We start from the raw sequence: 461,373 nt of genomic DNA on the forward strand, positions 1-461,373 counted from the left end.
GTTACCGGGGACGTCGCCTACCTCCCCCTCCGTCACGCCTTCGGCGCGCCACCTCCCCCTTGCGGGGGAGGAATGTGCTATTTCTGGAACCAGTGTTGCTGGACGAAATAGCCGATCACCCCGATCGTGATCGCACCGCATAGCGCCAGGATCGCATCGAATGCCCACGGCGCCTGCGCGTAGGGCAGATGCGCGACATTCATTCCGTACAGCCCGGTGATGAAGGTCAGCGGCAGGAACACCATCGCGACGATCGAGATCACCAGCGAGCGGCTGTCGATCTGCTCGCTGCGCAAGTCGGTGAGCGCTTCGTGCATCAGCGAAGCGCGCTCGCGGATCGATTCCAGTTCTTCCGCCATGCGCGCTGCGCGATCGGCGGCGGCGGCGAGATGGCGGCGATCGTCCTCGGCCAGCCACTCGCCGGGCAGCGTCGCGAGCTTCTCCAGCGCAGCGCGTTGCGGGGCGAGGAAGCGGCGGTAGCCGATCGCGGTCACCCGTACCTTGGTGACGGTGCGGCGCAGGTCGAACACGCGATTGGCGTCGAGCCGTTCCTCGCAATCGTCCAGTTCGTCGCCGAGATCGGCGACATGCGGATCGAGGTCGCTGGTGATCGCGGTCGACACGGCGGCAATGAAGTCGCCCGGATCGACGATGCCACCCTGTTCCACCTGCGTCTCGACCTCGGCAATACCGATCAGCGGTCGCCGGGTCACCGAATAGACGCGACCCTTGATCGCCCAGATCCGCACCGATGCCAGCGGATCACCCGACGACATTTCCTCCGACGATCGCCCGCGCAGGTTGAGCAATGCGCCATTCTCGAACGCCTCGCAGCGTGGCCGCGTCTCGGTCGCGGTCAGCGCGTCGACGACGTAATCGCTGAGTTTCGCGGCGTTGCGCAGCCATTCCTGCGCCTGTTCCTCGTTGGTGTTGAGGTGGACCCAGACGAAATCAGCGGTGCAGGACAGCGCCTCCTTCACCTCGACGCGCGTCGCCGTGCCGCCGGTGATCCGATAGCCGAAGCCGCTCATGCCATCGTTACTTCGACCGTGAGGCCGGGTTCGGACGAAAGCCCGGGTGCCCATACCTGCCGCACCGCATCGGCGCGCGCGCGGTCGAGGATCGCAGCCGGGACGCCGGGATGGTGGAGCACGCGATCGGCATTGGCGAGGCTGCGCGCCTGCCGCAGCGTCAGATCGTCCGGATCGACGGAGGTAAGCACGATTCGGACGGATCCCGCCTCGCGCGCCTGATCGTCCGACAGCCAGCGCTCGACATCCGCATCGCCCGCCAGCGGGTCGAGCGGCGCACCCGCCGCCATCGCCGCGCCCAGTGCGCGCCGACGCTCGCCGCCATCGGGATACCGCCGCCGCAACGCCGGCCGCGCCGCCTGCAACCGTTCGGCAAGCAGGCCGAGACCTGCGGGAAGCAGCGCCTCCAGCCGCTGCCGCAGCGCCGCCGCCAATCCTGCCGAGACGCCGCCGGTGCCGATCGCGATCAACACCGGCGCACGATCGATGATGGCAGGCGTGGTGAAATCGCAATGCTCCGGCCGATCGACGGCGTTGACCAGCAGCCCGCGCGCCTTCAGTCGGGCGACCGCCGCCAGCGCCTCGCCCTCATCGTCGATCGCGACGATCGCCAGCGATGCCGCCGCATCCTCGCCGACGATGATCGCACCGGCGCGTTCGAGCAGGCGGCGCTTGGCGTCCGCCGCTTCGCCCTCCCCCAGCAGGATCACCGGACGGCCCGCCAGCCGGACGAACAGCGGCAGGCTGTGCAGCGTCACCGGTTCAGCCACTCCGGCACGCGTTCGGCGGCCAGGATCGTTTCCGGCACGATGCGATCGGCGACCACCGCGAACCGGTCGCCGTCGACCAGCACCTCGGGCACCAGCGCGCGGCTGTTGTAGGTCGACGCCATCGTCGCACCATAGGCGCCGGCGGTGCGGAACACGGCGAGATCGCCGCTCTTCACGGTGGCGATCTCGCGCCCCATGGCGAAGGTGTCGCCGCTTTCGCAGACCGGCCCGGCGATGTTGGCGGTCATCCGCTCGTCCGTCTGCGTTACCGCGTCGAAATCGTGCCACGCGTCATAGAGCGCCGGCCGCGCGAGGTCGTTCATCGCCGCATCGACGATGACATAGGGGTTGGTGACGCCGGGCTTCACCCAGATCACCTCGGTCAGCAGCACGCCCGCATTGCCGGCGATGACGCGGCCGGGTTCGAACATCAGCTCGACGTCCCAGCCTCTGGTCACCCGCGCGACCATCGCACCGTAATCGGCCGGGCTCGGCAGCACGTCGTCCTGCTTGTACGGCACGCCCAGACCACCGCCCAGATCGACGCGGCTGATCGTGTGGCCGGCGGCGCGCAGGTCGGCGACCAGCTGGCCGATGCGGCGATACGCCTCTTCCAGCCGCGACAGATCGGCGAGCTGGCTGCCGATATGACAGGCGACGCCGCGCAGATCGAGCCCGTCGAGCGGGGCCAGCCGGTCGAACATCGCCGGTGCCTGATCGATCGGCACGCCGAACTTGTTCTCGGCACGCCCGGTCGAAATCTTGGCATGGGTGCCCGCATCGACATCCGGATTCACGCGCAGCGTCGCGGGGGCAACCTTGCCCTTCGCATGCGCGATCTGCGCGAGGACGACGCCCTCTTCCTCCAGCTCCAGATTGAACTGGCCGATGCCCTCGTCGATCCCACGGGACAGTTCGCCGCGGGTCTTGCCGACGCCGGAGAATACGATGTCCGCTGCCGGGATGCCCGCGGCGAGCGCCCGCGCCATCTCGCCGCCCGACACCACGTCGGCGCCATAGCCTTCGTCGGCGAGCACGCGCAGCACGGCGACGTTGGGATTGGCCTTGATCGCATAGGCGAGATGGATGCGACCGACGTCCTTCAGCCCGTCGCGGAACACCTGCGCATGGCGGCGAAAGGTCGCGGTGGAATAGACGTAGACCGGCGTCCCCACCTCTTCGGCGATACGGGTGAGCGCCACATCCTCGCAATGGAGGATGCCGTCGCGGTAATCGAAATGGTTCATGACAGGATCAATGCTGGCTCAGTTCGGCGGAAGGTCGAACTCGTCGCTGCGGCGCTGTTCCGAATTCCTCAGGAGTTCGGTGCTGCGCTGCGGACGCTGTTGCGTGGTGGGCGTGAGCAGTTGCGCCGGCGTCGGCGTCGCCTTCGCGCCATACGGCGCAGGTGGCAACGATGCGCCTTCTGCCGGCTCCAGCTGTTTGGCCGCGCCGCAGCCGGCGAGCGCCAGCGCCAGCGCGAAGGGGATCAAGCGTTTCATCACAGCGTCTCCCGCGCGGCGGCGATCGCGGCGCGCACATTGGCAGGCGCAGTGCCGCCGAAGCTGGTGCGGCTGGCGACGGAGGCGTCGACCGATAGCACGTCGTACAGGCTTTCGTTGACGCGCGGATCGATCGCCTGAAACTCCGCATAGGCTAGCTGGTCGAGCCGCACGCCCAGCTCCTCGGCGCGCTTCACCGCACGACCGGTGACGTGGTGCGCCTCGCGGAACGGCAACCCCGCCTCGCGCACCAGCCAGTCGGCGAAGTCGGTGGCGGTGGCGAAACCGCTCTCGGCCAGCCCGCGCATCCGGTCGGTGCGGAAGGTCGCGCTGGCGATCATGCCGGTCATCGCCGCGATCGACAGGCCGAGCAGGTCGTGCGCCTCGAACACCGGCGGCTTGTCGTCCTGCATGTCCTTGGAATAGGCGAGCGGCAGGCCCTTCATCGTCACCATCAGCGCGGTCTGGCAACCCATGATCCGCCCGGCATGGCCGCGGACCAGTTCGGCGGCGTCGGGATTGCGCTTCTGCGGCATGATCGAGCTGCCGGTCGACCATTGGTCGCTGAGCGCGACGAAGCCGAACGGCTGCGACGCCCACAGCACGAACTCTTCGGCCAGTCGCGACAGATGCAGCGACGTCTGCGTCGCACAGGTAAGATAATCGATCGCGAAGTCGCGGTCGCTGACGGCGTCCAGACTGTTGCGCGTCGGCCCGTCGAAGCCGAGCGCCCGCGCCGTCATCTGCCGGTCGAGCGGAAAGCTGGTCCCCGCCAGCGCCGCCGATCCGAGCGGACACAGGTTCATCCGCGCCCGCGCATCGCGGAACCGTGAGATATCGCGCGCAACCATCTCGACATAGGCCATCAGATGGTGGCCCAGCGTCACCGGCTGCGCGGATTGCAGATGGGTGAAGCCCGGCATCACCGCATCGGCATGCTCTTCCGCACGGGTCAGCAGCGCATTCGTCAGTTCGGCCAGCGCTACAAGCACCTGATCGATCGCATCGCGCACCCACAGCCGAAAATCGGTTGCGACCTGATCGTTGCGCGACCGGGCAGTGTGCAGCCGTCCCGCGACCGGCCCGATCGCCTCGGCAAGCTTCGCCTCGGTCAGCATGTGGATGTCTTCGAGCGCCAGATCCTCCGGCACACCGTTCGCAGCATAATCCGCGGCCACGGTGTCGAGCCCGGCGTCGATCGTCGCAGCGTCATCGGTCGAGACGATGCCCTGCCGTGCCAGCATCGCGACATGCGCCTTCGATCCGGCGATATCCTGCCGCCACATTCGCTTGTCGAACGGGATCGAGGCGTTAATCTCACGCATCACCGCTGCCGGGCCTTCGGCGAACCTGCCGCCCCACATCGAATTGGAACCCGTCATGTCCCTGCCGTCATCCTCGCGCGTAGCGATTGCCTGTCTCCTGGCGCTGACCGCCGCCGGTTGCGATAGGCAAAGCGCCGCCCCCGAGCAAGCCGCGCAGACTCCGGCGAACGCCACGGCCGCATCGCCCGACGAAGCCACCGGCTCCACGCCGGCCACGATGGTCGGCGTCGATCGCAGCCACAAGGGAGAAACTGCGCCGGCGACGATGTTCAAGGATGCCGCGGGCAAGCCGACCAGCCTCGCCGCATTCCGGGGTAAGCCGGTGCTGGTCAACCTGTGGGCGACGTGGTGCGGCCCCTGCGTTGCCGAACTGCCGACGCTGGAAGCACTGGCCAAGGGCGGCACCGTCCGCGTCGCCGCGATCAGTCAGGATACCGGCGCTGCGGCCAAGGTACCCGGCTTCCTGAAGGAACATGGCGCGCCGTCGCTGACACCTTATCTGGATGACAAGATGACGCTGTCGCTCGGCTGGAACGCCAACCTGCCGACGACAATCCTGTTCGACTCCGCCGGCAAGGAGGTGTGGCGCTGGAACGGGGGGAACGAATGGAACGGCGCGGCAGCGGCCAAGCTGATCGCCGAAGCGGCCTGATCGTTACCCTGCGTCAGCCGAACGCTACGTCCGCGATCGTCACCACCCGCGATATCTGCGGCAGGATGTGACGTATCGTGAAATCGTGCAGCTCCGCCGATCGCGATGTGCAGGCATCCTCGACGATCACGACGTCGTACGACAATTCCCATGCCGTGCGCGCCGTCGACTCCACTCCGAAATTGGTCGCAATGCCCGCGATCACCAGCGTCTTCACGCCGCGGCGGCGCAGGTGCAGGTCCAGATCGGTGCCGGTGAACGCACCCCAATGCCGCTTCAACACGACGACATCGCCGTCCTGCTGCAACCCATCGACCAATTCGCTGAACCCGGGCGGCATCGCCGGCGCCGGCAGGCTTGGTTGGTCGACGACCTGGCTCGGCGTGGTGTCGGCGGTGAAGCCGACATGGACCAGCACCACCGGCGCGTGATGCGCCCGGAACCGCTCCGCCAGCGTCTTGCCCGCCGCGATCACGGCAGCCGCGTCATGCGGCCCCTTGTCGCCGGCGACGATTCCCTGTTGCAGGTCGATGAGGACGAGGGCGGTGGAGCGTGGATCGAAGGCCGGCATCGCCGCTCAACCGGCGACCGGAGGCTCCGTTCCAGCCCGCTCGCGCGGCACCCAGATTGCGGAGACGGCATCGCCGTAGGCTTCCGCCCGTCCGGTCAGCGCCTCCGCCCCGATCCACGCGCATACGATCGCATCCAGCATATCCTCATGCGCCTTGCGTTCCGCCCCGTTCGCCTGTTCGGGCAGCGGCGGCAATTGCGCGGCAACCCCGTCGATCCGGGTTGCCAGCAGTGCCGCGATTCGCTGCCATTGCTCCCGCAACAGCGCATGTCGGACTGCGAGCGGCTCACCCGGCCAGTATTTCGTCGTGTTCCCCGCCTTGTATGGCAAGCGTCGCGCAGCGCCCGCCAGCACGACCAGCGCCGGATGCGGATAGACCTCGATCAGCCCGCCCGTGCTCGCGTCGTGCATCTGCAGGGGACAGCCAGCGGCGGCGAAGCCGGCCCGCAAGGTATCGCTCAACGGTCCGGGCCGCACTGCACCCGGCGAATGGGTCGAGCAATGGCGTGCGCCGAACGCCCGCGCGATCGCGTTATCCGACGGCCGGCGCCCCGTGATCGGCTCCAGCGACAAGGGCATGTCGATCGCGACGAGCGACACTGGCACGCCCGCGATCCGTGCCGCCGCACTTAGCAACGCCTGCGCATCGGGCACCGATCCGCCGATCCTTGCCGCGCGGTCGTTCCCCGATGCCAGTGCCAGAAACCGGTCGTAGGACGGCGTCACCGCCAGCAACGTCCATCGGCCCATGCGTTCGACGGCAAGCGCAACGCCGCTCGGCCGGGTGGCGGTCCAGGCCGCGTCGATACCCAGCACCACTCTCATCGTCTCGATCCTCGCAATATCCGGCAGCCGCGCCATGCCGGCGCTAGATATAAGCTCCCTTCAGCAGGGCCTTCTCGCGCTTGTCGATGGTCCGGCGCAGCAAGGCCCGAAACTGTTTCGCCTCGGCGATGATACGATGCTTGTCGAACCAGTCAGCGGCTCCGCGCTTGACGACCTCCTCCGCGTCCGTCGAACCGGCGGTCGTCGCGCTCGACACCACCACGACCGGTGCGCGCCGCATGCCGTGCAATTCGCTCAGGAACGCCATGCCGCCGATACCCGGCATATGCAGATCCAGCGTTATAATATTGGGCTTGGTGGTGTCGAGCAGCACCCGCGCGCTTTCCGCGCTTTCGGCAACCCCGACAACGCTCGCATGAGGCTCCTGTTCGACGATCTGCTCGATCACCGCGCGTACCGTGGCCGAATCCTCGATGATCAACAGCCGAATCGCCGTCACGCCCGCATCCCCCGTTCGGGAGCCCCGCCTCGATGACCGGGCGCGGCTCTCTTCCCGATCATGCTACCGGCAGAAGCCTTTGCAAAAGGTGGACTTTTAAAACAATCTGGGGGTACTCGCCGCACATCCTGCCCGCCGGATCCGATCGGCTACACGTCGGATCGAAGATATGGGGAGGGACGCCTGGATGCCCCGTGAGGATTCGAACCTCAATAGGCGGTATCAGAAACCGCAGTCTTACCATTAGACGACGGGGCACCAGCGAGGCGCGCATCTAGGCGTCGGTGCGATTGGTGTCAACGGGGCAAACGCGCTCGGCTTGTCGCAAGCGGTCGACCACGCTACCTGAGGGGCAAGCACCGAGCAGGTATCGTCCTGCGACGGCAGTATCGAACAGAAAGTCACCACGGCTATGGGGGATGGATCCGCCCGAATGCCGTACCGGCAGGAACCCCCTGCCCGTCCGGCGCCTGCCCGGCCGCAGCGCGGCCGCTGGTCCGATGCGCAGGCGTTCGCTGCGCTGGACCTCGGCACCAACAATTGTCGGCTGCTGATCGCCCGGCCGCAGGGCGACGGCTTCGCCGTGATCGATGCATTTTCGCGAATCGTGCGACTGGGCGAGGGACTGGCCGCCACCGGGCGATTGAGCGATGCCGCGATAGAACGCACGATCGCGGCCCTGCGCGTCTGTTCGGACAAGCTGAAGCGCCGCAACGTCACGCTCGCGCGTTCGGTCGCGACCGAGGCATGCCGCCGCGCCGCCAACGGGCCTGAATTCATCGCCCGCGCCTATGCCGAAACCGGCATCCACCTCGACATCATTTCAGCGGAGGAAGAGGCGCGGCTGGCGGTGCTCGGCTGTCATGCGCTGATCGAGCCGGGTGACGACCCCGCATTGATCTTCGACATCGGCGGCGGATCGACCGAACTGGTGCTGATCGACACCACGCGGGGCGCGATGCCGCGGGTGCTCGACTGGCATTCGGCGCCCTGGGGTGTCGTGTCGCTGACCGAACATGCCGGCGGCGGTGAGGGCGAGGACGGTCGGCTGGTCGCGTACGAGCGGATGCGCGGCATCGTCGCGGACAGTTTCGCGGATTTCGCCGCACGCCTGCCCAAGAACGTGGCGCGGCCCCGGCTGCTCGGCACCAGCGGCACGGTGACGACGCTCGGAAGTGTCCACCTGGGCCTCAGCCATTACGACCGGGCGCAGGTCGACGGCCTGATCGTACCGTCGGATTCGATGCGGCGGATCAGCGAGGATCTGTCACGCAAGTCGGTACGCGAGCGCGCGCAACTCGCCTGCATCGGCACCGAGCGCGCCGATCTGGTCGTCGCCGGCTGCGCGATCCTGGAGACGATCCTGGACTTGTGGCCCGCGGAACGGCTGGGCATCGCCGATCGCGGGATTCGCGAAGGCATTCTACGACGATTGATGGGGAGTCCCAGACCTTGAACAGGAACAACCCGTGAGCCGGGATGGTGGAGGCCTGCGCACGCGGGTCAAGACGGCGCGCGGGCGCACCGCCCAATCGACGCGCTGGCTGGAGCGGCAGCTCAACGACCCGTACGTGAAACGCGCGAAGGCAGAAGGGTATCGCAGTCGCGCCGCCTACAAGCTGATCGAGCTGGACGAACGATTCGGCATCATTCGCGGGTCCAAGCGGGTGGTCGATCTCGGTATCGCGCCGGGTGGCTGGAGCCAGGTGATCCGGCGGCAGGCGCCCAAGGCGACCGTCGTCGGCATCGACCTGTTGCCCGTCGATCCGATCGACGGCGTCACGATCTTCCAGATGGACTTCATGGACGATGCCGCCCCCGATCGCCTGATGGAAGCACTGGGCGGGGCGCCTGACCTCGTCTTGTCCGACATGGCGGCGAACACCGTCGGCCATCCACAGACCGACGCCCTGCGGACGATGGCGCTGGTCGAGACCGCATTGGCGTTCGCGGTAGACGTGCTGGAAAAGGGCGGCAGCTTCGTCGCCAAGGTGTTCGCCGGTGGTGCCGATTCGCAGCTGATCGCGGAGATGAAGCGCAACTTCAAGACGGTGAAACACGCCAAGCCGCCGTCGAGCCGCAAGGGGTCGGTGGAATGGTTCGTGGTCGCGCAGGGGTTCAAGGGTCGCCAAGCGGATTAGCCACGCTGATCCGGGCTCTCTGGATGCGCACGGCTAACGACCCGCGCTACAATCGGGCGATCGAAGCCATTGGTCCCGACGTTCGCCAGGATGACGGGTATGAACGGGGATGTCGTTTCGATGCCCCAAACGCAAACGACGCGGCAAAGCCGCGTCGTCGGTCGGGCTGGAGCCCGCTGGCCGGCATTCGGCTTTTGCTGGTTTAGCGTCGCTAAACCAGCGCCTCATGCTCAACCCTCGTAGTCGGCGCCCAGATTCTGGTTCCGCGGCGGTGCAGCGGCAGTCAGGCGGAGCGCTTCGGCCGAAGCGGAGAGCGAACCGACCGCATCGACTTCGTCCTCGTCGTCGATCTGGACGCGCTGCAGGCTGTTGACCACGGCCTCTTCCAGATGATCCGGACGGACCAGTTCGTCCGCGATTTCGCGCAGGGCGACGACCGGGTTCTTGTCGCGGTCGCGGTCGAGCAGCAGTTCCGCACCGCCCGAGATCTGACGCGCGCGCTGGGCGGCGAACAGGACCAGGTCGAAACGGTTGGGGATCTTGTCGACGCAATCCTCGACGGTAACGCGCGCCATGGACGCTTTCCTTCGCAAATACCGATGCAGTGAAGGCGGGGAGCTAGGCGACAGGTCCGCAGAAGTCAAGAAAATCGGGTATCGGCACGCCCGTGGCTTGTGCCGCCGCGGGCCAGCCGTCACAGGCAAGCGGATGGACGCGCCCGCCCCACAGCCCGTGTTTACGGTAGACGGCAACCGGCTGACCCTGCTCGACACCGGGCCACGACGGCTGGATGCGCTGCTCGACCTGATCGACCGCGCCACCCACGACCTGCGTATCCTCTATTACATCTACGCCGACGACGAGACCGGGCGCCGGGTCAACACGGCATTGATCGCTGCGGCACGGCGCGGCGTATCGGCCGCGCTGGTCGTCGACGGCTTCGGCAGCGAGGCGGATGAGGCTTTTTACGAACCGCTCCGTGCAGCGGGCGTATCGGTATGCCGCTTCGCCCCCAGGATCGGGCGGCGCTACCTGCTGCGCAACCACCAGAAGCTGGCGCTCGCCGACGCCGGCACCGATGGCCAGCGGATCATCATCGGCGGCTTCAATGTCGAGGACGATTATTTCGGCACCCCGGCGCAAGAGGCGTGGCGCGATCTGGGGCTGCTGATCGAGGGACCGGCAGCAGGACGGCTCGCCGGCTATTTCGACGCACTGCACGACTGGTTGAAGTCGCCCGAGGGCAAGGTCCGTCCGCTCAATCGCGCGCTGTCGCAATGGAGCGAGACCAGGGGCCTGACCCGCTGGCTGATCGGCGGCCCGACCCGGCGCCTGTCACCCTGGGCGCGGGCCGTGCGCGACGACCTGCGCCGTGGCAGGCGGATCGACATCATCGCCGCCTATTTCACGCCATCCCCCACCATCCTGCGCCGGCTCGACAAGGCTGGACGGCGCAAGGCGAAGGTCCGCATCGTCACCGCGTCGAAATCGGACAACAATGCGACGATCGCCGCGGCGCGCTTCACCTACGCCGGCCTGCTGCGCAAGGGGGTCCAGCTGTTCGAATACCAGCCGACCAAGCTCCACACCAAATTGTACGTCATCGACGATGCGGTCCATATCGGCTCGGCCAATTTCGACATGCGCAGCCTGTTCATCAACCTCGAACTGATGTTCCGGGTCGAGGACCGCGCCTTCGCCGACCATGTGCGCGGCTATGTCGAGGGCGAGATCGCGCGCTCGCAACCGATCACCAGAGCGTGGTACAAGGCGCATACCGGCGCCGTGCAACGCATACGCCAGTTCTTCGCCTACCTGTTGATTGCGATCGTCGATCCCGGCGTCTCGCGCGGGCTGAACTTCGGGATCGACGAATAGATCAGGCGCCCGTCAGCGAGCGATAGGTGTTGCGCAGCGCAACTTTGTCGATCTTCTCCGTGCCCAGCCGCGGCAGTGCCACCTCCGACACCCAGATCCGCGCGGGCACCTTGAACGCCGCGATATGTTCGCCGAGGAAGGCCTGCAATGCATCCTGCGTCAGCACCTCGCCGTCGCGGGCATGGACGACCGCACCCGGCACCTCGCCGAACCGCTCGTCGGCGAGGCCGAACACCGCCGCCTCCGCCACGGCCGGATGGGTGTAGAGCGCCGCCTCCACTTCCTGGCACGAGATGTTCTCGCCGCCGCGGATGATGATGTCCTTCTTGCGGTCGACGATGAACAGATAGCCATCGTCATCGAGGTAGCCGATGTCGCCGGTGCGGAAATAGCCATCCGCGGTCATGCATGCCGCTGTCGCCTCCGGCCGGTTCCAATAGCCCAGGAAGTTGCAGATGGTGCGGATGCAGACCTCGCCACGGGCACCCTGCGGCACCGCCGCGCCGTCGTCGTCGAGGATGGCGAGATCGACCAGCGGTGCCGACGGCCGCCCGGCACTGTTCGGCTTGGCGAGATAATTGGTCCGCCAGTTGCCGGTGCCGACCGCGTTCGTCTCGGTCAGGCCATAGCCGATCAGCGGCGCACCGCCGCCCATTTCCGCATCGATCCGCTTGACGTGCTCCACCGGCCGCGGCGCGCCGCCCGCGGCGAAATCGGTGACCGTCGACAGGTCATATCGCGCGCGATCGGGATGATTCAGGATTTCGAAGCTCATCAGCGGCACACCGACGAAATAGCTGATCCGCTCGGCCGCGATCAGCCGCATCGCCTCGGCAGCATCCCATTTTGGCATCAGCACCAGCTTGCGTCCCATGGCAAAGCTTTGCAGCATTACCGGGATTTCCGCCGTGACGTGAAACAGCGGCAGCGTCAGCAGCGTCGATGGCTGCTCGGTCGGCGCGTTGCCGTCCTGACTGGCGATGCCGAGCATCATCAACGCCTGCGCCAGGTAATTGAAGATCCCCTGCACCACCCCGCGATGATCAGCGAGCGCGCCCTTCGACTGACCGGTCGAGCCGGAGGTGAAGAGGATCGTCGCGTGATCCGTACCGGCGATCGCCGGCAAGGTGCCGCCGCCATCCGCACCCGCCGTCAGGCCCGCCAGCGCCTCTTCGAAAGGAAGACCGTCCTCGATCGTCAGCACGCTCGCTGCGATCCCGTCCAGGCGCTTTGCCCGCGGCGGATCGGCGAACACCAGAGTGCAGTCCACCTCCGCCACCGCCGCCGCGAGCTCCTCCGCCTGCCACCAGCCGTTGAGCAGCGTCGCGACACCGCCCGCCATGACGATACCCATGTACAGCACGATCCACGACGGCGAGTTGCGCATCGCGATGCCAACGCGGTCGCCCTTCGCGATGCCGTGTCCCGCCACCAGCGCCTGCGCCACCCGCGCCGCCGCGGCGTAGGTATCGGCGAAGGTCAGCCGCTCGGCGCCCGCGACGAGGAACGTCTTGTCGGCGTGTTCCTGACAATAATGCGCGAAATAATAGGGCAGCGACGGCGGCGCGGCGGCGATGACCGGGTAGCTGCGCCCCTCCCGCTCCACCGATCCCAGCGCCAGCATGCCGCCCGCGCCGGTCAGCGCGGCCATGGTCGCGTCCATGCGCTCGTCGAGGGCTGTCCTCATCATCTCTCTCCACTTGGTCTTGCGCCTTTGCGCCACTATGCAGGCGGCAAACCCCGGGGGAAAGCCTTGATCCTGTCCTTGCTCGCCGCTGCCGCCCCCATCGCCGTCCCGGCGAGCGGCGGCCACATCCGTTTCGCCGATCTGGGCTTGCACCCGGACGTGTTCTCGGTCGGTTTCTTCACGCTGCGCTGGTACAGCCTGGCCTATATCGCCGGCATACTCGTCGGCTGGTGGTATCTGCTGAAGCTGCTTGCGCAGCCCGGCGCGCCGATGGCCCGCCGTCACGCCGACGACCTCGTCTTCTACGCGACGCTCGGCATCATCCTGGGCGGGCGGATCGGCTATGTGCTGTTCTACGCTCCCGACATGCTGCTGCATCCACTGCGGGTGTTCCGCCTGTGGGACGGGGGCATGAGCTTCCACGGCGGCGTGATCGGCACCTCGATCGGATTGATCCTGTTCGCCCGCAAGCACAAGCTCGACTGGCTGCGCGTGCACGATTATATCGCCTGCGTCGTGCCGTTCGGGCTGTTCTTCGGCCGGCTGGCGAACTTCGTGAACGGCGAATTGTGGGGCAAGCCCGCGGACGTGCCATGGGCGATCGTGTTCGAGCGCACCGTGCCGTTCGACGTGCCGGAGCCGGCACGCCACCCCAGCCAGCTGTACGAGGCGGGACTGGAAGGGCTGGTGCTGTTCGCGATCCTGTGGTTCGCCTTCTGGCGCACGAAGGCGCGGTATCAGCCGGGCAAGCTCGTCGGCCTGTTCGTGCTGGGTTATGGCGTCGCGCGCTTCATCGTCGAATTCTTCCGCGAACCGGATGCACAGTTCCGCGGGACCTTCATCGAGGCGACGGGCATCCACATGGGTCAATGGCTCTGCGTTCCGATGATCGCCGGCGGCCTGTATCTGATCCTGACCGCACCGGGCCGCCGCACGCGGGTGGAACCGATCGCCGGGGGTGAGAGCGTGGCCTGATCCCGTCTCCGTCGTCCAGGCGAAGGCCGGGATCTTCGTGGGAAGCCCGGCACGTCAGCCGCTCGATACCCCAGCCCGCGCCGGGGTGACGGAATAGCGTGGGGCTACGCGACGACCGTTCCTCGGCGCACCGGGGGGAGGATTTACGCGCGCCACCCTTGCACCGCCAGCGCAGCATCGGCATCTCCGCAGTGTGACCAATACCCCAGACGCCCCCCTTCCCGATCGCCTCGCCCGCGCGATCACGCTCGCCGGGCCGATGCCCGTGTCGCAGTTCATGGCCGCGGCCAACGCGCATTATTACGCCACGCGCGACCCCCTTGGCAGCGCGGGCGACTTCACCACGGCGCCCGAGATCAGCCAGATGTTCGGCGAGCTGATCGGGCTGTGGTGTGCCGACCTGTGGGATCGCGCGGGGCGTCCGGACGTGGCATGGGTCGAGCTCGGCCCCGGTCGCGGTACGCTCGCCGCCGATGCGCTGCGCGCGATGGCGAAATCCGGCCTGATGCCTGCGGTCCATTTCGTCGAGACCAGCCCCCTGCTCCGCGCCGCGCAGGCCGAACGCGTGCCACAGGCGACATGGCACGACGGCGTCGAGACGCTGCCGGCCGACAATGCGCTCATCGTCGTCGCCAATGAATTCTTCGACGCGCTGCCGATCCGCCAGCTGATCAGAAGCGCCGGCGGCTGGCACGAACGCCTCGTCGCCTGTCAGGACACGCTGTTCCTGCCGATCGCGGGCAAGCCCGTCCCCCTCGACGTCCTGCCCGAACCGCTGCGTGACGCGCCCACCGGATCGGTGCTGGAGATCTCGCCGGCCGGCGTCGGCGTGATGACGGCGCTGGCCCGCCGGATCGCCGCTCAGGGTGGTGCGATGCTTGCCGTGGACTATGGTCATGAAGGTCCCGCGCTGGGCGAGACGTTGCAGGCCGTGCGCGGCCACGCGTTCGCCAACCCGTTCGAATCGCCCGGCGACAACGACCTGTCGGCGCATGTCGATTTCACCACGCTCGCCGCCGCCGCACAGGCGGCAGGCGCGATCGCCTGGGGGCCGGTGACGCAACGCGACCTGCTCGGCGGGCTCGGCATCGATTCCCGTGCCACCGCCCTCGCCCGCGCCGCACCGGAGCGCACCGAGCCGATCCTGACCGACCGCGAGCGGCTGATGGGAGACATGGGAACTCTGTTCAAGGCGCTGGCGGTCACCCATCGCGACTGGCCGATTCCCGCGGCGTTCGGCGCATGACCGCAACCCTGCGCATGCCGACGGTGGCTGATGCCGGGGCGATCGCTGCGATCATGCGCGAATGCTTCACCGCGACCTTCGGCCATCTCTACGATCCCGCCGACCTCGCGAGCTTCCTCGACGGGCTCACGCTGGAGCGGTGGCAGGCGGAACTCGCCGATCCCGCCTTCGCTTTCCTGCTCGCCGAGGAGCAGGAAGGACGCGCGGTCGGTTTCGCCAAGATGGGACCACATTCGCTTCCCGTCACGCCCGCGGGTCCGATGATCGAGCTTCGGCAACTCTATGTCCTCGGCAGCCAGCAAGGCACCGGCCTCGCCCGCCGGATGATGGACCGGGTGATCGCCACCGCGCGCGACCGCGGTGCGCAGGAGCTGTTCCTGTCCGTCTACGTCGACAATCATCGCGCCCGCCGCTTCTACGAGCGATATGGATTCGAGGAGATCGGCACGTACGCCTTCATGGTCGGCAATCACGCGGACGAGGATCATCTGATGCGGCTCGTGCTGTGATCGACGTGGAGGTCATCCGCGCCCGCTCGCTGGGCGACATCCGCCACGGCTTCCTCGGCCGCCGCGGCGGAGTGTCGATCGGGGCGACCGCCGGCCTCAACGTCGGCATCGGTTCACGGGACGATCCCGCCGCCGTCGCCGAGAACCGCCGCCTCGCCGCCACTGCGGTCTCGCCGGGCGCCCCGCTGCTGACGCTCTACCAGACCCATTCGGCTGACGTGGTGACCGTCACCCGCCCTTGGGCGGACGACGACCGTCCCCATGCGGACGCGCTCGTCACCGATCGCCCGGGCCTGTCGCTCGGCATCCTCACCGCCGATTGCGCGCCTGTCCTGTTCGCCGACCACGATACCGGCGTCGTGGGCGCGGCGCATGCCGGGTGGAAGGGCGCGATCGGCGGCGTCACCGATGCGACCATCGTCGCGATGGAGCGGCTCGGCGCGCGACGCGAACGCATCGCCGCGGCGATTGGACCTTGCATCGCCCGCGCATCGTACGAAGTCGACGAGGCCTTCCTGCGCACCTTCACCGCCGCCGACCCCGCCAACGAACGCTTCTTCGCACCCGCACGCGAACACCATCACCAGTTCGATCTCGAAGCCTATGTCGCCAACCGCCTCGCCGCCGCCGGCCTGACCCGGATCGAAGCACTGGGTCTGGACACCTATGCAGACGAGGCGCGGTTCTTCAGCTTTCGCCGGGCGACGCATCGGGGGGAGGCGGATTATGGCCGTCAGATCAGCCTGATCGCCCTGCGGGACGATTGAGGCCGACGCCGGTTTCCTTGCCAGGATGGTTTCATCCGTTACGATCCACGTCTATGCTGCTGTCATAAGGAGAGTTGCATGCCCGACGAAGCAGAGATGACCGGCGTAGCCAGCGGCACCCCCGCGCCCCAGGTGGAGCGGATCGGCGATCGCAAGTTGAAGCCCAGCACGATGATGATGGGCCACGGCTTCGACCCGGCACTATCCGAAGGCGCGCTGAAGCCGCCGATCTTCCTCACCTCGACCTTCGTCTTCCCCAATGCCGCTGCCGGCAAGCGCCATTTCGAGGGCGTCACGGGCAAACGCCCCGGCGGTGCCGACGGCCTCGTCTATTCGCGCTTCAACGGTCCGAATCAGGAAATTCTCGAAGACCGCCTCGGCATCTGGGAAGAGGCGGAGGACGCACTCGCCTTCTCGTCCGGGATGTCCGCGATCGCGACGCTGTTCCTCGCGATGACCAAGCCCGGCGACACGATCGTCCATTCCGGCCCGCTCTATGCAGCTACGGAAACGCTGATCGGCCGCATCCTCGGCAAGTTCGGGGTCAAGTGGCTCGATTTCCCCGCCGGGGCGACGCGCGAGGAGATCGACGCCGTCCTGACCGAGGCGAAGACGGGCAACGTCGCGCTGATCTATCTGGAAAGCCCGGCCAACCCGACCAACGCGCTGGTCGATATCGAGGCGGTCGCCGCCAGCCGCGATGCGATTTTCGCCGATGCAGCCGAAAAGCCGCCGATCGCGATCGACAACACCTTCCTCGGCCCGCTTTGGCAGCAGCCGCTGCGGCACGGCGCCGATATCGTCGTCTACAGCCTGACGAAATATGCCGGTGGCCACAGCGATCTCGTGGCAGGCGGCGTGCTCGGCACCAAGGCGCACATCAACACCATCCGCTCGATGCGCAACACGATCGGCACGATCTGCGACCCGCATACCGCGTGGATGCTGCTGCGCTCGCTGGAGACGCTCGAACTGCGCATGAGCCGCGCCGGCGAGAATGCGGTGAAGGTCTGCGCCTTTCTGCGCGATCATCCCAAGGTCGAACGCGTCGGGTATCTCGGCTTCCTGCCCGACACGCCCGGTATGGAACGGCAGGCGGACATCTATGCCCGCCATTGCACCGGCGCGGGATCGACCTTCTCGCTGCTGGTAAAGGGCGGCGAGGCGGAGGCGTTTCGCTTCCTCGATGCACTGCGCATCGCCAAGCTGGCGGTATCGCTGGGTGGCACCGAAACGCTTGCCAGCCATCCGGCGGCGATGACGCATCTGTCGGTACCCGAAGAGCGCAAGGCGGCGCTCGGGATCACCGATAACCTCGTCCGCATCTCGATCGGCGTCGAGGATGCCGACGACCTGATCGCCGACTTCGATCAGGCCCTGAACGCGATCTGACCCGGAAGTCTTCCTCGCGCGGGGAGGGGGTGGAGTTACGAACTTCGTGGCTCCCGGAAACGCCCCCTCCACCATCCCCATGAGGGGGAGGAAAGCCGTGAACCTCGTGACGCGCGAATACACCTACCCCCACGCGGGACGCCTAAATCCGCTCCCCTTGCCCCCGTGCTGCAATGCCGCGATGATATCGGTATGTCCGACCTATCGACCTTCATCGCCGGCCTGCCCAAGGCGGAACTCCACCTCCACATCGAAGGCAGCCTCGAACCCGAACTGATGTTCGCGCTGGCCGAACGTAACGCCGTCGCCATCCCGTTCGCCACAGTGGAGGACGTCCGCGCCGCCTATGCGTTCAACAACCTGCAGGATTTCCTCGACATCTATTATCAGGGCGCGAACGTCCTGCTGACACGAGAGGATTTCCGCGATCTCGCCATCGCCTATTTCGATCGCGCGGCGGCGGACGGCGTCGTCCACGCGGAGATCATGTTCGATCCGCAGACCCACACCGCGCGCGGCGTCGCGTTCGAGACGGTCATCACCGGCCTGCTCGATGGCATCGCCCACGCCGAAGCGCGCCACGGCATGAGCGTCGCACTGATCCTCAGCTTCCTGCGCCATCTGGATGAGGCAGACGCCTTCGCGACGTTCGAAGCGGCACGGCCATGGCTCGGGCACATCACCGCGGTCGGCCTCGATTCCTCGGAACTCGGCCATCCGCCGGAAAAGTTCGCCCGCGTCTTCGCCGAAGCGCGCGCCGCCGGACTGCGGCTGGTCGCGCATGCCGGCGAGGAAGGGCCGCCGGAATATGTCTATCAGGCGCTCGACCTGCTCGGTATCAACCGGCTCGACCACGGCAATCGCAGTCTGGAGGACCCGATACTGACGGCACGGCTGGCGCGCACCGGCATGACGCTGACGGTATGTCCGCTATCGAACCTGAAGCTCTGCGTGGTCGATGACATGGCGGACCACCCGATCGACCGGATGCTGCGCGAAGGGCTTCGCGCGACGATCAACTCCGACGATCCGGCGTATTTCGGCGGATATGTCGCCGACAATTACCGTGCCGCCGCCGACGCACGCGGACTTGATCGCGACGATCTCGCCCTGCTCGCGCGCAACAGCTTCCTGGGATCGTTCCTGCCCGACGATGCGGTCGCAGCCCATCTGGCCCGGCTCGACGCCTTCGTGGCGGCGCACTGATGCCGGTATTCACGCACATCCCGCACGACGATTTCGTTGCGTCCGTCCATGCCCTGAACGCAGCGATCGCGGCGCAGGACTGGTCGCCCGACTTCATCATCGGCATCGGCCGCGGCGGCCTTGCGCCGGCGGTTTATCTCAGCCACGCCAGCGGCCTGCCGATGCTGTCGGTGGATTATTCCAGTCAGGTGAAGGACTTCGCCGACGCGCCCCTCGTCAAGCTGGCCAGTCGAACACGAGCCGGCGAACGCTTGCTGTTCCTCGACGACATCAACGATTCCGGCCGGACCATCACCCATCTGCGCACCGCGCTGGCCGCAGCGGGGGCGGTGGAGGGCGCGGTCCGGTTCGCGACGCTGATCGACAACATCAGCTCGGCCGAACGCGTCGACTATAGCGCGCGCACGATCGATCGCCGCGTCACGAAGGACTGGTTCGTCTTCCCCTGGGAAGCGGTCGCCCCCGCGGCGGCGATCGAGGAGGATGCCGCCGAGGTGCCGGACCGGATCGCCTGATATCGCGCCGTCGATCAGCGACTAGCCGTCGCTGGCCCGTTCGATGTCGGCGCCGACGGCGGACAGCTTCTCCTCCAGCCGTTCGTAGCCGCGGTCGAGATGATAGACGCGGCTGACCGACGTTTCGCCCTCTGCGGCCAGTCCGGCGAGAATCAGGCTCATCGAGGCGCGCAGGTCGGTCGCCATCACGGGCGCACCGACCAGCCGGTCGACGCCCTTGACCAGCGCGGTACGACCATGGACCTGCACGTCGGCGCCCATCCGCGCGAGTTCGGGCACATGCATGTAGCGGTTCTCGAAGATCGTCTCGGTCAGCACGCTGGTGCCCGTGGCCTTGCACAGCATCGCCATGAACTGCGCCTGCATGTCGGTCGCGAAACCCGGATAGGGCGAGGTCGAGATATCGACCGGACCGAGCGGACCGTCCGCCTCGACCAGCACGCCGTCCTTCGTATCGGTCACCGTCACGCCCGCGCTGCGCAGCGCATCGATCGTCGCCTGCATGTCGCCGGCATGTGCGCCGACCAGCTCAAGCGACCCCCCGGTGATCGCCGCGGCGCAGGCGTAGCTGCCCGCCTCGATACGGTCGGCCATCACGGCATAGGTCGCTCCGTGCAGGCGATCGACGCCCTCGATCTCGAGGGTATCGGTGCCGATCCCCGCGATGCGCGCACCCATCGCGACCAGACAATTGCACAGGTCGACGATCTCCGGCTCCCGCGCCGCATTCTCGATCACGCTGCTGCCCCTTGCCAGCACCGCGGCCATCACGACGTTCTCCGTCGCGCCGACCGACACGACGGGAAAGCGATAGCGTCCGCCCGATAGCCGGCCGCCGGGAGCGACGGCCTTGACGTAACCCGCCGCCATCTCGAGTTCCGCACCGATCGCCTCGAGCGCCTTCAGATGCAGATCGATGGGCCGGTTGCCGATCGCGCAACCGCCGGGCAGCGACACGGTCGCCTCACCGGCCCGTGCCAGTACGGGGCCGAGCACCAGGATCGACGCGCGCATCTTGCGTACGATATCGTACGGCGCTTCGGTCGAGGTCAGTTTGCCGGCACGGATCGTCATGACGCGGCCGAAATCCTCGGGTCGCGTGCCCTCGATCGCGGTCGAGGCGCCCAGCTGGTTGAGCAAATGCCCGAAACCGTCGACATCGGCCAGACGCGGCAGATTGCGCAGCGTCAGCGGCTCATCGGTGAGCAGCGCACACGGCATCAGGGTGAGCGCGGCGTTCTTGGCGCCGGAGATAGGCAAGCGGCCCGACAGACGATTGCCGCCGCGGATGAGAATACGGTCCATGCAATGCCGTCTAACGTGCTGCTGCGCCCGTGCAAGTTGCCATTCACACGGGTCCGATTGATCGATTTTAATGCAACCATTTCCGGTGTTTGCTTACACTTCTTCCTGAAGAATTGGGGAATTGCACCGCGTGGCCAGCTGTCTCGCCGAACGTCTCGGCGATCTGATCGACCTGTCGGGTAACGAACGGGCGGCACTCGATAAACTGGAGCAGCGCGAGCGCACGCTCCGGCGTGGTGCCGTGCTGCTGCGTGAAAACGACAAAATGTCCGAATTGTTCGTGCTGAAGCGCGGAACGATGATGAGCTATGTCATCCTGCCCGACGGCAGTCGGCAGATCCTGCGCTTCCTGTTCCGCGGCGACCTGATCGCGATGGCCAGCCTTGCCTATCGCAGTTCGCCCGAAACCGTAATGGCCCTGACGGAATGCGCCGTCGCACCGCTGGAGCGCGTGAGTGTCGCCGACCTGACGATCGAACACCCACGCCTCGCGGCATTGTTGATAGCGGTCGACCAGACCGAGCGGGTGGCGTTGACGGATCGACTGGCCGGGATCGGCCGTGCGACGGCCAAGGCGCGGGTGGCGGCTTTGCTGATCACCATGCGCAACCGCCTCCGCATGCTCGATGCCACCATCGGCGACACCTTCACTTTGGGCCTGACACAGGAAGAGATCGGCGATGCCACCGGGCTGACCGCCGTGCACGTCAACCGCATGCTGCGTCAGCTGGAAGAGGACGGGCTGATCGCCCGCGAAGGCGGACGCTTCACCGTGCTCAACGAAGCGGGACTTGCCAGGACCGGCCACCATGTCGAGCGTGCTGCAGGACTGGAACTCGGCTGGCTACCCGACGCACGCTGAGATCCGTCGGCAATACATCGCACGCCGCTTACGGGGGTGATGGTCAGTCCCGGATACCCGGCGGCGCGTCGAAGCGCGGACGCCGATCCGGCCTAGGCCTTTTCCAGCGTGCACTGGAGCGGGTGCTGGTTCTGACGGGCGAAATCCATCACCTGCCCGACCTTCGTTTCGGCGACCTCGTACGAGAATACGCCGCACACACCGACGCCCTTTTGATGAACGTGCAGCATCACCCGCGTCGCCTCTTCCATGTTCATGCGGAAAAAACGCTGCAGGCACAGGACGACGAATTCCATCGGCGTGTAATCGTCGTTGAGCATCAGGACGCGGTACGGCGTCGGCTGCTTCGTTTTCGAGCGGGTCTTGGTGGCGAGGCCGGTGCCGGTTCCCTCGTCCGTCCCATCGTCGCGGCGTTCGGCCATGGTGATCGGTTCAGCTGTCATGTGGATCGCCGAAATATGGCATGCCGGGGCGCAGGGGCAAGAGGGCGATGCGTCCCGGACAGGAAAAGGTCGGCACGAAAAGGGCGGCCGCATCGCTGCGACCGCCCCGAACGTCGGTTCCGACGCGTACGGATTACGCGGAGATCTTGATCTTCTCGGCGGCAAGCGCGGCGCGGTTCGACAGCGGCTGCACGACTTCACCGGCGAGCTTCAGCAGCGCCTCGGTGTTGTGCGAGGTCTGCTGCACCATCGCATCGAACGCCGAGCGGACATAGTCCGACTGCAGCTTCATCAGTTCGGTCGGCGACTTCACGCTGCTCATCGTCTTGGCGGCGGCGGTCGCCTCCTCGAACGACTTCTTGGCGAAGGCGGCGGCTTCCTGGCCGATCGCTTCCATGCCGCGCGCGGCGACCTTCGATGCCTCGACCAGCGCTTCGATGTTGCCCTTGCCGAATTCGTTGGCCTCTTCGAACATCTTCTGGCTCTTCTCGACCGCACCCTTGGCGCGCTCGGTGGCGTCGTTGAACACGGTCTGGGTCTTGGCGGTGACGTTCTCGATCGTTTCCATGATGACTTCCTTTACTGCGGTTGACGTAGCGGGAGCGGGCGCTTCTGCGAGCGGGACCGCGACCGGGGCATCGAGCGTTTCGACCACCGGCTCAGGAGACGCCGCGACCGGAACGGCCGGGACGACGGGTTCGGGAAGCGTCGGCGCTGGGGCCGCGGCGGGCGTTGGCGCCGCCGGTGGCCTGGGCGCTGCCAACATCGGCGGCACGGGGCCGGATTCCGCAGGCTTCTCGAAGGGCGCCGGCTTCCTGCCGGTCGGCTTGATCTTGGCAAGCGGGGCAGCGGCGGTTGAATCGACGGTGTCACGCGCGCCGCGCGGACGTCCGGATCTTGCCGGCGATTTAGGGACGTTGCGGTCCAATGATCCTACTCCCGCTATTATGCTGCGGCGCACAATAAGGGAATTGAGGAGATCATTCAAGCATATTTTGTGCAGTGCAACATAGATTGCGGGATCAGGCTGTCATCGTGCGCGTACATACTCGCCCGGGGCATCACCGAGCGAGGGCAGTGCGCCCTGCCCCGGAACGCGTGGGCCATCCGCTACGACCTCGTTCGCATCGCGCGCGCGCAGCCATTCGATCCAGTCGGGCCACCAACTGCCCTTCGTCTCGGTGGCGCCGGCCACGAAGTCGTCGAGCGTCTGTACGTCCGAATCGTTGGTCCAGTATTGATATTTCCTCGCCGCAGGAGGGTTGACCACGCCGGCGATATGCCCCGATCCGGCGAGCACGAAGCGCAGCGGTCCGCGGAACAGGTGCGTGATCTTCCATACGCTGTCCGCCGGTGCGATATGATCCTCCCGGCCCGACTGGACATAGGCCGGCGTCGTGACCCTGGTCAGATCGAGCGCCTCGCCTGCCACCGACATAGCGCCGGGCTGGACCAGCAGGTTGTCGCGGTACAGGTCGGTCAGATACGACAAATGCCATTTGGACGGCAGGTTGGTGGTGTCGCCGTTCCAGTGCAGCAGGTCGAACGGCGTGTAATCCGACCCCATCAGGTAATTGTTGGTGACGTAGTTCCAGATCAGGTCGCGCCCGCGCAGCAGGTTGAACGTCGCCGCCATATAACGCCCGTCGAGGAAGCCCTGCGGCGACAGTGCGCCGATGAGGGCCAGCTGCTCCTCGGTAACGAAGTTCTGCAATTCTCCCGCGCGCGAGAAATCGACTTGCGCGGTAAAGAAGGTGGCGCTCGCGACCTTGTCCGCCTGACCACGTGCGGCCAGCAGCGCCAGTGTTGCCGCCAGTGTCGTGCCGGCTACGCAATAACCGATCGTATGCACCGCCGGCACATCCAGAAGCGCGCGGATCGTATCCACCGCATCGACCTGCGCCGCGACGTAGTCGTCCCAGATCACGTCTTTCATCGACGCATCGGCCGACTTCCACGACACCATGAAGACGGTGATGCCCTGTTCCACCGCCCAGCGGATGAAGCTCTTCTCCGGGGTCAGGTCGAGGATGTAGAAGCGGTTGATCCAAGGCGGAAAGATCACCAGCGGCGTCGCCAATACCTGCCCGGTGGTCGGGGTATACTGGATCAGCTCGTATAGCGGCGTCCGCTTCACCACCTTCCCCGGCGTCATCGCCAGGTTGCGTCCCACCTCGAACGCGCCCTCGCTGGTATGCGTCAGCTGGCCCTTGCCGATATCGGCGAGCATGTTCCTGAGGCCATCGAGCAGGTTCTGCCCCTTGGTCGCGATCGTCTTCTCGACCACCTCCGGATTGGTCATCGGAAAGTTCGACGGGCTCATTGCGTCGACCAGCCCCTTGGCGGCGAAGCGCAGCTTGTCCTTCTGCTGGTCGGACACCCCATCGAGCGCGTCGACACCGCGCAGCATGTGATCGGCGATCAGATTGTAGCTGCGGCGAATCCAGTCGAAATAGGGGTCGTCGCGCCACGCCGCCGCCTTGAAGCGTTTGTCGCGCGCGTCGCCATCCGATTCCGGAGGCGGCGCCATCGCAGCGGCGGGATCGACGAAGCGCTGCCAGAGTGCAAGGTTGTCCTTCCAGAAATCCTGCGTTTGCTGAAGCAGCGCCGCATTGCCGAACGGGCTGGATACCGGCGCATCCGCTGCCTTGCCCGCCTGCATCACGCCGAGGCCCTGTTCCATCATCATCTGCTGCGCACGACCCATCACCCAGGTCCAATGCTGAAGCTCCGCGAGATCGGGCGCACCGGTCACGCTGCGGGCGGTCTGGTCGTCGTATGGATCGGCCATGGCATCCTCTTCCTGACGACATCGTAGCGGCGGCGAATGCGCGTGGGAACCGGATTAGCGTTGCTGGACGATGAGCGCCCGGGAACGATCCGTGCCACCTTGCGCTTGCATCCCGACAATCGGGAGAATCATCATGGAAGACAATCGCATCTGGGCGTTCGAAGAAAGCCTGTGGACCGGCGATGCGTCGCATTACCGCGAACTGGTCGACGACGAATGCGTGATGGTGCTGCCCGAACAGCCGTTCGTGCTCTCGGCGTCGCAGGCGATCGAGGCGGTGGCGGACACGCCGCGCTGGTCAAAGGTGACGTTCAGCGAGCAGCAGGTGATGCGCCCGCAGGAAGGACTCATCACGATCGCCTACAAGGCGGAAGCGACCCGCGAGGGCGCGACCGGCTATGTCGCGTATTGCACCACGACGATGCGACGTCTCGAACATGACGTGTGGCGCGTGGTCCAGCACCAACAGACACCGCCGCTAGCGGTCGGGGGCGCATGACCGCCCGCTGACCCGCATTTCTTATTTTTGTTTTCATTAATTGCGTTAGGCTGTCGATATCTGCGGTAGGACAGAGATGGCATGCTGACGCGACGAACGACGTTGACCGGATTGGCCGCGCTGGGACTGACGCCCGCATCGGCGCTTGCCGCCACGGCCCCGGTACGCACCCTCGCCAACGCGGAGGCAAGTGCCGGGGCCCGCACGCTCTATGACTATCTGTGGAGCCAATACGGCCGGCATACGCTGACGGGCCAGCAGGAGCAGGGCTACAATCTCGCGAATGCGCAGCGCGAGCTGGCGTATCTGCAGCGGGTTACCGGCCGGGCGCCCGCAATTCTGGGATTCGATTATATCGATCCGCGCGACCACGCCCGCGTCAACGCCCGGGCGCTTGCGTGGGCGCGGAGCGGCGGGATCGTGACCTTTTGCTGGCATTGGGGTGCCCCCGATATCGGCACGGGATACGAAAATTCGAAGCAGGACTTCGACGTCGTCGCCGCGCTGAAGCCCGGCACCCCGCAGAACCAGCTGATGCTCGCGCAGATGGATCATGTCGCGCGCCTGCTGACGGTGCTGCGCGATGCGAAGGTGCCGGTGCTGTGGCGCCCCTTCCACGAATTCAGCGGCGACTGGTTCTGGTGGGGCAAGCACGGGCCGGACGCGTTCAAGGCGCTCTGGCGGCTGATGTACGATCGTTTCACACGGCAGCACGGGCTGAACAACCTGATCTGGGTGCTGGGATGGGCCGGGCAAAACGTCGACCCGGCCTATTATCCCGGCCGCGACAGGGTCGATATCGCGGGTGCGGACATATACGTTGCGGATCACGGCAATCTTGCGCCGATGTTCGCGGCAGTGAAGGCCATCGTCGGCGACGACGTACCGATCTGCCTGCATGAAAACGGACCGGTGCCGGATCCGGCACTGCTCGGACCGCAGGCGGACTGGCTGTGGTTCATGACGTGGCACACCCGCTGGCTGACGGGCGCGGACCAGAACACGCCCGCGCAATTGAAGCGCGATTTCGCGAGTTCGCGTTACGTCACCAGGGATGAACTGCCCGCGATGTTGAGGTTCGGGCGATGATGATCGCCGCGATGCTGCTCGCGAGCGTGACGCCGGTGCCGGCGGCAACCGCAACGGGCAAGCCGCTGGCCGTCCGTATCGGCGGGCGCGCCGAGCGCGTCGGCGCCGGCTGGCGACGGCAATGGCCGGGCACCTATGTCGAGGGCGCCTTCCGCGGACGTCAGGCGATGTTACGGGTCGGGACGGGCGACATGATCCTGCATGTCCTGATCGACGGCAAGCCGGTGCAGACCCTCGTCAAGCCTGCCGCCGGCCTCTACCGGATCGATGGGCTGGCGCAGGGCAGGCATGTGATCCGCGTCGAGGTCGCCAGCGAGAGCCAGTCTGGGCCCACCATTCTCGGCGGGCTGTTCGCCGCACCCGGCGGCACGCCACTGCCCGCGCCGGCCGCCGCGCGGCGGCAGATCGAGTTCATCGGCGATTCGCACACCGTCGGCTATGGCAACACGTCCGCCAAACGCGACTGCACCGAGGCGGAGGTCTGGGCGACCACCGATACATCGCAGGGAATCGCCGGCCAGACCGCCCGCCACTACGGCGCCGACTATCGCGTCCATGCGATTTCCGGCCGCGGCGTCGTGCGCAATTACGACGGGTTCAAGGCCGACACGACGGTCGACGCCTATCCCTACGTCCTGTTCGACAAGGCCAGGCCGGCGACCGATGCCGGCTGGAACCCGCAATTGTTCGTCATAGCGCTCGGTAGCAACGATTTCTCGACCGCGCTGAAGCCGGGCGAGCGTTGGCGGACGCGCGAGGCGCTGCACGCCGATTACGAGGCGCGCTTCATGCGCTTCATCCGGTCGCTGCGCGCGACACATCCCGGGGCGCACGTGTTGCTCTGGGCGACCGACCTTGCCGACGGCGAGATCGCGGCGGAAGAAGCCACGGTCGTCAGTCGCCTGACCGCGGAAGGGATGCGCGACATCGGCTTCCTGCGCGCGCCGACGTTGACCTTTGCAGGATGTCACTACCATCCGTCGGTGGCGGACGACACGCTGATCGCGAAGGCGATCGCGCGATATGCGGACGAACATCGCATCTGGAAATGACCGGGCCGCCACCTCCGCCGCACCACCGGGGAACGGAAACGGTGGTTAAAGAGCCGCGGCGGGCGTAAGACGGCATGGTCAATTGAAGGTGACCCATGTCCGACGACTTCTACCGCATCAAGCGCCTGCCGCCCTATGTCATCGCCGAAGTCAACGGCATGCGGGCTGCGGCGCGTGCGGCGGGCGAGGACATCATCGATCTCGGCATGGGCAATCCCGACCTGCCGCCGCCCGCGCACGTGCTCGAAAAGCTGATCGAGGTGACGCGCAAGCCCGACGCACACGGCTATTCCCAGTCGAAGGGTATTCCCGGCCTCCGCCGCGCACAGGCGAATTATTACGGCCGCCGCTTTGGCGTCGATCTCGATCCCGAGACCGAAGTCGTGGTGACGATGGGATCAAAGGAGGGGCTCGCCAGCCTCGCCACCGCGATCACCGCGCCGGGTGACGTCGTGCTCGCGCCCAACCCCAGCTATCCGATCCATACCTTCGGCTTCATCATCGCCGGCGCCACGATCCGCGCCGTACCGACGACGCCCGACGAAGCCTATTTCGAAAGCCTGGAACGCGCGATGGCGTTCACCGTGCCGCGCCCGTCGGTGCTGGTGGTGAACTATCCGTCGAACCCGACGGCGGAAGCGGTCGACCTCGCCTTCTATGAGCGGCTGGTGGCGTGGGCGAAGGAGAACAAGGTCTGGATCATCTCCGACCTCGCCTATTCCGAGCTGTATTACGACGGCAATCCGACGCCTTCGATCCTGCAGGTGAAGGGTGCGAAGGACATTGCGGTCGAATTCACGTCGCTCAGCAAGACGTACAGCATGGCGGGCTGGCGGATCGGCTTCGCGGTCGGCAACAGCACGCTGATCGCGGCTATGACGCGAGTGAAATCCTACCTCGATTACGGCGCGTTCACACCGATCCAGGCGGCGGCATGCGCCGCGCTCAACGGCCCGCAGGATATCGTCGAGACCAACCGTCAGCTGTATCACAAGCGCCGCGACGTGCTGGTCGAAAGCTTCGCGCGGGCGGGCTGGGACATCCCGTCCCCGCGCGCCTCGATGTTCGCCTGGGCGCCGCTGCCACCGGCGGTCGCGCATCTGGGAAGCCTCGAATTCTCCAAGCAATTGCTCACCCATGCCCATGTCGCGGTCGCGCCGGGCGTCGGCTATGGCGAGAACGGTGAGGGCTTCGTCCGGATCGCCCTCGTCGAAAACGAACAGCGGCTCCGACAGGCGGCGCGCAACGTGAAGCGCTACCTGCAATCGATGGGCGTCAACACGCCGGGTCAGTCGCTGGGCCAGAAAGCGGGTTGATCGGGTGCGGGACGGATTTGCATTCTCGACGCGGTTTCGCGTGCGCTACGCCGAGATCGACGGGCAGAAGGTCGTCTTCAATTCGCGTTATCTCGAATATGCGGACGTCGCGGCAACCGACTTTTGGGAATGGACGGGGATCGAGGCGGCTCTGGGTGACGTCTGGTGCCATACCGAATTCCATGTCCGCAAGGCGGAGGTCGATTATCTCAAGCCTTTCGTGTGGGGCGACACCGTCGAGGCGCATGTCCGGATCGCACGGGTCGGCGGCAGCAGCCTGACGATGGCGATGGACCTGACGCATGCCGACACGGGGGTCCTGCACGCGCAGATCGTCATGGTCATGGTGAACGTGCATCTGCCGACCGGACGACCGCTCGCGATCGGCGATACGGTCCGGACCTTTCTGGAAGCGCTGTAGCGCGGCTATTCGTTCGGCTCGACGTCTTCGGGCAGCGCCCAGATCAGGTCGCCCTTCCCCAGCACGCGGCCATCATGGGCGTGCACCGCCATCGCGGCGATCGGTCGCCGATCGCGGGTGTCGACAAGGATCGGAAACGCCGGCGCGCACAATTCCCAGCGTTCGCCCCATTGCCGAAGCGCGATCATCGTCGGCAGCAGGGCGTGCCCCTTTTCGGTCAGCGTATAGCGAATCTTGCGGCGATCGTCGGGCATCGGTTCGCGTTGCAGGATGCCGTGGTCGACCAGCCGCGCCAGTCGGTTCGCCAGGATGTTACGGGCGATCCCCAGTTCGGCCTGAAATTCCTCGAAATGGTGCAGACCGTTGAATGCCGCCCGCAGGATCAGGAACGCCCAACGTTCGCCCATTGCCTCCAATGCCGCCGGCAGGCTGCATTCACGCAATGTTTCTCGTAACTTGGGCAGGTCGGCCGGTGTCGCCATGATGATCCTCTTGCGCCTGATCTACCGCATTTCGGCATGAGCCGAGAAGCCTTTATCGGTTTCCAGTTGCAACCTGCAACTCATATAGATAGACGGCGGTCTCGTTATAAAGGTTCGGGAGGACCGGTCATGAAGCTTTTCGCCACGCTCGTCATCGCTGCCGCCACGCTGTCCGGCACTGCTGCAATCGCCGCCCCGGCTGCCGCCGACGTTTATGTCGCGGTCCCCGCCGCTCCCTCGACCAAGACGGGCTTTATCACCCGCTCGACTGCATGGCGCTTGCAAGGTCAGGCCTTCGTCGCGGGCCACGCCCCCGAACGCCCCGCGATATTGTGCGAACTGGTGGTACGCCAGATCGGTGCGGTCAGCAGCTTCACCGTCGCGGGCAAACCCTATGACGCGGACCAGCTCGCCAAATGCAACGCCAAGGCCAGGAAGGCGTAGGACCTTCCGTGAGCGCCCGGTGACGACCTAATCGTATCGCCCGACGCAACAAGATGTTGCAAAGCGGCATGACCCTACTCCATGTGGTCGGCGTGCTACGGCAATATGAACTGGTCGACCGCGTGCTCGACTACGACCCGAACGCCGACGAGGCGCTGCTCAACCGCGCCTACGTCTTTTCGATGCAGGCGCACGGCAGCCAGAAGCGCGCCAGCGGCGATCCGTACTTCAGCCACCCGATCGAAGTCGCCGGCATCCTCACCGACCTGAGGCTGGACGACGAGACGATCGCCACCGCGATCCTGCACGACACGATCGAGGATACGGTCGCGACGCCGGAGGAGATCACGCGGCTCTTCGGGGCCAACGTCGCGCGGCTGGTCGACGGCGTCACCAAGCTCAGCAAGATCGAGGCGCAGACCGAGAACGAGCGCGCCGCCGAAAATCTGCGCAAGTTCCTGCTCGCGATGTCCGACGACATCCGCGTGCTGCTGGTCAAGCTCGCCGACCGCCTGCACAACATGCGCACGCTCCATCATATCCCCAAGCCGGAAAAGCGGCGGCGGATCGCGAAGGAGACGATGGACATCTACGCGCCGCTCGCCGAGCGGATCGGCATGTACGAGTTCATGAAGGAGATGCAGACGCTCGCCTTCGAACAGCTCGAACCCGAAGCCTATGAATCGATCAGCCGGCGACTGGAACAACTCAAGACCGGCGGCGGCGACCGCATCACGAAGATCGGATCGGGCCTGAAGCTGCTGCTAGGCCGCGCCGGCGTCGAGGCCGAGGTCCACGGCCGCGAAAAGCATCCCTATTCGATCTGGCGCAAGATGAGCGAGCGCCACATCAGCTTCGAACAGCTCAGCGACATCATGGCGTTCCGCGCGATCGTGCCGACGATCGAGGATTGCTACAAGGTGCTGGGGGTGATCCACCGCCGCTGGCCGATGGTGCCAGGGCGGTTCAAGGATTATATCTCGACCCCCAAGCGCAACGGCTACCGGTCGCTGCACACGTCGGTCATCCACGCCGACAACGCGCGTATCGAGATCCAGATTCGCACCGCAGACATGCACGCCGAGGCCGAGTTCGGCCTCGCGGCGCATTGGGCGTATAAGGAAAAGAAGGTCCGCGCCGACAGCCAGCACAGCTGGATCGCCGACCTCGTCGAAATCCTCGACACCGCGGGCAGCCCTGAAGAGCTGCTCGAACACACCCGCATGGCGATGTACCAGGATCGCATCTTCGCGTTCACGCCGAAGGGCGAGCTGATCCAGCTGCCCAAGGGTGCGACGCCGATCGATTTCGCCTATGCGGTTCATACCGACCTCGGCGATCAGGCGGTTGGCGCGAAGATCAACGGCCGCGTCGTGCCGCTGTCGACGGTGATCGAGAACGGCGATCAGGTTCAGGTGTTGCGATCGAAGGGCCAGGTGCCGCAGCCGGGCTGGCTCAACTTCGCGATCACGGGCAAGGCGCTGGCCGGCATCCGCCGCCACCTTCGCCATCGCGAACGCGACGAACTGATCGCGCTCGGCCGCAAGCTGTACGACGATATCGTCCAGCGAATGCCGGCAACGATCGGTCCAGATGCACTGGATCATGCGCTCAAGCGGCTGAAGCTCCCTGACGAGTCCGCGCTGCTAGCATCGATCGCCCGCCGCGGCATCTCCGACGCCGCCGTCATGGAGGCGCTGATGCCCGGCTCTGCCGGCGCGGACATGCGCCTGCTTGCCCCGCAGTCGACCGCGATCTCGATCAAGGGGCTGACCGCGGGCGTCGCGTTCGACCTCGCGGAATGCTGCCATCCCGTGCCGGGCGACCGCATCGTCGGTCTGCGCCGCCCCGATGCGGGGATCGAGGTGCATGCGATCGACTGCCGCGTCCTCGCCGAACTCGCCGAGCGCGGCGCGGACGAAACCGACTGGGTCGACGTCGATTGGGGCGACAAGAGCGACGGCGCGGTGGCGCGGATCGCGGTGCAGGTGAAGAACGAACCGGGCGCCTTGGGTATCGTCTCGACGATCATCGGTGCGCACCGGGCGAACATCATCGCGCTACGGCTCGATACGCGCGATTCGATGTTCCACACCAACGTCATCGACGTCGAGGTCCACGACATCCACCAGCTGATGCGCCTGATCGCGGCCCTGCGTGCGGCGGATGCGGTGAACGCGGTGGACCGGGTCTGATCGCATCGGCCGTCATTCCGCATGTGGAACAACTCTGGCCTGATGGCTTTATAGGGTCGTCACCGGGAGAGCATCATGATCCGCCGCTACACCGCCGCCCTGTTCGCGGGCGCCATCTTCATCGCGCCCGTCACGCCTGCCGCCGCACAAGGGACCGTGCGCTCGATTTCGGAAACGGACAAGGCGCAGGGCAGTCAGGCGCATCCGCAGCTGATGGCCGAGTTCGGCGGTGCCTATAAGGGTCCGCAGGCCGCCTTCGTCGAGCGCGTCGGCAAGCGCGTCGCGGTCCAGTCCGGCCTGTCCAATGCGCAGGGCGACTTCACGGTCACCCTGCTCGACTCGCCGGTAGAGAACGCCTTTGCGATCCCCGGCGGCTATGTCTACGTCACGCGTCAGCTGCTCGCGCTGATGAACAGCGAGGCCGAGCTCGCATCCGTCCTGGGTCACGAGGTCGGCCATGTCGCCGCCCGCCATGCCGCCGGCCGGCAACGCACCTCGACGATCGGCGCGGTACTGGCAGGCGTGGTCGGCACCGCCGCCGGCAATTCGACGCTGGGTCGCCTCGCCGGCGGCGGCGCACGGACGGCGGCGCAGCTCGTGACGCTGAAATACGGCCGCGATCAGGAATATCAGGCGGATGCGCTCGGCGTTCGCTATATCGCTGCGGCGAACTACAATCCCTATGCCGCCGCCGACATGCTCTTCTCGCTCGACCAGTCGAGCGGCATCGCGGCGCAGTCGAGCGGCACCGCGCGTACCCTCCCCGGCTGGGCCTCGACGCATCCCAACGGTCCCGATCGCGTGGCACGCGCCGAACAGCTCGCCAAGGCTACCGCGAAGACGCGTCCGGCAGCGACGCAGGACACCGCCTTCCTGCGCATGCTCGACGGGCTGCCCTATGGCGACGGCAAACAAGGCAAGCAGATGATCCGCGTCGTCACCGTGGGGCCGCGCGACACCGTCGCGACGCTTTCCGCACGGATGGCGGTGCCCGACCTGAAGCAGGAGCGGTTCGAGGTCCTGAACGGGCTGACCGAGGACACGCCGGTACGTCCCGGTATGCTGGTCAAGCTGGTAGTCGCCCGCTGACCGTTCACCGCTAGGCCACGTTACGTATGGATGAGGCTCCCCCGACCGGCTAAGGGGGAGCATCATGTATCGCCCCGCGTTGTCCATCGTCATCCCGTGCTATAACGAAGCCGCCTGTCTGGAACTGTTGCACGCGCGGGTGTCCGCCGCAGCGAAGACGGCGGTGGGCGACGATCATGAGATCGTGCTGATCAACGATGGCAGTCGCGACGACAGCTGGGCGGTCATGCAGCGCCTGTCCGTTGCCGACCCGCGGCTGGTCGCGGTCAACCTGTCGCGCAACCACGGCCATCAGCTCGCGCTGACCGCCGGGCTCGATCTGTGTTCGGGCGAACAGATCCTGATCATCGACGCCGACCTGCAGGACCCGCCCGAACTGCTGACCGACATGCGCGCGACGATGGCGGCGCAAGCGGCGGACGTCGTCTATGCGGTGCGCCGCAAGCGGCAGGGCGAGACGATCTTCAAGAAGGCGACGGCCGCCGCTTTCTATCGCGTGCTCGACCGGGTGACGGATACGCCGATCCCGCTCGACACCGGCGATTTCCGGCTGATGAGCCGACGCGCACTGGACGCCTTGCTGTCGCTGCCCGAACAGGCCCGCTTCATCCGCGGCATGGTCGCATGGGTCGGGTTCCGTCAGGTGCCCTTCCCCTACGATCGCGCCGAACGGCATGCGGGCGAGACCAATTACCCGCTCGGCAAGATGGTGCGGCTGGCATTCGATGCGGTCACGGGTTTCTCGACCGCACCGTTGCGGTTCGCCAGCCATGCATCGGTGATCCTCGCTGGTGCATCGCTGCTCCTGCTCTTCTACATCCTGTGGGGTTTCTTCGAGGGATCGCCGGTGCAGGGCTGGACCTCGACGATGCTCGTCGTGACCGTATTGAGCGCGGTGCAGATGTTCGTGCTGGGGATGATCGGCGAATATCTTGGCCGCCTCTACATCGAATCGAAGCGACGCCCGCTGTATCTGGTCGCCGACATCGCCGGGCCGGTGAAGGGACATTCCACCCTGGGCTTCAACGCCGCGGAGCCGTCCCCGGAGTTCGAGGTGACGGCGCAGCGGGAAGCGGCGGAGTAGGCCATCCCGGTCCCGCCTCGCAAAGCGGGAGTTTAGAACCGTTCTCGCGAGGCACTCCGTTCAAAGCTCCCTTATCACAGGCAAGCGCTGTTCAGGATTTCGGCTCCGCGAGCGTGACGATCGACACCCCCGGCGTCAGCGGCACGCGGCCGACCGCATGCCGTTCCAGCCGGAAGATCGTCTCGAACAGCGCGTTGAGCGGTTTGGCGGGAGGCGAATCGTCGCTGTCGTCGCGGCCCGTCAACCGGCCGGCGATACGCGCCGCCGCGGCGAGCGGGAACAGCAGCGAATTGAAATACGTCAGCTTGCGAGGTTTCAGGCCGGCGGCCTCGATCGCCGTCACCAGCGATCCCTTGGAATAACGGCGATGGTGATGGTTCACCACGTCATGCGCGCTCCACAGCCATTGATGGGCCGGCACCGCGATCAGGATCTTGCCGCCGGGCTTGAGCAGGCTCGCCATACCCTTCAGCGCGGCGACGTCATCCTCGATATGCTCGACCACATCGAGCACCGCGATCAGGTCGTACGCCCCACGCGCCACGCCGGGCAACTCAGGCAAGCGCGCGTCGCCGACCGGCTTGCCAAGACGCTCGCTCGCGATCTCGCGCGCCGCCGGGTCGATCTCGATCGCGTCCACGTCGCCGAACGTCGCCAGCATCGGCAGATTGTGCCCGGTGCCGCAGCCGATCTCCAGAATACGCGCGCCCTTCGGCACATTGCCGTACCGCGTCAGGTAATCGCTCAGGATGTCACGACGGGCGCGATACCACCAATGCGTGGAATCATGCGCCGCCATGCGGTCGTAGACGATGCGATCCATATCTTATCCGAATACCCACTGGCGATTGAGCGCGAAGGTGGCGAGCGGCGTGATCAGCACCACCGGGATCAGCGCGACCCACGGCGGCTGGTGCAACAATCCCGTCGCCAGCCAGGTGAAGCCGGCATTGAGCAGCAGGCCGAAGCTCTGCACCGCCAGAAACTTCACATGCTGGCGCCCGCTGGTATCACGCGTGCCATGGCCCTTGAAGCTCCAGGCGCTGTGCAGGAAGAATCCCGCGATCACCGCTACCAGGAATGCCGGCGGCACCGCCAGCACCGCCAACCGATGCGGCAGCACCCAGGCGGTCAGCGGCAGGTAGACCGCGGAATAGATCAGCGTCGATATGCCGCCGGCGATACCGAACCGGACGATCTGCCCGAACATGCCGCTGCGGCGGAGCGCATCGATCCGTGCCTGAACGCCCCTCGCCACCAGTGCTTCCCTCGCCATCGGCCACGCCCTAAAGGCAATACGCCGGGAACGAAACGGTCAATTGAAGGTCGCGCACGTTGAACACACCTCCCCGCGGCCGGCTGGCCGACGAGACCGACCGGCACTGGATCGCGCTGACCCTGATCGCGTGGCTCGCGGTGGCGATCTGGTACGTGTGGAGCGACTGGAATCTGGTGCGCTGGCTGTCGCTGGGCGACACCGACGACAACATGCGCCTGATGCAGGTCCGCGCATGGCTCGGCGGTCAGGGCTGGTACGACCTGCGCAACTATCGGCTCAATCCGCCGGTCGGCTTCGACATCCACTGGAGCCGCATCGTCGACCTGCCGCTCGCCGGCCTCATCCTGTTCTTCCGCCTGTTCACCAGCAACTTCTGGGCGGAACGGCTCGCGTGCGGCATCGCGCCGCTGATCCCGCTGTCGATCACCATGCTCGGTGTCGCCGTTACCGTCCGCCGGCTGATCCATCCCCTGGCATGGCCGCTGGCGATCGTCTTCCTGCTCGGCACCGCCGCGACGATGCTGATGTTCCTGCCCGAACGCATCGACCACCACGGCTGGCAATTGGCGATGCTCAGCCTCACCGTCGCTGGCCTGTGCGATCCGAAAGGCGCACGCGGCGGCCTGATGGTCGGCCTCGCCAGCGCGGTCAGCCTGTCGATCGGGCTGGAGATGCTGCCCTATTGCGCGATGGCCGGCGCGATCCTCGCGCTGCGCTGGGTCTGGGACCGCGCCGAATCCATGCGGCTACAGGCCTATGCCCTCAGCCTCGGCGGCGGCAGCGCCTTGGGCTTCGCCGCCTTCGCCTCCAACGCCAATTACGCGATGCGCTGCGACGCGCTGACGCCGGTCTGGCTCAGCGTCACCGTCGCGGCGGGCGCGCTGCTGTTCCTGCTCGCCCGGCTCAACCCCGCCTCGCGCGGCGTCCGCATCGGCCTGTCGGTCGCCGCCGGCGCGGTGATCGTCGCGGGCTTCGTCCACTTCTTCCCGCAATGCCTCGGCCGCCCCGAAGGCGTCTCGCCCGAGCTGGAGAAGAACTGGCTCAACAACGTCCGCGAAGCCAAGCCGATCTACAAACACCCCTTCCGCCTCGGCTTTCCGATCGCCGCGCTGCCGATCGTCGGCGTGTTCGGCGTCATCCTCGGCGCGTGGCGCGCACGTGGGACTCGCGCGCTGATCGGCTGGACCGCCGTCGCGCTGTTCGTCACCTTCGCCTGCCTGATGCTGCTGTGGCAGGTCCGCGCCGGCCCCGCGGCGCAATTGCTCGCCGTACCGGGCGCGACCCTGCTCGGCTGGATCGTCCTGCCCTGGCTGCTCAACCACCGCTCGATGCCGGTACGCGTCGGCGGCACGGTGGCGGCGTTCCTGATCGTCTCCGGCCTGTTCGCCGGGCTGATCATCAAATACCTGCCCGTCGACCGCCCCAACGCCTATACCAAACGGGTCAACGGCTCGACCGGCAATTGCGTCCGCTACACCGTGCTCAAGGCGCTCGACCGATACCCGGCGCAGACGATCTTCACCTTCACCGATCTCGGCCCTCGGCTGATCACCGTGACCCACCACGACGCCATCGCCGGCCCCTATCACCGCAACGGCGATGCGATCCTCGACGTCCAGCACGCCTTCGGCCGTTCGGCCAACGAAGCGCATGCCATCATCCGCCGCCACGGCGCGACGATGCTGATGGTCTGCCCCAACCATTCGGAATCGACCAACTACCGCGCGCGCAACCCCGGCGGCTTCTACGACCAGCTCGCCCACGGCGAAGTACCAACGTGGCTCACCCCCCTGCCCCTGCCGAAGGGCTCGCCGCTCCGGCTGTTCAAGGTCGATTGAGCGGCCCGCGCAGCGTTTAAAATGTTCGCGCAGAGGCGCAGAGAACGCAGAGTTGCGTTGGCAACGACGGCGGTGAACAGCAACGCACGTTGCGTTGGGAGAGGGCTGCGCTCGCCAAGTGCGATCTCTGCGTCCTCCGCGCCTCTGCGCGCAAAAATCTGATCGTTAGCGCAAGCTGACCTGCAACCCGTCCATCACGAACTGCACCGCCAGCGCCGCCAGCAGCACGCCCAGCAGCCGCGTGATCACCGCCTCGATCCGCGCGCCCAGCAACCGCATCAGCGGCCCCGCCGCCAGCAATGCGGCGAGCGTCAGCAACAGGATCGCGCCCAAGGCGGCGAGCACGACCGCGGTCGCCTCGATCCCATTGGTGCGCGCCATCAGCAGCATCACCGACGCGATCGATCCCGGTCCGGCGATCATCGGCATCGCCATCGGGAAGATCGACACGTCCTCCACCTCGGGATCGGCAGCCACGACTGCGGCCCGATCCTCACGTCGCTGGGTGCGCTTCTCGAACACCATTTCCAGCGCGATCAGGAACAGCATGATGCCGCCGGCGATGCGGAAGCTCGCCAGACTGATGCCCAGCCCGTGCAACAGGTCCTCGCCGACCAGCGCGAACACCAGCAGGATCGCCGATGCGACGCCGACCGCACGGAACGCCATCGCGCGTCGCTGCGTCGGGGATGCGCCCGACGACAGCCCGGCATAGATCGGCGCACAGCCGAGCGGATCGATGATGACGAAGAAGGTGATCAGCGTCGTGACGAACAGCTCGATCACAGCATTGCCTCCACCCCGTCGCGCCGGCAGGCGGAGACATAGGTGTTGCGGATCAGGCAGGCGATCGTCATCGGCCCGACCCCGCCCGGCACCGGCGTGATCGCTCCCGCGACCTCCCGTGCCGAGGCGAAGTCGACATCGCCGACCAGTCCTGCGTCGGTGCGATTGATGCCGACGTCGATGACGGTCGCGCCGGGCTTGATCCAGTCGCCCTTGATGAATTGCGGAATGCCGACCGCGGCGACGACGATGTCCGCCTGTCGGGTATGTGCGAACACGTCGCGGGTGCGGCTATGGACGATCGTGACGGTGCAGCTCTGCTGGAGCAGCAATTGCGCCATCGGCTTGCCGACGATGTTGGACCGGCCAACGACCACCGCCTCCAGCCCCGCCAGATGCGGGTGGATGTCCTTCAGCAGCATCAGGCACCCCAGCGGCGTGCACGGCACGAACCCCTCCGCCCCGATCGCCAGTCGCCCGGCGTTGACCGGGTGGAATCCGTCGACATCCTTGTCCGGATCGATCGCGAGCAGCACCGCCCGCGCATCGATATGCGCGGGCAACGGCAACTGGACGAGGATGCCGTCCACTGCCGCATCGACGTTCAGCCGCTCGACCAAAGCGAGCAATGTCGCGGAATCGGTATCGGCAGGCAGGCGATGCTCGAAGCTTTCCATGCCGGCGTCGCGCGTCGCCTTGCCCTTGTTGCGGACGTAGACGGCGGACGCAGGGTCCTCGCCAACCAGCACGACGGCGAGGCCCGGCGCACGGCTGGTGTGCTCGCGGAAGCTGGCGACATGGGCGGCGATGCGGGTGCGCAGGGCGAGGGCATGCGCCTTGCCGTCGATGATCGTGGCGGTCATGCTGCGGCCCCATAGCGACCGGCGGCAATCTTCGCCAGCATAGGAGTCCTCAGATCGCGCCGTTCGACATCAGGCTGACGGCGATGTTCGGCAATATGACGCTGTCGAGGATGCGGATGACGATCAGCACGACCAGCGGCGCAAGGTCGATGCCGCTGATATTCGGCAGCACCCGGCGCAGCGGGCGGTACATCGGCTCGGTCAGCCGATCGAGCCCGTAGTGCAGCGAACTGACGAAGTTGTTCGACGTATTGATGACGTTGAACACGATCAGCAGCGACAGGACGAACTGGACCATGATGATCCACCAGACCACGTTCAGCAGCACCTGGATGATCTGGATAAGGGTAAGCGCGATCACGCGAGGCTCCGGGGGTTAGGGTTCGGACCGGACGTAGCGGGTTCGGGCGTCGGGGAACATACCCAAAGTCCTCCCCTCGCGGGGAAGGACTTGGGCGCTACGCGTGAACCAGGGTCCCTGCGCCGGCCGACGTGAAAATCTCCAGCAACATCGCATGCGGTACGCGGCCGTCCAGGATCACGGCGGCGTCCACCCCGGATTCGACCGCGGCGACGCAGGTATCGACCTTGGGGATCATCCCGCCGCTGATCGTGCCGTCCGCCTTCAGCGCGGCGATGCGCGCCGGGTCGAGATCGGTCAGCAGTCGCTTGTCCTTGTCGAGCACCCCCGCGACATCGGTCAGCAGGAAGAAGCGCGATGCGCCCAGCGCGGCGGCGATCGCGCCGGCCATGGTGTCGGCGTTGATGTTGTACGTATGGCCGTCGGCCCCCAACGCGATTGGCGCGACGACCGGGATGATGCCGCTGCCCGACAGTGTGTCGAGGATCGTCCGGTCGACCGCGACCGGTTCGCCGACGAAGCCCAGATCGACGTGACGCTCGATCCCCTGCAACGTATCGGGCGTATCGCGACCGACCTTCATCGCGGTGACCAGATTGGCGTCCTTGCCCGAAATGCCCACAGCCCGACCACCGGCCTGCCCGATCCAGGCGACGATCTCCTTGTTGATCGATCCCGCCAGCACCATTTCCGCAATCCGCGCGGTTTCGGCATCGGTGACGCGCAGGCCATCGACGAAGCGCGATTCGACCCCCAGCCGCTTCAGCATCGCGCCGATCTGCGGCCCGCCGCCGTGCACGACGACCGGGTTGATGCCGACCGCCTTCAGCAGCACGACATCCTCCGCGAAATCGCGCGCGAGTTCGGGGTCGCCCATCGCGTGGCCGCCGTATTTCACGACGAAGGTCTGGCCGGCGTAGCGTTGCAGGTACGGCAGCGCCTCGGTCAGGGTTTCGGCCTTGGCGAGCAGCGCGGCGGTGGCGGTGGAGTCGGTCATGGATCGCGCCTGTAGCGGCGGATCAGCCGGCTTCAAAGTCCGGCGTCAAAACGCCTTGCGATCCAGTCGCCGGCCCAGCGCGACCAGCCCGGTGATCATCAACGGCATCAGCACGATCGACAGGATCACCTTGGTCGCCATCTGACCCGCCATCAGGCCAAGGATCGGGCGTTCGCCGTAGAACGAGATCGAGATGAACAGCAATGTATCGATGATCTGGCTGATGACGCTGGCGATGATCCCGCGCAACCAGACCAGCCGCCCCTCGCCGCGCGACAATTTGGAAAAGATCAGGACGTTGAGCGTCTGCGAGATGCCGTAGGAGATCAGCCCGGCGATCATCATCCGCGCGCTCTGGCCGACGACGACCGGAAAGGCATCGATCGCCGGCGGGTACATGCCGGGATCATGGGGCAGCGCGACGACGATCTGGATCAGCGCCGCCGATACCAGCAGCGGCACGAAGCCGAGCCGGACCAGCGACGTGGCGACCTTTTGCCCGAACAGCTCGGCGATGGCGCTGGAGAGCGCGACGAGGATCAGGAACGCGAAGATCCCCGCCTCCACCGCCAGCGGCCCGAGCGCGACCTGCTTCACGCCGAGCACACCGGCGATGCAGACCATGCCGCCATACAGGACGGAAAAGACGAACAGCGCGCGGGGAATGGCGACAGGCGCGGCGGCGGGAGGGATTTGCATCGCCACGACGCTAGCGCGTTTCCGCGACCGGGCAAATACTTCCGCGGTCCATGGCGAAGGGCCAGCCCTCCACACATCCTTCGTGACTGTGGAACGTATCGGCGGCCAACCCCGCGCAGATAGGCTTCTTCCATCCCTTGCAGGGAGGAGAGTCGAGAAGCGCGAAGCGGTGGCCAATCCGCTCTGGCCTCACGGAAAAGCGGCTGTATGCTGGCCTGTCGCTGCCGGGGGGCCGCGGCGGTTCATTCCCGCGGGTTGATTGATGCATCGTATCCTGATCGGCATTGCCGGCATTCTCGTCATTCTCGGTATCGCCTTCGCGTTGTCGACCGATCGCCGGGCGATCCGGCTGCGCGTCGTCGGCGCGGCGTTCGCGTTGCAGGCGCTGATCGCGACGATCGTGCTCTACTGGGGACCGGGACGGCAGGCGCTGGCGGGTGCCTCCGCGGGCGTCTCCGCGCTGCTCGGCTATTCGCAGAAGGGCACCGAATTCCTGTTCGGAAAGCTCGCGACGCCCGAGATCGGCGGCCAGAGCTTCGCCATCGCCGCCCTGCCGGTCATCATCTTCTTCGCCAGCCTCGTCTCGATCCTCTACTATCTCGGCGTGATGCAGCTGGTGGTGCGCTGGGTCGGCGGCGCGATCGAGAAGGTCGTCGGCACCTCCAAGGTCGAATCGCTGTGCGCCGCCGCCAACATCTTCGTCGGCCAGTCGGAATCGCCGTTGGTGATCCGCCCTTATCTCGCTGGCCTGACGCCGCCGCAATTGTTCACGGTGATGACCAGCGGCATGGCCGGCGTCGCCGGCACCATCCTGGCGGCCTATGCCTCGATGGGCATCCGCATCGAATACCTCCTCGCCGCCAGCTTCATGGCGGCGCCGGGCGGCATCCTGATGGCGAAGATCATCATGCCCGATCGGAGCGTCGCGCCCGAAGGCGAATTGCCGCTCGGCGACCAGCCCGATGAAGCCCGCCAGATTGCGCTCGCCGAACACCGGATCAGCGGCGCCGGCCCCGCCGCGCTGCTGCCGGAGGGCACGCCGGGCGAGCCGTTGCCCGATGCCAGCCACGACGAGGAAAAGCCCGCCAATCTGATCATGGCCGCGGCTCAGGGCGCGCAGACCGGCGTGCGGCTGGCCGTGGCGGTCGGTGCGATGGTGCTGGCCTTCGTCGCACTGGTCGCGCTCGCCAACGGGCTGCTGGGCGGCCTCGGCAACATGGTCGGCCTGCCCGGCCTCAGCTTTCAGGCCCTGCTGGGCTATGTCTTCCAGCCGGTGATGTTCCTGCTCAACGTGCCATGGAACGAGGCGGCGATCGCCGGCGGGCTCTTTGGCGAGAAGATCGTGCTCAACGAATTCGTCGCATACATCGATCTCGGCCAGCAGACGGCGCTGTCGCCGCGCACGGTGGCGGTGGTCACCTTCGCCCTGTGCGGGTTCGCCAATTTCTCGTCGATCGCGATCCAGATGGCGGTGACCGGCAGCCTCGCCCCGAACCAGCGGCCGATGATCGCCAAACTCGGCCTGCGCGCGCTGGCCGCGGGCAGCCTCGCCAATCTAATGTCGGCGGCGCTCGCCGGATTGCTGATCGGCTGATCGACCGCGCGTGACGGGCCTCAAGCGCACGTTGGGGTCCGGCCAGCTCGCGATGATCGCGATCGGCGGCGCAGTCGGCACCGGGCTGTTCCTGGGCAGCGGCTTCGCGATCGGGCTCGCCGGGCCCGCCGTGCTGGTGAGCTATGCCATCGGTGGGCTTATCACACTGGCGCTGATGGGCTGCCTTGCCGAGATGACGGTGGCGGACCCGGCGACCGGATCGTTCGGGCTGTTCGCCGAGCGCTATCTCGGCCGGTTCGCCGGCTTCCTCGTCCGCTACGCCTATGTCACCTGCATCATCCTCGCGATCGGGACCGAGGTGACGGCCGTCGCGATCTACATGCGCTACTGGGCACCCGACGTGCCGGGCCTGTGGTGGATCGCGGGCTTCGCGCTCGCGCTGCTCGCGGTGAACCTTGCCAGCGTGCGGCTGTTCGGCGCGGTCGAGTACGTCTTTTCCGCCATCAAGATCGCCGCGATCGTGGCGTTCGTCGCCGTCGGGCTGTGGGTGATCGCACACAGCGGGGTCGGGCTGAGCCATTACACCATGGACGGCGGTTTCGCGCCGAACGGGATCGGCGGCATCTGGACCGCCGTCATCGTATCGATCTTCAGCTATCTCAGTATCGAGATGATCGCCGTTGCCGCGGGCGAGGCACGCGATCCGGAGCGGGCGATCGTGAAGGCGTTCCGTTCGACGATGCTGCGGCTGGCGCTGTTCTACCTCGGCAGCCTTGCGGTGATGCTGGCGATCGTGCCGTGGACGCAGGCCGGAACCGCGACCAGCCCGTTCGTCACGGTGATGCAGGCGACCGGCGTGCCCTATGCGGCGGGGATCATCAACGCGGTGGTCCTGATCGCGGCCCTGTCGGCGATGAACAGCCAGCTCTACACCGCCTCGCGGATGTTGTTCAGCCTCGCCGAAAGCGGTCTCGCGCCGGCTGGCCTCGCGCGGGTGAACGGACGCGGCGTGCCGGTGGGGGCGCTGCTGGTATCGGCGGCGGGGATCGGCGTGGCGGGCGGCGTCTATGCGTGGCGGCCCGATGCGGCATTCGGGGTGATGATCGCGGTGTCGATCTTCGGTGCGCTGTTCACCTGGGGCATGATCTTCGTCACGCATCTGGCGTTCCGGCGGGCACACGGCGCGCCGGCGGCATTCCGGATGTGGGGCTATCCGTGGACCAGCCTTGCCGGTGCGGGGGCGATCCTCGCGATATTGGCGACGACGCCGTTCACCGGGCCGTTCGCGCTGACGCTGGTGTACGGGGCGCCGTTTCTGGTGGTGCTGAGCGCGGTGTACGCGATCCGGTTTCGCGCTTCCTGAAGTCCTCCCCCGCGAGGGGGAGGTGGCAGCGCGCCAGCGCTGACGGAGGGGGAGGCCGGCGGCGAACCTGATCGCTCGCGGAAACGCCCCCTCCACCAGCTTCGCTGGTCCCCCTCCCCCGCTGAAGCGAGGGAGGAACCAGGGCAGTCGCCTATTCCCCCGTCCGCGTCTTCACCCGGTTCGGCAGGTCCTTGCCCTTCGTCCGGCGCGAGGGCAGCTGTACCGGGTTCTTCTTCTTCCACTCCTTGAAGGTCATCGGACCTTCCGGCGTATCGACCATCGTATCGTCCAGGCTCATCGCATCGTCCTCAGCGCGTCGGCTCCGGCGTCGGGCCGCTGTAATCGTAGAAACCGCGTCCGGTTTTCCGCCCGTACCAGCCGGCCTCGACGTACTTCACCAGCAACGGCGCAGGCCGGAACTTGGGATCGCCGGTCCCCTCGAACAACACCCGCGTGATCTCCAGACAGGTATCCAGCCCGATGAAGTCCGCCAGCGTCAGCGGCCCCATCGGATGGTTCAGCCCCAGCTGGCACGCGAGATCGATATCGCGGATCGTCGCAACGCCCTCGCCCAGCGCGAAGATCGCCTCGTTGATCATCGGCATCAGCACGCGGTTGACGATGAAGCCCGGCGCATCGTTGGCGCGGACCACCGCCTTGCCCAGCCGATCGGCATAATCCTCGATGACCGCAACGGTCGCGTCCGACGTCGCCAGCCCGCGGATCACCTCGATCAGCCCCATCACCGGCACCGGGTTAAAGAAATGCACGCCGATGAACCGCTGCGGATCGGGCGAGCTCTGCGCCAGCCGCGTGATCGGGATCGACGAGGTGTTCGATGCCAGCACCGCATCCGCCGCCAGCACCGTGCCGACATCCTTGAAGATCGAGCGCTTGATCTCCTCGCGCTCGGTCGCCGCTTCGATCACCAGGCCGCAATCGCCCATTGTCGCGACGCCGGCGACCGGCTCGATCCGCGCAAGCGTCGCATCGCGCGTCGCGGCGTCGATCTTCTCCTTCTCGACCGCGCGGGCGAGCTGTTTGGCGATGCCCGCCTTGCCGGCCTCGGCACGCTCCTGCGACACGTCGGTGAGGATGACGCGATAGCCCGCCGCCGCCGATACCTGCGCGATACCCGCGCCCATCTGGCCCGCTCCGATGACTCCGACTGCCCGCATGTCACTCTCCTTGTCCGTTTGCCGCGCCATAGCGTCTTTGACGGGCGCCGCCACCCGGATCAGGGCGCCGGGCGCTCTGCCTGCGCCTCGGCGAGGTAGAGCGCGAACAGGCCGTCCGGGTCGGTCCATTCGTGGATCGGCGTCCAGCCGCCCGAGCGCAGAAGGATGCGCGCATCGCGCGATCCGTATTTATGGCTGTTCTCGGTATGCACGCTCTCGCCGGCCGCGAGGGCGAAGGGTCGCCCGTCGACGGTGAATTCGACATCGCGGATAGCGACCAGGTGCATCTCGATCCGCGCGCGATCGTCGTTCCAGCGCGCTTCGTGGCGAAAGGCGCCGATCGGTATCGTGCCGTCCAGTTCGCGGTTGATCCGTTCGAGCAGGTTGAGGTTGAACGCCGCCGTCACGCCGTCCTCGTCGTCATAGGCGGCGACCAGCGTCGCTTCATCCTTGATCCGGTCCATGCCGACCAGCAGCATCGCACCCTCGCCCAGCGACGCCCGCATCGTCCGCAGCAGATCGACCGCCATCAACGGGATCATGTTGCCGATCGTCGACCCGGGGAAGAAACCCAGCTTCGGCGTGTCTGCGACGGTATGCGGCAGCGTGAGCGGCCGCATGAAATCGGCCTCGAACGGCAGCACCAGCAGGTCGGGGAATTGCGCCGACAATAGGCGCGAGGATTCACGCAGGAAGTCGCCGGAGATATCGATCGGCACATACGCGGACGGCGCGGTGCAGCGCAGCAGCAACGGTGTCTTGACCGACGATCCCGATCCGAATTCCACGACCGCGCGTCCGCGCCCGGCGATCTCCGCCACTTCCGGACAAATCCGGTCAAGGATCGCCGTCTCGGTCCGTGTCGGATAATATTCCCGCAGCGCCGTGATGTCCTCGAACAATTCCGACCCGCGCCGGTCGTAGAACCAGCGGGCCGGAATCGCACGCGGGCGGCGTTCGAGTCCTGCGAGCACGTCGGCGCGGAACTGCGGATCGGCCAGCCTCTGCTCGCCGTCCTCCATTTCGGGCTTCAACATTCAGAGGTCCTTGGCGAGCCGGACGCCGGTGAATTGCCAGCGCTGGTGAGGATAGAAGAAATTGCGGTAACTGGCGCGCGCATGGCCGCGCGGGGTGGCGCAACTGCCGCCACGCAGCACGAACTGCCCGCTCATGAACTTGCCGTTATATTCGCCGACCGCACCCTCGGCCGCACGGAAACCGGGATAGGGGCGGTAGGCGCTGCCCGTCCATTCCCAGACATCGCCGAAGAAGGCGGGGGCGTTCGCCGCGGGCCGGGGTTCGACGGCACCGGCCCTGTCCATCTGGTTGCCGCCGGCGGCGTCATGGGATTGCGCCGCCGCTTCCCATTCGAACTCGGTCGGCAAACGCGCGCCGACCCAGCTGGCATAGGCGTCCGCCTCGAAGAAGCTGACGTGCGTCACCGGGGCGGCGGGGTCGATCGGACGGCGGCCGTCGAGGCCCATGCGCGTCCACGTTCCGTCGCGCTCTTCCCAGTAGAGCGGCGCAACGATGCCTTCTGCCTTCACCCAGGCCCAGCCATCGGCAAGCCAATGGGCGGGATCGCGGTATCCGCCATCGGCGATGAACGCACTCCATTCGCCGTTGGTGACGGTGCGATCGGCGAGCGCATGGCCGGTCAGCAGCGCGTCATGCCGCGGCCCTTCGCAGTCGAAGGCGAATCCGTCGCCGTCATGCCCGATCTGCACGATCCCCGCATCGCGTTGGATCCAGCCGATCGGCGCCGGCACCGCCACCGGCACCTTGGGCGCGGGCGGCCAGATCGCCGGTTCGAGCGGGTTCTCGCCGAACAGGTGCAGCAGATCGGTGACCAGCAGTTCCTGATGCTGCTCCTCGTGATGGCATCCCAGCGCGACCAGCTCCAGCGCCACATCCGGCAGGTCGGGCAGCGCCGCCGCCATCGCGGCGTCGACATGGGCGCGATACGCGCGGACCTCGTCCAGCGTGGGCCGGGTGATCATGCCACGGCGGTCCCGCGCGTGACGGCGCCCTTCCGCTTCGTAATAGCTGTTGAACAGGAACGGGAATCGCTCGTCGTGCAGTCGATAACCGGGAACATGGTCGCGCAGCACGAACGTCTCGTAAAACCATGTCGTATGCGCAAGATGCCACTTACCCGGTGAAGCGTCGGCCATCGACTGTACAGTGGCATCGGCATCCGACAGCGGCTCGGTCAATGCCAATGTCAGGGCACGTACCGCCTGATAGCGGCCTGCCAGTGCCTGACCCGGATTGGGAGCGACCTTCAGCATGATGGAACCCTCCCCGGGCGTATTAACGCAAGTCAGGAAAGCGCACGAGATCGGAAAGGGTTGCACCGCAAACGCCGGTTCGTACCGCGAAACGGTAACGATCAGCCATCGACCCGCGGTCAGCGGCTGGCGCCCGGCTTCCACAATATGTCGCCGACCGCAGCGGCGTTCACCGCCCGCGCCGCGACGAACAGCCAGTCGGACAATCGATTGAGATAGGCCAGCGCCGGTGCGTTCAGCCATTCGACCGCCACCGCGCTCCGTTCCGCACGTCGCACGATCGCACGCGCCAGATGCAAAGCCGCAGCGGCGGGATCGCCGCTCGGCAGGACGAAACTGGTCAGTGGCACCAGACCGGCGTTCATCGCATCGATTTCCGCCTCAAGCCGCGCGACCTGTTCGGGCGTGATCCGCAGCGCGCCCGCCATATCCGCCGGTGTCGCGATGTCCGCACCAAGATCGAACAGGTCGTTCTGGATCACCAGCAGCCGCACCGCCAGGTCGTGTATGCCTAGCGCCGCCATCGCCACGCCGATCGCACTGTTCGCCTCGTCGACATCGCCGATAGCCGCCATCACCGGCTCCGCCTTCGACACGCGCGACCCGTCGACCAGACCCGTCGTTCCAGCATCGCCGGTCCGCGTGTAGATGCGATTGAGCTTGACCATCTAACCGATCAGGTACGGCCGGCCGCGAACAGGATCACCACGACGATCAGGATTGCCAGCGCCTGGAAGAAGATGCGTTGCTGCATCATGCGATTGGACTTCAGCGAAGCAGCCGACGGCCCCTCGCCGCCACGAACCTGAGCATGGCTTTCCTGAAGGAAGGCTATGACGCCGCGGACCAAAGCGACCACCGTCGCCAGCATCGCCGCGATCAGCAGAATGACGAGGAACGTGTTCATGCGTCTTATCTAGGCATCGCGTGCAGTAAAGCCAATGGGAAGTCGCCCCGCGCGCAAACCGGCGGCGAGTTCGACTCCGTCCACTCCGGCTGCGCGCATGTCGGCCAGCGCAGGCGCGCCGTTGCGCTTGGCCAGCCGCTCGCCATCCGGCCCCAGCAGCAGATCGTGATGACGATAGACCGGCGTCGGCAATCTCAGCAGTGCCTGGAGCAGCCGGTGAATATCGGTCGCCCGGAACAGGTCTCGTCCGCGCACCACGTCGGTCACACGCTGCGCCGCATCGTCGACCGTCACCGCGAGATGATAGCTCGCCGGCGCATCTTTGCGCGCCAGCACGACATCGCCGAACGCCATCGGCTCGGCAATCTGCGTTCCGGCCACCAGATCGGTCCACATCAGCGGCCCCGCATAGGCAACCGCGCCCGCCATATCCAAACGCCACGCGTGCGCGTGCCCCGCCGCAACCCGCGCCGCAGCCGCCCCCGGATCGAGCCGCCGGCATGTTCCCGGATAGACCAGTCCATCCGGCCCACGATGCGGCGCGCTGACGCTCGCGGCGATATCGGCGCGCGTGCAGAAGCACGGATAGAGCAACGCCCGCCCCCGCAGATCCGCCAGCGCCCGCTCGTACTCGTCCAGCCGCGCCGACTGTCGTACCACCGGCGCGTCCCACGCGAGTCCCAGCCAGGCGAGGTCTTCGACGATCCCCGCAACATGCTCCTCACGGCTGCGGGTTCCGTCGATATCCTCGATCCGCAGCAGGAACGCGCCTCCTTCTCCACGCGCATGATCGTGCGCCTGGATCGCCGCGAAAGCATGACCGAGATGCAGGCGCCCGGTGGGACTCGGCGCGAACCGGCTGACGACACTCATCGCCTTTCGTCGCCACGATCAACGCAGACCGCTTGACCATCGTCGGTCCGCCGTGCTGTCATACCGGTGTCACTCTCGTGGGCGACACGGCCTGCGGGTAATCCGTGGGAGGAGCCGTGTTTCATCCCGATCTGATCCGTCATCCTGATTCGTGTCCGGCGCTCGTCCTGAACGCGGACTATACGCCCCTGTCCTATTATCCGCTCAGCGTGTGGCCGTGGCAGACCGCGATCAAGGCGGTATTCCTCGATCGTGTCGATATCGTCGCGCATTACGAACGCGCCGTGCGCAGCCCTACCGCAGAGATCAAGCTGCCGTCGGTGATCGCGCTCAAACAATATGTCCGTCCTTCGGCGTTCCCGGCGTTCACCCGCTTCAACCTGTTCCTGCGCGACCGGTTTTCCTGTCAATATTGCGGCGTAGGTCGCGATCTGACGTTCGACCATGTCGTTCCCCGCGCGCAAGGCGGCCGGACGACGTGGGAAAATGTCGTCACCGCCTGCGCGCCCTGCAACCTGAAGAAGGGCGGGCGGACGCCAAAACAGGCGCATATGCCGCTCTACGTCGAACCGATCCGGCCGACAAACTGGCATTTGCAGGAACATGGCCGCGCCTTTCCGCCCAACTATCTCCACGACACGTGGCACGACTGGCTCTACTGGGACGTTGAGCTGGAAGCATGATCGAAGGGGGTCTGGTGTGCACAAGGTGATGTTGGTGGCCGCACTGGGCGTGGCCTTGGCCGGTTGCGGCTCGCGCGACGACAAGGCGGCGCAGGCGGACGCCAATGCGGCAGGCTTCGTGCCCCCGGCCGTGACCAGCCGTGTCGATTTCTCCAGCGCGATGGAGCGCCGCTTCCGGAATCTCGATCGCAACGGTGACGACCGGCTCGACCCTTCGGAACTGCCGCGTCAGGACAGCCGTCTGATGAATCTCGATCGCAACAAGGATGGCGAGATAAGCCTGATCGAATGGGGCGAAGGTACGTTGAAGCGGTTCGACCAGATGGATCTCAACCGCGACGGCACGGTCACCTCGGAAGAGGAAAGCGAATGGCGTACCGCCCGCGCCGAGGGCCGCCGCCCCGCAGGTGCGGCGACGCCGCCAGTGCTCGGTGATACGCTGAGCAATCAGGGTACGACGGCACGGTAATCCGTCGAGATCGATCGTCTGGACACGCAATTTCCCATCCGGCAAACGCCGGGATGGCGGATGGTGGAAGGCCGCGGCAAGGGCGGCGGTGGCTGGTGAAGGACACGATACGACTTGGCCAGTTGCCTCCGCACAACCCCCGCTTCCCGAGGACAAACCCCATACCCGGTTGACCCCGCAGCTACCGCAGCGCAGCATATCGCGCATGGCTACCGTCGACCCCGCTTCGCTCCCCCCCATCGCCAACAACCCCGACGTCCGCTTCCTCGGCGCGAAGCTCGGCGACGTCATCCGCGCCTATGGCGGTGATGCCCTGTTCGAGGCGACGGAGACGATCCGCCGCGCCTCCGTCGAGCGCCACCGCGGCACCGGCGGCAGCGACGCGGTCCACCAGCATCTCCAGGACCTCGGCCTCGACGAGACGCTCGACTTCGTCCGCGGCTTCATGCTGTTCTCGATGCTCGCCAACCTTGCCGAGGATCGCCAGGGCATCGCCGCCGAACAGGGCGCCGACGTCGCCGCCGCCATCGCGACGCTGGAGGGCGAAGGCATCGACCGCGCCGCGATCCAGCGCCTGCTCGCCCACGCCCTGATCGTCCCCGTGCTCACCGCTCACCCGACGGAGGTGCGGCGCAAGAGCATGATCGACCACCGCAACCGCATCGCGCAGCTGATGACGCTGAAGGATGCCGGCCGCGACGAAACGCCCGATGGCGACCGCGTCGAGGATGCGATCACCCGCCAGATCGCCTTGCTTTGGCAGACCCGCGTCCTGCGCCGCGAGCGGCTCTACGTCACCGACGAGGTCGAAACCGCGCTCAGCTACATGCGCGACGTGTTCCTGCCGGCGCTGCCCGCGCTCTACCAGCGCTGGGATCGCGCCTTCGGCGAACGCGTGCCGAGCTTCGTCAAACCGGGGAGCTGGATCGGCGGCGACCGCGACGGCAACCCCTTCGTCACCGCCGATTCGCTGCGCACCGCGCTCGGCCGCGCGTGCGAGGCCGTGCTCGGCTTCTACCTCGACGCAGTGCATGCACTCGGCGCGGAACTGTCGATCTCGACCCAGCACGTCCCCGTCGATGCCGCGGTCGAGGCGCTGGCGGATGCGAGCGGCGACACCGCCGAAAGCCGCCGCGACGAACCCTATCGCCGCGCACTATCGGGCATCTATGCGCGCCTCGCCGCGACGCACCTCGCGCTCACCGGCAAGCCCGCCGCGCGCCCCGGCCACCTGACCGGCGAGGCCTATGCCGACCCGCAGGCGTTCCGCGCCGACCTCGTCGCCATCGCGCATGGCCTCTCCACGGCAGGCGCGCTCAAGACCGGCGGCGCGCTCGGCCGGCTGATCCGCGCGGTGGAGACGTTCGGCTTCCACCTCGCGACGCTCGACCTGCGCCAGAACAGCGCGGTGCACGAACGCGTCGTCGCCGAACTGCTCAAGACCGCCGGCGTCGAGGACGATTATCTCAGCCTCGACGAGGACGCCCGCGTCGCCCTCCTGCGTCGCGAACTCGCCCATGCCCGGCCGCTCGCCAGCCGCTTCACGACCTATTCCGAAGAGACCGATTCCGAACTAAAGATCGTCCTTGCAGCGGCGGAGGCGCACGCCAAATACGGGCCGGCGTGCATCACCAACTATATCGTCTCGATGGCGCAGTCGGTGTCCGACCTGCTCGAGATCAACCTGCTGCTGAAGGAGGTCGGGCTCTATCGTCCCGGTGACGAGCCCGGCGCCGCGATCATGGCGGTGCCTTTGTTCGAGACGGTCGGCGATCTGGAGGCCGCCCCTGCGATCATGACCGCCTGGTTCGACCTGCCCGAGATTGCCGCGATCGCCTCCGCACGCGGCCATCAGGAGGTGATGATCGGCTATTCGGACAGCAACAAGGACGGCGGCTATCTGACCTCGACGTGGCAATTGTCCAAGGCCTCCACCGCGCTGAAGCCGGTGTTCGAGGCGGCGGGCGTCGGTATGCAGCTGTTCCACGGTCGTGGCGGTGCGGTCGGGCGGGGTGGCGGCAGCGCCTTCGCCGCGATCCGCGCGCAGCCTGCCGGCACGGTGCAGGGCCGCATCCGCATCACCGAACAGGGCGAGGTGATCGCCGCCAAATACGGCACCCGCGACAGCGCGATGACCAATCTGGAGGCGATCGCGTCTGCCACGTTGCTCGCCAGCCTCGAACCCGAACGCCTGTCGAACGCCGAGAACGACCAGTTCTCCGGCGCGATGGACGCGCTGTCGGACACCGCGTTCCACGCCTATCGCGACCTCGTCTACGGCACCGAAGGCTTCCGCACCTTCTTCCGCCAGATGACGCCGATCGGCGAGATCGCCGGGCTGAAGATCGGCAGCCGCCCCGCCAGTCGCAAGAAATCCGACGCGATCGAGGATCTGCGTGCCATCCCCTGGGTGTTCAGCTGGGCGCAGGCCCGCGTCATGCTGCCCGGCTGGTACGGCGTCGGTCAGGCGCTGGCGGCGTTCGAGGACAAGGGGCTGCTCAAGGAGATGGCGCAAGGCTGGCCGCTGTTCGCCTCCAGCCTCGCCAACATGGAGATGGTGCTGGCGAAATCGGACATCGAGATCGCCGGCTATTATGCCGAACTGGTCGAGGACGAGACGCTGCGCACCACGATCTTCACCCGCATCCGCGACGCCTGGCACCAGACGCATGACGGCCTGCTCGAAGTGACCGGTCAGACCCGCCTGCTCGAAAAGCATCCCGCCCTCGACGCTTCGATCCGCCTGCGCCTGCCGTATATCGAGCCGCTCAACCTGCTCCAGATCGAACTGATGAAACGCCACCGCGCCGGCGAGGACGACCCCCGCATCGGCGAAGGCATCCTGCTGTCGATCAACGCCGTCGCGACGGCACTGCGCAACTCAGGGTGAAAACACTCACCCTCCCACCGTCATGCCAGCGCAGGCTGGCATCTCCCGCGGCTCCATCCTGAAATGGGCGGTAGGGTCTACATCATGGCGAGCAAGCCACACGGCATGCTCTACATCGGCGTGACCGGCTATCTCGCCGCCCGCGTAGAGCAGCACCGCCGCGACATCGGCTCGGCCTTCTGCCGCCGCTACGGGATCGAGACGCTGGTTTACGCGGAGCCCGCCGAACGCATCGAAGTCGCCATCGCCCGAGAAAATATCCTGAAAGCCTGGAAACGCGAGTGGAAAATCTGCCTGATCGAAACCGCCAACCCTGAGTGGTTGGACCTGTTCGACACGATCGCCTGAGGCGAAAGGCCCCAACCTGCACTGAGGGGACAACTTCTTCTAAACGTCACCCCAGCAAAGGCTAGGTCTCCCGCCGCAAACCCACGAACCCGACCAAACCGCCCGAACACCACCTACGCCAAAAACGGTGCCGCCACCTCCGGACGCACCCGCAGCAACCGCCCCGTCGCGCGCTCCAGTAGCGCCCAGGTCGTCACCGCCTCCACCTTCACCTTACCGTCAGCCCCCAGAAACCGCACGTGGCGATCGAACCGCGCGCCTTTCGGCGGCTCCGGCACCCACGTCTCGCCCGTCACCGTCTCGCCCGCCGACACGTTCCCGCGATAGTCGATCTCATGCCGGGTCACGACCCACACCAGCGTATCGACATGCTCCACCGGCGCCACCGCCTGCCAATGCGCGACCGCGATCTGCTGGATCCACTGGACCCACACCGCATTGTTGACGTGGCCGAGTTCGTCGATATCCTCTGCGGCGGCGGTGATCGCCAGTGTGAAGCGCCCGCTCATGCGTCGCGGCTCCGCCACCAGCGCACCGCGCCGAACACCGCGCCCAGCACGATCGCCGCGAGCGCGACCCACAGCCATTGCCGGCCATGCGGGCGATAGCGACCGAGCAGCTCCGCAACGCCGGTGCCGAACACATAGCCCAGGCCGGTGAACAGCGTTGCCCACACCGCCGCCGACGCCGCGTTGATGCACAGGAACGTGCGCGTCGGCACGTGGCTGGTGCCGATCGCGATCGGGCTGACCGTGCGCAGCCCGTAGAGGAAGCGGAAGGCGAAGATGAAGCCGATCGGATGCCGCTCCAGCGTCTGCAACGCCTTGGCAAAGGCGGGCTTGCCCTGCGCGCGTTTGACCCAGCGATGCTCGCGGAAGCGGCGGCCGGCGGCGAAGAACGCCTGGTCCGCGACGAACGAGCCGGCCGCCGCCGCGACCATCGTGCCGGGCAGCGACAGCAATCCCTCATGCGCGAACAGCCCGCCGGCGAGCACCATCGTCTCGCCTTCGATCCCCGCACCGAGGAATACCGCGGCCAGCCCATATTGGGCGATGAGCGCCTCGATCGTCAGGATTCGATCCCGAGCTGCCAGAGGACGAATGCATGCTCCTCCGCCGCCTCACGCAGTGATTCGAACCGGCCCGACTTGCCGCCGTGGCCGGCGCCCATGTTGGTCTTGAGCAACAGCAGGTTGTCGTCCGTCTTCATTTCGCGCAGCTTTGCCGCCCATTTCGCCGGCTCCCAATACGTCACGCGCGGATCGTTGAGCCCGCCCGAAATGAACATCGGCGGATAGGCCTGGGCACGGACGTTATCGTAGGGGCTGTACGAGCGGATCAGCTCGAACGCCGCCCTATCTTCGATCGGGTTCCCCCATTCGGGCCATTCGCCCGGCGTCAGCGGCAGATCGGCATCCAGCATCGTGTTGAGCACGTCGACGAACGGCACGTCGGCGATCACCGCGCCCCACAGTCGCGGATCGGAATTGACGATCGCCCCCATCAGCTCGCCGCCTGCCGACCGGCCTGCGGTGGCAATACGGCCGGCGCTGGTCCACCCCGCATCGATCAGCCCTTTCGCCACATCGACGAAATCGTTGAAGGTGTTGGTTCGCTTTTCGAGCTTGCCGTCGTGATACCATTGCTGGCCCAGATCGTCGCCGCCGCGGATGTGTGCGATCGCATAGGCGAAACCGCGGTCGAGCAGGCTCAGTCGACCGGTCGAGAAGCCGGGCGGGATCGCGTAGCCGTAGGCGCCATAGGCATAGAGGAATAACGGCTGCGATCCGTCGCGTTTGAAGCCGGCCGGGTAGACGATGGACACCGGCACCTCGGTCCCGTCACGCGCCGTGATCTTCAGTCGCTCGGTCGCATAGCCACCTGCATCGTAGCCCGCAGGGATTTCTTGGACCTTCAGCACGGTCAGGTCCCCGGTCGCGATGTCGTAATCGTACACCGTGCCCGGCGTAACCATCGACTCATACCCCAGCCGCAGCGTGTCGACCGCATATTCGGGATTGTCGCCGAGGCCCGCGGCATAGCTCGCTTCAGGAAAGGTGATCCGCTGCGGCACCGTCGGCGCATCGTAGCGGTGGATTGCGATTTGGTCCAAGCCGTCCAGACGCCCTTCGACGACGAAGAAGTCGCGGTAGCATTCGACGCCGGTCATGTAGAAATGCGGATCGGCCGGGATCAGCTCCCGCCACTCACCCGGCGCATCGATCGTCGCGGTGCACAGCCGCCACATCGGATCGGTGTCGTTGGTATGGATGAACAGCATGCCGTCATGCACGTCGACGTCGTATTCGCGCCCCTCCTGCCGGGGCGCGACCAGGATCGGCGCGGCGAAGGGATCGTTGGCGGGCAGCAGCCGGATCTCGCTGGTGACATGGTCGCCGGTGCCGATTACGATCCACTGCCGGTCGCTCGTCTCGGCGACGGCGACGCGATAGCCCTCGTCATCCTCGTGAAACAGTTCGACATCGTCCTCGACCGGGGTTCCCAGCCGGTGAAAGCGGGCATTGTCGGTCCGCCACTGGTCGTTGGCGAGGCCGTAGAGGAACCCCGAATCGTCGGCGGTCCACACGATCTCGGACAGCATGCCCGGGATCACCTCGGGCAGGTGCTCGCCCGTCGCTAGATTCTTGACCCGCACCTCGAACCGCTCGGCGCCGCTGTCGTCGATCGCATAGGCGAGCAGGGTCGCATCGTTGCTCACCGCGAACGCGCCGAGCCGGAAATACTCCTTGCCCTCCGCCAGCGCGGGTTCGTCCAGCAGCAGCTGGTCCTCGCCCCCCGCGACCGGCCTGCGCCACCATTTGCGATACTGCCCGCCCGTCTCGAACGCAGTCCAATAGAGGTAATCGCCATCCTTCTGCGGCACCGAGGATTCGTCCTCCTTGATCCGCGCCTTCATCTCTTCGTACAGCCGATCGACCAGCGGCTGACGCGGCGCCATCACGGCCTCGAAATAGGCGTTCTCCGCCTCCAGATAGGCGAGCACGTCCGGATCGCCGACCTCGGGATAGTCCGGGTCCTTCAACCAGGCATAATCGTCCTCTATCGTGATCCCGTGCGCGGTGAAGCTGTGCGGGCGGCGGGCGGCGATGGGTGGCGTCGGATCGGTCATGCCGCAGCCATAGCGAACCGCCGCCACTTGTCGACGCCGGCGCATGGCCGCGAGGCCGAACCGCGCCTCCACCACCATTAACCGGTTGTTTTCCTAATCCAGATTAGAGTGGCATGTCATCCACTTGAGCGATTTCGCGAAGCCTATGGTCATCCCATCTTCCGGAGCGTCGATCGCTTCCGCCCATGATGACCGCATCCGCGCCTATGGCATCGACGCGACCTTCGAAGAGGATCTGCGTACCTTCTGGACGGTCGTGGAAGCCGACTATGCCGCCGATGTCATTCCTGTCGTGCGACACTATCTCGCGACGTCATCGCCAGCGCTCGCTCGTGCGTTCCGCACTCTCGTCGACACCAGCGACACGCCGCGTTTGGTGGCGGCACAGTCCCGCTTCATGTGCGCGCCCAAGACCTCGAACTGGATTGAGGCGACGATCACCCGATACGCGAATTATACCGACTTCGGCGTCGAACCGTTCGAGCTCATCGGCCTGATCGGCGCGTCCAACCTGGCGATGATGGCCGTTCTGGCGCGGCGTTGCGCCGATCCCGTGCAGCATGCCCGGCTGGCCGCGGCGATGGTCAGGCTGAGCGTCATGGAAGGCGAACTGGTCGCCACCGGGCTGCGACGGAGGGCCGCGGCCGATGCCGCCCGCCAGCTCGAAGAACAGGCGCGCGCCCTGCAGGATCGATTCACCCGCGTCGTTGCCGCCGTCGGTGCGCGCAGCGGTGCCGTTCGCGAACAGGCTGCGGCGATCGGCAGCAAGATGGATCGCATGCTGGCCGAGAACGAGGCGGTCGCCCTCGCCGCGAGCCAGTCCGTTGCCGTCATGCAACAGGCCGTAGGGACCGCGGTGGCGCTGCGTCAGGCGATGGACGAGAGCCGGAACGAGTTCGCCCGCGCCTCGTCGACCGCGACCCGCTCGGCGCAACAGGTCGAACAGGCAGTGGCATTGTTCGAACAGATGACCGGCCATACCCGATCGATCCAGCCGGTGGTGGCATTGATCCACGACATCGCCGATCGCACCAACCTGCTGGCGCTCAATGCGACGATCGAGGCCGCACGTGCGGGCGAGGCGGGCCGCGGCTTCGCGGTGGTGGCGCAGGAGGTCAAGCATCTCGCCCGCCAGACGGCGTCAGCGAACGACGTCATCGCCAGCGAGCTGGCCGGCATCCTCGACATGGTCGCCGCGGCGAGCGGCGCCAACGCCCTGATCCGCGACAATGTGGTGGAGGTCGAGCGATCCTCGCATCTCGCCTACGACACGGTGCAGCAGCAGCTCGACCGGCTGGAGGTCATCGCACGCGCCACCGATCGGACGATGACCGTGGCAGCCGGCATGAACGGCACCCTCGCCGGACTGAGCCGCTTCGCCGGCGCCGTCGCGGACGATCTGGCGGCCTTCGGCAGCGCCTTCGGCGAGGTCGACGACCAGTTGCAGGCGTTGCACACCTCGGTCGGCGCTTTCGTCACCCTCGTCGGCCATTGATACATCTCGCGCGCGGAAGCCCGTGCCACGTCCAGCAAAGAACCCGACATATCTCTCCGGTTGCACCCCGCTGCGCCGGACGGCATGGCAAGCGATCAGGGACCTGACGGGGAAAGACGCATCATGGCCGGCGGATTGGTAGCGCTGCTCGACGATATCGCGGCGATGGCGAAGCTCGCCGCCGCAAGCCTCGACGACGTGGCGGGCGCTGCGGGCAAAGCGGGCGCCAAGGCGGCAGGCGTGGTGATCGACGATACGGCGGTGACTCCGACCTATGTCGTCGGCCTCAGCCCCGCGCGCGAATTACCGATCATCTGGAAGATCGCGCGCGGATCATTGCGTAACAAATTGCTGTTCCTGCTACCGGCCGCACTGGCGCTGAGCGCCTTTGCATCATGGCTGATCACGCCGATCCTGATGCTGGGCGGCGCCTACCTCTGCTTCGAGGCGGCGGAGAAGATCATCGGCGCCATCACCGGGCATGGCCATGGCGAGGAAGCCGCTGCAGTCACCGACGCGACCGAGCTCGAAAACCGCCAGGTGTCGGGCGCGATCCGCACCGACCTGATCCTGTCGGGCGAGATCATGGCGATCGCATTGGGCGAACTCGCCGATCAGACGCTGGTCAACCAGGCGATCGCACTCGCGCTGGTCGGCGTCGCGATCACCATCGGCGTCTATGGCGTCGTCGCGCTGATCGTGAAGATGGACGATTTCGGCCTGCATCTGGCGCAAAAGCCGGGCGCCGGATCTCAAGCGTTCGGCCGCGGGCTGGTCGCCGCGATGCCGAAGGTGTTGAAGGCGCTGTCGCTGATCGGTACCGCCGCAATGGTTTGGGTCGGCGGCGGTATCATCGTCCACGGCATGGAAGAATTCGGCTTCGCCGCGCTGCCCCACGCGATCCACGCTGCCGCAGAGGGAGCCGCCCATGCGGTCGGCGTGCTGCCCGCCATCGTCAACTGGCTGGTTACCGCGATCGGATCTGGCATTATCGGCCTGATCGTCGGCGGCGGAATCGCCGGCGTGCTGCACCTGTTGCCGAAGAAACACTGAGCCCCCCGGGGGGAGTATGCCCCCCTGTCCTCCGCTCCCTCGGTGTGCCACGATCGCCTGCACGAACGATCGACACGGAACCCGCCATGATCACCCACGCCGCCCGCCTCGCCGCCCTGCGCGCCGAACTCGCCCGCTTGCAGCTGGATGGCTTCGTCGTCCCCCTCACCGACGAACATATGAGCGAATATGTCGGCGGCTACGCCCAGCGCCTCGGCTGGCTGACCGGCTTCGGCGGCTCCGCCGGGACTGCCGCCGTTCTCGCGGACAAGGCGGCGATCTTCACCGACGGTCGCTACACGCTCCAGGTTCGCGAGCAGGTGTCCGCCGACGACTGGTCCTACATGCCCGTGCCGCAGGAGAGCGTCGCCGGCTGGCTTGCCGCCCACGCCGCCGGGGGCGACCGGATCGGCTACGACCCATGGCTCCACACCGATGTGTGGGTGAAGGACACGATCGCCGCACTGGCCGATCGCGGCATCGCACTCGTCCCCGTATCCGCCAATCCGGTCGATGCGGTCTGGATCGATCGCCCGGCGCCCTCGCCCGCTTCGGTCACCGTCCACGACAATGCGCTGGCCGGCCGCTCCTCCGCCGCCAAACGCGCCGACATCGCCGACTGGCTGGCGCAGCAGCGTGCCGACGCCGTCGTCCTCACCGCGCTGGATTCGATCGCCTGGACTCTCAACATCCGCGGTGGCGACGTCGCGCATACCCCCGTCGCCTTGTCCTACGCGATCGTCGGCAGCGATGGCACGACCGACCTGTTCGTCGCCGCGGACAAGATCAACGATGCGGTCCGCCAACACCTGGGCAATGCCGTCCGCCTGCACGATCGTCATGCCTTCGCCGGCGCGCTGTCGGCCTATACGGGCAAGCGCGTCGCCGCCGACCCGGAACGCGCGGTCGCCGCGATCTTCGACGCGCTGTCGGCGAGCGGCGCCAGGATTCTACCCCGGCGCGACCCCGTGGTCCTCGCCAAGGCACTCAAGAACCCCGCGGAGATCGCCGGCCATCGTGCGGCGTCCGTCCGCGACGGTGCCGCCCTCACCCGCTTTCTGCGCTGGGTCGAGGTGGAATGCTCGGGGGGCGGGCAAACAGAACTCTCCGCCGCCGCCGTGCTACTGGCCTTCCGCGAGCAAACCGGTTGCCTGCTCGACACGTCGTTCGACACGATCTCGGCGACCGGTGCGCACGGTGCCAGCCCGCACTATCACATCACAGAAGAATCGAACGCGCCGATCCTGCCCGGCCAGCTGTTCCTGATCGATTCGGGCGGCCAATATGCCGACGGCACCACCGACGTGACGCGCGTGATGCCGATCGGCACTCCGACGCCCGAGATGCGCGACCGCTTCACCCGCGTGTTGAAGGGGCACATCGCGATCGCCACCGCGATTTTTCCCGACGGCACGATGGGTGGCCAGATCGACGCATTTGCCCGCCGCCCGCTTTGGGAAGCGGGCCTCGATTTCGCCCATGGCACCGGCCACGGCATCGGCAGCTATCTGTCGGTGCACGAAGGGCCGCAGCGGATCGCCGCGCCGAATTACCCGGGCGGCGCGGCGTTGGAGCCGCTACGCGCGGGGATGATGCTGTCCAACGAACCGGGCTATTACAAGGCGGGTGAGTACGGCATCCGAATCGAGAATCTGTTGCTGGTCGTACCCGTGACGGTGCCGGGCGGCGATCCCGATCGGGCGATGCTGGGGTTCGAGACGCTCACCTTCGCCCCCATCGAACGCGACCTGATCGACCCTGCGCTGATGGCCGCCGACGAGCTGGCATGGCTCAACGCCTATCACGCGCAGGTTATCGCCCGGATCGGTCCGCTGCTGGAAGGCGAGGATCGTGCCTGGCTGGACCGGAAATGCGCACCGCTGGCGCCTTAATCGTCGGGCGTGCCCGACGGGTGTGAGGTGTCCGTCGGCCGTGCCGCGGCACGGGCCTGCGCCTTGCGGCGGTGCAGATTCGCCCGCAGCTGCGCCGCCAGTCGAGCGGCGCGTTCGTCCCTGTCGCCGGTGCGGGATTGGTCGGTGTCGCTCATACGATCTGCCTAAACAGGTGCGTGATCGCTTGACAATCCATCCCGGGTCGTCTCTAGGCGCGCTTCGCTCGAAAGGGCAGTGCTGCCGTAGCTCAGTGGTAGAGCGCATCCTTGGTAAGGCTGAGGTCGTGAGTTCAATCCTCACCGGCAGCACCATTTTTTAATGACTTAGCCCATCGCTAGGGCTTCAGGGCGGGGCTGGACGACCACCCCGCGATCATTTCTATCCTGAGCCATGGCAACGATCCGTCGCAGGATCGGGATGTAGCAGTTGAACAAGGTGCGCGGACGCACCGCCGTTCATCGCGGGAGCTTCAGGAGTGCCAATCACTCGAAGCTCTCCTCCTGCGCGCCCTTTCGTTCGCGGTCGGATGCGATCTAATTCTCGATGACCTCCTTAGCTTCGAAAGCCGTCCGTCGACGTCGGCATCCCTTGGGTCGGGAAGTCTGGCAACCACCGCCTTACGGCTCTCCAGCGTGGCCACAGCGAGCGGACCACCCGTTGGAAAGGAACCACGCATAGAGCACGCGGAGCAAAACCCGATATTGCCGAGGCTGTTGAGCACGCCACTCGAATTGGCGAGATAGTCATTGTCCACGTACGGGCGTGAAGGCGATCGTCAGGCATCTAATGATGCGCGGCGTCTCCCGCCCCGTTTCTACGCCGATCGCGCGCAGGCAATGATGGAGAGCATTGGCGAGCGGGCGGTCCTGCCGGAGATGGCCGGGAGGCTGTTAGACGCGGACCGCGATCGGCTGCCGTCGACGGAGGCTAACGGCTGGATCACCGGCGCGTGCGCGCCCGGCGTGTCCGGATTGGCAGCAACGAACTCCGCAGCATGGATCGAAGACCGACCCGCACAGGACGTTCGCAGCCGCGCTGTCAGGGAACTTACGGTGCTCGGCATGCCCGCTCGGATACCGAATCGGCGGCGGTGTCAGTATCCCTCGCCGGCCCTGATTACCCGTCAATGCACCAGAGCCGGCAGATCTCGGCAGATCCTATTGGTCGGCACGCAACCGGTAGCCTACACCGAGCTCGTTGGCGATGATGCTACCGACAGGGCCCGGCGGTTCCAGCTTTTGCCGGAGATTGCGGACGACGATCCGCAGATATTCGATACGGGGGTCTTCGTCTCCTGCCCACGCGACCGCCAGGATCCGATCGTGGGTGACGACGCGACCGACATGACGCGCCAAGACCGCCAGGACATCATGTTCCTTGCGGGTAAGGTGTAGTTCCTCCATTCCGCGACAGACGATGCGTCGGTCGAGATCGATCGTCACGTCGCCCTTGCGGACGATCTTCGGCGCCGTTTCGGACGATCCGCGATGGCGCAGGGCGACGCGCAGCCGAGCGAGCAGCTCATCCGTGTCGAAGGGCTTGGATACGAAATCGTGGGCGCCAAGATCGAGCGCCGCCACCTTCTCGTCGGTAGCGTCGCGGGCGGATACGACGAGTATGACGCTATCGCTGTTCTGAAGGAGCAGTGGGATAAGACCAAGCCCGTCTCTATCCGGCAGACCAAGATCGAGCAGGATCGCGCTTGGGCACTCGGCTCGCGCGCGAAGAAGGGCATCGCGTCCATCGGCCGCCTCGACGACAGCATAGCCGGCCCGTTCCAGTGTGTTGCGCAACAGGCGGCGGATCGGGGCTTCGTCATCCACGACGAGGATCTTGGCAGGCATCAGATATGGCTCCCGGATGCGTTGCGAACGATAAGGTCGGCGGGAAATACCAGCGTAAAGGCGGCGCCCTCTCCGTCATCGCGGTTCCCGGCCTCGACACTCATGCCCATGGCTTCGGCAAACGCCTTGACGATAGCGAGGCCGAGGCCGGTACCGCCAATCGCACGGTCGGAGCCCTCGAGCCGGCGGAAGGTCTCGAAGACTTCGGCCTCCCGCCCGTGCGGCAACCCCGGCCCATGATCAAGGATGGTCAGCCTGAGCTGGCCGTATCGATGGATGCCCTCGACCATGATGTCGGTGCCGGGATCACCATAGCGCCCGGCATTGTCGAGCAGGTTGAGCAGGCAATGGTGCAGGAGCTGCGGGTCCACGCGGACGAGCGGCAATGACGGGGGCACGCCGAGCCGAACGGCATGGCCTTGCAGCGCCCGGCGTGCGTCGTGCGCGGCGCCCGTGACTGCATCGCTGAGATCGGTGGCCTCGACGTTGAGCTTCAACGCTCCCGCCTCGACCCGGGCCATGTCGAGCAGGTTGGCGACGAAACGGTTGAGGCGCGCGGACTCACTCTTGATGGTGCCGATGAGATCCGGGGTCGCGCCGTGGTCGAGTTGATCCGCTGCGGCGATGACGGCCGTCAGCGGCGTTCGAAGATCATGGCTGACCGATGACAGCAGGGCCGCGCGGAGGCGATCGCGGGTCCGGACGGCATCCACGTCGCGCATCTCGGTTTCGAGCCGGAGGCGTTCGAGTACGAGTGCCGCCTGATCGATCAGACCGGTCAGCAGCGGCAGCTGATCTGCACGGATCGGATCGCCGCTATTCTCCCTGGCCACCCCGATCACCGCCAGCGCCTTGCCGCCTGCCTTCAGGGGCTGGAACAGCCATTCCGAGGCAGCGAGCGTCCCCGAGCCTTTGCCGGCCGACGTGCCGTTATCGAATGCCCAGTTGGCCGCTGCCATATCCATCGTATCGAGGCGGTAGCCGGGAACGCTGGCCGCCTGCACGGTGAGGCCGGAGCCCGCCGACACGGTCAGGAGCACCGTCTGCACGTCGAACAGCCGCGCTACGTCGTCGCAGATCATCCGCGCCGCAAGCGATGGATCGTTGATCGCGCTGAGCTGCCGCAGGAAGCCGGCCAACGTGGCGTTCGTCCGTGCGCTCGCGGCTGCCATATCGGCCTGAGCACGGACCCGCGACGTCAGCTGGCTGGTGGCGATCGCCACGCCCAGCAGTACGAAGATCGACACCACATTCTCCGGATTGCTGACGCTTAGCGTCCCTACTGGTGGCAGAAAAAAGAAGTTGTAGGCGAGGCTGGATGCCATCCCGGCGAAGAGCCCGGTCCGCAGGCCGAACAGACTTGCCGCTGCCATCACGGGTAGCAGGTACAGCAGTGCGACGTTGCCCAGGTCGAGGATGTGGAACAGTGCGCTGGCAAGTGCGGTGACGATTGCCACGAGCAGGAGCGTCATGAGGTAACCGGCGGGCTTTCCCCAGCTGCCGCCCCGACGATGCACGGATGACGGGCCCGGCCCCTCCTCCATCGGCAGCACGTGCACGGTCACGCCCGGCGTATCGCGAATCAGGCGATCGACGACAGAGCCGTGCAGGAACTCAAACCAGCGCGATCTGCGGGATTTGCCGACGACGAGCTGGGTCGCGCGAGCATCTGCAAGGAAGCCACGAATGCCCTCCACAACGGATGTGGCCGGCACGGTCGCAACCGCTGCGCCGAGCTGCGTCGCCAGTGTCATCGCCGCGGCAACCCGCTGATGCTGTTCATCGCTGAAATGCGCGGTGCGCGGTGTCTCGATGAACAGCGCCGTCCATGGCCCATGCAGGCCATCCGCAACCCGCTTGGCGGCACGTACGAGGCCGTCCGCGCCGGGCAGTTCGTTGATCGCGACGACGATGCGATCCGATCCGGCCCAGGTGCCGCCGATGCCTAACGCGCGGACATGCTCCAGCATCTGGGCATCGACCGCCTGCGCGGCACGGCGCAACGCCAATTCGCGCAGTGCGGACAGGTTGGATTTCGAGAAGAAGTGGCTGAGCGCGCGCGTGGCTTCGTGCGGCAGATAGACCTTGCCGGCCTTCAGCCGCTCGATGAGTTCGTCGGGCGGGATGTCGACGACCTCGATCTCCGCCATTTCGAGGATGCCGTCCGGCACGGTCTCACGCACCCGGACGCGGGTGAAGCTGGCAACGATGTCGTTGAGGCTCTCGACATGCTGGATGTTGATCGTCGAATAGACGTCGATCCCCGCGGCAAGCAGTTCCTCGACATCCTGATAGCGTTTGGGATGACGGCTGCCGGGCGCATTGGTGTGCGCGAGTTCGTCGACCAGGACGAGGCGCGGCGCGCGGGCGAGGACGGCGTCCAGGTCCATCTCCTCCAGCGTACGGCCCTCATAGGCGACATCGAGCCTCGGGACGATCTCGTGCCCGCGGGTCAGCGCCTCGGTCTCGGCCCGGCCGTGCGTCTCGACCACGCCCACGACGACATCGACCCCGTCGCGGCGGCGGGCGGCGCCTTCCGACAGCATCTCGAACGTCTTGCCGACGCCCGGCGCCGCCCCAAGGAATATCTTCAGGCGTCCCCTGCCCTCCTGCGCGGCGGCACGCAGGAGGGCGTCGGGATCGGGTCTGTCGTCACCGCCGACGGGCATCAGGGGGCAGCGGCGTCCAGGGCGCGGTTGATGGCCAGCACGTTGACGTGCGGCTCGCCGAGGATGGAGCTTTCGGTCGACCGGGTGACGATCCCGCGGACGGCGTCGACCGGCATCCCGCGGACGCGCGCGATGCGGGGCGCCTGCGCCAGGGCGGCTGCCGGCGACAGGTCGGGATCGAGGCCGGAGCCGCTGGCGGTGACGAGATCGGCGGGGAGCGCGCCGGTCACCCCCTCCGCCTGCCATCTGGCGACATCGGGCCTGATCCGGTCGACCAGCGCGCGGGACGCGGGACCGAGGTTCGATCCCGAGGAGGCGAGGCCGTCATAGCCCTTGCCCGCCGCAGATGGCCGGGTCTGGAAGTAGCGGTCGGTGGTGAAGGCCTGACCGACGACGGTCGAGCCGATCACCGTGCCGTTCGCGCGCCCCAGGCTGCCATTCGCCTGCGCGGGGAAGATCGTCTGCCCGATGCCGGTCATCGCCAGCGGATACACGATCCCGAGCAGTGCGGCGAACAGGATCGTCATGACGATCGCGGGCCGGAGCGCGGAAGTGAAGTCTTTGCCCATGATGCTTGTCCTTATGCGAGGCCGATGCCACCGACGAGCAGGTCGATGAGCTTGATGCCGACGAACGGCGCAACGAGTCCGCCGAGACCGTAGACGGCGAGGTTGCGGGCCAGCAGCGGCCCCGCGCCCATCGGCTTGTAGGTCACACCCTTCAGCGCCAGCGGCACCAGCAGCGGGATGATGATCGCGTTGAAGATGATCGCCGACAGGATCGCGCTCTGCGGGCTGCCAAGCGCCATGACGTTGAGCACGCCCAATCCCGGATAGAGCGCGACGAACATCGCCGGGATGATCGCGAAATACTTCGCTACGTCGTTGGCGACCGAGAAGGTGGTCAGCGCCCCGCGCGTCATCAGCAGCTGCTTGCCGAGGCCGACAACCTCGATCAGCTTGGTCGGGTCGCTGTCGAGGTCGACCATGTTGCCCGCTTCGCGCGCAGCCTGCGTCCCGGTGTTCATCGCCACGCCGACATCCGCCTGCGCCAAAGCAGGTGCGTCGTTGGTGCCGTCGCCGCACATCGCGACCAGCTTGCCGCCCTGCTGTTCCTTGCGGATCAGCGCCAGCTTGTCCTCGGGACTGGCTTGCGCGAGGAAGTCGTCGACGCCCGCCTCGGCGGCGATCGCGGCGGCGGTCAGCGGGTTGTCGCCGGTGATCATCACCGTACGGATGCCCATCTGCCGCAATTCGCCGAAGCGTTCGCGGATGCCTGCCTTGACCACGTCCTTGAGGAAGATCGCGCCGAGCAGGCGGCCATTCTTGGCGACCGCCAGCGGGGTGCCGCCAGCACGCGAAATCTCGTCGGTGATGCGGCGAAGCTCGGTCGCCGCAGCGGTTTCGCCGACGCCGGGGTTGGCCTTCAGGATCGAATCCACCGCGCCCTTCTGCACCAGCATGTCCGGCGTCTGCACGCCCGATATCCGGGTCTGCGCGGTGAACGGGATGACCTCGGCACCCGCCGGCAACGCGGTCGTGCGCACGCCGAACCGATCGCGGGCGAGGACGACGATCGAGCGCCCTTCCGGCGTCTCGTCCGCGAGGCTGGCGATCAGCGCCGCCTCCGCCATTTCGGCATCGGTCGCGCCGCCGACGCTGCGGAACTCGCTCGCCTGCCGGTCGCCGATCGTGATCGTGCCGGTCTTGTCGAGCAGCAGCACGTCGATATCGCCTGCCGCCTCGACCGCGCGACCCGACTTGGCGAGGACGTTGAAGCGCACCAACCGGTCCATGCCCGCGATGCCGATCGCCGACAGCAACGCGGCGATGGTGGTCGGGATCAGCGTAATGAGCAGCGCCGCGAGCATCGCGACCGGGATCGATCCGCCGGCATAGGCGGTGAAGCCGGGGATGGTGGCGACCGCGATCAGGAAGATGATCGTCAGCCCGACCAGCAGCAGCGTCAGCGCGACCTCGTTCGGTGTCTTCTGCCGCTCGGCGCCTTCCACGAGCGCGATCATACGGTCGAGGAAACCCTGGCCCGGCATGACCGTCACCTTGACGCGGATTTCGTCAGAGATGACCCGTGTGCCGGCGGTCACCGCCGACCGATCGCCGCCCGCTTCGCGGATTACCGGCGCGCTTTCCCCGGTGATCGCCGCCTCGTTGACCGAAGCGACGCCCGAGACGACTTCGCCATCCGACGGGATCAGGTCGTTGGTCTCGACCAGAACGATGTCGCCGACCTTCAGCGCGCTGGCCGGCACAGTCTCATGCTCGCGGCCGTCGCCCGTCAGGCGCTTGGCGGTCAGCTCCGCCTTGGTGGCGCGCAGCGATGCCGCCTGCGCCTTGCCGCGCCCTTCTGCGAGCGCCTCGGCGAAGGTGCCGAACAGGACGGTCAGCCACAGCCAGACGACGAGTTGCAGCTTGAAGCCGGTGGTCAGCCCGTCATGGCCGATGACGAGCAGCACGGTCATCAGCGCGGCGACGACCGCGGTGACGAACATAACCGGGTTGCGGATCAGCTCCGCCGGGTTGAGCTTGACGAAGGAGGCCTTGATCGCCGGCACGACGAGGTCGGCGGTGAACAGGCTTTTTACTTTGCTGGTTGCCATGTCAGGCGCCCCTTCAGGATAAGGTGCCGCTGATCATCGCAAGATGATCGGCGATAGGGCCAAGCGCGAGGCTCGGCAGGAAGGTAAGACCGCCCAGGATCAGCACGATGCCGACCAGCAGCCCGACCCACAGCCCGCCAGTGGTCGGGAACGACCCGGCGTTTTCCGGCGTGTACTTCTTGGCGGCGAGGCTACCCGCGATCGCCAGCATCGGCACGATGATGAAGAACCGCCCGACCCACATCGCCAGCCCCAGCAGCCCGTTGTACCAGGGCGTATTCGCGGTCAGCCCGGCGAAGGCGGAGCCGTTGTTCCCGACCGCGCTGGTGAAGGCGTACAGGATCTCGCTGAACCCGTGCGGCCCCTTGTTGAGCGGCCCGGCCAGCCCCTGTTGCAGCACCGACGACAAGGCGGTCAGACCGAGGATCATCAGCGGCAGCACGGCGATGGCGAGCACCGCGAGCTTCACCTCGCGCGCCTCGATCTTCTTGCCGACATATTCCGGCGTGCGACCCACCATCAGCCCGGCGACGAACACCGCGAGGATGGCGAACAGCAGGAAGCCGTAGATGCCCGCCCCGACGCCGCCGATCACGACCTCGCCCAGCTGGATGTTGAACAACGGGATCATCCCGCCCAGCGCGGTGAAGCTGTCGTGCATCGCATTGACCGCGCCACACGATGCGGCGGTGGTGACGACCGCGAACAACGCGGAGGCGGCGATGCCGAAGCGCACCTCCTTGCCCTCCATGTTGCCGCCCGCCACGCCCAGATGATGCAGCACGGGGTTGCCCGCCGCCTCTTGGGCGTACGTCACGGTGACGCCGGCGAGGAACAGGATCACCATCGCCGACAGGATCGCCCAACCCTGCCGCGTGTTGCCGACCGCCTTGCCGAACGTCCACGTCAGGCCGAAGCCGATGAGGAAGATCGACAGCATCTGCACCAGATTGGTCAGCGCGGTCGGGTTCTCGAACGGATGCGCGCTGTTGGCGTTGAAGAAGCCGCCACCATTGGTGCCGAGCATCTTGATCGCCTCCTGACTGGCGACCGGGCCGAGCAACAGCGACTGTTTCGCGCCTTCCAGCGTCTGCACATCGACCACGCCCGCAAGCGTCTGGGGCACGCCGCTGGCGATCAGGAATGTCGCATAGACCACGCTGATCGGCAGCAGCAGGTACAGCGTCACGCGCGTCGCGTCCGCCCAGAAATTGCCGATCGCCTTCGCCTCGCGCCGCGCGAACCCGCGGAACAGCGCGAACGCCAAGGCGATGCCGGTCGCCGCTGACAGGAAGTTGTGGATGGTCAGGCCGAGCATCTGCGACAGGTTCGACATCGTCGCTTCCCCGCCATAACTCTGCCAGTTGGTGTTGGTGGTGAAGCTGATCGCGGTGTTGAAGGCCAGATGCGGCGACAGCCCCGCCAGCCCCTGTGGATTGCCCGGCAGCACGCCCTGCAACCGCAGCACCGCATAGGTGAACGCCATCAGCGCCGCGTTGAACGCCAGCATATGCACGGCGTAGCGCCGCCAACCCTGCTCTTGCGAAGGGTCGATGCCGGCGAGCCGGTAGAAGCCGGCCTCGACCGGGCCAAGGATGGCGTGGAGCGGCGTGCGGCGTCCTTCGTAAAGTGCGAACAGCCACATCCCCACCGGCTTGGTCAGCACGAGCAGGATGGCGACGAAGCCGAGGATCAGGAACCAGCCCTGGAATGTCATGGATCGCTCCCTTCAGAAGCGTTCGGGACGGATAAGGACCGCCACCAGATAGATGAGCAGGCCGAACGCGGTCAGCGCCGCGAGCCACAGGTCGAGGGTCATCGCAAATCCTCGCTTACGCGTTATCGCAGAGCCGGACGTAGGCGAGCGTCGCCGCCACCAGCCCGAGCGTGATCGCGATCCAGAGCAGGTCTTGCATCGTACGGGTCCTTTCAGAAGGTGGCGGTGAGCGAGACGAGTGCGGTGCTGCCGGCGATCGTGCCGGTGCCGTCCTGCCCCTTGCTGAAGCTCGGCTGCAGATAGGCGGCGTCCGTCGCGGAAATGTCCGTGTCGACGTACGAGACGTTGAGCGTCAGGTTGCGCCACGTCGCATCCGCGCCGAGCGACCAGTCCCAATACGCCCCCGTCGGCGCCAACGCGGTGGCGTTCGGACCAAGCCCGTCCTGCCCCCGGCTATGCCCGACATGCGCCTTCGCGGTGAACGGCGTGCCCGCGACCGCGACCGCGCCGTCACCCCACAGGTACAGATTGTCGTCCTTCGCACCGGGCCGGTCGTAGATACCGGCCGCGGCGGACGCGCCGGTGCGATACCATTTGCCGATCGCCTGCTGCTCGGGTGCATAGGCGACGCCGGCGGTCAGCGTCGCCGGTCCCGCGGTGCCGGTCAGCTTCGCATAGGGTTCGGCGAAGTCGGTCTTGTCCGCGCCGCCGGGATACATGTACCAGGTCAGGCCGACATCGAGCGTCGCATGGTCGGAAAGCTTCGCCTTGTAGCCGCCGATCAGGTCGAGTTCCATGTTGGCGCCACCGAAGGTGCCCCAACCGGCAAGGCTGGACGCCCAGGTGCCGATGTAGAACCCGGTGTCATGCGCGACGGTGATACCGCCCTGCACGGCCATCGCCCGATCGGACTGCGAGACGCCACGGAAGCGATAGTCGGAGGCGATCGATGCCGATCCGCTGACGGTGATCGCAGGCGGTGGTGCCGTTTCACCATTTGCCTTGTCCTCCGGCGTCGCTTGCGCCTGCGCGGCCGCAGTGACGCCAGACAATGCAACGGCGATAAGCGATGGTGTAAGCTTCATTCTTGCCCCCGACGGAACCGGCTGCCGCTGAGTGAGCGCGGAGCCTTAGGGGCATGCGATTAGGCCTATCCCCCGTAGCAATTCGAGATCGATTCCGGGAGAATGCATATAGCTGGCATATAGCTGTCGTTTTTCCCCGGCCTGCATCCGCACTCTTAGTTCGCGAGCCCCCCCGGAAAGTTGACGGCTACAGGCGAGCGCCACCGATATTCCCTGCTTGCCCCAAAGAACTGACGGTCGAACCGGGGCGTGCATCGGGCGCCCCCCTGTCAGGACCACGAATGCGATTGCGCCTGCAGACACGTCGAGATATGTAATACAACCCTGCGAAAGCAGACAGCAGGATCCGGATCAACCGGATCTGCACCAGGAGAGGATCATGACCATGAGCATTCTTGGACCACGGCCACACCTGCGCCTGATCGGAGCGCTGGCGCTGTTCGGCATCCCGAGCCTTACCGCACCCTTGTGGGCGGCGGACAGCTGTTCCGGCACCGCGCCGTTCGACTTCGCATCGCAATGGGATGCGGTGTTCGCCAACACGCTGCAATGGCAGTATCCGGAAACCAGCGCGTGCCTCACGGCCTCGAACGGCCTCGGCAGCCGCAAGCTCGACGGCAAGCTCTACCAGAAAGACGGGCAGCTGTACTTCAGCACCGACAGCGGCCCGCTCAAGCGTTCGGAACTGCGCAGCAAGGGTATCACCAGCAGCACCGCGACGATGTCCGGTCAGGTCTTCATCCGCACCAGCACCAGCGACAAGAAGTTCACGGTCGCCCAGCTGCTGAATTCGGCGCCCTCATCCAACCCCAACAGCAGCGGCTCCGACCCGATCATCCGGCTCGAGATCGACGGCGGCGCCCTCGACATCGTCTATTACACGCGGAACGGATCGAGTTCGATCGCGCAGAACAACGTGCTCACCAGCATCAACGACGGCAGCAGCTTCACCTTCGAAATCCGGCAGTACAAGAGCTCGTCGTCGAACTTCGACATCGAGGTGATCGTGAACGGCAACACCGCGCTCTCGCGGCGCACCGTCTCCGGCTACGACGACAACAAGGGCTACTTCAAGGCCGGCTGCTATGTGAACAGCGGTGGTGGCAGCGGCTGCCGGTCGTCGTTCAGCCGGTTGAGCTTCAACCTGTGACGAAACGCCACCTTCCGCGGATAGCGGGAGGTGGCATGACACGCGAAATGGGGATGTGGACGTGCACGGAATCGCACTGGCTCTGACGATCCTGGCGGGCATCGCCATGGGGCCGGCCAACGCCCTCCCCTCCGCATCCGACGACGCTGCGACGATCAGGCCCAAGCGGCTGCTGATCATCGCCGATCACTCGACCGGCAACCAGACCGCGCACGCATCCGCCAGCCATGCGGTCGCGGTGATCGAGCGGCTGGGACGGGAAACGGGCGCGTACGTCACGACGATCCGCACCGATGTGAAACTCGTCACCCGGGGCGAGGTCTGGGGCAAGGGTGCCTATGCGAAAGGTGGTCCCCGCGCGTCACGGGCGGAGACGCTCGACCGCTACGACGCGGTCTTATTCTACACCAATGGCGAGACAGACCTGACCGACGACCAGAAGCGCGACCTGCTGGGCTTTATCGGCGTCGAGGGGAAGGGGTTCGTCGGGGTCCACTCGGCTACCGCTACCGCGTATGCATGGCCGGGCTATGCCGAGATGCTCGGCGGCGTGTTCGACAACCATCCATGGAAGGTCGCGTCGGCACGGATCATCGTCGAACGGCCGGACGCGCCGGCGATGAAAGGCTGGACGACGGGCATGACGATCGTCGACGAGCATTACCAGATGCGCGCGATCGGCTATTCGCGCGGCACGGTCGATGTCCTCGCCCGCCTCGATCCGCGCAGCCTCGATCTGTCGGTGCCGGGCGTACACCGCAAGGATCTCGACTTCCCGGTCGTCTGGATGAAGCGATCGGGCCGCGGCCGCGTCTTCTACTCCACGCTCGGTCACACCGATGCGAGCTGGGACGATCCGCGCATCCAGTCGATGTATTATCAGGGCATCCTGTGGGCGCTTGGATCGACGACGCAGGATGTCCGGCCGCACCCGAAGTGAAGGCGCGTCATCGGACGGCGTAGGTCGTCCATGGCGCGGGGGATCGGCCGGTGCGCTTCGCCAGATCGTCCCGCAGCGGGGCGAAGCGCGGTTCGACCATCGCTGCGAGCGCATAGGTGTTCACCGCATTCGCCGGGTTCCACGGATGCGGCGCATATTCGGACTGACCCGCGGCGGCACGGTCGCGGTCGAACTGGATTTTCGAACGGGCGAACTCGATATGGACCTTGCGGCCATCGGCATAGGGCGCGAGCCAGTCGACGGCCTTCTCAAGGCTTGCACCACTCGCCGCCCGCCATGCGAACCAATCCTCCCCATGTGCCCGGGCGGCGAGCGCGGCCATCAGCAGCGGGTCGAGGTCGTAAGTCACGTAATGCAATGCGTCGCGTTGGTGGAAGTCGAATACGCTGCCATCCGGCCGCACGTTCGCCGCAATCTGGCGCCGGAACGCGGCACGCGCACGGGCGATGAGGGCCGCATCGCCGACCCTGTAGGCGGCGAGCGTCGCGAGCTTCACGCGATGGCTCTGCCAGTTGGTGACCGCATTCTTCGGCGTGCCGTCCATCGCATCGAGGTATCCCGCCGCCAGAGCGCGCCAGAAGCGATCGAGCGCCTTCGCCGCCGCCGGCGAAAGGTCGCGCTCGACCAGATCGTTGGCGAGCATCAGGCTGTCGAACCCCGTCTCGTCGATCGGATTGAACGACGGCTGGTAGATGTCCGCCCAGGCGGTGAGATAGCGCTCGGTCTGCGCCAGATAAGCACGGTCGCCGGTCTGGCGATAGGCCATGGCGAGGGCGAGGATCAGTGGCTGGTCCTCCTTCGCCTTCAGGCTGATCTCGCGAATGCCCTTGCCGGGCAGTGTCCCTTCGGTGTGCAGCCTGGGAATCGCGCCCGGTGGGCGTGCGAGCACCGCCTTGGCGCGAGTCAGGACGGGCGCCGCCACCGATGCCGGCAGCGCACCCGTCGCCGGCAATAGCGCATGGCCCGACAGCGGCGTCGCGATCGCAACCGCTCCGGTGGCGAGCATTCGGAAGATCTGGTTCATCATCAGAACTTCGCGTTCAGGGCGATGCGATAAGTCCGCCCGTCATAGTCGATCCGACGCGCCTGCGCCTCGACCCCCTGATATTCCTTGCGCGTCGAGTTGGTGAGGTTGAACGCGTTGACCGACAGGCTCACCCCCTCCGTGACGTTGAGCGACGCCGATGCGTCGAACTGGCCGCGCGCCGTCACCTGCCGCGCCGCACCGGAGAAGGTGCCGGTCGAGGACAAATCGTATTTCGAGCGGTAATTGTAGATCAGGCGGACGCCGACCAGCTTCGTCTCGTAATAGCCGATCAGGTTGACGTTGTGCTTCGAGATGCCCGGCAGGCTCGCGTCGGTGCCGTCCGAATTGGTCCCGCTGATCGTCGTATAGGCGTAGTTGAAGCCGCCACCCAGGTTGCGCAGCGCACCGGGCAGGAAGTCGAGGTTCTGCTGCACGTTCAGCTCGGCACCGTTGACCGTATAGGGCGTCGTGCTGTTGACGAAGCCGGCGATGTTCACCGTCTGCAGATTGCCGTTGATGTCCGCGGGCGCGCTGGTGAAGCAGGTATCGCCCTCGATACGCAACGGCCCCAGCCCGAGGTTGCCGCCATCGAGCGGACACAGCGCCCGCGCACCGCGCACCTGCTGCACCACGCCCTTGAAGCGTTTGGAGAACAGGCTGAGTGCCACCAGTCCGCGCGGCCGGTTGTACCATTCGAACGTCGCGTCGAACGAGGTGCCGGTATAAGGCTTCAGGTCCGGATTGCCGAGCGTCACCGGGATGACGTTGGTCGTGCTCGGCGCACCGACCAGCGTCACGGGCGTGAACTGGCGTGGATGCGGGCGGACGTAGGTGCGATATCCCGCGAGGCGGAACAGGAAGTTGTCGGTGACGTCGAACACCGCGATCGCCGACGGCAGCCATTGGCCGTAACGTGTCTTGAACTGCTGATAGCCGTAGTCCGCGGCGGACCCGACCCCGGCAGACGATGGCCTGATCCGGTTGAGCGCGTTCGAGACGTTGTTGGCATTCTCGTAGCGCACACCGACGATGCCGCGGACGGGTATCGAGAAGATCGACGTCTTGTACTTGCCCTCGACATAGCCCGACAGGACGTCGGTCCGGCTACGAAAGTTGTACAGGGCATAGCCGTTGTCGGTGTAGTTGATGTTGAAGCCGATCGGCGCGAGCGCTGCCCCGTTATAGGGCGTGACCGGCGTCAGTGCCGACACCACCTTGCCCATGTCGAGCACCTGCCAGTTCTGGTTGAAGCCCGGCAGCGATCCCTGGAAGAAATCGCCGTTGTCGGGGTTCGCCATCAGGAAATCGCTGCTGATGTTTTGCCCCTGAATACCGGCAGCGTTGGTGCGATAGCCCTGCGACCGGAACTCGTTACGCTCGAAGCGATAGCCGGCCTGCACGCTGGTCAGGAAACCCTCGAGCGTGCGCTCCACCTCCTGCTGCGCCGCGATCACCTTGCTGGTGGCATAGCTCTGCGTACCGGCGAGATTGAAGCGGTTGCGGCCCGGCGTACCGGCGGGGCTGTCGTACCAGCTTTGCTGATCCGTCGGTCCGGCCCACGTCCACGCGGTGCGCGGCATACCCGTGGACAGCGGGTTCGGCGCGACCGTCAGCGCGTAATCGTCGTAATTGCCGCCGCCGCTGACGAAGGAGCCGCTGGTGCCGTTGGTGCGACCCGCCTGCTGGCCGGTGATGAACTCGGCGAATAGTTCGACCGCGCTGTTCGTCGCCTTCGACAATGTGCCGATCGTCGTCAGCCGCCAGTCGTCCGCCTTCCAGTTGACCGTGCCGTTCAGACCCCACGCCTTCTGCGTCTGCGGGAACAGCCGGCTGTCGTTGATGACGCCGATGTTGGAGAAATCGAAATTCTCGACGAAATGCGCCCCGTTCGCGCCCTCGCGCACCTCGCTGGTCGGATTGACGACGACGCCGGTGCCGGTGAAGTTCAGCACCTGCAGATTCTGGACGGTTTCGCTCTGCTTGCGGTTCGTGTAGAGGCCGGTGACGCCGACCTTCAGCGCTTCGGTCGCCTGCCATTCCGCACCGCTTGCCAGGGAAAGCTGGTTGCCCTCGTTGCGGCGGACATACTGCCGCCCCTGCGAAACATATTGCACACCGGTCTGGCCCTTGGCGCCCGTGCCGCCCGCCGCGGCAACGCAACCGACGACCGTCGCATAAGTCGTCGCGCAGGTGCCCGCCGGTGCATAATAGTCGGCGTAGCGGGTGATGAAGTTCGGCGTGGTCGTCGCCGACAGCACGCCATAGCTGTTGAACAGGATCGAATCGCGGCGAAACTTCTCGCGTTTGTAGGCGCCGACGGCGAAAACGGCGAAATCCTCGGTAATGTGCTTGTTATAGCCGAGCGTGACGTTCGGCTCCCACAGCTTGCCGAGTTCGTTATAGTCGGCGGCGATCTTGATCCGGCCGCCGTCCTTGCGCGACAGCGCCGGCGCGATCTGGAGATCGACGTTGCCCGACAGGCCGCCGCTCTGCGCATCGGCCATCGGCGATTTCTGGACGCGCACCGCACTGAATATGTCAGACGCGAACGCACCGAGCGGGGTCGACGATTGCAGGATCGGTTCGGCGAAGGCCACGCCGTTCAGCGTCGTACGGGCGTATTCGCCGGGCAGGCCGCGCAGGTTGATCGTAGCCTCTCGCCCCTCCGCCTCGCGGTTCAGCTGCACGCCCGGTACGCGCTGCAACGCTTCGCCGATGTTGAGGTCGGGGATGCGGCCGAGGTCGTCGGACGAGATGCCGTCGGTGATCTCGATCGCCGACTGTTTGGTGCGGATCTCGTCGGCATAGCTCTTGCGGAAGCCGGTCACGACGATGTCACCCTGCCGCTCCGTCTCGACGTTGGGATTGACCGGCGTCTGGCTGTCGCCGCTGTCCGCCTGCGCATCGGAGGTCACCGCCGGATCGAGGCCGGGCGTGTTGACCACCGGCGCACCTTGCGACGCAGGCGGCCCCTGCGTCGCGACCGGCGGCGTCGCCGATCGTGGATCGGTCTGGGGATAGGTCTGGGGATCGGTCTGGGCGGCGGCGGGAAGCGCCAGCACCGTTCCCAACACGATCACGCTCGTGCCGAACGCGAGCCTCTTAGAAACACGATGTGAGCGCATGCCATCCCCTCCTCGACCCGGACGGCTTCTGCCGCCTCGATGATAAGGAAAATGACGAGTTTAGGATCTTGTGTCAACATAGTTGTAACACAACTTATCGTACTTAAGGCGTGACGGCAGCCCGCGATCGAACGGTCAACGCAATCGGATATCCCTTCGGCGTGGTCCCGTAGCTCCCCGGCCATGCCCAGGCCGCACGGGCGAGCAACCGGTCCAGCTCGCCCGGTTCCGGCTTGATCTCCTTATACGGCCACGCCGCCATCTGCCCGCGATAGCGCGCAAGGAAATCGGTCGCGGCGCGCAAGCCCCGCCCCTTGTCGTCGCGCCAGTTCCACAGATCCTTGCCGACGCACGCAGCAAGATCGGCAACGTCATAGGCTGGCGACAGCGCATAGATCGAATAGTGGAAACTGCGCGTACGTGCGAGCTCGGCCGGCAGCCGGCCGTCCGGCGTGAACTGCGCCACGATCCGGCGCTTCGGGAACGCCTCGACGGTCTTGCGCGCGACATCCAACCGGCGGGCGAACAGCGCATAGTGCGTGATCTGATCGTCGTACCAGATGCCGTGGTTGTTCTTTGCAGCCTGTTCGTCACGGCCGTTCTGGCTCGACTGCATCCAGTCGACGTAGCGGCCGAACCAGGCCTCAAGCGCGTGGATTTCCGATGGGGTGAGCGCCTTCGCCGGCGCGATCAACCCGATCGTCTCGATCACCGGCTGGAAGGCGTTGGTGTCGAGCACACCTTCGGCGCGGCCATCCTCCCGTCCGCGCACGGCCTGTGCGAAATTGGCGTTGGGGTTCATCGCCGTCGCCGGATCGAGGAACCACGCACGGATCGCCCGTGCCGCTGCGGCGGCATAGCGCTCGTCGTCGGTATAATAATAGGCCAGGCCGAGTGCCTGAACATCGCCGCTCATACGACCGATTGCGGTCCTGTCGTAACCGTTACCGTCGCGAGCAGGATTCACCTCTCCATCGCGGCGGACATAGGGCCCTTTCGGATTGGCGGGATCGGGCCACCAGTACGGAGCGATGCTGAGATAGTCGTGGCGATCACCGGACGGCGGGATCGTCCTTTTGTCCATCACCGATCCCGGCTCGCGAACACGTGCGGCATCGGCACGCGCGATCATCTGCCGATACGCCGCGTCGATCGCCGGATCGTCGGGACGCCGCGCCTTGATGATCCGAAGCTGGTCGGGATGAAGGAGAAAGGTCCGTCGACCGTCGAACGATGCGGAATACCCTTCCGCTGCGCGACAGGACGCTACGGTCGTGGATTTGGGCTCAAGCTCGGAAAAAGCCGCCGCTGCGCCCGAAAGCGCAGCGGCAGTGGCGGCAAGGCCGATGGGGAGAAATGATACCTTGCCAAGCTTGATCACAGGCGCACCCGAAACCCGAAGAAGTATTGCGCACCACTGTTGGACACCTCGGCGATGCTGTCGTAACCGCCCTTGTAAAATATGTCCTTGGTGCCGGTGACGTTCAGCGCCTGCGCCTTCAGCTGAACATTCTTGGTGATGTTATACTGCGCCGACAGGTTCAGGTAGGTGCCCGCACGAACCGAACGATTGGTGCCGCCGTTGGGCTTGTAGTAGCTCGACCGATAGCGTCCGTTGGCGCGCAGCGAGAGGCCCCATTTCTCGAAATAGACGGATCCGTTGCCGGTCCAGTTCGACAGGCCGATGAGATTGGCGGGTTCGACTTCGTTGAGGATCGGCGTGGTCGACTGGATCGGCGAGGTTTCGGGGAATTCGAAGTCTGCCCAGGCACGTCCGACCGAGCCGCTGACGCCGAAACCGTCCAGCGGCGATGGCAGCCAGGTGAAGGCGTGGCTCAGCGATGCTTCGAACCCGTACAGGTGACGCGTCTCCAGATCGTTGGCCGGCGCGACCGGCGAGATCGTGAAGTTCTGCGTCTGGCGCGGTGCGCCCGGCACCGTCGTCGTGGTGGTGACGGTAATGTCGGTCGGGATCGGCTCCGACCGGCCGATTACCGCACCGGTGATCCACTTGTGATAGCCCGCAACCGCGAACAGCGTGTCCTTCGACGCATAAAATTCGACGCTGACGTCCGCGTTCCAGGCCCGCAGCGGCTTGAGGTTCGGGTTGCCGGTCGTCGCGTTGAAGATGATGTTGTTGGTGCCGGTGCCGGTCGACGGATTGAGGTTCACGCCCGCACCGAAGCTCTCGATGCCGGAGCGTGCGATCGCCCGATAGGCCGCGAGGCGCAGCTTCAGCTGATCGCTCAATTCGAACGCCAGGTTGCTGCTCGGCAGGAAGTACCGATAGTGTCCCTTGGCGGTGTTCTGCGTCAGCTGCCCGGTCGGATCTACCGCCACCGTATAGGTGTCCGCGCCCGGATCGATCGTGATCAGATAGGCTTGGCGAAAGCCCTTCGACGTGATCTTGGTATCGACGAAGCGGCCGCCGATGTTGCCGCTGAACGGAATGGTGCCGGCATCGCCGCGGAAGCTCGCCATCGCATAGGCGGCGTAGATGCTCTCACGCACGTCGATGTCGCTGGGATCCCGCCCGTCCGCCGGATACGGCAGCGCATCGTCGCTACCCGTGAAGGTGCGGAACAGGCAGTCGTTGTCGAACGTCGCCCACTGCCGCACGTTCGTGCCCTGCCCCGCCATGTAGGACTGGGTGGTGAACGGCGCGCGACAATTCTGGTTCGCGGTGGTGATCAGCTGCGCCGGCGTCTGTCCGTTCAGCGCGACGAGCGTGTTGAGGTCGGCATTCCGCGCATTGTCGTTGGTACGGTGATGATTGCTGTAACGGGCACCGAACTTGAAAGCGTTGAAGAAGCCCTCCAGCTCGCGGTTTACGTCGAACCGACCAGCCCAGATGGCGTCCTTGCGATCCGTGGCGAAGCGGTTGCGCGCATAGACGGCGTTGGCGGCGGTGTTGAGGAAGTTCGCCGGGTTGGTGACATCGAAGTTGTCGAACACGACGTTCGGCACGACATCGTCGTCGAGGTAGCTCAGCGTGTAGCCGACGCGGTTGGTCGAGCGCATGCGCGTCTGCTTCTGTGTCTCGGTACGATGCGACTTGGAATAGGAACCGTCGGCGGTGAACTGCCACGGTCCCGGCGTGTAGCTGAGGGTTACGCCTCCGCCGATATAGTCCTCGTCGCGGTTGCGGCGCTCCAGCTGGTCCTCGACGAAGCTGTTGCCGCGGTAGCTGATCAGCGCTCCCTTCGAATAGCCGTTGTCGCCGGTGCCGATCACCAGCGGCTGCACGCCGCGCAGCCCTTCGGTGATGCCCAGCACGTTGCGCTTTTCCAGGCTGTCACGCGTCGAATATTGACCGTCGAACGTGATGTCGAAATCGGGGGCGGGCCGCCATTGCAGCGCACCGATCAGCGCGTTGCGCACCTCTGCGGTCTGCTGCGTGCGGAAGCTGCGCGAGCTGTTGGCGTAATATACGTCGCCGCGGGTTTCGCCGACGGTCGTGCCGGTGACGGCGCGCGGCGCGTTCGCGAGCGCACAATTCGCGCTTGCGCCGGCTGCGGTCAACTGCGCCGCCGTCCCGGTCAGGAGCGACGGATTGAGCGCGCTGGTGTTGCACGGCTGGAACGTGGCGTTGGCGTTGTAATAGTCTTCCGGCGCGGTCGTGTCCTGACGCTGGAAGCCGATCGACAGGCCTATGTCGCCGATGCCGGTCTTGAACACGTCGGTGTAGGAGAGGTTGGCGCGATAGCCGAGGCCGTCTTCCTGATAGACGTCGTCTGCCTTCGGCTGGAAGTCGCCACGGATCTCGAACTGCAGACGGCGTTTGCCGTAGTCGAGCGGCTTGATCGAGCGCAGTTCGATGACGCCGCCGACGCCACCTTCGAGGAAGTCGGCCTGCTGTGTCTTGTAGACGAGCACGCCGTTGACGAGCTCCGACGGGAATTGCTGGAACGCGACGGAGCGGTCGCCGCCTGCCGTCGAGACTTCGCGCCCGTTGAACGTCGCGAAGCTGAGCGTCGGCCCCAGGCCGCGCACCGACAGTTCGTTGGCATTGCCCTTGAAGCGGTCCGCAGAAACGCCCGCGATCCGCTCCAGCGTATCGCCGACGCTATTGTCCGGCGTCGCGCCGATTTCGTCGCTGACGAGGCCATCGACGACGACGGTCGCGTTGCGCTTCAACTCGATCGAGGTCCGCTGCGTCGCGCGCGCACCGGTGACGACGATGTCTGCGCCAGCCTGTTCGCCGGCGTCCCGTGCGGCCTGTGCGATCGGATCGACGGGTCCGGCGACCTCGTCCGTCCGCGCCTGCGTCGGATCCTGCGGCGCACCTTCGGGCTGCACGGGGTTGGGCTGAACGCTTGGCGAAGCCACGCTGCCGCTGTTCGCCGACCCTTGAACTGGCGCCTGCTGCGCCGCGACAGCAACTGGCACCATGGCCAGGATTGCCGCCGACCCCAGCAACACCGAGCGACCCTTGGCCTTCGCAGATGTCCGTACCAGCACTTTCCATCCTCCCCTTGACGGTGCGGTGATGCTCAATGGCTCACTGCTACCGGTGTCATGTCGTTTCGATGTCATACAACTATGAAAAACACTGTCAACGGCTGTCGCTCATGTTGTCGTACATCAATATGAAAAATTTTGCTGATTCATGATGCTTTGGAAGCGTCGTGACGTGTGAAGTCGGCTCGATTTTCGATGCTTGGGTCGGGCGGGCGTGGTGACACATGCCGACCGTTTCGTCGGTCGCTGGCCGCAACATCATCCGGAAGGGCGATCGGATCGACGGCTTCGGGACGGGAACCGACGAAGACCGCTTCCCCGGATCGGCATCACCTGCGCACGCCTGTTTGCGCCAGATCATACATAGCGGTCCCGGCCAGCACATAGGCCCCGGTGCCGTAATATTGCGTCTCGGAGGCGGAGACCGCATCCGGCCGATCGCTTACCTGCTGCACCCAGCCGAGCATGCCGTCAGGCTGAACGGCCCTGTTCAGCGCCTCCCAGCCGCGGATGGCCGCTGGCTGATAAATCCGCCGATCAAGAATGCCCGCCTTTACACCCCACGCGAAGGCATAGGTGAAGAAGCCCGTTCCGCTCGACTCCGGAGGCGTTCCGCTGCCGTTGTCGAGCAGGGACGGCGCCCAGTAACCATCGGGCTTTTGCAGCGCCACCAATCGACTCGCCATGTCGCGAAACATCTTTATGTAGTATGCGCGATGTGGGTCGCCGCGAGGCAAGGTGTCGATCACACGGGCCAAGCCGGCCATGACCCAGCCGTTGCCACGGCTCCAGAAGAGCTTGCGTCCGGCCGCATCCCGACGATCGAAGAAACGGCTGTCCCGAAAGAAGAGGCGCTCGGCGGGATCGTAGAGATAGTCGGCGGTCGCGCGAAACTCGTCATGCACGAACGTCGCGTAGCGCGGGTCGCGCAGCGTGCGCCCCAGGCGCAACAGCGTCGGCGGCGCCATGAAAAGCGCGTCGCACCAGCACCAGCGATCCGTGCAGGCCGAATCGCCACTGCCGGGATTTCGCGGCACGAATGCCAACGCTCCCTGCGGGCGGTGACTGAAGACGTTGTCGAAATACGCTTTCGCAGGTGCGATCGCGGCACGCCCGCCACCATGACGCGAGGCCCATTCCCACGCCTGGGCGATCAGCTGGTCATCCGCATGGAAGGGCTTGTCGCCCAACCGCCATTGCTGCGCACGACCAAGTTCCAGCAGGGGGGCGACGTAGTGCGGATCACGATCCGCAAGTTCGGTCAGCGCGACCCAGAATGTCGCCTGCTGCCAGTCGCGCGGATTGCGGGCACTGGCGCGTGCGGCCGGCATGTGATCGATGCTGTCCTTATGAGCCAATTGCCAGTCGGCCACGCGACGGGTCGACGCGAGTATCGCATCCGGGGTCGGGAGAACCGGCTGCGCGGCAACAGCCGCGACCAGAGCCAATGGTATCAGCATCATGGGCACACAACCTTTCCTCTCATGGGTTGAACTTCGATTGCCGACACGGTGACCCGCAGAGCGCCCGTCGTCGTCATGACGAACGGCGCGGTAACGCGACCCGCATCGCCGCCGGCCATACAGCCGACAGGGACGCGAAGCGTTTGCCAGCCCTGCCCTGCCAGATCCCTCAGCGCCCGGGTCACGTCGCGTTTCCCCGTGCACCCTGGTCCGCAACGCAGTTCGACTGCGACGGGTGCGGCGGGAGCGGCATCGACCCTGATGGCGAGCGTTAGCGCCAATGGACCATATCGCGACCAGTCGGCAGCGCGCGGTTCCGCTATCAGCAGCGATCCGCGCGAACGGCCACTCCACGCGGCCTCGACCGAATCCTCCTGCCGGTCGCGATCCACCAGGCGGACTGCCACGGACCCGTTGTTCGCTACGCCGGTGACCGTCTGCGGGCTGTCGTTGGCTCCGTCGATCTTCAGCGAGCGCCCACCCTGTGCGCGACCGGCGCTGAACAGAAAGCCCACCGGCGATCCCCCACCCTCCTGAACGCCGGACACTTCCGGCAGGACATTCCACAAGGTGCGTTGTCGAAGGGTCAGGCCGTAGCCAAACGGAAACAACGGCCGGTAACCGGTGTCACCGCTATTCAGTGGCAGGCCTTTGGCATCGGCAGGCCACGAGAAGGGCAACCGACCCCGGAAGTCGGAATGGCCGAACAGCACGTCCGCGACGCCCCCGCCTTCTCCACCGGGCAGCCACGCGGCAACGAAGGCATCCGCGCTGTTGATGTGCCGGTTGATCCATAGGGGACGTCCGGACAGGAACACGGCGACCACCGGTATGCCATCCGCCTTCAGCCGCTTCATGGTCGCAAGTGCATCATGCGTGTCGTCGAACAGCAGGTCGGCGCGATCCCCCTGGAATTCCGCGTAGGGATCTTCGCCGAAAACCACCACCGCGACATCCGGTCTGGCGGAATAGCGGCCGTCCGGCGCGATCTCGACATGACCGCCCCCGCGCCTCACCGCCTCTGCAATCCCGGCACCGATCGACTGCGCATGGGGGAAGTGTTCCGGCTTGGTCCCCGTGCCCTGCCACGTCAGCGTCCAGCCTCCCGACTGCTTTGCGACGTCGTCGGCACCATCCCCCGACACGAGGACGCGAGCAGACGCCTTCAGCGGGAGGACACCCTGGTTCTTGAGCAGCACCAGCGATTCCCGAACGGCCTGCCTCGCGATCGCGCGATGTTCCGCCGACCCGAGCAATTCGTAGCGTCCGGCGAAAGGACGCGATGACGGACGTCCGGCCTCGAACAACCCGGCGCGCAGCTTGACCCGCAGGATGCGCCTCACGGCATCGTCGAGCCGCGCCATCGGCAGCGTCCCCGTCCGCGCCGCCGCGAGCGTCGTGGCATACAGCTGGCGCCAGCTTGCCGGCGCCATGTACATGTCGAGCCCCGCCGCCATCGATGCGGGACAGTCTGTCGGCGAGCAGCCGGGAACCTTGGCATGGCCATCCCAGTCGCCGACGATCAGGCCATCGAAACCCCAGCGATGCTTCAGCACGCCCTTGAGCAGGTCGGCGTTGCCGTGCATCTTGACGCCGTTCCAGCTCGAGAAGCTGGCCATGACCGACTGTACGCCCGCGCTCAGCGCCGCGCGATATGCCGGCGCGTGCAACCGGATCAACGTGGCCTCGTCGCTCCTGGCGTCGCCGCGATCGCGACCATCCAGCGTACCCCCATCGGCAAGGAAATGCTTGGCGGTTGCTATGACGTGACCGCCCTTCAACCAGTCGCGATCGCCGCGTCGACCCTGCAGTCCCTCCACGTAGGGTCCGGCGTACGACGTGACCAACGCCGGATCTTCCGAGAAGCTTTCGTACGTCCGGCCCCAGCGATCATCGCGAGCGACGGCGATCGTCGGCGCGAACGTCCAGTCGAGGCCGGTCACCCGCAGCTCCTTGGCCGTCACCTCGCCGATCTTCCTGATCAATGCCGGATCACGCGCTGCCCCGAGACCGATGTTGTGCGGGAAAAGCGTTGCACCGACGATGTTGTTATGGCCGTGCACGGCATCGCTTCCCCAGATCACGGGGATGCGGGGCAATGTGCCGTTCGGCCGCATCGACGCATCGTAATAGGCGTCCGCCGCCGCGACCCAAGCCGACGCGGGCCCGAATTCGTCGCCACCCGGTGACGAGCTGCCGCCGTTCAGCACGGATCCGAGATGATATCTGGCCACGTCCTCCGGCGTCGCGCTCGCGATGTCCGCCTGGATCGTCTGTCCGACCTTCTGCTCCAGCGACATGGCCGCTAGCATCGCCTCGATGCGCCGTTCGGCCGCCGGGTCGGCCGTTGATGTCGCCACGGCAGGCCAGCGTTCCGGGTGAATCTCTCGATTCATTTGCGCGCCGGCCGCCACCGCGACACACGATGCCATACCTGCCAGACCGATGACCACGCGCCGCACGATGCTCTCCCTCTTCGCCGATCGACGCCGACTGAAGACACCTCTTTCCTTTTCCGCCGCAGCTGTCAATAATGTTGTCACACAACCAGCCGAACGGCAGAGGGGATGGTCTGATTGCCGCGCGATCGTTCGCCGGACTTGCCGTCGTCTGCCCAGCGCAAACGGGGACCGCATGTCACGATTGATGCCCAGCTTCACCCTTCTCGCCCCGCTCATGCTGGGCTGCGTATTGGCCGGACATCCGAATGCCGCTGCAGTCGGAGAAGACGTTTGGGCGGCGGTGTTCGCGCCCAGCGCGATCCGGGACGCCTTCACGAACTTGCAACGTCGGATGGGAGAGCACGACGATCAGCGCGCACCGGTCCGGGTCGTGGTCGGACAGCCGTTCGTCTCCTACACGGGCGCAGCATCGGATCGTGGCCTCGATGTCGACGGCCGAGGCGACGGGCAGGCCTATGGCGACGGTCGGGCGCCACACTTCAGCCCGGCGGATCGCTGAGATGCTGCGATCCGTGACAAACCAGACTTCTGCTGCAACAGTGCCCGCCAATCGCGCATCCATCATTCCGATGCAGAATAGAAGCGAGCCAATGCCGATAACGAAAGCCGCCTCTCTCGCCGACAGTCTGGTCCAGCAGTTCGAACAGAAGATCGAGAGAGGCGAACTGCCACCCGGTTCGAGGTTCCCGACCGAGAAGGTGGTGACGGAGGAATTCGGCGTCAGCCGAACCGTGGTGCGGGAGGCATTCGCCCGGCTTACGGCGCGTGGACTCCTCATTTCGAAGCGGGGATCGGGAGCCTATGTCGCGGATGGCGCGCAATACCGCGCGTTTCAGGTAACGCCGCAGGAAGTCAGCGCGATCGAGGACGTGCTCAAGCTGCTCGAAATGCGCATGGGATTCGAAACCGAGATGGCACAGCTCGCCGCCGTGCGCCGTTCCGATGACGATCTCGCCGCGATGAGAATGGCGTTGGATGCGATGGGAAAGAGTCAGGACGTCGATGCCTCCATCGCCGCCGACGCGGCTTTCCACGGGGCGATCGCCCATGCGACCGGGAACATCTATTATACGCGTTTCACGGAGTTCCTGGGCGTTCGCTTCATTCCTTCCCGCCGGCTCTATCTGCAGGCCGACGATCCGGTGATCCATGCGGGCTACGCCGCCACCATCAATCGCGACCATCTCGCCATCTACAAGGCCATTGCCGCCGGCGATGCCGCCAAAGCGGGCAGGGCGGCGCGCCAGCACATGCAAAAGAGCTTCGAACGCTATGACGCGCTCGCTGGCCGGGCTTTCACGAGCGAACCGACCGCCACCTTGTAGAAGGCCATGATCGGGAGGTCGGATGCCCCCGCGAAAGCGGAGAGCGGCCTTCCCACCTGCCTCTTCGATCGCCTGTGTCATCCGGTGAAGAACATGTCGAAAGGGTTCAACTTGCTCCGCTCAACATCGATGTTCTGCGCAGTCGTGCTGCTCGCATCGACGAACGGGGTGCTGGCTCGACAGCCGGACACCACCACCACGATTGCCACCTCCCCGCTCCTGGTCGCCGGAGATCTTCGTCCGGGCATCGACCTTGGCGGGACCTGGCACTATTCCGTCGATCCCTATCGTTCCGGCATCGCCGGCTTCCACGGTGGAGCGCCAGGTCGCAGCGAGACGCGCTGGATCGACATTGATGTCGGCGAAACGATGCGCAAGGAACCACGCAGCCTGTTCGAGTTCGATATGGACCGCGCACCGACTGCCACCTTGCCGGGAAGCTGGCTCATCCACGCGGCCGAGATGCGGCACTATCAGGGACTGGTCTGGTATCAGCGCCACTTCACGGCAAGGAAGATGCCCGGCAGGCGCGTGTTTCTACGCTTCGGCGGGGCCAATTACTCCGGGCGCGTCTACCTCAACGGCCAGTCGATCGGTCAGCACGAAGGCGGGTTCACACCTTTCGCCTTCGAGGTCACGCAGGCACTTCGGAACGGCGACAATCAGATAACCGTCGGCGTCGATTCGACACTGACGAAAGCGACCGTTCCACCTCCCGTCACGGACTGGGAGAATTATGGCGGGATCACACGCGACGTCCGCCTGATCGATACGGCGGATACCTACGTCGATGATGCCTGGATCAGGCTGACACGGGATGGCCGTATCGCCGCGGACGTGCATCTCGACGGACCGCAGGCCGCTGATCGGGCCGTCACGTTGAAGATCGACGCTCTCAAGGTGACGCTGCACGGGCGAACCGATTCGAACGGTGATTGGCGGGGCCGGTTTTCTCCTCCGCGTACGCTGAAGCGTTGGTCACCGGACGAACCCCGACTGTATGACGTCCATGTCGAGGCCGGGGAAGATACGTGGCACGATCGTATCGGGTTCAGGACCGTCGCGGTGCGTGGATCCGAAATCCTCCTCAACGGCAAGCCGATCTTCCTGCGCGGCGTGAGCATCCACGAGGAAGAGCTGGGGTCGTATCCCGGCCGTGTAATTACCCCCGCCGCCTCGCGCGCGCTGCTCAGCGAAGCCAAACAGGGGCTGCACGCCAATTTCGTCCGGCTTGCCCATTACCCGCATTCGGAACTGACCACGCGCATGGCGGATGAGCTTGGAATGCTCGTCTGGAGCGAGGTGCCCGTCTATTGGCTGATCGCGTGGGACGACCCTGCGACACTGGCTGCCGCGCGACGCATGATCGCCGACAACATCCACCGGGACCGCAACCGTGCCGCGATCGCAATATGGAGCGTTGCGAACGAGACGCCCGTCACTCCGGCCCGCAACGCTTTCCTCGGAACCCTCATCCGGGACGTGCGCGGTCTGGACGACACCCGGCTCGTGAGTGCCGCTCTACTCGTCGATCGGGCGAAAAGCGTCGATTATCCCGTGATGACGATGAACGATCCGCTCGCCGGCCTGCTCGATGTCATGAGCATCAACACCTACAACGGCTGGTACAGCGACGATCGTCTGCCGGCCCTCGGCCGGTCGGAGTGGCGCGTACCCGGTGACAAGCCGCTCATCCTCTCCGAATTCGGCGCGGATGCAAAGGCTGGCTTCCACGACGATCGCTCCGAGCCCCAGAAGTTCTCCGAGGAATTCCAGGCCGACTATTATCGTGCGACGCTCGCCATGGCGATGAATATCCCGACGTTGCGCGGCATGTCGCCCTGGATCCTGAAGGATTTTCGTTCACCGCGGAGGCAGAACGCATTCCAGCAGGGCTGGAATCGCAAGGGTCTGATCTCGGAGACAGGGCAACGCAAATCCGCGTTCGATGTCCTGTCCGCATTCTACGCACGTCAACGGAACGCTGGCCCCATGATGAAGACCGCGAAGTGAGCACGCTATGCTGATGACACAAACCATGCGCTGGTTCGGACCGGCGGATCCGGTCAGACTCATGGATATCCGGCAATCCGGAGCAACCGGCGTCGTCACCGCCCTTCACGACGTTCCGAACGGCGCCGTGTGGACCCGGGAGGCGATCGAGAGTCGACAGGCGACGATCAGGGCAGCTGGCCTGGAATGGTCCGTCGTGGAGAGCCTGCCCGTCGACGACGGGATCAAAACCGGACGTGGCGACTGGTCGGCGCTGGTCGATGCGTATTGCGCGAGCATCGTCAATCTCGCCGCCTGTGGCATTCGGGTCGTAACGTATAATTTCATGCCCTTGCTCGACTGGACGCGTACCGATCTCGCCTACGCCCTGCCGGATGGCGCGCTGGCGCTGCGATACGAGCACATCGCAGTCGCGGCATATGACGTACACATGCTGAAAAGGCCGGGTGCGCAGGACGACTATGACGCCGCGACGCTTACTGCGGCAGAGACCCGGTACGACGCGATGTCCGAAGCGGAACGTCTGCGACTGGAACGCACGATCATCGCAGGCCTGCCGGGTAGCGAACAGCATTTCGATACCGCAGCATTTCGACAAGCGTTGAGCAGCTACGCCGGGATCGATGCGCAACGCCTGCGCGCGAACCATGTCGCCTTCCTCGAAGCGGTGTGTCCGACGGCGGAAGCCGCCGGCATAAGGCTGGTGGTCCACCCCGACGATCCGCCCTTTCCGCTGTTCGGACTGCCCCGGGTCGTCAGCGACGAAGCCGATCTGACGGCACTCTTCGCCGCCGTACCGAGCCCCGCGAACGGCCTCTGCTTCTGCACGGGGTCGCTCGGCGTGCGTCCGGACAACGACCTGCCCGGCATGATCGATCGCCTTGGCGATCGCATCGGCTTCCTGCACCTGCGCTCGGTGCAGCGAGAAGCGCACGGCGCGTTCCACGAGGCGCCGCATCTCGAGGGTGACGCCGGCATGGTAGAGGTCGTCGCGGCGATTCATCGCCTGTCGAACAGAAGCGGCAGAAGTATCCCGATGCGCCCGGATCACGGCCACCAGATCCTCGACGACCTGACGCGTACGACCAACCCGGGCTATTCCCTGCTCGGCCGCATGCGCGGGCTTGCCGAACTCCGCGGCCTCGAACGCGGCGTGGCCGCCGCCCTCGCCTGACCGAAGAACGGGCGGCTGCGACCGCCCGTTCCCGACGTCAGTATTTCGCGCGCAGGCCGATGGTGAAGCGCCGCTCGGACAACGCATAGCTGTTGACCGCCAACGGATTGAAGTTGCTGATCTCGACCGTCGCGGAGTCCTTGGGGATCAGGTTCTGCGCCTGGAGCGAGAGGGCGACGTGATCGGTGAGATCCAGCCCGATCTGCGCATCCAGCTGCGACCGTGCGGCGATGACGTCGGGGCGGCCTTGGGTGAATTCGAATACCGCGTCATCACGCCAATTGTACGCGATGCGTGCGGACAGTGGCCCCTTTTCGTACAGGCCGACGAGATTGTAGCTGTGCTTGGACGTCGCGACGAGCGGAAAGCCGTTGCTGTCCTTGCTGTCGGCAAACGTGTAGTTCGCGATCACGCCGAATCCGTCGAGCGGCGATGGCAGGAAGTCGAGGAACTGGGTTACGCCCACCTCGAACCCCTTCACCTTGGCCGATGCGACGTTCTCCGGCCGGATAACCCGTACGACGCCCAGATTCTCGAAGCCGGGAATGACCTGTTCGGTCGTGTTGGTCGCGATGAAGTCCTGCACGTCCTTGTAGAACAGCGCTGCCGAAATCAGCGATGTACGGCTGGTGTAATATTCCAGCGACAGGTCGAGGTTGCTCGCGATCGGCGGGGTCAGCTGCGCATTGCCACCGGTCAGCGTCAGGTTGGTCGCATCGACGAAGGTCGACGGCGCGAGCTCGGCGAGTCCTGCACGTTGCAGCGTCTGCGATGCGGACAGCCGCAGCAACAGCTTGTCGGTTGCGTTGAACGTCAGGTTCACGCTCGGCAGCACGTTGATGTAGCTGTTGCGATCGGTCTGCGGCAACAGCGCTGCGCCACGCTGGGTGAAGGTATCCACCTTGAAGTCGGTATGCGTGACCCGCACGCCGGCGTTGACGCGCGTCGGCATGCCCAGCACCTGCCCCTCGGCATCGAACATCAGATAGCCGGAGACGGTGCGTTCGCGCAGGTCGTAGTCGCGTGTCGCGTTCCGGCGCAGCGTTCCCGCCGGGTCGCCGCTCTGGTTCGGCTCCGCCGCCAATACGCGATCGAGGATGAAATCCACGTCCGGTACGCCGGTCAGGAACTGGCGCGGGAAATTGCCGGGGATGCTGGACAGGAAACCGGCGTTGCCGCTGTCGAGATACGGTTGCAGCGTCGCGATGCCGACGTCGGCACGGCTGCGGAACGCCTGGGAATCGCCGCGCAGATCGACGTAGCGCACGCCCGCCTTCAACTTGACCCCGTCGCCGGCGTCATAGCCTGCATCGAGCCGGCCCGCCCATTCCGACAGATTGGCCGGCAGCTTGTTCGCGCGCAGCGTGAGAAGGTCGGTGCGTGCCGGATAGTTGGCGACGAGCGTCGGGTCGAACACCGCGCCGGATGCGGTGTTCAGGGTCAACGACGGGATCGTCGAGTTGCGGAAGTCGAAGCTGCCCGCGACGGTGTTCGCGGATTGCAGCGTCACGACCTCGATTTCCTGCCGCAGGGTGCCGCGGCTGTAATAGCCGTCCGCCTCGAGCGTGAACGCGCCGCTTTCGTATTTGCCGTTCAGGCCGGCGAGGTAGCTCGTCGCAGGATCGCGGCGTACCTGATTGCCGGTGCGGACGTTGCCGACGGCGGTACCGGCCACGATCGCGTTGCCGTCCAGCACGGGATTGGTGATGATCCTTGCCGTCGCGCTGGTCGGCATGTTGAAGGCGATGAACTGGTTGGTCCGGTTGGCATTGACCTTCGAATACAGGCCGTCCGCGGTGAGGACGAATTCCGGGCTGACCTGGAACTGCACCGACCCGTTGAGTCCGAAGCGCGAACGATCGATGTCGACGTTCTCATATTGCAGCAGGCGCGGCGCGGTCAGCGTCGTCGTGCCGCCGTTCAGGCTGTTGAAGAAGTTGTTGCGTTCGAACAATTGCAGGTTCGACGTCCGCTTCTGGTATTCGCCCGAGATGAGCACGCCGATGCGGCCATCGGCGAAGGTGGTCGTGAACAGGCCGGTGACACCCGGTTCGAACTTGTCGGCCTCCTGCGAATAGGTGCCCTGCACCTGCCCGGTCAGCGTCGTCTTCTTGAAATCGAACGGCTTCGGCGTGACCAGATTGACCGTGCCGCCGAGTCCGCCCTCGACCTGGCTCGCGAGTGGCGATTTGCGCACCTCGAGACGGCCGAACAGCGACGATGGCACCGAATCCAGCCCCGACGACCGACCGAGATTGTCGTTTTCGGGCGGCGAAACGCGCGCCGAGAAGCCGAGCAGCGTCCGGCCGTCGACCTCGACCCGGACCTGTTGCAACCCGCGGATGTTGACCGCCTGCCCTTCGCCGAACACGCGCGTGATCTGGACGCCGGTCACCCGCTGCAACGCTTCCGCCACGTTGGCATCGGGCAGCTTGCCGACGTCCTCCGCCGTGATGACGTCGAGGACCTGCGCCGAATCCCGCTTGATGTCCGCCGCCTGCGCCAGCGAGCGCCGAATGCCTGTGACGATGATGTCACCGGAGGCGGTGGCCGGATCGTCCGCCTGCGTCGGCGTGGCCGATTGCGCCGTCGCTTCCCCGGTCGTGGGCTGGTTACCTGCCACCTGCGCGGCGGCATGCCCGTGAAAGGCCAGCGCGATCGCCGATGCGCAGAACAGATAGGTCGTTTTCATCCAGCCCCTCCTCGGTTGCCATACCCGCCCTTTGCGGACGTAGTTGAATGACAACTCATATGACAGGCCGCAGAATTAGCAAGATGTATTACATATGACGTCGTCGCAGCGTCGAGAAGCGATAGACCGTCATCGAGCGGAAAGAACGTCCCGGCCGCAGGACGGTGGAAGCGAAGGACGGCCGGTTGGGCGCATCGGGCAGATGCTGGGTCTCCAGCGCCAGCCCGGCGTATCTGGCATAGGCGACACCCTCGCTGCCGGTCTCGGTGCCGTCGAAACCATTGCCGCTGTTGAAGACGACCGCCGGTTCGGTGCTGTCGATCGCCATCCGACGCCCCGATTGCGGATCCTCGACGACAGCGACCGGCACAGGGCGCGCCGTCGGACTGTTCCGCAACAGATAGGAATGATCGAACCCGCCCGACGACGCGAGAAGCGGATGCGACGCCGCCCGACTGGCTGCCACCGGTCGGGCGCGCCGGAAATCGAGGGGCGTCCCTGCAACGGGCGCCAATCGCCCGGTCGGGATCTTGCGGGCATCGGTCTCCACGTAGCGGCTTGCGAACAGGCGCAGACGGTGTGCATCGATCGTGCCGCCGTCCGCGCCGCCAAGGTTCAGGAACATGTGATTGGTAGGATTGAACACGGTCGGCGCGGTCGTTGTCGCGCCGTACTCGATCCGCAATTCGTTGGCGCGATCCATCAGGCGATAGGTGACCTCGACCGACAGGCCGCCGGGAAAGCCCTGGTCGCCGGCCGGACTGGTCAATCGGAAGATCGCCGCCGAGGAGCCGGCCTCCCGGCGCGTCCCGGCATGCCACATACGGCTGTCAAAGCCGTCTGGACCGCCGTGCAGGGTGACGCCGTTGCGTCCGGGCGTCAGCGAATATACGCGCCCGTCCAGCGTGAAGCGCGCGTCGGCGATGCGGCCCGCATAGCGTCCGACGATCCCGCCCCACCGTCGCTGCGTCCGTTCGAACGCGGCGACATCCGGCAATGAAAGGACGACGTTGCGGCGCCGTCCCTGTCGATCCGGCACCTCCATCATGGTCAGCGTCGCACCGCGATCGATGATCGCGACACGCATGCCACGGTCGTTGGTCATCACGGTCCGCGACACCGCCGCACCGCCCTGCGTCGTACCGAACGGCTCGACCCGTATGCTCGCTGCGACCGCCGATGTGCCGGTTGCGACGAAGCACAGCGCGACGGGGAGGATTACCTTCACATCCAGAGCGTCGGCTGGCGCAGCGGCACGTTGCGGATCACTTCGCGAACCGCGGGAAGCGGTGGCAGCCTGCGCCAGAGCTGCCGGTAGCGTTCCTCGTGCAGTGCCTCCGCCCCGAACAGCAGGCTGACGTGCCTGATCGGCCATTGGTCGAAATATTCGACGTCATGGGCGTATGGCCACGTTCGCTTGTCGCGGATGAAGGGGTACATGAACGCCAGCGCCCCGGCCAGCGACCGGCCATCGGCGGTCGCGAACCGCCACAGGTCGTCGCCGGGCGTCGAGGCCACCCGCGCGAGGGCGGCGAGCGCATCGACATTGAACAGCGTGTAGCCGAACGGCTTGGTGCGGGCGAGTTCGAGCGGCTGCGACCCGTCGGGCGCGACCTGATCCGGGATCAGTCGCTCCCGGAACCGGTCGGCACAAAAGGCGACGACGGACGCATCGCCGGTCAGCCGCGCGAACGCCGCCGCCTGCAACGCCCAGCAGGTGCCGTGATTGTTGCGCTCGTCGCGTTCTTCCATCCCGTTCTTCGATGTGGTGAGCCACTGAAGGTAGGCGGCGAACCAGCCACGGATCGCCGCGCTGTGGGTCAGCCGGAATCCCGGCGGCACCGCACCGCCGGCCGTGCCGTCGAGGACCATGACGGCGCGCGCGACTTCCACCAGGTGCAGCGTGTCGATGACGCCGATACCGCGCCCGGTGTTCACCCCGATGATCGCCTGCGCATATTGCAGATTGGGGTTCATCGCTGTCGCGGGATCGACGAACCAGGCGTGCAGGAACGTCTCCGCGTGGCGAGCGTATCGCGCATCCCTTGTCGCCTTCCACGCCGCGACGAGTGCGGGCACGGCGAGACTGAGCTCGATCATCGCGTCGCGGTGGGCATCGAACTTGTCCGGGTTCGACAGGCCATCGCGTCGCACATAGGGGCCACCGGGCTTCGCCGGATCGGGCCACCAATAATCGGCCTCGGAATAATAATCCTTCGGGCCGCCCGGGCTGCGCGGCGCGATCGCAGACGTGGTCGTGCGCGGGCGCAACGACAGGTATCGATCGGCATCGGCGATGAGCCGCTTGCGATCCGCAACGGACAGCAGCGCAGGGCCGGCTGCGGCCCTGCCCGGCGACGGGAGTGCGACCGCCGCAGCCAATGCCCCCGCCTGCCGCATCACATCGCGTCGCGTCGTCATTGGTAGCGCAGGTCCCAGCCGATCGTAAACGGTGCCGTCACCGTCCGCGGTCCGGCCGTGCAGATCACCTTGGTTCGCATCGCCCCGATCGATGCGTGATAGTCCGTGTCCTGCTCGGCAGACGATGCCTCGCAACGGTCCAGCCCGCTGGTGGCGAAGCTGCGTACCGCACCCTCGCCGAACCGAACGTTGGCCCCGGTGCCGGCGGGCTGCGTCGAGAAGGTGCCGAATGCCATCGTGATACCGGCAACCTCCAGCGGTGCGATGGGCGTATAGGTGTCCAGCCGCCGGATCGACCCCGGCGCGAATTCGTAGCGCGTCGACACGCGCAGCCGCCGGTCGGGCTCCGGTCCGCTCTTGCCCATCCGGTCGAGTTCGGATTGTTCGAAGGTGACGATCGTCCGCTTGCCCTGCGTCTCGACCTTCGCGTTGCGGAAATAGGCGAGCGGCATCACCGTCGATCCATCGGCGAGCGCGATCCGTGGCACCATCAGTGGCGCATCGCCATCCGCGATGCCCTCCAGCATCCCCGGCGAGAAGGGGATCGGGAAATAGGGGTTGTGGTCGTGCTGCGACTCGCCGCCGTTGATGACCGGCAGGCTGACGACGCGCCCGCGGTCGCGCCACGTCACCAGCAGCCGATCGTACTCGCCCTTCGCGAACCACGTCACCGTCCGCTTCGGCAAGGCGGAGGCGAGCGTCGCGAAGTCGCGCGTCGGCGCCTTGTCGCGATAGCCGAGCGTGTTCCACCAGTCGTTGGTGTAGACGAACTGGTGCGCCAGCGAGAGGTTCTCGCCGAGGATGCGGAACTTGCCGCGATAGGCATCGGTGCGGCGGCCATCGTCCCACAGATTGACCGAGCCGGTGCGCGCGTCGGTCCAGAAGGATACGTAATGCTGCGCCGCGCTGGAGGAATAAGCGTAGGCGAGGTCCATCTCCGCCTTGCTCAACACGCCGGTCGCGGCGGCGGCGGTCAGCACCTCGACCATGCTCGTCTCGCCATAGGGCCCGAGGCTGCGGCCATATTCGAAGCCGTGGCCGGACAGGTTCACCCGTTGCAGCATGACGTTGGCCGACTTGCGCAACCAGCCCAGCACCTCGGCGGGCGGTTTCTCGCCGGTCTGGAGGAATCGTTGTGCTATCTCACCTGCCAGCAGGACACTGTAGCGGTCGAAGCGACCTGCCCCGTCCGTCTCGTCGGCAAAGCCGTATTCACCCGAATACTCCCGGTAATGCTTTACCATCGCGGTGTAGAGCCGGTCGCTGCCTTCGCGCGGTTCCCACCCCAATTGCGTCCGCAGCCGGGCGATGGCGAAGGCGACGCAATAATAATTGTTGGGATGGTCGATCAGTTCGTACGTCTGCGTATCGACGAACATCCGCCAGTCGAGCCGCACCTTCAGCTTGGCCAGCGTCAGCCGGTCGAACGCCTTGTCGAGCAGGCCGCGCTCGCGCAGCCGATCGATGGCGGTCAGATAATAGAAGATGCCCCAGCTGTCGTTGGCGTCGTCGACAGTCAGCTTGGCGATCTTGCGGAAGTCGGCGAGATAGCCCGGCAAGCGCGGATCGTCGGCGGGAATGTCGGCGATGAAGTCGACCAGTCCGATCGCGATCTTGCCGGGCAGGAACTTGTCGCTGCCGTTGAACACGGGAACGTCGTCGATCCGATAGGCGCGGCCTTCCTTGGCGAGGCCGATCAGCAGCTTTTCCGCCTGTGGCTGGATTTGACGCGTCACCACCGTGTTCATCGGTGTATCGCCCCCACGAAATGGCGCCGTCACCTGCGCGGATGCAACATCGGGACAGAAGACGAAGGCGATTGCGGCGGCGCAGCCGCAGACGACGAGGCCCGATACGCGATGAAATCGGCCCGCCCTTCGGATGCGGGCGGTATGTACCGGCGAAACGCCGCTGCCCCCGTTCGCATTCGCAAAGACCGTCGAAGAGGCATGTTCGGAGATGTTCTTCAAGATCCTGCTATCCTAAAATTATCAGGCTTTTGCCTGTTATCTCCGTAGTTTACGGCTGCGCCGTCGACGGAACACGGATGCGTGGCCATGTCGACGGTCGCGTCGTGCATATGGCATGCTTCTTCAGCTTGCCGGGACCTGTCAAGCAAAAGTTGTCATACATTGCTGGAATTGCTGGACCTGCATCAGCATCACCAGCCGGTGCATTTGCGCTGACAGCGCGCTCGCATCCCATCGCTTCCGGCAAACCCGGGATGGTTCAGTCGGTCATGGCCGTGCGGGAGGGAAATTGAACTCCGCGCGCGGAGACATCTCACGCCGGGCGAGCTGCGCCCTCATCCGCGCGACGATCGCCGGATGCTGCCCGGAAACGTCCGTGGTTTCACGCGGGTCCCTGGACAAGTCGTAGAGCTCGATCGGCTGGCTCGGGTCTGCCCCTCGAAGTTGCCACCGGACCGCCTTCCAGCGGCCATCGCGCGCAGCTTGTGCCGATTTGTTGTCGCCGTTCATCTCCCAGTAGAGCGGCCCGCTCTGGGTCATGCGTCGGCCTTGCAACGCGGGCAGCAGCGAATGACCTTCGATCGGTGCGGGCGGAACGGCACCCGCCAGCGCGGCGAACGTCGGCATCAGGTCCCAGGCGGCGCAGATCGTTTGGACGGTCGTGCCGCCCGCGAAATGCCCCGGCCAATACGCCAGGAAGGGTGATCGGATTCCGCCCTCGTACAGGTCGCGTTTCTCGCCGCGCAGCCCGCCCGTGGCACGGAAGAATGCCGTGTCCGCGCCGCCTTCGCTGCTGGGACCATTGTCACTGTAGAATACGATCAGCGTGTTCTTTTCGAGTCCCGCGCGGCGCAACTCCGCACGCAGGACGCCCACCTCCCGGTCGAGCTCCGTGATCATCGCAGCACGCGCGGCTCGCGGGGTCGGATGCGGTGAATAGTCGCCGGGATCGCCCGGGCGTTCCGGAAATTGGCCCCGGTACGCCGCCGTCAGGCGATCGGGCAGCTGCAGCGCCGCGTGGGGCAGCGTGGGTGCGAAGTAGAGGAAGAACGGTTTGGCGCGGCTCTGGCGTCGGATGAAGGACTGCGCCGCCTCGACGATCCGGAACGCCGAATAATCCTGTCCCTGATAGAGGCGGTAGTCCGCGGTCGCCTTGGACGTTTTGCCGACCTTCGGGTCGACGTAGAAGAACCGGTTGTCGAGCGGTACGCGCCGATCGTTCTCCCACAGGTGGGTGGGATAATAATTGTGCGCGTGCGTCTGGTCGAGGTAGCCGTAAAAATAGTCGAACCCATGCCCAGTCGGCACACCTTCGCTGCCCGGACCTCCCAACCCCCATTTGCCGATCGCTGCCGTCGCGTAACCGACCTGCCGCAACATGCCCGGCAGCGTGGGCGTACCCGCGGCCAGCGGGAGTTGCCCGCGTTCGCGCTCATCGCTCAGGTCGCCGCCCATGCGTATATTGCCGCGGATTTGCGTATGGCCCGTGTCCCGACCGGTCAGCAGCGAGGCTCGCGAGGGTGCGCAGACCGCTGCGCCGGCGTAGAATTGCGTGAATTTCACGCCGTCGCGCGCGAGCGCATCCAGATTGGGCGTACGGATGCGCGTCTGACCGAACGGGCCGATATCACCATAGCCAAGGTCGTCGGCCAGGATCAGGACGATGTTCGGCCGCACTGCCGCGCCAGCCGAGGGCGCCACCCTTTTCGCCGACGGCGCATGCTGGCCCGCCGCAGTAGGCGACAGCGTCAGTGCAGTGATCTGGGCTGCCGTCGTCAGCCAAGCCTTGCGAATAATATGCATTATGGAGCACCTCGATTTTTTCGAGCGGCCTACCGTTCGCCGGGCTTCCGCTTCTACGATGTCGGTGGGCTGTTGGAAGGCGGGATTTGTCTTCAACTCCGCGATAAGAAATGCGTGTCCTCGCTACGAACGTCCTCGGCGAAGCGGGCGCGGGCGGCGGGGGCGACGATGATCCTGCAATCGGCGATGCTGACGCGATCCGCGTGGCGGATGCTGATGCCGACCGCATCGCGCGGCTCGATCGCGGGGACGACGCTGGTCGGTCGATTGTCGTAGACGCCGCCGGGGTAGCGGGTCCAGCGGTCGAGGGTCAGGTTTACCCGCTCGAGCCGTATGTCCGACACGCGCGCGCCGCCCAGCCCTTCGATGCGGATGCTGTTCTCCGCGCGGCCGGTGACGTCCTCGACACGCACGTTCGTGATCGTGCCGACCTTCGTTGCGGAATCGCGCGGCATGGCGGTGAAGGAGATCGCCTCGCCGCGGCCCCACCAGGGGTCGGAAAAGTATTGGGAAATGAACCTGATCTTGCGGAATACGATGTTCCGTACCGTGCCGGCGTCGCGGAGCTGGATGCACAGCCCGCGCGAGCTGCGACGGATTCCACAGCGCTCGAACAGCACGTTCTCGATATCCTGCACCGTCTCGGTGCCGATCTTGAGCCCCGAATCCTGGGTATCGATGATGCAGTCCCGCACGACGATGTCACGCGACGGGCCGTATCGCACGTGAGCGGCCGTGGTCTTGATCACGATCGCGTCATCCCCGCAGGTGATCCGGCAATTGCGGATGAGGACGTCCTGACAATGATCGGGATCGATGCCGTCGCAATTCGGCACATCGAGCTGATTGGCGATCGTGATCCCGTCCACGAGGACCCTGCGGCAGCCGACGAGGTGGACGGTCCAGCTTGGCGCGCGAACGATCGTGAGGTCGCGGATCGTCAGATCGGCGCAATCCTCCAGCACGATCAGGCGGGGTCGGAAGGATTTCGGCACCCACCATTCGCCGGCCGCGTCGTAGCGTTCCATAAATTCGGGCGAGCGGCCGTCGATCGTGCCGCCGCCGCTGAGCGTCAGACCGTGCGCCGATCTGGCGTGGAGGACGCCGGCGAGCGGGTCGGCGTAATGGGCGGCATCGGTGCTGACCAACAGCGTCGCACCACGATCGACATGGAAGTCGATGCCACCTGCGAGCGTCACCGGACCCGTGAGATAGCGCCGCCGCCCACCGAGCAAAACACGGCCGCCGACCTTCGCCGCGGCGTCGATCGCGCGCTGGATGGCCGCCGTGTCGGGCGTGCGACCGTCGCCGACTGCGCCATGCGCCCGAACGTCGAACACCTGTCGCCCGGCACGGGCGGCCGCCGGAAGGCTGGCCAGAGCGAGTCCGGAGACAAGCGCGTCGCGGCGGTTCATTTGGGCGGATCTCCGATGAACGATACGTCCCAGACCCTGGAAAGGGTCGAGGTGCCGGCCGGGCCGGTGGTGTGCAGGACGACCACATACTTGCCGGGTTTGGCGTAACGGTGGGTCGGATGGGTGTCGATCGATGTTTCGCCGTCGCCGAAATCCCAGCGGCGATGGGTGATGGTGCCGGCACTGCCATCGCGAAAGGCGACGACGCGGGTCGCGCGGTCGAGGATGACGAACGACCAGTCGGCCTTGATCGCCGGCGCCGGATCGGGCGGCATCAGGCGGAAGGCGCGGAGTTCGTCGGCGCGGCCGTACATGGTGTGTTTCGGCGATGACAGGTTCCAGAAGCTGGATCTGCCCGGGCCGTCGCGATCGATGATCGCGAAGCCCAGCCCGACGATCGCGTTCTCGGCAAGTGTCGTCTCGACGGATCGCTCCGGCCCGTCGCCGTCCGCAAGGTCGAAAGGAGTGATCCAGAACTCCGCGACGAGCTTGCCCGCCTGACCGGGTTTGAAGGCGTAGCGATATGCCATGTTCGAATAGGGGAGCCGCTTGAGCCAGGGCGCCTGCGGGCCCCAGGCCATCGCCCAATCCTTGTCGCGGGCGGGTGTGAAGATGTGATAATTCTGCGCGTGACGATTCTGGAAACCGAACCAAGCATCCTCGTCCGTCACGGTTCGGCCATCGGACAGGGTGGGACGCGGCGCCGGGGGCGGCGCGATGTCGGGATGAAACCGTGCGATCAGCGGCCCGCCCGACCGATCGCCGTCGACGACCATCTCCAGAATATCCTGATCGAGCCCCTCGCTGGCGACGTCCCAATGGTCGTCCCACGCCTCGTAGAGGATATAGAGGCGGTTCATGCCCTTGACCCAGCCGACCTTGATCGTTGCGCGCAGGCTTGCTGGATCGGGTCGGCGGCCGCTGCCGTTATCCGCGGCGAACTGGTCGGAACGGATGACGTAGCTGGCCGGCACACGATCCCAGTCGCTGGCGTCGCCATCGATGCGCGGGATGGCGTCGGCGGGGAATTGATAGACCCTGAGCACCTCGTCCGGTCGATCGAGCGCGACCGCCTGCGATGCCCCGAGCAGCATCAGCAGGGCGAGCGCCCGACGCATCAGTCCCGTACCGCGTCCGCCACGATGCTCCGGGCATGGAACGGGTCGTGGCGGCGTCCCGACAAGTACGTCAGCAACAAACCCCGCTCTATTCGCGGGTAGCGGCCGGGGTCACAGGCGCTGGTGAACACGACCCGCGACGGCGCGGGCACTGGCGCCGTCGCGGGTATCGCAGCGATGATCGCCGCGTGGTGCATCAGAACTTGTACCGTGCTCCGGCGAAGAACTGGCGACCGGTCTTGGAATAGACCTGCTGGTCACGCAATTTGTCCCCATCCCAATAACTGGTCGCCTGATTGGTGAGGTTGATCGCGTCGAGCGACAGCGTCAGTCCATCGGTGAGCTTGTACGATATCGAGGCGTCGACGTTGGTCGTGCTGTACGAACCGGTAAAGTCCGCCAGCCCCGAACGCAGCGGCACCTGACGCAGGTACTCGTCGCGATACGCCAGCGACACCCGCGCCGACAGTCGGCTGTCCTCATAGTAGAGCGTGGCGTTGGCGGCATTCGGCGAGACGTTGACCAGCGGCGCGACGAGTGTCGGACCGGCCTGGTTGGCGGTCAGGATGTAGCTGATGTTCGATTTGATGTGCGTGTAGTTCAGGATAGTGCCGAAGTTGCGAAGGAAACTCGGCAGGAAGGTGAAGGGCTGCTGATACTGAAGCTCGAAACCCTTGATCTTGCCACCGGTGCCGTTGACCGATGTGCTGATGTTGGTGGTCGTATTCGGATCCTGGTTCGGCAGCAGCAGGGCAAGCGGAAGGCCCGCTGCGGAATAGGTCGTGGTGCTCGTGATGTTCTGTACGAAGCTGGAGATATCCTTGTAGAAATAACCGGCAGACAGGATGGCCCCGGGCGCCAGATACCATTCGACGCTCGCATCGATATTGGTCGCGCGATACGGGTCCAGCTGCGGGTTGCCGACCGTCGCGGTGAACGGCGCCTGTGCGGTGCCGATCGACCCTCCCGGCGTCAGCAGGCCGAGCGAGGGGCGCGACATGACCTTGGCGGCCGCGGCACGAAGGGTGAGCTTGGGCGTCACGTCCAGCGCCGCATTCAACGATGGCAGATAGTCGTCGTAGTTGCGCGCCACCCGCACCAGCGTGCCGACGCCGACGAAGCCACGCGAGCTTTGATGGGTATGGGCGTAGCGCAGGCCCGCATCGCCGCGTACCGTCATGCCGTTGGAGAGGTCGACCTTCCAGTCGAGCTGGATATACGGGCTGATATCCTGTTCGACGACGGCGCGATTGTCGCCCTGCGCGCCCGTTCCGACGCTGCCGATGCGGAAATCGCCATATTGATTGACGCAATAGCAGTCGACGTTGAACGCCGACATGATCTTGTCGATGTTGGGCACGATGAAGCTGTTCGACGCGCCGGAGGGGATGCCGATCGAGCCGATCGTGATCGCCGGCAGGCTGACATCGCCGATCGACAGACCGGCAGATGCCAGCGTCGGGATGTTGGTCGTGCCTGCGATGCGCTGCTGCCGTTCGGAGATGAAGGTGAAGCGCTTTGCGGCGATGCCGATCTTGCCGGTCAGCTGATCCGTGAAGTCGTACTTGAAGTCGACCTTGATGTTGCGGAGCCGGTTGGTCACCCGTGACGTGAATTCACGGATGTTGTCGTAGCCGTTCTGATACTGCCAGTTGCCGGGGTTGGTGGCGTCGAAGCCGTAGTTCAGCAGGGGCGTGGACTTCTTGTCGCCACGCGCGTCGAAGGTAAAGCCGGTGCCGTCGAAGCGACTGAAGGTGACCAGCCGCGAATAGGGATTGTCCAGCACCGAATCCGACTGGCCGTACAGCACCGAGGCATGGCCGCGATCACCGATCTCCTGATCGATGTGCAGATCCACCTGGTAGAAGGTGGTCGTCGAGACATCGTGGCTGTTGGTGACTGAAAAGTCGGTCCCGTCGAACACGCCATAGACGAGCTGGCCGTTCTCCACGATGGCGTCGCGCACCTTCATATTGGGGCGCCCGGCCAGCTGCGCGGCCGTCAGTCCGCCCGCCGCGGCGCCGAGGCCGCGGTTGAGGCTGATCGGGTTGGTGGCCAGATCGTTCTTGTCCTGCTTGTAGCGGGAGTAGGCGACATCGAGCGTGACCAGGCTGGTATCGGTCGGCTTCACCTGTACCGTGCCGGTCAGGCCCAGACGCTCCTGCCGGTTGAGGAAGCGGCCGTAGCCGGGCAAGCGAGGCACGAAGACACCGGGCTGGTTTATCGTGGCGTAGGCAGCCGGAGTCGATCCCGGGTTCGCACCGGCAGCGGCGATACATTGTGTGGGACGCGCTGCGCTGCCAATCAGCGGATTGACCGGAACCGTCGTCGCCTGCGCCGGGTTCACCGGGCAGAAGCCGTTGTTGAGGTCGCTGAAGTCGGTGAGCGCCGTGTTCGAATAGGCGTCTTCCTGTGTCAGGCGCTTGTTGTACGCAGCCGAAAGCAGGATGCCGACGCGGCCGTCGGCGAACGTGTTGCTGACCAGACCGACGAGCCGCGGCGCGACCTTGTCGTTGATATCGTAATAGGCGGCCTGACCGGACAGCGCGGCCTGGAAGCCGGGATTGTCGAAAGGCCGGCCCGTTTGCAGGTCGATGGTTGCGCCGAGCGAGCCTTCGTCGACTTCGGCGGATTGCGTCTTGCGAACGATGATCGAGTTGAACAGCTCGGATGCGAAGACGCTGTAGTCGAAGGAACGGCCACGGTTGATACCGGCACCGAGCGTCGAGCCGGTCGTCGCCGAAATCGCTTCTATGCCGTTGAAGCGGGTGCGGCTGAAGTCGCCGCCGAGGCCGCGCACGGTGACGGTGCGACCCTCGCCGCCGTCCCGTTCGATCGAAATGCCGGGAATGCGCTGTAGCGAGTCGGCGAGGTTCGCATCGGGGAAGTCGGCGATGTCGGCGGCGTTGATCGCGTCCACGACGCCGGCCGACTGCTTCTTGATCTGGATCGCCGAGGCGAGGCTCTGGCGGAAGCCGGTGACGACGATATCGGAACCCTGCGTGTCCGCGTCGACGGTCGCGGCCGCCGGCGCTTGCTGATCCGTCGGCGCCGGCTGCGCTGCCGCAGCGGTGATCGGAGGATCCTGCGAGGTCCCCGTCGTGTTCTGCGCGGCTGCCGGAAAGGCGATGCCGACCGCGATGGCGAACGTCGCGCTGGTCGTGGCAAGGCGAAGATGACGAAGATGACGCATGATATCCCCCCTGAAATCCCATTTGTTGGGATTTTGTTTTACACTATGACTTATCAGCTAATAGGCTCGGCGATGTCAATGGCCCGATGCGGACTTTCCGCTGCGTCTTGAGAGATTAACAGGGCGTCCTTGCGTGTTGCCGCCGATGATGGACGGCATCGGCGCATTCGCGGGTTTGAACGACGCCCGATCCTCGACGAGTCGGGCCGACGGCGCCCGGTCGACCAACCGGAAAGCGGCCATTCGCTGAAGTGCTCGATTCATGCAGCATTGTAGGCGATGAGGATGTCGTGACAGAGGTGAGGGCGTAAGCCGGCATGAAGGCGATATCGAATGGGCGAACGGGAGATCCGCCGGAAGGGATGCGGCGCCTCGACGCCGGGTTCTTCAATATGGGCTCCGATCGCTTCTACCCTGAGGAAGCGCCTGTCCGTCGCGTTCGTATCGATGCCTTCTGGATCGACGAAACGCCTGTAACCAATGCCCGGTTTGCCAGGTTCGTCGAGCAAACCGGCTACGTTACGGTGGCCGAGATAGCACCGGATCCGAAGGATTATCCCGGGCTTCTGCCCGAATACGCCAACCCTGGATCCCTGGTGTTCGAAAAGAGCCGGGTTCCCGTGGACACTTCCGACGCGTCTCAATGGTGGCATGTGCGAACGGGTGCCGACTGGCGCCATCCGCTCGGCGAGGGAAGTTCGCTCGACGGGCTTGACGACCATCCTGTGGTCCATGTCGCCTACGCGGACGCGGAGGCCTTCGCGGTCTGGTCTGGCAAATCGCTGCCGACGGAAGCCGAGTGGGAATACGCTGCGCGGGGTGGACTTGAGAACGCGGACTATGCGTGGGGCGACGAACTGGCGCCCGGCGGCGCGATGATGGCGAACTATTGGCAAGGCTTGTTCCCCTTCGCCAATCAGATGCTCGACGGCTACGAACGGACATCCCCCGTACGTTACTATCCCGCGAATGGTTACGGCCTGTTCGACATGATCGGGAACGTCTGGGAATGGACAGCTGACTGGTATGCGCTGCCCCGGCACAAGACGGCGAAGCTCGGAAACAAGGGAGACTGCTGTTTCGCACCGGACGCGCGCGGTGGCAGGAAACGGAAGCGTTCCGACCTTACCATCGCCGATACGCCGATTGGCCGCAAAGTGCTGAAGGGTGGATCGCATCTCTGTGCCGAAAATTATTGCCGCCGTTACAGACCGGCAGCGCGTCATCCACAATCGATAGACTCGTCGACGAGCCATATCGGCTTCCGCTGCGTGGTGCGCGAAGGCTAGGCTTTCCCGTCTCAACCTAATCCATAAACGTGCCAATTTCCGAACAGGAAAGGCAATCGACAGTTATCCGCGGGCTGAGCAGCACCCGTACCGATGTGCATGGTGTCGCTGCTTCAGCCGGCACCGCCCGGCTCTGTGCGAGCATCTCGCGTTCTGCCTGCTCGCTCGAAACAGCAACGTTGTCCTCCACACGTCTGTGCAGACACACTGGAAGCCGAACGTCACCGCGGGTCCACGGGTCCACGGGTCCACGGGTCTAGCGCAAGCTGCAAACGTCAGGCCATGACGACGTCGGACACCTGCAAGCCCTCCACCGTCGGCACGAAATCTTCCGGCGCGATCGGGATCACCAATCCGTGCAATTGCGCAGCCGCCCAGGCGATGTGTTCGTCCATTCCCTTCATCGCCAGCAGCACCGCCGCCTGATCGAGACACCATCCGGCAGATTAGCGAACTGCAACCTCCCTTTCCTCGGCGGCGACTGGAGGTAGCGCACGGCCAGTACCGGACGGAAGCTGCCGATGTGTCGCCAACCCGAACCAGGTATCGACGATGCCACCGGATACCGGACCGTGGGGGTCTTCCTGCGTTCGATTCAACCGATAATAACGGGTCCCTGAGGGACGGTACGAACCACGATCTGCTGGAGCATCAGGATGCGCCGGGTATGGGCGAACGCGGCACCAGCGCGCTGACGAAGCCGATGACGTGCAACGCCGGTGCGTTCAGTCCGAATGGGCCGACGTAGACGGTCTTGCCCGCATCCGTCGCGGTCTTGATCGCGGCCTGGTCCTCGGCGGCGAAACGCGCGTTGACCCGCACGTCGGCACCGAGCAGCATCTGCATCGGGATCAGCGGCAGGATGCCGTCGTTGTCGAGCGGGTCGCCCGTCGAACAGAAGCCGGGCGGTTCGGTGCCCAGTCGCCACCCCTGTGCGCGAAACAGGGCGAACGACAGCCATGGCCGCTGGATCTGCACCGACATGTATTTCATCGTAATCCCGGTCAGCTTCGTCGCCGGAGACAGCGGCTGCACGGCCTGACCGTCCGCCGTCGACAGCAGCACCGCGTCCGTTCCGCCCAACACCGTAAAGGCATTGTCGGCACCACCCTGCCCCAGCAGGTCGATATCAATATCGACGAACCGGTCCAGCCGGGACATGTCGTACCAGTCCTCCGGCTGCGCGAAGGCAGGATACCAGGATCCGCCGGTACCGACCAAGTCCGCCATCGCAGCCTGCGCGTAGCGTTGTTCGGCCCCCGCGATGATTTCGCCGGCGAAGCTGCCGGCGTCGGCCGACGCACCATGCAGGACAGCGCCATAGGTGGCCTGCACCGATGATCCGCTGGGCATGTAAAACCGTTCGAAGTTCGGCACCGCATCGACCAGATCGCTGAACGCGAACAATGGACGCAGGTCGCCTTCCGGATCGCTGGCCGATCTGCCGCCGGCGAACAAGGCGGGCGTGATCGGAATGGGGAGAGCGGCAAGTTGCAGCACCGGCTTGGCAGTGCGCTGCGCTCGCTGTGCCGTATCGTCGTGCAGCATGACGGAGCCGTCGTCGGCCATGCGGTTGCGGAGGCGTGACGGCGCTTGCGGTGCAATGTCGTCGATCGGGATCGTGCGGGCGAACGCCCCGGCGAGATTCATCGGCGATGGTTCCTTGGTCGGGCGCACCAGGCACGATCCCGGTGCGGTGATGCGTTCGGTCCCGCCGGCACGATGCCGACGGGAGCGGTATGCGATCAGGCGGCGGCAGGCGGCGCGAGCGGGGGAGAGGCGGGTATGATCGAACTGATCCAGGCGATCACCTGAAGCCCCTCGAACGACAATTTGCCGCCTGACAGGCTCGAGGTGAATTTACGATCGGAAGAGCTGTGCGAATAACTGCCGCTGACGCTGAACGGTCCCCATCCGCCGCTTGCCTGGGTCTGCGTTTGTTCGGAGTGGAATTTCATGTCTTCGGATCCGAAGTTCGCCTGGATCGTCACGTTGCGGGCAACCACGAACCCGGTCGGCAACAGCGGCATCAGCCCCCGCAGGTCCTCGCTGGCACCGTTGGAGACACCATGGGCGGCGACACCCGACATGAACCAGTCGCGCATTTCGAATAGCAACGGATTGAGCCAGGGCCGCTTGATCTGGACGAAGATCAGCTCGGCATCGAGGACGAAGCTGTCGCTTTCCATATGCGTGTGCTCGTCTTCGGAACTGCCCGACGCACCGCCGCTGGCCGACCACAAGCCGTAGCTGCCGCCGGCGGACACGGAATAGCTCGATGCTTCCTTGCTTTCCTCCTGCGACAGATTGGAACTATCGAAATGCAGCTTCGAGGGTTGGCAATCGGGCGACGCCCAATTCGAAGGAATGGCATAGGTCGGCAGGAACGTGTTGAGGCCGTCCGGTGACGCGAGGGAATATTGCGGACCCACCAGCCTTTGCGACTGTTCGATCACCGCGGTCAGCGCATCGTTGACCGTCGACGCCAGCGCCTGCTGGGCCAGCTCGACGTCTTCCTTGTAGGCGCGTGTCCATTTGTTCCAGGCCTGATCGACGTTGAGCTGCAACCCCGGCTGCACCGCGTTCCATGCGCGCTGGTCTGCCTTGTCACTTAGATCGTAGCCGTTCCGCGCCGCCCGATACCCTCCGACCGCGGTGATGTAAGCGGCCTGTGCCGCTTCGTAGTCGATGACGGGTGAACTGGGGACGGTGACGGTCTTCTTGTTGTGCCGAAAATCTTCCGTCGTGACCTCGGTGTTCAGATAGTCGAACGCATCGTCGTAAATCTTCTTCTGCTCTTCATTCATTTTATGCGCCGTGTTTGCCCCCTCTACGATCAACCGGTATGCCGCGGACGTCGTCTTGCCGGAATCGGACCACAACGCCCCGGTCGTCGGTTGCGCATCGCAGAACATGGCGAACGCCGCGGCGCTGCCCAGATCGCCTTCGGGATTCACCGGACTCATCATGTCGTCGAAATCATCGGGGTTCAGAACCAGATTCTTGCCCATCTGGATGAACGTCGTATCTCTGTGCCACGCCGACTCCTTGCCCGGTGGCGCATAGGTGACCGCGTCGTACAAACGGTCGTAGAGCTGGGCGAGTACCTTGGTTTCCTGTTCAGGCGTCATGCGTCTCTCCTCTTGTGTATCGTTGATGATGGCGATCAGGCGGCCTGCGTCAGGCGACGCGCGGCACGGGCGCCTTCGGACCCTGGAACTTATACGTGACGCCACCCGGCCCTTGCTGGCGCAGGTACATGCCCATTTCCGACCGCAGATCGGACTTCGCAGTGTTGAAGGTGGCGACTGTCGCCGCGTTGCAAAGGCCGACGATCCGCGCGAGGACGGCGGGGTCGTCCAGATCGACGATCATCGTGTCGAACGTCGCGAAGCCGACCTTGACGTTCCGCGTCGTCAGCGCATCGAGGCCGGAATTCACCTTCTTGAGCGTGTCGTAGAACCCGGCTAGCGCACTCGACGGTGCGGCGGCTTCAAGCCTTGCCCGCACGTCGGCGACCGTGGCGCCGTTCAGCGATACCGCAGTGTCGAGTTCGATCGGCTTGGCAATCGTGATATTGGCCGGACTACCTTGCGGCCAGGTTTGGAAATTCTTCGCGTGCGAACAATCGACCAATATCGTCAGGGCTAGACCGGTTTGTTGGATGCTCGTCAACAAGTCCAGCGTCATCACGACCGGACATTCTATCTCACAGGCCATGGTTTTCCTTCGAAACTATAGTTTCTTTGTTCGAAGGCGATCGTAGGCGGATAGTTGGAACCGGGTAAATCCGTCCTTGCCCAGCGATTGATCTAAAATGGCGTATTCTATCTTACAGATAGAAAGTTTTGCCATTTACTTTTGTCTATCTTGTCGAACCGGTACGATATTGGAACCCGGGACGGATTGACAACTGACGATCCCGTTCGAAATCCCTGCTTGGCGACATGCGTATTCGCCGTCCGACTCGTCTTTCCCCGATAATGCGGCCTATATCACGATCAGGTCCGATTCGGTTCAACGGTCGCGACGCTTGCGTAACGGGCGGCAAGCGCCCATCTATGATATTCATACAGTCGCATATCGACGGTTCCCGGCGCGTGTTTCTCGCGCCGTCCGCCTTTCCCTGCCTCTCTTTTCCGCTGACGAGGTGCCCGATGTCTAGCGACGCTACATTCTTCCGCAAGCAGGCCGATCAGGAGCGCAGCAACGCGTCCGAGGCCAGCCTCGACAACGTGCGCGACCGGTGCGAGCGTGCCGCCCGTTCGTGGGAGGCGATGGCCGCTCGCGCCGAGCGGACCGAGGCGATGCGCGACCAGCGCGCCGCAGCCACCCGGGCCGCATCCGCGCTCGCCGAACCCGCCGTTGATACGCTCGCCGACCCGGCTGCCTGCCGGGCGTGATCCATAGCCGCGTCACGCCGCTGCGGGGGGCAGCGGCGGCGCACGAGACGTTGATCCGCGGTGCGACCTTCCTCACCGCGCTGGCCGATCGCCCGGTCATCACCGATGGCTGGCCGAAAGGTCCCGACGCTCGCGTGCGGGCAAGGTTCGTCGCCAATTGCCTGCGCGAACTCGACCGCTTCCTGCACGGGCTGCTCGATGCACTCGGCGCGTCCGCGGGTCATGTCGTGCGTGAGGATCAGCGCAACACCGCCAACAAATTGCGCGATTTCGGCGTGCATCCGCTAGCCGAGCGCGACGATCAGCTGCGCCTGCGCGCGCTCGGCCGGTCCAGCGCATGCCTGATCCATTGCGATGGCTGGGTGCGCCGTCCGGATGTCGCCGGGGGCGACGTCATGACCGCGGGGTGGACGGGTAACACCGGGGTCGACCTCCGCCGCTATCCCCTCGGCGCGCGGCTCGCGCCGGGCCGGGACGAGTTGATCGACATCTGCCGGTTCTACGATCGGCTGGGCGACCGGCTGATCGTTATGCCGCCGAATGCCGCAGCCGCCGGCATGTCAGCAGCCCTGCCAGCGCGCTGATCAACGTTTCGCTTTCGGCTGGTTTGCCGACCAGCGCGTGATCGCGATACCGTTCGGGAAGATCGTCGCGGCTGTAACCGGTGACGAGGAGGCACGGGACCCGCATGGCGCGCAGCTGGTCGATCAGCGCATAGCCCCGGTCACCGGCGAGGTTCAGGTCGAGCAACGCCGCGTCGCAGCGATACTTGGCCAGCAGCGCCTGCGCCTGAGCGACGCTCGCGACCGGCCCCAGCACACGATAGCCCGCATCGCGCACCGCCTGCGCGACCATGTCGGCGATCAGCCATTCGTCCTCGACCACCAGCACCACCGGCCCGGCGGCCGAAGCCATGTCGTCTGGCGCGTCCGCCAAATTCAGCGTCCGCCGGTCGGCCGGGGCGACGCCGTATTGCCATCCTTGTCATCGAAACGCAGCGACAGCGCCAACCCCTCGGGGCGGAAGTCGACCGTCGCTACGCCGCGCAGATTGTAGCTCGCCTCGTTACGGACCAGCTGCATGCCGAAACCCTCCCGTTCGGGCGCAGTGCATTCGGGACCGTCGCGCTCGCGCCAGTCGAGGCGTACGGCGTCGCCGCCCCGTTCATCACCAGCATTGGCGCGTTCGGTGAACAGCTCGACCCGCCCCTGATCGATCGACAATGCGCCGTATTTGGCGGCGTTGGTGGTCATCTCGTGCAGGATCATCGCTACCGACAGCGCCGATCGCGGCCCCAGCATCACGTCCTCACCCAGAAACGCGACGCGATCGATCCCGAACGGTTCCAGTTCCCGCGTCGCCAGATCGCGCAGCTGCACGGTCCGCCACGCATCGCGCGACAGCAATTCGTAGGCCCGCGTCATCGCGCCCAGCCGCCCTGAGAAGGCGCCATAAAATTCGTCGAGGTCGCGAGCATTCCGCTGCGTCCGGCTGGCGATCGCGGCGACCACCGCAAGCATGTTCTTCACCCGATGGTTCAGTTCGGCGATCAGCACGCGCTGATGCGCCTCCGCCTCCGCCAGGCCGGTGACGTCCATCACCGTCACCGCGACGCCGGTGGTCGCGCCGTCGCCGTCGCGATACGGCATGATCCGCGCCAGATAATGGCTAGTCCGCTCCACCCCTGCGACCTGCCGCTCGACCGGCCGGCCGGTGGCCAGCACCTGTTGCAGGTCGGTCACCAGCTCGGGGAATTCCAGCCGAGTGGACAGATCGGTCAACGGCCGGCCGCGATCGCCGGGCAGGATCGTGAAGATACGCGTCGCGGCCGGCGTGAACATGCGGATCACCAGCTGCCGGTCAAGGAAGATCGTCGCGATATCGGTCACCTCGAACAGGTTTTCGAGGTCGGCGTTGGCGTGATCGAGCGCATCGACCTTGTGGCTGAGTTCGGAATTGACCGTGTTCAGCTCCTCGTTCAGCGCCTGCAATTCCTCCTTGCTGGCCTCCATCTCCTCGTTGGTGGATTGCAATTCCTCGTTGACCGAGACGAGTTCCTCGTTGGAGGATTTCAGCTCCTCCAGCGCGGTCTCATATTCCTCGATCATCGATTGCAATCGCTCGCGCGTCTCGCGCAGCTCGCGCTCGATCTGGTAATTCGCCTCGTCGCCATGCGGACGCAGCCGCGCCTGTTCGGGGGTCAGCGTCGGCCCGTAATCCTTGAAGACAATGAGGTAGAGCCGCTCGTCCGACGCGCCGGTCAGCGGCTCAACGGCCAGCGACAATTGCTGGATACGGCCGTCGTCGTTCTCGAATTCGACACCCTCGCACACCACCGATCGCCCGGTCTCGATCGCGTCGCGAAACGCGCTGCGCAGGTCGAGCCGCAAACCCTTGCGCGCCATCGCCAGCAGCTGGCGGTTCGGGACGCCCGCCGGTGCCTCGAAATACTTGCCCGTCCGCGAAGAATAATAGACGATGTCCCCCTCGCCCGTCACCACGACGTGCGGCGGTGCGTGGCGATCGAGGACATGCAGCTCGACCGCCTGCCGCAACGGTGCCAGCGGCAGCGTCTTGCCCCGCGTTATACCCGACAGCGGCAACAGCGCAGTGCGGACCCCCGGCACCGCCAGCGGCAGCCGCGGTGGCGGCCCGCCGTCGTCGCGCGCGCGAAACAGCCGGTGCTTCTTGTCGAGGGGCACGAACAGGTCGTCGAACTGGCTGATCCCCTCCGACGTCCCCAGAAACAGATAGCCGCCGGGACGCAGCGCATAACGGAAGGTCGGAATGACCTGATTTTGCGCATCGCTGCCGAAATAGATCAGCAGGTTGCGGCACGAGACGAGGTCGATACGGCTGAACGGCGGATCGCGCAGAATGCTGTGCGGCGAGAATATGCACATGTCGCGGATATCCTTCGTCACGACATAGCTGCCGCCATCCGCGACGAAGAACCGGTTTCGCCGGTCCGCCGATACGCTGTCGAGCAGCGCCTCCGGGTAACGCGCCGCACGGGCCACCGACAATGCGCGATCGTCAATGTCCGTCGCGAACAGCTGCACCCGCGGCACGTTGCGCAGCGTATCGATATGTTCCCGCATCAGCATCGCGATCGAGAATACCTCCTCGCCCGTCGCGCAGCCCGGTACCCAGACGCGCACCGTGTCCTCGGCGCTCCGCCCCTCGAACAGCTTGGGGATCACCTGCGCCTTAAGCGCCTCGAACGCATCGGCATCGCGAAAGAAATTGGTGACGTTGATCAGCAGGTCGCGGAACAGCGCCGAAACCTCCTTGGGGTCCTGGCGCAGGCATTCGACGTACAGGCCGATCGTCTCGGCGCGCGTCACCTGCATCCGCCGCTGGACGCGGCGCAGGAAGGTCTTGGTCTTGTAGCCGCTGAAATCATGCCCCATCTGCGCGCGCAGCAGGGCATAGATCTCGCTCAGCGATTCCGCTTCGCCGCTATCGTGATCCTCGTTCGCCGCCGCGACCGTCAGACCGTCGAGCACCGAAAAGCTGCGCGCGAATTCCTGCACTCGCGCGCCCATGTCCTGCACCGGCACGGCGAAATCGATCATGCCCGTGGAGATCGCCGAATCCGGCATGTCGGGGTTCTGTGGCGGATTGCCGTCGGCGACCTGCGCCATCGTCAGCCCGCCGCGCTCCTTGATCGCCTTTACCCCCAGCGTTCCGTCGGAATCGCCGCCGGACAGGATGATCCCGGCCGAAAATTCACGTTTGTCCCGGGCAAGCGCGCTGAGGAAGATATCGACCGGTTTGCGTTCGCGGGTGCCGGGTCGCGGCGGCACCATCCTCAGGCAGCCGTCGCTGAAGCCCAATACGCCATGCGCCGGTAACACATAGACGTGGTCGGGCTGCACCGCGACGCCGTCCGCCGCCGCCTCGACCGGCATCGTCGTCGACCGGCCTAGAATCTCGGGCAGCATGCTGATCCGGTCTGGACTGACGTGCGTCACCACGACGAAGGCGGCGCCCGTATCGACGGGCATGTCTCCGAACAGGGCCTGAAGCGCCTCGACGCCACCGGCCGACGCGCCGATGCCGACGACGGGAAAGGGCGGTGGGGGCGTGCTCAGTGTGTGTCTCCACGCGCAGGAGCGGACCACGCCTGCGCTCTGTTTCGCCTGTCGTAAGCCTCCGCACCCGCATCGGCAATCATCTGGATGAAGTCGCTAGGCGGCCGTAGGCGGCGCGTCGTGGCCCGGCGCCTCGCCCAGCACCACCGCCAGGCTGCCAACCAGGATCAGCACGCCGCCTGCTGCCAGCAGCATCGTCAGCCGGTCACCGAAGAACGCGACGCCCAGCATCGCCCCCATCAGCGGTTCGATGTTGATGAACACGCCCGCACTCGCGCTGCCCACCCGCGACGAGCCATATTGCCATGCCGCCGTCGCCAATGCGGTCGCCAGCAGTCCCTGTCCGGCGATGCCCGCCCAAGCGCCGCCACTCAACGCCAGCGGCGGCAGGCCATGCATGACCAGCGCCACCGGCAGGATCGTCACCGCCGCGACCACTACCGTCACTGCCGGCATCGCCATCGGCTGCGGCGCGGCGGGGGCCGCCTTCAGTGCGTAGAACCAGCCGAGGAACAGCAGCAGCGACGCGAGCGACAGCAATACGCCAACCAGCGATCCCGCGTCGGCCGGATCGCCCGCGATCAGGGCGGCGCCGAGCGTCGCCGCGGCGACCCCGGCCCAGGTCGTCCGGCTCGTCGCTTCGCCGAGCAGCCGTGCCGACACCGCGATCAGCGCCGGCATCGCTCCCACCAGCAGTGCCGCCAGCGTCACGCTGACCCGCGCCAGCCCTTCGAACTGCACCAGAAACGCGACCCCGTACAGGAACCCTGCGATCAGCACCGATGGCGACCGGAACAGCGCCCGTGCCTCCCGGCTTGCCATGGCGAAGGGCAACGCCACGACCGCGGCGACCGCGAAGCGCAGCAGGACCATATGCGCCGCCGTCATCTCGCGCAGCGCCAGCTTGCCGAGCGGGAAGCCGAGGCTCCAGCAGACACCCGCCAGGATCAGCATCGCGAACGCCATGCTGCGCTGGCCGGTGGCCGTGTCGGTCAAGCCGGCGAACCCAGAAACGCGCGCATGCCCGCCGCCGCCTTGTCCCACGCTACGCCGTGCCGCACGCACCAGTCGTCGTCGTAATAGGTGCAGGCGTAGCGATCGCCGCCGTCGCACAAAAGCGTGACGATGCTGCCATGCTCGCCCGCCGCCGCCATCTCGGCGACGATCGTCGCGCAGGCGACCAGATTGGTGCCGGTCGATCCGCCGACGGATCGGCCCAGCACCTCCGACAGCGCACGCATCGCGCCCAGACTGTCGGCATCCTCCACCGCGATCATCCGGTCGATCACCGACGGTACGAAGCTCGGCTCCAGACGCGGTCGTCCGATTCCCTCGACACGCGATGCGCAGCCGTGCGGCAGGGCGGTGACGCTACGATCGTCGAAGTGACGGTGAAACACCGAATGTACCGGATCGGCGACGCACAATCGGGTGGCGTAGCGCTGATAGCGGATGAAGCGACCGATCGTGGCCGACGTGCCGCCGGTGCCGGCACCGCACACCACCCATTTCGGCACCGGATGCTCCTCATGCGCCATCTGCGCAAATATGCTTTCGGCTATATTGTTGTTGCCACGCCAGTCCGTCGCCCGCTCGGCATAGGTGAACTGGTCCATATAATGCCCGCCGGTTTCGGTCGCGAGCCGATGCGCCGCGGCATAGACGTTTCGCGGATCGTCGACGGTATGGATTTCGCCGCCATAGAAGCGGATCGCGTCGAGCTTCGGCGCCGCAGTCTGCGCCGGCACCACCGCGATGAACCGCAGGCCCAGCATCCGCGCGAAATACGCTTCGCTGACCGCGGTCGATCCCGACGACGATTCGATTACCACCGTGTCCGGGCCGATCCAGGTGTTGCACAGCGCATAAAGGAACAGCGACCGCGCCAGCCGATGCTTGAGGCTGCCCGTCGGATGCGAACTTTCGTCCTTCAGGTACAAGGTGATGCCAGGAAAGCGCGGCAACTCGACGCGGATCAGATGCGTATCCGCCGAACGATTGTAATCCGCCTCGATCCGCCGCACCGCCTCGCTCAGCCACGTGCGATCGATATCCGAATGATGCCCCATGCGCGTCGCCCTACACGGACACGTACAATCACGCCATTCCCCGGCTCGTTATGAAAGTCCTCTCCCTTGCGGGAGCTTTACCCCCACTCACCATTTCTTGACTCGCGCGCCCACTCCGGACGCCTACATTCCTGCCATGATTACGGACGCGACTCCATGACCCGCCCTTCGTTCGGGGTGCAGGTTTTCATCGGTATGGCCATCGGCCTTGCGCTCGGCTTTGTCGCACGCAGTTACGGCGTCACCGGACTTGCCGACGGGCTCAAGATCGTCGGCGACATCTTCGTCCAGCTGTTGAAGGCGCTGGTCGTGCCGCTCGTCTTCACCGCGATCGTCGCATCGATCGCTGCGTTGCGCGACCTCAACAACGCCGCGCGGCTGGTCGGCGGCACGTTCATCTGGTTCGGCATCACCGCCCTGATCGCAGTATTGATCGGGCTGGCGCTTGGCACGATCCTGCAACCCGGCGCGCATGCCGGGGTCAGCTCCGCCGCGGCGGTCCGCCCCGATACCGCTGGATCATGGCTCGATTTCCTGCGCGGGCTGGTGCCGGTCAACATCCTCGGCCTGGAAGCGTCGACGAAGCTTGCCGACGGCGCGGCGAAGACCAGCCTGTCGTTCAACGTCCTCCAGTTGATCGTCGCCGCCGTCGCGATCGGCGTCGCCGCGGTCCGCACCGGGGACGCAGGCGCGCCGTTCCTCGCCTTCAATGCATCGGCACTGGCGATCTTCCGCCGTATCCTGCGCTGGGTCGTACGCCTGACCCCGATCGGCACCGGCGCGCTGCTCGGCAGCGCGGTCGTCCGTTACGGCTGGCAGTCGCTATCGGCGCTCGGCACCTTCGCCGTAGCCATCTACATCGGTTTGGCGCTGGTGCTGTTCGTCGTCTATCCGCTGCTGCTGCTGGCGAACGGCATGAGCCCGAAGCGCTTCTTCGCCGCCGCGTGGCCAGCGATCCAGCTGGGCTTCGTGTCGCGTTCGTCGATCGCGACGCTGCCGGTCACCGAACAGGTGGTCGAAAAGGGGCTGGGCGTGCCGAGGAGTTACGCCGCCTTCGCAGTGCCATTCGCCGCGACGACCAAGATGGATGGGTGCGCTGCCATTTATCCCGCCATCGCCGCGCTGTTCGTCGCGCAATATTACAACATCCCGCTGCACGGCACCGATTACGTGCTGATCGTGCTGGTGTCGGTGCTCGGCTCGGCCGCGACCGCCGGCCTGACCGGCGCGCTCGTAATGCTGACGCTGACGCTGTCTACGCTGGGCCTGCCGCTGGAGGGCGCGGGGCTGCTGCTGGCGATCGACCCGATCCTCGACATGGGCCGCACCGCGGTCAACGTCGCCGGGCAGGCGCTGGTGCCAGCGATAGTTGCGAAGCGGCAGGGACTGACGAGCGAACCGGCCGTGTCGGATGCGGAGGCGGCGCTCGCCGGAACGTGAGCTATGCCGCAGCGAGCGGCGCGAAGCGCGCGACCTGGCGCCCGATCAGCCCCAGCTGCTCGATCACGGCGGGATCGCTCGCCCCGCCCTCGTCGTCGAACTTCGTTACTTGCGTATTGATCGCCGCGGCGAACGGCGTCGGCCAGCCTCGCAGGGCATGGACGATAGACCGCAGCGCCGCGATCGTCGATCCCGTCGCCTGCCAGCCATAAGCGGTCGCGATCAGCCCGACCGGCATGTCCGCGAGATAGGGACGTGCATCCTTCGCGGTCTCCTCCAGCAGGTCGAGTGCGTTTTTCACCACTCCCGATATGCTGCCGTGATAGCCGGGGCTGGCGATGATAACTGCCGAGGCTTGCCGCACCGCGTCGACGAACGCCTGTTCGTCCGCAGTCCGGCTGGTCGCGCGCGGATCGTACAGCGGCAGCCGCGCCATATCGGCCCCGCCGAACATCCGGGTGCGAAAGCCTTCACGCTCCGCGGCTTCCAGTGCGATGCGTAGTGCTCGCTCGGTCGAGGAGACGCCTCCGATTGTGCCGCCGATACCGACGACGAGCGGAGCGAGAGTGGGTTCAGCGGCCATACACCGGCGATAGCGTCAAGTATCCGGCCACGCCAGTCGCTGGCGTTCGGCCGCCGGGCACGATAAAACGGCCGAAATCACGCACACACTCGCTCTTGCGTCAGCTGTTTTAGGATTATAATACACCTCATGGCTGACCGCTGGGACGAGCCGATGCGTCATGAACCCGTCGATACCACACGCCGCACACCGATCGGCCAGCGCTACCAGCTGGACGACGAACCTGCTTCCGCATGGGAACGCCCCCATGACGATCGATTGCGCGACGATCGACTGGCGGGGCGCTTCGATGGATTCGTCGATGACGTTGCAGGCGGCGACGATGGCACGCCGCCACGCCGGCCACGTAACATCGGCCGTTGGGTGCTGCGCGGGTTCGCCGCGGGCATCGTCCTGCTGGTGCTGGCGATCGGCTGGCTGGCGGTTACCGCGCCGCTCAGCAAGTCGCTCCAGCCCCCTACCCCGCCGTCGATAACGCTGACCGCCGACGACGGCACACCGATCGCCCGCCGCGGCGCGATCATCGATACCCCGGTCGATGCCGCAAAACTGCCGGCGCATGTGCCGGAGGCGTTCATGGCGATCGAGGATCGCCGCTTCCAGTCGCATTGGGGCATCGACCCGCGCGGCATCCTGCGTGCGTTCGTCCACAACGTCGGCTCGGGCGGCGTGCGCGAGGGCGGCAGCACGATCACGCAGCAGCTCGCGAAGAACGCCTTCCTCGATTCGGACCGCACCGCCGCGCGCAAGATCCGCGAAGTCATGATCGCCTTCTGGCTCGAGGCATGGCTGTCGAAAGACGAAATCCTCTCGCGCTACCTGTCGAACGTCTATTTCGGCGACAACGTCTATGGCCTTCGGGCCGCCTCGAAACATTATTTCGGTCGCGAGCCGGAGAAGATGAACATCGGTCAGGCAGCGATGTTGGCGGGCCTCGTCAAGGCACCGTCGCGCCTTGCACCGACCAGCAACCTCGAAGGGGCGCGAAAGCGCGAGATGCTCGTCGTCCGCGCGATGGTGGAAGCCGGGTTCCTGACCAAAGCCGAGGGCGTGGCGGTTCAGCCGCAGCGCGTGCTCGCCAATCGACCGACGACATTGCCCAGCGGCACCTATTTCGCCGATTGGGTTTTGCCCGACGCGCGCGATCAGGCAGGCGAGATCAAGACCGAGGCGACGGTGAAGACCACGCTCGACCGTCGCCTGCAACGCGCCGCCGAACGCGTCGTCCGGCAGGCGGGGTTGCGGCAGGCACAGACGGCGATCGTTGCGATGCGTCGCGATGGCCGCGTCGTCGCGATGGTCGGCGGCAAGGATTACGGCAAGAGCCCGTTCAATCGCGCGACGCAGGCGCGTCGTCAGCCCGGATCGACCTTCAAGCTGTTCGTCTATCTCGCCGCGATGCGCGCCGGGATGACGCCCGATACGATGGCCGACGACAATCCGGTCGAGATCGCCGGGTGGAAGCCCAAGAACGACGACGGTCGCTATCTCGGCCAGATTCCATTGCGCCGAGCCTTTGCCCGTTCGTCCAACGTCGTCGCCGCGCGGCTGACCCAGGAAGTCGGCGTCCGTAACGTCATCAAGGCCGCGCGGGATCTGGGCATTTCGACGCCCATACCGAACGAGGCAACCATCGGCCTCGGCACAGCGGAAGTGTCGCTGCTGGAACTCACCGCCGCCTATGCGGCGATCGCCAACGGCAGTTACCCGGTCTCGACACGCGGACTGGAGGACAAGGGCGGCAACAAGAGCTGGTATCAGTCGCTGACCGGCGGCAGTCGCAAGATGCCCGACGACATTCGTAACAATATGCTGGATCTGTTGTCGTCATCGATCCGCGGGACGGGGCGAGAGGCGGTGCTGACGATGGACGCCTATGGCAAAACGGGTACGTCGCAACAGAATCGCGACGCCTGGTTCATCGGTTTCGCAGGCGATCTGGTCGTCGGCGTCTGGGTCGGCAACGACGACAGCACGCCCAATCCCGGCCTGCACGGCGGCGGCATCCCGGCGCAGATGTGGCGCCAGTTCATGGTCTCCGCGCTCAATATCGCGCCTGTCGCGGCACCCGTGTTGGTAGAGGAGGAGGCTGCCGCCCCCGATGCGATGGACAATGGCGACATGGTCGAGGATCCGGTCGGCGAGGCGATCCCGCAGGTCGAAGGGGCGCTGGACGGTTTCGGGCTCCAGATGAAAATGGGCCGCGACGGGAGCATCAGCATCACGCCGGGTGGCGGTCGCGACCGTGGACCGCCGCCGCCACCCACGCCGCGCGACCGGCGCAGCGCGGAGGATGAGGGCGACGAGGGCGGCGGGTTCTAGCGGCAAGCGCTCGAACGGCATCGCAATGGCGCAACGACGCCCTCCTCCCCGCAGACCTACGGCGCGCCGCCGCACGGCCGGCGATCTGTCGTCGGAACGCTGGCTGCTGCTGCTCGGCGTGGTCGCGGTCGTCACCGTCGCCGCCGGCGCAATCTATCCGTGGCCATTCACCCCGCCCCCGCCAAACGTCGCCAAACCGCTGACCATGGCGGAGGCGCGCGCCTCCAACGCGGCGGTGCCGATTGACGACGACCGGCGGCGGCCGGCCACGCGCTACCGCTTCCGCGGTGGTCCGGCAGCGCGCGAACAGGCGGCCGACTGCCTTGCCACCGCGGCACTGTACGAGGCGGGCGATGACAGCCGCGGCCAGCGTGCGGTGATGCAGGTCGTGCTTAATCGGGTTCGCGCACCCGGCTTCCCCAAGACGATCTGCGGCGTGGTCTATCAGGGGTCGAGCCGCAGCACGGGCTGCCAGTTCTCGTTCACCTGCGATGGATCGATCCGCCGCCGCACGATCTACACCGGCTGGACCGCCGCCCGCCGCGCCGCGCGCCGGGCGCTGTCGGGCTATGTGTTTGCCGATGTCGGCCGGGCGACGCATTATCACACGGACTGGATGGTGCCGTACTGGCGCGATTCGCTGACGAAGGTGGCGCGGGTGCGATCCCACCTGTTCTACGTCAGGACCTGAAAGGACACGGACGATGGCAAAACGTTTCTGGGCGCAGATCATCGAGATGGATGAGGAGATCGAGGCAGCAAGCATTCCCGGCGTCACCGATCATGAAAGCGCCGCCGATGCGCTGGTCACCGATTTCGTCGGTGCGATGGGCGGAGAGATCACCGAAGGTGCGGTGCGCGTCTGGGTCGAGGGCGGCGGGCAGGAGAAGGTCTACGATTGGAGCGCCGAATTCGACATGCCCGACGACAATGCGATCGGCGACGAAGATATCGAGGTCGAGGGCGAGATCGTGCTAACCGAACGCATGCACTGATGCGGATCGACGACTGAACGGGGAGGCGAACGCCGCTCGCCCCCCTCGCACGTCTCACTTCGTCCCGGCGATCCAGCTACGCACTTTGGCTTCCAGCACCGGCATCGGCAGCGAGCCGCTATCGAGCACGGCGGCATGGAAGGCGCGCGGATCGAATGCCGCCCCCCGCTTCGCCTGCGCTTCGGATTTCAGGCGCAGGATGGTCAACTGGCCGATCTTGTACGCCAGCGCCTGCCCGGGAATTGCGATATAGCGCTCCACCTCGGCAGTGGCGTCGGTCTTCGGCATCGGCGAATTCGCCAGCATGTATGCGATCGCCTGATCCCGGCTCCAGCCCTTGGCATGGATACCGGTATCAACGACAAGCCGCATGGCGCGCAGCATCTCGTCATTGAGGCCACCCATCCGCTGATAGGGGTCGGTTTCCATGCCCAGCGGCTTCCACAGTGTCTCGGCATACAGCGCCCACCCCTCGACATAGGCGGTGTTGCCGCCGAAGCGCATGAAGGCCGGGAGCGCGGTGTTCTCCTGCGCCAGCGCGATCTGGAAATGATGTCCCGGCACTGCCTCGTGCAGGTACAGCGTCTCCATGCCCCAGGTGTAGCGACTCGGCAGGTCGTAGGTGTTGTAGTAGAAGATGCCCGGCCGCTTCCCGTCGGGTGTGCCGTCCTGATAGCTGCCGGCCGCATCGCTCTTGGCGCGGTAATCGGGGACCGGACGGATTTCGAGCGGAGTTTTCGGGATCAGCGCGAATTGTTCGCGGACGCGCGCATCGACGCGCTTGCCGATCGCCTCGTAATCACGGCGGACTTCTTCGGCGCTGCTTGGCTGGAAGCGCTTTTCGGTGCGCAAATAGTCGAAGAAGGCGGGCAGCGTTCCCTTGAAGCCGGCGGCGGTTTTTTGCGCCTCCATTTCGCGCGTGATCCGTGCGACTTCGGACAAGCCGAGTTGGTGGACAGCCTCCCCCTTCAGCGGCAGCGTCGTGCTGTTCTCGATCCGATAGTCGTATAGCGCCGCACCGCCCGGCATCGCCGACAGGCCGACGGTGGCGCGCGCCTTCGGCAGATAGTCGGTCTTGAGGAAATCGCGCATCTTGCGGTGTGCAGGCGTGATCACGTCGCGAATCTGTGCCGCGTAGGCCGCGGTCAGGCGCTGGCGATCGGCGGCCGAGATGTCGGCGGGGAACATCGTAACCGGCGCATAGAAGACCGATCCCTCGACCCCCTGCGCGATCAGATTGTCGAACTGCGCGATCATGTTCTCGACGACGAGGCGCGGGTGGACGACGCCCTTCGCCATGCCTTCACGGAAGCGGGCGATGATCCGATCGTACAGCGCGGCATAGCCGGCGTTGCGCTTCAGGTTGTTGTCGTAATCGGCGATCGTCTTGAACGGCGCGCCGCCCTTGCCGCTGGCGAAATCGGGGTAGAAGGTCTGGAAGCCACCGAAATGGTTGATCGGCAACAACCGCGTGACCGACTGGATCGACGGATCGTAACCACGCAGATTGATCGTCAGCGTGTTATGAAAAACGTCATAGGCGAGCTGGTCGACGCGGGTCAGCTTTGCCCGGTCGATAGCCTTCAGCGCGGCGAGATCGGCTTCGAGGTTGCGCTTCTCGCGCGCTGTCGCAACGTCCGTCAGGTAATCGCCGAAGCGATCCGCGTAACGCATGTCGCCACGCAGGATCGCGCTGATGGGGTCGAGCGCGAGGTCACGCTCGTCGCTGTCGTAGAACAAGCGCTTGAGGCGGGCATCTTCCGGCCCCTCTCCGGGCATTGCGACCGGCGGCGGCAGCGCCTGCCCTGATGCGGGCGTGACGATGCCCGTGATACCGGTGGTGGCGAGCAGCAGGCCCGCGAACAGATGACGCATGAACGATCCCCTTTGCGGTCTGCTTAGCAAGCCGCGGGGATTGTGCAAAAACTCAACGCGGCGCGCCGCCGGCCCGATGACCGGTCCCCTCGGCAAGATCGGGGATGTCGCGCAGTTCGTTGTCCAGTTCTCGGGTGACGAGGCGGGATTCGCGCACCACGATCAGTGCCGCTGCGATGACCAGGCCGAACCCGACCAGCGCGGCTGCGGTACCCGCCCAGGCGATCGCGGACACCCGCGGAACGATGACATCGAGCGCCCCGAACATCAATGAGGCGATCAGCAGAATCGCCGCGAACAATCCGGTCAGCAGCGCCAACCCCATCAGCCGGCAGCGGCGGCGATAGGCGACGACCTGATCGCGCAGGTTGTCGGTACGCGCCGCATCATGATCGCCGGACCGGTAATCGCCGACCGCACCGCGATAGCGATCGATCGCGCTGTCGTAGCGCTGCTGCAGGAACCCCATGAAAATCCACGCAGCGAACACGATCGAGGCATTTGGCCCAATGGCTTTCAGAACGTCGGCAAGCTGCGTCATCTCGCATCCGATGCTGGGACAGTGGCGATGCGTGAACGTCGACGGCACCACTTCGTGCCTCATGACTGATTGAGATCATTATGTTTTATCGACATGGCGTGCCCCAGGTCGACGATGAGCCGCACCTGCACCGTTGACGCTGTTCATGCGGCGCAGCAATGCGGACCGATGCGTTTCTTCTCCGACAATGCCGCACCGGTGCATCCCAGGGTCATGGCCGCGCTGGCCGAGGCCAATACGCTCGATACCGCCTATGATGGCGACGCGCGGTCGAAGGCGCTCGATGCGCGCCTGTCCGACCTGTTCGGGACGGATGTTGCCGCCCTGTGGGTCGCAACTGGAACCGCCGCAAACTGCCTTGCGCTGGCGGCGCTGTGCCCCCCGCACGGCGGCATCGTCTGCCATCGCGACGCCCATATCCAGAACGACGAGGGCGGTGCGCCCGAATTCTACACCCATGGCGCCAAGCTGTATCTGGCGGATGGCGAGGGTGCGAAGCTGACGCCCGACACGATCCGTGCGGTGATCGACGCGATCGCCAACGACGTCCACCGCGTCCAGCCCCACGCCATATCTATCACCAATGCGACCGAATATGGCCGCGTCTACACTCCGGACGAGGTCGCGGCGATCGGCGACCTGGCGCGCGAACGCGGGCTGGGTCTGCACATGGATGGCGCCCGTTTCGCCAATGCGATGGCGACGCTGGGCTGCGCGCCAGCCGAGGTGACGTGGCAGGCGGGCGTCGACGCACTCAGCTTCGGCTTCGTCAAGAACGGCGCGATGAGCGCCGAACTGCTGGTGTTCTTCAAGCCCGAACTTGCCGGCGCGACGCTGTACCGGCGCAAGCGGGCGGGGCTGCTGTTCTCCAAGGGCCGGTATCTCGCGGCGCAGGTGCTGGCGATGCTGGAGGACGACCTGTGGCTCGCCAATGCCCGCGCCGCCAACGCACGCGCGGCCGAACTGGCGACGGCGGCCGGCCCACGGCTGGTCCATCCGGTCGAGGCGAACGAAGTGTTTCTGCGCGCCACCCCCGCTGAAGCGGCAACGCTGCGGGCGCAGGGGTTCGACTTCTATGACTGGGCGGCGGGCGAGATCCGGCTGGTGACCGCGTGGGACAGCCCGGCGGAGCATGTCGCGTTGCTGGCAGCCGCGATCGCGCGATTGTGACCAACGCTCCGCCGCCACGATCGACGCGCGCGGCGATCCTCGTTCCCTTCGCTCTGGTCACGCTGATCTGGGGATCGACGTGGCTGGTGATCCGCGATCAGCTGGGCGTCGTGCCGCCCAGCTGGTCGGTCACCTATCGCTTCATCGTCGCGGGCGTCGCGATGGCGATCGTCGCGACGATGAAGGGCGAACGGTTCACACTGAATGCGCGCGGCTGGGCGTTTGCGGCGGCGATCGGCCTGCTGCAATTCTGCCTGAACTTCAACTTCGTCTACCGCGCCGAACATTACATCACGTCCGGGCTCGTTGCAGTGGTGTTCGCGATCCTGCTCGTCCCGAACGCGCTGTTTGCGCGCATATTGCTCGGCCAGCGGATGGGCAGGCAGCTGATCGCCGGATCGGCGGTGGCGATGGCAGGCATTGCCTTGCTGTTCGTGCATGAAGCCCGCACCGGGCCGGCGGGATCGGCGGCAACGCTGGCGGGGATCGGCTTCACCGGCTGTGCCATTCTCGCCGCCTCGATGGCGAATGTCCTGCAGGCGACGCCGACCGCGAGACGCTATCCGATGATGGCGACGCTGGCGGTGGCGATGCTGCTGGGTGCGGCGCTGGACGGCGCGACGGCATGGTGGCTCACCGGCCCGCCGGTGGTCGAGATGCGTGCGGCGTATTGGGCCGGCATCCTGTACCTGGGCCTTGCGGGGTCGGCCTTCGCCTTCCCGCTCTATTACAGGGTGCTGCGCGAGATCGGGCCGGCGAAGGCGGCCTATTCCAGCGTGATCGTGCCGGTAATCGCGATGCTGCTGTCGACGCTGTTCGAGGGCTATCGCTGGTCGCCGCTCGCTGGTGCGGGCGCGGCGCTGGCCGGTGTCGGACTGGTCATCGCATTGAGGGCGCGCAGGCCCAACCGGTAATCGGGATAGGCCGGGCGCCAGCCGAGCACCCGCTTCGCCTTGCCGTTCGCGACGCGCCTGTTCTCCGCGTAGAAACCGCGTGCCATCGGCGACAGCGTGTCCAGCGTGACCAGCGGCGGTGGCGGCAGGCCGATCAGCCCGGCGGCGAAGACGACGACATCGTCCTGCGAGCAGGGCCGGTCGTCGGCCAGATTGTACGCGCCTGCCGGCGCGGTCGTCGCAGAGAGTACCCCGGCGACGATGTCGTCGACATGGACGCGGCTGAACACCTGTTCTAATACGCCGACGCGATGCGCCTTGCCATGCCGCACCCGGTCGATCGGCGAACGGCCGGGCCCATAGATTCCGGGCAACCGGAACACGCGCGCGCCACGTTCCAGCCATGCCGCATCCGCCGCCGCACGCGCAGACCGACGTCCGCCACCGGTCGGCGCGCCCTCATCCACCCAAGCGCCGCCCGCATCGCCATAGACGCCGGTCGACGACAGATAACCGAGCCACTTGCCACCCAGCGCCTCGCCATAAAGGGCGAGGACCGGGTCGATATCGTCCGCCGGCGGAACGGACGACAGGATATGCGTTGCCGCCGCGATCGCCGGCAATACTGACGACGCATCGTCGAAGCGCAGGCTCCCCTCCCGCCCGTCGCGCGTGGTGCCGACGACGGGCGCGGGCCATGCAGCGGCGACCCGGATGGCCGTGTAGCCGAGCCCGAAGATCAGCAGCATGGCATTGCCTCGCCCGGGTTCCTGCGCACGCAGGGACACAGGGTCACGGACGCCGCCGCATCGCCATCCTGTGCGTGCATCCTTGCAGACGTGCTGACAGAACCGCGCATTTCTACTTCGCCATCGCACCCTTGTACGTTGTGCCGAAATAGTCGCCCTTATTCCACAACGGCCGTTCCGCGCCGTCGGCAATGCCGCGCGCAATCGCGTAATTGGTCGCGACGAAGCGCACGCCCTGATCCCACAGGATCGGCTGGGTCAGATCGTCGCCCGGCCGGTGGTAACGCTTGGCCAGGAACTCCTCGAACGGCGCCCGGCCCGCACCCTTGATACCGGGCCACAGGAACACCGACGGAATCCCCTTGCGAACGAAGTTGAAGTGGTCGGACCGGACAAAGAAGCCCTGTTCGGGCATCGGATCGGGCGACAGGCCGACACCCACCCCGTTCACCGCCCTTGCCACGATCGGCCCCAGCGTCGAACGATCCGCGCCGAATGCGATCATGTCTTCGAACGTGTAGAGCAGCACCGGCATATCGAGGTTGACGTCAGCGACGATCGTCTCGATCGGCACGGTCGGATGATTGACGAAATAGTCGGAGCCGACCAGCCCCTTCTCCTCCCCGGTCACAGCCAGGAACATCACCGTCCGCTTTGGCGGCTTGCCGCTACCGGTGAAGCGCTTCGCCTCCTCGATCAGGCTGGCGATGCCGATCGCATTGTCGAGTGCACCATTGTTGATCCGGTCACCCTCGCCCCTCGCATTGACCCCGATGTGATCCAGATGCGCCGACAGGATCACCACTTCCTTGCCGACCTTGGGATCGCTGCCCGGAACGATACCGACCACGTTGCTGCTCGCCGCCGGCGTGAAGCCGGTACGGGTCGTCACCGCCAGAGTCCCGGTCAACGGCATCGCGGTATACCGCGCGTTGTCGACCTTCGACTGTTCGACGATCGCCGCCCATGGCGTCTTGCTGCCGGCGAACAATTTGGTCGCACCTGCCTGACTCAGCGTTCCGAGCACCGGGGTCGAAGGTGCCGGGCTGGTACCGACCCCCGCAGGCGTCGCCCATGTCATGCGTGGACTGGCATACCCGGCTGCGAGCGCGGAGAACGGCCGCTGGCGTGGCCTCGCGCGTGGCGCGTCGAGCATGACGATACCGACCGCGCCGCGCGCGGCGGCCAGTTGCGCCTTCGTCGCCGCCGATCCGAAATAGGAGCGCTCCTCGCCCGCGAAGCTGGTCGGTGATCCTGAGAAGATCGCGACGATCTTGCCTCGTACATCGACACCGGCGTAATCGTCGATGCCATATTGCGGCGCGACGACGCCGCGACCGGCAAAGACGACCGGTGCCGCGACGCTGGTTTCCGCCTTGGCCGGGTTCGCGGAGGGAACGAAATCTTCTCCGAACACCAGTGCCTGCGCCGCAATCCCCGGCGCGGTCCAGCGCATTTCGCCCTTGTCCGCCGCCTTGTACAGGACGAGCGGCACCTGTTGCAGATAACCGCCCGCATCGCCCACCGGTCTCAGACCGGCGGCGTAGAATTGCGCAGCGACATATTGCGCGGCGATATCGAATTCGGGACTGCCGGCCTCACGCCCCTTCATCGCGTCCGACGCCAGAAACATGACATGTGCCTTCATCGCCGCCTGATCGGCAGGCAGCGCCTTGTTGAGCAGGGCGTTCGCCGCGGCGGGGTCCTGCGGGGTCGGAGCGGCAGGGACAATCCGGGCTGGAATTGTCCGGGTCGGAGGCGTCCGGGCAGGGGTTGTCTGGGCGGAAATGGACGTGGTGAAAAGCAGCGCGGCGAGCGCGCCGGTGATGCGGATCATGTGGGAATTTCCTGAACTACGCGATGACGATAGCGTAACAGTGCGACGGCCGCGTGCAAGACACGCCGAAGCCCGAGCGAACACGGCGGACTAATCGCTGGCAGCGGGCGTATGCGTACCTATAAAGGTACCATGCTCGACGTTTCGCAAGTCATCGCCCAGCCCGCCCACGCCCCTGCACCGGGCAGCGACGGATCGATCAGCCGGCACGACTACCGGCCGCCCGCATGGCTGGTGCCGGACACGCGGCTGGTGTTCGACCTTGATCCCGCCGCGACCCGTATCGTCGCGACGCTGTCGGTCACGCGCAACGGCATGGCGGGCGAGCCGCTGCGGCTGGATGGTGCGGGGCAGGAGCCGGTCGCGGTGCGCGTCGATGGCGCCGCGGTGAACGACTGGCGGATCGAGGGCGAACAGCTGGTGATCCCGCTTGGCGGCGATGCGCATGTCGTCGAGACCGAGGTCGTCGTCGCACCCGAACGGAACACGCAGCTGATGGGACTGTACGCCAGCGGCGGCATCCTCTGCACGCAATGCGAGGCGGAGGGATTCCGCCGCATCACCTATTTTCCCGATCGGCCCGACGTGCTCAGCCGCTATGCGGTGCGACTGATCGCGGACAAGGCGCGCTATCCGGTGCTGCTGGCGAACGGCGATCCGGTCGATGCGGGCGATCTGGACGGCGGACGCCATTGGGCTGAGTGGAACGACCCCTTCCCCAAGCCATCCTACCTGTTCGCGCTGGTCGCCGGCGACCTCGCGGTCAACCGGGGCAGCTTCACCACGCAATCGGGCCGCACGGTCGATCTCGGCATCTGGGTGCGTAGCGACGACATCGACAAGACGCACCACGCCTTGCATGCGCTCAAGCTGTCGATGGCGTGGGACGAGCGCGTCTATGGCCGGGAATACGATCTCGACGTATTCAACATCGTCGCCGTGGACGATTTTAACTTCGGCGCGATGGAAAACAAGGGGCTGAACATCTTCAACAGCCGCTACATCCTCGCCGATCCCGACACTGCAACCGATTACGACTATGACGCGATCGCCGCGGTTGTCGCGCACGAATATTTCCACAATTGGTCGGGCAACCGCATCACCTGCCGCGACTGGTTCCAGCTGAGCCTGAAGGAAGGGTTCACCGTTTACCGCGACCAGGGCTTTTCGGCGGATCAGGGATCGGCCGCGGTAAAGCGGATCGAGGACGTACGCGGCCTGCGCGCAGCACAATTCCCCGAGGATGCGGGCCCGCTGGCGCATCCGGTTCGCCCCGACAGCTATATCGAGATCAGCAACTTCTACACCGCCACCATCTACAACAAGGGGGCGGAACTGATCCGGATGATGGCGACGATCCTGGGCCCGCAGGCGTTCCGGGCGGCGACCGATCTGTACTTCACCCGCTTTGATGGTACGGCCGCGACCTGCGAGGACTTCGTCGCCTGCATGGAAGAGGCGAGCGGCCGGAACCTGTCGCAATTCCGCCTGTGGTACAGCCAGGCGGGTACGCCGCGCGTCGCCGCCAGCCTGAGCCACGAGGCAGGGGACGGCCGCGCGACTTTACGACTGGCGCAGCACGTGCCCGGTACGCCCGGCCAGCCCGACAAGCAGCCGATGGTCCTGCCACTCAGGATCAAGCTGTTCGGCGGCGAGACGGGCAAGCCCCTGATCGACGAGCAACTGGTGCTGCTCGATCAGGCGTCGGGCACGATCGTGTTCGAGGGCGTGACGGAGCGCCCGGTTCTGTCCATCAACCGTGGATTCTCGGCACCGGTGATCATCGAAAGCGATCGGAGTGCCGCCGAACTGGGGTTCCTGAGCGCACACGACGACGATCCGTTCGCGCGGTACGAGGCGATGCAGCAGCTGATGCTGGACACGCTGGTGGCTGCGACGATCGAAGGAACGCCGAACCATGCCGCGGTCGTCACCGCGGTGCGCAACACGCTTGCGGACAGCACGCTCGATCCGGCGTTCGTCGCGGAAGCGGTCCTGCTGCCGTCGGAAAGCTTCATCGGCGATCAGCTGGCGCTGGTCGATCCGGAAGCGATCTTTCGCGCACGCGAGGCGCTGCGGCGCGAATTGGGCGTACGCCTCGCCGACCAGTGGCGCGAGGCGTACGAACAGGCGCCCGCCGGGCCCTATGTCTACAGCCCGGCCGCCAAGGGCCATCGTCGCCTGCGCAACGTCGCGCTGGGCTATATCTCGGCCAGCGGCGCGAACGATGCCGCGACGATCGCGTTCCGTCAGTTCGAGGCGGCAGACAATATGACCGATCGTCAGGGCGCCCTGACGACGCTGGCCAGCAGCCACGCCGACGAGCGCGAGGCGGCACTCGACATCTTCTACAATCGCTATGCCGGCAATGGGCTGGTGATCGACAAATGGTTCCAGACGCAGGCACTGTCGTCGCGTGACGATACCGGGCAGCTGGTGGCGGAACTGGCACGGCATCCCGACTTCACTCTCGCCAACCCCAACCGGGCGCGATCCCTCGTCGGCGCGTTCGGAGCGAACCAGCGGGCGTTCAATGCCGCGGATGGTTCGGGCTACCGGCTTCTGGCCGACCAGCTCATCGCGCTCGACAAGCTCAACCCGCAAACGGCGGCGAAGCTGTTGCCGCCACTCGGACGCTGGCGTCGGTTCGACGCCGGACGGTCCGCACTGATGCGGGCGGAACTGGAGCGGATCGCAGCGACGCCGGGCCTGTCCAGGGATGTCCTGGAGCAGGCGTCGAAGAGCCTCGGGTGAGGCATCACCCCGGCACCATGCCGGGATGACGCACCATATTATGCCTGCGCCATTTCGGCCCGGGCATTCAGCTTGCTGGTGGCGAGTTGCGTCAGCTTCTCGTCGGTGGCCTTTTCCTCGTCGAGCGTCTGCTGGAGGATCTCGGCGCATTCGGTCTTGCCGAGCTGCTTCGCCCAGGTGATCAGCGTGCCGTAGCGACTGATCTCGTAGTGCTCGACCGCCTGCGCCGCCGCCGTCAGCGCCGCGTCGAGCACGGCTTTGTCGCTCACCTCGCCGGCAACCTCGTTCGCTTCCTTGATGATGCCGTCGATCGCCGGGCAAGTGACGCCCTTCGGCTGCATCCCCTCCAGTTCGAAGACGCCGCGCAGGCGCTCGATCTGCCCTTCGGTCTCGCGAAGATGCTGTTCGAAACCCTGCCGCAGCTGCACGTCTGTCGCCTTGTCGATCATCTTCGGCAGCGCCTTGGTGATCTGCTGCTCGGCATAATAGATGTCTTCGAGCTGGTGGATGTACAGGTCCTGGAACGTCGCGATGTCCTTGCTGAACAGCCCCATGGTAAAATCTCCTAATCGGGTGGGTATCGCGCAGCCAACGAGTGGCGCGGGCCCGGGTTGCCGCCAAACACCCTGATCCAGATCAGCGCGAACCGGCAGCGGCTCGATCATCGATGCCGATTGCCGCGCACGACGGCGAGGACTAGGCTCGCCGCAATGGGTGGGAGAGTGGGCGTGGCGGTACGGCGTTCGGTGACGGCTCTGGTGATCACCGCCATGTTGGCGGCCTGCGGCAGCGGGAGCGGTGGATCGACGTCGACCGCCTCGGCAGGTGGCGGCACGGCGACCGCGGGCGGAGGGACACCGACGCCGACCGTCGCCGGCTGTACGCTGCGCGAGCGGCAGGACTGGGTCGCGGCACAGGTACGCGAATGGTATCTGTTCCCCGAAACGCTCCCCGCGAGCCTCGACCCCACGCCTTATGCCAGCGTCGACACCTTCCTCGATGCGCTGACCGCGACCGCGCGGGCACAACGCAAGGATCGCTACTTCACCTATCTGACGTCGATAAAGGACGAGAACGCCTATTACGCATCGGGATCGAGCGCCGGGTTCGGCTGGCGGCTGGCACTGGACAGCGGCGCTCGCCTGTACGTCACCGAATCGTTCGAGGGCGCCCCGGCGCTCGCGGCAGGCGTCGATCGCGGTGCGGAGATACTGGCGATCGGCACCTCGGCCAGCGATCTGAAGACCGTCTCCAGCCTCTACAATGCAGGGGGCAGCGTCCTCAGCGACGCTTTGGGTCCGAATACGGCGGGTACGGCGCGCACATTCCAGCTGCGCGATGCCGGGGGCACCCGGATCGTCACGGTCACCAAGAGCGATTTCACGCTGACCCCGGTGTCCAGCCGTTATGGCGCGCAGATCATCAGCGACGCCGGCCAGCGCTATGGCTACGTCAACCTGCGCACCTTCATCGACACTGCGGACCCTGCCCTGCGTGCCGCCTTCGCGCAGTTCAGGGCGGCGGGCGTCACCAACATCATCGTCGATCTGCGCTACAACGGCGGCGGCCTCGTTCGCGTCGCCGAGCTGATGAGCAACCTGCTCGGCGCCAATCGCGCGACGTCGGAGGTGATGAGCTACACCACCTTCCGCAGCGAAAAGTCGTCGCAGAACGAAACGACGTTCTTCGCCCCGCAACCGCAATCGGTCGCACCGACGCGGGTGGCGTTCATCGGCACCGGCAGTACCGCCTCGGCGAGCGAATTCGTCATCAACGCCTTCATTACCTATCTGCGCGCCAACGCCGGGCTGATCGGTACGAATACCTACGGCAAGCCGGTCGGGCAGATCGCTCTCGACAGGGCGGCGTGCGACGACCGCCTGCGCGTGATCGCTTTCGCGCTCCAGAATGCGTCGCGGCAGGGCGCCTATTACGACGGTCTCGCCACCACGGTCGAGGCGACCTGCCGTGCGGCGGACGACCTTGGCTATCCGATGGGCGACCCGCGCGAAGCATCGACGCGGTCGGCGCTCGATTATCTGCAAGGCAAGAGCTGCACGCGGATCACCGCCTCGGCCGCCGCCACCAGCGACACCGGAGGAAGCGCGATGACGCAGGCCGCGGCGACCACCGCGTCGATGGCGGTGACGCGTCAGGCGCTGCTGCCGTCCGGCCCTGGCATGACGCCGGCGCAGCGCGAGGTGCCGGGTCTGTTCTGAACCGGTCGGGCCGACCCCCGTCATGCTGCACGATCCGCTCTTCCTGATCGTCGCCGCCACGGCGGTGATCCTCGTCGGGCTCGCCAAGGGCGGGTTGTCCGGGCTGGGCGCGCTCGGCACACCACTGCTGGCGCTCGCGGTGGCGCCGGTGCAGGCGGCCGCGATCCTGCTCCCCATCCTCGTCGTGCAGGATGCGGTGAGCGTCTGGGCGTTCCGGCGGACGTGGGACGGCTGGATCATCCGCTGGATGCTGCCTGGCGCACTGATCGGTATCCTTACCGGCTGGGCGTTCGCCGAAATACTGCCGGCGCAGGCGGTGATGGCGATGCTCGGCGCGATCACCGCCGGCTTCGGCGCATGGCGATTGTGGATCGAGCGTGGCGGTCGGGCGGTCGCCGCGTCGCGCTCGCCGGGCTGGGTCGGCACTTTGTTCGGCGTCGGCATGGGCTTCGCCAGCCAGATCGCGCATGCCGGCGGGCCACCGTTCCAGATGTGGGTGGCGCCGCGCAAGCTGCCGCACGAACGCTTCGTCGGCACCGGCGCGGTCTTGTTCGCCATCGTCAACTGGGCGAAGGTGCCGGCCTATCTGGCGCTCGGCGCCCTGGACCGCACCACGCTGATCGCATCGGCGGCCTTGTTGCCGTTGGCGATCCTCAGCACATTGGCGGGCGTCTGGGTGATCCGGAGGATGAGCCCGCAGCGCTTCTACGTGCTCGTCTACATCCTGATGGTGGTGCTGGGCGTGAAGCTGATGTGGGACGGGATCGGCTGAGCGTCTCCGCGCGTTCCCCCGCCAACCACAAGGAGCGGATGCGTGACGAAAACCCTGGCCGATTTGTCGAAGGCGATGCGCGATATCGATTTCGCGATGCTCTCCACCCACACCGACGGCGGTGCGATCGCGGCGCGCCCGATGAGCAACAACCAGCAGGTCGATTACGACGGCGACAGCTATTATTTTACGATGCAGGACACCCGCACCGTCGCGGATATCGAGCGCGATCCGCAGGTGAGCCTGAGCTTCCTCGGCAAATCCGGCATGCTGGGGATGCGGCCGTTCTTCGTGGCGGTCGAGGGCCATGCCGATCTGGTCCGCGACAAGGCGGCGTTCGAGGAGCGCTGGTCGCCCGACCTCGACCGCTGGTTCGACCGCGGCATCGACACCCCCGGCCTCGTCATTATCCACGTCCGTGCCAAGCGCGTGCATTATTGGGATGGGGAGGACGAGGGCGAGGTTTCGCTGTAGGAGCGCGCCTCCAGCAAGGGGGTTGCGATGCAGGATGACGATGCCTTCGTATACGACGAGGCGAGTGGCGAGTGGATCAGCGCGGCGGATGCGACGGCGCTCGCCCCTTCGGATTCCGCCGTCGAAGTGCGCGACGCGGTCGGCAACATATTGAGCGATGGCGATCAGGTGACGCTGATCAAGGACCTGACCGTCAAGGGCGCGGGGCAGACGCTGAAGCGGGGTACGCTGATCAGGAGCATCCGGCTGACCGGCGATGCGCAGGAGATCGACTGCAAGTTCGACGGGATCAAGGGTCTGGTGCTGCGCGCCGAGTTCGTCCGGAAGCGCTGAATGCGGCCGCGGATCGATCCGAGCTGGGACGCCCCCTTGGCCGAGGCGCTGGCGGGATTGCCCGCGGTGCACGCGTTTCTGGACGCCGAAGCGGCGGCGGGGAAACAGGTGTTTCCGGCGGCGGAGGATCGGTTCCGGGCGCTGGAGCTGACGCCGCTCGACCGGGTGCGCGTCGTGATCCTGGGGCAGGACCCGTATCATGGGCCGGGTCAGGCGCACGGCCTGAGCTTTTCGGTGCGGCCCGGCGTCAGGCCGCCGCCGAGCCTGGTCAACATCTACAAGGAGTTGCACGCCGACCTCGGCATTCCGCCGGCGCGGCACGGGTTCCTCGAGCATTGGGCGCGGCAGGGCGTGCTGTTGCTCAACACGGTGATGAGCGTCGAGGGCGGGCGCGCCGCGTCGCACCGCGACAAGGGGTGGGAGCGGTTCACCGACGCCGTTATCCGCGCAGTCGCCGCGAAGCCGGAGCCGGTCGTGTTCCTGTTGTGGGGCGCGCATGCGCAGAAGAAGGCGGGCTTTGTCCGGACGCTGGAGCAGGGCGGGCGCCATCTGGTGCTGAACGCCCCCCACCCCTCGCCGCTGTCGGCGTACAAGGGGTGGTTCGGCAGCCGGCCGTTTTCGCAGGCGAACGCGTTCATGACGGCGCATGGCGCGGCGCCGATCGACTGGACGCTGCCGGCGACGCCCTGAACGCATCCTTTCGCCTGCGCCGAAGGTTGGATCGGGCGACAGGAGACACGAACATGACCGAAGCATGGTGGAACGGGACGCGGATCGCGGCGAGCGACGATATCGTGACGGTGGAGGGCAATGCCTATTTCCCGTTGTCGGCGGTCGATGCGGCGGTGCTGAAGGACAGCGCGACGACGAGCGTCTGCCCGTGGAAGGGGACCGCGCATTATTACACGCTGGCGGTGGACGGCGCGGAGAACCGCGACGCCGCCTGGTATTATCCGACGCCCAAGGATGCCGCGAAGCAGATCGCCGGGCGGGTGGCGTTCTGGAAGGGCGTCGAGGTGCGCTGACACCCGGCGTGCTGAGTGTAAGGCGGTCAGTGTGGCATGGTCAGTGCGGCACAGTCGCGGAAGTTGGTGAAGTTGGCGGCACGTCCGCCGCGGACGCGCCCCGCATCAGATCGGCGAACGCGCGGTCGTTTGCGGTTTGCTCCGCCCGGTCGCGCGCGATCTCCGCAGCATCGGCGGCGGCATCCGCATCCTGGTCCTGTTCGTCGGGACTGACGTAGCGCGCGGGGGCATAACGGAAGAACGCGGGCGGCGGCGGCGCGCCGTCGTCGCGGGCATAGGCATCCGCCTCGACCTGCATCATCACCTTCGACAGCTGGATCGCGGCGGCATCGGGCGCGCGTTCGGCGCGGCAGGTGTCGTGCCACGCGCCGTAGCGGACCGGATCGCGATAGCGGAGCAGGAACATGGTCAGCCGCTCGTCATACTTGCGGCGCTCGCCGACCTGTTCGCCCTTGTAGAAGATCGGTTGCGCGACGCCGTGGATCGCGCGCGAATAGGCGACGTCGGACAGCCGCTGGATCGCATGGTCGAGCGCCACGTCCCAGGCGAGGCGAAAGCTCTGCGCCTCGACCCGGCGGCGCAGGTCGTAGGCGGCAGTGGTGCTGATGCCGACGCGCTTGCACGCGGCGTCGACGCAGCCGCATTCGGACAGCGCCTGGATAAAGGCGACCTGTCGCGCCGGGGTCCAGCCGTCGTGGCGGTGGCGGAGCGCCGCCGTCTCGAAAACGGCGGGATCGTAGGGCTTGGCCGCAGGCTTGTGAGCGGGTTTGTGGGCGCGCGCGCGGCGGGCGGAGCGGGGGGATGCATGGGCCATGCCCGCCGATTGGACACGGATGATCCAACATTGGGAGGGGGAATGTGGCCGCGCCGGGCATTTCCCCGCGCCGGTGTGGCGCGGGGGCATCCATCAGCGTGACGCTGGCGTGAGCGTTCGTTGCTCCAGCGGATAGCGCATCGCGACGTCGCACCGGGCATAGGCATGGCCGAAGCGCGCCATGATGTCGGCATCGTGGAGGAAGCCGGCGCGTTCGTAGAGGTGGATCGCGGCGGCGCATTTGTGGCTGGTGAGCAGGTAGAGCGTGTCGATGCCGGGCAGCTCGCGGGCGCGTTCGATCAGTGCGGCGAGCAGGATGCCGCCGGCACCGGTGCCGCGCGCGGCGGCAAGAACGCCCATCTTGGTGAGTTCGTACGCTCCCGGGGCGGTCGGCATCAGGGCTCCGGTGCCGATGATCGCGTCGTCGTGGGTGGTGGCGAAGAGGATGACGCCGCCCTTGTCGACGATCGCTTCGCGGGGGTGGGCGAGGACGTGGCGGTCGTGATCCTCGAGGACGAACATATCCTCGATCCAGGCGGCGTTGATGTGCGCGAAATGGGGGGCGAGGGTGTCGGTGTAGGGGAGGATTTGCATGGGGGTGGTGGTAGCGGGCTGGTTGACTCGGGCAAGGGATCGGGCATCTTCGCTTGCATGCGAACGATCAGCTATGCCGAGGCGAGTGCCAATCTTGACGCGCTGATGGACGAAGTAGCCACGGATTACGCACCGATCCGCATTATGGGCGAAGGTGGCAATAATGCCATACTAGTATCCGCTGACGTGTGGAAACGGATCAGCGGGGACATTATTCCTTTAGATCGCAGCCCGGCGGCATAGCTGTTTATCTATTGACGATATTAGAACGGAACATCGTCATCTAGATCATCAACAAAACCTGCTTGTACTACTTTAGTCTTTTTAACAGTAAATGTGACATAGCTGTCCAACCATTGCTCGGCCGTGAACGGCTTCAACTTCCCGTCCTCGTCGAATACGACTTTGTCCAAAGTTAGTATCTCGGTGTTTCCTCTAGATTTATCTAATCGGAACCACTCCGACTTGCCGTCGTTCGCCGTAAATTGGTCTTCCGTGTAACCGCGAGCGCCGATCCATTTCTTAAATTCTTCAAATTCGTTAAATATGAAGCGGTACGGAACATTCATTTTTTTCCGTATATCGATAAAAATTGGATGATTACTTAGTATAATGTCAGCGACAACTTCATCTCTACGATCAGCCTGCGATGCTACCACATCTAGAAGTGACCGAGCGTTCTCCAAGGACTGCTTAAGATCGTGAAATAAGCTAGCCTGTATACCGAGGGACTGCTGAGCTAACATTCTTTGAAACAGTCCGGCCCACTGTTCCCGTAAATTATCAGTTATATCAACCGAGGTTTCAAACGGCTGGATAGGATTATTGTTCTTTAACGAATAGATCTCTGATAAAAACTCGTAGATCCGAGGTTTATCTACCGAAGCCCACTTAATCTTTGCCTCACGATTGCGCTCATAGGTTTTGTATTCGTAATAAACATCACGCTCAACAAATATATATACTTGCTTTGCCTGCTCCAGAGCTACCCGCAACTCGGTTTGCGATATTGAATACGTCGAGTCGTCCGATTTACTACCAAATCGACCGCCAACAACCGAAATCAAGATATCGCAAGTTTCGATCTCTTTGTAGCAGTACCTCTCAAGGGCCTCAGCCGATCCATACGCTACTGCGCCTCTTTCATGAAGAACCGGATCATAGCCTTGCTCTCGAATAAAATGCTCAAGATCCGCACGTACGTTCTTAAGATCGAAGTAGGTGCTGCTGATAAAGATTCTAGGCCGGGCCATACTATGCCTTACAAGGTTAGAGTGACCTTATTTCACTCCGCAGCAGGTAGGTAAACCTCGCTCCCCTTCGCCTTAAAGCGTTCGCTCATTTCCGCCATGCCGGCTTCCGCATCCGCGACCGAGCCCTTGCCGTTGGCGAAGAGGGCGCGGTCGGCGTCGGCTGCGTCCGCCGCCAGGAACGTGTCCGCGGGCGAATTCTGCTTGGCGGCGAATTCGCGGACTTCGGCGGTGATCTTCATCGAGCAGAATTTGGGGCCGCACATCGAGCAGAAGTGGGCGGTCTTGGCGCCTTCGGCGGGGAGGGTCTGGTCGTGGTAATCCTCCGCCGTGTCGGGGTCGAGCGACAGGTTGAACTGGTCGCGCCAGCGGAAGTCGAAACGGGCGCGGGATAGCGCGTCGTCGCGCATCTGGGCGGCGGGGTGGCCCTTGGCGAGGTCGGCGGCGTGGGCGGCGAGCTTGTAGGTGACCACGCCGACCTTGACGTCGTCGCGGTCGGGCAGGCCGAGATGCTCCTTGGGCGTGACGTAGCAGAGCATCGCGGTGCCGTACCAACCGATCATCGCGGCGCCGATGCCGCTGGTGATGTGGTCGTAGCCCGGCGCGATGTCGGTGGTGAGCGGCCCGAGCGTGTAGAACGGGGCTTCGCCGCAGACTTCCAGCTGCTTTTCCATGTTCTGCTTGATCTTGTGCATCGGCACGTGGCCGGGGCCTTCGATCATGACCTGCACGTCCTGCGCCCAGGCGCGGTGGGTGAGTTCGCCGAGCGTGTAGAGTTCGCTGAACTGCGCTTCGTCGTTGGCGTCGGCGATCGATCCGGGGCGAAGACCGTCGCCGAGGCTGTAGGCGATGTCATACGCCTTCATGATCTCGGTGATCTCGTCGAAGCGTTCGTAGAGGAACGATTCCTTGTGATGCGCGAGGCACCATTTCGCCATGATGCTGCCGCCGCGCGATACGATTCCGGTGACGCGCTTCGCGGTCATCGGGATGTAGGGCAGGCGGACGCCGGCGTGGATCGTGAAGTAATCGACGCCCTGTTCGGCCTGTTCGATCAGGGTGTCGCGGAACACCTCCCACGTCAGATCCTCGGCGATGCCGCCGACCTTTTCGAGTGCCTGATAGATGGGGACGGTGCCGATCGGCACGGGCGAGTTGCGGATGATCCATTCGCGCGTGTCGTGGATGTTGCGGCCGGTGGAGAGGTCCATGACCGTGTCCGCGCCCCAGCGGATCGACCAGACGAGCTTGTCGACCTCTGCCGCGACGTTGCTGGCGACCGCGCTGTTGCCGATGTTGGCGTTGATCTTGACCAGGAAGTTGCGGCCGATCGCCATCGGTTCGGATTCGGGGTGGTTGACGTTGTTGGGGATGATCGCGCGGCCCCTCGCCACTTCGTCGCGGACGAATTCGGGGGTGACGTAGTCGGGGATCGACGCGCCGAAGCTTTCGCCGTCGCGCTTGTAGTCCCTCAGCATCTCGCGGCCGAGGTTCTCTCGGGTGGCGACGTACTCCATCTCGGGCGTGATGATACCGCGGCGGGCATAATGCATCTGGCTGAGGTTCATGCCGGGCTTGGCGCGCAAGGGGCGGCGGATCGGGTTGGGGAATTGGGGGACGCCGCCGGAGCGGTCGGGGCCGAGCTGGCCGTTATCCTCGGGGCGGAGTTCGCGGCCGTCGTACGCCTCGACATCGCCGCGTGCCTCGATCCACTGGCGGCGGAGCTGCGGCAGGCCGGCCATGATGTCGATGCGGGCGTTGGCGTCGGTGTAGGGACCGGAGGGGTCGTAGACGCGCAAGGGGGGTTCGCCCGACGAAGGGTCGAGGTGGATTTCGCGCATGGCGACGCCCAGCGGGCCGACGTGGACTTTCTTGGAACCGCGGATCGGTCCGGTGGTGACGCCGATTTCGGTGCGGGCTTGTACGTCGGCCATATCGTCTCTCCAAGGTACGGAGAGCGGGCGGTTCCTGGGTGAAAACCGCTCCCTCCCTCCGCCGGTGTCAACCGGATCAGGTTCAGCGGGTCGAGGGCTCCTTTAGGGTCCTATGAAAGTATTACTTTCATGGGGGCCCTGCCCTCCTCTCAAGCGTGGATCGACGCTCCCCCGGGGATGAGTGGTTGTACGCGCTTCGCACCTGACGGGAAAGCCAATTCGAGTTTGATCCGGATCGGACTCGATCCCTTGTCCACTCGCGCAGGCGATGACAGCATGCATGCGGGGCGTTTGGGGGGGGGGGGGGGGCGATATGGCACAGGTGGATAGCCGCGACGTATGGCTGCGGATTTTCGAGATCGTCAGGCCGAGCGTATCGGCGACGGTACGGCTGGTGGCGGCGATGCTGCTCGCCTATGCATTCGTCGTGGTGCTGATGAGTTCGGCGGCGCAATCCCTGGTCACCGCGCGCCTCGCCGATCACACGCCGCGGATCGACTATAGCAGTGCCTATGCCCGGCTGGAGACGGCGTACACGGCGAAGGCCGCCTTTGCGGGACAGGAAGCCAAAGCGCGCAGGCTGGAACGCGATGTCGCGACACTGAAACGGCAACGAGAACTGGCGATGAACACGTTCGAGAGCCTTGTAGAGCCGGTTCAGGCGATCGTCACATCGGGATATTGCGGGCTGGCCGCCTCAACCTCGATTCAGCCCAACACGATCGATCGGGTCATGGCGCGGATCGATCGATGCGTGGTGAACGCTGCCGTGCCCGCGGCGGATACGACCGAGGCAAGAGCGGCACTGGAGACGCGCCACAGTTTGGAGATGGCTGGCCGTACGATCCTGACGGCATGGGCCACGATGCAGGCCACGATGCCGGATGTCGATCTCGCCCGGGCAGAGGCGACGCGGCTGAATACGCTCCGTAACAGCGCGCAGGATCTGGAAATCCCGTTCGCGCCGATCATGATGCTGAGGACGCGGCCGATCCTGGGGGGTGCGCTGCTGGTGCAGTTTCCGCCGGCGCTGCTGCAGATCGTGATGGCGTTCTTTTCCGGCACGTTCGGCGCGTTGCTGCTGACGCTGGTACTGGTGGTCTATCCCAACTCGCCGTTGATGCTGAGCCGGCCCGGCGGCAATTACGGCGAGCGCATCCTGCTCGGCGGGCTGATCGCGGTGTGCGTGTATATCGTGCTGGGCGGCGGCACCGCGGTGCTGGGGACGAACAACGACTTTGCCGACGACAGCGCGAATTTCCGCGCGTTCAGCGCGATCGGGGTGCTCGCGGGCATGTTTTCCGACCGGGTCGCGCAATGGCTGTCGAAGCGGGCCGAGGTCTTCTACGGCGAGGATGGTCCAGCCGCCACCGGCAAGACCGCGCACCCCAAGGTGCAGGATAGCGGCACCCCGCCCCGACGGGAGCGAGGTGCCGGTTTCGGCTCAACTGGCGGCGGAGGTGCGGATGTTGCCCGCGATCCCCGCCGGGAAGAACCCGCCTGACGAGACGGCCGCCCGGTTGAGATAGACGATGTTGAGCACCTGTCCCGTCGAACGGCTGTAGGCGAGGCCGTTCGCATCGGCCGGCACGATGTTCGCGGTGGTCGCATCGCCGATGCCCTGATCGATGTCGGCGCCGCCATCGAGTCCATCGCGTGCGTCGGAGATCAGGCGCGCATTGGTGAAGATCGCCGGAGCGTCGATACCCTTGCGGTACAGCACCGACCGGATCAGGCCGGCGTGGTAGCTTTCGGTGGCGAGGATACCGGCCGACGCTTCCAGAAACGTCCTGTTGGTGATCAGCGGGGCTGCACCCTTGTAGGCGGACACGCCGACGTCCTCGAACAGGTAGGCGCCGAGCAGGAAGCTGATGTCGTCGGCATAGGGGTTGAACACGCCCGTCGCACCGACGACGCCGGCCGCGCGTGCCGCAGCGGTGAAGGCGCCGGTCGCATCGCCGGCGATGTTGATCGCAGGCATCGCCACGGCCGAGCCGCCCAGGACGTTGCGCAGGAAGGCGACGTGCTGCACCTCGTCGACCGCGATCTCACGCGCATATTGCGCGACGATCGGGTCCGAGAAGGGAACGGCGGCGCCGCCGGTGACGGTGCCGGTGGCGCCGACGCCGGTGGTCAGCGCGGCGGGCAGCGCCTGGCCGAATGCCGCCCAGCTGTAGAATTGCGCCTCGAGATATTCGAGGTTGAGCGCGAAGTTCAGGACGTTGGCGTCGACCGCAGACGCACTGGAGCTGGCGGTCGGCGTCGGACTGGGCGTCGCATTGCCGTCGTCGTTGTCACCGCCGCAGGCAGCGAGCAGCGCGAGACCGCCGGCGGATGCCGCGGCGCCGCCGGCGTAGCGCAGGAAGTTGCGGCGTTCGGCACGGCGATCGGCGATCGCATCGAGGACGGTGTCGGTGGGAAGGTCGGTCATCGGGTCAATCCCCAGAATACTCAAGAAACCAGAAGGCTCACGGAAAACGTCGCGGCGCGATCAGGAGGCGGTAGCCGCCCGGATCGTGCCGTTGAGCCCCGACGGGAAGAACCCGCCCGCGCTCGTCGCCGCCGCATTGAGATAGACGATGTTGAGCACCTGATTGGGGGTGCGGGTGTAGGCGATGCCGTTGGCGTCGGTCGGCACGATGTTCGACACCGGGAAGGTCGGCACCGGGGTCGCCGTCGCAGTGGGCGTGGGCGTGGGCGTGGGCGTCGGGGTCGCCGTGGCGGTCGCGGTCGGCGTCGGGGCCGGGATGACCTGACCGGGGGCGGCGGTGACCCCGGGGGCGATGCCCTGATCGATCTCCGTACCGCCGTCGAGGCTGTCGCGCGCGTCTGAAATACCGCCGGCCTGCGTGATCAGCGTCGATCCGGCGACGATACCCTTGCGGTACAATTCCGTGCGGATCGTCGCGGCGTGATACGCTTCGACCGCCAGAATGCCGGCCGCAGCCTCGACGTAGGTTTTGGTCAGCAGCGGTGCCGCACCCTTATAGGCGGTGACGCCGACATCCTCGAAGATGAACGCGCCGAGCAGGAAGCTTTCATCGTTCGCATAAGGGTTGAAGGTCTGGCCGACGGTAATGATCTTCGCAGCGACGGCGGCGGCCGAGAAGGCGCTGTTGGGACCGACCGAGATGTCGATCACCGGCTGCGCGACGGCGGTGGTGGCGCCGAGTGCGTTGCGCAGGAAGGCGACGTGCGCGAGTTCGTCGGCGGCGATTTCACGAGCGTAACGCGCGATCACCGGATCGCTGAACGGGACGGCGGCACCGCCACGCACCGCGCCGGGCGTGCCGGCACCGGTCAGCAGATTGGCGGGCAAGCCCGCGCCCGTGGTGGCATAGGCATAGAATTGCGCCTCGAGATATTCGAGGTTGAGCGCGAAGTTGAGGATGTCCGCGTCGGTGAAGGCGGTGGTCGTCTGCGCCTGCGCACGATCCGCAATCGTCAGGGCCGAAGCCCCCGCGGCGGTGACAGCCATCGCTCCGATCGCGGTCTTGAAGAAGTCGCGACGCTGTTCACGGCGTGCGACGCGGGCGTCGAGCACACCGGTCAGGGCGGCAGTGTCGATATCGGTTCGGGCGGTCATAACTCGGGTTCTCCCCATCGCGCGGACGGCTGGCGGGCCGTCCATCATGGCGGTGCCGTTCCGCATCCGACCCGATGCGTCAACCCCGCGCATACCGGAAATCGGTCGATCGGATGGCGGAAGCGATGGACGCTCCCACAAAAAATCCTCCCCCGATGCCGGAAGCATCGAAGGAGGATCGATCGTCGTCGCGCCCGGAGGGTGGCGCGGCGAAGGCCTGAGATCAACCGAGGCCGACCGTGAACGCCGGGTTGGGATTGTTGGTGCCGGCCGGGAAGAAGCCGCCACTGGTGCGGTTCGCGCCGGTCGCGTTCAGATACACGATGTTGTGCACCTGCTGCGTCGAGCGGCTGAAGGCGAGCCCGTTGACGTCGGTCGGTACGATGTTCGACACGCCAGTCGCCAGCACACCGATGTTGGTGCCGCCGATCCCCTGGTCGATATCGCCCGCCGTCGCGGTCGTACCATCCGGCGAGGCGCTGCCCGCGGTCGGCGTGGTGCCGCCCGCCAGAGTGCCCGTTGCCGTGCCGTCGGCGGCATCGCGCAGGTTCGAGATCTGCTGCGCCGCGGTGATGAGATCGCGGTTGGTGACGCCGCGCGCATACAGGATCGTACGAACGAGACCTGCGTGATACGCCTCTGCCGCCAGAATGCCCGCTGCCGCGTCGAGATACATCGCCGAGATGACCGGCGATGCGCCCTTGTACGCGGTGACGCCGACGTCTTCGAAGATATACGCGCCGAGCAGGAAGTTGGTCGGATTGAGATACGGATCGAACGTCGCCGTCGCCCCCGTGATCACGCCCGCCGCACGCGCCGCCGCCGAGAAGGCGCCATCCGCCGTACCCGAGATGTTGATCGCAGGCTGTGCCACAGCCGCCGACCCGAGCGCGGTGCGCAGGAAGTTGACGTGCGCGATCTCGTCATAGGCGATCTCGCGGGCATATTGCCCGATCAGCGGATCGCCGGTGAAGTCCACCGCGCGCGGGAAGCCCGCACCCGACCCGGTCACGACGGCGCCCTGGGTCCCGGTACCGGTCAGCGATGCCGCGGGCAGGCCCACGCCAAATGCGGCGTAGCTGTAGAATTGCGCCTCGAGATATTCGAGGTTGAGCGCAAAGTTGAGGACCGCGACATCGGTGCTGACCGCGGCCGGCGTGGGTGTAGGCGTCGGGAACGGCGTCGACATGGCGTCGTCGTCACCGCAGGCGGCGAGCATCGACAGGCCGCCGACGGCGGCGACGCCGCCGACCGCGGTCTTCATGAAGGCACGGCGCGCGTTGCGGCGGGCCGTCGTCTTTTCGATGATCTCGAGGATCGATGTTTCGTGAGTCATGGTGATCGCTCCCCTCAATTCGCGCCGCTGGAGCGGATCGCGGTGTTGCCGTTGTTGATGCCGTTCGGGAAGAACCCGCCCGCGGTCACCGAACGGGGATTGAGGTAGACGATGTTCAGCACCTGTGCCGGCGTACGGCTGTAGGCGAGACCATTGGTATCCAGCGGCACGATGTTCGACACCGTCTGGCCCGATACGGTCGTCGGATTGACGCCCTGGTCGAGGTCGGTGGTGCCGTCGACCGAATCGCGCAGGTTCGAGATCGTCTCGGTGTTGGTGCGCAGTGCCGGGATCGTCAGGCCGCGGGCGTAGAGCGCGGTACGGACGATGGCGGCATGATATGCCTCGACCGCGAGGATGCCGGCGGCCGCCTCGAGATAGGTCTTGTTGTTGATCAGCGCGCCGGCCGCACCCTTGTAGGCGGTGACTCCGACATCCTCGAAGATGAAGGCAGCCTGCAGGAAGCTGTTGTCGTCGGCATAGGGATCGAAACCGGTCAGGGCCGGCGTCGTGCTGGCTGCCGCTGCGGCGAACGCACCACCGGCTGCGCCCGAGATGTTGATCGCGGGCTGTGCGGCGATCAGCGCATCGCTGGTGCCGGTGCCGCGGATCGCGGCGCGCAGGAACGTCACGTGTGCGATCTCGTCCTGCGTGATCTCACGTGCGTAGGCGGCGATCGCGGGATCGGTGAAGTTGACCCGGCGAGCCGAGCCGGTGCCGGTGCCGGTGACGACCGCACCCTGCGTGCCGACGCCGCCGGTCAGCAGATTGTTCGGCAGGCCCGCGCCGGTCGATGCATAGCTGTAGAATTGCGCCTCGAGATATTCGAGGTTGAGCGCGAAGTTCAACACGTCGACTTCCGAAGGACCGGTCGTCTGTGCCTGCGCCTCGCTTGCGATCGACATCGCTGCCGCGCCTGCGGTCGCCACCGCCGCCATGCCCATCACGTTGGTGAAAAAGCCGCGACGTTCTTCCCGCCGCCTCGCGCGGGCGTCGAACGCCTCGATAATCTGGTCCGTCTGGGTCATGGTGGAAACCTCCCTCACCTGTCCGGTCGTTCCGTCATCGCGGCGTCACGTCGACAGCCGTATCCGGTTAACCTCGATCAGGTACGTGCGGTGAGACGGAAGGATGCCGCGCCACAAAAAGAAATATTGCCATTTCCGTGCTGCAATGCGGGGGAAAGCGAAGTTTTCGCAATGTCGTGTTGCCGCTTGCGCGAAGTGTCGTTAGCCAAGGACTTGTGCAGCAAGACGACGAAATCAGCCGCAATTCTGCCCGTGCGGCATTGGTCGATGCGCTGATGCGTACCGGACAAGACGATCGCGACGCGTTTCGCACCGTCTATACGATGACCTCTGCGAAGCTTTTCGGCATCTGCCTGCGTATCTGCGGCGAGAGGCAGGGTGCCGAGGACGTGCTGCACGATGTGTATCTGACGATCTGGAACCGAGCGGGCGCCTATCAGCCGGGGCGCGCGAGCCCAATCTCGTGGCTGGCGACGATCGCGCGCAACCGGGCGATCGACTGGCGACGACGGCAGGGCCGGACCCGCAGCGTCGCGATCGAGGAAGCGGATGCGATCTCCGACGGCCATCCGGCGCAGGACGACGTCCTGCTCGCCGACGAGGCCAACGCCCAGCTGCATCATTGCCTGGAGGGCATCGAAGATCGCCAGCGCGGCGCGATCCGCAGCGCGTTCTTCGGCGGCCTGACCTATGCCGAACTGGCCGAGCGGCAGGCGGTGCCGCTGGGCACGATGAAATCCTGGGTCCGTCGCGGATTGCTGGCGCTGCGGAGGTGTCTCGATGTCGACGCCTGACGATCTCCTCCCGGACATGACGGCCGCCGAACTGACGCTGGGGCTGCTCGACGGCGCCGAGCGCGACGCGGCGCTGCGCCGGCTGGTGGAGGAACCCGACTTTGCCCTGGAGGTGGAGCGGTGGCGCGACTGGCTGTCCGCCTTGTTCGCAGACTGGCCCGCGGTCGAGGCACCGGCGGCGCTGGCGGCACGGATCGAGGCGTCGCTGGATGCGTCGGGCGGCGGCGCGATGACTGCAGCGAACGACAATCACGCGCGCTGGCACGCGCGCTGGCGGACGCTGGCGCTGGTGGCGAGCCTTGCCGCCTGCCTGCTACTGGCGGTGACGACGATGCTGTTGCTGCAGCCTGCGCCGGAGCCGGTGCGGATCGCCGTGCCCGTCGCCGGCCCCGCACCGCTGATCGCGGCCATGGCGCCGACCGGCACGGGCACGCCGGTCGCCGCGGCTTACGATCCCCTGCGCGGCACGGTGCGGATCGCCGGTACGGTCGACGTTCCCGCCGGCCGCTCGGCCGAGGTGTGGGCGATCGTCGGCACCGCAGCCCCGCGCTCGCTCGGCGTGATCGCCGATGCCACACGCGCCGAGCTTGCCATACCGGCGGGCTTACGGCCGGCGATGGCAGCGGACACGGTGCTGGCGATCTCGATCGAGCCCGCCGGCGGCTCGCCGACCGGTGCGCCGACCGGTCCTGTCGTCGCTGCGGGCAAACTCAGCGGCTGAGCGGGACGACCGGGGGCCGGATCAGAAGGTGTAAGCCAGCCCCACCGCGCCCAGCCACTGGTTCTTGGAGCCCGCGATGCTGACCAGCGGGCTGTCGGCGAAGTCGTTGAGCATACGGCGATAGGTGCCGCCCGCGACGAGCTTGAATCCCTTCAGCAGGTTTCCGGTCAGCGAATAGGTGGCGAGGCCGCCGAGCGTGTAGTTCTTCCACCCGCCGCGTGCGCTGTAGGTCGGCAGGCCGCTCGCGACCGATTGCGTCGGCGATACCGAGAAATAGGTCGTGCCATAGCCGCGCCCGGCGCGCTCCGCGGTCGCGAACAGAGCGACCGCCGCCTTGGTGCTGAGCGGGGTCAGATAGTTGACGCTGGGCTGCCAGATGCCGCTGTCGTGCGCATTGGAGACATCGTGGCGATAGCTGATCGTGGCCGACAGCTTGTCGTACGGACTGGTGATGACGCCGGTCTTGCCGATGCCGATATAGCCGCCGAGTTCGATCGCGGTCTTGATCTCGCCCAGCGCGCGGACGCGACGGTCCTCGATATTGTCGATATTGTTGCGATTGAAATTGACCACGCCGATCGGGCCGGCCTGGATATCGATCGTCGAATTCGGATCGTTGGGGATCAGATCGACGCTCAGCCGGTTGCCGGCGAGGGTGAAGCCGAAGCCCTTGACCGATCCAATCGCGGCCGGCGCGGGCGTCCAGCGATAGTCGTTCGAGCCTTCGTAGTCGGTCAGGTACACACCACCGCCGCCGATCGTGATCGAATCGGCATTGACGTCGAACCGGTCAATTGCGCCGGAAGCGGGCGGCGCACCGGCGTCCTGCGCGATCGCGGGGGTGGCGGTGATGGCGGCCGTGGCGAATGCCAGCGACATGAGGATCTTGGCGGACAAAGAAGAGGCTCCAAACCTGTTACGTGGCCGTAACGCGGTTCGGTCCGATATTATCCGGTCCGATCGATCAGAAGATGTAACGCATCGTGATCTGTTGCTGATTTGCATCACCGGAGACGGCGAACCGGGCAGCGGCGAAGCGCGGCGCGCCAAAGCGGATCACGGGATTGCGCGAAAAACCAAAGCCTTCCTTTGGAATTCCCGCAAAGGTATCGAGTTTGGCATTGCTGTTTTCATCGTGGATCACCGCGACTGCATAGGTGCCGAGCGGCAGGCCTTCGAACCGCATCGCATGTGCACGCGCCGGAACCGTGCGGGTGATCGCATCGGCATCGTCGACGCAGGCGGGGAAATTGTCCGGATCGGCGGTCAGGCAGACGCGCAGCAGCCCCTTGGCCGAGCGCATATGATCGACGCCTACATCAAGCCGCGCGATCGGCGCCGCGCCCAGCGCCAGCGTCGCGACGGGCAACAGGGCCGCGATCCGTACGGGCAGCCGCCACTTTGGCATGCGACCGGGCGAAGTCGCCGATGCCGCGATCGGTGCCGCACAGGCGATCCCAGAAACGGAAGTAGAGCCCATAATTGCACCCATATTGTTCATGATGGCGTTGATGGTGGCTGGCGGTGATCAACCATCCCCCCAATGGCCCCCGCCACATGAACCTTGGGAAAACCTCCCAACCCATGTGATTGGTGACGCCCATAACCGTCATGACCGTCAGCACGAAGCCCAGAGCGCCGACATGGATCGGAATTGCCAGCACCAGTAGCGGAATTGCCACAGCGCCGGTCACCGCCTCCAGCGGATGGAACGCCATGGCCGCCCATGCGGTCGGCGGGCGGCTGGCGTGGTGGACCGCATGCGCCGCCTTGAATACCGCCGGCCGATGCATCCAGCGGTGAGTCCAGTAGAACCACGTATCGTGCAGGATGAGGTAGAGCGCGACCGACACCGGCAGATACCAGAGCGGCCAGTCGTGCAGGTCCGTATACACCCGTGTCCAGCCATGCGCCCGCCACCCCCACGCCAGCACGCCGGCGGGGATGCCATAGATCGCGGCCGATGCGAGGCTCCACGCGACCTCGCGCCGCATCTGCGCGTCAAGGCCCGTGTAGAGACCGGGGTGCCTGACTCGCGTCGCCGCGGCGAACGCGCCCGATACGATCAGGTACCGCACGCCGACGATGAGCGTCATCGCCAGCGCGGACAGGGTTACGGCGAGCAGCATGACCGCGGCTTTAGCGGATTGTGGGTGCGGAGGATATGGGGTGGTCTGCTCGTCGTTCCTCCTCCGCGCGAGGGAGGAATTGACGGTTCCGCTGCTGTTGGTAGCGGATTGGGTGGCCGTCCGTTCATTCCTCCCCCGCGAGGGGGAGGTGCGCGGCGAAGCCGTGACGGAGGGGGAGGTACGCTATGAACCGCGTCGCTTGCGGAAACGCCCCCTACACCACCCGCTGAAGCGAAGGAGGAAATACGGTTATCGCTCCAGTACGTGGACCGGGTGACCTTTGTACGTCGTATCCCGGACGTGCGTGTAGCCGATCTTCGCTGCCAGCTTTCGCGATGCGGCGTTGGCCGGGTCGATGATGCATGTCGTGCGGGTGATGCCCTGCCGGTCCGCCCAAGCGAGGGCGGCGGTCAGGGCTTCGTAGGCGTAACCTTTGCCGTGCGCGTCGGGGGCCAAGGTCCAGCCGACTTCCGGCAGCGTCAGCGGCGGGTCGATCGCACGCCGAGCCTCGATCAGGCCGATCTCGCCGATGACGGCCGGGCCATCGCATACCACCCAGCTGCCATAGCCGAACGCCTGCCATTGCCCGATGGAGCGGAGCAGGCGGATCCAGACCTCTTCGCGCGAACGGGGTTCGCCGCCGATCATGCGGTAGACGGCGGGCTCGTTCCACATCGCGGTCAGGGCATCGAGATCGTCCGGTCCGTGCGCGCGGAGGGTCAGCCGGTCGGTCGTAAGCGTGGGTGCGGTCATGGCCCGGGCCATAGGCCAGATCGTGGCGCGGTGGGACACGCCCGGTGAGACAATTTGTCCACGCGAAACCAGTTCTCGCCGCACGGGCTTTCGGCTAGGCGCAGCACCATGGGCAGGACGATCCCTTGCGATGTGGCGATCGTCGGCGGCGGGCTTGCCGGCGGCCTGATCGCGCTCGCGTTGCGATCGAAACACCCGGACCTCGATCTGCGGATCGTCGATGCGGCGGAGACGCTGGGCGGCGATCACGTCTGGTCGTTCTTCGGCAGCGATGTCTCGCAAGGCGACCGCTGGGTGATCGCGCCGTTGGTGGTCCATGCGTGGCGCGGCTACGACGTCGCCTTTCCGAACCTCGGCCGGCAGATCGATGCGACCTATTATTCGCTGACCAGCGAGCGGATGGATGCGGTGGTGCGCGCCGCGCTGCCGGACGGCGCAGCGATGCTCGGCCGCAAGGTGCTGGCCACGTCGGCGACTGCTGTGGTGCTGGCGGATGGCGACAGGATCGAGGCGAAGGGTGTGATCGACTGCCGCGGGCCCGGCGACCTCGCCGTGCTCGAACTCGGCTGGCAGAAATTCGTCGGGCAGGAGCTGGCGCTGGCCGAGCCGCATGGCGAAACCGGACCGCGGGTGATGGATGCGACGGTCGAACAGATCGACGGCTATCGCTTCGTCTATTGCCTGCCCTTCACCGAGCGCAGCATGTTCGTCGAGGATACCTATTACAGCGACACGCCGGACCTGGACGGCGCGGCGATCGGCGTGCGGATCGCAGACTATGCCAAGTCGCGGGGCTGGCAGGTCGGCGACGTCGTGCGCGGCGAGGCGGGCGTGCTGCCGATCACGCTGGGTGGCGATTTCGAGGGCTATTGGCGCTCGACCGGCGCGAACGTTGCGAAGGCGGGGATGCGCGCGGGGCTGTTCCAGCCCGCGACCGGCTATTCGCTGCCCGATGCGGTGCGGCTCGCGATCAGGCTGGCCGGCGAGGGCGACCTGTCGGGCGCGGCGCTGGCGCGGTTCACGCACGATTATGCGCGGGCGGCCTGGAAGCGGGGCGGATTCTACCGCATGCTCAACGCGATGATGTTCCGCGCGGGCGATCCGGCGGAACGTTGGCGTATCATCGAGCGCTTCTACCGTCTCGACCCGACGCTGATCACCCGCTTCTATGCCGGGCGATCCAGCTTCAAGGACAAGGCGCGAATTCTGACGGGCAAACCACCGGTGCCGGTGGGGCGTGCGATCAAGGTGTTGCGGACGACGGCGTGGCGGTGAGCCACCGGCAGGAATGGAAACGAATATGAAGTCGGCGATCGTCATCGGAGCGGGGTTCGGCGGATTGGCGCTGGCGATCCGGCTGCAATCGGCCGGTGTGGCCACCACCATCGTCGAATCGCGCGATAAACCGGGTGGCCGCGCCTATTATTGGGAGCGGGACGGCTTCACCTTCGACGCCGGTCCCACCGTTATCACCGATCCCGCCTGTTTGCAGGAGCTATGGGCGCTGACCGGGCGCGACATGGCCGAGGACGTGCAGCTGGAACCGGTGACGCCGTTCTACCGGCTCAACTGGCCCGACGGCACCAACTTCGACTACACCAACGACGAAGCGATGCTGCATCGGGAGATCGGCAAGCTGAACCCGGCCGATATCGCCGGCTACAACAAGTTCCTGGAATATGCCGAGGGCGTGTACCGCGAGGGATACGAAAAGCTCGGCCATGTCGCGTTCCTCGACTTCGCGTCGATGATCAAAGCGGCGCCGGCGCTGGCGAAGTACCAAGCGTGGCGCTCGGTCTATTCGATCGTGTCCAAATACGTGCAGAACGAGAAGCTGCGCGAGGCGCTGAGCTTCCACACGTTGCTGGTCGGCGGCAACCCGATGACGACCAGCGCGATCTATGCGCTGATCCACAAGCTGGAGCGCGACGGCGGCGTGTGGTTCGCCAAGGGCGGCACCAACCGGCTGGTCGCGGGCATGGTCGCGCAGTTCCAGCGGATCGGCGGCACGTTGCGGCTGGACGATCCCGTCGCCGCGATCGAGACGCTGGGCGACCGCGTCACCGGCATCCGCTGCGAGAGCGGCTGGGCGGCGGAAGCGGATGCGGTCGCGGCGAACAGCGACATCATGCACACCTATCGCGACCTGCTGTCGACGTCGCGTAGCGCGCAGCGCACCAAGGCGCGGCTGGAGCGCAAGAGCTATTCGCCGTCGCTGTTCGTCGTGCATTTCGGGATCAAGGGCGCGTGGCCGGGCATTCCGCACCACATGATCCTGTTCGGGCCGCGCTATAAAGGGCTGCTGGAGGACATCTACGACCATGGCGTGTTGAGCGAGGATTTCTCGCTGTACCTGCACCACCCGACCGTCACCGATCCGTCGATGGCGCCGGAGGGGCATTCGACCTTCTACGCGCTGGCGCCCGTGCCGCACATGGGCAAGTTCCCGGTGAACTGGGACGAGGTCGGGCCGATCCTGGAAAAGCGTATCCTCGACGAGGTCGGGCGGCGGCTGATCCCCGATATCCACGAGCGGATCGTGACGAAGTTCAGCTATGCGCCGAACGATTTCGCCACCGACCTGAAGGCGCATCTGGGCAGCGCGTTCAGCCTGGAGCCGGTGCTGACGCAGAGTGCGTATTTCCGCGTGCACAATCGCGACGATGCGATCCCGAACCTGTATTTCGTCGGTGCGGGGACGCACCCGGGCGCGGGAATTCCCGGCGTGGTGGGGAGTGCGAAGGCGACCGCGGCGTTGATGCTGGGGGGAGGAAGGTGAGATCGGCTACTTCACGCCATCTTCATCCCGGCGAACGCCGGGACCCGTGGATGCGGTGACGTAGCAGTGCGCGCGTCGGCTACCGCGTGCGTCCATGGGTCCCGGCGTTCGCCGGGATGACGGGAGGGGCGCGATGATGCATGACGATCTAAGTGATTGGCGCGGAGCCCGACGGCTCATCACACTCGCCCCCCTCATGCTCGCACTCGCCGCATGCGGGGGACGTTACCGGCCGGTGAGCGACTTTCCCGTCAAGATCGGGCGCCCCTATACCGTCCGCGGCATTACCTACACGCCCGCCGCCGCACCGACCTATGACGAGGTCGGGTTCGCCGGCTGGTACGGCAATGAGTCCGGCAATCAGACCGCTAACGGCGAGAAGTTCCGGACCAAGGCGATCACCGGCGCGCATACCACCCTGCCTTTGCCAAGCTATGTCGAGGTGACCTCGCTGGAGACCGGCCGCACGATCCTGGTCCGCATCAACGATCGCGGGCCGTTTGCTCGCGGGCGGATCGTCGATCTGTCGCGTGGTGCGGCGGCACTACTCGGCATTCGCGTAGTGGGAACGGCGGGCGTACGAGTGCGGCGGGTCGATCCGCCGGAGCGTGACCGGGCGCGGTTGCGGGACGGCAAGGCGGCGGCGACCCGAGCCGATGCATCGCCGGCCGACCTCGCCGCGCTGCGCTATCGTTGGCAGAACAGCACGCGATGATCGGCGACGATCTTGCCCGCATCGCCGCATCGGCGTAGCGGCGGGGCCATGAAACGCCTTGCGATCTATTGCGGCTCCGCCACGCCCGCCGATCCCGTCTATATCGAATCCGCGCGCAAGATCGGGCGCACGCTGGCCGAACGGGGCATCGGCGTCGTCTATGGCGGCGGACGGCTCGGCTTGATGGGTGCGATCGCCGACAGTGCCCTTGCGGCTGGCGGAGAGGTGATCGGCGTCATTCCGCAGGCGCTGGTCGATGCCGAGGTCGCGCATCGCGGCCTCACCGAACTGCACGTCGTCGAGGGGATGCACGCGCGGAAAGCGGCGTTCACCGATCTGGCCGACGGCTTCGTCACCATCCCCGGTGGCACCGGCACGATGGATGAATTGTGGGAGGCGCTGAGCTGGGCCCAGTTGGGATATCATGCCGATCCGGTCGGACTGCTCAACGTCGCGGGCTATTACGATCACCTGATCGCCTTCTGGGAAAAGTCGGCAGAGGTGGGTTTCCTGCGCCCGCAGCACCGCGACCTGCTGATCGTCGACGACACGCTCGACGGGCTGCTCGCCAGGATGACCGCTCATGTGCCGACGCAGCCGATCGTGCGGATGAAGGCTGCTGACCTCTAGCGCCGCCCCCACGCGCGACGCGATCGTCGCGACGGCGCATGAGTCGATCGCGCGGGGGTCCAAGAGCTTCGCCGCCGCGAGTCTGTTGTTCGATCGTGCGACGCGGGAACGGGCGTGGCTGCTCTATGCCTGGTGCCGCGCGTGCGACGATATCGCCGACGGGCAGGATCATGGCCACACGATGTCCGTGGTCGAGGACGCGCCGCAGCGGATCGCGGCGATGGCGACGCTGACCGATGCCGCTCTCGACGGGCATGTCATCGGGCTGCCGGCGTTCGACGCGCTGCGGATCGTCGCCGCGGAGACGAGCCTGCCTGCCCGGTATGCGCACGACCTGATCCAGGGATTCCGGCTGGACGCGGAGGAGTGGCGGCCGCGGACCGAAGACGATTTGCTCACCTATTGCTATCACGTCGCCGGTGTCGTCGGATGCATGATGGCGGTCATCATGGGGGTTGCGCCGGACGACGAGGCGGTACTCGATCGCGCCTGCGATCTGGGGCTGGCGTTCCAGCTGGCGAATATCGCGCGCGATATCGAGGAGGATGCGGCGGCGGGCCGCTGTTATCTGCCGACCGACTGGCTGGACGAACTGGGTATCTCCCCCGACGCGGTGATGGCGGACCGGGCGAAGCTGGCACTGCTGGCGCAACGGCTGACGGATCGGGCGGCGCAGTTCGAGGCGAGCGCGCGGATGGGTACGCGGGCGCTCTCGTTGCGTTCGGCATGGGCGGTGCTGGCGGCAGCGGAGATCTATGGCGCGATCGGGCGCAAGGTCGCGGCGCGGGGCGAGCATGCGTGGGACGAGCGGGTGACGACGTCGAAGTGGGATAAGTTGCGGTTCATCGTGCGGGCGCGAGGGCATGCGCGGAGGCGGGCCGAGCTGATGGAGTCGGCGAGGAGTGCGGAGTTATGGCGGCGGCCCGGGCGTTGACTGCTCCTTCGCCGGGGTCAGGGGTGACAGCACGGTCGTAGCCTGGCCGAATGGCTTCTCCTTTTCCGCCAAGCGGAAGACGACCGAGGTCAGAGCTTGCTGACCTTTCCTTCCGTTCTGGCGATCTGTGCACCGGATGTGCGGCAGGCCGCGCCGATCATCGGAAACGGCACGTCGGTGTTGCGGGCGAGTTGGTCCGGCAGTGCCGCACGGCATTGCGCCATCGACTCATAGCGCGTCGGTACGACCCGCGCTTCCGTGCACTGGACGTTGCCATCCGCGCAGCCCATGATCGCCATGACGTAGAACAACGGTTCCATACGGCACCTCCACTCTCACAGGTTAAAATCCGTGGAGGTGGCATTATGTTCCGTCGGTCGCTTTCCGGGGCCGTCCCGCGCCCCTACATAAGGCGGCAATGCCTCCCGCCGATCCCACCCAGCAGACGCGCGCCGACCAGCCGCTGCTGCCGACCCTTCGCCGCTTTCTCCCCTACCTCTGGCCCGCGGGTCAGACCGGCCTGAAGGTGCGCATCGTCGTTGCGATGGGCTTCGTCGTGCTGAGCAAGCTCGTGCAGGTGTTCGGCGCTGCCTACACGCTGAAATATGCCGTCGACCGGATGAGCGTCGGCGACCGCGGCGTTGCTACGATCGTGATCCTGCTGGTGATCGGTTATGCCGCGTCCCGGTTTTCGACGACGCTGTTCGACAATGCCCGCAACGCGGTGTTCGAGCGGGTGGGGCAGGATGCGACGCGGCGTCTGGCAGCGAACGTCTTTCGCCACCTGCACGGGCTGAGCCTGCGCTTTCACCTCGAACGGCGCACGGGCGCGGTGACCAAGGTCGTCGAGCGCGGCACCAAGAGCATCGACACGATGCTGTATTTCCTGCTGTTCAACATCGCGCCGACAGTGCTCGAACTGGCGCTGGTCCTCGGCATCTTCTGGCACAGCTTCGGCTGGCCGCTGGTCGCGGCGACGGTGGCGATGGTCGCGGTCTATATCCTGTTCACGCAAAAGGTGACCGACTGGCGCAACGCGCTGCGCGCGCGGATGAACGACCTCGACACGGGGGCGGTCGCGCATGCCGTCGATTCGCTGCTGAATTTCGAGACGGTGAAGTATTTCGGCGCCGAGGAGCGCGAGGCGAAGCGCTACGACGACGCCATTTCCGCTTATGCCGCCGCCGCGACCAAGTCGGAGAACAGCCTGGCGTGGCTCAACGTCGGGCAGGCGCTGATCACCAACCTGATGCTAGGCGGCGGTATGGCCTATGTCGCGTGGGGATGGAGCCAGGGCCGGTTCTCCGCTGGCGACGTGGTGTTCGTGTCGACGCTGCTGGCGCAGTTGTTCCGGCCGCTCGACCTGCTTGGTATGGTCTATCGCACCATCCGGCAGGGCGTGATCGACATGGCGAGCATGTTCGCGTTGATCGATACACCGGCCGAGGTGACCGACGCGCCGGGCGCAGCACCGCTGGCGGTGGCGCGGGGTCACGTGCGGTTCGAGGGCGTGCGGTTCGGCTATGATCCGGAGCGGGAAATCTTGCACGGGCTCGATCTGGATATTCCCGCCGGCAATACCGTCGCGGTGGTCGGGCCGTCGGGGGCGGGCAAGTCGACGCTCGCGCGGCTGATGTACCGCTTCTACGACGTCGGCGCGGGGCGGATCACGATCGACGGGCAGGACATCCGCGACGTGCAGCAGGCGTCGTTGCGCGCGGTGATCGGCATCGTGCCGCAGGACACCGTGCTGTTCAACGACACGATCGGTTACAATATCGCCTACGGCCGCGAGGGTGCGGGCCGCGCCGAGATCGAGGGTGCGGCGCAGGGCGCGGCGATCGCCGGGTTTATCGAACGCCAGCCGGATGGCTACGACACCCGCGTCGGCGAACGCGGCCTGAAGCTGTCGGGCGGCGAGAAACAGCGCGTAGCGATCGCGCGGACGCTGCTCAAGAACCCGCCGATCCTGATCCTCGACGAGGCGACGAGCGCGCTCGACAGCCGGACGGAGGCGGATATCCTCGCGACGCTGCAAGCGATCGAGCAGGGGCGGACGACGATCGTCATCGCGCACCGGCTGTCGACGGTGGTGCATGCGGACCAGATCGTCGTGCTCGACGGCGGCGTGGTGGCCGAGCGCGGCACCCATGGCGAGCTGCTGCGGCTGGGCGGGCTGTATGCCGAGATGTGGGCACGGCAGGCGCAGGAGCGCGACGACGATGTGCCAGGCGCGAGCGAGGGTGCACTGGCAGCGGAGTGATCCGCGTCATCCCCCGCAGGTGAGACGGATCACGTCGGCGGTACGATCGAACACGATCGACGAGCAGTGCCGCAACTGATCCGCGCCGAGCGAGATGGTGTCACGGCGCGTGTCGCGCTTCTTGCCCTTGGCGACGACGACGATCTCGTCCGGGTCGGCCGCCGGGGCATCCGCTTCGTGGATCGCTGCGGCATTGCCGAAATCACTGGTGCGGACGCCCAATGCCCCGATCGCGAGCGCGCCGACGCGCAGCGGCTTGCGTAGAATGAGGTCACGCACCGGCCTTTCGACACCGAAGAAGATTTCGGTGGGCACGGCGGCACCCGATACGACGCCGTCATGTGCCGCCGCCAGCCGCACGGCGGCAGCGGCGGTTGCCAGCGACCGCGCGTGATAGGGGTCGAAGCGAACCCGCATCGGCACACCGCCGACGTCAATCCGCGCAAACGTGGTGCTGAAATTGCCGAACAGGCCGAAGGCGGCGGTGTCATGCGCCGCCGGGAGCGTAACGGTGGTTTCGCCCGGCCCGGGTGCACGGAGCTGAAAACGGACGATCGGTTCCGGCATGGCAGCAGGTCCGACACTGGCATCGAAACCGGGCGCAAACGGTCGTTCGGCCCAGCCGACGCGGCGCTTCGCAGCGCCACCGCCGAAATCGACCGGCACGCCCTGCGTTCGTGTCGAGACGCGGGTGCCACCGACCGAATAGGCGATTCCGATGCCCCAGCTGCCCTCCAGCTTCAGCTTCGCCCGTTCGGCGAGCGCGAAATCGATCAACGGCATTGCCGGCGCGGCGGGATCGATGCGGGTGCGGGCGGGCAGCCCGGCGATCTGCGCCGCGATCACACCGTCCCCGGTGACCAAGCGTTCCTGCGGTGCCTTGGCGGCGCCGACGAGTAGCAGGGCCGTCATCGCCATGATCGTCGCGCGCATCGTTGTTCTCCCTTGCGCGTCAGCAGAGCGGCGGATCGTGTCGTTTCGGTGGCGCAATCATGTCACATGCGCGCTTTACGGCGATGCCAGAACCACCAGGAGAAGATGAGTGGCGGGATGACGGCGACGGCGATGCCGCCGAGGACGAACGCCTGCCGTGCCGCCGGTTCGATCGGCAACAGCGCCGCACCGACCAGCATCGCGCCGCCCAGGATCATGGTGCGCGCCCCGAACCGGTGCGTCGCGATCCAGTTTTCCGGATCCGTCAGCGTCCATGGCGTGCGAATGCCGACGAAGAAGCCGGGCCGCGACTTGGGCAGCGCATTGCCGATCACGATCAGGAGCACGCCCCCGGCCGCCAGCGGCAGCGCCGCGGGAAGCCACAACCCGAACGCGGGTGCGGCGATGACGATCTCCACCAGCACCAGCATGGCGAGGACCCCGGCCCAGGCGGTGCGATACAGCGGCGCGCTTTGCTCCAGCCGGTGCTGCATCGGCTCGATCCGCGGCAGGATGGCGAGCAACAGGCTGACGACCCCGGCGATCGCAACCGGCATGAACAAGGCGCGCGACGCCTCCGCGAAGCCGTCCGCCTGACCCGCCGCGTTCCAGTGGATCGGCAAGCGCGTCCCCGGCGGCAACCGCTGCACCGCCAGCGCAGCCACCAGTCCCATCGCCGCCACCACGATGGCCGAAACGAACGTGATCCGTCGGTACGTCATGTCGTCTTCCCCTGTTCGCCCGTATCGCCATCCACATCGTCGTCCGCATCGGCACCGACCTTCAGCCGGCCCATGAACGCCATCATCACCTCTTCGAGCGCAGAGAGGTTGAGGGTGTAAAGCGTGCTCGTCCCCCGACTTTCGCCCTGGATCAGTCCGGCGTCGCGCAGCCGCGCGAAATGGCCGGACATCGTCGGCTTCGATACGTCGAAGGCATCGGCGAGTTCGCCAGCCGTCATGCCGCCACGCTTGAGCAGTTCAAGTATGCGGCGACGCGTCGGGTGCGCCAGGGCATCGAACACCTTGTCCATCCCGGCAATTTAGCACTGCGGCTAATTAGCGTCAACCCTAACAAGATCATCTCGACGCTCGACGGTTGCGCGCCTACATGGGCGGCAATGATCCCCGATCCTCTTCCGACATTGTCACGCGTCTTTGGTTTTCCCGGTTTTCGCGGCGTGCAGGCGGATGTCGTCGAGCGGGTGCTGGCGGGTGAGCGGACCTTGGGCGTCATGCCGACCGGAGCGGGCAAATCGCTCTGTTACCAGCTACCCTCTGTGATGCTCGACGGCACCTGTGTGGTGGTCAGCCCGCTGATCGCGCTGATGCACGACCAGCTGCGCGCCGCCGAGGCGGTCGGCATCCGTGCCGCGACGCTGACCAGCGCCGACCAGAACCGCGCGGAATCGATTGCGCGGTTCAGGGCGGGCGAGCTCGACCTGCTGTATATCGCGCCCGAACGCGCCTCGACCGGGCATTTCCGCGAATTGCTCGGCAGCGCGAAGCTCAGCCTGTTCGCGATCGACGAAGCACATTGCGTCAGCGAATGGGGGCACGATTTCCGCCCCGATTACCGGCTGCTCGCGCCGCTGATGGACGCGTTTCCGGACGTGCCACGACTGGCGCTGACCGCGACCGCGGATGCGCATACCCGCAGCGACATCCTGCAACAGCTGGGCATTCCTCAGGACGGCCTGATCGTCTCCGGCTTCGACCGGCCCAACATCCGCTATGCGATCAGCCCGAAGGCGAACACGACCAAGCAGATCGCCGACGTGATCGCCGCGACGCCCGGCCCCGGCATCGTCTATGCCCAGACCCGCGCCGCGACCGAAAAGCTGGCCGAGGCGCTGGGCCGGACCGGACGGCCGACGCGGGCGTATCATGCAGGCCTCGACCCGCACATCCGCCAGAAGAACCAGGCCGATTTCGTCGCGTCGGAGGATATGGTGATCTGCGCGACGGTGGCGTTCGGGATGGGGATCGACAAGCCCGACGTCCGGTTCGTCGCCCATGCCGGGCTGCCGAAATCGATCGAGGCCTATTATCAGGAGACCGGGCGCGCGGGCCGCGACGGCGACCCGGCGGTGGCGCATCTGTTCTGGGGCGCGGAGGATTTCGCCCGCGCGCGTCAGAGGATCGGCGAGGTCGAGCCGGAGCGGCAGGCGGGGGAACGGACGCGGCTGGCGGCGCTGGGGGCACTGGTCGAAACCGCAGGGTGTCGCCGTCGCATCCTGCTGAAGCATTTCGGCGAGGATCGGCTGGAGGATTGCGGCAATTGCGACAATTGCCTGGGGTCCCCCGATGCGATCGACGCGACGCAGACCGCGATGAAGTTTCTGTCGGCCGTCTTCCGGACCGGGCAGTTGTTCGGCGTCGGCTATGTCGAGCAGGTGCTGCTGGGCCAGTCGACCGAGCGCAGCGTCGATCGCGGGCATGAAGCGCTGTCGGTCTGGGGCATCGTCGAAGGCGAGGAAGCGGCGCTGATCAAGCCGGTGGCACGTGCGTTGCTGCTGCGCGACGCCCTGCGGACGAACGCGCATGGCGGACTGGAGTTCGGGCCGGGGGCGCGACTGATCCTGAAGGAGGGCGCACGGGTGACGCTGGTGCTGCCGCCCAAGCGCACCCGATCGAAGAAGCGCGATGCGGGCGCGGCGGCCAATCCCGCGGACAATCCGCTGTTCGAGGCGTTGCGCACCTGCCGTCGTGATCTCGCCAAGGAGGCGGGCGTGCCGCCATACGTGATCTTCCACGATTCGGTGCTGCGTGACATGGCGGCGCAACGGCCAGCCAGTCGGGCAGAGTTGATGCACCTGTCCGGTATCGGCGCGCGCAAGCTCGACGCGTATGGCGACGCGTTTCTGGATGTCATCCGGGGGATGGGATGACCTTCAGGTCCTCCCCCGCGAGGGGGAGGTACGCGTCGCATTTGACGGCTTGCGCAAACGCCTCCTCCGCCATTCGCTGCGTGGACGATCCCTTCCCCGCCGAAGCGAGAGAGGATCTGGAAATTGCCGATTCCTGACCAAAACAGCTGACGCGTCACGGTTGATCGCGTATCGGCACCGGATGGCCGACATCCGCACCATCAACGAATCCATCAGCGTCGCTCCGCAGATCACGCCGGACGACATCGCCGCGATCAAGGCGGCGGGCTTCAAGGCGATTGTCAACAATCGCCCCGACGACGAGGAAGGCGATCAACCGGAAGGCGACGCGATCCGCACCGCGGCAGAGGCGGCAGGGCTGAGCTATGCCGCGATCCCGATCACGCACGCTGGCTTTTCGCACCCGCAGATCGACGCGATGACGCAGGTGCTGGTCACCACCGACGGACCGGTGCTCGCATATTGCCGGTCGGGCACACGCAGCTGCAACCTGTGGGCACTCGCTGCGGCCAAGGCCGGTCGCGATCCCGAGCTGCTGGTCGGCCAGGCACGCGCCGCGGGCTATGACCTGTCGGGTATGCGGCCGACGCTGGACGCACTCGCCGGCGGCCAGTGATGGCCCGCATCGACGATTCGACGCTGGGCATGGCGATCGTCGGCGGCATAGCGCTGTTGCTGCTGATCGTCGGTATCGTCACATTGCTGCGTCGAAAGCGAACGGCACGCATCGCCAGTCCCGAGGAAGCGGCGGACGCCGCCGAGCAGGCACTCGCCGGCTTCGATACGCAGGGTGCGGTCGTCGGTGCCGACGGCGGCGGTGCCTTGGCAATCGATCGCGCCGGCCGGGTGGCGGTGATGACGCGCGACGGCAAGGGCATTGCGGTGCGGGAAGTGGCGTGGAGCGCGCTGCGATCGACCGTCGATGGCATCCTGATCGATACCGGCGAGCGCCAGTTGGGCGAGGTGCTGGTCGCCGGCGTCGATGCCCTCGACGTCCGCCGGCTCGCGCCGACGGACCTCAAACGGCTGGTACCGGAATTCGCGCGAAACTGAGCGCGCGACCGGACGAACCCTTACGGCGTGTCGCGACCGCCGCCACCGCCACCGCCGCCGCCCGGTCCACCTGTGCCCGCCGCGCCGACGGTGCCGATGTTACCGAACAGATCCTCGAAGAAGCCACGCTTCCTGCCCAGCGTCGGCGTGGTCTTGCCATACGGATCGATGCTGGCGACCTGATCGACGCCGGTGCGCGTGATCGACTTCACCGTACCGTTGGGATCGAAGCTGATCTTCAGCGTGATCTGGTCCTTGGCCTTGGGCTTCTGGAAATTGAGGTTGCGGCTGTCGCGCGCGACGTAATACCAGTCCTCCGCACCGAACTGGCTCGCGATCGTCGGGCGACCCAGCACCGTCGCCACCGACTGACGCGTATCGACGCCGGGCTGGACCGAATTCACCAGGTCGACGTCGACGATATAGCCCTGATGCGAACGCAGCGGCGCGCACGCCCCCGCCGCGACGGTCAGCCCGAGACCCATGATCAGGCCGGTACGGGCAAAGGATACGCTCATCACTATCTCCAGCGGCAGGGCGCGCATGGTCGATTGCATCGCCCGCCAATCGCCTCGATATGCGAGGAACGGATGAGCTTCAAGCGCCGGGTGGCAGGCGCGCAACGACAAGGACGCGATGTGAGCTGGTGGGGACGGTTGTTCGGCGAACGACGCGATGCGGCGCTGCCGCTGTATAATGCGGTGGTGACGCAGGGTCGCGCCGAACATTGGTATGTCGCGGGCGGGGTTCCTGACACCGTCGACGGGCGGTTCGACATGATCGCCGCGGTGCTGACGATGGTGTTGTTGCGGCTGGAGGCGGAGCCGGACGCCGCGGCGCTGCAGGCACATCTGACCGAACGCTTCGTCGACGACATGGACGGCCAGCTGCGTCAGATGGGGATCGGCGACATCGTCGTCGGCAAGCATATCGGCAAGATGATGAGCATGCTGGGCGGACGGCTGGGCGCCTATCGCGACGGGCTGGCGGCGGGCGATCTGACGCCGGCACTGGTCCGCAACCTGTATCGCGGCGCGACGCCGGCGCCCGCCGCGGTGGCGCACGTAGCGGATGCGCTGACCGCGATGCACGTGGCGCTGGCGACGGCGCCGCTCGATCGACTGACCGCAGGAGAGCTGGCATGACCCCCGAATTCAGCCGTCCCGAACGGCTCGACGCGATCGGCGCGGGCGAGCGCGAGGTGCGGATCGCGGCCGATGCCACCGAGCGTGCGAAGCTGGCGACGCGGTTCGGCGTGCTGTCGGTAGAGCGGCTGGAGGCGGTGCTGACGGTGCGTCAGGAGGCGGCAGGGATCGCGGTGCGCGGGCGTGTCACCGGGGCGGTGGTGCAAGCGTGTTCGGTGACCGGAGTACCGCTGGACGCGACGATCGACGAACCGGTCGCCCTCCTGTTCGTCGATTCGCTCGAAGAACAGGACGAGATAGAACTGGATGCGGGCGCGCTCGATACGGTGGAGATCGAAGGCGGCGCGGTCGATCTCGGCGAGGCCGCGGCGGAGACGATGGCGCTGGCGCTCGATCCCTTCCCGCGCAGTCCGGGGGCGGAGGCGACGCTGCGCGAGGCGGGGGTGATCAGCGAGGATGAGCATCGTCCGCTCGGCGCGTTCGACGGACTGAAGGCGATGCTCGAAAAGCGGTAACCCTCAGGCTGGCGGCGCGTCACGCGCATCGGGGTTTGCGACCGGGCGGCCCTCGCGCTGTTCGGTCAGGATCTGCCAGCCGGCGATGAACAGCGCCGCGACCAGAGGGCCGACGACGATGCCGCTCAGCCCGGCGACCTCGATACCGCCGAGCGTGGTGACCAGCACCAGCCAGTCGGGAATGCCGGTGTCTCGGCCGACCAGCATCGGGCGCAGGATATTGTCGGCTAGGCCGATCACCGCCACGCCCGACACGATCACGACCACGCCCTGCCACACCGCACCCGTTGCCAGCAGGTAGATGGCCACCGGCCCCCAGACGAGCGCCGGGCCAACCGCGGGCAGCAGCGCGACCAGCGCCATCAACAGGCCCCATAGCAGCGCCGCCGGCACACCAACGATCCAGAAGGTGATTGCGCCCAGCGCGCCCTGAACGAGGGCGACGACAACCGACCCTTTGATCGTGGCGCGGACGACGGACACGAACTTGCCGAGCAACCGGTCGGCCACATCGCGCTGCAGCGGCAGCGCGTCGCGGATCGCGGGGGCGAGGCGCTCGCCGTCACGCAACAGAAAATAGGTGACGTAAAGGCCGACGCCGAACGCCAGCAGGAAGGCCGCCGCATTGCGTCCGATCGACAGCGCCTGGGCAGCGATCGACTGGAAACTGCTGCGGAAGCCCTGTGCGATACGAGCCTGCGCACGGTCGAAGCTGCCGAGACCGGCCCGGTCGAGCGGGCGCTGCACCCACTGCGGCAGCCCGTCATGCACCTGTTTGAAATAGGTCGCGAAGTCGATCTGGCCGGTCTGAATCTTGGCATAGACGCCGGCGGACTGGTCGACGACCATCCCGGTGATCGCGAGCGCCGGTATGATGACGGCGATCAGGATGATGAGCAGCGTCGCCGCGGCGGCGAGGTTGCGTCGGCCGGGCCAGCGCGTCAGCAGCCACTGGAACAGCGACTGGAACAGGATCGCCGCCAGCACCGCCCACAGCAGTGCGCCGGCAAACGAGGATACGACCAGCATCAGCCCGAGCGTGATAATCGCCAGGAACAGGATAAGCCCGCCCGATTCGAGCCGTCGTCTGTCGATCACCTGTGTCCCCCTTGCGCATGCATGCGTCTTGGCTGAACACTTTAGCGCCGTTTCGGGTCCGTTATGGGTGAGGCGGGTCGAGAGGGCGGCGATGAACTGGCGCCTTGCCGCGGTATTCCCGAATGTAAGGGGCTCACCTTTCACCCGTCATCCCGGCGGACGCCGGGACCCATGGCCTCGCACCGCTGCTGGCATGCGCAACTACCAACCGTTCGAAACCATTGGTCCCGGCGTTCGCCGGGATGACGGATGGGGGGCGAGCGTCAGGCGTAGATTACTCAGCGCCCTGTTCAGGCGCGTTCAATCCTCGTCCGGCCCTAGGGTCGCATCCAGATCGCGCGGGCGGATGTAGCGGGTCAGCGTCGCGCGGCCGGCCGCCGCGTCGTCCCAGCCGGTGATCGCCAGCGTCATCTCCGCCATCGTCGCAGTCGGGTATTTCTCCTCCACGAGCGTGCGCAGGCCGTCCGCCGCTTCGGGCACCAGCATCAGCACCAGGTCTTCGAGACCGGGATTGTGCCCGACCAGCAGCACTCGATCGGCATCGGCGGGCAGTTCGTGGACGACATCGAGCAACGTCGCGGCGGAGGCGAGATAGATGCGCCGTTCCCATACCGGCGCCAGCTTGCGGCCATAGCCCGCCACCACCGCGTCCAGCGTCTCGCCGACGCGGATCGCGGGAGAGGCGACGATGTGGTCGAACTCCAGCCCCAGATCGCGCAGGTTGCGGCCGACGGTCTGCGCGGCGCGCTTGCCCTTGGCATTGAGCGGGCGATCGAAGTCGCGGGTCACCGGATCGTCCCAGCCGGACTTGGCGTGGCGCAGCAGCGTCAGCGTCTTCAACCGGTCTCTCCGTGCTCGATCGCGGGAGCCGCCTCTTGCCCTATGTCAGTGTCCAAGGAAAGCCGCGCGCGCACGCGGGTCACCGCTTCGTCGAGCGTGACACGGGTGATCCCGACTCCAGCCGGGAATGCGGAGAGCAAGCGCGACGGCATCGCTGCCGACAGCATGACGAACGCGCCACGATCGTCGGCGCGGCGGATCAGGCGACCGAAGGCCTGCGCCAACCGCGCCCTGACGATGCGGTCGTCGTACGCCGACCCGCCGCCCGCGAGCCGCCGCGCGGCGTGGAGCACACTCGGTTTGGGCCATGGCACGCCCTCCATCACCACCAGCCGCAGCGACGATCCCGGCACGTCCACCCCGTCGCGCAACGCATCGGTGCCGAGCAGCGACGACGCCGGATCGTCGCGGAAGATGTCGACCAACGTGCCGGTATCGATCGGATCGACGTGCTGCGCGTGGAGCGGCAGCCCTTCGCGCGCCAGCCGGTCGGCGATGCGGCCATGCACGCCGCGCAGCCGGCGGATCGCGGTGAACAGCCCCAATGTGCCGCCGCCCGCCGCGAGGATCAGCCGCGCATAGGCGTTGGCGAGCGCGGGCAGGTCGCCGCGCTTGACGTCGGTGACGATCAGCACCTCGGCATGCGCGGGATAGTCGAATGGGCTCTTCGCCTCGAACCGCGATGGCGCGCGGGCGAGGTGCGGCGCGCCGACGCGCGCCTCCGCGGTGTTCCAGTCGCCGCCGCCGGTGAGCGTCGCCGAAGTAACCAAAGCACCGTGGGCAGGTTTCAGCACGATCTCGGCGAAGGGCTTGGTCGGGTCGAGCCAGTGGCGGTGGAGGCCGATGTCATACTCGCGACCCTCGACGCGATCGACCGCGAGCCAGTCGACATGCGCGGGGTCGACCGGGCCGCCGACGCGGGCGAGCAGCGATAGCCACGCCGCGACCGTCTCCGCGCGCCAGCCGATCGAGGCGATCGCGCCCTCGACGCGGGCGCGGGCGGGTGCGTCCATCCAGTCGGGGGCTTCGGCCAGCACCGCTTCCAGCCGCCGGCCGAGCGTCACGAGCGGGCGGACGAGCGCATCGAGCGCCGCGGCGGCGGGTGCGGCGGCCTCGATCAGTTCGGGCGTCGGTTCGGCGAGTTCGGTTTCGAGGCCATAGCCAGCATCGCCCGGCTGTTCGGCACGCGCGTAGGTCAGGCCACGGACGGCGGCGAGCAGATGCTCGATCGGCCCGAACGGCGCGCCCTCCGCGATCCGGCCGAGCCAGCCGTCGGCGGCGAGGTGGCGCGCCGCCTCGACCGCGTCCTGGATCGCGATGCCGCCCTGTTCGTCGTAGCTCGCGACGTCGGACAGCCGCGCCTGCAACCCCCGCCGGCGGCCGCGGCCGCCGCTTTCCGGGCCGAGAATCCAGCGGCGCAGCTCGATCGTCTCCTGGCCCGTCAGCGCGGTGGCGAACATCGAATCGGCCGCTTCGAACAGGTGATGCCCCTCGTCGAAGACGTAGCGGGTCGGGCGCGTCGAGGTTTCGCGACCGCGGGCGGCGTTGACCATGACCAACGCGTGGTTGGCGATCACGACATCGGCCTCGGCGGAGGCGCGGGCGGCGCGCTCGATGAAGCATTTCCGGTAATGCGGGCAGCCGGCGTAGACGCATTCGCCGCGCCGGTCGGTCAGCGCCGCGGGGCCGTTGCGGCGGAACAGGGTCGGCAGCCAGCCCGGCAGGTCGCCGCCGACCATGTCGCCGTCGGCGCTATACGCCGCCCAGCGCGCGACCAGTTGCGCAAGGATCGCGGCGCGGCCGGCGAACCCGCCCTGTAACGCATCCTCGAGGTTGAGGAGGCACAGGTAATTCTCGCGGCCCTTGCGCGTTACCACCTTTTGCCGGCGGATCGCGGGGTCGGGGTAGACGCGCTCGGTTTCCTTGGAGAGCTGGCGTTGCAGCGCCTTGGTATAGGTGCTGATCCACACCGCCCCGCCGGCACGCTCGGCCCACAAGGATGCGGGGGCGAGATAGCCCAGGGTCTTGCCGATCCCGGTGCCGGCTTCGGCCAGCACGAGGTTGGGCGAATCGCGCATCGCCCTCGGCGCGAAGGCGTCGGTCGCGGCGGCAGCGAAGGCGCGCTGGCCCAGCCGTTCCTCGGCGCCATGGCCGGTCAGGTCGGCGAGCCGCGCCTCGGCATCGGCGGGCGGGATCGTCGCGGTCAGCGGCGCGGGGCGCGGCGCCTGTTCCTCCCATTCGGGCAGTTTCGCGAACAGCCAGCGTTCGTTGACCTGAGGCTTGGCGAGTAAAGGCCCGATCGCGGGCGCCCACGGCCAGCGCAGCCGGGTGAGCGACTGCGCCGCGGTCCACGCACCCTCGCGCTCGGGCCAATCGCCCTGCGGCACCGCGAGCAGCGCGGCGGCGGCTTCGCGGAGGAAGGCGGCGACATCCTCGTCCTTGTCCGGCGGCGACAGATCGACCGCGCGCGCGAGCCCCTTCGGCGTCGGCACCGCGAATCGCGCCGGATGGAGGAAGGCGAACAATTCGAGCAGGTCGAGCCCCGACAGCTCCGGATAGCCGAGCCGCAACCCGACCAGCGGTGCATTGAGCAGCAGCACCGGCGTGTCCGCGGCGATGCGGATCGCCTCACCGCGCCCGATCGGCCGCGTGCCCTCTGCATTGGCGATCCAGATGCCGCCGTGGCTGGCGTGGATGGCGGGATAGGGGATCACGGGATCGTCCTTACCGTGGAACGAACCGAAAACACCAGAGCGAGGTTACAGGATACCCGCGCCGTTCACGGTCAGGTTGGGCAGCGTCACGCTGTGGATGTCGCCCGCCAGCGGTACGATGCGCGTTTCGCGGTAGTCGCCGTCGGCAGGGGTCCAGAATTGATGAACCTGCCGACGTTCCACGTCGACCACCCAATATTCGGGAATGCCGTGTTCGGCGTACAAGTGCCTCTTGACGCTGAGGTCTGTCGAAAGCGATGCATTTGCAACCTCGATCACGATCGCGATATCGCCTGCCTGCCAATAGTTCGTCTCGATCTGCGATGCCGCCACTACGACGTCCGGTGTTGGCATATCATGTGGGGGAAGCGCCACACTGACACCGACGAAGGCGTCCATCCAAGGGGCGATGACCTGTAGCAACGGGCGCAGCCGCCACAGCAATTCCGATGTTAACCGGGTATGGTCACGGTCCTTCGGACGGGTCATCAAGACCTGTCCATCGATCATTTCGACGCGCTGCATCGCGAACGCTTCCGCGGCGGCGAGCAGTTCATAATGCTCGATGTGCAGCCTGAACCGCTGAGGGTCGCCGGGAGGCAGCGTAGCCATGGCACTCCATAGCATTTGCGCTTCGGCGCGCGAAGCGGCAGATGCGCGAGCACTATGACCGATACCGATCTGCGCTCCGCTGCCCTCGACTCCAAGGCCTGGCCGTATGAGGAGGCGCGCAAGCTGCTCAAGCGCTATTCTAACGGCAAGCCCGGCGGCGAGGCGATCCTGTTCGAGACCGGCTACGGGCCGTCGGGCCTGCCGCATATCGGTACGTTCAATGAAGTGCTGCGCACGACGATGGTGCGCAACGCCTTCCATGCGCTGTCGGACCAGCCCACGCGGTTGATCGCGTTCAGCGACGACATGGACGGCCTGCGCAAGGTGCCGGACAACGTGCCGAACGGCGACATGCTGCGCGCGCATCTCGGCAAGCCATTGACGCGCATCCCCGATCCGTTCGGCAAGTTCGACAGCTTTGCTGCGCACAACAATGCGATGCTGCGGCAATTCCTCGACCGGTTCGGGTTCGACTATGAGTTCGCCTCGTCCACCGACTATTACGAGGGCGGCAAGTTCGACGACGCCATCAAGGGGGTGCTGCGGCATTACCAGGGCATCCTTGATGTCATGCTGCCGACGCTGCGTGCCGAGCGGCGCGAGACGTACTCGCCGGTGCTCCCCGTAAGCCCGGTGACGGGCGTGGTGTTGCAGGTGCCGGTCGAGGTGGTCGATGCGGAGGCCGGTACGATCGCCTTCGTCGACGAGAGCGGCGAGCGGATCGTGCAATCGGCGCTGGGCGGCCTTTCGAAGCTGCAATGGAAGGTCGACTGGGCGATGCGCTGGGTCGCGCTGGGCGTCGATTACGAGATGGCGGGCAAGGACCTGATCGATTCGGTGACGCAATCGTCGAAGATCGCGCGCGTTTTGGGTGGTCGTCCGCCGGAAGGCTTCAATTACGAGATGTTCCTCGACGAGAAGGGCGAGAAGATCTCCAAGTCCAAGGGCAACGGCCTGTCGCTGGACCAGTGGCTGACCTATGGTCCGGAGGAGAGCCTGGCGTTCTTCGCCTATCGCGAGCCCAAGAAGGCGAAGTCGCTGCATTTCGGCGTGATCCCGCGCGCGGTCGACGATTACTGGCAGTTCCGTGGCAATTACCCGACGCAGGATATCAAGCAGCGGCTCGGCAACCCGGTCCACCACATCCATGACGGCAAGGTGCCGGAGGCGACGCTGCCGGTGACGTTCGGGCTGTTGCTCAACCTGGTCGGCGTGATGGGCGAGGCGAGCAAGGAGCAGGTCTGGGGCTATCTGCGGAATTACGTGCCGGATGCGACGCCGGAACGCGATCCGGAGTTGGACCGCCTGATCGGCTATGCGCTGGCCTATGCGCGCGATTTCGTCGCACCGACGTTGCAACGGCGGGCGCCGGAGGGTGTCGAGGTGGAGGCGCTGCGACGGCTGGATGCCGATCTGGCGGCACTGGCCGGGGATGCGAGTGCCGAGGATATCCAGAACGTCGTCTACGAGATCGGCAAGACGGGCGGGTTCGAGAATCTACGCGACTGGTTCAAGGCTTTGTACGAGACGCTGCTGGGGTCGGAGCAGGGGCCGCGGATGGGGAGCTTCATCGCTTTGTACGGCGTGGCGAACAGCCGGCGGTTGATCGGCGAGGCTTTGGCGAAGGTCTGAAGACGGTTGATTCACGCGGACGCGGAGGCGCGGAGATGTTGCGCCTGCCGCGACTGCGGCTTTCCTCATCTTCGTTGCAGCTTGAGCGTCGCCCGAGAGGGAAGGTTAAAGCTGCCGCGAGCGCAATCTCCGCGCCTCCGCATCTCCGCGTGAATCCAACTTTCTTTTTTGCGCGCAGAGGCGCGGAGGACGCAGAGAAGATGTGATTGACGCCGGTGTTTCAGCTCTGCCGCTCTCGGTTACGAATTGAAGCTGCCGCGGACTAGATTCTCTGCGCCCTGTGCGCCTCCGCGCGCACCACCGACTTCGCTACCGGAACCACGCCCCTGCCCTCCCGTTACGCTTGCTGCGTTGCAGCAAAGCCGGTTAGGGCAGGTTTTATGACATTACGACAGACTGCCGAGGCGCATCCCGGCCTCGTCCACCTTGCGCTCGCCATGGGCGGGTTCGCGATCGGGACCACCGAATTCGCGGCGATGAGCCTTGAGCCCGACCTTGCGCGCGGCCTGGGCATCGATGCGCCGGCGGTCGGGCATGTCATTTCCGCTTATGCGCTGGGGGTGGTCGTCGGTGCGCCAACGATCGCTGTGCTGTCGGCGCGGATGTCGCGGCGGACGTTGTTGATCGGGCTGATGGCGCTGTTCGCGATCGGCAATACCCTGTCCGCGCTCGCGCCGAGCTATGGCTGGATGCTGGCGTTCCGGTTCCTCGCCGGACTGCCGCACGGTGCATATTTCGGGATCGCGTCGCTGGTCGCCGCCTCGCTGGTGCCCGCCGACCAGCGGACGCAGGCGGTCGGCCGCGTGATGCTGGGGCTGACCGTGGCAACGATCGTCGGCGTGCCGTTCGCGACGCTGCTGGGGCAGATCGCGAGCTGGCGCTGGGTGTTCGCGCTGGTCGGCGTGCTGGCGCTGACGACCGCGACGCTGGTCGCGTTGCTCGCACCGATCGACGCGCCCGATCGCAACGCCAGCCCGTTGCGCGAACTCGGTGCCCTGAAGCGCAAGCAGGTGTGGCTGACGCTCGCCACCGGCGCGATCGGGTTCGGCGGGATGTTCGCGGTCTACACCTATCTCGCCTCGACGCTGATGGAGGTCACCGGCGTGTCGCCGCGGATGGTGCCGGTGGTGCTCGCGGTGTTCGGCGTCGGCATGACGATCGGCAACCTCGTCGTGCCGCGCTTTGCCGACAAGGCACTGATGCCGACCGCCGGCGCGCTGCTGCTGTGGTCGGCGGGGGCGCTGGCGCTGTATCCGCTGGCGGCGGGCAATGTGACGACGATGACGCTCGACGTGTTCGCGATCGGGCTGGGCGGCGCGCTCGGCACGGTGTTGCAGACGCGGCTGATGGACGTTGCCGGCGACGCGCAGGCGCTGGCGGCGGCGATGAACCATTCGGCGTTCAACACCGCCAATGCGATCGGGCCGTGGCTGGGCGGGCTGGCGATCGCCGGCGGGCTCGGCTGGACCTCGACCGGCATCGTCGGCTGCGCGCTGGCGCTCGGCGGGCTGGCGATCTGGGCAGTGTCGCTGGCGGTGCAGCGCGGCGGGTTCGGCTTGCCTCGCGGGGCGCAAGCGTTACGCGGGAACGGATGACGACCAAGGTTTCCCGCCGCGGCAGCCACAGCGCGCTCCGCGATTTCCTGCACAGCGAGGCGGCGGGCGGTATCGTCCTGATCGCCGCGGCGGTTTGCGCGATGATCGTCGCCAACCTGCCGGCCACCGCCCACGGCTACGAAGCGCTGCTGCACCACCGGACCGGCCCGGTGCTGGCGCGCGCGCTGGGGCCGATGAGCGTGCATCTGTGGATCAACGACGGGCTGATGGCGCTGTTCTTCCTGCTCGTCGGGCTGGAGATCAAGCGCGAGTTCGTCGACGGGCGGCTCGCCAGCGCCGATCGCCGCCGCCTGCCCTTCATCGCCGCCGTCGCGGGCATGGCGGCGCCGGCGCTCGTCTTCCTGATCGTCGCCGGCGCGGAACCGGGGTTGCAGCCCGGCTGGGCGATCCCCGCCGCGACCGACATCGCCTTTGCGATCGGCGTGCTGGCGTTGCTCGGCAGCCGGGTGCCGTCGGCGGTCAAGCTGCTGCTGACGACCGTGGCGATCGTCGACGACATGGGCGCGGTGGCGATCATCGCGGTGGCCTATACCGAGACGATCCAGGTGCTGAGCCTCGCCGGTGCGGGAGCGGCGCTGGTCGTGCTCTACGTGCTCAACCGGCGGCAGGTGATGGCATTGTGGCCGTATCTGCTGGTCGGTGCGGGCCTGTGGCTGTTCGTGCTGCAATCGGGCATTCATGCGACGATCGCGGGCGTGCTGACCGCGATGCTGATCCCTATCCGCAAGTCCCCCGCAGCACCCGACGACGCGACATCGCCGCTGCATCGGCTGGAGCATGCGTTGCACCCCTGGGTGGCCTTTGCGATCGTGCCGCTGTTCGGATTCGCCAATGCCGGTGTGTCGCTGGCCGGGGCAAGCCTGTCGACGCTGGCCGAGCCTTTGGTGCTCGGCATCGCGCTCGGGCTGTTCCTGGGCAAGCAGTTCGGCATCTTCGGCGCGATCTGGGGAGCGGACCGGCTGGGGATCGCGCGGCGGCCGGCCGGCGTCAGCTGGATGCAGCTCTACGGCATGGCGCTGGTCGCCGGCATCGGCTTCACGATGAGCCTGTTCATCGGCGGACTGGCGTTCGGCGATCCGGCGCTGATCGAGCGGGTCAAGATCGGCGTGCTGGCGGGATCGATCCTCTCGGCGCTGGCGGGGGTTGCGGTGTTGGCGTCGTCCGGGAAAAAGCGTGCGCCATGAGGATCTTCAGCCACCCGCTCCAGGCCGCGCACCGGCCGTCACATGAGTTCCACAACGGCGGCCTGACGCCCTATGCCGACGTGCCGGCTCGTCTGGAGATCATGCTGCGCGCGCTCGGGCCGGTCGAGGCGCCGACGGATGCGGGCATGGCGCCGATCCTCGCGGTGCATGACGCAGCCTATTGCCAGGCGTTGCAGGACGTACCGCGGCTGTGGCGCGAGGCGGGGCGGCCGGGGGATGCGATCCCCTACGCCTTTCCGGTGGTGCAGCGGCGTTCGCTAAGCCTGTCGCGAGTCGATGCGCTGCTCGGCGCGCATGCGATGGACACGGTGACGCCGCTGACCGAGGATAGCTGGGCGGCGAGCTATTGGAGCAGCCAGGCGGCGTTGTCCGCCACCGCGGCGGTGCTCGGCGGCGATCGCGCGGCCTTCGCCCTCGCCCGGCCGCCGGGGCATCATGCCGGACGCGATTATTGCGGCGGATACTGCCACCTCAACCATGCCGCGGTCGCGGCGCAGGCGGCGCGTGATGCGGGGGTCGAGCGTGTCGCGATCCTCGACATCGATTATCATCACGGCAACGGGACGCAGGATATCTTCTGGGCGCGCGGCGACGTATTCTACGCCTCGGTCCACGCCGATCCGGCAACCGACTTCCCGTTCTACTGGGGTCATGCCGACGAGATCGGCGGCGGCGCGGGCGAAGGCGCGACGCTCAACCTGCCATTGCCGCACGGCACCACGCTCGACGCGTTCCGCCACGCGCAGGCGACCGCGCTGGCGGCGATCGCCCGCTTCGCGCCGGGACTGCTGGTCGTCAGCTTCGGTGCGGATACGTGGGAGGGCGACCCGATCTCCCGCTTCGCGCTGACCACGCCGAGCTACCGCATGCTCGCGGCCGAGATCGCCGGCTGCGGCTGGCCGACGGTGATCGTGATGGAGGGCGGCTATGCGGTCGACGCGCTCGGTGCCAACGTCGCCAGCTTCCTTGCCGGCTTCTGATGCCCCCGATTGGCCCCTCCGCGAGGGGACGCCCGCCTATCGCGCGCTGACGCTGGCGATGCTGTTCGCGGGCTTCTCGACCTTTTCGCTGCTGTATTCGGTGCAGCCGCTATTGCCGCTGTTCGCCGCCGATTACGGGTTGAGCGCGGAGGGCGCTTCGCTGGCGGTGTCGCTGGCGACCGGGCCGCTGGCGATCGGCATCCTGTTCGCCGGCGTCCTGTCGGACCGCATCGGGCGACGACCGCTGATGATCGCGGCGATGTTCGTCGCGGGCGCGCTGACGCTCGCCGCGGCGCTGGTGCCGGGGTGGAGCGCGCTGCTCGCGTTGCGGCTGCTGACCGGCGTCGCGCTGGCGGGCGTGCCGGCGGTGGCGATGGCCTATGTCGCCGAAGAGGTCGACGTCGCCTCGATCGGCGCGGCGATGGGCCTGTATATCGCCGGCAGCGCGATCGGCGGCATGGGCGGGCGACTGGTCGCGAGCCTCGTCGCCGATGTCGCCGGCTGGCGCTGGGCGTTGGGCAGCGTCGGGCTGGCGGGCGTGGTGATGGCGGAGGCGTTCCGACGGTTGGCGCCGGCGTCGCGCGGGTTCGTCCCCGGCTCGGGCCGCAATCCGCTCGCCGGGATCGCCGCGCTGTTCCGCGACCGGGCCTTGCCGCTGCTCTATGCCGAGGCGTTCCTGCTGATGGGGGTGTTCGTCACCATCTACAATTATGCCGGCTTCCGCCTGCTCGCGCCGCCCTATGGATTGAGCCAGGCGGCGGTGGGCGGCGTGTTCCTGCTTTACATCCTCGGCTCGGCGAGTTCGGCGCTGTTCGGCTCATTCGCCGGCCGGATCGGGCGGCGGCGGGTGTTCTGGCTGCCGATCGTGCTGCTGCTCGGCGGCGTCGCGGCGACCGAGGCGCGGCCGCTCGCGGTGGTGATCCTCGGCATCGCGCTGGTGACGGTCGGCTTCTTCGGCGCGCATTCGATCGCGAGCGCCTGGGTCGGACGACGCGCGCTCGGCAATCGCGGCCAAGGCGCGGCGCTGTATCTGTTCTTCTATTATCTGGGGTCGAGCGTGCTCGGGTCGGCGGGCGGCGTCGCCTGGACGCACGCGGGCTGGCCGGGGGTCGTGGTGTTCTGTCTGGTACTGGGCGTGATGGCGCTGGTGCTCGGCGTGCTGCTGGCACGCGTCCCGCCGCTCACCGTGCCGGAGGTGCCGAGCATGGGGCCAGTCGAACCTTAGTCGCGCTCACCCTCACCCTTCCGCGGCTGCGCCGCTCCCTCCCTCTCCCATTGGGAGAGGGAAAAGACGCCGAAGGCGGCGCAGGGTGAGGGTGAGGACGATTACCGCGCCGTAGCCTCCACCGGCGGCTGGCCCGCCGAACGCGTCTCCACGGCCTCGACCGCCTCCATCACCCGCAGCACGTTGCCGCCCGACAGCTTGGCGAGATCGGCATCGCTCCACCCCCGCCGCACCAGCTCGGCGAACAGCAGCGGATAGCCGTCGACGCCCGTCATCCCCTGCGGCGCGGTGCCGTTGATCCCGTCGTAATCGCCGCCGAGCCCGACCGCATCATGCCCCGCCACGCGCGCGACATGCTCGACGTGATCGGCGACCTCCTTCACCCCCACGCGCGGCTGCGGATGCGCGGCGTCCCACGCGACCAGCGGCGCCGGGGACTTGGGACCATAGACATCCGCCGCCACGCCGACCGACCTGGCATAAGCGGTCCGCTCCCTGTCCCACGCCCGCCACGCATTCGACAGGAAGGCAGGATAGAAGTTGACCATCACCACCCCGCCCTTCGCCCCGATCGCGGTGAGCAGGTCGTCAGGGATGTTGCGCGGCGCGTCGGTCACCGCGCGCGCGCCGGAATGCGAGGCGATCACCGGCGCGCGCGACACCGCCAGCACGTCGCGCATGGTCGTGTCGGCGACATGGCTGACATCGACGATCATGCCGATGCGGTTCATCTCGGCCACCACCTGCCTGCCGAACGGCGCCAGCCCGCCCGCACGCGGGGCATCGGTCGAGCTATCTGCCCATTCCAGGCTCTTGCCATGCGTCAGCGTCATATAGCCGACGCCGAGCGCCTTGTACTGGCGCAGCACCGCCAGCCGCCCGTCGATCTGATGCCCGCCCTCGACCCCGATCAGCGAGGCGATCCGCCCGGCGCGCTCGACCCGGCGCACGTCGGCGGCGCTGGTCGCCATCTCCAGATCGCGCGGATGTGCCGCGACGAAGCGGCGAACCACGTCGATCTCCTCCAGCGTCATCTCGACCGCGCGCGGGCCGATCGTATCCGCGGGAATCCACACCGACCAGAATTGCGCGCCGACCCGCCCCTTGCGCAGCCGCGGGATGTCGGTCTGCAACGGATGCGGCAGGGCCGCGGTGTCGCGCGACAGATCGGGCGCCGGCACCGCCTCGCGCAGCTCCCACGCCAGGTCGTTATGCCCGTCGATCACGGGAGTGCGCGCCAGCACCCGCTCGACTTGCGCCGCCACCGCGGCATCGGACGATTGGGCGGCGAGCAGCAGGGCGAGTATCAGCATGCGGCCAGTGAAGCAGGTTCGTCGCCGGATCGCCAGCCCGCCGCTCGGCTCATCCGAACTTCGCACCGGGATAGCTTTTCTTCCTATTCCTACCAAGTTGATGGGATATCTTGATCGTCGGAGGTATCGGATGACATACCAGGCGCTCAAGGCAGACGAACCGCATTCCGGTGCGACGCTGGGCGAGGCCGTGGACGCGTTGCGCGCCGCCCGTAGCGACTGGCGGGATCGCCAGCAATCGGCGCGCGTTGCCGCCATCTTTCCCTCTCGCGGCGCGATCGAGCGCATCGTCGAACTGCTCGCCGAGGCACTGTACCCGCGCCGGCTCGGCCTTCAGCGCGTCACCCCCGCCGACGAGGACCGCTTCGTCGCCGCGAAGCTCGCCGCCGCCTTCACCGAGCTGGAGCGAGAGATCGGCCACGAACTCGGCTATTGGCAGGCGGAGGCGCGCGCCGCCTTCGACGCCGATCAGGCCGCGACGATCGTCCGCCTGTTCGCCGGCACGCTCGGCGACATCCGCCGGCTGGTCGACAGCGATGTCGAGGCGGCGTTCCTGGGCGATCCCGCCGCGGGCAGCACCGACGAGATCCTCGTCTGCTACCCCGGCGCGATCGCCAGCCTGCATCATCGCATCGCCCACCAGCTGCACGCTCTCGGCGCGCCGATCGTCGCGCGGATGATCTCCGAACTCGCCAACGAACGCACCGGCATCGACATCCATCCCGGCGCGACGATCGGCGAACGCTTCTTCATCGACCACGGCACCGGCGTCGTCGTCGGCGAAACCGCGATCGTCGGCAGCGGCGTGCGGCTGTACCAGCACGTCACCTTGGGCGCGCGCAGTCCCCTGGGCGCCGCCCGCCGCTCCCCGCGCGAACGCTTCGCCCGCCATCCGATCGTCGGCGACGACGTGGTGATCTATGCCGGCGCGACGATCCTCGGCCGCGTCCACATCGGCGCCGGCGCGACGATCGGCGGCAACGTCTGGCTGCTGACCGACGTGCCGCCCGGCGGCGTCGTGGTGCAGCCGGAGGCGGATTTGCTCGCGCCCTCCGCCGGCCATGCGTTGCGCGATACGCTCGTCCAGGCGGTGGTGTGATGGGCCAGAGCCTGCATCCCGAACGCCGGCCGGTGATCGGCGTCCTCTGCTGCAACGAAGTCGCGGACCGCCCGGTGCAGGTCGTCGCCAGCCGCTTCGTCGAACCGCTCACACGGCTGGCGGACGCGACCGTGCTGCTGGTGCCGGCGATGCCCGACACCGCCGACGTGGCGACGCTGTCGGCGATCCTCGACGGGCTGCTGCTGACCGGATCGCGCTCGCATGTCGCGCCCTGGCGCTACGGCGGCGCGCCGCTGCCCGAGGGGCAGATCGTCGACGAACCGCGCGATCAGGTCGCCCTCGCGCTCGCCGGGCGGATGATCGAGGCGGGCAAGCCCGTCTTCGGCATCTGCCGCGGGTTACAGGAGATCAACGTGCTGTTCGGCGGATCGCTCTGCGCCGCCGAACATGCCGAGCGCCACCATCGCGGCGCGTGGGAGGGCGATTACGATTCGCTGTTCCACCACGGCCACGATGTCGAGCTGAGCGCCTGCGGGCGGCTGGCCGACGCGACCGGCGCAACGCGGATGCGGGTCAACTCGGTGCACCAGCAGGGGATCGACCGCCTGGGCGGCGGCCTGTCGGTAGAGGCGGTCGCAGCGGACGACGGCCTGATCGAGGCGGTATCGGCACGCCCCTGCGGCGCGGACGTGCTCGGCGTGCAATGGCATCCCGAATGGGACGCCGGCACCGCCCCCGCCAGCCGCGCCTTTTTCTCGCTGATCGGTGCCGGCCTGCGGGGCGGCAGCGACGAAGGTTCAACACGGAGGACTGCATGAAGATCGTCATTCTGGCACCGGCGCTCGCGCTTGCCGCCCTGAGCCTTGCCGCCTGCGGTTCGAAGACGGACACCGGCAACAACATCACCGCCACCGACACGCTGACGCTCAACGAGGAGGGCGACGCCGGCTTGGCGAACAGCGATGCGTTCGAGGCAACGGGCAACGACCTGATCGTCGACAATGGCGCAGCTGCGGAGAATCTGATCGCCCCCGTGGAGGGCAACGCGCTCTAATCATCCGGTTTCATGGACACGCCGGGTTTAAGCTCCCTGGGCGTAGACTGGCGGCTCGATCATGCTGGGATCGGGCCGCTTTTTTATGGTTTTGCGTAAGAGCGCGGGGAAGCCCTCATGACGCACAATCGCTGGCGTTTCGCGCTTTACTTGGCGACCGGCTCGCTTCAGCATCGGCGTTAGGGGGGATTCGATGAGCGCGATCACCATCATGCTGGCCGCCCTGCTCGTGCAAAGCGCGCCGCCGCCGGCCGCGATCCCACAGGAGCAGCCGGTTTCCAACGATATCGTCGTCACCGCTCTTCCGGATATCGACGCGGAGGATTCCTTGGTCAGCAAACAGACGCTGGGCAGCGCGCGCACCGGCAGCGCGGTCGGCAGTCGTACGGTCTTCGATCGGGCGCAATTATGGGCGAAATGCGCGTCGGAACCGGCATCCCCCACCAGGATCGCCTATCTCCGCCAGATATTCGGCACGCGCACGAACAGCACCAAACAAGCCTTCGCATTCCAGCGGCTGGCGCAGCTTACCCTTGCATGTGCTCCCGATCCACAGGCCGCGCTTGGCGGTCGCATAACCGGCAATCCTTACTACGATCGCGGCGCCCTGACGATCGAGGTAATGAAGCGAATCGATCCACGATTGACGTTGACGCGAAAACAGACCGGCGATCCGGTGGTCCAAGCCCGTTTCAATGCGCGGGAGACGCCGCTTGCGAAGTTCCGGCTTCCAGTGGACGTGCGCTACTTCGAAACGGCCGTTTGCTTCGTACGGCTGCAACCCGAATTATCGATGCAACTTGCACTGACCGACAAGCCCCTCGACACCGTTCGCCGGCTGGAGGCTGCCATCGTCAATCGGGCGAAAATCTGCGTCGGCAACGCCCGGCGCGTATATTTCGACGGCGTACAATTCCGGTTCTATATTGCCGATGCGGCCTATCGCTGGGCTCTGGCGACACGCGGGGTCGATAGCCTGTTGCCGGAATGACGCCATGTTCGCCGATCGTCGGCCATGTGACGCCGAAGGGCGTGCAACCCCGGGGTTGCACGCCCGCCAGGATCAGAGCTTTTCCGTCAGTTCCGGCACGATCTTGAACAGGTCGCCGACCAGGCCGATGTCCGCGACCTGAAAGATCGGGGCATCCTCATCCTTGTTGATCGCGACGATGACCTTGCTGTCCTTCATGCCGGCAAGATGCTGGATCGCACCGGAAATACCGACCGCGACATAGACTTCCGGCGCGACGATCTTGCCGGTCTGGCCGACCTGATAATCGTTCGGCGCATAGCCGGCATCGACCGCCGCACGGCTCGCACCGACACCCGCACCCAGCTTGTCGGCGAGCGGATCGATCAGCGCGTGGAACTGCTCGCCCGACCCGAGCGCACGCCCGCCCGACACGATGATCTTCGCGCTGGTCAACTCCGGGCGCGCATTCTCGGCGATCTCCGACCCGACGAAGGTCGACACGCCGGTCTCGCCCTTCGACGCGACCGCCTCGATCTCACCCGACCCACCCTCGGTCGCTGCCTTTTCGAAGGCGGTGCCGCGGACGGTGATGACCTTCTTGGCGTCCGACGTCTGCACCGTCGCGATCGCATTGCCGGCGTAGATCGGCCGCGTGAACGTATCCTCGGCTTCAACCGACAGGATGTCGCTGATCTGCATCACGTCGAGCAATGCGGCGACGCGCGGCGCGACGTTCTTGCCGGTGGTGGTCGACGGCGCGACGAAGGCATCGTGATGCCCCATCAGCTCGACGACCAGCGGCGCGACGTTCTCGGCGAGCGCATGCGCATAGGCCGCATCGTCGGCGACGTGGACCTTGCCTACGCCGGCGATCTTCGCCGCCGCCTGCGCGACGCCGTCGACGCCCTGGCCGGCGACGAGCAGGTGCACCTCACCCAGCTTCGACGCGGCAGTCACCGCGGCGAGCGTGGCATCCTTGACGGACGTGCCGTCGTGTTCGACCCAGACGAGCGTCTTCACTTCGCAATCCCCATCGCATGCAGCTTCATGACGAGTTCGTCGACATCGGCGACCTTGACGCCCGCCTGCCGCTTGCCCGGCTCGACGACCTTCAGCGTCGTCAGACGCGGGGTGACGTCGACGCCGTAATCGGCGGCGGTCTTCTGCGCCATCGGCTTGGACTTCGCCTTCATGATGTTGGGCAGCGAAGCATAGCGCGGCTCGTTCAGACGCAGATCGGTGGTGACGATCGCCGGCAACGGGAAGCTGTCCGTCTCCAGCCCGCCATCGACTTCGCGCGTCACGGTGACGTTGCCCTCGGTCAGCTCGACCTTCGATGCGAACGTGCCCTGACCCCAGCCGAGCAGACCTGCCAGCATCTGGCCGGTCTGGTTGTTGTCGTCGTCGATCGCCTGCTTGCCGAGGATCACGAGACTCGGCTGTTCCTCCTCGACGATCTTCGCGAGGATCTTGGCGACGCCAAGCGGCTCGACCCTGGTGTCCGACACTACGAGAATGGCGCGATCGGCACCCATCGCCAGCGCGGTCCGCAGCGTTTCCTGCGCCTTCTGCTCGCCGATCGAGATGACGACGATCTCGGTGACGCCCTTGTCCTTCAGGCGGATGGCTTCCTCGACCGCGATTTCGTCGAACGGGTTCATCGACATCTTGACGTTGGCCAGGTCGACGCCCGAACCGTCCGCCTTCACGCGGGGCTTCACGTTATAGTCAAGCACGCGCTTGACCGGCACCAGCACCTTCATCAGCTTCCTTCCGATTGCGCCTCCGACGCCATTTTCCGGCGTCGTATCGGCGGGTCACATGGCTATTTTCCGCGGTTTTCGCAAGTCCGGTACGGAAAATGCCGCTTGCCGTAACGGCATCTGTCTTACTCAAACGAATCGGGCCCGGACATGATGCCCGAGCCCGAGAAAAATTCCATCGTCTTCAGCCCCGCCGCGCCGCGGACGGGGCCAAGAGAAGGTTACGCCGCCTTCTGCACCTCGGCGACGATCTTCTTCGCCGCATCGCCCAGATCGTTCGCGGGAACGATGGCGAGGCCGCTGTTCGCCAGAATGTCCTTGCCGGCCTGCACGTTGGTGCCTTCCAGACGGACGACCAGCGGCACCGACAAATTCACTTCCTTCGCCGCGGCGACGATGCCCTCGGCGATGATGTCGCACTTCATGATGCCGCCGAAGATGTTGACCAGAATGCCCTTCACCGCGGGATCGGCGAGGATGATCTTGAACGCCGCGGTCACCTTCTCCTTGTTGGCGCCGCCGCCGACGTCGAGGAAGTTGGCCGGGAACATGCCGTTGAGCTTGATGATGTCCATCGTCGCCATGGCGAGGCCGGCACCGTTGACCATGCAGCCGATATCGCCGTCGAGCTTGATGTAAGCGAGGTCGTACTTCGACGCCTCCAGCTCCATCGCGTCCTCTTCGGTGGTGTCGCGCAGCTCCATCAGGTCCTTGTGACGGAACATCGCATTGCCGTCGAAGGCGACCTTCGCGTCGAGCACCATCAGCTTGCCGTCGTCGGTCACGGCGAGCGGGTTGATCTCGATCTGCTCGGCATCCGTGCCGAGGAACGCGTCGTATAGCTTCGATGCGACATTGGCGGCCTGCTTGGCGAGGTCGCCGGTCAGCTCCAGCGCGGCGGCGACGGCACGGCCATGATGCGGCTGGAACCCCGTCGCTGCGTCGATGTCGATCGACAGGATCTTCTCAGGGCTATCGTGCGCCACGGTCTCGATGTCCATGCCGCCCTCGGTGCTGGCGACCATCGACACGCGCCCGGTCGCGCGGTTGACGAGCAGCGCGAGGTAGAATTCCTTGGCGATGTCGACGCCGTCGGTCACGTACAGGCGGTTGACCTGCTTGCCCGCGTCACCCGTCTGGATGGTGACGAGCGTGTTGCCGAGCATGTCGGTCGCCGCCGCGCGAACCTCGTCGGCGGTCTTGGCGAGGCGGACGCCGCCCTTGGCGTCGGGGCCGAGTTCCTTGAACTTGCCCTTGCCGCGGCCACCCGCGTGGATCTGCGCCTTCACGACGTAGAGCGGTCCGGGCAGCTTCCCGGTGGCGGCGACGGCTTCCTCGACGCTCATCGCGGCGAAGCCGGCGGGGACGGGGACGCCGAACTTGGCGAGCAGTTCCTTGGCTTGATATTCGTGGATGTTCATGGCCTGCCTCGCGTTATGCTATTAAGAGGAGATTGAGCCGCCTTTTGCACAGGCGGCGCGGCGAATCCACCCTGAACTGATCCGGGGTTCATTCGTTATTGCAAACGCATCGCATTAGACGGAACCTGCATGTCCTGGCCGTACGGCATCCTCCTCTTCCTCGTGACCGTGATCGGTATGGAGGGCTTCGCCTATGCCGCGCACCGTTGGGTGATGCACGGCTGGGGCTGGTTTCTGCACGCGAGCCACCACACCCGGCGTCACGGCAATTGGGAGCTGAACGACCTGTACGCCGTGATTTTCGCGGTGCCGTCGTTCGTCCTGCTGCTCGGCGGCGTGCAGCTCGGCTGGTGGCCGGGGTTCGCGTGGATCGGCGCAGGGATCGCGGCCTATGGCGCGATCTACTTCGGATTCCACGACATCATCGTGCATCAGCGCATTCCAACGCGCTACCTGCCCAAGTCCGCCTATATGAAGCGCATCGTCCAGGCGCATCGCCTGCATCACGTCGTCGAGACACGCGAGGGCAATGTCAGCTTCGGTTTCCTCGTCGCGCCCCGCCCGGAGGATCTGAAGGCCGAATTGAAGCGTCGCGGCCGACGGGGTGTCCGAGCGCCGGAAACAGGGCCGGGGGCAGGCAAGGCGTTGGCAGAAAAGTAACCATTGGCGTGGCATCCGTCGCGCTATGGAACAGCCGATCTTCACCCCGCCGTACGAACCCGTCGATTTGACCGACGATTCGCGTCAGGCACTCCGCAAGGCGGTGAAGATGCGCGCGCATTTGCGCGACCGCGGGCAGACCCGGTTCGAGATCGAGGTCACCGACCTGTCGCTTTCGGGCTTCCGTGCCGAGACGAGCTTCACCCTGTGGCCGGGCACCGTCGTGTGGCTGACGCTGCCGGGCCTCGCCGGACTGGAAGCCGTGGTCGCATGGCGCGACAAGTTCAAATACGGCTGCGCCTTCGCCAAGCCGCTCCACCCTGCGGTATTCGAACACATTATCGCGCTGTCGCAGCGTTAAGCGCGGCTACGTCCGCGCTGGTGCGCGGCACGCGCAAACCTGCGACCGGACGGCGAGTCGGCCTGCCGAACCCGTCCGACGGCGGCTTTGCCGTCGTCGCGGATAATGCCACCCTTAGCATTCGCCCGTCACCCCGGACTTGTTCCGGGGTCCACTGGGCCGCAGCGGAAAGGATGGAGGCTCCAGCCTTTCCTTTCGCCGCGCGGTGACCCCGGAACAAGTCCGGGGTGACGGGGGACAATGGACGCAGGATTTCCCTTCAACACCCGCGCCCGGCAACTGTCTTCACCGCCCCGTCAATCAAATAGCGACGACACCGACGTCTCATCCGCGATCCGCTTGATCGCCTCGCCGAGTAGCGGCGCGATCGGCAGATGCCGGATCCGCCCGGACTTGCCGATCGACTCGTGGTTCCCGATCGAATCGGTGATCACCAGCTCACGCAACGCCGACCCCTCGACCCGCGCCACCGCGCCGCCCGACAGAACGCCATGCGTGACATAGGCGACGACATCCTCCGCCCCCGCCTCGCGCAACGCCGCCGCCGCGTTGCACAATGTCCCCGCCGAATCGACGATATCGTCGATCAGGATGCAGAACCGGCCTTCGACGTCGCCGATGATGTTCATCACCTCCGACTCGCCGGCACGCTCACGCCGCTTGTCGACGATCGCGAGCGGGGCGTTATCGAGCCGCTTCGCCAGCTGGCGGGCGCGCACCACGCCGCCGACGTCGGGCGAAACGACCATCATGTTCTTGCCCTTGAACCGCGCGTTGATGTCCGCCGACATCACCGGCGCGGCATAGAGGTTGTCGGTCGGGATATCGAAGAAACCCTGGATCTGCCCCGCGTGCAGATCGACCGACAGCACGCGGTCCGCGCCGGCGACGGTGATGAGGTTGGCCACCAGCTTGGCCGAGATCGGCGTCCGCGGGCCCGGCTTCCGGTCCTGTCGCGCATAGCCCATGTACGGGATCACCGCGGTGATGCGGCGCGCCGACGACCGCTTCAGCGCATCGATGATGATGAGCATTTCCATGAGGTTGTCGTTCGCCGGAAAGCCGGTCGACTGCAGCACGAACACGTCCTCGCCGCGCACGTTTTCCTGGATCTCGACGAAGATCTCCTCGTCGGCGAAGCGGCGGACCAGCGCATCGGTCAGCGGAATCTCGAGGTACGCCGCGATCTCCCGTGCCAGCGGAAGGTTCGAATTGCCGGTTATCAGTTTCATCGCGCTTGGCTCCGCCCCATCGATGGTGCGCGCCTTAGAGCCACCGTCACAAAACCGAAAGCTTCATCGGACGCGCACGGTCCGCATCCGTCCACCTTGTTCGCGAGCGGTCCACTGACTAGGCGCGTGGCATGACCGTCACCACCCGCTTCGCCCCTTCCCCCACCGGCAGCCTGCATGTCGGCAACATCCGGGCGGCGCTGCACAATTGGATGTTCGCGCACGCGCAGGGCGGCCGGTTCGTGCTCCGCATCGACGATACCGATGCCGAGCGATCGGAAGAGCGGTTCGTCGACGGCATCCGTGCCGACCTCGGCTGGCTGGGCCTCGATCCCGATCTGGAGGTGCGCCAGTCGGAGCGATTCGCGCTCTATCAGGCGCGATTCGATGCGCTGGTCGCCGCAGGTCGCATCTATCCTGCGTATGAAACCGCGCAGGAACTGGATCTCAAGCGCAAGATCCTGCTCGGTCGCGGCCTGCCGCCGGTCTACGATCGCGCCGCACTGTCGCTGTCGCAAGCGGATCGCGCGCAACTGGAGGCGGACGGCGTCCGCCCGCACTGGCGCTTCAGGCTCGACCACGACGCCCCGATCGCGTGGGACGATCTGATCCGCGGGCCCCAGGCGTTCGATGCGAAGACGATGAGCGACCCCGTCGTCCGCCGCGCCGACGGATCGTGGCTCTACATGCTCCCGTCCGCGATCGACGACGCCGATCTCGGTATCACCCATGTCGTCCGCGGCGAGGATCACGTCTCCAACACCTCGCTGCAATTGCAGATGTTCGAAGCGATGGGGGTGCCCGCACCGCGCTTCGCGCACGAGGCATTGCTGACCGGCGCGGAGGGCAAATTGTCGAAGCGCCTCGGCTCGCTGGGCGTGGAGCATTTCCGCGAACAGGGGATCGAGCCGCAGGCGGTGATCGCGCTGCTCGCCCGGATCGGCACCAGCGACCCGGTCGAGCCGATGGTCGATCCCGCGCCGCTGATCTCCGCGTTCGACTTCACCCGCTTCGGCCGGGCGCCGGCCCGGTTCGACGAAGCGGAACTGGCGCAGGTCAACGCCCGGATCATCCACCAACTGCCCCATATCCGCGTCGCGGACCGGCTGCCGACCGGCATGGGCGGTGCGGAATGGGATGCGGTGCGCCCCAATCTGTCGCGGATCGCCGAGGCGGCGGACTGGTGGCGCGTGATCGAGGGACCGGTCGATGCCCCGGCGTTCGATGACGACACGCGAGCCTATCTGGCGCAGGCCGCGTCAGTGGCGGCAGCGATCGACTGGGCCGGCGACCCCTGGCACGCGCTCACCGACGCGCTGAAACAGGAGACCGGCCGCAAGGGCAAGGCGCTGTTCCTGCCGCTGCGACAGGCCCTGACCGGGTTGGATCACGGCCCGGACATGGCAGCGCTGCTGCCGCTGATCGGCCGCGAGCGGACGGTGGGGCGGTTGTCCGCCTGATCGTCATTGCCATGAGATTAGATACTTGACGTCGTAACGTTACAACGTACCATTCACCTCCTCAAGGAGACGCAATCGAGTCGAACACGAACAGGAGACGGATCATGTACGCAGACCGCCACGCCCAGCCGACCCGTTTCAACCCCGGTGGCCTCACCGCCGCCATCGCGATCAACGCGGGGCTGGTCGCTGCATTGATGTTCGCCGGGCCGACGATCCTGCCGGGCGATCCCGTCCGTATCCTCGAGACCACCAACATTCCGATCGATCAGCCTCCTCCCGAACCACCCAGGCCGCAGCCGAGAACGGAAGAGGTCGTCGCCAACCGCCCGACCGAAACGATCGTCGCCCCGAACCCGATCGTACCCACGCCATCCACGTCCGACCTCGTCACCACCACGACGATCGTCCCGACACCGCCGCTGACTCCGATCATCGGCAGCGATCCCGGTCCGGTCGTCATCGCGACACCCGCGCCGCTGCCCCCGCTGATCGCGCCGCAGGTCGATCCCCGTTACGCCAGCGCCTTTCAGCCGACCTATCCGCCGGCAGAGCGCCGCGCCAACCGCGACGGCCGCGTCACCGTCCGCGTGCTGGTCGGCATCGACGGCCGCGTGAAGCAGATCGAGCGCGTCACCGCGACCAGCGACGCCTTCTGGCAGGTGACGCAGGACCGCGCGCTCCGGTCGTGGCGCTTCAAGCCCGCCACCCGCGGCGACGTTCCGGTCGAGGCGTGGCGGACGATGTCCCTGACCTTCCGCATGGAGGATGCGGGCTGAGGAGGCGGGCTGAGCAGGCAGGGGCGAAAGGTCGCCGAGCAGGAGGGGCCGAGCCACCGTCCGCATCTCATGTGCTCTCGCGAAAGCGGGAGCACATCGGGCGACACATGCCGAAGACCCCATCCCCGTAACCGGGCAATACGTGCCCGCCTTGAACAACGCCCCCCCCGGAAAACACGCGGGTGCTGTGGCAACGAAGGTGGTCGGGGCGGGCGGCACGCCACCGCCACGTCAGCCGAACCAGCCCGGCGGCCCGCGCCGGCAACAAGGAAGGCAGAAGTCGACGCGCAAGGGCGCAGATCATCCATCCACCACAGACCACTGGCCTAGCCGCCCCCGCCCCCCTACATTCGCCGTCATGCAGTTCTTCAGCCGCTTTTCGCCGGTCCGCGCCTACAGGGACCTGCGCCTGTTCCTCAGCGGACGTCAGCCGTACGAACTCGGCTTTCTGGTGCTGGCGATGGGGGTCACCGGCTTCTTCGTCTATGCGTTCATGCGCAACGACATTCCGCCCGAACCCTATTCCCCGAACATCATCTATTTCAACAACTACCGCGCCGACCGCACGGATGCGCAGATCAAGGCGCAGCAGGAGATCGACAAGGTCGAACAGGACAAGCGCATCGCTGCCCAGAAGGCGCGCGAGGAGAAGTTGCGCAGCCAGTTCAAGCAGGTCGACGACGCGATGAGCAAGTGGGGCCTGTAGCCGACGACGGGCGCTGGATGGGTGTCGCGCTCGCGCTCGGCGAGCGGACGCGCGGGCGGACCTGTCCCAATCCCAACGTCGGCTGCGTCGTCGTTCGTGCGGGCGTCGTCGTCGGTCGTGGCGCCACCCAGCCCGGCGGTCGCCCCCATGCCGAGGCCATGGCGCTGGCGCAGGCCGGCGAGCGCGCGCGCGGCGCGACGGTCTATACGACGCTGGAACCCTGCGCCCATGTCTCCACCCGCGGTCCCGCCTGCGCCGACCTGCTGATCGCTGCCGGCGTAGCCCGCGTGGTGATCGCGCTCGGTGACCCCGACCCGCGCACCGACCGCATCGGCGCCGCTCGCCTGCGCGATGCCGGCATCGCCGTGACGATCGGCACCCGCGCTGCGGAGGCGACGCGCGGCATGGCGGGTTTCCTCACCCGCCAACGCCTCGGCCGCCCGTTCGTGACGCTGAAACTCGCTACCTCGCTCGACGGCTGCATCGCACTGGCGGACGACACCAGCCGCTGGATCACCGGTCCACAGGCCCGCGCCCACGCCCATCTCGAACGCAGCCGCCACGACGCGATCCTCGTCGGCCGCGGCACGTGGGAGGTGGACGAGCCCAGCCTCGACGTACGGCTGCCCGGACTGCAAGATCGCAGCCCCATGCGGGTCATCCTGTCCTCTCACCCTTCCTCATCCCTCTCCCGGCGGGAGAGGGAGGGAGCATCGGAGGCGCGGAAGGGTGAGGGTGAGCGCGACGCACTCTGGATCACCGCCCCCAACGACATCGCCACCCTCCCCGCCGATCACCTTCTGATCGAAGGCGGCGCCGCCACCGCCGCCGCCTTCCTCCAGGCCGACCTCGTCGACCGCCTCCTGCTCTACCGCGCGCCGATCCTGATCGGCGGCGGCAAGCATGCGGTTCGCGACATCGGCCTCGCCGATCTCGGCACGGCACACGGACGCTGGCGGCTGCACGATGCGCGGCAGCTTGGCACCGATCGATGTGAGGTCTACGAGCGCAGCCCATGTTCACCGGCATAGTCAGCGATATCGGCACCATCGACTCGGTCGAGCACCGTGGCGATACCCGCATCCGCATCGCCACCGCCTATGACACCGACACGGTCGACCTCGGCGCATCGATCGCCTGTTCGGGTGTCTGCCTCACCGTCGTCGACAAGGGACCGGCATGGTTCGACGTGCAGGTGTCGGGCGAAACGATCAGCCGCACCGCGCGCGACCAGTGGACGACGGGACGCAAGCTCAACCTCGAACGCGCGATGAAGCTGGGCGACGAACTCGGTGGCCATATTGTCACGGGCCATGTCGACGGCATCGCCGAAGTGCTGTCGATCGTGCCGACGGGCGAATCGCACCGCATCGCCTTCGCCGTCCCCGCCGCGCTCGCGCCCTTCATCGCGCCCAAGGGCTCGATCACGATCGACGGCGTGTCGCTCACCATCAACACGGTCGAGGATCACGGCGATACGACGCACTTCACCGTGAACCTGATCCCCCACACCCAGGCGGTCACCACGCTCGGCACCCTGCAACAGGGCCAGGCGGTGAATATCGAGATCGACGTCCTCGCCCGCTATCTGCAACGCATGGAGCATTACCGTGGCCGCTAAGCCGGAACTCGCCCGCCTGAGGCACGCCTTCCTGTCGTCGCCCGAAGAGATCATCGACGAGGCGCGCAACGGCCGGATGTTCATCCTGGTCGACGACGAGGATCGCGAGAACGAAGGCGACCTGGTGATCCCGGCGCAGATGGCGACGCCCGAAAAGATCAACTTCATGGCCAAGCATGGCCGCGGGCTGGTCTGCCTCGCGCTCACGAAGTCGCGCGTCGAGGAACTCGGCCTGTCGCTGATGAGCCGCAACAACGGCACGCGCTACGAAACCGCCTTCACCACCTCGATCGAGGCGCGCGACGGCGTCACCACCGGCATCTCCGCCGCCGACCGCGCGCGCACCGTCGCGGTGGCGATCGATTCGTCCAAATCGCGCGACGAGATCGTGACGCCCGGCCACGTCTTCCCGCTGGTCGCGCGCGACGGCGGCGTGCTGGTGCGCACCGGCCATACCGAAGCGGCGGTCGACGTGTCGCGGCTCGCCGGCCTCAACCCCTCGGGCGTGATCTGCGAGATCATGAACGAGGACGGGACGATGGCCCGCCTCGACGACCTCGTCACCTTCGCGCAATTCCACAATCTCAAGATCGGCACGATCCGCGATCTGATCGCCTATCGCCGCCGCTACGACCATCTCGTCGAAAAACGCGCCGAAGCCCGCTTCGTCAGCGAATGGGGCGGCGAATGGACCGCGCTCACCTATTGGAACAAGGCGACCGGCAGCGAACAGATCGCGCTGGTCAAGGGCAAGGTCGATCCCGCCAAGCCGACGCTCGTCCGCATGCACGCGCTGTCCCCCTTCGCCGACATCTTCGGCGAGGGCGGCGACCGCGCCGGCCTGCTCCGCCGCTCGATGGAGATCATCGCGGACGAAGGCGCCGGCGTCATCGTCGTCATCAACCGCCCCCGCCCCGACCAGTTCACCGTCGCGCTGCAGGCGAAGGCCGGCACGCTGCCGAAGGAGGACATGGAAGAGCTGCGCGATTACGGCGTCGGCGCGATGATTCTGACCGAATTGGGCGTCGAGGAAATGGTCCTCCTTACCAACACTCACCACACGCTGGTCGGCCTCGACGGCTATGGCCTGTCGATCGTCGGCGAACGCGCGATCGAAACGCCGGAAGAGACGGGAGCCTGACATGGCGCATATCCTCATCGTCGAAGCCCGCTTCTACGACCATCTCAACGACATGCTCGTCGCCGGCGCCCGCGCCGCGATCGAGGCGGCGGGCCACACCCACGACACGATCACCGTGCCGGGTGCGCTCGAGGTGCCGGGCGCGATCGCGCTGGCGGCGGACAGCGACCGCTACGACGCCTTCGTCGCACTGGGCGTCGTGATCCGCGGCGAAACCTATCATTTCGAGATCGTCTCCAACGAGAGCGCCCGCGGCATCATGGCGCTGACGCTCGACGGCCTCGCGATCGGCAACGGCATCCTGACCACGGAAAACGAAGCGCAAGCCATCGTCCGCGCCGATCCGGGCCAGCTCGACAAGGGCGGCGGCGCGGCTCAGGCGGCACTGGCGATGCTGGCTTTGCGCGAGAGTATGGGCTGACGTAACCGGGCTTCATCATTCACGCGAAGCCGCAAAGACGCGAAGAGAAGGTTGGTTCGCGCGGAGACGCGGAGACGCGGAGAAGAAGAGGGGTGGCGGCGCAGCCTCTCTCCTAGCGCAACGGCGATACCGGGATCGACGGCCGAATGGTCTGCCGAAGGCGAGGCAAGCGCGACACCTCCGCGTCTCCGCGTCTCCGCGCGAACCAACCTTCTTCTTCCTTCGCGTCGTCGGGCCTTCGCGCGAACCAACCTTCTTCCTCGCGCTTGCCCGAAAACACCCCCACCTCCGCATACCAAAAAAAGACCCGGTACGTCGCCGCACCGGGTCAAGGTCGTCCGCAGGAGGAACGTCGTGGGGGGCGGGGATCTGCTGCCCCCGCGCCCGATGCGTAAATCAGTTGTAGGCGCGCTCGCCGTGCTCGCCGAGGTCGAGGCCTTCCTGCTCGACTTCGGGAGCGACACGCAGGCCGGTGATCGCCTTGGCGATGAGCATCGCGATGACGGTGCCGATCGTCGCCCAGATGATGGTCACCACCACCGCCTCGACCTGAACCAGCAGCTTCGCACCCATCGCATAATCCGCAGCGCCCGGTCCGCCGAACGACGGGGCGTAGACGATGCCGGTGCCGATCGCACCGACCATGCCGCCGATGCCATGGACACCGAAGGCGTCGAGCGCGTCGTCATAGCCCAGCTTCGGCTTCAGCACGGATACCGCGAAGAAGCAGACCAGAGATGCGATCGCACCCAGCACGATCGCGCCGAACGGACCCGAGTTGCCGGCCGCCGGCGTCACCGCCACCAGACCGGCGACGATGCCCGAACAGAAGCCCAGCGCCGATCCCTTGTGACCGCGCAGCCGCTCGGCCAGCATCCAGAACAAGGCACCCGACGCGGTGGCGACGAAGGTGTTGATCATCGCCAGGCCTGCCGAGCCATTGGCCTCCAGCGCGGAACCGGCGTTGAAGCCGAACCAGCCCACCCACAGCAGGCCGGTGCCGACCGCGGTCAGCGTCAGCGAATGCGGCGGCATCGGCGTCGTCGGATAGCCCATGCGCTTGCCGAGCATGATGCTCGCGACCAATGCCGACACGCCGGCGTTGATGTGCACCACGGTACCACCGGCGAAATCAAGCGCGCCCGCCTTGAAGAAGAAGCCCGACGAGGCCCAGACCATGTGCGCGATCGGGAAATAGACGATCGTCAGCCACACTGCGGCGAACGCCATGACCGCGGAAAACTTCATCCGCTCGACCACCGAACCCAGCACCAGCGCGACGGTGATCGCCGCAAAGGTCATCTGGAAACAGATGAAGACATATTCCGGGATTTCGACCCCGGCGGTGAAGGTCGCCGCCTGCGACGCCGGCGTCACGCCCTTCAGGAACGCCTTGTCGAGGCTGCCGATCACGTTCGACAGGCCGCTGGTCAGGTCCGGCCCGAACGCGAGGCTGTAACCGTACATCACCCACAGCAGCATCGCGAGGCACGCGACCGCGCCGATCTGCGTCATCGTCGACAGCATGTTCTTCGAGCGGGTGAGGCCGCCGTAGAACAATGCCAAGCCCGGCAGGATCATCATCATGACGAGGACCGTGGAGGTCATCATCCAGGCGGTATCGCCCTTGTTCACGGTGGCGACCACCGGTGCGGCGGCAGCCGGCGGCGCCTGCAATGCGGCGTCCTGCGCCCAGGCGGGCATGGCGGCGAACGCGAGGGCGGTCAGCCCTGCAGCGCCCGCGATCTTAAGTGCGTGCTTCATCGATTCCCCCCTCACAGCCTCAAAGCGCCGAATCGTCGGTTTCGCCGGTGCGGATGCGCACCGCCTGACCGACGTCGAGCACGAAGATCTTGCCGTCGCCGATCGCGCCGGTGTTCGCGGATGCCTGGATCGCCTCGACCACCCGGTCGGCGAGGTCCGCGGCGCAAACCACCTCGATCTTGATCTTGGGCACCATGTTGGTGCTGTATTCGGCGCCGCGATAGATTTCGGTCTGGCCCTTCTGCCGGCCGAACCCCTTGACCTCGGTAACCGTCATTCCCGCCACGCCCAACGTGGTGAGCGCTTCCCTCACCTCGTCCAGTTTGAACGGCTTGATGATCGCAATGACCAGCTTCATCCCTGCCCCCTCGATTGTCCGAAGGGCGGCATCGCAACCATCGTGCCAGTTGCGAAACGACGGGTTCAGGCGGGACGAAGCGCCCGAAGCAGACCCATTAACGATAGAATAATGAGCAGCCTGCCGCCGCTGCCTTAAATTTCAGCAGCAGCAACGATCGCCTGCGCGGCGGAAAGGTCGTCCTCGTCCACCATCACCCGCACCGGGATCAGCAGGTAACTGCCGTCGGCGATGCTTGATCCGCCATCGAACGCGATCGCATCCATCCCCTCCGCATCCAGCCGCCCGACGATGATGTTGGCAAGGTTGCGGTCGTACCGCCCGAGTTCGACGAGGCTCATACAGCCCTCCGTTGACGCGCACGGATTATGCGCATAGTTTCTCTGCATGAAGCACGATCCGATCGCGTCGGGCAAGCGCAAGCCTGTGAATGTCTCAATCGATACGGGGATCGTCGCCGTCGCCCGTGAGCATGGCCTCAATCTCTCGCAGATCAGCGAGGCGGCAATACGTCAGGCTGCAAAGGTCGAGATGGAGCGGCGTTGGAGGGAAGAGAATAAGGACGCGATCGAGGGGTGGAATCGATGGTATGAGAAGAACGGCCATCCGCTCGACGCCTATCGTCTGTTCTGATGGCGCAATTCGACGTCTATCTACTGCGGGACACGACGTACGTCGTCGACGTGCAGTCGCCGCTTGCCTCGGTTCACGCCACCCGCCTCGTGATACCCTTGATCGCGCCGGACGCGGATGCAAGCCCGACGAGCCGGCTCAACCCCCTGTTGACGCTCGATGGGCAACAATGGGTGCTCGCCACCCACTTTGCCTCGACGGTCGATGCCAGCACGCTGAAGGCACCCGTCGCATCGCTCGCCCATGAAGAATGGGCGATCAAAGGCGCGATCGACTTCCTGACGGGCGGCTTCTAACCCGTCGCCGTCCCGCCCACCGTCAGCCCATCGACCAGCAACGTCGGCTGCCCCACACCCGCCGGCACGCTCTGCCCGCCCTTGCCGCAGACGCCGATACCCTCGTCCAGCGCAAAGTCGTTGCCGATCCCGGTCACCTTGGTCAGCACCGTCGGCCCGTCGCCGATCAGCGTCGCGCCCTTGATCGGTGCGCCGATCCTGCCGTTCTCGATCAGATACGCCTCGGTGCATGAGAACACGAACTTGCCCGACACGATGTCGACCTGCCCGCCGCCGAAGCTCTTGGCGAAGATGCCCCGCTTGACGCGCGACAGCAATTCGCCCGGATCGTCGTTGCCGCCCTTCATGAACGTATTCGTCATCCGCGGCATCGGCGCATGCGCGAAGCTCTCGCGGCGGCCATTCCCCGTCGGCGCCACGCCCATCAGCCGCGCATTCAGCCGATCCTGCATATAGCCCTTGAGGATGCCGTCCTCGATCAGCACCGTCTCGCTCGTCGGCGTGCCCTCGTCGTCGATCGACAGGGACCCGCGCCGGTCCTGGATCGATCCGTCGTCGACCACCGTCACGCCCGCCGCCGCGACCCGCTCGCCGATCCGCCCGGAGAAGGCGGACGTGCCCTTGCGGTTGAAATCGCCCTCCAGCCCATGGCCGATCGCCTCGTGCAGGATCACACCCGGCCAGCCCGGCCCGAGCAGCACGGTCATCTCGCCTGCCGGCGCCGCAACCGAATCGAGATTGACCAGCGCCTGCGCCAGCGCCTCGTCGATCCCGCGGTTCCAGATCGCAGCATCGAACAACCGGTCGTACAGATAGCGTCCGCCGATCCCGAACGTCCCCGTCTCGCGCCGGCCGTTCTGTTCGACGACGATCTGGATGTTGAGCCGCACCAGCGGCCGCACGTCGGTGGCGACGAAGCCATCGGGCCGCACCACCTCGACCACGCTCCACGTACCCGACAGCCCGACCGATACCTGCGCCACCCGCGGGTCACGCGCGCGCGCCGCCGCATCGATCGTCTGGCACAAATTCACCTTGTCGGCGAACGGCACCAGATCGAGCGGATCGGCGTCGGTGTACAGATGCCGGTTGTTGCCCTGCGGCGGTGGTGCCTTGGCGCTCGTCGTCGGATCGATCAGCGCCATCGTCTCGCCCGCGCGCTTGATCGCGGCTTCCGACAATTCGTTGGCATGCGCAAAGGCGGTCATCTCGCCCGACACCGCGCGCAGGCCGAAGCCCGCATTGGTGTCGTAGCTCGCCGTCTTCAATCGGCCGTCGTCGAAGCCGAACGCCTCCGCCCGGCGATATTGCAGGTACAATTCGCCGTCGTCGGCTTTACCGAGCGCATCGGCAGTCAGTCGCAGCGCCGCCTCGGGCGAAAGCTGGTCGCGGTACAGGAACGAGCGGGGATCGGCAGCTAATGTCATGCCGCCAATATAGGGGCGTTAAACGCTCGCGCCATCCGGATGATCGGGCAGCGTCGATTGATCCGCGCCATCGGCGGGTCCGCCGATCAGCACGAAGCGCCGATCGCAATAGCCGCAATCGACATAGCCCTCTTCGTCGATCTGCAAAAACACCCGCGGATGGCCAAGCGCGGCCCCGCCGGGAATGTCGGTTGCGCCGTCGCAGGCGACACGACGCTGGGATACGCGGACGGTTTCGGGCGGCGGGATCATGGCGACGCAGTTAGCAAGCGCAGCGCCGGCCTTCAATCCTCCGCAATGTCGGGGAGGAATGGGTTGCGCGTTTTGGCAGGCGGCGTATTCCGCAGGCCATGACCGAGGCCGCGATCCGCATCCAGAACCTATGCAAGACCTATCAGGGCGGCAAGCGCGCGCTCGACGGGGTCAGCTTCGACGTGCCGAGGGGCCAGATCTTCGGCCTGCTCGGCCCCAACGGCGCGGGCAAGTCGACGCTGATCAACATCCTGGCGGGGCTGGTCAACAAGACCGACGGCAACGCCGAAATCTGGGGCTTCGACATCGACGCCCACCCGCGCAACGCCAAGGCGTCGATCGGCATCGTCAATCAGGAGATCCTGTTCGACCCGTTCTTCACGCCGATCGAGACGCTCAACATCCAGGCCGGCCTGTACGGCGTCCCCAAGGCCGAACGCCGCTCGATGGAACTGCTCCGCGCGGTGCATCTGGAGGACAAGGCCAACGCCTACGCCCGCACCCTGTCGGGGGGCATGAAGCGACGGCTGATGGTGGCCAAGGCAATGGTCCACTCGCCCCCCGTCCTCGTCCTCGACGAACCGACCGCCGGCGTCGACATCGAACTGCGCCAGCAACTCTGGGCCTACGTCCGCGAACTGAACCAGGCCGGCGTCACCGTGGTCCTCACGACGCACTATCTCGAAGAAGCGGAAGAACTCTGCGACCGCATCGCGATCATCAACCACGGCAAGCTGATCGCCAACGAACCGACCCGCGAACTCGTCGGCAAGGCACAGGAAAAGGTCGTCGCAGTGACCGTCGATCGCGACGTCGCGACGCTCCCCGACAACGCCTGCTTCGGCAAGATCGTGCTCAAGGGCGCGCGCACGCTGGAAATCACCTACGCCAAGGACCGCGTCAACGCCGGCGAAGTCCTCGCCGCGGTCCAGCACGACGGCTTCGGCATCGTCGACGTGACGACGAAGGAGCCGGACCTGGAGGACGTATTCCTGAGCCTGACCCGCGCCTCCAACGGCTAAGCCCCCCACAACAACCACCTGTCCTACACACCGCCATCTGTGCCACAGCATCCCCATGCACCGGCCCTCGATCCTCGCCATCCCTCCGCACACGTCATCTCGCAGGGAGCGTTTGCGACCGGCACGTACCGTCAACTTCGGCAACTTCCGCGGACCTCGCCGGTGACCGACTCAGCCCGCACCAGCGACGTCCTCATCGTCGGCTCCGGCGCGGCCGGCCTCACCGCGGCGCTCAACCTCGCAGACCGGTTCAAGATCACCGTCCTCGCCAAGGGCGCGCTCAACGAAGGCTCCACCGCCTGGGCGCAGGGCGGGATCGCCGCCGTCCTCGAACCCGGCGACACGTTCGACAACCATGTCGAGGATACGATGGTCGCCGGTGCCGGCCTCAACGACCGCGATATCGTGGAGTTCGTCGTCGAGGGCGCGCCCGCCGCTATCGAACGCCTGACGCAACTCGGCGTCCCCTTCGCCACCGAGGGGAATGCCCTCCACCTCACCCGCGAAGGCGGCCATTCGCATCGCCGCATCGTCCACGTCGCCGACGCCACCGGCTGGGCGGTGCAGGAGGCGCTGCAACGCGCCGCCGAGGCGCATCCCAACATCACCCTCGTCCCCGATCAGGTCGCGATCGACCTCGCCACCAGCCGCCATGAACAGCGCTATTCGGGCGCCGGCAACGTCTGGGGCGTCTATGCGGTCGACCGCAACACCGGCCACGTCGCGCTCTACACGGCGAAGGCGACGATCCTCGCCACTGGCGGCGCGGGCCGCACCTATTTGTTCTCCACCGCCCCGCGCGGCGCGACCGGCGACGGCATCGCGATGGCATGGCGGGCGGGTGCGCGCGTCTCCAACATGGAGATGATGCAGTTCCACCCGACCTGCCTCTACAATCTCGAGGTCAAGAACTTCCTGATCACCGAGGCGGTGCGCGGCGAGGGCGGGCGACTGATCAACCCCGCCACCGGCAAGCGCTTCATGTCCTATTACGACGCCGAACGCATGGAACTCGCCCCCCGCGACGTGGTGGCGCGCGCGATCGACGCCGAGATCAAGCGCTACGGCCTCGACTATGTCCACCTCGACATCAGCCACATGCCCGCCGACTTCGTCCGCGGCCACTTCCCCAACATCCACGAAAAGCTGCTCGGTCTCGGCATCGACATGACGACGCAGCCGATCCCCGTCGTGCCGGCACAGCATTACACCTGCGGCGGCATCGTCGTCGATCGCGACGGCCGCACCGACCTGCCCGGACTCTATGCGGCGGGCGAATGCACCGAAAGCGGCCTGCACGGCGCCAACCGCCTCGCCTCCAACTCCCTGCTCGAATGCTTCGTCTTCGGTGAGGCGTGCGCCGATCATATCGCCGCGCACTGGGACGCGCTGCCCCCGGTGCCGGTGATCCGCCCGTGGGACGAAAGCCGCGTGACGGATTCCGACGAAGAGGTCGTCATCAAGCAGAACTGGACCGAGATCCGCCGCTTCATGTGGAATTACGTCGGTATCGTCCGCACCACCAAGCGCCTCGAACGCGCCAAACGCCGCATCGAGATGCTGACCGGCGAGGTCGCCGAACATTACGGCCATTTCCGCGTCACCCCCGACCTGATCGAACTGCGCAACCTGCTCCAGACCGCCGACCTGATCGTCCGCTCCGCCCTCCATCGCCACGAAAGCCGCGGCCTCCACTACACGCTCGACTATCCCGAAACGCTGCCGGAGGCGGTCGACACCGTCCTGGTGCCATGACGCCCCGATCATTCCTCCCCCGCAAGGGGGAGGTCGCGCGGCGAAGCCGTGACGGAGGGGGAGGCAAGCTTCGAACGTCATCACGTAGCACCTCGCCCACCTCTCCCACCACCATTCGGCTCCGCCCAACGGTCCGCCTCCCCCTCGCGGGGGAGGACTGAGCGATCCCGTGCAGATCAAACGGCTCCGCATCGCCGGCTTCAAAAGCTTCGTTGACCCCGCCGATCTTCGTATCGAGCGCGGGCTGACCGGTGTCGTCGGCCCCAACGGCTGCGGCAAATCGAACCTGCTCGAAGCGCTCCGCTGGACGATGGGCGAGAACAGCGCGAAATCGCTGCGTGGCGCGGGCATGGACGACGTCATCTTCGCCGGCACCGCCACCCGCCCGCCGCGCGATTTCGCCGAGGTGTCGATCCTGCTCGACACCGGCGACGCCGCCAATCCCGACGAGCGCGAGGTCGTCCGCCGCATTGAACGCGGCGCCGGCAGCGCTTATCGCATCGACGGCCGCGACGTCCGCGCCAAGGATGTCGGCCTGCTGTTCGCCGATGCCGCCACCGGCGCACACAGTCCGGCGCTGGTCAGCCAGAACCGCATCGGCGCGGTCATCGCCGCCAAGCCCGCCGAACGCCGCGCGATGCTGGAGGAAGCCGCCGGGATCGCGGGCCTGCATGTCCGCCGCAAGGACGCCGAACAAAAACTCCGCGCCACCGAAGCCAACCTCGTCCGCCTGGATGAACTGATCGCCGACCAGGACACCCGCGCCGCCGCGCTCCGCCGACAGGCCCGCGCCGCCGAACGCTACCGAGCGCTCTCCGAACAGATTCGCGTCGCCGAAGCCCGCATGATCTTCGCCCGCTGGCGCGACGCGGTCGCCGCCGCCGATGCCGCCCGAATCGAAGCGCAAGCCGCCGAAGCGCGCGTTACCGACGCCACCACCGCCGAACACACCGCCGCCAAAGCCCGGCACGCCGCCGCCGAGGCGCTAGCGACCACCCGCGCCGCCGCCCTTGCCGCCCGCGACCGCGCCGGCGAAGCCGGCCACCAGCTCGCCACGCTCCGCACCGAACGCACCGCCGCCGCCCGTCGCGTCGCCGACCTCGCCGACGCCCGCCGCCGCATCGCCGAAGACCGCGCCCGCGAAGGCACGCTCGCCGCCGATGCCGCCGCCGCGCTCGCCAGCCTGTCAGACGAGGTGAAGGCGCTTGACCGCGCGATCCTGTCCGCCGCAGACGACGCTCCCCGCCTCGACACCGCGCTTGCCGAGGCCGAACGCCACGCCCGCGATGCCGAGGTCGCACTCGCACAAGGCTTAACCCGACAGGCGAGCGAAGCCGCCGAAAGCCGTGTCGCCACCGCCGCCCTCGCCGCGGCGCAGACCCGCGCCGACCGCACCGGTCGCGAAGCCGCCCAGATCAATCAAGCCATCGCCGCCCTCGGCAGCGCCGCCCCGCTCACCACCACCCGCGAAGACGCCGCCGAGCGCCGCCGCACCGCCGCCGCCACGACCGAGTCCGCCCGCGCCGCGCTTGCCGAAGCGGAAGCCGCCGAACGCACCGCGCTCGCCGGCCGCGACGCCGCCGAAACCGCGCGCGCCACCGCCCGTGCCAATCTTGCCGCCCTCGACAGCGAAGCCGCCGCGCTCACCAGGGCGACGCAGCGCACCGGCCGCGACCGCCTGCTCGACCATCTCACCCCCGCCGCCGGCTATGAACGCGCCCTCGGCGCCGCATTGGGCGACGATCTGGAGGCAGGCCTCGCCGCATGGACCGGTGCCGCCCCGCACCCATCGGACCCCGCGCCACCCGCTGGCGCAGAACCGCTCGCCACCCATGTCGAGGCCCCCGCCCCGCTTGCCCGTCGCCTCGCCCAGATCTTCGTCGCCGAAGACACCGGCCAGCCGCTCGCGGTCGGCCAGCGCCTCGTCACCCGCGACGGCATCTTGCGCCGCTGGGACGGCTTCGTCGCCACCGGTAACGGCGCGGCGGCGGCCGAACGGCTCGAACGCCTCAACCGGCTGAAGGCGTTGCAAGCCGCCCGCCCCGCCGCCGCCACAGCCCTCGCCGAAGCCGACGACGCCCGCGCCGCGATCGACCGCGCCATCGCCACCGCGCGCGCCGCCGCCCAGACCGCCCGCGCCACGCTCAGCGAGTCCGAAGCCACCGCCCGTGACGCCGAACGCGCCGAGGATCGTGCCGCCGCCGCACTCGAACGGCTCGCCGGCCAGCGCGCCGACCTCGACACCCGTGCCGCCCGCATCGCCGCCGAACAGGCCGAAGCGCAGGCCGACCTCGCCGCCGCCCGCACGGCCCGCGATGCGCTGCCGGACGGACGAGAGAGCGCCGCCGCCGTCGCCGCACTGACGCAGGCCGCGAACCACCACCGCACCGCAGTTGCCACCGCCCGCGAACGCCGCGCCACCCTCGACCGCGCCGTCCAGAGCAACCGCGAACGCCTCGCCGCCGCACAGGCCGACACCCGCAGCTGGCGCGCGCGCGCTGGCGAGGCCGCGAAACGGATCGCCGACATGGACAAGCGCGATGCCGCGCTCGCCACCGAAGCCGCCGACGTCGCCGATCGCCCCGCCGCACTCGACGTCGCGATCGCCGCGCAAGAGGCCGATCACGCCGCCGCCCGTGTCGAGGCCGATGCACAAGCTGCCGCCGAGCGCACCGCCGCTACCGCGCTCGCCCACGCCGACGACGCCCACCGCCGCGCCGTCGAGGCGCTGTCGCAGGCGCGCGAAGCTCGCGCCGGCACCGCCGCCCGCCTCGAAAACCAAGACCTGCGCCGCGTCGAGATGGGTCGCCTGTCCGGCGAACGCTTCGAATGCCCCGCGCCGGTCCTTCCCGAACGGCTGCACTTCGCCGTCGCCGATGTCCGCACGCCTGCGGAGGAAGCCGCCACGCACGAACGTCTGTCCGCCGATCGCGAACGCATCGGCCCGGTCAACCTCGTCGCCGCGACCGAACTGGCCGAGCTCGAAGCCGCAGGCCAGAGCAACGCCGCCGAACGCGATGAACTCGGGCAGGCCGTCAACCGCCTGCGCGGCTCGATCGGCACGCTCAACCGCGAAGGGCGCCAGCGCCTGCTCGCCGCGTTCGAGGCGGTCGACGGACATTTCCGCCGCCTGTTCACCACGTTATTCGACGGCGGCGCCGCGCATCTCGAACTGATCGATTCGGACGATCCACTCGAGGCGGGGCTTGAGATCATGGCGCAACCGCCCGGCAAGCGGCTGCAATCGCTCACCCTCCTGTCCGGCGGCGAACAGGCGCTGACCGCCGTCGCGCTGATCTTCGCGCTCTTCCTCACCAACCCCGCGCCGATCTGCGTGCTCGACGAGGTCGACGCGCCGCTCGACGATGCCAACATCGAACGCTTCTGCGACCTGCTCGACCGAATGACGCAGGAGACCGACACGCGCTACCTGATCGTCACGCACAATGCGGTGACGATGAGCCGCATGCACCGCCTGTTCGGCGTCACCATGGTCGAACGCGGCGTCAGCCGGCTCGTGTCGGTCGACCTCGGCGGCGCGACGACATTGCTCGCGGCGGAATGATGTTGCGGTCGATCAATATCCTATTGCAGCCAGCGCCCTTGTCGCTCGCCATCGCGGAACGTATATCGAACGGATGGCGCAGCTCGACACCCGTGAAAAGCTCGCGATCCTCGCCGACGCCGCCAAATACGATGCGTCCTGCGCGTCGTCCGGCACCGAAAAGCGCAACAGCCGCGACGGCAAGGGGCTGGGTTCGACCGAGGGCATGGGCATCTGCCACGCCTATGCGCCCGATGGCCGCTGCATCAGCCTATTGAAGATCCTGCTGACCAACAGCTGCATCTTCGACTGCCATTATTGCATCAACCGCAAGAGCAGCAACGTCCGCCGCGCGCGCTTCACCGCACAGGAAGTCGTCAATCTCACCATCGCCTTCTACAAGCGCAATTATATCGAGGGTCTGTTCCTCTCGTCCGGCATCATCAAGTCATCGAACTACACGATGGAACAGATGGTCGAGGTCGCGCGGTCGTTGCGCGAGGATCACCATTTCCGCGGCTACATCCATCTCAAGACCATCCCCGATGCCGATCCCGAACTGGTCCATCAGGCCGGGCTGTATGCCGACCGCGTCTCGATCAACGTCGAGCTGCCGACCGTCAGCGGGCTGAAGCGCCTCGCCCCCGAAAAGGACGGTGCACGGATCGAGGGCGCGATGAAGGACGTAAAGACGTCGATCGTCGACAACGGCGACGCCCGCAAGAAGTACAAATCCGCACCGCGCTTCGCCCCCGCCGGGCAGTCGACGCAGATGATCGTCGGGGCAGACGCCGCGACCGATGGCGAGATCGTCACCCGCGCCTCGACGCTCTACGATCGCTTCGGCCTGCGCCGCGTCTATTACAGCGCGTTCAGCCCGATCCCCGACGCCAGCACGGTGTTGCCTCTGCAACGCCCGCCGCTGATGCGCGAACATCGGCTCTATCAGTCCGACTGGCTTATGCGCTTCTACGATTACAAGCCGCACGAGGTCGTCGCGGCGGCGGACGATGCCACCGGCATGCTGCCGCTCGACATCGATCCCAAGCTCGCCTGGGCGCTGAAATTCCGCGAAAGCTTTCCGGTCGACGTCAACCGCGCCCCGCGCGAGATGCTGCTCCGCGTGCCCGGCCTCGGGGTAAAGGCGGTCGACCGGATCATCGCCACGCGCCGCTGGCGCCGCCTCCGCCTTGATGATGTCGCGCGGCTGACCGTCAGCATCGTCAAGATGCGCCCGTTCCTCATTGCCGAGGACTGGCGCCCGGTCGCACTGACCGATCGCGCCGAACTGAAAACGCTGATCGCCCCGAAGAAGCAGCAGCTGGAGCTTTTCGCCGCGTGAGAATGACTCACAAGTGAAACGACCCGGACGCTCGCCGGTTGGGTGAGCCGAAGGAGATCACGATGGCGCTGGCACAAATCTACGCGGACCTGAAGCGGGACCACGACAAGCAACGCGACATGCTGAAGCAGCTTGCCGACATGCAGGGTGCCGGCGAGGAGCGGCAGCGGCTGTTCGAGGCCTTTCGCCTCGAAATTCAGAGCCACGCCGCCGCCGAAGAGGAGTCGCTCTACGCGACGATGCTGCGCGATCCCGAACTGCGCGACGACGCCCGTCATTCGGTCAGCGAACACAAGGAGGTCGACGATCTGCTCGGCGAAATGGCCGACGTGGAATTCGGCTCCGATGCGTGGAGCGAGAAGTTCTTCCACATGCGCCGCCGCTACGAACACCACATCACCGAGGAAGAGGAAGAGATGTTCCCCGCCGCCGCGGAGGAACTCGATGACGCTACCGAGGAAGAGCTCGCCACGATCTACGAAGAGCGCAAGCCAGAGGAGCTGGAACTGGCTAAGGCCAATCCTCCCGGTGGTGACGAACGCGACTGATTACGTGAGGCGGACGCCCATCCCTGCAAACCCACCGTCACCCCGGACGTGTTCCGGGGTGACGAGGTGAATACCCGATGCGTATAGCCGTGCTGCCCGCCCCCGACGATTTCGACGCCTGGCGCGACACCGCCCGCGCGCTCGCCGCACAACAGGTACCCCCAGACGACGTCGTCTGGCAGGTCGGCGACACGCCCGAAGACCTGTTCGCCACCGCCCCCGAAGATGCCTCACCAGCGCAGGCGCCCAGCCCCTTCTCCGTCCCCCGCGCGTTCATCGACCTCGCCCGCAGTGTCGTCATGGCCGACGAACCCGAACGTTTCGCCCTCCTCTACACCACGCTAAGCCGCCTCCGCACCGAGCCTAAGTTGATGGAGGATCAGGCCGACCCGCTGATCCGCAAGCTGGAGGTCATCGCCAAGAACGTCCGCCGCGACATCCACAAGATGCGCGCTTTCCTCCGCTTCCGCGAGGTGCAGGACGACGACGGCACCAGTCGCTACGTCGCGTGGTTCGAGCCCGAACACCATATCGTCCGCGCCAACGCTGCCTTCTTCGTCAACCGCTTCGCCAGCATGCGCTGGTCGATCCTGACGCCCGAAGTGTCGCTCCACTGGGACGGCAAGGCGCTGTCGGAAGGCCCCGGCGCCAGCAAGGCAGACGCCCCCGACGGCGATCCGACCGAAGAGGTGTGGAAGACCTATTACGCCAGCATCTTCAACCCCGCCCGCGTGAAGATCGGCGCGATGCTGAAGGAAATGCCGCGCAAATATTGGAAAAACATGCCCGAAACCGCGTTGGTCGGCCAGTTGATCGCAGGCGCGCAGGCACGGGAGAGCGGCATGATCGAAACCGCCAGAACAGCCATCGGCGGCAATGCACAGGCGGCGTGGGAGGCACTGCGCGACGAGGCGGCGACCTGCACCCGCTGCCACCTCTACAAGCACGCGACGCAAACGGTGTTCGGCGAAGGTCCGGTCGATGCGGCAATGATGTTCGTCGGCGAACAGCCCGGCGATCAGGAGGACCTCGCCGGCACGCCGTTCGTCGGCCCGGCGGGTCAGGTGTTCAACCGCGCCGTCGCCGCCGCCGACATCGACCGCTCGCGCGTCTACGTCACCAACGCGGTCAAGCATTTCAAATACGAACAGCGCGGCAAGCGCCGTATCCATGCCAAGCCCGACACCGGCGAAATCACTGCCTGCCGCTGGTGGATCGAACAGGAACGCATGCTCATCCGCCCGCAGGTGACGGTAGCACTGGGCGCCACCGCGGCCCGCTCACTACTGGACCGTACCGTCACGATCGGCAAGGAACGCGGTCGCCCCGTGCAACTGCCCGACGGCGGCGAGGCATGGATCACCGTCCACCCCAGCTACCTCCTCCGGCTCCCCGACGAAGCGCAGAAACAGGACGAATTCGCCCGCTTCGTCGAGGATTTGAAGATGGCCAAAGCCGCTTTGGGGTAGGGCCGACCCTCTGCCAGGATTCTCGGTGTGACGACGACGCTATCCGGTTCGCCGCAAACTCACATCTCCCGGGCATCCTCCCCCATCCGCTCGCCCCGCTCCAACGCATCGATCGCCGCCAGATCCCCGTCGTCGAGCGTCAGATCCAGCGCCGCGAAATTGTCGCTCATATGCTCCGGGTCCGCGGCCTTCGGGATCACCGAAAACCCGTGCGCCAGATGCCAGGCGATCACCACCTGCGCCGCCGATCGCTGGTGCTTCTCCGCCACCGCCACGATCGCCGGATCGCGCAACAGGTCGCCGCCCTGCCCCAGCGGACTCCACGATTGCGTCACGATGCCGTGCGCCTCGTGATACGCCCGCTCCTCGCGCCGTTGATAGCGCGGGTGGAGTTCGATCTGGTTGAGCACGGGCGTCACGCCCGTCGCATCGATGATCGCATCCAGATGCTCGGGCAGGAAGTTCGATACGCCGATCGATCGCGTCTTGCCCGCCTCGCGCAGCTCCACCAGCGCCTTCCACGCATCGACGTACAGGCCCTGCCCCGGTGCCGGCCAATGGATCAGATACAGGTCGACCGCGTCCAGCCCCAGCAGCGACAGGCTCTCGTCCAGCGCCGCCGCCGGATCACCCTGCCGATCGTTCCACAGCTTGGTGGTGACGAACGCCTCGCTACCCCGAACGCCATCGCCGACACCACGCTCGTTGCCGTAGATCGCGGCGGTGTCGATCAGGCGATAGCCGGTATCGAGCGCGCGTCGCACCACCATCGGCGCCTGCGCATCGGGAAGTTTCCAGGTGCCGAGCCCCAGCCGGGGCATGGTGCGGCTGTCGTTGAAGGTCAGATCGGTCATGGTCGCACAAGCGCCCGATGCCCCCACGCGGTTCCCCCTTCCCTTCGCGCGCGCGATCCGCCAAGCCCCACGCCCATGTTCGAAAAGATCCTGGGCGTCCTCGCCACCTTCACCATCTGGGTGATCTCCAGCGGCGGCTACGTCGGCATCGCGATCCTGATGGCGATCGAGAGCGCATGCATCCCGCTCCCCTCCGAAATCATCATGCCCTTCGCCGGTTATCTGGTCTCGACCGGCCGCTTCGACCTCTATCTTGCCGCCACCGCCGGTGCGATCGGCTGCAACCTCGGCTCGATCGTCGCCTATGAAGTCGGCAAGCGCGGCGGCCGGCCGATGGCGGAACGCTGGGGCCGCTACGTGCTGATCGGGCCGGGCGAGCTCGACGCCGCCGACCGCTTCTTCGCGCGCTGGGGGTCGGTCGCGGTGCTGATCGGCCGCTTGCTACCGGTGATCCGCAGCTTCATCGCCTTCCCCGCCGGCGTCGCCCGCATGCGGCTGGTGCCCTTCCACGTCTACACCTTCATCGGTTCATGGCCGTGGTGCTTCGGCCTCGCCTGGGTCGGGCTGAAGCTCGGCGACAAGTGGAACAGCGATCCCCGTGTCAAGGCCGCCTTCCACCGCGCCGACCTGCTGATCGGCATCGTCCTCGTCGCGCTCGTCGCCTTCTACATCTGGCACCGCGTCCGTGGGCTGAAGCGCCAACCTCAGCCGTAACCGCGCCGTTTGGCGAGCGCGCGCAAATCGTCGTCGCGGGTCGGCACCAGCGCCCGCGTACGACGCTGGACCGCGGCGACGATATCGGGACCAGCGCGCTCCGGTGAGCCGCTGTCGAACGGCGGCTGCGGATCGTATTCGAAGCTGAGCTGCACCGATCTGGCATGGTCCTCACCGCGCAGGATCGCGGTCAGCCTCAATGCGAAATCGATCCCCGCCGTCACCCCGCCGCCGGTCACCCGGTTGCGATCGATCACGACGCGCTCGGCGACCGGTTCCGCCCCGAACAGCGGCAGCATGTGTCGCTGCGACCAGTGGCACCCGGCGCGATAGCCATCCAGCAAACCGGCCGCACCGAGGATCAGCGATCCGGTGCACACGCTGGTTACCCACGCCGCCTCGCGCCCGATTGCCCCCACCCAGTCCATCACCGCATCGTCGGCGATGACGCCGTTCACCCCGAACCCGCCCGGCACGCACAGGATGTCGGCGCGCGGTATCTCCGCCAGTGTCGCGGTGGGCAGGATGGAGAAACCGGCATCGGTCGGCACCGGCTCCAGCGTCTTCCAGACCAGATCGAGCCGGGCATCACCGAGCCGCGAGAGCACCTGCACCGGCCCGGTAAGGTCGAGCTGGGTGACGTTCGGAAACAGCAGAAAGGCAACGCGAAGCGGCTCGGTCACGGGCAGTTTCCTTCCAGCGAGGCCGAAGCCTGTGCCCGTCGCAAGTCCGCCCGGTGCACCCGCCACGCAAGCCATGCCATCATCGGTATCGCCAGCGCTGCCCACCAATAGAATCCCGCCCATGCGCTCCAGCCGAACCACTCGCTCGGCACGGTGCGCAGGTATCCGTTGGCGAAATTGCCCGCGATCACCCATTGCCATACGGGAAACGCGGTCAGGGGCGGCGCGAAGATATCCGCCGAGGCGATCGCCGCATTGATGGCGATCGAGAGCGCCAGCACCAGCGTCATCGCGGTCCGCTCGCCGCGGCTGTTCGACCGCATCCACTCCGCCGCAAGACCCAGCGCCAGCGGGGCGACCGCGGGGATCGCGAATCGGGGCCCGGTCGCATTACCGCCGTCCCAATAGACGTAGGCGGCGTTGACCAGCAGCACGATGGCCGCCACGGCCACCGCGACGATCGCCACGTCGCGGGTGGACCGCCGACGCGCCCAGAACCACAGGCCGAGCGGGGCGAGCACCAGCACAGGCGCCACCCAGATCAGACCCAGCCGAAAGCTGAACAGGATCGATTGCACCACGCGCAGCCGCGGCATGCCGAGCCCGAACAGCCCCTGATGCATGCCCTCCCACCCGACGACGCCGGAATAGCCCACGCGGAACGGCGTGCCGAACGCCACCAGATTGTAGAGGCCGAGCGGCACGAGCGCGATGACGCCCGCTGCCGTCGCCGCGCCGATCAGCCGCCACCGGTCGGGATGCGGCCATATGCGCCATGCGGCCCATCCGGCGATCGCCAGCCCGGCGAGCACCGCCTGATGCTCCACTACCACGGCCCACCCCAGGCTCACGCCGGCGACCAATGCATAGCCGATACCGCCCGACGAATGACGGGTCCCGCGCATGATCGCCCACAAGGCGACGACGTAGCAATCGGCGACGACGGCATGCCCCAGCAACGTCGTCGACCAGCCCCATACCGGCGTACCGAGTGCATAGCCGATCGCCGCAAACAGCCCCGCTGCCGCACTGCCGGTGATCCCGACCGCCAGATCGAACAGCAATACGGCTGCCAGCGCCGTCAATATCGCAGGTCCGCTCGCGGTCGCCAGCCGGGTTCGCAGCCGCAGATATCGCTCGAACCCCGGGCCTGCCGGCGCCGCCCCGAACGTCGCGCTCGTTTCCCCCGTCGCCTTGCCCGCCAGCCACACGGCGGGCAGCGCCATCAGCGTCATGCCCGGTGGCTTGTCGAGATAGGCGTGACCCGCGAATGCCGCCTTGTCGATCGTCAGCGCTGCGAACTCGTCGATCGTTGCATCGCCGTCCTCGACCAGGCTGACCGCGGCGAACATGCGCGTGGCATTGTTCGCGTTGAGCTCCCACGATCCGAACCACGCGCAACTGAACCACACCAACGCGAACAGGACGATGCGTATGTCGCGCATGCGTCAGCCGAACAACCAGTGGCCGAGCATTCTGTCGAACGGAAAGGTGAAGAACCCCGCGATCAGCAACGCGCCGGTGACCAGCCCGCGAACGCTGCGCCGGTGGCGAGCGACCTGATGCGTTCGCGCGGTATACCACAGCAACGGTGCCTGGATCAGCACCCATAACGACAGGATGTGGATCAGGCTGAAGCCGCCGGGATCGGCGAAGCGGATACCGAACGACAATGCCGCCGTCAGCAGCATGGCGGCGACCCAGATCCGTCCGAGTTGCCGATGGCGTGTATCGCCCCGTCGGCCCAGCAGGATGACGGGAGTCAGGGTCAACGCAACGAGGATCGTCGCGATATGCGCCCACACCATAGCCGGCACCGCATGCCATTGCGCCTGTCCGCGGACGAGGGCCGCCGCGACCGCCGCGATCAGGACGACGGCGAATGCGCTCAGGACGCGCTCGAATGCATCGGCCTTCAGTGGCACGGTGCGTCGTTCGATGATCGTCGCCATGTCGTCGTCCCCCCGGATCGTCGAGCGCCCGTCAGGGAACGCGGGCTTCCTCGACCTTGCGTGCCTGGTTCTCCTTGCGGACGGCACGGGCGTTCTGGACGAAGCAGCCGGTCTGGCCTGCCGCACCCACCGCCGAACAACTTCCCAACGTGCTGACGCCGACGCCGGTGTCGAGCGTACCCTGCGCGCGCGCCGCCCAGCTTTCATTTTGCGGCGTCACCTGGAAATCGCGCAGCTCCTTGGGAACGCGATACTGCTCGCGTGCGCTACGGCGTTCGCAAACGACGATCTCGTCGCCATCCGTATTGGTCGGGCACCGCTCGTTGCCATACAGCACCAGTACGCCGTTCACCGGTGCGCGCTTGGCGACCTCTCCCGGCGTATTGATTACGGTCGGCCTGGATGCTCCGGGCAACGCGGGCGTTGGCGTGACCTGCGCGGCCTGTTGGGCCAGCGCCGGGCTGGCGACCAGCATCAGTGCGGTTGCGACGATCGTACGCATCGACATTCCTCTCAAATCCTCTTCGCCGCTGCGATCGCGACCTTGCAGCCCAGCCGGATGAACCCGCTCAGCACCGGATAGCCCACCGCCTGTTCGGCACCGTTGGCAAGCGCATGGTCACGATGCTCCAGCTCTTCCGCCTGAAAATCGGCGATCGCGTCGGACAGTTCGGGGTCGCTGGTTCCCAACGCGTCCAGCTGTTCCTGATAATGCTGGTCGATCTCGGTCTCCACCGCCGCGGTGCAGGCCATCGCGGCATTGGGGCCGATCGCCGCGGTGATCGCGCCCAGCGCAAAGCCCGCCTTGTCCCAGAACGGCTGGAACAGTGTCGGCCGCACGCCGCGCCGCGCGATCAGATCGTCGAAAAAGGCGCGATGCCGCTCCTCCTGCACCGCCATATGGTGGATCGCGCGCGAGGCTGGATGCCGGTCGCCCAACACCGCGAGCTGCCCCGCATAGATGCGCGTCGCGCCATATTCGCCCGCCTGATCGACGCGGATCATCGCATCGGTCGGCTCGCGCCGGTCCCCGGGCTTCCAGCGGCTCATCGCGATCTCCTCATCAGCCACAAGATAAGGGCCGCGCCGCCCAATGACAGGATCGCGTTGAACCCGGCGAGCGAAATGCCCGCCACCGACCATTGCGCGACGTCGCAGCGCACCACCGGCGCCTTCATCAACGCCTCCAGCCGCGCCTCCGGCCCCAGCCCGCGCAGATCGACCGTCTGGGTGCAGGCGGTGAAGCCGTTCCACCAATGATATTCCACCCCGGCATGCGCGACGCCGATCGCCCCCGACACCGCGATCAGCAGCGCGGCGAGGATCACGAATGCCTTGGCGATGCTTCGCTGCGGCACGACGAATGCCAGCACCGCGAACGGCAGCGCGGCATAGTGCGGCCAGCGCTGCCAGTGACACATCTCGCACGGATACAGGTGGCCGATCAGCTGCGATCCCCATGCCCCCGCCAGCAAGGCGGCCGGCAACAGCAGGGCGATCCAGCGCGCCTGCCGCTCGGCGTGGGTCAGCGGGCGGCTCACTTGGCCTTCGGCCTGGTCGCCGCCGCCACCTGCGTCGGCCCGCCCAGTCGCGCGACCGTCTTCAGCGCATAATAGAGCTGGAAGTCCTCGATGCCCTGCTTCTTGAGCTGGTCCGCGGTCATCGCAAAGCGGGGATCGTCCTTGACGTCCTCCTCCAGCACCTTGTTGTCCGCCTTCACCTCGTTGATCAGGTGGCGGCGCAGGTCGGCCTCGCGGAATACGGGACGCGTCTTGAAATCGGGGTCGCTGATCTGCGGCACGCGGATGTCGGGCTCGATCCCGCCCTCCTGCACGCTGCGACCGGACGGCGTGTAATAGCGCGCGGTGGTCAGGCGCAGGGCGGTCTGCGGCCCGAGTTGCAGCAGCGTCTGCACCGATCCCTTACCGAAGCTGCGCTCGCCCATTACCAGCCCGCGGTGATGATCCTGCAGCGCGCCCGCGACGATCTCGGATGCCGATGCGGTGCCGGGATTGGTCAGCACGACGACCGGCAAACCGTGTGCATCATCCCCCGATTTCGCGAAATAACGCTCGATGTCCGCCTTTTCACGCCCGCGCTGTGAAACGATCTCACCACGCTCAAGAAACGCATCACTCACCGCGATCGCCTGCGTCAGCAGCCCGCCGCCATTGTCGCGCAGATCGACGACATAGCCGAGCGGTCGATGGCCGAGGCTCTTGTCGATCGCCATGATCGCGGCGCGGGTATCGGCTCCAGTGCTTTCGGAAAACGTGTTGATGTTGATGTAGCCGACCTGACCGCGGACTTCCCATTTTACCGGCTTCTGGATGATGACCTCACGGTTCATCGTCACCTCGACCGGCTTGTCCTGCCCAGGTCGGACCAGCGTCAGGCTGATCTTGGTCCCGGGCTTGCCCCGCATCAGGCCGATCGCCTCGTCCAGCGTCTCGCCATAGATCAGCTTGCCGTCGATATGGGTGATATAGTCGCCCGACTTTACACCCGCGCGGAACGCCGGCGTATCCTCCTGAGGCGCCACCACCTTGACCGCGCCGTCCTCCATCTGGACGGTAAGGCCGAGGCCGCCGTAATTGCCTTCGGTCTGGATACGCAGATTGTCGTAGTCGAGCGCATCGACATAGCTCGAATGCGGATCGAGACTGGTCAGCATGCCCTGGATCGCGCCCTTGATCAGCTTCTGATCGTCGACCTTGTCGACGTAATCCGCCTTGATCCGGTTGAACACGTCGAGGAACTGGTCGAATTCGCGGTAGGTGTCGGTATCGACCGCCGCCATCGCCTGCGTTGCGAGCGGGATCAGGCAGAGCGAGCCGAGGATTGCGGTCGCGGTAAGCAGCGGACGGGCCATCGAACATCCTGAAGGCGGGAAAACTGTACGCGTTTAGCCTTTTTCTCGAACACTAGCAAAGCGCAGCGACGCTGAATGCGGGCTGACTTTGGCCCAACGAGTCCGGGGGCTTCAGCCGAGCAGCGCAGCGATGTCCATCGGCCGGCCGCGACGGCGCAATTCGACGGTGATCCGCGGCTCCTCGCTCCGGCTGGCGATACCCAGCGGCGCTCCGGTAGGCAGGCGCTGGCCGACCACGACCCCGGCACTGGCACTGGCCAATCCCGTGATAAGACTGGTCCAGCCGTCGCCATGATCGACGATGACGATCGTACCGTAACCCCGGAACGGCCGGGCGTAGCGCACCACGCCTGCCGCCGGTGCGACGACCTGCGCACCGGACGACACGGCAAAGGTCAGCCCGCGCGAACGGACGCCGGCTGCGGATATCTCGTCGAGCCCGGTGACGAGCCGCCCGCGCACCGGCAAGCGATAGGCGCTTGCCAGCGGCACGGGCAGGACTGCGCCGGGTGCCAGCGGACGCGGCAATGGCCCGACCAGCCCGGCGAGATCGGCCGCCGTCGCCTGAGCGACATCGCCCTCGTCGAGAGAATCGACAAGATCGCGTGCACGCTCACCGAGTGCCAGCGCACGGTCCGATTCGCTCATCGCGCCGCGGACCAGCATTCGACTGCGCTGTCGATGATTCGCCTCCAGCCGCGCCAGCGCGACACGATTCGCTTCCAGTTCGGCACGTCCGGTGCGAAGGGCAGCAGCAGCGACGATCGCGTCATGCTGAAGCGCGCGAGTGCGCGCGATCTGCCGGCGGACCGATTGCGTTTTCGCCTGCACGATCGGCAGTGCACCACCCAATACTGCGCGAACATGGACGAGGTCGTCGACCGATCCGGGCTGCGCGATAGCGACCATCGTCGGCCGCCGGGCCAGCGCGGTCAGTGCGGCGAGCAGTCGCGCAACGGGGGCCTGTGCCGTACCGAGCGTCGCCTGCTGGTTCGCAAGCAGCCGGGTGACGATCGCCTGCCGCGCCTGGGCCGCGGTAAGCGTAGCCTCGGCAGCGGTGACGCGCGCGGCGAGTGCGGCTTCCTCGGCACGCGCCTTGTCGGCCGCGTTTCGCTCGGCGGCGGCGCGCGCGGCGAGAACTTCTGCCTTGCGCGTGGCAACGGCGGCATCGCGCTTGGCCGCCGCGAGCCGCTGGCGCTGATCGGGTAACGTCTGGCTTTGCGCGGGAATGACGAGCGAAAGAAGGGCCAGGGCCACCAGCGCGACATGCTTGTTGCCCCGACCTGTCGCTCTCTTGCCCCTCTCCCTTAGCGAGAGGGCACCGCAGGTGCGGAAGGGTGAGGACAGCAGCACCGCCATCGCCTTACCCCTCCCGATGATACGGATGACCCGCCAGGATCGCCGTCGCGCGAAACAATTGCTCCGCCAGCATCGCCCGCGCCAGCATGTGCGGCCACGTCGCGCGACCGAACGACAGCAGCAGGTCCGCCTCGGCGCGCTCGGCGTCGCCGAAGCCGTCCGCCGCGCCGATCATGAAGCGGACCTCACGCGTACCGCTGTCGCGCCAACGCTCCAGCCGGCGCGCGAAATCGATCGAGCCCAGCACCTCACCCTTCTCATCGAGCAGGACGCGGATCGTCTGCGTCTCCAACGTCGGCAGCTTGCCCCCGGTGTCGGGCAGCTCGGTGACGCGTGTCGGCCAGACGATCCGCTTCAGATAGCGGTCGACCAGTTCGGCCTCGGGCGAGCGCCCGATCCGCCCGCGTGCGACCACGTGAAGAAGGATATCAGACCTCGGTGGTCGGGTTGGTGACTTCCGGCGGCAGCGGCTTCAGCGACGACGACACGGTATCGCCGAACTGCCACATCCGCTCCAGGTTGTAGAAGGTGCGCACCTCCGGCCGGAACAGGTGGATGATGACGTCGTTCGCGTCGATCAACACCCAGTCGGCGGTCTGCAATCCTTCGATCCGCACGCTGCGACCGAATTCCGCCTTGATCTTCTCAGCCAGCTTATGCGCCATCGATGCGACCTGGCGCGTCGACCGACCGCTGGCGATCACCATGTGGTCGGCGATCGACGATTTGCCGGCGAGCGGGATCGTGATGACCTCTTCCGCCTGATCGTCGTCAAGCGACGCCATGATCAGCCGATGCAAAGCTTCGACTTCGGCCGGGTCGGCTGGCCGCACGGCATGGGGGTTACTCGCCAAGGGTACTCCTGGGTTGCTGGGCCGGGTGGCGCCGGTGCCAGTCGGGATCGGCCGCTCGGGCCGCGGTCGCGGAGGTAGGGTCGGGGCGGAAGCGCAACAGCACGAGTGCCGGCAATCTCCACGTCGTCCAATGCTTCGCCTGGCATGCGGGCCGTTGGAAGCGTCGCAGCCAACCCATCGCGACACTCGCGAGGGCGTCATCGTCATACCCCGGACGCGCGATCACCGCAATCGGCATCGTACGGGCGATCTCACGCCATCCCCGCCAGCGATGGAACTGCGCCAGATTGTCCGCCCCCATCAGCCAGATGAACCGTCGCTTGGGGTACCGACGCTCGAGCTTGCGCAGGGTATCGAGCGTGTAGCGCGTGTGCAGCCGCGTCTCGATGTCGGTCGCCCGGATCGGCGCACGCCGCGCCATGCTTCGAGCAGACGCGAGCCGCGCAGCAAGCGGCGCCATGTCGCGCGCGCCGGCCTTCAGCGGGTTGCCGGGCGACACCAGCCACCACGCCTCGTCGAGGTCCAGCGCGCGGATCGCGGCGAGCGTGATCCCGCGATGCCCGCGGTGCGCCGGATTGAACGATCCGCCGAGCAGGCCGGTTGTCCTCAACGACCGAACAGCCAATTCTCGCACTCTCGAACGCAGATGATCTCTACGGCCGTATCAATAATACGGTCGCGGATCAGGTGAGGCGTATCATTACCGCGAAGGATGCGATGATCGTCGACGATCAGACAATCACCCTGCGCGACATTGCCGAAAAACTGGCTATTATCTCGCGCTGCCCTCAACGCCACGGGGCGACGTCTGACAGCGCCTTCCGCATCGGCAGTCATCGATGTCGCGGATGTCATCCAGCGCCAACGGCGACCGGATTATCCGCGTCAAGCCGGCGCTTGGCGATCATCGCATCGAGCCCCGCCATCGCCGGCTCATGCGGTATGCCGTCACTCCGGTCGAGCACATCGACACAGACCTGAATGAACGCGTCCAAACCGTCATTGCTTTCCGTCGCCCGACGGATCGCCTGACTGCTTATGCCCCGCCGTTGTGCGATACGATCGAAGAGCGCCATCCTCTCGGTTTGAAGCGGCTGACGATTGGCCATAAGACCGATATAGACCGCTTGTCCCGCCATCTCAACTTATCGGCGCACCTGCCCCGTCCCGCGTCCTACCCATTTATACGTCGTCAGCCCCTCCAGTGCGACCGGACCACGCGCATGCAAACGGCCGGTAGCGATGCCGATCTCCGCGCCGAGCCCGAATTCCCCACCGTCGGCAAACTGGGTCGACGCGTTCCACAAGACGATCGCGCTGTCGACGCCAGCCAGGAAGCGTTCGGCGACCGTCGTGTCCGCGGCGACGATCGCATCGGTGTGATGCGAGCCGTGGCGGGCGATATGCGCCATCGCGTCCTCGACGCCGTCAACTTGCGCGACCGAGGCGATGGCGTCGAGATATTCGGTATCCCAATCGGCAGCATCCGCGGGTGCCGCGCCAGTCAGGGCAACGATCGCATCGTCACCGCGAACCACGCAGCCTGCTTCTGCAAGCGCCGTCACCAGCGCTGCAGGCTGCGGATAGCCACGATCGATCAGCAGCGTTTCCATCGATCCGCACACCCCCGTGCGGCGCATCTTGGCATTGACGACGACGTCCCGCGCCATCGCCGGATCCGCAGAGGCGTGGACATAGACGTGATTGATACCGTCGAGATGCGCGAGCACCGGCACGCGCGCCTCGGCCTGGACACGGGCGACGAGGCTCTTGCCGCCGCGCGGCACGATGAGATCTATCGCGCCGTCCGCAGCCAGCATCGCGCCGACGGCGGCGCGGTCGGTGGTCGGCACCAGTTGCACCGCATCGACGGATAGACCGGTGTCGGCGAAGCCCGTGATCAGCGCAGCATGGATCGCGCGGTTGCTGTGGACGGCTTCGGAACCGCCGCGCAGGATCGCCGCATTGCCCGCCATGACGCAAAGTGCCGCAGCGTCCGCAGTGACGTTGGGGCGCGATTCGTAGACGATGCCGATCACGCCGATGGGTACGCGGACGCGCGTGAGCGCAAGGCCATTAGGCCTTTCGCTGCGGTCGATCGTCCGGCCGACCGGATCGTCCAGCGCCGCCACCGCCTCCACACCCGCGACCATTCCTGCAATGCGGTCGGGATCAAGTCTCAACCGGTCGAGCAGCGCATCGGACAGCCCCCGTCCGGCTGCCGTCGCCATGTCGCGGGCATTGGCGGCGAGAATCACAGGTTCCGCATCGCGCAGACGGGCGGCGGCAGCCCGCAGGCCGGCGGCCTTTGTCGGCGTCGGCAGGCTCGCGATCGCTCGGGCGGCGACCCGAGCCCGCCGACCCATTTCCGCGATCAATTCTGTCGGATGCGCTATGTCGGTCATACCGATCGTTATCATGACAAGGCCCCTCGCGCCACGATCGAGAGCTTGCTAGGCATCGCATATGTCGGGGGATATCGCTGCAGCAGGGGATTTCATCACGGGTGCGCTTGCCGCCCGGTCGGTGGAACCGCACGCCGGAGAAGGCGCGCATCAGGGTCATGGTGACTTGTGTCTCAATTGCGGGACGAGGCTGATCGGCGCGCATTGCCACGCCTGCGGCCAATCGGCACACGTCCATCGAACGGTCGGCGCGATCGGGCACGAGATCGCGCATGGCGTCTTCCATTTCGAAGGCAAGATCTGGCGCACCCTGCCGATGCTGCTGTTGCGTCCCGGCGACCTGACCCGCCGCTATGTCGCGGGTGAGCGGGCACGGTTCGTATCTCCGCTGGCGCTGTTCCTGTTCACCGTATTCCTGATGTTCGCGACGATCAGCGCGCTGGGCGGCGATATTGCCGAGGCGGTTTCACCCGAAACCATGAGCCGCAACGTGGTGGGCTTCGCCCGCGGCGCGGAAAAGGCGCAGAAGGCGCTCGAGAAAGCCGAGGGGCAGCGCGTCACGCTGGCTGCGGAGGGCAAACCGACGCAGGAGGTCGATCGTGAGATCACCGCGTTACGCACCACAATAGCAGCGCTGAAAAAGACGCAGGCCGGCGGAACGAGCGATACCGAATTCAAGCTGGCCGAAGCGAAGACTGGCTGGGTGGCGCTGGACCATGGCCTGGAAAAGGCAAACAAGAATCCAGGGCTGGCACTCTACAAGCTCCAGACCAGCACCTATAAATATAGCTGGCTGCTGATCCCGATCTCGACGCCGCTCGTCGCCCTCCTATTCCTGTGGCGGCGGCGGTTCGGGCTGTACGACCATGCGATCTTCGTCACGTACAGCCTTGCGTTCATGATGCTGATGGTGATTGCGCTGATGCTGCTGAGCGTTGCCGGCCTGAGCGGCGGATGGATGTCGCTGGTGGTGCTGTTGCTGCCGCCGGTCCATATGTTCCGGCAGTTGCGTGGCGCCTATTCGCTGCGCAAGCGGTCGGCATTGTGGCGGACGGCTGTGCTGCTGGTCTTTGCCTGGACCGCGCTGTCGATGTTCCTGGTGTTGCTGACCTTGCACGGACTGACGGACTAATCGAACTCCGGTTCCGTGTCGTTCGGAACTGCCCGTTTCGTGATTGCCCGTCCGCGCAGTCCGTGCCGGAAGGATCAGCAGGGATAGGTTCGGGCCAGAACCTTGGCGTAGCCATCCTTGAGCGGCAGCTTCCGATCGGACGCAGGCAACGCATCGAGGCCGCCGAGCATCTGGAGAATGCCGATCTTCTCACCGTCTGGCACGCAGGCGATCGGCTTTTTCTTGCCAACCTTGCGTGCAGCCGATTCCGCGCGGAGTTGGCGCGTCGCGGCGTCGGCTTCCGCCTTCAGCACCTGATAGTCCGGGTTGGTCAGCGCGGTGAAGGGATTGGCGCGTATTGGGGCCGCCTTCGCCAGAAACGTGCCGACGGTCATTGCTGCGGATGCGGGAGCGGCAAGGCCGAGCGACACCGCACTTAGGATGATCGCGGGGGCTATCAGAACTTTAAACGACATCGGCGGCACTCCTAGGGAATGCCGCCGAATTAGTCGGATATGGCTGACGGAGCGATGAACACCCCGCGATACCGGATCACGCGCCCAACGGAGCCGGAGTCCCGAACGGTCCGCCCGGACGGCGCGTTTTCGGAATCGAAGTTCCGGCGCGCGGCACGCTGGACTTGGGACCCGCCGGATCAGGACGACCGATTTCCTCACCGGCGATCAGCTTCTTGATCTCGTCCCCCGAAAGCGTCTCATATTCGAGCAATGCACCGGCTAGCAGGTGAAGCTGATCGACATGCTCGGTGAGCAACTGTTTGGCACGGGTCAGGCCGCCTTCGACGATGCCCTTGATTTCGTCATCGATCAACTGGGCCGTCGCATTCGACATGCGGACCGGCTGCGAAGACGAATAGCCGAGGAACGATTCGCCTTCCGGCTGGGCGTATTCGACCGGGCCGACCTTGTCCGACATGCCCCATTTGGTGACCATGTCGCGGGCGAGACCGGTGGCGTACTGAATGTCGCCCGACGCGCCCGACGATACCTTGTCGTAGCCGAAGATGATCTCCTCTGCGACGCGGCCGCCCATCGCCACCGCGAGGTTCGCGTACATCTTGTCACGGTGGTAGCTGTACGAATCGCGTTCCGGCAGGCGCATCACCATGCCCAACGCACGACCGCGCGGGATGATCGTTGCCTTGTGGATCGGATCCGACGCCTGTTCGTGGATCGAGACGATCGCGTGGCCGGCCTCGTGATAGGCGGTCATCCGCTTCTCATCCTCGGTCATGACCATCGAGCGGCGCTCGGCGCCCATCATGACCTTGTCCTTGGCCTCTTCAAACTCGGCCATCGCCACGAGGCGCTTGCCCTTGCGCGCGCCGGTGAGCGCGGCTTCGTTGACGAGGTTGGCGAGGTCCGCACCCGAGAAGCCCGGCGTACCGCGCGCAATGACGCGGGCGTCGACGTCGGGCGCCAGCGGCACTTTTTTCATGTGTACTTCGAGTATTTTTATCCGGCCTTCGATATCCGGGCGTGGAACGACGACCTGACGATCGAAACGGCCGGGACGCAGCAGCGCAGGATCCAGCACGTCGGGACGGTTGGTCGCGGCGACGATGATGATGCCCTCGTTCGCCTCGAACCCGTCCATCTCGACGAGCAGCTGGTTGAGCGTCTGTTCGCGTTCGTCGTTGCCGTTGCCGAGGCCGGCACCGCGATGGCGACCGACCGCGTCGATCTCGTCGATAAAGACGATGCAAGGCGCGCTCTTCTTGGCCTGTTCGAACATATCGCGGACACGGGATGCGCCGACGCCGACGAACATCTCGACGAAGTCCGAACCCGAAATCGTGAAGAACGGCACGCCCGCTTCACCTGCGATCGCGCGGGCGAGCAGCGTCTTGCCGGTGCCGGGCGAACCGACCAGCAGGGCGCCCTTGGGGATCTTGCCGCCGAGGCGCGCGAACTTGGTCGGGTCCTTCAGGAAGTCGACGATCTCGGTCAGTTCCGATCGCGCTTCGTCGATGCCGGCGACATCGTCGAACGTGACCTTGCCTTCCTTCTGCGTCAGCATCCGCGCGCGGCTCTTGCCGAAGCCCATCGCGCCGCCGCCGGTGTTCTTCTGCATCTGCTTCAGAACGAAGAACGCGATGCCGAGGAACAGCAGGAACGGCAGCGACTGATACAGCAGCAGCATCCACATCGACGTGCCCTCATCGGGCTTGGCCGCGATCGTCACGTTCTTGGCACGCAGGTGCGGGACCAGCGTCGCGTCCTGGATCGGATAGGTCCGGAATTTCTCACCGCTCGAGTAGGTGCCGGTGATGACGTCGCGACTGATCGCGACATCCTTCACGGTGCCTTCGTCGACCGAATCGAGAAACTTCGAATAGGCGACGGTGTTGCTCGCGCCCGCGCTCGTCGGCCCGTTGAACAACTGCACGAACAAGGCGAGCGCCAGCAGGATACCCACCCATATGAGCAGGCTTTTCATCCAGGGGCTGCCACCATTGTTGCCGCCGTCATTCCCGCCGTTGTTGGGGGACTGCTTGTCGTTGTCGTTCATCCGCTCAAGATAAGCGTACTCAGGTTAATGGCAATGGAACGGCAGCGCGTATTCGTGACGTCCGACGATGATTCCGGGCGGGTCGACCACCCGCCGCTTTATAAAAGTTTCAAAACCCCGATCGATCGACCAATGCGCGGGGCGTATCAGCCCGATCGCCGCGCCGGCGCAGGGCGGAAGCGCCACTCCGTACCTTGTGGGTTGACCACCACGCCCGCCTGCGTCGCACGCTTGCCGGCGGCGAGTGCGTCCAGCAGCGCCTCGATATTCACCGAATCGCTCCACCGCGGTGCGACGAGGCCGGCGGTGTCGATCACCAGCCCGATCGCGCGGCGGGCGAGGCGCCGCGTCAGTTCCCGCGGCAGGCCGTCCACATCGATCCGCACGACGTTGCCCCTGGCGGACGCGCGGCTCGACCACAGCCATGCGACGATCGCCCGGACATCGCCGTCCGCCTCCGCCAGCGCCGCGGCCGACCGTGCCAGCTGCGGCGGACCGAGCCATTCGTTGGCATCGAGCAGGCGGCGGAAACGGGTGCGATCGTGTGCGGGATCCTGGTTCGAGGGATCGTCGACGAACGGCACCTCCGCGCGCCGGACGATCGCCCGCAATTCGGCACGACGCCACTCGAGCAGCGGTCGGATGACCGTGACGCCGTCGATCGTCGCACGCGGTCGCACGCCCGCCAGCCCGGCGATGCCCGACCCGCGGGCGGCACGCATCAGGAAGGTTTCGGCCTGATCGTCGACGTGATGCGCCGTGGCCAGCACCTCCGCACCCGTCTCGCACGCATGCGCGGCGAGCAAAGCGTATCGGGCGGTCCGCGCCGCCGCCTGAATGCTGGCACCGGCGATCGGTTCGGCGGGGGTTAGAATCGCATGCGGCACGCGCAGCATCGCGCAATGCGCGGCAACCATCGCCGCCTCGTCCGCCGCAGCCGCGCGCAGGCGATGATCGACCGTCACCGCCTGAACCCGCCCCGCGAACGTCGCGGCGGCGAGCGTCAGCATCGCCATGCTGTCCGGCCCGCCGGATACGGCGAACAGCGTCGGTCCACGGGGCTCGTGCCCCAGCGTCCGGATCAGGTCCTGATGGAAACGTTCCGCCTGTCGGGCGAACGGTTCACTGGCATTTGGCGGCGGTGCGGCCCTTTTCGACATCGGCCTTCATCTGTCCGGAGATCTTGGTGGCATAGACATCGGTCAGCTCGCCGTACACCTTGCAGGCGTCGGCAGGCTTGTTGAGCTTCATCAGCGATTGCGCGAGATAATACAGGCTGTCCGGCGCCCGCTCCCCGTCCGGCATCTTCTTGTAATTGTCGTAGAACGCCATCGAGGCGAGGCTCGGCTTGCCTTCATCCAGATAGGCGCGACCCAGCAGATTCTGCGCGAAGCTGGCGCGCCGGTGCTTGGGATAGGCCGCGACCATCTTCTTCAACTGCGCCTCGGCCTGCGGATATTGCTTCGCCGCCCACAGGCGATAGCCATAGGTATATTCATCCTCGGGCGTGTCACCTGTGGCGGGCTTTTCGACGCCAGCGACCGCAACCGGGGCAGCCGCAACATCCTCGGCGGCGGGCCGCGACGCGGTCGCCGTGGGCCGGGACGTCGTCGTGCGCGGGGGGCGACCGGTGGTGCTGGCCGTCGCGCCGCTCGCGGCCGCATCGTCGCCGAGCGGTGTCGACGGCGTGGTCGTCGCCAGCGCGGGCGTCGCAGCGAGGCCGGCGAGCTTCGCATCGGTGCCGCGCTTGTACGCGTCGAACTGGTCCTGCAACTGGCGAAGCTTGTAGCCGGTTTGTTCGATCTGGTCGGTCATGCCGGCCATCTGCTGTTCCAGCGCGGTGACGCGGCTGGTGACATCGGCGACCGCGCTGGTCGCGGGAATGCCGCCGGCCTGCTGCGGCGCATCGGGACGGGTGATCTCGGGCTGAAGATATTGGCCGGCGCCGCCCGGGAACACCTTGCGCTGCACCGCGCGCATTTCGCTTTCGAGCTTGCCGACGCGGCCCTCGACGTTGCTCTGCGCCAGCGCAGCGGCCGGAACGAGAGCGGTTGCGGCGGCGAGCGCCCACATGATCGTACGCATGGTCAAGGCACCCCCCGGCGCGTGGTTGGTTAATGGCACGCCGTCATAGCTGCATCCGGCCACCTGTCGCCAGCCTTAAGGCGCGGAAGAATTTACCGTAGCCGCCGGTTCTTGCGACGACTGGAGGTTGGCACGCTCCGTCTCGCTCAATGCGGGACGCGTCTCGCGCCGGCTGGTGCGCGCGCCGCTGCTCCCGCCGGTCGAGCGATCGACGCCGGTATCACCCGCCGCGCCGGGGCTCGACGTGGCGGCAGCCGCCGGCTGGCCGGACAGGCGCGCAGCGATCGCCTCGCCACTGACGCGGACGTCCTTGATCGCGCGTGATCCGTCGCCGAGCGGAGGAATCGCAGAGCCGTTGAGCGTCACCGCCAACTTGTCCGGACGGCCGACGTTGATCATCGGATTGTTCGCGTTCGCCGGCACCTCGAACCGCTCGCCCGGCTTCATCGTGCCGAGGTACAGCGTCTTGTTGTCCGCATCGTAGACGCGCAGCCATACGTCGTCGCTGGCGGTCAGCACCACCTGGCCACCGGTCGCGGCCGCAGGCCGGGCAGCGGCGGTCGGCGTCGGCGCGATCGTTTGCGCGACGACCGCCTCGCTGGCGCCCGGGGTCCGGTTGCGCGGCTGGAACAGGTTGGTGCCGTACCACAGCCCGACCAGAATGAGCACCGCGAGCGCGATGCCGACACCGGCGATCGCGATACCCCGCGACGGCACGCGAGCGGGATCGGCGGTTTCATAGGGGACATATTCCGGCCGGCGTGGCCCGAGCCGGTCGAGTTCCGCGCGAATGGCCTGGCCGATCGCGACCTCGTCCGCATCGACGGCGCGGGCATAGGCCTTGGAAAAGCCCATCGCGTAGGTCGGCGACGGCAAGGCACTATAATCGCCCGCTTCGAGCGCCTCCAGATGCCGTTGCGGCACACGGGTGCGCGCAGCCACTTCCGCGAGGCTCAGGCCCCGGCTTTCCCGCGCGACACGCAACCTCTCCCCCGGACGTGCCGGCGGAACAGGGTTCGGTGAGGGCTGGCCGGAATCGACCTCGTCCATTCGTGTCTCCAAGGGAGGGCTGCGGATTGCTGACCGGGCGACATTCCCCGATGCCTTGCTGCAAGTCAACGTGAGCGACGCCCGGTTCGCCCGTGGTTTAGGCCAGATCGACGCCGCTTTGGGTCGCCCAGTCGGTCAAAGCGCCGCGCATGTCGCGGGGCGGACGTGCGATCAGTTCGGCGACGAAGCGGCGCAGGGCGGCGGAATCGAGGCTGCGGACCATCGCCTTGATCGGGCCTATCGCCGCCGGCGTGATCGACAGCCGATCGATGCCCAGACCGATCAAAGCCATCGCTTCCAGCGGCCTGCCGCCCATTTCGCCGCACACCGCCAGCGCCACGCCGGCTTCCCGGCACGGCGCGACGACGCGGCTGAGGAAGCGGAGGATCGACGGGCTGAGCCAGTCGTATCGCTCCGCCAGCCGCGGATTGGCGCGATCGGCGGCGAACAGGAATTGCGTCAGATCGTTGGTGCCGACCGACAGGAAATCGATGTCCGGCAGCAGCAGATCGAGCTGGTCGGCGAGCGCAGGCACTTCGAGCATCGCGCCATAGCGGATCTCCACCGGCAGGCGGCGGCCCCGTGCACCGATCCACGCCCGCTGCGCCTCGAACAGCGCCTTGGCCTCGGCGAACTCCCAGGCCTCCGACACCATCGGGAACATGACGTTGAGCGTGCGGCCCGACGCCGCCTCGATCAACGCGCGCGCCTGCACCTTCATCAGGCCATCGCGATGGAGCGCGAGACGCAGCGCGCGCCAGCCCATCGCGGGGTTCTCCTCGTCCGCATGCTCCTTGTTGAGGTAGGGCAAGGCCTTGTCGCCGCCGATGTCGACGGTGCGGAAGATGACGGGCCGATCGCCGGCGGCATCCAGCACCTCCTTGTACAGGCGCTGCTGACGCTCGCGCTGTGGCAGCGTCGCGGAAACGAGGAACTGGAATTCGGTGCGGAACAGGCCGATGCCGTCGGCGCCGGTGACGTCGAGTGCCGCCACGTCGTCGCGCAGGCCGGCATTGACCATCAGCGTGATGCGGTGGCCGTCCTTCGTTTCCGGCGGCACATCGCGCAGCGCGGCAAAGGCGGCCTTCCGCTTCTGACGGAGCGCCAGCTTGGATTCGAACGCCTCGTCCATCGCCGACGACGGGCGGACGAAGACGTTGCCGGCGACCGAATCGAGCAGCAGCAGGTCGCCCTCAGCGATCAGGCGCCGCACGTCGCGCACGCGGCCCAGCACCGGCACGCCCATCGCCCGCGCGACGATGGTGACGTGCGCGGTCAGCGATCCTTCCTCGAGGATCACGCCCTTCAGCCGGCGCTTGTCGTATTCGAGCAGTTCGGCGGGGCCGAGGTTGCGCGCGATCAGGATGGTATCCTGCCGCAGTCCCATCTGCGCCGCAGTGCCCATCTGTCCCGACACGATGCGGAGCAGGCGGTTCGCCAGATCCTCGAGATCGTGCATGCGGTCGGCGAGCAGCGGATCGTCGATCTGGCGCATGCGCTGGCGGGTACGCTGCTGGACGCGCTCGATCGCGGCTTCTGCGGTAAGGCCGCTGTCGATCGCCTCGTTGATCCGGCGCGACCAGCCTTCGTCATAGGCGAACATCTTGTAGGTCTGGAGGACCTCCTCATGCTCGCCGCCGACGCCGAATTCCGCCTCGCGCGTCATCCGGTCGATCTGTTCGCGCATCTTGTCGAAGGCGGCGTAGACGCGGTGGCGTTCGGCGTCGGTATCCTCGGCGACGGTGTGTTCGACGACGATGCGCGGCTGGTGGAAGACGGCATAGCCCGACCCCATCCCCTCGACCAGCTTCTGCCCGGGCAGGCGGACGGCGGCGGTGGATTGCGGCCGGTTGTTGCCGGTGCCGGCGGTGTCGATCAGCCCGGCGTTGGCGATGAGTTCGGACAGCACCATCGCGACGGTCTGCAACGCCTCGATCTCGACGTCCTGATATTTGCGCTGCTCGCTGTGCTGCACCGCGAGCACGCCCACCGCGCGCTCGCGACGGATGATAGGGACGCCGGCGAAGCTGTGGTAGCGTTCCTCGCCCGTTTCGGGCTTGTAGGCGAAGTCCGGATGGCTGGCGGCCTCGTCGAGGTTCAGGACCTCGACGTCCTCGGCGATCGTGCCGACGAGGCCCTCGCCGAGCGCCAGCTTGGTGACGTGCACCGCCGCCTGATCCAGCCCGCGGGTGGCGAACAGTTCCAGCACGCCTTCGCGCAGCAGGTAGATCGAGCAGACCTCGCTATCCATCGCCTCGGCGATGATGCCGACGACGGCGTTCAGCTTGGCCTGCGCCGGGTTGCGACCGGCCATCACGTCATGAAGGCGGGTGAGGATTTCACGGGCGGAGGCGGCGGCGGACACGGGCATTCGCGTTAGCTATCAGACGCCAGCCCCGAGTGCCACGCAACAAAAGGCGCTTGGCGGCGCAGCCCCGCTATCGATCGATTACGGGGCGCGCCGGATGCGATTGTCGGCGCCCGTGCTCAAGACCCGCGGTCGCGCCTTTTCCGGCGCACGCCACGTGATCCTATTGCCGCTTCCGACCACGCGGATCGTGGATTTCGCCGCCAGATCGACCGTCACGATGTTGCCGGCGCCCTGCACCGACAGCAAGGTGCAGGGACCGTTGACGGTGATGGTGTTGCTGGCGCCGTTGATCTGCGCCTCTCCCCCGTCACAATCGATTTCCGAAGCCTGTCCGGCTCCCTGGAAGACCGCCTGTGCCGCGGCGGTCTGCACCCAGCAGCCTGCCGATAGGATCGCCGCCATCGCCAGGATACCGGTGGACTTCGTGGTGGACGGCATGGATCGGCTCCGGATGATGATCGATCCGGACGATAGATCACATCCGGTCCGTCAGCGCAAAGCGGCGACGGCGAGCGTCAGTCGAACAGTCCGTCCTGCGATCCGGCGGGCGGGTTGAGGCCGAGGTGCTTCCAGCCGCCCGCGTTCAGCACGCGCCCGCGGGCGGTGCGGGCGACGAGGCCGAGCTGGATCAGATACGGCTCGATCACCTCCTCGATCGTGTCGCGCGGTTCGGACAGGCCAGCGGCGAGCGTCTCCACGCCGACCGGGCCGCCGCGGTAGATGTCGGCGATCATGTGGAGGTAGCGGCGGTCCATCGCGTCCAGCCCGAGCGAATCGACTTCCAGCCGGTTGAGCGCGCGGTCGGCGGCGGCGCGATCGACGGTCGGCGTGCCGGCGACGTTGGCAAAATCGCGCACCCGGCGCAGCAGGCGGCCGGCGATGCGCGGCGTGCCGCGGGCGCGGCGGGCGATTTCGCTCGCGCCATCGGGGGCGATGCCGAGGTCGAGCAGCCCGGCGGCGCGCGTCACCACCCGCGTCAGTTCCTCGACCGTGTAGAATTGCAGGCGGACGGGTATGCCGAAGCGATCGCGCAGCGGCGTAGTGAGCAGACCCTGCCGCGTCGTCGCGCCGACCAGCGTGAATTTGGGCAGATCGATGCGGACGCTGCGCGCCGATGGCCCCTCGCCGATCATCAGGTCGAGCGCGCGGTCCTCCATCGCCGGGTAGAGCACCTCCTCGACCGCGGGTTGCAGGCGGTGAATCTCGTCGATGAACAGCACGTCGCCGTCCTCGAGGTTGGTGAGCAGCGCGGCGAGGTCGCCCGACTTGGCGATGACCGGGCCGGAGGTCGCGCGGAAACCGACACCCATCTCGCGCGCGATGATCTGCGCCAGCGTCGTCTTGCCGAGACCGGGGGGGCCGAAGAACAGCACGTGGTCGAGCGCGTCGCCGCGCCCGCGTGCCGCCTCGATGAACACGCGCAGGTTCTCGCGCGCCGCCTGCTGGCCGACGAATTCGTCGAGGCTGCGCGGGCGCAGCGCCGCGTCGACATCCTCGGGACGGCGGCTGGCGGAGAGAAGGCGGTCGCTGTCGGTCACGCTTCGTTCCGTAGCGAAGCGTGTCGCAGCGGGCAAACCGGAACGCGCCGCACGTGCTCTCGTTTGTCGGTGATGGCAGACGAACCGCAGAGCATCGGCGATATTCTCGATACGTTGGAAGAGCTTGCCGGCAAGGACGAGCGCGTGTCGCTGGGCGATGCGATTCAGGCGTTCGGCAATCGCAGCTATGGCCCGTTCCTGGTGTTGTTGCCGTTGATCGAGCTGTCGCCGATCGGCGGCATCCCGGGCGTACCGACCGCGATCGCGGCGATCATCATCCTGATCGCCGGGCAGATGGTGTTCGGTCGCAAGCATCTGTGGCTGCCGGGCTTCGTCGAGCGGCGGAGCGTGTCGGCGGACGCATTGTGCAAGGCGACCAACAAGCTGCGCGGGCTGGCGCGGTTCATGGATCGCTGGTTCCACGGCCGGCTGCCGGCGCTGACCAAGGGACCGTTCGTGCGGATCGCGGCAGTGGGGTGCATCGTGCTGGCGCTGACCGTACCGCCGCTGGAACTGCTGCCGTTCGCCAGTTCGGCGCCGATGCTGGCGATCGCGGCGTTCGGGCTGGCACTGCTGGTGCGCGACGGCGCACTGATGATCGCGGCGATCGTGATGGCCTGTGCGGCGCTGGCGATCGGGGCGGGACTGTGGGGTTCTCGAGGTGGTTAGTGCGTCGCGCCTGCCCTCACCCTTTCGCCGCCTTCGGCGTCTTTTCCCTCTCCCGGCGGGAGAGGGAAGCAGCGGCATCACCGCGGAAGGCGCTTAGCTTTTTGCGGCCTTGCGCAGCGCGAGGCGAACCAGGGCATCCAGCGTCGCCGCAGGGCCGAGGTCTTCCTCTGCCGCACCGACCGCATTCGCCGCTTCGGCGGGACGGAAGCCAAGGTTGAGCAGCGCCGACACCGCATCCGCAGCGGCGCCGACGGGCATGACTTGCGCCGCCGCCGCCGGACCGAGGGCCACCGTGCCGACCTTGTCCTTCAATTCGCGGACGATGCGTTCGGCGAGCTTCGGGCCGACGCCATTGGCGCGGGCGACCATCGCCTTGTCCTGCGCGGACACCGCGCGGGCGATCTCCTGCGTGTCGAGTGCCGACAGAATCGCGAGCGCGACGCGCGATCCTACCCCCTGAACACTCGTCAGCAACCGATACCAGTCGCGCTCCTCGGCGCGGGCGAAGCCGACGAGGCGGATCGAATCCTCGGCCACCAGCATCTCGGTGTGGAGCATCGCCGCCTCCCCCACCGGGCCGATCGCAGCGAGCGTGCGAGCGGAGGCGCCAATGAGGTAGCCGACGCCGCCGACGTCGATCACCGCGTAATCCACGCCCGTCGAATCGAGGCGGCCTTTCAGGTGTGCGATCATGCGGTCACTCTGGCACGACGGGCCATGCCTTGGGCAGAGGCGAGATGATGCGCATGCGTGATCGCCACCGCGAGCGCATCGGCGGCGTCCGGGCCGGAGAGCTTCGCGCCGGGCAACAGCACCGCCATCATCGCCTGAATCTGCCGTTTTTCCGCGCCGCCGGTGCCGACGACCGCCTTTTTGACGGTGGAAGGGTGGTATTCGCCGATGTGCAACCCGCTGGATGCGGCGGCGAGCAGCACCACGCCGCGCGCCTGACCCAGCTTGAGGGTGGATTGCGCATTGGTGTTGCCGAGCACCTCCTCGACCGCCGCGCCGTCGGGACGCTCCGCAAGGATGACGTCGATCAGCGCGGCGTGCAGGTTCGACAGGCGGCGGGGGAGCGCCATCGACGGATCGGTCTTGATCTGTCCGTTGGCGATATGCCGCAACCGGTTGCCGTCGGCATGGATGACGCCCCAGCCGGTGGTGCCCAGACCGGGGTCGAGACCGAGGATAATCATCGGGAAAGCCCCTCCTCTTCAGAGGAGGGGTTGGGGTGGAGGACACCCTTCGTCATCCAGCGGGATGGCATGTGGCGGGCCTGATCGAGGATGGTCAGGAGTACGCCCTCCATGTTGGTCATGACGTCGGTGTTGGTAAAGCGCAGGACGGTGACGCCATGCTGATGCTTGAGAAGCGCGTCGCGACGACAATCGTCGTCGGGATCGTGGGTGTGGCCATCGATTTCGATCCCGAGAGCGATCGAGGGGCAGAAGACGTCGAGGATGCGGTTGCCGATCGCGTGCTGACGGCGGAACTTGAAGTCGCCGAGTTGCGAGTTGGACAGGTGGCGCCACAGGCGGAGTTCCGGCTCGGTCGGGTTACGGCGGTTTTGGCGGGCGTTGTCACTCATCTCCACGTATCCTCCACCCCAACCCCTCCTCTGAAGAGGAGGGGCTTTTCTGCTGCTCAGCCAATCCCGTTTAGGGGAAGGGGTTGGGGTGGAGCAGGTCTCACCGAAACCCTACATCTCAGCCCAGCTTTTCCATCACCTCGTCGGACACTTCGTAATTGCCCCATACCGTCTGGACGTCGTCATCGTCGTCGAGCGTGTCGATCAGCTTGAACAGCGTCGCGGCGTCGCCCTCATCGACCGACACCATCACCTGCGGGCGCCACGCGAGCTTCGCACCCTCGAACTCGCCCAGCACCGACTCCAGCGCCCTGGCGACTTCGTGCAGGTCGCCGACCGCCGTCCAGATCTCGTGGCCATCCTCGGACGAGGTGACGTCCTCGGCACCGGCTTCCAATGCCGCCTCAAACACCTTTTCGGCGTCGCCGGCGGATGCCGGATAGGAGATCAGGCCGACGCGGTCGAAGGCGTGGCTGACCGAACCGGACGCACCGAGATTGCCGCCGTTCTTGGCGACGGCGGTACGGACGTTGGTCGCGGTGCGGTTGCGGTTGTCGCTCAGGGCCTCGATGATCAGCGACACGCCGCCGGGGCCGAAGCCCTCGTAGCGAATTTCCTCGTAATTCTCGGTGTCGCCCTTCGACGCCTTGTCGATCGCGCGCTGGATGTTGTCCTTGGGGACCGACTGCGCCTTGGCAGCGTTGACCGCAGCGCGGAGGCGCGGGTTCATGTCGGGGTCGGGAAGACCCATCTTCGCCGCGACGGTGATTTCGCGGGAAAGCTTGGAAAACATGCCCGAGCGCTTCTTATCCTGCGCGCCCTTGCGGTGCATGATGTTCTTGAACTTGGAATGGCCTGCCATGACTGCCTCTAACCGATAATCGCATCGCCCTTAGGCCGGTGAGGCGGTTTTCGCCAGACCGAGCCACACGCCCCTTGCCCCGCACCCCCACGATACGCCAAACGCGGACGCAATGACCGTCAGCGTAGACATGGGCAGCGACGATCGCGGCGCACCCGTGACCATGGACCTCGAAGAACTGCTCGCCACCCGATTGCTCGTCCAGGGCAATTCGGGGTCGGGCAAGTCGCACCTGCTGCGCCGCCTGCTCGAAGGATCGGCGGGTCAGGTGCAGCAGGTGGTGATCGATCCGGAGGGCGACTTCGTCACGCTCGCCGGGCCGTACGGTCACGTCGTGATCGAGGCGGCGGATTATTCGGTCCCCGAAATCGCCCGGATCGCCACCCGGCTTCGCGAACACCGCGCGTCCGTCGTGCTGAGCCTCGAGGGGCTGGAGGCGGAGGGGCAGATGCGCTGCGCCGCCGCGTTCCTGTCGGCGCTGTTCGATGCCCCACGCGAACATTGGTATCCGGCGCTGGTGGTGGTGGACGAGGCGCAGTTGTTCGCGCCTACGACGGGCGGCGAGGTCGCCGAAGAGGTGCGGCGCGCATCGCTGTCGGCGATGACCAACCTGATGTGCCGCGGGCGCAAGCGCGGGCTTGCCGGCGTGATCGCAACGCAGCGGCTGGCCAAGCTCGCCAAGAACGTCGCGGCAGAGGCGTCGAACTTCCTGATGGGCCGCACCTTTCTGGACATCGACATGGCGCGCGCCGCCGACTTGCTTGGCATGGAGCGGCGGCAGGCCGAATCGATCCGCGATCTGGCGCGCGGCACCTTCCTCGCGCTGGGGCCGGCGGTGTCGCGGCGGCCGATCACGGTGAAGATCGGTCAGGTCGCCACCTCGGCGCGCAGCGGCAGCCCCAAGCTGACGCCGCTACCAGCCTCGCCGGCGGAGAATTTGCAGCAACTCATCTTCGCGCCCCCACCCGAAGAAGCGCCGCAGCTGCCGATGAGCTTCGAGTCGCGCCCGCGCCGGGTGCCGGCCGACGAATTGCTCGACACGATCGAGCGGCCGATGTCGCAGCAGACGACGCTGGCGCCGCTGCCCGACAAGTCGGACGGCGAGGTCGAAGCGATCTACGCCGCCGTGCTGGAGGCGATCGTCGCGGATCGCGATTCGGCGCTGCGTCCGCCATCGGTGCTGTTCCAGGATTTCCAGGTCCGCTGCCGGATGGCGGGGCTGGCGAAACCGCCGCTCGACCTGCCCGGCTTCACCCGGCGGCTGTCGGCGGCGCGGGCGGGCATCTTCGACGTCACCGACCCGCAATGGGCGGAGGCGATGGAGCTCGCCTATTCGCTGCCCGACGACATGATCGGCGCGTTCCTGCTGGTCGCCCGCGCGGCGAAGGGCGGCGAGCCGTGCCCCTCGGACGCGGCGATGGCAGAGACCTACGGCACCAGCTCGCTGGGGCGGGTACGGCGGCTGATCGGATATATCGAAAGCCGCGAGCTGTTCGTTGCGCGGGTCGACCTGTCGGGCAAGCGATCGATCACGATCCCGCGGCTGGGCTGGACGACGGCGGCAAGCGAGGCAGCGTAACTCCGATCCGATCGGCGATTACCAGATCGCCAGCGTCGCCAGTCCGATAAGCACGCCGGCATGCACCATCGCGATCAGGTCGAGGTAGGTCGCGAACGGCTGTTTGCGCGTCTTGTGGCGGAACCGTCGTCGCGCCCACAGAGCACCCGGCGATCCGCCGAAAAAGGCGAGGCTCAGCAACGTCGATTCGCGCACCCGCCAGCCACCGCTGCTTGCGCGCGCCTTGTCATGGGCGAAGGTCAGCACGGTCAACAGGTTGATCACGACCAATGCGAGCAGCAGTGCGATGAAGGTCATGACCGCATGATCGCCAAACCCACTTACGAAAGCGTTGCTCCGCGTTCCGCTATTTCGCCGACGGCATCGGAGTATATTGCGCCGACAGCAGCCGCCAGCCCCGCCCGCTGCGTACCGCGACATAGCGGGCGCGCATCGATCGGGTCGCCGATACGCCGTCCGGCCGCGTCATGGTGAATGAGAGCCGCTCCGTCTCGATCGCGAACGTCCCGTGCAGGCTGGTGCGACGATCGGCACGCTCGATCGCCGGTCCCGCCCGCCGCTGGTCGGCGCGATAGAAACCGAGCACCTTCGCCCGATCGTCGACGTCGCCGACCGGCGAGATTTCCTGATAATCGGGTGCGAGCGTGTTGCCGAGCGCCGCCTCGTCGAATGCGGCGCGGGCCGCGTTGAACCGGTCGACCACGCGCTCCACCGAAGCGATATCGGATGTGCCCGCCGCCGTGGCGGACGCCGCGATCGTCGAAAACAGGGCGGCGGCAAAACGATAGCGCATCGGCAGCATCCTCGCACAGGTGAGTTATGCAAGTAATACGGCCGAGTCCGCAGCGTCAAGCCGCCGTCGGATCAGATCATGCCGAGCGCCTGCATGTACACCTCGAGGATCGCCTCCTCCTCTTGGTACTCTTCCTTCTTCTTCTTGCGGATCGACAGGATCTTGCGGATCGCCTTGGGATCGTATCCGCGACCCTTGGCCTCGGCCATCACGTCCTTGATGTCGTCCGAGATGCCCTTCTTCTCTTCTTCGAGGCGCTCGGCGCGCTCGATCAGCAGGCGCAGTTCGTCCGCTGCGACCTGTCCGCCGCCCATGCCTTCTTGCCGTTCGTCCGCCATTGTCCCACCCCGCCGCGAGCGTCCCGCGGCCCTCATATGATTCGCTGAAAGGATACCGGTCGCGACCGGTAGGGGCGGGCGTCTAGGCGTTTACCCTGTTCGGCTCAACCCCGGCCGGGTTCGGTCATCGCCGGCGGATCGCTGGCCGGGAAGCTTTCGTCCAGCGCTTCGTCGAGCGCGTCATCCTGCGCGTTCAGCTTGAGGCTCTCGTCCATGCGGGCGAGTTGCTCCGGGGTCGCCTCGGTCTGATAGCGCGCCTTCCATTCCGATTGCGGCATGCCGTATATCGTCTCGCGCGCATCGGCCTTGGGCATATCTCCCGCCTCCTCGATCCAGTCGGACAGGCAGTTGCGGCAGAATCCGGACAGGCCCATCAGGTCGACGTTCTGCGCATCGGTACGGTGGCGCAGGTGGCGGACGAGGCGGCGAAAGGCCTGTGCGGCCACCGCATCGGGCAGGGCGTCGAGTTTGTCGGTCATACGAGTCTTTCCGAAGGTTGATCGCGACTAGATAGGGTCTAGAGGGGGGCGCGGCCATTCCCCAGGAGCCTTTCTATGACCACAGCCATTGCGCCCCGTTCGCGGAAAGTGCGCGTGCTCGCGACCCTTGGTCCGGCGAGCAACACACCCGAGATGATCGCCACGCTGTTCCAGGCGGGCGCGGACGCGTTCCGCATCAACATGAGCCATGGCGACCAGCAGTCCAAGGTTGCGGTGATCCAGGCGATCCGCGGGCTCGAGAAGGAGTTCCAGCGGCCGACGACGATCCTCGCCGATCTGCAGGGCCCCAAGCTGCGCGTCGGCAAGTTCGAGGGCGGCAGGACCATGCTCGAAAGCGGCAGCACCTTCGTTCTCGACCGCGACAAGACCCCGGGTGACGCCACCCGCGTCGAGCTGCCGCACAAGGAGATTTTCGCCGCGATCGAACCGGGCGCACGCCTGTTGCTCGACGACGGCAAGCTTGTGCTGCGCGTCACCGATCACGGTCCCGACCGGATCGAGACGCAGGTCGAGGTCGGCGGCGCGCTGTCGAACAACAAGGGGCTGAACGTTCCCGACGTGGTGCTGCCGATGGCCGCGCTGACCGAGAAGGATCGCAGCGACCTCGCCTTCGCGGTCGAACAGGGTGTCGACTGGATCGCGCTGTCGTTCGTACAGCGGCCCGAGGATCTGGCCGAGGCGCGCAAGCTGATCGGCGGCAAGGCGGCGTTGCTCGCCAAGATCGAGAAGCCGGCCGCGATCGATCGCCTCGAGGAGATCGTCGAGATGTGCGACGGCGTGATGGTCGCACGCGGCGACCTGGGCGTCGAGCTGCCGCCGCAGACGGTACCGCCGCTCCAGAAGCGCATCGTCGAAACCTCGCGCCGGCTGGGACGACCGGTCGTGGTCGCGACGCAGATGCTCGAATCGATGATCCAGAGCCCGTCGCCGACCCGCGCCGAAGTGTCCGACGTCGCTACCGCGATCTACGACGGCGCCGATGCGATCATGCTCTCTGCCGAAAGCGCGGCGGGTGCATGGCCGGTCGAATCGGTGGCGATGATGAATTCGATCGGCATCTCGGTCGAAGGCGATCCGATGCATGGCGATCGCGTCCATTTCACCGTGATGCGGCCCGATCCGACGACCGCCGACGCGCTGGCGGAAGCCGCCAAGCAGATCGCCAAGACGACGTCGGCGACGGCGATCATCTGCTTCACCACGTCGGGCTCCACAGCGCGCCGCATCGCTCGCGAGCGGCCATCGGTGCCGATCCTGGTGCTGACGCCGAGCAAGGACACCGCGCGCCGCCTCGGCCTGTTGTGGGGAACGCATGCCGTCCACACCCGCGACGTCGAATCGTTCGAGGACATGGTCGGCAAGGCCAAGCGCATGGCGTTGCGCACCGGCATCGCCAAGGCGGGCGACCGCGTGATCGTGATGGCGGGCGTCCCCTTCCGCACGCCGGGATCGACCAACGTGTTGCACGTGGTGCGGATCATTGGCGATGAGTTGAAGGACTACGTCTAAGCTGGAAAGGGTGCCCCGGAGCCACGGCTGTGACGTCGCTCCGGGTTCCTGCGTGCGCAGGAATGCTGCGCTGTTATGTGAGCAGGCCGATCTTACCTGAGCAGGCCCAGTGCGCGCATGTCGCTGCGCAGGGTCGGTTCGTCGGTGAAGTGCAGCGCGATCAGGCCGACGCTCAGCGCGCCTTCGATATTTGCCGCATTGTCGTCGATAAAGACGGTGCTTTCCGCGCGCAGTCCGAACCGGTCCAGCGCGAGGCGATAGATCGCGGGATCGGGCTTCACCATCTTCTCGACGCCCGACACGACCACGTCGCGAAAGCGGTCGAACATCGCGGCTTCGCGCGCGCGGAACGGTGGCCAGAATTCGTGGCTGAAATTGGTGATCGCGTAGAGCGGCACATTCGCCGCTTCCAGTTCGTCGACCAGGGCGCGCATGCCCGCGATCGGATCGCCGATGCTTTCCAGAAAACGCGGACCCCACACGGCGATCAGTTCGGCATGCTGCGGGTATAGCGCGGCAAGCTCCGCCGAGGTGTCGGCGAAGTCGCGTCCGGCATCATGCTGGAAATGCCATTCGTGCGTGACGACGTCGCGCAGGAATGCATTGAGCGCCCGATCGTCGTCGATCAGGCGCCCGTAAAGGATACGCGGATCCCAGTCGTACAGGACCCGGCCGACGTCGAAGATGACCGCCGTTGGAACAACGGCCGCCGGGATGACGTCGGCCGCAGGCGTCGCCAAAATGGCTTAGCCCTGACGCGCCTTGAAGCGACGGTTGGTCTTGTTGATGACATAGGTGCGGCCGCGACGACGGATCACGCGGTTGTCGCGATGACGGTCCTTGAGCGACTTCAGGCTATTGCGGATCTTCATGATCGATTCGCTTCTTTTTAGAAATTGACGGTGTCGGTGAAAGCGCGAGCGCCTAAGGGCCGGGGTCGCAATAGTCAAGCAACGCAGGGCGCGTTAGAGCGTTTCAGCAGCGCAACGTATCGCAAAGGTAGCTCCCGTCATGACCATCCGTTCCCTTCTGGCCATCGGCATCGGTGCCGCGACGCTTGCCGGTTGTGCGACCACCGCGCCGCTGCCGCCGACGGAGGTCATCCGTTATCACCTCGGCGAGCCGATCGCGCGCGGCACCGTGGCGGTCGAGCCGCTGTCGGGCGGCGCGCCGGCCAGTCTGGAGTTCAAGACCTATGCCGCCGCGGTTCAGGGCGAATTGCTGAAGGCCGGCTATAGCGTCCCGGCGCAGGGCGTGACGCCCGATTTCATCGCCACCGTCGGCTTCACGCGCACCAGCCAGGAGGGACCGCCACGCCGATCGCCGATCAGCATCGGCATCGGTGGCGGCGGCTTCAGCGGCGGCCGGAGTGGTGGCGGCGTCGGACTGGGCGGTGGCGTCGGCTTTCCGATCGGCGGCGGCGGGTCAACGCAGTTGCTGGTCGCGGAGCTGTCGGTGACGATCAAGCGGCGGGCCGACCAGTCGCCGGTATGGGAAGGCCGCGCGCAGGGCGTCAGCGACATCAAGGGTGCCGACGAGCAGGCGGGCAAGCTCGCGCGGGCGCTGTTCACCGGCTTCCCCGGTCAGTCCGGCCGTACCATCACCGTCAAATAATCGGGCGTTTTCATGACCATCAGCATCAACGCCGCCTTCGACGGCGGCAATATCCGTGTCGTCGGCATCGATGGCGATCGCGTCGATCTGGAGATCGTGCAGGATCACGCCTCGGACTTCTTCCAGTGGTTCTACTTTCGCGTGGCCGGGGCGCACGGGCGGCGGCTGACCTTCCGCATCATTAATGCCGGCACGTCCGCCTACCCCTTCGGCTGGCCGGGATACAAGACACGCGCCAGCGGCGATCGGCGGGCGTGGCGGATGATCGACACGACCTACGACGACGGCGTGCTATCCTTCGATTACACGGTCGAGGGCGAGTTGACATGGTTCGCCTATTTCGCGCCCTACACGATGGAGATGCACGACGATCTGGTCGCCCGGATCGCCGCAAAGCCGGGGGTTACGCATCGCGAACTGGGCGTGTCGCTCGACGGGCAGGCCATCGACTATTTCCGGATCGGCAATGGTCCCAGGCCGGTGTGGCTGTACGCGCGTCAGCATCCCGGCGAATCGATGGCCGAATGGTGGATGGAGGGCGCGCTGGAATGGTTGACCAGCGACGCCGCGGCACCGCTGCTGGCCAAGGCGACGGTGCATGTCGTTCCGAACATGAACCCGGACGGCACGCGGCGGGGGCATCTGCGCACCAATGCGGCAGGCGTGAACCTCAATCGCGAATGGCATGCACCTTCGGCAGAGCGCAGCCCCGAGGTGTTGTGCGTGCGCAATGCGATGGACGAGACCGGCGTTGCCTTCGCGATCGACGTGCATGGCGACGAGGCGATCCCGGCGAACTTCATCGCGGGCTACGAGGGTATTCCCAACTGGACCGACGATCACGGCGCGAAATTCTATGCGTTCGGCGATCGGCTGGCGGCACACACGCCCGATTTTCAGGTCGGCAAAGGCTATGAGAAGTCGAGCGCCGGCAATGCGAACCTGTCGATGTCGACCAATCAGCTGGCGCAGCGGTTCGGCGCGGTGTCGGTGACGCTGGAGATGCCGTTCAAGGATCACGACCCCAATCCCGACGCGGAATTCGGCTGGTCGGGCGAACGCAGCAAGCGACTCGGCGTGTCGTGCCTCGAGGTGCTGGCGACGATGATCGACGAGATCTGATGCATATCCGCCGCGACGATCCGGCAGCGCCCTACGTCGCGGCTTTGCTGGCGCATCACCTGACCGAATTGCGCGGGAATATGGCGGAGTTCGCCTTCGCCCTCGACGCGACCGGGCTGGCGGCGCCGGAGGTGACGTTCTGGACGGCATGGCGCGGCGAAACGCTGGTCGGTTTCGTCGCGCTGAAACAGCTCGATTCTGATCACGGCGAGCTGAAGTCGATGCGGGCCGCCCCCGAGGCGCGCGGCACAGGCGTCGGCCGCGCGCTGCTCGCCCATGTCGTCGAGGAGGCGCAGGCGCGCGGCTACGGCCGGTTGAGTCTGGAAACCGGCACGGCCGATCTGCACGCGTCCGCCGTCGCGCTATACCGCAGTGCCGGCTTCATCGACACGAATGCCTTCGCGGACTATCGCCCCAGTCCGCACAACCAGTTCCTCACCCTTTCTCTTCGGGAGTCCTGATGCCTCGCCTCGTCCTGATCCGCCACGGCCAGTCCAGCTGGAACCTCGAAAACCGCTTCACCGGCTGGTGGGACGTCGACGTCACCGAAAAGGGTGCGGCGGAGGCCCGCGCGGCGGGCGAGCTGATGGCGGCGAAGGGCCTCGATTTCGACATGACGTTCACGTCGTTGCAGACGCGCGCGATCAAGACGCTCAATCTGGCGCTGGAAGCGATGGGCCGGCTGTGGCTGCCGACCGAAAAGGACTGGCGCCTGAATGAGCGGCATTACGGCGGCCTGACCGGGCTCGACAAGGCGGAGACCGCGGCGAAGCATGGCGACGAACAGGTACATATCTGGCGCCGCAGCTTCGACATTCCGCCGCCGGTACTGGAGGCGGGCAGCGAATATGATCTGTCGCAGGATCGCCGCTATGCCGGCATCGCCATTCCGTCGACAGAGAGCCTGAAGGACACGATCGACCGCGTCCTGCCCTATTACGAGGAGCGGATCGCACCGCTGCTGCGCGAAGGGCAGCGGGTGCTGATCTCGGCGCACGGCAATTCGTTGCGTGCATTGGTGAAGCACCTGTCGAACATTCCCGACGATGAAATCACCGGACTGGAGATTCCGACCGGTCAGCCGATCGTCTACGAACTGGACGGTTCGCTTGTGGCGACGGATCGCTATTATCTGAGCGAACGCTGAGCTTCACCCACCGGGCAACTCAAGTTGCCCTCCCCTTCCTCCCCCGCTAGGTGCGCGCGATGGAATATCCGCTGGTCGGCATCATCATGGGCTCGACGTCCGACTGGGAGACGATGCAGGGCGCGGCGGACGTGCTGGCCGAACTTGGCGTGCCGCATGAGACCAGGGTCGTCTCGGCGCATCGTACCCCCGACCGGCTATACGATTATACGAAGACCGCGGCGGATCGTGGGCTGAAAGTGGTGATCGCAGGTGCCGGCGGCGCGGCGCACCTGCCGGGCATGGCGGCGGCGATGACGCATTTGCCGGTGCTGGGCGTGCCGGTGCAGAGCAAGGCGTTGAAGGGGCAGGATTCGCTGCTGTCGATCGTGCAGATGCCCGCGGGCATTCCGGTCGGCTGCCTCGCGATCGGCAAGGCCGGCGCGATCAATGCCGGACTGCTCGCTGCGGCGATTCTCGCCACCAGCGACGAAGCGCTCTCGCAGCGGCTGCAGGCGTGGCGGCAGAAGCAGACCGACGCGGTCGCCACCGAACCGGCATGATGCTGAAGCCCGGCAGCACGATCGGCATTCTCGGCGGCGGACAATTGGGCCGTATGCTCGGGGTGGCGGCGGCGCAGCTCGGCTATCGCACGCACGTGCTCGCGCCCGACCGCGAGAGCGTCGCGGCGCAGACCGCATCCAGCATGACGCGGGCGGATTATCACAACCGCATCGTCCTCGCCGATTTCGCCGCGTCGTGCGACGTCGTCACCTACGAATTCGAGAATATCGCGCTGGCGCCGGTCGAATGGCTGGCGGAACGCGTGCCGGTCCACCCCCACCCGCGCGCGCTGGCGGCGGCGCAGGAGCGGATCGCCGAAAAGCGCTTCGTCGAGCACGTCGGTGGCCGCCCGGCGCGCTGGGCCGCGGTCGACAGCCGCGAATCGCTGGAGGTGGCGCTGGCCCATGTCGGCACGCCCGCGGTGCTGAAGACCGCACGCTTCGGTTATGACGGCAAGGGACAGGTGCGGTTGCACACACCTGCCGATGCGGATGCGGCGTGGGAGGCGATCGGCGGTCCGGCGGTGCTGGAGGCGTTCGTCACATTCAGCCACGAATTCTCGATCCTGATCGCGCGCGCACAGGATGGCGCGACGGTGCGCTACGACCCGCCGCATAACGTCCACGTCGACGCGATCCTGCGCACCTCGACCGTGCCCGCTCCGCGCGACATCCTGGGTCAGGCGGAAGAGGCGACCGCCCTCGCCTGTCGCATCGCCGCCGAGCTGGACTACGTGGGCGTGCTGGCATGCGAATTCTTTGCGACCGCCGACGGCCCCGTGTTCAACGAGATGGCGCCGCGCGTGCACAATTCGGGGCATTGGACGATCGAGGGCGCGGAAACCTCGCAATTCGAAAACCACATCCGCGCGATCTGCGGCCTCCCGCTCGGCAGCACCGCGCTGACCGGGCGAACCGTCGCGCTCGAAAACCTGATCGGCGAGGATTCCTGGCAGCCGGCGCTGCGCGAGCCGGGCGCGCATCTGCATCTTTACGGCAAGGGCACGGCGCGCCCCGGACGCAAGATGGGACACATCACCCGCATCGTGCGGTAGCACGCATGTCGCGCACCGTTTACTCAGGGCGCGGGAACGAGCGAATCGGTTCCTTTGATCGCGACTGCCCAGCGATATACCGCATCAGCAACGTACATGCGAAATTGCGCCGGATCGAAATAGACCTTTTTCGCACGACCGACACAGACGAGCCCACCGCCGACGATCGATGCTTCCAGGTTGCCGATCAGGTCGGCGCGTTGGGTTCGCACCAGACGCAACGATCGTTCGGGCTGCATCCGGACCAGACATACGGCGATCTCGAAATACCGGCGGTCGACCGGTAAGCGATAACGCGCGAGCGGGATCTCGCGTGCATCGAACCGCCGTTGCACGACCGGATCAGCCGTTTGCGCCCTAGTCATAGTCAGTCCCGGCGCGAAAATCTGGAGGGCGCGAAGGTACATTGCGCCGCGATCATAATAACTTGGATCGTAATGCTTGCCGTCGATCGCGGCGAGGCCGTGCAGCCGCGCGAGTTGCGGGTCCTGCGCGCAGGTCGAACGCAGGCCGACGAAACGACCTTGCCAGAAGCGCTGCCCGGCGCCGTTGATGGGGCCATCCAGTGCCCGGCGCAGCGCGTCGCGCGCCGCGGGCTTCGCGTTGAGTTCCGGCGTGACCGCGCATCGTGCAAACCGCTCCGACATCGCGAAGATGCCGTTGCTGGCATTGGCGCTGTAACCGGTCCGATTGGTGCCCATGGTCCGATGCGTCACCGGTGCCTCGGGATCGTTGAGATCGAGATCCCGCAACCCATTCACCACGATATCGTCGGTGGGCGGTGTCGGCGTTCCGGATACGGCGCCCGGGGTTGTCGGCACCTGTGCACCAGCCGCTGCGGTCACGCCCAGCGTTACAACGCCTGCCGCCCTTACGATGTACCTAAGCGTCATACATCCCGATACCACTGCCTCGTCATGTAGCATGACAGGTCGAGGCCCGCGCGTCGAACATGACCCTGCGACGCGCATCGGGCATCCTCCATTCCGATGCCAGCGATCGATCGGCCGCGAAGCGGCGCCCCGGAAACCGTCACGGCCCGCCTCCTCGTCAGGAGACGGGCCGCGCATGCGCTACGATCGGCGGTTGCCGATCGGATCAACCCGTGCGCTTGCCCGACAGCGGGAAGCTGCCGAACGCGCCGGCGCCGACCGTGCCGGTCAGCGTGTCGCCCTCCGCCGTCGCTTCGCAATCGAGCGTCATCGGCATCGGCACGGTCATCTGCTGCTTCCAGGTGATCGTGTTGCCCGAGACTTCCCCGGTCACGTCGCTCGAGCCCATCGCACCCGATGCGGTGCCGGTGAAGGTCGACCCGTCGCTGTTCACGGTCAGGGTCAGGTTCTGGTCGCCCAGCGGCGATTTAACGGTGCAGTCCCAGCTGCCATCGACATCGGCCATTGCCACTCTCCTTACTTCGCTGCGGTCACGGCACCGGCAGAACCGCCGGCCACCGCACTTGCCGGCACGACCTCGACCGGCAGGCCAAGGGTGTCAAGCTGCGGCTTCACCTTGGCCGCGTCACCGACGACGACCCAGGTTATCCGCTTGGCATCCAACGCACTCTGGATCGCGGAGTTCAGCTGCGGCAGCGTGTAGCCACGATAGCGCGCGGTCAGCGTTGTCTGGTAATCGTCGGGGCGCTTGTACAGGTCGTTGCTCTGCATCGCCGCGAGTACCGCGTCCGACGTTTCGTACGTGCCGGGCAGCGCGTTGATGGCGCCGTTGATCGCACGCTTGAACTCGACCTCGGTCATCGGCTCCTTGCCGAGGAACGCTACGACATCCTCCCGTGCCGATGCGAGCGAGGGGCCGGTCTTGTCCGCCTGCACCGGCGCGGACAGGATGAACGGCGCGGCATATTCCGCGGTCTGGAAGCGGCCATTGGCGCCATAGGACCAATGCTTGTTCTCGCGCAGGTCCATATTCAGCCGGCCGAGGAAGCTGCCGCCCAGCGCGTCGTTGGCGGTAGCGACCGGCAGCAGGTCCTGCGTGCCCTTGAGGGTGGTCGGGATCACACCGACGATCACCGACTGCGGGCTGTCGGGCCGATCGATCAGCTTGATCGCGGGCACGGCCGGACGCTGGGCGACGGCGAAGTTCTTGGTGCCGGCCGTGCCGGTCGCCGTCCAGTCGCCGAGCGCCGCGTTCAGCGCCGCGGTCACCTCGGCGAGGGGGCGATCGCTGGTGACGAACAGCTTTGCCTTGTCCGGCCGCAGCCAGGCCTGCCGATAGGCGATCAGGTCGGCGCGGGTCAGCGCCGCCACTGCCCGCGGGTCGCCGCCACCCTGCGCTTTGGCATAGGGGAAGTCGGGGCCGTAGGTGACCTGCGGCACGACACGGCCGATCAGGCCCATCGGATTGGTCAATTCCTGCTGGATGCCAGCAAGCGTCTGCGTCTTGACGCGGGCCAGCTCCGCTTCGTCGAACGCGGGATTGCGGGCGATGTCCGCGAACAGCGTCAGGGCCGGCATCAGATTGGCGCTTGGGACCTGCATCGACATCGTCGTACGATCGAGACTGCTGCCTGTGCCGATCTCCGCGCCCAGCCTTTCCTTCGCCTCGGCCAGCTGGATCGAGTTCAGGCTGGTCGTCCCTTCATCGAGCATCGCCAGCGTCAGCCCCTGCGTGCCGAGCTTGCCCGCGACGTCGGCGGCGGTACCGGCATCGAAGCTCAAGACCGCCTGCGTCACCGGCACCGCGGTGCGTTGCGCGTAGACGACCTCGATCCCGTTGTTCAGCCGGGTACGCTGCACCGCCGGGAAGGTCAGCCCGGTGAGCGCACCGACGGCCGGCAGCGGCCCGCGCGTGCCCTTCACCGGCGTCTCGGGCGCAGCCTTTACCGCGACCGGTGGTGGCACGGTCGCCTCCGCATAGGCTTCGCGCGCACCCTGTTCGACGGTCAGCGCGTAGGCCGGACGACCGAGCCACTTGTCGGCGGCGGCCTTGACCGTGGCGGGTGTCTGCGCAGCGAGGCGGGCGAGACGGGTCTTGTAGAAGCCGGGATCGTTGTAGAACAACGCACCTTGCGCCAGCGCGACCGCCTTGCCGCCGAAACCGCCGACCGATTCCAACCCGCCGATCGTGCCGGCGACGCGTGTGGTCACTACGCGGCTGACCTCGTCCTGCGTCGGGCCGTTCTTCAGGAAGTCCGCGAGGATCGCGTCGATACGCGCCTCGACCAGTTTGGGGTCGATGCCCGGCTTGACGATCGCGCGGATGCCGAAGTTGCTGACCTCGGCTCCGCCACCGGCATAGGCCGACACGTTGACCGCCAGCTTCTCCTGCTTGACGAGGATGTTGTCGAGCCGGCTGGAGGCAAGGCCGCCGAGCACCGTCGCCGCTACGTCGAGTGCCGCGGCATCGGGCGCGTTGCCGCCGGGGATCGCCCAGTTGCGCGACACCATCACCGCGGCGACGCGATCCTTGATCGTCTCCGCCTTGGGCGCGGCGAGCGTGGGCACCGGCGCGGGGCGCTTGACGCTCTTCGGGCCCGCCTTGATCGCGCCGAAATACTTTTCGACCAGCGGCCGTGCGGTGGCGACATCGACGTCGCCGGCGAGCACCAGCACCGCGTTGTTCGGGCCGTAATTGGCAGTGAACCAGTTCTTCACGGTCTGCAGCGACGCCGCATCCAGATCGGCCATCGACCCGATCGTGTCATGACCATAAGGGTGATCGGCGGGGAACAGCCCCTCGGTCACCTTGTAGCGAACCAGGCCATAGGGCTGGTTGTCGCCCTGCCGCTTCTCGTTCTGGACGACGCCGCGCTGCTCGTCGAGCTTCGCCTGCGTGATCGCGCCGAGCAGATAGCCCATGCGGTCGCTTTCCAGGAACAGCGCCCGGTCGAGCGCCCCGGTCGGCACCGTCTCGAAATAGTTGGTGCGGTCGAGGTTGGTAGTGCCGTTGAAGTCAGTCGCGCCGACCTGCTTCAGAGGTTCGAAGAAGTCGTCGGGCGCATTCTCCGACCCGTTGAACATCAGATGTTCGAACAGATGCGCGAAGCCGGTCGACCCCTTCGGCTCGTGCTTCGCGCCGACGTCGTACCACACGCTGACCGCCACGACGGGCGCCTTGCGGTCGGTATGGACGATGACGCGCAGGCCGTTCTTCAGCGTGAACTGCTGGTAAGGGATGTCCACCGACTTGACGAGCGCCGACACCGGCGCGGCTTTGATGGCGGCCGCGGTCTGGGCGTGCAGCGGCGCGACGAGCGCGATCGATGCGACGCCGGCAAGCGCGAGAAGCTTCGTCATGGTGCAGGATCCCCGGTATGTCTTGAACGACTGTGCTGGTGGAGCATAACGGTGACGGTACCGCTGGCAAGCGACCGATACGGATTTGTTTTCGGCGATTTCGACGATCCGCCACACTTGTGTTGCACAATGGCAACACTACATTCGGGCAATACTGAGATGAGGTTGGAGCAGGGCTGATATGAACCTCGAGAAATTCACCGATCGCGCGAAGGGTTTCCTCCAGTCGGCGCAGACCGTCGCGATCCGCATGAACCATCAGCGGATCACGCCGGACCATATCCTCAAGGCGCTGCTGGAGGACGATCAGGGCATGGCGGCCGGGCTGATCCAGGCTGCCGGTGGCGACGCGAAGCGCGCCGTCGCGGAGGTCGACACCGCACTCGGCAAGATTCCGGCGGTGTCCGGTTCGGGAGCACAGACGACGCCGGGGCTCGACAACGACACCGTGCGGGTCCTCGATTCTGCCGAACAGGTCGCACAGAAGGCTGGCGACAGCTACGTCACCGTCGAACGGCTGCTGCTGGCGCTCGCGCTTGCGCAGACGACGAATGCAGGCCGGGCGCTGCAGGCTGCGGGTGCGACGGCGGAGGGCCTGAACGGCGCGATCAACGCGCTGCGCGGCGGCCGGACCGCGGACACCGCATCGGCGGAGGACCGCTACGATGCGCTGAAAAAGTTCGCCCGCGACCTGACGCAGGCGGCGCGCGACGGCAAGCTCGACCCGGTGATCGGCCGCGACGAGGAGATTCGCCGCACGATCCAGATTCTCGCGCGCCGCACCAAGAACAACCCCGCCCTCATCGGTGAACCCGGCGTCGGCAAGACCGCGATCGCCGAGGGACTCGCCCTGCGCATAGCCAATGGCGACGTACCCGACACGCTGAAGGGCCGGACGTTGATGTCGCTCGACATGGGCGCGCTGATCGCCGGTGCGAAATATCGCGGCGAGTTCGAGGAGCGGCTGAAGGGCGTGCTGGACGAGGTGAAGGCCGCAGAGGGCGACATCGTCCTGTTCATCGACGAGATGCACCAGCTGATCGGCGCCGGTAAGTCCGAGGGCGCAATGGACGCGGGCAATCTGCTGAAGCCGGCGCTGGCACGCGGCGAACTGCATTGCGTCGGTGCGACCACGCTCGACGAATATCGCAAGTACGTCGAGAAGGACCCGGCGTTGCAGCGCCGCTTCCAGCCGGTGTTCGTCGGCGAACCGACGGTCGAGGATACGATCAGTATCCTGCGCGGGCTGAAGGAGAAATACGAGCTTCACCACGGCGTGCGGATCACCGACGGTGCGCTGGTGTCGGCGGCGACGCTGTCGAACCGTTACATCACCGACCGGTTCCTGCCCGACAAGGCGATCGATCTGATGGACGAGGCCGCGAGCCGCATCCGCATGGAGGTGGAGAGCAAGCCCGAAGAGATAGAGACGCTCGATCGCCGCATCCTCCGCCTGAAGATCGAGCGCGAGGGATTGCGACGCGAAACCGACGAGGCGTCGCGCGACCGGTTCGAAACGCTGGAGGAGGAACTCGCGAACTTCGAGCAGCAATCGGCCGAGCTGACGCAGCGTTGGCAGGCGGAGAAGGACAAGATCGCCGGCGAGGCGAAGCTGAAGGAACAGCTCGACGCCGCGCGGCTTGAACTGGAACAGGCCCAGCGCGCCGGTGATCTGGCGAAGGCGGGCGAGCTCTCCTACGGTCGTATTCCCGCGCTCGAGAAGCAGCTGGCCGAGGCACAGAACGTCACCAAGGGCGCAATGCTGCGCGAAGAGGTCACCGCCGACGACATCGCCGGTGTCGTCAGCCGCTGGACGGGTATCCCCGTCGAGCGGATGCTGGCCGGCGAACGCGACAAGCTGCTGCGCATGGAAGAGGTGATCGGCAAGCGCGTGATCGGCCAGGCCGATGCGGTACGCGCCGTCTCGACCGCGGTGCGCCGTGCAAGGGCGGGGTTACAGGACCCTAACCGCCCGCTGGGGAGCTTCCTGTTTCTCGGCCCGACGGGAGTCGGCAAGACCGAACTGACCAAGGCGCTGGCCGAGTTCCTGTTCGACGACCCCAACGCGATGGTCCGTATCGACATGAGCGAGTTCATGGAAAAGCATGCGGTGTCGCGGCTGATCGGCGCACCTCCCGGCTATGTCGGCTATGAAGAGGGCGGCGTGCTGACCGAAGCGGTACGACGGCGGCCGTATCAGGTGGTGCTGTTTGACGAGGTCGAAAAGGCACACGGCGACGTGTTCAACGTGCTGTTGCAGGTGCTCGACGACGGGCGGCTGACCGATGGTCAGGGCCGCACGGTGGATTTCAGCAATACGCTGATCATCCTCACTTCCAACCTCGGCTCGCAATATCTTGCCAGCCTCGAGGAGGGACAGGACGTCGAGACGGTCGAGCCGCAGGTGATGGAGATCGTCCGGGCGCACTTCCGTCCGGAATTCCTCAACCGGCTGGACGAGGTGATCCTGTTCCACCGCTTGGGGCAGACGCACATGGCGCCGATCGTCGACATCCAGGTGGCGCGCGTCGGCAGGTTGCTCGCCGATCGCAAGGTGACGCTGGACCTGACCGATGCGGCGCGGGCATGGCTGGGCCGCGTCGGCTACGACCCGGTCTACGGCGCCCGGCCGCTGAAGCGCGCGGTCCAGCGCTATCTGCAGGATCCGCTGGCCGACCTGATCCTGCGCGGCGACGTGAAGGATGGCGCAGTCGTACGGGTGGACGAGGGGGACGGGAAACTGGCGCTTCAGGTGGAATGAGGCCGGCGTTTCACATCGATCGCGAACAACAAAAAAGGAGCGGCCTTGCAGCCGCTCCTTTCTTTTGTTCCAGGCGTCCGAGCGCTTAGAAGTTCACACCGAACTGGACGCGAACGAAACGCGGCGTCTGGTAGGTGAGCGGCAGACCGTAGTTCGGCGACGGAGCGCCGGGACCAGTCGTACCCAGTTCCTGACGATCGAACACGGCCTTGTCGTTCAGCAGGTTGAAGATCGACAAGCGAAGCTGTGCGTCGAATGCATCGGTCGGGATCTTCAGACCGACGTCCAGATTGACGGTCGTCTGCCAATCGTTTTCGAAGACACTGCCGCGCGGCGTCAAACGACCCGTAACGCCACCAACGTTGGTGTTGACGGTGTAAGGTCCCTGCGTCTGGATGTTACCGGCAGCGTCGGTGATGCAGTAGAAGCCGGCGGCGCCATAGGCACCGGCATTACCGCCATCGACGCTGGTCGGCACGCGGCCGATGCAGCCGTACTTGCGCGGTGACGTCGCCTGCACATTCAGGCCGACGTTGATCAGATCATTGATCTGATAGCTGCCATAGACCTTGATGTTGTGGGCGTTGTGCGTGGGCAGATAGCCATATGCACCGTTGACCAGCGCCGGATAGTCGAAGTTGGTGGTCAGGCCGGAGTCGGTCTGGCCGTTGTCCGAACGGACGCCGCCTTCGATGTTACCGACGTTCTTCGAGTAGGTGTAGTTCGCCGCAAGGCTCCACACGCCATCGAACTCACGATCGAACGTAAAGGTCATCGCCTTGTAGCTACGCTTCGCCTTCGGCAGACCGATGTCGGCGGCAGTTAGCGTCACTTCGCGACCATCAAGGGCGCTGCCGTCGAGTACGACGGTAACGTCCTTGCCGGGGTTGAGCAGCGCATACTGGTGGGCACCGCTGAACGTGGCAAGGCAGGAAGCCAGTACAGTCCCCGTCTGCGTACGACGGCAATACGACTGCACGCCCGCATCGATGTACGCGTCCTCGAGCGACACACCGAGGTCACGCTGGGTGTAGAAAGCGCTGAACTTCATGCGAGCGCCCAGACGCTGCTCGAAACCGACCTGATATTCATCGGTCGACTGTGCGCTCAGATTCGAGCTGACCAGCGAAGCGAACGGCGGCGACGTGCCATCGCTGCGCACGACACAGTTCCGGACGCCACCGGCCGTCGGTTCGATAGCCAGAGTAGGACAGGCGGTTGCCTGACTGCCGCTGATTGCGATCGGCGCGCCGTAAATTGGCGTGCTGTCGGAATTCACGCCCGCCAGAACATAATACTGGTCGTAATCGAGCTCCGGACCAGCAAGACGAACGTTCGTGTTCGTGGCGACTGGCAAGAAGTAACGGTTGAACGAACCGAAGACCTTCGTGCGGCCATCGCCGATCGGATCGAAGCTGGCGCTGATACGCGGCGCCCAGTTATCGCCAGAATTGAAGAACGTTTCGCCATCGGCGTTCTTGTTCGTAAAGCGATCGTTGCGAACGCCGGCCGTGATGTTCAGACGATTGCTGAACAGGATCCAGTTGTCCTGCAAGTAATAGGCTTCGCCCTTCGTGGTGAACAAACCACCGTTGCGGAAGAAGCGGCGATACACATACTGCGTGTTCGGGGTCGTTACCGTGCCGTCACCGTTCGGACCGGAGTTGGCGTAGACCAGCTGATAGTTGCCATTGGCAAGGGTTTCCGAGCGATCGCGCAGGTTCTCACGATCGTAACCGCCACGAATGTGATGGCTCCCGAGCAGGTTGAAGTACAGATCAGCATCCGCGCGATAGAATTCGCGACGCGCTTCCTCGAAGGTCGAGTTCCCCGTCGGATTGCCGATCGATACCGTGCCACCACTACGCTGATCCGAAATCGACGGGAAATTCGGCGTCGATGACGTTGAATCGCCACGCTGATACGAACGACCATAGGCGGCCGACAGCGTCAGCCAGTCCGTGAATGTACCCGTGTAACGACCCACATAGTTCTCACCGCCCCCGCGCGACACCGACGACGAGGCATAACGACCGGGCTGATTGGTGTTCGGGTTGTAACGCCCGCCGCTGGCAAGGGTGTAGGTTGCGTTGCCGAAGGTATCGTTGCGCGTCGTGCTTTCGGTATTGAAGTAGGTGAACTCCAACCGCTGACCATCGACGATCACCGCGTCGATTTTACCGCCGTAGAACGGGCTGTTGGTGGTTGAACGCGTGAAGCCGGTACCGGCAAGCGCAAGGCCTGCCGTGGCAGGACCCGGATAGGCGGCGCAGAGCGTCGTGTAGGTCGAGCAGCCGTTGGCGCCGGTAGTCGCGGCGGTGACGGTACCCGTCGAGCCAACGCCCGACACGATGTTACGGCTATTGTAGATACCGTAGAAGAACAGATGGTCCTTGATGATCGGACCCGACAGCTGCGCGATGAATTCCTTGCGCTCGTTGAAGCGGGAATCGTTGTCCGTCGCATAGGTGTTGGGCGACTTGGCGCGCAGGTCGTCCGGCTCCCAGTTGAACGTCACGCCGCCGTGGAATTCATTCGAACCCGACTTGGTCGTCGCATTGACGAAACCGCCGGTGAAACGGCCGAATTCAGCGGGGATGCCGCCCGTCTTCACTTCGACCGACTGATAGAAGTCGAACGGCACCGTGTTCGCACCGATACCGGTGGTGAAGTTGGTGATGTTCAGGCCGTTGATGTAGAACGTGTTCTCCGACACCGACGAACCGGCGATCGACGGCACGTTGCCGAAGGCAGGATCGCCCGTCTGCGTGCCCGGCGCAAGCAGAATGACCGAGGTGATGTCGCGCGCCACGGGAACGCGCGTCGCCAGCTCGCCGAGGTTGATCACGGCGCCGGTGGTGTTGCGGTTGAAGTCGACGGTCTGGACGCGACCGGCGGTCACGACGATGTCCCCGCCATCGGCGGAGGTGCTGGCCGAACCGGCCGGCGACAGCGTGAACTGGTTGGCGGCGCCAGCCTGGTTCAGGCCGACGTTGTTGTCGGTGAAGCTGTCGAAGCCCGATGCCTCGATCGTGAAGGTGTAATTGCCCTGCGGCAGTGCGGGCACGCGGAACGTGCCGTCGTTGCCGGTGGTGACGGTGCGGGTGAAGCCCTGGTCGTTCGACGTGACGGTCACGGTCGCGCCGGCGATCGGCTGGCCGCTGGTGCTCTGGATGCGACCCGTCGCGTTGACCTGGCTGTAATCCTGTGCGGCCGCCGGTGCGGCCACGGCGAACGCGCCGAGGCCGGCGCCAACCAGCGCCAGCGCCTGGAGCGCCGTGCTGCCGCGCAACGACTTCCGCGCGAAGTTAAGTGTGTTGATCATGTTTTTCCCTCGCTTGACCCGAAATGGTCGCGACCCGCTGTGACGGTGCCGGTTTCGGGCAGTGCCTAGCCCCCTTTCAGCCGCGCGAGCGGCTCCCAAGGGCCATGGGAAGAAGGAATGAGGCCGGACTAATTAGCTGTAAAGACGCCATTCATCTTAGAGGCGCCTTTAACGTGCAGTGTAGCGAAAAAGACACAATTATTGTCATACCAGATTGCCGCACTGCACAAAGATTATGCGGAGCCGCCGATTACCGGATGAATCTGCCAAAAATTGAAGCACGGTCGTTGGCCTTTCTGACCTTCCGCCGGTCCGGATGGTCATCGGTCGGTCGACGATCGGCGAGGCTGGGCGGCTCGATCGATGCTGTGCACCCAAGTCATTGCGCCGCGCCGAAAGACACCCGACATTGCCCGTCATGAAAGCGGCGGTCACCGCGGTCCTGGGACCCACCAACACCGGCAAGACGCATCTCGCGGTCGAGCGGATGTGCGCGCATTCCAGCGGCATCATGGGGTTTCCCCTGCGATTGCTGGCGCGCGAGGTGTACGACCGGGTCGTCAAGCTGAAGGGCGCGGATCAGGTCGCGCTGGTCACCGGCGAGGAGAAGATCGCGCCACCCAACGCGCGCTGGCACCTGTGCACGGTCGAATCGATGCCCGAACACGACGCCGCCTTCGTCGCGCTGGACGAGGCGCAGCTGGGGACCGATGCGGAGCGGGGACATGTCTTCACCGACCGGCTGCTGCGGCGTCGCGGGCGGGAGGAAACGATGATCCTGGGATCGGAGGCGCTGCGCCCGATGATCCGCGATCTGGTGCCGGATGCCGAAATCGTCGGACGGCCGCGCTTTTCGAAGCTGACGTACGCGGGCGCGAAGAAGATCAGCCGCTTGCCTAAGCGCTCGGCGATCGTCGCGTTCAGCGCGGAGGAGGTCTATGCCGTCGCCGAGATGCTGCGCCGGCTGCGCGGTGGTGCAGCGGTGGTGATGGGCGCGCTGTCACCGCGTACCCGCAACGCGCAGGTTGCAATGTTTCAGGCTGGCGAAGTCGATTATCTGGTCGCGACGGATGCGATCGGCATGGGCCTGAACATGGACGTCGCGCATGTCGCCTTCGCCGGGCTGCACAAGTTCGACGGGCGCCGCAACCGCCGACTGACCGTGGCAGAAATGGCGCAGATCGCCGGCCGGGCCGGACGCCACCAGCGCGACGGCACCTTCGGCGGCGTCGTCGAGGAGGGACCCGGCGCATTCCTGCCCGAAGAGGTGTTCGCGATCGAGGAGCATCGCTTTCCGCGGATCGAGCATCTGTACTGGCGCAACGGCGAACCCGACTTCTCCAGCGTCGACGCGCTGATCGCCAGTCTGGAGCGAAGGCCGGAGCCGGGCGTGCTGCTGCCGTCGCCACAGTCTACCGATCTAGCCGTGCTGAAGCGGCTCGCCGACGAACCGTGGGTCCGCGACCGGTCGCGATCGCCGGCGATGGTCAAGCGATTGTGGGCGGCGTGCGGCCTGCCCGATTTCCGCAAGCTCGGCATCGATCCGCACGCCCGCTTCGTCAGCCGTGTCTTCGGCTATCTGTCCGAGGGGCGCGGCGTCATCCCCAACCAATGGTTCGCCGACGAGGTGACCCGGCTCGATACGATCGCAGGGGATGTCGAGACGATCGCCGGGCGGATCGCAGCGATCCGCAGCTGGGCCTACATCGCCCAGCGCCCCGACTGGCTGGCCGATCCCGCATACGGCGCCGAGCGCACCCGCCAGATCGAGGAGCGGCTGTCCGATGGGCTGCACGCCAGCCTGACCCAGCGGTTCGTCGACAAGCGCACCACGGCACTGATCCGCCAGATCGGTGCCGATGCCAGCCTGCTACCGGTATTGATCGGGCCGGAGGGCGAGGTGCTGGTCGAGGATCATCCGATCGGCCGGCTCGACGGCTTTCGTTTCACCGTCGATCCCGCCGCCCGGGCAGGCGATCGCCGTCTGTTACTGGCCGCCGCGGAGAAGCGGCTGGCGGGCGAGCGCACGCGCCGTGGTGAAGCATTGGTCGGCGCCGAGGACGCCGCCTTCATGCTGGATGGCCCTGCGATCAGATGGGGTGGCCATACCGTGGCGCAACTGACGCCCGGGCCGTCGCTGGCCCGGCCGCAGATCAGGCTGGATCGCGACCTCGACTGCCTGACAAAACCACAGCGCGAGGCGGTGCAGACGCGGCTGGCCCGCTGGCTGGGCGCTATGCTGGCGAAGTATCTGCCCGTCCTGCCCGCGCTGTCCGAAGCCGCACGCGACCCCGAGGCCACCCCGGCGCTGCGTGTCGTCGCGGGCGAACTGGAAGCGACGGGAGGGCTGTTCCCGAGACTGGGTTTGCGCGAACCGCTGGACGCGCTCGACCAGGACGAGCGCAAGCGGTTGCGCAAGATCGGCATCACCATCGGCGCACTCGATCTTTTCGATCCCCGGCTGCTGAAGCCCGCGGCGGCACGTTGGCGCCTGGCGCTGCTCGCGGTCCGCGGAACGGTACCGGCCTCGCCGCGCGAGGGCGCGAGTGTGCTGCCTCGAGGTGCGCCGGGCGCGACGCTCGCTACCGGGTTCCGCCCGCTCGCCGCACAGGCGGTACGCGTCGATCTGGTCGAGCGGATCGCGCGCGCCGCGCACGACGCGCGGCAGGGCCGCAAGCCGTTCGCGCCCGATCCGGCGCTGGCGACATCGATGGGCGTGGAAACGGCGACGTTCGAGCGGCTGATGGCCGAACTCGGTTTCCGCACCGTTCGCAGGGACGGGCAGGACGTCCCGGCATGGGTATGGCACGGCCGGCGCCCGCCCAAACGCGAGGAGCGACCCGCACCACCGCCGACGGGTGCGTTCGCGGCACTGGCGAGCTGGCGCCATGGCTGAAGCGAGCATGCGCCTCGACCGCTTTCTGTGGTTCGTGCGGATCGCCAAGACGCGGCAGCGTGCGCAGGAGATCGCCTGCGATGGCCGCATGCGGATCGACGGACGGGTCGTAGATCGCAGCGCTGCGCCGGTGCGCATCGGCAATATCCTGACCTTTGCATCCGGTGATCGCGTGCGCGTGTTGCGGGTCGAGGCGCTGCCGGCACGACGTGGCCCCGCGCCCGAGGCGCAGGCCTGTTATCAAGAGCTGGTTGCAAACGTATCGCAACCGTCCCCTATCGATTGACGTGAGGGGGAACGGGGCATAGCAGCCTCGCGTTCATATCCGGCTTCGCGTGGAGCCCGTTACCCCGCTCCGCAGGGAGCAAATTATCAAGGCCGCAAGGAACGCCCATGACCTACGTCGTCACCGATGCCTGCATCCGCTGCAAGTATATGGACTGCGTCGAGGTATGTCCGGTCGACTGCTTCTACGAGGGCGAGAACATGCTCGTCATCAATCCCAGCGAGTGCATCGACTGCGGCGTCTGCGAACCGGAATGCCCGGCCGAGGCGATCCTGCCGGATACCGAATCCGGGCTGGAGCAATGGCTGGAGCTTAACACGACCTTCTCCGCGCAATGGCCCAACGTGACGCGCAAGCTGGACCAGACGCCGCCCGATGCGGATACGATGAAGGGCGTCGAGAATAAGTACGACCAGTTCTTCTCGCCGGAACCGGGCACGGGCGATTAAGTCGCGGATTTCGCGGGCATGAGGCAGCGTCGCTGACTGATCCGCGCTGGTAATTTTATTGCGAGTATGTTAAAAGGGTCCATGACGGGCATGACGAGTCATGCCTGCTCAGGAGACACTCGTACCAACCATCCTCGTCGGTCCGACAGCGGTTTGCCGCCACGGGCCGTCCATGACGAGCGATGCGATCCAGAAAGGCCCGTTCATGGCTGCCAAGGCATTGTCCTTCGATGTCGGTGATTACGTTGTTTATCCGAAGCATGGCGTCGGCCGTGTGATCGAGCTGCAAAAGCAGGAGATCGCCGGAACCAGCCTGGAGCTGTATGTGCTCCGCTTCGAAAAGGAGCGCATGACGCTCCGCGTCCCCACCAACAAGGCCGAGTCGGTCGGCATGCGCAAGCTGTCGTCGGACAAGACGATGCGCGAGGCGATGGAGACGCTGAAGGGCAAGCCCAAGGTCAAGCGCACCATGTGGTCGCGCCGCGCGCAGGAATATGAGGCGAAGATCAATTCGGGCGACCTTGCGTCGATCGCCGAAGTGGTCCGCGACCTGTTCCGCGCCGACGACCAGCCCGAGCAGAGCTATTCCGAGCGCCAGATATTTGAAGCGGCGTGCAGCCGCCTCGCCCGCGAACTCGCCGCGATGGAAGAGGTCGACGAGCCCAAGGCACAGGAAAAGATCCTCGAGATCCTCCGCGCCGCGGCCGCGATCTACAACAAGGAGAAGGTGCCGGCATAACGCCGGGGCTTTCGCCAGAGCTTATCAAGAGGCGGTCCTGCGAAGGGCCGCCTTTTTCGTTGTGGGGGCTGGGCCCGGCCCGCGGAGCGGGCGCCGATGCGCATGAACATGCGGATTCGCAGACGAGAGCGTCACGCGTCTCCAATCCACATAACCTACCCCATATTCGCCGTTTACAACCGTAGACGATCCACTGTATCGCTCGGCTATAACAGCTGAGGATGCCGTTCGATGAAGTATCTCGCACTCGCCCTGATCCCCCTCGCCGCCGCCGGCGCGTTCGCCGCGGAACGCGACAAGGGGCCGGGTCTGCCGGGACAGCGCGACGGCAACGCACTGGTCTATGCCGCGCGCGGCTTCGACACCGTCAGTCTCGGCGGCGCCGCCCGCGTGCTGGTCCATACCGGCCCCGCCTTCTCCGTCCGCGCCGAGGGGCCGGCGGGCGCATTCGCCAACTTTCGCGTCGCGGTGAAGGATCGGACGCTGGAAGTTGGCCGCCGCTACGAAGGCCGTAGCCAGTACAAGCTGGAAGACCGCATCGTCGTCCACGTCACGCTGCCTGCGCTCGCCGGGGCCAGCGTCGGCGGTTCGGGCAGCATCGCCGCCGACCGCGCCGGCGGCGCACGCTTTGCGGGTGCGGTCGGTGGATCGGGGTCGCTGCGCATCGCACGGCTCGATGCACAGAAGGCCGAATTGAGCATCGGCGGATCGGGCGAGATCGCGGCGGCAGGCAACGTCCGTGCGCTTGAGGCGAACGTCGGCGGTTCGGGCCGGATCGTCGCTCCCGGTCTGCGCGCTACCAGTGCCGAGGTGTCTGTCGGTGGATCGGGCAGCGTTCGTGCCCTCGTCGCCGGTCCAGCCGAGGTATCGATGGCTGGCAGCGGCACCGTCGATCTGGGGCCGCAGGCGCGCTGCGAAGTGAGCAAGATCGGTAGCGGCACGGTGCGCTGCGGGCGTTGATCGCCAGCTTGCCTATCCTCCCGATGTGTATTATATAGACAATACACATCGGGAGGAACGGGTGATGCGCAACGGAGCGATCGTGATGCTGGCGGCGGTTTCGCTGGCCGGATGTTCCATCGGTAACGACGACGGCCCGGGCATCGCGCCGACCGGCAGCGGCACGACCCGCGCCTACCCCGCCGAAGCGTTCGACACGATCGCCCTGAACGGCAGCGACGACGTCGACGTCCGGGCTGGCCCCGCCTTCTCCGTCCGCGCCGAAGGTCCGTCCGACGAGCTCGACACGTTGCGGATCGCCCGGGACGGCAGCACGCTATCGATCGGACGCCATAACCGCCTGTTCGGCTGGGGCAGCAGGGACAAGGTCAAGGTCTACGTCACCCTGCCCCGTCTGGGCGAGGCGAACATCGCGGGATCGGGCACGATGGCAGTCGATCGGATCGAGGGCGACCGGTTCGCGGCGAACGTTGCCGGATCGGGCGACCTCAACGTCGCGGCGCTGCGCGTCGACCGGGCGGAGGTCTCGATCGCGGGATCGGGCAACGTCCGCGCCGGCGGCACGATCCGGCGGCTGGAAGCGAATATCGCCGGATCGGGAAGCCTCGACGCCGCCGGTCTGCGCGCCGGAGAGGCGGAGGTGTCGATCGCCGGATCGGGCGACGTTCGCGCGGCGGTGAATGGCCCTGCACAGATCAGCATGCTGGGATCCGGCGATGTCGACCTTGGTCCGCAGGCGATCTGCAAGGTGTCGAAGATGGGATCCGGCTCGGTTCGCTGCGCACGATAGGGGCTGCGCGGGACTTGCCCCGGCCGCGCGGCAATGCGACGTTCGGGCCATGTTCCGCATCCTCATCGCGCTCCCGCTGCTGGTCCCCGCCGTCGCCTCGGCCGACGAGCGCCGCATCGATCTCGGCAGCTTCGAAAAAATGCGGGTCAACGGCGCGTTCGATGTCACCGTCACCACCGGCGGTGCACCGGGTGCGACGGTGATCGCCGATCGCGGCGTGATCGGCGACATCGACCTCCATGCCGAAGGAACGACGTTGACCATCCGCCGCAGCACGATCGGGCGCTGGAGCGAACAGACGCAGGCGACGGCAACCGCGCCGGTCAGGATCATGGTGACCACGCCGCGATTGATCGGCCTCACGGTGGTCGGCGGTAGCCGGGTGACGGTATCGAAGCTGAAGGGCACGCGCATCGATCTGGCGGCGACGGGCAACGGTGCCATCGCCGCCGGTTCGGTCGAGGGAGACCAGCTCAACGTCCAGCTGATCGGCGAGGGCAAGGTCAGCGTCGCCGGACGCGTCGCCAATGCGCGGCTGCTCGCCAACGGGTCGGGCACGATCGATGCAGCCGGACTGGATGCCGGCGATCTCGGCGTGCACCTGGACGGGCTCGGCACGATCAGCGCCCGTGCGCGCTATACCGCGCAGGTGTCGAGCACCGGACTGGGGACGATTACCGTCGCCGGCCGTCCGAAATGCCGCGTCACCGCCAGTGCCGGCGCGCCGGTGACGTGCGGCACTGCGAACTGAGCGCGGATCGCAGCAAGGATCAGATCAGGGCCAGTTCCGCAAGCTTTCCGACCAGCGCGGGCGGCATCGCGGCAAGGCCATCCGCCTCGCCGCCGAGATCGACGGGGGCATCCGCCGCCTCCAGATAGCGCCAGCCCTGATGCGCGCGCTTGGGACGGGCCTGCACCAGCACCAGCGCCGGATCGATATGGATCGCGACGCGCCCACCCTCCGCCTCGCCGAAGCCGAGGATCGGCGAGCGCGCCACCAGCTGATGCTTGAGGATCCAGAACAGCGATCCCTGTCCCGCCACCTCCTCATGCCGCTTGGGCAGATAGCGCGTGGTCAGGAACACCGGGCCATCGGCGGCGCGTAGCGTCAGCCGCTCGGCAAGATGATCGACGCTCGCCGCGCCGAAGGCCACTTTCGTCAGGTGCAACATGAACTTGCGATGTGGGTTAGCAGCGCATCACCCGCAAGACGCGCCGTGACCGACGCTAGCCGCCCAGCCCTGCGAGGGTCGCAAGGCCGAGGAACGAGAAGAAGCCCATTACGTCGGTCATCGTCGTCACGAACACCGCGGAGGACACGGCAGGATCGATGTTGAAACGGTCGAGCGTCACCGGCACCAGCACGCCCGCCAGCCCTGCGACGAGATTGTTGGTCACCATCGCCATCGCGATGACCAGCGACAGTTCGGCATTGTGATAGAACAGATAGGTGCCGAGCCCGATCAGCACCGCGAGGCTGAGGCCATTGGCGGTCGCGATGCGGAATTCGCGCAGGATCATCCGCGCCGTATTCGAACTGGTCAGCTGGTTGGTGGCGAGTGCGCGGACGACGACGGCGAGCGTCTGCGTGCCGGCATTGCCGCCCATCCCCGACACGATCGGCATCAGCACGGCGAGCAAGGCGAAGCGTGCGATCGTCCCCTCGAACGCGCCGACCACCGATGCGGCGAGCATCGCGGTGCCGAGGTTGACGACCAGCCACGACAGGCGCGTGCGCACCGTCAGCCGGATCGGTTCGTTGATGTCACCCTCGCCCGCGCCGGACAGGCGCAGCACGTCCTCGCCCGCCTCCTGCTGGATGATGTGGACGATGTCGTCGACGGTGATCATGCCGACCAGCCGATTGGCCGAATCCACGACCGCGGCACTGATCAGCGCGTATTTCTGGAAGCGGAGCGCAACCTCCTCCTGGTCCATGTCGACAGGGATCAGAGTCTGTTCGCGCTTCATCACATCGCCGATCGCGATGCCGCGCGGGGTGCGGAGAATCCAGGACAGCTGGCACGTGCCGACCGGATGGTGGCCGGCATCGACCACGAAGATTTCCCAGAAATCGGTCGTCAGCTCCTCGTGGTGCCGCAGGAAGTCGATCGCATCGCCGACGGTCCAGTGATCCGGCACCGCGATCAGCTCACGCTGCATCAGGCGGCCGGCGGATTCCTCGGGGTAGGACAGCGCCTCCTCGATCGCGGCACGATCGTCGGGATCGAGCGCGCGCAGCACCGCGCGCTGATCCGCTTCTTCCATGTCCTCGATGATCGCAACGGCGTCGTCGGTATCGAGTTCACTGGCGAGGTCGGCGACCTGTGTCGGGGTCAGCGCGTCGATCAGGTCTTCACGAACGTAATCGTTCATTTCGGCGAAGACGTCGCCGTCCAGCAGGTCCTTCAGCGCCTTCGCCAGCGGCCCGCGGTCCTCGTGCGGAGTAAGCTCGAACAGATCGGCGATGTCTGCCGGGTGCAGGGGTTCGACGAGCGCGCGCGCCGCCTCATCGTCGCCGTCCTCGACCGCGTCGAGCACCGCACGGACGAATTCCGGCCGGAGGCGGTCGTCCTCGTCCAGCTCGTCCTGCTCGTTGGTGGGGGCGTCGGGAAGTTCGGTCTCGCTCATCGCTGCTCCTTCCCGGTGGGGCGTGCCCCGATCTGGCCTGCTTCGGGCGCGTCTACCGCGCTGCGGCACGAATGGCCACCCTCGCGCATTTGCCCTCCGGCACTTGCGACACTACCTGCCCGTCAACCACAAGAGGATAGAATATGGCCGATACCTTCGAAACCCTGACCCTGACGCTCGATGACGGCGATGTCGTCATCAAGTTCCGCTCCGACCTCGCGCCGAACCATGTCGCGCGCATTGCCGAGCTGGCCAACGAGGGCTTCTACGACGGCGTCCCCTTCCACCGCGTGATCCCCGGCTTCATGGCGCAGGGCGGCGACGGCGGCCGCGGCGACGGCACCGGCGGATCGAGCAAGGCGAACCTGAAGCAGGAATTCTCGAAGGAGCCGCACGTCCGCGGTATCTGTTCGATGGCGCGGACCAGCGATCCGAACTCGGCGAACAGCCAGTTCTTCATCGTCTTCGACGACGCGCGCTTCCTCGACAACCAGTACACCGTGTGGGGCGAAGTGACGTCCGGCATGGAACTAATCGACGCGCTGCCAAAGGGCGAGCCGCCGCGTGCGCCGGGCAAGATCGTCAAGGCTCGCGCTGAGTGATGTGACCGGGGGGGGGGGGGCGTTCACTGCCCCCCTCATCCACCGCCAAATCCGTCATCCCCGCGAACGCCGGGACCCATGGTAGCAAGCGGCTGATGGCATGTTCCACCGCTGATCGAGCGCATCCATGGGTCCCGGCGTTCGCCGGGATGACGGAACGTTTGGGCGGGGCAATTGAAGCAGGTGGACCGGATCGTCAGACCTCGCCCAGGGTCCGGATCAGCCAATCGTGGAACATCCGCACCGGCCGCTGTTGCAACGCGCGCGGGCGGCACACGAACCAGTAGCTGTACGGGCTCTCCACCACGATATCGAACAGCCGCACCAGCCGCGGGTCGCGCGCGTCCTGAAAATGGCTCTCGTGCATAAACGCGACGCCCAGCCCCTGCGCCGCCGCCTCCAGCATCAGCGCGCCCGAATCGAAATAGTCGATCGCGAGCGGCTCGATATCGTCGACCCCCGCCGATTCGCGCCAGGCAGAAAACGTCTCGGGCATCTCGCGATGGATCAGTGCGGTCAGACCGGCGAGCTGTTCCGGCCGCGTCACCGGGTCCGGTCCCTCCAGCAGGGTCTTCGCACCGATGACGTACACCTGATTGCGGTCGAGCCGCTTGGCGTAGAGCGTCGGTTCGATCTCGCGCGACAAGGCGATCACCGCGTCCAGCCCTTCGCCCAGCCGCGCGACGCCATGCCCGGCGGTATCAATGTCGAGGTGCAGTTCGGGATGCGCGCTGCGCAACTCGCCCAGCCGCGGGAACAGCCGCTGCGAGGCGAACAGCGGCAGGATGCCGAGCCGCAGGCGCAGCACGTCGATCGTCCCGGTCATCGCCTCGACCGCGTCGGACAGGCTGTCGAGCACCGGTGCGATCTGCGCGAGCAGGCGTTCGCCGTCGCTGTTGAGCACCATCGCCTGATGCCGGCGTTCGAACAGCGGGCGGTCGATGAACCGTTCCAGCGACTGGACGCGGCGGCTGAGCGCGGGTGCGGACAGCGCGAGTTCGGTCGCGGCGGCCTTGACCGACCCCAGTCTTGCGACCTGTACGAAGGCCTCGATCGCGCCCAACGGCGGCAGCCTGCGCATCGCCTGTCCCTCCTGCCCTTCATCTGGTTTAACGAATGCAACTTGTGCAATCGTATCGCATCTTTTCGCACTTGCAACATAAAGCTGCCGGCGACAAAAAGGGCGTGCCTTTCAGGCATCCTCTCCTAAAACTTTCACGGGCTGGCGCTTCATGCGCCGGCCCTTTTTTTGTCCTCTCCCGTTCGCGGGATACCCTCGCACAGGCGGAACCGCCTTCCTATCTTGCGCGCTTCGAAGGACCTTCGAGGAACGAGTTTGATGGCCGACACCGATACCCCCACCCGCAAGATCCAGGTGGCGAACAGCCGTCCGGAGGATTCCGGCCGCGGCCTCGCGCACCTGCCGCGCAGCCTGATGGCTGCGCTGGGCGTGGGCGAAGGTGACGTGATCGAGATCGTCGGCAAGCAATCCACCCCCGCGCGCGCGGTCGGCCCCTATCCCGAGGACGAGGGGATCGAGGTGCTGCGCATCGACGGCCTGCAACGCGCCAATGCCGGCGTCGGCGCGGGTGACTTCGTCGAGGTGCGTGCGGTGGAGTCGAAGCCCGCGACGCGTGTGGTCTTCGCGCCGGCGCAGGCGAATTTGCGCTTGCAGGGCCAGCCGCAGGCGTTGAAGCGCACCTTCTTCGGGCGGCCCTTGTGTCAGGGCGATGTGGTTGCGACCGCGGGTCACCAGCGCGTCGGCAACATGCCGCCGGGCATCCAGCAGTTCATGAACGCGCCGGCCTATGCGTTGCAGGAAATCAGGCTGGCGGTCGTGTCCGCCAGCCCCAAGGGCGTCGTCCACATCGACGAGAATACCGAGATCGAGCTGCGCCCCGAATATGAGGAGCCGACACAGCGCCGCGCCGACGTCACCTATGACGACATCGGCGGCATGGCGCAGACGATCGACCAGTTGCGCGAAATGGTCGAGCTGCCGCTGCGCTATCCCGAACTGTTCCAGCGCCTCGGCGTCGATCCGCCCAAGGGGCTGCTGCTCTATGGCCCTCCCGGCACCGGCAAGACGCGCCTTGCCCGCGCCGTCGCGAACGAATCGGACGCGAGCTTCTTCCTGATCAACGGCCCCGAGATCATGGGGTCGGCTTATGGCGAATCGGAAGGCCGCCTGCGCGAGATATTCGAGGAAGCGGCCAAGTCCGCGCCGTCGATCGTCTTCATCGACGAGATCGATTCGATCGCCCCCAAGCGCGGCAACGTGCAGGGCGAGGCGGAGAAGCGCGTCGTCGCACAGTTGCTAACGCTGATGGACGGCCTTGAATCGCGGGCCAACCTCGTGGTGATCGCGGCGACCAACCGGCCCGAGGCGATCGACGAGGCGCTGCGCCGACCGGGCCGCTTCGATCGCGAGATCGTCGTCGGCGTACCGGACGAGCGCGGACGGCGCGAGATCCTGGGCATTCATACCCGCGGCATGCCGCTGGGCGACAAGGTCGACCTCGCCGAACTGGCGCGCACCACCTATGGCTTCGTCGGCGCAGACCTCGCTGCGCTGACCCGCGAGGCGGCGATTGAGGCCGTGCGGCGGATCATGCCGCGCCTAAACCTCGAGGAACGCACCGTGCCGCCCGAGGTGCTCGACGACCTCTCGGTGACGCGCGAGGATTTCCTCGAGGCGCTGAAGCGCGTTCAGCCGAGCGCGATGCGCGAAGTGATGGTCGAGGCCCCACGTGTGCGCTGGGAGGATGTCGGCGGGCTCGATGCGGCGCAGAACCGGCTGAAGGAAGGCGTCGAACTGCCGCTGAAGGACCCCGACGCCTTCCGCCGGCTCGGTATTCGTCCGGCCAAGGGCTTCCTGCTCTATGGCCCGCCCGGCACCGGCAAGACGTTGCTGGCGAAGGCGGTCGCGCGCGAGGCGGAGGCGAATTTCATCGCCACCAAATCGTCCGACCTGCTGAGCAAATGGTATGGCGAGAGCGAACAGCAGATCACCCGCCTGTTCCAGCGCGCGCGTCAGGTCGCGCCGTGCGTGATCTTCATCGACGAACTCGATTCGCTGGTGCCGGCGCGTGGCTCCGGTGCAGGCGAGCCGCAGGTGACCGAGCGGGTGGTGAACACGATCCTCGCCGAGATGGACGGGCTGGAGGAATTGCAGTCGGTCGTCGTGATCGGTGCGACCAACCGGCCCAATCTGATCGACCCGGCGCTGCTCCGGCCGGGGCGGTTCGACGAACTGGTCTATGTCGGCGTGCCGAATGCCGAGGGGCGGCGGCGCATCCTCGCGATCCAGACGCAGAAGATGCCGCTGGCGAGCGATGTCGATCTTGACGAGGTCGCAAGGCAAACGGACCGCTTCACCGGTGCCGATCTTGAGGACGTCGTCCGCCGTGCCGGTCTGACCGCGCTCCGCCGGTCGCTCCAGTCGGCAGAGGTGACGATGGCCGATTTCGAGGAGGCGCTCACCGAATCGCGGGCGAGCGTGACGCCGGAGATGGAGAAGGATTACGAACAGATCGCCGCGCGATTGAAGCAGGACGCCGCCGCGATCCAGCCGCTGGGTTTCATCTCACCCGGACAATTGCGAAGCCGGGGTAGCAAGGCGGACGTCTAGGGACGATCGACATTCAGGTTTGCAGGCGGATTTGCAAGACCGGTATTGCCCAAAGACACTCGTCACCCCGGACTTGTTCCGGGGTCCGCCGTGCGGCGACGGGACAAGCTGGAGCCTCTTGTCCTTCCTTTGCGGAACCGTGGACCCCGGAACAAGTCCGGGGTGACGGTGGATGCCGGAACGACCATTCGATGCTGGCTAAGGATTGGCTTTAACGTTCTCTCACCCTCACTCTTTCGCCGGGAGAGGGAAAGTGGTGATAGGCTGAGCGCCGTCCATTCGTTCGGAGACCCGCGATCTTCCATCTGATCTTCAGCTTGCCGGCCTTGCTCGTCCTCGCGCGCTTCGTCTGGCCCCTCACGCTGCCGCTGGGGATCAAGGCGATCATCGCAGTGCTGCTGATCGCGGCCTCGCAATATCACCTCTGGAACCGCCTATCGTCGGGATCGGTGTTCTCGCCCGAATTTCCCCGGCCGTTCGTCATTGCGTTCAACTGGGCGTTCGGTGCGATCCTGTTGCTCGCGATGCTCGTGCTGGTCACCGACGCGATCCTGCTGCTCGGCAGACCCGTGCTGGGCCACTGGCCGGTCGTGCCGGACGGGGTGCGCTATGCGACGGCGGGGGTCGCGGCCTTGCTCGCCGCGATCGGTGTCGCCAATGCGATCCGGGTGCCGCCGGTGAAGGACATCACGGTCGCCATTGCCGGGTTGCCACGGCGGTTCGACGGCTATCGCCTGGTCCAGTTGACCGACATGCACATCAGCCGGCTGTTCCCGGCGCGCTGGACGCGGGCGATGGTGGATCGCACCAACGGCCTCGATGCCGACCTGATCGTCATCACCGGTGATTTCATCGATGGCACGCTCGATGCCCGCCGCGTCGATGTCGAACCGCTCCGCGATCTGCGTGCCCGCGACGGTATCTGGGCGATTCCGGGCAATCACGAATATTTCTTCGGTTACGAAGACTATATGCGCCACTTCGCCGGCATGGGGATGACGATCCTCGCCAATCGACATGGCGTCCTGACCCGCGACGGCGCGGCTCTGGTGCTGGCCGGCGTCACCGATGCATCCGCGCCGGCGACCGGAAGGCCCGGGCCCGACCTGGCCGCCGCGCTGGCGGGAGCGCCGGCGGACGTGCCGGTCGTGCTGCTCGATCACCAGCCGAAGAACGCCCGCAACGCCGCTGCACGCGGCGTCGCGCTGCAACTGTCGGGGCATACGCATGGTGGGATGATCGCCGGCCTCGATCGGCTGGTCGCCGGGCCGAACGCAGGCTTCGTGTCGGGCCGCTATCGCATCGATGGCATGACGCTGTACGTCAACAACGGCACCGCGCTGTGGCCCGGCTTCGCCCTGCGGGTGGGGCGGCCGTCCGAACTCACCCGCATCACACTGCGGCGGGCGGATTAGCGGTCGCGCAATGTGGCCCATGCGTAGACGAACAGCAGCACCAGTCCGGCCGCCGCTGCCAGATACGGCAGCGGTCGCGCAATCTCGTACAGCCCTACGCCGATCGACGGGCCCAGTACGAAGCTGGCGCCGTTGACGCTGGTCACCTTGCCCGCGACCGAGCCTTGCGCCGCCGGCCCCACCGCCAGGCTAGCCCCCGCGGTGAAGCCCGGCCGGGTGAAGCCGAACCCGAGGTTCGCCAGCGCATAGGCGGTCGCGATTCCATACAGCGAGGTCGCCACCCCGGTCAGCGCCACGCCCGCTGCCGCGAGCAACAGCCCGACCAGCACCAGCCGCCGCGGGCTGAGGCCGAGCAGCGGGATCACGCCCCATTGCACCAGCAGCGCCGCGCCCGCTCCCATCATCAGCACGATGCCGGTCGGTTCCAGTGCCAGCGCCGGGGCGATTGCCAGCCGGTCGATCACCAGAAAACCGATCGCCTGGCTGGTCATCGCCTGCGCGTGACCCATCACCAGTCCGGCGATCATCCAGCCGCGCACCCGGATGTCGAGATAGCCGACATGCTCGACATGCGGCTGCGTCGCCGCGGTCACGCTGGCGCCAGTGGGAGCGCCGCCGATCGAGGGATAGGCCGATGATGCACCATGTTCCGCATGTGGCTGCGCGCGATCGTCGGACAGCATCACCCGCACCGTGATCCACACGCCGACGCCGAAGACGGCGAACACGAACGCCGGCCCCGCCAGCCCAATTTCGACGCCGCCGACGCTGCCCAGCAACAGATAGGGCGCCACCGCCGGCCCCAATATGGTGCCGAGGCCGAACGCGCTCGCCAGCAGGGTCAGCGCCTTGGTCCGCTCCTCGCGACTGGTCTCGCCGGCAACCAGCGCCTGCACCGCCGGCGGCGCGGCCGAGCCGAAGGTGCCGTAGATCAGCCGCCCGGCGATGAAGAGCCCGAACGCCGCGGTACCGCCGATCCAGCCGTTGATCCCCGCCGCCAGAAACACGCCGCACAGGCTGAGCGACACCGAAAAGCCACCTACCCCGAGCAGGATCATCGCCCGCCGCCCCTGCCGGTCGGACCGGTTCGCCCAGAAAGGTGCGGCCAGCACCCACAACAATGCCGATAGCGAAAATGCCGCCGCCACCGCGCGATCGGCGACGCCCAGCGATCGGCCCAGCGCCGGCAGGATCGATTGCAATGCGGTATTGCCCGCCGCGATCGTCAGCATCACGAGGAACATCAGCGCGAACCGTCGGTCCATCGTCCTGTCCCGCGTCATGAACGCACCCAGTCATAGCTGCGGGTGACCGCGCAGACGGTGACGCGATAGGAATCGTACCAGCGAGCCCGCCCGATATTGCGAATCGCGGCGTGATCGGGATGGTCGCGCCACGCGATCGCCGCCGCCTCGTCCGCCCAATAGCTGATCGTCAGACCGACGCCGTCCGGTCCCCGCGCACTCTCCACTCCGCGATACCCCGGCTGCTGCGCGGCGAGCGCATCCATCGCGATAGCGGCGACGTCATAGCTCGCGTGATCCACGTCGTTGCGCGTCGAGGTGAAGATCACCGCCACTTCGCCGACCCGCCGCTGCTCCACATCCATCCCCCGTTGTCCGCCCCTCCTACGCCGTACCGGCGACAGGGCAAGCATCGCGATCCTGCGGCAAACCGCATCGCTTTACGCAACCCCCAGTCTTGAAACGCGTTCGGGAAACGTGGCACGGGGTGTCATCCGCGTGTTCGCGCGGGACGATCACGCGAGAACGACAGGATTCCGATGCCCAGTCCGACCACCGCCGCCCGGCGCAATACCCGTACCGCCGGCGTGCCGAGTCCGGTCGCGATGTTCTTCCAGGGTTTTCTGAAACACCCCGTGATGGTCGGTTCGATCATCCCCTCTTCGGACAAGCTGATCCGCAAGATGCTGGGTCCGGTCGACTGGGGCGCGTGCAAGCTGTTCGTCGAATATGGGCCCGGCGTCGGCACCTTCTGCCGCCCGATCCTGGAACGGATGGCGCCGGACGCCATGCTGATCGCGATCGACACCAATGCCGATTTCATCCGCTATCTCGACCACACCATCACCGATTCGCGCTTCGTCGCGGTCGAGGGGTCGGCGGCGGACGTCGAGCGCATCGTGCGCGAACACGGGCACGATCATGCGGACTACGTCCTGTCCGGCCTTCCCTTCTCGACGTTGCCGGACGGCGTGGGTCCGGCCATCGCGTCGGCAACGCACCGGGTCATCCGCACAGGCGGTGCCTTTCTGGTCTATCAATTCTCGCCCAAGGTGAAGCACTTCCTCACCCCCCATTTCGACACGATCGATCACGATATGGAATGGTGGAACGTTCCACCTGCGCAGCTGTACTGGGCGTGGAAGGATTGATCGAAACTGCACCGATCTGCGACACTATCGATCACAGAACTACTAGGTCGCGGCTTTCCTTTTATCCTATGTTAGGCTAGCTGGTCCGTTATGGACGGACCGAAGCTTTCCCCCGCGCTGTTTCTGCACGATGCAGCGATTCGCCGTGGCATGGAATTGATGCTGTTCGCCCAATCGCGTTTCGTGCGGAGCGCCGACGAAAAGCTGGCGGAAATGGGTCTCGGCCGTGCCCACCACCGGGCCATGTATTTCATCGGTCGAAAGCCCGACGTGACGGTGGGCGACCTGCTGGCGCTGCTCGGCGTCACCAAACAGTCGCTCGGCCGGGTGATGAAGGATCTCGTCGACCGCGACCTGGTGCAGATGCGGCACGGCGATCACGATCGCCGCCATCGCCTGCTCCGCCTCACCACCACCGGAGCCGCGCTGGAAGCCGCCTTGTACGAGGAACAGCGCGACAAGATGGCCAAGGCCTATTCCTATGCCGGTCAGGATGCCGTCGCCGGTTACTGGACGGTACTGGAGGCACTGATCCCGGAGGCGGCGCGCGTCCACGTCGACGCGCTCAGCCGCTGACGTTCAGCGCGACAATTCGCGCCAGCCGATATCGCGCCGGCAAAAGCCGTCGGCAAAATCGATGGCATCCACGCCCCGATAGGCGGCATCGCGCGCGCTCACCAGATCGCTTCCCAAACCGGTAACCGCTAACACGCGCCCGCCCGCTGCGACCAGATCATCGCCGTCCTGCCGCGTTCCGGCCTGAAACACGATTCCTCCCGTCGCCTCGGCCTCCGCGACCCCTCGGATCGCGCCCCCCGTCTTCGGCACGCCGGGATAACCCGCGGCGGCAAGCACCACGGTCATCGCTGTGGCATCGGTAAACGCCGGCGCGCCGATCTCGGCCAGCCGCCCCTCGGCCACCGCCAGCATCAACGCGATCAGATCGCCCTCGAAACGCGGCATCAGCACCTGACATTCGGGGTCGCCGAACCGGACGTTATATTCGATCAGCTTCGGTCCCGCCGATGTCAGCATCAACCCGGCGTACAGCACGCCGCTGAATGGCGTGCCCTCGTCCGCCATCGCCTTGACGGTGGGTGCGACGATGCGTTCGATCGCCTGCCGCTCCAGTTCGGCGGTCAGCACCGGCGCCGGGCTGTACGCCCCCATTCCGCCGGTGTTCGGCCCGGTATCGCCCTCACCGACCCGCTTGTGATCCTGCGCGCTGCCGAACGGCATCAGCGTCACGCCGTCGGTCAGCACGAACAGGCTCGCCTCTTCGCCGTCGAGGAATTCCTCCAGCACCACAGGCGCATCGCCGGAATTGAACATCGCATCGAACGCAGCCGCCGCTTCGGCCTCGCTGGTGGCGATCACCACGCCCTTGCCGGCCGCCAGTCCATCCGCCTTGATGACCAGCGGATAGCTGAACGTAGTCGCCAGCGCCGCTTCCGCCTCGGTACGGCTGTTGACGCGGACATAGCCCGCCGTAGGAATGTCGGCGCGACGGCACAGATCCTTGGTGAAGCCTTTGGACCCTTCCAGCTGCGCCGCCGCCTTGTTCGGCCCGAACACCGGTACGCCCGCGGCGCGCAGGGCATCGCCCAGCCCGTCGACCAACGGCGCTTCCGGTCCGATCACGACCAGCCCGACGTCATGCCCCGCCACGAAATCCAGCACCGCGGCATGATCCGTCGCATCCAGCCCGACGAGCGTCGCATGCGCGGCGATGCCGGGGTTGCCAGGCGCGGCGTAGAGCGTATCGAGGAGGGCCGATTGCGCCAGTTTCCAGCCGAGTGCGTGCTCGCGGCCGCCTGAGCCCAACAGCAGGACGTTCATGCCCGAATTCCGATCCGATACCGATGACGCGCCGCTGCTAGCCGAGCAGCGCCCCGGCGACAACGCACTCGCGATGTCGGTCGGCGAACTGAGCTTCAAGCTGAAGCGGATGGTCGAGGGCGAATTCGGCCACGTCCGCATCCGCGGCGAGATTTCGGGCTACAAGCGCGCGACCTCCGGCCACGTCTATCTTGCGTTGAAGGACGACAGCGCGGTGATCGACGGCGTGATGTGGAAGGGTGCGGCGAACGGCCTCGCCTTCGCCGCGCAGGACGGGATCGAGGTCATCGCGACCGGCAAGCTGACCACCTATCCCGGCCGTTCCAAATACCAGATCGTCATAGACCGGATGGAGTTGGCCGGTACCGGCGCACTGATGGCGCTGTTCGAAAAGCTGAAGGCGAAGCTGGCGGGCGAAGGGCTGTTCGATGCCGCGCGCAAGCAGCGCCTGCCCTATCTGCCAAAGACGATCGGCGTCGTCACCTCCCCCACGGGCGCGGTGATCCGCGATATCCTCCATCGGCTGGAGGATCGCTGTCCCACCCACGTCCTCGTCTGGCCCGTGAAGGTGCAGGGGCACGGCGCCGCCGAGGAGGTCGCAGCCGCGATCCGTGGATTCGACGCGATGCCCGCCGATGGCCCCACCCCGCGCCCCGATCTCGTCATCGTCGCGCGCGGCGGCGGCTCGATCGAGGATCTGTGGGCGTTCAACGAGGAGGCCGTGGTCCGTGCCGTTGCCGGATGTTCGATCCCGATCATCTCCGCGGTCGGCCACGAGACCGACACCACGCTCTGCGACTTCACCGCCGACCTGCGCGCACCGACCCCGACCGCGGCGGCGGAACTGGCGGTGCCGGTGCTCGCCGACCTGCGCCACACCATCCAGAGCCACGGCCTGCGGACGCAGCGCTGCGCCAACCGCTATCTGGAGCGTGGTCGCGAACAGCTGACCGCGCTCGCCCGCCTGCTGCCCAAACGCGACGCCCTGTTGGGGCCGCAGCGGCAGCGTGCCGACGATGCCGGTCAGCGGCTGGATCGTGGACTGGAACGCCGCATCACGCTGGCACGCGGCCAGCTGGACCGGTCGAGTGGTGCGCTGCGACCGGCAGTATTGCAGCAACAGGTGACGCGCAACCGCGACCGGCTGGCGGCGACATGGCGGCTGGTGCAGTCGCTCAACCCCGATGCCGTGCTCGACCGGGGCTATGCACGGGTGACGGCGCGGGGCGGGGCGACCCTGTCCTCCGCCACCGCCGCCCGCGAGGCGGGCGCGCTGACGCTGCGCTTCCGCGACGGCAGCGTCGATGCGATCGTCGACGACGGCACCACGTCGCCCTCTCCGCCCCCGGCACCGAAGGTTGAGCGCAAGCCGCCGCGCGCCTATGCCGCGCCCAAGCCCGACCAGCCGACCCTGCTCTGATACGGACCCGCCCGATGCTCGTTTCCAATTCCGACCGTCCCGCACGGCTGCACTACATGGCCAATGGTTTCCGCGTGCTCAGCCCGGGCGATCATGTCGTCTGCGGCATCAGCGGCGCGCGCATCCCGCTCGAGCTGCTGCGCTACTGGAGCGTCGCGCGACAGGAAGCCTTCGCCAGCGCGCACCTCGCCAGCGAAGCGCTGGCGCCGCGATGAAGGGATCCGCCGGTCTGCTGCTGACCGCCTGTATCGCGGTCGCCGCACCGGCGCAGGTTTCGAACCCGGCCTTCCGTTGGACCGGTACGCCGATGCAGGGCGGGCTGATCGCCGGCACCGCCCCCACCGGCAGCGTCGCCGTGACGCTCGACGGCCATCGGCTGGACATGGAGCAAGGCCGCTTCATCGCCGGATTCGATCGTGACGCAGGTCCGCAGGCACTGCTCGCCGCAACGCTTGCCGATGGCCGCAGCATCACGCAGCCGCTTGCCATCGCGCCGCGCGCATGGCGGATCGAGCGGCTGAACACCCTGCCCCGCTTCCCCGCGCCCGATCCGGTGATGGCCCGGATCCGCCCCGGCGAACTCGCACAGATCGCCACCGCCCGTGCGATGGTCACCGATGCTGGTGGCTGGCGTCAGTCGTTCCGCTGGCCCGCGACCGGTCGCATCTCCGGCCTGTTCGGCGCGCAACGCATCTATCGCGGCGAGCCGGGCTCGTACCATTCCGGTACCGACATCGCCCGGCCCACGGGAACGCCCGTGATCGCTCCCGCCGACGGCGTCGTCATCCTGGCCGCCGATCGGCCCTTCACGCTGGAAGGGCACCTGCTGATGCTCGACCACGGTCACGGCCTCAACAGCGCCTTCCTCCACCTCTCGCGCATCGACGTGAAGGCCGGCGACCATGTGCATCAGGGCGAGCCGATCGGCGCCATCGGTGCCAGCGGACGCGCCACCGGCCCGCACCTCCACTGGAGCCTGCGCTGGCACGACGCCCGCCTCGATCCGATACTCGTCGCCGGGCCGATGCCGCCGGGATAATCCCTGCGAGCGGCACCTGCGCGGCGCCTTACGTGTCGACTGCACCGACCGCCGCACCGGCAAAACGGCTCGTCGCGTGACCGATCGACCGTGCCCGCGGTTAATTTGACTTTCAACATTTGCGCCCACACCCCCTGATCCCAGCGCCGGGGGGAATTCGGCGATCGATGATGAGGCGCCGTCCGCGTGTTCCTGCGCAACGATCAGGGTTTCGAACTGGCAGGTGGCACGACCGCGCGCGGGCTTGCGCGCCCGTTCGGCCGCGCCGCTGCGGTCGCACGGCCACTCGGCACCATCGCCCGCCTGCGCGACGATGCCGTCCGGGTAGACTGGGCGCCCGATCTCGGCGCGCAGATCGGCAGCCGCGACTGGTGGCGCGGCCTCGCCACCTTCACTGCCTTGTGTGGCGCAACCTGGATGCTCGCGCCGGGATTCGAACCGCTCGCCGGAGTCGCCCCTGCGCCGCTCGCCGGGCCGGTATGGGAGAATGCCCGCGCACAGGCGATCGCACCGCTCGCCTGGGGTGCGGACACGGGCCATCGTATGGCCGCGAACGATCTCGTCGCACCGCTTGCCGAGGCCCCCGAACGCCCGACCGTCGACCTCAGTGCGACACTGGGCGAAGGCGACGACTTCCTTCGCGTGCTGACCCGCGCCGGCGTCGGCCGCAGCGATGCCGCCGCGGCCGCACGACTGGTGGCGCAGGCGGCGACGCTGGGCGACATCCGGCCCGGTACGCGGATCGCGCTGACGCTCGGCCGGCGTCCGGCCCGGACGATGGCGCGCCCGCTCGACAAGCTGGCTCTGCGCGCGCGTTTCGACCTTGCGGTCAGCCTCGACCGGGTCGGCAACGGGCTGGTCATGACGCGACAGCCGATCGCCATCGACACGACGCCGCTGCGCATTCAGGGCCTTGTCGGATCGAGCCTCTACCGCTCGGCCCGCGCCGCCGGGGCACCCGCCCGCGTCGTCGAACATTATATCAAGGCGCTCGCCACCCGCCTGTCGATCGGCCGCGACATCACCGCCGCGGACAGCTTCGACCTGATCGTCGAACAGGAACGCGCCGCGACCGGCGAAGTACGGCTCGGCGACCTGCTGTTCGCCGGGATCGATCAGGGCCGGCGCAAGGTGCAGCTGGTTCGCTGGAACGATGGTGACAAACCGGGGTGGTTCGACGCCAAAGGGCAGAGCGAACGTCGCGGCTTCATGGGTATGCCGGTGGCCGGGCGCATCACATCGTCCTTCGGCTATCGCATGCATCCACTGCTCGGCTACCTCAAGATGCACAAAGGCCTCGACATCGGCGCGCCCTATGGCTCGCCGATCTATGCCGCGCTCGATGGCGTCGTGCAGGGCGCAGGGCGCTCGGGCGGCTACGGCAATTTCGTCAAGCTCGTCCACGGCGGCGGCCTCGCCAGCGGCTACGGCCATATGAGCCGGATCGCGGTATCGCGCGGGCAGCACGTCCGGCAGGGCGAGGTGATCGGTTATGTCGGCTCGACCGGCATGTCGACCGGACCGCATCTGCACTGGGAGGTGTGGCGCAACGGCCAGACGATCAATCCGAGTTCGATCAGCTTTGCCAGCATTGCGGCGTTGTCGGGCGAGAATCTGCGCCGCTTCAAGGCGCAGGTCGCGGGATTGCTGGCGGTCAAGGTGGGGACGGGAAGCTAGTCCTCCGCCATTTCTCCCCCGCGAGAAGGAGGTGGCGCACCTTAGCTGCGACGGAGGGGAAAGTAAGCGACGCCCTCCACAACAGCATTCATCGCTCACCTAACTCCATCATTCGGCCGACGCCGAACGGTTTCCCTCCCCCCTGCGGGAAAGGAATAGACAAGAGGTCACCGTCCCTGCGCGCGCCAGCGCATGATCGTCCGCTGGATGATGCCGTCTTCGCCGCCGGCGTCGCGCCACAATTCCGAGAATAATGGATCGCCCGACGCAGGCCGTCTCGCCTCGTCCAGCCCGTCGAAGCTGACGCGGATCGGCACTGCGACGCCCTCGCCGCAGATGATGCATTCGCGATTGCGCAGGGCCGGGATCGAATCGAGGAAACCGCGTGCCCCTTCCGGCATCGCCGCACGAACGAAGGCCTGATCGCGTTCGTTGTTGAGGCGCATGGCGATGATCGTACCGCATTGCGACAGCACGCCTTCCTCGAGGTCGGACGGACGCTGCGTGATAAGGCCCAGGCTGACCCCGTATTTTCGCCCTTCCTTGGCGATGCGCCCGAGGATGCGCCCGACCGAGGCACTGCGCCCTTCCGACTTGGCGCTGCTCGGGATGTACCGGTGCGCCTCTTCGCAGACGAGCAGGATCGGGCGCTGCGGCTCGTTGCGCGACCAGATCGCGAAGTCGAACGTCATCCGGCTGAGCACTGCGACGACGACCGACGTGATGTCCGACGGTACGCCGGACACGTCGACGATTGAGATCGGCCGCCCGTCGCCCGGCATGCGGAATATACGGGCGAGGAAATCCGCCATCGTATCGGCGACCAGCATGCCCGAAAACATGAAGCCGTAGCGCGGGTCGGCCTTGATCTCGTCGATCTTGGTCTTCAGCCGCAGATAGGGCGCGGTATCCCCCGCCCGGTCCATCTTGCCCATTTCCAGGTTGATGAGATTGGTCAGGTCGCTCAGCAGATACGGGATCGGCGCATCGACCGTCAGTTTGGCGATCTCCTGCCCCAGCCGATTCTTGGCGCGTGCCATCAGCAGGCATTTGGCCAGAATGTCCGCATCGATCTGGCGATCGGATCCACTGCTGGTGACGAACACCTCGCAATGTTCCTCGAAGTTCATCAGCCAATACGGCATCTGCAGATTGTTGACGTCGTAGATCGCGCCGTTGCCGCGGAAGGCGGCGGCATATTCGCCGTGCGGATCGATCATCACGACATGCCCCTGCGGCGCCAGTTCGCAGATACGGTGCAGGATCAGTGCGGCGCTGGTCGACTTGCCGGTGCCGGTCGACCCGACCAGCGCGAAATGCTTGCCGAGCATCGCATCGACGTACAGCGACGCCCGGACGTCGCGTGTCGGATAGACGGTGCCGATCTGGATATGCGGCTGGTCCGCCGCGGAATAGATCTGGCGCAGGTCCAGCGTCGATACCGGAAACACCTCGCACCCGGGGATCGGGTAACGAGTGACGCCGCGGCGGAAGCGATAGAGCTTGCCGGTCAGCCGCTCCTCGTCGCCCTCGCCCAGAAAATCGATCTCGGCGGCGACCCAGTCGTTGCCGATCTCCTCGAGCGCGAGGCTACGGACGTTGGCGACCAGCCACGATCCGCCGACCCGCATCTTGATCTGACCGCCGACCTGACCCGCGGCCGCCACCACCGGATCGGTATCCTGCGCGATCAGGTCCAACGACGCGCGATCGAACAGGACACGGCTGCTGCTGCCGGCGATCGCCTGAACACAGCCGATCGGCAACAGCCCGGCGGTCATTCCGCCCAGCGGCATCGCGTTCATTGGCACCGCACCGGCAAAGGCGCCTGGTCCCGGCATCTCGGTCATCACGCTACATCCCCGTCCATATCGGACGCACCATGGAGCGTAGCGGTTAAGATACCGTGATGATGGCGTTAAACACGTCTCGCCAGCCACCCCGCGGCCCATCCCAGCGCCACCGAAAGCGCAACGGCGACCAATCCATACAACACCGAATCACGATCCGCGGCTCTCGCCACGAATCGCTCGAAGCCGGATTTACGGATATCGATGTCGCGCACCGCGGCGGCCAGAACCCGTCCATCGCGAATCAGGAACGTCTCCGCGGTGAAGCGGCCGACGGGTACGCGTGCGGGGATGGTCAGTCGCGCCCGGTACAGCACGCCGTCGGTGATCTCGACCGCGCGGGGCGCCTCGACATACAAACCTGCACGCCGCTTCAGGTCGACCAGACCGCGCTGGAACCGCTGCTCCACCGTGCTCACCGCATTCGATCCCGGCGACAATTGCAGGCTGCCGAGACCCAGCTCATAGATCGCGCGGGTGCGTTCGTCGACGATCCGGTCGATCGGCCGCGATGCCGCCAGCGCATAGAAACTGGGCACCGAACTGTAGCGCTGGTGCTCGGCGTTGATCCAGATGCCGGCGACCTTCTGCTTCTCGCGCACCAGCACCGGCTGGGTCGGCCCCTTCACGACGACGACGATGTCGGTCGGCGCCTCGCCGCGGGGCAGCCGCCCGCCGGGGTACAGGATCGCGCCGAACAGCAGCAGTTCGGCACCGGTGAAGCTGTACGCGATCTCGATGTTCCGCTGCGATACGTCGGGCACCAGCACCGGCTTGCCGGTGTTTGTTCCCGCGGGAGGCGACGCCTGCCCCATCAACGGCAGCGCGAGCAACAGGGCGAGCCCACGCCTCACGTCAGTTCGACCGTGAAGATCTCTTCCGGTCGCCAAACCAGACCCAGCAAGATGCGCAGACCGACGAGCAGCACCATCACCGCGAGCGCGAGGCGCAGATATTCGGGCTTCACCCTGGTCGCGAATCGCGCGCCCAGCTGCGCGCCGGTGACCGATCCGATCAGCAGCAGGCCAGCGAGCACGATGTCGACCGCCTTGGTGGTGGTCGCGTGGACCATCGTTGCCACCGCGGTCACGAACAACGTCTGGAACAACGAGGTGCCGACGACGACGCTGGTCGCCATGCCGAGCAGGTAAATCATCGCCGGCACCAGGATAAAGCCGCCGCCGATACCGAGCAGGATCGTCAGGATGCCGGTGAAGAATCCGAGCAACAGCGGCGCGAACGGCGAGATGTAGAGGCCGGATGCGTAGAAGCGCGTGCGCAGCGGCAGTGCGGCGACGAAGGGGTGGTGACGGCGCTTGCGCGGCTTCACCGGGCGCCGGCCCTTGGCGACGCCGATCGCGCCGATCGATTCGCGCGCCATCATCGACCCGATCGAGCCGAGCATCAGTACGTAGACAACACCGATCACCGTATCGATCTGGCCACTCGCCTGAAGCAGGCGGAATATCCACGCGCCGGCGAAACTGCCGAGGATGCCGCCGGCGACCAGCACGCCGCCCATCTTGGTATCGACGCCGCCACGGTGGAAATGCGCGAAGACGCCCGATACGCTGGCCCCCGTCACCTGACTGGCCGACGACGCGGCCGCCACGGTCGGCGGAATGCCGTAGATGATCAGCAGCGGCGTCGTCAGGAATCCCCCGCCGACGCCGAACATTCCCGACAACAGCCCGACGCCGCCACCGAGCAGCACGATGAACAGTGCGTTGACCGACAGGTTGGCGATGGGAAGGTACAGGTCCACGGGATAGCGTTATAGGCTGCTGGCGCCTGCGGACCAGAGCGGTTCGCACCATGGCGGCAGGGTCAGAAGTTCGTTCCGATCGACAGGGCCGGGCCGGAATCGGGGCGCGAATCCCCCGCGATTCGTTCGCGCCAGTCGGCGGTCAAGCGCACCGATCCGCGTCCTACCGGTACGACGACTCCCACCGACGGACCGATGTCGAGTCGCGCGGCACCGCGCTGCGCGCCGCCCCAGATGCCAGCCCCGATATCGATGTGCAGCCGACCGATGGCCGGCAAAGGATGCGATGCCCGCAACGCCCCGTCGGCAAACCCTTCGCCGCCGTCGCGCGCGATCACCCCCGCCTGGCCATAGCCCTCCAGCCGCATGCCGCGCAGAACCGCGACCGGACCGAACCCGCCCACCGCGCCGATCATCGCGCCGCCGCGCCCGCCATCCAGTGCGATGCGGTGCTCGGCGATGACATGGATCGGCGCGCGGAACGGCTGCCAGTCGAGTCCGACCGCCGCTTCCACGCCCCTGCCTGACAGGGGTGCCGACATCCGCGCGGCCAGCGCCACGCGCCGGCTGCCGCCCAGCGCATAGGTGATCCGTGCGCCGGCTTGCGATGCGCCCAGTTGGCTGCCGGACACGCCGGGCGCCGAACCGTTCCGGGCGATAAGCCAAGCGCTGCCCGCCAGCCGCGAGCCGGCATGGGCGATCGTCGGCGGCAGGACAGCCGGCGAGAGCAGCGGTGCGGCAGGCCGTTGCGGCGACGCCCCGGACCGGTCGCTCGCCGTCGCCACCGATGGTGCCGCAAATGCGCGCAGGCGCGCAGCCGGTATCGTCCTGCGATCCGCGGTATCGCGGCTCGGCACTGCCGCGACGGTACGGCGCGTTGCCGGATGAGGCCCGGCCAACGGCGTCGCCGCGGCAGGGCTCGTCACCAGTGACGCCACCGCGCGTGCCACCGGCGCCACCCATGCCGGCAGTTCGGGACCATCTCCGTTATAGATGTCGATCCCGCGCGCGGTCGCCCATCCGCTGAGCAGGATGGCGAGGAAACGGAGCGGACGGCCCCCGTTCATGTCGGCGACGTCGGCGGGCCGAGGGCATAATCCGGAAAGACGTGCGCGGTTTTCTCCCAGACCAGCGCTTCGCCGCGCAACAGCCCCAGGTAGCGGTGCAGCGCCCGTGGTGCAGCGACCAGCGATACGAGATTACCGACGAAGAACCGCGGCAACGACCAGCACGCCTCGCGCCAGCCATAGGCCCGGCCGGTACAGGTGACGCGGATCAGCAATCGCCAGCCGAGCAGCAGCGACGTGGTCAGCAGCAGCCAGTTCGCCAGCCGGTCATCGGCCGCCGGCATCGACCGCAGCCAGCGGAGCCCCGCCGCGACCGGCCATAACAACACGGCGGCATAGGCGACCGCCAGCACCAGCACCGACACCAGCGCACGCCGGTCCCGCATCCGCATCCAGTGATCGGCGATCGCACGCGGCCGTCCCCAGCCGGTGCGATCCCATCCGGCAAGGGCTATGCCGGTCATCCAGCGTGCCTTCTGTCGCGTGGCGGCTGGCAACGTATCGGGAAAATACGCGCGCACCGCGACGAGGCTGCCGTCGCGGGAATCGCGTACCCGGGCGAAACGGCTGGTGCCGCCGCGATCGGCGACGTGCAGGCCCAGTTCGTAGTCCTCGGTCAGGCTGCTGGCGTCGAACGGTGCGTCGCCCCGTTCCGCGGCGATCGCCCGCAACATGCCGGTCGCGATCGCACAGCCGGTGCCCGCCAGCGGCATCGCCGCCCCCAGCATCGCCCGCACCGGTTGCTGGACGCTGTGAGCATAGGCGAATTCATCGGCGTAATGCCCCGATATCAGCGATCCGCGACGCACCAGCGGCAGCACCGGCAGCTGCACCAGCGCATGATCGTCGATCAGCGCGTCGAACACGGTGAGTTCGGCCGGATGCACGACATCCTCCGCATCGTGCAGCACCACCGCTCTGGTGATGCGCCCCGCGGCCTCGTCCCGCATCAACGCGTGCCACACGGTGTTGAGACAATCCGCCTTGGTGGTCGGCCCGTCGCGCTCGCCGACGATCACGCGGACACGCGGGTCCAGCGCGGCGACGGCCCGGGCCGCGGCGATCGTTGCCGGATCGTTCGGATAGGTTCCGACGTAGATCCGGTAGTCGGGATAGTCGAACCGTCGTACCGCGGCGGTCAGCATCCCGCCGATCACTGCCGCCTCATCCCATGCGGCGACGAAGATCGCGAACGGGGCGGGCGCCGCGCTGTGCGGCAATGCATCGAGGCTCAACCTGTCGGCCTGCCGTCGCGACAGGCGACGGACGATAAAGCAAAGGTCGACGATCAGGTCGTCGATACCGCCGATCAGCAGGCCTGCCGCGGCGAACAGCATGGTTTCGCGTGCCGCCGCATCCAGGATCAGCGTGACTAGATCCATGAAACCCCGCTCGAATGCCATGCACAAGGTTCATTGTGGACAGATATGACGCAAGGTATTTCGTCCAAGTGACTTGCCTTGAACGTCTTTACCGGACGCGGCAGCATGGTCGGCGGGTAGCCATGCCTCCGAATCGGCTGCGATTCCGGCTCACTGGCCTCCGGACAGGCACCGATATCTTCACGCTGGATTCGCCTTCCCGACACGCCTAGCGTCCCGGCGTTGCGGGGGAGATGGCGGATGCATGGAGCGATGCGGTGGGCGGTGCTGGCCTTGGCGCTCGCTCCAGTGGCGGCGTTCGGCGACAACAGCCCCCAGGTGGTGCTCGCCCAGCCCGGTATCGGCGGTGCGGCGGGGGCGGTCGAACGCTATACGATCCGCTTCAGCCAGCCGATGGTGCCGCTCGGCGATCCCCGCGCGCCCGCGCCCTTCACCACCGCCTGTCAGGGAATCGGCCGCTGGGTCGACCAGCAGACCTGGGTCTTCGATTTCGCCGCGGCGTTGAGCGGCGACGCCAAATGCAGCTTCGACGCCGCCAAGGGGCTGAAGAGCGTCGCCGGCTATGCGCTGAACGGCCGCGCCACCTACAGCGTCGATGCGGGCGGCCCGTCCGCCCGCGCGGTGCTGCCATCGGGCGACGGCGACGAGATCGAGGAGGATCAGGTCTTTCTGGTCGCCGCGACGCAGATGCCGACCCGCGCCTCGGTCGCCTCCAATGCCTATTGCGCGGTCGACGGCATCGGCGAAAAGATCCCGGTCGACGTGCTGCCCGCCGATCTGCCGGCGAAACTGATCGGCGAGATGGGGACGCAGAACTGGTCCGTCCGCAGCTTCCTCGACAGCGCCGGCCTGCCCGAAGCGGTTCCGGAAAAGCCGGCCGAGCGGCAGGCGCTCTATTCCGGTGTCACCGCGCTGAAATGCAGGCGCGCGCTGCCGCCGGGTCGCGACATGGCGCTCGTCTGGCCGCAAGGTATCGCGTCGGCGTCCGGTCGCCTTGCCGGCAGCGATCAGCGCTTCGACTATACCGTGCGCAAGCCGTTCGCCGCGCGTTTCGAATGCAGCCGTACCAACCCGCAGGCCGGGTGCAGCCCGGTACAGCCGGCGTACGTGCGCTTCACCGCGCCGGTGCCGATGAGCCAGGCTGCGGCGATCCGCCTGACGCTGCCCGACGGCAAGCAGATCGCGCCCGCGTTCGATGACGACGACAAGAAAAAGGCGACGATCAGCGACGTCACGTTCAAGGCGCCGTTGCCGTACGAGACAGCGGCGAAGCTGACGCTGCCTGCCGGACTGAAGGACGAGAGCGGTCGCACCCTGTCCAACGCCGAACGCTTTCCGCTCGACGTGAAGTTCGACGCCGCACCGCCGCTGGTGAAGTTCGCCGCGCCGTTCGGCATCCTCGAAGCGGCACAGGGCGGCGTGCTGCCGGTCACCGTCCGCAACGTCGAACCTGCGCTGCAGGGCAAGAGCCTGCCGATCGGCGGGCGCACGCTGAAGGTGGGCGACAGCGATGCCGCGGTCGCCGAATGGCTGCGCACGGTCGACGACGCGGACGACGACGATGTCGAGGAGGTCAAGCGCGGCGACGAGGTGATCCGCCGGATCAATCACACCGGCGACCGATCGATCCTCGGCAACCAGGGCGCCGGCATGACGATCGGCCTGCCCGGCAAGGGCCGCGATTTCGAGGTCGTCGGCATTGCGCTCGGCAAACCCGGCTTCTACGTCGTCGAACTGGCCAGTCCGGCGCTAGGCCGTGCGCTGCTCGGCCGCAACGCACCGCGCTACGTTGCGACCGCTGCGCTGGTCACCAACATGGCGGTGCATTTCAAATGGGGCCGCGAGCGCAGCCTCGCGTGGGTGACATCGCTCGACACCGGCAAGCCGGTCGCCAACGCGAGCGTGCAGGTCAGCGACAGCTGTTCGGGCAAACTGCTCGCGCGCGGCGCGACCGATCGCAGCGGCGGGCTGATGATCCCCGCCGGCTTGCCCGAACCCGAAACCTATGGTGGCTGTCAGGACGGATCGTCGGCGCATCCGCTGATGATTTCCGCGCGCAGCGGTGACGATTTCAGCTTCGCGCTGACCAGCTGGGGCGATGGCATCCGGCCCTACGATTTCGAACTGCCCTATGGCTATTCCGCACCCTCGGAAACGTTCCACACCGTCTTCGACCGTGCACTCGTCCGGCAGGGCGAGACGATCCACATGAAGCACATCGTCCGCCGTCCCAGCGGCAACGGCTTCGCGATACCGGCGGGCTTTTCCGGTACGCTGCGGCTGGCGCATCGCGGCTCGGACACGCAATTCGACCTGCCGCTGACGATCGATGCAAGGGGTATCGGCGAGACGACTTGGACCGCGCCGCAGGGCGCACCGATGGGCGATTACGACCTGCGCATCGTTCGCGGCGACGACGTCACCTTCACCAGCCAGTCGTTCAAGGTCGACGAATACAAGCTGCCGACGATGCGTGCGAGCGTCACCGGGCCGAAGGCGGCAGCGGTGCGACCGAAGTCGCTGCCGCTCGACCTGTACGTCGGATATCTGTCCGGCGGCGGTGCAGGCGGGTTGCCGGTCGACGTCCGCGTCGGCTGGTTCGCGCATTCCGCCACGCCGGAGGGCTATGACGGCTATACCTTCGGCGGGGCGAAGGTGGAGGAAGGCGTCAAGCCGATGAACGGCGATGGCGACGATCAGCAGACGCCGCTGCCACCGACGCAGACGCTGCCGGTGACGCTGAACGCCGGCGGCACCGCGCGCACCAGCGTCGACGTGCCGGCACTGGACGGCCTCGCCGACATGCGCGTCGAGATGGATTATCAGGACGCCAATGGCGAGGTGCTGACCGCCAGCCGCAATGTGCCGATCTACGCCTCCGCGGTGCAACTGGGGGTGAAGACCGACGGCTGGCTGATGAAACAGGACGACCTGCGCCTGCGCTTCGTCGCGCTCGATACCGGCGGCAAGCCGCTCAGGAACCAGACGGTGTCGGTCGCGCTCTACAGCCGCCAGATCCTGACGGCGCGGCGACGGCTGATCGGCGGCTTCTACGCCTACGACAACCAGATGCGTACGACGAAGCTCGACGCATCCTGCACCGCGACGACGGACGATCAGGGCCTCGCGCAATGCACGGTAGATCCCGGCGTATCGGGCGAGGTCTATGTCGTCGCGACCAGCGCGGATGCGGACGGCAATGTCGCACGTGCGGTGCGCTCGGTGTGGCTGGCGGGCGACGATGCGTGGTGGTTCGGCGGCGACAATGGCGATCGCATGGACGTCGTGCCGGAGCGCAATGCCTACAAGGCGGGCGAGACGGCGCGCTTTCAGGTCCGCATGCCGTTCCGTTCCGCCACCGCGCTGGTGACGGTCGAGCGCGAGGGCGTGTTGTCGAGCTTCGTCACCGAACTCTCCGGCACCGATCCCGTCGTCGAGCTGCCGATGCCGGCCAGCTACGCGCCCGACGTCTATGTCTCGGTGATGGCCGTGCGCGGCCGCATCGAAAGCGGCTGGACCAGCTGGCTGCGCGGGATCGGCCAGAGCCTCGGGCTGGTGAAGCCGGAACCCGCGCCCGAACCGACCGCGCTGGTCGACCTGTCGAAGCCCGCCTACCGCCTCGGCATCGCCAAGGTAAAGGTCGGGTGGGAAGGCCATACCCTCGGCGTGACCGTGAAGGCCGACCGCGAGCGCTTCTCGCCGCGCGGCACCGCCAGCGTCGCCTTGCAGGTCCGCCGGCCCGACGGCAGGCCCGCGGCCAGCGCCGATGTCGCCTTCGCTGCGGTGGACGAGGCGCTGTTGCAGCTCGCGCCGAACGACAGCTGGGATGTCCTGACGGCGATGATGGGCGACCGGCCGCTGTCGGTGTTGACCGCGACCGCGCAGATGCAGGTCGTCGGCAAGCGCCATTACGGCCGCAAGGCGGTGGAGGCCGGAGGCGGCGGCGGCGATGCCGCGGCGGCGCTCAACCGCGAGAACTTCCAGCCGGTGTTGCTGTGGAAGGGCCGCGTCGCGCTCGATGCGCAGGGCCGCGCGCAGGTGGCATTGCCGCTGTCGGATGCGCTGTCCTCGTTCAAACTGGTCGCGATCGCCACCGATGGCGACGGCCTGTTCGGCACCGGCAGTACCGCGATCCGCACCGCGCAGGACCTGTCGCTCTACGCCGGCCTGCCGCCACTGGTGCGCAGCGGCGACTGGTATGCGGCGGGCTTCACGCTGCGCAACGGCAGCGACAAACCAATGACCGTTACCGCGACCGTCGACGTCTTCCCCCGGATCGCGCAAGGGCGGCCGCTGACCGTAACGATCCCGGCGGGCGGCGCCGCGCCGGTGGCGTGGAACCTCACCGCTCCGCCGTCGAGCGGCACGCTGCGTTGGCAGGTCACTGCCCGGTCGAAGGACGGCAAGGCCACCGATCGCCTGACCGTCACCCAGGACGTCGTCCCGGCCGTGCCGGTGGAGACATGGGCAGCGGCGCTCACCCGCGTCGGTGACACGACGCTGCCGATCGCCCCGCCCGCCGGCGCGCTGCCGGACCGCGGATCAGTCGACGTGCAACTCACCGACACGCTTGCCCCGCCACTGACCGGCGTCCGGCGCTACATGAGCGATTATCCCTACAATTGCTTCGAACAGCAGTTGAGCCGGATCGTCGTGCTCGGCGATCCGACGAAATGGGCCGCGCTGGCGGGGGCGATCCCGACGTATCAGGCGCCCGACGGCCTGCTCCGCTACTGGCCGAGCGAATCGCTGGAGGGATCGGAGGCGCTCACCGCTTATGTCCTGTCGCTGACCAGCGAGGCCGGGCTGCCGCTGCCCCCCGCCCCGCGCGCGCGGATGGTCGAGGGGCTGAAGGCGGTGCTCGACGGGCGGGTGCGTCACGAAAGCTACGGCGATCCGCGCCAGCAGCGACTCGTGGCCTTCGCCGCGCTGGCGCGGTCGGGTGAGGCGACGCCGGCGATGTTGGGTCAGGTCGGCCTCGCAGCGCAGGATATGCCGACGTCGCTGCTGAGCGACTATATCGCCGCGCTCGACCGCGTACCGCTCGCCAACGCCGCAGCGCTGAAGGCGCAGGCGGAGGGCGTGCTGCGCAGCCGCCTCGTCTACGAAGGCACGCGGCTCGACCTGTCGGACGCATCGGCGGCACCGTGGTGGCTGATGTCCTCTGCCGACGAAGCGTCGATCAAGACGCTGCTCGTCACGCTCGGCCGTCCCGGCTGGCAGGACGAGGCGGCTAAGATGATGGTCGGCGTCGCCCTGCGCCAGTCGCGCGGTCATTGGGACACGACCACGGCCAACGCCTGGGGTGCGGTCGCGGTGCGCAAGTTCGCCGGCCTCTACCCGGCACAGGCGATCGCCGGCACGACGACGATACAGCTAGGCGCGACGAGCGTATCGCGCGCATGGCCGCTCGCCGCCGAGGCCCGCTCGCTCAGCCTGCCGCTGCCCGCCGCCGCCACGCCGCTGATGTTACGTCAGAGCGGCGGCGCCGGCCCATGGGCGATGGTCGCCGTCCGCGCCGCGGTGCCGCTGAAGGCGCCGCTGTTCGCCGGCTATCGCGCCACTCGCAGCGTCACGCCGGTGCAGGTGCGGAACGCCGGGCAGCTGACCCGCGGTGACGTCCTGCGCGTGACGATCACCGTCGACGCCACCGCCGAGCGCAACTGGGTGGTGGTCAACGACCCGATCCCGGCCGGCGCGACGATCATCGGCGACATGGCGAACCAGTCGCAGATGCTGGCCGAGGGTGGCGCAAGTGAGGGCGTGCAGCCGTCCTATGTCGAGCGCGGCAACGACAGCTGGCGCGGCTTCTTCGCCTGGGTGCCACGCGGGCGCTTCACGGTGAGCTACGCGGTACGGCTGAACGGCGCCGGCCGCTTCAGCCTGCCGCCGACCCGCGTCGAGGCGATGTATTCCCCCGCCATCCGTGCGCAGGTGCCGAATGCGCCGATGGTGGTGGCGCAGCGATGATCGTGTCGCGCACCGTCGCGCCCTGCCTCCACTGCGCCGCTGGAGGCAGGGCAGGACGTGCCGCCCTTTCCCCTCGCCGCTCGGTGGATCCTGGAACGAATCCGGCGTGACGACGGACGTAACGCCCATGTCGCTCCGCTCCCGACTCGCCACGCCCCGCGCCGTCATGGCGCTCGTCGCCACCGCCGCCGTGACGCTCGGCACGCTCGATTACACCACCCGCCCGCCCGCGCTCCCCGACTATGCGCAAGTCCGCGGGGCATGGCATCCCTCGGAAGCCTGGCTCTACGATCGCCACGGCGTTCTCATCGACAGCGCCCGCGTCGATTTCGCCGTACGCCGCCTCGCCTGGACACCGCTCGCGGCGATCGCGCCCGCCGCGCGCGACACGATCGTCGCCGCCGAGGACCACCGCTTCCTCGCCCACGCCGGCGTCGACTGGCTCGCGCTCGGCGGCGCCGCCCGCGACCGGATCGAGCGCAACCGCCCGCGCGGCGCATCGACGCTGTCGATGCAGCTCGCCGCCTTCCTCTCCCCCGCCCTCGCCCGCCCCGGCGCACGCGGCTGGCTCGACAAGCTCCGCCAGATCCGCGCAGGCCGCGCGCTCGAGGATCGCTGGAGCAAGGACCAAATCCTCGAAGCCTATCTCAACCTCGCGGGTTACCGCGGCGAGGCGCAGGGGATCGGCGCCGCCGCGCTCGGCCTGTTCGGCAAGACGCCTGCCAGCCTGTCGCGCGACGATGCCCTCCTGCTCGCCGCGCTGCTGCCCGATCCGCGCGCCGACGCCGTCACGATCGCCCGCCGTGCCTGCGCCCTTGCCGACGGCAAGGACTGCCCCCGCTTCCCCGCCGCCGTCGCCGCGATGCTCGGCCCGGCACGCAGCCTCGCGCTCGATCCCGGCCTCGCCCCGCATCTGTCCGATCGCCTGCTGACCCGGCCCGGCCTGCGCATCACCACCACGCTCGACGCCGGCCTGCAACGCCTCGCCGCCGCCGCGCTGCGCCGCCAGTTGCTCGGCCTCGGCGGCACCCGCGCCCGCGACGGTGCCGCGGTGGTGATCGACAATGCGAGCGGCGACGTCCTTGCCTATATCGGCGGCATCGGTGGCGCCTCGACCGCCGCCGCGGTGGATAACGCCAACAGCTATCGTCAGGCGGGATCGACGCTGAAGCCGTTCCTGTATGCCCAGGCGATCGAGCGTCGCTATCTCACCTCCGCCTCGATCCTCGACGATTCGCCGGTACAGCTCGACACCGCAACAGGCCTCTACGTCCCCCAGAACTACGATCGCGGTTTCAAGGGGCCGGTGTCCGCCCGCACCGCGCTTGCCGGATCGCTCAACGTCCCCGCGGTCCGCACGCTATTGCTGGTCGGGGTGGAACCGTTCCGCGACCGGCTGTGGGACCTCGGTTATCGCGGACTCGTCGAGGACGGCGCCTATTACGGCTTTTCGCTCGCGCTGGGGTCGGCGGAGGTGACGCTGCTCGAACAGGCCGCCGCCTATCGCGCACTCGCACAGGGCGGCCGGTGGAATCCGCTGCGCCTGACGCTCGACCAGCCCACCACGCCACCGCGCGGGATCGTCTCCCCCGCCGCCGCATGGATCGTCGGCGACATGATCGCCGATCCCAACGCCCGCGCCGCCACATTCGGCCTCGATTCGGCGCTGCGCCTGCCGTTCTGGGCGGCGGTGAAGACGGGGACGTCCAAGGCGATGCGCGACAATTGGTGCGTCGGCTATTCCGACCGCTTCACCGTCGCCGTATGGGTCGGCAATGCCGAAGGCGATCCGATGCGTGCCGTCTCCGGCACCAGCGGCGCGGCGCCGGTATGGCGCGACATCATGCTGGCGCTGCACACGCGCATCCCCGGTCGGGAGCCGCCAGCGCCGCCACAGGTGGAGGCCTCCCGCATCGCCTTCGCCGATGGGACGGAAGAGCAACGCCGCGAATATTTCCTGCGCGGCACCGCGCAGAGCCTTATCGCCGCCGCGCCCGCCGCCGCGCGCCGCCCGCGTTTTACCAACCCGGTCGCGGGGAGCGTCTACGCGCTCGATCCGGACATTCCGATCGATCGGCAACGACTGAGCATCGGCATCAGCGGCGCCGCGGCGGCCCATCGCATCGTGCTCGACCGTCGCGATCTCGGTCCGGCCGATCGGGCGCCGCTGATCCTGCCGGGGCCCGGAGCACACCGGCTGCGGCTGGTCGATCTTGCCGGGCGCATCGTCGACCAGGTGATGTTCACGATCCGCTGAACGGATCGACCGGAATGGTGGCGACGAAATTACGTCCGCCTAGAACCAATCGGAATCTGGCGCGTTGCGGCCACTGATCCCTTCCCCCTTTCGGGATCAGTGCCGGTCCAAGCACGGCACGGCCGCGCCGATGCGTAGCAGGCGGCGCGGCCAACCGTGGGGGGATCAGGCGGCTTCGTCTTCCAGCGCCGGATAGTCGATGTATCCCTCCGGCCCCTTCGAATACCATGTCGCCATATCGTCCTGGTTGAGTGGCGCACCCCGGCGGAAGCGTTCGACCAGATCGGGGTTGGCGATGAACTTGCGTCCGAACGCGATGCCGTCCGCCAGACCGGAATCGAGATCGGCCTGTGCCTGTTCCTGCGAATAGTCCTGGTTCAGGATCAGCGGCCCCTTGAATACCTTGCGAATCTCGGGTGACAGCTTCGGCACGTCGGTGCTGCCGAAGGTGCCGTCCGGCGCGATTTCGCGCAGCTCGAGGAAACCGATACCCAGCGCGTCCAGTGCCGCCGCGGCCGGGGTGAAGACGCTCGCGGGATCGCTGTCATCGGCACCCTGCGTCTCGCCGTTGGGCGACAGGCGGATGCTCGTCCGGCCCGCGCCGATCGCGTCCACCACCCGCGCCACCGCTTCGCGCATGAATCGGATGCGGTTCTCCGGGCTGCCGCCGTAATCGTCGTCGCGGAAGTTGGTGCCGTCGCGCAGGAACTGGTCGATCAGATAGCCATTGGCGCCATGCAGCTGGACGCCGTCGAACCCGGCGCGCACCGCGTTGGTCGCGGCGCTGGCATAATCGTCCTGCGCGCGGGCGATGTCGTCCAGAGTCGCCGCCTGCGCCTCGCCATAGGGATTTTCCGGCTTGTGATAGGGCGCGCGCGTCGCCGACGACGACAGCGGCGCCATGCCGATCACGTCGGGGCGCGACAGCCGTCCCATGTGCCAGATCTGCGCGATGATCTTGCCGCCCGCCTGATGCACCGCCTCGGTCACCGGCTTCCACGCTTCCACCTGCGCATCGGTCCACAGGCCCGGTGCGTTCGGCCAGCCCAGTCCCTGACGGCTGATGCCGGTACCCTCGCTGATGATCAGCCCGGCACCGGCGCGCTGCCGGTAATAATCGACCATGATGTCGGTCGGGACATGATCGTCGGTCGAACGGCCGCGGGTCAGCGGCGACATGAGGATGCGGTTGGCGGCGGAAATGTCGCCCAGCTGGATGGGATCGAAAAGGCTCGGCATGGATGCTCCGTAAGTGGCCTGACGAACGACAAATAGGCGGCTACAGGGCGGCATGCATCAGGCGCGGTCCCCAAGAAAAACTGTCCCGGCCGCAATCGTTTCGGGTGACGCTACGGCATCCGCCGGTCTGGCCTTCGTCGCGCTGGTCGTCGCCAATATCGCACTGGCCTTCGGGCCGTGGTTCGTCCGGCTCGCCGATGTCGGACCGGTCGCGGCGGGGTTCTGGCGGATCGCGATCGCGGTGCCGTTCCTCGGTAGCCTGGCGCTGGCGAGCGGAGCGCGCCCTGTCCGCTTGCCGCCATTGCTGTGGATCATGCTCGGCATCGGCGGCATCGCCTTCGCCGCCGACCTCGGCAGCTGGCACCTCGGCATCGTCCGTACGACGATGGCCAATGCGACGCTGTTCGGCAATTCGGCGATCCTGATCTATCCGATCTACGGCTTCCTCGTCGCGCGGGCATGGCCGACGCGGATGCAGGGATTCGCGCTGCTGCTGGCGGCGGCGGGCGCGGCGCTGTTGCTGGGGCGATCGTACCAGCTCGATCCGCGCAATCTCGCCGGCGACCTCCTCTGCATCCTCGCGGGCATCCTCTACACCGTCTATATCGTGCTGATGGCGCGGGTGCGGGGCACGATGCGGCCGCTGCCGGCGCTGGCGTTGTCGAGCACCGCCACCGCGCTGCCGCTGCTGCTGTTCGCGCTGCTGCTCCACGAACAGGTCATGCCGCAGCACTGGACGCCGTTGCTGGCCCTCGCGCTCGTCAGTCAGGTGGTGGGGCAAGGCTGCATGATCTACGCGCTCGGCCAATTGTCGCCGCTGGTCGTCGGCATCGCGCTGCTGATCCAGCCGATCGTCGCCGGCGCCGTCGGCTGGATCGAATATGGCGAGCGGTTGCAGGGACCGGATTGGGTCGGCGTCGCGTTGGTGGCGCTCGCATTGGTGCTGGTGCGGCGCGCCGAGGTTGCACCGAAGCGCGCGGCGGCGCAGGAGGAAGCGGCATGACGCAGGATCTGACACTCGACGAAATCCGCGATCGCCTTGCCCCCGGGATCGCCGACAATGCGGCGTTCGACGGCTGGAGCGACGATGCGCGCGACATGGCTGCGGATGGCGCCGGGATCGATCGCGACGTCGCGCGACTCGCCTTCCCGGACGGTGCGGTCGACATGATCGACGCCTGGTTCGCCGCGATCGACCGGCAGATGGCCGCGGCTCTGCCGTCCGATGCGCTGGCAGCGATGAAAATCCGCGCACGTATCTCCGCGCTGGTCGAGGCGCGGCTGGATGCGGTCGCGATCAACCGCGAATCGCTGCGCCGTGCGTTGACGATCCTCGCCCTCCCGCAGAACGTCGTCCGCGCCGCACGACTCGGCTGGCGCACCGTCGATCTGATGTGGCGCATGGCCGGCGATACCGCGACCGACTACAATCATTACACCAAGCGCACGATCCTGCTCGGCGTCTACGGCGCCACGATCACCGTCTTCCTCGACGACAACAGCGAAGGTCATGCCGACACCAGCGCCTTCCTATCCCGCCGGATCGACGGGATCATGCGCTTCGAAAAGGCGAAGGCAGGCTTCGTGAAGCGTTACGAACATCGGCCGAGCCTGTCGCGCTTCGTCGGCCGGTTGCGCTACCCGGTGGTGTAGGGACGCGGCGGAAGTGGGACTGCCGGCGCATGCCGGATGCGCGGGATCGCCCAGAGGGCATCGTCACCCCGGACTTGTTCCGGGTTCCACCGTGCAGCCACAGGAAAAGCTGGAGCCTCTGAATATTCCCTCGCGGCACCGTGGCCCCCGGAACAAGTCCGGGGTGACGAAGTAGATAGGGCTATCGCCCGAACCCGACATTTCCGCGGCGAACGGCAAGCGCACCGCTTTACTCCCCCCACGGTAAATGATAATCAGTCGCATCATGGATATGTCGCGTACCGTCGTGCCCGCCCTCGATCTCGTGTCGCTTCCCCGTCGCCAGCCCGCGACCGTATCGGGCATCGACTGGACGCGGCTGGCGCTGCCCGAAGCGCGGCGGCTGCGCGAACTCGGTTTCGACGAAGGCGTGCCGGTAGAGGTGCTGCACCGTGCTTCGCTGGGTGGCGGACCGATCGCGTGTCGTATCGGCCGGATGACCGTGGCACTGCGTCGCGCGGTGGCCGGCGCTATCCATGTCGCTCCGGCGCTTCCAGCCGAATAAACGGTGCACGCATCTCCGCTGGTCGCGCTGGTCGGCAATCCCAATGCCGGCAAAAGCGCGCTGTTCAACGCGCTGACCGGCGCGCGGCAAAAGGTCGGCAACTATCCCGGCGTCACGGTCGAGCGGCATTCGGGCCGGCTGGTCATGGACGACGGCCGCCCGATCGAACTGATCGACCTGCCCGGGGCCTATAGCCTCGAACCCTCCAGCCCCGACGAACGCGTCACCCGCGACGTCGTGACGGGGACCAGCAGCCTCGAACGTCTGCCCGACGCGCTGATCGTCGTGGTCGATGCCGCCAATCTCGACAACCATCTGCGCTTCACGTTGCAGCTGATCGCGCTCGGATTGCCGGTGGTGGTCGCGCTCAACATGGTCGACCTTGCCGAGCGGGACGGACTGACGCTCGATGCGGCAATCCTCGAACGCGAACTGGGTGTGCCGGTGATCCCGACCGTCGCGGTCCGCAAGCGCGGCCTCGATGCCTTGCGCGGCGCGCTCGGCGAAATCGTCGGCGGCGGCGGACGCAAGCCCGATGTCGGCGCGGGCACGCAGGACGATATCGTCCATCTGCAACGCCGCGCCCGCCAGATCGCCACCGCGGCGACCGTGTCCGAAACCGCCGGGCGCCGCTGGGCGCACATGCTCGATTCGGTCGCGTTGCACCCGGTGGCGGGGCCGCTGCTGCTCGTCACGATCCTGTTCGTGATGTTCCAGGCGGTGTTCACCTGGGCGAGCGTACCCGCCGATGCGATCGATGCCGGCTTCGGCTGGCTGCAGGATGCGATCAAGACCGCGATGCCCGACGGCTTCGTCCGGTCGCTGCTGACCGACGGGCTGATCGCCGGCGTCGGTGCGGTGATCGTGTTCCTGCCGCAGATCCTGATCCTGTTCCTCTTCATCCTGGTGCTCGAATCGTCGGGCTACATGGTTCGCGCGGCGTTCCTGATGGACCGGCTGATGGCGACCGTCGGCCTGTCCGGCCGCGCGTTCATTCCGTTGCTGTCGAGCTTCGCCTGCGCCGTCCCCGGCATCATGGCGACACGCACGATCGACGACGAGAAGGACCGGCTGACCACGATCCTGATCGCCCCGCTGATGACGTGCAGCGCGCGCTGGCCGGTCTACACGCTCATCATCGGCGCGATGATCCCCAACACCCAGCTGGCGCCGTTCGTACGGTTGCAGGGCGTGGTGATGTTCGGCCTGCTCGTGATCGGCATCGCCGGCGCGTACGTCGCCGCGCTGATCCTCCGCCGCACCGTCACCAAGGGTGCATCGTCGGGCTTCATGATGGAGATGCCGAAATACCAGGTCCCGCGCCTGCGCGACGTCCTGCTCGGCCTGTGGCAGCGCGCGGTGATCTTCCTCAAGCGCGCCGGCACGATCATCGCCGCGACGACGGTCGTGCTCTGGCTGCTGCTGAGCTTCCCCAAGCCGCCCGAGGGCAGCGGCATCAGCCCGGTCGATTATTCGGTCGGCGGCCGCATCGGCCACGGCATCGAATACGTAGTCAAGCCGATTGGCTTCAACCGCGACATCGCGCTCGCCCTGCTACCGGCGATGGCGGCGCGCGAGGTCGCGGTGTCGGCGATCGGCACCGTCTATGCCATTGACGATGCCGAGGGCAGCGGCGCGGACCGCATCACCGACCAGATCCGCGGCCGCTGGACGCTGCCGACCGCGCTCGCCTTCCTGATGTGGTTCGTCTTCGCGCCGCAGTGCATTTCGACCATCGCGGTGACCCGGCGTGAGACCAACGGGTGGAAGTGGCCGCTGTTCATGGTTGGCTATTTGTTCGCCGCCGCCTACATCATGGCCGGGATCACTTACTGGCTGGCCATCTTCGCCGGCCTCTAGACATTTTCGGGGCATTTCATGGCGGGCAGCGTCAACAAGGTCATTCTGGTCGGCAACCTGGGGCGCGACCCCGAATCGCGATCGTTCCAGAACGGCGGCAAGGTCGTCGAACTGCGCATCGCCACGTCCGAATCGTGGAAGGACAAGTCGAGCGGCGAGCGCAAGGAAAAGACCGAATGGCACACGGTGAAGGTCTTCAACGAAGGCCTTGCCAACGTCGCCGAACGCTTCCTGCGCAAGGGGTCGAAGGTCTATATCGAGGGCGCCCTCACCACCCGTAAGTGGCAGGACCAGCAGGGTCAGGACCGCTATTCGACCGAGGTGGTGTTGCAGGGCTTCAACAGCGTGCTGACGATGCTCGACGGCCCGAACGGCGGCCAGGGCGGCGGCGGTGGTGGCCGTGGCGGCGGCGACTTCGGTGGCGGCAGCGACGACTTCGGCGGCGGATCGTCGGGCGGCGGCTATGGCGGCGGCGGCGGCAGCCGCGGTGGCAGCGCGCCGTCGGGTGGTGCGCGCGGCGGCTTCGGTCAGGGCGGAGGCTTCGCCGACGATCTCGACGACGACGTGCCGTTCTGAACGTGTCGCGACCCTTCGACATGCTCGATCCCGATCTGCTGTGCAGCGGCGCGATCGCGGCGACCCCGTCGCCGGTCGCACGCGGCTGGCAGGTCGACGAGGCGGCGCGCACGGCCGCCCTGCAGACCTATAACCTCGAATCGCTGCGCAACAGTGCGGCGCTGAAGCGGATCACCGATTTCGCCGCGGCGCTTTGCGATACCCCGGTCGCGTTGATCAGCCTCGTCGAGGAAACGCGACAGACGTTCATTTCGCGGACCGGCATCGACGTGACGGAGACGTCGCGCGAGACGTCGTTCTGCGCGCATGCGATGCTGGAGGACCAGATCATGGTCGTCCCCGACGCGACGCGCGATCCCCGGTTCGTCGACAATGCGCTGGTCACCGGCGACATGAACATCCGCTTCTACGCCGGCGCGCCGCTGGTGTCGGAAGACGGCATTCCGCTCGGGTCGCTCTGCGTCATCGACACCGAACCGCGCGAAGGGCTTACCCCCCTGCAATTGCAGGGGCTGGCGACGCTGGCCGACAATGTCCTGGCGCGGCTGCGCGACAGTCGCGATGCAGCCGCGTGGCGCGCCGCCGAGCGCGACACCCGCCGCCTGCTGTCCGACAGCGAGGACCGGTTCCGTACGCTCGCCGACACCATGCCGCAGATGGTGTGGTCGACGCTGCCCGATGGCTATCACGATTATTACAACGCCCGCTGGTACGAATTTACCGGCACGCCGCTCGGATCGACCGATGGCGAAGGCTGGAACGACGTCTTCCATTCGGAGGATCAGGAGCGTGCCTGGAGCGTCTGGCGGCATTCGCTGACCACCGGCGACCCCTATCAGATCGAATATCGCCTGCGCCATTTCGACGGCACCTATCGCTGGGTGCTCGGCCGCGCGCTGCCGATCCGTGACGATGCCGGCACGATCACGCGCTGGTTCGGCACCTGCACCGACATCCACGAACAGAAACTGGCGCTGCACGAGCGCGAGGTGATCAGTCAGGAACTGTCGCACCGGATCAAGAACATCTTCTCGGTGATTTCCGGCCTGATCTCGTTCGCCGCGCGCAGCCGGCCGGACTTCGCCACCGTCGCGGCCGACCTGCGACTCCGCATCACCGCGCTCGGCCGTGCGCACGACTTCGTCCGCCCGCACAGCCCCAGTTCGCGTCCGTCAATGCAGCAGGACAGCCTGCACGGCCTGCTGGGCGAATTGTTCGAACCCTACCGCCGCAGCGATCGCCAGCCGATCGTCATCACCGGCGACGAGATCGCGATCGACGATCGCTCGGCAACGCCGCTCGCGCTGCTGTTTCACGAGCTCGCGACCAACGCGACCAAATATGGCGCTTTGTCGACCGAGGACGGCGTTATCGACCTGTCGATCCGGCGCTTCGACGACCATGTCGCGCTGTGCTGGGTCGAGCGCAACGGACCGGCCGTGGTCGTGCCCACCGGCCCGCAGGGGTTCGGCAGCCAGTTGATCGAATTGTCGGCCGTACGTCAGCTGGGCGGCACGGTGGACCGCGACTGGCGTGTCGATGGGCTGGTGGTAACTGTCACGGTGCCGCTGGCGGCGTTCAGCCGGGCCTGACGTCGCCGGCCGCGCCGGGTTTCGTCAGCTTCCGGTCGGGCGATAGACGACGATGTCGTCATTGGCCGGTGTCTCGCCGGCGCCCGTCGCCATCGCCGCCGCTGCCAGAATCGCGGCCTCGCTGAACGGCTTGCGGATGTAACCAAGGGCGCAGTCACCGTCGCAGTCGATTTGCGACGGATTGGCCGTGACGAACACCACTTTCACACCGAAATCGCGCGCCATGCGCTGTGCGATACCCGGACCGGTAGGGCCATCGCGAAGATTGACGTCGACGAAGGCGAACCCGCAACCCGGTGCCGCCTCGATCGCCGATACGCTGTCTGCCGCGATCGCCGCGACGGTGTAACCGGCATCGATCAGGATACGCTCCAGATCGAGGGCTACGAAAATTTCATCTTCGACGATCAATGCTGTCTTGGTCATCATACTTCCCGGCCTGGCATAGCCAAACACAGGTTAACCCCTTTAGTTCCACGGTTTTCCTGACAATCGTCCAGTTCAGACATTTTTCGGCATTATCGTCGCAACAGGAACACGGCATGCTGGGCGAGCAGGTTCGCCGCCGCCGCGCTGCGCTGCCGGTCGCCGGAGAGGAACCACGCGCCCCCGACGACCACGTGCCGCGACTTCAGAAAGGCGCGGAAATCGTCGATCGTGACGTGATGGATGTTGGGCGTGTCGAACCATTGTTCGGGCAATTGCGGCGTCACCGGCATCCGTCCGCCCCACAGCAACGACAGCCGCACACGCCATTGCGCGAAATTGGGGAAACTGACGAACGCCTGTCTTCCGATCCGCAGCAGATGGTCGAGCACCACGTCGGGGGCACGCGCCGTCTGCAACGTCTGGCTGAGGATCGCATAGTCGAAGCTCTGATCGGGATAACCGGCGAGGTCGACGTCGGCGTCCCCCTGAATCACCGACAGCCCGCGCGAAACCGCGGCGGCGACGTTGCCCGCATCGATCTCCAGCCCGCGCGCATCGCAACCGCGGCGGTCGCGCAACGCCGCCATCAGCGCGCCGTCGCCGCACCCGACATCGAGCACGCGCGATCCCGGCGCGACGTGATCGGCGATCACGGACAGGTCGGGGCGCAGGCTCATGGCGCAGCCCGCAGCATCGCCGCCGCCTCCGCCGACAATCGCTCCATGTACCGATCGGGTCGCAGCGGCGGGTGAAACCCTAGCGTCGCGTACACGCCGTGCGCATCGGCCGTCACGAGCGCGATACGGCGTATCCCGGCAAAACGCGGGTGATCGACGAACCATTGCACCATCCGCCGGCCCAGCCCCTGCCCGCGCGCCGGCGCATCGATCCACACGTCGGCGATCCAGGCGAAGGTCGCATGGTCGGTGATGGCCCGCGCGTAACCGATCTGTTCGCCATCGCGATAGGCGCCAAGACAGTGCGAGCCGGCGATGGCCCGTTCGACCAGCGACCGGTCGATATCCGGCGACCAATAGCTCGACGCCAGCCAGCCGTGCACACGCGCCACGTCCAGCCGCGCGCTGTCGTCGTCGAGGTCGATCATCGTCCGCCCTTCAGGAAACCGTCGACCACGCGGTTCATCTCCGGCGCGTCCAGCAGGAAGGCGTCATGCCCGTAAGGACTGGAGAGTTCGACGAAGCTGACCGGAGCCCCGGCCGCATTCAGCGCCTGAACGATGCTGCGCGATTCGGCGGTGGGATACAGCCAGTCGGTGTCGAAACTGACGAGGCAGAACCGCGCGCCGGTCGCGCGGAACGCATTGGCAAGCAACCCGCCATGCTCCTCCGCCAGATCGAAATAGTCCATCGCCCGCGTGATGTAGAGATAGCTGTTGGCGTCGAAGCGATCGACGAAGCTCAATCCCTGATGCCGCAGATAGCTTTCGACCTGAAAATCGGCGTCGAAGCCGAAGCTCTTGGCGCCATCCTCTTTCCCCGGCCGCGCCTGCAACCTGCGGCCGAATTTCTCCGTCAATCCGGCCTCGGACAGATAGGTGATGTGCGCCGCCATCCGCGCCACCGCCAGCCCCGCGGCCGGTGGTTCCTCGCCGTAATAGTCGCCGTCCCGCCATTTCGGGTCGGCCATGATCGCCTGTCGTCCGACCTCGTGGAAGGCGATGTTCTGTGCGGTATGACGTGCGGTCGATGCGATCACCACCACCGCATCGACACGGTCGGGGAAGGTCGCGGGCCAGCTGAGCGCCTGCATCCCCCCCATCGATCCGCCGACGACGGCCTTCAGACGATCGACGCCGAGATGATCGAGCAGCATCGCCTGTGCCCGCACCATGTCGCGGATCGTAATGACGGGAAACGCCATGCCCGATGGCCGGCCGGTCGCCGGATTGACGCTTGCCGGCCCAGACGACCCCATGCAGCTGCCCAGGACGTTGCTGCAGATCACGAAATCGCGTGCCGGATCGATCGGCTTGCCGGGTCCGATCATCCGCGCCCACCAGCCGGGCTTGCCGGTGCGGGGGTGGGCGGAGGCGACGTGCTGGTCACCGGTCAGCGCATGGCAGATCAGGATCGCGTTGCCGCCGTCGGGGGCAAGCGTGCCATAGGTTTCGTATGCGATCTCGACCGGTGACAGCAGCACACCGCCATCGAGGCGCAGCGGCCCCGGCAACGTCACCTGACGGGACAGGCCGAAGCGGTCATGGTCTGACATGCCGGGTTCGCTACGGCGCTCTTCCCCGCGAAGCAAGTTGTCAACGCGCGCACCGGGCCGCTAAGGCCCCATCATGTCTGCACCCGCCCCCAAGCCCTGGATCATGGGCATCGCGCCCTATGTCCCCGGCCGCGCCACCAGCGAGGACGGCCGCAAGGTCGCCAAGCTGTCGTCGAACGAGAATCCGTTCGGCACCCCCGATGCCGCCCGTGCCGCGTACCGCGATGCCGCGATGCATCTGGAGCGCTATCCGGACGCCGCTGCGGTCGATCTGCGCAGCGCACTGGCGGCGCATTACGGGGTAGAGGCCGATCGGCTGATCTACGGCACCGGATCGGACGAAGTGTTGCACCTTGCCGCCGGCACCTTCGCCGGGCCGGGGGACGAGATCATCCACGTCCGCTACGGCTTCGCGGTGTACGAGATCGCGACGCGGCGCGTCGGCGCGACGCCGGTGGTGGTCGCCGACCGCAACTATGCGACCGACGTCGATGCGATCCTGGCGGCGGTGACCGAGCGGACCAAGGTCGTGTTCGTCGCCAATCCGAACAACCCGACCGGCACCTATTCCACTCGCGAAGAGATCGCCCGCCTGCATGCCGGGCTGCCGTCTTCGGTGCTGCTGGTGCTCGATCAGGCGTACACCGAATATCTCGAGCCGGAGGACGACGACGGCGGGCTGGAACTCGCCCGCACCGCCTCCAACGTGCTGGTGACGCGCACCTTCTCCAAGATCTTCGGGCTGGCGTCGGAGCGGGTGGGCTGGGGCTACGCCTCGCCCGGCATCATCGATGCGATGCACCGTATCCGCGCGCCGTTCGCGTTCAGCATCGGCGCACAGGCTGCCGCGATCGCCGCGCTGGGCGATGCCGGCTTCGTGGAACGCAGCCGCAGTCACAACCGTGAATGGCGGGCGTGGTTCAGCCGGCAGGTCGATGCGCTGCCCGGTTTGCGCGCGGTGCCGAGCAAGGCCAATTTCGTCCTCGTCCTGTTCGAAGGGGCGCTTACGGCAGAGGTCGCATACAAGGCGTTGATGGCCGCAGGCTACGCGACCCGCTGGCTGCCTGGGCAAGGCCTGCCGCATGGCCTGCGCATCACGATCGGCACGGAGAGTGAGATGCGCGATGTCGTCGACGTGCTCCGGACAGAGGTCGGGAACGCCGGCTGATGCTCCCTTTCGCGCGCGTCACGATCATCGGGCTGGGGCTGATCGGCTCGTCGGTGGCGCGGGCGGTGCGGGCGACGATGCCGACGGTGCGGATCACCGGTTATGACGCCGATCCGCAGGTGCGCGCCGTCGCCGACCGGATCGATCTCGCCGACGACATCGCCGACAGCGCCGGGGCGGCGGTCATCGACGCCGATCTCGTCATGCTCTGCGTCCCCGTCGGGGCGATGGGCGCGGTGGCGGCGGAGTTCGTCGACGACCTGCCCGCCGATGCGATCGTCAGCGACGTGGGTGGGTCGAAGGAAAGCGTGCTCGCCGCCCTGCGCGCGGTGTTGCCGCACGCGACGATCGTGCCCGGCCATCCGGTGGCCGGCACCGAACATAGCGGGCCGGAGGCGGGCTTCGCGACGCTGTTCCGCGGCCGCTGGTGTATCCTGACGCCCGAGGACGGCATGGCCGAGGCACCGGTCGTCCGGCTCCGCACCTTCTGGGAAACGCTCGGCGCGCAGGTCGAGGTCATGACGCCGAAGCATCACGATCTGGTGCTGGCGGTGACCAGTCACGTCCCCCATCTCATCGCCTATTCGATCGTCGGCACCGCCAGCGATCTGGAAGAGGTGACGCAGGGCGAGGTCATCAAATTCTCCGCCGGCGGTTTCCGCGATTTTACCCGTATCGCCGCGTCCGATCCCGTGATGTGGCGCGACGTCTTCCTCAACAACCGCGAGGCGGTCCTAGAAATACTCCAGCGCCTAACCGAAGACGTCACTATGCTCCAACGCGCAATCCGCTGGGGCGATGGCGACCAGTTATTCGACCTGTTTACCCGCACCCGCGCGATCCGCCGCTCGATCATTGAGCAAGGGCAGGACGACGCCAAGCCGGACTTTGGCCGCAGCCACTGACGCGTCAGCCGCGATCCAGCGTGTTGATTGCGGCATGCACCCGCGCCTCGATATGCTCGCGCGGCAGACCTGCGGGAATCACCTCGCCCAGCCGGATCGTCACCACTCCGGGACGCTTCGCACCCTGCTTCGGCCAGACGATTCCGGTATCCAGCGCGACCGGGATCACCGGCATCCCCAATGCCCGGTATAATCCGGCAAAACCCGATTGCAGCGGCGGCTGCTCGCCCGGCGAGACGCGGGTCCCCTCGGGATAGATCAGGATCGATCGCCCTTCCGCCTTCAGCGCCTTCGCCTCCCGCATCATCGACCGCAACGCACCCGCCGATGCCTCCCGGTCGGCGACGATCCCGCCATACTGCATCGCCGCCCAGCCCCAGAACGGCAGCTTGCTGAGTTCGCGCTTGATGACCATCGCGGGGCCACCAAGCAGCAATTGCAATTCCAGCGTCTCGAACATCGCCTGATGCTTCGCCGCGAAGAAATAGGTGCCGGGAGGCACCACGCCTTCCACCCGCACCCGAATGCCCATGACACGGCGGTACAGCATCCGATGCATGAGCGCCCAGACATGCGCATGGCGCACGACGGCCGCGCGCCCGAACAGCGCCGACACTGGCACGCTCAATACGATCGGCACCGACAATCCGTAGAACAGGATCGAGAAGAGCAAGGTCCGCAGCCGATTCACCCACCCACTCCCAGCCACAGCGCCACGCGCCGCAGGATCAGTTTGTTGTATTCGTTGACCAAAGTACCCAATCGCGGGGTGCTCGGCACCCCGTCCCCCAGCACCAGCACGCCCGGCCCCATTGCCGCCGACAGCTCCATCCGCGCACGGGGAACGTGCCAGTCGGAGGTCACGAGCCGCACCGTGCGATAGCCATGCGTCTTGACCCAGGCTGCCGTCTCCTCGGCGTTCGACCGGGTATCCACCGCATCCGCGCCCAGGTCGATGCAACAGGCGAACAGCGACTGCGGCGTGCGATATTCGCGAGCCAGATCAACCGCCCGCACCCCCGGTGCAACCCCCGTCACCAGCATTCGCCGCGCCTGCTTCGCTTGCAACACGGCGATGCCGCGGTCGATTCGCCCGGCGCCACCGGTCGGCACGACGATCGCATCGGTCGTATTCGCTGCCAGCGGCACCGGCAGCAGCAACATGAATGCCGCAAACCCCAGGCACCACGACAGCCCCACCAATCCGAGGAAACGGACGATCACAGCGACCGCCGCAGCGCGCCGATGACGGTGATCCGCGCCGCCACCGTCGCCAGCAACACGAAGGCGAGCGGTAACAGCACCAGCAGCGTCCAGTCGCCCGCGCCCAACGTGATGCCGCCGAGCAGTTGCGATCCCAACGCTGCCAGCCGTGTGCCGAGGAACACCAGAACGACCAGCGCCGCCAGCCCGCCGGCCACCCCGCCGATCGCCGCATCCAGCGCGACGCGGCGTTGAAAGAGACGGGCGACCTGCACGTCGGTCGAGCCCAGCATATGCATTACCTCGATCGTCGCGCGATGTGTCTCCAGTCCGGCCCGTGCTGCGAGCACCACTACCGCACCGGTCGCAACCAGCATCAGCACGACCAGCGCCAGCGCCAGCCACGTCAGCGTGTCGAGGAAGCCGCTGACCGGCGACATCCAGCGCTGGTGGCGATCGACGCGGCTCGACGCACTCACCCGGCGCACCGCCGCGATCACGCGTTCGGGATCGGCTCCGCTCGCCAGATCCACATCGATCATCACTGGCACCGGCAGATCGGCATCCTCTGCAGCATCGCCCAGCCAGGGTTCGAGCAGGCGCGCCAGCTCGGCGCGATCCACCGCACGCACCCGGCGCACCTCCGGCAACGCCTGCAATACTGTCAGCGTTCGCGCCGCCAGCGCGTCGCGCGCGACCGGGCTGCCCTCGACCACCTGCACCGTCAGGCGGCCGGCCAGCTGCCGCTCCAGCACCGCCGCTGATTGCCGCGTCCCCAGCCCCAGCGCCGCGGCGAGCAGTGTCAGGAACAGCATGATCGCCATGACCCACGTCATCGCGCGCAGGCCCCCCGCTTCGTCGAGCACCCGCCGTTCGCTGCCGCTACTGGCCCGGCCGGGGATCACGCCTGCCCCCGCGGCGGCGGCGGATAGCGGAGCGCGCCCGTCGGATCGAGCAGTCGTCCTTTGTCCAGCCGCATCATCTGCGCACCCTGTACACGGCTCAGCAGCTGAAAATCATGCGTGGCGACGACGACGGTAGTACCGAGCTTGTTGAGCGATTCGAACAAATGGATCAGCCGGTCCGCCATCTCGGGATCGACGTTGCCGGTCGGCTCGTCCGCGACCAGCACTTCGGGCCGGCCGATCACAGCCCGGGCGATGGCGACGCGCTGCTGCTCGCCGCCCGACAGCGTGGCGGGCCGCGCCTGCGCTCGTTCGCCCAGCCCGACCCAAGCCAGCATCTCGCGTACCGGCTGCTCGATATTCTCGTCCGGCATACCGGCAACGCGCAGCGGCAGCGCGATATTGTCCCATGCCGACAGGTGCGGCACGAGCCGGAAATCCTGAAACACCACCCCGATGCGCCGGCGAAATCCGGGCAGGCGGCTGCGCGGCATCGTCACCGCATCCTCACCAAACAGGCGGATGATCCCCCGACTTGGCCTTTGCGCCAGATACAGGAGTTTCAACAGCGACGTCTTGCCTGCGCCGCTGGCCCCGGTCAGGAAGTAGAAGGCGCCGCTGCCCAGCGTAAAGCTGATATCCGACAGGGTTTCCTGGCCCGTGCCATATCGCAGCCCAACATTTTCGAACTGCACGATATTTGCCATGCGCCTGGCCGCAACCGCTCCATCGAGGTGGCAGCCGATGATATCCGGCCCCGAACCCGTGCCTTCGCATGGCCGGCGCGCGGCTTCAAGCTTGCCACGCGGGCGGGGGTCGTGCTTACAATCGCCATCGTCGCGGTTCTCGTTCCGCGGCACGTCCGTAAAGCGTTGCGCATGATCCTCGAATGTCCCGAATGCAGCACCCGCTATCTGGTGCCCGACAGCGCGATCGGGGCCGAGGGTCGCACCGTGCGTTGCGCCAATTGCCGGCATAGCTGGTTTCAGGACCCGCCGGAACCCGAAGCGCCGCCGCTACCTGCATCCCCGGTCGAACGGATACAGTCCGAGCCAACGGCCATTGCCGAAGCGGACGACGATACCGTCCCGCCGTTCCTGGAGCCCGCGGCGATCCCGTCCGCCCGCCCGGTACCGGTGCCGGAACCGATCGTCACCGCGCCCGATTACGATGCCTTCGCGCATCGCCCGCCGTTCCACCCCCGCCGCAATACGTCGAAGCGCTGGACCGTGATCGCGGTGGTCGCCGGCCTGCTGATGATCGCCGGGGTGGGCGCCATCCTCTATCTCGGCGCGCCCGGCCTGCTGGCGCGCATCGGCCTGCCCGTCGGCGCGGCCGATTCGCCTTTGCGCTTGAAGGATAATCCGATCGAGCGTCGTGAGCTGGAGAATGGGTCGGAGCTGTTCGCGGTGAGCGGACAGGTCACCAATCCGTCGAGCGAGCGTCAGCGCGTGCCCGATATTCGTGCCGAGTTGCGCGATGCGCAGGGCCGCATCGTCTACAGCTGGACGATCACGCCGCAGCAGCGCACGCTCAATCCCGGCGGATCGATCGACTTCAATTCCGCCAAGCTCGACGTGCCATCGAACTCCAAACGACTAGAGCTTAGTTTCGCCGGCGAAGCCGCGAACTGACCTGCGCGAATCGACCGCCGTGCAGCAGCGCGGCGGCAAGCATGCCGATGCCGGACGCCCAGACCAAAGCGACTGGCCCGACCCCGTGATGCACCAGCCACCAACCGGCGCCGCCGGTGAGGATGAAATAGGCGAGGATGCTATTGACGCCAGCCGCCACCTGATCGCCCAGACTGCGCAGGACATAGACCAGCACCACCTGAATCCCGTCGAACACGATGAACGGTGCCCAGCGCGGCAACATCGTCGCGGCGATCGCGTGGACTTCCGCCGTTGCCGGGAACAACACGACGATCATCGGCGCAGCCAGCGCCAGAAGAGTCGCTCCGATCCCCAGCGCGACGCACGCCAGCCCCAGCGCGATCGACGTGCGTCGCACTGCCGCGGTCGGCTGCCCCTCACCCACCGCATTGCCTGCACGCACGCCCGCCGCCGATCCCAGCCCGAGAGCGACGGCAAAGGTGACGTTGTGCATCGAGAACACGATCTGGAATGCATGTGCCGCCGCATCGCCAAGCTGCGTCGATAACGCGATCAGGATCGAAAATCCGGCCAGTTCAAGCCCCGATGCCACCGCCGGCACGATCCCGAACACCGCCAGCGACCACGCGCCGCGTGGCACCGCCGCCCAGGCGAATCGATCGAAGCGCAACACCTCGCGCGCCCGTGCGCGCGGCAGGGTTAACACGCTCGCGATCATGCCGACCGCGCCGAACATCGATGCGATACTGGTCGCGAGCGCCGCTCCCACCGCACCGATCGCCGGCAATCCCAAATGCCCTGCGGACAGCGCCCAGGCGAGCACGGCGTTGATCGGCAGCACCGACAGGTTGACGACGGTAACCCTGCGCGGCCGGCTGACCCCTTCGAGAAAGAAGGCGGCAGCGACATTCACCAGCTGGAACGGATAGGCGATCGCGAATGCCCGAACGACACGCGCGCTTTCGTCCATCCGGTCCGACGCGACCCCGATCAGGGCGAGCAATGGCTCGGCGAAGGTGAGGAATATGCCGGCGATCGCCAGTCCCAGCACCAGCCCAAGCAGCAATCCCTCGCGCAGCACCGCGCCGGTGCGCGGCAGGTCGCCGGCGCCATCTGCGCGCGCCGCCATCACCAATACGCCCGACAGCCACGACAGACCGGTAACGATTCCGACGAAGCCCAGCGCCCGGCTCGCGCCCAGTGCGGCGACTTCTTCGGTCGAGACGAGGCCGACGACCATCACGTCGGTGACCTGCAACAACGTCCAGTTGAGGCTGGTCAGCACCACCGGCCATGCCAGCGCGAGCAGCAGCCGGGTCTCGGCGCGCGTCGTCAGAACAGGGGGTGCGTGCGCCATGCTGCGGGCGCTACCCGCTCCTCCCCCATCCGAAAAGCACGACGATCTTGAAAAGGTACGTTGCGGAGTGGGAAACGCTTTGCTAGGGGCCTGCGCCTGCCAGATGCCGGATCAGCCCGGCGTTCTCACACGTGCGGCCGTGGCGGAATTGGTAGACGCGCAACGTTGAGGTCGTTGTGGGCGAAAGCCCGTGGAAGTTCGAGTCTTCTCGGCCGCACCACTTTCTTCATCCTTCCCGAACAGCGAGATGCCCTCAGGTCCCCTCACCCGCAGCCGAGCACGCGCGACAGGCTGGTGAGCGGCAACGGTGCACAGAACCGGAAGCCAAAGCGGTCCTCGCGGGTCCAGCACACCGATCCGAAGGTCGCGACGTTGATCTCCGGCAGCAGTACACTGCCCGCTTGACTGACGTGGATTGGGGTGTGGCTAAGTAATTTTACCCCGCCGGGCGAGATGTCGAGGATATCGACCGCTATCCGGGCATCGCCGACGCGCATGATGGCGCTCGCCTGCATCGCAAAGCGTGGCGTCCGGGCGATATGCCCGTGATCGTCGCGCAGGCAGAACACGGCGGAGATATCCTGTGCCGCGTCGAATTCGACGCCGGCCTTGAACCCGTTCACCCAGCGGACGGTCGCCGCGGTTTCCGACATGCCGCGCACTTCGATCAGCATGCGGTCGCCGACCAGCGGTGCCGACGTGAAGCGTGCCATCAGTCCGTGACTGGATATGTCATGGACGAGGCAGGCCGATTCGCCGCCGGTGTGCCGGATCCGGCCGATGAGCAGCACGGTCGCGTGCCGCTTGCCTCCGCGACGCTGGTCGGGATGCGTCGGCACCGGATCGTGCGACGGCGTGATGGGGCCCTGATACATCGCTTCATTCCTTCCGTGCGGTGCTGGATCGATGGCTGGTCGCGGTTCGGATCATCCGCGACCGGAATTTGACGCGTTGCCAGAACGTCGCATCGGACACCCGCCATTCGCGGATCGCGACGGCGACCTGCAGATCGATGGCGCTTTCCGCATCCTCGCGCGGCATGGCGGCGAAGCGGCGGGCGGTGACCTCCAGTCTTTGGGGCAGATGTGGCAGCGGTGGCAGGGTGGATTGGGCGGGCATGATCTATTTTCCAAACAGCGCGCGGGTGGCGCCACCAAGGGAGAGTTGGTCGAACTTCAGCCGCATCGTCACGTACGGACCCTGACGGGTGTAACGATCGTCCTCGAAATCGCGGTCGCGATAACCCGCCAGATTGTAGCCGGCGCTGATCCACAGGTTCGCCGCCGGCGAGATACCGACCGACGGTCCGCCGCTCCACGACCATACGCCGCGATCCCAGGCGTGCTGCACCGATCCGGTCACGCCGATATCGAAACGGGTGCCGACATCCTGCCGCAGATCGAATCCGGCGACGTCGATAAAGCCGTCGAACCGGTCGTCGGCGTAGCGGCCGGCGACATATTTCGCGCCATAGTACAGCGTACCCTCGAAACCGTGGCCGAGCCCTTCGGGACCGCTGCGATAGTTGAGCGCCAGATTGTTGATCACGCGCGTCGTGACCTGATCCCCAGCACCATAGGCAGGCACGCCGAGCACGTTGCCGTCGTCGAATGCGCCATCGGCACTCTCGTGACGGAATTCGAGGCGTTCGAGCAGCGACCAGCGGCTGTCGAGCGGACGCCATGCCAGTGCCAGGTCCGCGCTCGCCTGCATCGCGAGCGCACCCGATGCATCGCGGACCCGGAACGCGCGCAGGCTGGACGCGATCGTCTTGCCCTCGCCCAGCCGCCGCAGCAGGCTGGTGACGATCCCGAAGCGATCCTCGTTCTGGCCGTCGCGATATTCGATCCGCCCGGTCCACGACCATTGCCGCGCACGATAGGTGGCGCCGAGCGTCGCTGCGGTGAAATCGCCGTTGCCCGAGCCAACGACCGTCCCGCCTCCCAGGCCGCCGCCGCTGCTGCTGCCGACGATGCCGCCCGACGCGACCGGCTGGAATGCGTTGATGACCGCGCCCTGCGGAATGCGTCCGCGCACCGTGCTGGTCGCGTCCCATGTCGCATCGACCGACCAGCGCTTGCCGAGCGGCAGCGACTGGCTGAGCCCGTATTGTGCGTAGGTACGGCTGCCATTCTCGCCGATGGCCTGCTGGTTGAGCGTGCTCATCAGCTTCGCACCCGTCCACGGCGCGACGTCGAAGCCGACCTGGGCGGTATGCGCGGTATAATCCTTGCCGCTGGCGATTTCGTAGCCGGTGAGCAGGCGAATGCCAGGCTTGATCCGCCATGCCGCGGTCAGCTGATGCCGGACGGGGAAGTCCACCGACGCCTTGTCGCCGCCCGGCGCGACCTGCGTCTGGCCGGCCAGCGTCAGCTTGCCGCCGAACAGCGACTGGCTGCCGCCCAGCGTGAGCAGTCGCGAATCGCGGTCGCCGCCATCCAGCCCGCGATCGGATGCGAACTGGCCGCCGACGAAGATCGTGCCGGCATCGCGGCGATATTCCAGACGGGCCTCGCCCGCGGTACGCCGGGCGGCGCTGACCAGCATGTCCTGATACCAGGCGGTGCCGGTGATGCTCAGCCGGTCGGTCAGCGCGACGCGGCCGTCGAGGCCGACCTTGCGCGTGCCCGCCTCCACCAGATTCTGCTGGCCGAGGCCAAAGCCGGCATCCTGCTGGCGGATGTAGCCGAGCAGGTCGACCCCGCCGCCATGATGCTCCGCTTCGGCGAGGAAGGCGATGGCATGGCCGAAGGCATCGTCCGGCCCACCCTTGCCGCCGGTCGCGAACTCGCCGCGCAATTCGGTCGCGGTGCCGATCCGCGCCTTGATGTCGGCGCCAGCGACGGTGGCATTGCCCGCGGTCTCGTCGCGGATAACGCTGGCGCCGATCTCGACCTTGCCGACCCTGGCAGAGGCGCGGGCGGCGGCGGCGAGCTTTTCGGTGCGGCCGCCCTCGACCTCGTAGTCGGCGACGATGAAGACCGGATTCTGGCTGATGTCGCGGCTCAACACCGGTTCGCGGAAACGGACCGTGCCGAGATCGACGTCGATATCGTAATCGATGTGCCGGGTCAGCTGGGTGGTCGAGACGATCAGTTCCGAGCGGAAGCGATCCCGCACCTCGATCCGCAATTTGTCGCTGTTGGGGACGATGCGGCGGGCGCGCAACCGGTACGGACCGCTCAGGCCGTTACCCTGGATCTCGTCGCGCGCGTACAGCGTATCGGTCTTTGCGGCGAAGCCCTGCACGGCGACGGTGCGCCCCTGATAGGCCGCCTTCACACCATTGAGCGTGCGGCTGTAGCGGGTCAGCTGCGTGTCGGTGAAGCCGCTCTCGAAATCGCCGAACAGGGCATAGAATTCGCGCCGTTCCAGCCGGAGGTACAGCTTGCGCCGGGTCGCCGCGTCATAGCCCTGCGCGCTGCCGTCGCCGTAGACCGTGTAATAGCGGTTGGGATCGATCGTGCCGAGCAGGCCACGTGTCGGATCATAGGCTCGGTCGCTGTCATAGGCGATCGTCATCAGCCACGATCCCTTGATCCGGCCCTTGGCGTAGAAGGCGAGCTGCCCGTCGGTGACGACGGCGTTGCGCTGCGAGCGGGGCAGCGAGCGGCCATGTTTGCTGAGCATGTCGTAGCCGACGCTGCCGGCGCCGAAGCCGACGACGGTCCAGTCCTGCTGCGCCGCGTCCAGCCAGGCCCGGATTTCGCTGCTGCGAACCTGCTTGTCGTCGGTAAGCGTCACCACGGCATGCACCGCACCGGCCTGCGTCGTCGGCTGGAGCGCGATGAAGGCATAGCCGTCGTCGCCGACGACGCGTGCGGTGGTTGCGGCATTGTCGCGGCCGGCCAGCTGGCGACCCTGCTGCAGTTCCGCCTCGATCGCTGCCTGATAGGGTTGATCGACCCGGAAGGGCACCAGCGTGCCCGCGCGAACCGGACGGCCATCCGTGTCGGTGACGCGAACCGCGATCAGCGGGCGGTGCAGGCCATCGGCCAGCAGGCGGCTTTTGGCCGGATCGATCACGGCCCGGACGGGTACGCCGGCGTAATGGACACTGCGCTCCAGCGTCTGCACGACCGCGCCCCCGGCATCCAGCACGCGCGCCACCAGCCGGTTGTCGCCCGCCTGCAGCGGCAGCCCGGTCCAGGTCGACACGGCGGCGGCACCGTCGCTGTCGACACCGTCGAAGGCGAGCGGATCGGTGCCATGCCCGTTGACGGTCAGGGCGACGCGCTGGCCGGGGGCGTGCAGGATGGCGACCCGCAACACCGGTGCGCGCGGGTTGTGATCCACCGCCGGGAACAGCCAGTCGATGCCGGGCGCCTGCCCCTTCAGCCAGTTGCGGTTACCCGCCGCCTCGGCATCGCCTGCGACCGAGATCGGCAGCGCGTCGATCGCAACCGCGGCCTTGCCGGTCGGACGCAGCTGGAAATCGACGCGCTTCAACACGCCGCCTTCGGCCTCGACGAAGCGCGAGATCGCGCTGCGCGCCTGCCGCGTGTCGATGTCGCAGGCGACGGGTTGATGGCTGGCGGGCACGCTGGCCGTGTCGATCTGGACGACATGCCGGCCCGGACGAATTCCCTCGATATGATACAGGCCGTCGCGATCGGTGACGACGAAGGTGCCATCCTCCAGCATCAGGCGGATGCCGGCCAGCCCCTTGCGCTTGTCGACGGGATCGCCGCAATCGCCCTCGGTCACGCGCCCGATCAGCGCCATCGCATCGGTGAACAGCAGCGGGCGCAACCGGACCGAAGCCGCCGCCGGGTTGCTGGTGACGCGGGCATCGCCCGACACCTGCGCGCGGTTGAGCGCCTCGCCCGACGGCGCGCCGGGCGCGACGGTGACGACGTAGCGGATATCCGCAGTACCACTGGCAGGGATCGATGGAATCGCGAAGCTGAGGTTGCGTCCATCGGCGGAGATCGTCGGTTCGGCGCCGCCGCGCGTCGATCCCCGTTCGTAGCGCAGCCCCTGCGGCAGGTAATCGGCCAGCGTCAGCCCCGACGCCGCCACCGAATCGCGATTGTTGACGAGGATGCGGTACTGGATGAAGTCGCCCGGCGACGCCTCGCGCACCGACGCGGTCTTGGTCAGCAGCAGCTTGCCGTCACCGGGCCGGTCGAGCGGCACGTCGACATAGACCGGATCCCGATCGACCAGCGTCAGATATCCGCCATAGCTGGCATCGGCGATGATGAACGGATCGCCCGCGGGGTCCCTCAGTGCCGCCAGCGTCGCCGGACCGACGACGGAGGGCGCGGTATAGTCGCCGGGCGGCACGATCTTCAGCGAATAGCGTCCCGGACGCGCGAACGGGAATCGGAACCGGCCCGGCAGCGGCTCGTACTTGCGTCCTGACTCATCTTTGACGGCCGCACCGCTGACGACGGTCGCGGGATAGCGGCTGACGCCGTCGTCGCCGAATACGATCGCCGGCTGCCCGGCTTCATCCAGCAACGTCACCTCCGCGCCGTCCACGATCTGGCCGGTGCGCGAATCGAAGACATAGCCGGCGGGATCGATCAGCAGGTCGATCGTCGAGCCGTAGCTGTACTGATCTTCGGTGAAACTCAGGCGCAGGCGGTCGCCGCGCTTCAGATCGAGCGAACAGGCGGCCAGGGCGGCATTGCTGCGGTCGTTCGCCGCCGGCACGGCGCCGGCGAACACGCCGGTATCCTCACCGGTTTCCAGCAGTGGCAGCTTGCCGGCGATCTTGCCCGTATCGAACTGGACGAAGATCGTCTCGCGCAGCTTCGGATCGCGATTGTTACCCTCTGCGTCGATCGCCATGATCAACGGCGAGGTGATGTCGACCGACGCCAGCTCCGGTGCGGCGGCGAGCGTCGCCGCATCGATCGGTGCAGGCGTGAACGTCGGCGGCGTACCGTCGCACCGCATACCCGTGGGGACGTAGCCATTGGGTAGAAGGTGGAAGGTGAAACTGGTGGGCCGTTTCAGGCGGATGACGTCCAGCCCGACGGCGTTCGAGCGCACGACCTGTTCCGCGCCGCCGTCTTGGTAGGTCAGCGTGGCGATATTCTCGACGTGCGTCTGTGCGGCGGCCGGCAGGATGCTGCCAAGACCTGCGACGAGCGCGAGCATACGGAGGAAAGGCCGGACGATAGGCATGAGGGGACCGTGTCCCGGCGCGGGAGGGGCCGCGCCGGGATTCGGAAACTCCTTTTCTGGCTGGCGGAGGTTAGTTGATCTTGACGCGGAAGCTCGCGGCCACGGACGTGCCGCCGAGAAGGGTCGGGATCGTCGCCGTCACCGTCTTGGTGGTGGCATTGTACGATCCGTTGTAGGGACCGAGCGCCTGCGTGCCGTCGTCGTTCTGGACGAAGCCGCTGAGCAGGCATTCGCCGCCGACGCCGAGGCCACCGATCGTCAGCGTGCCCGGAACGTAGGTGGTGTTGGCCGGAATGACGTCGGTCAGCTTGACGTCCGATGCCGGCGTCAACAGCGTGGCGTTGGTCGCGGTCAGGCAATATTGGACGATCGCCCCCGGCAAAGCCTTGGGGTTGAGCACGCTGATGTCGTCGGAGATGACCGTCGCCGTCTTGTTGACCGTCAGGTTGACGCTGCGGATGCCGACTTCATAGGTGGCATAGGCCCAGCCGGCGCCGTTGCGCAGCGCGTCGAAGCCGAGCAGACCGTCGTTGTCGTCATCGGCGAACACGACGTCGATGTCGTCCTTGCCGTTGACCGCCGACGGCGTCAGCGCGAGACCGGCCGTTCCCTGAGCGCCGCCGACCGCCGCCGTCGCCTTCAGCCCGACCTGCGCCATCGACGTCAGCACCGATGTCGGGATGTCGCCGACGATGAACACCGTGGCGCGGCCGTCGGCGGGCAGTTCGTCGATGAACGATGCGGTGTCGACGCCCGCATCGTAGATGCCGTTGTTGTTGCTATCGACGTAGATCTTCAGGTCGCCGATATCGTAATTGTCGGTGCCGGTCAGGAAACCGGTCGGGATCAGCTGACTCGATTCCAGCAGGAAATCCTGTGTGCCATTGGTGTTGTTGGTCACCTGAAAGGTGGTGACCGCACCGGTCTGGCCCAGATTGACCTGGGTCTTGGCCTGCGTGGCGATGACCGTCAGGTTGACCTTGCGGTCGACCACGAAGCTGGCGGTGTTCGACGTCGCCGTGCCGGCGGTGCCGTTGACCGTATAGGTCGCGCTGGCGGTGTTGGTGATGGTGGTACCGGCGACGGTACCGGTGGTGGACTGCGCGTGCGCGGTCCCGATCGACGCTATTGCGGCCGTGCCGGCCAACAACAAACGCCGCGCCCCTGTTGCGGACATGCGTGTTGCTCCTTGATGGTGATGATTGACGGGGGGAGAGATCATTTGAGGACGGCCTTGAACGCGAGTTCGCCCCCCTGCCCGGCCGATACTGGGCTGGAGAGGCGCCACCGAACGTGGGTGACATCGTCGGCAGTGGCCGGCCGCATCGTGCCTGCGGGCGTCGTCACGCGCAGGGCGGCCAGGGTGCCAAAGGTCTTGCCGTCGACCGATACTTCGGGGGCGGCGGTGGTCGCCGCGCCGCGATAGGCGACGTTCTTCGGAACCGGGTTGGCGAGGACGAGGTCGCCCAGCGCCGCCGTGCCGGTGTTGCGATAGGCGAGCACCACGGTGATCCGGTCGCCGGGCGCCACGCTGACCGCCGGCACCAGCGACGTCGTGGTCGATCCGTCGGCGGCGGCAACGCGCTTTTCGACCATCATGCGGGTCGTCATGGTCAGGGGTCCTGCAGCGAAGGCAGGCGCGGCAGCGGCGACGACCAGCGCGGCCGTGACGAACGAACGGAATTTCATGGACGGGTTCCTCACTGGATGATGACCTGGAACTGGATGGTGCGGATCGTGGCGCCGGCGATGTCGCCCAGCGTCACCGCGACGGCATTCGCATCGGCGCTGCCCGCATCGTCGTCGGCACCGTCGCTCAGCCGGACCGCGTCGAGCGTCAGGCTGCCGGGCACGTAAGCCGTGCCCTGCGGGATGGGATCGTCGACGCGGACCTGCGGGGCCGGGCCGGGAAAGCGGGCTTCGAGCCGGTAGGTGACGACGGCCCCGGCGACGGGCGTGCTCGACCCGTCGGGTGCGCGCACGCTCTGCGACTTAAGCAGCGACGGCGCGGCATCGGCACCGGTACCGACCGGTACGACGACCTCGGCGATGGCGTTGGTCTTCCCCGTCACCGCATCGGCGCCGCCATCGCCCCTGGTCGCGAACATCGTTCCCGTCAGGCCGTCACCCGTAGAGGCACGCGCGACGACGGTGAGCGAAACCGCGGTGACGTTCGCCGCGGCGGGATCGACCAGCACGAGCAACGGCAGGACCTCGCCCGGCTCGAGCAATGGCGTGCGTGCATCGGACAGGATGGTATCGATCGCCGCGTCGAACCGCCCGTCCCCGTCGCGGTCGATCGCGATGAGGCGAACCTTCGCGCTGGCGTCGGATAGCGCGCTGCTCAGGGAAAAGGCCTCGCGTCCGTTACCGCGATTGGCCAGCGTCAGCGGCACCGCGGTGCCGCCGGGCACGACGAGGATCGGCGCGGTATCGCGGCGCTCCAGCGCCACGTCGAGGCGCTCTGCGACCAGCAACGTCACGGTGTTGGAGCGCAGCGTCGATTCGCCCTGCTCGTCACGCAGGGACAGGGTCGCGACATTCGGGATCGCCGTACCGGCGCGGGTTTCGGGGATCGCCGGGTCCGCGGCGACGCGGTTCTGGGCAGAGACCGGGCTGTCGATCGACGACAGAACGAGCAGCAGCAGCGTGGCGATGGCCAATAGCCATGCCCCGGATACCCGTGTCCCGCCGATGGCCCCGAAATTACCCAATTGTCGCCCCGATGTTATGCCCGGGGTCGAAAATCAGTTGTTCTGCTTAAACAAAACCTACGGAACCAAATCGGTAGTCGATTGTTTCTATTGCCCCGTTTTGACGACGATGCCGGAATACGGACCCACTCGACGAAGGGTCAGGGTGCAGCGGTCGTAATCGTCGTTTTCATGGCCATGCGCAGACGATGCATGGATTCTGTCCTATTGTGCGACCGGGTGTATTCCCGTCATTCCGGTTCGCGCCGCAGTCCGTCAGGCGGCGCCGAGCCGCTTCAGATAGGCGGTGACGGCGGTGTAGCCCGAATCGCTCAGGGAGAGTTCGATGCGGCGGCGATCGATGGGATCGATCACCCGGTCGATCAGCTTCAGCTTGTGAAGATGATCGATCCACCGCTGGGACGTGGTCACCGGAGCGTGGGCGCTGGCGACCAGCGTCTTGACGTTCATCGTCCGACGCTCCTCATGCGCGACGAACAAAGCCAGCAGCATGTCCCATGCGGGTTCGTGGAACAGCTCGGCCGGGAAGTGATCGAACCGTGCGAGCCGCTGCGCCAGCAACTGCTTGGCCATGTCCCGCATATCCGGGGGGGTGTCCCCGAGTATGGCGGCAGGACCGTCATCGCCGACGAGTCGATCGGCCCGCGTCCCGAATTCAGCAGCGATTGCAGAGAGTTGAGTCGTCAGGTCCTTTACCAGACCGGCGATGGACTCATCAGGCACGTCGCATTCCCCAAGCGTCGTTGACTATTCCAAATCGTACCATCTGGTTGCAGAAAAAGACAAGTAATTCGGGTATAAGGCCAAATTGGTCCGATCGACCGCGGGGTCGACGCACGTGATGGGTCGCCGCGTGCCCGCCCGAAGCATGGCGATGCATCCTTGCCGCCGATCCGCGCGTTGCTGATGCTCGACCGGACCGATTGCGTGCGACAAAGGATCAGGGTGCCCGCTTACCTTCATGCCGTCGGCACCGCCGTGCCGCCTCACGACGTCCACGGCGCCTTCATCGCATGGGCCGGTACGCGCGTCGACGATCGGGCGAAGCCGCTGTTCGCGCGCATGGCGCAGCGCGCCGGCATCGCACATCGGTGGTCGGTGCTACCGGGCGTGGACGGCGCGAGCGCGGTCGACGCCGGCGGGTTCTACGCCGCCGCCATGCCGGGCACGGCGGCGCGCATGGCGATCTATGCCGCGGAAGCCCCCGCCCTCGCCCTCGCCGCGATCGGATCGCTCGGCAAACAGGTCGCGCTCGACGGGATCACCCATCTGGTGGTGGCGAGTTGCACCGGTTTCGTTGCGCCCGGCATCGACCAGATCATCGCGCGTCGGCTGAACCTGCCGGCAGACGTCGAACGGCTGCTCATCGGCTTCATGGGCTGTTATGCCGCCGTCGTCGCGTTGCGGACGGCGCGGCACATCGTCCGGTCCTGCCCGGATGCGCGCGTGCTGGTCGTCACGGTCGAACTATCGTCGCTGCATCTTCAGGCCGAGGACGCGGTCGAACCCTTGCTGGCGATGCTGCAGTTCGGCGATGGCGCGGCGGCAGCGCTGGTCACCGCGGACCCCGCCGGAATCGAGCTCGGACAGCCTTTTGCCGCGACCTTGCCCGACAGTGCCGACCTGATCCGCTGGACGATCACCGACACCGGGTTTGCGATGCATCTGGACGGGGCAGTACCCGGCCGGATCGGACAGGCGCTCGCCGACCGCGCCTTCATCGACACGGTGACGGCGGGCTCCGCGCCCGGCGATCTGTTCTGGGCGGTGCATGCGGGTGGACGATCGATCCTGGATGCGGTGCAATCCGCGCTGGATTTGCCGGGCGATGCGCTCGCGGCATCGCGCGGCGTGCTGTCCGACAATGGCAACATGTCGTCGGCGACGCTGATGTTCGTCCTCGCCCGCCTGCTCGCCGCCCCGCCGGCGCATCGCGATGGCGTCGCGCTAGCCTTCGGTCCCGGCCTCGCTGCCGAGGGGCTGGCGTTGCGGCGCGTCGCATGACTCTCGCCGTCCGCGCGCAAGCGGAGGAGCTGATGGACGCGGACGATCTGTCCGCCGACACCTATGCCGCGGTCGTTGCCGACCTCGCCCGCGTCAACACCGTGACGATGGCGGCACGTCCGACATTGGCCTTTCTCGATCGAGCCATACGTGGGCGAAATCACCTCAGGATGCTCGACGTCGGCTTCGGCGATGGCGACATGCTCCGCCGGATCGCACGCTGGGCGAGCAGGCGCGGGGTTACCGTCGAGCTGGTCGGGATCGACCTCAATCCACGCAGCGAAGCCGCCGCGCGGGCGCATACTCCCGCCGGTCTGCCGATCGTCTGGCGCACCGGCGATTACGAGGACCTTGCCGGTGACGGCTGGGACGTCATCCTGTCCAGCCTCGTCGTGCATCACATGAGCGTCGACCAGCTGGTCGCGTTCCTCCGTTTCATGGAGCGCGAGGCGTCGTGTGGCTGGCTGGTCAACGACCTGCACCGCCATCGGTTCGCACATGCCGGATTTCCGCTGCTCGCCCGCCTCGCGCGCTGGCATCCGATCGTCCGCCACGACGGCACGCTGTCGATCGCGCGATCGTATCGCCCCGGCGAATGGCCGCCGCTCCTCGAACGGGCCGGCATTTCCGATGCCCGCGTCTTTCGCGCCTTCCCCTTCCGGCTATGCGTCGAACGGCTGCGCTGATCGTCGGCGGCGGTCCCGCCGGTTCCGCCGCGGCGATCCGGCTGGCGAGCGGCGGCGCACGCCCGCTGCTGATCGAACGCCATCCGGATGGCGATGCCCTGTGCGGCGGTTTCGTCAGCTGGCGGACGATCGACCGGATCGCCAGCCTGGGTGTCGATCCCGACGCGCTCAATCGCGATCGGCTGACGCACGTCACGATCTTTGCCGGCGGCCGGGTGCGCGAAGCCACCCTGCCCCGTGCCGCGATCGGCGTATCCCGCCACCGCCTCGACACCCTGCTGCGCGCCGCCGCCATCCGCAGCGGCGCGGAGGTGGAAACCGGCGTCACCGTCCGCCAGGTCGATGGCCTGACCACGCATCTGGCGGACGGCGCGACGCTCGCAGCCGATGCGCTGTTCCTCGCCACCGGCAAGCACGACCTGCGCGGCCTCGCCCGACCAGCGGCGGCGCGGGGTGACGATCCGACGCTCGGCATCCGCGTTCGCCTGTCGCCGGCTCCTGCGCTGACCCGCGCGCTCGCCGGGCGGATCGAGCTGCATCTGTTCGAGCGCGGCTATGCCGGCATCGCCCTGCAGGAGGATGGCAGCGCCAACGTCTGCATGGCGGTGCACCGATCGCGACTGCACGCCGCCGGCAGTCCCGCGGACCTGCTCGGCGCACTGGGCCGTGAATGCCCCCGTCTCGGCGAACGACTGGAGGCACTGCCGAGCGACGCCGCGATCGATGCCATCGCCAACGTGCCCTATGGCTGGCGCCAGCGCCGCGGCACGCCCGGTCTGTTCCGTCTTGGCGATCAGGCGGGGGTCATCCCCAGCCTGGCGGGCGAGGGCATGGGTATCGCATTCGCCAGCGGCATCTCGGCGGCCGATGCATGGCTGGAGGGCGGCCCCGCCGGTGCCGCGGCGTGGCAGGAGGCGTTCGCCCGCCGGCTCGCCCGCCCGATGGCGGTTGCCGGCACCGTCCGCCGCATCGCCGAAAGCCGCTGGTCCGCCGCAGCGATCGCGATGATGCCGCCGGGACTGATCCAGGTCATGGCCCATGCGACCAGAATGGCCCCATGATGGTTGACGCCGCCCCTTCCCCTCACGAGATTGGCCCCATGGATCAGCTCAACCTTTCGGAAACCGAGTGGCGCAAGCGGCTTACGCCGGCGCAATATCACGTCCTGCGCGAAGCGGGCACCGAACGCGCCTTTGCCGGCGCGCTCACCGACAACAAGGCGGACGGCATCTATTGCTGTGCCGCATGCCACCTCGACCTGTTCGACAGCGCCGACAAATACGACAGCGGATCGGGCTGGCCAAGCTTCACCCAGCCGATCGAACCAGACCGGGTGGCGGACCATAGCGACACCAGTCACGGCATGACCCGGACGGAGACGCGCTGCGCCCGTTGCGACAGCCATATGGGCCACGTCTTCCCCGACGGACCGCCGCCGACGGGCCTGCGCTATTGCATGAATTCGATCGCGCTGGAGTTCCGCGCCCGCAAGTGATGCGGGGCGGCTTGTAGGGGGCTGCGTTAACCGGTAATCGCAGCGGTCTTCATGGCCCGTGCGCGTACCCCCCGCTCCGCTCCCGTCCGCCGTTCGCCCTGGCGTCGGCGGATCGTCGTCACCCTCCAGATCCTGATCGGCCTCGCGATACTGGCGCTGGGGGCCCTGGTCATCGCGGTCTATGTCGCCAAGTCGCAGCTGCCGAGCTTCGACGAACTGAAATCCTCGCCCAACGGCCAGATGATCCGCGTCCATGCCGCCGACGGCAGCGTGATCGTGTCGATGGGGCCGAGCTATGGCGAATGGCTCTCCTACGGCAGCATCCCTGCCGTGATGCGTGACGCCACGATCGCGGTCGAGGATCGCCGCTTCTACAGTCATCCCGGCGTCGACCCGCTCGGCATCGCGCGATCGGTGATGGTCCGCTACGAACGCGGTCGCTGGATCCAGGGCGGCTCGACGATCACGCAGCAGCTGGCGCGCAACGTCTTCCTGAACAACCAGAAGAAGTTCGGTCGCAAGTTCCGCGAATGGATCCTGGCGCTCGCGCTCGAACGCAAGTTCGGCAAGGAACAGGTGCTCGAGCTGTACCTGAACAAGGTCTATTACGGCGGCGGCGCCTACGGCATCGACGCGGCGAGCCGCAAGTTCTTCGGCCACGGTGCCGAACGGCTCAGCCTTGCCGAGGCGGCGGTGATCGCCGGTCTGGTCAAGGCGCCATCCAACTATTCCCCGACCGCCGACGCGCAGGCCGCAGTCGGCCGCGCCGGTGTCGTGCTCGATTCGATGGTCCGCTACGGTGCGATCACGCAGTCGCAGGCGGACGACGCCAACCCCAAACAGCTCGCGCTCGCCCCCGAACCACGCCAGAACAGCGCGCGCTATTTCACCGACTGGGCGCTGCCGCAGCTCGACACGCTGATCGACGAGACGGAGGCGCCGCTCGACGTGTGGACGACGCTCGACCTCGGCATGCAGCGCGACGCCGACGCGGCGGTGCGCGCCAATGCTCCCGCCGGTGCGCAGGGTGCGCTCGTCAGCCTCGATCGCGACGGCGCGGTGAAGGCGATGGTCGGCGGCAAGGATTACGTCAGCTCGATCTACAATCGCGCGACGCAGGCGCAGCGTCAGCCGGGATCGGCGTTCAAGCTGTTCGTCTATCTCGCCGCGCTTGAAGCGGGGCACAAGCCGGAGGATCAGGTCGTCGACGAGCCCGTCACGATCGACGGCTGGAGCCCGCGCAACGATTCGCGGCGCAATTCGGGGTCGGTGACGTTGCGCACCGCCTTCGCCTATTCGCTCAACACCGTCGCGGCGAAGCTGGGGCAGGAGGTGGGCTTTGCCACCGTCGCGGACATGGCGCGCCGGTTCGGCATCACCACGCCCGTCAACACGCATCCCTCGATGGTGCTCGGCACCTCCGACGTCCGCCTGCTCGACATGACCCGCGCCTTCGCCAGCGTCGCCAACAAGGGCGTCGCGGTGACACCGTACGGGATCACCAAGGTGACGGCGAATGGCCAGACGATCTACACGCACGAGGTCGATCGCAGCCGCGTGCTCGTCGCGCCGTACGTGGCGGCGCAGATGACCGATCTGCTCCAGACTGCGGTCAACACCGGCACCGGCCGCGCCGCGCAGATCGGCCGTCCCGTCGCGGGCAAGACCGGGACGACCAGTTCGTCGAAGGACGGCTGGTTCATGGGCTTTTCCAGCGGGCTCACCACCGGCGTGTGGATGGGTCGCGACGATGCCCGTCCGATCAAGGGGCTGCACGGCGGCACCGCGCCGGCGCGGGCCTGGGCGGCGTATATGAAGCCCGCAACGGCCAGCCGCCCGATCGAACAGTTCGAGACGCAGGTGACGTTGCCCGAATGGCAACTGGAGCCAGACGAGGAGACCTATTTCGGCCAGCCCGATGCCGAGACGGCCGGGCCGATGGTCGATGAGGACGGCAATCCGATCCAGCAACCGCCGCGCGATGGCGACGAGCCGGTCGACGGCACCATCCCGCCGCCGCCGGCGACGACGCAGCCGCAACAGCAGCTAGACGATCTGATCGACCGCGTTACCGGCCGCGATCATCCCAGAGATGAACGGCGCGATGAACGGCGCGACCCCGCGCTGACACCCGGTCGCCAGCCGTTACCGCGGGAGGACCGCCGCGACTTCGCACCCGCCACGCGCCAGCCGTTGCAGCGCCCGCTTCAGGACGATCGCCCGATCCAGTGAAGCCCTGCGCCGTGTGCGCGCAACCAGGCGCGTGCCGGGCTCGGGTCGCAGCCGTATAGCCGTTCGACCAGCGCGTGGAACGCGGGCCCGTGATTCATGTGGACGCGATGCGCGACCTCATGCGCCACCGTCGCCCGCCGGACGTGTCCGGGCGCGAGGATCAGCCGCCAGCTGTAGCGGATCGTGCCATCATGGGCGCAACTGCCCCAACGCCCGCGGGCATCGCCGATCGCGACCTTGCTGACGGTCACGCCGGCACGCGCGGCATATTCGGCGGTCTCCGCAGCCAGCAGATCGAGCGCCTGCCGCTTCAGCCACGTCTCGACCCGGCGGGGCAGCGTTTCGATCGGGCCGGATAGCGACAGATAATCGCCGACGACCTCGACGCGCCGCCGGCTGCCCGCTTCCCAGACGATCGTCAGTGGTGCGTCGGCGACGGTGAGCATCGTGCCCGGCGCATAGGGCCGCGGCTGCGGCAGGCGCGCGCGTTGCGCCGCGATCCAGTCCGCCTTCCCCTGCGCCCATGCCAGCGCCGGCTTCAGCGCCGCGCGTTTCGGCACCACCAGCCGTGCGACACCGCTCGCCGGATCGAGCGACAGGCGGATGCGCCGCGCCGTGGGGTGGCGCACCACTTCGAACGATTCGCTCACAATTCCCGATCGACGATATGATTTTCCAGATCGCCGACATCGTCCTCGCTCACCGTCCAGCCGCGCACCGAAATGCCGGCGGTATGGACCGATTCGCGATCACCGCTGATCAGGTAATGCCAGTCGCGCAACGGCTCGCCCGCCGCGCGCAGACGATAGGCGCAGGTCGAGGGCAGCCAGTCGATCCCGCGCACGTTGCCCGCGGTCAGCCGTACGCATTCGGGCACATAGGCACGGCGATGCTTGTAGTCGGAACAGAAGCCGCTGCGCCGGTCGAGCAGGCGGCAGGCGACGTTGGTCGGCACCACCTCCCCCGTCTCGTCGTCCTCCAACTTGTGAATGCAGCATTTGCCGCAGCCGTCGCACAGGGCTTCCCATTGTCCGCGGTCGAGCTGCTCGATCGGCAGCTCCCAGAATCTAGCCATGATGTTCGGTCATTTCGCCCAGCGCCTGATCTCGTCGGCCACGGCTCGCGGCCCCTTGTCCGACGGCAGCAGCGCGAGCGGCTTGCCAGCCGGGTCCATCAGATAGGTCGTGCGGCTGTGGTTCACCAGATAGCCGCCGCCGGGCTGCGCATCGCCCTTGCCCGCGAACACCGCCCATGATTTCGCCACGGCGTCGATCTCCGCCTGCGTGCCGGTCAGCCCGACCATGCGCGGGTGGAAGTTCGCGACGAAGCTCTTGAGCACCGCCGGCGTGTCGCGCGACGGATCGACGCTGACGAAAACCGGCACGATCCGCTTCGCCAGCGACGGATCGTCCTGCTCGATCATCGCCAGCCCTTTGCCGATCGCCGCCGCGTCGGTCGGGCAGACATCGGGGCAAAAGGTATAGCCGAAATACATGATGCGGTAGCGTCCGGCGAATTCGGTATCGCTCACCCGCTTGCCGTCCTGATCCGTCAGCGTGAAGGGCCCGCCGATCTTCGCGCCCGCCAGCGGCGCGGTCTCCTGCGAGGTGGCGGCCGGCTGACAGGCGGCCAGAGCGATAGCAACGAGCGGGGCGAGGCGCAGAATGTTCATGACCACGCCAGCTGTGATCTGTTACCGGCGGACCCGCAAGCTTTCGTCTTTGAGGGACCATCCATGATCCGCCCGCACGTTCTCCTGGTCGCTACTCTCGCCACCATCGCGGTGCCGGCGACGGCGCAGCAGCAGTCGGAAAGTTATAAATTCCTGTCGGCGATCGAAAAGGAGGACGGCAAGGCCGTCACCACGATGATCGAGACGCCCGGCAGCACGATCATCAACACCAAGGCGGTGACGACCGGCAAGGGCGCGCTGCACATCCTCGTCAGCCATTCGGGCAGCATGTATGTCCAGTATCTGCTCCAGCACAAAGCCGATCCGAACATTCGCGATGCCAAGGGCAACACCCCGCTGATGCTCGCCGCGCTGGCCGGTCGCGAGGACCTCGTCGACCTGCTGCTGACCTACAAGGCGAATCCGAATCTCGCGAATTCGTCGGGTCAGAGCGCGCTGATCCTCGCGGTGAACGGACGGAACGAGGCGATCGCGCGCACCCTGATCGCGAAGGGCGCCGATCCCGACCAGACCGACAACATGGCCGGTCTGTCGGCCCGCGACTATGCGCTGCGCGATTCGCGCAACCCGGCGATGGTGGCGCTGTTCAAGGACGCTCCCAAGAAGGTGCGCGCGCAGGTCGCAGGCCCGAAGTTCTGAATCAGGACCGGGTAAGGCCGACCAGCCGGGCGACATCGGCGAAGTCGGCCGCCACCGCATCGACGCCGATCTCCAGCAGGCGCGCGTCATGGCCGATGCCGCAATGCGTTCCCGCGCATAGCCCGATCACGTAACCGCCCGATGCCACCGCGCCGGTCGCACCGACCGGCGAATCCTCGATGATCGCGCAATCGGCGATATCCACGCCGATCGCCGCCGCGCCATGCCAGTAGAGATCCGGGGCGGGTTTCCCCTTCGCGACATGCTCGCGGCCGCTGTAGATATGCTCGCCGAACGCGTCGGACAGCCCGATATGCTGCAGGTGTCGCCGGATCCAGCGTGTCGGGCTGGACGACACCACCGCGCGGGGAAGATCGTCGGGCAGCGACCGGACGAACGCCACCGCCCCCGCCACCGCATCGATCCCCGCCGCCATCGCCCGCGCATCCTCCGCCTCGCGCGCCGCCCGGAAGCTGTCGGGCAGCGGCCCGCCGATCCAGCGTTCGATCGCGCTGCGGAAATCGGCGCCGGCCAGTCCCATGAAATTCGCCATCGAGTCCTCCGGCGTGGTCGGATGACCGGCCCCGGTCAGCCATTCCGCGATCTGGCGATTGCCGGCATATTCGCTCTCGATCAGCACGCCGTCGAAATCGAACAGCAGTCCACCGAACCTCATGCCGTCGCACTGCCGCGCGCACCGAACAGCGCACTGCCGACGCGAACGTGCGTCGCGCCCAGCGTCACCGCCGTCTCGTAATCCGACGACATACCCATGCTGAGGCCGGTCAGGTCCATGTCACGCGCCAGTTTGGCGAGAAGCGCGAAATAGGGCGCCGGCTCGATCTCCGCCGGCGGGATGCACATGAGTCCGGCGACGGGCAGCCCGGCGTCCCGCGCCTGTTGCAACAGCGCCGGCAGGTCGGCGATCGGACAGCCGCCCTTCTGTTCCTCGGCACCGATGTTGACCTGTACGAAGCAGTCGGGACGCCGCCCGGTCTTCGCCATCGCCTTGCCCAGCGCATCGACCAGAGAAGGACGATCGACCGCATGGATCGCGTCGAACAGTGCCACCGCCTCTTCGGCCTTGTTCGATTGCAGCTGCCCGATCAGGTGCAGGGCGACGTCGGGATGCTCGCTGCGCAGCACCGGCCATTTCGCCGCCGCCTCCTGCACGCGATTTTCGCCGAATGCCCGATGGCCGGCGTCCAGCAGCGGCCGGATCGCCTCGACCGGGTGCGTCTTCGACACGGCAATCAGCGTGATGTCGTCGGGCTTCCGCCCGGCTGTTCGTGCGGCGTGCGCGATGCCGGTGGTGATGGCGTCGAGCGGCGAGGGAGTGGCAGCGATCATGCGCGCCGCTATAGCGGGACGGTGGCCAATCTGAACCGCAATTGCGATCCGCGCCGCCATGCCTGGCTGATGACCGACGAACGGATCGGCGACGCATTGTTCCCGACGCTACGGGCGCTGCCCCCAGGCGCCGGAGTAGTGTTCCGTCATTACGGCCTGTCCCGCAGCGAGCGTCATCGCCTGTTCCTCCGGATACGCCGGCTCGCGCAGGCGCGGAGATTGCGGATCAGTGCCGCAAAGGGAATGCCGGGTGCCGGTGCCCATGGCGGCCGGCGCGCGCTGACCTTCGCGGCGCACGATCGACGCGAGGCGGTGGCCGGTCGCCGCGCAGGGGCGACATGGCTGTTCGTCTCCCCCGTGTTTTCGACGCGATCGCATGCCGGTGCAGGGTCGCTCGGCGTTCGGCGCGCCGCGCCGGTGGCGCGCGGGCTGGGCACGCGGCAGATCGCGCTGGGCGGCATGACCGCCGACCGCTGGTTATTGCTGCGGAACTACGGCTTCGACGGGTGGGCGGCGATCGACGGCCTGATATCGTCGTCTGCCGGCCGGCCATAGCCGGGTCATCCCGATCGGGATCAGAACCGGAAGGCGGTGCCCACGTACACCGATTGGCTGTCACGCCGCTCATCGTCCAGTCGTGCCAGCCGCTCGCGGTCGGAACGATAGCGCATGCCCGCCGTCACATCGAGATTGCGGGTCAGCGAATAGGAGCTGCTGACGTCGACCGAATAGCTCGGCATCTCCTGCGTCAGCTTCGGCGTGTTCGCCAGCGGGCGATCCGCCACGGCGATCACGCGGCTGCTCGCGCGGCCGGCACGATACGTCAGCGCGACATCGGTCGATTCGCGGCTACCCGGCTGCGGACCAAGATCGATACGGCTGACGGCACCCGATACGGCGAAACGCTTCCACCCGACGGACACACCCAGATTGTAGGCGATAGGCTGAATACCGACGGTCGGTGCCTGCACGGCGGCGGCACGGCTCGCGTCGGTCAGCGCATTGCGGTTCGAGCGCGCCCGGACGGCCACGGTGACGGCGCGCTGATCGGGACGGCTTTCGGCGGGCGTGAAGCGGAATTCGGCGCCGTTCAGGCCACCGCGGGCGATCACTGCGGCAAGCCGGGGATCGGCCGCCGCCGGTGTGAACGACCCGGCAAGGCGCGACGTCGGCGACGCGATGCGCTTGGCCGGACGTGCTCGCTCCGCGGCACCGAAGGCGGGCGCGACAATGACACCGGCAGCGATCAACGCTCCCGCCATCATTCCAGCCATCGCACGCCCCATGGCACGCTTCGCAAACACTAGCAGTCCCCTCGACTCCCGCTGCAACGCGCCTAACACGATTCCGTCGCGCGCCAATATGGCAGAGTCGCTGCCCGAAGCATCATTTTGTCCGACTGTTGCAATAGGCACACAGATTCCGGGACGGGCGTGCCATTGCGGTCGCTTCGACGCGTCGCTTGCGGGTGCACCCGTGCATCTATAGAGCGAAGGCGCCCTTTATATCGCAGGACAGTTCCGCCCATGATCCGCTCGTTGCGCACCGCCCTCATGGTCGCCGCCATCGCCCTGCCGCTCGCCGCCTGTGGCGGACGTGGTGGCAATGCCGTCGCCAAGACCGACCTCGCCGCATCCAAGGTCACGACGATCGGGGTCAACGCCTATCTGTGGCGCGCCAGCCTCGACACCCTGTCGTTCATGCCGCTGCTGCAGACCGATTCCAATGGCGGCGTCATCGTGACCGACTGGTACGTCAACCCGCAGGTCCCGTCCGAGCGGATGAAGGTCACGGTGTCGATCCTCGATCAGGACCTGCGTGCCGACGCGGTCCGTGTCGCGGCGCTGCGTGAGGTCAACCGTGGTGGCCAGTGGGTGTCCGCGCCCGTCACCGCCGCCACCACGCAGAAGCTGGAGGACGTCATCCTCACCCGCGCCCGCGATCTGCGCCGCGCCTCGATCGCCGGATAAATCACGACATGGTGACGCGTTTCAACGCGCTGACGGCGGACCGGACCTGGCAGAAGGTCTGGGACGACCGGCAGACGTTTGCTGCCAAGGATAACAGCGGCAAACCGCAGAGCTACGTGCTGGAGATGTTCCCCTATCCGTCGGGGCGCATCCACATGGGCCACGTCCGCAATTATACGATGGGCGACGTGCTGGCGCGGTTCCGCCGGATGCGCGGCTATGAAGTGCTCCACCCGATGGGCTGGGACGCGTTCGGCATGCCGGCCGAGAATGCGGCGATGGAAAAGGGCGTGCACCCCGGCACCTGGACGCTCGCCAATATCGAGACGATGAAGGCGCAGCTGAAGCGGCTGGGCTTCGCGCTCGACTGGTCGCGTGAACTGGCGACGTGCAAGCCCGATTATTACGGGCACGAGCAGGCGCTGTTCCTCGACATGTTCGCCGCGGGGCTGGTCTATCGCAAGGAATCGGCGGTCAACTGGGACCCCGTCGACATGACCGTGCTCGCCAACGAACAGGTGATCGATGGCCGCGGCTGGCGATCGGGTGCGCTGGTCGAGAAGCGCAAGCTGAGCCAGTGGTTCCTGAAGATCACCGACTTCGCCGATGAATTGATCGAAGGTCTCGGCGCGCTCGAACATTGGCCCGACAAGGTCAAGCTGATGCAGGAGAACTGGATCGGCAAGAGCCAGGGGCTGACGTTCGGGTTCGACGTGTCGGATGGGGGCAAGGTCGAGGTGTTCTCCACCCGCCCGGACACGATCTTCGGCGCCAGCTTCGTCGCGGTCGCCGCCGACCACCCGATCGCCCAAGCCATCGCCGATCGCCCGGAAGTCGCCGCGTTCATCGCGCTCTGCAAGCAGGGCGGCACCACCGCGGCCGAAATGGAGACGCAGGAAAAGCTGGGGTTCGACACCGGGCTTACCGCCGCGCATCCGTTCGACGCCACGCGCAAGCTACCGATCTACATCGCGAATTTCGTGCTGATGGATTACGGCACCGGCGCGGTCATGGGCGTGCCGGCGCATGACCAGCGCGATCTCGACTTCGCGCGCAAATATCATCTCGATGTGCAGCGTGTCGTCTCGGACGGCGACACGATCGCCCCGGTATTCGAGGGCACCGAAGCCTATACCGGCCCCGGTGCATTGGTGAATTCGCATTTCCTTGATGGCATGGATGTCGAGGACGCCAAGCGCGAGGTCATCCGCCGCGCCGAGGCCGGTGGCTGGGGCAAAGGCTCGACCGTGTTTCGCCTGCGCGACTGGGGCGTCAGCCGCCAGCGTTACTGGGGCACGCCGATCCCGATCATACATTGCGGCGATTGCGGTGCGGTCGCGGTTCCCAAGGATCAGTTGCCGGTCGTCCTGCCCGACGACGTGTCGTTCGCGATCCCCGGCAACCCGCTCGATCGTCATCCGACGTGGAAGCATGTCGATTGCCCATCCTGCGGCAAGCCGGCCGTGCGCGAAACCGATACGCTCGACACGTTCGCGGATTCGTCGTGGTATTTCATCCGCTTCGCCAGCCAGCCCAGGGACAGGCCGTTCGATCGTGAGGTCGCGGAAAGCTGGCTGCCGGTGGGGCAATATATCGGCGGGGTGGAGCATGCGATCCTCCACCTGCTGTATGCGCGCTTCTGGACGCGTGCGCTGAAGCACCTCGACCTGATCGATATCGCGGAACCGTTCACCGGCCTGTTCACGCAGGGGATGGTGACGCACGAGACGTACAAATCGTCGGATAACCGCTGGCTGTCCCCCGACGACGTTCGTGACGGCATCGAGATCGCGACCGGTGATGCGATCACCATCGGCCGCGTCGAGAAGATGTCGAAGTCGAAGAAGAACACCGTCGATCCCGAACCGATCGTCGATCAATATGGTGCCGACGCGACGCGCTGGTTCATGCTGTCCGACTCGCCGCCCGAACGCGACCTGCCGTGGAGCGAATCGGGCATCGAAGGTGCATGGCGGTTCGTCCAGCGTCTCTGGCGGCTGTTCGATGGCAACACCCCGGAACCGGGAGAGGGCGGCGACGTCGCGCTCGACCGCAAGCTGCACCAGACCATCCTCGGCATCGAACAGGATATCGAGGCGCTGGCCTTCAACAAGGCGGTCGCGAAGATCTACGAATTGTGCACCGCGATCGAACGTGCCGCACCGTCGCAGTCGCGTAGCAATGCGATCCATACGCTCATGCTGCTGGTCTCCCCGATGGTCCCGCACGTTGCGGAAGAGGCATGGGCGGCGAAGGGCTTCGACGGTCTGATCGCCGACGCCGCCTGGCCCGAAGTCGATCCGAAGCTGTTGGTGGAGGACGAGGCGACGATCGCGATCCAGGTCAACGGCAAGCTGCGCGATACGCTGACGGTGCCAAAGGACCTGCCGCGTGAAACGCTTGAGACGCTGGCGTTGGCATCCGACAAGATCGTTCGCGCCCTCGACGGCAAGCCCCCAAAAAAGGTGATCGTCGTGCCGGGACGTCTGGTGAATATCGTCATATGAGGCACGCCCTGCTTCTCGCGCCGTTCGCGCTGCTGCTCGCCGGCTGCGGCCTGAAGCCCCTTTACAGTGGCGGCTCGGGCGGCAGCGTTGCCGCCACGCTGTCGAATGTCGAGGTGGCGCCGATCGACGGCAAGTCGGGCTGGCTGATGACCAATGCGCTCCGCGATCGCCTAGCTGCCGACGGTACCCCGCAGTATCGACTGGACGTGCGGCTCGATGATTCCATCGCGGGCTTCGGCGTGCGCCGCGATGACAGCGTTACCCGCGAACGTCGCACCCTTCGCGCGCGATATCAGCTGGTGAATCTGACGGACGGCAGCGTGCTGATCGACGCCACCGCCGGATCCGATGCAGGCATCGATGTCGTCCAGTCGGAATATGCGACGATCGCGGCGGAGAACACCGCGCTGGAGCGCCTGTCCGGCATCGTCGCGGATCAGATCGTTGCCCGCATCGCGCTCTACGCGCAGCGCCGCCCGACGCCATGAAGACCACCGGTGAAGGCTAACGCGCGCGACATAAAGTCCGCGCTCGAACGCCCCTCCCCCGACATCCGCCTCTATCTGCTCCACGGCCCCGATGGTTCGGCGACCGCAGAGCTGGCGAATGTGCTCGCCAGGGCGATGGGACCGGATGCGGAGCGCGTCGACCTCGACGGCGCGACACTACGCTCCGATCCGGCGCGCCTGTCCGACGAAGCCGCGTCCATGTCGCTGTTCGGCGGTGCGCGCCATATCCGGGTTTCCCCCGCCGGCGAAGAATGTCTGGAGGCGTTCACCGCGCTGCTGGAGGCGGATCATGCCGGCAACCCTGTGGTTGCGCTCGCTCCCACGGTCAAATCGACCGCGAAGATCGTCAAGCTGGCGATCGATTCCCGACGAGCGATGGCTTTCGCGGCGTACGAGCCGAGCGCGGCCGATCTGGAGCGTCTTGCCGCAGCGATGGCACGCGATCACGGCCTGCGCTCTGGCGGGACCACCGCGGCGCGCCTGGCGGCATCGTGCGGCGGCGACCGTGCCGTGCTGGCCCGGGAGATCGAGAAACTGGCGCTGTTCCTCGACGCCGCACCCGATCGGCCGCACGACCTCGACGATGCCGCGCTCGACGCGATCGGTGCCGATCTGGGCGAGGCGGAGATGGGTCACGTCGTCGATGCGGTGGTCACCGGCCACACCGCCGTTCTGGGTGCCGAGCTTGCCCGACTGACGGAGGCGGGCACCTCGCCCATTCCCTGGCTCCGGCTGCTTGCCCGCCGTCTGATGACGCTTGCCGAGATGAAGGCCGAAACCGACGCGGGTGCGACGCAGGACACCGTCTTCAAGCGCCATCGCATCTTCTTCCGTGAAGAGGCGAACACCGCACAGGCGATACGCCGCTGGAACCCGGCGATGCTGTCGACCGCCCTTACCCGTGTCCGCAATGCCGAACGCGCGGTGATGTCGAGTGGCAATGCCGGCAGTGTCCTGGCGGAGCATGCCCTGATCGAGCTCACGCGAGGCGTCGAACGTCGGGGCTGAAGGGAATGACGAAGCCGATTATCAGGCCGACGTCTACCGAAGGACCCGGTTGAACAACGACAGGGCCCAGCCCGTCGCCGCGACGAACAGCGCCGGATCGTAACGCGGGCCTTCGTCACGCAAAAACGCATGCTGCGCATTGACCTCGTGCCATTCGTACGTGGCACCTGTCTGTTCCAGTCGCCGACGTATCGTTTCCCGCCCGGCGAACGGAACATGCGGGTCCTGCCGACCGAAGACGAACAGCGTCTCCGCGTTCAGCTCCGCCATGCGCGCCAGGCTGTCGTCGGACCGTCCTGCACCGAGCGTAGCCGAGTGAATGTCCGTGGGGTAGAACATGGCCGCAGCCGATACCCGCGGGTCGAGCGCCGCGCGATATGCCAGATGTCCACCGAGACACACACCGACCGTTCCCAGGCGCCCGCTACAGGCCGGATGTGCCGCCAGCGCATCGAGCACCGACACCGCATCCGCATCGAACGCGGCCACCGGCTTCGCGAACTTCAGGGTGTTGCCGCGTTCCGTCCCTGCCGTATCATAGCCGAGGACCGTCCCGGGCGCTTCATATTCGTGATAGACCTCCGGCACCGCCACGACATAGCCATGCCCCGCAAGGAATGCAGCAAGCCGCCTGATCGGCGCCGTAACCTGATAAATCTCCGAATACAGAATCAGTCCCGGATATCGCCCTTCGGCAACGGGCCGAAACCAGTGCACTCGCATCGTACCGTCATCGGCGGGCAGATCGTCGAATGTGTCGGACGACAGGATCATCAGATCGTATCGCCGGTCAGCCGCTGGCACACCATGTCGAGTTGATCGAGCGTCGAATAGGTCAGCGTCAACGTGCCGCCCTTCTCACTATGCGCGACCCGGACATGAAGACCGAGCAGGTCGGACAGCTGACGTTCCAACGCCGCGATATCGGCGTCGGGTGCCGCCGCAGGTGCGCGCTCGCGGGTGCTTCCACCCCCACGTTCCGGCTTGGCGCCCCTCGCCAGCTTTTCCGTTTCGCGCACCGACAATCCGCGTGCCACGACCTGTTCGGCCAGCGTTTCCACGTCCCGCGATCCGAGCAATGCGCGTGCATGTCCCATGGTCAGCGACCCGTCCGTGACCCGACCCTGTACCGCCTCGGGTAGTTCGAGCAATCGCAACAGGTTGGCTACGTGGCTACGCGATTTATGAACGATCTTCGCCAGCGCTTCCTGCGTATGACCATATTCGCCAGCAAGCCGCTGATATGCCTGCGCTTCTTCGATCGCATTCAGGTCCTGACGCTGGATATTCTCGATCAGCGCGATCTCGAGCGTCTGCGCATCGTCGAAGTCGCGAACGACGACTGGAACCTCGTGCAGCCGGGCACGCTGTGCAGCACGCCATCGCCGCTCGCCGGCGACGATCTGATAATCGTGACCGTGCGGCCGAACGACGATCGGCTGGATCAGGCCACGCGTTGCGATCGACGCCGCCAGTTCATCGAGAAGCGCATCGTCGAAATGTCGCCGCGGCTGATCGGGATGCGGCGTCAGCGCGCTGACCGGCAACATCCGGACACCACTCGGTACGTTGCCCTTGGCCCCCGGTGCGACGGGGGCCTCACTGGCCATCTCACCGAGCAATGCGCTCAGTCCGCGGCCCAGGCCTCCGGGTCGCCCCCGCTTCGCCGCATCGCTCATGCGGCGACTGCCGTTACTTGCGGCAAGCGGGCGATCAGTTCACGTGCCAGATCGATATACGCCTGCGATCCGGAACACCGATGATCGTAGATCAGGGCGGGTAACCCGTGGCTCGGCGCCTCCGACAGGCGGACGTTCCGCGGGATGACCGTGTCGAACACGACACGGCCGAGCACGGCACGGACATCGGCGGAAACCTGTTCGGTCAGTCGATTGCGACGATCGTACATCGTCAGCGCTACACCCAGAATGGCCAGCCCGGGATTGAAGCGTTCCCGGATGCGTTCGACCGTCGTCAGCAACTGCGACAGCCCTTCGAGCGCAAAGAACTCGCATTGCAGCGGAACGAGCAATTTGTCGGCGGCCACCATGGCATTGATCGTCAGCAGTCCCAGCGATGGCGGGCAGTCGATCAGGACGATGTCCCAGCGACCCTGAGCCTTGGCGAGCGCACGATCGAGGCGGTGCGTCCGGTGCTCGAATTCGACCAGCTCTATTTCAGCGCCGGACAGATCCTGTGTCGCAGGGACCAGATCGAGCCGTGGCACGCGCGTGGTGATGACGGCATCCGCAATCTCCGCTTCGCCCAACAGCACATGGTAGCTTGATCGACCGCGCTGTGAATGACCAACGCCCAGACCCGTCGACGCATTACCTTGTGGATCCAGGTCGATCAGCAAAACGCTTTTGCCGGTCGCCGACAGCGCCGTGGCCAGGTTGATCGCGCTCGTCGTCTTACCAACGCCGCCCTTTTGATTGGCCACCGCAATCGTCGTCATCACGCGCGTCCTTCTTTAGTATTTACGATCAGGATCGACGATTCGGGATCCGTGATGCTTTGTTCCACGTGAAACACTCGGCGTTGATCGCGTTGCAATGCGGCCAGTTCGCCGCTGCCCATGCGACCGCGGGGCAAGATCCAGCGCGTATCGGATGTGGCGCAATGCGCCGCCGCTTGCAAAAGCTTTTCGACCGATGCGACCGCACGGGCCGAGATCGTCGCAAAGCGACCTGCAACTGCCTCGACCTTCGCGGTGAGCACCGTCGCATTCGCGATGTTCAATCGGTCGACGCAGGCTTGCAGAAACTCCGCGCGTCGCTTGCGCGGCTCGACCATCGTCACGGCATGGTCCGACAGCAAGGCAATGACGATGCCTGGAAACCCCCCTCCCGTCCCGATATCCAGCCAACGTCCGGATGATTGTTCCACGTGAAACAATAGCTGAGCGGAATCCAGCGCGTGGCGAGTCCATATCGTCGCCAGCGTCGATGGCGCGACGAGATTCTGAGAGCTGTTCTCGGTGCTCACCATCGTCAGAAAAGCAGCGACGCGATCGACATCGTTCATACCGAACCGCTCGACCAGCTGGTTCCTTGCCTCGTCTTCCGTCATGCCAAACCACGCTGCGCATACAGGTAAATTGCGGACACTGCCGCCGGCGTTACGCCACGAACACGCGCCGCCGCACCCAAGGACGCCGGCCGTGCCCGATCGAGACGGTCGATCATCTCGTTCGACAACCCCGGAACGGCGGCATAGCAAAGCATGGCTGGCAGCGGGACCGCCTCCTCTCGCCGCATCAGCGCCACCTCTTCCGCCTGACGTTCGAGATAGGGCGCGTAGCGTGCATCTTCGATCACCTCGCCAAGGATCGGCGCCGACATACTGTCGTGAAGTTCAGGCGACACATGCCGAAGATCGACGTCGGGGATTCTCAACCACTCGTACAGGCTGCGACGGCTTCCGTCCTGCGCAACGCGGACACCCATTCCCGACAGTTCGGACGCCGTTATCGATTGCGACAGAGCATCGCGAACACGGCTTCGTTCCTGCATTCGATGACGCTGATGCTCCTGCCGCTCATCGCCCAGACAATTGATCGAGGCCGCGATGCCGCCGAGCCGGGTCTCGGCATTATCTGCACGCAGAGACAAGCGATACTCCGCCCTTGCCGTCAGCATGCGATAGGGTTCGGTAACGCCCTGCAGAACCAGATCGTCGATCATCACGCCAATGTAGCTCGAGGCGCGATCAAGAATGCAAGGTACCAGATCACAGGCGGTCGCTGCTGCATTCAGCCCGGCGATCAGCCCCTGCCCCGCCGCCTCCTCATACCCGGTTGTACCATTCAACTGCCCCGCGCAATACACGCCGGGAATGGCAGCAAGCGCCAGTGTCGCATCCAGTGCGCGAGGATCAAGATAATCGTATTCGACGGCGTAACCCGGGGTTGTGATCGATGCCCGCTCCAGTCCCGCAATGCTGCGGATCATGACCTCCTGCACATCCGTGGGGAGCGAGGTCGACAGGCCATTCGGATAGACGATGTGATCGTCGAGCCCCTCCGGTTCCAGAAAGACCTGATGTCCATCGCGATCACCGAAGCGATGCACCTTGTCCTCGATGGAGGGACAATAGCGCGGACCTTGCCCTTCGATTGCGCCACCAAACAGTGGGGATCGATCGAGGCCATGCCGGATAGCCGCATGCGTCCGATCGTTGGTCCGGGTGATTGCGCAGGCAACCTGTGGAAGCGGACGATGGGACGTCATGGGCGACATCGTCCACGGATCGGTGTCGGAGCGCTGCTCCTCCAGTCGGCCCCAGTCGATCGTGCGGCCGTCGATGCGCGGCGGCGTCCCGGTCTTGAGGCGTTCCAGAGGCAGGGATAGCCCTCGCAACTGTTCGGCGAGTTTGCGCGCAGGACGCTCGCCGATGCGACCGCCCTCGTGTCGCTCGTTACCCCGGAACATTCGCCCGCCAAGGAACGTACCCGTCGCCAGTACCACTGTGCGGCCTTCAACATGGCTGCCGTCGCTCAGGACCACGCCGCGCGTCCGGCCGCCATCGAGCATCAACGCGTCGACATCACCCTCAGCAATGGTCAGCGTCGGCAATGCGTGCAGCATCGTCTGGATCGCGGCGGCATAGCGCCTGCGGTCTGCTTGCACGCGCGGACCCTGAACCGCAGCTCCTTTGCTTCGATTGAGCATGCGATAATGGATGGCGGCCTGATCAGCCGCCCGGGCGATCAGGCCATCGAAGGCATCCACCTCCCGCACGATATGGCCTTTTCCGAGGCCGCCGATTGCGGGATTGCACGACATCGCTCCGATATGCCGGCGGTCATGACTTATCAAAATTGTGTTTGCGCCACGGCGGGCAGCGGCAGCGGCGGCTTCGGTACCGGCATGGCCGCCGCCGACGACGATCACGTCATACATACGATGCGCCTAGACCCCGAGGTGTGAGACGTCAAAACTGTTCCACGTGGAACATCACTTTCCGATGCAGAAGCGCCCGAACAACGCATCCAGCATCGTCTCGGTCGCATCGATACCGAGTATCGATCCCAGGGATCGCATCGCGAGACGGAGTTGTTCGCCGATGATCAGCAGATCGTCATGTCTGCCAGTCAGTTGGTCCAGCGCGCCCTGACATGCCTGTCTTTCGCTCTCCCGGAACGCAATAGCGTCACCCTGCGGTACGAGCCGCTCGGCGCGATCCGCAATCACCCGCCAGAGCATTTCGATAGAGGCATCGTCATTCTGCGATACGTCGATGTGCGCGCCGGCCAAGGCGATACGGCCGGGTTCGTCCGCGCGGGCGCGCACCCATATCGCTCCATCGCGGGGCGGCATCGTGTCACCCAGCCACAATATGATGTCTGCCCGGGCGATCGAGGCCTGTGCGCGATCCACGCCGATCCGCTCGATCGGATCATCGCTCGCGGTCAACCCGGCCGTGTCGGTCAAGACATAGACCAGCCCGGCCCGCGTGACCGTCCCCTCTATCCGGTCGCGGGTGGTGCCTGCGATCGGCGAGACGATCGCCAATTCACGCTGGCTTAGCAGGTTGATCAGTGTCGACTTGCCGCTGTTCGGCGGCCCGGCCAACGTAACATGGACGCCGTAGCGCAGCCGTTCGACCGGCGGGCTGTCGAGCACCATGCGCAGGTCTGCCGCCAGCGCCGCCCTGCCCTCGCGAATGGCCGACAAGCCATGCCCCGAGCCGCCGACATCGTCCTCGTCGGCAAAATCGAGTTGCGCCTCGGTCAGCGCGGACAGCATCGCCAGTCGATCGAGCCAGCCGCGAACCCGCTGACTGACGATCCCTTCCGCCGCTGCGAGGGCAGCGACCCGCTGCCGTTCCGTTTCGGCCGACAGCAGATCGGCCAGTCCGGACGCCTCCGCCAGATCGATCCGCCCGTTGGCCAGCGCTCGCCGGGTAAATTCGCCAGCGCCCGCCGGCCGCAGCCCCGGCACGGCTCCCAAGGCACCGAGCACCGCGGCGATCACCGCGCGTCCACCGTGACAGTGAAACTCGGCAAGATCCTCCCCCGTCGCCGTGGCCGGTGCGGGAAATGCCAGCACCAACGCGCGATCCAGCAGGGCACCATCATCACCCCGCAATGCCCGCAACCGGGCCGTACGCGGTGGCGGCAACGTACCCGCCAGATATTCGACTGCCGCGAAGGCCTGTGGACCGCTGATCCGGATCACACCGATCCCCGCCGGCGCCGCGCCGCTCGACAGCGCGAAGATCGTATCCATCAGCTAACCGACTTCGTCGCCTGTTCGAACATCTGCCGCCACATCGCGAACCCCGCCTCGTTCATCGGTGCCCAACTCTTCATCATGTTTTCAAGCAGTTCCGGCCGCACCTGTCCGGACATCGTCTCCAGCAGCGATGCGACATAGCGATCGTGCAGGGGCGTCAGGTCGGGCAACCCCATCGCGCGGCGCGCCTCCTCGGGGGTCAGATCGATGTCTACCGTTACCTTCATTGCACGTCGCCCCATGAACAGCCTTGTGGCATGACATAGCCCAGCACGATCACGCGCGCGAGAGGACCCCATGAGCAAGACCATCCAGATAGAGACACTCGACGGCAACGCCTGTTTCGACGCCTATGTCGCGGAACCCGCAGCACATCCCAAAGCGGCGATCGTCGTGATCCAGGAGATTTTCGGGGTCAATGCGGGCATCCGCAGCAAATGCGACCGACTGGCGGTGGACGGCTATCTGGCGATCGCGCCCGACCTGTTCTGGCCGATCGCACCGAATATCCAGCTCGACCCGGACGTGCCGGAGCAGATGGATCGGGCGCTGGGATTGATGGGCAAGTTCAATCAGGACGCTGGTATCCGCGATATCGAGGCGACGATCCGCGCCGCGCGCGCCATGCTGGATGACGGCGGCAAGGTCGGGGTGGTCGGCTATTGCCTCGGCGGCCGGCTCGCCTTCATGACCGCGGCACGGACCGACGTCGATGCGTCGGTGGGCTACTATGGCGTCGGGATCGATGGCCTGCTCGGCGAGACGCATGCCATCGCGAAACCGCTCCTGCTTCACATTCCGCAGGAGGATCATTTCGTCGATAAGGACGCGCAGGCCGCGATGCACACCGGACTGGACGATCACCCCAAGGTGACGCTCTACGACTATCCGGGTGAGGATCACGGCTTCGCCACCGAATTCGGCGATCGCCGCTCCGATGCCGCGGCGGAGCAGGCGGACAGCCGCACCGCCGCCTTCTTCGCCGAACATCTCGGCTGATATGAAAAGGGGGGCTCGATGGCCCCCCTTCCCTCATGCGAACAGCTTGAGGACCCCGACGTTCGGGTCGACGACCCCTTCGTAGATCATCTTGCCGGCGACGTAGACGATCACCAGCAGGCCGATATAGGCGATCCAGCGGTAGCGCTCGATGTACTTGGCGATCAGGTTCGCCGCGATCCCCATCAGGGCGACCGACAACAGCAGGCCGATGATCAGGATGCCCGGATGGTCGCGGGCCGCACCCGCCACAGCGAGCACGTTATCGAGGCTCATCGAGACGTCGGCGACGGCGACGGCCCAGGCGGCCGCGGCGAAGCTCTTGGCGGGCCTCAGTCCCGAGGTTTCGTCACCGTCGACTTCGGGCGATCCGGCATTGTGGCCTTCGCGCAGCTCGCGCCACATCTTCCACGCGACCCAGATCAGCAGGACGCCACCAGCGAAGATCAGCCCGATCACGCCGAGCAGCCAGCTGACGGCCAGCGCGAAGATGATCCGCAGCACCAGCGCGGCGACGATGCCGATCAGGATGACTTTCTTGCGCTGGTCGATCGGCAGGCCCGCAGCGAGCGCGCCGACGACGATCGCATTGTCGCCGGCCAGCACGACGTCGATCATCAGCACCTGAAGGAACGCCGACAAGGCGGCGGGACTGCCGATATTGGCGAAATCGTTGACGATATGCTGCCAGATCTCGGCCGGAGACCCCGGCCCGCTGGCGGCAGCGGCGCTCAGCATGGCGATGATGGACACGTTCTACACTCCCGGTTGATGGTTAAGTCCATAACGCAGCAACGCGCGAAAGCCATGGGCTCCCGCGCGTTGTTGGTTCTTCGCGCTTGTGGCGGACACGGGCAAAGCCCGCGTCGGACGGGTCGGCGCTGCCGCCCGCCGGCCGAGCCGGTGCGAGTCCTGCCGCAGCTTGCGGCAGGCCGCAGCCGGCTATTGATTCATGCTGTCGAAGAAATCCTCGTTGGTCTTCGAATTCTTCATCTTGTCGAGCAGGAACTCCATCGCGTCGATCGTGCCCATCTGCATCAGGATGCGGCGCAGCACCCACTGCTTGCTGAGCTTGCTGGCATCCACCAGCAGCTCTTCCTTGCGGGTGCCGGACTTGCCGACGTCGAGCGCCGGGAAGACGCGCTTGTCGGCGACCTTGCGGTCGAGGACGATTTCCGAGTTGCCGGTGCCCTTGAACTCTTCGAAGATCACCTCGTCCATGCGGCTGCCGGTGTCGATCAGCGCGGTGGCGATGATCGAAAGCGAACCGCCCTCCTCGATGTTGCGCGCCGCACCGAAGAAGCGCTTGGGGCGCTGCAACGCATTGGCGTCGACACCGCCGGTCAGCACCTTGCCCGACGACGGCACCACGGTGTTGTAGGCGCGGCCGAGACGCGTGATGCTGTCGAGCAGGATCACGACGTCCTTTTTGTGCTCGACCAGGCGCTTGGCCTTTTCGATCACCATCTCGGCGACCTGGACGTGGCGCTGCGCCGGCTCGTCGAAGGTCGAGGATACGACCTCGCCCTTCACCGAACGCTGCATGTCGGTGACTTCCTCGGGCCGCTCGTCGATCAGCAGGACGATCAGGAACACCTCGGGATGGTTGTCCGAAATCGCGCGCGCGATGTTCTGGAGCATCACGGTCTTGCCGACGCGGGGCGGTGCGACGATCAGCGTGCGCTGGCCCTTGCCCTGCGGCGAGACGATGTCGATCACGCGGGCCGACTTGTCCTTCTGCGTCGGGTCCGCAGGATCGAGCGTCAGCTTCGATTCCGGATACAGCGGGGTCAGGTTGTCGAAGTTGACGCGATGACGGACCGCGTCGGGATCGTCGAAATTGACGCTGGTCAGCTTTACCAGCGCAAAATAGCGCTCGCCGTCCTTGGGTGCGCGGATCTCGCCCTCGACCGTGTCGCCAGTGCGCAGACCGTGTTTGCGCACCTGATTGGGCGAGATGTAGATATCGTCGGGGCCGGCCAGATAGTTGGCTTCCGGCGAGCGCAGGAAGCCGAAGCCGTCCTGCAGGACCTCGATCGTGCCGAGGCCCATGATCTGGTCGCCGTTTTCCGCCTGCACCTTCAGGATCGCGAACAGCAGGTCCTGCTTGCGCAACGTCGAGGCGCCCTCGACCCCCAGCTCTTCGGCCATGCTGACCAGCTCGGCGGGTGTTTTCTTCTTTAGGTCTTTGAGATGCATGGAAAAATCCGAATGCGTAGTCGGGGAGATGGCCCAGGTCGGCGAAGGAACCGCAGCGACGATGGCCAGGAGGAGAAACGCGGAACCACCGGACGGAGGCTCTACGCGCTTTGAGGAGGTAAGAGGAGCGAGGATGTTCGTCAAGCGACGATCCCCATGCATAGGCCCCATGCATGGAATCGTGCCGGATACTCCCGGCCGAAACATATGTTAAGATGGGATCAGCTGTTGTTAACTGCACACCGCTAAACCCTCCACAGGATCCCACAGGACACAGTGATGCGTATCGATCAGCTTACCCCCACGCCGACGGATGCCGCGCCGATCGAGATTCCTGCCGAGCTTCTCGACAGCGTGTCCCGGCACCAGACGCACCTCGCCCGGCTCGTCGAGAGCCTGCGCGCCGCGGGTTTGCAGGAGGCGATGATCGATACCAGCGTCCGCTCGCTCGTCGACAGCTATGCCGCGGAACTGACCGCCGTGATCCGGACCATGTCGAAGGCGCCGGATCATGCATGACGTCAAACTGCACGACGACGACGCGCGGCTGGCCGCCTTGCGCCGTCTCGATGTACTGGATTCGGCAGTCGAGGAGCCGTTCGAGAAGATCGTGACGCTGGTCCGTACCGTGCTCGGCGTGCCCATGGCGACGGTGACGCTGGTCGACCGCGACCGTCAGTGGTTCAAGGCGCGTCGCGGGATCGACGTCGCCGAAACGCCGCGCAGCATTTCGCTGTGCACCCACACCATCCAGCAACGCGAAGCGTTGATCATCGGGGATACGCACGGCGACCCGCGTTTCGCGGACAACCCGCTGGTCACGGGCGCGCCGCATATCCGTGCCTATGCCGGCATCCCGCTGCGGACGCCCGATGGCTATAACGTGGGATCGCTCTGTGCGATGGATACGAAGGCGCGTGCCTTTACCCCTGCCGACATCGCCATTCTGACCAACTGCGCCCATATCGTCAGCGACGAGCTGGAACTGCGAATGGTTGCGCAGGTCGATTTCCTGACCGGAGCGCTGACCCGACGTGCGTTCGTCGAGCAGGCGGAGCGCGAAATCGCCCGTGCGGCGCGGTATCATCGGCCGAGCACGATCGTGATGCTGGACGTGGATCACTTCAAATCGGTCAACGACACCTACGGCCACGCTGCCGGGGATCAGGTGCTGCATCAACTGGCGGAACTGGCGACACTGACGCTGCGGCCCAGCGATGTGTTCGGCCGACTGGGCGGCGAGGAATTCGCGCTGTTGTTGCCCGAAACCGGCGGGGACGACGCGGTCATCGCCGCCGAGCGATTGCGGATGGCGATCGCCGCAAACGTCATCCGTCTTGCCGATGGGCAGGATCTGCGGATCACCGCCAGCTTCGGCGTCGCCGCGCTGGCGGCGGATACGTCCGTGGCCGCATGGCTCGAGCGCGCCGATACGATGCTCTACGCGGCAAAGGCCGGCGGCCGTAACCAGACCCGGCTGGCGGCCTGAGCCGGCGACCGACCGGTCAGAACGGCTTCACGAATACCAGCACAACGATGACCGTCGCCGCCAGTGCCGGCACCTCGTTCAGCATGCGCAGCGTCCGCCCCTCGAACCGCATCACGCCCCGGGCGAGCTTCCTCGCATAGCCGACCGCCCAGCCATGATAACCCGATAGCAGCAGCACGAAGGTGAATTTGGCATGCAGCCACCCCTCGCCCCAATGCTGCCCGACGGTCGCGAGCGTCAGTCCCAGGACCCACACGGCCAGCATCGCCGGGGTCAGGATGATCGACCGCAGCTTGGTCTCCCGCTCCACCCACGTCGTCGCCTCGTCCTTACGGCCGGCCGCGAGCGCCTCCTGATGATAGACCAGATAGCGCGGCAGCATGAACAGACCGGCCATCCAGAAGATCACGAAGATCACATGCGCCGCGACGATCCACAGATATGCGCCCGCCAGATACTCCATCAGCCGTTCCCCCGTACGCGTGAGACCAGTCGCTCGACATGCGCGATCGGCGTGAACTGGCCGATGCCATGGCCCAGATTGAAGACGTGCGGCCGGTCGACGAAAGCGTTCAGGACGCGGTCGATACCGTCCTCCAGTACCCGCCCGCCGGCGAGTAGCGCCAACGGGTCGAGGTTGCCCTGTACCGGCAACCCGGCAGGCAGAACGTCGTTCGCCCAGACCGGATCGACCGTCTCGTCCAGCCCGATCGCATCCACCCCGGTCTCGCGGGCATAGGCGGGCAGCTTGCCCCCTGCCCCCTTCGGAAAGCCGATGATGACCGCGTCCGGACAGCGGGCGCGCAAGCCGGCGACGATCGCCGCATTGGGCGCGATGACCCAGCGTTCGAACTGCGCCGGCGACAGCGATCCCGCCCAGCTGTCGAACAGCTGCACCGCCTCGACCCCCGCCGCGATCTGCCGTGCCAGATATTCGATCGTCATCGCGACGATCGCATCGACGATCGCCTGGAACGCGCCCTCGTCCGTGTAGGCGAAGCCGCGAGTCTCATGCTGGTCCTTCGACCCTGCGCCCGCGACCATGTACGTCGCCACCGTCCACGGCGATCCGGCAAAGCCCAGAAACGTCGTCTCAGGCGGCAAGGCGGCGGCGACCCGTTCGCAGGTGCCATAGACCGGCTCCAGTCGCTCAGGCACCCGTTGCAAGGCGTTCAGGGCCGCATCCACCAGCGGTGGCGACAGGCGCGGTCCCTCGCCCGGCCCGAACGTCAGGTCCTGTCCCAGTGCCCAGGGGACCATCAGGATGTCGGAGAACAGGATGGCGCCATCGAAACCGAACCGCCTGATTGGTTGCAGCGTCACCTCCGCCGCCGCCGCCGGGTCGGTGGCGAGCGCCAGGAAGCCGCCCTTCTCCGCTCGCAGCGCGCGATACTCGGGAAGGTATCGTCCCGCCTGCCGCATGAGCCACATCGGCGGCACCGACGGTTTCGCACCGCGTAACGTCGCGAGCAGGGGCTTGTTCACAGGATCGGACAGAACCTTCTTCCTATAAAAGAATCTTAGATAAGGATGATGAAGTGGTTGGCACGTGGATAACGGGATAACTGCATTCATGCCCTAACCACCCACAGGTTGACCGGCAAGGATCGGCGATACCGCGGGGATTCGGTGAAGCCCGTCCCCATCATCCACAGCCTGTGGATAAAACCATGCCCTGTGTGCGCAAATGTGGACAGAATGCGGGTTGTCCACGGGGCGGGGGCGGGTTGGCGAGGGTGCCGACTTATCCTATCCATTGCGCCCATGTTATCCACAGATCCGTGCCTGTCGTTGGCGGAGGCATCGCGGAAGCGCGATATCTCAATGTGGTGGCTGCCCGCTGCCACGGTCCCACGTGCGGGAGCGCGTCGGCTATGATGCGCCTCCACCTCCACCTGCTGTCGGACTCGACGGGCGAAACGCTGGAGAACATCGCCAAGGCGGCGCTCGCGCAGTACGACGACGTCGAGACAGTCCGCCATTTCTGGCCGATGGTGCGCACCGAGGCACATCTGGAGCGCATCCTGCAGGAGATCGCGCAGAATCCGGGGCTGGTGATCTTCACGTTGGTGAACGTCGCGACCCGCCGCATCCTCGAACAGCGTTGCCTCGCGCTTGGCCTGCCCGCGGTCGCGCCGCTCGATCCGGTCAACGATGCGCTGTCCGGCTTGTTGGGCCAGCAGGCCAAGGCGCGGCCCGGTCGCCAGCATGCGCTCGACGCCGCCTATTTTGCGCGTGTCGATGCGATCCAGTGGACGATCGCCCACGACGACGGCATCGCGTCGGAGGATTGGGAGGAGGCGGAGATCGTGCTGGCCGGCGTCTCGCGTTCGTCGAAGACGCCGACGTCGATCTATCTCGCCAACCGCGGCTGGAAGACGGCGAACATTCCGATCGTCGTCGAAAGCCCGCCGCCGCGCATTCTGTTCGACCTCAAGAACCCGCTCGTCGTGGGTCTCACCACCAGTGCCGACCGGCTGATCCAGATCCGTCGCAACCGGCTGCTGTCGCTCAACCAGATGCCCGACACGCCCTATGTGGAGGAGGAAGCGGTAACGCGCGAGATCGCTTATGCCCGCCGCATGTTCGCCGACAACGGCTGGCCGGTGATCGACGTCACCCGCCGGTCGATCGAGGAAACCGCCGCCGCGATCATCGCGCTGGCCAACCAGCGCAAGGCGGGTGTGGTGTGACGATGGTGCGTTCGTCCACGTTCGTCATCCCCGCGCAGGCGGTCATTCATGGTTGCCGAGCAAGCGGCTCCATCACTCACGTCTGCCATCAAGGATCCCCGTCCGCGGGGATGACGAAAGAAGCATTATGACCCCCCTCCTCCTTGCTTCGCAAAGCGCCTCCCGCCGCGCGATGCTGACCGCGGCCGGTGTGCCGTTCGACGCGACCGCAGCCGGCGTTGACGAGGACGCCGCCAAGGCGTCGCTCGTCGGCAGCAAGCCGCGCGACCTTGCCGATGCGCTCGCCGAACTGAAGGCCATCAAGGTGAGCCTGCGGCATCCCGATCGCCTCGTCCTCGGCAGCGACAGCGTCGTCGCGCTCGCCGATGGCACCCTGCTCGACAAGCCGGAGAGCCGCGAACAGGCGGCGGACCATCTCGCCCGGATGTCCGGCACCCGTCACGAACTGTGGAGCGCCGCGGTGATCGCCGAAGCCGGCCGTCCGGTCTGGCGGCATGTCGAGGCGGCGCGGATGCACGTCCGTCCGCTCTCCACCGCGTTTATCGAGGCCTATCTCGATCAGGAATGGCCCGCGATATCGGGTTGCGTCGGCTGCTACCGGATCGAAGGCCCCGGCGCGCAGCTGTTCGGCCGCATCGATGGCAGCCAGTTCACCGTGCTCGGCCTGCCCCTGCTCAACGTCCTCGACTACCTCAGAATCCGCGGAGTGATCCCAGCATGAGCCGTCCGTATGCCGAGGTCATCGGCGATCCGATCGTCCAGTCCAAATCCCCGGTCATCCACGGTTTCTGGCTCGATCAGCTCGGGCTCGATGCCGAATATCGCAAGACGCTGGTAACCGCCGACGACCTGCCCGCCTATTTCGCGCAACGCCGCGGAGATCCGGACTGGCGCGGGTGCAACATCACGATGCCGCACAAGCTCGCCGCGCTCGACCATGTCGACGACCGCGGAGACGTGCGCAATGGTATCGGCGCGATCAACACCGTCTTTCGTGCCGAGGATACCACGCCGGTCGGCACCAACACCGATGCGGGCGGCTTCTATGCCCCGCTCGCGGGGTTCGACCTCACCGGCAAGCCCGTCACGGTCGTCGGTGCGGGCGGCGCGGCGCGTGCGATCCTGTTCGCGCTGGCCCGGATGCAGGTCGGTCCGGTGACGCTGCTCAACCGCAATGTGCTGAAGGCCGGCGTGTTGTTGTCGTCGTTCGGTCTCAAGGGGCAGGCATTGCCGCTGTCGTCCGCGATCTCGCCCGACACGGCGCTGCTGGTCAACGCGAGCACGCTGGGCATGGCGGGTCAGCCGCCGCTGGAGATCGACATCGACCCGCTGCAGGACGATGCCGTCGTCTACGACATCGTCTATGCGCCACTCGAAACACCGCTGCTGACCGCTGCGCGCGCGCGCGGGCTGGAAACGGTCGACGGGCTCGAAATGCTGATCGGTCAGGCCGCCCTCGCCTTCGAACTGTTCTTCGGGGCCGAGCCGCCGCGCGACCGGGACGATACGTTGCGAGACCTGTTGATCGCATGATCGTCGTCGGCCTCACCGGATCGATCGGCATGGGCAAGTCGACGGTGGCGGCGATGTTCGCCGACGAAGGGATTCCAGTGTTCGACGCCGATGCGACCGTGCATCGGCTGCAGGGCCCCGATGGCGCCTGCGTAGGCGCGATCGAGGCGGCGTTTCCCGGCACGACTGGCCCGCACGGTGTTGACCGCCAGCGGCTCGCCGCGGCTGTGCTGGGCGAGGATGCCGCGATGAAGCGGCTGGAAGCGATCGTACACCCGGCCGTGGCAGTGGAGCGTGCTGCTTTCCTCGCGCAACATGCCGCCGCATCGATGGTCGTGTTCGACATTCCGCTATTGTTCGAGACCGGCGGCGATCGTGCGGTCGACCGGATCGTCGTCGTCTCCACCGCACCCGACGTGCAGCGCGCGCGCACCCTCGCCCGCCCGGGTATGACCCCGGAAAAATTCGCCGCGATCCTCGCCCGCCAATATCCCGATGCCGCCAAGCGGGCGCGGGCCGATCACGTCATTCCCACCGACGTGTCGCTCGACGTGACACGGGAGGCCGTCCGTCATGTGATCGCTTGCATGGCGTCCGCCACAGGCTGATAGAGGTGACATGCGCGAGATCGTCTTCGACACCGAAACCACGGGATTGAGCTTCGCCGGTGGCGACCGGCTCGTCGAGATCGGCTGCGTCGAGATGATCAACCGGGTCGAGACCGGCCGCACCTTCCATGCGTATTATCATCCCGAACGCAATATGCCGGCGGAGGCGCAGGCGGTGCACGGCATTTCGGAAGCCTTCCTCAGCGACAAGCCGAAATTTGCCGATGCGTGCGGGGACCTGATCGAATTCCTTGGCGACGCGCCGCTGATCGCGCACAACGCCGGGTTCGATTTTTCCTTCCTCAATGGCGAGCTGACCCGATGCGGTCGTCCGATCGTCCACGTCAAACGGATGGTCGATACGCTGCAGATCGCGCGCAGCCGCCATCCCGGTGCCAAGCATACGCTGGATGCATTGTGTTCGCGGTTCGGCGTCGACCGGTCGCACCGCGTGCTGCACGGCGCGCTGCTCGATGCGCAATTGCTCGCGCAGGTCTATGTCGAACTGCTCGGCGGGCGGCAGATCGGGCTGGGGCTGGTCAGCGATGCGCCCGTCGTGCAAGCCACACAGGTCGCCGTGCGCCGTGCCGTCACCGTCCGCCCGCCGCGCGCGTTTCGTCCGTCCGACGCGGAACTTGCAGCGCACGCAGCATTTGTTTCCAAATTGCAGGATCCGATCTGGGGGGTCGCGGCGTTCGAATAGCGCCAACCGGGTGAAGGCCAACAGGCCAGCCCACATCAATGGAGAAGACAATGGATATCCGGATCTCTGGTCATCAGGTCGCAACCGGCGACGCGCTCAAGGATCATGTGAGCGACCGGCTTCAGGGTATCGCCACGAAGTATTTCGCCCGCGCCATCTCGGCCGAGGTAACCTTCGGCAAGGGGCCGCACGACGTCGGCTTCAAGTGTGACATCGTCGTCCATGTCATGAAGGGTCTCGTGCTGAAGGGGCGGCATGAGGCGCACGACGCGCATCCCGCCTTCGATGGCGCGGCCGCCAAGATCGAGACGCAGCTGCGCCGCTACATGCGCCGCCTGAAGGACCGCCATGCCGGCGAAGCGGCGGCGATCCAGGAGGATATGGGCTATGACAACGCCGGCTATACCCTGTTCCAGGAAGCCGCACCGACCGAAGAGGATGTCGGCGACGCGCCGCTGATCATCGCCGAGACGCGCGTCGACATCCCGGACGCCAGCGTGTCGGACGCGGTGATGATGCTCGATTTGCGCGATACCGCGGCGCTGCTGTTCCGCAATGCCGGGACGGGTGCGTACAACATGGTCTATCGCCGCGGCGACGGCACGATCGGCTGGGTCGAGCCGCAGCGCCAGACCCAGGCGCAGCAGCCCGCCGCCGGCTGACCTTTCCCTCCCCCGCCGGACTCGTTAGGGGCCCGGCGGGGCCCTTTGTTTTATTCGAGTCTGCGATGAACGACTTCAGCGATCTGCTGCGCCCCGATGCGGTCTACAAGGACGTCGCGGTCGCTCACAAGAAGGCGCTGTTCGTCCAGCTTGCCAATGCCGCCGACGCGCTGGGCCTTGATGGCAGGCTGACCGCCGAACGACTCAACCTCCGTGAAAAGCTGGGATCGACGGGTTTCGGTGGCGGCGTGGCGATACCCCATGCCCGCCTGCCCGAGCTGACGGTGGTGACCGGCGTGTTCATGCGACTCGCACAACCGATCGAATTCGTCGCCGTCGACGATCTGCCCGTCGACCTTGTCTTCATGTTGCTGTCACCGGTGGATGCGGGGGCGGAGCATCTGAAGGCGCTGGCGCGGGTATCGCGACGCCTTCGCGACCGCACGTTCCTCGGCAAGCTTCGCGGCGCCGGTTCGCCCGATGCCCTGTATGCGCTGTTCACTGCGGATGCCGCGCGCGATGCCGCCTGACGCCGGCGCCGCAGCGCATTTCCGCAGTCTGGAATCGCTCTACGCCGCCGCTCCGATCAACCGCCTGTTCGAATCGCGGCTGGAGATCGTCGAGGCCGGCGTCGCCCGTATCCATTTCCGCCTCGACGAACGGCATTATCATGCTGCCGCTGCGGTGCATGGGACCAGCTATTTCAAGATGCTCGACGACGCCGCTTTCTATGCGGCGAACAGTCTGGTCACCGATCGTTTCCTGCTGACCACTGCGTTCAACCTGCTGCTAACCCGTCCGCTGAAGGCCGGGCCCGTCGTCGCCGAGGGCCGATGGATCAGCGGCAAACGACGCGTTTACGTCGCCGACGCACGCCTGATTGACGCGGATGGCGAAGAAGCGGCGCGGGGCACCGGCACCTTCATGCGATCGCAAATTCCGCTGTCCGGCCTTCCCGGCTATCGCCCGGCATGACCGACCGGCTGCCGACCCATCTGATCGTCGGCGCCCTTCTCCGCCGGGTCAACGACGCCGGCGGCATCGGCATGGTACGGGCAAGGGGGGATGCAACCGGCGGCGCTATCATGGTCCTGTTAGAGGATCGAACGGGGCCGACACGGGTGCTGGAACGCACGATCGGCTTCGATGGGGTAGCGTCACTAACCGATTCGGCCCCGTACGACGGGGCGGAATCCTATTGGCGCCGTCGTCGGAGCAGCGACCCGGATCTATGGGTCGTGGAACTGGACGTCCCGGAAGCCGAACGGTTCGCCGCTGAAACGATCCTGACGAATTGACACATGACACCGGTGTGACGAGTGCTCCGCGCACGTTGAAAGCGCGTTGTGCCGCGCCTGGGTGCGATCCGGGTCGGTGACGCAGTCGGGGGGATGCCCGGACGATCGGTCCGCCGATCGGGTCCGTGGTCCAACCGCATATCGAATACGTTAATGACGATCATGCAGCGCGCCGCGGCTATCGCGGCGATGACTTTCTCTCTGGCCGGCCTCATCAGCCACAGTTCGCCAGTCCGGGCCTCGGACCTCAATCGCGGTGCGATTTCGGCTTCCATCCCGGTGATTCAGATCAATAACCCGGTGACCCCGGTTTCGGTTCCGGTTAGCGACACGCCCCAGGTCCCCGTATCCTCGGCGGCTACGCAGAACCCGCTCCAGATGATTCAGTCGGTCCCGACCGAAGACGAGTCGGACGACGACGATTACAACAGCCTCGCCGAAGCCGTTGCAGCGCAGGACAGCGCGCAGGTCGATGCGACGCAGCGCTGCCTTGCCGGCGCTATCTACTTTGAATCCAAGGGTGAACCGCTGAGCGGTCAGCTTGCCGTCGCCAACGTCATCATCAACCGGTCGAAGTCGGGCCGTTTTCCCGCCGACATCTGTTCGGTGGTGAAGCAGCGCGGACAATTCAGCTTCGTGCGTGGTGGTGAAATCCCGTCGATCGACGAAGGCCGCGCAGCGTGGCGTACCGCCCTCGCCGTCGCCAGGATCGCGCTCGAGGCGGCATGGGATAGTCCCGCTCCCAAGGCGTTGTTCTTCAACACCGCCGATCGTCGTCCCGGCGGCAACCTGACCAGGATCGCGATGATCGGCAACCACGTCTTCTATCGCTGATATCGGCGGGGCTTGCTCCGTTCGCTGAATGTTCCTAAGCGGGGGTCATGCTCGACATGGCCCCCGCTTCGTGTCTGGATGGCGGCGATCCTGCGATATGCGCCGCCGATGTTGCGCGCGGCGTCACGCGGATGCTGCTCCGTCACGACCTGACCACCATTCCCGAAGTTCCTCTGGAGGGCGGCCGTCGCGCCGACCTGATGGCGATCGATGCGCGCGGGCAGCTGGTGATCGTCGAGATCAAGGTATCCCGTGCCGACCTGATGGGCGACGGCAAATGGCCCGATTACCTCGCCCATTGCGATCGCTATTACTGGGCGGTGCCGGCCGGGTTCGACACGACGCCGCTCGATGGCCACGCGTTCCTGCCCGAACGGACGGGCGTGATCGTCGCCGACCGGTACGATGCGGCGATCGTGCGAGAGGCGCACAGCCTGCCGCTGCCGGCGCACGTACGAAAGCGGTGCACGCTGGCGTTCGCCCGACGGGCCGCGCGGCGACTGACTGGAATGATCGATCCGGAAGCGCTGACGTTATCGGCCTGATCGTCCTCGCCCTTCCGGCGCCAAGCGCCTTACTTTCGTATCAGGCGAGAGAACAGATGGTGAAGACATGGTGAGGATGAGCGTACCGTAGCTATAGTTGATGCCCGGTACGGTCGCGTTTGGTCGCCAGATATCGCTCGTTATGCGGGTTGGGGGGCAATGCGTGCGCCACTCGCTCGATCACGCGCATGCCAGCGGCCTCCAGCCCCGCCACCTTGGCCGGATTGTTGGTCAGCAGCCGCACCTCCCGTTGCCCGAGCAGGTCCAGCATCCGCGCGGCGACGCCGAAATCGCGAGCGTCGACCGCAAAACCCAGCCGGGTGTTGGCATCGACGGTGTCGAATCCCTGGTCCTGCAAGGCGTAAGCACGAAGCTTGTTGACCAGACCGATGCCGCGCCCTTCCTGACGCAGGTACAGCAGGATACCCCAACCGTTCGCACGGATCGCTGCGATGGCCGCGCGCAGTTGCGGGCCGCAGTCGCATTTCAGGCTACCCAGCACATCGCCCGTCAGGCATTCGCTATGCAGGCGCACCAGGGGCGCGGCGCCGTTGGGCTGGCCGATCAGCAGCGCAACATGCTCGTCGCTGGAATCGGGTGCGCGAAAAGCGACGATCTCCGCATCTTCCGCGCCATCGACCGGGAGGCGTGCACGGGTCGCCAGGCGCAGCGACCATGCATGCTGATGGCGGTCGATCGCGTCAGGAACGATCGTCACCTCCGGATCGATCCCGTCGATGAAGAAGGCGGGCAGCAGCCCGGCGATGCGCGCCAGCCGGATCGCGGCGAGACTGGCGAGCGGGCGATCCACCTCTTCGGTGCGAAAAGGACCCTTCAGCGGGGTCGCAAGATCGAACTGCGGATCGGACAGCGCGATCGCCGTGTCGAAATCCAGCCACGGCGCGGGTTCGATGACCACCGGCGTATCGGGATCGGCCGCTGCGCGCTGGTTGGTCAGCTTGAGGGTCGCCGCACGTCCGTTCGAGATCAGCAGCGGATAGGCACCGGCCGGAGAGAACGTGTCGAGCGAGCGCGCGTCGGCGGTTTCCACCGCGAGCAGCGTCAAGGCATCCTCGCCCGGCGCGTGGATCGCGATCGGCCAGCCGCGGCGGAGCGCATCGATTGCCCGCGACACGTCGCGCGTGTCGGTCAAAAGGCGAACTCGGTCATGATCGGCACATGATCCGATGGCTTGAGCCATGCGCGGCAATGTTCGAACACCGTATGGCCCGTCGCAATGCTCGCGACCTGTCCGGTCGCCCACATGTGATCGAGCCGCCGGCCGCGATCGTTCCTGGTCCAGTCGGGCGAGCGATAGCTCCACCACGTGTGCAGGCGCGCCGGGGCTGGGTGGAAGTGTCTGCCAAGATCGACCCAGTCGTTCGATGCCTTCAACCGGTCGAGCGCCTCGACCTCGATGGGCGTATGGCTGACGACCTTCAGCAGCGCCTTGTGGCTCCACACATCGCTGGGCAGGGGGGCGATGTTGAAGTCGCCAGTGAGGATCGTCGGCACGTCGAGGCCGTCGGACCAATTCGTCATGCGCTGGACGAAATCGAGCTTCTGACCGAATTTCGGGTTTACCTCGCGGTCCGGCACGTCGCCGCCGGCAGGGACGTAGACGTTCTCGAGCCGGACACCGTTGGGCAGGCGGACGCCCACATGGCGCGCTTCGCGATTGGCCTGCCAGTCGAACCGGTCGTCCGCGACGATCGGCACGCGCGACAGGATCGCGACGCCGTGATGCATGCGCTGGCCGTGGATGACGATGTGTTCGTAGCCGAGCGCATGGAAGGTATCGAAGGGAAAGTCGGCGTCGATCACCTTGGTTTCCTGAAGGCACAGGATATCGGGTTCGACCTCGCGCAGGAACTGCTCGACGATGGCGATCCGGAAGCGGACCGAATTGATGTTCCAGGAGACGATCTTCACGAGAGCGCATCTAGGGGGGGCTTGGGAGGTGAGCAAGGTTTGGGGGCTGGGCGGTCATGGGCAAAGCCCCTGACGTCGATCGGGCTTCGTCCGTCGGCCGTGCTCAGCAGCCGATAGGCTGCCTACGCAGAAAGGCCCCCGCTCCGGGGGCATGGAGCGAGGGCCGACCTAGCGTTCGTCACGCAGGCGGGAAGTGGAATTTATCATCCGGGCAACAGGGGGAAAAATCCCGAACGCCCCACATCCGCGAGGACCCTTCTAGGCTCCCTAACCTGTCGCGTGGATGAATGGACGAACGATTACCGTATGTTGGGACGCCGTGGATCGTTCCATTTGAACGTTCCGTCGCTCACCGGCACGCCGAAGCGCTGGTTGTCGAGCCGAATCGTCGTCCGGTTGTTCTGGCTGTCGAGCGCCACCCAACCTTGCAGGGCGAGGCCTGACGGTGCGTTGCCCTGACGCGCGAAGATCAGCGTGATCTTGCCATATTCCGGATGCTTGGGATCGTTCGCTTCGACCGATACGACGCGGTCGTTGCCGGTCTGCACAAGCCGCGCGTAGCGGGTGATATCGCGGGTCGGGTCCAGCAACACGCCCAGCGGTGAGTTCTTGATCGGCCAGCGCTGCACCTGCCGCACCGAATAATCGATAAAGGTCAACGCGCCGCCCTCGGCAACGATCAATATCGGCACGCCCTTTTCATACTGAAAGCGCAGCTTGCCGGGCTTCTTGAGCGTGAACGTGCCGGTCAGCACCTTGCCGTTGCGATCAGTCTGGGTGAAGTTGGCGGTCATCGTCTCGACCGTCTGGAGGTGGCGCTGCACCGCCGCGAGGTCGCCAGTCGCCTGTGCGGGCAGGACGGTGGGCGCGACGACGGCAGCGAGGGCGAGGGCATATCGGATCATGATTGTCCTGTGGGTTGGGCGCATTGAATGCCTGCTGAACCGTGAGCGTTCCGCGCCTGCCCTAATCGTTTCGCCGCGCTCGGCGTCTTTTCCCCCTTCCGGCGGGAGAGGGAAGGGACCCGCCGCGTCAGTGGTGGGGCGGGTGAGGGCGAGGGCGAGACGTCAGATCGCATGGCCTTCGGTATCGCGCAGCACCTCGCGGCGACCGACATGGTCTGGACGGCTGACGATGCCGTCCTTCTCCATCTTTTCGATCAGCCGCGCGGCCGAATTGTAGCCGATCCGCAGCTGGCGCTGGAGCCAGCTGGTCGATGCCTTCTGCGATTCGCACACCAGCTGGATCGCGTTGCGATATTGCTGGTCCTCGGCCGAATCCTCGCCCTCCGGCGCGCCTTCCAGCGCGAAGCCGTCCTCGGGTTCTTCGGTGACCGAGGTGATGTAGTCGGGCTGGCCCTGCGAACGCCAGTGATCGGCGATGGCGCGCACCTCGTCGTCGCTGACGAACGGGCCGTGGACGCGGACGATGCCCTTGCCGCCCGGCATATAGAGCATGTCGCCCTTGCCGAGCAGCTGTTCGGCACCCTGTTCGCCGAGGATGGTGCGCGAATCGATTTTCGACGTGACGTGGAAGCTGATGCGGGTCGGCAGGTTCGCCTTGATGACGCCGGTGATGACGTCGACCGACGGCCGCTGCGTCGCCATGATGAGGTGGATGCCCGCCGCGCGCGCCTTTTGCGCGAGCCGCTGGATCAGGAATTCGACTTCCTTGCCCGCGGTCATCATCAGATCGGCGAGTTCGTCGACGATGACGACGATCTGCGGCAGCGGTTCGTAGTCGAGCTGTTCCTCTTCATACACCGGCTGGCCGGTGTCGGAATCATACCCCGTCTGCACGCGGCGGCCGAGCCGCTGGCCCTTCGCCTTTGCGCCCCGCACCTTGTCGTTGAACCCGGCGAGGCTGCGGACGCCGACCGAGGACATCTGGCGATAGCGGTCCTCCATCGTCTCGACCGCCCATTTGAGCGCGCGCACCGCCTTGGCGGGATCGGTGACGACCGGCGACAACAGGTGCGGAATGTCGTCGTACATGCTCAGTTCGAGCATCTTGGGATCGATCATAATCATGCGGCACTGGTCCGGGGTCAGCCGGTACAGCAGCGACAGGATCATGCAGTTGAGGCCGACCGACTTGCCCGATCCGGTGGTGCCGGCGACGAGCAGATGCGGCATCGGCGCGAGGTCGGCGATGACGGGATCACCGGCAATGTTCTTGCCGAGGATGATCGGCAATTGCGCGGCCTGATCCTCGAACGTCTGGCTGCCGACGAGTTCGTGCAAGCTGACCGATTCGCGCTTGGCATTGGGCAGCTCGATGCCGATGACGTTGCGGCCGGGGATCACCGCGACGCGCGCCGACACCGCCGACATATTGCGCGCGATATCGTCGGCGAGCGCGATGACACGGCTCGCCTTGATGCCGGGCGCAGGCTCCAGTTCGTACATCGTGACGACGGGACCCGGGCGCACTTCGTTGATGACGCCGTGTACCTTGAAATCGTCGAGGACGTTTTCAAGCAGGCGGGCGTTGCGCTCCAGCGCGGCCTTGTCGATCTGGCCCTTGGGCGCGGGCGGCGCGGGAGTCAGCAGGTCGAGGCCCGGCAACGCGTAGGTATGGCCGAGATCGAGGCTCTGCTGGCGCGGCTTCTGCTTGGCTGCGGAGGGCGCGAGATTGCGGTCGGCGATAACCGGAGCGGGGCGGGGGTCGGGTTCGGCGACGGCGCGCGGTTCGATGACCTTGCGCGCAAGCTGAAGCGGCTCCTCGTCCCCGTCGTCGATGTCGTCATAGACGTCGGCGACATCGTCACCCCCGGTACGCACGCGGCGCAGACGAAAGCGGCGATCGCCAAGGTCGATTTCGAGGCTCTTCGCCCAGATGATGATGCCGGCGACACCGAGGATCAGGCCGACGCCGCGTGCCGCCCAGCGTTCCGCGCCGGGCTGGCCGATGAAGGCGAGCCCCCATTCGACGAGGTGCGCGACCGACAAGCCGACCACGCCGCCCCAGCCGGCAGGAAGCGCGAGAACCGATGCATCGGACACGAAGGCGAGTGCGGACGCCATCAGTGCGACGCCGATCGCCGCATTGCGCAGCATCGCCAGCCAGCGCCCCGGCGGCTGGTCACGCCACAGCCGGGCGGCGACGATCGGCGCGACCGGCAGCAGCAGCGCGACCACCGGGCCGAACAGCGTCAGCGCCAGATCGGCGAACCAGGCGCCGGGCGGGCCGGCGAGGTTCTGGACCGGTCCGCCCGATGCGGTGTTGAGCGCTGCGTCGCTGGCGCGATAGCTCGCCAGCGCGAGCACCATCAGCAGCGTGACAAGGAACAGCACGATCGACGCGATCAGCGCACCGCCGCGCACCGCCCCCGCCTTCACCGTTTCACGCAACAAGCCTGGCTGCGCACGGCTCGCCATCGCCCGATCCCTTCAATGTACGAATATCGCGGAATCATCGGGCGAAGCGTGCGTTACGTCAAGGCAGGTGCGGCCAATCGCGGGCGGGCCGACCGTTGGCACGTCCGCTTTGCGCGCGTAGGGAGGCGATATGGACACAGACGTCATCATTCTGGGCGGTGGCCTGGTCGGCGCCACCCTCGCGCTCGCGCTCGACGTGCATGGCGTCAGGAGCATCGTCATCGACCCCGCCGATCCGGCGGTGATGCTGGCACCGGGCTTCGACGGGCGCGCTTCCGCCATCGCGAGTGCGACCGGTCGGATGCTCGATGCGATCGGGATCGGCGCCGCGCTGGGAGGACAGGGCTGTGCGATCCGGCATATCCGGGTGAGCGACGGACTGGAGCCGGGCAAGCTCGACTTCAAACCGGACGAGGGCGATGGCGCGCTCGGCACGATGTACGAGAACAAGCTGCTGCGACGTGCGCTGTTCGATGCTGCGACCGCGGCGAAGAACGTCGACCTGCGCATGCAAACGCGGGCGACAGACGTGGTGCGTGGCCCCGCCGGCGTCCTCGCGACGCTGGACGACGGTACGACCGTGCGCGCACCGCTGCTGATCGCGGCGGAGGGGCGCAATTCGCCGACTCGCGAGGCGGCGGGGATCACGGTGGCGCGCTGGCAATACGATCATGCGGCGATCGTCGGCGCGTTCCACCACGAGTTTCCGCACGAGGATATCGCGTACGAGATCTTCTACCCGTCGGGGCCATTCGCGTTGCTGCCGTTGCCCGACGACGACATCGGCCATCGTTCGGCGATCGTCTGGTCGGTGAAGGGCGCAGACGGGCCGGCGATGATGAAGCTGGGCGATCGCGCGTTTCTGGCAGAAGCGATGAAGCGGATGGGCGGGTTTCTTGGTGAACTCAGCGCCGCCAGCCCGCGCGCGAGCTATCCGCTGGGCTTCCACCACGCCGCCCGTATCACCGCGGAACGGCTGGTGCTGGTCGGCGATGCAGCGCACGGCATTCATCCGATCGCGGGGCAGGGGCTGAACCTGGGCCTGCGCGATGCAGCGACACTGGCCGAGGTGCTGGTCGACGGCAAGCGACTGGGGCTCGATCTGGGCGATCCGGCGCTGCTGGAGCGATATCAGCGCTGGCGGGGACTCGACACGTTCATGGTCGCCGCCGCCACCGACACGCTGACCCGGCTGTTTGGCATCCCCGGCAAGACCGCCAGTGCGGTACGGCGGTTCGGGATCGGCGCGGTCGACAGGCTGCCGCCGCTGAAGAACCGCTTCATGGCCGAGGCGCGTGGCGAAACGGGCACGCTGCCCAGGCTGCTCCAGGGATTGATGGTGTGATCGAGCCGGCGTTGCCGCTGCGTCGCAAGCAGAACGGCGTGGCGCGGGGGATCGGCATCGGACTGGGGCTGACGATCGCAGCGGCGATCATCGGGTATAGCCGTAGTTCGGCGGCGACGCTGGAGAGCCGGTCCGCGACACTGGGGATCGCGGCACTGGTGCTCGGCCTATGGGTGGCGGCGGCAATCGGCGATGTCGCGCGGCGGCGGTTCGCATCGGAAAGCGCGATCGGTGGCGGCGACTGGGTGGATGCGCGTGTCGACATCGCCAATGCGGTTTTGCGCAACACGGTGGAGCAGGCGTTGCTGGCTGGGCTGGCCTATACCGCGCTCACGCTGCTGAGCGACCATGCGCGGGTGCCGGTGGCGCTGTTCGTGGCGTGCTTCTCGGCGGGGCGGCTGTTGTTCTGGACCGGCTATCGCGACGGGGCGGAAGCGCGGTCGCTGGGCTTTGCGTTGACCTTCTATCCCAGCATCGCGGCGCTGTTGATGGCGGCGGTGGCCTTGGTGGAATAGCACCCGCATTCCTGCGGCCGCAGGACCACGGATCAGGCCGCGCCCAGCCGCCTTGCTTCGTCGGGCAACATCACCGGCACGCCGTCGCGGACCGGATAGGCCAGTCCTGCCGCGTCCGACACCAGTTCCTGCGCCGCCTCGTCGTACCGCAGCGGCTGGCGCGTCACCGGGCAGACGAGGCGTTCGAGCAGCCATGGGTCGAGGCTCATTGCAGCGTCACCTTGTCCTCACCGTCATGCCTGCCGAAGAATTGCATCAGCTGGATGATCAGTTCCGCACGCGTCTCGATATCCGGCGCCTCCAGCAGCGCCTGTTTGGCGGCGGTGTCGAACGGCGCGATCTGGGCGATGCCGTTGACGAGACTTTCGTCGTCCAGCCGACCGACCGCTTCCCAATCGACCGCATAGCCCTGGCTATCGGCGAAGCGGCGCGATTCGAGCTCCAGCGACGAGCGGCGGCCGAGCGACAGCGCATCGTCGCCATCGATGGGCAACAACTCCGCCTCGATCTGTCGGAACGGCGTCGCCACGTCGAGTTCGCGCAACACGCGGAACAGCGCGACGCCCTCCAGCACGACGTTGTAGCGGCCGTCGTCGAGTGCCTCGACCTCTGCGATCTTGCCGACGCAGCCGATGTCGTACAGACCCGGATTGTCCCCGCCCGTCGCCGGTTTGTGCAAGGGCTGGATCATGCCGATCCGTCGATCCCGCGCCATCGAATCGCTGATCATCGCCCGGTAACGCGGCTCGAAGATATGTAGCGGCAGGTGCATGCCGGGAAACAGCAGCGCACCGGGCAGCGGGAAGATCGACAGGCGAGTGGGCTGGGTCATCCGAACAGGATCGCCGACAGGCGGCGACGCTGCGCCGATACCCAGGGATCCTCCAGCCCCACGACCTCGAACAGCTTGAGCAACTGCTGTCGCGCAGCGCCTTCGTTCCAGGCGCGGTCGGCGGCGACGATATGGAGCAGATTGTCCGCCGCACCGTCACGGTCGCCCGCCGCCATCTGGGCGTTCGCCAGCGCGAAGCGGCGGTCGTGGTCGTCGGGGTTGCTGGTGACCTCTGCTTGCAAACCGGCGAAATCGTCGACCGGCTGTGCGCTCTGTGCCAGCTCGATCGCCGCCCTGGCGCGGTCGATGCCAGCGTCCTTGATGTCGGCGGGCAGCGCGTCGATCGCGGCCTGCGCGTCGTCGGTCCGGCCGGCGGCGACCAGCGCGCGGATGCGGCCGGACAGCACGGCCGGATTGTCCGGCGCCATCTCGAACAGCTGGTCGAAGATCGACAGCGCGCGTTCGCTATCGCCGCTCGCCAGGACATCCTCGCCCATCGCGATCAGCGGCTCGATCTCGGCAGCGGCATCCGCCTCTTCCGACTGGATCGGCAATTGCTTGAGCAACTGGTCTAGGATGACCCGCAGCTGCGATTCGGTGCGGGCGCTGGTCAGGTCGGCGACCAGCTGGCCCTGGAACATCGCATAGACGGTCGGGATCGACTTGATCTGGAATTGCGCGGCGATGAACTGATTCTTGTCGGTGTCGATCTTGGCCAGCACCACGCCCTTGTCGGCGTAAGCGGCGGCGATCTTGTCCAGCGTCGGTCCCAGCGCCTTGCACGGCCCGCACCATTCCGCCCAGAAATCGATGATCACCAGCTTGGTCATCGACGGTTCGACGACGTCGCGGCGGAAATCCTCGACTGCCTGCTTTTCGGCGGGCGCCATTCCCAGCGTGGCCAAGTCATGCTCCTTCATAATCGGTTGCGGCCCATGTGGGGCAGCAGGGCGCCGACGCCAAGGTTTTTACTGCGGCTGGTGGGAGAAGGGAGGGGTTTTGGATGGGTATGACGGTGGTGGCTCAACTTGATCCCTCCCTCGTTTTGGCGGGGGAGGAATTATCGGCGCCGTCAGTGGAAATCCCGCGACGGCGGCATCACCCGTACGTCGCGCAGATGGCGGCCGCGGGGGTCCTGGCTCATGATCGGCCTGGGGCGGATCACCTCGTCGACCGGCAACAGTGGGGTTTCGGCGTTATAGTCGGACGACAGCCGGCGCAGTTCCTCGCTCCGATCATAGGCCTTCACCGTCATCAGGTGGATCACGCCTTCTTCGCTGCGCTGGATGATCCCTTCCAGCACGATCAGCCGTGCTGCCATCACCGCACGCCGGTTCGCCTCGAAATCGCGCGCCCATAGCAAGGCGTTGGTGATCCCCGTCTCGTCCTCTATCGTCACGAAGATCGCATTGCCCTTGCCCGGCCGCTGGCGGACCAGCACCACGCCCGCGATCCTCGCGCGGCGTCCGTCCTTCGTCCGCGATGCCTGTGCGCTGGAGATGATGCCCTCGGCAGCGAAGAGGGGGCGCAGGAACCGCATCGGGTGGTCCTTCAGCGACAGTCGCGTCGTCTGATAATCCGCCGCGACCTGTTCGCCGGGCGGCATCGTAGGTAGCCGTGCATCGGCCTCCATACCCAGTTCGGGCGCATCGGCGGCGGCGAACAGTGCAAGCTGTTTCGGCGGCGTGCGTCGCACCTCCCACAGGGCATCGCGGCGGCCCATCGCGATCGAGCCGAACGCATCGGCGTCGGCGAGCAGGTTGAGTCCGCGCGTCGGCAGGCCGGCGCGGGCCGCCACCGCCTCGATCCCGGCGAACGGCACGTCACCACGTGCATCGACCAGCGCGGTTGCCCAATCCCTGCGAAAACCGTCGACCTGGCGAAAACCGAGCCGGATCGCGAGGCTGCCGTCGTCCAGCCGCTCCAGCGCATTGTCCCAGACGCTGGCATTGACGTCGATCGGCCGCACGACGACGCCATGTTCGCGCGCATCCTGCACCAGTTGCGCTGGCGCGTAGAAACCCATCGGCTGCGAGTTGAGGATCGCGCAGCCGAACACCGCCGGCTGGAAGCATTTGATCCAGGACGACACGTACACCAGCCGCGCGAACGACAGTGCGTGGCTTTCGGGAAAGCCGTAGCTGCCGAACCCCTCGATCTGCTTATAGCAACGTTCGGCGAACTCCTGAGGATAGCCGCGCCGGACCATTCCGCCGATCAGTTTTTCATGAAAATTGTTCATGCCGCCGACCTTGCGGAACGTCGCCATCGCCCGGCGCAGTTCGTTCGCCTCACCGGGCGTGAAGCCCGCCGCGACGATGGCGAGCTTCATTGCCTGTTCCTGAAACAGCGGCACGCCGTAAGTCGATTTGAGCAACTGGAACAGTTCGTCTTTCGGTCCGAATAGCGGAGAGGGGGAGGGAAACTCCACAGGCTCCTTCTTCGCACGTCGCCGTAGATAGGGGTGAACCATGTCACCTTCGATCGGCCCCGGCCGGACGATCGCGACCTGCACCACCAGATCGTACAATTCACGCGGGCGCAGGCGCGGCAACATGTTGATCTGAGCGCGGCTTTCCACCTGGAACACGCCGATGCTGTCGCCTTTGCAGAGCATGTCGTAGACCGTGTCGTTCTCGTCTACCGCAACGGTGTCGAGCTCGTAGCGACCGATATCGTGTCGCTCCATCAGATCGAATGCCTTGCGGATGCAGGTGAGCATGCCGAGCGCAAGGATATCCACCTTCATCAACCCCAGGCAGTCGATATCGTCCTTGTCCCATTCGATAAAGGTGCGGTCCTCCATCGCACCATTGTGAATCGGCACCATTTCGTCGAGCCGCCCCTGGGTCAGCACGAACCCGCCGACGTGCTGCGACAGGTGGCGCGGGAAGGTCAGCAGTCGTCCGACCATCTCGTGCAGTTGCGCGATCCTCGGATTGGCGATGTCGAACCCGGTTTCGGCGAAACGCTTCTCTTCGAAACGATCAGCAAAGCTGCCCCAGACGGTGCTGGTCAATCGCTGCGTCACATCCTCGCTGAGGCCCAGCACCCGTCCGACTTCTCGCACCGTGCTGCGAGGGCGGTAATGGATAACCGTTGCGGCGATCGCGGCGCGTTCGCGACCATAACGGCTGTAGATGTACTGCATCACCTCCTCACGCCGCTCATGCTCGAAGTCGACGTCGATGTCGGGCGGCTCGCCCCGCTGTTCGGATACGAAGCGCGAGAATAGCAGATCATACTCCATCGGATCGACCGATGTGATCTTGAGCAGAAAGCAGACGACCGAATTGGCCGCCGATCCGCGCCCCTGACACAGGATGGGTGGATCGCAGCTGCGTGCGAAGCGCACCACGTCGTGCACCGTCAGGAAATAATAGGCATAACGCTGTTGGCGGATGAGGGTAAACTCTTCGTACAGCAGGCGCATCAGTCGGTCGGGAACACGATAATCGTATTTTTCGAGCGCGGTCTGCCAGACCAGATGCTCCAGCCAGTCCTGCGGATCCCAGCCGTCCGGCACGGGTTCGTGTGGATATTCGTAGCGAAGCTGGTCGAGCGAGAAGCCGATCCGGTCGAGCAGGTGAGTGCTCTGCGCCACCGCATCCGGGCTGTCGCGAAACAACCGCTGCATCTCGAGACCCGATTTGAGGTGTCGCTCGCCGTTGGCGGCGAGCCGGCGTCCGGCTGTTTGTATCGTCACGCCTTCGCGGATGCAGGTGACGATGTCGTGCAGCTTGCGGTCGTCCGTTACGGCGTAGAGCGCGTCGGCCGTTGCAAGCAAAGGGACACCCATGGTGTCGGCGATGGCGGCGAGACGACGAAGGCGGCGCCGGTCGCGCCCGCCGCGTGGCATCGTGACGCCGAGCCAAACCGAACCGCGGCCCAGCCTCTTCACGGTTTCCAAGGTGGCGACCAGACTGGGATCGTCTCGCGGCGGTGGCAGGTCGGTGACTCTCAGCGGAGTCACGCCGCGTGCGCTGCTCGTCGGCAGCACGATCAGCAGCAGGTCCCGATGCAGCGCGACGAGGTCGCCAAGCCCGAGGATGCAGCCGCCCTTCGCCGAGCGGCGGTTGCCCACTGTCAACAGCCGCGTCAGTCGGCCCCAGCCTTCGCGTGTGGCAGGATAGGCTACGATATCCGGTGTGCCGTCGGCAAAGACCAGACGCGCTCCGACTGCCAGCTTGAAGCCGTAAGGGGGTAGCTTCGCACCCAGCGCACCCACCTCGGCCCGGCGCAGCGCATCATAAGCTCGCACGACGCCCGCCACTGTGTTGTGGTCAGCGATGCCGATGCCCTTGTAACCCAGCTCGATCGCCTCTGCGATCATGTGATGTGGCTGACTCGCGCCTTCGAGGAACGAGAAATTGGTCGCGGCGATGCATTCGGCGAACGCTGTCATGGCAGGTTCGGCCTATAGCGAGACGATATGGTGTTGCTGCGCAGGCAGAAACCCAGGGTCACGAGCACCGCCGCTTGCTGCCTTGGCCCCCTGCCTACGCAGGAGCACGGGAGAAACGCATTCATCACGCGAACAGTCCGTGGAGATACCAGCGCGGATGCTCCTGTTCGCTGTGCAGGCCGTGGCGGAAGATCCAGAACCTCCGTCCCCGCCGGTCCTCCACCCGGTAGTAATCGCGCGTGGGAATGGCCGCGTCATGCCGCCGCCACCATTCGCCGGCGATCCGTTCCGGCCCTTCCGACCGCGCGACCTCGTGCACGCGGCGGCGCCAGCGGAAACGGTGTGGCGGGCCGTCCGGCACCTCGGCCATGACGCTTTCGATCGGTTGCGGCGGATCGAACAGGTAGATCGGGCGCAGCGGCGGTTCGCCGGCCTCGGTGTCCGGCCATGCGGCGGTCGGAACGTCCGCAGTGGCGGGCAACATCAGTTCGGCCTGTTCGGGGATATGGCTGTCGCGCGGTGCGAAGCGACGTATGCGGTTGCGTCCCAATCGCGTCGAAAGCTGATCGACCAGTTGATCCATCTGGCCCTGCTTCGCCGCACCCCCCTCCAGTCGCAATTGTGCCGCATCGAGCCTCTCGGCGAGCGTCACGTCCAGCCGCACCAGATCATAGCCGAATCCGGGATCGAGCGGATCGGCGAGGCTGTCGATCCGCTCGGCGAACAGCCGCATCAACAATGGAACGTCGCGCGTCGGCTGACCGGTCTCGATCCGTAGCGACTGGACGTGGCCATCGGCACGGAACAGTCGTGCCTCCCAGCGTCGTCCGCCCTGATGGCGTTCAGCGAGTGTGCCGGATGCCTCTGCCGTCAGGTCTTCCAGCACCTCCAGCGCGTAATCGGTGCGTGCGATCGGCTCGGCGAAGCGGCGTTCGACCGCGATCGGCGCAATGCGCATGCGCGCCTTCACGGGAGCCCTGTGATCGCCCGCCAGCCGCCGCACCGCGGTCGCCGCTTCCTCGCCGAAGCGTGCGGCGATTCCCGCCAATGGTCGCGCCATGATATCGCCGACGGTTTTCAAACCCGCACGGGTCAGCGCCGTCGTCGCGTCGTCATCCAGTTCCAGTGCCGCCACCGGCAACCGCTTCACCGCACCCTTTTCATCGGGGGCGGGGGCACCGGCAAAGCGGGCCAGCGCGCGTGCGATCTCGGGCGTATCGCCGAAGGCATGGCGCGCCAGAATGCCACGCCGCGCCATCCGCGCCTCGACATCCGCCGCCAGCGGGCGTTCCCCATCGAAGGCGTGCGAACAGCCGGCGATGTCGAGCACCACGCCATCGGGCGGCATCAGCGCCACCGTCGGGCTGTAGCGCGCGCAACCGTCCGCCAGCCGCTCCAGCCAGTCCATGTCGGCATGCGGATCGGCGGGAAACACCTCGAGCTCCGGCACGCGCGCGCGCGCATCGGCAAGGGTCAGCCCCGCCTTCAGCCCCGCGCGCGCCGCGGTCAGGTCGGTCGCGGTCAGCCGCACGGCATTGCCGACCGTCTCGGTAAAGGCGACCGGCGTCTCACCCTGTCGCACGAACAGATGCGGCCGGGTGGCACGCAGCCGCTCGATCGGCAGCCATGGAAAGACCAGCGCCAGATAGCGACGCTCCACGGAAACTCTTGGCATCACGATCCCACTCCACGCGCCAGCGCTGCCCCGCAGGGCCCCCACGCCGGCGCAGACATTCGACGTCGAAGGCGGGGAAGCCGGGTGCATCGGCTTCCAGCACAGTCGATGGCACGGCCGCTACGCCCCAGCGGGTCGCCGCCGCACTGGCCACCGGAGCCGCACCCACCCGCAACGACACCACGGTCACGCCGGACGATTCGGCCGCCAGCATCAATCGTCGGGTCGCGGTCAGGTCGAAACCCGGTGCCCGTCCGACGCTCTCGACCAGTACCGCACCCAGACCGGGGCAGCGTGCGGCATCCGCGGCGGCGCGCAGCAGCGCCGGCTCGTCGGCGACGATGCCCAGCACGATCGATTCGGCCGACAGACCCAGTTCGGCAAGGCCCCCGGCATGCAGCCGCCCCTGCTGCCGTTCGCACGATTCGGTCCGCAGCCACAGCAGTGGCAGCGCGCCCGCAGCCAGCGCCATGGCGATGCCAAAGCCGGCGCCGCTCGGTCCATCTTCGTCGTCGACCGCATAGATTTCATGCAGTTGCGCGCGTGCCAGCCCCTGCAACAGCCACGCATCGACCGGCGCCGCGACGGCTTGCGCAGTCCCCGTGCCGGCGGCAATGCGCCGCAGTCGGGCGATCAGGGCGGTCGAGTCGCTCATGTATGTTCTTGTAATGTTCTATATATCGAGTCGCCAAGCCTGAATCGTATTGCTGTATTTTCGGGATGGGGGTTGCACCCCTCAAGACACGCGGCTAATAGCGCCGCTCACCCACCGACCAGCCGGTCGGACAGGCGCCAGAGCGGGCGTAGCTCAGGGGTAGAGCACAACCTTGCCAAGGTTGGGGTCGAGGGTTCGAATCCCTTCGCCCGCTCCAGTTTTCTATAGCAAATGCAATAACTTAGAAGCTGGCCGCCGGGGCTGAGGTTTCCGAGAGAGATGTGTCGGGTAACGCTGGGGTAACTCCCGGTGCCTCGCTAACCGTGTTTGACGCCGCTGCCCGGCGAGGTTTAATTAGCCATCAGGTCGATGAGAGGCTTGAAGGCGGGGAAAGCGGCGGATGCAAATCAACACCGAGCAGTTCGGCAATGCTCTGAAAGCCGCACTGCAATTCCGTAGCGATGATGAACTTCGCATGGCAGCTGGAAGCGGTATCTCACGCTCTTACTATGTGAAGTTCAGCGGTAGGATCTTTCCGCTTAAGACCATTTTACGCCTGGCATATCGGCGTGAGGATATCACCTGGGACCGTCCTCAATCTGGTCAAGCCGCGCGTGTACTGCGATCTGACTTTCAGATTTTGCATATAACAAAAAGTACAGAGAAGAGGCGTCTCGAAAGGCAGCGTAAGAACGCTGAGCGTTGGGAGCGTGACCCTCGGTATCGCACTGACGTGCTAGATTTATACGGTTCAACCTGCGCTGTAAGCGGCTGCACAGTTCTTGATGCAATCGACGCCGCGCACGTTCTGGGTGTCGGAAAACATGGAGAAGACAAGGCGGAAAACGGTATCGTCTTCCGTGCTGATCTTCACCGCTTGTTCGACGCTGAGCCTCCTCAGATGGCAATAGACCCTCGTAGTATGACTGTACACTTCTCTCGCGAATGTACTGGCCACTTTTCCGCCTACGAGGGCAGGGAAGTAAAGATTCCCCAGGGTGGGCCACCTTCAAAGGCTTTTTCTTCTCACTGGAAGACCTTCGTGAAGGCTCATAATGCCTAGTTGAGTGTTTGCCGCCCGGTCCACGTGATTAGCGCCCGCTATCTCAACTTCTACACGCACCCGTGGCACGGAGTCGCTGCCCGTTCACTAGCCCGGCAGCACCAGGCACCGAAAATATCGACCCGACTTACAACCGGCCTTCAAAACATCGCGTCCGAAACCCCCGAATGCGCTGATTATGGCGTCGCCTTCCTGCATGACGGTAAGCTCCGCTGCGGCGACAGCGGCATCGCATACTCGGACGCCTACTGGCAGGAGGGGCAGGCATTCTCATCCGAGCTGTTACTTACGCAGCACCGGCACGTGCCGGGCGCGTTATCGGCGATGAAGCTTCACGGGCTGATGGACACCGGCAGCGTGGTGCGGGTGAAGGGCGCCGCCAGCCCGAGAGCAGCATGGTGCGGTTCCCGGTTCGGATATCGCAGATCGCGGACTGAAGAGTTTAACCTAATTCAAAGTATTGATCGACGGCCTGCTTCCAAGATGCGATCTTATCAGATTTCAGGCCTTGCAAGAGTGAAGTTCTATCCATCCAAGCAAAATATGAGTGCAGCTCAACTTTCAGAGCTTCTTTGATTTGCTTCAAAGGTGCCACGCCTCTGGGCTGCGGCAGTCCGCCCTCCGTAGCCCACCACAACCAATGCGTCAGACGAAAAGGTTTGGAGCCCGCGGGAGCAAACGATCGGGCAGATTCGTGCACAGCAATTCCATAGGGAGGTGCAAAGGTCTCGGCCCCGTAGGCCTGTATGATCGCAGGGCCGAACGCTACACGATCCAGAGTGTTTGCGTGTAGCGCCTTCTTTTTAAGAGATAGTCCTGCGATCATATCGGAGCCACGGTACACAGGACCGTATGCAATCGCTCCACGTAGTAGAAAGCGGTTTTGGACATCAGGCGTCGATATGAAGTAGCAGGATAGATCGATCATGATCTTCCGTACTGCAATCTTTATTGATGCTTGATCCTCGCTTGTAAGGAAAACGCCATCATTGATTGGTAGCGCTATCACAGTGCCCTTTGCATCACTGACCGCCTGATCGACGGCCATGTGTAAACGGACAAGGAAGTTGGCGCTTTTCTCCATGGAAACGGACATTATGTGTCCGGCACCCATTAGGTCCAACCACGCCACATAGACGTTTTTAGCTTGTACGATCTTACTAGCATCGAATTTGAAGCGCTCCCGTTGAGATTGGGCATATATTCGCGCCTGCTCAATGCCGGATGGCCCACGATGCTTCGCAGCGCTTCCGACTTTACTTACCTTTGTCATTTACCCCCCCCCCATTTAACTTGGTCTGATTGCTTTTCAGCCGGTGTGTTGAGCGGCTGGCGCGGTCAGACTAGACGGAATGCCTGATCCCCGCTCGCCCAGCCGAGCACCAGCCGCCGTCCCGCGGGCGTAGTTGTCACGACAGGCTCGGCAGCGGGGCAACCCGGCATAAGAAGCTCAGTGAATCGCTCGTATGCTTCGAACCAGCGTCGTTGGGGTGAGAACGAATGCACCAACATGGCAGCGTCGGTCGCACAGAACCGCTCAGCCTCGATCAGCGCCGACGCTGTGCGGTGCAGCAGCTGGTAATGCACGTCAGGTGGGCAGTGGGCTATACCAAGCAGGTCGCAGACATATGCCAATCGCTCTTGCTTGCCTGGCGAAGCGTCGCGCATCCATTCGCCCACCGTAGGCCCAAACGGCTCCTCGACCTTGCCCTCAATGGTGCACGCAACAACTCCGGCCGCGTGCCGCCCCAAAGCAAACACGTCCGATTGGCTCTCACGTCGGCCGCCTGGCAGCGCGGTCTTGTGCTCCGGTACGGCGAGCAACAACTCAGTCGAGCCAAACGCCTCTGCCAGGATTTGACCCACCTCCGGCGGGAAACCGTCAGCGGCTTCCCAGGCGTGCGCAACAGTGCGTGCGCTGTAGCCAGTGACCCAGTGCAGATCGGGCTTTGCAAGGAACTGGCGCCAGCTGTCTGGCCCTGACGATGGCACGTAGACCCTGCTCACGCGACTGCAGCCTCTGGGTCAAATGCCGCCAGCGCTGCGGTAACAGCCGGGACAAAAACCTGTTCCATCTGCTTCAGTTGGGCGATCATCCACATATGTTGACGTGGCCAGTCGTCGCGATCGGTGGGATCTGCGACAGGCATTTTAAGCGCTACCTTGGCAACAACGCCTTCACGGTTCGTCTGCCAATCCAAAGCTTCGCCGTACGCCGCCGTTAGAACCTCTCGCTGGGCCACCAACTGCTCCGAAACAAAGGTTAGTGGCGCGTTGTACAGGCCGACAAAGACGCCGATGGACGGCTTGCGGGCATGTGACCGGTAAACCGAAAGGTAGGCATCGCCCCTCTCCGCGATAGGCACCCAGTAATTCGTGTCTTTGAGGGGGCGATCTACGCGCCGCAACGGCGCACCCGCGGCAGCGGCGGTCTCGTGAAACATCGTCCAGTAATCGATGTTTGACAGAGCTACTTCCGACAGCGCTTGGCTTTCCCCCGAGCCGGTGGCGGGCGTTGAGGCCGTTCTCGTCCAGCTGTTCGGCTTAGCAACGACGTTAAACTGGGGCGCGGGCATGCTGTCGCCGATACGCACCGCCTGCACCTCCACGCCAAAGAAGGCGTACCGCTCGTCCGTGATGCTGTTGAGCCAATCCAGCGCCGCACGGTGAGCTTCGGTAAATTGACGTGCCACCCACACGATAACCTTGGCATCGAAACGCGGCGCGTAGGTCAGCAGCTGGCCAAGATGAGTATGGTCAGTGCGCTCCAGCTGGTTTTCGATCAGGACGTGGTGCTCGCTGTCCACAATCCGAGCAACGATGTCGGCAGAGAAGGAGTCGACCGCGTGCTCTGCTTTGACCAACTCAAGGCCCGGTAAGCCCAAGCTCTCCGCCAAAAACTCAAGATTGTCCGCCTGCGCCAGCCAAGGGGTGAAGTTGTACGGTTCGGACGGCCAGACTTCGCGCAGGTCAACGGTCTGCAACCGACCCAGCATGGGTATTGAGTGTGCCATGCCCCAGCATCACTGGTCCTGTTTGGCCGGTCCAGTTAAATTTCACGTGCGCCGCGACTGTTATTCGCTGCTGTGTGATGGAGCCTACACTATGCCTGCAACGCTACCCAACGGCCTCTACAAGATCGGCTTCGAGACCCGCACGAGTGCCGAGTACGGCGTTGCCTACCTGCACGATGGCTGCCTGCGCGGCGACAGCGGCATGGCTTACCTCGGCACCTACAAGCAGGACGGTTAGCTGTTATCCGCCGACCTTTCAGTGACTCAGCACCGGCACGTGCCGGGTGCCGTGCACGCCTTCGGGCTGAACGACGTGCGCGTCGAGCTGCATGGCGTGGTGGACGACGCCAACATGGTTCGGGTGCAGGGCAGCAGCCCGGAGAGCAGCTTGGTGAGATTTACGGCGCGGCTTTCGCAAATAGCGGATTAGCGCGTCGGCTAGCGTTTCGTCTCGTTTACCACTGGTAAGGCTGATCCACCAGCGGCTCGCCCAGCCGCGCCGCGTCCACGCGCAGTACTGGTTTGCCGCATCGTCGAGCAGTAAGAGGCCTTCAGCGTATACCGGTTGCCGCGCGGCATTAGCCGCCGATCCTTTCCCCCGTGGGCCGCACAGGCGCTGCGCCGCTGCACCCCAGCTCTACGTCCAGCGGCCTCCATGTGGGCGTGCCCGGCCCCGGGAAAAGCGTCAGCCGCGTGCGCAGCACCACCTCCGGCAGCGGCGCGCGCATACTACAATACTCGGCGTTCCGCGGCGTCTGCTGGTCGAATACGAACGCCGTTGCGCGCCCGTCGGCGGTGGCAACAACCTTCCAATAACCGCTGGGCACCCGGTGCAGCGCCGGCCCCGCTGGCAGGGGCGCCATAAGGCGCTCGAACAGCGGGCCTGTAAGCACATACACCGCTGTGCTGGCGGACATCGCCAGCGCAGTCTCGCGAGCCTCCAAGCGCTGCCAGGAGCCCTGGTTTAACGCCGAAGCCTGCGGCGTAATGTTGGAGAGTACGTCCGTCTCCAACCAGAAGGGCGTGCCGGAGAACGCCGCTAGTGGCGCTTGGTGACCGCGGTCCACGCGCAGCTCAGCGGACGCACCGCCGTATGCCTCCGGCGGCAGGGTCTCGTCAGGGGCCAGCCACGGGTCTGCCGACCACACGCGTTCTTGACTTGGCCCGATGGAGTCCGGCGTCACGCGGTAAGCCACCCAGTCAGCCACCTTGGTCGTCGGGTTGGACGCAAGGGTATATATCTCCCGCACAATCACGTCGTCGTTGGCGGGTGCGCCAACCGGGCAACCGTAAAGGCAGTGGAAAGTGTGGAGGTTGGCGGCGTCCGCCCAGGCGTTCGTCGTACCGGCTATCCACGTCAGGCACCACAGCACGGTGGCTCCAAGACGAAAGCCCTGCACCCCGCGGGAGTACGCAGCAGGGCCGAGGCGTGCGAAGCGTGCGGAAGTGATCATCGAGCGCCGAGGTACTCGATGCGCGTCACATAGCTCAAGCGGGCCGCACGGCCTCCACGTATGCGCCACGGAGGAGGTCTCCGCCGTGCTATGTCCGAACGTGGTGGAAAGCGGAACGGAAGCTTTCGGGGGGGGGGGGATATTAGTCGACACTGCGAGATTGGCTTCTTTTCGATCGCCACCTCCGCTCCGGCAGTTCCTTTCGGAACTGACTGTTTTTTTGACACATTAGCGCAGCGTAAGTCGATACCCAACCTGCCGCCCAACATCATGATCATGGTGGTTGCGAGTGTCGAGATAGTGGGTAGCGTAAGCCGACGGCTAAGCCCCCGCGTAACCCGTTCTGGTCGAGAGACGAGCTAACCCTAGCACTCGACCTATACGTCAAGACGGGCGAAAACGCGACAGCGATGGACGACGCTGCGTTAGAGGCGTTGTCATTCATCTTTAATAAGATGCACCGGCTTAACGGCGATGGTGGGGGCGACACGTTGCGAAACCGCAACGGCGTGTACCTAAAGGTGATGAACTTCCGTTCGTCCGATCCGTCGTACCTCGATCAAGGCAAGGTCGGTATGCAGCGCGGAAGCCGCCTAGAAGGCGTGCTGTGGGCCGAATATGACGGTCGGCTAGCCAATCTAGCTGCAGACGCGGAAGCGATCAGACAGGCCGTCGCAGGCGCTGACGAGGCGGTGATGGCTAAGCTGCCGGTGGTCGAGCCTTACGAAGGCGCAGAGGGCGGTGTAATCATGCGCCTTCACAAACGCTATGAGCGCGATCCGAGGCTGGTCCGGGAGAAGCGCAAGGCAGCGGCAGCGGCGGGATCGTTGGCTTGCGAGGTTTGTGGCTTCGACTCTGAAGAAGCTTATGGCGAGCTAGGTGTCGGCTACATCGAAGTACACCACACCGAGCCAGTCCACACGCTTGCACCCGACACAAAGACGAAGCTGGATGACCTTGCTCTGCTATGTGCAAATTGCCATCGAATGTTACACCGTGGCCGCACACCTAAATCTATCGTCGAACTCCGAGTTTTCATCCGAAAGGGAAGTGTATCGTCTGCATATGACAACAGATGAATATTTAAGTATTCAAGCTAAGCAAGTTCTGCTTTTTCGGACAAACGACGATCCACATAAATTCTTATAAAATCAAATGGTGCATACGCGTTAGGGAGTGATGCCAAAAGAATTAAGGGTGAATTGTAGTCACCATAAAATTTGCGCCCGAGAAATTTTTCTACGGTCGACAGGAATAGACGAAAAATCTGGAAAAGCGACTTGCCACGCGAGGCGTGTAACAGATCTGCTTCTTTGTAGAACGACTGAAATTTATCAATATCAGTTTCTTTGATCCCTAGACTTACCGCATGCTGGATTTTGCCAACCACCTCTTGCTTAACGCTTTCGGCAGGAGCGGCTATCATACCTTCGCTTTGTGCATCACGCGCCAACACGACGTGCCGCATACCGAGAGAAACGTTGTTCGACTTAGCGGCCCTCGTAAGCGCGGTGTGAAGGCAAAGTACATCTCTATACCTCTCGACAGTCTGCCTCCAAGCTTCCGCAACCTCATTTCGCTGACTCGCTGTGAGGCTCGGTCTAAATCTTCGGGACGCAATACGCGACAGCGCATCCTCTTGGAAGACATAACTCTCCCACGAGTATAGTTCAGTCCGACACACTTCGTCGGAAAACTCAAATGGCGTTTGCTCGGTATCCCTGTCGACAAAAAACAACAAGCGTCCCGCCAATCCATCTTTTTGGAGCCGCTTATAGACGTTTATGACGTTTTCTTTGCCACCACATGATAGGTAACCGATTGCGTCCTGTTCATGAAGAGCATGCTGGTAAAATACCATGTCATCATCGTCTTCCACAAACGCGTAAGTAGAGAAACCCTCTCGCATATGTCCCGAAATAAACTGCATGTACGCAGACGCATCACTTTTGGTAGTAGCTATCAGGTTTTCCTTGAAGGCCATATTCAAAGCACCCCCAGGGTAACAACATTGTCTAGTGGATAAGACTCGAATATAAACGGTGAGTGAGTAGCCGCTATCAGGTGTGTTCCTGCTCGCGATTCTAATATGTCCCTAATCAAGGTTTTCTGCCAGCTTACAGAAAGAGATAATTCTGGTTCGTCTATAATGATGTACTTCCAATGAACGTCGGATTTCAGAAGCAAAAATGCAAAAAAAGCTAGTATCTGCTTTTCACCAGAAGAAAGCTGTTCCGGCTCAAGAGCGTTGCCATTCTTGTCAGTTATCAATATCTTATTATCTATCTCTTGAAGCCTAGCGTGCTTCAATGGACCCAAATAGCTTTCAATAAGTCTCGCAAAAGTGCGAAGATCCACTGCTAGATCATCGATATTATCGAATAAGGAGAGTAATGCAGCTAAGTATATGAGGAGAGTGTCCTCATGCTGACCGCGTCGACCCGTCTTTTTGTTAGTCATTTTAACGGCAATCTGCGCAATTGCCGATTTAACCGACAATAGGTCCAAGCTAAGCGGGGCAAAAGCTGCTATTCTGGTAAGCAAATGATCTACTTGCTCCGGCGATGTAACAAGCGCCTTAACCGGCTTAAGATCGATCTTTTCTCCCGTAGCAATAATCTGTAAGAACCTTACGGAATGTTCATTCAATGCCTTGCGAGCAGCTTCATTGACTCGATTTGTAGATGCCTCAAGCAGCTGGCTAATGTCCTGTCCACCAAATCCAACGACTTCGCCCGCAGCTTCAAAACGATCAACGACCTGGGGGAGGATCATAATTTCATCATCGTCCGCCGTGTCGTCATTTAGTAACTCGCTAAGGTCACGTTCTACGCGACGGTAGGTCGGAAAATACAAAACCTTTCCCACGCTTTCGCTTTCGACAACATCGACAAGAAGTCTGACGGACTCGTACATTTGCGCAAAAGCATCGATAATAGGTACGGCGATCGGCGGAAACCGTCGGTTAATGGTGGACTGCCTGTTCGTCAGCACGTTCGCGGCTTCACCCCAGCTAGCGGGTAGGATGAACAGACCTTTACGTCCTCTCGGTGACCTTCTAATTAGCTCTGTCTTGAGACGTTGTATTCGTATCAGGTCGAGTTTATCGACAACGATAGCACCTGCCCCAGTGTCATAAACAATCCCTGCGAATGGAATGTTGCGAAGCTTTGTCCATTGAGCGGTAAGGACGTTGTGCAAGACCTTCAGAGCCGTGCTTTTACCAGTGCCATTAGGGCCAACTAGGAAGCAAGGAGATTTGAAAAAGTCGAACTCAATATCCTGGTGATCAAAAATGCCGAAAACCGTCAGTGTTCTAAGAGGCATGGCAACTTTCCTAGGTCCGTCAGATAAGGTTCTGTCATGGTTGGAGACTGATGTCACGCCATGGAAAACGTCACTACGACTTACGCTGCCCCGTCATGAAACGGTCGCTTCCGATACACCGCTGGTGATTGGGATAGTGCCACGTTGACCCCGTCTCGTGATGGCGGGTTTCGAGCTACGTTTCCGGTATAGGTCTAGCCGCTCGGGTGATCGGGATACTCGCAATCGTTGGCGGTACAGCTGCCATGCCCGATTGAGCTGACAGACAACAGGTGCGCTGCATTCTCGAAGGTCCGTCTCCGACCTATAGCATTGGAAACGTTTGCTGAATGGATGTCCGCTCTCGAGATTTGGCGTAGCTCACCGCGGCTCCGATTGTGGGCGTAAACAGACATGGGGCTACAAGCCTCACCGGCGGCACTGAATCCCCTCTGAAGTCACGAGAACCATTGGTTTACCGTTGGCCGGCATGCTCCGCAGGTGAGCTTCCACAAGCCCCTCCGCGCCGCTCCTGTTCAGTTGGGGCAGCATTACCGCCACCTGGCGGCCCGGCGCAGGCGCGCGGCGCTTTCAAAGATCCTGCGCTTTGCACTCCTACTCACCGCGCTGTGCGGAGCAACCTTCGCAGGCGTCTGGTACGTGGCCGGGCGAGACAATGCCGCGACCGCGGTTGCTTGGCCGGTTTATTACCCAAGCTGTAGGTGGGCGCGTGCATTCGGCGCGGCGCCGATACATCTCGGGGAGCGTGGCTACCGGAAAGAATTAGACGCGGACGGCGACGGCATTGCGTGCGAGCCGTACCGGAATGGCATCAGCACGTCCGAACGCGCCTGAGCGTGAGGCCTGCTGCCATAGTGCGGGGGCTGCAGGGTCGCGGGGGTATTGTAACAAGATGGCGTGTACACAGGGCAGTAGAGGTGCCGCCCAACCTCTCGTCTCTATAGAAAGACACGTTGCACTTCCGACGCCCGCGACCCTGCAGCTCTGCCGGGCCGACTACACGGGGTGCACCCGGTCACTTGCCAGCTTACACTCGCCGCCCCTAGTATCGCCGTTGCCCGTCGTGAAAGCCGGCGGGCGGGGCGTCAGAACCTCTCCGCAATGCAACCGGTCTGGAACCACACTTCTAGGCCGGGTGGCATGCGCGCATGTCCAGCCGGCAACGGTAAAGGCGCATGCGCCTTGTGCATTGCCAGGGTTCTGAACATCCGGCCGACAGGCCCGCCCCAAGAGGAACATAGGGGTGGTAGCATCGGTCGAGCTCACGCCTCTGCGGGAGAGCGTGAGATGATCTTTCTGGATAGCCTACCGACAGAAGCCGCTCCGGCCCTCTGCGATCCTGTAGGATTCGCACAGTGAGCACGCCTGCCTTGATCATGATCCTGCTACTTTGCGTCACCGGGTTGATCGTTGTCTCTCGATTGAAAAACAACGAGGATCACAGGGGGAACGCGCGACATCTTAAAGCGTCGTTGGCGCTCGAGCTTGAGCGTGGGAAGCCCGCGATCGAGATATTTGAACAAGAGCTCCGCGCTGAATGGCCGATCTTCCAGTGCAAAGCATCCAATTGGCGTAACCGCCGATATCTTCTGATGAGCAGCGACCAGCATCGCTTAGGACTCATGTGGGCGCGATGGCGGGATGAGCTTGATATTGAATGGGATGCTCTGATCGAGCTGACAGCCATCGTATCAGTCGAACTGCAGCAGAACGAAACTACCGTCATGAAGCTGGAGACGACGGGCACGACGAAAAAGAGCGGAGCGTTGGGGCGGGCCGCTGTTGGTGGCATGTTGTTTGGCGGCGCGGGAGCGATTGTAGGTGCGGCATCAGCGGGCAGCAAGATCGAAACCACGACGACAAGCACGAGACAAACTCTCCAAGGAACAACCTATCTCGTGATCGGAACGACCGATATGGTCAGCCCGCTTCACAAAGTATCCATGAATTCTCGCGGCGAGGGCGAACAATGGCTTCATCGTATACGTGGGGCACTAGCCGTGCTCTCCTCGCCGAAAGCTTAATGCGTCAAATAATAAAAATTTTAGAATGATCATGGGCGCTCACTGAACCCCGAACTGACCTCCACCCCTATACCCTCCTTGGGTCCCCCCACCTTTTGATCGGCCGTCACTTTCAATCTCTGTTTGTCGTGGCATCGAGAACGAACTGCGAACGATTGATGGAGACCATGGTGACCGAGAACAAGGATAACACTCAGGGGCAGCACATGACGGCCGCCCGTGCTGGCAGCAGCCGAAAGCTGCTGGCACGAAAGGCGCTGACGACTTCCGAAGAAGCCCTGCAAGGCTCCGAGGCGCTGGAAGACAGCTTTCCTACCGCCGATGTCGACGAAGTAACGACGCCGGCTAAGGATCCAGATAGCCTTTCCGCCCGTCTCCACGTCGCCCAAACGTCGGAAGCTGTCGCATCTGTCGGCGAGGTACTCAACAAGCTGCGTGAAACAGCGATAGGCGGCTCACCAGCGCCCGTCATGCCAAGTGCCACCGCCGTACCCGCGCCAGCTCTGGTGTGGTCTCCTGAGGACGAGAGCACGCTCCAGGCCCTTCTCACCAGACGCAAGGCAGCAGGCTTCCAGCGGCGCGGGCGTGACGTCAGTGGTCAGCTGATCACCGCCGGTAGCATCAAGCCCAACCCAAACACCGTGGTTGCGGTCATCGTCGGCATTGTGGCCGAGCAGGGGAGCATGGGGCGGGCAGACCTTGTCGCGGCAATGGCGGGGGCTACGTTCCCGCATCCCAAGGTACAGCCGAGCGACAAAGGCTGGTGCCAAGGCTACATCGCCGGTGCGCTGCGTAACGGCTTCCTGGCGTTAGCTGAAGCAAATCCAGCCGTTGCTGACGCGGCGTAAGGGCGATGCAGATCGTTGCGTACTTACGCGTGTCGACGGCCCGGCAGGGTGCCTCGGGTCTTGGCTTGGAGGCACAGCGCGCCGCCGTTCAGGGGTTCGCTGCCGCTGGCAGTCACACCATCGTGTCTGAGCTTGTGGAGGTGGAGTCAGGCGGTAAGGCAGACCGGCCGCAGTTGGCCACAGCGCTCGCTATGTGCCGGCTTCACCGTGCGACGCTGGTCATAGCCAAGCTTGACCGATTGGCGCGAAACGTGGCGTTCATCGCTAACCTGATGGATGGCGGCGTTGAGTTCGTAGCCTGTGATATGCCGCACGCGAACCGGCTGACGCTGCACTTGCTGGCGGCCATTGCTGAGCACGAGCGGGAAATGATCAGCCAGCGGACAAAGGCTGCGCTCGCGGCGGCCAAGGCGAGGGGAGTCATTTTAGGAAATCCGAACGGTGCTCGACACCTCCGATACTTCTGTCGGGAAGCCGCTGCAAAAAGCGCGGCGGCCCGGAAGCTAGCGGTGTCACGGCACGATGAAGCGCTGAAGCCAAAGCTAGAGTCGCTCATGCGGAGGCTTGGTGCGTCCCCATCTAGACTCGCACGGGCCCTTAACGAGCAAGGCGTTCCATCCAATACGGGAGGACGCTGGTCAGCATCGCAGGTTCGCGTCGTGGTCAATCGGTCGCTCAAACTGAACGCCCATCCTAGCGCTTGCGAATAGCTCTGAGCGTGCACTTCACCACGCCTTGGACTATCATAGGGTTCTGATCGTCAAAGGAGTGTACGTGAGTTTTCTGAACGATGTGCGGATAGCTAGCCTCGTCCGCCGGACTGCGAGCCCGCTTGCATCGCCGATCCACGACGACGGCTTCGCACATAAGAATTCTCCCGTTCAGGCTTGCACCTTAGATCTGACGATCGGTGGCATCTACGTACCGTCCACCAGCCCAGGTAAGCCAGGATCTGCGACTCGACCCCGAAAGCGCCTCAGCCTAGCGCAAGGGCAAACGGCAGTGGTCGTCACAGCGGAAGAACTCGATTTACCCGAGGACTTAGGCGCAATTGCGTTGCCTCCATCAACAGTATCGATTCAGGGACTGCTGATGACTAATCCGGGCCACGTTGATCCCGGTTACAGAGGGACTCTTCATTGCGCAGTAATTAACATGGGAAGCGAGCCCTACGAACTTCGTGCGGGCGACCGTATCGTACGAGTTTTGTTTTTTGAGCTTACTAGCGCAGCTGCGATCCCATATGGATCGCGGATGGGACGAAGCCCCGTAGCCGCTAATCCGGTTACCGAAGAACTACTCGAAACACTCTCTCACGACTTCATGAACGTCACCGAACGATCAGAGATCGCTGCAAAGAACGCGATAGCACGGGCAGAATTTTGGCCAAAGATTGGTGTGCCTATTTTTACAGCAATTATATCCGCGTTAGTTGCAATCGCCGTCGGTTATTTTGCGATCATTAAAACGACAAACGATCAGATTGACAGTCTAAACAGCGCCGTCGCGAAATTGGATGGGCGAGTTGGGGGCCTCGGTGGAACGTTGAACCTGCAGAAGGTTGACGAGAGGATCGCAAAAATCGAGAAAAAAGTTGAGAAGATAAAGTAGATGCCGGATCTCTTCATCCTCACGTCACCGCAAGTAACAGGTGAGCACAAAATATTTCTCGAGCAACTCGGCCTGGAGTGGAACAGGCCCGAGTCACTCACGCCGGCTGAACTGATTGTAGAATTTGCAGGACGGCTTTGTTACATGTCGTTTGGAGACAAGCAATCTCCCCGAACTAATGCCGAATACGTCAGAAATCTCATCAATCAGGGGCACGAAAGTGTTTTAGAGCACGCAAGCTGGACATTTCTACTGACGGGAGTGTCCCGGGCATTCAGCCACCAACTTGTGAGACATCGTATTGGGTTCTCCTATAGTCAGCTATCCCAGCAGTATCACGACGAGACTGAGGCAACTTTCATTCAGCCCGCAGGACTAGAAAGTTCGGCCCTGGCTCTGCAGGCGTGGAGATCGGCCACGGCTCAGGCAAGTTCTACCTACAAAACTCTGCTAAAAACCTTCGAAGCAACGGAAGCTTCAAGCAAAGAGAAAATGAGGATGATAAGATCCGCGGCCCGTTCAATCCTCCCGGCGGCCACAGAGACGTCAATCGTCGTAACAGCTAATGCGCGATCTCTTCGCCACTTCCTATCCCTCCGTGGAGGAATTGTTGGTGATACGGAAATGCGTTTGGTTTCTCACCTCCTACTTGCGGCGCTTTCAGTTGAAGCGCCCTCCCTTTTTGCCGACTTCAACTCGCACATAGCCGATGACGGTCTGCCGATAATCTTAGGTCCGCGTCTACAATCAACTTGATGGTTGAACCCAAACGCCCGTTTGGGTCGGTGAGTCAGGCACGCGTGGCGAACGTGATTCGGTTCGTCACCGTACTTTGCACGCCTTCATAAAAGAGGCTGCCGCTTTCGAGCCCTTGTATCCGAGCGAGCGACCGGCGATTGCTGCCGCAGAAAATCGAACTGAAGTGGACGGCTACGTCGGCCACTGAGAGGTAATCGAAGTGCTTAACCGTGAAATCCGCAGCCAGGTCGACAAGCTGCGCGATGCGATGTGGTCGGGGGGCGTGTCCAACCCGCTGACCGGCGTCGAACAGCTCACCTATCTACTGTTCATCCGCCGTCTGGACGAGATCCAGTCGCGCGAGGAGGCCAAGGCGCAGGCGCTGGGCCGCCCGCTGGCTCGGCGAATCTTCCCCGAAGGCACCGACGGTCTCGCCACGCCTGGCTTCCGCAAGGATCCCGTCACCGGCGAGGGCGAGGACGGCTGCCCGTACGACCTGATGCGCTGGTCGCGGTTCAGGAACGAGAAGCCCGACCGGATGTTCGAGATCGTCGATCAACACGTCTTCCCGTTTATTCGCACGCTGAACGGGGCCGAGAGCGTGATGGCGACGCATATGAAGGGCGCGCGGCTCGCCTTCACACGGCCCGCGCTGCTCGACAAGCTCGTCCAGGGGCTCGACGACATCCCGATGGACGATCGCGATACCAAGGGTGATCTGTACGAATATCTGCTGTCGATGATCGCGACCGCGGGCGAGAACGGCCAGTTCCGTACGCCGCGTCACATCATCGAACTGATGGTGCGGATGATGGCGCCGAAACCGACCGACACGATCTGCGACCCGGCGGCGGGTACCGCGGGCTTCCTGATGGTCGCCGCGGAATATATGCGCGCAACGCACCCTGAGATCTTCCGCGATGCGAAACTGCGCGATCATTTCGATACGCGCGCCTTTACCGGGTTCGACTTCGACGAGACGATGCTGCGGATCGGCGCGATGAACATGATGCTCCACGGCATCGAGGAGCCGCGCATCAGCCATCGCGATTCGCTTGGCCAGGATGCCGGTGAGGATGCTGGCGCCTATACTATGATCCTTGCCAACCCGCCGTTCGCGGGCAGCCTTGACTTCGAGAGCACGTCGAAGGAGCTGCAACGCGTCGTCAAGACGAAGAAGACCGAACTCCTGTTCGTCGCGCTATTTATCCGCCTACTGACGACGGGCGGGCGCGCGGCAGTGATTGTGCCCGACGGCGTGCTGTTTGGCAGTTCGAAGGCGCATAAGGCGGTCCGTCAGATGCTAGTCGACGAGCATAAGCTCGACGCGGTGATCAGGCTGCCGTCGGGCGTGTTCCGCCCGTATGCCGGGGTATCGACCGCAATCCTGATCTTTACGAAGACCGGGCGCGGCGGCACCGATCATGTCTGGTATTATGACATGACCGCCGACGGAAAGTCGCTCGACGACAAGCGTTCCGACCTGCTGCCCGAAGAATTGCAGGGCCCGGCCCCCGTGCGTGCGCTGACCGAGGCGGAGGCGACAAAGAACAATTTGCCTGACGTGCTCGCACGTTGGGCGGACCGCGACGGTGGGGAGCGCGACCGCCCGCGCACCGCTGCCAGCTTTTGCGTCTCACGCGATGAGATAGCGGCCGCAGGCTACGAGCTGTCAATCAATCGCTACAAGGAGGTCGAGCAGGCCGAAACCCAACACGTCGCGCCGGCGACAATTATTGCGGAGCTGCGCAGGCTTGAGGCGGAAATTGCTGAAGGGCTGACGCGGCTTGAGGAGATGCTCGCATGAAGATTGTCACTTTAGGAGAGGCTTGCGAAACGATCATGGGGCAAGCGCCGGCGGGTGATACCTACAACGTAGTGGGAACCGGATTGCCTCTCATTGCGGGTGCTAGCGATTTCGGAGATTACTTTCCTAAACCATCGCGTTCGACGACGGCTGCCACGAAGACCTGTCGAGAAGGGGACATTGTTCTCTGTGTCCGTGCTACTATTGGAGATCTTAATTGGGCTGATCGGCCATACTGCCTTGGACGAGGCGTTGCTGCATTGCGGGCCCGGGATGGCGTCGCAGATAGCCGTTATATTTGGCGGGCGGTCGAAGCTCACGTTGAGCTGCTGCGTGCCTTAGGCAGGGGCGCAACGTTTAAACAGATTACCCGATCTGACGTTGTAGGTTTTAGTATCCCCCTTCCGCCGCTACCTGAGCAGAAACGGATCGCGGCGATCCTCGATCAGGCTGATGACCTTCGGCGTCGTCGCTGGCAGGCTTTGCAGAGGGCTGAAGCCCTCAATCAATCATATTTTGACGATCAGTTTTCTAATCGTATCGGTGATCAAAACTCGGAAGGTTGTCTGGCTGATTTGGTCGATCGTAAGAGGGGCATCTCTTACGGAATCGTGCAGCGAGGAGACGATGTTGAAGACGGTGTACCGGTGGTGCGTATCGGAGACTTCGTATCTGGCAAATTCAAGAATAGGGAATTTAAACGGACCTCGGCTAGAATTTCGCAGACATACAAAAGGACCGTTCTAAGCGGCGGCGAGCTGCTGATTTCAATCAGAGGGACGGTGGGAAGACTGGCAATAGCGCCTAATTCCATTGCCGGTGCGAACGTCAGCCGTGAGGTTGCGGTTATCCCACTTTTGCCAGAGATAAGTCGGGACGTAATCCTTGCTTTTCTGCGAAACGGGATCGTACAAAAACGAATCACCGCGGACGTACGCGGAGTTGCCCAATCAGGGATAAATTTGGAGCATTTGAGGGCGTTGCGAGTGCCAAAATTCAGCGAGGATGAGGTTAAAGCATTCGAGCTGGAAGCCACTCATTGTCGTGCAATTGAAAACGCGCACAATGCTGCTCGTCAAAACACCGAGACCCTCTTCACTTCCCTCCAGCATCGCGCCTTCCGCGGAGACTTGTAACCGATGGCCGGAGGGGATGGGCACCGCAAAATACTGTCGATCGCGCCCGGTGCGCGCTCGCTCGCTGATCCCGAGGCGGATACCGCCGCAGCGAGCCAGTTCGCGTTTCTCGAGCCCCACCCCTTTCTCCACGATCATGCGGCGATGGCCGAGGCGCTGGCGATTGCTGATCCGCGCGGGGCGGCGATGCGCTCGCGGCTCGGTGTCGAGACGCTCGTCGCGTGGCTCTACGATCATGACGACAGCCTGACGAAACCCTATCAGGACTCGCTGAGCGCGCTGACCGCGGAGCCGAGCTTCCGCCGGCTGGTCGGGCTGGCGGTCGCGACCAAGATCGATCTGGTGCGCAAGATCGGCAACCGCGCCGCACATGCCGGGCCGTTCGCCGACGCGCAGGCGATCAGCGCGGTGCGCGAGCTGTTCCACATCAGCTATTGGTTCGCGAGCCATTACAGCCGCACCCCGCCCCCGCCCGAGCTCGCCTTCTCCGCCGACCGGCTACCGCGCAACGCCATCGCCACGCCGACCAGCGCGACGGCGGCGGCGGCGATGCAGACCGCCGCGACGGAGGCTGCCGAGGCGCTGGCGCGCGAACGCGCCGAACGCCGCGGCGATGCCGAGGATCGTGTACGGATCGAGGACGAGCTCGCCGCGCTCAAGGCCGAATATAGCGCGCTGCGTGCCGCCAATGCGCAGGCCGATGTCCGCCACGACTATCACGAGGCACAGACCCGCGACGAGTTCGTTGACCTGTTGCTTCGCGAGGCGGGCTGGCCACTGACAGACGCGCGCGACACCGAGTTCGAGGTGTCGGGGATGCCAAATGCCGGTGGACTCGGCTATGCCGACTACGTGCTGTGGGGCGCGGACGGCAAGCCGCTCGGGGTGGTCGAGGCTAAGCGCGCGCGGAAGGACCCGCGCGAGGGCAAGCACCAGGCGAAACTCTATGCCGATTGCCTTGAGGCGATGTTCGGGCAGCGGCCGGTGATCTTCTACACCAACGGCTATGATCACTGGATCTGGGACGATACGCGCTATCCGCCGCGCGCGATTCAGGGGTTCCTCACGCGCGACGAACTCGCGCTGATCGTCCAGCGGCGCACCGGCCGACTGCCACTCGCGCGCGTGGTGACCGATCGCGCGATCGCCGGCGGCGGCGGGCGCACCTATCAGGAGCGCGCAATCCGCGCGGTGTGCCACCACTTCGAAGATCACGATCGCGGCGGCGAGCATCAGCGCAAGGCGTTGCTGGTGATGGCGACCGGCTCGGGCAAGACGCGCACCGTCATCGCGCTCGCCGATGTGTTGATGCGCGCCAACTGGGCCAAGCGCGTGCTATTCCTTGCCGATCGCGTGCCGCTGGTGAAGCAGGCGACCAATGCGTTCCGCAAGCATTTGCCTGATTGCGCGACGGTCAATCTATGCACGGACGCGAGCGCGGACGGGCGCGTTTTTGTCGCGACCTATCCGACGATGCTCAACCTGATCGAGCGCGCCCGTGCCGACGGGCGGCAGCGGTTCGGCCCCGGCTTCTTCAACATGGTCGTGATCGACGAGGCGCACCGCTCGGTCTATCGTAAATATCGCGCGATCTTCGACTGGTTCGATGCGCCCTTGGTCGGGCTGACCGCGACGCCGAAGGACGAGGTCGACAAGAACACCTACGACCTGTTCGAGCTCGAAAGCGGCGTACCGACCGACGCCTATGATCTGAAGCAGGCGGTGGCGGAGGAATTTCTGGTGCCGCCGCGCGCGCGAGACGTGCCGATGAAATTCCCGCGCGATGGGATCCGTTATGACGATCTGAGCGAGGACGAGAAGGAAGCGTGGGACGCCGCCGAATGGGGCGAGGATGGCCCGCCCGACAGCGTCGATCCCAGTGCGGTCAACGACTGGCTGTTCAACACCGACACGATCGACAAGATGCTCGAGCAATTGATGCGCGACGGCCAGCGCGTCGATGATGGCGAGACGCTGGGTAAGTCGATCATATTCGCCAAAAATCACCGCCACGCCGAATTTATCGTCGAGCGGTTCGACGCCAATTATCCGCACCTGAAGGGGCGATTTTGCCAGCTGATCGACAATCAAGTCAAATACGCGCACGCGCTGATCGACCGCTTCGCTGACGCTGCCGACATGCCGCAGATCGCCGTCTCGGTCGACATGCTCGACACCGGGATCGACATCCCCGAGATTCTCAATCTCGTCTTCTTCAAGATTGTCCGGTCGAAATCAAAATTCTGGCAGATGGTTGGGCGGGGTACACGGCTATGCCCCGGGATCTTCGGGGCCGGGGCAAGGGACGACTTGGACAAGCAGTTCTTCTACGTCTTCGATTATCTCGGCAATTTCGACTTTTTCAACGCCCAGGTCGAGCAGACCGATGCACGCGCGGCGGCGCCGTTGAGTGAACGGCTGTTCACCGCGCGCGTTGCCTTGCTCAGCCTGTTGCAGTCACCCGTGGTGGGGGAGGGCGTGCGCGCACCAGTGACTGGGTTTTCGGGACGCGAGCCGGCCTTGATTGACGAAGTGCGCGATCAGCTGATGCGCGCGGTCGCGGGCATGCCGATCGACAATTTTATCGTCCGTGCCAAGCGACGCTATGTCGAAAAGTTCCAGGCACCGCACGCCTGGGGGCATGTGTCGCAGGAGGACCAGCACGAGCTGACCGAGCATATCGCGGGGTTGCCGACAGCGCTGAGCGACCCCGATATTGATGCTAGGCGGTTCGACCTGCTGTGCCTGCGCATCCAGCTGGCGATGGTCCGCGGCGAGCCCGTCGATCCGCTGCGGCGCGCGTTCGTCGGCCTCGTCCATGCGCTTGAGGCCAAGGCGACGATCCCCGACGTGGCGCGCGTGCTGGTGCTGATCGAAGAGGTCCAGACGAGCGAGTGGTGGCAGGATGCGACGCCCGACATGCTCGAGCGCGTCCGTCGCCAGCTGCGCGGACTAATCGCGCTGATCGACAAGGGCGAGCGCACCATCGTCACGACCGACTTCATCGATACGATCGGGGATGCGCGTGACATCACGATCGTTGATCTGGGTGATTCGGAGGCGTTGGCGCAATTCCGGCGCAAGGCGCGCGCCTATATCGATGCGCACCGCGATCATCTGACGCTTGTTAGGCTGCGACAGGGGCGACCGCTCACAACTGCCGATCTTGATGAGTTACAGCGGCTCTTCGACGAGGCGGGCGTAGCCAATGTAGATGCCTTTACTCAGTTTCGGGGCATTGACGCGCTACCTGAATTGATCCGCTCGTGGGTTGGCCTGGACCGTAATGCGGCAAAGTCGGCGCTTAATGTCGCGCTCGACGGCGCAGTTTTATCCGCGCATCAGCTTCATTTTCTTGATCTTATCATTGACCACCTGACCACGTCCGGATCGATGGACCCGGCTCTTTTGTACGAGCCCCCTTTCACCGACGGAACGCCAAACGGGGTCAGTGACGTTTTCGATCTCATTCAGGCTCAAGCGATCGTGACGACTATCCGCGAGCTTAATCCGCGGTTCGTGGGTAACGGTTGACAATAGTAATGGTCATATTGCGCCTTAATTTAGCAAGCGCTCATTAAAAGTAATATTGGTGGGAAACCTTAAGATGATTTATAAGGTAATCTTTACTCGTGATGTCACAAAAAACTACAAAAACATCGCGCTTATGAGCGCCGCTCCGGTTCCCAAAGTCGGCTTTTAGTGGCGTAAGAACGGGCGGGTCATCCCGTGAAAACTATCCGATCTCAAGAAATTGCGGATGATAACTCTCGGTGCACTATCCGGTGACAATTTGCGCAGAGGCATACCAAGTCAGCCAACCTAGTTACGTGTCCTGCCCTCATATCTGCGACCTGTGTGCCCGCGTGGTGCACCTCGATCACGGCGTCGCCGTGCGGGCCCAGAGCATCGCTTGGCACGATCCCGCATCGTTCGCAGTGAAGGTATCCCAGCTCCTCCAGCATCGCCCGTCGCTTCGCCGCAGCCAAAGTCGGCTTTCTCTCCCGGATAAGGTGTGCCACCAGCCTGGGCTGCCCCTCTGCCGCCGCAAGATCAGGGTCGACAGGATCAACGCCGCCGCCTGCCAAGACCTCATCCTTGCGTACAATTGGATAGCCGGCGGCTTCCAGAGTTTGGAAACAGGGCGTGCCTGTACCAGCGGTGAAATGCTCCGGTCGCGCATCAATCCCGGTAGCTGCTTGCAGGGCGAGGCCGAACACCTTCTTTGGCGCCAATCGCGTTCCGTCTGGGGCGATCAGGTCAAAGTCGCGCGAAGGCGCAAAGCTAGGTGCCTCGCCACCGCCGAGCAGGTGCTGAACGGCCTGGTCAATGTGAGCGTGTGTTATGCGCCGCAGCTGCGATGTGGACAGCCTGCCGCTGTCTTCTACCGTGTCTCTGCTTGCTTTGCCTTGAACTACCGCAGCAAGAGCCTCCGGGCTGCAGCCCGGCGCGGTTATCAGTATGCGGCGCCATGCACCGTTACTGGAACTGCCAGCGTTCATGGCCCGTATCAGCCCGTTGAAGCGCTCTACAACCGATCCGGCGCGGGCGACTTGAAGTCGTCGAGAATCAAGGGGCTGTTGCTTCACCGGGCTGCTATCAAGGTATACGTCGTAGGCGACGCTCGCCGCGTCCAATTGGAAGAGCATCATCTCCAGCGCCTGCCGATAGTCGCGGTTTCGGTCCTTTCCGCTGCGGCTGTGGAGAACGATGCCGCGCCGATCAATTTCGGCACGGGCGTTTAGCACCGCGCCGTTTGCCGCCAGGAGAACAACGTCAGGCATGATTGATACGTAACTCCGGCAGACAGTTGCCAAGGCGATGTATCGTCGCGAAGGTAAGTGGTGAGTAGAATTTTCCTCGGGGTGACGCACCGCCCATGGTTCGACTTTCTCGCCAAGCGAGCACCGGATGAGGTCAACTTCTGGCAGCCGTCGGGTACAGGTGCCTTCAAGGCGTTGCAGCCTGGCGACCTGTTTCTGTTCAAGCTGAAGGGTGCCGATGGCGCTATTGGCGGCGGCGGGGTGTTCGGCCATGCGTCTTTGGCGCCAGTGTCGCTGGCCTGGGATGCCTTCGGCGAGAAGAACGGCAATGCATCGCTGGCTGAGATGCGGGCCACGATCGGCAAGCTTCGCCGGGATGCGGTACACGCAGCTGGTCGCAACGATCCCGTGATCGGTTGTCGCATCCTGACGGAGCCGTTCTTCTGGCAACCTGCCGACTGGATACCGGTACCCGCAGACTGGCATTCGAACATCGTAGTTGGGAAAGGCTACGACGCCAACTCGGACGAGGGGCTTCAGCTCTGGCATGCCGTGCAGGAACGTCTCGCCATGACACCAGCCGCTCCCGTACCCGCCAATGGCGCCCGCTACGGAGCGCCGATGCTGATGCGGCAGCGGCTTGGACAAGGCGCCTTCCGCCTGGCGGTCACCGATGGATATAACCGGCGGTGCGCTGTGTCTGGCGAGAAAACCCTACCCATCCTCGACGCTGCACATATCCGCAGTTACGCGGATGGCGGGGATCACGACGTTGCCAACGGCTTGCTGCTACGAACCGATATACATCGGCTATTCGACCTCGGTTATGTGACTGTGACCGACAAGCGTACGTTCGCGGTCAGCGAGAGGCTAAAGGCCGACTTCGACAATGGCGTGCATTATTATGCCATGCAGGGGCAGGAACTAGCAACGCCAACAAGAGGCTTCCCGCCTGCATCCCTGGACGCGCTACGGTGGCACCGTGAGAACAGGTACCTGGGGTAAGGGCCAATAATGCCAGTTCAACCCGATTTTCAGTCCGCTGATCTATGCTGCTATCGTGTACCAGTCAGACACATACCCGATTGCTGGTCCCTACCGACTCATTTGGGCGCATCCCTAACTTCGGGATAACAGCGTAGTAATGCGAAAAATATTTCGATCCAGTCAGCCCAAGCCCCTAAATATCCCGATGCTACGGCTAGCGTTACGCTGTTACACACCGGCACTGCCCCAAATACCAAAGTAAAACCAAACTCGGCATCTACGCGTTATAAAAAAGTGGGTGCCCACTGGGTAACAGCGTAACGCATTTAGCCTTCCACGCAGCTATCCATCGCGCGCGATAAGAAGACCAGTTACCTCCTCAAATCGCGCACGAGCGATTTCCAGTGCCGGGAACGGGTAAACACGCACGGTAGAGCTCGAGTAATCGCCGTTTGATACCCGTTTTGTAGTCGACTTGAACCCTGACGGCATATATTTTGGCAGCTGCATCGCCAGTTGGCGTTCGCTAAATGCCATCCCCTGGGAGGTGGCAAACAGGCGAAAGTCTTCGCTAAGGTCACGGGCTGGCACGTTCACCGTGTCGGTTTCACTCCAATGATGAACCGGTGACCCGAGAGAGGCAGTGCCGGTGGTGATCTGCACCCCTTCGGTGAGCCGCTCGTACAGGTAGGCGCGGACAGGGTCGTTGACGAGGTTCAGTAATTTTTGCCGCTTGAGCGCTTCCGTTTCCGGTATCACCTCCGCGTTCCACCCCCGGATATCCCGGCTAAGCAGCTCCCCGAGCATGGCAGCATAGCCGCCCGTCTCCATCTGCTCGACCATGCGCCCAAAGTACGCCCGCCTGGCATTCGGGTCGGCCTGGTGCGGATTGGTGACCTCAAACACGGCGTAACGTCGCTCTGACCCGTCGGCGCGCACCACATGCTCGTTGTTCGACGTCACGATGATGCGCAGATGGTTCGGGGCAGTCCAAACCCCGAAGAACTTACCCTCAAGCCGCAATGTTGTGCGGGTTACTAGGTCCTTTAACGTGCCGTCGGCGGCCCGGTTCTGCGGAGCAATCGCCTCCTCCAGCCCAAGTAGCACCGTCGTTTCCAGTCGGTCGTTAAAGCGGCCAATAGCATCGTCCATCCTTGAGGTGACGAACGTATGCTGACCAAACAGATAGCCGAATAGCTCGATGATGATGCTCTTGCCGGCACCTTTCTTGCCGAGCAGGACTAGGGCTGTTCCAATCGGCTTGTCGAGGTGCTGAACGGCAAACGCCAACCAATTTAGAATATACTGGTAGCCTGCCTCATCGCCGCCAGCGACGTGAAGGCGCAAGTGCTCCTTCAGCAACCGCCAGCCATCCGGATTATCGACGGGTTCGACTGCAAACCCCCGCCATAGATTTAGGAATTCGGACGAAAGGGATTGGCCTGGTGCAAAAATGACGTTGTCGTATGATCGACGGCGGGGCGAGCTGAACCAAAGATCACCTTGGCTCATGCGTTTATCTTTCTTCTTAGTTTGTCGTTCGTCGTCATGCGGCAGCTCAATCGACCGCACGAAACGATCGACAAAATCGCGTTTTGATAGGTACGTTTCAGTGTACCGGCCAAAGCGCGGATCGAAGCTTTCCCAAAGGACGCCGACCTTACCCCCCCGTACAACGATCGCGTGGTCTTCGTTTAGTTCCTCGACAGATGCGGTAGCGATCGCAGCTTGACCGATCTCAACGTTCGGGATTGAGCCAACGCCATTTTTTGAACGCTCACGGACAACGGCGGCAGCTTTACGGAACAGCCACGCCAGCGAGTCAGCGCGAAACGCCTTCTCATGCGCGTAGCCTGCCCAGAGTTTCGCGGGCTCACCTGTGCGATATTTGCCTTCGCTGTCTTGCGACCACTCGTCGAAGACTGCCAGCCCTGCTTCACCATAGGCATAAAACAGACATCTCGCGATCCGCCGCCATTCGGCAGCATACATGTCAGCGTCGAGCACAGAGAGCGCAACCGCAGCGTGCGCTATCTCGACTTTTGTGTATCCTGGCTTGTAGCCAAGTAATCGGTGCTGCTCAGCCTCTTCGCGCGCGTCATTGGTGATATGGGCGACGCTCGAGGGGTCAATCCGTCGAGCTGATGCCAATAGAGCCTGTATCAACTCGCTATCAGAGAGCCCCTCAGGAACCGGATCAGCCAAGTCCCATTTCTCGCCAAACTCCGGCGGGACGTCGACGATCTTCACCGACGCTGCGCCCGCGGCATAGGCATACGCAGCGAAGGTACGCATTGCGTTCCGCCCGGGCGGATCATTGTCCGGCCACAAAACGAGGTCGCGCCCAGCCAAGTCCAGCATCTCCGTCTTCCGTACCCCGGAGGCACCGTTCATCCATGTCACAGCGACGTGATCGGGAAATAGCGCGCCAGCGGCATCGGCGGTCTTCTCGCCCTCGACAACCAGGACGGGATCGTTTGGCCGCTTTGCTAGCAGGTCGAGCCCATATAGTGGCCGTGGTGCTTCGACGGCGGTCATCCAAAAGACGGGACCCTTACCGTCAAATCTGCCACAATATCGAAGCTGTCGTATTTCCTTGCGCTCGCTTGGGTGGTCGAAACGAAGAACCGCTTGGATCAACTCGCCAGCGCTCGAGCGATACGAGAAGGCCGTGACCTGGTATCCAGCAGCTAGCCACCGATCAACCCTCTTCCGCTCGCCGTCTTTTAACGCGTTCATCGCTCCCCGGGCGCTCAATTCCGGCGGGAACGGCACGATCGCCCCGTCGTAGTGATGCCCACTTTCACGCCCCTTCTCGATCCGCTCAGCAACGGTAAGCGGCGGCGCATCAGCATTCTGCGTTTCTTGTGTTCTAGACATGACTTTCCCCACGCTGATGCCAAAGCAACAGCGGCTATTGATTGATGATTTGGTGATGGGACGATCCCGGCGCGCTACCTTCGCGTGGGATCGTCCCGTTATGACGCTACTGCTCTACAGTAGGGCGGCGAGCAGTTGGTCATCGCGCCACTGCTTCCATGCATCCAGCTCATGCGCTTTCCACCCGATCAACAGCGCACTCATTCCTACGGGAAGCGGGAAGCCATGGAGCTTGACCAGGAGGGGCAGCTGAGCCGCTGAATATGCCACCCGTCGGATCGCCTGAGCCGTCGTCAGGACATCAAAATCAGCTGGGGCACGATCGAGCGAATGGATTGCGTCGAGGCCCTGGAGGCGACGATATACGTCGTTCATGCTGACCTCCCCTGCATGCCGCTTGCCGATACCGTTGAAGCCAGCGGACGGGAATTTATCCACTCGGCGATGGCGCTTGTTCGCCAGCCGACTCGGGCTGGCCCAAGGCGTACCCGATCGGGGAACGTACCGGCCGCGACCATCCGGTATATATGGCTCGCGCTATAGCCCACGAGCTCCTGTACCTTTGCTAAAGACAGGACGGGGTCGATGGAGGGTGAGGGTGAGATTGCGTTCATGTGCATGTCCTTTCTTGCGTGAACGCAATCCAGGTATGCGGGTCCGCCGCGGCAGTCCAAACAACTCGCGGCTAGAGAAATACCACGATCAGGCTCTTACTTTAGCGGAATGCGGCCGACCTGCGCTTCTCGCCGCGGCGTCGATCGTCTCCCAGGCGCTGTGGAGCTCGGGTAGGTTGAACTTGATGCCCGTTATCGTGAGCGCGTCCGCAACAAATTTTTCGCACTTGCCAGTAAGGTAGGCGACGACGTTCTCTTGCCGAACCGCGGCGGTCTTCAACCCCGCCATCGACCATGTTTGATGAGCACCTACCCAATACAGCCGACATGACGATAGGGCGCCGCGCACGACCATGTTCGGCACCGGCCCGCGCGGAAGCCGTGCCCGGATCGCAAGATTTGCCATTGCTGCGAGCCGTCGATCCACGGCGTCCCACAATCCTGGCGGGCAGGGCGCGTCAGCCGAGAGCGCGTCAAGGTCCAGTGGCTCAACCGGCTGCCCGTGGAACTCACCTACGCTATCGTCACAGGACGTGCGGAACAGGGTCTGGAGGTTGCTGATGCCGGACGGCAGGAAGAGGTTCTCTGGGCCGCCAGTATCGACGTTGAAAATTGCCTCCAGCAGGGCCGGCTCAAACTGCACCTGCTCATTGAACGCGTTCCAGTCGCGATATAGCCGTTCCAAGCCAGCACGCATTGCAGCGGCTTCCTTCTGCATCAACTTGGCCAGAGCGTAACCTTGGCACCGCCGCTCCGCCATTCGATCAGGTTCAAATGACTTTTCGCCCTGATCGCGGCAAGACAGACCGAAGAGGTGGTCCAGAAGCTCTTCAAGCTCGGCGCTAGACTCCAAGCCGTGACGCTTTGCCAGTGCCTCGGCCGTCTCAGCGATGTACGGCATGCCGACGACGATATTGTCGCTTAGCGGCTCACGAGGGATAGCAACCTTGTCTCCCATTTGGCTAACGCCTTCCGCTTCTCATCCAAATAGCCATGCCGGTTGTATATGCGGTCTACCTTGCCCGTCTCGTGGTTCACCACCTTACGGGCGACAATTTCAGAAACGCCTAGCTCCGCAAGCTTGGTTCTCACTGTGCGGCGAATGTCGTGAATCGTCCACCCACCCGTGCCAGAGAGCCGGTCCAGTTCCTGCTTAACCTTGTTAAAATTGCTGCTGGGTCGATTGCCACCGGTAGTGCTGAATACATATGCCTCGGGTCCGTACTTTGGCAGCGACGCCAGCGTCGTCAGCGCAGATTTTGAAAGTGGTACCGCGTGGGGTCGATCCTTCTTCACCTTCTCACGAGGGATGGTCCAAATTGTACCTTCAACCTCATGCCACTGCATGGTCGCGACTTCGCTGCGTCGCTGTCCCGTTAGTAGGAACATCCGGTACATGGCACCGAACGGCGCAGGCAATTTCGATGTCGCTTTCCAAACAGCGACGATTTCGTGATCGGACAGCACACGGTCTCGTTCGGTGGTTCGTCCTGGCGATTTGACGCCGTCACAAGGGTTGGTGCCAATCATGTCGCGACCGGCCGCCCAATTGAACATCATCTTCAAGTGGCGAAGATGGTTAATCGCCGCCTGCGGTTTCCCCTCAGCAACGATGTCGTCGATCACGGCGATGATGTCTCGGCGCGATATATCGGCAACCCGGCGCTTTGTGAACTGGTCCATCCTAGCATGGCGGAGTCCGCTCGCGACATTCCTCCACGATCGCGCGTTCGGCCTAAGGTGCTTCTCGACGTAGCTTTCGACTAGATCGCTGTACGTTAGGGTGCTTTCCTGACGCGACCGGTGTTCACGTGCATCGATACCTTCCTGCGCTTTGCGCATGACGTCCAATGCGGACAATCTGGCGTTTGCCAAGCTGACGACCGGAAAGCGACCTAGGGTTTTTCGGGTTAGCTTTCCGTTGCGCCGAAACATAACGGAGAACGTCCGTACACCTAACGATGTAACTCGCAGGTGCAACCCAGGGCAGAGGCCGTCGATATACTCGGCGCGACCTTCGGCAGGGGTAAGCGATGCGGCTTGAAGCCATCTATTTGTGAAGCGAACAGTGGGCATAATGAACCTGCGCCGTTGGAACAGGTATTTAAGTAGTATCAATATTTTTAGTTTGGCAACACCTCTATCGATCCAGTTCTACATTCATCATGCGACATGCATGTAAATGCAACGCCATGATGAAGCATGCAACCTCGTAAAATAAATTACCGAGCACAACCTGAACAGGATGCGGGGTAACGGCCGGGGTAACGAACGACTAAGCTTTGGTGCGTTAGTATGATGTTGCATGCAAAATCGTCAGTACGCTCGACAAGGTAAATGACGTTGTATGCTATACTATGAGAGACCATCGCGGCAGCTTGCCAAGGTTGGGGTCGAGGGTTCGAATCCCTTCGCCCGCTCCAGTTTTTCAGCACATAGCGAAAAATGCCGCAAGGCGATCCCGACTATCGGGATCATCCCCGGCCGAACCGTTCGATCGTCAGCGGCGCGATATCGATAGCCGGCATATCCCCCCTCGCAAGCGCGGCGACGATGCCGGCGGTGACGGGAGCGAGCGTCAATCCGAGATGCTGGTGACCGAACGCGTAGAGCAGATTGTCGATACGGCGTGATCGGCCGATCGCCGGCAGGTAATCCGGCAATGTCGGCCGGGCGCCCATCCACCGCGTAAACGGTCCGGCGAGGGGCAGGCCGAGTTCGCGGACATGACGCTCCAGCCGCTCCCATTTCCGTCGATCGGGAGGCGCGTTGATCGCTGCGAATTCCACGAAACTCGCCGCCTGTACGCAATCGGCGTAGCGTGTGACGATCATCGAGCGATCCTCGAACACGATCGGCGGCATGTCTTCAGGCCAGTCATCGGCGGCAGTGCGGATATGATAGCCGCGCTCCGCGACCAACGGCGCGCGATGTCCCGCGCGCGCGATCAGCGATCCGCTGCCAACACCGGCGGCAAGCAGGACGAGATCGGCGGGAAAGCCGGGTACGAACGCTTCGCCCCGTTCGATACGCAGATCTGCGGTAGCGCGGACGATGATACCGCCTCGTGTCCGGATCGCGCTTTCCAGGGCGATAGCGAGCCGAGCGGGATCGGCGATCTGGCCCGATCCCTCGAAACGGATCATGCCGGCGGGCATGTGCGCCATCATTGCGGCCACCCGCTTCACATCGTCGAGGGTCGCGTGGCGAAGGGTGGCGGCGCCCGTATCCGCAGCGGCCCATGCAGCTTCGCCGGACCGCGCCGTGGCGGGGCTTTCCCACACGACGTAATGGCCATCCGATCTCACCAGTCCGGGATCGCCGATGTCCGCCGCCATCCGCTGCCAGCCGGCCAGCGCATCCTCCATCAGAGCGGCCAGCATGTGCCGACCTGCCGTAAAGCGCACCGCGCCACTCGCCGCCAGATAGCGGCGGACGAAGGGAAGCCACGTCCGCACCTGCGCCAGGGGCAGGTCGAGCGCGCCGCCGTTCGCGAAGCGGCGATGCCACGCGCTGCGTATGGCTACCATCGATGCCAGTGGCGCGACCTGTTCGGTTGCGAGGTGGCCCGCATTCCCCCATGACGCCGCGGAACGCGTGTGATCGGCGTCGACCAGCGTTACGGCATGCCCGTCGACAAGCAGCGCGACGGCGGCGCACAGGCCGATGATGCCGCCGCCGACGATGGTGATCCGCATAAGCCGTTGTCCCGCTGTGCTGCTGAATATCGTATACTATTGCAGCATATTGCAGTTGCGGAAAGTCGCGCCGCTCCTGCTGCGCCGCCAAGGAGACGCATACCGGCATGTCGATCCCGCCGAATCGACGGTTAAAGCGCCGTCATTCCAGTTCGAGAATGACCTGATCGACCGCCAGACTGTCACCGGTGACGGCGGACACAGATTTCACCCGCCCCGTCTTTTCCGCCCTCAGTATATTCTCCATCTTCATGGCTTCGACGACAGCAAGTGGCTGGCCCGCCTCGACATTGTCGCCGGCGGAGACGTCTAGCCGGACGAGCAGGCCAGGCATCGGCGCGATCAGGAATTTCGACAGATCGGGCGGCACCTTTTCGATCAGGTGCTGCGTATAGGGCGCCACATGCGCCGGCAGCACGCGCACGATGTGGCTGGCACCGCGCGTCGTCAGGCGAAAGCCGCTGCGCACCGGCGCGATACGAACGGTGAAGTGATGGTGATCACCGATCTCCGCCTCCACCATCCGGTCGCCGGGCGTATATTCGAGCGCGAGGTCCAGCGCCGCACCATCCACGATCAGGCCATCGGTGGACACCTCCACCACATGATCCGTCCCGTCGATCCGCGCTCCCCAATGGCTCGGCGGCGGAAGGCGGCGGCCGAGCTGGCCATCGACGCGCCGCGCGCGATCCGCATGCGCGGTAGCGGCAAAGGCGGCGATCGCGGCCAGCGCGCGCTTGAGGTCCGTGTCAGCCGGAGCGCCGTGGAAGCCGTCGGGATATTCTTCCGCGATGAAGCCGGTTGTGATGGCGCCGTCGCGGAAGCGCGGATGCTGCATCAGCGCCGACAGGAAGTCGATGTTGTTGCCCGGTCCCTCGATTTCGAACGCGTCCAGCGCCGCGATCTGCGCATCGATCGCCGCCTCGCGCGTCGGTGCCCAGGTGATGAGCTTGGCGATCATCGGGTCGTAGAACATGCTGACCTCGCCGCCCTCGACCACCCCGCCGTCGACGCGGATGCGTGCGTCGTCTGTGGTCGCCGCGATCGGCGGATTGTAGCGGACCAGCCGGCCGATGCTCGGCAGGAACCCGCGATACGGGTCCTCGGCATAAATGCGATTCTCGATCGACCAGCCGTTGATGCCGACCTGATCCTGGCGGATCGACAGCGCCTCGCCGGCGGCGACGCGGATCATCTGTTCGACCAGATCGAGCCCGGTGATCTCCTCGGTCACTGGATGCTCCACCTGCAGCCGGGTGTTCATCTCGAGGAAGTAGAAGCCCTGACCAGTGGTATCGGCACCCGATACGATCAACTCGACCGTACCAGCGGAATAATAGCCGACTGCCTGGGCCAGTGCGACCGCCTGCTCGCCCATCGCCTTGCGCATCGCCGGCGTGACGAAAGGGGAAGGGGCCTCCTCGACCACCTTCTGGTGGCGACGCTGGATCGAGCATTCGCGTTCGTTGAGGTACAGGATGTTGCCGTGCTGGTCGCCGAGCACCTGGATTTCGATATGGCGCGGCGATTCGATGAACTTCTCGATGAACACGCGGTCGTCGCCGAAGCTGGCGAGCCCCTCGCGCTTGGTCGCCTCGAAGCCCTCGCGCACGTCCTGTTCGCTGTACGCCAGCCGCATGCCCTTGCCGCCGCCGCCGGCCGAGGCCTTCATCATCACCGGATAGCCGATGTCGGACGCGATGCGGACGGCTTCGTCGGTATCGGCGATCTCGCCCAGATAGCCGGGGACGACGTTGACGCCCGCCGCCTTGGCGAGCTTTTTCGATTCGATCTTGTCGCCCATCGCCGCGATGGCCTTGGGCGGCGGCCCGACGAAAGCGATCCCCGCCTCGGCACAGGCCCGCGCGAAGCTCTCGCGTTCGGACAGGAAGCCGTAGCCCGGATGGATGCAGTCCGCGCCCGTCTCCTTGGCGGCGAGCAGGATCAGCTCTGCCTTGAGGTAGCTCTCGGCGGCAGGTGCCGGCCCGAGCCGCACGCTCTCGTCCGCCATCAGCACATGGGGGCTGCGCGCATCGGCGTCGGAATAGACCGCGACGGTGGCGATCCCCATCTTTTTGGCGGTGCGCATGACCCGGCAGGCGATCTCGCCACGGTTGGCGACCAGGATTTTCTTGAACATTGGTTTTTCCTCGTCGTCAGCCGGCGCGCGTTACGGCAGGAGCACCGCGCAGCAGTCCGTCGGTGCTAAGATCTTCATCGATAGCGGGCCAGTGAATGCCGTAGCCTGCCCCTGCCTTCTCCCACGTCTCGCGCTGATCGGGCGTGGCGTGGAGGAGGCGAGGATACCAGGCTAGAGGGACCGATATGGTCCGCCCGTCCATCAGGTCGACGATCAGGCTCGCGTCGTCGAAGCGGACGTCGAGCACCCGTTCGTCGGTGATCCTAGCCGAAATATTCATGCCATCTCTCCACCAGCATCGCCCGGTGTTCCGCCACCATGGTCAGGATGTCATTGATCTCATGCGCGCGGAACCCACGGCTTTTTGCGACCTCGACGGGGTTCAGCCAGACCTTGATCGTCGCTTCGCCGCGATCGACTTGGACGTGCGGCGGCTCGTTCGGTTCGTGACTATAGAAATAGAAACGGAACGCGCCGATCCGCAGCAACGTCGGCATTATTCCGCCGCGACCCGCATCGGTTCGTCGGCGACCATCGGCACCAGCCCCAGCTTCGCCATCAGCGCGGCGTCCTTGTCGTCGCCGGCGTTGTCTGCAGTCAGCAATTTGTCGCCGGTGAAGATCGAGTTCGCGCCGGCCATGAAGCACAAAGCCTGCGTCGCCTCGCCCATGCTCTCGCGCCCGGCAGACAGCCGCACCATCGACAACGGCATCGTGATCCGTGCGACCGCAACGGTGCGTACGAATTCGATATCGTCGATCTTGGCCAGCGGCGTATCCGCCAGCATGTCGCCCAGCACTGTGCCCTTCACCGGTACCAGCGCATTGACCGGCACGCTCTCGGGATGGCGGGGCAGGGTCGCCAGCGCATGGATGAAGCCGACGCGGTCGTCGCGCGTCTCACCCATGCCGACGATGCCGCCGCAGCAGACGTTGATCCCGGCTTCGCGGACATGCTCCAGCGTGTCGAGCCGCTCGGCGAAGGTCCGCGTGGTGATGACCTGATCGTAACGCTCGGGCGAGGTATCGATGTTGTGGTTGTAGTAATCCAGCCCCGCCTCGGCGAGCATGCCCGCCTGCGCCGGCGTCAGCATGCCCAGCGTCATGCACGTTTCCATGCCCATCTGGCGGACGCCCTTCACCATCTCGATGATCGCGGGCATGTCGCGGTCCTTGGGGTTGCGCCATGCCGCGCCCATGCAGAAGCGCTGCGATCCTGAATCCTTCGCCTGCGCCGCCGCCTGCAACACCGCGCGCGGGTCCATCAGCTTGGTCGCCTTGACACCGCTTTCGGCGGAGGCGGACTGCGAGCAATAGCCGCAATCCTCCGGACAGCCGCCGGTCTTGATCGACAAGAGCGTGCACAATTGCACCTCACCCGCTGCGTGATGCGCGCGGTGGACGGTCTGCGCCTGATACATCAACTCATCGAACGGCAGGTCGAACAGCGTCGCGATCTCATCGCGGGTCCAGTCGGTACGGGTCATCGGTTTTTCCACAGAAGCTTGCCGAGCTGCGTCGTACGCTCGTTGGTCAATCGGGTCTTGCATTGCGCCTGCACCAGCGACTGCATCGATCCGCCGGCATATTCACCGCCCTCGATCACGCATTGCGTATCGCGGAACTGGAGCCATGCCCGCTGGCTGGCGAGTGTCGCTGCGGCATAGCCGAAGCCGCCCCCGCGCGAGCGATCCTGCGCGTCGCGGCCCTTCATATAGGCATAGGTGCGCTGCCACTGGCGGGTCATCGCGGCATCGGCGGCCTGATACTGGCGACCGGCGGTCTGGTTCATCTGCGCCTGCGTCTGCGTGATCGCCGGGCTGGCGAGCAGCAACGCGGCGAGCAAGGGGTAACGGATCATGCGGCGGCCTCCTCTTGTGGCGGCATATTGTGGCCGAGCAGCCGTAGCACATCCTCGGCCGCCTTGATGAGGTTGGTGCCGGGACCGAAGATCGCCTGCACCCCCGCATCGCGCAACGCCTGATAGTCCTGCGCCGGAATGACCCCGCCGGCGATCACCTTGATATCGGCGCGGCCGGCATCGCGCAGGTGGCCGATCAGTTCGGGAATCAGCGTCTTGTGACCCGCGGCGAGGCTGGAGGCGCCGACGATATCGACGTCGCTCTCCAGCGCGAGGATCGCGGCTTCCTTGGGCGTCTGGAACAGCGGACCGGGGACGACCTCGAACCCCAGATCGCCGAACATGCTGCTGACGAGGTTGGCACCGCGATCGTGGCCGTCCTGCCCCATCTTGGCGACCAGCATGCGCGGCTTGCGGCCCAGCCGGCGTTCGGTCGCCGCAACGCCATCGGCCAGCCGTTCCCAGCGCAGGTCGTCGGCATAGGCACCGCCATAGATGCCCTTCACCGGCGTCGGTTGCGTGCCGAAGCGGCCGAACACGTCCTCCATCGCGCTGCTGATCTCGCCCAGCGTCGCGCGTGCGCGGGCCGCATCGACGGCAAGTGCGAGCAAATTCTCCTTGCCCCGTGCGCCCTCGCGCAATGCGTCGAGCGCGGCGCGGCAGGCGGCGTCGTCGCGCGTCGCCTTGACCCGCTCGATACGCCGAATCTGCGCCTCGCGCACCGCGACGTTATCGACGTCGAGGATGTCGATCGGGTCCTCGTCCGCCTTGCGGTATTTGTTGACGCCGACGATCACGTCCTCAGCCCGATCGACGCGCGCCGCGCGGGCGGCGGAGGCTTCCTCGATCATCGCCTTGGGCCAGCCCGCCGCGACCGCCTTCGCCATGCCGCCCTCGGCCTGCACGCGCTCGATGATCTCCCACGCACCGTCCACCAGCGATTGCGTCAGGCTCTCGACGTAATAGCTGCCGCCGAGCGGATCGACGACCTTGGTCATCCCCGTCTCTTCCTGGATCACGATCTGCGTGTTGCGCGCGATCCGGGCGGAGAAGTCGGTCGGCAACGCGATCGCCTCGTCGAGCGCATTGGTGTGCAGCGACTGGGTGCCGCCCAGCATCGCCGCCATCGCCTCGATCGTCGTGCGCATAACGTTGTTGTAGGGGTCCTGCTCGGTCAGCGACACGCCCGACGTCTGACAGTGCGTGCGCAGCATCTTCGACCGTTCGTCCTGCGCCCCCAATTGCGTCATCGCGCGGTGCCACAGCACCCGCGCGGCGCGCAGCTTGGCGATCTCCATGAAGAAGTTCATGCCGATCGCGAAGAAGAAGCTCAACCGTCCGGCGAACTTGTCGATGTCCAATCCGCTGGCGACGCCGTATTTCACATATTCCATGCCGTCGGCGATGGTGAAGGCGAGCTCGTGGAGCTGCGTCGCCCCCGCCTCCTGCATGTGATAGCCGCTGATCGAGATGCTGTTGAACTTCGGCATCTCGCGGCTGGTGTAGCCGAAGATGTCACTGATGATCCGCATGCTCGGTTCGGGCGGGTAGATGTAGGTGTTGCGGACCATGAACTCCTTGAGGATGTCGTTCTGGATGGTCCCGTCGAGCAATTTGCGATCGACGCCCTGTTCCTCGCCCGCGACGATGAAGAAGGCGAGGATCGGGATCACCGCGCCGTTCATCGTCATGCTGACCGACATCTGGTCGAGCGGAATACCGTCGAACAGGATCTTCATGTCCTCGACGGAATCGATCGCCACCCCGGCCTTGCCGACGTCGCCGGTGACGCGCGGATGGTCGCTGTCGTAGCCGCGGTGTGTGGCGAGATCGAACGCGACGCTCAGCCCCTTCTGGCCCGCAGCCAGGTTACGGCGGTAGAAGGCGTTCGATTCCTCCGCAGTTGAAAAGCCGGCGTACTGCCGCACCGTCCACGGCCGTCCCGCATACATCGACGCGCGTACGCCGCGGGTGAAGGGCGCGAAACCGGGCAGGCCGGGGTCCACCGGCGCATCCGCCGCGGTATAGAGTGGTTTGACGTCGATCCCCTCCGGCGTGTGCCAGATCAGGTCCTTGCCGCGCACCTCCTTCGCGGCGGCGGCCTGCCAGTCGGCGAGGCTCGGCCGCGGCGTCGGTTCGGGGGTGGCGGGCAGCGCAGGTACCGCGCCGCTATCCTCGCCGGTGTTGGTCTCAATGATCGCCTTTTCAGTGTCCGGCATCGGGCGTCTCCATCAGTTCGACGAGTACGCCGCCCATATCCTTGGGATGCACGAACACGATCGGGGTGCCATGCGCGCCGATGCGGGGTTCGCCGAGTATCGTCGCGCCCTTGGCTTTGAGGTCGGCGACGGCGGCGTGGATGTCCGGCACCTCGAAACAGACGTGATGCTGCCCGCCGGCCGGATTTTTGCGCAGGAAACCGGCGATGGGCGAACTGTCGTTATAGGGCTCGATCAACTCGATCTGCGTGTTGGGCGTATCGATGAAGCACACCTTCACGCCCTGCGCGGGCAGGTCGGACGGTTCGCCGATTACGGTGGCATTGAGCAGGGTGCGGTAGGTTTCGATCGACTTAGCGATCGAGGGCGTCGCGATGCCGACATGGTTGAGGCGACCGAGGGTCATACGCTTATTCCCGTTATTGCGAGCGCAGCGCAGCAATCCAGGGCAACGCGCGGAACTCTGGATTGCTGCGCTGCGCTCGCAATGACGAGGTCACAACGGAATGTTGTCATGCTTCTTCCACGGATTCTCCAGCGCCTTGCCCTTCAGCTTGCGCAACCCCAGCGCGATGCGGCGGCGGGTGGAATGCGGCTGGATCACCTCGTCGATGAAGCCCTTGCTCGCCGCGACGAAGGGGTTGGCGAAGCGCGCCTCGTATTCCGCGGTGCGTTCGGCGATCTCTTCGGTTGTCCGCCCGCGGAAGATGATCTCGACCGCGCCCTTGGCCCCCATCACCGCGATCTCGGCGGTCGGCCATGCGTAGTTGAGATCGCCGCGCAGGTGCTTCGACGCCATCACGTCGTACGCCCCGCCGTACGCCTTGCGGGTGATGACGGTGATCTTGGGCACGGTCGCCTCGGCATAGGCGAACAGCAGTTTCGCGCCGTGCTTGATGATGCCGTTATGCTCCTGCGCCGTGCCCGGCAGGAAGCCCGGCACGTCGACGAAGGTCACGATCGGAATATCGAACGCATCGCAGAAGCGGACGAACCGCGCCGCTTTCTTCGATGAATTGATGTCGAGCACACCCGCCAGCACCATAGGCTGGTTGGCGACGAAACCGACCGTGCGCCCCTCGATCCGGCCAAAGCCGGTAATGATGTTGCCCGCATGCGCCGGCTGCGTTTCGAAGAAGTCGCCTTCGTCGACCGTCTTACGGATCAGCTCGTGCATGTCGTAGGGCTGGTTCGCCGACGCCGGCACCAGTGTGTCGAGGCTCGGCTCCAGCCGGTCCCACGCATCCGCGGTCGGGCGTTCCGGCACGGGCTCACGGTTCGAGGCGGGCAGGAAGTCTATGAAGTCGCGTGCCGCCAGAAGCGCCTCGATATCGTTTTCAAAGGCGTTGTCGGCGACCGAGGTCTTGGTGGTGTGCGTCACTGCGCCGCCCAGTGCCTCCTGCGTCACCACCTCGTTGGTCACCGTCTTCACCACGTCAGGGCCGGTAACGAACATATAGCTCGAATCCTTCACCATGAAGATGAAGTCGGTCATCGCCGGCGAATAGACTGCACCGCCCGCGCATGGCCCCATGATGAGCGACAGCTGCGGCACTACGCCCGAGGCGAGCACGTTGCGCTGGAAGACCTCGGCATAGCCGCCGAGGCTCGCGACGCCCTCCTGAATACGTGCACCACCGCTGTCGTTGAGGCCGATGACGGGTGCGCCGACCTTCAGCGCGGTGTCCATCACCTTGCAGATCTTCTGCGCATGGCGTTCGGACAGCGACCCGCCGAAGACGGTGAAATCCTGGCTGAAGACATAGACCAGCCGGCCGTTGATCGTGCCCGATCCGGTGACGACGCCATCGCCGAGGATGATCTGGTCCGCCATGCCGAAGTCGACGCAATTGTGCTCGACGTACATGTCGATCTCTTCGAACGATCCTTCGTCGAGGAGGATGTCGAGCCGTTCGCGCGCGGTCAGCTTGCCCTTGGCGTGCTGCGCGGCGACGCGCTTCTCGCCGCCTCCGGCTCGGGCAGCGGCGCGACGGCGTTCGAGTTCGTTCAGCGTGGATGACATAAGCGGCTCCTGCTCGTCTCTCTCGCCCTGTGTAGCGGCGGCAGGCAAGTGTGGTTTTGCAAAATTGCAATGGCGGGGTTTGCAAACTAAGCGCGAGCACATGACCGAAGCTCCCCGTCCCCGCATCTTCGCCGGCGACCGCGTGCGGGCGTTGCGCGCGCGATTGTCGCTCAGCCAGACCATGCTCAGCCGCCGGCTCGGTATCTCGACCAGCTATCTGTCGCAGATCGAGAGTGGCGATCGGCCGATCACCGGCGGCGTGCTGGGGGCGCTCGCGCGCAGCTTCCCGCTCGACTGGGTCGATGTCGCACCGGAGGACGACAGCGCCGCTCTGGTGGCGGCGCTGGAGGCGGGAACCGATCCCTCCGTGCCCGCTGCGCTGATGGATGAGGACGCGATTCTGCGCGGGCTGAAGCAGCAGCCGCTGGTGACGCGGCGGATGACCGCGCTGCACGCTGCGCTGCGCCGGTCGCAGGAGCAGTTGCGCGTGCTCGACGACCGGGTCGACGCCAGCCAGCCGACGCTGCTGCCGTGGGAAGAGGTGCGCGACTGGTTTCAGGGCAGCGGCAATTACATCGACCCGCTCGATCGCTTCGCGGAAGGACTGGCGGAGGCACTGCCCGGCACGCGATCGACCGTGACACTGCTGACCGAGCGGCTGCGCGACGCGCACGGGATCGCGTTGGTCGAGGATGGCGGCGCGTTGCGGGCCTATGACGCCGCCGCGGCGACGCTGCGGATCGACGGTGCGCAGTCGATCGAGACGCGACACTTTCAGCTCGCGCACCAGTTGATCCGGCTGGAGGCGGATGCGTTGATCGAAGGGATCGTCGCCGATGCACCGCTGCGGTCGGATGCTGCGCGCGAATTGCTGCGCGTCGGCCTCGCCAATTACGGCGCGGGGGCGCTGCTGATGCCCTATGCCCGCTTTCGTGCCGAGGCGCGGGCACGGCGGCATGATGTCGATGCGCTGCGTCAGCGGTTCGGCGTCAGCTTCGAACAAGTGTGCCATCGCCTGTCGACGTTGCAGCGACCCGGTGCGCCCGGCGTGCCGTTCTTCTTTTGCCGCATCGACATGGCGGGCAACATCACCAAGCGCCATTCCGCCACCCGGCTGCAATTCGCGCAATATGGCGGGGCCTGCCCGTTGTGGGTGGCGCATGAGGCGGTCGCGATCTCCGACCGTATCCTGGTGCAGGTCGCCGAGATGCCCGACGGCGCGCGCTATGTGTCGATGGCGAAGGGGCTGGTGAAGGCGACCGCGAGCTATCGACGCATGCCGCGCCGCTATGCGGTGGTGCTGGGGTGCGAGGTCGAACATGCCGGCGATTTTATCTATGGTGATGGACTGGACGTGGCCGGCGCGGACAGCGCGACGCCGATCGGCCCGTCGTGCCGCATCTGCCCGCGCCGCGATTGCGACCAGCGCGCGTTTCCACCGGCGGGACGCGAGCTGTTGATCGATCCGGATCGCCGCACGATCGTGCCCTACGCCTTCGATTGATCCCCCGTCACCCCGGACTTGTTCCGGGGTCCACCGCGCGGCAAAGAAAGGACTTGAGCCTGTTGTCTAACGCCTGACGGCTGGGTGGATCCCGGAACACGGGGTGACGGTGTGAAATGGGATACCGACTGCGATGAACTACGACATCCTGATCGTCGGTGCCGGGCATGGCGGCGCGCAGGCCGCGATCGCGCTGCGCGCGGCCAAGTTCGCCGGTAGCATCGCCATCGTCGGCGACGAACCCGAATACCCCTACGAACGCCCACCGCTGTCCAAGGATTACCTGGCCGGCGACAAGCCGTTCGAGCGCATCCTGATCCGTCCGCCTGCCTTCTGGAACGAACGCGAGGTCGCGATGCTGCTCGGTCGCCGCGTCGTCGCGGTCGATCCCGTCGCGCATGCCGTCACCGCCGACGATGGCACGATCATCGGCTACGGTAAGCTGATCTGGGCCACCGGCGGCGCACCCCGCCGGCTGACCTGCTCGGGCCATGATCTGATCGGGGTTCATGGCGTTCGCACTCGCGCCGATGTCGACCGGATGATGGACGAACTGCCCGCGGTCGCCCGCGTCGTGGTGATCGGCGGCGGCTACATCGGCCTCGAAGCTGCCGCCGTGCTCGCCAGGTTCGGCAAGCAGGTGACGGTCCTCGAGACGCTGCCGCGCGTCCTCGCCCGCGTTGCCGGTGAGCCGCTGTCGCGTTTCTACGAAGCGGAGCATCGCGCACACGGCGTCGATGTCCGCCTGAACGTCGCGGTCGCATGTATCGCGGAACGCGACGGCAGGGCGATCGGCGTCACGCTGGCCGATGGCGAAACCGTCCCGGCCGACATGGTGATCGTTGGCATCGGCATCGTCCCCGCCGTGCAACCCTTGCTCGACGCTGGCGCGACCGGCGGCAACGGCGTCGATATCGATGCGCAATGTCGCACCAGCCTGTCCGACGTGTTCGCGATCGGCGACTGCGCCGCCCATGCCAACGCCTTCGCGGACGGTGCGCGTATCCGGCTGGAATCCGTGCAGAACGCCAACGATCAGGCGACGGTGGTCGCGAAGACGATCACCGGTACGTCGGTCGATTATCACGCGGTGCCGTGGTTCTGGTCGAACCAGTATGATCTTCGCCTGCAGACCGTTGGCCTGTCCATCGGCCACGACGCGCTGGCGGTGCGCGGCGACATTGCCAGCCGCAGTTTCTCGCTGGTCTATCTGCGCATGGGCCGCGTGATCGCGCTCGACTGCGTCAATGCGACGAAGGATTATGTACAGGGCCGCGCACTGGTGATGGCCGGGGCGGTAATCGACCCCAACAGGTTGGCCGATACCGGCATCCCGCTGAAGGAGATGATCGCGTCATGACGATACGGATCGGGATCGGCGGCTGGACGTACGAGCCGTGGCGCGGGAGCTTCTACCCCGCCAAATGGCCGCAGAAGCGCGAACTGGAATATGCCGCGTCGCAACTGTCGGCGATCGAGATCAACGGCACCTATTATTCCAGCTTCAAACCCGCCAGCTTCGCCAACTGGGCCGCGGCGGCACCCGACGGTTTCGTCTTCAGCGTCAAGGCGTCACGCTATTGCACCAACCGTAAAGTGCTGGCGGAGGCGGGTGAGTCGATCGAGCGGTTCGTGGGGCAGGGGATCGTCGAACTTGGCGACAAGCTGGGTCCGATCCTGTGGCAGTTCATGGCGACGAAAAGGTTCGACGCGGACGACATGGCCGCGTTCCTGAAGCTGCTGCCCACGTCGCATGCCGGCGTGCCGTTGCGTCATGCGGTGCAGGTGCGGCACGACAGCTTCGCCGATCCGGCGTTCGTCGCGATGGCGCGCGCCGCCAGTGTCGCGATCGTCTACGCGGATTCGGTGGATTACCCCGCGATCGCCGATGTCACCGCCGACTTCGTCTATGCCCGGCTGGAGGCGGCGGAGGAACGGAACCCCGCGGGCTATACCGATGCCGCGCTGGACGACTGGGCCAGGGCGGCACGGACTTGGCAGGCGGGCGGGCGCCCGGAAGGGCTGCCCTATGTGATGGCCGAGACCCCCGCGAAGGCGCAGCGGGATACATTCGTGTTCTTCATCAACGGCGCGAAGATCAGGGCGCCGCACGGTGCGATCGCGCTGATCGACCGCCTGAAGGCTTGACGGCTACATCCCGACGGATGTCGTCTCGTCCGCGTTCGACGCCTCGGGCATCGCGGGCAGTTCGGCTTCGGGTTCCGGGGTTGCCGAAGCCACGGTCGGCTTGCTGGCCTGTCCCATGATCGCGGCGCTTTCGATCTGGTCGAGCGCGTGGCGCGCGGTGACGTAGCGATCCGCCGCCTGGATCCAGTTTCCGGCATCGCCCGCACCCGGCAGGCGAACGACCTCGGCGCGCGCCGCCTCGACCTGTCCACCCTCGAGCAGGTGGCGTGCGCGGGCCAGCCGGTCCGCCGGCCGCGGCGAGGGGGTTCCCGCCTGACGCAGGACGACCAGTCCGGCCATCTCGCGGCGCAGGCTGGTCCACCATCCATCGCTACTGACCGTTGAGATATCCGGTGCGATCGCGTCGAGCCCCTGGCGCAGGTCCTCCAGCGTCACTGGCTGGCGCGAGGCTTCGATCACCGATGCCACCGCGCGCGGCTTTACGCTGCCGAACCGGTTGCGCAACTGCTCTTCCAGATAGCCGAGGCCGACCCCGCGATCGAGCGCGCGTCGCGCGGCGAACGCGACCATCAGCCCTTCGGCGCGACCGGCCTGTGCCGCTGCCATCGCCGCATCGCTGGTCACCGCGGCGGTACGCGCCTCGAGTGCGGTCAGCTGCCCCGCGAGCGTCGCTTCGCGCGAGGCGAGCGCGGCAGGATCGAGCGCGGTCACCGCCTCGCCGCTCGCGTTGAGCGGTTGTGCGGGATTGAAGTTGCTGGCGTCGGGCTGGGCCGGCCTGGCGACCGCGGCCTGCTGCACCGACGATGTCCCGCCCAGCCACGACACGTGCTTCATCAGATAGCCGGTAAGCACCACGCCCGCGACGAAGGCGAGCGCGATGATCGCCAGGAACACGCCGGTTCGCGGCCCGCGTGTCCGCGTCGCATCGATCGGCACATAGTCGGTCATGGCCTCTTATCCCCGGCCTCTGCCGCAGGGTCAATCGCCCGTTCGATTGCGAGCGCGCATAACGCGGCGTCGGTCGGCACGGCGGCGGCGGCGGCGCCCGCCCAGCCGGTGCCGGCGGCGGCCAGAACCTTGGCACTCAATGCAACGATCCCCGTCGCTTCGCGCTGCTCGTCGAGCAGGGCGGCGACGCGTTCGGCGGCGCGGACGGAGTGGAGCAGCACGATCCGGCCGCTGACCGCGTCGGCGAACGTGGCGGCGTCGGCCGCGACATCGGCGCTGGCGTAGACGATCACCGTCGGATGACCGCTGTCGATGTGCTCGCGCCCGGCCAGATGCAGCGGTCGCTCCAGCCCGACGTCACCCGCCGCCGACAGAGCCTCGACGACACCGCCACTGCCGGTCACCACGACGCTCAGGCCTGCCGCCCGCGCGACGGCGGCGCTTTCCGCCCCCACCGCGATCACCGGCAGGCGGGCGAGCGTGGCAAGCCCCGACCCCGCCAGCCGCACCGCATTCGCGCTCGTCACCAGCAGCGCGTCGTATGCGGTCGCATCCGGCACGGACCACGCCACCGGTGCGGCCACGAACAACGGCAAGGCGATCACGTCGGCGCCGTCCGATCGCAGCCGTGCGACGGTGCGCGACAGGCCTGGTTCGGGCCGGACGACCGCGAGGCCCGGCCTCACGGCTGGAACAGGCGGCGTACGTCCTCGGGCGCACGGGCGAGCAGATCCGCGGCGAGTTCCGCCGCCACTACGCCACCATCGGTGCCCTCGCCCGCCCCCTCGACACACGCACTGCCATCCTCGGCGATCAGCTCGCCGCGCAGCGTCAGCATCTCGCCCGACAGGCCGGCGAGCGCCGCCACCGGCGAATGGCAATCCGCGCCGAGTGCTGCAAGGAACGCGCGTTCGGCCAGCACGCAGATGCTGGTCGCCGGATCGTCGATCGCCGCGACGACCCTCGCCGCGCCCTCATCCTCGGTCCGCACTTCGATCCCCACCGCACCCTGCGCCGGCGCGGGCAGCATCGTGTCGGTCGCGATCGCCCGGCCGATACCGTCGCGGCCCAGCCGGTCGAGCCCGGCCGCCGCCAGCAACGTCGCATCCGCCTCGCCTGCCGCCAGCCTGGCGAGGCGCGTATCGACATTGCCGCGGAACATCACGACGTCGAGATCGGGGCGCAGGCGCAGCAATTGCGCCCGCCGCCGCGGCGAACTGGTCCCCACCGTCGCGCCCTCGCGCAATTCGCCGATGCTCTCGGCACCGATCAGCCGGTCGCGCACATCGGCACGCGGCAGCATCGCGGCGATGCGGATCGCGGCGGGACGGATCGTCTCGACATCCTTCATCGAATGCACCGCCGCGTCGATCTCGCGGTCGAGCAAGGCGCGATCGAGCTCCTTGGTCCACAGCGCCTTGCCGCCGATCTCGGCGAGCGGGCGGTCCTGTACGCGGTCGCCGGTGGTGCGGATCACGATCAGCGTCACCTCGTCCTCGCGCCAGCCATGCGCCGCACACAGCGCATCGCGCACCATTCCCGCCTGCGTCAGCGCCAGCGGCGATCCCCGCGTGCCGAGCCTGAACCTGATCGCCAACCGCCTGCTCCTCTTCGATCCTCGCTCATGCCGAAACCCCTACCCTTCGACAACCTCTGCGCATCCCGCTAGTGAAGCGCGCATGGCTCCTCGGATCATTCTCGGCCTTGAATCCTCCTGCGACGAAACCGCTGCAGCATTGGTGACCAGCGACCGTCAGGTGCTCAGCCACCGGCTTGCGGGACAGGAAGCGGAGCATGCCCCGTTCGGCGGCGTCGTCCCGGAAATCGCGGCGCGTGCGCATGTCGAGGCACTCGAACCGCTGATCCGCGATGCGCTGGCCGATGCCGGTTTGCGGCTGGATCAGGTCGATGCGATCGCCGCAACCGCCGGCCCGGGCCTGATCGGCGGCGTCATGGTCGGGCTGGTCACGGGAAAGGCGCTCGCCCATGCGGCCGGCAAGCCGTTGATCGCGGTCAACCATCTGGAGGGTCACGCGCTCAGCCCCCGGTTGTCCGATCCCGATCTGCAATTCCCCTATCTGCTGTTGCTCGTGTCCGGCGGCCATTGCCAGCTGCTGCTGGTCGAGGGTGTCGCCCGCTACCGCCGCCTCGCGACGACGATCGACGATGCCGCGGGCGAGGCGTTCGACAAGACCGCCAAGCTGCTCGGCCTCGGCTTCCCCGGGGGACCCAATGTCGAGAGGGCCGCAGCGCTCGGCCGTCCGATCGTACCGCTGCCGCGCCCGCTCAAGGGCTCGCCCGAACCGCATTTCTCGTTCGCCGGGCTGAAGAGCGCCGTGTTCCGCGCCGTCGGTCAGCATGCGCCGGAGGATATCGCCGCCTCGTTCCAGGCCGCGGTCGTCGATTGCCTGATCGACCGCACCAGCCGCGGCATCGCCGGAATAGACGCGACCGCGTTGGTCGTCGCAGGCGGAGTCGCCGCCAACACCGCGGTGCGCAGTGCGTTGCAGCAGCTCGCCACCGACCATGGCCTGCGCTTCGTCGCGCCGCCCATGTGGCTGTGTACGGACAATGCCGCGATGATCGCCTGGGCCGGTGCGGAACGCTTCGCCGCCGGGCTCACCGACCCGCTCGACACGCCTGCCCGCGCCCGCTGGCCGCTCGATCCCAATGCCGAGGCGGTGCGTGGAGCCGGCGTGAAGGCATGAGCCCGACCTTGAGGAGCGTGAAGGCATGAAGATCGGCGTCATCGGCGGCGGTGCGTGGGGAACGGCGCTGGCACAGGTCGCGGCATATCGCGGCGAACCCGTCACGCTCTGGGCGCGCGAGCCGGAGGTGGTGGAGGGGATCAACACCGCGCACGAAAACCGTCTGTTCCTCGCTGGCGTGCCGCTGTCGCCATCGATCCGCGCGACCGGCGATTATGCCGATCTGATTGACAGCGATGCGCTGCTCGTCGTCGCGCCCGCGCAGCATGTGCGCGCCGTCCTGTCGCAGGTCGATGTCGGCAGGCGCCCGCTGATCCTGTGCGCCAAGGGGATCGAGGCCGGCACCCGCCGCCTCGTCGGCGAGGTCGCGCGCGAGGTGCATCCGCAGGCGCCGGTCGCCGTCCTGTCCGGCCCCACCTTCGCGCACGAGGTCGCCGCCGGCCTGCCCACGGCGGTCACGCTTGCCGTTGCGGACGAGGCGCTGGGGCAGGCCCTGTCCGAACGCCTCGCCGCACCGCATTTCCGGCCCTATGCCAGCAACGACGTCGTCGGTGCGGAAATCGGCGGCGCGGTGAAAAACGTCCTCGCCATCGCCTGCGGCGTCGTCGATGGCGCCGGCCTCGGCCAGAACGCACGCGCCGCGCTGATCGCGCGCGGTTTCGCCGAGATGACGCGCTTCGGGCTGGCACGGGGCGCCCGTGCCGAAACGCTCGCCGGCCTGTCCGGCCTCGGCGACCTGGTACTGACCTGCAGTTCGACCAGCAGCCGCAACTTCTCGCTGGGTCTGGGGCTGGGGCAGGGCAGGGCCGCGGCCGATCTGCTCGCCGATCGCCGCACCGTCGCGGAAGGCGCCTTCACCGCACCCGTCCTGCGCGAGGCGGCCGTGGAGGCCGGCGTGGACATGCCGGTCACCGCCGCCGTCTGCCGTTTGCTTGAAGGCGCGCCGGTCACCGATGTCATCGGGACCTTGCTGGCCCGGCCGCTGCGCAAGGAGAGCTGAACGCGCGGCCGATCGAGGTCAGCGTAGCGCACGTGTCGCCAGCCCGCCGCAATCGGCATCGCTGGCGGTCGGTCCCTGCCGGCCGGTGATCGCACGACCGATCGCCTTGAAGATGTTGCCCGCCGACTTCACCTCGGGCGGAACCGTCAGCACCGGATCGCTCAGCGTCCCGGTCATGAACGCGGACCCCGGCAGACGCAGCAGGCTCTTGCCTTTCGGCGCGCCGGTCAGGCGGAAATCGATCCGCTCGGCCGGGAAGCTCACCGTTCCCGTACCGCGCAACTGGCTGGATGTGGTGTCGACCACCAGCGGCGATGCAGCACCGCGGCCGTTCTTCACCGCCAATCCGAGTACGACGCACCGCAGCCCCGCACGATCGTCACCATCGGCCAGCAACGTGCGCCCGGCATCGAAGCCTAGCGCCGCGGCATAGCGCGCCGGCAACGCGCCATCGCGGACGACGAAGCCAATCCGGCCTGTCGATTGCCCGATCGCTGCGCGGATCGTCTCGCCACGCCCGGTCAGACGGGCACGTGCCGTCACCTGTCCGGCGAAGGCGCCGCCGGTGCCGGCCAGCGCCTCGACCCGCGTGCCCGTCAGCCGCAGATCGATCGTCAGCGTCGGTGATGTCGCTCCGTTGCGCTGGTCTACCGTTGCCACCCCGCCTGCGGTGCCACCGGCAAGGCGGATCGTCAGCGGCTCGACCCGCAACCGCTGACGATCGAGCACGAGCACACCCTGTACGCCGGTTACCGATGTGCTGCCGCCACGGCTGAACACCCGCGCTACCTTCACCGCGATACGGCCATCGGTGGTATCGATGTTCGACAGGTCGATCCGCGTGTTGGGCACCACCCGCGGCCCGATCGCGCGTTCCAGCGCCGCACCTTTGGCCAGCCCCTCGTCCGACGACAGATCGTCGAAATCGAATCGCTGCGACGACACCGCGCCATCTAGTCGGGTGCGACCGTCCCGCTTGTCCACGGTGACGTGACCCGACACGTCGGACTTGCCGATCATTCCCTTCAGGTCGGTGACGACCCATTTCGGCGCGTCATGGCGAACATGGGCGGTCAACGCGACGGGCTGGGTGCCGAACAGCCCCGCCTCAATGACCGCATCGATCAGCCGCAGGTCGGCGGCACGGGCCTCTACGTCCAGCGTCATCGCATCGGTGTCGAGCGGTCTGTCCATCCGCCCGGTCGCGCGCATCCGCAGCGCCGCACCGTCGATCGCGGCGCGGAAGGGCCATGGTCCCGGCGTCGGCTGTGCCACCGATGCACCGGCGAGTGCGATCCGGACCGGCGTGCCGCGGATCGACCCCGTGCCGGTTGCCCTCAGCCCCTGCGCATCGGATGTCACCGCCATCACCGCGTTCCGCCCACGCCGGGCGTCGCGATAGCGAATCACGCTGTCACGGATGACCAGCCCTTTCAGGTCGTTGGACGACCCGCCGCTTTCCGGCTCGCCCGGCCGCGCCCAGTTGGTGCGCCCGCTCGCATCGCGCACCAGCGCCAGTTGCAGTCCGTCCGCCTCGATATCGCGCGGCTTGAATGTGCCCGTCAGCAGCGGCCACACCGGAAAGCTCACCCGCGCTTCACGCAGCCGCAGGAAATCGCCGCTGCCTGCCCAGTCCGCTTGCGGGATCGTCACACCCTTCACCGCGATCGTCGGCGTAAACCCGAATACGCCGATCCGCTTCATACTGGCGATCGTCACCGGCCGCCCGAACCGCTTGCTCAGCCGATCGGCGACGATGTCCTTCAATATTCCGAACGGAAACGCCGCGATCGCCAGCAGCACGATCAGCGGAACGCCTGCCGCTAGGGACAGCAGGAAGATGCGCCTGCTGACGCGCGGCCGGAATGTCATCGCCGCTCGACGCGCATGCTCCCGTTTCGTTCCGGAACGGTCAGAAATCGACGGCGATGCCCTTCAACTCCCAGTCGCCATAGCGCGTCGGGTCGAGGCCCAGCGGGTCCTCCTGTTGCGAGATCGTATCGTCCGGCACCGGCACCGGCGGGCTTTCGGTCAGATAGGCGGGCGGCTTCACATGTGCGGGACGTTGGCCCATCGCGTCTCTCCGGTCTAAGGGGAGACGATCATATCGTCCTCCACTGCAGGTTAGACAAGTTTGGCCCGTTCCCCCTCCCGTTCCGATCCCGATTCGCCAGATGCTCTCGGCACCCCGTCGCGTCGCGCCGCGCTGCGCCTGCTCGACGCCGTCCTTCGCCGTGGCGAGCCGCTGGAACAGGCGTTGGTCGCCGCCACCCGCCACGTCTACGGCCCCGACCGCGGCCTCGCGCATGCGATCGCGGCGGAGGTGCTGCGACGGCTGCCGGATCTCGACGCGCTGATCGATTCGGTCACCGAACGGCCGCTGCCCGACGATGCCAAGGCGCGGATGGCGCTGCGCATCGCGCTGGTGCAGGCGCTGGTGCTCGGCACCCCGCACCATGCCGCGATCGCCACGGTGCTGCCGCTGGTAGAGGGTGGCCCGCGCAAGCTGGTGCATGGCGTCTTCGGCGCGATCACCCGTTCGGGCGTGCTGCTGCCCGAACTTCCCGCCTTGCCGCCGAAGGTCGAGACCCGGTGGGAGGCCATCTGGGGTGCCGACATGGCAGAGGGTGCGCGCCTTGCCATCGCCGCGCCGCCGCCGCTCGACCTGACGCTCGCCGATCCGGGCGAGACGGACCATTGGGTCGCGGAACTCGGCGGCACCAGCCTGATGCCCGGCCATGTCCGCATCGTCGACGCCGCGCCCGTCACCGAACTGCCCGGCTTCGCCGAGGGGCGCTGGTGGGTGCAGGATATCGCCGCATCGATCCCTGCACGCCTGCTCGCCGACCGGGCTTCCGGCACGGCGATCGACCTGTGCGCCGCGCCCGGCGGCAAGACGCTGCAACTCTCCGCCGCGGGGCTGACCGTCGCGGCGATCGACGTTTCCAGCGCGCGCATCAAGCGGCTGCGCGAAAACCTGTTCCGCACCCGGCTCAAGGCGGAGGTGATCGCCGCCGATGTGCTGAAATGGGCGCCTGCCGAGCCGGCGGACGCGCTCCTGATCGACGCGCCGTGCAGCGCCACCGGCATCTTCCGCCGCCATCCCGACGTGCTTCACCGCGTCCACCCGGCGATCATCGAAGAGATGGCGCTGTTGCAGGCGCGGCTGTTCGCCCGCGCCGCCGACTGGGTGAAGCCGGGCGGCACGCTGGTGTTCGCGACGTGCAGCCTCGAACCGCAGGAGGGCGAAGCGCAGCTGTCGCGGTTCCTGTCGGATCGCAAGGATTACGCGATCGATGCGCCCGACGCGGCGCTGCTGCCGCCGGGTGTGCCCGTCCATGCCGACGGCTACGTCCGCACACTGCCCGGCATGCTTGCCGATCAAGGCGGCTGCGACGGCTTCTTCATCGCCCGGCTGCGGCGCACCGGCTGACGTCAAGCGCATTGTAATAGAGACATACGCGGTTACAGAGACCGGTCATGCAGCCGGTCCGTATCGCCCCGTCCATTCTCTCCGCGGATTTCGCCAAACTGGGCGAGGAAGTGCGTGCCATCGACGCCGCGGGAGCGGACTGGATTCACATCGATGTGATGGACGGCCATTTCGTCCCCAACATCACGATCGGGCCGGCCGTGGTGAAGGCGCTGCGCCCGCATACGGCCAAGCCGTTCGACGTCCATCTGATGATCTCGCCGGTCGACCTCTACCTCGACGCCTTCGCCGAAGCGGGCGCGGATTGCATCACCGTGCATCCGGAGGCGGGGCCGCACATCCACCGGACGATCCAGCACATCAAGGGACTGGGCAAGCGCGCCGGCGTCGTGCTCAACCCCGGCACGCCGGCCAAGATGCTCGATTACCTGATCGACATGGTCGACCTGGTGCTGGTGATGAGCGTCAATCCCGGGTTCGGCGGGCAGAGCTTCATCGACAGCCAGCTCAAGAAGATCGCCGCGATCCGCAAGATGATCGATGCCTCCGGCCGCGCGATCGATCTGGAGGTCGATGGCGGCGTCGATGCCGTACACGCCGCGCGCTGTATCGCCGCCGGTGCGGATGCGCTCGTCGCCGGCACCGCGGCTTTCCGGGGCGGACCGGACGCCTATGCCGCCAATATCGCCGCCCTTCGCGGACTGCCGGCTGCCTGATGAACGACATGTCGCCCGATCAGCAGCCCGACGGTATTGAGGAGGGCAAGCGCCTGATGCGCGTCGGCGGCGACAAGGGGCTGAGCCTTGCCGAGCGCCTGTCCGAACGATTTCACAAGCTGACGTGGCGCACCCCCATTCACACGATGCGCCTCAACGGCCGCCACCCGTTGAAGCTGATCGCGGTGCCGGACGATCCGGTCATCGGCGATGTCCAGCGTGGGCGCGCCTTGTTGAAGGGCGAACTCAGCTTCCGCGGCGAAACCCATCCGGTCGACACGCTGGCCTTCAAGCGGGGTGAATGGGGCAAGCCGTTCGCCGAATACGTCCACAGCTTCGCATGGCTGCGCGACCTGTCCACCGTGGCGACACGGGCACAGGGTGCGCCGGTCGCCGAAAAGCTGATGGCGCGCTGGCTCGACGATTATGCCGAAAAGGTCGACGCGCTGGCGTGGCGGACCGACCTGTGGGGCCGCCGCCTGCTCTACTGGACCGCGCATGCGCCGCTGATCCTGTCGTCGACCGACCTCGTCTACCGCTCCAGTGTGCTCAATACGCTCGCCCGCGGCGCGCGGCACCTCGATCGCGGCGCCGACAAGTCGGCACCCGGCGCGCAGCGGATCGCATCGTGGTGCGGTGTGGTCGCGGCGGGGTTGCTGATCCCCGGCGGCGATCCACGACGCAGCTTCGGCGAGGCGGGGCTGGCCCGGGCACTGGCATCCGGCCTCAGCGAAGATGGCGGTTCGGTCTCGCGCAGCCCGGCGATGCTGCTCGATACGATCATGCTGCTGGCGATGCTGCGCGAAACGTATGCCGCCCGGCGTGAGGATTTGCCCGCCTTCGCCCAGAGCGCGCTGGCTCGCGCCGTCCCCGCGCTGCTCGGCACGATGCACGGCGACCGCATGCTGTCGAGCTGGCAGGGCGGCGGACCCGCCACGCCGGATGCGATCGCCGCGGTGATCGAGGCGAGCAGCATCCGCACCCGTCCGCTGCGACAGGCGCGCGACTGGGGCTATCAGCGCCTCGCCGCCGGCGCCGCGGTTCTGATCGTCGACGCCGCCCCGCCGCCGATCGCCAAGCTGGTCGAGGGCGGCTGCGCGTCGACGCTCGCGTTCGAGTTTTCCGATGGCGATGCGCGGCTGATCGTCAATTGCGGCGGCGCGCGCGCGGCGGTGGCGCAATTACCCGCCACCTTCGCCGAAGGGCTGCGCACCACCGCGGCGCATTCGACACTGGTCGTGGGCGACTCCAACTCGACCGCGATCCACGCCGACGGCACGCTCGGCCGCGGCGTCGCCGAGGTCGAACTGTCGCGGCAGGAATCGGACGTCGCCAGCCGGATCGAGGCGAGCCACGACGGCTACGTCCGCCGCTGGGGTTTCGTCCACCGGCGGCAGTTGATGTTGACCGGCGACGGCAAGGAATTGCGCGGCGAGGATGCGCTGTTGCCACAGGGTCGGCGGCGCAAGGTCGGCGTCGTTCCGTTCGCGGTCCGCTTCCACCTCGGCGAGGGAGTACAGGCGTCGCCCACTGCCGACGGCCTCGCCGCACTGCTCCGCCTGCCCGGTGGAGCGCTCTGGCAGTTCCGCTGCCGCGGCGGCGCGCTGACGATCGAGGATTCGCTCTGGATCGACGGCGAAGGCCGCCCGATCGCCACGCAACAGCTCGTCGTCGGTGGCGAAGCGCCCGCGGGCGGCGCCAACGTCAGCTGGGCATTGAAGCGCGCGCTCTAGATCCCCCTGCGCCGGGAAGGATTGCCGTGTTCCCTCGCACGGCATCCCCCGCTAGGGGACGCGCGCGAACGCCCGAAGGAATAATCCCCATGTCGACGATCACCATCCGCCGTGCTCTCCTGTCCGTGTCCGACAAGACCGGGGTGGTCGATCTTGCCCGTGCGCTCGCCGCCAAGGGCGTGGAGCTGGTGTCCACCGGCGGGACCGCCAAGGCGCTGCGCGACGCCGGCCTGGAAGTGCGCGACGTGTCGGACCTCACCGGCTTTCCGGAGATGATGGACGGCCGCGTGAAGACGCTGCACCCGATGGTCCACGGCGGGCTGCTCGCGGTGCGCGACGATCCCGAACATGCCGCCGCGATGACCGAACACGGTATCGGCGCGATCGACCTGGTGGTGGTCAACCTCTACCCGTTCGAGGCTACCGTGGCGCGCGGCGCGGATCGCGACACGGTGATCGAGAATATCGACATCGGCGGCCCCAGCATGGTGCGCTCGGCGGCCAAGAACCATGCGTACGTGGCGATCGTCACCGACCCCGGCGATTATGCGATCGTTGCGGCGGGCGAGACGACGCTCGACCAGCGCAAGCTGTTCGCCGCCAAGGCCTTCGCCGCCACCGCCAGCTACGACGGCGCGATCGCCCGCTGGTTCGGCACCGTCGATCAGGCGGAGGCGTTCCCCGCTGTGCTGCCAGTGACGATGACCCGCGCCGCATCGCTTCGCTACGGCGAGAACCCGCACCAGTCCGCCGCCTTCTACACCGCCAACGACGGCGTCCGCGGCATCGGTCAGGCGCGACAGGTGCAGGGCAAGGCGCTCTCGTACAACAACCTGAACGACGCCGATGCCGCGCTGGAGCTGATCGCCGAGTTCCGCGATGCGGAGCCGACCTGCGTCATCGTCAAGCACGCCAACCCCTGCGGCGTCGCCACCGCCGCCACGCTCGAACAGGCCTATGCCGAGGCGTTCGCCTGCGACACCGTGTCGGCGTTCGGCGGCATCATCGCGGTCAACCGCCCGCTCGACGCGGCGACGGCCAAGGCAATCACCGGCATCTTCACCGAGGTCGTCGTCGCCCCCGACGCCGACGCCGACGCGCTGGCGCTGTTCGCCGCGAAGAAGAATTTGCGCCTGCTGCTGACCGGCGACCTACCCTATGCCGCGCGCGCGGGCCTGTTCGCCAAGTCGATCGCCGGCGGCTGGTTGGTGCAGGATCGTGACGCCGGCACGCCGGGCGAGCTGACGGTGGTGACCAAGCGCGCGCCGACGGAGCAGGAGCTGGCCGACTGCCGCTTCGCCTGGACGATCGCCAAGCACGTCAAGTCGAACGCGATCGTCTATGCCAAGGATGGTGCGACCGCAGGCGTCGGCGCGGGCCAGATGAACCGCCTCGAATCCGCGCGCATCGCCGCGTGGAAGGCGAAGGACGCTGCTGACAAGGCGGGCTGGGACACGCCGCGGACGATCGGCTCGGCGGTGGCATCGGACGCCTTCTTCCCCTTCGCCGACGGCCTGCTCGCCGCAGTCGAGGCGGGGGCGACGGCGGTCATCCAGCCCGGCGGTTCGATCCGTGACGAGGAGGTCATCGCGGCGGCGGATGCAGCGGGTCTGGCGATGGTCTTCACCGGCATGCGCCACTTCCGCCACTGATGGCCTTGGCGGCGGCGGGTCTCGACGCCACGGAGTTCATCCGGCACCTCCCCCTCCGTCGCCACCAACGCGGCGCCACCTTCCCCCTCGAGGGGAGGATTTCTTTTCATTCCTCCCCCGCAAGGGGGAGGTGGCAGCGCGCAGCGCTGACGGAGGGGGAGGTAAGCGACGGACCCGGTCGATCGCACCCCCACCCCCAGGCGGATCACCGCACCGGTGACCCCACATTCGGCAACGTCGCCTCCTCCGCCTTCGGCATCTTGCCGAACAGCGCGCGATCCGCCGGGCCGAACGCCCATTTCCACAGCACGAACAGATAGGTCGCGGAGATCGCGGGTTCGCCTCCGGCCAACTCCAGCCACTCGAGCCGCGGCGGCAGCATCGTAAAGACGCCGCCGACGACCGTCGCCGCAACCGCCGCCCACAGCAGCGGCCAGCGCCACGGCGACACCGGCGCGGCGAGGATGCGCCCGAGCAGCGTCGCCTTGATGACCGACGTCAGCCCGACACTCACCATCAGCGCCACCGCCGGTCCCGCCGCCTGCCAGGTCGTCGGCCACCCTGCCGCACGCATCGCCCCGATCAGCGCGAAGCTCAGCGCGATCTGCACGCCCAGCATCACGATCGAGATCATCAGGTTACGATGCCGCGCGGTGTAGACCAGCGCCGATTCGCACACCGCGCCGGTCGAGGCGAGCACCTCCGCGACCAGCAGGAACCCCAGCGCGGCGCTGCCCGCGACGAATTGCGGCCCGACGACGCCCATCACCGCCTCTGCCGGTATCGATCCCATCAGCGCCAGCCCGGCCTGCGCCGCCATGATCCAGAACGCGACCTGCCGCACCTGATTGGCGATCGCGGCGCGATCGTTGACGGCGAGACTTCGGGTGATGACCGGCCCCAGAATCGGATCGAAGCTGGTCTTCAGTTTCTGCGGCAGCGAGGCGACCTGTTGTGCCATGTAATAGATGCCGACCACCTTGGGTTCGAACATCACGCCAAGGATGAAGCGGTCGACGTTGCGGCTGCCCCATTCCAGCGCATCCGCGCCGGCCAGCGGCGCATTGGCGCGGGCGAGCGCGAACAACTGGCCCAGATTGGGCGACCATCCGCGCGGCAGGCCATAGCTGCGCAGGAACGGCACCATGCTGGCGATCAGCGCCGCGATCATCGACGCGACATAGGACAGCACCAGCCCGTCCTTGATCGTGAAGAACGAAAACGCCCATGCCGCGATCGATATCGTCCACGGCTCGACGACGGCGCGCGCGGTAACCGCGGCTTTCACGTTGTGGCGATAGGCGAGCGCGGCGAGGCTGACGTCCGACCATGCGACCGCGACGATGATGCACGGCAGGAACCGGTCGAGCCCGGTCACCTGCGTGTTGGCGTACATGACCTCGGGAAACGCGATCAGCACGCCGCTCGCTGCGATCGACAACACGAAGGCGAGCGCCAGCGCGTCCCATACGACGCAGACATGCGGCTGATCGGAGGACGACAGCGCCTGCGCGAGGCCGCGCTTGAGGCCGAGCGTCGCGACCAGCGCCGCCAGCTCGACGACCACGACCGCCAGCGCAAACCGGCCGACGAGGTCCGGTCCGTACAATCGCCCGGCGATGAACAGGAACGGGATGCGCGCGGCGAGGCGCAGGACGAAGCCGGCGATGTTGGTCCGGCCGCCCTTGGCGAGCGCGTCGATGTCCTTGGTGTCGGTCACGGCAAAATTGCGAGGCAGATGTCCTCACCCTTCGCCGAGTGCGCCGTCTTTTCCCTCTCCCGTCGGGAGAGGGAGGGAGCGCGGCACGCGCGGAAGGGTGAGGGCAGGAGCGACACGCCAGCGATCAATGCGCCGCTCCCCAGCTCGCACCGGTGCCGATCTCGATCCCCAGCGGCACCGACAATACCACCGCGGGTGCTGCCGCCTCTGCCATCACCCGCTCGATCACCGGCTTGGCCGCCTCGACGTCGCCCCCGGGCAGTTCGAACACCAGTTCGTCGTGCACCTGCAACAGCATCTGGACGTTGGTGAGGCCTGCCTCCGCGAGTGCGGGTTCCATCCGCACCATCGCGCGCTTGATGATGTCGGCGCAGGTGCCCTGGATCGGCGCGTTGATCGCCGCGCGTTCGGCACCCTGGCGTTCGTGCTGCACCTTGGACTTGATCCGCGGGAAATGCGTCTTGCGGCCGAACAACGTGGTGGTGAAGCCGCGCTCGCGCACCGTCTGCGTCGTCTCCGCGATGTAGTTGTTGATGCCGGGGAAGCGTTCGAAATAGCGGTCGATCATCGCCTGCGCCTCGTCCGCGCCGACGTCGAGCCGCCCCGCGAGACCCCAGCGGCTGATGCCGTAGAGGATAGCGAAGTTGATCGTCTTCGCCCGCCCGCGGGTGTCGCGGTTGACCTCGCCGAACAGCTCCATCGCGGTCAGGCTGTGGATGTCGTCGCCATTGGCGAACGCCTCGCGCAGTGCCGGCACGTCGGCCATGTGCGCCGCCAGCCGCAGTTCGATCTGCGAATAGTCTGCCGCGAGGATGACGTTGCCCGGTTCCGCGACGAACGCATCGCGGATCTGCCGGCCGACCTCGGTACGGATCGGGATATTCTGCAAATTCGGTTCGGTCGACGACAGCCGCCCGGTCTGCGCGCCGGTGAGCGAATAGCTGGTGTGGACGCGGCCGGTGCGCGGGTTGATCTGCGCCTGCAACGCATCGGTGTAGGTGTTCTTCAGCTTCGACAATTGCCGCCAGTCGAGCACCCGCGCCGCAATCTCGGCACCGGGCGAATCCTTGTCGGCGGCGATCCGCTCCAGTTCGGTGACGTCGGTCGAATAGACGCCGGACTTGCCCTTGCGGCCGCCCTTGATGCCCATCTTTTCGAACAACACGTCGCCCAGCTGCTTGGGGCTGCCGATCGTGAACGGTGCGCCGGCGAGGCCGTGGATCACCGTCTCCAGTCCGGCGATCTGCCCGCTGAACTCGGCGGACAAAGCGGACAGCTTCTCGCGATCCACCTTGATCCCGCGCATCTCCATCCGCGCGATCACCGGCACCAGCGGCCGATCGACCATCTCGTAGACGCGCGTCGAGCCCTCCGCCGGCAGCCGCGCCTTGAACCGCTTCCACAGGCGGTATGTCACGTCGGCGTCCTCGGCGGCGTAGCGGGTCGCCGCCTTCAGATCGATTTCGTGGAAGCCGCGCTGCGACTTGCCGGTGCCGACCACGTCCTTGAACGCGATGCAGCTGTGCGACAGATGCGTCGCGGCGAGTTCGTCCATGCCGTGCCCGTGCAGCCCGGCGTCGAGATCGAAGCTCATCACGATCGTATCGTCGTGCGGCGCGACGGTGATGCCGCGCTGGCCCAGCACGATCATGTCGAACTTCAGGTTATGGCCGATCTTGAAGACCGACGGGTCCTCCATCAGGTCCTTCAGCCGCGCCAGCGCCGCATCGATGTCGATCTGAACCGGTACCTCGGCCAGCAGGTCGGTGCCGCCATGCCCCAATGGGATGTAGCAGGCGAGATTGGGGTGCAGCGCCAGACTGACGCCGACCAGCTCGGCCTGCGTCGCGTCGGTCGAGCTGGTCTCGGTATCCACCGCGATCCAGCCCTGATGCCGCGCAAGCGTGATCCACCGGTCGAGTGCGTCGAGATCCTGCACCGTCTCATAGTCGTCGAGATTACAGGGCGGGTCCTCCTCCATCGGCACGTCGGCGGGCGCGGCGACCGGCGCATCGGCGACCTGACCCAGCTTGGTCAGCAGCGACCGAAAGCCGTGATGCTCCAGGAATGCGCGCAGCGGTGCGTCGGGAATGCCCTTGAGTTCGAGGTCTTCCAGCGGTTCGGGTAGCGCGACGTCGCAGCGCAGCGACACCAGCTCGCGGCTCAGCCGCGCCATCGGTGCATGCTCGATCAGATTGTCGCGCAGCTTGCCCTTCTTCATCCCCTCCGCGGCGGCGAGGACGGATTCGAGGTCGCCATGCTCAAGGATCAGCTTCGCCGCCGTCTTGGGACCGACGCCCGGCACCCCGGGGACGTTGTCGACGCTGTCGCCCATCAGCGCCAGCACGTCGCCCAATTGCGTCGGCGCAATGCCGAAGAACTTTTCCGCGACATGCTCCGCGCCGAGCCGGCGATTGTTCATCGTGTCGTAAAGGTCGAGGCCGGGCTCGATCAGCTGCATCAGGTCCTTGTCGGAACTGACGATCGTCACCAGCCAGCCCTGCGCCAGCGCCGCCTTGGCATAGCAGGCGATGATGTCGTCCGCCTCCAGCCCCTCGGTCTCGATGCAGGGCAGCGAAAAGGCGCGGGTGGCGTCGCGGATCATCGGGAATTGCGGCACGAGGTCTTCGGGCGGCGGCGGTCGGTGCGCCTTGTACTGGTCGTACAGCTCTTTGCGGAAGGTCTTCGACGATTTGTCGAGGATCACCGCCATGTGGGTGGGGCCTTCTGCGGCGTGAACCTCGTCCGCCAGCCGCCACAGCATGGTGGTATAGCCATAGACGGCGCCGACCGGCTCGCCATGCTTGTTGGTGAGCGGCGGCAGCCGGTGATAGGCGCGGAAGATATAGCCCGAGCCGTCGACGAGATAGAGATGGGGCATCGTGGACCGCGTTTAGCGGATCGGCGGGTGCGGGCCAAACGATCCTTGGCGATGGCGTGGCGGGTGAGGGGAGTGTGGCTTCCCGGTAACAGGATGACCGGTCAGTTCAGCCCGCCGCCGACATACCCCGCCACCGCCGCCGCGACCGACTGGATCAACTGCTGCCGTTCGCGGATCGGGCGGCGTGAATCGCCGATCATCACCGCGATCGCATAGCGGCGGCCATCCGGCGCCGTCAGCAGGCCGACGTCGTTGAAGCCCGCGTTGCGCTGGCCCAGATCCTGCCCGGTGCCGGTCTTGTGCGCGATCTTCCACCCCGCGGGCAACGCCGCGCGCAGCCGTGCGCGCCCGGTCACCGACGCGCCCATCGTATCGAGCAGGATCCGCGTCGACGTCTCGGTGAACAATTCGCCCCGCGCGAGGCGCGAGATCGCATCGGCGATCGCCAGCGGCGCCGCACCGTCCGGCGGATCGTTGACATAGGTATCCAGCGCCGCCGCCCGCACCTCGGGTGACAGCCGCGACCGCGCCAGCTCGAAACTGTTGCCCTTCGCCATCGACTGGTCCCAGTTCAGCCCTGCGGTCTGCGATTGCAGCAGGCGCTCGCCGGGGCCGAAGCGAATGTCGCCCAGTTGCTTGCGTTCGATCATCGCCCGCACCGCGATCGGCCCGCCGACATAGGTCAGCAGCCGGTCGTTGGCGGTATTGTCGCTATGCGTCAGCGCACGCGTCAGCAATTCGCCGACCGTGGTCTGATAGCCCGCCCCCTTCACCAGCATCGCGATCGGCTGGTGGAACAGCGTCAGATCCTCCGGCCGTACCAGCACCGCGTCGTCCAGCCGTGCCTTGCCCTGATCGCGCAGGTCCATCAGCGTCATCGCGACCCACAATTTGCTGACCGATTGCTGCGGCAGCCGCAGCCGCGCGCCGGGCGAGGCGACCGTCCAGCCTTCGTCGACCGCACGGATCGCGATACCGAACTTCCCGTCGAAATTACGCGCGATAGCGTCGATCGCGCTGGTCAGTTGCGCCGGCGCGACCTTGCGCGCGGGCGGCGCGGCTGCGGGGATCGGGATCGACACTTCCACCGGCGCCGACACGCCCGGCGCCTGCGCGCCAGCGCTCGGCCGCGAGGTCGAGCCGCAGCCGGAGACCATCGCACACAGGCCGATAACAACAATGGATCGGGCCGAACGGCCATAGGCTGTCATAGGTGTGGCTGGGGTCCCGCTTCGCAACATCGGCGATCCTTATCGACGGATTCCCGGGCGGGAACCGGTCGTTGCAAGCGCTGCGATGAAGCGCAGCAACCGCGAGCCGAACCGCAGCACGCAACATTGCTGCGCAGCACCCGCTGACGCTCCTGCACCCGAACAGGACGAGACGACATGGCGGCGATGACCAGCGACTTCTTCGTGGACCGGCTGAAAGCATGGGACGTGACCCGCATCTACGGCTATTCCGGCGACGGCATCAACGGCGTGATCGGCGCCTTGCAGCGCGCCGAAAAGGCTGGGGAGGGCATCGAGTTCATCCAGGTCCTGCACGAGGAGATGGCCGCCTTCATGGCGACCGCGCACGCCAAGTTCACCGGCGAGATCGGCGTTTGTCTGTCCACCGGAGGTCCCGGCGCAACGCATTTGCTGACCGGGCTGTATGATGCCAAACTCGACCACGCGCCCGTCGTCGACATCGCCGGCCAGGCCGAAACGACGGTGCGGGGCGCGAGCTATTAGCAGGAACTCAACCTCGACCGCATCTTCGCCGATGTCGCCGACTACGTGCAGGAGGCGACCGCCCCGGCACAGGTCCGCCACGTCACTGATCGCTCGATCCGCATTGCGATGGCGGGCAACGGCGTCGGCGTGATCGTGCTGCCCAAGGACGTGCAGGACGAACCCTATGCGGAGCCGAAGGTCCAGCACGGCTACACCCGATCGGGCGTCGGCTACACCCGCCCGCGCATCGTGCCGCAACCGGCCGATCTGGCGCGCGCCGCCGAGGTGCTCAATGCGGGGGAAAAGGTCCCGATCCTGATCGGCGTCGGCGCACGCGCGGGCGCCGACGAGGTCGTGCGGATCGCCGACCTGCTCGGTGCGGGCATCGCCAAGGCCCTGCTCGGCAAGGATGTCCTGTCCGACGAACTGCCCTTCGTCACCGGTGCGATCGGGCTGCTCGGGACCAGGCCGTCGTAGGACCTGATGCAGGGCGCGGATACGTTGCTGATGATCGGCACCGGTTTCCCCTGGGCGGAGTTCCTGCCCGCCGACGGCAAGGTCCGCGCGGTCCAGATCGACATCGACGCCGGGATGCTCGGCCTGCGCTATCCGACCGAGGTCAATCTGCATGGCGGCGCGCAGGAGACGCTGGAAGCGCTGTTACCGTTGATCGAACGCAAGACCGACCGCAGCTGGCGCGAGGATATCGAGGCCGGTGTCGCCGAATGGTGGCAGACGCTGGAAGCACGCGCGCTGGCGGAGGCGAAACCGGTCAACCCGCAGCGCGTGGTGTGGGAGATGTCGCCGCGCCTGCCGTCGAACGCGATCGTCACGTCGGACAGCGGCTCGTGCTGCAACTGGTTCGCGCGCGATTTCAAGGTGAAGCAGGGTCAGCGCTGCTCGCTGTCGGGCGGCCTCGCCTCGACGGGGGCGGCGGTGCCCTATGCGATCGCCGCGAAGTTCGCCTATCCTGATCGTCCGGTGGTGGCGCTGGTCGGCGACGGCGCGATGCAGATGAACAACCTCGCCGAGATGATCACGGTACAGAAATACTGGCAGCGCTGGTCGGATCCACGATTCATCGTCTGCGTGTTCAATAACGAGGATCTGAACGAGGTGACGTGGGAACAGCGCGTCATGGAGGACAATCCGCGTTTTCCGACGACGCAGGACCTTCCCGATGTCCCCTATGCGAAGTTCGCCGAGCTGATCGGGCTGAAGGGCATCTTTGTCGACCGTCCGGAGGATCTGGGCGCGGCGTGGGATGCCGCGCTCACATCGGACCGTCCGGTGATCCTCGAGGTGAAGACCGACCCCGAAGTCGCCCCGCTGCCACCGCACCTGACGATGGCGCAGGCGAAGGCGTTCATGACCTCGATGGCGAAGGGCGACCGTGGCGCCGGCCGCGTGCTGGCCGACACCGCGCGCCAGCTGTTCAAGGAAGTGACCGGCTAACCAGATCCTCCCCCGCAAGGGGGAGGTGGCGCGGCGAAGCCGTGACGAAGGGGGGAGGTAAGCTCCGAACCCGGTCGCTCGCGGAAACACCCCCTCCACCATCCGGCTATCGCCGAACGGTCCCCCTCCCCAGCTCAAGCAAGGGAGGAACGGGAAGGACCAATCCTCCCCCGCGAGGGGGAGGTGGCGCCGCGTTAGCGGTGGCGGAGGGGGGGGTGGGCTACGACACTCGCGGCTTGAACGAACGCCTTACGCCCCCGCCGCCTTCAGCAACGGCTCCAGCTGACCCCAGCTCACCGCTTCCGCCTTCTTGCCGTTGATCAACAGCGTCGGCGTGCCCGCGACGGTGCCGTCGGCGCTCTTGTCCTGCGTCTGCTTGGTCCAGCGATCGATCTGCGCCATGTCGCCGAGGCATTGGCGCGCCTTCGCCTCCGGAATACCGCGCTGCTTGGCGAAGTCGATCAACCCCATCTGTTCGGCCATGATGCGAATCGCCTCGACCGGCTTGGCGGTCTGCAACTGCGCCTGCACCGGCTGCGGCGTCGCCTGCAGCTTGGTGTTGAAGCCGTCCTGCGCCTGATACATCTGGTCGAGGATCGGGAAGAACGCTGCGGGATCGGTGCAATTGCCGAGCAGGGCCGGCGGCAGGTCGGGCGCACCATGGACCAGGAATTCGCGGTACTCGAAGCTCACCTTGCCCGATTTGACATAGGTGTTCATCAGCGGCCCGAAGCTCTCGCGTGCCAGTGCGCCACAGGTCGGGCACAGGCGCGAGCCATATTCGACCAGCTTGATCGGCGCGTCGGGATTGCCGACGATCGTGCCCTCGGCGGTTCGCGATACGGTGTCGGTCCAGTTCTGGCCGGCGGGCGCGGTAACGGCGGCGACCGGGCTGGCGGGGGCGGACGGCGTGCCGGTTTCGCTGGAACAGCCGGCGATCGCCAGCGGCAGGATCAGCAGGGACGCGAGCAACTTCATGCGATTACGCTCCATTACTTGGCGCTCTTGGCGCGCAGGACGGGTTCGAACTGGCTCCAGCCCATCGGCTGCTGGAGTTCGCCATCAAGATAAAAGGTCGGCGTGCTGCGCACCTCTACCGGTGCGTCGCTGGTCATCGCCGTGATCCGGTCGATGCCCGCCTTGTCGGCGAAACAGGCGTTGATCTGGCGCGGCGTCAGCCCGCGTGCGCGCATCGCCGCGATCAGTCCGCCGGCATCGGCATAGAGGCGCGCCTGCTTCACCAGCGGTTGCTGGTCGATCGACGGGTTGGCCTGCTGATACGCCGCGACCTTGGGCAACCATGTCGCTTGGGTCGCGAACACCATCGCATGCGCCGCGCCGAAGCCGCGCGGCCCCGCGCAGCGCGCGAGGATCGCCGCGCCCAGATCGGCGGGATCGCGGATCAGGTGGCGATATTCCAGGCTGACCTTGCCGGCCTTGATCATCTGCCCCTTCAGCACCGGCGCGCTCTCGTTGGCGAAATCGGCACAATGCGAACAGGTGTAGCTGCCATATTCGACCAGCTTCACCGGTGCCGCGGGGTTGCCGAAGACATAGGCGCCCTTGGCCGTTGGCCGCGCGACCTGACTCCAGTCGGTGGCGGGTGCGGCGGCGATCAGGGCGAACGCGATGGGGACGGGAGCAAGCAGGCGCATCATCATCCTACCTTGGGAAGACCGCGGGTGGCGTGGACGCCGGCGGCGAGCGATTCGAGTACGGCGCGCAATTCGGGATCGGCGATCACCTTCAGTCCCTCTCCGACTTCGGCCGGGGCGGGCTTCAACGACGGCGGTGCGCTGCGCGGCATCGGCTTTGCCACCTCGCCCTGCCGAATCGTCAGCCGCGCGACCGCGACATAGCCGAAGAAGCGATTGACCCGCTCGATGATCTCGGGCGCGATATGCTGCATCATCGGCGCATGCGCCCCGCGCACGACGATGGTCAGGACGCCGTCCGCACGCTTTCCCGGCGGAAAGCGCAGCGATTCGGGGTTGGATGCGGCCGCCCAGCGCGCACCGACGATCTCCGGCCAGCGGGTGACCAGCGCACTCTGTACGAAGCCGAATCGCTTGAATGCGGCGCCATGGATCGCGGGCAGCAATTCGCTGACCGCGCGGGCGCGATTCTGGCGAGGGGCTTCGGATGTGGGGGCGCCGGCGCGCTTGCTCATTGGCGGACCCATGCCATAGCCGGCGCGTGGACGCTACACGATCATCGATCGATCCGACGCGCATCGCCCCCGCGCTGCTCGGCTGGTACGATACCCATCGCCGCGCGCTGCCGTGGCGGGCGCTGCCGGGCGAGGCGGCGGACCCCTATCGAATATGGCTGTCGGAGGTGATGCTGCAACAGACGACCGTCGCGGCGGTGCGTCCGCGGTTCGCGGCATGGGTGGCGCGCTGGCCCGACTTCGCGTCGCTGGCGGCGGCGGACGAGGCGGAGGTGATGGCGGCCTGGGCGGGCCTCGGCTATTACGCGCGCGCGCGCAATCTGGTCGCGGCGGCGAAAGTCGTGGTGGCGGACCACGGCGGTGCGTTCCCGCACGATGAGGCGACGCTGCGCACGCTGCCCGGCCTCGGTGCCTATACTGCGGCCGCGGTCGCGGCGATCGCCTTCGGGCAGCGCGCGGTCGTGGTCGACGCCAACGTCGAACGCGTCGTCGCGCGATTGTTCGCGATCGATACGCCGCTGCCGGGTGCGCGGGTGCCGATCCGCGCGGCTGCGGATCGGGTGACCCCCGATACCCGTGCCGGCGATTTCGCCCAGGCGATGATGGACCTCGGCTCTGCGATCTGCACGCCGAAGAAACCATCCTGCCTGCTCTGTCCGTTGCAGCATGATTGTGTTGCGGTGCGTCGGGGCGCACCCGAACGCCTGCCGGTGAAGGCCGCGAAGAAGCCGAAGCCGCAGCGGTACGGCACCATCTTCTGGCTACAGCGGGGCGATGACGTGCTATTGGTCCGCCGCCCCGACAAGGGCTTGCTCGGCGGCATGCGTGCGCTGCCGACCGGCCCATGGACCGATGCCTCGCCCGGCCTCGCCGACGCGCCCGCTGCGGCCGGCTGGGAATTGCGAAATGTGACGGTCTCGCATGGATTTACCCATTTCGACATCGAACTGTCGCTTGCCGTGGCGCTGACGGAAGCGCATCAATTCGGTGATGATGCCATGTGGTGGCCGATCGTGGATCTCGACCGCGCCGGATTGCCGACGCTGTTCGCAAAAGCCGCGTCGGCGGTGCTGAGGAGGGACGGATGAAGCGGGTGTACGGGATCGGCGGACTCGCACTGGTGGCGCTGGTCGCTGCCGCGGCGGTCAATGGGCAGGCAGTGCGACAGGATGCGCCTCGTTCTGCGGAGATCGTCTCGCAGGGTCTGCGGAAGTCCTTCCTGCCGACCACCCAGGCACTGTTCGACGGCTATGTTCGCGATGGCAAAATGCCCGGCATCGTCGCCGCGTTCGGCATCGGTGATCGTCCGACGCTGTTCGTATCCTCGGGCCGGCTCGCCACCGATCCTGCCGCGCCGCTGGCGACGCAGGACAGCCTGTGGCGCGTCTATTCGATGACCAAGCCGGTCACGGCGATGGCGGCGATGATCCTGATCGAACAGGGCAGGATCGGCCTCGACGATCCGGTGTCGAAATACATCCCGGCGTTCCGGTCGATGAAGGTCGCCACCGCGCCCGAAACCAGCCTCGCCAGCGTGCCGGCGAAGACGCCGATCACGATCCGCATGCTGCTGACCCACACCTCCGGCCTTACCTACAACATCATCGCCAAGGGTGCGCTGCTCAAGGAGTATGAGCGGCTCGGGATCCTGCCCGCCGCGGTCAATGCCGCGATCGAGCCGGGCATGCGCCGCGCCCGTCCGGCGACGCTCGCCGCCTTCGCCGATCAGGTCGCCAAGGCCCCGCTGATCGCGCAGCCCGGCACCGCGTGGAACTACTCGGTCGGCCTCGACGTGATGGGCCGCGTGATCGAGGTCGCCTCGGGCCAGCCGTTCGATACCTTCGTAAACACCCGCATCTTCGCGCCGCTCGGGATGACGTCGAGCTACTGGACCGTGCCGCAGTCCGAAGCGGGCCGGCTCGCGACCAACTATGCGTGGACGGGCGAACTGCTCGCCCCGCTCGATCCTGCCGCCACCTCGGTCTACCTGCGACCGCCCAGCTTCCCCTATGGCGGCGCCGGGCTGGTGATGTCCGCGCGTGATTACGACCGCTTCCTCCACATGCTCGCCGATGGCGGTAGCCTGGACGGCGTGCGGATCATGAAGCCCGAGACGGTGCGGCTCGCCATGTCGAACCTGCTGCCCGCCGGTGTCACGTTCGGCGGCGTCGGCGGCGCGACCGGCGGCGCCTCCGCGAACGCGGTACCGATGGGCTTCGGTGCCGGCGGTTCGGTCTATCTCGCGGATGGACCGGGCGGCATGCCGTCGAAGGGGACCTATGGCTGGGGCGGCGCGGCCGGAACCGTCGCCTTCGTCGATCCGGTCAAGCGGGTCCGCGGCACGATCATGGTCAACTATTTCCCCGCCGATCGCTGGCCGGTGCGGCAGGAGGCGGTCCGCGCGCTCGCCACCGACCTGTCGCGGTTGCGGCGATGACCCTCGTCCCTGGCTTCACCGGCGGCCTGCTCGACCGGGCCGACGCGCTGCGCCACGATCCCGCCGCGCTGTCGGCGAAGCTCGACTGGCGCGCCCGACTGCTCAAACTCGACGGGCTGATGCCGCAGATCGAGGACGGACGGCTGGCGTGGACCAGCCTCGCCGACCTGCCCGACGATGCGGAGATCGTGCTGCTCGGCCTCGATGCGCAGGACCGTGCGCATGTCGCGGCGCTGCTGCCCGCGAGTGGGGAGGGGACGACACCGGCGATGCGCTCGCCCGCGCTGATGGCGGTGCTCGGCGCGCTGGAGGCGGGGGAGGCGGCAACCTATGCGGCGGCGCGCAGCCTGCTCGACTGGCATGCCCGCCACCGGTTCTGCGCCCGTTGCGGGTCGACCACCCACCTGTTCCGCGCCGGCTGGGGGCGGCAATGCGACGCCTGCTACACAGAGCATTTCCCGCGCGTCGATCCCGTCGTCATCATGATCGCCGAACACGATGGCCGCGCGCTGCTCGGCCGCGGCAAGGGCTGGCCGGAGGGGCGCTATTCCGCGCTCGCCGGCTTCCTGGAACCCGGCGAATCGATCGAGGAAGCGGTGGCGCGCGAGATCCACGAGGAAGCCGGCGTCCGCGTCACCGGCGTCCGCTATGTCTCCAGCCAGCCATGGCCGTTCCCGTCGTCGCTGATGATCGCCTGCATCGGCGAAGCGGAGGACGACGCGATCACACTCGACACCACCGAGCTCGAGGATGCGATGTGGGTGCCGCGCGACCTCGTTCGTGCGGTACTGGCGGGCGAACCGGGCCCGTTCGTCGCCCCGCCATCCTACGCGATCGCCCACACCCTGCTGACGGAATGGGCGCGGCGGGACGGCTGAGGATCACCGCATCGCGGCGATCAGATCGTCCAGCGGCACCGTCGCGAAGGTCGTCATGTCGTCCGCCAGCGCATAGGGCAGCAGCAGCGTCCGTCCCCGCACCAGCGCGCCGCAGGTGTAGACGACGTTGGGCACGTAACCGTCCCACGTCTCGCCGTCCGGCGCGATCAACGGTTCGGCCAGTCGCTTCAGCACCCTGGTCGGATCATCCCGGTCGAGCAGCGCCGCGCCGATGCAATAGCTGCGGACGATGCCGACGCCATGCGTGATGACCAGCCAGCCCTCGTTGATCTCGATCGGCGATCCGCAATTGCCGATCTGCACGAACTCCCACGGATATTCGGGCGTCATGATCCGCACCGGATCCTGCCATTCCAGCGGCGTGTCGCTGGTCCCGTACCACAGGTTCTCGTTGTCGTGCCGGAACAGCGCGGCGAACTTGCCGCCGATCCGCCGCGGGAACAGCGCCATGCCCTTGCCGGGCGCCACCGGCCCGTCGACCGGGTGCATGTGGAACAGCCGGAAATCGTCGGTCTGCAGCACCTCCTGCCGCGCCCCCTTGTCGCTGACCGCGGTGTAGCTGCCGATATAGGTCTGGTTGCCGTCGTCCTCGCGGAATTGCACCAGCCGCAGATCCTCGATTCCCCGGTTCTGCGATTCGATCACCGGGAACAGTACGGTTTCGGACGGCTCGCGCGATTCGCGACAGTTCAGCTGGATCAGCGCCTTCGCCCCGATCTGGCGGACGAGGTCGGGGTCGGGCTCCTCCAGCAATGGCGGCACGCCCTGCTGGCTTGGTGGATCGAGCACCAGCGTGTCGTCCCCCGGACCCCAGATACCGGTGCGGAACGTCACCGATGACAGATGCCCTTCGCCGATACCCCGCAATGACAGGACGAACCGGATCGCACCATCCGGGCACTCGTCCTGATCCGGATGCGGCACGATGCTGGGGTTGAACAGCGCCGCCGCCTCGAACGAATATTCCGCGCTGAAATAGCCGCCGATCAGCATCTTGCGCTTGTCGGACACGGTGGTGTCGAGCTTCAGCTGGGGCGCCACCTCGTCGAAGCGCCGCATCAGCAGCGCGGGCACCTCGCGGTGACGGACGCCGAGCCCCTCGATGATGATATCGACCAGTTGCTGGACCTCGTCGTCCGACATCGCCAGCGTCCGCTCGACGATCCGGTCGCCGCGCGGTTTGCCCTCGACGCGAAAGGGGTCGGGATCGCCGGGCAGGAACGGCCGGATCACCGTTCGCTTGGGATCGGGCAACAGGGTCGGATCGAGGTGGCGAACGAAGGAAGCGGCCAAGGTACAGTCTCCGGGGCGGACGGGCCGACCGGCCCGATGCATCGATCGTCAGACGCATGAACGTATCGGCGGGTCCGCCCCGATCCCTGATTTGCGTTAGGAAATATTGCCGACCGCGTCGCTCCGCATCCGCCCGTGGTCGAGCAATCGCCGATGTAAGGCGATCCTGGCGGCTCCGCGCCGGTCGCGCGCGGCATCGGCGATCGCCAGCCACGCCATCGCCTCGCCGACGCGCTGCGCCGGTTCCTGCACGATCCGCGGCAGCTCGGTGTCGTAGGGCGCGAAATAGCCCGGTTCGCCCTGCCATTCGATCAGCCGCGCCCGCGCCGCGTCGAGGCTCCAGCGGTCGAGATGGATACCCAGATCCGCAAGCGCGCGGGCGACCCGAAAGATCAGCCAATGGAGATGGCCGAGCATCGTGCGCGGATCGGCGAAGGCGCCGTCCTCCGCCGCAACCGCCTCGGCATGAATGCCCCACCCTTCGACGAAGCTGCCGGCATAGGTGATCCGCAGCGGATGCGGCGGTGCGATGCCCTCCAGCCCGAGCTGGATCATATGCCCGGGCAGCAATTCGTGCGCGACGACGCTGGGCAGCGTCCAGCTCGGCCGGCGGCCAAGCTGCTTCAGGTCGACGATATAGGCACCCGGCTGCGTCGGCGTCGGTACTGCGCGATAGCCGTTCCTGCCTGCCGCGATTTCCTCCGCGGACAGCGTGCGGACACCGACGTCGGTGCACCAGGCGGGAACCGGTCCGATCGTCGCCGGAATGCGGGCACGGGCGGCTTCCAGCATCCTCGTCATATCGGCGACGGCCGCAGCGGCGTCGGGGTACAGGAAGCGTTCGTCGCGCCACAGCCGGCTGTAGCGATCCCCGATACTGCCGCCGGTGATGCCGATCGTGGAGAACGCCGCTGCGGCACGGGCATGCAGGCCGTCCAGCTCGCGTGTCAGCCGCGCCTGTGCCGCCTGCGGCGTGACCGGCCCCAGCGGCCGGGCCAGCAGCAGCGCATAATGGTCCGCCGCGATCGGCCCGGCGTCCGCGAGCGGACGGTAGCCGCCCTTGGCGCCACGCGTCGCGGGGATGGCAGCCAGACGCTCGTCGATCGCCAGCCCGGCACGGGCCGTGACGAGGTCGAGCCGCTGCGACGCCGGCAATGTCCGTGCCTCGAATCCGGCGAGCCGCGAAAGCGCCTGCGCCGGCGGCGATCCCGCCGCCTCGTCCAGAGCAAGACGCAGGGTGTCGTCGGGGCTATGGTCGCCACCGCGATCGCGGACGCAGGCGGACAGCATCGTCGCACCCATCCCGACGATCACGGACCGCCGGTGCGGTCCAGTCGCAGCAGGCATATGCCCGTGCTTTTGCACCGGCGACAGTCCGGGGTCGCAGGCGTTACGCTGCGTCATGCTGCCCGGCCCCGGCCCCGGTTTCGTGCGTTCACGGGAACACGAGGGCGCAATCGGCGGACGGTCGCCGTCCCGATACCGGGCATCACCGCCCCACCACAGGTACGGTGTTGTTCAGCCGCGTCACCTCCGGCGCGTCGCCCGCCAGTGCCACGCGGGCGGTTAGCCCGGTGGTGGCGCCCGGGGCCATCAGCTGGACCGTCACCGTCCGTGGCTTCAGGTCGTTCGGCGCCTCCATAGCCGGGATCGGTGCGGTCGCGACGACGCGGCCATCCGCCGCCACCAGCGTCGCGATACCCGTACCCGATGGCGTCGACCCCAGACCATGTACGGTCAGCGTCACGCGCCGTCCCCTCACCGTCACATCGTCCGATCCGATGCCGATATCCGGCCGCGTTTCGACCGGCGTCGTCGGCTGCATCAGCTTTGCCTCGATCACCGTCGTCGTGCGGGGGGCGAAGGTCACGTCCATTCCGACGCTGCGTTCCAGCGGCACCGTCGATTGCACACCCCCCGCAACCGGCGTCTTGCCTTCGTCCGTGCTGGTGCTCGTCCGCACCTGCCACGATCCTGCGGTGACGTTCCACGTCGTCATCGTCGCACGCTGGGGCACGTCGCTGGTGTTGTAGGCGATGACCCGGAACGCATCCCGTGTCGCGCCGGGAACCAGGATCGCGACCTGCTCCGCCGCGCCCGACGTCGCGAAGCGCCAGCTGACGGTATTACCCGGCCACGTCTGGTTGCGGCGCAGCGCGATCCCGCCAAGTCGCTCGCGTTGCAGGATCTCGTTCGGCTGGTCGACCCTATCGGACCACCAATGGCCCTCGGTATACATATATTGGTGCTGCGCCTTGTCGGTCCATGCGTCCGCATGCAGCGCGGCCAGCGTCGCGGTGTCGCCGGTGGCGGTCCACGCGGTATATCGCGCGAACGGATCGCTGCCCGCCACCTTCGCGATCTTCGCGCGCAATGCCGTGCCCCCCGGCATCAGGTCGAATGCGTTCTCGTTGAATTCGGCCAGGCCACTGCCCGACTTGCCCACCCGCGCCACGATCGGGCGCAGATACGTGTCGTCGCCGGTGAAGCGCCACGCGGCCCACGCGCCCTGTAACGGCGTCGACACGCCGCCACCGTCGCCGACGCGCGTCGCGTCCGTGTCCCAGTTGATCTCGTTGGGATAATTCCAGGTCCCGTCGGCGGCTTGCTTGCCATGGGCCATCCAGCCGTCGATCACGCCGGTCACCAGCCCCCGCGCGGCCGGGCTGCCGTTGTAGAGGCCCAGCAGGATGGGGCCGTGCAGCACCGTGAAGCTGTACGGCTTCTGCCACGCGAACGCGCCCTCGCGGTACATCTTGCGGCCGCCGTACCAGTTGCTGGCGAAGTGCATATGGCCGGCGGGGTTCTTCAGGATCACACCCTGCAGCGCGCGGGTCGTCTCCATGATCCGCTCGACCGCCCTGGGCTCGCCCCAGTTGAGGTAGAGTCGCTGCGCGTCGGAGTTCAGCCCCTCCTCATAGGCATGCAGTTCGTCGGTGGTGATATAGCCGAGGCCGTTCACCCGCATGCCGTTCCTGAACACCGCGTCGGATACCGCGCGCAGCGAGGCGTTCACCTTGTCCGGCTCGACTCCCATCAGCGCGAGGCCGGGCCATTGCTGCGTCAAATCGGTGTCGTCGGAGATACCGCCGCCGAAATCGCCATAGGGCACCTGACGATGATCGATCCACCACGTCACGAAGTCGCGCGTGATCTTCAGGTCGTCCAGCTGCCGCGCCGCCCAGGCGGGCACACCGGCGGGAACCGGCGGCAGTGCGACCGCGGGCATGTTCTCCGGCCGGTAGTTGATGTCCGCCCAATAAGCGCGGCCCTGCACGTGATCGGGATCGACGCGGAGCAGGTCGGTGATGTCGGCGAACAACCGCTGGTACAGCCCCGCACGCTTCGACGCGGTATGCTCCTCGACCAGGAAGCCCCAATTGTCGCGGACCTGGTTGAAGCGGTCGGCGACATGCTCCGCCTTCGCCTGATCGCGCGGCTTGAAGACGAGGCGGATCTTCGCCCCGTTCAGGCTCTGCGCGTCGAAGCTTTCCGCGCCCGAGGCGATCGTCAGGTACAGGCTGTCGTTGGAGAGGATGCGGTCGCGCAGGTCGAGCCACAGGGTGCGCGCCTCGCCGGGGCGGACCGATACCGACAGGTCGATCATCGCACGGCCGGGCCAGATCGGATCGGCGATGCGGATGTTGAGTGGGATGGGCGCGCCTGTCGCACCCTTCATCGCGGGCAGGTCGATCGCGATCCCGTCCAGCCCGTCGTGCACGTTCTGCCAGCCGTAATCCCAGGCCCGCGCCAGCGGCTTGTCGGGATAGGCATCGCCGAAGCTCGCCGGGATCAGCACGTGGGCGATCGGCTTGCCGGGCGCGCGCTGCACCGCCGCACCGCTCGCGCCCGCCGCGCCGGCGCCTACCGCGACCTTCATCCCCGACGACGGCATCGCCAGCACGGTGGCGCGCTCGCCGGCGGGATAGCGGCCGGCGATATAGGTGTTGAGCCCGTCGAGCACCGCCATCTTCGGTGAAGCGGCGGCATCGATCGTGTAACTCAGCTTGAAGCTGCCGGCAGGCTCGGGCGTAGCGCCGACGTCATAAGCCCAGATCTCCTGGATCGGCTGTTCCTGCATGACGTTGGTGAAGCTCAGCACGCCGCCGGTATGCGGCGCCACCGCATCGACGCTGCGCACCACGCCCTTGGCGCGGGTGGCGAGGCGGGTGCCGTTCCAGCTCAACGTGCCGTAGGCCGCGCCGCGCAGCTCGACGCGGTTGAAGCTCTGCCCCTCCGGCACCGTCAGGTCGTAGCGCTTGCCGCCCTCGACATAGGTGTTCCAGTCGGGCAGCTCGAAATAATCGTCGCGGCCGGGCAGCTTCGACCGGTTGTAGACGCCGGGCCACGTCGTTTCGGCGATGCCGTCGACGCCCTTGTACATCCATTCCTTCAGGTCCTTGGCATCGGCGAATTCGATGCGGCGGACGCTGGTGACGGGATCGGCCAGGACCGGCGGCGCGCTTTTGTCCCAGCCGTAGCGATGCAGCCATGCAGTGCGCTGCGCGGCGGCGTCGGCTGGCGGGCTTGCGGCTGGTTCCTGCTTGGCGGCGAGCGCTGCAACGTCAGCGGAGCCGAGCATGCGGTCGTAGACACGGATCTCGTCGAGATCGCTACCGCGCATGAAGCTGTAGCGGCTCTGCACCTGATGAGGCGAGATGACGCGCCCCGCCATACCGAACTGGTCCAGCCCGGAATCGAGGTCGGCCTTTTGGTCGAGCCGCGCGACTTCCTTGCCATCGACGAACAGGCGGACGCCTGCCGTCTCGTCCCAGGCAAAGGCGATATGCTCCCATTGCTCAGGGGTCGGCGGGGTCGGGATGCGCCACGACACGCGCAGCCGCGACAGATTGGCGTCGGTGACGAAGGCGTCGAAGCCGTGGCCGTTCCAGTCGATCCGCAGGAACGCCATGTCCCAGCTGGTGTGATCGGCGAACCCCGCGCGGAAGATGACGAACGGCGCTTCGGTGACGGGATCGCGGGCGCGCCAGAAGAAGGCGAGCGTGCCGCGCTGCGCGACCATGTTGCCCGGCGCCTTCCACGCGACATAGCCCTCGTCCGCCCAGCGCGCCGCCCCGCCGATCGCGCCATCGGGCGTGACAGTGACCGCGCTGCGGAAATTGGGGACGGGATCGCCGCCGGCCTTGTTCGCGGTCAGGTCCTTGTCGGCGGAGACGCGGAACAGCAGCCCGTCCTGCGCCACCGCCGGGGTGGCGAGCAGGGCGGTGGCAAGGGCGAGCGTGGAGGTGAGTTTCATACAGCCTCTCCAAAGGCAGGCTGCCCTCACCCTTCCCACGGCTTCGCCGCGGGCCCCTTCCCTCTCCCGACGGGAGAGGGAGAGACGGCGTAGCCGGCGAAGGGTGAGGCCAGCGTTCTTGTTATGTCAGGTCAGGCGGCGTCCACCCGCGCCAGCCGCGGGCTGAGCAGGTGGATCACGATCACCGCGATCAGGTAGGTCGATCCGGCGACCGCGAAGATCGGCGTGTAGCTGCCCGTCGTCTCCAGGATGTACCCGGTGAACTTCGCCATCAGCATGCCGCCGATCGCGCCGACGGTGCCGCCGATGCCGATCACCGACCCTACCGCCGCGCGCGGGAACATGTCCGACGGCAGCGTGTAGAGGTTGGCCGAGAACGCCTGGTGTGCCGCGGTCGCCAGCCCGACGATCGCCACCGCCAGCCAGACGCTGCTGGCATATTGGGCGAAGAAGATCGGCATCACCAGGATCGCGCAGACCAGCATGGTCAGCTTGCGTGCGGCGTTGGCGGTGAAGCCGCGCTTCATCAGCCGCGACGACGACCAGCCGCCCGCGACCGAGCCGATATCGGAGATCAGGTAGATCACGATCAGCGGCGGCCCGAAGGTCTTGAGGTCGAGGTTGTAGGTCTTGCCGAGGAAATCGGGCGTCCAGAACAGGAACAGCCACCAGATCGGGTCGATCAGGAACTTGCCGAGCGCAAACGCCCAGGTCTCGCGATAGCGGATCAGCTTGCTCCACGCGATCGGCTTGACCGGATCGGCGGGGTCGCTCTCGATATAGGCGAGCTCGTCCGCCGACAGCCGCGGCTGTTCGCGCGGGCGGCGATAGATGGCGATCCAGGCGAACAGCCAGATGAAGCTGAACAGGCCGGTGATGACGAACGCCATCCGCCAGCCGAGCCCCATGTCGATGACGATCCACGGCACCACCAGCGGCGTCACCACCGCGCCGATGTTCGCGCCGGCGTTGAACACGCCGGTCGCCAGCGCGCGCTCCTTGGCGGGGAACCATTCGGTCACCGCCTTGATGCCGGCGGGGAAGTTGCCGCTTTCACCGATGCCGAGCAGCGCCCGGGCGAGGCTGAACTGGAAGGCGGTGTTGACGAAACCGCACAGGATGTGGCCCGCGGTCCAGATCACGAAGGCGATCGAATAGCCGATCCGCGCGCCGACCACATCGACGATCTTGCCGAAGCTGAGATACCCGATCGCATAGGCGGCCTGGAACCAGAAGATCACGTCGGCATAGGTCGTTTCCGACCAGCCCAGATCCTTCGAGATCGTCGGCTTGAGCACGCCGATCATCTGCCGGTCGACGTAGTTGATCGCGGTCGCCGCGAACAGCAATGCGCAGATCACCCAGCGGTAGCGGCCCACGGTCGAGGCGGCGGCGGCGATCTGCGCCTCGCTCTGCGCACCCCCGAAACCCGTACCCCCGGTGCCCGTACCCTTCGTCGTCGCCATCATCTCTCTCCGGTTGTGCGGCCTCTTAGCGGGCCTTGATCGTGCAGCCGACGGTGTAGCGACCGTCGAACGAGGCTTCCACCCGGTCGCCGACCGCGACGGGGTGGACCCCCGTCACCGCGCCGCTGGAAATCCACTGGCCGGGCGTCAGCGGGATGCCGCGCCCCGCCATATGTTCGAACAGGAAGCGGGCGGCGCCGATCGGGCCGTCCAGCATCGTCGCCGCGGTCGCCGCGCCGATCCGCGTCCCGTTGATGTCGAGCGTGATCGGCCATGCATTGAGGTCGACATCGCGCCAGTCGGGGATCGCATCGCCGATCACCAGCCCGTTGTTGTTGCCGAAATCGGAGATGGTGACGGTCGGCCCGTGCGTGTTGATGCCGGGGAAGGGCGAACTCGCGATCTCGATCCCGACATGCACCGCGTCGATCAGTCCGCGCGCTTCGTCCATCGTGTAGCTGGTCTTGGCGGGATCGGGCGCGGTGCCGATGCGGATCAGGAACTCCGCCTCCGCCGCGCCGAAGCCGTCGGCGAAGATCGGCATCGAAAGATCGCCGTCGGTCGCGTCGAACACGGTATCGGCGAAGATCGGGCCGCTCAGCCGGTCGATGCCGTCGATCGCGGGATTGATGCGCCCGACTTTCCAGCCGACGACCTCACCCTCCGCCAGATCGAGCGCGGCATCCTGTACGCGATACGCCGTGGTGAGGTCGGCAGGGATCGCACCCGGGTAATCGGGCAAGGCGTGGCCGTCGCGGCGTGCTTCGACGAAGGCGCGGGCAATGTCGTGAACGGATGCGGTATCGGTCTGTGGCATCGGATCGGGCTGTCCGCCCCCCTCTCATAATGTTCTGATCGTTGGCCGATGGGTATGGGAAACCGGTGTCAATGACAAGCGCCGGTTCAGCGCAGCAACATATCCCAACGCTTTTCGTGTGCCGCGCTTGCGGCCGCCTTGATAGCGGCGAGCAAAGGTGCATCGCCCGCGACCTGCGGCGGCAAGCCCAGTCCCGCTTCGGTAAGGCGGCGGACGAGCGCAACCGAATCGCCGTCCTGTGCCGCGGCCGCAAGCCGATCGCCGGCGGGGTCGGCGATCGTCATCCCGGCGCGGCTGCGCGCGATCAGGAAGGCGACCCAGCCTCCCAGCGCCGCGACGACATGTGCGGGCATCCGCCCGGCGGCACGATTGGCGGCGAGCGTGTCGCCGAGGCGATACGGCAGCTTCTGCGACCCATCGATCGCGATCTGATCGAGTCGGTGGACGATCGCCGGGTTGCGGAAGCGGGCGAGCACGGCTTCGCGATACTCGTCGAGGTCGAAACCGGGGACCGCGGGTAGCATCGGGATGATGTCAGTGCGGATCATCGTATCGACGAAGCGCGCCAGATCGGCATCGGCCATCGCGTCCGCGACGCTGATATGGCCGCGCAGCAGGCCGAGATAGGCCAGCGTCGAATGCGCGCCGTTGAGGATGCGCAGCTTCGCCTTTTCATAAGCGGCGACGTCGCTGGTGACGGTCGCGCCCGCGCTCGCCAGATCGGGGCCGAGCGGTACGCCGACATCCTGGATCACCCATTGCGTGAAGCGTTCGCGCTGCACGGCGGCGCGATCCTCCAGGCCGATGCCCTCGGCGACCTTGGCGTAGAGGTCGGCGTCGGAGGCGGGGGTGATCGAATCGACCATGGTCGAGGGCACCCGCACTTCCCCGGCGATCCAGTCGGCGAGGTCCGGATCGATCGCACGGGCGAAGGCGACCAGCGCGGCGTGCAGCTTGGCGCCGTTGCTTGCGAGATTGTCGCACGGCAGCGGGATGAAGGGCCGCACGCCCGCCGACCGACGCGAGGCAAGACCTGCAACGATCCAGCCGACGACGCTCGCCGGGACTGCGGTGCCCGCCAGATCGTGGAGGATATCGGGATGCTCCATGTCGAGCGTGCCGTCGCCGCTCAGGCAATAGCCCTTTTCGGTGACGGTGGTGGTGACCAGACCGACCGCGGGGTCGGCAAGCAAGGCGCGCGTCTCGGCGGCGGCATCCGGCGCTAGGAAGCGCCGATGGGCGCCGATCACGCGCATGTCCGATTCGGCATCGCGGATTGCCAGCGTGTAGAGGCCGTCCTGCTGCTCCAGCGCCTCGACCGTGCCGCGCGAGCGCATCGACACGGCGGCGATTCCCCAACGTGGATCATGCTGGAGCACGGTGTCGACATAAGCGGCCTGGTGCGCGCGGTGGAACGCGCCGGGGCCGAAATGGACGATGCCGACGCTCGGCTCGGGCCGCCCGCGCGGACTTTGCATGGCAGGGGCAAGTTGGTCGAGCGTCGAGGCGGTCAATCGGTTCACAGCGTCACACCCCGTTTCCAGATCGCGATCTCGCGTTCGTCGTTGTTCTCGGCCGCGGTCGGCGCGCCCGATGCGATCGCGCAGATACGCTCCAGCAGCATCGCCTCCGCCGCCTCGAAGCCGCGGTCGAGCACGGCGCCCGCGTCGAAGTCGATCCAGCCGGGCTTGCGTGTCGCGAGATCGGAATTGGAGGCGATCTTGACCGTCGGCACCGGAAAGCCGAGCGGCGTGCCGCGGCCGGTGGTGAACAGGATCGCGGTCGCGCCCGCCGCCGCCAGTGCGGTCGACGACACCGCGTCGTTGCCCGGCGCCTCCAGCAGGGTCAGTCCATCGGCCCGGACCCGCTCACCGTAGTCGATGACGTCGGTGATGGTCGCGCGCCCCGCCTTTTGGACTGCGCCGAGCGATTTCTCCTCCAGCGTGGTGATGCCGCCGACGACGTTACCGGGGGAGGGATTCTCGCTGATGGGTTCACCGTGGTCGATGAAATATTGTCGGAACCCGTTGATGATGCCAACCATCCGGTCGAACACGTCGGTGCTGGCGGCGCGGTCCATCAGCATCTGTTCGGCGCCGAATATTTCCGGGATTTCGGTGAAGACGACGCGCCCGCCCGCTTCCGTCACGCGGTCGCTGATCTGGCCGACCAACGGATTGGCGGTGAGGCCCGACAGTCCGTCCGATCCGCCGCATTTGACGCCCAGCACCAGCCGATCGAGGCCGACCGTCTGCCGCGGCATCGCCGCCTGCTGCGCCAGTTCGGCGACCAATGCGCAGCCTTCCTCGACCTCGTCGGCGCTGAACTGCGCGGTGAGATAACGGATGGCGCCATGCCGTTCGGGCGGGATCGCGGCGAGCAACTCCTTGACCTGATTTTCCTCGCAGCCCAGCCCGACGAGCAGCACGCCGCCGGCATTGGGATGGCAGGCGAGGCTGGCGAGGATCGCGCGAACGCCGGCGAGGTCCTGCCCCAGCTGCGAACAGCCGTGGGGATGGGTGAAGGCGTGGACACCATCAACCTGGCCATCGACCTGCGCACCCGCCTGTTTCGCGATCCGTTCGGCGGTGCGGGCGACGCAGCCGACGGTGGGCAAGATCCAGATCTCGTTGCGGGTTCCGACCCGGCCGTCGGCACGGACATAGCCTTGGAAGGTCGCGCCGGTCCGTGCCTCGGGCGTCGGCGACGCCTTGGGATCGTAGGTGTAGCTGCCGGTGCCGGACAGGCCGGTCGCCAGATTGTCGCTGTGGACATGCTCGCCCGGCGCGATCGCGCGGCGGGCGCGGCCGATCGGAAAGCCGTATTTGAGCACCGGCGCATTGGCGGCAATCGGCGACAGCGCGACCTTGTGGCCGCGGGGTATGTCGGCGGTCAGCCGCACGTCCGCGACGATATCGCCGGCGTGTGCGTCCTCCAGCAGCGTCGCCACGCTGTCGCCCGGGGCGATGGTCAGCGCCTTGGTCATGGATCCTCTCTCTCGCCGGGACACCGGTGTCTTTTTATCGCGCAGATAGTGTTCGGGTGCAAGGCGGGGCGGGCTGGCGGGGTTGCGATCGCGCGGCTATCGTGGCCGACATGCGCAAATCCGGTCAGCCCACCATCAACGACGTGGCCCGGATCGCGGGGGTTTCCAAGAAGACGGTCAGTCGCGTCATCAACCGGTCACCGCTGCTCAACGACGATACCCGCAAGCGCGTCGAGACCGTAATCGCCGATCTGGGCTATATCCCCAACCCGCAGGCCCGCGCGCTCGCCCTGCGCCGCAACTTCCTGATCGGTCTGGTCCACGACAATCCCAACGCGCAGACGGTGATGAACGTCCAGCAGGGGATGCTGGAGGCGCTGCACGATACCGAGTTCGAAATGGTGGTGCGCCCGCTGGATCGGGGATCGGCGACGATGCTAGAGGATCTGCGCCATTTCCTCGAACGGCAGCGACTGTTCGGCGTGCTGCTGATGCCGCCGATCAGCGAGAATGACAGTGTCGCGAAGCTGTGCGACGATATCGGCTGCCGCTATGTCCGCATGGGATCGGCGGTGCTCGACGTGACGACGCGGATGGTCGCCTCCAACGATCGCGAGGCCGTACGCGCGGCGACCGATTATCTGATCGCACAGGGCCACAAAAGGATCGGCTTCGTCGGCGGCCCGCACGGCTTCCGTTCGGCGCGCGAGCGCCGTGCGGGGTTCGAGGATGCGCTTGTCGCAGCCGGGATCGCCTTGCCGCGCAGCATGATAGCCGACGGCAATTACACGTTCGATTCGGGGCTGATCGCGGCGGAGCGCCTGCTAGACGTCATCCCGCGCCCGACCGCCATATTTTCCAGCAACGACGAGATGGCGGCGGGCGTCATCCACGCCGCCCGCCAACGCGGGCTGGAGATTCCGCGCGACCTGTCGATCATCGGCTTCGACGACACGCCGATTGCCGCGCATGTCTGGCCGCCGCTGACGACGGTACGCTGGCCGATCGCCTCTATGGCGCGCTCCGCCGCGCTTAAGTTGATCGCCGGCGAACAGGAAGGCGAGGCGGAGGTCGAGGAGCCTTCGCTGTTCCTCTCGACGCTGATCCGCCGGGGCTCGGTGGCGTCGCCGCCCGCGGCCGGTTGATATGGAATATGACCATGCCGCAGTCGTCGCGTGAATATCCGAACCGACGAAAGTGACGGCAATGGTTGCACGACAATCTGACACCGGTTACCAGATCGGTGATCGCGAAGACCGACGGAGAGGAAAACGGCTGTGACCCGGCGTCTCGAACTGCACCCCGACCGGCTGTTCCCTGCCGATCCGGCGACGCGCGACATCGCACGGACGCTGTACGCCGAGGTCGCCGACCTGCCGATCGTTAGCCCGCACGGCCATACCGATCCGACGTGGTTCGCGGAAAATGCGAACTGGACCGACGCGACGACGTTGCTCCTGGCGCCCGATCATTATCTCTACCGGATGCTCTATAGTCAGGGTGTCAACCTCGATGCGCTGGCGATCCCGCGTCGCGATGGCGTGCCGGCGACTGATACCCGTGCAGCGTGGCGCGTACTGGCGGATCATTACCGTCTGTTCCGCGGCACGCCGTCCCAGATGTGGCTCGATCATGTGTTCAGCGAGGTATTCGGCCTTGATGTCGCTTTCGAACCCACGACGGCCGACCTGTATTTCGATGCGATCGGCGAGAAGCTGGCGACCGAGGCGTTCCGCCCGCGCGCGCTGTTCGATCGCTTCCGCATCGATTTCCTCGCGACGACCGAGGGCGCACACGACAGCCTCGACGCGCATCAGCGTATTCGGGAGAGCGGCTGGAACGGCCGTGTCGTCACAACTTATCGCCCCGATGGCGTGATCGACGTCGAGCATGAGCAATTCGCCGGCGCGATGCGTCGCTTCGCCGAGCTGACCGGCGAGGACGTCTATAGCTGGCAGGGGTATCTGGCCGCGCATCGCAAGCGCCGTGCTGATTTCCGCGCCGCCGGCGCCACCGCAACCGACCACGGCCACCCGACTGCGGCGACCGCGAACCTGTCGACGCCCGAATGCGAGGCGCTGTTCGCGCGCATCAACGGCAGCGCCTGGACGCCTGCCGACGCCGAGCTGTTCCGCGCGCAGATGCTGACGGAAATGGCCGGCATGAGCGTCGAGGACGGGATGGTGATGCAGATCCACCCCGGCAGCGTGCGCAACCACAATGCCGGCCTGTTCGCCAGCCATGGCCGCGACAAGGGTGCGGACATCCCCGGCCGTACCGATTACGTCCATGGCCTGAAGCCGCTGCTCGACCGGTTCGGCACCTCGACTGACCTGTCGATCATCCTCTTCACGCTGGACGAGAGCGTCTACGCCCGCGAACTCGCGCCGCTCGCCGGGCATTATCCGTGCCTGAAGCTGGGACCGAGCTGGTGGTTCCACGATTCGCCGGAGGGCATGCGCCGCTTCCGCGAGATGACGACGGAAACCGCCGGCTTCTACAACACGGTCGGCTTCAACGACGACACGCGTGCCTTCCTGTCGATCCCCGCGCGGCACGACGTCGCGCGGCGGATCGACTGCGGCTTTCTCGCCCGCCTCGTCGCCGAACACCGGCTGGAGGATTGGGAAGCGGCCGAACTGGCGCAGGAATTGACCAGCGGCCTCGTCCGCCGTGCCTATCGCATCGACGACGGTGCTGATACAGGCGTGGGAAGCCGTTCCACTATTTACGACAGCGTCGCCGCTTAAGGAGCCTTCATGTTCGACCGCACCTATTACGCCACCCATCCCGACATGATGGAGTGCGTCTCCAACGACGAACTGCGCGACCGCTATCTGATCCAGGGCCTGTTCCGCGCCGGTGAATGCGTGCTCAACTACACGCATGCCGATCGCTTCGTGATCGGCGGCGTCCATGTCGAATCCGGCTCGGTCGCGCTGCCCGTGCAGGAAGAGCCGGCGTCGGCCAAGGGGCACCCGTTCCTTGAGCGTCGCGAGCTGGCGATCGTCAACGTCAGCAATGTCGAAGGCACCGTGACCGTCGACGGCGAGAGCTTCACGCTCGGCAACAAGGACTGCCTGTACGTCACGATGGGCGCGAAGGACGTCCAGTTCTCGGGCGACGGCGCGCGTTTCTATCTGGCGTCCTGCCCGGCGCACAAGGCGTTCCAGACGCGCAAGCTATCGATCGCAGACGCCAATGCGCTGGAGCGCGGTTCGCTGGAAGAATCCAACGAGCGCACGATCTTCCAGCTCGTCATCCCGGGCGTGTGCGACAGCGCACAGTTGGTGATGGGCCTGACCGTGCTGAAGCCGGGTTCGGTGTGGAACACCATGCCGCCGCACATCCACGAGCGTCGTAGCGAGATCTATTTCTACTTCGAGCTGGACGGCCCGAACGATCGCGTCATGCATTTCATGGGTGAGGGCGAGGCGATGCGGCATATCGTCGTCGCCAACGAGGAATCGGTGATCTCGCCGCCGTGGTCGATCCACATGGGTTCGGGCACCAAGGCCTACGCCTTCATCTGGGCGATGGCGGGCGAGAACCAGGATTATACCGACATGAACGTGCTGGACATCTGCCAGCTGGCTTAATCGAAACTCCCCTCCCTTCAAGGGAGGGGTTGGGGGTGGGTGGCGTGCTCGCGCTATTGTGACGCGGGCACTTTGGGCCGCCGTACCGCCGGACTGAACCCACCCCCATCACCGGGTGGATCATGCCCCCGGCATGATCCAGAAATGCCCGGGGGGCATTTCGACCCGAGTGATCCTCCCTCAAGAGGGAGGGGAGGAGAAGATTAGAATGAATCCCTTCGACCTTTCAGGCAAAGTCGCTGTCGTCACCGGTGCAAACACCGGCATCGGGCAGGCGATCGCCGTCGCCCTCGCCAACGCCGGCGCCGACGTCGCCTGCGTCGGCCGCACGCCGGCCGAAGACACCGTCGCCCGCATCCGCGACCTTGGCCGCAAGGCGGAGATCGTGTCCGCCGACCTGTCGTCGATCGAGCCGGTCGGCCGCGTCGTCGACGAGACCGTCAGCAAGCTCGGCGGGCTCGACATCCTCGTCAACAATGCCGGCATCATCCGCCGCGCCGATGCGGTCGATTTCACCGAAGAGGATTGGGACGCGGTCGTCGACACCAATCTGAAATCGGTGTTCTTCCTGTGTCAGGCGGCGGGGCGGCACATGATCGCCAATGGCGGCGGCAAGATCATCAACATCGCATCGATGCTGACGTTTCAGGGCGGCATCCGCGTGCCGAGCTATACCGCGTCGAAGAGCGGCATCGGCGGCCTGACCAAGCTGCTCGCCAACGAATGGGCGAGCAAGGGCATCAACGTCAACGCGATCGCACCGGGCTATATCGCGACCAACAACACCGCCGCGTTGCAGGCGGACGAGGCGCGCAACAAGTCGATCCTCGACCGCATTCCGTCGGGCAAATGGGGCGATGCGGACGACCTCGGCGGGGCCGCTGTGTTCCTGGCGAGCCGTGCGGCGGATTACGTGCAGGGGCATATCCTTGCCGTCGACGGCGGCTGGCTGGCGCGTTGATACGATAAGGGGCTGCCCTCACCCTTCGCCGCCTTCGGCGTCTTTTCCCTCTCCCGATGGGAGAGGAAGGGAGGCGCAAAGCGCCGGAAGGGTGAGGACGGCACAAACAGGAGAGAGACGTGGCCAAGTTCCTGGCGTTCGGCGAGATCATGTTGCGGTTGTCGCCGCCGGGGCGTGAGCTGCTGCTCCAGACTCCCAAGTTCGACGTGTGGGTCGCCGGGGCTGAGGCGAACGTCGCCACCGCACTCGCCAAACTGGGCCATGACGTCGGTTTTGCCAGCATGGTGCCCGACAACGACCTCGGTCGTTCGGCGATCTCCACGCTCCGCGGCCACGGCGTCGATACCGCCGCGATCCAGCTCGGCGGCGATCGCATGGGGCTGTATTTCGTCACGTCCGGCGCCGGCATGCGCGCTACCGAAGTCATCTACGACCGCGCGCACTCCTCGTTCGCCAACGCACCGGTGGACGCATGGGGTTGGGACACGCTGTTCGACGGCGTCGACTGGTTCCATCTGTCCGGCATCACCCCGGCGCTCGGTCCGGTGCCGGCGGAGAGCGCGATCGCCGCGGTCAAGGCCGCCGCCGCCCGCGATATTCCGATCTCGTTCGACGGCAATTACCGCGCGAAACTGTGGGAGCGCTGGGACAGCAACCCTCGCGCGCTGCTGATGCAATTGGTCGAGCATGCCGATTTGATGTTCGGCAATCACCGCGACATCGCGCTGCTGCTCGACAAGGATTTCGGCGGCCATGACGGCGAGGACCGCCGCCGCGACGCCGCGGACGCCGCCTTCGCCGCTTTCCCCAAGCTGAAGACGATCGCCTCGACCGCGCGCCATGTCGAGAACGTCGACCTGCACCGCGTCTCCGCCCGCATCGACACGCGTGACGGCCATGCGCAGACCGAGGAGGTCGTGCTCGCCGGCATCGTCGACCGGATCGGCGGCGGCGACGCCTTCGCCAGCGGCGTGCTCCACGCCCTTCGCACCGGTGGCGACATCGGCGCGGCGGCGGCGACGGGCCTTGCGCTCACTGCGCTCAAGCATTCGCTACCGGGCGATGCCTCGCTGTTCCGGCAGGCGGATATCGACGCCTATCTCGCGGGTGGGCTGGATGTCCGGCGCTAGTCGGAACGGGGATGGCCTGACCCGCCGCGCCGCGATCGGGGCGGGTGCGGCGACGCTGCTCGCCACCGGAGCGCGCGGACAGGCACCCGCCGCGGTGCGCGCGCCCGCCGGCGATTTCGTCGGCACGATCGAGGGCGGCGTTCACGCTTTTCGCGGTATCCGCTACGGTCGGGCGGAGCGTTTTCGCGCGCCGGTGCCGGTCGCGCAGCCTGGGCAGATCGTGCGTGCGCAGGCCTATGGCCCGGTCTGCCCGCAAAAGGGATCGTACGGCCCGCAATCCGAAGACTGCCTGTTCCTCAATATCTGGAGCGCCGACCCGCGCCGGAGCGGGAACAAGCCGGTAATGCTCTACATCCACGGCGGCGCCTATTCGAACGGCAGCGTCACCGATCCGCTCAACGACGGGCAGGCGCTGGCGGCGAGCGGCGACGTGGTCGTGGTGACGGTCAATCACCGGCTCAACGCGTTCGGCTATCTGTATCTCGCGCGGCTCGACCCGCGTTTTCCCGACAGCGGCAATGCGGGGCAGCTCGACCTGATCCTCGCGCTCCGATGGGTGCGCGACAACATCGCGGCATTCGGCGGCGATCCGAACCGGGTCATGGTGTTCGGCCAATCGGGCGGCGGTGCCAAGATCGCGACGATGATGGCCATGCCGGCGGCGAAGGGGCTGTTCCACCGCGCTGCGACGATGAGCGGGCAACAGGTCACCGCGTCCGGCCCGCTGAACGCCACCGCGCGGGCGAAGGCGTACCTGGCGAAGCTGGGCGGGGATGTGACCACGCTGCCGACCGGAAAACTGGTCGAGGCGCTCGACGCGATCGACCCGATCCTTGGTGGTGGGGTCTATTTCGGGCCGGTGCTCGATATGACGTGGCTCACCCGCCATCCGTTCTGGCCCGATGCCGCGCCGCAGGGGCTGCGCATCCCGATGATGCTCGGCAACACCCATGACGAGACGCGGGCGTTCATCGGCCTCAATTCGGCGAAGGTGCAGGGGCTTACGTGGGACAATGTCGCCGAACGTATGGCGCCCGAACTGCGTATCGACATCCTGCCCGAATGGGTCGTCGCGCAATATCGCGCGCACTTTCCGACATGGAGCCCGCTCGACGTCTTTTACGGTGCGACCACCGCCGGGCGTAGCTGGCGCGGGCAGGTGATCGAGGCGGAGGAGCGCGCAAGGGCCGGCGCTCCCGGTTTCGTCTATCAGGTCGACTATGGATCGCGCGTCGAGCCGCGGCGCGGTGCGTTCCACACGATGGACATCCCGCTGGTGTTCGGCACGCTGGGCGCCAGGGGTTCCGAAACGGGCACCGGAGCGGATGCGCAGTCGGCGAGCAAGGCGATGCAGGACAGCTTCGTCGCTTTCGCACGGACGGGCGATCCCAACCACGCCGGCCTGCCGCGCTGGCCGAAATACGGCCTGGATACGCGCGCGACGATGATCTTCGACGCGCGCGCGCGGGTGGAGAACGACCCGCGCGGCTGGGAACGCGAACTGTTCGCCCGCGTGCCGTACATCCAGCCGGGAACGTAAGAGCCCCTCCTCTTCAGGGGATGGGTTGCGGTGGAGGAGTCGCCAAGCGCCGGTTCCGGTGAGACGTCCCCCAACCCGGCATCAGGCCGATCAGGCTTCCCGCTTGATCCAAGCCGCACGGGACACGGTTTACCTGACGGTCCTCAAGGGAGAGGTTTGATCACGCCGCTGCCATCCGGCGCGATGCGGCGATGCTGCTCCACGCGTACAATCCGCACCCGAGCCAGATCAGCGCGAAGGTCGCCAGTTGTGCCGGGCGGACGGGCTCGCGATACAGCAGCACCGCCTCGAGAAATTGCAAGGTCGGCGCGATGAACTGAAGCAGCCCCATCGTCGTATAGCGAAGCCGCTTCGCGCCCGCCGCGAACATCAGCAACGGCGCCGCGGTGACCGGGCCGGCGAGGATCAGCAGCAGGTCCATCGTGCCGTCGCGACCGAATTCGGCCGAGCCGGTGCTGCTGGCGTACAGCAGCACGGCCAGTGCGACCGGGGCGAGGATCGCCGTTTCGATCGTCAGTCCGCCGAGCGCGTCGATCGCCGCTATCTTGCGGATCAGGCCGTAGAAGCCGAAACTCAGCGCGAGGGCGAGCGAGATCCAGATCGCACCACCGCCGCTGACCGCCAGCAATACGACGCCGACCCCCGCTAAGCCGATAGCGCCGCCCTGTAGCCGGTCGAGCCGTTCGCCGAGCAGCAGCATGCCGAGCGCGACGTTGATGAGCGGGTTGATGAAATAGCCGAGGCTCGCCTCGACCAGATGCGCGTTGGCGATCGCCCAGATGTAGACGAACCAGTTCACCGCGATCAACGCCGCACTGCCGGTCAGCATCAGCAATACGCGGCCGCGCGCCACGGCAAGCAGCGGCCGCAGGCGTTTCGTCGCGAGGATCACCGCCGCCAGCAGCAACAGCGACCAGAGTATGCGGTGAGACAGCACCTGCAACGGCGGCACGTCCTTCAGCAGGTGTAGATAGAGCGGCAGCACGCCCCACAGCGTGTAGGCGCCGATGCCGTAGAACAGCCCGGCGCGCGGATGAGCGGTATCGACCATCCCCGCGCTGTGACGGGTTGCGTGTTGCGGCGCAACACGTTGGGTCGTCTGGCGGTGGCGGTGGCGGTGGCGGAGCGGGGCGGGGCGACGAACGGTCGGCGTCGCCCGCAAACCCGGTCAGTCGGCCGCCTTCACCACCGGATAGCTGACGATCAGCGTCAGCGGCGTCTTGCCGACCTGACGGATACCCACGGTCGCGCCGGAATACAGATACGCCGCCATACCGGGCTTCAGCGGCCTGGTATCCTTGCCGGACGACACGATCCCCTCTCCCGACAGGACGTAATAGACCTCGTCGTGCGCCAGCGGGTGCAGGCCGATCGCGGCGCCGACGTGGAGCACCCGCTTGCGGAATTCCATCGTCCGACCGGGCACCGCGTCGCTGATTCGGTAGGCGGTGCTCATCCCGATCTTGCCGTGCGGCGTCGGTTCGTCGCGTTTGACCGCCGCCTCGTCGACCACGACCATCGGCCGTTCGACAGGCATGGTGGCGGGTGCGGGGCCGGCTTGCAGGGCTGCCAGCACGGCGGTGGCGAGGATCATTGTCATTACCGTCTCCATCTTTGCGCTTTGCGGGATGTTGACACGCGCCCGTCTGCGCAGCATGTTTCTGACACCGGTTACCTATGCAAGGCAAGGGATCGGTGACGCGACCATCAACAGATGGCCGTCCTGGGGAGGATGGGCAGGTAAGTGACTGCCACGGCACCATACTCCCCGACGACATGACGACGAGGACCGATCGGTCGGCGTCAACGAGGAACGATGGCCGCGTATGGCCGCATGGGGAGTGATTGCAATGACTGGACGTTCGACTTTTGCCCGCCACGGCGTGTCGACCGGCGCGCTGGTGCTCGGCATGCTGTTGCCGGCCGCCGCCTTTGCGCAGGCCGCCACCATTCCGGCGACGCCGGCGCAGCCCGGCAGCCCGCCGCACACCGATCCGGCTCCGGCGCAGACCGCGGTCGTCCCCGCCGGCGGTGCGGAGGATAGCGGAGCGGACGTCCAGCCGCAGACCACCGCACCCGACGGCGCCGAGAGTGGCGCGGACATCGTCGTCACCGGCTTCCGTCGCAGCCTCGACGCCGCACTCAACGTGAAGCGCGATTCGGTATCGTCGGTCGACGCGATCGTCGCGGAGGATATCGCGAAGTTCCCCGACCAGAACCTCGCCGAATCACTGCAGCGCATCCCGGGCATCTCGATCCAGCGCGACGCCGGCGAAGGCCGTGCGATCACCGTCCGCGGCCTCGGCGCGCAATTCACCCGCGTCCGCGTCAACGGGCTGGAGACGGTCGCGACCTCGACCGACGGCGCCTCGTCGAATCGCGACCGCGCGTTCGATTTCAACGTCTTCGCATCCGAGCTGTTCAACTCGATCGTCGTCCACAAGACGGCGGAGGCCAGCCTCGACGAAGGGTCGCTGGGCGCGGTCGTCGACCTCAACACCGGCAATCCGCTCGGCGGCAAGACCGGCTTCACCGGCGTGCTCTCCGCGCAGGCGAGCTATAACGACCTCAGCGAGAACACACGGCCCCGCCTCGCCGGGCTGGTATCGTACAAGTCGCCCGACGGCACGTTCGGCGCGGCGGTGTCGGCGGCCTATCAGAAGACCGACAATCTCGAACTCGGCAACAATACCGTCCGGTGGGCGCAGGCGCGGTTCGATTCGGTCAACGGCACGCCGTGCTTCTACAACAGCAACACTGGGACGACACCGGTGGCAAACGCTGGCGGCTTCTATCGCCCCGGCACCGCCTGCGACACCGCCGCGCTCGCCTTCCATCCCCGTATCCCGCGCTACGGCGAGGTCTTCCATGGCCGCGAGCGGCTCGGCGTGACCGGTAGCGTGCAATGGGCGCCGAGCGACGCGACCAAGGTGTCGATCGACGGCCTGTATTCGCGCTTCAAGGAAAAGCGCGAAGAGAAATGGGCGGAGGTGCTGCTGCGCTCCAACGAACGTTCGATCGACCTGATCAACCCGGTCTACGACGCGAACAAGAACCTGGTGTCCGGCACGCTCAACGACGCCTGGGTGCGGACCGAACATTACCTGCGCCGCTCGCAGACCGAATTCTATCAGCTCGGCGGCAGCTGGGATCAGGACGTGACGGACCGGTTCCGCTTCACCGTTCTGGGCGGCTTCTCGAAGTCCGAGGCGGATATCCCGGTCGAGACGACTGTCGTGTTCGACGATCGCGACGCGCAGGGCTACAAGTTCGATTATACCGACAGCCGCACGCCGCTGCTCGCCTTCGGCACCAGCGTGACCGAGCCGGCGAATTTCCAGCTGGCCGAGATCCGCGATCGGCCGTCGACCGTCACCAACAAGTTCCGCACCGCGCAGCTGCGTACCGAATGGGACGTCGCCGACGGCTATCAGCTGAAGCTGGGCGGGGTGTACCGGCGCTTCGATTTCGACAGCATCTCGTTCCAGCGCGACACCGCGGTGTGCGGCAACGGCGGGCGCGATCTGGTGCTCGGCACGATCACCTGTTCGGCGAGCAGCGCGTTCGGTCCGAGCGCGGTATATGGCTTCCAGGTCACCCCGGCGCTGAGCGAGCTGTTCACGCTCGGCAACGCCGGCCAGCCGTCGGGAACGACGACGCAGTGGCTCGTTCCCAACCTCGACGCGGCGACGAGCTACACCAACCTCTACGGTCGTACCCCGACGCTGGTGGTCGGCGACAATCGCAGCGTCACCGAAGAGGTGACCGGCGGCTATTTCCAGATCGACGCCAAGGGCGACCTCGCCGGCCTGCGCTATGCGCTGAACGCTGGCGTTCGCTATGCGCACACCGCACAAAGCTCGACCGGGATCAATTCGGGCGCGGTCGTGACGGTCGATCGCGATTACGACGACTGGCTGCCCGCGATCAACGTCGCGTTCTTCCCGACCGACACGATCATCCTGCGTGCCTCGGCCGCCAAGGTGATGACGCGGCCGACATTGGGCAACCTGACGCCCGGCGGGTCGGCGGACGGCTTCAACTATCGCGTATCGTTCGGCAATCCGCAGCTCCAGCCGTTCCGTGCGGCGGCGTACGACATCGCGGCGGAATGGTATTTCGCACCGCAGTCGATCCTGTCGGTCGCGCTGTTCAAGAAGAACGTCGAAAGCTTCCCGGTGTCGTCTGCGATCACCAACGCGACCTTCACCTCGACCGGGCTGCCGGCGTCGGTGCTCGGCGCGTCGTCGCCCGCGGCACTCAATCCCGCGTTGCAGGCAGAGCCGATCTGGACGATCACCACGACGGTCAACGGCACCGGCGCCTCGCTGAAGGGGGCGGAGATCGCGCTGCAGGCGACGTTCAGCTTCCTGCCCGGCTTCCTCAAGAACTTCGGCGTGCTCGCCAATGCGACCTTCGTCGATTCGAGCGCGAACTACACCGTGCAAGGTCCAGTCGTCTCGGCCTGCGTCCCCGGCGCAACCCCGGCGGCGGCCTGTGCCTACGGTCCGCTGGTCAACGCCAATCGCAATGCGACGCTGTTCGGCCTGTCCAAGCAGCAGTATAACGGCACGCTCTATTACGAGGATGCGAAGTTCTCGGCGCGTGGATCGATCAGCTATCGCGGGCCGTACATCGATGCCAACAGCGGCACTGGCAACATCTTCGAGGGCTATAACAAGACGATCAACGTCGATGCCTCGTTGCGGTACAAGCTGACCCCGAACGTCGAGGTGTCGCTGGAAGGGACCAACCTGACCGACCAGTATCGCGATCGCTACACCGACATCGACGCCAACCGGAACTACGAATACAACCATTTCGGCCGTACGTTCCTGGCCGGCGCGCGCTTCAAGATGTGAGGTGGGTATGATCGATCGTCGACAGGCCCTGATCGGAACCTTCGCCGCCGGCCTGGCGACGGCGGCTGGCGCGCAGACCGCATCGCCGCGGGTGAAGGACGCGGCGATGCCGGGTTTGCCCGACCCGGCCGAGACGATCGATCTGTGGCCGGCCGGTGCGCCGGGCATGCCCAAGGTGCCGCCGGTCGAGGTCGTCGACGAACGCAGCACCGACGGGCAACTGCCCGATCGCGCCGTCCGCGGGATCGTGCGCCCGCGCATGGTCGTGTTCCGGCCGGCGATCCCCAACGGATCGGCGCTGCTGGTGACGCCCGGCGGCGGCTATGCCCGGGTCGTCGTCGACAAGGAAGGATATGAGGTCGCGCGCTGGCTGTCGGCGCGAGGCTGGACGGTGTTCGTGCTGTTCTACCGCCTGCCCGGTGACGGCTGGGCGGCGGGCCCCGATGTCGCGCTGTCCGATGCGCAGCGGGCGATGCGGCTGATCCGGTCGCGCGCGCGCGATTACGGCATCATGCCCGACCGGGTCGGTGCGATGGGATTTTCGGCGGGTGGGCACGTCTGTTGCGATCTCGCCACCCGCCATGCCACGCCGACCTACACGGCCGTGGACCGGGCCGACCGGTGGAGCGCGCGTCCCGATATCGCGGCGCCGATCTATGCCGTGCAGGCGATGACGCGGCCGCTGGCGCACGCCGGATCGCGGGCCCTGCTGATCGGTGAGGCTGCTTCACCCGCGCTGGAGGCGGCGCACACCCCGGCCAACCACGTCGCCGCGCAGACGCCGCCCTGTTTTCTTGCCCATGCCGAGGACGACGCGACCGTAGACGTCGGCAACACGCTGGCGTTTCGCGCCGCCCTGAAGACGGCGGGCGTCCCGGTCGAAACGCATCTGTTCACCCACGGCGGCCACGGTTTCGGCCTTCGCCGCACCGCCGGGAAGCCGGTCGAGGCGTGGCTCGGCCTGTTCCACGCCTGGGCGCAGAGCCGGGGTCTGGGTTGAGCCGAGCTTTTCGCCGGCGGTTGGGCGGTATAAGGCGCGCGCGATGACCAGCGGCGCGCTTCAGGATCTGTTCCTTTCCACTCTGGTGCGGAAGGCGGGCGGCAATCGCCGCCGCTGGCGCCTCGTCCTCGGCGACATGAAGGTCTATGCCGTCGCCACCCATCCCCATTGCAACTGGTCGGTGACGCCGACCGGATCGGCGGCCGAGAACGATATCGTCGAACGGATCGCCGACGATCTGCGCGTAACCCACCCGATCGTCAGCCACGGCTGAGCCGAGCCGCGCCGCGCCTCAGCGCTTCTCCGCGCTCAGGCGGGACATCAGGATCGCCGCGCGCTTCGCCTGGCGGCGGATCGTCGACAGGTCCACCACCTCGTCCGGCGTATGATCGCCGCGGCTGGCGGTACCCAGCCCGACCAGTCCGTCGACATCCGCAGCCACCCACGAAATGTCGCCCGCGCCGCGCTTCAACGGATCGAGCGGCGGCATCGCCGGCAGTCCCAGATCGCGGTTCACGACGTTCAGCCGGGCGAGCAGCGCCTGGTTTCCCGCGGTCGGCGCCATCGCCGGATAGCCGCTCTTGAAGCTGATCGACGCATCGGTACCGGGCGCATGCCGCGCGACGATCGCCGTCATTTTCGTCCGCACGCGCTGCGTCTGATCCTCGCTCAACGTCCGGAAATCGCCGCTCGCGACCGCTTGCGCGGGGATGATGTTGCTCTTGCCTTGCGCACTCGCCTTCGATCCACTCGCGTCGATCGCAGCGGTGACGCCGCTGGCGAGCAGGCCGACGTTGAAGGTCAGATTGGCCTCGGGCAGTTCGGTGCGAAACGCCGCGACGATGCGTGCGATCTCGTTGGCCGCGCCATCGCCGAACGCCTCGCTGAAGATGCGCGAGCTGTGGCCGCTCTTGCCAGTTACGGTCAGCGTCCAGTCGTTGACGGACCGGCGGGCGATCGAGCCCATGTCGCGGCCCTCCTCGATCGCCAGCCCCTCGAAATCGAGTGCGACGTCGGCGCGTTTGCCGGCCGCGATCAGGTCGGCGCGCGCCACCGCGATCGGATCGCCCGAATCCTCTTCGTCCCCGGTCAGCACGATCTCGATATTCGCGTTCCGGAGCGTGCCGGCGGCCTGCATTGCGCGCAGCGCGGACAGCATCACCACCATGCCGCCCTTGTCGT

General features: G+C 66.1%; 430 protein-coding genes, 4 tRNA genes and 1 riboswitch (1 of these 435 running past the window's edge). Of the genes, 200 read left to right on the plus strand and 234 right to left on the minus strand.

Going from position 1 to position 461,373, the window contains the following annotated elements; genetic code table 11:
• Window positions 1–77 precede the first annotated feature (77 nt).
• The 5 genes from NF699_10710 to argH are packed head-to-tail and all read right to left on the minus strand — an operon-like array spanning window position 78 to window position 4,667.
• Window positions 78–1,031 carry a zinc transporter ZntB gene (locus NF699_10710; protein USU03556.1) on the minus strand — a complete coding sequence of 318 codons (954 nt, stop codon included), beginning with the start codon at window positions 1,029–1,031 and terminating at the stop codon, window positions 78–80.
• On the minus strand, window positions 1,028–1,789 hold the full coding sequence (locus NF699_10715) for a siroheme synthase (GenBank protein USU07054.1): 762 nt from the start codon (window positions 1,787–1,789) through the stop codon (window positions 1,028–1,030). Before NF699_10715 ends, NF699_10710 begins: the two co-directional genes overlap by 4 nt.
• A complete protein-coding gene (gene lysA, locus NF699_10720; protein ID USU03557.1) occupies window positions 1,786–3,048 on the minus strand; it encodes a diaminopimelate decarboxylase in 1,263 nt (420 codons plus the stop codon). The genes NF699_10715 and lysA overlap by 4 nt, the downstream gene beginning before the upstream one ends.
• A gap of 18 nt (window positions 3,049–3,066) precedes the next feature.
• Entirely contained in the window at window positions 3,067–3,303 is a 237-nt protein-coding gene (locus tag NF699_10725) for a hypothetical protein (protein USU03558.1), read from the minus strand.
• Window positions 3,303–4,667, minus strand: a complete 1,365-nt coding sequence (argH, locus tag NF699_10730) for an argininosuccinate lyase (protein USU07055.1) — start codon at window positions 4,665–4,667, stop codon at window positions 3,303–3,305. The genes NF699_10725 and argH overlap by 1 nt, the downstream gene beginning before the upstream one ends.
• A gap of 16 nt (window positions 4,668–4,683) precedes the next feature.
• Here argH and NF699_10735 point away from each other — a divergent pair, with 16 nt between their 5' ends.
• Window positions 4,684–5,280, plus strand: a complete 597-nt coding sequence (locus NF699_10735) for a redoxin family protein (protein USU03559.1) — start codon at window positions 4,684–4,686, stop codon at window positions 5,278–5,280.
• Window positions 5,281–5,293: 13 nt separating this feature from the next.
• Here NF699_10735 and NF699_10740 read toward each other — a convergent pair whose 3' ends face one another.
• The 4 genes from NF699_10740 to NF699_10755 form a co-directional block, all read right to left on the minus strand.
• Window positions 5,294–5,851 carry a hydrolase gene (locus tag NF699_10740; GenBank protein USU03560.1) on the minus strand — a complete coding sequence of 186 codons (558 nt, stop codon included), beginning with the start codon at window positions 5,849–5,851 and terminating at the stop codon, window positions 5,294–5,296.
• A 6-nt stretch (window positions 5,852–5,857) separates the two neighbouring features.
• On the minus strand, window positions 5,858–6,712 hold the full coding sequence (locus NF699_10745) for a DUF429 domain-containing protein (GenBank protein ID USU03561.1): 855 nt from the start codon (window positions 6,710–6,712) through the stop codon (window positions 5,858–5,860).
• 7 nt (window positions 6,713–6,719) lie between these two features.
• Window positions 6,720–7,118, minus strand: a complete 399-nt coding sequence (locus tag NF699_10750) for a response regulator (protein ID USU03562.1) — start codon at window positions 7,116–7,118, stop codon at window positions 6,720–6,722.
• A 202-nt stretch (window positions 7,119–7,320) separates the two neighbouring features.
• Window positions 7,321–7,394: transfer RNA gene (locus tag NF699_10755), tRNA-Gln, on the minus strand.
• 175 nt (window positions 7,395–7,569) lie between these two features.
• Here NF699_10755 and NF699_10760 point away from each other — a divergent pair.
• Window positions 7,570–8,592: a Ppx/GppA family phosphatase gene (locus tag NF699_10760; GenBank protein USU03563.1), complete on the plus strand. Its 1,023-nt coding sequence runs from the start codon at window positions 7,570–7,572 to the stop codon at window positions 8,590–8,592.
• A 13-nt stretch (window positions 8,593–8,605) separates the two neighbouring features.
• The gene (locus NF699_10765) at window positions 8,606–9,277 is read left to right on the plus strand and encodes an RlmE family RNA methyltransferase (protein USU03564.1); all 672 of its coding nucleotides are present in this window, start codon (window positions 8,606–8,608) and stop codon (window positions 9,275–9,277) included.
• 230 nt (window positions 9,278–9,507) lie between these two features.
• On the opposite strand, the gene rpoZ is transcribed toward NF699_10765, so the two are convergent.
• Window positions 9,508–9,852 (minus strand): DNA-directed RNA polymerase subunit omega, encoded by a 345-nt coding sequence (rpoZ, locus tag NF699_10770; GenBank protein USU03565.1) that lies wholly within the window; start codon window positions 9,850–9,852, stop codon window positions 9,508–9,510.
• A gap of 133 nt (window positions 9,853–9,985) precedes the next feature.
• On the opposite strand from rpoZ, the gene NF699_10775 reads away from it, so the two are divergent.
• Window positions 9,986–11,155: a phosphatidylserine/phosphatidylglycerophosphate/cardiolipin synthase family protein gene (locus tag NF699_10775; protein USU03566.1), complete on the plus strand. Its 1,170-nt coding sequence runs from the start codon at window positions 9,986–9,988 to the stop codon at window positions 11,153–11,155.
• A gap of 1 nt (window position 11,156) precedes the next feature.
• On the opposite strand, the gene NF699_10780 is transcribed toward NF699_10775, so the two are convergent.
• Window positions 11,157–12,842 (minus strand): acyl--CoA ligase, encoded by a 1,686-nt coding sequence (locus NF699_10780; protein USU03567.1) that lies wholly within the window; start codon window positions 12,840–12,842, stop codon window positions 11,157–11,159.
• 66 nt (window positions 12,843–12,908) lie between these two features.
• On the opposite strand from NF699_10780, the gene lgt reads away from it, so the two are divergent.
• The 7 genes from lgt to NF699_10815 all read left to right on the plus strand — a co-directional run bounded on the left by lgt (window position 12,909) and on the right by NF699_10815 (window position 19,452).
• On the plus strand, window positions 12,909–13,817 hold the full coding sequence (gene lgt / locus NF699_10785) for a prolipoprotein diacylglyceryl transferase (protein USU03568.1): 909 nt from the start codon (window positions 12,909–12,911) through the stop codon (window positions 13,815–13,817).
• 259 nt (window positions 13,818–14,076) lie between these two features.
• Complete coding sequence (locus NF699_10790) at window positions 14,077–15,063, plus strand: SAM-dependent methyltransferase (protein ID USU07056.1); 987 nt, start codon at window positions 14,077–14,079, stop codon at window positions 15,061–15,063.
• Complete coding sequence (locus NF699_10795; protein ID USU03569.1) at window positions 15,060–15,572, plus strand: GNAT family N-acetyltransferase; 513 nt, start codon at window positions 15,060–15,062, stop codon at window positions 15,570–15,572. The genes NF699_10790 and NF699_10795 overlap by 4 nt, the downstream gene beginning before the upstream one ends.
• A complete protein-coding gene (gene pgeF / locus NF699_10800; protein ID USU03570.1) occupies window positions 15,569–16,339 on the plus strand; it encodes a peptidoglycan editing factor PgeF in 771 nt (256 codons plus the stop codon). Before NF699_10795 ends, pgeF begins: the two co-directional genes overlap by 4 nt.
• 78 nt (window positions 16,340–16,417) lie before the next feature.
• Window positions 16,418–17,731 (plus strand): cystathionine gamma-synthase family protein, encoded by a 1,314-nt coding sequence (locus NF699_10805; GenBank protein ID USU03571.1) that lies wholly within the window; start codon window positions 16,418–16,420, stop codon window positions 17,729–17,731.
• 192 nt (window positions 17,732–17,923) lie between these two features.
• A complete protein-coding gene (locus NF699_10810; protein USU03572.1) occupies window positions 17,924–18,937 on the plus strand; it encodes an adenosine deaminase in 1,014 nt (337 codons plus the stop codon).
• A complete protein-coding gene (locus tag NF699_10815) occupies window positions 18,937–19,452 on the plus strand; it encodes a phosphoribosyltransferase domain-containing protein (protein ID USU03573.1) in 516 nt (171 codons plus the stop codon). Before NF699_10810 ends, NF699_10815 begins: the two co-directional genes overlap by 1 nt.
• A 21-nt stretch (window positions 19,453–19,473) precedes the next feature.
• On the opposite strand, the gene murA is transcribed toward NF699_10815, so the two are convergent.
• On the minus strand, window positions 19,474–20,757 hold the full coding sequence (gene murA / locus NF699_10820; GenBank protein USU03574.1) for a UDP-N-acetylglucosamine 1-carboxyvinyltransferase: 1,284 nt from the start codon (window positions 20,755–20,757) through the stop codon (window positions 19,474–19,476).
• A gap of 130 nt (window positions 20,758–20,887) precedes the next feature.
• Here murA and NF699_10825 point away from each other — a divergent pair, with 130 nt between their 5' ends.
• Window positions 20,888–21,619: a Crp/Fnr family transcriptional regulator gene (locus NF699_10825; protein ID USU03575.1), complete on the plus strand. Its 732-nt coding sequence runs from the start codon at window positions 20,888–20,890 to the stop codon at window positions 21,617–21,619.
• A 92-nt stretch (window positions 21,620–21,711) separates the two neighbouring features.
• Here NF699_10825 and clpS read toward each other — a convergent pair whose 3' ends face one another.
• The 3 genes from clpS to phaC form a co-directional block, all read right to left on the minus strand.
• Window positions 21,712–22,041 carry an ATP-dependent Clp protease adapter ClpS gene (clpS, locus tag NF699_10830; protein ID USU07057.1) on the minus strand — a complete coding sequence of 110 codons (330 nt, stop codon included), beginning with the start codon at window positions 22,039–22,041 and terminating at the stop codon, window positions 21,712–21,714.
• Between the two features lie 154 nt (window positions 22,042–22,195).
• Window positions 22,196–23,050 carry a phasin family protein gene (locus tag NF699_10835; protein ID USU03576.1) on the minus strand — a complete coding sequence of 285 codons (855 nt, stop codon included), beginning with the start codon at window positions 23,048–23,050 and terminating at the stop codon, window positions 22,196–22,198.
• A gap of 42 nt (window positions 23,051–23,092) precedes the next feature.
• On the minus strand, window positions 23,093–24,853 hold the full coding sequence (phaC, locus tag NF699_10840) for a class I poly(R)-hydroxyalkanoic acid synthase (protein ID USU03577.1): 1,761 nt from the start codon (window positions 24,851–24,853) through the stop codon (window positions 23,093–23,095).
• Window positions 24,854–24,986: 133 nt separating this feature from the next.
• On the opposite strand from phaC, the gene NF699_10845 reads away from it, so the two are divergent.
• The 5 genes from NF699_10845 (at window position 24,987) to NF699_10865 (ending at window position 29,230) form a co-directional block, all read left to right on the plus strand.
• Window positions 24,987–25,352 (plus strand): DUF4440 domain-containing protein, encoded by a 366-nt coding sequence (locus NF699_10845; GenBank protein ID USU03578.1) that lies wholly within the window; start codon window positions 24,987–24,989, stop codon window positions 25,350–25,352.
• An 81-nt stretch (window positions 25,353–25,433) separates the two neighbouring features.
• Window positions 25,434–26,441, plus strand: coding sequence for a glycoside hydrolase family 26 protein (locus tag NF699_10850; GenBank protein USU03579.1), 1,008 nt, complete (start codon window positions 25,434–25,436; stop codon window positions 26,439–26,441).
• Entirely contained in the window at window positions 26,438–27,493 is a 1,056-nt protein-coding gene (locus tag NF699_10855; protein USU03580.1) for a GDSL-type esterase/lipase family protein, read from the plus strand. Before NF699_10850 ends, NF699_10855 begins: the two co-directional genes overlap by 4 nt.
• 95 nt (window positions 27,494–27,588) lie before the next feature.
• On the plus strand, window positions 27,589–28,809 hold the full coding sequence (locus NF699_10860; protein USU03581.1) for an LL-diaminopimelate aminotransferase: 1,221 nt from the start codon (window positions 27,589–27,591) through the stop codon (window positions 28,807–28,809).
• 4 nt (window positions 28,810–28,813) lie between these two features.
• Complete coding sequence (locus NF699_10865) at window positions 28,814–29,230, plus strand: acyl-CoA thioesterase (GenBank protein USU03582.1); 417 nt, start codon at window positions 28,814–28,816, stop codon at window positions 29,228–29,230.
• A 5-nt stretch (window positions 29,231–29,235) separates the two neighbouring features.
• On the opposite strand, the gene NF699_10870 is transcribed toward NF699_10865, so the two are convergent.
• Window positions 29,236–29,712, minus strand: coding sequence for a helix-turn-helix transcriptional regulator (locus NF699_10870; protein USU03583.1), 477 nt, complete (start codon window positions 29,710–29,712; stop codon window positions 29,236–29,238).
• Between the two features lie 129 nt (window positions 29,713–29,841).
• Here NF699_10870 and NF699_10875 point away from each other — a divergent pair, with 129 nt between their 5' ends.
• The 4 genes from NF699_10875 (at window position 29,842) to NF699_10890 (ending at window position 34,524) form a co-directional block, all read left to right on the plus strand.
• Window positions 29,842–30,156 carry a hypothetical protein gene (locus NF699_10875; protein USU03584.1) on the plus strand — a complete coding sequence of 105 codons (315 nt, stop codon included), beginning with the start codon at window positions 29,842–29,844 and terminating at the stop codon, window positions 30,154–30,156.
• A 92-nt stretch (window positions 30,157–30,248) separates the two neighbouring features.
• Window positions 30,249–32,351 (plus strand): bifunctional (p)ppGpp synthetase/guanosine-3',5'-bis(diphosphate) 3'-pyrophosphohydrolase, encoded by a 2,103-nt coding sequence (locus tag NF699_10880; protein USU07058.1) that lies wholly within the window; start codon window positions 30,249–30,251, stop codon window positions 32,349–32,351.
• Window positions 32,352–32,426: 75 nt separating this feature from the next.
• On the plus strand, window positions 32,427–33,440 hold the full coding sequence (locus tag NF699_10885) for a M48 family metalloprotease (GenBank protein ID USU03585.1): 1,014 nt from the start codon (window positions 32,427–32,429) through the stop codon (window positions 33,438–33,440).
• A gap of 64 nt (window positions 33,441–33,504) precedes the next feature.
• The gene (locus NF699_10890; protein USU03586.1) at window positions 33,505–34,524 is read left to right on the plus strand and encodes a glycosyltransferase family 2 protein; all 1,020 of its coding nucleotides are present in this window, start codon (window positions 33,505–33,507) and stop codon (window positions 34,522–34,524) included.
• A 91-nt stretch (window positions 34,525–34,615) separates the two neighbouring features.
• Here the strand turns inward: NF699_10890 and NF699_10895 are convergent, their stop codons facing one another.
• Both NF699_10895 and NF699_10900 read right to left on the minus strand, forming a co-directional pair.
• The gene (locus tag NF699_10895) at window positions 34,616–35,347 is read right to left on the minus strand and encodes a class I SAM-dependent methyltransferase (GenBank protein USU03587.1); all 732 of its coding nucleotides are present in this window, start codon (window positions 35,345–35,347) and stop codon (window positions 34,616–34,618) included.
• Window positions 35,348–35,350: 3 nt separating this feature from the next.
• Window positions 35,351–35,734 carry a GtrA family protein gene (locus NF699_10900; protein ID USU07059.1) on the minus strand — a complete coding sequence of 128 codons (384 nt, stop codon included), beginning with the start codon at window positions 35,732–35,734 and terminating at the stop codon, window positions 35,351–35,353.
• A gap of 125 nt (window positions 35,735–35,859) precedes the next feature.
• On the opposite strand from NF699_10900, the gene NF699_10905 reads away from it, so the two are divergent.
• On the plus strand, window positions 35,860–37,641 hold the full coding sequence (locus NF699_10905; GenBank protein ID USU03588.1) for an AcrB/AcrD/AcrF family protein: 1,782 nt from the start codon (window positions 35,860–35,862) through the stop codon (window positions 37,639–37,641).
• Between the two features lie 165 nt (window positions 37,642–37,806).
• Here NF699_10905 and NF699_10910 read toward each other — a convergent pair whose 3' ends face one another.
• The 5 genes from NF699_10910 to NF699_10930 all read right to left on the minus strand — a co-directional run bounded on the left by NF699_10910 (window position 37,807) and on the right by NF699_10930 (window position 41,347).
• Window positions 37,807–38,427, minus strand: a complete 621-nt coding sequence (locus tag NF699_10910) for a MarC family protein (GenBank protein ID USU03589.1) — start codon at window positions 38,425–38,427, stop codon at window positions 37,807–37,809.
• Entirely contained in the window at window positions 38,424–39,290 is an 867-nt protein-coding gene (folD, locus tag NF699_10915; GenBank protein ID USU03590.1) for a bifunctional methylenetetrahydrofolate dehydrogenase/methenyltetrahydrofolate cyclohydrolase FolD, read from the minus strand. The genes NF699_10910 and folD overlap by 4 nt, the downstream gene beginning before the upstream one ends.
• A gap of 49 nt (window positions 39,291–39,339) precedes the next feature.
• Window positions 39,340–39,651 (minus strand): YggT family protein, encoded by a 312-nt coding sequence (locus NF699_10920; GenBank protein ID USU03591.1) that lies wholly within the window; start codon window positions 39,649–39,651, stop codon window positions 39,340–39,342.
• Between the two features lie 97 nt (window positions 39,652–39,748).
• Complete coding sequence (argB, locus tag NF699_10925; GenBank protein ID USU03592.1) at window positions 39,749–40,648, minus strand: acetylglutamate kinase; 900 nt, start codon at window positions 40,646–40,648, stop codon at window positions 39,749–39,751.
• A 45-nt stretch (window positions 40,649–40,693) separates the two neighbouring features.
• The gene (locus NF699_10930; GenBank protein USU03593.1) at window positions 40,694–41,347 is read right to left on the minus strand and encodes a queuosine precursor transporter; all 654 of its coding nucleotides are present in this window, start codon (window positions 41,345–41,347) and stop codon (window positions 40,694–40,696) included.
• 262 nt (window positions 41,348–41,609) lie between these two features.
• Here NF699_10930 and NF699_10935 point away from each other — a divergent pair, with 262 nt between their 5' ends.
• Complete coding sequence (locus NF699_10935) at window positions 41,610–42,941, plus strand: NupC/NupG family nucleoside CNT transporter (GenBank protein ID USU03594.1); 1,332 nt, start codon at window positions 41,610–41,612, stop codon at window positions 42,939–42,941.
• A 10-nt stretch (window positions 42,942–42,951) separates the two neighbouring features.
• On the plus strand, window positions 42,952–44,265 hold the full coding sequence (locus NF699_10940) for an amino acid permease (protein USU03595.1): 1,314 nt from the start codon (window positions 42,952–42,954) through the stop codon (window positions 44,263–44,265).
• 151 nt (window positions 44,266–44,416) lie between these two features.
• Here the strand turns inward: NF699_10940 and NF699_10945 are convergent, their stop codons facing one another.
• From NF699_10945 to gluQRS, 7 genes are all read right to left on the minus strand, one after another.
• The gene (locus NF699_10945; GenBank protein USU03596.1) at window positions 44,417–44,563 is read right to left on the minus strand and encodes a hypothetical protein; all 147 of its coding nucleotides are present in this window, start codon (window positions 44,561–44,563) and stop codon (window positions 44,417–44,419) included.
• 10 nt (window positions 44,564–44,573) lie between these two features.
• Window positions 44,574–45,443 carry a 3-hydroxybutyryl-CoA dehydrogenase gene (locus tag NF699_10950; GenBank protein USU03597.1) on the minus strand — a complete coding sequence of 290 codons (870 nt, stop codon included), beginning with the start codon at window positions 45,441–45,443 and terminating at the stop codon, window positions 44,574–44,576.
• A gap of 59 nt (window positions 45,444–45,502) precedes the next feature.
• Entirely contained in the window at window positions 45,503–46,480 is a 978-nt protein-coding gene (gene egtD / locus NF699_10955) for an L-histidine N(alpha)-methyltransferase (GenBank protein USU03598.1), read from the minus strand.
• Window positions 46,481–47,734, minus strand: a complete 1,254-nt coding sequence (gene egtB / locus NF699_10960; GenBank protein USU03599.1) for an ergothioneine biosynthesis protein EgtB — start codon at window positions 47,732–47,734, stop codon at window positions 46,481–46,483.
• 119 nt (window positions 47,735–47,853) lie between these two features.
• Window positions 47,854–48,402, minus strand: coding sequence for a cob(I)yrinic acid a,c-diamide adenosyltransferase (locus NF699_10965; protein USU03600.1), 549 nt, complete (start codon window positions 48,400–48,402; stop codon window positions 47,854–47,856).
• A gap of 8 nt (window positions 48,403–48,410) precedes the next feature.
• Window positions 48,411–48,641: a twin transmembrane helix small protein gene (locus tag NF699_10970; GenBank protein ID USU03601.1), complete on the minus strand. Its 231-nt coding sequence runs from the start codon at window positions 48,639–48,641 to the stop codon at window positions 48,411–48,413.
• Between the two features lie 9 nt (window positions 48,642–48,650).
• Window positions 48,651–49,514, minus strand: a complete 864-nt coding sequence (gluQRS, locus tag NF699_10975) for a tRNA glutamyl-Q(34) synthetase GluQRS (protein ID USU03602.1) — start codon at window positions 49,512–49,514, stop codon at window positions 48,651–48,653.
• Window positions 49,515–49,630: 116 nt separating this feature from the next.
• On the opposite strand from gluQRS, the gene NF699_10980 reads away from it, so the two are divergent.
• The 4 genes from NF699_10980 to NF699_10995 all read left to right on the plus strand — a co-directional run bounded on the left by NF699_10980 (window position 49,631) and on the right by NF699_10995 (window position 53,904).
• Window positions 49,631–50,197, plus strand: coding sequence for an HNH endonuclease (locus NF699_10980; protein ID USU03603.1), 567 nt, complete (start codon window positions 49,631–49,633; stop codon window positions 50,195–50,197).
• A 16-nt stretch (window positions 50,198–50,213) separates the two neighbouring features.
• Window positions 50,214–50,666, plus strand: coding sequence for a hypothetical protein (locus tag NF699_10985; GenBank protein ID USU03604.1), 453 nt, complete (start codon window positions 50,214–50,216; stop codon window positions 50,664–50,666).
• Window positions 50,667–50,871: 205 nt separating this feature from the next.
• Window positions 50,872–53,556, plus strand: coding sequence for a phosphoenolpyruvate carboxylase (gene ppc / locus NF699_10990; protein ID USU03605.1), 2,685 nt, complete (start codon window positions 50,872–50,874; stop codon window positions 53,554–53,556).
• 84 nt (window positions 53,557–53,640) lie between these two features.
• Entirely contained in the window at window positions 53,641–53,904 is a 264-nt protein-coding gene (locus NF699_10995; GenBank protein USU03606.1) for a GIY-YIG nuclease family protein, read from the plus strand.
• Window positions 53,905–54,017: 113 nt separating this feature from the next.
• Here the strand turns inward: NF699_10995 and NF699_11000 are convergent, their stop codons facing one another.
• Genes NF699_11000 through NF699_11010 form a run of 3 tightly spaced genes read right to left on the minus strand, consistent with a single transcriptional unit; the run spans window position 54,018 to window position 57,033 of the window.
• The gene (locus NF699_11000) at window positions 54,018–54,413 is read right to left on the minus strand and encodes an acyl-CoA thioesterase (GenBank protein ID USU03607.1); all 396 of its coding nucleotides are present in this window, start codon (window positions 54,411–54,413) and stop codon (window positions 54,018–54,020) included.
• Window positions 54,410–54,976, minus strand: a complete 567-nt coding sequence (locus NF699_11005; GenBank protein USU07060.1) for a DedA family protein — start codon at window positions 54,974–54,976, stop codon at window positions 54,410–54,412. Before NF699_11005 ends, NF699_11000 begins: the two co-directional genes overlap by 4 nt.
• Window positions 54,973–57,033, minus strand: a complete 2,061-nt coding sequence (locus NF699_11010; GenBank protein USU03608.1) for a S9 family peptidase — start codon at window positions 57,031–57,033, stop codon at window positions 54,973–54,975. The genes NF699_11005 and NF699_11010 overlap by 4 nt, the downstream gene beginning before the upstream one ends.
• Before the next feature lie 145 nt (window positions 57,034–57,178).
• On the opposite strand from NF699_11010, the gene NF699_11015 reads away from it, so the two are divergent.
• From NF699_11015 to NF699_11025, 3 genes are all read left to right on the plus strand, one after another.
• A complete protein-coding gene (locus tag NF699_11015; GenBank protein ID USU03609.1) occupies window positions 57,179–58,528 on the plus strand; it encodes a methyl-accepting chemotaxis protein in 1,350 nt (449 codons plus the stop codon).
• Between the two features lie 123 nt (window positions 58,529–58,651).
• Window positions 58,652–59,581 carry a DUF808 domain-containing protein gene (locus tag NF699_11020; GenBank protein ID USU03610.1) on the plus strand — a complete coding sequence of 310 codons (930 nt, stop codon included), beginning with the start codon at window positions 58,652–58,654 and terminating at the stop codon, window positions 59,579–59,581.
• An 86-nt stretch (window positions 59,582–59,667) separates the two neighbouring features.
• Window positions 59,668–61,473, plus strand: a complete 1,806-nt coding sequence (locus NF699_11025) for an aminopeptidase P family protein (protein USU03611.1) — start codon at window positions 59,668–59,670, stop codon at window positions 61,471–61,473.
• Here the strand turns inward: NF699_11025 and NF699_11030 are convergent.
• Window positions 61,470–61,628 carry a hypothetical protein gene (locus NF699_11030; GenBank protein USU03612.1) on the minus strand — a complete coding sequence of 53 codons (159 nt, stop codon included), beginning with the start codon at window positions 61,626–61,628 and terminating at the stop codon, window positions 61,470–61,472. The genes NF699_11025 and NF699_11030 overlap by 4 nt on opposite strands.
• An 81-nt stretch (window positions 61,629–61,709) precedes the next feature.
• Here NF699_11030 and NF699_11035 point away from each other — a divergent pair.
• Window positions 61,710–61,784: transfer RNA gene (locus NF699_11035), tRNA-Thr, on the plus strand.
• Between the two features lie 846 nt (window positions 61,785–62,630).
• Here NF699_11035 and NF699_11040 read toward each other — a convergent pair.
• The 7 genes from NF699_11040 to NF699_11070 all read right to left on the minus strand — a co-directional run bounded on the left by NF699_11040 (window position 62,631) and on the right by NF699_11070 (window position 71,405).
• Window positions 62,631–63,317 (minus strand): response regulator transcription factor, encoded by a 687-nt coding sequence (locus tag NF699_11040; GenBank protein USU03613.1) that lies wholly within the window; start codon window positions 63,315–63,317, stop codon window positions 62,631–62,633.
• Complete coding sequence (locus tag NF699_11045) at window positions 63,317–65,986, minus strand: sensor histidine kinase KdpD (protein USU03614.1); 2,670 nt, start codon at window positions 65,984–65,986, stop codon at window positions 63,317–63,319. The genes NF699_11040 and NF699_11045 overlap by 1 nt, the downstream gene beginning before the upstream one ends.
• On the minus strand, window positions 65,986–66,555 hold the full coding sequence (kdpC, locus tag NF699_11050) for a potassium-transporting ATPase subunit KdpC (GenBank protein ID USU03615.1): 570 nt from the start codon (window positions 66,553–66,555) through the stop codon (window positions 65,986–65,988). Before kdpC ends, NF699_11045 begins: the two co-directional genes overlap by 1 nt.
• An 11-nt stretch (window positions 66,556–66,566) precedes the next feature.
• Complete coding sequence (kdpB, locus tag NF699_11055; protein USU03616.1) at window positions 66,567–68,603, minus strand: potassium-transporting ATPase subunit KdpB; 2,037 nt, start codon at window positions 68,601–68,603, stop codon at window positions 66,567–66,569.
• Between the two features lie 13 nt (window positions 68,604–68,616).
• The gene (gene kdpA / locus NF699_11060; protein ID USU03617.1) at window positions 68,617–70,320 is read right to left on the minus strand and encodes a potassium-transporting ATPase subunit KdpA; all 1,704 of its coding nucleotides are present in this window, start codon (window positions 70,318–70,320) and stop codon (window positions 68,617–68,619) included.
• A 12-nt stretch (window positions 70,321–70,332) separates the two neighbouring features.
• Entirely contained in the window at window positions 70,333–70,422 is a 90-nt protein-coding gene (gene kdpF / locus NF699_11065; GenBank protein ID USU03618.1) for a K(+)-transporting ATPase subunit F, read from the minus strand.
• 110 nt (window positions 70,423–70,532) lie between these two features.
• Window positions 70,533–71,405, minus strand: coding sequence for a TorF family putative porin (locus tag NF699_11070; GenBank protein USU03619.1), 873 nt, complete (start codon window positions 71,403–71,405; stop codon window positions 70,533–70,535).
• A gap of 379 nt (window positions 71,406–71,784) precedes the next feature.
• Here NF699_11070 and NF699_11075 point away from each other — a divergent pair, with 379 nt between their 5' ends.
• Together NF699_11075 and NF699_11080 are read left to right on the plus strand one after the other, a co-directional pair.
• Window positions 71,785–72,555: a polysaccharide lyase family 7 protein gene (locus tag NF699_11075; GenBank protein USU03620.1), complete on the plus strand. Its 771-nt coding sequence runs from the start codon at window positions 71,785–71,787 to the stop codon at window positions 72,553–72,555.
• 61 nt (window positions 72,556–72,616) lie between these two features.
• Complete coding sequence (locus tag NF699_11080; GenBank protein USU03621.1) at window positions 72,617–73,495, plus strand: ThuA domain-containing protein; 879 nt, start codon at window positions 72,617–72,619, stop codon at window positions 73,493–73,495.
• Window positions 73,496–73,502: 7 nt separating this feature from the next.
• Here NF699_11080 and NF699_11085 read toward each other — a convergent pair whose 3' ends face one another.
• The 6 genes from NF699_11085 to NF699_11110 form a co-directional block, all read right to left on the minus strand.
• The gene (locus NF699_11085) at window positions 73,503–74,540 is read right to left on the minus strand and encodes an alginate lyase family protein (GenBank protein USU03622.1); all 1,038 of its coding nucleotides are present in this window, start codon (window positions 74,538–74,540) and stop codon (window positions 73,503–73,505) included.
• Window positions 74,541–74,542: 2 nt separating this feature from the next.
• Window positions 74,543–77,668, minus strand: a complete 3,126-nt coding sequence (locus NF699_11090) for a TonB-dependent receptor (protein ID USU03623.1) — start codon at window positions 77,666–77,668, stop codon at window positions 74,543–74,545.
• A 103-nt stretch (window positions 77,669–77,771) separates the two neighbouring features.
• Window positions 77,772–79,049 (minus strand): alginate lyase family protein, encoded by a 1,278-nt coding sequence (locus tag NF699_11095; GenBank protein USU03624.1) that lies wholly within the window; start codon window positions 79,047–79,049, stop codon window positions 77,772–77,774.
• Complete coding sequence (locus tag NF699_11100; GenBank protein ID USU03625.1) at window positions 79,046–82,129, minus strand: TonB-dependent receptor; 3,084 nt, start codon at window positions 82,127–82,129, stop codon at window positions 79,046–79,048. The genes NF699_11095 and NF699_11100 overlap by 4 nt, the downstream gene beginning before the upstream one ends.
• Before the next feature lie 329 nt (window positions 82,130–82,458).
• Complete coding sequence (locus NF699_11105) at window positions 82,459–83,592, minus strand: glycoside hydrolase family 88 protein (protein ID USU07061.1); 1,134 nt, start codon at window positions 83,590–83,592, stop codon at window positions 82,459–82,461.
• Window positions 83,589–86,054 (minus strand): exo 1,3/1,4-beta-D-glucan glucohydrolase, encoded by a 2,466-nt coding sequence (locus NF699_11110; GenBank protein USU03626.1) that lies wholly within the window; start codon window positions 86,052–86,054, stop codon window positions 83,589–83,591. Before NF699_11110 ends, NF699_11105 begins: the two co-directional genes overlap by 4 nt.
• A gap of 184 nt (window positions 86,055–86,238) precedes the next feature.
• Here NF699_11110 and NF699_11115 point away from each other — a divergent pair, with 184 nt between their 5' ends.
• The 4 genes from NF699_11115 (at window position 86,239) to uxuA (ending at window position 90,566) form a co-directional block, all read left to right on the plus strand.
• Window positions 86,239–86,553: a hypothetical protein gene (locus NF699_11115; GenBank protein ID USU03627.1), complete on the plus strand. Its 315-nt coding sequence runs from the start codon at window positions 86,239–86,241 to the stop codon at window positions 86,551–86,553.
• Between the two features lies 1 nt (window position 86,554).
• Window positions 86,555–87,379 carry a FadR family transcriptional regulator gene (locus NF699_11120; protein USU03628.1) on the plus strand — a complete coding sequence of 275 codons (825 nt, stop codon included), beginning with the start codon at window positions 86,555–86,557 and terminating at the stop codon, window positions 87,377–87,379.
• 111 nt (window positions 87,380–87,490) lie between these two features.
• Window positions 87,491–89,392, plus strand: coding sequence for a beta galactosidase jelly roll domain-containing protein (locus NF699_11125; GenBank protein USU03629.1), 1,902 nt, complete (start codon window positions 87,491–87,493; stop codon window positions 89,390–89,392).
• Window positions 89,393–89,399: 7 nt separating this feature from the next.
• Complete coding sequence (uxuA, locus tag NF699_11130; protein ID USU03630.1) at window positions 89,400–90,566, plus strand: mannonate dehydratase; 1,167 nt, start codon at window positions 89,400–89,402, stop codon at window positions 90,564–90,566.
• A 37-nt stretch (window positions 90,567–90,603) separates the two neighbouring features.
• Here the strand turns inward: uxuA and NF699_11135 are convergent, their stop codons facing one another.
• From NF699_11135 to NF699_11170, 8 genes are all read right to left on the minus strand, one after another.
• Window positions 90,604–93,258 (minus strand): TonB-dependent receptor, encoded by a 2,655-nt coding sequence (locus tag NF699_11135; GenBank protein USU03631.1) that lies wholly within the window; start codon window positions 93,256–93,258, stop codon window positions 90,604–90,606.
• A gap of 88 nt (window positions 93,259–93,346) precedes the next feature.
• The gene (locus NF699_11140; protein USU03632.1) at window positions 93,347–94,486 is read right to left on the minus strand and encodes a galactose mutarotase; all 1,140 of its coding nucleotides are present in this window, start codon (window positions 94,484–94,486) and stop codon (window positions 93,347–93,349) included.
• On the minus strand, window positions 94,483–95,679 hold the full coding sequence (locus NF699_11145; GenBank protein ID USU03633.1) for an alginate lyase family protein: 1,197 nt from the start codon (window positions 95,677–95,679) through the stop codon (window positions 94,483–94,485). The genes NF699_11140 and NF699_11145 overlap by 4 nt, the downstream gene beginning before the upstream one ends.
• Window positions 95,676–97,649, minus strand: a complete 1,974-nt coding sequence (locus tag NF699_11150; protein USU03634.1) for a hypothetical protein — start codon at window positions 97,647–97,649, stop codon at window positions 95,676–95,678. Before NF699_11150 ends, NF699_11145 begins: the two co-directional genes overlap by 4 nt.
• 267 nt (window positions 97,650–97,916) lie before the next feature.
• On the minus strand, window positions 97,917–99,452 hold the full coding sequence (locus NF699_11155; GenBank protein USU03635.1) for an arylsulfatase: 1,536 nt from the start codon (window positions 99,450–99,452) through the stop codon (window positions 97,917–97,919).
• Window positions 99,453–99,544: 92 nt separating this feature from the next.
• Window positions 99,545–100,867 (minus strand): glycosyl hydrolase family 28 protein, encoded by a 1,323-nt coding sequence (locus NF699_11160; protein ID USU03636.1) that lies wholly within the window; start codon window positions 100,865–100,867, stop codon window positions 99,545–99,547.
• Window positions 100,864–101,985: a PKD domain-containing protein gene (locus NF699_11165; protein USU03637.1), complete on the minus strand. Its 1,122-nt coding sequence runs from the start codon at window positions 101,983–101,985 to the stop codon at window positions 100,864–100,866. The genes NF699_11160 and NF699_11165 overlap by 4 nt, the downstream gene beginning before the upstream one ends.
• A 196-nt stretch (window positions 101,986–102,181) precedes the next feature.
• Window positions 102,182–105,178 carry a TonB-dependent receptor gene (locus NF699_11170; GenBank protein ID USU03638.1) on the minus strand — a complete coding sequence of 999 codons (2,997 nt, stop codon included), beginning with the start codon at window positions 105,176–105,178 and terminating at the stop codon, window positions 102,182–102,184.
• Between the two features lie 362 nt (window positions 105,179–105,540).
• Here NF699_11170 and NF699_11175 point away from each other — a divergent pair, with 362 nt between their 5' ends.
• Complete coding sequence (locus NF699_11175; GenBank protein ID USU07062.1) at window positions 105,541–106,467, plus strand: formylglycine-generating enzyme family protein; 927 nt, start codon at window positions 105,541–105,543, stop codon at window positions 106,465–106,467.
• 275 nt (window positions 106,468–106,742) lie between these two features.
• Here NF699_11175 and NF699_11180 read toward each other — a convergent pair whose 3' ends face one another.
• From NF699_11180 to NF699_11195, 4 genes are all read right to left on the minus strand, one after another.
• Window positions 106,743–106,883 (minus strand): hypothetical protein, encoded by a 141-nt coding sequence (locus NF699_11180; protein USU03639.1) that lies wholly within the window; start codon window positions 106,881–106,883, stop codon window positions 106,743–106,745.
• Between the two features lie 235 nt (window positions 106,884–107,118).
• A complete protein-coding gene (locus NF699_11185) occupies window positions 107,119–108,117 on the minus strand; it encodes a hypothetical protein (GenBank protein USU03640.1) in 999 nt (332 codons plus the stop codon).
• A gap of 95 nt (window positions 108,118–108,212) precedes the next feature.
• Window positions 108,213–109,598 carry a hypothetical protein gene (locus NF699_11190; GenBank protein USU03641.1) on the minus strand — a complete coding sequence of 462 codons (1,386 nt, stop codon included), beginning with the start codon at window positions 109,596–109,598 and terminating at the stop codon, window positions 108,213–108,215.
• A gap of 49 nt (window positions 109,599–109,647) precedes the next feature.
• Window positions 109,648–110,142, minus strand: coding sequence for a hypothetical protein (locus tag NF699_11195; protein USU03642.1), 495 nt, complete (start codon window positions 110,140–110,142; stop codon window positions 109,648–109,650).
• Between the two features lie 482 nt (window positions 110,143–110,624).
• On the opposite strand from NF699_11195, the gene NF699_11200 reads away from it, so the two are divergent.
• Both NF699_11200 and NF699_11205 read left to right on the plus strand, forming a co-directional pair.
• The gene (locus NF699_11200; GenBank protein ID USU03643.1) at window positions 110,625–110,870 is read left to right on the plus strand and encodes a hypothetical protein; all 246 of its coding nucleotides are present in this window, start codon (window positions 110,625–110,627) and stop codon (window positions 110,868–110,870) included.
• Window positions 110,867–111,454 (plus strand): hypothetical protein, encoded by a 588-nt coding sequence (locus NF699_11205; protein USU03644.1) that lies wholly within the window; start codon window positions 110,867–110,869, stop codon window positions 111,452–111,454. The genes NF699_11200 and NF699_11205 overlap by 4 nt, the downstream gene beginning before the upstream one ends.
• On the opposite strand, the gene NF699_11210 is transcribed toward NF699_11205, so the two are convergent.
• From NF699_11210 to NF699_11225, 4 genes are all read right to left on the minus strand, one after another.
• A complete protein-coding gene (locus tag NF699_11210) occupies window positions 111,399–111,806 on the minus strand; it encodes a response regulator (GenBank protein USU03645.1) in 408 nt (135 codons plus the stop codon). The genes NF699_11205 and NF699_11210 overlap by 56 nt on opposite strands.
• A gap of 2 nt (window positions 111,807–111,808) precedes the next feature.
• Window positions 111,809–114,997 carry a PAS domain-containing protein gene (locus NF699_11215; GenBank protein USU03646.1) on the minus strand — a complete coding sequence of 1,063 codons (3,189 nt, stop codon included), beginning with the start codon at window positions 114,995–114,997 and terminating at the stop codon, window positions 111,809–111,811.
• 66 nt (window positions 114,998–115,063) lie between these two features.
• Window positions 115,064–115,963 (minus strand): DMT family transporter, encoded by a 900-nt coding sequence (locus NF699_11220; protein USU03647.1) that lies wholly within the window; start codon window positions 115,961–115,963, stop codon window positions 115,064–115,066.
• Window positions 115,960–117,036, minus strand: a complete 1,077-nt coding sequence (locus NF699_11225) for a PLP-dependent cysteine synthase family protein (protein USU03648.1) — start codon at window positions 117,034–117,036, stop codon at window positions 115,960–115,962. Before NF699_11225 ends, NF699_11220 begins: the two co-directional genes overlap by 4 nt.
• Before the next feature lie 156 nt (window positions 117,037–117,192).
• On the opposite strand from NF699_11225, the gene NF699_11230 reads away from it, so the two are divergent.
• A complete protein-coding gene (locus NF699_11230; protein USU03649.1) occupies window positions 117,193–118,476 on the plus strand; it encodes a dicarboxylate/amino acid:cation symporter in 1,284 nt (427 codons plus the stop codon).
• Between the two features lies 1 nt (window position 118,477).
• Here the strand turns inward: NF699_11230 and NF699_11235 are convergent, their stop codons facing one another.
• On the minus strand, window positions 118,478–119,059 hold the full coding sequence (locus tag NF699_11235; protein ID USU03650.1) for an NAD(P)H-dependent oxidoreductase: 582 nt from the start codon (window positions 119,057–119,059) through the stop codon (window positions 118,478–118,480).
• Between the two features lie 129 nt (window positions 119,060–119,188).
• Here NF699_11235 and NF699_11240 point away from each other — a divergent pair, with 129 nt between their 5' ends.
• Genes NF699_11240 through NF699_11250 form a run of 3 tightly spaced genes read left to right on the plus strand, consistent with a single transcriptional unit; the run spans window position 119,189 to window position 122,376 of the window.
• Complete coding sequence (locus tag NF699_11240) at window positions 119,189–121,381, plus strand: PBP1A family penicillin-binding protein (protein ID USU03651.1); 2,193 nt, start codon at window positions 119,189–119,191, stop codon at window positions 121,379–121,381.
• Window positions 121,382–121,406: 25 nt separating this feature from the next.
• On the plus strand, window positions 121,407–122,072 hold the full coding sequence (locus NF699_11245; GenBank protein ID USU03652.1) for a cell wall hydrolase: 666 nt from the start codon (window positions 121,407–121,409) through the stop codon (window positions 122,070–122,072).
• A 13-nt stretch (window positions 122,073–122,085) separates the two neighbouring features.
• Entirely contained in the window at window positions 122,086–122,376 is a 291-nt protein-coding gene (locus NF699_11250; protein ID USU03653.1) for a hypothetical protein, read from the plus strand.
• Window positions 122,377–122,430: 54 nt separating this feature from the next.
• On the opposite strand, the gene NF699_11255 is transcribed toward NF699_11250, so the two are convergent.
• On the minus strand, window positions 122,431–124,251 hold the full coding sequence (locus NF699_11255) for a DUF885 domain-containing protein (GenBank protein ID USU03654.1): 1,821 nt from the start codon (window positions 124,249–124,251) through the stop codon (window positions 122,431–122,433).
• Window positions 124,252–124,303: 52 nt separating this feature from the next.
• Window positions 124,304–124,855: a DUF2721 domain-containing protein gene (locus tag NF699_11260; protein USU03655.1), complete on the minus strand. Its 552-nt coding sequence runs from the start codon at window positions 124,853–124,855 to the stop codon at window positions 124,304–124,306.
• Window positions 124,856–124,960: 105 nt separating this feature from the next.
• Here NF699_11260 and NF699_11265 point away from each other — a divergent pair, with 105 nt between their 5' ends.
• Window positions 124,961–125,962 carry a beta-eliminating lyase-related protein gene (locus tag NF699_11265; GenBank protein USU03656.1) on the plus strand — a complete coding sequence of 334 codons (1,002 nt, stop codon included), beginning with the start codon at window positions 124,961–124,963 and terminating at the stop codon, window positions 125,960–125,962.
• Window positions 125,959–126,876: an EamA family transporter gene (locus NF699_11270; protein ID USU03657.1), complete on the plus strand. Its 918-nt coding sequence runs from the start codon at window positions 125,959–125,961 to the stop codon at window positions 126,874–126,876. Before NF699_11265 ends, NF699_11270 begins: the two co-directional genes overlap by 4 nt.
• Here NF699_11270 and NF699_11275 read toward each other — a convergent pair.
• Together NF699_11275 and NF699_11280 are read right to left on the minus strand one after the other, a co-directional pair.
• A complete protein-coding gene (locus NF699_11275; protein ID USU03658.1) occupies window positions 126,786–127,604 on the minus strand; it encodes an NAD(P)-dependent oxidoreductase in 819 nt (272 codons plus the stop codon). The genes NF699_11270 and NF699_11275 overlap by 91 nt on opposite strands.
• 112 nt (window positions 127,605–127,716) lie before the next feature.
• A complete protein-coding gene (locus tag NF699_11280; protein ID USU03659.1) occupies window positions 127,717–129,441 on the minus strand; it encodes a M28 family metallopeptidase in 1,725 nt (574 codons plus the stop codon).
• A 132-nt stretch (window positions 129,442–129,573) separates the two neighbouring features.
• Here NF699_11280 and pepN point away from each other — a divergent pair, with 132 nt between their 5' ends.
• Window positions 129,574–132,195 (plus strand): aminopeptidase N, encoded by a 2,622-nt coding sequence (gene pepN, locus NF699_11285; protein USU03660.1) that lies wholly within the window; start codon window positions 129,574–129,576, stop codon window positions 132,193–132,195.
• A 38-nt stretch (window positions 132,196–132,233) separates the two neighbouring features.
• Here the strand turns inward: pepN and NF699_11290 are convergent, their stop codons facing one another.
• Window positions 132,234–132,749, minus strand: coding sequence for a ferritin-like domain-containing protein (locus tag NF699_11290; protein ID USU03661.1), 516 nt, complete (start codon window positions 132,747–132,749; stop codon window positions 132,234–132,236).
• Between the two features lie 174 nt (window positions 132,750–132,923).
• Here NF699_11290 and NF699_11295 point away from each other — a divergent pair, with 174 nt between their 5' ends.
• From NF699_11295 to NF699_11320, 6 genes are read left to right on the plus strand one after another with little or no spacing between them, the layout of a single operon-like run.
• Complete coding sequence (locus NF699_11295; protein ID USU03662.1) at window positions 132,924–134,414, plus strand: S41 family peptidase; 1,491 nt, start codon at window positions 132,924–132,926, stop codon at window positions 134,412–134,414.
• 22 nt (window positions 134,415–134,436) lie between these two features.
• Window positions 134,437–135,186, plus strand: coding sequence for a sulfite exporter TauE/SafE family protein (locus NF699_11300; GenBank protein USU03663.1), 750 nt, complete (start codon window positions 134,437–134,439; stop codon window positions 135,184–135,186).
• 42 nt (window positions 135,187–135,228) lie between these two features.
• Window positions 135,229–135,660 (plus strand): pyridoxamine 5'-phosphate oxidase family protein, encoded by a 432-nt coding sequence (locus NF699_11305; protein ID USU03664.1) that lies wholly within the window; start codon window positions 135,229–135,231, stop codon window positions 135,658–135,660.
• Window positions 135,661–135,687: 27 nt separating this feature from the next.
• Window positions 135,688–135,993: an alkylphosphonate utilization protein gene (locus tag NF699_11310; protein ID USU03665.1), complete on the plus strand. Its 306-nt coding sequence runs from the start codon at window positions 135,688–135,690 to the stop codon at window positions 135,991–135,993.
• Window positions 135,994–136,683 (plus strand): uracil-DNA glycosylase, encoded by a 690-nt coding sequence (gene ung, locus NF699_11315; GenBank protein USU03666.1) that lies wholly within the window; start codon window positions 135,994–135,996, stop codon window positions 136,681–136,683. It abuts the gene before it with no gap.
• A 53-nt stretch (window positions 136,684–136,736) separates the two neighbouring features.
• Window positions 136,737–137,018: a DUF427 domain-containing protein gene (locus tag NF699_11320; protein ID USU03667.1), complete on the plus strand. Its 282-nt coding sequence runs from the start codon at window positions 136,737–136,739 to the stop codon at window positions 137,016–137,018.
• 40 nt (window positions 137,019–137,058) lie between these two features.
• Here the strand turns inward: NF699_11320 and NF699_11325 are convergent, their stop codons facing one another.
• Both NF699_11325 and NF699_11330 read right to left on the minus strand, forming a co-directional pair.
• A complete protein-coding gene (locus NF699_11325) occupies window positions 137,059–137,832 on the minus strand; it encodes a hypothetical protein (protein ID USU03668.1) in 774 nt (257 codons plus the stop codon).
• A gap of 93 nt (window positions 137,833–137,925) precedes the next feature.
• Window positions 137,926–138,426: a GNAT family N-acetyltransferase gene (locus NF699_11330; GenBank protein USU03669.1), complete on the minus strand. Its 501-nt coding sequence runs from the start codon at window positions 138,424–138,426 to the stop codon at window positions 137,926–137,928.
• Between the two features lie 57 nt (window positions 138,427–138,483).
• On the opposite strand from NF699_11330, the gene NF699_11335 reads away from it, so the two are divergent.
• Entirely contained in the window at window positions 138,484–138,669 is a 186-nt protein-coding gene (locus NF699_11335) for a type II toxin-antitoxin system Phd/YefM family antitoxin (GenBank protein USU03670.1), read from the plus strand.
• A 20-nt stretch (window positions 138,670–138,689) separates the two neighbouring features.
• On the opposite strand, the gene NF699_11340 is transcribed toward NF699_11335, so the two are convergent.
• Both NF699_11340 and thiC read right to left on the minus strand, forming a co-directional pair.
• Window positions 138,690–139,679: a DUF4062 domain-containing protein gene (locus NF699_11340; GenBank protein USU03671.1), complete on the minus strand. Its 990-nt coding sequence runs from the start codon at window positions 139,677–139,679 to the stop codon at window positions 138,690–138,692.
• A 32-nt stretch (window positions 139,680–139,711) separates the two neighbouring features.
• Entirely contained in the window at window positions 139,712–141,610 is a 1,899-nt protein-coding gene (thiC, locus tag NF699_11345; protein USU03672.1) for a phosphomethylpyrimidine synthase ThiC, read from the minus strand.
• 36 nt (window positions 141,611–141,646) lie between these two features.
• Window positions 141,647–141,793, minus strand: a riboswitch (TPP riboswitch).
• A 139-nt stretch (window positions 141,794–141,932) separates the two neighbouring features.
• Here thiC and NF699_11350 point away from each other — a divergent pair.
• Window positions 141,933–143,114: a hypothetical protein gene (locus tag NF699_11350; GenBank protein ID USU03673.1), complete on the plus strand. Its 1,182-nt coding sequence runs from the start codon at window positions 141,933–141,935 to the stop codon at window positions 143,112–143,114.
• On the opposite strand, the gene NF699_11355 is transcribed toward NF699_11350, so the two are convergent.
• From NF699_11355 to NF699_11370, 4 genes are all read right to left on the minus strand, one after another.
• A complete protein-coding gene (locus NF699_11355; GenBank protein ID USU03674.1) occupies window positions 143,055–144,041 on the minus strand; it encodes a ferritin-like domain-containing protein in 987 nt (328 codons plus the stop codon). The two genes, NF699_11350 and NF699_11355, sit on opposite strands and share 60 nt — an antisense overlap.
• A 60-nt stretch (window positions 144,042–144,101) precedes the next feature.
• Window positions 144,102–145,196, minus strand: coding sequence for a ferritin-like domain-containing protein (locus NF699_11360; protein USU03675.1), 1,095 nt, complete (start codon window positions 145,194–145,196; stop codon window positions 144,102–144,104).
• A 223-nt stretch (window positions 145,197–145,419) separates the two neighbouring features.
• Window positions 145,420–146,532, minus strand: a complete 1,113-nt coding sequence (locus NF699_11365; GenBank protein USU03676.1) for a ferritin-like domain-containing protein — start codon at window positions 146,530–146,532, stop codon at window positions 145,420–145,422.
• A gap of 14 nt (window positions 146,533–146,546) precedes the next feature.
• A complete protein-coding gene (locus NF699_11370; protein ID USU03677.1) occupies window positions 146,547–147,560 on the minus strand; it encodes a ferritin-like domain-containing protein in 1,014 nt (337 codons plus the stop codon).
• A 275-nt stretch (window positions 147,561–147,835) separates the two neighbouring features.
• On the opposite strand from NF699_11370, the gene NF699_11375 reads away from it, so the two are divergent.
• Window positions 147,836–148,354 (plus strand): sigma-70 family RNA polymerase sigma factor, encoded by a 519-nt coding sequence (locus tag NF699_11375; protein USU07063.1) that lies wholly within the window; start codon window positions 147,836–147,838, stop codon window positions 148,352–148,354.
• Between the two features lie 16 nt (window positions 148,355–148,370).
• A complete protein-coding gene (locus tag NF699_11380) occupies window positions 148,371–149,075 on the plus strand; it encodes an anti-sigma factor (protein ID USU03678.1) in 705 nt (234 codons plus the stop codon).
• A gap of 21 nt (window positions 149,076–149,096) precedes the next feature.
• Here the strand turns inward: NF699_11380 and NF699_11385 are convergent, their stop codons facing one another.
• From NF699_11385 to NF699_11400, 4 genes are all read right to left on the minus strand, one after another.
• Window positions 149,097–149,972, minus strand: coding sequence for a MipA/OmpV family protein (locus NF699_11385; protein ID USU03679.1), 876 nt, complete (start codon window positions 149,970–149,972; stop codon window positions 149,097–149,099).
• Between the two features lie 67 nt (window positions 149,973–150,039).
• On the minus strand, window positions 150,040–150,447 hold the full coding sequence (locus NF699_11390) for a DUF2141 domain-containing protein (protein USU07064.1): 408 nt from the start codon (window positions 150,445–150,447) through the stop codon (window positions 150,040–150,042).
• Window positions 150,395–151,204 carry a sterol desaturase family protein gene (locus NF699_11395; protein ID USU03680.1) on the minus strand — a complete coding sequence of 270 codons (810 nt, stop codon included), beginning with the start codon at window positions 151,202–151,204 and terminating at the stop codon, window positions 150,395–150,397. Before NF699_11395 ends, NF699_11390 begins: the two co-directional genes overlap by 53 nt.
• A gap of 249 nt (window positions 151,205–151,453) precedes the next feature.
• Entirely contained in the window at window positions 151,454–151,957 is a 504-nt protein-coding gene (locus NF699_11400) for a GNAT family N-acetyltransferase (GenBank protein ID USU03681.1), read from the minus strand.
• A gap of 108 nt (window positions 151,958–152,065) precedes the next feature.
• On the opposite strand from NF699_11400, the gene crtY reads away from it, so the two are divergent.
• The 5 genes from crtY (at window position 152,066) to NF699_11425 (ending at window position 157,015) form a co-directional block, all read left to right on the plus strand.
• On the plus strand, window positions 152,066–153,232 hold the full coding sequence (gene crtY, locus NF699_11405) for a lycopene beta-cyclase CrtY (GenBank protein ID USU03682.1): 1,167 nt from the start codon (window positions 152,066–152,068) through the stop codon (window positions 153,230–153,232).
• A gap of 25 nt (window positions 153,233–153,257) precedes the next feature.
• Window positions 153,258–154,736 carry a phytoene desaturase gene (locus NF699_11410; GenBank protein USU03683.1) on the plus strand — a complete coding sequence of 493 codons (1,479 nt, stop codon included), beginning with the start codon at window positions 153,258–153,260 and terminating at the stop codon, window positions 154,734–154,736.
• Window positions 154,737–154,872: 136 nt separating this feature from the next.
• A complete protein-coding gene (locus NF699_11415; protein ID USU07065.1) occupies window positions 154,873–155,451 on the plus strand; it encodes a septal ring lytic transglycosylase RlpA family protein in 579 nt (192 codons plus the stop codon).
• A 48-nt stretch (window positions 155,452–155,499) separates the two neighbouring features.
• Window positions 155,500–156,081, plus strand: coding sequence for a TIGR00730 family Rossman fold protein (locus NF699_11420; GenBank protein ID USU03684.1), 582 nt, complete (start codon window positions 155,500–155,502; stop codon window positions 156,079–156,081).
• Complete coding sequence (locus tag NF699_11425; protein USU07066.1) at window positions 156,071–157,015, plus strand: phytoene/squalene synthase family protein; 945 nt, start codon at window positions 156,071–156,073, stop codon at window positions 157,013–157,015. Before NF699_11420 ends, NF699_11425 begins: the two co-directional genes overlap by 11 nt.
• 89 nt (window positions 157,016–157,104) lie before the next feature.
• Here NF699_11425 and NF699_11430 read toward each other — a convergent pair whose 3' ends face one another.
• Window positions 157,105–157,335, minus strand: a complete 231-nt coding sequence (locus tag NF699_11430; protein ID USU03685.1) for a hypothetical protein — start codon at window positions 157,333–157,335, stop codon at window positions 157,105–157,107.
• A gap of 98 nt (window positions 157,336–157,433) precedes the next feature.
• Between NF699_11430 and NF699_11435 the strand changes: the two genes are divergently transcribed.
• Window positions 157,434–159,278 carry an ABC transporter ATP-binding protein/permease gene (locus NF699_11435; GenBank protein ID USU03686.1) on the plus strand — a complete coding sequence of 615 codons (1,845 nt, stop codon included), beginning with the start codon at window positions 157,434–157,436 and terminating at the stop codon, window positions 159,276–159,278.
• Window positions 159,279–159,284: 6 nt separating this feature from the next.
• Here NF699_11435 and NF699_11440 read toward each other — a convergent pair whose 3' ends face one another.
• The 3 genes from NF699_11440 to NF699_11450 all read right to left on the minus strand — a co-directional run bounded on the left by NF699_11440 (window position 159,285) and on the right by NF699_11450 (window position 161,244).
• Window positions 159,285–160,211, minus strand: a complete 927-nt coding sequence (locus NF699_11440; GenBank protein USU03687.1) for a hypothetical protein — start codon at window positions 160,209–160,211, stop codon at window positions 159,285–159,287.
• A 62-nt stretch (window positions 160,212–160,273) separates the two neighbouring features.
• A complete protein-coding gene (locus NF699_11445) occupies window positions 160,274–160,933 on the minus strand; it encodes an SdpI family protein (GenBank protein ID USU03688.1) in 660 nt (219 codons plus the stop codon).
• Window positions 160,930–161,244 (minus strand): metalloregulator ArsR/SmtB family transcription factor, encoded by a 315-nt coding sequence (locus tag NF699_11450; protein USU03689.1) that lies wholly within the window; start codon window positions 161,242–161,244, stop codon window positions 160,930–160,932. The genes NF699_11445 and NF699_11450 overlap by 4 nt, the downstream gene beginning before the upstream one ends.
• Window positions 161,245–161,331: 87 nt before the next feature.
• On the opposite strand from NF699_11450, the gene recQ reads away from it, so the two are divergent.
• From recQ to NF699_11465, 3 genes are all read left to right on the plus strand, one after another.
• The gene (gene recQ, locus NF699_11455; protein USU03690.1) at window positions 161,332–163,101 is read left to right on the plus strand and encodes a DNA helicase RecQ; all 1,770 of its coding nucleotides are present in this window, start codon (window positions 161,332–161,334) and stop codon (window positions 163,099–163,101) included.
• 181 nt (window positions 163,102–163,282) lie between these two features.
• On the plus strand, window positions 163,283–163,717 hold the full coding sequence (locus NF699_11460) for a TIGR01244 family sulfur transferase (protein USU03691.1): 435 nt from the start codon (window positions 163,283–163,285) through the stop codon (window positions 163,715–163,717).
• Complete coding sequence (locus NF699_11465) at window positions 163,717–164,154, plus strand: hypothetical protein (protein USU03692.1); 438 nt, start codon at window positions 163,717–163,719, stop codon at window positions 164,152–164,154. The genes NF699_11460 and NF699_11465 overlap by 1 nt, the downstream gene beginning before the upstream one ends.
• Before the next feature lie 20 nt (window positions 164,155–164,174).
• On the opposite strand, the gene bamE is transcribed toward NF699_11465, so the two are convergent.
• Entirely contained in the window at window positions 164,175–164,672 is a 498-nt protein-coding gene (gene bamE, locus NF699_11470; protein USU03693.1) for an outer membrane protein assembly factor BamE, read from the minus strand.
• A gap of 72 nt (window positions 164,673–164,744) precedes the next feature.
• Between bamE and NF699_11475 the strand changes: the two genes are divergently transcribed.
• Window positions 164,745–165,299, plus strand: coding sequence for a ubiquinol-cytochrome C chaperone family protein (locus NF699_11475; GenBank protein ID USU03694.1), 555 nt, complete (start codon window positions 164,745–164,747; stop codon window positions 165,297–165,299).
• Window positions 165,296–165,814 carry a DUF177 domain-containing protein gene (locus NF699_11480; protein USU03695.1) on the plus strand — a complete coding sequence of 173 codons (519 nt, stop codon included), beginning with the start codon at window positions 165,296–165,298 and terminating at the stop codon, window positions 165,812–165,814. The genes NF699_11475 and NF699_11480 overlap by 4 nt, the downstream gene beginning before the upstream one ends.
• Before the next feature lie 3 nt (window positions 165,815–165,817).
• Here the strand turns inward: NF699_11480 and NF699_11485 are convergent, their stop codons facing one another.
• From NF699_11485 to NF699_11500, 4 genes are all read right to left on the minus strand, one after another.
• Window positions 165,818–166,912, minus strand: coding sequence for an AI-2E family transporter (locus tag NF699_11485; GenBank protein ID USU03696.1), 1,095 nt, complete (start codon window positions 166,910–166,912; stop codon window positions 165,818–165,820).
• A 300-nt stretch (window positions 166,913–167,212) separates the two neighbouring features.
• On the minus strand, window positions 167,213–167,752 hold the full coding sequence (locus NF699_11490) for a histidine phosphatase family protein (GenBank protein ID USU03697.1): 540 nt from the start codon (window positions 167,750–167,752) through the stop codon (window positions 167,213–167,215).
• On the minus strand, window positions 167,749–170,466 hold the full coding sequence (locus tag NF699_11495; protein ID USU03698.1) for an ATP-dependent DNA helicase: 2,718 nt from the start codon (window positions 170,464–170,466) through the stop codon (window positions 167,749–167,751). Before NF699_11495 ends, NF699_11490 begins: the two co-directional genes overlap by 4 nt.
• Window positions 170,467–170,511: 45 nt before the next feature.
• Window positions 170,512–171,078, minus strand: coding sequence for a Uma2 family endonuclease (locus tag NF699_11500; GenBank protein USU03699.1), 567 nt, complete (start codon window positions 171,076–171,078; stop codon window positions 170,512–170,514).
• Between the two features lie 54 nt (window positions 171,079–171,132).
• Here NF699_11500 and NF699_11505 point away from each other — a divergent pair, with 54 nt between their 5' ends.
• From NF699_11505 to NF699_11525, 5 genes are all read left to right on the plus strand, one after another.
• Window positions 171,133–172,710, plus strand: coding sequence for a lysine--tRNA ligase (locus NF699_11505; GenBank protein ID USU03700.1), 1,578 nt, complete (start codon window positions 171,133–171,135; stop codon window positions 172,708–172,710).
• 380 nt (window positions 172,711–173,090) lie between these two features.
• Window positions 173,091–174,305, plus strand: a complete 1,215-nt coding sequence (locus tag NF699_11510) for an MFS transporter (protein USU03701.1) — start codon at window positions 173,091–173,093, stop codon at window positions 174,303–174,305.
• On the plus strand, window positions 174,302–175,510 hold the full coding sequence (gene nhaA, locus NF699_11515; protein USU03702.1) for a Na+/H+ antiporter NhaA: 1,209 nt from the start codon (window positions 174,302–174,304) through the stop codon (window positions 175,508–175,510). Before NF699_11510 ends, nhaA begins: the two co-directional genes overlap by 4 nt.
• Window positions 175,507–176,511, plus strand: a complete 1,005-nt coding sequence (locus NF699_11520) for a histone deacetylase family protein (protein ID USU03703.1) — start codon at window positions 175,507–175,509, stop codon at window positions 176,509–176,511. The genes nhaA and NF699_11520 overlap by 4 nt, the downstream gene beginning before the upstream one ends.
• The gene (locus NF699_11525; GenBank protein ID USU03704.1) at window positions 176,498–177,736 is read left to right on the plus strand and encodes an MFS transporter; all 1,239 of its coding nucleotides are present in this window, start codon (window positions 176,498–176,500) and stop codon (window positions 177,734–177,736) included. The genes NF699_11520 and NF699_11525 overlap by 14 nt, the downstream gene beginning before the upstream one ends.
• 101 nt (window positions 177,737–177,837) lie before the next feature.
• Here the strand turns inward: NF699_11525 and NF699_11530 are convergent, their stop codons facing one another.
• Window positions 177,838–179,049: a dipeptidase gene (locus tag NF699_11530; protein USU03705.1), complete on the minus strand. Its 1,212-nt coding sequence runs from the start codon at window positions 179,047–179,049 to the stop codon at window positions 177,838–177,840.
• A 130-nt stretch (window positions 179,050–179,179) separates the two neighbouring features.
• Here NF699_11530 and NF699_11535 point away from each other — a divergent pair, with 130 nt between their 5' ends.
• From NF699_11535 to NF699_11550, 4 genes are all read left to right on the plus strand, one after another.
• Complete coding sequence (locus NF699_11535) at window positions 179,180–180,148, plus strand: serine acetyltransferase (GenBank protein ID USU03706.1); 969 nt, start codon at window positions 179,180–179,182, stop codon at window positions 180,146–180,148.
• Window positions 180,148–180,927: a gamma-glutamyl-gamma-aminobutyrate hydrolase family protein gene (locus tag NF699_11540; GenBank protein USU03707.1), complete on the plus strand. Its 780-nt coding sequence runs from the start codon at window positions 180,148–180,150 to the stop codon at window positions 180,925–180,927. The genes NF699_11535 and NF699_11540 overlap by 1 nt, the downstream gene beginning before the upstream one ends.
• A complete protein-coding gene (locus tag NF699_11545) occupies window positions 180,924–181,163 on the plus strand; it encodes a hypothetical protein (GenBank protein USU03708.1) in 240 nt (79 codons plus the stop codon). Before NF699_11540 ends, NF699_11545 begins: the two co-directional genes overlap by 4 nt.
• 193 nt (window positions 181,164–181,356) lie before the next feature.
• Window positions 181,357–182,154 (plus strand): hypothetical protein, encoded by a 798-nt coding sequence (locus tag NF699_11550; GenBank protein ID USU03709.1) that lies wholly within the window; start codon window positions 181,357–181,359, stop codon window positions 182,152–182,154.
• A gap of 72 nt (window positions 182,155–182,226) precedes the next feature.
• Here the strand turns inward: NF699_11550 and NF699_11555 are convergent, their stop codons facing one another.
• The 3 genes from NF699_11555 to sucC all read right to left on the minus strand — a co-directional run bounded on the left by NF699_11555 (window position 182,227) and on the right by sucC (window position 185,320).
• Window positions 182,227–183,156 carry an electron transfer flavoprotein subunit alpha/FixB family protein gene (locus NF699_11555; protein ID USU03710.1) on the minus strand — a complete coding sequence of 310 codons (930 nt, stop codon included), beginning with the start codon at window positions 183,154–183,156 and terminating at the stop codon, window positions 182,227–182,229.
• Window positions 183,153–183,899, minus strand: coding sequence for an electron transfer flavoprotein subunit beta/FixA family protein (locus NF699_11560; GenBank protein USU03711.1), 747 nt, complete (start codon window positions 183,897–183,899; stop codon window positions 183,153–183,155). The genes NF699_11555 and NF699_11560 overlap by 4 nt, the downstream gene beginning before the upstream one ends.
• A 221-nt stretch (window positions 183,900–184,120) precedes the next feature.
• Window positions 184,121–185,320 carry an ADP-forming succinate--CoA ligase subunit beta gene (gene sucC / locus NF699_11565; protein USU03712.1) on the minus strand — a complete coding sequence of 400 codons (1,200 nt, stop codon included), beginning with the start codon at window positions 185,318–185,320 and terminating at the stop codon, window positions 184,121–184,123.
• Between the two features lie 129 nt (window positions 185,321–185,449).
• Between sucC and NF699_11570 the strand changes: the two genes are divergently transcribed.
• Both NF699_11570 and NF699_11575 read left to right on the plus strand, forming a co-directional pair.
• Window positions 185,450–185,980 (plus strand): sterol desaturase family protein, encoded by a 531-nt coding sequence (locus NF699_11570; GenBank protein ID USU03713.1) that lies wholly within the window; start codon window positions 185,450–185,452, stop codon window positions 185,978–185,980.
• 25 nt (window positions 185,981–186,005) lie between these two features.
• Window positions 186,006–186,341 (plus strand): PilZ domain-containing protein, encoded by a 336-nt coding sequence (locus NF699_11575; protein USU03714.1) that lies wholly within the window; start codon window positions 186,006–186,008, stop codon window positions 186,339–186,341.
• Between the two features lie 296 nt (window positions 186,342–186,637).
• Here NF699_11575 and NF699_11580 read toward each other — a convergent pair whose 3' ends face one another.
• Window positions 186,638–187,573 (minus strand): ribose-phosphate pyrophosphokinase, encoded by a 936-nt coding sequence (locus tag NF699_11580; GenBank protein ID USU03715.1) that lies wholly within the window; start codon window positions 187,571–187,573, stop codon window positions 186,638–186,640.
• 131 nt (window positions 187,574–187,704) lie between these two features.
• Between NF699_11580 and NF699_11585 the strand changes: the two genes are divergently transcribed.
• The 7 genes from NF699_11585 (at window position 187,705) to ribH (ending at window position 193,701) form a co-directional block, all read left to right on the plus strand.
• Window positions 187,705–189,033, plus strand: a complete 1,329-nt coding sequence (locus NF699_11585) for a glutamate--tRNA ligase (protein ID USU03716.1) — start codon at window positions 187,705–187,707, stop codon at window positions 189,031–189,033.
• Window positions 189,034–189,137: 104 nt separating this feature from the next.
• A complete protein-coding gene (locus NF699_11590; GenBank protein USU03717.1) occupies window positions 189,138–189,812 on the plus strand; it encodes an energy transducer TonB in 675 nt (224 codons plus the stop codon).
• 358 nt (window positions 189,813–190,170) lie between these two features.
• Entirely contained in the window at window positions 190,171–190,518 is a 348-nt protein-coding gene (locus NF699_11595; protein USU03718.1) for a hypothetical protein, read from the plus strand.
• Between the two features lie 17 nt (window positions 190,519–190,535).
• Window positions 190,536–191,549: a bifunctional diaminohydroxyphosphoribosylaminopyrimidine deaminase/5-amino-6-(5-phosphoribosylamino)uracil reductase RibD gene (gene ribD / locus NF699_11600; GenBank protein ID USU03719.1), complete on the plus strand. Its 1,014-nt coding sequence runs from the start codon at window positions 190,536–190,538 to the stop codon at window positions 191,547–191,549.
• Window positions 191,534–192,139 (plus strand): riboflavin synthase, encoded by a 606-nt coding sequence (locus tag NF699_11605; protein ID USU03720.1) that lies wholly within the window; start codon window positions 191,534–191,536, stop codon window positions 192,137–192,139. Before ribD ends, NF699_11605 begins: the two co-directional genes overlap by 16 nt.
• The gene (ribB, locus tag NF699_11610; GenBank protein USU03721.1) at window positions 192,129–193,280 is read left to right on the plus strand and encodes a 3,4-dihydroxy-2-butanone-4-phosphate synthase; all 1,152 of its coding nucleotides are present in this window, start codon (window positions 192,129–192,131) and stop codon (window positions 193,278–193,280) included. Before NF699_11605 ends, ribB begins: the two co-directional genes overlap by 11 nt.
• A 1-nt stretch (window position 193,281) precedes the next feature.
• Window positions 193,282–193,701 (plus strand): 6,7-dimethyl-8-ribityllumazine synthase, encoded by a 420-nt coding sequence (ribH, locus tag NF699_11615; GenBank protein USU03722.1) that lies wholly within the window; start codon window positions 193,282–193,284, stop codon window positions 193,699–193,701.
• Between the two features lie 396 nt (window positions 193,702–194,097).
• Here the strand turns inward: ribH and NF699_11620 are convergent, their stop codons facing one another.
• The 3 genes from NF699_11620 to NF699_11630 form a co-directional block, all read right to left on the minus strand.
• Window positions 194,098–195,465 carry an ammonium transporter gene (locus tag NF699_11620; GenBank protein USU03723.1) on the minus strand — a complete coding sequence of 456 codons (1,368 nt, stop codon included), beginning with the start codon at window positions 195,463–195,465 and terminating at the stop codon, window positions 194,098–194,100.
• 19 nt (window positions 195,466–195,484) lie between these two features.
• Window positions 195,485–195,823 (minus strand): P-II family nitrogen regulator, encoded by a 339-nt coding sequence (locus NF699_11625; GenBank protein USU03724.1) that lies wholly within the window; start codon window positions 195,821–195,823, stop codon window positions 195,485–195,487.
• 134 nt (window positions 195,824–195,957) lie between these two features.
• Window positions 195,958–196,164: a DUF2007 domain-containing protein gene (locus NF699_11630; GenBank protein ID USU03725.1), complete on the minus strand. Its 207-nt coding sequence runs from the start codon at window positions 196,162–196,164 to the stop codon at window positions 195,958–195,960.
• Between the two features lie 46 nt (window positions 196,165–196,210).
• Here NF699_11630 and NF699_11635 point away from each other — a divergent pair, with 46 nt between their 5' ends.
• Window positions 196,211–196,456 carry a type II toxin-antitoxin system CcdA family antitoxin gene (locus NF699_11635; GenBank protein ID USU03726.1) on the plus strand — a complete coding sequence of 82 codons (246 nt, stop codon included), beginning with the start codon at window positions 196,211–196,213 and terminating at the stop codon, window positions 196,454–196,456.
• Window positions 196,456–196,752, plus strand: coding sequence for a CcdB family protein (locus NF699_11640; GenBank protein ID USU03727.1), 297 nt, complete (start codon window positions 196,456–196,458; stop codon window positions 196,750–196,752). Before NF699_11635 ends, NF699_11640 begins: the two co-directional genes overlap by 1 nt.
• Here NF699_11640 and tldD read toward each other — a convergent pair.
• A complete protein-coding gene (tldD, locus tag NF699_11645) occupies window positions 196,749–198,179 on the minus strand; it encodes a metalloprotease TldD (protein ID USU03728.1) in 1,431 nt (476 codons plus the stop codon). The two genes, NF699_11640 and tldD, sit on opposite strands and share 4 nt — an antisense overlap.
• Before the next feature lie 18 nt (window positions 198,180–198,197).
• Complete coding sequence (locus tag NF699_11650) at window positions 198,198–198,431, minus strand: zinc-finger domain-containing protein (GenBank protein USU03729.1); 234 nt, start codon at window positions 198,429–198,431, stop codon at window positions 198,198–198,200.
• A 98-nt stretch (window positions 198,432–198,529) separates the two neighbouring features.
• Between NF699_11650 and NF699_11655 the strand changes: the two genes are divergently transcribed.
• From NF699_11655 to NF699_11680, 6 genes are all read left to right on the plus strand, one after another.
• On the plus strand, window positions 198,530–199,453 hold the full coding sequence (locus NF699_11655; GenBank protein ID USU03730.1) for an ABC transporter ATP-binding protein: 924 nt from the start codon (window positions 198,530–198,532) through the stop codon (window positions 199,451–199,453).
• A 162-nt stretch (window positions 199,454–199,615) separates the two neighbouring features.
• Window positions 199,616–201,208 carry an L-aspartate oxidase gene (gene nadB, locus NF699_11660; GenBank protein USU03731.1) on the plus strand — a complete coding sequence of 531 codons (1,593 nt, stop codon included), beginning with the start codon at window positions 199,616–199,618 and terminating at the stop codon, window positions 201,206–201,208.
• 169 nt (window positions 201,209–201,377) lie between these two features.
• Window positions 201,378–204,773, plus strand: coding sequence for an AAA family ATPase (locus tag NF699_11665; GenBank protein ID USU03732.1), 3,396 nt, complete (start codon window positions 201,378–201,380; stop codon window positions 204,771–204,773).
• A 73-nt stretch (window positions 204,774–204,846) separates the two neighbouring features.
• Window positions 204,847–206,094 carry a putative DNA modification/repair radical SAM protein gene (locus tag NF699_11670; protein USU03733.1) on the plus strand — a complete coding sequence of 416 codons (1,248 nt, stop codon included), beginning with the start codon at window positions 204,847–204,849 and terminating at the stop codon, window positions 206,092–206,094.
• Window positions 206,095–206,156: 62 nt separating this feature from the next.
• Window positions 206,157–206,642 carry a hemerythrin domain-containing protein gene (locus NF699_11675; GenBank protein ID USU03734.1) on the plus strand — a complete coding sequence of 162 codons (486 nt, stop codon included), beginning with the start codon at window positions 206,157–206,159 and terminating at the stop codon, window positions 206,640–206,642.
• Between the two features lie 77 nt (window positions 206,643–206,719).
• Window positions 206,720–208,111 carry a UdgX family uracil-DNA binding protein gene (locus NF699_11680; protein ID USU03735.1) on the plus strand — a complete coding sequence of 464 codons (1,392 nt, stop codon included), beginning with the start codon at window positions 206,720–206,722 and terminating at the stop codon, window positions 208,109–208,111.
• Between the two features lie 59 nt (window positions 208,112–208,170).
• On the opposite strand, the gene NF699_11685 is transcribed toward NF699_11680, so the two are convergent.
• Window positions 208,171–208,965 (minus strand): aldo/keto reductase, encoded by a 795-nt coding sequence (locus tag NF699_11685; protein ID USU03736.1) that lies wholly within the window; start codon window positions 208,963–208,965, stop codon window positions 208,171–208,173.
• Window positions 208,966–209,040: 75 nt separating this feature from the next.
• Here NF699_11685 and NF699_11690 point away from each other — a divergent pair, with 75 nt between their 5' ends.
• Entirely contained in the window at window positions 209,041–209,679 is a 639-nt protein-coding gene (locus tag NF699_11690; protein USU03737.1) for a DedA family protein, read from the plus strand.
• Here the strand turns inward: NF699_11690 and NF699_11695 are convergent.
• From NF699_11695 to NF699_11760, 14 genes are all read right to left on the minus strand, one after another.
• Window positions 209,670–210,362 (minus strand): DJ-1/PfpI family protein, encoded by a 693-nt coding sequence (locus tag NF699_11695; protein ID USU03738.1) that lies wholly within the window; start codon window positions 210,360–210,362, stop codon window positions 209,670–209,672. The genes NF699_11690 and NF699_11695 overlap by 10 nt on opposite strands.
• Complete coding sequence (locus tag NF699_11700; protein USU03739.1) at window positions 210,359–211,807, minus strand: hypothetical protein; 1,449 nt, start codon at window positions 211,805–211,807, stop codon at window positions 210,359–210,361. The genes NF699_11695 and NF699_11700 overlap by 4 nt, the downstream gene beginning before the upstream one ends.
• Before the next feature lie 3 nt (window positions 211,808–211,810).
• Complete coding sequence (locus tag NF699_11705; protein USU03740.1) at window positions 211,811–212,314, minus strand: hypothetical protein; 504 nt, start codon at window positions 212,312–212,314, stop codon at window positions 211,811–211,813.
• A gap of 31 nt (window positions 212,315–212,345) precedes the next feature.
• On the minus strand, window positions 212,346–212,816 hold the full coding sequence (locus tag NF699_11710) for a hypothetical protein (GenBank protein ID USU03741.1): 471 nt from the start codon (window positions 212,814–212,816) through the stop codon (window positions 212,346–212,348).
• Window positions 212,817–212,827: 11 nt separating this feature from the next.
• A complete protein-coding gene (locus NF699_11715) occupies window positions 212,828–213,364 on the minus strand; it encodes a demethoxyubiquinone hydroxylase family protein (GenBank protein USU03742.1) in 537 nt (178 codons plus the stop codon).
• The gene (locus NF699_11720) at window positions 213,361–213,855 is read right to left on the minus strand and encodes a disulfide bond formation protein B (protein USU03743.1); all 495 of its coding nucleotides are present in this window, start codon (window positions 213,853–213,855) and stop codon (window positions 213,361–213,363) included. Before NF699_11720 ends, NF699_11715 begins: the two co-directional genes overlap by 4 nt.
• A complete protein-coding gene (locus NF699_11725; protein ID USU03744.1) occupies window positions 213,852–215,186 on the minus strand; it encodes a S41 family peptidase in 1,335 nt (444 codons plus the stop codon). Before NF699_11725 ends, NF699_11720 begins: the two co-directional genes overlap by 4 nt.
• Window positions 215,187–215,297: 111 nt before the next feature.
• Entirely contained in the window at window positions 215,298–216,443 is a 1,146-nt protein-coding gene (locus tag NF699_11730; GenBank protein USU03745.1) for a peptidoglycan DD-metalloendopeptidase family protein, read from the minus strand.
• A gap of 106 nt (window positions 216,444–216,549) precedes the next feature.
• Window positions 216,550–216,972, minus strand: coding sequence for a 23S rRNA (pseudouridine(1915)-N(3))-methyltransferase RlmH (locus NF699_11735; GenBank protein USU07067.1), 423 nt, complete (start codon window positions 216,970–216,972; stop codon window positions 216,550–216,552).
• A 1-nt stretch (window position 216,973) separates the two neighbouring features.
• Window positions 216,974–217,330, minus strand: coding sequence for a ribosome silencing factor (rsfS, locus tag NF699_11740; GenBank protein USU03746.1), 357 nt, complete (start codon window positions 217,328–217,330; stop codon window positions 216,974–216,976).
• 58 nt (window positions 217,331–217,388) lie between these two features.
• A complete protein-coding gene (locus NF699_11745; protein ID USU03747.1) occupies window positions 217,389–218,009 on the minus strand; it encodes a nicotinate-nucleotide adenylyltransferase in 621 nt (206 codons plus the stop codon).
• Window positions 218,006–218,236 (minus strand): hypothetical protein, encoded by a 231-nt coding sequence (locus NF699_11750; GenBank protein USU03748.1) that lies wholly within the window; start codon window positions 218,234–218,236, stop codon window positions 218,006–218,008. Before NF699_11750 ends, NF699_11745 begins: the two co-directional genes overlap by 4 nt.
• Window positions 218,237–218,250: 14 nt before the next feature.
• Window positions 218,251–218,508 (minus strand): hypothetical protein, encoded by a 258-nt coding sequence (locus NF699_11755; protein USU03749.1) that lies wholly within the window; start codon window positions 218,506–218,508, stop codon window positions 218,251–218,253.
• Window positions 218,509–218,544: 36 nt separating this feature from the next.
• Window positions 218,545–219,804 carry a glutamate-5-semialdehyde dehydrogenase gene (locus tag NF699_11760; protein ID USU03750.1) on the minus strand — a complete coding sequence of 420 codons (1,260 nt, stop codon included), beginning with the start codon at window positions 219,802–219,804 and terminating at the stop codon, window positions 218,545–218,547.
• A gap of 61 nt (window positions 219,805–219,865) precedes the next feature.
• Here NF699_11760 and NF699_11765 point away from each other — a divergent pair, with 61 nt between their 5' ends.
• Window positions 219,866–220,936, plus strand: a complete 1,071-nt coding sequence (locus tag NF699_11765; protein USU03751.1) for a DUF3667 domain-containing protein — start codon at window positions 219,866–219,868, stop codon at window positions 220,934–220,936.
• A 74-nt stretch (window positions 220,937–221,010) separates the two neighbouring features.
• On the opposite strand, the gene NF699_11770 is transcribed toward NF699_11765, so the two are convergent.
• The 8 genes from NF699_11770 to ruvB all read right to left on the minus strand — a co-directional run bounded on the left by NF699_11770 (window position 221,011) and on the right by ruvB (window position 230,491).
• A complete protein-coding gene (locus NF699_11770; GenBank protein ID USU03752.1) occupies window positions 221,011–221,391 on the minus strand; it encodes a hypothetical protein in 381 nt (126 codons plus the stop codon).
• Window positions 221,392–221,467: 76 nt separating this feature from the next.
• A complete protein-coding gene (gene ftsH, locus NF699_11775; GenBank protein USU07068.1) occupies window positions 221,468–223,375 on the minus strand; it encodes an ATP-dependent zinc metalloprotease FtsH in 1,908 nt (635 codons plus the stop codon).
• A 218-nt stretch (window positions 223,376–223,593) separates the two neighbouring features.
• A complete protein-coding gene (gene tilS, locus NF699_11780) occupies window positions 223,594–224,607 on the minus strand; it encodes a tRNA lysidine(34) synthetase TilS (protein ID USU03753.1) in 1,014 nt (337 codons plus the stop codon).
• Complete coding sequence (locus tag NF699_11785; protein ID USU03754.1) at window positions 224,570–225,532, minus strand: hypothetical protein; 963 nt, start codon at window positions 225,530–225,532, stop codon at window positions 224,570–224,572. Before NF699_11785 ends, tilS begins: the two co-directional genes overlap by 38 nt.
• A gap of 75 nt (window positions 225,533–225,607) precedes the next feature.
• Window positions 225,608–226,582 (minus strand): DUF4115 domain-containing protein, encoded by a 975-nt coding sequence (locus NF699_11790; GenBank protein ID USU03755.1) that lies wholly within the window; start codon window positions 226,580–226,582, stop codon window positions 225,608–225,610.
• A 97-nt stretch (window positions 226,583–226,679) separates the two neighbouring features.
• Complete coding sequence (gene ptsP, locus NF699_11795; protein ID USU03756.1) at window positions 226,680–228,953, minus strand: phosphoenolpyruvate--protein phosphotransferase; 2,274 nt, start codon at window positions 228,951–228,953, stop codon at window positions 226,680–226,682.
• 78 nt (window positions 228,954–229,031) lie between these two features.
• Window positions 229,032–229,391 carry a DUF3060 domain-containing protein gene (locus NF699_11800; protein USU03757.1) on the minus strand — a complete coding sequence of 120 codons (360 nt, stop codon included), beginning with the start codon at window positions 229,389–229,391 and terminating at the stop codon, window positions 229,032–229,034.
• 77 nt (window positions 229,392–229,468) lie between these two features.
• Window positions 229,469–230,491, minus strand: a complete 1,023-nt coding sequence (ruvB, locus tag NF699_11805) for a Holliday junction branch migration DNA helicase RuvB (protein ID USU03758.1) — start codon at window positions 230,489–230,491, stop codon at window positions 229,469–229,471.
• Window positions 230,492–230,563: 72 nt separating this feature from the next.
• Between ruvB and NF699_11810 the strand changes: the two genes are divergently transcribed.
• Window positions 230,564–231,160 (plus strand): exopolysaccharide biosynthesis protein, encoded by a 597-nt coding sequence (locus NF699_11810; protein ID USU03759.1) that lies wholly within the window; start codon window positions 230,564–230,566, stop codon window positions 231,158–231,160.
• 93 nt (window positions 231,161–231,253) lie between these two features.
• Here the strand turns inward: NF699_11810 and ruvA are convergent, their stop codons facing one another.
• The 4 genes from ruvA to NF699_11830 form a co-directional block, all read right to left on the minus strand.
• Window positions 231,254–231,853, minus strand: a complete 600-nt coding sequence (gene ruvA / locus NF699_11815) for a Holliday junction branch migration protein RuvA (GenBank protein ID USU03760.1) — start codon at window positions 231,851–231,853, stop codon at window positions 231,254–231,256.
• The gene (ruvC, locus tag NF699_11820; protein USU03761.1) at window positions 231,850–232,356 is read right to left on the minus strand and encodes a crossover junction endodeoxyribonuclease RuvC; all 507 of its coding nucleotides are present in this window, start codon (window positions 232,354–232,356) and stop codon (window positions 231,850–231,852) included. The genes ruvA and ruvC overlap by 4 nt, the downstream gene beginning before the upstream one ends.
• Window positions 232,353–232,748, minus strand: a complete 396-nt coding sequence (locus tag NF699_11825; GenBank protein USU03762.1) for an endonuclease domain-containing protein — start codon at window positions 232,746–232,748, stop codon at window positions 232,353–232,355. Before NF699_11825 ends, ruvC begins: the two co-directional genes overlap by 4 nt.
• Window positions 232,749–232,866: 118 nt before the next feature.
• A complete protein-coding gene (locus tag NF699_11830) occupies window positions 232,867–233,610 on the minus strand; it encodes a YebC/PmpR family DNA-binding transcriptional regulator (protein ID USU03763.1) in 744 nt (247 codons plus the stop codon).
• Between the two features lie 112 nt (window positions 233,611–233,722).
• Here NF699_11830 and NF699_11835 point away from each other — a divergent pair, with 112 nt between their 5' ends.
• Entirely contained in the window at window positions 233,723–235,189 is a 1,467-nt protein-coding gene (locus NF699_11835) for an ATP-binding protein (protein ID USU03764.1), read from the plus strand.
• An 18-nt stretch (window positions 235,190–235,207) separates the two neighbouring features.
• On the opposite strand, the gene NF699_11840 is transcribed toward NF699_11835, so the two are convergent.
• From NF699_11840 to NF699_11855, 4 genes are all read right to left on the minus strand, one after another.
• Window positions 235,208–235,486 carry a DUF1294 domain-containing protein gene (locus NF699_11840; protein USU03765.1) on the minus strand — a complete coding sequence of 93 codons (279 nt, stop codon included), beginning with the start codon at window positions 235,484–235,486 and terminating at the stop codon, window positions 235,208–235,210.
• Between the two features lie 49 nt (window positions 235,487–235,535).
• Window positions 235,536–235,982, minus strand: coding sequence for a nuclear transport factor 2 family protein (locus NF699_11845; protein ID USU03766.1), 447 nt, complete (start codon window positions 235,980–235,982; stop codon window positions 235,536–235,538).
• Window positions 235,983–236,053: 71 nt separating this feature from the next.
• The gene (locus NF699_11850) at window positions 236,054–236,320 is read right to left on the minus strand and encodes a DUF2312 domain-containing protein (GenBank protein USU03767.1); all 267 of its coding nucleotides are present in this window, start codon (window positions 236,318–236,320) and stop codon (window positions 236,054–236,056) included.
• A 104-nt stretch (window positions 236,321–236,424) separates the two neighbouring features.
• Entirely contained in the window at window positions 236,425–236,799 is a 375-nt protein-coding gene (locus NF699_11855; protein ID USU03768.1) for a DUF1244 domain-containing protein, read from the minus strand.
• 75 nt (window positions 236,800–236,874) lie between these two features.
• Here NF699_11855 and pyk point away from each other — a divergent pair, with 75 nt between their 5' ends.
• Window positions 236,875–238,329, plus strand: coding sequence for a pyruvate kinase (gene pyk / locus NF699_11860; protein USU03769.1), 1,455 nt, complete (start codon window positions 236,875–236,877; stop codon window positions 238,327–238,329).
• A 92-nt stretch (window positions 238,330–238,421) separates the two neighbouring features.
• Here the strand turns inward: pyk and NF699_11865 are convergent, their stop codons facing one another.
• Both NF699_11865 and ykgO read right to left on the minus strand, forming a co-directional pair.
• Window positions 238,422–239,069 (minus strand): HAD family phosphatase, encoded by a 648-nt coding sequence (locus tag NF699_11865; GenBank protein USU03770.1) that lies wholly within the window; start codon window positions 239,067–239,069, stop codon window positions 238,422–238,424.
• A 6-nt stretch (window positions 239,070–239,075) separates the two neighbouring features.
• Window positions 239,076–239,201: a type B 50S ribosomal protein L36 gene (ykgO, locus tag NF699_11870; GenBank protein ID USU03771.1), complete on the minus strand. Its 126-nt coding sequence runs from the start codon at window positions 239,199–239,201 to the stop codon at window positions 239,076–239,078.
• A 139-nt stretch (window positions 239,202–239,340) separates the two neighbouring features.
• Here ykgO and NF699_11875 point away from each other — a divergent pair, with 139 nt between their 5' ends.
• Genes NF699_11875 through NF699_11900 form a run of 6 tightly spaced genes read left to right on the plus strand, consistent with a single transcriptional unit; the run spans window position 239,341 to window position 243,809 of the window.
• The gene (locus tag NF699_11875) at window positions 239,341–239,943 is read left to right on the plus strand and encodes a DUF4136 domain-containing protein (protein ID USU03772.1); all 603 of its coding nucleotides are present in this window, start codon (window positions 239,341–239,343) and stop codon (window positions 239,941–239,943) included.
• Between the two features lie 12 nt (window positions 239,944–239,955).
• Complete coding sequence (locus NF699_11880) at window positions 239,956–241,065, plus strand: M14-type cytosolic carboxypeptidase (GenBank protein USU03773.1); 1,110 nt, start codon at window positions 239,956–239,958, stop codon at window positions 241,063–241,065.
• On the plus strand, window positions 241,065–241,526 hold the full coding sequence (locus tag NF699_11885; protein USU03774.1) for a GNAT family N-acetyltransferase: 462 nt from the start codon (window positions 241,065–241,067) through the stop codon (window positions 241,524–241,526). Before NF699_11880 ends, NF699_11885 begins: the two co-directional genes overlap by 1 nt.
• Entirely contained in the window at window positions 241,526–242,212 is a 687-nt protein-coding gene (gene gpmA, locus NF699_11890; protein ID USU03775.1) for a 2,3-diphosphoglycerate-dependent phosphoglycerate mutase, read from the plus strand. The genes NF699_11885 and gpmA overlap by 1 nt, the downstream gene beginning before the upstream one ends.
• A gap of 59 nt (window positions 242,213–242,271) precedes the next feature.
• On the plus strand, window positions 242,272–242,754 hold the full coding sequence (purE, locus tag NF699_11895; protein USU03776.1) for a 5-(carboxyamino)imidazole ribonucleotide mutase: 483 nt from the start codon (window positions 242,272–242,274) through the stop codon (window positions 242,752–242,754).
• The gene (locus NF699_11900) at window positions 242,754–243,809 is read left to right on the plus strand and encodes a 5-(carboxyamino)imidazole ribonucleotide synthase (protein ID USU07069.1); all 1,056 of its coding nucleotides are present in this window, start codon (window positions 242,754–242,756) and stop codon (window positions 243,807–243,809) included. The genes purE and NF699_11900 overlap by 1 nt, the downstream gene beginning before the upstream one ends.
• 23 nt (window positions 243,810–243,832) lie before the next feature.
• On the opposite strand, the gene NF699_11905 is transcribed toward NF699_11900, so the two are convergent.
• The 3 genes from NF699_11905 to NF699_11915 form a co-directional block, all read right to left on the minus strand.
• Window positions 243,833–244,654, minus strand: a complete 822-nt coding sequence (locus tag NF699_11905) for a hypothetical protein (GenBank protein USU03777.1) — start codon at window positions 244,652–244,654, stop codon at window positions 243,833–243,835.
• 253 nt (window positions 244,655–244,907) lie between these two features.
• Window positions 244,908–245,207: a hypothetical protein gene (locus NF699_11910; GenBank protein USU03778.1), complete on the minus strand. Its 300-nt coding sequence runs from the start codon at window positions 245,205–245,207 to the stop codon at window positions 244,908–244,910.
• 11 nt (window positions 245,208–245,218) lie between these two features.
• Window positions 245,219–248,062, minus strand: coding sequence for an insulinase family protein (locus NF699_11915; protein ID USU03779.1), 2,844 nt, complete (start codon window positions 248,060–248,062; stop codon window positions 245,219–245,221).
• 181 nt (window positions 248,063–248,243) lie between these two features.
• On the opposite strand from NF699_11915, the gene clpB reads away from it, so the two are divergent.
• A complete protein-coding gene (clpB, locus tag NF699_11920) occupies window positions 248,244–250,823 on the plus strand; it encodes an ATP-dependent chaperone ClpB (protein USU03780.1) in 2,580 nt (859 codons plus the stop codon).
• Between the two features lie 85 nt (window positions 250,824–250,908).
• On the opposite strand, the gene NF699_11925 is transcribed toward clpB, so the two are convergent.
• Window positions 250,909–254,148 carry a TonB-dependent receptor gene (locus NF699_11925; protein USU03781.1) on the minus strand — a complete coding sequence of 1,080 codons (3,240 nt, stop codon included), beginning with the start codon at window positions 254,146–254,148 and terminating at the stop codon, window positions 250,909–250,911.
• A 418-nt stretch (window positions 254,149–254,566) separates the two neighbouring features.
• Between NF699_11925 and NF699_11930 the strand changes: the two genes are divergently transcribed.
• From NF699_11930 to NF699_11960, 7 genes are all read left to right on the plus strand, one after another.
• Complete coding sequence (locus NF699_11930; GenBank protein ID USU03782.1) at window positions 254,567–257,044, plus strand: helicase; 2,478 nt, start codon at window positions 254,567–254,569, stop codon at window positions 257,042–257,044.
• The gene (locus NF699_11935; protein USU03783.1) at window positions 257,037–257,330 is read left to right on the plus strand and encodes a S4 domain-containing protein; all 294 of its coding nucleotides are present in this window, start codon (window positions 257,037–257,039) and stop codon (window positions 257,328–257,330) included. The genes NF699_11930 and NF699_11935 overlap by 8 nt, the downstream gene beginning before the upstream one ends.
• Before the next feature lie 107 nt (window positions 257,331–257,437).
• Window positions 257,438–257,779, plus strand: a complete 342-nt coding sequence (locus NF699_11940) for a ferredoxin family protein (GenBank protein USU03784.1) — start codon at window positions 257,438–257,440, stop codon at window positions 257,777–257,779.
• Window positions 257,780–257,984: 205 nt separating this feature from the next.
• The gene (locus tag NF699_11945; GenBank protein USU07070.1) at window positions 257,985–258,518 is read left to right on the plus strand and encodes a CarD family transcriptional regulator; all 534 of its coding nucleotides are present in this window, start codon (window positions 257,985–257,987) and stop codon (window positions 258,516–258,518) included.
• 231 nt (window positions 258,519–258,749) lie between these two features.
• Window positions 258,750–259,478: a DUF2807 domain-containing protein gene (locus NF699_11950; protein USU03785.1), complete on the plus strand. Its 729-nt coding sequence runs from the start codon at window positions 258,750–258,752 to the stop codon at window positions 259,476–259,478.
• A gap of 64 nt (window positions 259,479–259,542) precedes the next feature.
• On the plus strand, window positions 259,543–260,268 hold the full coding sequence (locus NF699_11955) for a DUF2807 domain-containing protein (GenBank protein ID USU07071.1): 726 nt from the start codon (window positions 259,543–259,545) through the stop codon (window positions 260,266–260,268).
• A 49-nt stretch (window positions 260,269–260,317) separates the two neighbouring features.
• The gene (locus NF699_11960; GenBank protein ID USU03786.1) at window positions 260,318–261,019 is read left to right on the plus strand and encodes a DUF2807 domain-containing protein; all 702 of its coding nucleotides are present in this window, start codon (window positions 260,318–260,320) and stop codon (window positions 261,017–261,019) included.
• Between the two features lie 19 nt (window positions 261,020–261,038).
• On the opposite strand, the gene NF699_11965 is transcribed toward NF699_11960, so the two are convergent.
• Both NF699_11965 and mgtE read right to left on the minus strand, forming a co-directional pair.
• A complete protein-coding gene (locus NF699_11965) occupies window positions 261,039–261,440 on the minus strand; it encodes a DUF1489 domain-containing protein (GenBank protein USU03787.1) in 402 nt (133 codons plus the stop codon).
• Between the two features lie 55 nt (window positions 261,441–261,495).
• Entirely contained in the window at window positions 261,496–262,899 is a 1,404-nt protein-coding gene (gene mgtE / locus NF699_11970) for a magnesium transporter (protein ID USU03788.1), read from the minus strand.
• Window positions 262,900–263,042: 143 nt separating this feature from the next.
• Here mgtE and NF699_11975 point away from each other — a divergent pair, with 143 nt between their 5' ends.
• Complete coding sequence (locus NF699_11975; GenBank protein ID USU03789.1) at window positions 263,043–263,501, plus strand: peptidylprolyl isomerase; 459 nt, start codon at window positions 263,043–263,045, stop codon at window positions 263,499–263,501.
• A gap of 196 nt (window positions 263,502–263,697) precedes the next feature.
• Here NF699_11975 and NF699_11980 read toward each other — a convergent pair whose 3' ends face one another.
• Window positions 263,698–264,582, minus strand: coding sequence for a LysR substrate-binding domain-containing protein (locus NF699_11980; protein ID USU03790.1), 885 nt, complete (start codon window positions 264,580–264,582; stop codon window positions 263,698–263,700).
• 258 nt (window positions 264,583–264,840) lie between these two features.
• On the opposite strand from NF699_11980, the gene NF699_11985 reads away from it, so the two are divergent.
• A complete protein-coding gene (locus NF699_11985) occupies window positions 264,841–267,132 on the plus strand; it encodes a CDC48 family AAA ATPase (protein ID USU03791.1) in 2,292 nt (763 codons plus the stop codon).
• Between the two features lie 317 nt (window positions 267,133–267,449).
• Window positions 267,450–268,547: a metallophosphoesterase gene (locus NF699_11990; protein ID USU03792.1), complete on the plus strand. Its 1,098-nt coding sequence runs from the start codon at window positions 267,450–267,452 to the stop codon at window positions 268,545–268,547.
• Here NF699_11990 and NF699_11995 read toward each other — a convergent pair.
• Together NF699_11995 and NF699_12000 are read right to left on the minus strand one after the other, a co-directional pair.
• Window positions 268,544–269,812 (minus strand): MFS transporter, encoded by a 1,269-nt coding sequence (locus NF699_11995; GenBank protein USU03793.1) that lies wholly within the window; start codon window positions 269,810–269,812, stop codon window positions 268,544–268,546. The genes NF699_11990 and NF699_11995 overlap by 4 nt on opposite strands.
• A gap of 14 nt (window positions 269,813–269,826) precedes the next feature.
• Window positions 269,827–270,156 carry an antibiotic biosynthesis monooxygenase gene (locus NF699_12000; GenBank protein USU03794.1) on the minus strand — a complete coding sequence of 110 codons (330 nt, stop codon included), beginning with the start codon at window positions 270,154–270,156 and terminating at the stop codon, window positions 269,827–269,829.
• A 174-nt stretch (window positions 270,157–270,330) separates the two neighbouring features.
• Here NF699_12000 and NF699_12005 point away from each other — a divergent pair, with 174 nt between their 5' ends.
• Complete coding sequence (locus tag NF699_12005; GenBank protein ID USU03795.1) at window positions 270,331–270,942, plus strand: methyltransferase domain-containing protein; 612 nt, start codon at window positions 270,331–270,333, stop codon at window positions 270,940–270,942.
• A 90-nt stretch (window positions 270,943–271,032) separates the two neighbouring features.
• Window positions 271,033–271,518 carry a MarR family winged helix-turn-helix transcriptional regulator gene (locus tag NF699_12010; GenBank protein USU03796.1) on the plus strand — a complete coding sequence of 162 codons (486 nt, stop codon included), beginning with the start codon at window positions 271,033–271,035 and terminating at the stop codon, window positions 271,516–271,518.
• A gap of 3 nt (window positions 271,519–271,521) precedes the next feature.
• On the opposite strand, the gene purD is transcribed toward NF699_12010, so the two are convergent.
• A complete protein-coding gene (gene purD / locus NF699_12015) occupies window positions 271,522–272,781 on the minus strand; it encodes a phosphoribosylamine--glycine ligase (GenBank protein USU03797.1) in 1,260 nt (419 codons plus the stop codon).
• Here purD and xseA point away from each other — a divergent pair.
• From xseA to NF699_12035, 4 genes are all read left to right on the plus strand, one after another.
• A complete protein-coding gene (gene xseA, locus NF699_12020; protein USU03798.1) occupies window positions 272,780–274,201 on the plus strand; it encodes an exodeoxyribonuclease VII large subunit in 1,422 nt (473 codons plus the stop codon). The genes purD and xseA overlap by 2 nt on opposite strands.
• Before the next feature lie 14 nt (window positions 274,202–274,215).
• Window positions 274,216–274,416, plus strand: a complete 201-nt coding sequence (locus tag NF699_12025) for a DUF2093 domain-containing protein (protein USU03799.1) — start codon at window positions 274,216–274,218, stop codon at window positions 274,414–274,416.
• A complete protein-coding gene (locus NF699_12030; GenBank protein USU03800.1) occupies window positions 274,413–275,240 on the plus strand; it encodes a M23 family metallopeptidase in 828 nt (275 codons plus the stop codon). The genes NF699_12025 and NF699_12030 overlap by 4 nt, the downstream gene beginning before the upstream one ends.
• A gap of 186 nt (window positions 275,241–275,426) precedes the next feature.
• Complete coding sequence (locus NF699_12035; protein ID USU03801.1) at window positions 275,427–276,917, plus strand: M23 family metallopeptidase; 1,491 nt, start codon at window positions 275,427–275,429, stop codon at window positions 276,915–276,917.
• A gap of 167 nt (window positions 276,918–277,084) precedes the next feature.
• Here NF699_12035 and NF699_12040 read toward each other — a convergent pair whose 3' ends face one another.
• The 5 genes from NF699_12040 to NF699_12060 all read right to left on the minus strand — a co-directional run bounded on the left by NF699_12040 (window position 277,085) and on the right by NF699_12060 (window position 283,002).
• The gene (locus tag NF699_12040) at window positions 277,085–278,767 is read right to left on the minus strand and encodes a DUF87 domain-containing protein (protein USU03802.1); all 1,683 of its coding nucleotides are present in this window, start codon (window positions 278,765–278,767) and stop codon (window positions 277,085–277,087) included.
• A gap of 68 nt (window positions 278,768–278,835) precedes the next feature.
• Window positions 278,836–279,582 (minus strand): TIGR02186 family protein, encoded by a 747-nt coding sequence (locus NF699_12045; GenBank protein ID USU07072.1) that lies wholly within the window; start codon window positions 279,580–279,582, stop codon window positions 278,836–278,838.
• 35 nt (window positions 279,583–279,617) lie between these two features.
• Window positions 279,618–280,532, minus strand: coding sequence for a sulfite exporter TauE/SafE family protein (locus NF699_12050; GenBank protein ID USU03803.1), 915 nt, complete (start codon window positions 280,530–280,532; stop codon window positions 279,618–279,620).
• A gap of 62 nt (window positions 280,533–280,594) precedes the next feature.
• Window positions 280,595–281,599, minus strand: coding sequence for a hypothetical protein (locus tag NF699_12055; GenBank protein USU03804.1), 1,005 nt, complete (start codon window positions 281,597–281,599; stop codon window positions 280,595–280,597).
• A complete protein-coding gene (locus NF699_12060; protein ID USU03805.1) occupies window positions 281,596–283,002 on the minus strand; it encodes a glycosyl transferase family protein in 1,407 nt (468 codons plus the stop codon). The genes NF699_12055 and NF699_12060 overlap by 4 nt, the downstream gene beginning before the upstream one ends.
• Before the next feature lie 219 nt (window positions 283,003–283,221).
• Here NF699_12060 and NF699_12065 point away from each other — a divergent pair, with 219 nt between their 5' ends.
• A complete protein-coding gene (locus NF699_12065) occupies window positions 283,222–288,951 on the plus strand; it encodes an MG2 domain-containing protein (protein ID USU03806.1) in 5,730 nt (1,909 codons plus the stop codon).
• A 127-nt stretch (window positions 288,952–289,078) separates the two neighbouring features.
• Window positions 289,079–291,208 carry a penicillin-binding protein 1C gene (gene pbpC / locus NF699_12070; GenBank protein ID USU03807.1) on the plus strand — a complete coding sequence of 710 codons (2,130 nt, stop codon included), beginning with the start codon at window positions 289,079–289,081 and terminating at the stop codon, window positions 291,206–291,208.
• Between the two features lie 165 nt (window positions 291,209–291,373).
• Here pbpC and NF699_12075 read toward each other — a convergent pair whose 3' ends face one another.
• The gene (locus NF699_12075; protein USU03808.1) at window positions 291,374–292,447 is read right to left on the minus strand and encodes an alkene reductase; all 1,074 of its coding nucleotides are present in this window, start codon (window positions 292,445–292,447) and stop codon (window positions 291,374–291,376) included.
• A gap of 52 nt (window positions 292,448–292,499) precedes the next feature.
• Here NF699_12075 and NF699_12080 point away from each other — a divergent pair, with 52 nt between their 5' ends.
• The 6 genes from NF699_12080 to NF699_12105 all read left to right on the plus strand — a co-directional run bounded on the left by NF699_12080 (window position 292,500) and on the right by NF699_12105 (window position 298,672).
• A complete protein-coding gene (locus NF699_12080) occupies window positions 292,500–293,450 on the plus strand; it encodes a DMT family transporter (GenBank protein USU03809.1) in 951 nt (316 codons plus the stop codon).
• Window positions 293,447–294,100, plus strand: a complete 654-nt coding sequence (locus NF699_12085; GenBank protein USU03810.1) for a COQ9 family protein — start codon at window positions 293,447–293,449, stop codon at window positions 294,098–294,100. The genes NF699_12080 and NF699_12085 overlap by 4 nt, the downstream gene beginning before the upstream one ends.
• Window positions 294,101–294,365: 265 nt before the next feature.
• Window positions 294,366–294,644, plus strand: coding sequence for a ferrous iron transport protein A (locus NF699_12090; protein ID USU03811.1), 279 nt, complete (start codon window positions 294,366–294,368; stop codon window positions 294,642–294,644).
• Between the two features lie 3 nt (window positions 294,645–294,647).
• Window positions 294,648–296,504 (plus strand): ferrous iron transporter B, encoded by a 1,857-nt coding sequence (locus NF699_12095; GenBank protein ID USU03812.1) that lies wholly within the window; start codon window positions 294,648–294,650, stop codon window positions 296,502–296,504.
• 18 nt (window positions 296,505–296,522) lie between these two features.
• A complete protein-coding gene (gene ssb / locus NF699_12100) occupies window positions 296,523–297,080 on the plus strand; it encodes a single-stranded DNA-binding protein (protein ID USU03813.1) in 558 nt (185 codons plus the stop codon).
• 20 nt (window positions 297,081–297,100) lie between these two features.
• On the plus strand, window positions 297,101–298,672 hold the full coding sequence (locus NF699_12105; protein USU07073.1) for a PAS domain-containing protein: 1,572 nt from the start codon (window positions 297,101–297,103) through the stop codon (window positions 298,670–298,672).
• 24 nt (window positions 298,673–298,696) lie between these two features.
• Here the strand turns inward: NF699_12105 and NF699_12110 are convergent, their stop codons facing one another.
• The 4 genes from NF699_12110 to NF699_12125 all read right to left on the minus strand — a co-directional run bounded on the left by NF699_12110 (window position 298,697) and on the right by NF699_12125 (window position 301,333).
• The gene (locus NF699_12110; GenBank protein ID USU07074.1) at window positions 298,697–299,098 is read right to left on the minus strand and encodes a response regulator; all 402 of its coding nucleotides are present in this window, start codon (window positions 299,096–299,098) and stop codon (window positions 298,697–298,699) included.
• Window positions 299,099–299,190: 92 nt separating this feature from the next.
• Window positions 299,191–299,778, minus strand: a complete 588-nt coding sequence (gene metW, locus NF699_12115) for a methionine biosynthesis protein MetW (protein USU03814.1) — start codon at window positions 299,776–299,778, stop codon at window positions 299,191–299,193.
• Window positions 299,775–300,206 carry a GNAT family N-acetyltransferase gene (locus NF699_12120; GenBank protein USU03815.1) on the minus strand — a complete coding sequence of 144 codons (432 nt, stop codon included), beginning with the start codon at window positions 300,204–300,206 and terminating at the stop codon, window positions 299,775–299,777. The genes metW and NF699_12120 overlap by 4 nt, the downstream gene beginning before the upstream one ends.
• Window positions 300,203–301,333 (minus strand): homoserine O-acetyltransferase, encoded by a 1,131-nt coding sequence (locus tag NF699_12125; protein USU03816.1) that lies wholly within the window; start codon window positions 301,331–301,333, stop codon window positions 300,203–300,205. Before NF699_12125 ends, NF699_12120 begins: the two co-directional genes overlap by 4 nt.
• A 73-nt stretch (window positions 301,334–301,406) precedes the next feature.
• On the opposite strand from NF699_12125, the gene hisC reads away from it, so the two are divergent.
• Together hisC and NF699_12135 are read left to right on the plus strand one after the other, a co-directional pair.
• Window positions 301,407–302,501: a histidinol-phosphate transaminase gene (gene hisC, locus NF699_12130; protein ID USU03817.1), complete on the plus strand. Its 1,095-nt coding sequence runs from the start codon at window positions 301,407–301,409 to the stop codon at window positions 302,499–302,501.
• On the plus strand, window positions 302,501–303,406 hold the full coding sequence (locus NF699_12135) for a prephenate/arogenate dehydrogenase family protein (protein ID USU03818.1): 906 nt from the start codon (window positions 302,501–302,503) through the stop codon (window positions 303,404–303,406). Before hisC ends, NF699_12135 begins: the two co-directional genes overlap by 1 nt.
• A 4-nt stretch (window positions 303,407–303,410) precedes the next feature.
• Here NF699_12135 and NF699_12140 read toward each other — a convergent pair whose 3' ends face one another.
• Genes NF699_12140 through ftsE form a run of 4 tightly spaced genes read right to left on the minus strand, consistent with a single transcriptional unit; the run spans window position 303,411 to window position 306,221 of the window.
• Complete coding sequence (locus tag NF699_12140) at window positions 303,411–304,097, minus strand: 1-acyl-sn-glycerol-3-phosphate acyltransferase (protein USU03819.1); 687 nt, start codon at window positions 304,095–304,097, stop codon at window positions 303,411–303,413.
• On the minus strand, window positions 304,094–304,630 hold the full coding sequence (locus NF699_12145; GenBank protein USU03820.1) for a YdcF family protein: 537 nt from the start codon (window positions 304,628–304,630) through the stop codon (window positions 304,094–304,096). The genes NF699_12140 and NF699_12145 overlap by 4 nt, the downstream gene beginning before the upstream one ends.
• Complete coding sequence (locus NF699_12150; GenBank protein USU03821.1) at window positions 304,627–305,514, minus strand: permease; 888 nt, start codon at window positions 305,512–305,514, stop codon at window positions 304,627–304,629. The genes NF699_12145 and NF699_12150 overlap by 4 nt, the downstream gene beginning before the upstream one ends.
• The gene (ftsE, locus tag NF699_12155) at window positions 305,511–306,221 is read right to left on the minus strand and encodes a cell division ATP-binding protein FtsE (protein ID USU03822.1); all 711 of its coding nucleotides are present in this window, start codon (window positions 306,219–306,221) and stop codon (window positions 305,511–305,513) included. Before ftsE ends, NF699_12150 begins: the two co-directional genes overlap by 4 nt.
• Window positions 306,222–306,392: 171 nt before the next feature.
• Here ftsE and NF699_12160 point away from each other — a divergent pair, with 171 nt between their 5' ends.
• Window positions 306,393–307,148: a zinc-ribbon domain-containing protein gene (locus NF699_12160; protein ID USU03823.1), complete on the plus strand. Its 756-nt coding sequence runs from the start codon at window positions 306,393–306,395 to the stop codon at window positions 307,146–307,148.
• Here the strand turns inward: NF699_12160 and NF699_12165 are convergent.
• Window positions 307,120–308,487, minus strand: a complete 1,368-nt coding sequence (locus NF699_12165; protein ID USU03824.1) for an MATE family efflux transporter — start codon at window positions 308,485–308,487, stop codon at window positions 307,120–307,122. The genes NF699_12160 and NF699_12165 overlap by 29 nt on opposite strands.
• A gap of 133 nt (window positions 308,488–308,620) precedes the next feature.
• Between NF699_12165 and NF699_12170 the strand changes: the two genes are divergently transcribed.
• Window positions 308,621–308,707, plus strand: a tRNA-Leu gene (locus NF699_12170).
• 43 nt (window positions 308,708–308,750) lie between these two features.
• On the opposite strand, the gene NF699_12175 is transcribed toward NF699_12170, so the two are convergent.
• The 7 genes from NF699_12175 to NF699_12205 form a co-directional block, all read right to left on the minus strand.
• Window positions 308,751–309,362, minus strand: a complete 612-nt coding sequence (locus tag NF699_12175; GenBank protein USU03825.1) for a PilZ domain-containing protein — start codon at window positions 309,360–309,362, stop codon at window positions 308,751–308,753.
• Between the two features lie 4 nt (window positions 309,363–309,366).
• Entirely contained in the window at window positions 309,367–309,606 is a 240-nt protein-coding gene (locus NF699_12180; protein ID USU03826.1) for a hypothetical protein, read from the minus strand.
• Between the two features lie 3 nt (window positions 309,607–309,609).
• Entirely contained in the window at window positions 309,610–314,625 is a 5,016-nt protein-coding gene (locus NF699_12185) for a hypothetical protein (protein USU03827.1), read from the minus strand.
• A gap of 70 nt (window positions 314,626–314,695) precedes the next feature.
• The gene (locus tag NF699_12190; GenBank protein ID USU03828.1) at window positions 314,696–315,802 is read right to left on the minus strand and encodes a hypothetical protein; all 1,107 of its coding nucleotides are present in this window, start codon (window positions 315,800–315,802) and stop codon (window positions 314,696–314,698) included.
• A 41-nt stretch (window positions 315,803–315,843) separates the two neighbouring features.
• Window positions 315,844–316,314 carry a hypothetical protein gene (locus NF699_12195; protein USU03829.1) on the minus strand — a complete coding sequence of 157 codons (471 nt, stop codon included), beginning with the start codon at window positions 316,312–316,314 and terminating at the stop codon, window positions 315,844–315,846.
• Between the two features lie 11 nt (window positions 316,315–316,325).
• Window positions 316,326–317,288 carry a hypothetical protein gene (locus NF699_12200; GenBank protein USU03830.1) on the minus strand — a complete coding sequence of 321 codons (963 nt, stop codon included), beginning with the start codon at window positions 317,286–317,288 and terminating at the stop codon, window positions 316,326–316,328.
• A 306-nt stretch (window positions 317,289–317,594) separates the two neighbouring features.
• Window positions 317,595–317,912, minus strand: coding sequence for a hypothetical protein (locus tag NF699_12205; protein ID USU03831.1), 318 nt, complete (start codon window positions 317,910–317,912; stop codon window positions 317,595–317,597).
• A 366-nt stretch (window positions 317,913–318,278) separates the two neighbouring features.
• On the opposite strand from NF699_12205, the gene NF699_12210 reads away from it, so the two are divergent.
• Genes NF699_12210 through NF699_12230 form a run of 5 tightly spaced genes read left to right on the plus strand, consistent with a single transcriptional unit; the run spans window position 318,279 to window position 323,756 of the window.
• Complete coding sequence (locus NF699_12210) at window positions 318,279–319,343, plus strand: type III polyketide synthase (protein USU07075.1); 1,065 nt, start codon at window positions 318,279–318,281, stop codon at window positions 319,341–319,343.
• Window positions 319,340–320,029: a methyltransferase domain-containing protein gene (locus NF699_12215; GenBank protein USU03832.1), complete on the plus strand. Its 690-nt coding sequence runs from the start codon at window positions 319,340–319,342 to the stop codon at window positions 320,027–320,029. Before NF699_12210 ends, NF699_12215 begins: the two co-directional genes overlap by 4 nt.
• Window positions 320,008–321,090 (plus strand): FAD-dependent monooxygenase, encoded by a 1,083-nt coding sequence (locus tag NF699_12220; GenBank protein ID USU03833.1) that lies wholly within the window; start codon window positions 320,008–320,010, stop codon window positions 321,088–321,090. The genes NF699_12215 and NF699_12220 overlap by 22 nt, the downstream gene beginning before the upstream one ends.
• Window positions 321,091–321,128: 38 nt before the next feature.
• The gene (msrB, locus tag NF699_12225; GenBank protein ID USU03834.1) at window positions 321,129–321,524 is read left to right on the plus strand and encodes a peptide-methionine (R)-S-oxide reductase MsrB; all 396 of its coding nucleotides are present in this window, start codon (window positions 321,129–321,131) and stop codon (window positions 321,522–321,524) included.
• Between the two features lie 51 nt (window positions 321,525–321,575).
• The gene (locus NF699_12230; GenBank protein USU03835.1) at window positions 321,576–323,756 is read left to right on the plus strand and encodes a PBP1A family penicillin-binding protein; all 2,181 of its coding nucleotides are present in this window, start codon (window positions 321,576–321,578) and stop codon (window positions 323,754–323,756) included.
• Here the strand turns inward: NF699_12230 and NF699_12235 are convergent.
• Genes NF699_12235 through NF699_12245 form a run of 3 tightly spaced genes read right to left on the minus strand, consistent with a single transcriptional unit; the run spans window position 323,732 to window position 325,428 of the window.
• On the minus strand, window positions 323,732–324,406 hold the full coding sequence (locus tag NF699_12235) for a M48 family metallopeptidase (protein ID USU03836.1): 675 nt from the start codon (window positions 324,404–324,406) through the stop codon (window positions 323,732–323,734). The genes NF699_12230 and NF699_12235 overlap by 25 nt on opposite strands.
• Window positions 324,403–324,831 (minus strand): YcgN family cysteine cluster protein, encoded by a 429-nt coding sequence (locus NF699_12240; protein ID USU03837.1) that lies wholly within the window; start codon window positions 324,829–324,831, stop codon window positions 324,403–324,405. The genes NF699_12235 and NF699_12240 overlap by 4 nt, the downstream gene beginning before the upstream one ends.
• A 9-nt stretch (window positions 324,832–324,840) precedes the next feature.
• Window positions 324,841–325,428 (minus strand): SCO family protein, encoded by a 588-nt coding sequence (locus NF699_12245; protein USU03838.1) that lies wholly within the window; start codon window positions 325,426–325,428, stop codon window positions 324,841–324,843.
• Between the two features lie 63 nt (window positions 325,429–325,491).
• Between NF699_12245 and NF699_12250 the strand changes: the two genes are divergently transcribed.
• Complete coding sequence (locus NF699_12250) at window positions 325,492–326,088, plus strand: ankyrin repeat domain-containing protein (GenBank protein USU03839.1); 597 nt, start codon at window positions 325,492–325,494, stop codon at window positions 326,086–326,088.
• 1 nt (window position 326,089) lies between these two features.
• Here NF699_12250 and NF699_12255 read toward each other — a convergent pair whose 3' ends face one another.
• Together NF699_12255 and NF699_12260 are read right to left on the minus strand one after the other, a co-directional pair.
• Window positions 326,090–326,764, minus strand: coding sequence for an HAD family phosphatase (locus NF699_12255; GenBank protein ID USU03840.1), 675 nt, complete (start codon window positions 326,762–326,764; stop codon window positions 326,090–326,092).
• A complete protein-coding gene (locus NF699_12260; GenBank protein USU03841.1) occupies window positions 326,761–327,438 on the minus strand; it encodes a YggS family pyridoxal phosphate-dependent enzyme in 678 nt (225 codons plus the stop codon). The genes NF699_12255 and NF699_12260 overlap by 4 nt, the downstream gene beginning before the upstream one ends.
• A 21-nt stretch (window positions 327,439–327,459) precedes the next feature.
• Between NF699_12260 and NF699_12265 the strand changes: the two genes are divergently transcribed.
• The gene (locus tag NF699_12265; GenBank protein ID USU03842.1) at window positions 327,460–327,993 is read left to right on the plus strand and encodes a thiamine phosphate synthase; all 534 of its coding nucleotides are present in this window, start codon (window positions 327,460–327,462) and stop codon (window positions 327,991–327,993) included.
• Between the two features lie 20 nt (window positions 327,994–328,013).
• On the opposite strand, the gene NF699_12270 is transcribed toward NF699_12265, so the two are convergent.
• The gene (locus NF699_12270) at window positions 328,014–328,712 is read right to left on the minus strand and encodes a hypothetical protein (GenBank protein USU03843.1); all 699 of its coding nucleotides are present in this window, start codon (window positions 328,710–328,712) and stop codon (window positions 328,014–328,016) included.
• Between the two features lie 252 nt (window positions 328,713–328,964).
• On the opposite strand from NF699_12270, the gene NF699_12275 reads away from it, so the two are divergent.
• From NF699_12275 to holA, 4 genes are read left to right on the plus strand one after another with little or no spacing between them, the layout of a single operon-like run.
• Window positions 328,965–329,408 carry a DUF3576 domain-containing protein gene (locus NF699_12275; protein ID USU03844.1) on the plus strand — a complete coding sequence of 148 codons (444 nt, stop codon included), beginning with the start codon at window positions 328,965–328,967 and terminating at the stop codon, window positions 329,406–329,408.
• A gap of 8 nt (window positions 329,409–329,416) precedes the next feature.
• Window positions 329,417–331,915 carry a leucine--tRNA ligase gene (gene leuS, locus NF699_12280; protein USU03845.1) on the plus strand — a complete coding sequence of 833 codons (2,499 nt, stop codon included), beginning with the start codon at window positions 329,417–329,419 and terminating at the stop codon, window positions 331,913–331,915.
• The gene (gene lptE, locus NF699_12285) at window positions 331,912–332,403 is read left to right on the plus strand and encodes an LPS assembly lipoprotein LptE (GenBank protein ID USU03846.1); all 492 of its coding nucleotides are present in this window, start codon (window positions 331,912–331,914) and stop codon (window positions 332,401–332,403) included. Before leuS ends, lptE begins: the two co-directional genes overlap by 4 nt.
• A gap of 9 nt (window positions 332,404–332,412) precedes the next feature.
• Window positions 332,413–333,432: a DNA polymerase III subunit delta gene (holA, locus tag NF699_12290; protein USU03847.1), complete on the plus strand. Its 1,020-nt coding sequence runs from the start codon at window positions 332,413–332,415 to the stop codon at window positions 333,430–333,432.
• Window positions 333,433–333,465: 33 nt separating this feature from the next.
• Here holA and NF699_12295 read toward each other — a convergent pair whose 3' ends face one another.
• The 7 genes from NF699_12295 to NF699_12325 are packed head-to-tail and all read right to left on the minus strand — an operon-like array spanning window position 333,466 to window position 339,898.
• Window positions 333,466–334,206 (minus strand): dienelactone hydrolase family protein, encoded by a 741-nt coding sequence (locus tag NF699_12295; GenBank protein ID USU03848.1) that lies wholly within the window; start codon window positions 334,204–334,206, stop codon window positions 333,466–333,468.
• Complete coding sequence (locus NF699_12300; GenBank protein USU03849.1) at window positions 334,206–335,111, minus strand: ParB/RepB/Spo0J family partition protein; 906 nt, start codon at window positions 335,109–335,111, stop codon at window positions 334,206–334,208. The genes NF699_12295 and NF699_12300 overlap by 1 nt, the downstream gene beginning before the upstream one ends.
• Window positions 335,108–335,890 carry an AAA family ATPase gene (locus tag NF699_12305; protein ID USU03850.1) on the minus strand — a complete coding sequence of 261 codons (783 nt, stop codon included), beginning with the start codon at window positions 335,888–335,890 and terminating at the stop codon, window positions 335,108–335,110. Before NF699_12305 ends, NF699_12300 begins: the two co-directional genes overlap by 4 nt.
• A complete protein-coding gene (gene rsmG / locus NF699_12310; GenBank protein USU03851.1) occupies window positions 335,890–336,504 on the minus strand; it encodes a 16S rRNA (guanine(527)-N(7))-methyltransferase RsmG in 615 nt (204 codons plus the stop codon). The genes NF699_12305 and rsmG overlap by 1 nt, the downstream gene beginning before the upstream one ends.
• A complete protein-coding gene (gene mnmG / locus NF699_12315) occupies window positions 336,501–338,336 on the minus strand; it encodes a tRNA uridine-5-carboxymethylaminomethyl(34) synthesis enzyme MnmG (GenBank protein USU03852.1) in 1,836 nt (611 codons plus the stop codon). The genes rsmG and mnmG overlap by 4 nt, the downstream gene beginning before the upstream one ends.
• Before the next feature lie 54 nt (window positions 338,337–338,390).
• A complete protein-coding gene (mnmE, locus tag NF699_12320) occupies window positions 338,391–339,665 on the minus strand; it encodes a tRNA uridine-5-carboxymethylaminomethyl(34) synthesis GTPase MnmE (protein ID USU03853.1) in 1,275 nt (424 codons plus the stop codon).
• Window positions 339,665–339,898 carry a DUF6489 family protein gene (locus tag NF699_12325; protein ID USU07076.1) on the minus strand — a complete coding sequence of 78 codons (234 nt, stop codon included), beginning with the start codon at window positions 339,896–339,898 and terminating at the stop codon, window positions 339,665–339,667. The genes mnmE and NF699_12325 overlap by 1 nt, the downstream gene beginning before the upstream one ends.
• Window positions 339,899–339,968: 70 nt before the next feature.
• On the opposite strand from NF699_12325, the gene NF699_12330 reads away from it, so the two are divergent.
• The gene (locus NF699_12330) at window positions 339,969–340,670 is read left to right on the plus strand and encodes a dienelactone hydrolase family protein (protein ID USU03854.1); all 702 of its coding nucleotides are present in this window, start codon (window positions 339,969–339,971) and stop codon (window positions 340,668–340,670) included.
• Between the two features lie 33 nt (window positions 340,671–340,703).
• On the opposite strand, the gene NF699_12335 is transcribed toward NF699_12330, so the two are convergent.
• Window positions 340,704–341,408: a TerC family protein gene (locus NF699_12335; GenBank protein USU07077.1), complete on the minus strand. Its 705-nt coding sequence runs from the start codon at window positions 341,406–341,408 to the stop codon at window positions 340,704–340,706.
• A 204-nt stretch (window positions 341,409–341,612) separates the two neighbouring features.
• Window positions 341,613–342,869 carry a transcription termination factor Rho gene (rho, locus tag NF699_12340; GenBank protein USU03855.1) on the minus strand — a complete coding sequence of 419 codons (1,257 nt, stop codon included), beginning with the start codon at window positions 342,867–342,869 and terminating at the stop codon, window positions 341,613–341,615.
• Between the two features lie 279 nt (window positions 342,870–343,148).
• Between rho and NF699_12345 the strand changes: the two genes are divergently transcribed.
• Both NF699_12345 and NF699_12350 read left to right on the plus strand, forming a co-directional pair.
• Window positions 343,149–343,388 carry a hypothetical protein gene (locus NF699_12345; protein USU03856.1) on the plus strand — a complete coding sequence of 80 codons (240 nt, stop codon included), beginning with the start codon at window positions 343,149–343,151 and terminating at the stop codon, window positions 343,386–343,388.
• Window positions 343,381–344,358 carry a sensor domain-containing diguanylate cyclase gene (locus tag NF699_12350; GenBank protein ID USU03857.1) on the plus strand — a complete coding sequence of 326 codons (978 nt, stop codon included), beginning with the start codon at window positions 343,381–343,383 and terminating at the stop codon, window positions 344,356–344,358. The genes NF699_12345 and NF699_12350 overlap by 8 nt, the downstream gene beginning before the upstream one ends.
• A 16-nt stretch (window positions 344,359–344,374) precedes the next feature.
• Here the strand turns inward: NF699_12350 and NF699_12355 are convergent, their stop codons facing one another.
• Window positions 344,375–344,821, minus strand: a complete 447-nt coding sequence (locus NF699_12355) for a CopD family protein (protein ID USU03858.1) — start codon at window positions 344,819–344,821, stop codon at window positions 344,375–344,377.
• The gene (gene hemE, locus NF699_12360; GenBank protein ID USU07078.1) at window positions 344,821–345,789 is read right to left on the minus strand and encodes a uroporphyrinogen decarboxylase; all 969 of its coding nucleotides are present in this window, start codon (window positions 345,787–345,789) and stop codon (window positions 344,821–344,823) included. The genes NF699_12355 and hemE overlap by 1 nt, the downstream gene beginning before the upstream one ends.
• A gap of 443 nt (window positions 345,790–346,232) precedes the next feature.
• On the opposite strand from hemE, the gene NF699_12365 reads away from it, so the two are divergent.
• The 11 genes from NF699_12365 (at window position 346,233) to NF699_12415 (ending at window position 353,213) form a co-directional block, all read left to right on the plus strand.
• Entirely contained in the window at window positions 346,233–347,051 is an 819-nt protein-coding gene (locus tag NF699_12365; GenBank protein USU03859.1) for a kinase/pyrophosphorylase, read from the plus strand.
• Window positions 347,052–347,178: 127 nt separating this feature from the next.
• On the plus strand, window positions 347,179–347,772 hold the full coding sequence (locus NF699_12370) for a Maf family protein (GenBank protein ID USU03860.1): 594 nt from the start codon (window positions 347,179–347,181) through the stop codon (window positions 347,770–347,772).
• Window positions 347,769–348,584 (plus strand): shikimate dehydrogenase, encoded by an 816-nt coding sequence (locus NF699_12375; protein ID USU03861.1) that lies wholly within the window; start codon window positions 347,769–347,771, stop codon window positions 348,582–348,584. The genes NF699_12370 and NF699_12375 overlap by 4 nt, the downstream gene beginning before the upstream one ends.
• Entirely contained in the window at window positions 348,581–349,171 is a 591-nt protein-coding gene (gene coaE / locus NF699_12380) for a dephospho-CoA kinase (GenBank protein USU03862.1), read from the plus strand. Before NF699_12375 ends, coaE begins: the two co-directional genes overlap by 4 nt.
• Before the next feature lie 10 nt (window positions 349,172–349,181).
• Entirely contained in the window at window positions 349,182–349,874 is a 693-nt protein-coding gene (gene dnaQ / locus NF699_12385) for a DNA polymerase III subunit epsilon (GenBank protein USU03863.1), read from the plus strand.
• Window positions 349,875–349,924: 50 nt separating this feature from the next.
• Window positions 349,925–350,536: a ribosome-associated translation inhibitor RaiA gene (raiA, locus tag NF699_12390; GenBank protein ID USU03864.1), complete on the plus strand. Its 612-nt coding sequence runs from the start codon at window positions 349,925–349,927 to the stop codon at window positions 350,534–350,536.
• Window positions 350,537–350,601: 65 nt separating this feature from the next.
• A complete protein-coding gene (locus tag NF699_12395; protein USU03865.1) occupies window positions 350,602–351,066 on the plus strand; it encodes a PTS sugar transporter subunit IIA in 465 nt (154 codons plus the stop codon).
• Window positions 351,056–351,511 carry a PaaI family thioesterase gene (locus NF699_12400; GenBank protein USU03866.1) on the plus strand — a complete coding sequence of 152 codons (456 nt, stop codon included), beginning with the start codon at window positions 351,056–351,058 and terminating at the stop codon, window positions 351,509–351,511. Before NF699_12395 ends, NF699_12400 begins: the two co-directional genes overlap by 11 nt.
• The gene (locus NF699_12405; protein ID USU03867.1) at window positions 351,508–351,834 is read left to right on the plus strand and encodes a DUF1491 family protein; all 327 of its coding nucleotides are present in this window, start codon (window positions 351,508–351,510) and stop codon (window positions 351,832–351,834) included. Before NF699_12400 ends, NF699_12405 begins: the two co-directional genes overlap by 4 nt.
• 378 nt (window positions 351,835–352,212) lie before the next feature.
• The gene (locus tag NF699_12410; GenBank protein ID USU03868.1) at window positions 352,213–352,668 is read left to right on the plus strand and encodes a cell wall hydrolase; all 456 of its coding nucleotides are present in this window, start codon (window positions 352,213–352,215) and stop codon (window positions 352,666–352,668) included.
• Between the two features lie 47 nt (window positions 352,669–352,715).
• Window positions 352,716–353,213, plus strand: coding sequence for an MmcB family DNA repair protein (locus tag NF699_12415; protein ID USU03869.1), 498 nt, complete (start codon window positions 352,716–352,718; stop codon window positions 353,211–353,213).
• A gap of 91 nt (window positions 353,214–353,304) precedes the next feature.
• Here NF699_12415 and ribA read toward each other — a convergent pair whose 3' ends face one another.
• The 4 genes from ribA to NF699_12435 form a co-directional block, all read right to left on the minus strand.
• Complete coding sequence (ribA, locus tag NF699_12420) at window positions 353,305–354,366, minus strand: GTP cyclohydrolase II (protein USU03870.1); 1,062 nt, start codon at window positions 354,364–354,366, stop codon at window positions 353,305–353,307.
• Window positions 354,363–355,145, minus strand: a complete 783-nt coding sequence (locus tag NF699_12425; protein USU03871.1) for an exodeoxyribonuclease III — start codon at window positions 355,143–355,145, stop codon at window positions 354,363–354,365. Before NF699_12425 ends, ribA begins: the two co-directional genes overlap by 4 nt.
• A 299-nt stretch (window positions 355,146–355,444) precedes the next feature.
• Window positions 355,445–356,050, minus strand: coding sequence for an outer membrane lipoprotein carrier protein LolA (locus NF699_12430; protein USU03872.1), 606 nt, complete (start codon window positions 356,048–356,050; stop codon window positions 355,445–355,447).
• 162 nt (window positions 356,051–356,212) lie between these two features.
• A complete protein-coding gene (locus NF699_12435) occupies window positions 356,213–358,525 on the minus strand; it encodes a DNA translocase FtsK 4TM domain-containing protein (GenBank protein ID USU03873.1) in 2,313 nt (770 codons plus the stop codon).
• Window positions 358,526–358,655: 130 nt separating this feature from the next.
• Here NF699_12435 and NF699_12440 point away from each other — a divergent pair, with 130 nt between their 5' ends.
• Window positions 358,656–359,870: a UbiH/UbiF/VisC/COQ6 family ubiquinone biosynthesis hydroxylase gene (locus NF699_12440; protein ID USU03874.1), complete on the plus strand. Its 1,215-nt coding sequence runs from the start codon at window positions 358,656–358,658 to the stop codon at window positions 359,868–359,870.
• The gene (locus NF699_12445; GenBank protein USU03875.1) at window positions 359,867–360,385 is read left to right on the plus strand and encodes an MAPEG family protein; all 519 of its coding nucleotides are present in this window, start codon (window positions 359,867–359,869) and stop codon (window positions 360,383–360,385) included. The genes NF699_12440 and NF699_12445 overlap by 4 nt, the downstream gene beginning before the upstream one ends.
• Window positions 360,386–360,417: 32 nt before the next feature.
• Here the strand turns inward: NF699_12445 and NF699_12450 are convergent, their stop codons facing one another.
• The 6 genes from NF699_12450 to NF699_12475 all read right to left on the minus strand — a co-directional run bounded on the left by NF699_12450 (window position 360,418) and on the right by NF699_12475 (window position 367,952).
• On the minus strand, window positions 360,418–360,594 hold the full coding sequence (locus tag NF699_12450; GenBank protein USU03876.1) for a Trm112 family protein: 177 nt from the start codon (window positions 360,592–360,594) through the stop codon (window positions 360,418–360,420).
• A complete protein-coding gene (locus tag NF699_12455) occupies window positions 360,591–361,217 on the minus strand; it encodes an LON peptidase substrate-binding domain-containing protein (GenBank protein ID USU03877.1) in 627 nt (208 codons plus the stop codon). The genes NF699_12450 and NF699_12455 overlap by 4 nt, the downstream gene beginning before the upstream one ends.
• Window positions 361,214–362,107 carry a tetratricopeptide repeat protein gene (locus NF699_12460; protein USU07079.1) on the minus strand — a complete coding sequence of 298 codons (894 nt, stop codon included), beginning with the start codon at window positions 362,105–362,107 and terminating at the stop codon, window positions 361,214–361,216. The genes NF699_12455 and NF699_12460 overlap by 4 nt, the downstream gene beginning before the upstream one ends.
• A gap of 182 nt (window positions 362,108–362,289) precedes the next feature.
• Window positions 362,290–365,622, minus strand: coding sequence for an error-prone DNA polymerase (locus NF699_12465; protein USU03878.1), 3,333 nt, complete (start codon window positions 365,620–365,622; stop codon window positions 362,290–362,292).
• Window positions 365,623–365,746: 124 nt separating this feature from the next.
• Window positions 365,747–367,297 (minus strand): DNA polymerase Y family protein, encoded by a 1,551-nt coding sequence (locus NF699_12470; protein USU03879.1) that lies wholly within the window; start codon window positions 367,295–367,297, stop codon window positions 365,747–365,749.
• Window positions 367,191–367,952, minus strand: a complete 762-nt coding sequence (locus tag NF699_12475; GenBank protein USU03880.1) for a hypothetical protein — start codon at window positions 367,950–367,952, stop codon at window positions 367,191–367,193. Before NF699_12475 ends, NF699_12470 begins: the two co-directional genes overlap by 107 nt.
• A gap of 142 nt (window positions 367,953–368,094) precedes the next feature.
• Here NF699_12475 and NF699_12480 point away from each other — a divergent pair.
• Both NF699_12480 and NF699_12485 read left to right on the plus strand, forming a co-directional pair.
• Window positions 368,095–368,169: transfer RNA gene (locus tag NF699_12480), tRNA-Gly, on the plus strand.
• 183 nt (window positions 368,170–368,352) lie between these two features.
• Window positions 368,353–369,015 (plus strand): HNH endonuclease, encoded by a 663-nt coding sequence (locus NF699_12485; protein USU03881.1) that lies wholly within the window; start codon window positions 368,353–368,355, stop codon window positions 369,013–369,015.
• 442 nt (window positions 369,016–369,457) lie between these two features.
• Here the strand turns inward: NF699_12485 and NF699_12490 are convergent, their stop codons facing one another.
• The 3 genes from NF699_12490 to NF699_12500 all read right to left on the minus strand — a co-directional run bounded on the left by NF699_12490 (window position 369,458) and on the right by NF699_12500 (window position 371,999).
• Window positions 369,458–370,288: a hypothetical protein gene (locus NF699_12490; GenBank protein USU03882.1), complete on the minus strand. Its 831-nt coding sequence runs from the start codon at window positions 370,286–370,288 to the stop codon at window positions 369,458–369,460.
• Between the two features lie 65 nt (window positions 370,289–370,353).
• Window positions 370,354–371,022, minus strand: a complete 669-nt coding sequence (locus NF699_12495) for a hypothetical protein (GenBank protein USU03883.1) — start codon at window positions 371,020–371,022, stop codon at window positions 370,354–370,356.
• Window positions 371,019–371,999 carry a DUF4268 domain-containing protein gene (locus tag NF699_12500; GenBank protein ID USU03884.1) on the minus strand — a complete coding sequence of 327 codons (981 nt, stop codon included), beginning with the start codon at window positions 371,997–371,999 and terminating at the stop codon, window positions 371,019–371,021. Before NF699_12500 ends, NF699_12495 begins: the two co-directional genes overlap by 4 nt.
• A gap of 121 nt (window positions 372,000–372,120) precedes the next feature.
• Here NF699_12500 and NF699_12505 point away from each other — a divergent pair, with 121 nt between their 5' ends.
• The gene (locus NF699_12505; GenBank protein USU03885.1) at window positions 372,121–372,267 is read left to right on the plus strand and encodes a hypothetical protein; all 147 of its coding nucleotides are present in this window, start codon (window positions 372,121–372,123) and stop codon (window positions 372,265–372,267) included.
• Window positions 372,268–372,607: 340 nt separating this feature from the next.
• Here NF699_12505 and NF699_12510 read toward each other — a convergent pair whose 3' ends face one another.
• Window positions 372,608–373,483: a DNA/RNA non-specific endonuclease gene (locus NF699_12510; GenBank protein USU03886.1), complete on the minus strand. Its 876-nt coding sequence runs from the start codon at window positions 373,481–373,483 to the stop codon at window positions 372,608–372,610.
• A 410-nt stretch (window positions 373,484–373,893) separates the two neighbouring features.
• Between NF699_12510 and NF699_12515 the strand changes: the two genes are divergently transcribed.
• Window positions 373,894–374,562 carry an HNH endonuclease gene (locus NF699_12515; GenBank protein ID USU03887.1) on the plus strand — a complete coding sequence of 223 codons (669 nt, stop codon included), beginning with the start codon at window positions 373,894–373,896 and terminating at the stop codon, window positions 374,560–374,562.
• A gap of 17 nt (window positions 374,563–374,579) precedes the next feature.
• Here the strand turns inward: NF699_12515 and NF699_12520 are convergent, their stop codons facing one another.
• Window positions 374,580–375,467 (minus strand): DUF4435 domain-containing protein, encoded by an 888-nt coding sequence (locus NF699_12520; protein ID USU03888.1) that lies wholly within the window; start codon window positions 375,465–375,467, stop codon window positions 374,580–374,582.
• Window positions 375,468–375,469: 2 nt separating this feature from the next.
• Window positions 375,470–376,810: an AAA family ATPase gene (locus NF699_12525; protein USU03889.1), complete on the minus strand. Its 1,341-nt coding sequence runs from the start codon at window positions 376,808–376,810 to the stop codon at window positions 375,470–375,472.
• Window positions 376,811–377,449: 639 nt separating this feature from the next.
• Here NF699_12525 and NF699_12530 point away from each other — a divergent pair.
• The 9 genes from NF699_12530 (at window position 377,450) to NF699_12570 (ending at window position 388,508) form a co-directional block, all read left to right on the plus strand.
• Window positions 377,450–377,644: an excalibur calcium-binding domain-containing protein gene (locus NF699_12530; GenBank protein ID USU07080.1), complete on the plus strand. Its 195-nt coding sequence runs from the start codon at window positions 377,450–377,452 to the stop codon at window positions 377,642–377,644.
• Window positions 377,645–378,165: 521 nt separating this feature from the next.
• Window positions 378,166–378,834: a hypothetical protein gene (locus tag NF699_12535; protein ID USU03890.1), complete on the plus strand. Its 669-nt coding sequence runs from the start codon at window positions 378,166–378,168 to the stop codon at window positions 378,832–378,834.
• 158 nt (window positions 378,835–378,992) lie between these two features.
• The gene (locus tag NF699_12540) at window positions 378,993–379,682 is read left to right on the plus strand and encodes a hypothetical protein (GenBank protein USU03891.1); all 690 of its coding nucleotides are present in this window, start codon (window positions 378,993–378,995) and stop codon (window positions 379,680–379,682) included.
• 5 nt (window positions 379,683–379,687) lie between these two features.
• Window positions 379,688–380,392, plus strand: coding sequence for a recombinase family protein (locus NF699_12545; protein ID USU03892.1), 705 nt, complete (start codon window positions 379,688–379,690; stop codon window positions 380,390–380,392).
• 64 nt (window positions 380,393–380,456) lie between these two features.
• Entirely contained in the window at window positions 380,457–381,293 is an 837-nt protein-coding gene (locus NF699_12550; protein USU03893.1) for a hypothetical protein, read from the plus strand.
• Window positions 381,294–382,049: an FAD-dependent thymidylate synthase gene (gene thyX / locus NF699_12555; GenBank protein USU03894.1), complete on the plus strand. Its 756-nt coding sequence runs from the start codon at window positions 381,294–381,296 to the stop codon at window positions 382,047–382,049. It abuts the gene before it with no gap.
• A 202-nt stretch (window positions 382,050–382,251) separates the two neighbouring features.
• Window positions 382,252–383,838, plus strand: a complete 1,587-nt coding sequence (locus tag NF699_12560) for a type I restriction-modification system subunit M (GenBank protein USU03895.1) — start codon at window positions 382,252–382,254, stop codon at window positions 383,836–383,838.
• Window positions 383,835–384,974 (plus strand): restriction endonuclease subunit S, encoded by a 1,140-nt coding sequence (locus NF699_12565; GenBank protein USU03896.1) that lies wholly within the window; start codon window positions 383,835–383,837, stop codon window positions 384,972–384,974. Before NF699_12560 ends, NF699_12565 begins: the two co-directional genes overlap by 4 nt.
• 3 nt (window positions 384,975–384,977) lie before the next feature.
• Window positions 384,978–388,508, plus strand: a complete 3,531-nt coding sequence (locus NF699_12570; protein USU03897.1) for a DEAD/DEAH box helicase family protein — start codon at window positions 384,978–384,980, stop codon at window positions 388,506–388,508.
• A gap of 212 nt (window positions 388,509–388,720) precedes the next feature.
• Here the strand turns inward: NF699_12570 and NF699_12575 are convergent, their stop codons facing one another.
• Complete coding sequence (locus NF699_12575) at window positions 388,721–389,758, minus strand: hypothetical protein (GenBank protein ID USU03898.1); 1,038 nt, start codon at window positions 389,756–389,758, stop codon at window positions 388,721–388,723.
• Window positions 389,759–389,818: 60 nt separating this feature from the next.
• On the opposite strand from NF699_12575, the gene NF699_12580 reads away from it, so the two are divergent.
• Window positions 389,819–390,742: an HNH endonuclease gene (locus NF699_12580; GenBank protein ID USU03899.1), complete on the plus strand. Its 924-nt coding sequence runs from the start codon at window positions 389,819–389,821 to the stop codon at window positions 390,740–390,742.
• Between the two features lie 324 nt (window positions 390,743–391,066).
• Here the strand turns inward: NF699_12580 and NF699_12585 are convergent, their stop codons facing one another.
• From NF699_12585 to NF699_12650, 14 genes are all read right to left on the minus strand, one after another.
• Window positions 391,067–393,604, minus strand: coding sequence for a DUF5906 domain-containing protein (locus tag NF699_12585; GenBank protein USU03900.1), 2,538 nt, complete (start codon window positions 393,602–393,604; stop codon window positions 391,067–391,069).
• A 114-nt stretch (window positions 393,605–393,718) separates the two neighbouring features.
• Complete coding sequence (locus NF699_12590; protein USU03901.1) at window positions 393,719–393,979, minus strand: hypothetical protein; 261 nt, start codon at window positions 393,977–393,979, stop codon at window positions 393,719–393,721.
• The gene (locus NF699_12595) at window positions 393,976–394,122 is read right to left on the minus strand and encodes an AlpA family phage regulatory protein (GenBank protein USU07081.1); all 147 of its coding nucleotides are present in this window, start codon (window positions 394,120–394,122) and stop codon (window positions 393,976–393,978) included. The genes NF699_12590 and NF699_12595 overlap by 4 nt, the downstream gene beginning before the upstream one ends.
• A gap of 184 nt (window positions 394,123–394,306) precedes the next feature.
• The gene (locus NF699_12600) at window positions 394,307–395,176 is read right to left on the minus strand and encodes a hypothetical protein (GenBank protein ID USU03902.1); all 870 of its coding nucleotides are present in this window, start codon (window positions 395,174–395,176) and stop codon (window positions 394,307–394,309) included.
• Complete coding sequence (locus NF699_12605) at window positions 395,140–395,901, minus strand: site-specific integrase (protein ID USU03903.1); 762 nt, start codon at window positions 395,899–395,901, stop codon at window positions 395,140–395,142. Before NF699_12605 ends, NF699_12600 begins: the two co-directional genes overlap by 37 nt.
• Before the next feature lie 791 nt (window positions 395,902–396,692).
• Window positions 396,693–397,916 (minus strand): FAD-binding oxidoreductase, encoded by a 1,224-nt coding sequence (locus NF699_12610; protein ID USU03904.1) that lies wholly within the window; start codon window positions 397,914–397,916, stop codon window positions 396,693–396,695.
• 142 nt (window positions 397,917–398,058) lie between these two features.
• Entirely contained in the window at window positions 398,059–400,056 is a 1,998-nt protein-coding gene (locus NF699_12615; GenBank protein ID USU03905.1) for an acetyl/propionyl/methylcrotonyl-CoA carboxylase subunit alpha, read from the minus strand.
• Window positions 400,057–400,072: 16 nt separating this feature from the next.
• Entirely contained in the window at window positions 400,073–400,336 is a 264-nt protein-coding gene (locus NF699_12620; protein USU03906.1) for a DUF2442 domain-containing protein, read from the minus strand.
• On the minus strand, window positions 400,320–400,553 hold the full coding sequence (locus NF699_12625; GenBank protein ID USU03907.1) for a DUF4160 domain-containing protein: 234 nt from the start codon (window positions 400,551–400,553) through the stop codon (window positions 400,320–400,322). The genes NF699_12620 and NF699_12625 overlap by 17 nt, the downstream gene beginning before the upstream one ends.
• Window positions 400,553–401,542 (minus strand): biotin synthase BioB, encoded by a 990-nt coding sequence (gene bioB, locus NF699_12630; GenBank protein ID USU03908.1) that lies wholly within the window; start codon window positions 401,540–401,542, stop codon window positions 400,553–400,555. Before bioB ends, NF699_12625 begins: the two co-directional genes overlap by 1 nt.
• Window positions 401,539–401,916: a lysozyme inhibitor LprI family protein gene (locus NF699_12635; GenBank protein ID USU03909.1), complete on the minus strand. Its 378-nt coding sequence runs from the start codon at window positions 401,914–401,916 to the stop codon at window positions 401,539–401,541. The genes bioB and NF699_12635 overlap by 4 nt, the downstream gene beginning before the upstream one ends.
• Window positions 401,913–404,135: a methylmalonyl-CoA mutase gene (gene scpA, locus NF699_12640; protein USU03910.1), complete on the minus strand. Its 2,223-nt coding sequence runs from the start codon at window positions 404,133–404,135 to the stop codon at window positions 401,913–401,915. The genes NF699_12635 and scpA overlap by 4 nt, the downstream gene beginning before the upstream one ends.
• Window positions 404,122–404,541 carry a methylmalonyl-CoA epimerase gene (gene mce, locus NF699_12645; protein ID USU03911.1) on the minus strand — a complete coding sequence of 140 codons (420 nt, stop codon included), beginning with the start codon at window positions 404,539–404,541 and terminating at the stop codon, window positions 404,122–404,124. Before mce ends, scpA begins: the two co-directional genes overlap by 14 nt.
• 90 nt (window positions 404,542–404,631) lie before the next feature.
• Window positions 404,632–406,158: an acyl-CoA carboxylase subunit beta gene (locus NF699_12650; protein ID USU03912.1), complete on the minus strand. Its 1,527-nt coding sequence runs from the start codon at window positions 406,156–406,158 to the stop codon at window positions 404,632–404,634.
• A 100-nt stretch (window positions 406,159–406,258) separates the two neighbouring features.
• Here NF699_12650 and NF699_12655 point away from each other — a divergent pair, with 100 nt between their 5' ends.
• The 3 genes from NF699_12655 (at window position 406,259) to NF699_12665 (ending at window position 409,810) form a co-directional block, all read left to right on the plus strand.
• Window positions 406,259–407,662, plus strand: coding sequence for a short-chain fatty acyl-CoA regulator family protein (locus NF699_12655; GenBank protein USU03913.1), 1,404 nt, complete (start codon window positions 406,259–406,261; stop codon window positions 407,660–407,662).
• A gap of 133 nt (window positions 407,663–407,795) precedes the next feature.
• Window positions 407,796–409,022, plus strand: a complete 1,227-nt coding sequence (locus NF699_12660; GenBank protein USU03914.1) for an FAD-dependent oxidoreductase — start codon at window positions 407,796–407,798, stop codon at window positions 409,020–409,022.
• The gene (locus tag NF699_12665; GenBank protein ID USU03915.1) at window positions 409,019–409,810 is read left to right on the plus strand and encodes a DUF72 domain-containing protein; all 792 of its coding nucleotides are present in this window, start codon (window positions 409,019–409,021) and stop codon (window positions 409,808–409,810) included. Before NF699_12660 ends, NF699_12665 begins: the two co-directional genes overlap by 4 nt.
• A 3-nt stretch (window positions 409,811–409,813) precedes the next feature.
• Here NF699_12665 and NF699_12670 read toward each other — a convergent pair whose 3' ends face one another.
• Genes NF699_12670 through hemC form a run of 3 tightly spaced genes read right to left on the minus strand, consistent with a single transcriptional unit; the run spans window position 409,814 to window position 412,295 of the window.
• The gene (locus tag NF699_12670; protein USU03916.1) at window positions 409,814–410,758 is read right to left on the minus strand and encodes a hypothetical protein; all 945 of its coding nucleotides are present in this window, start codon (window positions 410,756–410,758) and stop codon (window positions 409,814–409,816) included.
• Complete coding sequence (locus tag NF699_12675) at window positions 410,755–411,444, minus strand: uroporphyrinogen-III synthase (GenBank protein USU03917.1); 690 nt, start codon at window positions 411,442–411,444, stop codon at window positions 410,755–410,757. The genes NF699_12670 and NF699_12675 overlap by 4 nt, the downstream gene beginning before the upstream one ends.
• A complete protein-coding gene (gene hemC, locus NF699_12680; GenBank protein ID USU07082.1) occupies window positions 411,441–412,295 on the minus strand; it encodes a hydroxymethylbilane synthase in 855 nt (284 codons plus the stop codon). The genes NF699_12675 and hemC overlap by 4 nt, the downstream gene beginning before the upstream one ends.
• 142 nt (window positions 412,296–412,437) lie before the next feature.
• Between hemC and tsaD the strand changes: the two genes are divergently transcribed.
• Window positions 412,438–413,466 carry a tRNA (adenosine(37)-N6)-threonylcarbamoyltransferase complex transferase subunit TsaD gene (gene tsaD, locus NF699_12685; protein ID USU03918.1) on the plus strand — a complete coding sequence of 343 codons (1,029 nt, stop codon included), beginning with the start codon at window positions 412,438–412,440 and terminating at the stop codon, window positions 413,464–413,466.
• 25 nt (window positions 413,467–413,491) lie between these two features.
• Entirely contained in the window at window positions 413,492–414,466 is a 975-nt protein-coding gene (locus NF699_12690; GenBank protein ID USU03919.1) for an NAD(P)-dependent glycerol-3-phosphate dehydrogenase, read from the plus strand.
• 18 nt (window positions 414,467–414,484) lie between these two features.
• Here the strand turns inward: NF699_12690 and NF699_12695 are convergent, their stop codons facing one another.
• Together NF699_12695 and NF699_12700 are read right to left on the minus strand one after the other, a co-directional pair.
• A complete protein-coding gene (locus tag NF699_12695; GenBank protein USU03920.1) occupies window positions 414,485–416,338 on the minus strand; it encodes an asmA family protein in 1,854 nt (617 codons plus the stop codon).
• 40 nt (window positions 416,339–416,378) lie between these two features.
• A complete protein-coding gene (locus tag NF699_12700) occupies window positions 416,379–416,540 on the minus strand; it encodes a DUF1674 domain-containing protein (protein USU03921.1) in 162 nt (53 codons plus the stop codon).
• 60 nt (window positions 416,541–416,600) lie between these two features.
• Between NF699_12700 and NF699_12705 the strand changes: the two genes are divergently transcribed.
• The 4 genes from NF699_12705 (at window position 416,601) to purH (ending at window position 422,000) form a co-directional block, all read left to right on the plus strand.
• Window positions 416,601–417,899 (plus strand): SAM-dependent methyltransferase, encoded by a 1,299-nt coding sequence (locus NF699_12705; protein USU03922.1) that lies wholly within the window; start codon window positions 416,601–416,603, stop codon window positions 417,897–417,899.
• Between the two features lie 47 nt (window positions 417,900–417,946).
• Window positions 417,947–418,615: a ribulose-phosphate 3-epimerase gene (gene rpe, locus NF699_12710; GenBank protein USU03923.1), complete on the plus strand. Its 669-nt coding sequence runs from the start codon at window positions 417,947–417,949 to the stop codon at window positions 418,613–418,615.
• Complete coding sequence (locus NF699_12715) at window positions 418,615–420,348, plus strand: heparinase II/III family protein (GenBank protein ID USU03924.1); 1,734 nt, start codon at window positions 418,615–418,617, stop codon at window positions 420,346–420,348. Before rpe ends, NF699_12715 begins: the two co-directional genes overlap by 1 nt.
• Window positions 420,349–420,437: 89 nt before the next feature.
• A complete protein-coding gene (purH, locus tag NF699_12720; GenBank protein ID USU03925.1) occupies window positions 420,438–422,000 on the plus strand; it encodes a bifunctional phosphoribosylaminoimidazolecarboxamide formyltransferase/IMP cyclohydrolase in 1,563 nt (520 codons plus the stop codon).
• A 205-nt stretch (window positions 422,001–422,205) separates the two neighbouring features.
• On the opposite strand, the gene NF699_12725 is transcribed toward purH, so the two are convergent.
• The 3 genes from NF699_12725 to NF699_12735 all read right to left on the minus strand — a co-directional run bounded on the left by NF699_12725 (window position 422,206) and on the right by NF699_12735 (window position 427,758).
• Window positions 422,206–423,720, minus strand: a complete 1,515-nt coding sequence (locus NF699_12725) for an oligosaccharide flippase family protein (GenBank protein ID USU03926.1) — start codon at window positions 423,718–423,720, stop codon at window positions 422,206–422,208.
• Between the two features lie 124 nt (window positions 423,721–423,844).
• Window positions 423,845–426,601: a DNA polymerase I gene (gene polA, locus NF699_12730; protein ID USU03927.1), complete on the minus strand. Its 2,757-nt coding sequence runs from the start codon at window positions 426,599–426,601 to the stop codon at window positions 423,845–423,847.
• A 101-nt stretch (window positions 426,602–426,702) separates the two neighbouring features.
• Window positions 426,703–427,758 carry a class A beta-lactamase-related serine hydrolase gene (locus tag NF699_12735; GenBank protein ID USU03928.1) on the minus strand — a complete coding sequence of 352 codons (1,056 nt, stop codon included), beginning with the start codon at window positions 427,756–427,758 and terminating at the stop codon, window positions 426,703–426,705.
• A gap of 231 nt (window positions 427,759–427,989) precedes the next feature.
• Between NF699_12735 and NF699_12740 the strand changes: the two genes are divergently transcribed.
• From NF699_12740 to NF699_12750, 3 genes are read left to right on the plus strand one after another with little or no spacing between them, the layout of a single operon-like run.
• Window positions 427,990–428,337, plus strand: a complete 348-nt coding sequence (locus NF699_12740; protein USU03929.1) for a thiamine pyrophosphate-binding protein — start codon at window positions 427,990–427,992, stop codon at window positions 428,335–428,337.
• A gap of 45 nt (window positions 428,338–428,382) precedes the next feature.
• Window positions 428,383–428,796, plus strand: coding sequence for a hypothetical protein (locus NF699_12745; GenBank protein USU03930.1), 414 nt, complete (start codon window positions 428,383–428,385; stop codon window positions 428,794–428,796).
• 6 nt (window positions 428,797–428,802) lie between these two features.
• The gene (locus tag NF699_12750) at window positions 428,803–429,774 is read left to right on the plus strand and encodes a thiamine pyrophosphate-dependent enzyme (GenBank protein ID USU03931.1); all 972 of its coding nucleotides are present in this window, start codon (window positions 428,803–428,805) and stop codon (window positions 429,772–429,774) included.
• Window positions 429,775–430,023: 249 nt separating this feature from the next.
• Here the strand turns inward: NF699_12750 and NF699_12755 are convergent, their stop codons facing one another.
• From NF699_12755 to NF699_12765, 3 genes are read right to left on the minus strand one after another with little or no spacing between them, the layout of a single operon-like run.
• Entirely contained in the window at window positions 430,024–430,752 is a 729-nt protein-coding gene (locus NF699_12755; protein USU03932.1) for a DsbA family protein, read from the minus strand.
• 14 nt (window positions 430,753–430,766) lie between these two features.
• On the minus strand, window positions 430,767–431,432 hold the full coding sequence (locus NF699_12760) for a DsbA family protein (GenBank protein USU03933.1): 666 nt from the start codon (window positions 431,430–431,432) through the stop codon (window positions 430,767–430,769).
• Window positions 431,432–431,944 carry a DciA family protein gene (locus tag NF699_12765; protein USU03934.1) on the minus strand — a complete coding sequence of 171 codons (513 nt, stop codon included), beginning with the start codon at window positions 431,942–431,944 and terminating at the stop codon, window positions 431,432–431,434. Before NF699_12765 ends, NF699_12760 begins: the two co-directional genes overlap by 1 nt.
• A gap of 26 nt (window positions 431,945–431,970) precedes the next feature.
• On the opposite strand from NF699_12765, the gene NF699_12770 reads away from it, so the two are divergent.
• Genes NF699_12770 through nudC form a run of 3 tightly spaced genes read left to right on the plus strand, consistent with a single transcriptional unit; the run spans window position 431,971 to window position 435,259 of the window.
• Window positions 431,971–433,032, plus strand: a complete 1,062-nt coding sequence (locus tag NF699_12770) for an A/G-specific adenine glycosylase (protein ID USU03935.1) — start codon at window positions 431,971–431,973, stop codon at window positions 433,030–433,032.
• The gene (locus NF699_12775; protein USU03936.1) at window positions 433,029–434,381 is read left to right on the plus strand and encodes a beta-lactamase family protein; all 1,353 of its coding nucleotides are present in this window, start codon (window positions 433,029–433,031) and stop codon (window positions 434,379–434,381) included. The genes NF699_12770 and NF699_12775 overlap by 4 nt, the downstream gene beginning before the upstream one ends.
• Window positions 434,378–435,259 carry an NAD(+) diphosphatase gene (gene nudC / locus NF699_12780; protein ID USU03937.1) on the plus strand — a complete coding sequence of 294 codons (882 nt, stop codon included), beginning with the start codon at window positions 434,378–434,380 and terminating at the stop codon, window positions 435,257–435,259. The genes NF699_12775 and nudC overlap by 4 nt, the downstream gene beginning before the upstream one ends.
• 3 nt (window positions 435,260–435,262) lie before the next feature.
• On the opposite strand, the gene NF699_12785 is transcribed toward nudC, so the two are convergent.
• The 7 genes from NF699_12785 to NF699_12815 all read right to left on the minus strand — a co-directional run bounded on the left by NF699_12785 (window position 435,263) and on the right by NF699_12815 (window position 447,099).
• Entirely contained in the window at window positions 435,263–436,573 is a 1,311-nt protein-coding gene (locus NF699_12785; GenBank protein USU03938.1) for a glycoside hydrolase family 130 protein, read from the minus strand.
• 96 nt (window positions 436,574–436,669) lie between these two features.
• The gene (locus NF699_12790) at window positions 436,670–437,977 is read right to left on the minus strand and encodes a DUF885 domain-containing protein (protein USU03939.1); all 1,308 of its coding nucleotides are present in this window, start codon (window positions 437,975–437,977) and stop codon (window positions 436,670–436,672) included.
• Window positions 437,978–438,062: 85 nt separating this feature from the next.
• The gene (locus NF699_12795) at window positions 438,063–441,830 is read right to left on the minus strand and encodes a LamG domain-containing protein (protein ID USU03940.1); all 3,768 of its coding nucleotides are present in this window, start codon (window positions 441,828–441,830) and stop codon (window positions 438,063–438,065) included.
• Window positions 441,831–441,961: 131 nt separating this feature from the next.
• Entirely contained in the window at window positions 441,962–443,296 is a 1,335-nt protein-coding gene (locus NF699_12800; protein USU03941.1) for an MFS transporter, read from the minus strand.
• A 25-nt stretch (window positions 443,297–443,321) separates the two neighbouring features.
• The gene (locus tag NF699_12805) at window positions 443,322–444,113 is read right to left on the minus strand and encodes a 2-keto-4-pentenoate hydratase (protein USU03942.1); all 792 of its coding nucleotides are present in this window, start codon (window positions 444,111–444,113) and stop codon (window positions 443,322–443,324) included.
• 86 nt (window positions 444,114–444,199) lie between these two features.
• A complete protein-coding gene (locus NF699_12810; protein ID USU03943.1) occupies window positions 444,200–445,636 on the minus strand; it encodes a mannitol dehydrogenase family protein in 1,437 nt (478 codons plus the stop codon).
• Entirely contained in the window at window positions 445,633–447,099 is a 1,467-nt protein-coding gene (locus NF699_12815) for an altronate dehydratase family protein (protein ID USU03944.1), read from the minus strand. Before NF699_12815 ends, NF699_12810 begins: the two co-directional genes overlap by 4 nt.
• Window positions 447,100–447,209: 110 nt before the next feature.
• Here NF699_12815 and NF699_12820 point away from each other — a divergent pair, with 110 nt between their 5' ends.
• The 6 genes from NF699_12820 (at window position 447,210) to NF699_12845 (ending at window position 454,329) form a co-directional block, all read left to right on the plus strand.
• On the plus strand, window positions 447,210–448,244 hold the full coding sequence (locus tag NF699_12820) for a LacI family DNA-binding transcriptional regulator (protein USU03945.1): 1,035 nt from the start codon (window positions 447,210–447,212) through the stop codon (window positions 448,242–448,244).
• Between the two features lie 132 nt (window positions 448,245–448,376).
• Window positions 448,377–449,849: a glucuronate isomerase gene (gene uxaC, locus NF699_12825; protein ID USU03946.1), complete on the plus strand. Its 1,473-nt coding sequence runs from the start codon at window positions 448,377–448,379 to the stop codon at window positions 449,847–449,849.
• Between the two features lie 9 nt (window positions 449,850–449,858).
• Entirely contained in the window at window positions 449,859–450,698 is an 840-nt protein-coding gene (gene kduI, locus NF699_12830) for a 5-dehydro-4-deoxy-D-glucuronate isomerase (GenBank protein USU03947.1), read from the plus strand.
• A 208-nt stretch (window positions 450,699–450,906) separates the two neighbouring features.
• Complete coding sequence (kduD, locus tag NF699_12835; GenBank protein ID USU03948.1) at window positions 450,907–451,659, plus strand: 2-dehydro-3-deoxy-D-gluconate 5-dehydrogenase KduD; 753 nt, start codon at window positions 450,907–450,909, stop codon at window positions 451,657–451,659.
• 119 nt (window positions 451,660–451,778) lie between these two features.
• Window positions 451,779–452,789: a sugar kinase gene (locus NF699_12840; GenBank protein USU03949.1), complete on the plus strand. Its 1,011-nt coding sequence runs from the start codon at window positions 451,779–451,781 to the stop codon at window positions 452,787–452,789.
• Window positions 452,776–454,329: a carboxylesterase/lipase family protein gene (locus tag NF699_12845; GenBank protein USU03950.1), complete on the plus strand. Its 1,554-nt coding sequence runs from the start codon at window positions 452,776–452,778 to the stop codon at window positions 454,327–454,329. Before NF699_12840 ends, NF699_12845 begins: the two co-directional genes overlap by 14 nt.
• A 160-nt stretch (window positions 454,330–454,489) precedes the next feature.
• Here NF699_12845 and rarD read toward each other — a convergent pair whose 3' ends face one another.
• Window positions 454,490–455,380, minus strand: a complete 891-nt coding sequence (gene rarD / locus NF699_12850) for an EamA family transporter RarD (GenBank protein ID USU03951.1) — start codon at window positions 455,378–455,380, stop codon at window positions 454,490–454,492.
• Between the two features lie 117 nt (window positions 455,381–455,497).
• On the minus strand, window positions 455,498–455,866 hold the full coding sequence (locus tag NF699_12855) for a cupin domain-containing protein (GenBank protein USU07083.1): 369 nt from the start codon (window positions 455,864–455,866) through the stop codon (window positions 455,498–455,500).
• A gap of 313 nt (window positions 455,867–456,179) precedes the next feature.
• Here NF699_12855 and NF699_12860 point away from each other — a divergent pair, with 313 nt between their 5' ends.
• From NF699_12860 to NF699_12870, 3 genes are read left to right on the plus strand one after another with little or no spacing between them, the layout of a single operon-like run.
• Window positions 456,180–459,191 carry a TonB-dependent receptor gene (locus NF699_12860; protein USU03952.1) on the plus strand — a complete coding sequence of 1,004 codons (3,012 nt, stop codon included), beginning with the start codon at window positions 456,180–456,182 and terminating at the stop codon, window positions 459,189–459,191.
• A 7-nt stretch (window positions 459,192–459,198) separates the two neighbouring features.
• Window positions 459,199–460,191: an alpha/beta hydrolase gene (locus NF699_12865; protein USU03953.1), complete on the plus strand. Its 993-nt coding sequence runs from the start codon at window positions 459,199–459,201 to the stop codon at window positions 460,189–460,191.
• Between the two features lie 43 nt (window positions 460,192–460,234).
• On the plus strand, window positions 460,235–460,465 hold the full coding sequence (locus NF699_12870; protein USU03954.1) for a hypothetical protein: 231 nt from the start codon (window positions 460,235–460,237) through the stop codon (window positions 460,463–460,465).
• An 18-nt stretch (window positions 460,466–460,483) separates the two neighbouring features.
• Here NF699_12870 and NF699_12875 read toward each other — a convergent pair whose 3' ends face one another.
• A protein-coding gene (locus tag NF699_12875; protein USU03955.1) for a M20/M25/M40 family metallo-hydrolase crosses the window boundary here: on the minus strand, window positions 460,484–461,373 show its 3' portion. Its footprint extends 415 nt past the window's final position; only the last 890 of its 1,305 coding nucleotides appear in the window; its start codon lies beyond the right edge, outside the window; it ends in the stop codon at window positions 460,484–460,486.

The organism is Sphingomonadaceae bacterium OTU29LAMAA1 (assembly GCA_024072375.1).
Taxonomy (GTDB): Bacteria; Pseudomonadota; Alphaproteobacteria; order Sphingomonadales; family Sphingomonadaceae; genus Sphingomonas.

Coding starts and splice junctions, on each gene's coding strand:
- lysA (USU03557.1), bottom strand. CDS start 3,048: ATGAACCATTTCGATTACCGCGACGGCATCCTCCATTGCGAGGATGTG.
- NF699_11940 (USU03784.1), top strand. CDS start 257,438: ATGACCTACGTCGTCACCGATGCCTGCATCCGCTGCAAGTATATGGAC.
- NF699_12610 (USU03904.1), bottom strand. CDS start 397,916: ATGCGGATCACCATCGTCGGCGGCGGCATCATCGGCCTGTGCGCCGCC.
- NF699_11465 (USU03692.1), top strand. CDS start 163,717: ATGGCCCGCATCGACGATTCGACGCTGGGCATGGCGATCGTCGGCGGC.
- NF699_12655 (USU03913.1), top strand. CDS start 406,259: ATGACCGAAGCTCCCCGTCCCCGCATCTTCGCCGGCGACCGCGTGCGG.
- NF699_12525 (USU03889.1), bottom strand. CDS start 376,810: ATGCCTCTTAGAACACTGACGGTTTTCGGCATTTTTGATCACCAGGAT.
- NF699_12350 (USU03857.1), top strand. CDS start 343,381: ATGCATGACGTCAAACTGCACGACGACGACGCGCGGCTGGCCGCCTTG.
- NF699_12505 (USU03885.1), top strand. CDS start 372,121: ATGCCTGCAACGCTACCCAACGGCCTCTACAAGATCGGCTTCGAGACC.
- NF699_10860 (USU03581.1), top strand. CDS start 27,589: ATGTCCGACGACTTCTACCGCATCAAGCGCCTGCCGCCCTATGTCATC.
- kdpC (USU03615.1), bottom strand. CDS start 66,555: ATGGGCAAAGACTTCACTTCCGCGCTCCGGCCCGCGATCGTCATGACG.
- NF699_12660 (USU03914.1), top strand. CDS start 407,796: ATGAACTACGACATCCTGATCGTCGGTGCCGGGCATGGCGGCGCGCAG.
- NF699_11340 (USU03671.1), bottom strand. CDS start 139,679: ATGGCCCGGCCTAGAATCTTTATCAGCAGCACCTACTTCGATCTTAAG.
- NF699_11105 (USU07061.1), bottom strand. CDS start 83,592: ATGATGCTGATACCATTGGCTCTGGTCGCGGCTGTTGCCGCGCAGCCG.
- NF699_12520 (USU03888.1), bottom strand. CDS start 375,467: ATGGCCTTCAAGGAAAACCTGATAGCTACTACCAAAAGTGATGCGTCT.
- NF699_10930 (USU03593.1), bottom strand. CDS start 41,347: ATGCAAATCCCTCCCGCCGCCGCGCCTGTCGCCATTCCCCGCGCGCTG.
- kduD (USU03948.1), top strand. CDS start 450,907: ATGAATCCCTTCGACCTTTCAGGCAAAGTCGCTGTCGTCACCGGTGCA.
- NF699_12060 (USU03805.1), bottom strand. CDS start 283,002: ATGGCATTCGAGCGGGGTTTCATGGATCTAGTCACGCTGATCCTGGAT.
- NF699_11400 (USU03681.1), bottom strand. CDS start 151,957: ATGACCGCACCCACGCTTACGACCGACCGGCTGACCCTCCGCGCGCAC.
- NF699_11375 (USU07063.1), top strand. CDS start 147,836: ATGCGTACCGGACAAGACGATCGCGACGCGTTTCGCACCGTCTATACG.
- NF699_12775 (USU03936.1), top strand. CDS start 433,029: ATGAAGCGGGTGTACGGGATCGGCGGACTCGCACTGGTGGCGCTGGTC.
- NF699_11460 (USU03691.1), top strand. CDS start 163,283: ATGGCCGACATCCGCACCATCAACGAATCCATCAGCGTCGCTCCGCAG.
- NF699_12600 (USU03902.1), bottom strand. CDS start 395,176: ATGGGAGACAAGGTTGCTATCCCTCGTGAGCCGCTAAGCGACAATATC.
- NF699_12135 (USU03818.1), top strand. CDS start 302,501: ATGCTCCCTTTCGCGCGCGTCACGATCATCGGGCTGGGGCTGATCGGC.
- NF699_12485 (USU03881.1), top strand. CDS start 368,353: ATGCAAATCAACACCGAGCAGTTCGGCAATGCTCTGAAAGCCGCACTG.
- ribD (USU03719.1), top strand. CDS start 190,536: ATGGGTGTCGCGCTCGCGCTCGGCGAGCGGACGCGCGGGCGGACCTGT.
- NF699_11625 (USU03724.1), bottom strand. CDS start 195,823: ATGAAGCTGGTCATTGCGATCATCAAGCCGTTCAAACTGGACGAGGTG.
- NF699_12470 (USU03879.1), bottom strand. CDS start 367,297: ATGCCAAGAGTTTCCGTGGAGCGTCGCTATCTGGCGCTGGTCTTTCCA.
- NF699_12590 (USU03901.1), bottom strand. CDS start 393,979: ATGAACGACGTATATCGTCGCCTCCAGGGCCTCGACGCAATCCATTCG.
- tldD (USU03728.1), bottom strand. CDS start 198,179: ATGACATTAGCTGCCGATCCCCGCTCGTTCCTGTACCGCGACCAGCTT.
- NF699_11790 (USU03755.1), bottom strand. CDS start 226,582: ATGGACGAGGTCGATTCCGGCCAGCCCTCACCGAACCCTGTTCCGCCG.
- NF699_11930 (USU03782.1), top strand. CDS start 254,567: ATGAAAGCGGCGGTCACCGCGGTCCTGGGACCCACCAACACCGGCAAG.
- NF699_11575 (USU03714.1), top strand. CDS start 186,006: ATGGAACAGCCGATCTTCACCCCGCCGTACGAACCCGTCGATTTGACC.
- clpB (USU03780.1), top strand. CDS start 248,244: ATGAACCTCGAGAAATTCACCGATCGCGCGAAGGGTTTCCTCCAGTCG.
- NF699_11900 (USU07069.1), top strand. CDS start 242,754: ATGCTGAAGCCCGGCAGCACGATCGGCATTCTCGGCGGCGGACAATTG.
- NF699_12760 (USU03933.1), bottom strand. CDS start 431,432: ATGATGCGCCTGCTTGCTCCCGTCCCCATCGCGTTCGCCCTGATCGCC.
- NF699_10725 (USU03558.1), bottom strand. CDS start 3,303: ATGAAACGCTTGATCCCCTTCGCGCTGGCGCTGGCGCTCGCCGGCTGC.
- NF699_11535 (USU03706.1), top strand. CDS start 179,180: ATGACATACCAGGCGCTCAAGGCAGACGAACCGCATTCCGGTGCGACG.
- NF699_11045 (USU03614.1), bottom strand. CDS start 65,986: ATGCCCGTCGGCGGTGACGACAGACCCGATCCCGACGCCCTCCTGCGT.
- scpA (USU03910.1), bottom strand. CDS start 404,135: ATGCCGGACACTGAAAAGGCGATCATTGAGACCAACACCGGCGAGGAT.
- NF699_11800 (USU03757.1), bottom strand. CDS start 229,391: ATGCCGTCCACCACGAAGTCCACCGGTATCCTGGCGATGGCGGCGATC.
- nudC (USU03937.1), top strand. CDS start 434,378: ATGACCCTCGTCCCTGGCTTCACCGGCGGCCTGCTCGACCGGGCCGAC.
- NF699_12125 (USU03816.1), bottom strand. CDS start 301,333: ATGTCAGACCATGACCGCTTCGGCCTGTCCCGTCAGGTGACGTTGCCG.
- NF699_10760 (USU03563.1), top strand. CDS start 7,570: ATGCCGTACCGGCAGGAACCCCCTGCCCGTCCGGCGCCTGCCCGGCCG.
- purD (USU03797.1), bottom strand. CDS start 272,781: ATGAACGTCCTGCTGTTGGGCTCAGGCGGCCGCGAGCACGCACTCGGC.
- NF699_10735 (USU03559.1), top strand. CDS start 4,684: ATGTCCCTGCCGTCATCCTCGCGCGTAGCGATTGCCTGTCTCCTGGCG.
- NF699_12435 (USU03873.1), bottom strand. CDS start 358,525: ATGGCGAGCCGTGCGCAGCCAGGCTTGTTGCGTGAAACGGTGAAGGCG.
- NF699_12300 (USU03849.1), bottom strand. CDS start 335,111: ATGAGCGATGCGGCGAAGCGGGGGCGACCCGGAGGCCTGGGCCGCGGA.
- NF699_10895 (USU03587.1), bottom strand. CDS start 35,347: ATGGATCGCATCGTCTACGACCGCATGGCGGCGCATGATTCCACGCAT.
- NF699_10900 (USU07059.1), bottom strand. CDS start 35,734: ATGTTCGGGCAGATCGTCCGGTTCGGTATCGCCGGCGGCATATCGACG.
- NF699_11520 (USU03703.1), top strand. CDS start 175,507: ATGAGGATCTTCAGCCACCCGCTCCAGGCCGCGCACCGGCCGTCACAT.
- NF699_11500 (USU03699.1), bottom strand. CDS start 171,078: ATGGCTACGCTGCCTCCCGGCGACCCTCAGCGGTTCAGGCTGCACATC.
- NF699_12585 (USU03900.1), bottom strand. CDS start 393,604: ATGTCTAGAACACAAGAAACGCAGAATGCTGATGCGCCGCCGCTTACC.
- NF699_11010 (USU03608.1), bottom strand. CDS start 57,033: ATGACCGATCCGACGCCACCCATCGCCGCCCGCCGCCCGCACAGCTTC.
- NF699_11760 (USU03750.1), bottom strand. CDS start 219,804: ATGACCGACATAGCGCATCCGACAGAATTGATCGCGGAAATGGGTCGG.
- NF699_12650 (USU03912.1), bottom strand. CDS start 406,158: ATGTCATCCACGCTGAACGAACTCGAACGCCGTCGCGCCGCTGCCCGA.
- mnmG (USU03852.1), bottom strand. CDS start 338,336: ATGTATGACGTGATCGTCGTCGGCGGCGGCCATGCCGGTACCGAAGCC.
- NF699_11880 (USU03773.1), top strand. CDS start 239,956: ATGACCATCAGCATCAACGCCGCCTTCGACGGCGGCAATATCCGTGTC.
- NF699_12450 (USU03876.1), bottom strand. CDS start 360,594: ATGAGCCTCGACCCATGGCTGCTCGAACGCCTCGTCTGCCCGGTGACG.
- NF699_12635 (USU03909.1), bottom strand. CDS start 401,916: ATGATCCGTTACCCCTTGCTCGCCGCGTTGCTGCTCGCCAGCCCGGCG.
- NF699_11825 (USU03762.1), bottom strand. CDS start 232,748: ATGAGTGACAACGCCCGCCAAAACCGCCGTAACCCGACCGAGCCGGAA.
- NF699_10855 (USU03580.1), top strand. CDS start 26,438: ATGATGATCGCCGCGATGCTGCTCGCGAGCGTGACGCCGGTGCCGGCG.
- mce (USU03911.1), bottom strand. CDS start 404,541: ATGACCCTCGGTCGCCTCAACCATGTCGGCATCGCGACGCCCTCGATC.
- NF699_12365 (USU03859.1), top strand. CDS start 346,233: ATGATGCGCCTCCACCTCCACCTGCTGTCGGACTCGACGGGCGAAACG.
- NF699_12090 (USU03811.1), top strand. CDS start 294,366: ATGGATATGTCGCGTACCGTCGTGCCCGCCCTCGATCTCGTGTCGCTT.
- NF699_11475 (USU03694.1), top strand. CDS start 164,745: ATGAGCTTCAAGCGCCGGGTGGCAGGCGCGCAACGACAAGGACGCGAT.
- NF699_10970 (USU03601.1), bottom strand. CDS start 48,641: ATGAACACGTTCCTCGTCATTCTGCTGATCGCGGCGATGCTGGCGACG.
- ruvA (USU03760.1), bottom strand. CDS start 231,853: ATGATCGCACACCTGAAAGGCCGCCTCGATTCGACGGGCGTGGATTAC.
- NF699_11620 (USU03723.1), bottom strand. CDS start 195,465: ATGAAGCACGCACTTAAGATCGCGGGCGCTGCAGGGCTGACCGCCCTC.
- NF699_12330 (USU03854.1), top strand. CDS start 339,969: ATGAGCAAGACCATCCAGATAGAGACACTCGACGGCAACGCCTGTTTC.
- NF699_12755 (USU03932.1), bottom strand. CDS start 430,752: ATGAAGTTGCTCGCGTCCCTGCTGATCCTGCCGCTGGCGATCGCCGGC.
- NF699_12075 (USU03808.1), bottom strand. CDS start 292,447: ATGCCGAGCCTTTTCGATCCCATCCAGCTGGGCGACATTTCCGCCGCC.
- NF699_11690 (USU03737.1), top strand. CDS start 209,041: ATGTTCGAAAAGATCCTGGGCGTCCTCGCCACCTTCACCATCTGGGTG.
- NF699_11510 (USU03701.1), top strand. CDS start 173,091: ATGACATTACGACAGACTGCCGAGGCGCATCCCGGCCTCGTCCACCTT.
- NF699_11075 (USU03620.1), top strand. CDS start 71,785: ATGACCATGAGCATTCTTGGACCACGGCCACACCTGCGCCTGATCGGA.
- NF699_12605 (USU03903.1), bottom strand. CDS start 395,901: ATGGACCAGTTCACAAAGCGCCGGGTTGCCGATATATCGCGCCGAGAC.
- NF699_11355 (USU03674.1), bottom strand. CDS start 144,041: ATGACCGACCTTCCCACCGACACCGTCCTCGATGCGATCGCCGATCGC.
- NF699_11145 (USU03633.1), bottom strand. CDS start 95,679: ATGACGACGCGACGCGATGTGATGCGGCAGGCGGGGGCATTGGCTGCG.
- NF699_10890 (USU03586.1), top strand. CDS start 33,505: ATGTATCGCCCCGCGTTGTCCATCGTCATCCCGTGCTATAACGAAGCC.
- NF699_12375 (USU03861.1), top strand. CDS start 347,769: ATGAGCCGTCCGTATGCCGAGGTCATCGGCGATCCGATCGTCCAGTCC.
- NF699_11595 (USU03718.1), top strand. CDS start 190,171: ATGCAGTTCTTCAGCCGCTTTTCGCCGGTCCGCGCCTACAGGGACCTG.
- NF699_11560 (USU03711.1), bottom strand. CDS start 183,899: ATGAAGGTGCTGGTGCCGGTCAAGCGCGTGCTTGACTATAACGTGAAG.
- NF699_12765 (USU03934.1), bottom strand. CDS start 431,944: ATGAGCAAGCGCGCCGGCGCCCCCACATCCGAAGCCCCTCGCCAGAAT.
- NF699_12010 (USU03796.1), top strand. CDS start 271,033: ATGGACGGACCGAAGCTTTCCCCCGCGCTGTTTCTGCACGATGCAGCG.
- NF699_10805 (USU03571.1), top strand. CDS start 16,418: ATGCCCGACGAAGCAGAGATGACCGGCGTAGCCAGCGGCACCCCCGCG.
- tsaD (USU03918.1), top strand. CDS start 412,438: ATGGCTCCTCGGATCATTCTCGGCCTTGAATCCTCCTGCGACGAAACC.
- NF699_11330 (USU03669.1), bottom strand. CDS start 138,426: ATGCAAATCCTCCCCTACACCGACACCCTCGCCCCCCATTTCGCGCAC.
- NF699_11845 (USU03766.1), bottom strand. CDS start 235,982: ATGCGCTATCGTTTTGCCGCCGCCCTGTTTTCGACGATCGCGGCGTCC.
- NF699_10875 (USU03584.1), top strand. CDS start 29,842: ATGAAGCTTTTCGCCACGCTCGTCATCGCTGCCGCCACGCTGTCCGGC.
- NF699_12410 (USU03868.1), top strand. CDS start 352,213: ATGATTCAGTCGGTCCCGACCGAAGACGAGTCGGACGACGACGATTAC.
- NF699_11770 (USU03752.1), bottom strand. CDS start 221,391: ATGTCGTTTAAAGTTCTGATAGCCCCCGCGATCATCCTAAGTGCGGTG.
- NF699_11325 (USU03668.1), bottom strand. CDS start 137,832: ATGGCCCATGCATCCCCCCGCTCCGCCCGCCGCGCGCGCGCCCACAAA.
- NF699_11875 (USU03772.1), top strand. CDS start 239,341: ATGACCATCCGTTCCCTTCTGGCCATCGGCATCGGTGCCGCGACGCTT.
- NF699_12275 (USU03844.1), top strand. CDS start 328,965: ATGATCCGCTCGTTGCGCACCGCCCTCATGGTCGCCGCCATCGCCCTG.
- NF699_11955 (USU07071.1), top strand. CDS start 259,543: ATGCGCAACGGAGCGATCGTGATGCTGGCGGCGGTTTCGCTGGCCGGA.
- NF699_12690 (USU03919.1), top strand. CDS start 413,492: ATGAAGATCGGCGTCATCGGCGGCGGTGCGTGGGGAACGGCGCTGGCA.
- NF699_10710 (USU03556.1), bottom strand. CDS start 1,031: ATGAGCGGCTTCGGCTATCGGATCACCGGCGGCACGGCGACGCGCGTC.
- NF699_11445 (USU03688.1), bottom strand. CDS start 160,933: ATGACGTACCGACGGATCACGTTCGTTTCGGCCATCGTGGTGGCGGCG.
- NF699_11885 (USU03774.1), top strand. CDS start 241,065: ATGCATATCCGCCGCGACGATCCGGCAGCGCCCTACGTCGCGGCTTTG.
- NF699_12355 (USU03858.1), bottom strand. CDS start 344,821: ATGGAGTATCTGGCGGGCGCATATCTGTGGATCGTCGCGGCGCATGTG.
- NF699_12110 (USU07074.1), bottom strand. CDS start 299,098: ATGACCAAGACAGCATTGATCGTCGAAGATGAAATTTTCGTAGCCCTC.
- NF699_10795 (USU03569.1), top strand. CDS start 15,060: ATGACCGCAACCCTGCGCATGCCGACGGTGGCTGATGCCGGGGCGATC.
- hisC (USU03817.1), top strand. CDS start 301,407: ATGTCTGCACCCGCCCCCAAGCCCTGGATCATGGGCATCGCGCCCTAT.
- ruvC (USU03761.1), bottom strand. CDS start 232,356: ATGATTATCCTCGGTCTCGACCCCGGTCTGGGCACCACCGGCTGGGGC.
- NF699_11360 (USU03675.1), bottom strand. CDS start 145,196: ATGACCGCCCGAACCGATATCGACACTGCCGCCCTGACCGGTGTGCTC.
- NF699_11945 (USU07070.1), top strand. CDS start 257,985: ATGGCTGCCAAGGCATTGTCCTTCGATGTCGGTGATTACGTTGTTTAT.
- NF699_11950 (USU03785.1), top strand. CDS start 258,750: ATGAAGTATCTCGCACTCGCCCTGATCCCCCTCGCCGCCGCCGGCGCG.
- NF699_12575 (USU03898.1), bottom strand. CDS start 389,758: ATGCCTGACGTTGTTCTCCTGGCGGCAAACGGCGCGGTGCTAAACGCC.
- NF699_11410 (USU03683.1), top strand. CDS start 153,258: ATGAAGTCGGCGATCGTCATCGGAGCGGGGTTCGGCGGATTGGCGCTG.
- NF699_10810 (USU03572.1), top strand. CDS start 17,924: ATGTCCGACCTATCGACCTTCATCGCCGGCCTGCCCAAGGCGGAACTC.
- NF699_11590 (USU03717.1), top strand. CDS start 189,138: ATGTACGCAGACCGCCACGCCCAGCCGACCCGTTTCAACCCCGGTGGC.
- folD (USU03590.1), bottom strand. CDS start 39,290: ATGACCGCCACGATCATCGACGGCAAGGCGCATGCCCTCGCCCTGCGC.
- gluQRS (USU03602.1), bottom strand. CDS start 49,514: ATGAGTGTCGTCAGCCGGTTCGCGCCGAGTCCCACCGGGCGCCTGCAT.
- NF699_11985 (USU03791.1), top strand. CDS start 264,841: ATGGCCGACACCGATACCCCCACCCGCAAGATCCAGGTGGCGAACAGC.
- NF699_11700 (USU03739.1), bottom strand. CDS start 211,807: ATGCGCGACATACGCATCGTCCTGTTCGCGTTGGTGTGGTTCAGTTGC.
- NF699_11505 (USU03700.1), top strand. CDS start 171,133: ATGACCGATACCGATCTGCGCTCCGCTGCCCTCGACTCCAAGGCCTGG.
- NF699_12165 (USU03824.1), bottom strand. CDS start 308,487: ATGGCGCACGCACCCCCTGTTCTGACGACGCGCGCCGAGACCCGGCTG.
- NF699_11480 (USU03695.1), top strand. CDS start 165,296: ATGACCCCCGAATTCAGCCGTCCCGAACGGCTCGACGCGATCGGCGCG.
- thyX (USU03894.1), top strand. CDS start 381,294: ATGCCGGATCTCTTCATCCTCACGTCACCGCAAGTAACAGGTGAGCAC.
- NF699_12805 (USU03942.1), bottom strand. CDS start 444,113: ATGCCACAGACCGATACCGCATCCGTTCACGACATTGCCCGCGCCTTC.
- NF699_12800 (USU03941.1), bottom strand. CDS start 443,296: ATGGCGACGACGAAGGGTACGGGCACCGGGGGTACGGGTTTCGGGGGT.
- NF699_12345 (USU03856.1), top strand. CDS start 343,149: ATGCGTATCGATCAGCTTACCCCCACGCCGACGGATGCCGCGCCGATC.
- phaC (USU03577.1), bottom strand. CDS start 24,853: ATGGCCGATCCATACGACGACCAGACCGCCCGCAGCGTGACCGGTGCG.
- NF699_11225 (USU03648.1), bottom strand. CDS start 117,036: ATGGGGCATCATTCGGATATCGATCGCACGTGGCTGAGCGAGGCGGTG.
- sucC (USU03712.1), bottom strand. CDS start 185,320: ATGAACATCCACGAATATCAAGCCAAGGAACTGCTCGCCAAGTTCGGC.
- NF699_11240 (USU03651.1), top strand. CDS start 119,189: ATGGCTGACCGCTGGGACGAGCCGATGCGTCATGAACCCGTCGATACC.
- NF699_12620 (USU03906.1), bottom strand. CDS start 400,336: ATGAATATTTCGGCTAGGATCACCGACGAACGGGTGCTCGACGTCCGC.
- NF699_12490 (USU03882.1), bottom strand. CDS start 370,288: ATGACAAAGGTAAGTAAAGTCGGAAGCGCTGCGAAGCATCGTGGGCCA.
- rsmG (USU03851.1), bottom strand. CDS start 336,504: ATGACGGAAGACGAGGCAAGGAACCAGCTGGTCGAGCGGTTCGGTATG.
- NF699_12695 (USU03920.1), bottom strand. CDS start 416,338: ATGACATTCCGGCCGCGCGTCAGCAGGCGCATCTTCCTGCTGTCCCTA.
- NF699_12430 (USU03872.1), bottom strand. CDS start 356,050: ATGATCCGATATGCCCTCGCCCTCGCTGCCGTCGTCGCGCCCACCGTC.
- NF699_11640 (USU03727.1), top strand. CDS start 196,456: ATGGCGCAATTCGACGTCTATCTACTGCGGGACACGACGTACGTCGTC.
- NF699_12160 (USU03823.1), top strand. CDS start 306,393: ATGATCCTCGAATGTCCCGAATGCAGCACCCGCTATCTGGTGCCCGAC.
- NF699_11395 (USU03680.1), bottom strand. CDS start 151,204: ATGCTGCTCGCCGTAACCCTGTCCGCGCTGGCGATGACGCTCATCGTC.
- NF699_11570 (USU03713.1), top strand. CDS start 185,450: ATGTCCTGGCCGTACGGCATCCTCCTCTTCCTCGTGACCGTGATCGGT.
- NF699_12180 (USU03826.1), bottom strand. CDS start 309,606: ATGCCCGCCCAATCCACCCTGCCACCGCTGCCACATCTGCCCCAAAGA.
- NF699_12270 (USU03843.1), bottom strand. CDS start 328,712: ATGGCTGGAATGATGGCGGGAGCGTTGATCGCTGCCGGTGTCATTGTC.
- NF699_12335 (USU07077.1), bottom strand. CDS start 341,408: ATGCTGAGCGCCGCTGCCGCCAGCGGGCCGGGGTCTCCGGCCGAGATC.
- NF699_11650 (USU03729.1), bottom strand. CDS start 198,431: ATGATCCCGCCGCCCGAAACCGTCCGCGTATCCCAGCGTCGTGTCGCC.
- ftsH (USU07068.1), bottom strand. CDS start 223,375: ATGAAAAGCCTGCTCATATGGGTGGGTATCCTGCTGGCGCTCGCCTTG.
- NF699_10870 (USU03583.1), bottom strand. CDS start 29,712: ATGGCGACACCGGCCGACCTGCCCAAGTTACGAGAAACATTGCGTGAA.
- NF699_12000 (USU03794.1), bottom strand. CDS start 270,156: ATGGATGTGGAGCAGCGGCGGGTCGGCGAAGTGGCGGTGATCTTCACC.
- NF699_12625 (USU03907.1), bottom strand. CDS start 400,553: ATGCCGACGTTGCTGCGGATCGGCGCGTTCCGTTTCTATTTCTATAGT.
- pepN (USU03660.1), top strand. CDS start 129,574: ATGCTCGACGTTTCGCAAGTCATCGCCCAGCCCGCCCACGCCCCTGCA.
- NF699_12815 (USU03944.1), bottom strand. CDS start 447,099: ATGACCAAGGCGCTGACCATCGCCCCGGGCGACAGCGTGGCGACGCTG.
- NF699_11810 (USU03759.1), top strand. CDS start 230,564: ATGGCAGACGAACCGCAGAGCATCGGCGATATTCTCGATACGTTGGAA.
- NF699_11070 (USU03619.1), bottom strand. CDS start 71,405: ATGAAGCTTACACCATCGCTTATCGCCGTTGCATTGTCTGGCGTCACT.
- NF699_10945 (USU03596.1), bottom strand. CDS start 44,563: ATGAGCCTGGACGATACGATGGTCGATACGCCGGAAGGTCCGATGACC.
- NF699_12255 (USU03840.1), bottom strand. CDS start 326,764: ATGAGGTTCGGTGGACTGCTGTTCGATTTCGACGGCGTGCTGATCGAG.
- NF699_11855 (USU03768.1), bottom strand. CDS start 236,799: ATGACCGACAAACTCGACGCCCTGCCCGATGCGGTGGCCGCACAGGCC.
- NF699_12715 (USU03924.1), top strand. CDS start 418,615: ATGAACGACATGTCGCCCGATCAGCAGCCCGACGGTATTGAGGAGGGC.
- NF699_11015 (USU03609.1), top strand. CDS start 57,179: ATGGTCATCCCATCTTCCGGAGCGTCGATCGCTTCCGCCCATGATGAC.
- hemE (USU07078.1), bottom strand. CDS start 345,789: ATGTGGCTCATGCGGCAGGCGGGACGATACCTTCCCGAGTATCGCGCG.
- clpS (USU07057.1), bottom strand. CDS start 22,041: ATGGCCGAACGCCGCGACGATGGGACGGACGAGGGAACCGGCACCGGC.
- NF699_12870 (USU03954.1), top strand. CDS start 460,235: ATGACCAGCGGCGCGCTTCAGGATCTGTTCCTTTCCACTCTGGTGCGG.
- NF699_11550 (USU03709.1), top strand. CDS start 181,357: ATGAGCGCGATCACCATCATGCTGGCCGCCCTGCTCGTGCAAAGCGCG.
- NF699_12220 (USU03833.1), top strand. CDS start 320,008: ATGCGTCGAACGGCTGCGCTGATCGTCGGCGGCGGTCCCGCCGGTTCC.
- NF699_11685 (USU03736.1), bottom strand. CDS start 208,965: ATGACCGATCTGACCTTCAACGACAGCCGCACCATGCCCCGGCTGGGG.
- NF699_11115 (USU03627.1), top strand. CDS start 86,239: ATGCCCAGCTTCACCCTTCTCGCCCCGCTCATGCTGGGCTGCGTATTG.
- NF699_11300 (USU03663.1), top strand. CDS start 134,437: ATGCTGCACGATCCGCTCTTCCTGATCGTCGCCGCCACGGCGGTGATC.
- NF699_12865 (USU03953.1), top strand. CDS start 459,199: ATGATCGATCGTCGACAGGCCCTGATCGGAACCTTCGCCGCCGGCCTG.
- tilS (USU03753.1), bottom strand. CDS start 224,607: ATGTCGAAAAGGGCCGCACCGCCGCCAAATGCCAGTGAACCGTTCGCC.
- leuS (USU03845.1), top strand. CDS start 329,417: ATGGTGACGCGTTTCAACGCGCTGACGGCGGACCGGACCTGGCAGAAG.
- NF699_11715 (USU03742.1), bottom strand. CDS start 213,364: ATGAGCCGCTGGAAGCCCGGGGACCGGCGCGAGCCGACCGATGCGATG.
- NF699_11170 (USU03638.1), bottom strand. CDS start 105,178: ATGCGTCATCTTCGTCATCTTCGCCTTGCCACGACCAGCGCGACGTTC.
- NF699_11925 (USU03781.1), bottom strand. CDS start 254,148: ATGATCAACACACTTAACTTCGCGCGGAAGTCGTTGCGCGGCAGCACG.
- NF699_11655 (USU03730.1), top strand. CDS start 198,530: ATGACCGAGGCCGCGATCCGCATCCAGAACCTATGCAAGACCTATCAG.
- NF699_11155 (USU03635.1), bottom strand. CDS start 99,452: ATGCATATTATTCGCAAGGCTTGGCTGACGACGGCAGCCCAGATCACT.
- coaE (USU03862.1), top strand. CDS start 348,581: ATGATCGTCGTCGGCCTCACCGGATCGATCGGCATGGGCAAGTCGACG.
- NF699_11915 (USU03779.1), bottom strand. CDS start 248,062: ATGACGAAGCTTCTCGCGCTTGCCGGCGTCGCATCGATCGCGCTCGTC.
- NF699_11040 (USU03613.1), bottom strand. CDS start 63,317: ATGCCTGCCAAGATCCTCGTCGTGGATGACGAAGCCCCGATCCGCCGC.
- nhaA (USU03702.1), top strand. CDS start 174,302: ATGACGACCAAGGTTTCCCGCCGCGGCAGCCACAGCGCGCTCCGCGAT.
- gpmA (USU03775.1), top strand. CDS start 241,526: ATGCCTCGCCTCGTCCTGATCCGCCACGGCCAGTCCAGCTGGAACCTC.
- NF699_11530 (USU03705.1), bottom strand. CDS start 179,049: ATGCTGATACTCGCCCTGCTGCTCGCCGCCCAATCGTCCGATGCCGCG.
- NF699_12790 (USU03939.1), bottom strand. CDS start 437,977: ATGACGCAGCGTAACGCCTGCGACCCCGGACTGTCGCCGGTGCAAAAG.
- NF699_11245 (USU03652.1), top strand. CDS start 121,407: ATGGCGCAACGACGCCCTCCTCCCCGCAGACCTACGGCGCGCCGCCGC.
- pyk (USU03769.1), top strand. CDS start 236,875: ATGACCACAGCCATTGCGCCCCGTTCGCGGAAAGTGCGCGTGCTCGCG.
- NF699_11830 (USU03763.1), bottom strand. CDS start 233,610: ATGGCAGGCCATTCCAAGTTCAAGAACATCATGCACCGCAAGGGCGCG.
- purH (USU03925.1), top strand. CDS start 420,438: ATGTCGACGATCACCATCCGCCGTGCTCTCCTGTCCGTGTCCGACAAG.
- argH (USU07055.1), bottom strand. CDS start 4,667: ATGTGGGGCGGCAGGTTCGCCGAAGGCCCGGCAGCGGTGATGCGTGAG.
- NF699_11380 (USU03678.1), top strand. CDS start 148,371: ATGACGGCCGCCGAACTGACGCTGGGGCTGCTCGACGGCGCCGAGCGC.
- NF699_11725 (USU03744.1), bottom strand. CDS start 215,186: ATGGCCCGTCCGCTGCTTACCGCGACCGCAATCCTCGGCTCGCTCTGC.
- argB (USU03592.1), bottom strand. CDS start 40,648: ATGACCGACTCCACCGCCACCGCCGCGCTGCTCGCCAAGGCCGAAACC.
- NF699_11135 (USU03631.1), bottom strand. CDS start 93,258: ATGAAAACGACCTATCTGTTCTGCGCATCGGCGATCGCGCTGGCCTTT.
- NF699_11165 (USU03637.1), bottom strand. CDS start 101,985: ATGCGTCGGGCGCTCGCCCTGCTGATGCTGCTCGGGGCATCGCAGGCG.
- NF699_12030 (USU03800.1), top strand. CDS start 274,413: ATGAAGGGATCCGCCGGTCTGCTGCTGACCGCCTGTATCGCGGTCGCC.
- NF699_11030 (USU03612.1), bottom strand. CDS start 61,628: ATGAGCGACACCGACCAATCCCGCACCGGCGACAGGGACGAACGCGCC.
- NF699_10935 (USU03594.1), top strand. CDS start 41,610: ATGCATCGTATCCTGATCGGCATTGCCGGCATTCTCGTCATTCTCGGT.
- NF699_11185 (USU03640.1), bottom strand. CDS start 108,117: ATGAATCTCGCCGGGGCGTTCGCCCGCACGATCCCGATCGACGACATT.
- NF699_11580 (USU03715.1), bottom strand. CDS start 187,573: ATGAAACTGATAACCGGCAATTCGAACCTTCCGCTGGCACGGGAGATC.
- NF699_11450 (USU03689.1), bottom strand. CDS start 161,244: ATGGACAAGGTGTTCGATGCCCTGGCGCACCCGACGCGTCGCCGCATA.
- NF699_10790 (USU07056.1), top strand. CDS start 14,077: ATGCCCGTGTCGCAGTTCATGGCCGCGGCCAACGCGCATTATTACGCC.
- NF699_12570 (USU03897.1), top strand. CDS start 384,978: ATGGCCGGAGGGGATGGGCACCGCAAAATACTGTCGATCGCGCCCGGT.
- NF699_12475 (USU03880.1), bottom strand. CDS start 367,952: ATGAGCGACTCGACCGCCCTGATCGCCCGACTGCGGCGCATTGCCGCC.
- NF699_11020 (USU03610.1), top strand. CDS start 58,652: ATGGCCGGCGGATTGGTAGCGCTGCTCGACGATATCGCGGCGATGGCG.
- NF699_11435 (USU03686.1), top strand. CDS start 157,434: ATGCCTCCCGCCGATCCCACCCAGCAGACGCGCGCCGACCAGCCGCTG.
- NF699_12565 (USU03896.1), top strand. CDS start 383,835: ATGAAGATTGTCACTTTAGGAGAGGCTTGCGAAACGATCATGGGGCAA.
- NF699_11670 (USU03733.1), top strand. CDS start 204,847: ATGGCGCAGCTCGACACCCGTGAAAAGCTCGCGATCCTCGCCGACGCC.
- NF699_12195 (USU03829.1), bottom strand. CDS start 316,314: ATGAAATTCCGTTCGTTCGTCACGGCCGCGCTGGTCGTCGCCGCTGCC.
- NF699_12615 (USU03905.1), bottom strand. CDS start 400,056: ATGTTCAAGAAAATCCTGGTCGCCAACCGTGGCGAGATCGCCTGCCGG.
- NF699_11090 (USU03623.1), bottom strand. CDS start 77,668: ATGCGCTCACATCGTGTTTCTAAGAGGCTCGCGTTCGGCACGAGCGTG.
- NF699_12700 (USU03921.1), bottom strand. CDS start 416,540: ATGGGCCAACGTCCCGCACATGTGAAGCCGCCCGCCTATCTGACCGAA.
- NF699_12465 (USU03878.1), bottom strand. CDS start 365,622: ATGACAGCGTTCGCCGAATGCATCGCCGCGACCAATTTCTCGTTCCTC.
- NF699_11965 (USU03787.1), bottom strand. CDS start 261,440: ATGTTGCACCTGACGAAAGTGGCCTTCGGCGCGGCGAGCGTCGATCAT.
- raiA (USU03864.1), top strand. CDS start 349,925: ATGGATATCCGGATCTCTGGTCATCAGGTCGCAACCGGCGACGCGCTC.
- NF699_12045 (USU07072.1), bottom strand. CDS start 279,582: ATGGGGCAGGCGTCGCCTCCCGCGGGAACAAACACCGGCAAGCCGGTG.
- NF699_12455 (USU03877.1), bottom strand. CDS start 361,217: ATGACCCAGCCCACTCGCCTGTCGATCTTCCCGCTGCCCGGTGCGCTG.
- NF699_11120 (USU03628.1), top strand. CDS start 86,555: ATGCTGCGATCCGTGACAAACCAGACTTCTGCTGCAACAGTGCCCGCC.
- NF699_11935 (USU03783.1), top strand. CDS start 257,037: ATGGCTGAAGCGAGCATGCGCCTCGACCGCTTTCTGTGGTTCGTGCGG.
- kdpB (USU03616.1), bottom strand. CDS start 68,603: ATGGCAACCAGCAAAGTAAAAAGCCTGTTCACCGCCGACCTCGTCGTG.
- NF699_11680 (USU03735.1), top strand. CDS start 206,720: ATGCGTATAGCCGTGCTGCCCGCCCCCGACGATTTCGACGCCTGGCGC.
- NF699_12205 (USU03831.1), bottom strand. CDS start 317,912: ATGGCCAAGCAGTTGCTGGCGCAGCGGCTCGCACGGTTCGATCACTTC.
- NF699_12175 (USU03825.1), bottom strand. CDS start 309,362: ATGTATCAGGGCCCCATCACGCCGTCGCACGATCCGGTGCCGACGCAT.
- lptE (USU03846.1), top strand. CDS start 331,912: ATGAGGCACGCCCTGCTTCTCGCGCCGTTCGCGCTGCTGCTCGCCGGC.
- mgtE (USU03788.1), bottom strand. CDS start 262,899: ATGAGCGAGACCGAACTTCCCGACGCCCCCACCAACGAGCAGGACGAG.
- NF699_12395 (USU03865.1), top strand. CDS start 350,602: ATGAACGACTTCAGCGATCTGCTGCGCCCCGATGCGGTCTACAAGGAC.
- NF699_12740 (USU03929.1), top strand. CDS start 427,990: ATGGCGGCGATGACCAGCGACTTCTTCGTGGACCGGCTGAAAGCATGG.
- ribH (USU03722.1), top strand. CDS start 193,282: ATGGCGCATATCCTCATCGTCGAAGCCCGCTTCTACGACCATCTCAAC.
- NF699_12120 (USU03815.1), bottom strand. CDS start 300,206: ATGATCGACCTCGACGACGACAGCGCGCGGCTGGACGTGGCGCGTGTG.
- NF699_12795 (USU03940.1), bottom strand. CDS start 441,830: ATGAAACTCACCTCCACGCTCGCCCTTGCCACCGCCCTGCTCGCCACC.
- NF699_12055 (USU03804.1), bottom strand. CDS start 281,599: ATGAACGGGGGCCGTCCGCTCCGTTTCCTCGCCATCCTGCTCAGCGGA.
- NF699_11630 (USU03725.1), bottom strand. CDS start 196,164: ATGAGCCTCGTCGAACTCGGGCGGTACGACCGCAACCTTGCCAACATC.
- NF699_11440 (USU03687.1), bottom strand. CDS start 160,211: ATGCGCGCGACGATCATGGCGATGACGGCCCTGCTACTCGTCGGCGCC.
- NF699_12855 (USU07083.1), bottom strand. CDS start 455,866: ATGCCTGTCGAACGGCCGATGGTCGTGGTCGACGAGGCGGCGGTCAAA.
- NF699_11910 (USU03778.1), bottom strand. CDS start 245,207: ATGGCCGATGTCGATGGCAGCTGGGACTGCACCGTTAAATCGCCGCTG.
- NF699_11335 (USU03670.1), top strand. CDS start 138,484: ATGCGAACGATCAGCTATGCCGAGGCGAGTGCCAATCTTGACGCGCTG.
- NF699_12820 (USU03945.1), top strand. CDS start 447,210: ATGCGCAAATCCGGTCAGCCCACCATCAACGACGTGGCCCGGATCGCG.
- NF699_12460 (USU07079.1), bottom strand. CDS start 362,107: ATGGCGCCCGCCGAAAAGCAGGCAGTCGAGGATTTCCGCCGCGACGTC.
- NF699_12370 (USU03860.1), top strand. CDS start 347,179: ATGACCCCCCTCCTCCTTGCTTCGCAAAGCGCCTCCCGCCGCGCGATG.
- NF699_12440 (USU03874.1), top strand. CDS start 358,656: ATGGACACAGACGTCATCATTCTGGGCGGTGGCCTGGTCGGCGCCACC.
- bioB (USU03908.1), bottom strand. CDS start 401,542: ATGACCCGTACCGACTGGACCCGCGATGAGATCGCGACGCTGTTCGAC.
- NF699_11415 (USU07065.1), top strand. CDS start 154,873: ATGCATGACGATCTAAGTGATTGGCGCGGAGCCCGACGGCTCATCACA.
- dnaQ (USU03863.1), top strand. CDS start 349,182: ATGCGCGAGATCGTCTTCGACACCGAAACCACGGGATTGAGCTTCGCC.
- NF699_11235 (USU03650.1), bottom strand. CDS start 119,059: ATGGCCGCTGAACCCACTCTCGCTCCGCTCGTCGTCGGTATCGGCGGC.
- NF699_11025 (USU03611.1), top strand. CDS start 59,668: ATGATCACCCACGCCGCCCGCCTCGCCGCCCTGCGCGCCGAACTCGCC.
- NF699_12105 (USU07073.1), top strand. CDS start 297,101: ATGCTCGATCCCGATCTGCTGTGCAGCGGCGCGATCGCGGCGACCCCG.
- NF699_11755 (USU03749.1), bottom strand. CDS start 218,508: ATGGCCAATCGTCAGCCGCTTCAAACCGAGAGGATGGCGCTCTTCGAT.
- purE (USU03776.1), top strand. CDS start 242,272: ATGGAATATCCGCTGGTCGGCATCATCATGGGCTCGACGTCCGACTGG.
- crtY (USU03682.1), top strand. CDS start 152,066: ATGGGCAGGACGATCCCTTGCGATGTGGCGATCGTCGGCGGCGGGCTT.
- NF699_12515 (USU03887.1), top strand. CDS start 373,894: ATGGACGACGCTGCGTTAGAGGCGTTGTCATTCATCTTTAATAAGATG.
- ptsP (USU03756.1), bottom strand. CDS start 228,953: ATGCCCGTGTCCGCCGCCGCCTCCGCCCGTGAAATCCTCACCCGCCTT.
- kduI (USU03947.1), top strand. CDS start 449,859: ATGTTCGACCGCACCTATTACGCCACCCATCCCGACATGATGGAGTGC.
- NF699_11850 (USU03767.1), bottom strand. CDS start 236,320: ATGGCGGACGAACGGCAAGAAGGCATGGGCGGCGGACAGGTCGCAGCG.
- NF699_10995 (USU03606.1), top strand. CDS start 53,641: ATGGCGAGCAAGCCACACGGCATGCTCTACATCGGCGTGACCGGCTAT.
- kdpF (USU03618.1), bottom strand. CDS start 70,422: ATGACCCTCGACCTGTGGCTCGCGGCGCTGACCGCGTTCGGCCTGCTC.
- egtB (USU03599.1), bottom strand. CDS start 47,734: ATGCTGAAGGTCGCTCCCAATCCGGGTCAGGCACTGGCAGGCCGCTAT.
- hemC (USU07082.1), bottom strand. CDS start 412,295: ATGGTGCGCGATGCGCTGTGTGCGGCGCATGGCTGGCGCGAGGACGAG.
- NF699_11960 (USU03786.1), top strand. CDS start 260,318: ATGTTCCGCATCCTCATCGCGCTCCCGCTGCTGGTCCCCGCCGTCGCC.
- metW (USU03814.1), bottom strand. CDS start 299,778: ATGAGCCTGCGCCCCGACCTGTCCGTGATCGCCGATCACGTCGCGCCG.
- rarD (USU03951.1), bottom strand. CDS start 455,380: ATGGTCGATACCGCTCATCCGCGCGCCGGGCTGTTCTACGGCATCGGC.
- NF699_12860 (USU03952.1), top strand. CDS start 456,180: ATGACTGGACGTTCGACTTTTGCCCGCCACGGCGTGTCGACCGGCGCG.
- NF699_11840 (USU03765.1), bottom strand. CDS start 235,486: ATGACCTTCATCGCACTGCTGCTCGCATTGGTCGTGATCAACCTGTTG.
- ppc (USU03605.1), top strand. CDS start 50,872: ATGGCTACCGTCGACCCCGCTTCGCTCCCCCCCATCGCCAACAACCCC.
- murA (USU03574.1), bottom strand. CDS start 20,757: ATGGACCGTATTCTCATCCGCGGCGGCAATCGTCTGTCGGGCCGCTTG.
- NF699_12325 (USU07076.1), bottom strand. CDS start 339,898: ATGAAGGTAACGGTAGACATCGATCTGACCCCCGAGGAGGCGCGCCGC.
- xseA (USU03798.1), top strand. CDS start 272,780: ATGCCCGAATTCCGATCCGATACCGATGACGCGCCGCTGCTAGCCGAG.
- NF699_11175 (USU07062.1), top strand. CDS start 105,541: ATGCGGCGCCTCGACGCCGGGTTCTTCAATATGGGCTCCGATCGCTTC.
- NF699_11280 (USU03659.1), bottom strand. CDS start 129,441: ATGATCCGCATCACCGGCGCGCTCGCCGCGCTGCTTTTCACCACGTCC.
- NF699_10845 (USU03578.1), top strand. CDS start 24,987: ATGGAAGACAATCGCATCTGGGCGTTCGAAGAAAGCCTGTGGACCGGC.
- NF699_11250 (USU03653.1), top strand. CDS start 122,086: ATGGCAAAACGTTTCTGGGCGCAGATCATCGAGATGGATGAGGAGATC.
- NF699_11605 (USU03720.1), top strand. CDS start 191,534: ATGTTCACCGGCATAGTCAGCGATATCGGCACCATCGACTCGGTCGAG.
- NF699_11545 (USU03708.1), top strand. CDS start 180,924: ATGAAGATCGTCATTCTGGCACCGGCGCTCGCGCTTGCCGCCCTGAGC.
- NF699_11000 (USU03607.1), bottom strand. CDS start 54,413: ATGAGCGGGCGCTTCACACTGGCGATCACCGCCGCCGCAGAGGATATC.
- NF699_10740 (USU03560.1), bottom strand. CDS start 5,851: ATGCCGGCCTTCGATCCACGCTCCACCGCCCTCGTCCTCATCGACCTG.
- NF699_12240 (USU03837.1), bottom strand. CDS start 324,831: ATGGCTAGATTCTGGGAGCTGCCGATCGAGCAGCTCGACCGCGGACAA.
- NF699_11750 (USU03748.1), bottom strand. CDS start 218,236: ATGACTGCCGATGCGGAAGGCGCTGTCAGACGTCGCCCCGTGGCGTTG.
- ssb (USU03813.1), top strand. CDS start 296,523: ATGGCGGGCAGCGTCAACAAGGTCATTCTGGTCGGCAACCTGGGGCGC.
- NF699_10775 (USU03566.1), top strand. CDS start 9,986: ATGGACGCGCCCGCCCCACAGCCCGTGTTTACGGTAGACGGCAACCGG.
- NF699_11230 (USU03649.1), top strand. CDS start 117,193: ATGACCCGCCCTTCGTTCGGGGTGCAGGTTTTCATCGGTATGGCCATC.
- NF699_10780 (USU03567.1), bottom strand. CDS start 12,842: ATGAGGACAGCCCTCGACGAGCGCATGGACGCGACCATGGCCGCGCTG.
- NF699_12540 (USU03891.1), top strand. CDS start 378,993: ATGGAGACCATGGTGACCGAGAACAAGGATAACACTCAGGGGCAGCAC.
- NF699_11160 (USU03636.1), bottom strand. CDS start 100,867: ATGAACCGCCGCGACGCGCTTGTCTCCGGACTCGCTCTGGCCAGCCTT.
- NF699_10965 (USU03600.1), bottom strand. CDS start 48,402: ATGGTCAAGCTCAATCGCATCTACACGCGGACCGGCGATGCTGGAACG.
- NF699_11310 (USU03665.1), top strand. CDS start 135,688: ATGCAGGATGACGATGCCTTCGTATACGACGAGGCGAGTGGCGAGTGG.
- NF699_11710 (USU03741.1), bottom strand. CDS start 212,816: ATGCGTACGATCGTCGCAACCGCACTGATGCTGGTCGCCAGCCCGGCG.
- NF699_12085 (USU03810.1), top strand. CDS start 293,447: ATGACGCAGGATCTGACACTCGACGAAATCCGCGATCGCCTTGCCCCC.
- NF699_12845 (USU03950.1), top strand. CDS start 452,776: ATGTCCGGCGCTAGTCGGAACGGGGATGGCCTGACCCGCCGCGCCGCG.
- NF699_12595 (USU07081.1), bottom strand. CDS start 394,122: ATGGTCGCGGCCGGTACGTTCCCCGATCGGGTACGCCTTGGGCCAGCC.
- NF699_12185 (USU03827.1), bottom strand. CDS start 314,625: ATGCCTATCGTCCGGCCTTTCCTCCGTATGCTCGCGCTCGTCGCAGGT.
- ung (USU03666.1), top strand. CDS start 135,994: ATGCGGCCGCGGATCGATCCGAGCTGGGACGCCCCCTTGGCCGAGGCG.
- NF699_11585 (USU03716.1), top strand. CDS start 187,705: ATGACCGTCACCACCCGCTTCGCCCCTTCCCCCACCGGCAGCCTGCAT.
- NF699_12190 (USU03828.1), bottom strand. CDS start 315,802: ATGTCCGCAACAGGGGCGCGGCGTTTGTTGTTGGCCGGCACGGCCGCA.
- NF699_11675 (USU03734.1), top strand. CDS start 206,157: ATGGCGCTGGCACAAATCTACGCGGACCTGAAGCGGGACCACGACAAG.
- egtD (USU03598.1), bottom strand. CDS start 46,480: ATGTTGAAGCCCGAAATGGAGGACGGCGAGCAGAGGCTGGCCGATCCG.
- NF699_12260 (USU03841.1), bottom strand. CDS start 327,438: ATGATCGCTGCCACTCCCTCGCCGCTCGACGCCATCACCACCGGCATC.
- NF699_11275 (USU03658.1), bottom strand. CDS start 127,604: ATGCTGCTGATCTTCGGGCTCGGCTACACGGCCATCCGGGTCGCCGCT.
- NF699_12215 (USU03832.1), top strand. CDS start 319,340: ATGACTCTCGCCGTCCGCGCGCAAGCGGAGGAGCTGATGGACGCGGAC.
- NF699_11980 (USU03790.1), bottom strand. CDS start 264,582: ATGCGCAGGCTGCCGCCGTTGGGCGCGATCGAGGCCTTCGTACAGGTC.
- msrB (USU03834.1), top strand. CDS start 321,129: ATGGATCAGCTCAACCTTTCGGAAACCGAGTGGCGCAAGCGGCTTACG.
- NF699_11995 (USU03793.1), bottom strand. CDS start 269,812: ATGGACCGACGGTTCGCGCTGATGTTCCTCGTGATGCTGACGATCGCG.
- NF699_11370 (USU03677.1), bottom strand. CDS start 147,560: ATGACCCAGACGGACCAGATTATCGAGGCGTTCGACGCCCGCGCGAGG.
- thiC (USU03672.1), bottom strand. CDS start 141,610: ATGGCCGACGTACAAGCCCGCACCGAAATCGGCGTCACCACCGGACCG.
- NF699_11255 (USU03654.1), bottom strand. CDS start 124,251: ATGCGTCATCTGTTCGCGGGCCTGCTGCTCGCCACCACCGGTATCACG.
- NF699_12750 (USU03931.1), top strand. CDS start 428,803: ATGCAGGGCGCGGATACGTTGCTGATGATCGGCACCGGTTTCCCCTGG.
- NF699_12735 (USU03928.1), bottom strand. CDS start 427,758: ATGGTCTCCGGCTGCGGCTCGACCTCGCGGCCGAGCGCTGGCGCGCAG.
- NF699_12250 (USU03839.1), top strand. CDS start 325,492: ATGATCCGCCCGCACGTTCTCCTGGTCGCTACTCTCGCCACCATCGCG.
- NF699_11085 (USU03622.1), bottom strand. CDS start 74,540: ATGAACCAGATCTTCCGAATGCTCGCCACCGGAGCGGTTGCGATCGCG.
- NF699_11260 (USU03655.1), bottom strand. CDS start 124,855: ATGAGGCACGAAGTGGTGCCGTCGACGTTCACGCATCGCCACTGTCCC.
- NF699_12080 (USU03809.1), top strand. CDS start 292,500: ATGCATCAGGCGCGGTCCCCAAGAAAAACTGTCCCGGCCGCAATCGTT.
- kdpA (USU03617.1), bottom strand. CDS start 70,320: ATGACATTCCAGGGCTGGTTCCTGATCCTCGGCTTCGTCGCCATCCTG.
- NF699_10885 (USU03585.1), top strand. CDS start 32,427: ATGATCCGCCGCTACACCGCCGCCCTGTTCGCGGGCGCCATCTTCATC.
- NF699_11765 (USU03751.1), top strand. CDS start 219,866: ATGTCGGGGGATATCGCTGCAGCAGGGGATTTCATCACGGGTGCGCTT.
- NF699_12545 (USU03892.1), top strand. CDS start 379,688: ATGCAGATCGTTGCGTACTTACGCGTGTCGACGGCCCGGCAGGGTGCC.
- ftsE (USU03822.1), bottom strand. CDS start 306,221: ATGGCAAATATCGTGCAGTTCGAAAATGTTGGGCTGCGATATGGCACG.
- NF699_12510 (USU03886.1), bottom strand. CDS start 373,483: ATGATCACTTCCGCACGCTTCGCACGCCTCGGCCCTGCTGCGTACTCC.
- NF699_11265 (USU03656.1), top strand. CDS start 124,961: ATGCGTTTCTTCTCCGACAATGCCGCACCGGTGCATCCCAGGGTCATG.
- NF699_11200 (USU03643.1), top strand. CDS start 110,625: ATGTCTAGCGACGCTACATTCTTCCGCAAGCAGGCCGATCAGGAGCGC.
- NF699_10850 (USU03579.1), top strand. CDS start 25,434: ATGCTGACGCGACGAACGACGTTGACCGGATTGGCCGCGCTGGGACTG.
- NF699_10745 (USU03561.1), bottom strand. CDS start 6,712: ATGGCGCGGCTGCCGGATATTGCGAGGATCGAGACGATGAGAGTGGTG.
- NF699_11430 (USU03685.1), bottom strand. CDS start 157,335: ATGGAACCGTTGTTCTACGTCATGGCGATCATGGGCTGCGCGGATGGC.
- NF699_12405 (USU03867.1), top strand. CDS start 351,508: ATGACCGACCGGCTGCCGACCCATCTGATCGTCGGCGCCCTTCTCCGC.
- NF699_11785 (USU03754.1), bottom strand. CDS start 225,532: ATGCGTACGATCATGTGGGCGCTCGCCGCCGCAACCGCTCTCGTTCCG.
- NF699_12670 (USU03916.1), bottom strand. CDS start 410,758: ATGACCGACTATGTGCCGATCGATGCGACGCGGACACGCGGGCCGCGA.
- NF699_11290 (USU03661.1), bottom strand. CDS start 132,749: ATGGGGCTGTTCAGCAAGGACATCGCGACGTTCCAGGACCTGTACATC.
- NF699_11835 (USU03764.1), top strand. CDS start 233,723: ATGACCGTCAGCGTAGACATGGGCAGCGACGATCGCGGCGCACCCGTG.
- NF699_12305 (USU03850.1), bottom strand. CDS start 335,890: ATGACGACGATTGCGGTGGCCAATCAAAAGGGCGGCGTTGGTAAGACG.
- NF699_11190 (USU03641.1), bottom strand. CDS start 109,598: ATGACGCCTGAACAGGAAACCAAGGTACTCGCCCAGCTCTACGACCGT.
- NF699_12295 (USU03848.1), bottom strand. CDS start 334,206: ATGATCCTGTCGTCCGACACATTCGACGATCTGCCCGCCGATGACGGT.
- NF699_12400 (USU03866.1), top strand. CDS start 351,056: ATGCCGCCTGACGCCGGCGCCGCAGCGCATTTCCGCAGTCTGGAATCG.
- NF699_12065 (USU03806.1), top strand. CDS start 283,222: ATGCATGGAGCGATGCGGTGGGCGGTGCTGGCCTTGGCGCTCGCTCCA.
- NF699_12665 (USU03915.1), top strand. CDS start 409,019: ATGACGATACGGATCGGGATCGGCGGCTGGACGTACGAGCCGTGGCGC.
- NF699_12025 (USU03799.1), top strand. CDS start 274,216: ATGCTCGTTTCCAATTCCGACCGTCCCGCACGGCTGCACTACATGGCC.
- bamE (USU03693.1), bottom strand. CDS start 164,672: ATGAGCGTATCCTTTGCCCGTACCGGCCTGATCATGGGTCTCGGGCTG.
- NF699_11320 (USU03667.1), top strand. CDS start 136,737: ATGACCGAAGCATGGTGGAACGGGACGCGGATCGCGGCGAGCGACGAT.
- NF699_11635 (USU03726.1), top strand. CDS start 196,211: ATGAAGCACGATCCGATCGCGTCGGGCAAGCGCAAGCCTGTGAATGTC.
- rsfS (USU03746.1), bottom strand. CDS start 217,330: ATGGCGTCGCTTGACGACGATCAGGCGGAAGAGGTCATCACGATCCCG.
- recQ (USU03690.1), top strand. CDS start 161,332: ATGATCCCCGATCCTCTTCCGACATTGTCACGCGTCTTTGGTTTTCCC.
- NF699_12245 (USU03838.1), bottom strand. CDS start 325,428: ATGAACATTCTGCGCCTCGCCCCGCTCGTTGCTATCGCTCTGGCCGCC.
- rpe (USU03923.1), top strand. CDS start 417,947: ATGCAGCCGGTCCGTATCGCCCCGTCCATTCTCTCCGCGGATTTCGCC.
- polA (USU03927.1), bottom strand. CDS start 426,601: ATGCCCCATCTCTATCTCGTCGACGGCTCGGGCTATATCTTCCGCGCC.
- mnmE (USU03853.1), bottom strand. CDS start 339,665: ATGGATACGATCTTCGCGCTGTCGAGCGGCGCGGCGCCGGCGGGGATC.
- NF699_11975 (USU03789.1), top strand. CDS start 263,043: ATGGCCGATACCTTCGAAACCCTGACCCTGACGCTCGATGACGGCGAT.
- NF699_12415 (USU03869.1), top strand. CDS start 352,716: ATGCTCGACATGGCCCCCGCTTCGTGTCTGGATGGCGGCGATCCTGCG.
- NF699_12040 (USU03802.1), bottom strand. CDS start 278,767: ATGACCGAGATGCCGGGACCAGGCGCCTTTGCCGGTGCGGTGCCAATG.
- NF699_11705 (USU03740.1), bottom strand. CDS start 212,314: ATGGCGACGATCATCGAACGACGCACCGTGCCACTGAAGGCCGATGCA.
- NF699_12005 (USU03795.1), top strand. CDS start 270,331: ATGCCCAGTCCGACCACCGCCGCCCGGCGCAATACCCGTACCGCCGGC.
- NF699_12230 (USU03835.1), top strand. CDS start 321,576: ATGGCCCGTGCGCGTACCCCCCGCTCCGCTCCCGTCCGCCGTTCGCCC.
- uxuA (USU03630.1), top strand. CDS start 89,400: ATGCTGATGACACAAACCATGCGCTGGTTCGGACCGGCGGATCCGGTC.
- NF699_10950 (USU03597.1), bottom strand. CDS start 45,443: ATGCGGGCAGTCGGAGTCATCGGAGCGGGCCAGATGGGCGCGGGTATC.
- ykgO (USU03771.1), bottom strand. CDS start 239,201: ATGAAGATCCGCAATAGCCTGAAGTCGCTCAAGGACCGTCATCGCGAC.
- rpoZ (USU03565.1), bottom strand. CDS start 9,852: ATGGCGCGCGTTACCGTCGAGGATTGCGTCGACAAGATCCCCAACCGT.
- NF699_11420 (USU03684.1), top strand. CDS start 155,500: ATGAAACGCCTTGCGATCTATTGCGGCTCCGCCACGCCCGCCGATCCC.
- NF699_11540 (USU03707.1), top strand. CDS start 180,148: ATGGGCCAGAGCCTGCATCCCGAACGCCGGCCGGTGATCGGCGTCCTC.
- pbpC (USU03807.1), top strand. CDS start 289,079: ATGTCGCTCCGCTCCCGACTCGCCACGCCCCGCGCCGTCATGGCGCTC.
- rho (USU03855.1), bottom strand. CDS start 342,869: ATGCATCTCAAAGACCTAAAGAAGAAAACACCCGCCGAGCTGGTCAGC.
- NF699_10815 (USU03573.1), top strand. CDS start 18,937: ATGCCGGTATTCACGCACATCCCGCACGACGATTTCGTTGCGTCCGTC.
- NF699_11365 (USU03676.1), bottom strand. CDS start 146,532: ATGACTCACGAAACATCGATCCTCGAGATCATCGAAAAGACGACGGCC.